The 445,392-nt window shown below is 66.4% G+C and carries 425 protein-coding genes, 4 tRNA genes and 1 other RNA gene (2 of these 430 only partly in view); 193 read left to right on the forward strand and 237 right to left on the reverse strand.

Annotated features, from left to right (window positions below; translation table 11 throughout):
* Together BM397_RS01630 and BM397_RS01635 are read left to right on the forward strand one after the other, a co-directional pair.
* Window positions 1-287, forward strand: the 3' portion of a protein-coding gene (locus BM397_RS01630; protein ID WP_176806506.1) for a glycosyltransferase family 25 protein. Its footprint begins 130 nt before the window's first position; 287 of the gene's 417 nt are visible here — the last part of the coding sequence; its start codon lies off the left edge, out of view; it ends in the stop codon at window positions 285-287.
* A gap of 136 nt (window positions 288-423) precedes the next feature.
* Window positions 424-969: a YaeQ family protein gene (locus BM397_RS01635; RefSeq protein WP_092420712.1), complete on the forward strand. Its 546-nt coding sequence runs from the start codon at window positions 424-426 to the stop codon at window positions 967-969.
* Window positions 970-1,380: 411 nt separating this feature from the next.
* Here BM397_RS01635 and BM397_RS01640 read toward each other — a convergent pair whose 3' ends face one another.
* Window positions 1,381-1,608, reverse strand: coding sequence for a DUF1127 domain-containing protein (locus BM397_RS01640; protein WP_092420715.1), 228 nt, complete (start codon window positions 1,606-1,608; stop codon window positions 1,381-1,383).
* 70 nt (window positions 1,609-1,678) lie between these two features.
* Here BM397_RS01640 and BM397_RS01645 point away from each other — a divergent pair, with 70 nt between their 5' ends.
* The 4 genes from BM397_RS01645 to BM397_RS01660 all read left to right on the forward strand — a co-directional run bounded on the left by BM397_RS01645 (window position 1,679) and on the right by BM397_RS01660 (window position 5,427).
* Window positions 1,679-3,106: an aminotransferase-like domain-containing protein gene (locus BM397_RS01645; protein WP_092420718.1), complete on the forward strand. Its 1,428-nt coding sequence runs from the start codon at window positions 1,679-1,681 to the stop codon at window positions 3,104-3,106.
* 189 nt (window positions 3,107-3,295) lie between these two features.
* Window positions 3,296-3,754 carry a 50S ribosomal protein L13 gene (gene rplM, locus BM397_RS01650; protein ID WP_092420721.1) on the forward strand — a complete coding sequence of 153 codons (459 nt, stop codon included), beginning with the start codon at window positions 3,296-3,298 and terminating at the stop codon, window positions 3,752-3,754.
* A 2-nt stretch (window positions 3,755-3,756) separates the two neighbouring features.
* Complete coding sequence (gene rpsI, locus BM397_RS01655; protein WP_092420724.1) at window positions 3,757-4,245, forward strand: 30S ribosomal protein S9; 489 nt, start codon at window positions 3,757-3,759, stop codon at window positions 4,243-4,245.
* A gap of 147 nt (window positions 4,246-4,392) precedes the next feature.
* Window positions 4,393-5,427, forward strand: coding sequence for a glycosyltransferase family 2 protein (locus tag BM397_RS01660; protein WP_176806507.1), 1,035 nt, complete (start codon window positions 4,393-4,395; stop codon window positions 5,425-5,427).
* On the opposite strand, the gene BM397_RS01665 is transcribed toward BM397_RS01660, so the two are convergent.
* The 5 genes from BM397_RS01665 to BM397_RS01685 all read right to left on the reverse strand — a co-directional run bounded on the left by BM397_RS01665 (window position 5,414) and on the right by BM397_RS01685 (window position 9,871).
* Window positions 5,414-6,277 (reverse strand): hypothetical protein, encoded by an 864-nt coding sequence (locus tag BM397_RS01665; protein WP_092420729.1) that lies wholly within the window; start codon window positions 6,275-6,277, stop codon window positions 5,414-5,416. The genes BM397_RS01660 and BM397_RS01665 overlap by 14 nt on opposite strands.
* Before the next feature lie 134 nt (window positions 6,278-6,411).
* Complete coding sequence (locus BM397_RS01670; protein WP_092420733.1) at window positions 6,412-7,029, reverse strand: TetR/AcrR family transcriptional regulator; 618 nt, start codon at window positions 7,027-7,029, stop codon at window positions 6,412-6,414.
* Window positions 7,022-7,909, reverse strand: coding sequence for a polyphosphate kinase 2 (gene ppk2 / locus BM397_RS01675; protein WP_245695981.1), 888 nt, complete (start codon window positions 7,907-7,909; stop codon window positions 7,022-7,024). The genes BM397_RS01670 and ppk2 overlap by 8 nt, the downstream gene beginning before the upstream one ends.
* Window positions 7,910-7,963: 54 nt before the next feature.
* On the reverse strand, window positions 7,964-8,908 hold the full coding sequence (locus BM397_RS01680; RefSeq protein WP_092420740.1) for an alpha/beta fold hydrolase: 945 nt from the start codon (window positions 8,906-8,908) through the stop codon (window positions 7,964-7,966).
* Between the two features lie 3 nt (window positions 8,909-8,911).
* The gene (locus tag BM397_RS01685) at window positions 8,912-9,871 is read right to left on the reverse strand and encodes a homoserine O-succinyltransferase (RefSeq protein WP_092420743.1); all 960 of its coding nucleotides are present in this window, start codon (window positions 9,869-9,871) and stop codon (window positions 8,912-8,914) included.
* Window positions 9,872-10,267: 396 nt separating this feature from the next.
* On the opposite strand from BM397_RS01685, the gene BM397_RS01690 reads away from it, so the two are divergent.
* The 6 genes from BM397_RS01690 to BM397_RS01715 all read left to right on the forward strand — a co-directional run bounded on the left by BM397_RS01690 (window position 10,268) and on the right by BM397_RS01715 (window position 17,943).
* Window positions 10,268-11,305, forward strand: coding sequence for a zinc-binding dehydrogenase (locus tag BM397_RS01690; protein WP_092420746.1), 1,038 nt, complete (start codon window positions 10,268-10,270; stop codon window positions 11,303-11,305).
* Between the two features lie 50 nt (window positions 11,306-11,355).
* On the forward strand, window positions 11,356-12,024 hold the full coding sequence (gene purQ, locus BM397_RS01695) for a phosphoribosylformylglycinamidine synthase subunit PurQ (protein ID WP_092420749.1): 669 nt from the start codon (window positions 11,356-11,358) through the stop codon (window positions 12,022-12,024).
* Between the two features lie 46 nt (window positions 12,025-12,070).
* Window positions 12,071-13,834 (forward strand): sensor histidine kinase, encoded by a 1,764-nt coding sequence (locus tag BM397_RS01700; RefSeq protein ID WP_092420752.1) that lies wholly within the window; start codon window positions 12,071-12,073, stop codon window positions 13,832-13,834.
* 62 nt (window positions 13,835-13,896) lie between these two features.
* Entirely contained in the window at window positions 13,897-15,231 is a 1,335-nt protein-coding gene (locus BM397_RS01705) for a sigma-54-dependent transcriptional regulator (protein WP_092420755.1), read from the forward strand.
* Window positions 15,232-15,411: 180 nt separating this feature from the next.
* A complete protein-coding gene (locus tag BM397_RS01710) occupies window positions 15,412-15,828 on the forward strand; it encodes a VOC family protein (protein ID WP_092420758.1) in 417 nt (138 codons plus the stop codon).
* A 288-nt stretch (window positions 15,829-16,116) separates the two neighbouring features.
* Entirely contained in the window at window positions 16,117-17,943 is a 1,827-nt protein-coding gene (locus BM397_RS01715; protein WP_092420762.1) for a putative bifunctional diguanylate cyclase/phosphodiesterase, read from the forward strand.
* Here BM397_RS01715 and BM397_RS01720 read toward each other — a convergent pair.
* Window positions 17,940-18,272, reverse strand: a complete 333-nt coding sequence (locus BM397_RS01720; protein ID WP_092420765.1) for a DnaJ family domain-containing protein — start codon at window positions 18,270-18,272, stop codon at window positions 17,940-17,942. The genes BM397_RS01715 and BM397_RS01720 overlap by 4 nt on opposite strands.
* Before the next feature lie 66 nt (window positions 18,273-18,338).
* Window positions 18,339-19,481, reverse strand: a complete 1,143-nt coding sequence (gene mnmA / locus BM397_RS01725; RefSeq protein WP_092420768.1) for a tRNA 2-thiouridine(34) synthase MnmA — start codon at window positions 19,479-19,481, stop codon at window positions 18,339-18,341.
* Between the two features lie 282 nt (window positions 19,482-19,763).
* On the opposite strand from mnmA, the gene sciP reads away from it, so the two are divergent.
* From sciP to BM397_RS29590, 5 genes are all read left to right on the forward strand, one after another.
* Entirely contained in the window at window positions 19,764-20,048 is a 285-nt protein-coding gene (sciP, locus tag BM397_RS01730; protein ID WP_092420771.1) for a CtrA inhibitor SciP, read from the forward strand.
* A 259-nt stretch (window positions 20,049-20,307) separates the two neighbouring features.
* Complete coding sequence (ctrA, locus tag BM397_RS01735) at window positions 20,308-21,015, forward strand: response regulator transcription factor CtrA (RefSeq protein ID WP_092420774.1); 708 nt, start codon at window positions 20,308-20,310, stop codon at window positions 21,013-21,015.
* Between the two features lie 65 nt (window positions 21,016-21,080).
* Complete coding sequence (gene ligA, locus BM397_RS01740; protein ID WP_092420777.1) at window positions 21,081-23,354, forward strand: NAD-dependent DNA ligase LigA; 2,274 nt, start codon at window positions 21,081-21,083, stop codon at window positions 23,352-23,354.
* A 7-nt stretch (window positions 23,355-23,361) separates the two neighbouring features.
* A complete protein-coding gene (recG, locus tag BM397_RS01745; protein WP_092420780.1) occupies window positions 23,362-25,452 on the forward strand; it encodes an ATP-dependent DNA helicase RecG in 2,091 nt (696 codons plus the stop codon).
* A gap of 207 nt (window positions 25,453-25,659) precedes the next feature.
* Entirely contained in the window at window positions 25,660-25,782 is a 123-nt protein-coding gene (locus tag BM397_RS29590; RefSeq protein WP_256218707.1) for a hypothetical protein, read from the forward strand.
* Between the two features lie 250 nt (window positions 25,783-26,032).
* Here BM397_RS29590 and BM397_RS01750 read toward each other — a convergent pair whose 3' ends face one another.
* Window positions 26,033-26,497 carry an iron-sulfur cluster assembly scaffold protein gene (locus BM397_RS01750; protein ID WP_092420783.1) on the reverse strand — a complete coding sequence of 155 codons (465 nt, stop codon included), beginning with the start codon at window positions 26,495-26,497 and terminating at the stop codon, window positions 26,033-26,035.
* 69 nt (window positions 26,498-26,566) lie between these two features.
* On the opposite strand from BM397_RS01750, the gene hisI reads away from it, so the two are divergent.
* Window positions 26,567-26,932 (forward strand): phosphoribosyl-AMP cyclohydrolase, encoded by a 366-nt coding sequence (gene hisI, locus BM397_RS01755; protein WP_092420786.1) that lies wholly within the window; start codon window positions 26,567-26,569, stop codon window positions 26,930-26,932.
* A gap of 103 nt (window positions 26,933-27,035) precedes the next feature.
* Here the strand turns inward: hisI and gluQRS are convergent, their stop codons facing one another.
* The 6 genes from gluQRS to hpt form a co-directional block, all read right to left on the reverse strand.
* Entirely contained in the window at window positions 27,036-27,911 is an 876-nt protein-coding gene (gene gluQRS / locus BM397_RS01760; protein ID WP_092420789.1) for a tRNA glutamyl-Q(34) synthetase GluQRS, read from the reverse strand.
* Between the two features lies 1 nt (window position 27,912).
* Window positions 27,913-28,134 carry a hypothetical protein gene (locus BM397_RS01765; protein ID WP_092420792.1) on the reverse strand — a complete coding sequence of 74 codons (222 nt, stop codon included), beginning with the start codon at window positions 28,132-28,134 and terminating at the stop codon, window positions 27,913-27,915.
* Window positions 28,131-29,483 carry a methylenetetrahydrofolate--tRNA-(uracil(54)-C(5))-methyltransferase (FADH(2)-oxidizing) TrmFO gene (gene trmFO / locus BM397_RS01770; RefSeq protein WP_092420795.1) on the reverse strand — a complete coding sequence of 451 codons (1,353 nt, stop codon included), beginning with the start codon at window positions 29,481-29,483 and terminating at the stop codon, window positions 28,131-28,133. Before trmFO ends, BM397_RS01765 begins: the two co-directional genes overlap by 4 nt.
* Before the next feature lie 200 nt (window positions 29,484-29,683).
* Complete coding sequence (locus BM397_RS01775; RefSeq protein WP_092420798.1) at window positions 29,684-30,577, reverse strand: c-type cytochrome; 894 nt, start codon at window positions 30,575-30,577, stop codon at window positions 29,684-29,686.
* Between the two features lie 3 nt (window positions 30,578-30,580).
* Window positions 30,581-31,042, reverse strand: a complete 462-nt coding sequence (locus tag BM397_RS01780) for a c-type cytochrome (RefSeq protein WP_092420801.1) — start codon at window positions 31,040-31,042, stop codon at window positions 30,581-30,583.
* Window positions 31,043-31,528: 486 nt separating this feature from the next.
* Window positions 31,529-32,071 carry a hypoxanthine phosphoribosyltransferase gene (hpt, locus tag BM397_RS01785; protein ID WP_092420804.1) on the reverse strand — a complete coding sequence of 181 codons (543 nt, stop codon included), beginning with the start codon at window positions 32,069-32,071 and terminating at the stop codon, window positions 31,529-31,531.
* 70 nt (window positions 32,072-32,141) lie between these two features.
* Between hpt and BM397_RS01790 the strand changes: the two genes are divergently transcribed.
* Complete coding sequence (locus BM397_RS01790) at window positions 32,142-32,588, forward strand: type II toxin-antitoxin system RatA family toxin (protein ID WP_092420807.1); 447 nt, start codon at window positions 32,142-32,144, stop codon at window positions 32,586-32,588.
* A 13-nt stretch (window positions 32,589-32,601) separates the two neighbouring features.
* Here BM397_RS01790 and BM397_RS01795 read toward each other — a convergent pair whose 3' ends face one another.
* The 3 genes from BM397_RS01795 to BM397_RS01805 are packed head-to-tail and all read right to left on the reverse strand — an operon-like array spanning window position 32,602 to window position 34,723.
* Window positions 32,602-33,075, reverse strand: a complete 474-nt coding sequence (locus BM397_RS01795; protein ID WP_092420811.1) for a CinA family protein — start codon at window positions 33,073-33,075, stop codon at window positions 32,602-32,604.
* Window positions 33,076-33,083: 8 nt separating this feature from the next.
* On the reverse strand, window positions 33,084-33,569 hold the full coding sequence (locus BM397_RS01800; protein WP_092420814.1) for a phosphatidylglycerophosphatase A family protein: 486 nt from the start codon (window positions 33,567-33,569) through the stop codon (window positions 33,084-33,086).
* Complete coding sequence (locus BM397_RS01805; protein WP_092420817.1) at window positions 33,566-34,723, reverse strand: bifunctional 2-C-methyl-D-erythritol 4-phosphate cytidylyltransferase/2-C-methyl-D-erythritol 2,4-cyclodiphosphate synthase; 1,158 nt, start codon at window positions 34,721-34,723, stop codon at window positions 33,566-33,568. Before BM397_RS01805 ends, BM397_RS01800 begins: the two co-directional genes overlap by 4 nt.
* Window positions 34,724-34,898: 175 nt before the next feature.
* Between BM397_RS01805 and dusB the strand changes: the two genes are divergently transcribed.
* From dusB to hflX, 9 genes are all read left to right on the forward strand, one after another.
* Window positions 34,899-35,882, forward strand: a complete 984-nt coding sequence (dusB, locus tag BM397_RS01810; RefSeq protein ID WP_092420820.1) for a tRNA dihydrouridine synthase DusB — start codon at window positions 34,899-34,901, stop codon at window positions 35,880-35,882.
* Complete coding sequence (locus BM397_RS01815) at window positions 35,879-36,970, forward strand: two-component system sensor histidine kinase NtrB (protein ID WP_092420824.1); 1,092 nt, start codon at window positions 35,879-35,881, stop codon at window positions 36,968-36,970. Before dusB ends, BM397_RS01815 begins: the two co-directional genes overlap by 4 nt.
* Window positions 36,971-38,344 carry a response regulator gene (locus tag BM397_RS01820; RefSeq protein WP_092420827.1) on the forward strand — a complete coding sequence of 458 codons (1,374 nt, stop codon included), beginning with the start codon at window positions 36,971-36,973 and terminating at the stop codon, window positions 38,342-38,344.
* Between the two features lie 149 nt (window positions 38,345-38,493).
* Window positions 38,494-40,743: a sensor histidine kinase NtrY-like gene (locus BM397_RS01825; protein WP_092420830.1), complete on the forward strand. Its 2,250-nt coding sequence runs from the start codon at window positions 38,494-38,496 to the stop codon at window positions 40,741-40,743.
* Window positions 40,740-42,158, forward strand: coding sequence for a nitrogen assimilation response regulator NtrX (gene ntrX / locus BM397_RS01830; RefSeq protein ID WP_092420833.1), 1,419 nt, complete (start codon window positions 40,740-40,742; stop codon window positions 42,156-42,158). The genes BM397_RS01825 and ntrX overlap by 4 nt, the downstream gene beginning before the upstream one ends.
* A gap of 166 nt (window positions 42,159-42,324) precedes the next feature.
* Window positions 42,325-43,701, forward strand: a complete 1,377-nt coding sequence (trkA, locus tag BM397_RS01835; protein WP_092420836.1) for a Trk system potassium transporter TrkA — start codon at window positions 42,325-42,327, stop codon at window positions 43,699-43,701.
* A gap of 3 nt (window positions 43,702-43,704) precedes the next feature.
* Window positions 43,705-45,219, forward strand: a complete 1,515-nt coding sequence (locus BM397_RS01840; protein WP_092420839.1) for a TrkH family potassium uptake protein — start codon at window positions 43,705-43,707, stop codon at window positions 45,217-45,219.
* 152 nt (window positions 45,220-45,371) lie between these two features.
* The gene (gene hfq, locus BM397_RS01845) at window positions 45,372-45,611 is read left to right on the forward strand and encodes an RNA chaperone Hfq (protein WP_092420842.1); all 240 of its coding nucleotides are present in this window, start codon (window positions 45,372-45,374) and stop codon (window positions 45,609-45,611) included.
* A gap of 17 nt (window positions 45,612-45,628) precedes the next feature.
* Window positions 45,629-46,882, forward strand: a complete 1,254-nt coding sequence (gene hflX / locus BM397_RS01850) for a GTPase HflX (protein WP_092422350.1) — start codon at window positions 45,629-45,631, stop codon at window positions 46,880-46,882.
* A 52-nt stretch (window positions 46,883-46,934) separates the two neighbouring features.
* On the opposite strand, the gene BM397_RS01855 is transcribed toward hflX, so the two are convergent.
* Window positions 46,935-47,873, reverse strand: a complete 939-nt coding sequence (locus BM397_RS01855) for a phosphotransferase family protein (protein ID WP_092420845.1) — start codon at window positions 47,871-47,873, stop codon at window positions 46,935-46,937.
* Window positions 47,870-50,335, reverse strand: a complete 2,466-nt coding sequence (locus BM397_RS01860; protein ID WP_092420848.1) for a penicillin acylase family protein — start codon at window positions 50,333-50,335, stop codon at window positions 47,870-47,872. Before BM397_RS01860 ends, BM397_RS01855 begins: the two co-directional genes overlap by 4 nt.
* A 115-nt stretch (window positions 50,336-50,450) precedes the next feature.
* Between BM397_RS01860 and BM397_RS01865 the strand changes: the two genes are divergently transcribed.
* Entirely contained in the window at window positions 50,451-51,323 is an 873-nt protein-coding gene (locus BM397_RS01865; RefSeq protein WP_092420851.1) for an NAD(P)-dependent oxidoreductase, read from the forward strand.
* Window positions 51,324-51,326: 3 nt separating this feature from the next.
* On the opposite strand, the gene BM397_RS01870 is transcribed toward BM397_RS01865, so the two are convergent.
* Complete coding sequence (locus BM397_RS01870; protein WP_092420854.1) at window positions 51,327-52,145, reverse strand: HpcH/HpaI aldolase family protein; 819 nt, start codon at window positions 52,143-52,145, stop codon at window positions 51,327-51,329.
* A 652-nt stretch (window positions 52,146-52,797) separates the two neighbouring features.
* Between BM397_RS01870 and BM397_RS01875 the strand changes: the two genes are divergently transcribed.
* The 7 genes from BM397_RS01875 (at window position 52,798) to BM397_RS01905 (ending at window position 61,206) form a co-directional block, all read left to right on the forward strand.
* The gene (locus BM397_RS01875) at window positions 52,798-55,638 is read left to right on the forward strand and encodes an Rne/Rng family ribonuclease (protein ID WP_092420856.1); all 2,841 of its coding nucleotides are present in this window, start codon (window positions 52,798-52,800) and stop codon (window positions 55,636-55,638) included.
* 191 nt (window positions 55,639-55,829) lie between these two features.
* Complete coding sequence (locus BM397_RS01880; protein ID WP_092420858.1) at window positions 55,830-56,582, forward strand: cytochrome c biogenesis CcdA family protein; 753 nt, start codon at window positions 55,830-55,832, stop codon at window positions 56,580-56,582.
* 153 nt (window positions 56,583-56,735) lie between these two features.
* Window positions 56,736-57,983: a hypothetical protein gene (locus tag BM397_RS01885; RefSeq protein WP_092420861.1), complete on the forward strand. Its 1,248-nt coding sequence runs from the start codon at window positions 56,736-56,738 to the stop codon at window positions 57,981-57,983.
* The gene (locus BM397_RS01890; RefSeq protein ID WP_092420864.1) at window positions 57,980-59,338 is read left to right on the forward strand and encodes a cytochrome P450; all 1,359 of its coding nucleotides are present in this window, start codon (window positions 57,980-57,982) and stop codon (window positions 59,336-59,338) included. The genes BM397_RS01885 and BM397_RS01890 overlap by 4 nt, the downstream gene beginning before the upstream one ends.
* Window positions 59,339-59,440: 102 nt before the next feature.
* A complete protein-coding gene (locus tag BM397_RS01895) occupies window positions 59,441-60,346 on the forward strand; it encodes a fructose bisphosphate aldolase (protein ID WP_092420867.1) in 906 nt (301 codons plus the stop codon).
* Window positions 60,347-60,510: 164 nt separating this feature from the next.
* Window positions 60,511-60,738, forward strand: a complete 228-nt coding sequence (locus BM397_RS01900) for a hypothetical protein (protein WP_092420870.1) — start codon at window positions 60,511-60,513, stop codon at window positions 60,736-60,738.
* Window positions 60,739-60,750: 12 nt separating this feature from the next.
* Window positions 60,751-61,206 carry a baeRF12 domain-containing protein gene (locus BM397_RS01905; protein ID WP_092420872.1) on the forward strand — a complete coding sequence of 152 codons (456 nt, stop codon included), beginning with the start codon at window positions 60,751-60,753 and terminating at the stop codon, window positions 61,204-61,206.
* A 92-nt stretch (window positions 61,207-61,298) separates the two neighbouring features.
* On the opposite strand, the gene BM397_RS01910 is transcribed toward BM397_RS01905, so the two are convergent.
* Window positions 61,299-61,850, reverse strand: a complete 552-nt coding sequence (locus BM397_RS01910; RefSeq protein WP_092420875.1) for an LOG family protein — start codon at window positions 61,848-61,850, stop codon at window positions 61,299-61,301.
* A 107-nt stretch (window positions 61,851-61,957) separates the two neighbouring features.
* Here BM397_RS01910 and BM397_RS01915 point away from each other — a divergent pair, with 107 nt between their 5' ends.
* From BM397_RS01915 to BM397_RS01935, 5 genes are all read left to right on the forward strand, one after another.
* Window positions 61,958-63,274 carry a LysM peptidoglycan-binding domain-containing protein gene (locus tag BM397_RS01915; protein WP_092420878.1) on the forward strand — a complete coding sequence of 439 codons (1,317 nt, stop codon included), beginning with the start codon at window positions 61,958-61,960 and terminating at the stop codon, window positions 63,272-63,274.
* Between the two features lie 146 nt (window positions 63,275-63,420).
* Window positions 63,421-65,232: an ABCB family ABC transporter ATP-binding protein/permease gene (locus BM397_RS01920; protein ID WP_092420881.1), complete on the forward strand. Its 1,812-nt coding sequence runs from the start codon at window positions 63,421-63,423 to the stop codon at window positions 65,230-65,232.
* 279 nt (window positions 65,233-65,511) lie between these two features.
* Entirely contained in the window at window positions 65,512-67,665 is a 2,154-nt protein-coding gene (locus BM397_RS01925; RefSeq protein ID WP_092420884.1) for a malate synthase G, read from the forward strand.
* A gap of 137 nt (window positions 67,666-67,802) precedes the next feature.
* Window positions 67,803-68,231 (forward strand): GlcG/HbpS family heme-binding protein, encoded by a 429-nt coding sequence (locus BM397_RS01930; RefSeq protein WP_092420887.1) that lies wholly within the window; start codon window positions 67,803-67,805, stop codon window positions 68,229-68,231.
* A gap of 65 nt (window positions 68,232-68,296) precedes the next feature.
* Window positions 68,297-69,082 (forward strand): gamma-glutamyl-gamma-aminobutyrate hydrolase family protein, encoded by a 786-nt coding sequence (locus tag BM397_RS01935; protein ID WP_092420891.1) that lies wholly within the window; start codon window positions 68,297-68,299, stop codon window positions 69,080-69,082.
* 15 nt (window positions 69,083-69,097) lie between these two features.
* Here the strand turns inward: BM397_RS01935 and kynU are convergent, their stop codons facing one another.
* Entirely contained in the window at window positions 69,098-70,306 is a 1,209-nt protein-coding gene (gene kynU, locus BM397_RS01940; RefSeq protein ID WP_256218709.1) for a kynureninase, read from the reverse strand.
* Window positions 70,303-71,052, reverse strand: a complete 750-nt coding sequence (locus BM397_RS01945) for an SDR family NAD(P)-dependent oxidoreductase (RefSeq protein WP_092420895.1) — start codon at window positions 71,050-71,052, stop codon at window positions 70,303-70,305. The genes kynU and BM397_RS01945 overlap by 4 nt, the downstream gene beginning before the upstream one ends.
* Window positions 71,053-71,220: 168 nt before the next feature.
* Between BM397_RS01945 and BM397_RS01950 the strand changes: the two genes are divergently transcribed.
* The 5 genes from BM397_RS01950 (at window position 71,221) to BM397_RS01970 (ending at window position 77,403) form a co-directional block, all read left to right on the forward strand.
* Window positions 71,221-71,673: a methyltransferase family protein gene (locus BM397_RS01950; protein WP_092420898.1), complete on the forward strand. Its 453-nt coding sequence runs from the start codon at window positions 71,221-71,223 to the stop codon at window positions 71,671-71,673.
* Between the two features lie 136 nt (window positions 71,674-71,809).
* Window positions 71,810-73,387 carry a Re/Si-specific NAD(P)(+) transhydrogenase subunit alpha gene (locus BM397_RS01955; protein WP_092420901.1) on the forward strand — a complete coding sequence of 526 codons (1,578 nt, stop codon included), beginning with the start codon at window positions 71,810-71,812 and terminating at the stop codon, window positions 73,385-73,387.
* A gap of 15 nt (window positions 73,388-73,402) precedes the next feature.
* Entirely contained in the window at window positions 73,403-74,836 is a 1,434-nt protein-coding gene (locus BM397_RS01960) for an NAD(P)(+) transhydrogenase (Re/Si-specific) subunit beta (RefSeq protein WP_092420904.1), read from the forward strand.
* A 395-nt stretch (window positions 74,837-75,231) separates the two neighbouring features.
* Window positions 75,232-76,563, forward strand: coding sequence for a trigger factor (gene tig, locus BM397_RS01965; protein WP_092420907.1), 1,332 nt, complete (start codon window positions 75,232-75,234; stop codon window positions 76,561-76,563).
* A 156-nt stretch (window positions 76,564-76,719) separates the two neighbouring features.
* Window positions 76,720-77,403 (forward strand): DUF2270 domain-containing protein, encoded by a 684-nt coding sequence (locus BM397_RS01970; protein WP_092420910.1) that lies wholly within the window; start codon window positions 76,720-76,722, stop codon window positions 77,401-77,403.
* Between the two features lie 85 nt (window positions 77,404-77,488).
* Here BM397_RS01970 and rplI read toward each other — a convergent pair whose 3' ends face one another.
* The 3 genes from rplI to rpsF are packed head-to-tail and all read right to left on the reverse strand — an operon-like array spanning window position 77,489 to window position 78,726.
* On the reverse strand, window positions 77,489-78,100 hold the full coding sequence (gene rplI, locus BM397_RS01975) for a 50S ribosomal protein L9 (RefSeq protein ID WP_092420913.1): 612 nt from the start codon (window positions 78,098-78,100) through the stop codon (window positions 77,489-77,491).
* A 12-nt stretch (window positions 78,101-78,112) separates the two neighbouring features.
* Window positions 78,113-78,340, reverse strand: a complete 228-nt coding sequence (gene rpsR / locus BM397_RS01980) for a 30S ribosomal protein S18 (protein WP_089844216.1) — start codon at window positions 78,338-78,340, stop codon at window positions 78,113-78,115.
* A gap of 23 nt (window positions 78,341-78,363) precedes the next feature.
* Window positions 78,364-78,726, reverse strand: coding sequence for a 30S ribosomal protein S6 (gene rpsF, locus BM397_RS01985; RefSeq protein ID WP_092420916.1), 363 nt, complete (start codon window positions 78,724-78,726; stop codon window positions 78,364-78,366).
* Between the two features lie 316 nt (window positions 78,727-79,042).
* Between rpsF and BM397_RS01990 the strand changes: the two genes are divergently transcribed.
* The 4 genes from BM397_RS01990 to BM397_RS02005 all read left to right on the forward strand — a co-directional run bounded on the left by BM397_RS01990 (window position 79,043) and on the right by BM397_RS02005 (window position 81,072).
* Complete coding sequence (locus tag BM397_RS01990; protein WP_092420919.1) at window positions 79,043-79,261, forward strand: hypothetical protein; 219 nt, start codon at window positions 79,043-79,045, stop codon at window positions 79,259-79,261.
* Window positions 79,262-79,499: 238 nt separating this feature from the next.
* A complete protein-coding gene (locus BM397_RS01995; RefSeq protein ID WP_092420922.1) occupies window positions 79,500-80,072 on the forward strand; it encodes a YceI family protein in 573 nt (190 codons plus the stop codon).
* Between the two features lie 194 nt (window positions 80,073-80,266).
* Window positions 80,267-80,608 (forward strand): ArsR/SmtB family transcription factor, encoded by a 342-nt coding sequence (locus BM397_RS02000; RefSeq protein WP_092420925.1) that lies wholly within the window; start codon window positions 80,267-80,269, stop codon window positions 80,606-80,608.
* On the forward strand, window positions 80,605-81,072 hold the full coding sequence (locus BM397_RS02005; RefSeq protein WP_092420928.1) for an SRPBCC family protein: 468 nt from the start codon (window positions 80,605-80,607) through the stop codon (window positions 81,070-81,072). The genes BM397_RS02000 and BM397_RS02005 overlap by 4 nt, the downstream gene beginning before the upstream one ends.
* Before the next feature lie 4 nt (window positions 81,073-81,076).
* Here BM397_RS02005 and BM397_RS02010 read toward each other — a convergent pair whose 3' ends face one another.
* The 3 genes from BM397_RS02010 to BM397_RS02020 are packed head-to-tail and all read right to left on the reverse strand — an operon-like array spanning window position 81,077 to window position 83,721.
* Window positions 81,077-81,856, reverse strand: a complete 780-nt coding sequence (locus tag BM397_RS02010; RefSeq protein WP_092420931.1) for a maleate cis-trans isomerase family protein — start codon at window positions 81,854-81,856, stop codon at window positions 81,077-81,079.
* Window positions 81,853-83,004 (reverse strand): M24 family metallopeptidase, encoded by a 1,152-nt coding sequence (locus BM397_RS02015; RefSeq protein WP_092422356.1) that lies wholly within the window; start codon window positions 83,002-83,004, stop codon window positions 81,853-81,855. The genes BM397_RS02010 and BM397_RS02015 overlap by 4 nt, the downstream gene beginning before the upstream one ends.
* Before the next feature lie 54 nt (window positions 83,005-83,058).
* Entirely contained in the window at window positions 83,059-83,721 is a 663-nt protein-coding gene (locus BM397_RS02020) for a helix-turn-helix transcriptional regulator (RefSeq protein WP_092420934.1), read from the reverse strand.
* Between the two features lie 248 nt (window positions 83,722-83,969).
* Here BM397_RS02020 and tatA point away from each other — a divergent pair, with 248 nt between their 5' ends.
* The 12 genes from tatA to xylB all read left to right on the forward strand — a co-directional run bounded on the left by tatA (window position 83,970) and on the right by xylB (window position 96,013).
* Window positions 83,970-84,185 (forward strand): twin-arginine translocase TatA/TatE family subunit, encoded by a 216-nt coding sequence (gene tatA, locus BM397_RS02025; RefSeq protein ID WP_092420936.1) that lies wholly within the window; start codon window positions 83,970-83,972, stop codon window positions 84,183-84,185.
* Between the two features lie 4 nt (window positions 84,186-84,189).
* A complete protein-coding gene (gene tatB, locus BM397_RS02030; RefSeq protein ID WP_092420939.1) occupies window positions 84,190-84,672 on the forward strand; it encodes a Sec-independent protein translocase protein TatB in 483 nt (160 codons plus the stop codon).
* On the forward strand, window positions 84,669-85,598 hold the full coding sequence (tatC, locus tag BM397_RS02035; RefSeq protein WP_092420942.1) for a twin-arginine translocase subunit TatC: 930 nt from the start codon (window positions 84,669-84,671) through the stop codon (window positions 85,596-85,598). Before tatB ends, tatC begins: the two co-directional genes overlap by 4 nt.
* A gap of 41 nt (window positions 85,599-85,639) precedes the next feature.
* Complete coding sequence (locus BM397_RS02040; RefSeq protein ID WP_425425922.1) at window positions 85,640-86,437, forward strand: ATP-binding protein; 798 nt, start codon at window positions 85,640-85,642, stop codon at window positions 86,435-86,437.
* Between the two features lie 183 nt (window positions 86,438-86,620).
* A complete protein-coding gene (locus BM397_RS02045) occupies window positions 86,621-87,304 on the forward strand; it encodes an HAD family hydrolase (protein WP_092420948.1) in 684 nt (227 codons plus the stop codon).
* Between the two features lie 2 nt (window positions 87,305-87,306).
* Entirely contained in the window at window positions 87,307-88,269 is a 963-nt protein-coding gene (locus tag BM397_RS02050; RefSeq protein WP_092420951.1) for a sugar-binding transcriptional regulator, read from the forward strand.
* A gap of 131 nt (window positions 88,270-88,400) precedes the next feature.
* A complete protein-coding gene (locus BM397_RS02055; protein ID WP_092420954.1) occupies window positions 88,401-89,717 on the forward strand; it encodes an ABC transporter substrate-binding protein in 1,317 nt (438 codons plus the stop codon).
* A gap of 345 nt (window positions 89,718-90,062) precedes the next feature.
* Window positions 90,063-90,935 carry a carbohydrate ABC transporter permease gene (locus BM397_RS02060; protein ID WP_092420957.1) on the forward strand — a complete coding sequence of 291 codons (873 nt, stop codon included), beginning with the start codon at window positions 90,063-90,065 and terminating at the stop codon, window positions 90,933-90,935.
* An 85-nt stretch (window positions 90,936-91,020) separates the two neighbouring features.
* Window positions 91,021-91,851: a carbohydrate ABC transporter permease gene (locus BM397_RS02065; RefSeq protein WP_092420962.1), complete on the forward strand. Its 831-nt coding sequence runs from the start codon at window positions 91,021-91,023 to the stop codon at window positions 91,849-91,851.
* Window positions 91,852-91,865: 14 nt separating this feature from the next.
* Window positions 91,866-92,870, forward strand: coding sequence for an ABC transporter ATP-binding protein (locus tag BM397_RS02070; RefSeq protein WP_092420965.1), 1,005 nt, complete (start codon window positions 91,866-91,868; stop codon window positions 92,868-92,870).
* Window positions 92,871-93,078: 208 nt separating this feature from the next.
* Window positions 93,079-94,545, forward strand: a complete 1,467-nt coding sequence (locus BM397_RS02075; protein WP_092420968.1) for a mannitol dehydrogenase family protein — start codon at window positions 93,079-93,081, stop codon at window positions 94,543-94,545.
* Window positions 94,546-94,549: 4 nt separating this feature from the next.
* On the forward strand, window positions 94,550-96,013 hold the full coding sequence (xylB, locus tag BM397_RS02080) for a xylulokinase (protein ID WP_092420971.1): 1,464 nt from the start codon (window positions 94,550-94,552) through the stop codon (window positions 96,011-96,013).
* A 119-nt stretch (window positions 96,014-96,132) separates the two neighbouring features.
* Here the strand turns inward: xylB and BM397_RS02085 are convergent, their stop codons facing one another.
* Both BM397_RS02085 and BM397_RS02090 read right to left on the reverse strand, forming a co-directional pair.
* A complete protein-coding gene (locus tag BM397_RS02085; RefSeq protein WP_092420974.1) occupies window positions 96,133-96,690 on the reverse strand; it encodes a L,D-transpeptidase in 558 nt (185 codons plus the stop codon).
* A 124-nt stretch (window positions 96,691-96,814) separates the two neighbouring features.
* The gene (locus BM397_RS02090) at window positions 96,815-97,600 is read right to left on the reverse strand and encodes a L,D-transpeptidase (protein WP_092420977.1); all 786 of its coding nucleotides are present in this window, start codon (window positions 97,598-97,600) and stop codon (window positions 96,815-96,817) included.
* A 287-nt stretch (window positions 97,601-97,887) separates the two neighbouring features.
* Between BM397_RS02090 and BM397_RS02095 the strand changes: the two genes are divergently transcribed.
* The 4 genes from BM397_RS02095 to BM397_RS02110 all read left to right on the forward strand — a co-directional run bounded on the left by BM397_RS02095 (window position 97,888) and on the right by BM397_RS02110 (window position 101,619).
* A complete protein-coding gene (locus BM397_RS02095; protein ID WP_092420981.1) occupies window positions 97,888-98,550 on the forward strand; it encodes a response regulator in 663 nt (220 codons plus the stop codon).
* Between the two features lie 5 nt (window positions 98,551-98,555).
* Window positions 98,556-99,887: an ATP-binding protein gene (locus BM397_RS02100; protein WP_245695982.1), complete on the forward strand. Its 1,332-nt coding sequence runs from the start codon at window positions 98,556-98,558 to the stop codon at window positions 99,885-99,887.
* Window positions 99,888-99,979: 92 nt separating this feature from the next.
* Window positions 99,980-101,008: an Atu2307/SP_0267 family LLM class monooxygenase gene (locus BM397_RS02105; protein ID WP_092420985.1), complete on the forward strand. Its 1,029-nt coding sequence runs from the start codon at window positions 99,980-99,982 to the stop codon at window positions 101,006-101,008.
* 179 nt (window positions 101,009-101,187) lie between these two features.
* On the forward strand, window positions 101,188-101,619 hold the full coding sequence (locus tag BM397_RS02110) for a PACE efflux transporter (protein ID WP_092420989.1): 432 nt from the start codon (window positions 101,188-101,190) through the stop codon (window positions 101,617-101,619).
* 106 nt (window positions 101,620-101,725) lie between these two features.
* Here BM397_RS02110 and BM397_RS29200 read toward each other — a convergent pair whose 3' ends face one another.
* Window positions 101,726-101,866 carry a hypothetical protein gene (locus BM397_RS29200; protein ID WP_176806511.1) on the reverse strand — a complete coding sequence of 47 codons (141 nt, stop codon included), beginning with the start codon at window positions 101,864-101,866 and terminating at the stop codon, window positions 101,726-101,728.
* Between the two features lie 323 nt (window positions 101,867-102,189).
* Window positions 102,190-104,958 carry an aconitate hydratase AcnA gene (acnA, locus tag BM397_RS02115; protein ID WP_092420992.1) on the reverse strand — a complete coding sequence of 923 codons (2,769 nt, stop codon included), beginning with the start codon at window positions 104,956-104,958 and terminating at the stop codon, window positions 102,190-102,192.
* Window positions 104,959-105,174: 216 nt separating this feature from the next.
* On the opposite strand from acnA, the gene BM397_RS02120 reads away from it, so the two are divergent.
* Entirely contained in the window at window positions 105,175-105,882 is a 708-nt protein-coding gene (locus BM397_RS02120; RefSeq protein WP_092420995.1) for a DUF1223 domain-containing protein, read from the forward strand.
* Window positions 105,883-105,921: 39 nt separating this feature from the next.
* On the opposite strand, the gene BM397_RS02125 is transcribed toward BM397_RS02120, so the two are convergent.
* From BM397_RS02125 to BM397_RS02140, 4 genes are all read right to left on the reverse strand, one after another.
* A complete protein-coding gene (locus BM397_RS02125; RefSeq protein WP_092420998.1) occupies window positions 105,922-106,269 on the reverse strand; it encodes a hypothetical protein in 348 nt (115 codons plus the stop codon).
* An 88-nt stretch (window positions 106,270-106,357) separates the two neighbouring features.
* Window positions 106,358-107,371, reverse strand: coding sequence for a lysophospholipid acyltransferase family protein (locus BM397_RS02130; RefSeq protein WP_092421002.1), 1,014 nt, complete (start codon window positions 107,369-107,371; stop codon window positions 106,358-106,360).
* 130 nt (window positions 107,372-107,501) lie between these two features.
* The gene (locus BM397_RS02135; protein ID WP_092421006.1) at window positions 107,502-108,551 is read right to left on the reverse strand and encodes a flagellar motor switch protein FliG; all 1,050 of its coding nucleotides are present in this window, start codon (window positions 108,549-108,551) and stop codon (window positions 107,502-107,504) included.
* 169 nt (window positions 108,552-108,720) lie between these two features.
* Window positions 108,721-108,876, reverse strand: coding sequence for an adenylosuccinate lyase (locus BM397_RS02140; protein ID WP_092421009.1), 156 nt, complete (start codon window positions 108,874-108,876; stop codon window positions 108,721-108,723).
* A 591-nt stretch (window positions 108,877-109,467) separates the two neighbouring features.
* Here BM397_RS02140 and BM397_RS02145 point away from each other — a divergent pair.
* Both BM397_RS02145 and BM397_RS02150 read left to right on the forward strand, forming a co-directional pair.
* Entirely contained in the window at window positions 109,468-111,510 is a 2,043-nt protein-coding gene (locus tag BM397_RS02145; RefSeq protein ID WP_092421012.1) for a hypothetical protein, read from the forward strand.
* Window positions 111,510-112,454, forward strand: coding sequence for a type 2 periplasmic-binding domain-containing protein (locus BM397_RS02150; protein WP_092421015.1), 945 nt, complete (start codon window positions 111,510-111,512; stop codon window positions 112,452-112,454). The genes BM397_RS02145 and BM397_RS02150 overlap by 1 nt, the downstream gene beginning before the upstream one ends.
* 122 nt (window positions 112,455-112,576) lie before the next feature.
* Here the strand turns inward: BM397_RS02150 and purB are convergent, their stop codons facing one another.
* From purB to BM397_RS02205, 11 genes are all read right to left on the reverse strand, one after another.
* Window positions 112,577-113,884: an adenylosuccinate lyase gene (gene purB / locus BM397_RS02155; protein ID WP_092421018.1), complete on the reverse strand. Its 1,308-nt coding sequence runs from the start codon at window positions 113,882-113,884 to the stop codon at window positions 112,577-112,579.
* A gap of 189 nt (window positions 113,885-114,073) precedes the next feature.
* Window positions 114,074-114,307 (reverse strand): ribbon-helix-helix domain-containing protein, encoded by a 234-nt coding sequence (locus BM397_RS02160; protein WP_092421021.1) that lies wholly within the window; start codon window positions 114,305-114,307, stop codon window positions 114,074-114,076.
* On the reverse strand, window positions 114,304-114,504 hold the full coding sequence (locus tag BM397_RS02165) for a DUF4169 family protein (RefSeq protein ID WP_092421024.1): 201 nt from the start codon (window positions 114,502-114,504) through the stop codon (window positions 114,304-114,306). The genes BM397_RS02160 and BM397_RS02165 overlap by 4 nt, the downstream gene beginning before the upstream one ends.
* Before the next feature lie 261 nt (window positions 114,505-114,765).
* A complete protein-coding gene (gene fumC, locus BM397_RS02170) occupies window positions 114,766-116,160 on the reverse strand; it encodes a class II fumarate hydratase (protein WP_092421027.1) in 1,395 nt (464 codons plus the stop codon).
* Between the two features lie 203 nt (window positions 116,161-116,363).
* A complete protein-coding gene (locus BM397_RS02175; RefSeq protein ID WP_092421030.1) occupies window positions 116,364-116,837 on the reverse strand; it encodes an SspB family protein in 474 nt (157 codons plus the stop codon).
* Window positions 116,838-116,945: 108 nt separating this feature from the next.
* Complete coding sequence (gene chrA, locus BM397_RS02180) at window positions 116,946-118,196, reverse strand: chromate efflux transporter (protein ID WP_092422362.1); 1,251 nt, start codon at window positions 118,194-118,196, stop codon at window positions 116,946-116,948.
* 43 nt (window positions 118,197-118,239) lie between these two features.
* On the reverse strand, window positions 118,240-118,905 hold the full coding sequence (locus BM397_RS02185; RefSeq protein WP_092421033.1) for a DUF1194 domain-containing protein: 666 nt from the start codon (window positions 118,903-118,905) through the stop codon (window positions 118,240-118,242).
* A gap of 88 nt (window positions 118,906-118,993) precedes the next feature.
* Window positions 118,994-119,343, reverse strand: a transfer-messenger RNA (tmRNA) gene (ssrA, locus tag BM397_RS02190).
* A 28-nt stretch (window positions 119,344-119,371) separates the two neighbouring features.
* A complete protein-coding gene (locus BM397_RS02195; protein WP_092421036.1) occupies window positions 119,372-119,791 on the reverse strand; it encodes a hypothetical protein in 420 nt (139 codons plus the stop codon).
* A 127-nt stretch (window positions 119,792-119,918) separates the two neighbouring features.
* The gene (locus BM397_RS02200) at window positions 119,919-120,338 is read right to left on the reverse strand and encodes a hypothetical protein (protein WP_092421039.1); all 420 of its coding nucleotides are present in this window, start codon (window positions 120,336-120,338) and stop codon (window positions 119,919-119,921) included.
* A gap of 176 nt (window positions 120,339-120,514) precedes the next feature.
* On the reverse strand, window positions 120,515-122,014 hold the full coding sequence (locus BM397_RS02205) for a CoA-acylating methylmalonate-semialdehyde dehydrogenase (RefSeq protein ID WP_092421042.1): 1,500 nt from the start codon (window positions 122,012-122,014) through the stop codon (window positions 120,515-120,517).
* A 96-nt stretch (window positions 122,015-122,110) separates the two neighbouring features.
* Here BM397_RS02205 and BM397_RS02210 point away from each other — a divergent pair, with 96 nt between their 5' ends.
* The 3 genes from BM397_RS02210 to coaD all read left to right on the forward strand — a co-directional run bounded on the left by BM397_RS02210 (window position 122,111) and on the right by coaD (window position 124,167).
* Window positions 122,111-123,007, forward strand: coding sequence for a LysR family transcriptional regulator (locus BM397_RS02210; protein WP_092421045.1), 897 nt, complete (start codon window positions 122,111-122,113; stop codon window positions 123,005-123,007).
* Between the two features lie 109 nt (window positions 123,008-123,116).
* A complete protein-coding gene (locus tag BM397_RS02215) occupies window positions 123,117-123,551 on the forward strand; it encodes a CBS domain-containing protein (RefSeq protein WP_092421048.1) in 435 nt (144 codons plus the stop codon).
* Between the two features lie 115 nt (window positions 123,552-123,666).
* The gene (coaD, locus tag BM397_RS02220; protein WP_092421051.1) at window positions 123,667-124,167 is read left to right on the forward strand and encodes a pantetheine-phosphate adenylyltransferase; all 501 of its coding nucleotides are present in this window, start codon (window positions 123,667-123,669) and stop codon (window positions 124,165-124,167) included.
* An 18-nt stretch (window positions 124,168-124,185) separates the two neighbouring features.
* Here coaD and BM397_RS02225 read toward each other — a convergent pair whose 3' ends face one another.
* The gene (locus tag BM397_RS02225; RefSeq protein ID WP_092422365.1) at window positions 124,186-124,347 is read right to left on the reverse strand and encodes a glyceraldehyde-3-phosphate dehydrogenase; all 162 of its coding nucleotides are present in this window, start codon (window positions 124,345-124,347) and stop codon (window positions 124,186-124,188) included.
* Between the two features lie 325 nt (window positions 124,348-124,672).
* Here BM397_RS02225 and BM397_RS02230 point away from each other — a divergent pair, with 325 nt between their 5' ends.
* Window positions 124,673-124,918 (forward strand): hypothetical protein, encoded by a 246-nt coding sequence (locus tag BM397_RS02230; RefSeq protein WP_092421054.1) that lies wholly within the window; start codon window positions 124,673-124,675, stop codon window positions 124,916-124,918.
* A gap of 109 nt (window positions 124,919-125,027) precedes the next feature.
* Here BM397_RS02230 and gap (BM397_RS02235) read toward each other — a convergent pair whose 3' ends face one another.
* The 7 genes from gap (BM397_RS02235) to BM397_RS02260 all read right to left on the reverse strand — a co-directional run bounded on the left by gap (BM397_RS02235) (window position 125,028) and on the right by BM397_RS02260 (window position 128,910).
* Complete coding sequence (gene gap, locus BM397_RS02235) at window positions 125,028-126,029, reverse strand: type I glyceraldehyde-3-phosphate dehydrogenase (RefSeq protein WP_092421057.1); 1,002 nt, start codon at window positions 126,027-126,029, stop codon at window positions 125,028-125,030.
* An 85-nt stretch (window positions 126,030-126,114) separates the two neighbouring features.
* Window positions 126,115-126,258 carry a hypothetical protein gene (locus tag BM397_RS29205; protein WP_176806513.1) on the reverse strand — a complete coding sequence of 48 codons (144 nt, stop codon included), beginning with the start codon at window positions 126,256-126,258 and terminating at the stop codon, window positions 126,115-126,117.
* Window positions 126,259-126,289: 31 nt separating this feature from the next.
* Window positions 126,290-126,853, reverse strand: coding sequence for a helix-turn-helix transcriptional regulator (locus tag BM397_RS02240; RefSeq protein WP_092421060.1), 564 nt, complete (start codon window positions 126,851-126,853; stop codon window positions 126,290-126,292).
* Window positions 126,850-127,401 (reverse strand): cytochrome b/b6 domain-containing protein, encoded by a 552-nt coding sequence (locus BM397_RS02245; RefSeq protein ID WP_245695983.1) that lies wholly within the window; start codon window positions 127,399-127,401, stop codon window positions 126,850-126,852. Before BM397_RS02245 ends, BM397_RS02240 begins: the two co-directional genes overlap by 4 nt.
* A 65-nt stretch (window positions 127,402-127,466) precedes the next feature.
* Window positions 127,467-127,715 carry a PepSY domain-containing protein gene (locus tag BM397_RS02250; protein ID WP_092421063.1) on the reverse strand — a complete coding sequence of 83 codons (249 nt, stop codon included), beginning with the start codon at window positions 127,713-127,715 and terminating at the stop codon, window positions 127,467-127,469.
* Window positions 127,716-127,859: 144 nt separating this feature from the next.
* Window positions 127,860-128,327 (reverse strand): disulfide bond formation protein B, encoded by a 468-nt coding sequence (locus BM397_RS02255; protein ID WP_092421066.1) that lies wholly within the window; start codon window positions 128,325-128,327, stop codon window positions 127,860-127,862.
* Between the two features lie 4 nt (window positions 128,328-128,331).
* Window positions 128,332-128,910, reverse strand: coding sequence for a YqaA family protein (locus tag BM397_RS02260; protein WP_092421069.1), 579 nt, complete (start codon window positions 128,908-128,910; stop codon window positions 128,332-128,334).
* A 165-nt stretch (window positions 128,911-129,075) separates the two neighbouring features.
* Here BM397_RS02260 and BM397_RS02265 point away from each other — a divergent pair.
* A tRNA-Leu gene (locus BM397_RS02265) sits at window positions 129,076-129,159 on the forward strand.
* A gap of 1,077 nt (window positions 129,160-130,236) precedes the next feature.
* Window positions 130,237-130,764: a hypothetical protein gene (locus BM397_RS02270; RefSeq protein ID WP_092421072.1), complete on the forward strand. Its 528-nt coding sequence runs from the start codon at window positions 130,237-130,239 to the stop codon at window positions 130,762-130,764.
* A gap of 276 nt (window positions 130,765-131,040) precedes the next feature.
* On the opposite strand, the gene BM397_RS02275 is transcribed toward BM397_RS02270, so the two are convergent.
* Window positions 131,041-131,130 (reverse strand) — tRNA-Ser (locus BM397_RS02275).
* 184 nt (window positions 131,131-131,314) lie between these two features.
* Here BM397_RS02275 and BM397_RS02280 point away from each other — a divergent pair.
* From BM397_RS02280 to BM397_RS02315, 8 genes are all read left to right on the forward strand, one after another.
* The gene (locus tag BM397_RS02280; RefSeq protein ID WP_092421075.1) at window positions 131,315-132,142 is read left to right on the forward strand and encodes a DUF2059 domain-containing protein; all 828 of its coding nucleotides are present in this window, start codon (window positions 131,315-131,317) and stop codon (window positions 132,140-132,142) included.
* Window positions 132,143-132,453: 311 nt separating this feature from the next.
* On the forward strand, window positions 132,454-133,029 hold the full coding sequence (locus BM397_RS02285; protein ID WP_092421079.1) for a 50S ribosomal protein L21: 576 nt from the start codon (window positions 132,454-132,456) through the stop codon (window positions 133,027-133,029).
* A 23-nt stretch (window positions 133,030-133,052) separates the two neighbouring features.
* On the forward strand, window positions 133,053-133,322 hold the full coding sequence (gene rpmA / locus BM397_RS02290) for a 50S ribosomal protein L27 (RefSeq protein ID WP_092421082.1): 270 nt from the start codon (window positions 133,053-133,055) through the stop codon (window positions 133,320-133,322).
* A gap of 112 nt (window positions 133,323-133,434) precedes the next feature.
* Complete coding sequence (locus tag BM397_RS02295; protein WP_092421085.1) at window positions 133,435-133,986, forward strand: GNAT family N-acetyltransferase; 552 nt, start codon at window positions 133,435-133,437, stop codon at window positions 133,984-133,986.
* Between the two features lie 97 nt (window positions 133,987-134,083).
* A complete protein-coding gene (locus BM397_RS02300) occupies window positions 134,084-136,051 on the forward strand; it encodes a heme lyase CcmF/NrfE family subunit (RefSeq protein WP_092421086.1) in 1,968 nt (655 codons plus the stop codon).
* On the forward strand, window positions 136,048-136,545 hold the full coding sequence (locus BM397_RS02305; RefSeq protein ID WP_092421087.1) for a cytochrome c-type biogenesis protein: 498 nt from the start codon (window positions 136,048-136,050) through the stop codon (window positions 136,543-136,545). The genes BM397_RS02300 and BM397_RS02305 overlap by 4 nt, the downstream gene beginning before the upstream one ends.
* Before the next feature lie 180 nt (window positions 136,546-136,725).
* Window positions 136,726-137,235, forward strand: a complete 510-nt coding sequence (locus BM397_RS02310; protein ID WP_092421088.1) for a DUF2087 domain-containing protein — start codon at window positions 136,726-136,728, stop codon at window positions 137,233-137,235.
* Window positions 137,236-137,321: 86 nt separating this feature from the next.
* On the forward strand, window positions 137,322-138,098 hold the full coding sequence (locus BM397_RS02315; RefSeq protein ID WP_092421089.1) for an enoyl-CoA hydratase-related protein: 777 nt from the start codon (window positions 137,322-137,324) through the stop codon (window positions 138,096-138,098).
* Window positions 138,099-138,102: 4 nt separating this feature from the next.
* On the opposite strand, the gene BM397_RS02320 is transcribed toward BM397_RS02315, so the two are convergent.
* On the reverse strand, window positions 138,103-139,452 hold the full coding sequence (locus BM397_RS02320) for a CoA transferase (RefSeq protein ID WP_176806516.1): 1,350 nt from the start codon (window positions 139,450-139,452) through the stop codon (window positions 138,103-138,105).
* Between the two features lie 75 nt (window positions 139,453-139,527).
* On the opposite strand from BM397_RS02320, the gene BM397_RS02325 reads away from it, so the two are divergent.
* Entirely contained in the window at window positions 139,528-140,667 is a 1,140-nt protein-coding gene (locus BM397_RS02325) for a citrate synthase family protein (protein ID WP_092421105.1), read from the forward strand.
* Between the two features lie 78 nt (window positions 140,668-140,745).
* On the opposite strand, the gene gltA is transcribed toward BM397_RS02325, so the two are convergent.
* Together gltA and gltX are read right to left on the reverse strand one after the other, a co-directional pair.
* Window positions 140,746-142,041 carry a citrate synthase gene (gene gltA / locus BM397_RS02330; protein ID WP_092567350.1) on the reverse strand — a complete coding sequence of 432 codons (1,296 nt, stop codon included), beginning with the start codon at window positions 142,039-142,041 and terminating at the stop codon, window positions 140,746-140,748.
* Between the two features lie 109 nt (window positions 142,042-142,150).
* Window positions 142,151-143,593 (reverse strand): glutamate--tRNA ligase, encoded by a 1,443-nt coding sequence (gene gltX, locus BM397_RS02335; RefSeq protein WP_092421110.1) that lies wholly within the window; start codon window positions 143,591-143,593, stop codon window positions 142,151-142,153.
* Window positions 143,594-143,750: 157 nt separating this feature from the next.
* Between gltX and BM397_RS02340 the strand changes: the two genes are divergently transcribed.
* Window positions 143,751-145,847, forward strand: a complete 2,097-nt coding sequence (locus tag BM397_RS02340) for a ComEC/Rec2 family competence protein (protein ID WP_342707599.1) — start codon at window positions 143,751-143,753, stop codon at window positions 145,845-145,847.
* Here the strand turns inward: BM397_RS02340 and lexA are convergent.
* The 7 genes from lexA to BM397_RS02375 form a co-directional block, all read right to left on the reverse strand.
* Window positions 145,841-146,539, reverse strand: a complete 699-nt coding sequence (lexA, locus tag BM397_RS02345; RefSeq protein ID WP_092421129.1) for a transcriptional repressor LexA — start codon at window positions 146,537-146,539, stop codon at window positions 145,841-145,843. The genes BM397_RS02340 and lexA overlap by 7 nt on opposite strands.
* A 172-nt stretch (window positions 146,540-146,711) precedes the next feature.
* Entirely contained in the window at window positions 146,712-147,878 is a 1,167-nt protein-coding gene (locus BM397_RS02350) for a molybdopterin molybdotransferase MoeA (protein ID WP_092421132.1), read from the reverse strand.
* Window positions 147,875-148,351, reverse strand: coding sequence for a cyclic pyranopterin monophosphate synthase MoaC (gene moaC / locus BM397_RS02355; RefSeq protein WP_092421134.1), 477 nt, complete (start codon window positions 148,349-148,351; stop codon window positions 147,875-147,877). The genes BM397_RS02350 and moaC overlap by 4 nt, the downstream gene beginning before the upstream one ends.
* Window positions 148,348-149,151 (reverse strand): indole-3-glycerol phosphate synthase TrpC, encoded by an 804-nt coding sequence (trpC, locus tag BM397_RS02360; protein ID WP_092421137.1) that lies wholly within the window; start codon window positions 149,149-149,151, stop codon window positions 148,348-148,350. The genes moaC and trpC overlap by 4 nt, the downstream gene beginning before the upstream one ends.
* A gap of 32 nt (window positions 149,152-149,183) precedes the next feature.
* A complete protein-coding gene (locus BM397_RS02365; RefSeq protein ID WP_092421140.1) occupies window positions 149,184-149,837 on the reverse strand; it encodes a uracil-DNA glycosylase in 654 nt (217 codons plus the stop codon).
* Window positions 149,834-150,856 carry an anthranilate phosphoribosyltransferase gene (gene trpD, locus BM397_RS02370; protein WP_092421144.1) on the reverse strand — a complete coding sequence of 341 codons (1,023 nt, stop codon included), beginning with the start codon at window positions 150,854-150,856 and terminating at the stop codon, window positions 149,834-149,836. The genes BM397_RS02365 and trpD overlap by 4 nt, the downstream gene beginning before the upstream one ends.
* The gene (locus BM397_RS02375) at window positions 150,853-151,434 is read right to left on the reverse strand and encodes an anthranilate synthase component II (RefSeq protein ID WP_092421148.1); all 582 of its coding nucleotides are present in this window, start codon (window positions 151,432-151,434) and stop codon (window positions 150,853-150,855) included. The genes trpD and BM397_RS02375 overlap by 4 nt, the downstream gene beginning before the upstream one ends.
* A gap of 174 nt (window positions 151,435-151,608) precedes the next feature.
* Here BM397_RS02375 and BM397_RS02380 point away from each other — a divergent pair, with 174 nt between their 5' ends.
* A complete protein-coding gene (locus BM397_RS02380; protein ID WP_092421152.1) occupies window positions 151,609-153,342 on the forward strand; it encodes a divergent polysaccharide deacetylase family protein in 1,734 nt (577 codons plus the stop codon).
* Window positions 153,343-153,475: 133 nt separating this feature from the next.
* Here BM397_RS02380 and BM397_RS02385 read toward each other — a convergent pair whose 3' ends face one another.
* The 3 genes from BM397_RS02385 to BM397_RS02390 form a co-directional block, all read right to left on the reverse strand.
* Window positions 153,476-154,180 carry a DUF1638 domain-containing protein gene (locus BM397_RS02385; RefSeq protein ID WP_092421157.1) on the reverse strand — a complete coding sequence of 235 codons (705 nt, stop codon included), beginning with the start codon at window positions 154,178-154,180 and terminating at the stop codon, window positions 153,476-153,478.
* Window positions 154,164-154,337 (reverse strand): hypothetical protein, encoded by a 174-nt coding sequence (locus tag BM397_RS29210; protein WP_176806518.1) that lies wholly within the window; start codon window positions 154,335-154,337, stop codon window positions 154,164-154,166. The genes BM397_RS02385 and BM397_RS29210 overlap by 17 nt, the downstream gene beginning before the upstream one ends.
* 144 nt (window positions 154,338-154,481) lie before the next feature.
* Complete coding sequence (locus BM397_RS02390) at window positions 154,482-155,192, reverse strand: corrinoid protein (protein ID WP_092421172.1); 711 nt, start codon at window positions 155,190-155,192, stop codon at window positions 154,482-154,484.
* A gap of 138 nt (window positions 155,193-155,330) precedes the next feature.
* Between BM397_RS02390 and BM397_RS02395 the strand changes: the two genes are divergently transcribed.
* The gene (locus BM397_RS02395) at window positions 155,331-156,416 is read left to right on the forward strand and encodes a PA0069 family radical SAM protein (protein ID WP_092421178.1); all 1,086 of its coding nucleotides are present in this window, start codon (window positions 155,331-155,333) and stop codon (window positions 156,414-156,416) included.
* Window positions 156,417-156,464: 48 nt separating this feature from the next.
* Here BM397_RS02395 and BM397_RS02400 read toward each other — a convergent pair whose 3' ends face one another.
* The 3 genes from BM397_RS02400 to BM397_RS02410 form a co-directional block, all read right to left on the reverse strand.
* On the reverse strand, window positions 156,465-156,695 hold the full coding sequence (locus BM397_RS02400; protein ID WP_092421196.1) for an N-(5'-phosphoribosyl)anthranilate isomerase: 231 nt from the start codon (window positions 156,693-156,695) through the stop codon (window positions 156,465-156,467).
* Window positions 156,696-156,738: 43 nt separating this feature from the next.
* Complete coding sequence (bmt, locus tag BM397_RS02405; protein ID WP_092421201.1) at window positions 156,739-157,752, reverse strand: betaine--homocysteine S-methyltransferase; 1,014 nt, start codon at window positions 157,750-157,752, stop codon at window positions 156,739-156,741.
* A gap of 107 nt (window positions 157,753-157,859) precedes the next feature.
* Window positions 157,860-158,933: a site-2 protease family protein gene (locus BM397_RS02410; RefSeq protein ID WP_092421204.1), complete on the reverse strand. Its 1,074-nt coding sequence runs from the start codon at window positions 158,931-158,933 to the stop codon at window positions 157,860-157,862.
* A 225-nt stretch (window positions 158,934-159,158) separates the two neighbouring features.
* On the opposite strand from BM397_RS02410, the gene BM397_RS02415 reads away from it, so the two are divergent.
* Window positions 159,159-159,659, forward strand: a complete 501-nt coding sequence (locus BM397_RS02415) for a superoxide dismutase family protein (protein WP_092421205.1) — start codon at window positions 159,159-159,161, stop codon at window positions 159,657-159,659.
* Between the two features lie 31 nt (window positions 159,660-159,690).
* Here the strand turns inward: BM397_RS02415 and BM397_RS02420 are convergent, their stop codons facing one another.
* From BM397_RS02420 to BM397_RS02445, 6 genes are all read right to left on the reverse strand, one after another.
* Window positions 159,691-160,284 (reverse strand): 2-hydroxychromene-2-carboxylate isomerase, encoded by a 594-nt coding sequence (locus BM397_RS02420; protein ID WP_092421206.1) that lies wholly within the window; start codon window positions 160,282-160,284, stop codon window positions 159,691-159,693.
* Window positions 160,285-160,352: 68 nt separating this feature from the next.
* Window positions 160,353-160,835, reverse strand: coding sequence for a GNAT family N-acetyltransferase (locus BM397_RS02425; RefSeq protein ID WP_092421220.1), 483 nt, complete (start codon window positions 160,833-160,835; stop codon window positions 160,353-160,355).
* Window positions 160,828-162,342, reverse strand: coding sequence for an anthranilate synthase component I (gene trpE, locus BM397_RS02430; RefSeq protein ID WP_092421229.1), 1,515 nt, complete (start codon window positions 162,340-162,342; stop codon window positions 160,828-160,830). Before trpE ends, BM397_RS02425 begins: the two co-directional genes overlap by 8 nt.
* A 4-nt stretch (window positions 162,343-162,346) precedes the next feature.
* On the reverse strand, window positions 162,347-164,194 hold the full coding sequence (locus BM397_RS02435; protein ID WP_092422369.1) for a SurA N-terminal domain-containing protein: 1,848 nt from the start codon (window positions 164,192-164,194) through the stop codon (window positions 162,347-162,349).
* Between the two features lie 37 nt (window positions 164,195-164,231).
* Window positions 164,232-165,494 (reverse strand): aminotransferase, encoded by a 1,263-nt coding sequence (locus BM397_RS02440; protein ID WP_092421230.1) that lies wholly within the window; start codon window positions 165,492-165,494, stop codon window positions 164,232-164,234.
* A gap of 62 nt (window positions 165,495-165,556) precedes the next feature.
* Window positions 165,557-165,943: a winged helix-turn-helix transcriptional regulator gene (locus BM397_RS02445; RefSeq protein ID WP_256218714.1), complete on the reverse strand. Its 387-nt coding sequence runs from the start codon at window positions 165,941-165,943 to the stop codon at window positions 165,557-165,559.
* A gap of 159 nt (window positions 165,944-166,102) precedes the next feature.
* Here BM397_RS02445 and BM397_RS02450 point away from each other — a divergent pair, with 159 nt between their 5' ends.
* Window positions 166,103-166,984: an SDR family oxidoreductase gene (locus BM397_RS02450; RefSeq protein WP_092421232.1), complete on the forward strand. Its 882-nt coding sequence runs from the start codon at window positions 166,103-166,105 to the stop codon at window positions 166,982-166,984.
* Between the two features lie 82 nt (window positions 166,985-167,066).
* On the opposite strand, the gene gpt is transcribed toward BM397_RS02450, so the two are convergent.
* Window positions 167,067-167,576 carry a xanthine phosphoribosyltransferase gene (gene gpt, locus BM397_RS02455; RefSeq protein WP_092422372.1) on the reverse strand — a complete coding sequence of 170 codons (510 nt, stop codon included), beginning with the start codon at window positions 167,574-167,576 and terminating at the stop codon, window positions 167,067-167,069.
* A 69-nt stretch (window positions 167,577-167,645) separates the two neighbouring features.
* Window positions 167,646-168,452, reverse strand: coding sequence for an enoyl-ACP reductase FabI (gene fabI, locus BM397_RS02460; RefSeq protein ID WP_092421245.1), 807 nt, complete (start codon window positions 168,450-168,452; stop codon window positions 167,646-167,648).
* Between the two features lie 115 nt (window positions 168,453-168,567).
* Here fabI and pdxH point away from each other — a divergent pair, with 115 nt between their 5' ends.
* The 5 genes from pdxH (at window position 168,568) to BM397_RS02485 (ending at window position 174,551) form a co-directional block, all read left to right on the forward strand.
* Window positions 168,568-169,173: a pyridoxamine 5'-phosphate oxidase gene (gene pdxH / locus BM397_RS02465; protein WP_092421247.1), complete on the forward strand. Its 606-nt coding sequence runs from the start codon at window positions 168,568-168,570 to the stop codon at window positions 169,171-169,173.
* A gap of 119 nt (window positions 169,174-169,292) precedes the next feature.
* A complete protein-coding gene (locus BM397_RS02470) occupies window positions 169,293-169,820 on the forward strand; it encodes a cold-shock protein (protein WP_245695984.1) in 528 nt (175 codons plus the stop codon).
* Entirely contained in the window at window positions 169,796-170,266 is a 471-nt protein-coding gene (locus BM397_RS02475) for a DUF192 domain-containing protein (RefSeq protein WP_092421258.1), read from the forward strand. Before BM397_RS02470 ends, BM397_RS02475 begins: the two co-directional genes overlap by 25 nt.
* A gap of 49 nt (window positions 170,267-170,315) precedes the next feature.
* Window positions 170,316-170,392: transfer RNA gene (locus tag BM397_RS02480), tRNA-Pro, on the forward strand.
* 556 nt (window positions 170,393-170,948) lie between these two features.
* Window positions 170,949-174,551, forward strand: a complete 3,603-nt coding sequence (locus BM397_RS02485; protein WP_092421259.1) for a vitamin B12-dependent ribonucleotide reductase — start codon at window positions 170,949-170,951, stop codon at window positions 174,549-174,551.
* A 58-nt stretch (window positions 174,552-174,609) separates the two neighbouring features.
* On the opposite strand, the gene BM397_RS02490 is transcribed toward BM397_RS02485, so the two are convergent.
* Window positions 174,610-176,121: a class I adenylate-forming enzyme family protein gene (locus tag BM397_RS02490; protein WP_092421260.1), complete on the reverse strand. Its 1,512-nt coding sequence runs from the start codon at window positions 176,119-176,121 to the stop codon at window positions 174,610-174,612.
* An 89-nt stretch (window positions 176,122-176,210) separates the two neighbouring features.
* Here BM397_RS02490 and BM397_RS02495 point away from each other — a divergent pair, with 89 nt between their 5' ends.
* Window positions 176,211-176,831, forward strand: coding sequence for a helix-turn-helix domain-containing protein (locus BM397_RS02495; protein ID WP_092421264.1), 621 nt, complete (start codon window positions 176,211-176,213; stop codon window positions 176,829-176,831).
* Window positions 176,832-176,882: 51 nt separating this feature from the next.
* Here BM397_RS02495 and BM397_RS02500 read toward each other — a convergent pair whose 3' ends face one another.
* The 8 genes from BM397_RS02500 to BM397_RS02535 form a co-directional block, all read right to left on the reverse strand.
* A complete protein-coding gene (locus tag BM397_RS02500; RefSeq protein WP_092421265.1) occupies window positions 176,883-177,113 on the reverse strand; it encodes a hypothetical protein in 231 nt (76 codons plus the stop codon).
* A 332-nt stretch (window positions 177,114-177,445) separates the two neighbouring features.
* Window positions 177,446-178,738, reverse strand: a complete 1,293-nt coding sequence (locus BM397_RS02505) for a branched-chain amino acid ABC transporter permease (protein WP_092421266.1) — start codon at window positions 178,736-178,738, stop codon at window positions 177,446-177,448.
* Window positions 178,735-179,745: a branched-chain amino acid ABC transporter permease gene (locus BM397_RS02510; protein WP_092421268.1), complete on the reverse strand. Its 1,011-nt coding sequence runs from the start codon at window positions 179,743-179,745 to the stop codon at window positions 178,735-178,737. Before BM397_RS02510 ends, BM397_RS02505 begins: the two co-directional genes overlap by 4 nt.
* Window positions 179,745-180,176 carry a hypothetical protein gene (locus BM397_RS02515; RefSeq protein ID WP_092567351.1) on the reverse strand — a complete coding sequence of 144 codons (432 nt, stop codon included), beginning with the start codon at window positions 180,174-180,176 and terminating at the stop codon, window positions 179,745-179,747. The genes BM397_RS02510 and BM397_RS02515 overlap by 1 nt, the downstream gene beginning before the upstream one ends.
* Window positions 180,169-180,993 (reverse strand): ABC transporter ATP-binding protein, encoded by an 825-nt coding sequence (locus BM397_RS02520; protein WP_092421273.1) that lies wholly within the window; start codon window positions 180,991-180,993, stop codon window positions 180,169-180,171. Before BM397_RS02520 ends, BM397_RS02515 begins: the two co-directional genes overlap by 8 nt.
* Before the next feature lie 139 nt (window positions 180,994-181,132).
* Window positions 181,133-181,915, reverse strand: a complete 783-nt coding sequence (locus BM397_RS02525) for an ABC transporter ATP-binding protein (protein WP_092421277.1) — start codon at window positions 181,913-181,915, stop codon at window positions 181,133-181,135.
* Between the two features lie 125 nt (window positions 181,916-182,040).
* Window positions 182,041-183,225, reverse strand: coding sequence for an ABC transporter substrate-binding protein (locus BM397_RS02530; RefSeq protein WP_092421282.1), 1,185 nt, complete (start codon window positions 183,223-183,225; stop codon window positions 182,041-182,043).
* 206 nt (window positions 183,226-183,431) lie between these two features.
* On the reverse strand, window positions 183,432-184,433 hold the full coding sequence (locus BM397_RS02535; protein ID WP_092421285.1) for a GlxA family transcriptional regulator: 1,002 nt from the start codon (window positions 184,431-184,433) through the stop codon (window positions 183,432-183,434).
* Window positions 184,434-184,693: 260 nt separating this feature from the next.
* Here BM397_RS02535 and BM397_RS02540 point away from each other — a divergent pair, with 260 nt between their 5' ends.
* Window positions 184,694-186,064, forward strand: a complete 1,371-nt coding sequence (locus BM397_RS02540) for a class II 3-deoxy-7-phosphoheptulonate synthase (protein ID WP_092421292.1) — start codon at window positions 184,694-184,696, stop codon at window positions 186,062-186,064.
* A 109-nt stretch (window positions 186,065-186,173) separates the two neighbouring features.
* Here the strand turns inward: BM397_RS02540 and BM397_RS02545 are convergent, their stop codons facing one another.
* The gene (locus BM397_RS02545) at window positions 186,174-186,626 is read right to left on the reverse strand and encodes a hypothetical protein (protein ID WP_092421296.1); all 453 of its coding nucleotides are present in this window, start codon (window positions 186,624-186,626) and stop codon (window positions 186,174-186,176) included.
* Window positions 186,627-186,860: 234 nt separating this feature from the next.
* Here BM397_RS02545 and BM397_RS02550 point away from each other — a divergent pair, with 234 nt between their 5' ends.
* The gene (locus BM397_RS02550) at window positions 186,861-187,301 is read left to right on the forward strand and encodes a DUF4174 domain-containing protein (RefSeq protein WP_092421299.1); all 441 of its coding nucleotides are present in this window, start codon (window positions 186,861-186,863) and stop codon (window positions 187,299-187,301) included.
* A gap of 79 nt (window positions 187,302-187,380) precedes the next feature.
* On the opposite strand, the gene ggpS is transcribed toward BM397_RS02550, so the two are convergent.
* From ggpS to BM397_RS02565, 3 genes are read right to left on the reverse strand one after another with little or no spacing between them, the layout of a single operon-like run.
* Window positions 187,381-188,898 (reverse strand): glucosylglycerol-phosphate synthase, encoded by a 1,518-nt coding sequence (gene ggpS / locus BM397_RS02555; RefSeq protein WP_092421300.1) that lies wholly within the window; start codon window positions 188,896-188,898, stop codon window positions 187,381-187,383.
* Between the two features lie 3 nt (window positions 188,899-188,901).
* The gene (locus BM397_RS02560) at window positions 188,902-189,678 is read right to left on the reverse strand and encodes an HAD-IIB family hydrolase (protein WP_092421301.1); all 777 of its coding nucleotides are present in this window, start codon (window positions 189,676-189,678) and stop codon (window positions 188,902-188,904) included.
* Window positions 189,675-190,796, reverse strand: coding sequence for an NAD(P)H-dependent glycerol-3-phosphate dehydrogenase (locus BM397_RS02565; protein ID WP_245695985.1), 1,122 nt, complete (start codon window positions 190,794-190,796; stop codon window positions 189,675-189,677). Before BM397_RS02565 ends, BM397_RS02560 begins: the two co-directional genes overlap by 4 nt.
* Before the next feature lie 471 nt (window positions 190,797-191,267).
* On the opposite strand from BM397_RS02565, the gene BM397_RS02570 reads away from it, so the two are divergent.
* Window positions 191,268-192,167, forward strand: a complete 900-nt coding sequence (locus tag BM397_RS02570; protein WP_092422378.1) for a UTP--glucose-1-phosphate uridylyltransferase — start codon at window positions 191,268-191,270, stop codon at window positions 192,165-192,167.
* A gap of 120 nt (window positions 192,168-192,287) precedes the next feature.
* Here BM397_RS02570 and BM397_RS02575 read toward each other — a convergent pair whose 3' ends face one another.
* Window positions 192,288-192,983: a PAS domain-containing protein gene (locus BM397_RS02575; RefSeq protein WP_245695989.1), complete on the reverse strand. Its 696-nt coding sequence runs from the start codon at window positions 192,981-192,983 to the stop codon at window positions 192,288-192,290.
* A gap of 277 nt (window positions 192,984-193,260) precedes the next feature.
* Between BM397_RS02575 and BM397_RS02580 the strand changes: the two genes are divergently transcribed.
* The 3 genes from BM397_RS02580 to BM397_RS02590 are packed head-to-tail and all read left to right on the forward strand — an operon-like array spanning window position 193,261 to window position 195,321.
* Window positions 193,261-194,151 (forward strand): YicC/YloC family endoribonuclease, encoded by an 891-nt coding sequence (locus tag BM397_RS02580; protein WP_092421304.1) that lies wholly within the window; start codon window positions 193,261-193,263, stop codon window positions 194,149-194,151.
* Between the two features lie 7 nt (window positions 194,152-194,158).
* Window positions 194,159-194,803 carry a guanylate kinase gene (gmk, locus tag BM397_RS02585; protein ID WP_092421306.1) on the forward strand — a complete coding sequence of 215 codons (645 nt, stop codon included), beginning with the start codon at window positions 194,159-194,161 and terminating at the stop codon, window positions 194,801-194,803.
* Window positions 194,800-195,321, forward strand: a complete 522-nt coding sequence (locus BM397_RS02590; protein ID WP_092421315.1) for a gamma carbonic anhydrase family protein — start codon at window positions 194,800-194,802, stop codon at window positions 195,319-195,321. Before gmk ends, BM397_RS02590 begins: the two co-directional genes overlap by 4 nt.
* A gap of 18 nt (window positions 195,322-195,339) precedes the next feature.
* Here the strand turns inward: BM397_RS02590 and BM397_RS02595 are convergent, their stop codons facing one another.
* Window positions 195,340-195,849, reverse strand: a complete 510-nt coding sequence (locus BM397_RS02595) for a hypothetical protein (protein ID WP_245695991.1) — start codon at window positions 195,847-195,849, stop codon at window positions 195,340-195,342.
* A 313-nt stretch (window positions 195,850-196,162) separates the two neighbouring features.
* Between BM397_RS02595 and BM397_RS02600 the strand changes: the two genes are divergently transcribed.
* From BM397_RS02600 to phoB, 8 genes are all read left to right on the forward strand, one after another.
* Window positions 196,163-197,344 (forward strand): trans-sulfuration enzyme family protein, encoded by a 1,182-nt coding sequence (locus BM397_RS02600; protein ID WP_092421347.1) that lies wholly within the window; start codon window positions 196,163-196,165, stop codon window positions 197,342-197,344.
* Entirely contained in the window at window positions 197,344-198,408 is a 1,065-nt protein-coding gene (locus tag BM397_RS02605) for an ATP-binding protein (RefSeq protein ID WP_092421350.1), read from the forward strand. The genes BM397_RS02600 and BM397_RS02605 overlap by 1 nt, the downstream gene beginning before the upstream one ends.
* A gap of 922 nt (window positions 198,409-199,330) precedes the next feature.
* Window positions 199,331-200,359 (forward strand): substrate-binding domain-containing protein, encoded by a 1,029-nt coding sequence (locus BM397_RS02615; protein WP_092421356.1) that lies wholly within the window; start codon window positions 199,331-199,333, stop codon window positions 200,357-200,359.
* A 95-nt stretch (window positions 200,360-200,454) separates the two neighbouring features.
* A complete protein-coding gene (gene pstC / locus BM397_RS02620; RefSeq protein ID WP_092421359.1) occupies window positions 200,455-201,918 on the forward strand; it encodes a phosphate ABC transporter permease subunit PstC in 1,464 nt (487 codons plus the stop codon).
* Window positions 201,918-203,270: a phosphate ABC transporter permease PstA gene (pstA, locus tag BM397_RS02625; RefSeq protein WP_092421363.1), complete on the forward strand. Its 1,353-nt coding sequence runs from the start codon at window positions 201,918-201,920 to the stop codon at window positions 203,268-203,270. The genes pstC and pstA overlap by 1 nt, the downstream gene beginning before the upstream one ends.
* Window positions 203,271-203,288: 18 nt before the next feature.
* Window positions 203,289-204,086, forward strand: coding sequence for a phosphate ABC transporter ATP-binding protein PstB (gene pstB, locus BM397_RS02630; protein WP_092421366.1), 798 nt, complete (start codon window positions 203,289-203,291; stop codon window positions 204,084-204,086).
* 3 nt (window positions 204,087-204,089) lie between these two features.
* Window positions 204,090-204,827, forward strand: a complete 738-nt coding sequence (gene phoU / locus BM397_RS02635) for a phosphate signaling complex protein PhoU (protein WP_092421369.1) — start codon at window positions 204,090-204,092, stop codon at window positions 204,825-204,827.
* Between the two features lie 3 nt (window positions 204,828-204,830).
* Window positions 204,831-205,520 carry a phosphate regulon transcriptional regulator PhoB gene (gene phoB, locus BM397_RS02640; protein WP_092421372.1) on the forward strand — a complete coding sequence of 230 codons (690 nt, stop codon included), beginning with the start codon at window positions 204,831-204,833 and terminating at the stop codon, window positions 205,518-205,520.
* Window positions 205,521-205,661: 141 nt separating this feature from the next.
* Here the strand turns inward: phoB and BM397_RS02645 are convergent, their stop codons facing one another.
* Genes BM397_RS02645 through BM397_RS02655 form a run of 3 tightly spaced genes read right to left on the reverse strand, consistent with a single transcriptional unit; the run spans window position 205,662 to window position 208,798 of the window.
* A complete protein-coding gene (locus BM397_RS02645) occupies window positions 205,662-206,699 on the reverse strand; it encodes an HlyD family secretion protein (protein ID WP_092421375.1) in 1,038 nt (345 codons plus the stop codon).
* Between the two features lie 18 nt (window positions 206,700-206,717).
* Window positions 206,718-208,364 carry an MFS transporter gene (locus BM397_RS02650; RefSeq protein WP_092421378.1) on the reverse strand — a complete coding sequence of 549 codons (1,647 nt, stop codon included), beginning with the start codon at window positions 208,362-208,364 and terminating at the stop codon, window positions 206,718-206,720.
* Complete coding sequence (locus BM397_RS02655; RefSeq protein ID WP_092421382.1) at window positions 208,361-208,798, reverse strand: MarR family winged helix-turn-helix transcriptional regulator; 438 nt, start codon at window positions 208,796-208,798, stop codon at window positions 208,361-208,363. Before BM397_RS02655 ends, BM397_RS02650 begins: the two co-directional genes overlap by 4 nt.
* A 458-nt stretch (window positions 208,799-209,256) precedes the next feature.
* Between BM397_RS02655 and rpsB the strand changes: the two genes are divergently transcribed.
* The gene (gene rpsB / locus BM397_RS02660) at window positions 209,257-210,027 is read left to right on the forward strand and encodes a 30S ribosomal protein S2 (RefSeq protein WP_092421385.1); all 771 of its coding nucleotides are present in this window, start codon (window positions 209,257-209,259) and stop codon (window positions 210,025-210,027) included.
* A gap of 172 nt (window positions 210,028-210,199) precedes the next feature.
* The gene (gene tsf / locus BM397_RS02665) at window positions 210,200-211,075 is read left to right on the forward strand and encodes a translation elongation factor Ts (RefSeq protein ID WP_092421388.1); all 876 of its coding nucleotides are present in this window, start codon (window positions 210,200-210,202) and stop codon (window positions 211,073-211,075) included.
* Between the two features lie 721 nt (window positions 211,076-211,796).
* Here the strand turns inward: tsf and BM397_RS02670 are convergent.
* The 5 genes from BM397_RS02670 to BM397_RS02690 form a co-directional block, all read right to left on the reverse strand.
* Entirely contained in the window at window positions 211,797-212,558 is a 762-nt protein-coding gene (locus BM397_RS02670; RefSeq protein ID WP_092421391.1) for a helix-turn-helix transcriptional regulator, read from the reverse strand.
* 2 nt (window positions 212,559-212,560) lie between these two features.
* Window positions 212,561-212,998 carry a type II 3-dehydroquinate dehydratase gene (gene aroQ, locus BM397_RS02675; RefSeq protein ID WP_092421394.1) on the reverse strand — a complete coding sequence of 146 codons (438 nt, stop codon included), beginning with the start codon at window positions 212,996-212,998 and terminating at the stop codon, window positions 212,561-212,563.
* Window positions 212,999-213,062: 64 nt separating this feature from the next.
* Window positions 213,063-213,665, reverse strand: coding sequence for a DedA family protein (locus BM397_RS02680; RefSeq protein ID WP_092421397.1), 603 nt, complete (start codon window positions 213,663-213,665; stop codon window positions 213,063-213,065).
* Window positions 213,662-213,988, reverse strand: a complete 327-nt coding sequence (locus tag BM397_RS02685) for a hypothetical protein (protein ID WP_092421401.1) — start codon at window positions 213,986-213,988, stop codon at window positions 213,662-213,664. The genes BM397_RS02680 and BM397_RS02685 overlap by 4 nt, the downstream gene beginning before the upstream one ends.
* A 147-nt stretch (window positions 213,989-214,135) precedes the next feature.
* Window positions 214,136-215,146 carry an NADP-dependent oxidoreductase gene (locus BM397_RS02690; RefSeq protein WP_092421404.1) on the reverse strand — a complete coding sequence of 337 codons (1,011 nt, stop codon included), beginning with the start codon at window positions 215,144-215,146 and terminating at the stop codon, window positions 214,136-214,138.
* A 115-nt stretch (window positions 215,147-215,261) separates the two neighbouring features.
* Here BM397_RS02690 and BM397_RS02695 point away from each other — a divergent pair, with 115 nt between their 5' ends.
* The 3 genes from BM397_RS02695 (at window position 215,262) to BM397_RS02705 (ending at window position 217,856) form a co-directional block, all read left to right on the forward strand.
* A complete protein-coding gene (locus tag BM397_RS02695) occupies window positions 215,262-216,155 on the forward strand; it encodes a PfkB family carbohydrate kinase (protein WP_092421407.1) in 894 nt (297 codons plus the stop codon).
* Window positions 216,152-217,069: a pseudouridine-5'-phosphate glycosidase gene (locus BM397_RS02700; RefSeq protein ID WP_092421410.1), complete on the forward strand. Its 918-nt coding sequence runs from the start codon at window positions 216,152-216,154 to the stop codon at window positions 217,067-217,069. Before BM397_RS02695 ends, BM397_RS02700 begins: the two co-directional genes overlap by 4 nt.
* Window positions 217,070-217,160: 91 nt before the next feature.
* Window positions 217,161-217,856, forward strand: a complete 696-nt coding sequence (locus tag BM397_RS02705; protein ID WP_092421413.1) for a DUF502 domain-containing protein — start codon at window positions 217,161-217,163, stop codon at window positions 217,854-217,856.
* Between the two features lie 15 nt (window positions 217,857-217,871).
* On the opposite strand, the gene BM397_RS02710 is transcribed toward BM397_RS02705, so the two are convergent.
* The 3 genes from BM397_RS02710 to BM397_RS02720 all read right to left on the reverse strand — a co-directional run bounded on the left by BM397_RS02710 (window position 217,872) and on the right by BM397_RS02720 (window position 221,450).
* Window positions 217,872-219,341 (reverse strand): UdgX family uracil-DNA binding protein, encoded by a 1,470-nt coding sequence (locus BM397_RS02710; RefSeq protein ID WP_092421416.1) that lies wholly within the window; start codon window positions 219,339-219,341, stop codon window positions 217,872-217,874.
* Window positions 219,341-220,576, reverse strand: coding sequence for a putative DNA modification/repair radical SAM protein (locus tag BM397_RS02715; protein ID WP_092421419.1), 1,236 nt, complete (start codon window positions 220,574-220,576; stop codon window positions 219,341-219,343). The genes BM397_RS02710 and BM397_RS02715 overlap by 1 nt, the downstream gene beginning before the upstream one ends.
* Window positions 220,577-220,676: 100 nt before the next feature.
* Window positions 220,677-221,450 carry a 3-hydroxybutyrate dehydrogenase gene (locus tag BM397_RS02720; protein ID WP_092421423.1) on the reverse strand — a complete coding sequence of 258 codons (774 nt, stop codon included), beginning with the start codon at window positions 221,448-221,450 and terminating at the stop codon, window positions 220,677-220,679.
* A gap of 559 nt (window positions 221,451-222,009) precedes the next feature.
* On the opposite strand from BM397_RS02720, the gene BM397_RS02725 reads away from it, so the two are divergent.
* Both BM397_RS02725 and BM397_RS02730 read left to right on the forward strand, forming a co-directional pair.
* Window positions 222,010-223,833, forward strand: coding sequence for an extracellular solute-binding protein (locus BM397_RS02725; RefSeq protein WP_092421426.1), 1,824 nt, complete (start codon window positions 222,010-222,012; stop codon window positions 223,831-223,833).
* 44 nt (window positions 223,834-223,877) lie between these two features.
* A complete protein-coding gene (locus BM397_RS02730; RefSeq protein ID WP_092421429.1) occupies window positions 223,878-223,994 on the forward strand; it encodes a lipoprotein in 117 nt (38 codons plus the stop codon).
* A 100-nt stretch (window positions 223,995-224,094) separates the two neighbouring features.
* On the opposite strand, the gene BM397_RS02735 is transcribed toward BM397_RS02730, so the two are convergent.
* Window positions 224,095-224,535, reverse strand: coding sequence for a potassium channel family protein (locus BM397_RS02735; protein WP_092421432.1), 441 nt, complete (start codon window positions 224,533-224,535; stop codon window positions 224,095-224,097).
* 11 nt (window positions 224,536-224,546) lie between these two features.
* Window positions 224,547-226,121 (reverse strand): helicase HerA-like domain-containing protein, encoded by a 1,575-nt coding sequence (locus BM397_RS02740; protein WP_092421435.1) that lies wholly within the window; start codon window positions 226,119-226,121, stop codon window positions 224,547-224,549.
* A 407-nt stretch (window positions 226,122-226,528) separates the two neighbouring features.
* Between BM397_RS02740 and BM397_RS02745 the strand changes: the two genes are divergently transcribed.
* Window positions 226,529-227,203 (forward strand): invasion associated locus B family protein, encoded by a 675-nt coding sequence (locus BM397_RS02745; RefSeq protein ID WP_092421439.1) that lies wholly within the window; start codon window positions 226,529-226,531, stop codon window positions 227,201-227,203.
* Window positions 227,204-227,308: 105 nt separating this feature from the next.
* On the opposite strand, the gene lpxB is transcribed toward BM397_RS02745, so the two are convergent.
* From lpxB to BM397_RS02805, 13 genes are all read right to left on the reverse strand, one after another.
* Window positions 227,309-228,466: a lipid-A-disaccharide synthase gene (gene lpxB / locus BM397_RS02750; protein WP_092421442.1), complete on the reverse strand. Its 1,158-nt coding sequence runs from the start codon at window positions 228,464-228,466 to the stop codon at window positions 227,309-227,311.
* Window positions 228,463-229,248 (reverse strand): LpxI family protein, encoded by a 786-nt coding sequence (locus BM397_RS02755; protein WP_092421445.1) that lies wholly within the window; start codon window positions 229,246-229,248, stop codon window positions 228,463-228,465. Before BM397_RS02755 ends, lpxB begins: the two co-directional genes overlap by 4 nt.
* A gap of 4 nt (window positions 229,249-229,252) precedes the next feature.
* Window positions 229,253-230,041, reverse strand: coding sequence for an acyl-ACP--UDP-N-acetylglucosamine O-acyltransferase (gene lpxA / locus BM397_RS02760; RefSeq protein WP_092421448.1), 789 nt, complete (start codon window positions 230,039-230,041; stop codon window positions 229,253-229,255).
* Window positions 230,038-230,499: a 3-hydroxyacyl-ACP dehydratase FabZ gene (gene fabZ / locus BM397_RS02765; RefSeq protein ID WP_092421451.1), complete on the reverse strand. Its 462-nt coding sequence runs from the start codon at window positions 230,497-230,499 to the stop codon at window positions 230,038-230,040. The genes lpxA and fabZ overlap by 4 nt, the downstream gene beginning before the upstream one ends.
* A 116-nt stretch (window positions 230,500-230,615) precedes the next feature.
* Window positions 230,616-231,152 (reverse strand): OmpH/Skp family outer membrane protein, encoded by a 537-nt coding sequence (locus BM397_RS02770; RefSeq protein ID WP_256218715.1) that lies wholly within the window; start codon window positions 231,150-231,152, stop codon window positions 230,616-230,618.
* A gap of 64 nt (window positions 231,153-231,216) precedes the next feature.
* Complete coding sequence (gene bamA, locus BM397_RS02775; protein ID WP_425425921.1) at window positions 231,217-233,583, reverse strand: outer membrane protein assembly factor BamA; 2,367 nt, start codon at window positions 233,581-233,583, stop codon at window positions 231,217-231,219.
* 81 nt (window positions 233,584-233,664) lie between these two features.
* Window positions 233,665-233,790 (reverse strand): hypothetical protein, encoded by a 126-nt coding sequence (locus tag BM397_RS29595; RefSeq protein ID WP_256218716.1) that lies wholly within the window; start codon window positions 233,788-233,790, stop codon window positions 233,665-233,667.
* 147 nt (window positions 233,791-233,937) lie between these two features.
* Window positions 233,938-235,284 carry an RIP metalloprotease RseP gene (gene rseP, locus BM397_RS02780; protein WP_092421457.1) on the reverse strand — a complete coding sequence of 449 codons (1,347 nt, stop codon included), beginning with the start codon at window positions 235,282-235,284 and terminating at the stop codon, window positions 233,938-233,940.
* A gap of 69 nt (window positions 235,285-235,353) precedes the next feature.
* A complete protein-coding gene (gene dxr, locus BM397_RS02785) occupies window positions 235,354-236,523 on the reverse strand; it encodes a 1-deoxy-D-xylulose-5-phosphate reductoisomerase (protein ID WP_092421460.1) in 1,170 nt (389 codons plus the stop codon).
* 9 nt (window positions 236,524-236,532) lie between these two features.
* The gene (locus BM397_RS02790) at window positions 236,533-237,324 is read right to left on the reverse strand and encodes a phosphatidate cytidylyltransferase (protein ID WP_092421463.1); all 792 of its coding nucleotides are present in this window, start codon (window positions 237,322-237,324) and stop codon (window positions 236,533-236,535) included.
* Window positions 237,321-238,046 (reverse strand): undecaprenyl pyrophosphate synthase, encoded by a 726-nt coding sequence (uppS, locus tag BM397_RS02795; RefSeq protein WP_092421466.1) that lies wholly within the window; start codon window positions 238,044-238,046, stop codon window positions 237,321-237,323. The genes BM397_RS02790 and uppS overlap by 4 nt, the downstream gene beginning before the upstream one ends.
* A 28-nt stretch (window positions 238,047-238,074) precedes the next feature.
* Window positions 238,075-238,638, reverse strand: a complete 564-nt coding sequence (gene frr, locus BM397_RS02800; protein WP_092421469.1) for a ribosome recycling factor — start codon at window positions 238,636-238,638, stop codon at window positions 238,075-238,077.
* Between the two features lie 101 nt (window positions 238,639-238,739).
* The gene (locus BM397_RS02805) at window positions 238,740-239,150 is read right to left on the reverse strand and encodes a SufE family protein (protein ID WP_092421472.1); all 411 of its coding nucleotides are present in this window, start codon (window positions 239,148-239,150) and stop codon (window positions 238,740-238,742) included.
* 173 nt (window positions 239,151-239,323) lie between these two features.
* Between BM397_RS02805 and BM397_RS02810 the strand changes: the two genes are divergently transcribed.
* Window positions 239,324-239,794, forward strand: coding sequence for a hypothetical protein (locus tag BM397_RS02810; RefSeq protein ID WP_092421475.1), 471 nt, complete (start codon window positions 239,324-239,326; stop codon window positions 239,792-239,794).
* A 126-nt stretch (window positions 239,795-239,920) separates the two neighbouring features.
* Here the strand turns inward: BM397_RS02810 and rnd are convergent, their stop codons facing one another.
* On the reverse strand, window positions 239,921-241,078 hold the full coding sequence (gene rnd, locus BM397_RS02815) for a ribonuclease D (RefSeq protein ID WP_092421478.1): 1,158 nt from the start codon (window positions 241,076-241,078) through the stop codon (window positions 239,921-239,923).
* A gap of 281 nt (window positions 241,079-241,359) precedes the next feature.
* Between rnd and BM397_RS02820 the strand changes: the two genes are divergently transcribed.
* Window positions 241,360-241,545 (forward strand): hypothetical protein, encoded by a 186-nt coding sequence (locus BM397_RS02820; protein WP_092421481.1) that lies wholly within the window; start codon window positions 241,360-241,362, stop codon window positions 241,543-241,545.
* Here BM397_RS02820 and purN read toward each other — a convergent pair.
* Together purN and purM are read right to left on the reverse strand one after the other, a co-directional pair.
* Window positions 241,542-242,132: a phosphoribosylglycinamide formyltransferase gene (gene purN, locus BM397_RS02825; RefSeq protein WP_092421484.1), complete on the reverse strand. Its 591-nt coding sequence runs from the start codon at window positions 242,130-242,132 to the stop codon at window positions 241,542-241,544. The genes BM397_RS02820 and purN overlap by 4 nt on opposite strands.
* Window positions 242,129-243,175: a phosphoribosylformylglycinamidine cyclo-ligase gene (gene purM, locus BM397_RS02830; protein ID WP_092421486.1), complete on the reverse strand. Its 1,047-nt coding sequence runs from the start codon at window positions 243,173-243,175 to the stop codon at window positions 242,129-242,131. The genes purN and purM overlap by 4 nt, the downstream gene beginning before the upstream one ends.
* 313 nt (window positions 243,176-243,488) lie before the next feature.
* Between purM and BM397_RS02835 the strand changes: the two genes are divergently transcribed.
* From BM397_RS02835 to BM397_RS02875, 9 genes are all read left to right on the forward strand, one after another.
* Window positions 243,489-244,538 carry a TRAP transporter substrate-binding protein gene (locus tag BM397_RS02835; RefSeq protein WP_176806521.1) on the forward strand — a complete coding sequence of 350 codons (1,050 nt, stop codon included), beginning with the start codon at window positions 243,489-243,491 and terminating at the stop codon, window positions 244,536-244,538.
* Window positions 244,539-244,690: 152 nt separating this feature from the next.
* Window positions 244,691-245,479: a TRAP transporter small permease subunit gene (locus BM397_RS02840; RefSeq protein WP_092421489.1), complete on the forward strand. Its 789-nt coding sequence runs from the start codon at window positions 244,691-244,693 to the stop codon at window positions 245,477-245,479.
* Between the two features lies 1 nt (window position 245,480).
* A complete protein-coding gene (locus BM397_RS02845) occupies window positions 245,481-246,923 on the forward strand; it encodes a TRAP transporter large permease (protein WP_092421492.1) in 1,443 nt (480 codons plus the stop codon).
* 89 nt (window positions 246,924-247,012) lie between these two features.
* A complete protein-coding gene (locus BM397_RS02850) occupies window positions 247,013-248,173 on the forward strand; it encodes a glycosyltransferase (RefSeq protein ID WP_092421495.1) in 1,161 nt (386 codons plus the stop codon).
* A gap of 250 nt (window positions 248,174-248,423) precedes the next feature.
* On the forward strand, window positions 248,424-249,566 hold the full coding sequence (locus BM397_RS02855) for an acyl-CoA dehydrogenase family protein (protein ID WP_092421498.1): 1,143 nt from the start codon (window positions 248,424-248,426) through the stop codon (window positions 249,564-249,566).
* The gene (locus BM397_RS02860; RefSeq protein ID WP_092421501.1) at window positions 249,563-250,594 is read left to right on the forward strand and encodes an enoyl-CoA hydratase/isomerase family protein; all 1,032 of its coding nucleotides are present in this window, start codon (window positions 249,563-249,565) and stop codon (window positions 250,592-250,594) included. Before BM397_RS02855 ends, BM397_RS02860 begins: the two co-directional genes overlap by 4 nt.
* 41 nt (window positions 250,595-250,635) lie before the next feature.
* Window positions 250,636-251,508, forward strand: coding sequence for a 3-hydroxyisobutyrate dehydrogenase (gene mmsB / locus BM397_RS02865; protein WP_092421503.1), 873 nt, complete (start codon window positions 250,636-250,638; stop codon window positions 251,506-251,508).
* Between the two features lie 228 nt (window positions 251,509-251,736).
* Window positions 251,737-252,369, forward strand: coding sequence for a DsbA family oxidoreductase (locus tag BM397_RS02870; protein WP_092421506.1), 633 nt, complete (start codon window positions 251,737-251,739; stop codon window positions 252,367-252,369).
* Between the two features lie 214 nt (window positions 252,370-252,583).
* Window positions 252,584-253,825 carry a multidrug effflux MFS transporter gene (locus BM397_RS02875; protein ID WP_092422389.1) on the forward strand — a complete coding sequence of 414 codons (1,242 nt, stop codon included), beginning with the start codon at window positions 252,584-252,586 and terminating at the stop codon, window positions 253,823-253,825.
* Window positions 253,826-254,114: 289 nt separating this feature from the next.
* On the opposite strand, the gene BM397_RS02880 is transcribed toward BM397_RS02875, so the two are convergent.
* Both BM397_RS02880 and BM397_RS02885 read right to left on the reverse strand, forming a co-directional pair.
* The gene (locus BM397_RS02880; RefSeq protein ID WP_092421509.1) at window positions 254,115-255,692 is read right to left on the reverse strand and encodes a methyl-accepting chemotaxis protein; all 1,578 of its coding nucleotides are present in this window, start codon (window positions 255,690-255,692) and stop codon (window positions 254,115-254,117) included.
* Window positions 255,689-256,018, reverse strand: coding sequence for a hypothetical protein (locus BM397_RS02885; protein WP_245695996.1), 330 nt, complete (start codon window positions 256,016-256,018; stop codon window positions 255,689-255,691). Before BM397_RS02885 ends, BM397_RS02880 begins: the two co-directional genes overlap by 4 nt.
* A 163-nt stretch (window positions 256,019-256,181) precedes the next feature.
* Between BM397_RS02885 and BM397_RS02890 the strand changes: the two genes are divergently transcribed.
* From BM397_RS02890 to BM397_RS02900, 3 genes are all read left to right on the forward strand, one after another.
* Window positions 256,182-257,399, forward strand: coding sequence for an NADP-dependent isocitrate dehydrogenase (locus tag BM397_RS02890; protein ID WP_092421512.1), 1,218 nt, complete (start codon window positions 256,182-256,184; stop codon window positions 257,397-257,399).
* Between the two features lie 149 nt (window positions 257,400-257,548).
* A complete protein-coding gene (locus tag BM397_RS02895) occupies window positions 257,549-258,166 on the forward strand; it encodes a YitT family protein (protein ID WP_092421515.1) in 618 nt (205 codons plus the stop codon).
* A 151-nt stretch (window positions 258,167-258,317) separates the two neighbouring features.
* Window positions 258,318-259,763, forward strand: coding sequence for a cobyric acid synthase (locus BM397_RS02900; RefSeq protein WP_092421518.1), 1,446 nt, complete (start codon window positions 258,318-258,320; stop codon window positions 259,761-259,763).
* 81 nt (window positions 259,764-259,844) lie between these two features.
* Here the strand turns inward: BM397_RS02900 and BM397_RS02905 are convergent, their stop codons facing one another.
* From BM397_RS02905 to BM397_RS02920, 4 genes are all read right to left on the reverse strand, one after another.
* Window positions 259,845-260,630: an FAD binding domain-containing protein gene (locus BM397_RS02905; RefSeq protein ID WP_092421521.1), complete on the reverse strand. Its 786-nt coding sequence runs from the start codon at window positions 260,628-260,630 to the stop codon at window positions 259,845-259,847.
* Between the two features lie 115 nt (window positions 260,631-260,745).
* Window positions 260,746-263,106, reverse strand: coding sequence for a xanthine dehydrogenase family protein molybdopterin-binding subunit (locus tag BM397_RS02910; protein WP_092421524.1), 2,361 nt, complete (start codon window positions 263,104-263,106; stop codon window positions 260,746-260,748).
* 212 nt (window positions 263,107-263,318) lie between these two features.
* Complete coding sequence (locus BM397_RS02915) at window positions 263,319-263,804, reverse strand: (2Fe-2S)-binding protein (protein ID WP_092421527.1); 486 nt, start codon at window positions 263,802-263,804, stop codon at window positions 263,319-263,321.
* Window positions 263,805-263,862: 58 nt separating this feature from the next.
* Window positions 263,863-264,393: an SRPBCC family protein gene (locus BM397_RS02920; protein WP_092421530.1), complete on the reverse strand. Its 531-nt coding sequence runs from the start codon at window positions 264,391-264,393 to the stop codon at window positions 263,863-263,865.
* 254 nt (window positions 264,394-264,647) lie between these two features.
* On the opposite strand from BM397_RS02920, the gene BM397_RS02925 reads away from it, so the two are divergent.
* The gene (locus tag BM397_RS02925; RefSeq protein ID WP_092421533.1) at window positions 264,648-265,700 is read left to right on the forward strand and encodes an Ldh family oxidoreductase; all 1,053 of its coding nucleotides are present in this window, start codon (window positions 264,648-264,650) and stop codon (window positions 265,698-265,700) included.
* A 7-nt stretch (window positions 265,701-265,707) separates the two neighbouring features.
* Here BM397_RS02925 and BM397_RS02930 read toward each other — a convergent pair whose 3' ends face one another.
* The gene (locus tag BM397_RS02930; RefSeq protein WP_092421536.1) at window positions 265,708-266,130 is read right to left on the reverse strand and encodes a PaaI family thioesterase; all 423 of its coding nucleotides are present in this window, start codon (window positions 266,128-266,130) and stop codon (window positions 265,708-265,710) included.
* A 54-nt stretch (window positions 266,131-266,184) separates the two neighbouring features.
* Between BM397_RS02930 and BM397_RS02935 the strand changes: the two genes are divergently transcribed.
* Window positions 266,185-266,985: an enoyl-CoA hydratase gene (locus BM397_RS02935; protein WP_256218719.1), complete on the forward strand. Its 801-nt coding sequence runs from the start codon at window positions 266,185-266,187 to the stop codon at window positions 266,983-266,985.
* Between the two features lie 102 nt (window positions 266,986-267,087).
* Complete coding sequence (locus BM397_RS02940; RefSeq protein WP_092421542.1) at window positions 267,088-267,465, forward strand: hypothetical protein; 378 nt, start codon at window positions 267,088-267,090, stop codon at window positions 267,463-267,465.
* 156 nt (window positions 267,466-267,621) lie between these two features.
* On the opposite strand, the gene uvrA is transcribed toward BM397_RS02940, so the two are convergent.
* The 6 genes from uvrA to BM397_RS02970 all read right to left on the reverse strand — a co-directional run bounded on the left by uvrA (window position 267,622) and on the right by BM397_RS02970 (window position 277,105).
* The gene (gene uvrA / locus BM397_RS02945; protein ID WP_092421545.1) at window positions 267,622-270,498 is read right to left on the reverse strand and encodes an excinuclease ABC subunit UvrA; all 2,877 of its coding nucleotides are present in this window, start codon (window positions 270,496-270,498) and stop codon (window positions 267,622-267,624) included.
* A gap of 186 nt (window positions 270,499-270,684) precedes the next feature.
* Entirely contained in the window at window positions 270,685-271,776 is a 1,092-nt protein-coding gene (locus BM397_RS02950; RefSeq protein WP_092421550.1) for an ABC transporter ATP-binding protein, read from the reverse strand.
* Between the two features lie 34 nt (window positions 271,777-271,810).
* Window positions 271,811-273,454: an alpha-amylase family glycosyl hydrolase gene (locus tag BM397_RS02955; RefSeq protein WP_092421553.1), complete on the reverse strand. Its 1,644-nt coding sequence runs from the start codon at window positions 273,452-273,454 to the stop codon at window positions 271,811-271,813.
* A gap of 16 nt (window positions 273,455-273,470) precedes the next feature.
* Window positions 273,471-274,610, reverse strand: coding sequence for a carbohydrate ABC transporter permease (locus BM397_RS02960; protein WP_092421556.1), 1,140 nt, complete (start codon window positions 274,608-274,610; stop codon window positions 273,471-273,473).
* Between the two features lie 13 nt (window positions 274,611-274,623).
* The gene (locus tag BM397_RS02965) at window positions 274,624-275,622 is read right to left on the reverse strand and encodes a carbohydrate ABC transporter permease (protein WP_092421559.1); all 999 of its coding nucleotides are present in this window, start codon (window positions 275,620-275,622) and stop codon (window positions 274,624-274,626) included.
* Between the two features lie 115 nt (window positions 275,623-275,737).
* On the reverse strand, window positions 275,738-277,105 hold the full coding sequence (locus tag BM397_RS02970; RefSeq protein WP_092421562.1) for an ABC transporter substrate-binding protein: 1,368 nt from the start codon (window positions 277,103-277,105) through the stop codon (window positions 275,738-275,740).
* Window positions 277,106-277,376: 271 nt separating this feature from the next.
* Between BM397_RS02970 and BM397_RS02975 the strand changes: the two genes are divergently transcribed.
* From BM397_RS02975 to BM397_RS03025, 11 genes are all read left to right on the forward strand, one after another.
* Window positions 277,377-278,411 carry a LacI family DNA-binding transcriptional regulator gene (locus BM397_RS02975; protein ID WP_092421566.1) on the forward strand — a complete coding sequence of 345 codons (1,035 nt, stop codon included), beginning with the start codon at window positions 277,377-277,379 and terminating at the stop codon, window positions 278,409-278,411.
* Between the two features lie 51 nt (window positions 278,412-278,462).
* On the forward strand, window positions 278,463-279,785 hold the full coding sequence (locus BM397_RS02980) for a GH1 family beta-glucosidase (RefSeq protein ID WP_092421568.1): 1,323 nt from the start codon (window positions 278,463-278,465) through the stop codon (window positions 279,783-279,785).
* Window positions 279,786-279,791: 6 nt separating this feature from the next.
* A complete protein-coding gene (locus tag BM397_RS02985) occupies window positions 279,792-280,751 on the forward strand; it encodes a glucokinase (protein WP_092421572.1) in 960 nt (319 codons plus the stop codon).
* A gap of 118 nt (window positions 280,752-280,869) precedes the next feature.
* Window positions 280,870-283,245 carry a glycogen/starch/alpha-glucan phosphorylase gene (locus BM397_RS02990; RefSeq protein ID WP_092421575.1) on the forward strand — a complete coding sequence of 792 codons (2,376 nt, stop codon included), beginning with the start codon at window positions 280,870-280,872 and terminating at the stop codon, window positions 283,243-283,245.
* 72 nt (window positions 283,246-283,317) lie between these two features.
* Window positions 283,318-285,516: a 1,4-alpha-glucan branching protein GlgB gene (gene glgB / locus BM397_RS02995; protein ID WP_092421578.1), complete on the forward strand. Its 2,199-nt coding sequence runs from the start codon at window positions 283,318-283,320 to the stop codon at window positions 285,514-285,516.
* Between the two features lie 62 nt (window positions 285,517-285,578).
* Entirely contained in the window at window positions 285,579-286,841 is a 1,263-nt protein-coding gene (gene glgC / locus BM397_RS03000; protein WP_092421580.1) for a glucose-1-phosphate adenylyltransferase, read from the forward strand.
* A complete protein-coding gene (glgA, locus tag BM397_RS03005; RefSeq protein ID WP_092421583.1) occupies window positions 286,838-288,271 on the forward strand; it encodes a glycogen synthase GlgA in 1,434 nt (477 codons plus the stop codon). The genes glgC and glgA overlap by 4 nt, the downstream gene beginning before the upstream one ends.
* A gap of 7 nt (window positions 288,272-288,278) precedes the next feature.
* Window positions 288,279-290,333, forward strand: a complete 2,055-nt coding sequence (gene glgX, locus BM397_RS03010) for a glycogen debranching protein GlgX (RefSeq protein ID WP_092421586.1) — start codon at window positions 288,279-288,281, stop codon at window positions 290,331-290,333.
* Window positions 290,333-292,201 carry a 4-alpha-glucanotransferase gene (locus tag BM397_RS03015; RefSeq protein WP_092421590.1) on the forward strand — a complete coding sequence of 623 codons (1,869 nt, stop codon included), beginning with the start codon at window positions 290,333-290,335 and terminating at the stop codon, window positions 292,199-292,201. Before glgX ends, BM397_RS03015 begins: the two co-directional genes overlap by 1 nt.
* Window positions 292,198-293,832, forward strand: coding sequence for an alpha-D-glucose phosphate-specific phosphoglucomutase (locus BM397_RS03020; protein ID WP_092421593.1), 1,635 nt, complete (start codon window positions 292,198-292,200; stop codon window positions 293,830-293,832). Before BM397_RS03015 ends, BM397_RS03020 begins: the two co-directional genes overlap by 4 nt.
* Window positions 293,833-293,847: 15 nt before the next feature.
* Window positions 293,848-294,738, forward strand: a complete 891-nt coding sequence (locus tag BM397_RS03025) for a DMT family transporter (RefSeq protein ID WP_092421596.1) — start codon at window positions 293,848-293,850, stop codon at window positions 294,736-294,738.
* 16 nt (window positions 294,739-294,754) lie between these two features.
* On the opposite strand, the gene BM397_RS03030 is transcribed toward BM397_RS03025, so the two are convergent.
* The gene (locus BM397_RS03030) at window positions 294,755-295,942 is read right to left on the reverse strand and encodes a mechanosensitive ion channel family protein (RefSeq protein WP_176806523.1); all 1,188 of its coding nucleotides are present in this window, start codon (window positions 295,940-295,942) and stop codon (window positions 294,755-294,757) included.
* A 248-nt stretch (window positions 295,943-296,190) separates the two neighbouring features.
* Here BM397_RS03030 and eno point away from each other — a divergent pair, with 248 nt between their 5' ends.
* Window positions 296,191-297,468 carry a phosphopyruvate hydratase gene (eno, locus tag BM397_RS03035; protein WP_092421599.1) on the forward strand — a complete coding sequence of 426 codons (1,278 nt, stop codon included), beginning with the start codon at window positions 296,191-296,193 and terminating at the stop codon, window positions 297,466-297,468.
* Between the two features lie 238 nt (window positions 297,469-297,706).
* On the opposite strand, the gene BM397_RS03040 is transcribed toward eno, so the two are convergent.
* Together BM397_RS03040 and BM397_RS03045 are read right to left on the reverse strand one after the other, a co-directional pair.
* Window positions 297,707-298,129, reverse strand: coding sequence for a cell division protein ZapA (locus BM397_RS03040; RefSeq protein ID WP_092421602.1), 423 nt, complete (start codon window positions 298,127-298,129; stop codon window positions 297,707-297,709).
* Window positions 298,129-298,653, reverse strand: coding sequence for a hypothetical protein (locus BM397_RS03045; RefSeq protein WP_092421605.1), 525 nt, complete (start codon window positions 298,651-298,653; stop codon window positions 298,129-298,131). The genes BM397_RS03040 and BM397_RS03045 overlap by 1 nt, the downstream gene beginning before the upstream one ends.
* A 317-nt stretch (window positions 298,654-298,970) precedes the next feature.
* Between BM397_RS03045 and tkt the strand changes: the two genes are divergently transcribed.
* The gene (tkt, locus tag BM397_RS03050; protein WP_092421608.1) at window positions 298,971-300,989 is read left to right on the forward strand and encodes a transketolase; all 2,019 of its coding nucleotides are present in this window, start codon (window positions 298,971-298,973) and stop codon (window positions 300,987-300,989) included.
* A 111-nt stretch (window positions 300,990-301,100) separates the two neighbouring features.
* Here the strand turns inward: tkt and BM397_RS03055 are convergent, their stop codons facing one another.
* Entirely contained in the window at window positions 301,101-301,727 is a 627-nt protein-coding gene (locus tag BM397_RS03055) for a hypothetical protein (RefSeq protein ID WP_143015338.1), read from the reverse strand.
* Between the two features lie 111 nt (window positions 301,728-301,838).
* Entirely contained in the window at window positions 301,839-302,807 is a 969-nt protein-coding gene (locus BM397_RS03060) for a DUF808 domain-containing protein (RefSeq protein ID WP_092421614.1), read from the reverse strand.
* Between the two features lie 254 nt (window positions 302,808-303,061).
* On the opposite strand from BM397_RS03060, the gene gap (BM397_RS03065) reads away from it, so the two are divergent.
* Window positions 303,062-304,063 carry a type I glyceraldehyde-3-phosphate dehydrogenase gene (gene gap / locus BM397_RS03065; RefSeq protein WP_092421617.1) on the forward strand — a complete coding sequence of 334 codons (1,002 nt, stop codon included), beginning with the start codon at window positions 303,062-303,064 and terminating at the stop codon, window positions 304,061-304,063.
* An 82-nt stretch (window positions 304,064-304,145) separates the two neighbouring features.
* Here gap (BM397_RS03065) and BM397_RS03070 read toward each other — a convergent pair whose 3' ends face one another.
* From BM397_RS03070 to BM397_RS03090, 5 genes are all read right to left on the reverse strand, one after another.
* Window positions 304,146-304,697 carry an NADPH-dependent FMN reductase gene (locus BM397_RS03070; protein ID WP_092421620.1) on the reverse strand — a complete coding sequence of 184 codons (552 nt, stop codon included), beginning with the start codon at window positions 304,695-304,697 and terminating at the stop codon, window positions 304,146-304,148.
* Between the two features lie 158 nt (window positions 304,698-304,855).
* On the reverse strand, window positions 304,856-306,064 hold the full coding sequence (locus BM397_RS03075) for a beta-ketoacyl-[acyl-carrier-protein] synthase family protein (RefSeq protein ID WP_092421623.1): 1,209 nt from the start codon (window positions 306,062-306,064) through the stop codon (window positions 304,856-304,858).
* The gene (locus BM397_RS03080) at window positions 306,061-306,321 is read right to left on the reverse strand and encodes an acyl carrier protein (RefSeq protein ID WP_092421627.1); all 261 of its coding nucleotides are present in this window, start codon (window positions 306,319-306,321) and stop codon (window positions 306,061-306,063) included. Before BM397_RS03080 ends, BM397_RS03075 begins: the two co-directional genes overlap by 4 nt.
* Before the next feature lie 47 nt (window positions 306,322-306,368).
* A complete protein-coding gene (lpxD, locus tag BM397_RS03085) occupies window positions 306,369-307,481 on the reverse strand; it encodes a UDP-3-O-(3-hydroxymyristoyl)glucosamine N-acyltransferase (RefSeq protein ID WP_092421630.1) in 1,113 nt (370 codons plus the stop codon).
* A 30-nt stretch (window positions 307,482-307,511) separates the two neighbouring features.
* Window positions 307,512-309,149 (reverse strand): L,D-transpeptidase family protein, encoded by a 1,638-nt coding sequence (locus BM397_RS03090; protein ID WP_483860479.1) that lies wholly within the window; start codon window positions 309,147-309,149, stop codon window positions 307,512-307,514.
* Between the two features lie 336 nt (window positions 309,150-309,485).
* Here BM397_RS03090 and mepK point away from each other — a divergent pair, with 336 nt between their 5' ends.
* Complete coding sequence (mepK, locus tag BM397_RS03095; protein ID WP_092421636.1) at window positions 309,486-310,055, forward strand: peptidoglycan L,D-endopeptidase MepK; 570 nt, start codon at window positions 309,486-309,488, stop codon at window positions 310,053-310,055.
* 89 nt (window positions 310,056-310,144) lie between these two features.
* On the opposite strand, the gene BM397_RS03100 is transcribed toward mepK, so the two are convergent.
* On the reverse strand, window positions 310,145-310,669 hold the full coding sequence (locus BM397_RS03100) for a holin family protein (RefSeq protein WP_176806525.1): 525 nt from the start codon (window positions 310,667-310,669) through the stop codon (window positions 310,145-310,147).
* On the reverse strand, window positions 310,660-311,280 hold the full coding sequence (locus BM397_RS03105) for a holin-associated N-acetylmuramidase (RefSeq protein ID WP_245696000.1): 621 nt from the start codon (window positions 311,278-311,280) through the stop codon (window positions 310,660-310,662). Before BM397_RS03105 ends, BM397_RS03100 begins: the two co-directional genes overlap by 10 nt.
* A 105-nt stretch (window positions 311,281-311,385) precedes the next feature.
* Between BM397_RS03105 and BM397_RS03110 the strand changes: the two genes are divergently transcribed.
* Window positions 311,386-311,808, forward strand: coding sequence for a cupin domain-containing protein (locus BM397_RS03110; protein WP_092422404.1), 423 nt, complete (start codon window positions 311,386-311,388; stop codon window positions 311,806-311,808).
* Window positions 311,809-311,880: 72 nt separating this feature from the next.
* Here the strand turns inward: BM397_RS03110 and BM397_RS03115 are convergent, their stop codons facing one another.
* From BM397_RS03115 to zwf, 4 genes are all read right to left on the reverse strand, one after another.
* Window positions 311,881-312,576 carry a PRC-barrel domain-containing protein gene (locus BM397_RS03115; RefSeq protein ID WP_092421638.1) on the reverse strand — a complete coding sequence of 232 codons (696 nt, stop codon included), beginning with the start codon at window positions 312,574-312,576 and terminating at the stop codon, window positions 311,881-311,883.
* A gap of 110 nt (window positions 312,577-312,686) precedes the next feature.
* A complete protein-coding gene (pgi, locus tag BM397_RS03120) occupies window positions 312,687-314,267 on the reverse strand; it encodes a glucose-6-phosphate isomerase (protein ID WP_092421641.1) in 1,581 nt (526 codons plus the stop codon).
* A gap of 40 nt (window positions 314,268-314,307) precedes the next feature.
* Complete coding sequence (pgl, locus tag BM397_RS03125) at window positions 314,308-314,985, reverse strand: 6-phosphogluconolactonase (protein ID WP_092421643.1); 678 nt, start codon at window positions 314,983-314,985, stop codon at window positions 314,308-314,310.
* Window positions 314,982-316,439: a glucose-6-phosphate dehydrogenase gene (gene zwf / locus BM397_RS03130; protein ID WP_092421646.1), complete on the reverse strand. Its 1,458-nt coding sequence runs from the start codon at window positions 316,437-316,439 to the stop codon at window positions 314,982-314,984. Before zwf ends, pgl begins: the two co-directional genes overlap by 4 nt.
* A 250-nt stretch (window positions 316,440-316,689) precedes the next feature.
* Here zwf and BM397_RS03135 point away from each other — a divergent pair, with 250 nt between their 5' ends.
* The 3 genes from BM397_RS03135 (at window position 316,690) to BM397_RS03145 (ending at window position 319,078) form a co-directional block, all read left to right on the forward strand.
* The gene (locus BM397_RS03135) at window positions 316,690-317,625 is read left to right on the forward strand and encodes a nucleoside hydrolase (RefSeq protein WP_092421649.1); all 936 of its coding nucleotides are present in this window, start codon (window positions 316,690-316,692) and stop codon (window positions 317,623-317,625) included.
* Complete coding sequence (locus BM397_RS03140) at window positions 317,622-318,065, forward strand: GNAT family N-acetyltransferase (RefSeq protein ID WP_092421652.1); 444 nt, start codon at window positions 317,622-317,624, stop codon at window positions 318,063-318,065. The genes BM397_RS03135 and BM397_RS03140 overlap by 4 nt, the downstream gene beginning before the upstream one ends.
* 161 nt (window positions 318,066-318,226) lie before the next feature.
* On the forward strand, window positions 318,227-319,078 hold the full coding sequence (locus BM397_RS03145; protein ID WP_092421655.1) for a bestrophin family protein: 852 nt from the start codon (window positions 318,227-318,229) through the stop codon (window positions 319,076-319,078).
* A 10-nt stretch (window positions 319,079-319,088) separates the two neighbouring features.
* Here the strand turns inward: BM397_RS03145 and BM397_RS03150 are convergent, their stop codons facing one another.
* Window positions 319,089-320,027, reverse strand: a complete 939-nt coding sequence (locus BM397_RS03150; protein WP_092421658.1) for a pirin family protein — start codon at window positions 320,025-320,027, stop codon at window positions 319,089-319,091.
* A gap of 163 nt (window positions 320,028-320,190) precedes the next feature.
* On the opposite strand from BM397_RS03150, the gene BM397_RS03155 reads away from it, so the two are divergent.
* From BM397_RS03155 to BM397_RS03170, 4 genes are all read left to right on the forward strand, one after another.
* The gene (locus tag BM397_RS03155; protein ID WP_092421661.1) at window positions 320,191-320,673 is read left to right on the forward strand and encodes a GNAT family N-acetyltransferase; all 483 of its coding nucleotides are present in this window, start codon (window positions 320,191-320,193) and stop codon (window positions 320,671-320,673) included.
* Window positions 320,674-320,700: 27 nt separating this feature from the next.
* The gene (locus BM397_RS03160; RefSeq protein WP_092421664.1) at window positions 320,701-322,119 is read left to right on the forward strand and encodes a protein adenylyltransferase SelO; all 1,419 of its coding nucleotides are present in this window, start codon (window positions 320,701-320,703) and stop codon (window positions 322,117-322,119) included.
* Window positions 322,120-322,261: 142 nt separating this feature from the next.
* Window positions 322,262-322,993 (forward strand): DUF533 domain-containing protein, encoded by a 732-nt coding sequence (locus tag BM397_RS03165; protein ID WP_092421667.1) that lies wholly within the window; start codon window positions 322,262-322,264, stop codon window positions 322,991-322,993.
* A 39-nt stretch (window positions 322,994-323,032) separates the two neighbouring features.
* On the forward strand, window positions 323,033-323,980 hold the full coding sequence (locus BM397_RS03170) for a DMT family transporter (protein ID WP_092421670.1): 948 nt from the start codon (window positions 323,033-323,035) through the stop codon (window positions 323,978-323,980).
* Between the two features lie 45 nt (window positions 323,981-324,025).
* On the opposite strand, the gene BM397_RS03175 is transcribed toward BM397_RS03170, so the two are convergent.
* The 7 genes from BM397_RS03175 to BM397_RS03205 all read right to left on the reverse strand — a co-directional run bounded on the left by BM397_RS03175 (window position 324,026) and on the right by BM397_RS03205 (window position 332,831).
* Complete coding sequence (locus BM397_RS03175) at window positions 324,026-324,742, reverse strand: alanyl-tRNA editing protein (protein ID WP_092421673.1); 717 nt, start codon at window positions 324,740-324,742, stop codon at window positions 324,026-324,028.
* Window positions 324,743-324,751: 9 nt separating this feature from the next.
* Complete coding sequence (locus tag BM397_RS03180) at window positions 324,752-327,187, reverse strand: DUF3772 domain-containing protein (RefSeq protein WP_092421676.1); 2,436 nt, start codon at window positions 327,185-327,187, stop codon at window positions 324,752-324,754.
* The gene (locus tag BM397_RS03185) at window positions 327,184-328,218 is read right to left on the reverse strand and encodes a cysteine synthase A (protein WP_092421679.1); all 1,035 of its coding nucleotides are present in this window, start codon (window positions 328,216-328,218) and stop codon (window positions 327,184-327,186) included. The genes BM397_RS03180 and BM397_RS03185 overlap by 4 nt, the downstream gene beginning before the upstream one ends.
* A gap of 59 nt (window positions 328,219-328,277) precedes the next feature.
* On the reverse strand, window positions 328,278-329,384 hold the full coding sequence (locus tag BM397_RS03190) for an NUDIX domain-containing protein (protein ID WP_245696002.1): 1,107 nt from the start codon (window positions 329,382-329,384) through the stop codon (window positions 328,278-328,280).
* Window positions 329,385-329,389: 5 nt separating this feature from the next.
* Entirely contained in the window at window positions 329,390-329,833 is a 444-nt protein-coding gene (locus tag BM397_RS03195; RefSeq protein WP_092421685.1) for a TrgA family protein, read from the reverse strand.
* Between the two features lie 158 nt (window positions 329,834-329,991).
* Window positions 329,992-331,413: a cryptochrome/photolyase family protein gene (locus tag BM397_RS03200; RefSeq protein ID WP_092421688.1), complete on the reverse strand. Its 1,422-nt coding sequence runs from the start codon at window positions 331,411-331,413 to the stop codon at window positions 329,992-329,994.
* A 218-nt stretch (window positions 331,414-331,631) separates the two neighbouring features.
* Window positions 331,632-332,831: an aminotransferase class V-fold PLP-dependent enzyme gene (locus BM397_RS03205; protein WP_092421691.1), complete on the reverse strand. Its 1,200-nt coding sequence runs from the start codon at window positions 332,829-332,831 to the stop codon at window positions 331,632-331,634.
* Between the two features lie 281 nt (window positions 332,832-333,112).
* Here BM397_RS03205 and BM397_RS03210 point away from each other — a divergent pair, with 281 nt between their 5' ends.
* Both BM397_RS03210 and BM397_RS03215 read left to right on the forward strand, forming a co-directional pair.
* Window positions 333,113-333,370, forward strand: coding sequence for a YjhX family toxin (locus BM397_RS03210; protein ID WP_092421694.1), 258 nt, complete (start codon window positions 333,113-333,115; stop codon window positions 333,368-333,370).
* 10 nt (window positions 333,371-333,380) lie between these two features.
* Entirely contained in the window at window positions 333,381-333,881 is a 501-nt protein-coding gene (locus BM397_RS03215; RefSeq protein WP_092421697.1) for a GNAT family N-acetyltransferase, read from the forward strand.
* A 66-nt stretch (window positions 333,882-333,947) separates the two neighbouring features.
* On the opposite strand, the gene BM397_RS03220 is transcribed toward BM397_RS03215, so the two are convergent.
* Both BM397_RS03220 and BM397_RS03225 read right to left on the reverse strand, forming a co-directional pair.
* Window positions 333,948-335,600 carry a BCCT family transporter gene (locus BM397_RS03220; protein ID WP_092421700.1) on the reverse strand — a complete coding sequence of 551 codons (1,653 nt, stop codon included), beginning with the start codon at window positions 335,598-335,600 and terminating at the stop codon, window positions 333,948-333,950.
* A 71-nt stretch (window positions 335,601-335,671) separates the two neighbouring features.
* Complete coding sequence (locus BM397_RS03225) at window positions 335,672-336,085, reverse strand: universal stress protein (RefSeq protein WP_092421703.1); 414 nt, start codon at window positions 336,083-336,085, stop codon at window positions 335,672-335,674.
* Between the two features lie 585 nt (window positions 336,086-336,670).
* Here BM397_RS03225 and BM397_RS03235 point away from each other — a divergent pair.
* Window positions 336,671-336,747 (forward strand) — tRNA-Ile (locus tag BM397_RS03235).
* Window positions 336,748-336,868: 121 nt separating this feature from the next.
* On the opposite strand, the gene BM397_RS03240 is transcribed toward BM397_RS03235, so the two are convergent.
* The 26 genes from BM397_RS03240 to BM397_RS03365 form a co-directional block, all read right to left on the reverse strand.
* On the reverse strand, window positions 336,869-337,066 hold the full coding sequence (locus tag BM397_RS03240; protein ID WP_092421708.1) for a hypothetical protein: 198 nt from the start codon (window positions 337,064-337,066) through the stop codon (window positions 336,869-336,871).
* A 70-nt stretch (window positions 337,067-337,136) separates the two neighbouring features.
* A complete protein-coding gene (locus tag BM397_RS03245; RefSeq protein ID WP_092421711.1) occupies window positions 337,137-338,948 on the reverse strand; it encodes a coiled-coil domain-containing protein in 1,812 nt (603 codons plus the stop codon).
* 2 nt (window positions 338,949-338,950) lie between these two features.
* Complete coding sequence (locus BM397_RS03250; protein ID WP_092421714.1) at window positions 338,951-339,694, reverse strand: hypothetical protein; 744 nt, start codon at window positions 339,692-339,694, stop codon at window positions 338,951-338,953.
* Window positions 339,694-339,852 carry a hypothetical protein gene (locus BM397_RS29215; RefSeq protein ID WP_176806527.1) on the reverse strand — a complete coding sequence of 53 codons (159 nt, stop codon included), beginning with the start codon at window positions 339,850-339,852 and terminating at the stop codon, window positions 339,694-339,696. The genes BM397_RS03250 and BM397_RS29215 overlap by 1 nt, the downstream gene beginning before the upstream one ends.
* Window positions 339,853-339,896: 44 nt before the next feature.
* On the reverse strand, window positions 339,897-340,205 hold the full coding sequence (locus BM397_RS03260) for a hypothetical protein (RefSeq protein ID WP_092421717.1): 309 nt from the start codon (window positions 340,203-340,205) through the stop codon (window positions 339,897-339,899).
* Entirely contained in the window at window positions 340,202-340,384 is a 183-nt protein-coding gene (locus BM397_RS03265) for a hypothetical protein (RefSeq protein ID WP_092421721.1), read from the reverse strand. The genes BM397_RS03260 and BM397_RS03265 overlap by 4 nt, the downstream gene beginning before the upstream one ends.
* A complete protein-coding gene (locus tag BM397_RS03270; RefSeq protein ID WP_092421724.1) occupies window positions 340,381-340,566 on the reverse strand; it encodes a hypothetical protein in 186 nt (61 codons plus the stop codon). Before BM397_RS03270 ends, BM397_RS03265 begins: the two co-directional genes overlap by 4 nt.
* Window positions 340,563-340,742 (reverse strand): hypothetical protein, encoded by a 180-nt coding sequence (locus tag BM397_RS03275; protein WP_092421727.1) that lies wholly within the window; start codon window positions 340,740-340,742, stop codon window positions 340,563-340,565. Before BM397_RS03275 ends, BM397_RS03270 begins: the two co-directional genes overlap by 4 nt.
* The gene (locus tag BM397_RS03280; protein WP_143187053.1) at window positions 340,739-340,930 is read right to left on the reverse strand and encodes a hypothetical protein; all 192 of its coding nucleotides are present in this window, start codon (window positions 340,928-340,930) and stop codon (window positions 340,739-340,741) included. Before BM397_RS03280 ends, BM397_RS03275 begins: the two co-directional genes overlap by 4 nt.
* A 29-nt stretch (window positions 340,931-340,959) precedes the next feature.
* Window positions 340,960-341,565, reverse strand: a complete 606-nt coding sequence (locus BM397_RS03285; RefSeq protein WP_092421733.1) for a hypothetical protein — start codon at window positions 341,563-341,565, stop codon at window positions 340,960-340,962.
* Window positions 341,562-341,837, reverse strand: coding sequence for a hypothetical protein (locus tag BM397_RS03290; protein ID WP_092421736.1), 276 nt, complete (start codon window positions 341,835-341,837; stop codon window positions 341,562-341,564). Before BM397_RS03290 ends, BM397_RS03285 begins: the two co-directional genes overlap by 4 nt.
* Window positions 341,834-342,571 carry a hypothetical protein gene (locus BM397_RS03295; RefSeq protein WP_092421739.1) on the reverse strand — a complete coding sequence of 246 codons (738 nt, stop codon included), beginning with the start codon at window positions 342,569-342,571 and terminating at the stop codon, window positions 341,834-341,836. Before BM397_RS03295 ends, BM397_RS03290 begins: the two co-directional genes overlap by 4 nt.
* A gap of 574 nt (window positions 342,572-343,145) precedes the next feature.
* Window positions 343,146-343,493, reverse strand: coding sequence for a hypothetical protein (locus BM397_RS03300; RefSeq protein WP_092421742.1), 348 nt, complete (start codon window positions 343,491-343,493; stop codon window positions 343,146-343,148).
* Between the two features lie 108 nt (window positions 343,494-343,601).
* A complete protein-coding gene (locus tag BM397_RS28875; RefSeq protein WP_092421745.1) occupies window positions 343,602-344,087 on the reverse strand; it encodes a hypothetical protein in 486 nt (161 codons plus the stop codon).
* Window positions 344,088-344,599: 512 nt separating this feature from the next.
* On the reverse strand, window positions 344,600-345,181 hold the full coding sequence (locus BM397_RS03310) for a hypothetical protein (protein WP_092421748.1): 582 nt from the start codon (window positions 345,179-345,181) through the stop codon (window positions 344,600-344,602).
* A gap of 361 nt (window positions 345,182-345,542) precedes the next feature.
* A complete protein-coding gene (locus BM397_RS03315) occupies window positions 345,543-348,083 on the reverse strand; it encodes a DUF3987 domain-containing protein (protein WP_092421751.1) in 2,541 nt (846 codons plus the stop codon).
* A 119-nt stretch (window positions 348,084-348,202) separates the two neighbouring features.
* A complete protein-coding gene (locus BM397_RS03320; RefSeq protein ID WP_092421754.1) occupies window positions 348,203-348,430 on the reverse strand; it encodes a hypothetical protein in 228 nt (75 codons plus the stop codon).
* A 32-nt stretch (window positions 348,431-348,462) separates the two neighbouring features.
* Window positions 348,463-349,254 carry a YkgJ family cysteine cluster protein gene (locus BM397_RS29220; RefSeq protein ID WP_092421757.1) on the reverse strand — a complete coding sequence of 264 codons (792 nt, stop codon included), beginning with the start codon at window positions 349,252-349,254 and terminating at the stop codon, window positions 348,463-348,465.
* Between the two features lie 330 nt (window positions 349,255-349,584).
* The gene (locus tag BM397_RS03330) at window positions 349,585-350,037 is read right to left on the reverse strand and encodes a hypothetical protein (RefSeq protein ID WP_092421760.1); all 453 of its coding nucleotides are present in this window, start codon (window positions 350,035-350,037) and stop codon (window positions 349,585-349,587) included.
* A gap of 592 nt (window positions 350,038-350,629) precedes the next feature.
* Entirely contained in the window at window positions 350,630-351,379 is a 750-nt protein-coding gene (locus BM397_RS03340) for a hypothetical protein (protein ID WP_092421766.1), read from the reverse strand.
* Between the two features lies 1 nt (window position 351,380).
* Window positions 351,381-351,668, reverse strand: a complete 288-nt coding sequence (locus BM397_RS03345) for a hypothetical protein (protein WP_092421769.1) — start codon at window positions 351,666-351,668, stop codon at window positions 351,381-351,383.
* A gap of 2 nt (window positions 351,669-351,670) precedes the next feature.
* Window positions 351,671-351,994, reverse strand: coding sequence for a hypothetical protein (locus tag BM397_RS03350; protein ID WP_092421772.1), 324 nt, complete (start codon window positions 351,992-351,994; stop codon window positions 351,671-351,673).
* 125 nt (window positions 351,995-352,119) lie between these two features.
* Entirely contained in the window at window positions 352,120-352,296 is a 177-nt protein-coding gene (locus tag BM397_RS29225; protein WP_176806529.1) for a hypothetical protein, read from the reverse strand.
* Window positions 352,293-352,634 (reverse strand): hypothetical protein, encoded by a 342-nt coding sequence (locus tag BM397_RS03355; RefSeq protein ID WP_092421775.1) that lies wholly within the window; start codon window positions 352,632-352,634, stop codon window positions 352,293-352,295. Before BM397_RS03355 ends, BM397_RS29225 begins: the two co-directional genes overlap by 4 nt.
* A complete protein-coding gene (locus tag BM397_RS03360) occupies window positions 352,631-352,870 on the reverse strand; it encodes a hypothetical protein (protein ID WP_092421778.1) in 240 nt (79 codons plus the stop codon). The genes BM397_RS03355 and BM397_RS03360 overlap by 4 nt, the downstream gene beginning before the upstream one ends.
* Window positions 352,871-353,051: 181 nt before the next feature.
* Window positions 353,052-354,245 (reverse strand): tyrosine-type recombinase/integrase, encoded by a 1,194-nt coding sequence (locus tag BM397_RS03365; protein WP_092421781.1) that lies wholly within the window; start codon window positions 354,243-354,245, stop codon window positions 353,052-353,054.
* Window positions 354,246-354,742: 497 nt separating this feature from the next.
* Between BM397_RS03365 and BM397_RS03370 the strand changes: the two genes are divergently transcribed.
* Window positions 354,743-355,828 carry a cache domain-containing protein gene (locus BM397_RS03370; protein ID WP_143015342.1) on the forward strand — a complete coding sequence of 362 codons (1,086 nt, stop codon included), beginning with the start codon at window positions 354,743-354,745 and terminating at the stop codon, window positions 355,826-355,828.
* A 26-nt stretch (window positions 355,829-355,854) separates the two neighbouring features.
* Here the strand turns inward: BM397_RS03370 and BM397_RS03375 are convergent, their stop codons facing one another.
* The 9 genes from BM397_RS03375 to BM397_RS29230 all read right to left on the reverse strand — a co-directional run bounded on the left by BM397_RS03375 (window position 355,855) and on the right by BM397_RS29230 (window position 364,574).
* Entirely contained in the window at window positions 355,855-356,874 is a 1,020-nt protein-coding gene (locus BM397_RS03375; protein ID WP_092421787.1) for an LLM class flavin-dependent oxidoreductase, read from the reverse strand.
* Between the two features lie 111 nt (window positions 356,875-356,985).
* On the reverse strand, window positions 356,986-357,753 hold the full coding sequence (locus BM397_RS03380) for an SDR family NAD(P)-dependent oxidoreductase (RefSeq protein ID WP_092422407.1): 768 nt from the start codon (window positions 357,751-357,753) through the stop codon (window positions 356,986-356,988).
* A gap of 81 nt (window positions 357,754-357,834) precedes the next feature.
* On the reverse strand, window positions 357,835-358,587 hold the full coding sequence (cobA, locus tag BM397_RS03385; protein WP_092421790.1) for a uroporphyrinogen-III C-methyltransferase: 753 nt from the start codon (window positions 358,585-358,587) through the stop codon (window positions 357,835-357,837).
* A 167-nt stretch (window positions 358,588-358,754) separates the two neighbouring features.
* Window positions 358,755-359,354: a superoxide dismutase gene (locus tag BM397_RS03390; RefSeq protein WP_092421793.1), complete on the reverse strand. Its 600-nt coding sequence runs from the start codon at window positions 359,352-359,354 to the stop codon at window positions 358,755-358,757.
* 89 nt (window positions 359,355-359,443) lie between these two features.
* Window positions 359,444-359,959 carry a hypothetical protein gene (locus BM397_RS03395; RefSeq protein ID WP_092421796.1) on the reverse strand — a complete coding sequence of 172 codons (516 nt, stop codon included), beginning with the start codon at window positions 359,957-359,959 and terminating at the stop codon, window positions 359,444-359,446.
* A gap of 74 nt (window positions 359,960-360,033) precedes the next feature.
* Window positions 360,034-360,618 carry a sarcosine oxidase subunit gamma gene (locus BM397_RS03400; RefSeq protein WP_092421799.1) on the reverse strand — a complete coding sequence of 195 codons (585 nt, stop codon included), beginning with the start codon at window positions 360,616-360,618 and terminating at the stop codon, window positions 360,034-360,036.
* A complete protein-coding gene (locus BM397_RS03405) occupies window positions 360,611-363,649 on the reverse strand; it encodes a sarcosine oxidase subunit alpha family protein (protein ID WP_092421802.1) in 3,039 nt (1,012 codons plus the stop codon). Before BM397_RS03405 ends, BM397_RS03400 begins: the two co-directional genes overlap by 8 nt.
* 79 nt (window positions 363,650-363,728) lie before the next feature.
* Window positions 363,729-364,052 (reverse strand): sarcosine oxidase subunit delta, encoded by a 324-nt coding sequence (locus tag BM397_RS03410; protein ID WP_092421805.1) that lies wholly within the window; start codon window positions 364,050-364,052, stop codon window positions 363,729-363,731.
* A gap of 117 nt (window positions 364,053-364,169) precedes the next feature.
* A complete protein-coding gene (locus BM397_RS29230) occupies window positions 364,170-364,574 on the reverse strand; it encodes a hypothetical protein (protein WP_092421808.1) in 405 nt (134 codons plus the stop codon).
* 290 nt (window positions 364,575-364,864) lie between these two features.
* On the opposite strand from BM397_RS29230, the gene BM397_RS03420 reads away from it, so the two are divergent.
* Window positions 364,865-365,281, forward strand: coding sequence for a hypothetical protein (locus BM397_RS03420; protein ID WP_092421811.1), 417 nt, complete (start codon window positions 364,865-364,867; stop codon window positions 365,279-365,281).
* A gap of 26 nt (window positions 365,282-365,307) precedes the next feature.
* Here BM397_RS03420 and BM397_RS03425 read toward each other — a convergent pair whose 3' ends face one another.
* Window positions 365,308-366,552 carry a sarcosine oxidase subunit beta family protein gene (locus BM397_RS03425; RefSeq protein WP_092421814.1) on the reverse strand — a complete coding sequence of 415 codons (1,245 nt, stop codon included), beginning with the start codon at window positions 366,550-366,552 and terminating at the stop codon, window positions 365,308-365,310.
* Window positions 366,553-366,781: 229 nt separating this feature from the next.
* On the opposite strand from BM397_RS03425, the gene ccmI reads away from it, so the two are divergent.
* The 3 genes from ccmI to BM397_RS03440 all read left to right on the forward strand — a co-directional run bounded on the left by ccmI (window position 366,782) and on the right by BM397_RS03440 (window position 368,927).
* A complete protein-coding gene (gene ccmI, locus BM397_RS03430) occupies window positions 366,782-368,041 on the forward strand; it encodes a c-type cytochrome biogenesis protein CcmI (protein WP_092421816.1) in 1,260 nt (419 codons plus the stop codon).
* Between the two features lie 194 nt (window positions 368,042-368,235).
* Window positions 368,236-368,709: a Holliday junction resolvase RuvX gene (gene ruvX, locus BM397_RS03435; protein WP_092421819.1), complete on the forward strand. Its 474-nt coding sequence runs from the start codon at window positions 368,236-368,238 to the stop codon at window positions 368,707-368,709.
* A complete protein-coding gene (locus BM397_RS03440; RefSeq protein WP_092421822.1) occupies window positions 368,709-368,927 on the forward strand; it encodes a DUF1289 domain-containing protein in 219 nt (72 codons plus the stop codon). The genes ruvX and BM397_RS03440 overlap by 1 nt, the downstream gene beginning before the upstream one ends.
* 7 nt (window positions 368,928-368,934) lie before the next feature.
* On the opposite strand, the gene dusA is transcribed toward BM397_RS03440, so the two are convergent.
* Window positions 368,935-369,948: a tRNA dihydrouridine(20/20a) synthase DusA gene (gene dusA, locus BM397_RS03445; protein ID WP_092421825.1), complete on the reverse strand. Its 1,014-nt coding sequence runs from the start codon at window positions 369,946-369,948 to the stop codon at window positions 368,935-368,937.
* A gap of 124 nt (window positions 369,949-370,072) precedes the next feature.
* On the opposite strand from dusA, the gene BM397_RS03450 reads away from it, so the two are divergent.
* The 10 genes from BM397_RS03450 (at window position 370,073) to BM397_RS03485 (ending at window position 377,388) form a co-directional block, all read left to right on the forward strand.
* Complete coding sequence (locus BM397_RS03450) at window positions 370,073-371,098, forward strand: tyrosine-type recombinase/integrase (RefSeq protein WP_092421828.1); 1,026 nt, start codon at window positions 370,073-370,075, stop codon at window positions 371,096-371,098.
* A complete protein-coding gene (locus BM397_RS28890; RefSeq protein ID WP_143015343.1) occupies window positions 371,098-371,652 on the forward strand; it encodes a hypothetical protein in 555 nt (184 codons plus the stop codon). Before BM397_RS03450 ends, BM397_RS28890 begins: the two co-directional genes overlap by 1 nt.
* A complete protein-coding gene (locus tag BM397_RS03455) occupies window positions 371,594-371,932 on the forward strand; it encodes a helix-turn-helix domain-containing protein (protein WP_092421831.1) in 339 nt (112 codons plus the stop codon). The genes BM397_RS28890 and BM397_RS03455 overlap by 59 nt, the downstream gene beginning before the upstream one ends.
* Before the next feature lie 81 nt (window positions 371,933-372,013).
* Window positions 372,014-372,259 (forward strand): hypothetical protein, encoded by a 246-nt coding sequence (locus BM397_RS03460; protein ID WP_092421834.1) that lies wholly within the window; start codon window positions 372,014-372,016, stop codon window positions 372,257-372,259.
* Complete coding sequence (locus BM397_RS03465; protein ID WP_092421837.1) at window positions 372,256-372,969, forward strand: hypothetical protein; 714 nt, start codon at window positions 372,256-372,258, stop codon at window positions 372,967-372,969. Before BM397_RS03460 ends, BM397_RS03465 begins: the two co-directional genes overlap by 4 nt.
* A gap of 299 nt (window positions 372,970-373,268) precedes the next feature.
* Entirely contained in the window at window positions 373,269-375,065 is a 1,797-nt protein-coding gene (locus BM397_RS03470) for a primase-helicase family protein (RefSeq protein WP_092421840.1), read from the forward strand.
* A gap of 954 nt (window positions 375,066-376,019) precedes the next feature.
* Entirely contained in the window at window positions 376,020-376,472 is a 453-nt protein-coding gene (locus tag BM397_RS03475; RefSeq protein WP_092421843.1) for a hypothetical protein, read from the forward strand.
* 49 nt (window positions 376,473-376,521) lie between these two features.
* Window positions 376,522-376,860, forward strand: a complete 339-nt coding sequence (locus tag BM397_RS03480) for a hypothetical protein (protein ID WP_092421846.1) — start codon at window positions 376,522-376,524, stop codon at window positions 376,858-376,860.
* 94 nt (window positions 376,861-376,954) lie between these two features.
* Window positions 376,955-377,128 (forward strand): hypothetical protein, encoded by a 174-nt coding sequence (locus BM397_RS29235; RefSeq protein WP_176806531.1) that lies wholly within the window; start codon window positions 376,955-376,957, stop codon window positions 377,126-377,128.
* Window positions 377,125-377,388: a hypothetical protein gene (locus tag BM397_RS03485; protein ID WP_092421849.1), complete on the forward strand. Its 264-nt coding sequence runs from the start codon at window positions 377,125-377,127 to the stop codon at window positions 377,386-377,388. Before BM397_RS29235 ends, BM397_RS03485 begins: the two co-directional genes overlap by 4 nt.
* A 136-nt stretch (window positions 377,389-377,524) precedes the next feature.
* On the opposite strand, the gene BM397_RS03490 is transcribed toward BM397_RS03485, so the two are convergent.
* The gene (locus BM397_RS03490; RefSeq protein WP_092421852.1) at window positions 377,525-379,732 is read right to left on the reverse strand and encodes a KAP family P-loop NTPase fold protein; all 2,208 of its coding nucleotides are present in this window, start codon (window positions 379,730-379,732) and stop codon (window positions 377,525-377,527) included.
* 248 nt (window positions 379,733-379,980) lie between these two features.
* On the opposite strand from BM397_RS03490, the gene BM397_RS03495 reads away from it, so the two are divergent.
* The 7 genes from BM397_RS03495 to BM397_RS03525 all read left to right on the forward strand — a co-directional run bounded on the left by BM397_RS03495 (window position 379,981) and on the right by BM397_RS03525 (window position 383,369).
* Complete coding sequence (locus BM397_RS03495) at window positions 379,981-380,205, forward strand: hypothetical protein (protein WP_092421855.1); 225 nt, start codon at window positions 379,981-379,983, stop codon at window positions 380,203-380,205.
* A gap of 154 nt (window positions 380,206-380,359) precedes the next feature.
* Window positions 380,360-381,067: a hypothetical protein gene (locus BM397_RS03500; protein ID WP_092421858.1), complete on the forward strand. Its 708-nt coding sequence runs from the start codon at window positions 380,360-380,362 to the stop codon at window positions 381,065-381,067.
* Entirely contained in the window at window positions 381,064-381,453 is a 390-nt protein-coding gene (locus tag BM397_RS03505) for a hypothetical protein (protein ID WP_092421861.1), read from the forward strand. Before BM397_RS03500 ends, BM397_RS03505 begins: the two co-directional genes overlap by 4 nt.
* Window positions 381,450-381,752 carry a hypothetical protein gene (locus BM397_RS03510; RefSeq protein ID WP_143015344.1) on the forward strand — a complete coding sequence of 101 codons (303 nt, stop codon included), beginning with the start codon at window positions 381,450-381,452 and terminating at the stop codon, window positions 381,750-381,752. The genes BM397_RS03505 and BM397_RS03510 overlap by 4 nt, the downstream gene beginning before the upstream one ends.
* The gene (locus BM397_RS03515) at window positions 381,749-382,363 is read left to right on the forward strand and encodes a hypothetical protein (RefSeq protein ID WP_143015345.1); all 615 of its coding nucleotides are present in this window, start codon (window positions 381,749-381,751) and stop codon (window positions 382,361-382,363) included. Before BM397_RS03510 ends, BM397_RS03515 begins: the two co-directional genes overlap by 4 nt.
* Window positions 382,360-382,953: a hypothetical protein gene (locus tag BM397_RS03520; protein WP_092421871.1), complete on the forward strand. Its 594-nt coding sequence runs from the start codon at window positions 382,360-382,362 to the stop codon at window positions 382,951-382,953. Before BM397_RS03515 ends, BM397_RS03520 begins: the two co-directional genes overlap by 4 nt.
* Window positions 382,950-383,369 carry a hypothetical protein gene (locus BM397_RS03525; protein WP_092421874.1) on the forward strand — a complete coding sequence of 140 codons (420 nt, stop codon included), beginning with the start codon at window positions 382,950-382,952 and terminating at the stop codon, window positions 383,367-383,369. Before BM397_RS03520 ends, BM397_RS03525 begins: the two co-directional genes overlap by 4 nt.
* A gap of 332 nt (window positions 383,370-383,701) precedes the next feature.
* Here BM397_RS03525 and BM397_RS03530 read toward each other — a convergent pair whose 3' ends face one another.
* Together BM397_RS03530 and BM397_RS03535 are read right to left on the reverse strand one after the other, a co-directional pair.
* Window positions 383,702-384,541: a hypothetical protein gene (locus BM397_RS03530; protein WP_092421877.1), complete on the reverse strand. Its 840-nt coding sequence runs from the start codon at window positions 384,539-384,541 to the stop codon at window positions 383,702-383,704.
* Window positions 384,542-384,646: 105 nt separating this feature from the next.
* Window positions 384,647-385,528 carry a hypothetical protein gene (locus BM397_RS03535; RefSeq protein WP_143015346.1) on the reverse strand — a complete coding sequence of 294 codons (882 nt, stop codon included), beginning with the start codon at window positions 385,526-385,528 and terminating at the stop codon, window positions 384,647-384,649.
* A 31-nt stretch (window positions 385,529-385,559) separates the two neighbouring features.
* On the opposite strand from BM397_RS03535, the gene BM397_RS03540 reads away from it, so the two are divergent.
* Window positions 385,560-386,324 carry an abortive infection family protein gene (locus tag BM397_RS03540; RefSeq protein WP_092421883.1) on the forward strand — a complete coding sequence of 255 codons (765 nt, stop codon included), beginning with the start codon at window positions 385,560-385,562 and terminating at the stop codon, window positions 386,322-386,324.
* A 451-nt stretch (window positions 386,325-386,775) separates the two neighbouring features.
* Here BM397_RS03540 and BM397_RS03545 read toward each other — a convergent pair whose 3' ends face one another.
* From BM397_RS03545 to BM397_RS03645, 20 genes are all read right to left on the reverse strand, one after another.
* Window positions 386,776-387,153: a hypothetical protein gene (locus tag BM397_RS03545; RefSeq protein ID WP_092421886.1), complete on the reverse strand. Its 378-nt coding sequence runs from the start codon at window positions 387,151-387,153 to the stop codon at window positions 386,776-386,778.
* A gap of 15 nt (window positions 387,154-387,168) precedes the next feature.
* Complete coding sequence (locus BM397_RS03550; protein WP_092421889.1) at window positions 387,169-390,390, reverse strand: DUF6519 domain-containing protein; 3,222 nt, start codon at window positions 390,388-390,390, stop codon at window positions 387,169-387,171.
* A gap of 35 nt (window positions 390,391-390,425) precedes the next feature.
* On the reverse strand, window positions 390,426-392,708 hold the full coding sequence (locus BM397_RS03555) for a hypothetical protein (RefSeq protein ID WP_092421892.1): 2,283 nt from the start codon (window positions 392,706-392,708) through the stop codon (window positions 390,426-390,428).
* On the reverse strand, window positions 392,708-396,217 hold the full coding sequence (locus BM397_RS03560) for a DUF8189 domain-containing protein (RefSeq protein WP_092421895.1): 3,510 nt from the start codon (window positions 396,215-396,217) through the stop codon (window positions 392,708-392,710). The genes BM397_RS03555 and BM397_RS03560 overlap by 1 nt, the downstream gene beginning before the upstream one ends.
* 3 nt (window positions 396,218-396,220) lie before the next feature.
* Window positions 396,221-398,854 (reverse strand): baseplate J/gp47 family protein, encoded by a 2,634-nt coding sequence (locus tag BM397_RS03565; RefSeq protein WP_092421898.1) that lies wholly within the window; start codon window positions 398,852-398,854, stop codon window positions 396,221-396,223.
* 3 nt (window positions 398,855-398,857) lie between these two features.
* A complete protein-coding gene (locus BM397_RS03570) occupies window positions 398,858-399,235 on the reverse strand; it encodes a GPW/gp25 family protein (RefSeq protein WP_092421901.1) in 378 nt (125 codons plus the stop codon).
* On the reverse strand, window positions 399,235-399,525 hold the full coding sequence (locus BM397_RS03575; RefSeq protein ID WP_092421904.1) for a hypothetical protein: 291 nt from the start codon (window positions 399,523-399,525) through the stop codon (window positions 399,235-399,237). The genes BM397_RS03570 and BM397_RS03575 overlap by 1 nt, the downstream gene beginning before the upstream one ends.
* A 4-nt stretch (window positions 399,526-399,529) precedes the next feature.
* Entirely contained in the window at window positions 399,530-400,231 is a 702-nt protein-coding gene (locus tag BM397_RS03580; RefSeq protein WP_092421907.1) for a phage baseplate assembly protein V, read from the reverse strand.
* A 43-nt stretch (window positions 400,232-400,274) separates the two neighbouring features.
* On the reverse strand, window positions 400,275-401,411 hold the full coding sequence (locus BM397_RS03585; RefSeq protein WP_092421910.1) for a phage late control D family protein: 1,137 nt from the start codon (window positions 401,409-401,411) through the stop codon (window positions 400,275-400,277).
* A gap of 1 nt (window position 401,412) precedes the next feature.
* Window positions 401,413-401,703 carry a hypothetical protein gene (locus BM397_RS03590; RefSeq protein ID WP_092421913.1) on the reverse strand — a complete coding sequence of 97 codons (291 nt, stop codon included), beginning with the start codon at window positions 401,701-401,703 and terminating at the stop codon, window positions 401,413-401,415.
* 83 nt (window positions 401,704-401,786) lie between these two features.
* Entirely contained in the window at window positions 401,787-402,437 is a 651-nt protein-coding gene (locus BM397_RS03595; RefSeq protein ID WP_092421916.1) for a hypothetical protein, read from the reverse strand.
* A gap of 189 nt (window positions 402,438-402,626) precedes the next feature.
* Window positions 402,627-405,056 carry an eCIS core domain-containing protein gene (locus BM397_RS03600; RefSeq protein ID WP_092421919.1) on the reverse strand — a complete coding sequence of 810 codons (2,430 nt, stop codon included), beginning with the start codon at window positions 405,054-405,056 and terminating at the stop codon, window positions 402,627-402,629.
* 1 nt (window position 405,057) lies between these two features.
* Window positions 405,058-407,016 carry an eCIS core domain-containing protein gene (locus BM397_RS29505; RefSeq protein WP_218124854.1) on the reverse strand — a complete coding sequence of 653 codons (1,959 nt, stop codon included), beginning with the start codon at window positions 407,014-407,016 and terminating at the stop codon, window positions 405,058-405,060.
* Between the two features lie 298 nt (window positions 407,017-407,314).
* Complete coding sequence (locus BM397_RS03615; RefSeq protein ID WP_092421925.1) at window positions 407,315-409,252, reverse strand: AAA family ATPase; 1,938 nt, start codon at window positions 409,250-409,252, stop codon at window positions 407,315-407,317.
* A gap of 3 nt (window positions 409,253-409,255) precedes the next feature.
* On the reverse strand, window positions 409,256-410,569 hold the full coding sequence (locus BM397_RS03620) for a Pvc16 family protein (RefSeq protein ID WP_092421928.1): 1,314 nt from the start codon (window positions 410,567-410,569) through the stop codon (window positions 409,256-409,258).
* Window positions 410,570-410,578: 9 nt separating this feature from the next.
* Window positions 410,579-410,839: a hypothetical protein gene (locus tag BM397_RS03625; RefSeq protein ID WP_143015347.1), complete on the reverse strand. Its 261-nt coding sequence runs from the start codon at window positions 410,837-410,839 to the stop codon at window positions 410,579-410,581.
* 614 nt (window positions 410,840-411,453) lie between these two features.
* Window positions 411,454-412,245, reverse strand: coding sequence for a hypothetical protein (locus BM397_RS03630; protein ID WP_092421934.1), 792 nt, complete (start codon window positions 412,243-412,245; stop codon window positions 411,454-411,456).
* Window positions 412,232-412,756, reverse strand: coding sequence for a phage tail protein (locus tag BM397_RS03635; protein ID WP_092421937.1), 525 nt, complete (start codon window positions 412,754-412,756; stop codon window positions 412,232-412,234). Before BM397_RS03635 ends, BM397_RS03630 begins: the two co-directional genes overlap by 14 nt.
* Before the next feature lie 12 nt (window positions 412,757-412,768).
* Window positions 412,769-414,856 carry a phage tail sheath family protein gene (locus BM397_RS03640; RefSeq protein ID WP_092421940.1) on the reverse strand — a complete coding sequence of 696 codons (2,088 nt, stop codon included), beginning with the start codon at window positions 414,854-414,856 and terminating at the stop codon, window positions 412,769-412,771.
* Between the two features lie 317 nt (window positions 414,857-415,173).
* Window positions 415,174-415,647, reverse strand: a complete 474-nt coding sequence (locus tag BM397_RS03645; RefSeq protein WP_092422410.1) for an Lrp/AsnC family transcriptional regulator — start codon at window positions 415,645-415,647, stop codon at window positions 415,174-415,176.
* Between the two features lie 165 nt (window positions 415,648-415,812).
* Here BM397_RS03645 and BM397_RS03650 point away from each other — a divergent pair, with 165 nt between their 5' ends.
* From BM397_RS03650 to BM397_RS03660, 3 genes are all read left to right on the forward strand, one after another.
* On the forward strand, window positions 415,813-417,444 hold the full coding sequence (locus tag BM397_RS03650; protein ID WP_092421943.1) for a thiamine pyrophosphate-binding protein: 1,632 nt from the start codon (window positions 415,813-415,815) through the stop codon (window positions 417,442-417,444).
* Window positions 417,445-417,909: 465 nt separating this feature from the next.
* Window positions 417,910-419,145: an aromatic ring-hydroxylating oxygenase subunit alpha gene (locus BM397_RS03655; RefSeq protein ID WP_092421946.1), complete on the forward strand. Its 1,236-nt coding sequence runs from the start codon at window positions 417,910-417,912 to the stop codon at window positions 419,143-419,145.
* Window positions 419,145-420,224: an FAD-binding oxidoreductase gene (locus BM397_RS03660; RefSeq protein WP_092421950.1), complete on the forward strand. Its 1,080-nt coding sequence runs from the start codon at window positions 419,145-419,147 to the stop codon at window positions 420,222-420,224. Before BM397_RS03655 ends, BM397_RS03660 begins: the two co-directional genes overlap by 1 nt.
* Before the next feature lie 252 nt (window positions 420,225-420,476).
* On the opposite strand, the gene metH is transcribed toward BM397_RS03660, so the two are convergent.
* The 4 genes from metH to BM397_RS03680 form a co-directional block, all read right to left on the reverse strand.
* The gene (gene metH / locus BM397_RS03665; RefSeq protein ID WP_092421953.1) at window positions 420,477-424,247 is read right to left on the reverse strand and encodes a methionine synthase; all 3,771 of its coding nucleotides are present in this window, start codon (window positions 424,245-424,247) and stop codon (window positions 420,477-420,479) included.
* Window positions 424,248-424,469: 222 nt separating this feature from the next.
* A complete protein-coding gene (locus tag BM397_RS03670) occupies window positions 424,470-426,824 on the reverse strand; it encodes a TRAP transporter large permease (protein ID WP_092421956.1) in 2,355 nt (784 codons plus the stop codon).
* Between the two features lie 15 nt (window positions 426,825-426,839).
* Window positions 426,840-427,769 (reverse strand): TRAP transporter small permease subunit, encoded by a 930-nt coding sequence (locus tag BM397_RS03675; RefSeq protein ID WP_092421959.1) that lies wholly within the window; start codon window positions 427,767-427,769, stop codon window positions 426,840-426,842.
* A 143-nt stretch (window positions 427,770-427,912) separates the two neighbouring features.
* Window positions 427,913-428,998, reverse strand: coding sequence for a TRAP transporter substrate-binding protein (locus BM397_RS03680; RefSeq protein ID WP_092421962.1), 1,086 nt, complete (start codon window positions 428,996-428,998; stop codon window positions 427,913-427,915).
* Window positions 428,999-429,244: 246 nt separating this feature from the next.
* Here BM397_RS03680 and BM397_RS03685 point away from each other — a divergent pair, with 246 nt between their 5' ends.
* Both BM397_RS03685 and BM397_RS03690 read left to right on the forward strand, forming a co-directional pair.
* Window positions 429,245-430,681, forward strand: coding sequence for a cache domain-containing protein (locus tag BM397_RS03685; protein WP_092421965.1), 1,437 nt, complete (start codon window positions 429,245-429,247; stop codon window positions 430,679-430,681).
* Window positions 430,678-431,322 (forward strand): response regulator transcription factor, encoded by a 645-nt coding sequence (locus BM397_RS03690; RefSeq protein ID WP_092421968.1) that lies wholly within the window; start codon window positions 430,678-430,680, stop codon window positions 431,320-431,322. The genes BM397_RS03685 and BM397_RS03690 overlap by 4 nt, the downstream gene beginning before the upstream one ends.
* Window positions 431,323-431,448: 126 nt before the next feature.
* Here BM397_RS03690 and BM397_RS03695 read toward each other — a convergent pair whose 3' ends face one another.
* Window positions 431,449-431,670, reverse strand: a complete 222-nt coding sequence (locus BM397_RS03695; RefSeq protein WP_092421971.1) for a hypothetical protein — start codon at window positions 431,668-431,670, stop codon at window positions 431,449-431,451.
* A gap of 429 nt (window positions 431,671-432,099) precedes the next feature.
* Between BM397_RS03695 and BM397_RS03700 the strand changes: the two genes are divergently transcribed.
* Window positions 432,100-433,854, forward strand: a complete 1,755-nt coding sequence (locus BM397_RS03700; RefSeq protein WP_092421974.1) for an acetolactate synthase 3 large subunit — start codon at window positions 432,100-432,102, stop codon at window positions 433,852-433,854.
* Between the two features lie 76 nt (window positions 433,855-433,930).
* On the forward strand, window positions 433,931-434,494 hold the full coding sequence (gene ilvN / locus BM397_RS03705) for an acetolactate synthase small subunit (RefSeq protein ID WP_092421977.1): 564 nt from the start codon (window positions 433,931-433,933) through the stop codon (window positions 434,492-434,494).
* Window positions 434,495-434,617: 123 nt separating this feature from the next.
* Here the strand turns inward: ilvN and BM397_RS03710 are convergent, their stop codons facing one another.
* Window positions 434,618-434,968: a hypothetical protein gene (locus BM397_RS03710; RefSeq protein WP_092421980.1), complete on the reverse strand. Its 351-nt coding sequence runs from the start codon at window positions 434,966-434,968 to the stop codon at window positions 434,618-434,620.
* A 225-nt stretch (window positions 434,969-435,193) separates the two neighbouring features.
* Here BM397_RS03710 and BM397_RS03715 point away from each other — a divergent pair, with 225 nt between their 5' ends.
* Window positions 435,194-436,012, forward strand: a complete 819-nt coding sequence (locus BM397_RS03715; protein ID WP_092421983.1) for a helix-turn-helix domain-containing protein — start codon at window positions 435,194-435,196, stop codon at window positions 436,010-436,012.
* A gap of 39 nt (window positions 436,013-436,051) precedes the next feature.
* Here BM397_RS03715 and BM397_RS03720 read toward each other — a convergent pair whose 3' ends face one another.
* The 3 genes from BM397_RS03720 to BM397_RS03730 all read right to left on the reverse strand — a co-directional run bounded on the left by BM397_RS03720 (window position 436,052) and on the right by BM397_RS03730 (window position 438,725).
* Window positions 436,052-436,846 carry a DUF2189 domain-containing protein gene (locus tag BM397_RS03720; protein ID WP_092421986.1) on the reverse strand — a complete coding sequence of 265 codons (795 nt, stop codon included), beginning with the start codon at window positions 436,844-436,846 and terminating at the stop codon, window positions 436,052-436,054.
* 95 nt (window positions 436,847-436,941) lie between these two features.
* Window positions 436,942-438,063 (reverse strand): peptide chain release factor 2, encoded by a 1,122-nt coding sequence (prfB, locus tag BM397_RS03725; protein ID WP_092421989.1) that lies wholly within the window; start codon window positions 438,061-438,063, stop codon window positions 436,942-436,944.
* A 182-nt stretch (window positions 438,064-438,245) separates the two neighbouring features.
* Window positions 438,246-438,725 carry a hypothetical protein gene (locus BM397_RS03730; protein WP_092421992.1) on the reverse strand — a complete coding sequence of 160 codons (480 nt, stop codon included), beginning with the start codon at window positions 438,723-438,725 and terminating at the stop codon, window positions 438,246-438,248.
* Window positions 438,726-438,808: 83 nt separating this feature from the next.
* Here BM397_RS03730 and moaA point away from each other — a divergent pair, with 83 nt between their 5' ends.
* A complete protein-coding gene (gene moaA, locus BM397_RS03735; RefSeq protein ID WP_092421995.1) occupies window positions 438,809-439,825 on the forward strand; it encodes a GTP 3',8-cyclase MoaA in 1,017 nt (338 codons plus the stop codon).
* Between the two features lie 173 nt (window positions 439,826-439,998).
* On the opposite strand, the gene BM397_RS03740 is transcribed toward moaA, so the two are convergent.
* The 3 genes from BM397_RS03740 to BM397_RS03750 all read right to left on the reverse strand — a co-directional run bounded on the left by BM397_RS03740 (window position 439,999) and on the right by BM397_RS03750 (window position 444,449).
* The gene (locus BM397_RS03740) at window positions 439,999-442,059 is read right to left on the reverse strand and encodes an OmpA family protein (RefSeq protein WP_092421998.1); all 2,061 of its coding nucleotides are present in this window, start codon (window positions 442,057-442,059) and stop codon (window positions 439,999-440,001) included.
* Window positions 442,060-442,173: 114 nt separating this feature from the next.
* Window positions 442,174-443,433: a vWA domain-containing protein gene (locus BM397_RS03745; RefSeq protein WP_092422001.1), complete on the reverse strand. Its 1,260-nt coding sequence runs from the start codon at window positions 443,431-443,433 to the stop codon at window positions 442,174-442,176.
* 107 nt (window positions 443,434-443,540) lie between these two features.
* A complete protein-coding gene (locus tag BM397_RS03750) occupies window positions 443,541-444,449 on the reverse strand; it encodes an AAA family ATPase (protein ID WP_092422004.1) in 909 nt (302 codons plus the stop codon).
* A gap of 183 nt (window positions 444,450-444,632) precedes the next feature.
* Between BM397_RS03750 and BM397_RS03755 the strand changes: the two genes are divergently transcribed.
* Window positions 444,633-445,392 carry the 5' portion of a glycosyltransferase family 2 protein gene (locus BM397_RS03755; protein ID WP_092422413.1) on the forward strand. Its footprint extends 290 nt past the window's final position, so the window shows 760 of its 1,050 coding nt (coding positions 1-760); its start codon is at window positions 444,633-444,635; its stop codon lies beyond the right edge, outside the window.

Raw genomic sequence — 445,392 nt, forward strand, 5'->3', positions numbered from 1 at the left:
TTCGCTACGTGCTGAACCTGCAACGGACCTCATGGGACGATCCCGGGTTTCGCTATCACACGAAGATGCAGGCACTTGTTGATGCCAAGCGCAGCTACGGCAGCGCCAAGTACATCTGCCTGCCCGGTGCGGCCGCTTACGCGATCACGCCCGAGGCGGCGCGGATATTGCTGCGAATCCGCTCGCTGCTCCCGGCGGACCTCTTTGTGAACAAGTATCTGCTGGAGATCGACGACGACCCGGCATTGCCCGCGACAGTCGGTCACGACTTCAGCCTGAACATATAGGCCGGGCGGCTGGGGCGCGTGGGGCCCGGCCACTCGACGCCTTCGCCGATTTATTGCCAAGGGCGAGCCGCAATCTGCTTTCACAAAGCTCGCAGACCCACTAGGCATCGCTAGCTTCGCGAGTGAGGGACCTGTCATGGCGCAAAAATCCACCATCTACAAAGTCGAGCTATCGGTGTCCGACATGGATCGGCACTACTACGAGACGCATAAGCTGACCGTCGCCAAGCATCCCTCGGAGACGGACGAGAGGTTGATGGTGCGGCTGCTGGCTTTTGCGCTGAACGCCGGCGAGCAGCTGGAGCTGACCAAGGGGCTCTCGACGGATGACGAGCCGGACATCTGGCAGAAGAGCCTCAGCGGCGAGCTGGAGCTTTGGGTGGCCCTGGGCTTGCCGAGCGACAAGGTGGTGCGTCAGTCCTGTGGCAAGGCGGGCAAGGTGGTGGTCTATGCCTATGGCGGGACGCCCGCCGAAGTCTGGTGGGACAAGATCAGGGGCAGCGCCGCTCGTTTCGACAATCTTCAGGTCTTCAATATCCCGGAGCAGGCGTCCAGCGATCTGGCGGGGTTGGCCAGCCGCTCGATGAAGCTGCAGGTGAATATCCAGGACGGCGACGTCATGGTCGGGGTGGACGATCGTATCGTCTACGTGACCCCGGTCACCTGGAAGGATGTTTCCTGAAGGATCGCGTCCCGTGGTCCTGGCGGCCGCGATGAGACCCGGTGGGCCTCGGTGGGCTCCGGTGGGGCCGGGCCGGACCCAGAAGATCGGCCCGCCAGCGTTTGCCTCTGGCGGGCTCCACCCGATCCGGCGGGGGCGGCGCGCCGGAATCTGAGCCACACCTGAATGCCGGCGGGCAAGCGGCGTCGAGCCCGGCCGGGCGAGGGGCGGGCTCCCTCGAAAGCGCGTGGTGCGTCGCAACGATGGAGGAGCGCAACAAGCCATGAGCTCTGCGCGACTCCCTTGTTTCTTCTCTTTCCAAATACGCCTGTCCGGCCCTTCCACCGGCGCGGCGCTGGCGCAGGCGCGCATGAAAAAAGGCGCGAGGGAATGCCTCGCGCCCAGTGGAAGAGGTCCTGTCAGGTCCGGGGATCAGCCCTGCCAGAACTTGCGGCGCGCCTCCCGCAGGGCGACGTGCCGTTCGAGCCCGACGTCACGCAGCAGGTGGTCGTCGAGGTCGGTCAGCGCACGGCGGGTGCGGCGACGCTCGGACCATTGCGCGGTCACCACCGCCACGCGGAGCGCCAGCGCGGCAAACGGCGGCAGCGGTTTCTGCGCGTCGAGATAGGCGAGGTACGGGGCGTGGGCGGCATGTGCCATCGGTGTGTCTCCAGGTTTGTATCGGTACAATTATCTTGATCTCATGTTGAGATTGATACATTGTGCCCCAATGACCGTCGAGCAAAACATTGTCACCGATACAATTTTCGACCTGTTCGAAAATCAGGCATCCGGACCGAAATATCGTGCCCTCGCAAGCGCTTTGCGTGATGGCATTACGCATGGGCAGCTTTCGGCGGGCACGCGATTGCCACCGGTGCGCGAGCTCGGATGGCGGCTTGGCATGACGCCGGGCACCGTGGCGCGGGCTTATACAATCCTGACAGACGAGGGCGTGCTGGTGGCTGAGGTCGGCCGCGGCACCTTCGTGCGCGGCGAGGTGGAGAAAGCCGCGCCGCTGCTCATCGAGAGCGGCCCGCGCGAGGTCACGGAGTCCGGCGATCGCATGGTCAGCCTGTTCACCGGTCGCATTCCGGATCTCGGGCAGGTTGCGCTGGTGCGCGAGGCGCTGGCGCGGATTTCTGCCCGCCCGGCTCCGGGGTTGATGGATTATCCCACCAGCCGCGCTTTCGCCCCGGCCCGGCAGGTGGCGCTGGAGTGGTTGTCGGACGTGCCATTGGGACAGGTGCACCACGAGGATTTGGTGCTCAGCCACGGCGCGCAGAACGGCATCTCTCTGGTGATGCAGGCGGTGCTGCGGGGGCGGCGGCCGGTGGTGCTGGTGGAGGAGCTCTGCTACCCGGGCTTCCGCCGCGCCGCCGAGCTGCTGCGCGCCGAGCCGGTGCCCGTGCCGATGGATGAGCAGGGCATCCGCCCCGACGCGCTGCGCGAGCTTGCCCGCAAGCACGAAGCGCAGCTGCTCTGCACCTCGCCGGCGCTGCACAATCCAACCACCATCGTCACCCCGCCAGAGCGGCGCCGCGAGATCGCCGAGGTGGCGCGCAACTGCGGGCTGCACATCCTCGAGGACGACAGCACCTTCCTCGGGCAGGCGCGCTGCGAGACCTATCGCGCGATGCTGCCCGAGCAGGGCTGGTTCGTCTCGTCGATCTCCAAGACCCTGACACCGGGGCTGCGGGTGGGCTTTGCCATTGCCCCGCGGGCGCGGCGGGGCGATCTGCGGCGCGCGGCGGAATACGGTTTCTTCGGATTGGCGTTGCCGCTGGCGGACCTGGTGGCCGACCTTCTGGCGCGGCAGGAGACGAAGCAGATCGTCCGGGCCGTGCGCGAACGCAACGCGCTCTACGTGCGCAGCACGGTGAATTTCCTCGGCGGGCACGAGCTGCGCTGGAGCGAGGAGGCGCCCTTCGTCTGGCTGCGGCTGCCGCCGGGTTGGCGGGCGGCGGCCTTCTGCATGGCGGCCGAGGCGCAGGGGGTGCAGGTGCGGGCGGCCGAGGAGTTCGCCCTGCGCGATGCCTTTGCCCCGCATGCGGTGCGCATCGGGATGAACGGGCATGTGCCGCTGCCCGAATTCGAGCAGGCGATTCTGAGGCTGCGGCGACTGCTGGACGATCCGCCGGAGCAGATCCTCGTCTGACCGAGGGTTTGCAGGCGTCCGGCGCTGGATTCTTTGAGGTATTTAGATACCGTTTTTGCAGCGCGTTGAAAACGCTACATAAATCGCAAACAAGGGCGCTTGACTGTGCTGCCGGCGTGCTTATAACCCGCCCATCGGAATTCGGACCCCCCAGGCGGGTCCTCTATGAACAGCTCAAGGGCACCCACGATGAAAACCTTCTCTGCGACTCCTGCAGACATCGAGAAGAAATGGATCGTGATCGACGCGGATGGCGTCGTTCTCGGCCGTCTCGCCTCGATCATCGCCATGCGTCTGCGCGGCAAGCACATGGCCACCTTCACCCCGCACATGGACATGGGCGACAATGTCATCGTCATCAACGCCGACAAGGTGCAGATGACCGGCAAGAAGCGTGAAGAAAACTTCTACTGGCACACCGGTCACCCGGGCGGCATCAAGTCCCGCACGAAGGCCCAGATCCTCGAGGGTGCACACCCCGAGCGCGTCGTGTTCCAGGCCGTCAAGCGCATGCTCCCGGGCAACCGCCTGTCGCGCAAGCAACTGACCAACCTGCGCATCTACGCAGGCGCGGCGCACCCGCACGAGGCACAGTCGCCTGAAGTGCTGGACGTCAAGTCGATGAACAAGAAAAACACCCGGGTGTAATCATGGCCGAACAGATCAACTCCCTGGAAGAGCTCGGCACCGCAGCCGGCATCGAGACCGCACCCGCAGTCGTTGAAACCCCGCGCGAGCCCGTCCGTGACGAGCTTGGCCGTTCCTACGCGACCGGCAAGCGGAAGGACGCGGTTGCCCGCGTCTGGATCAAGCCGGGCTCCGGCAAGGTCGTGGTGAACGGCAAGGAACAGGCGAAGTACTTCGCACGTCCCGTGCTGCAGATGATCCTGCGCCAGCCCTTCACCATCGCCGGCGTCGAAGACCAGTTCGACGTGTACGCCACCGTGAAAGGCGGCGGTCTCTCGGGTCAGGCCGGTGCGGTCAAGCACGGCATCTCGAAAGCCCTGCAGCTCTACGATCCGTCGCTGCGCAGTGCTCTGAAAGCCGCAGGCTTCCTGACCCGCGACAGCCGCGTCGTCGAGCGTAAGAAGTTCGGTAAGCGCAAGGCACGCCGTAGCTTCCAGTTCTCGAAGCGCTGATCCGCGTCTCGATACGATTTTGCGAAGGCCGCTCCCCGGAGCGGCCTTTTGCTTTTGCGAGGCAGACGCTAGGACTGACCCGGCACTGATGCGCAGAGCGGCAACCGCGGCGCATCGCAAAATGGTTTCGGGATGAGAGGGCTCGGCATGGCGCCATACACAATCGATCGCGTGGCCGATCTGGTGGAGAGCGTCTCGCGCCCGGTCGATCCCGGCAAGCTGACGATTTTCTCGACCTTCCGCAACGAGATGGCGCTCTGCCCGGCCTTCTTCGAGCACTACCGCAGCATCGGGGCCGAGCAGTTCCTGATCATGGACGACCGCTCGGACGACGGTTCGGAGGACTGGCTCGACGCGCAGCCGGATTGCTGCGTCGTGCGCACCCGTTTCCGCTTCGGCGAGGAGATCGAGATCCAGCTCGAGGGTGCCGAGCCGCGCATGCAGCGCGCCGGCACATTCTACAAGATCGCCCTGCCGCATCTTTGGTTCGATGGTGCCTACGTCACCTATGTCGATGCCGACGAGTTCCTCTTCCTGCCGCCGGGCGTCGGCTCGCTGCAGGAGATCGCGGCGCGGCTGAAGGCCGAGGGTGCCGAGGCGGCGCTCGCCTCGGTGGTGGAGTTCTTTCCCGCCTCGGTCGAGGGGCTTTCCGGCCCGCTGCCGCAGAGTTTCGAGGGGATGCTCGAGGCCTATCCGTATTTCCAGGCGGAACAGCTGGTCGCGCTGGCGCCCGGCGGCATGGAACTGGTGGGCGAGAGCAAGACCGCGCGACTCTTCGCGCACTACGACATCAGGCCGAGGGTCGAGCGGCGCGGTTGGCACCGGATCTACATGCCCTCGCGGGTGCGCAAGGCGCAGAGTTTCCAGAAGGCTGCCCGGCACAAGACGCCCATGGTGCTGCGCAGCGGCACCAGTGGCATGGTCGATACCCACAACGCCAGCGCTCCACCCTCGCAGTCGGTGCTGCTGACGCTGGCGCATTTCGTCTACACGGCGGAATTCGCGGACAAAATCGCGCGCGCGATCTCTTGGGGGGCGCATGCCAACGGTGCCGCCAAGTACCGCTATTACGCCGAGCTTCTGGAGAAGATGGGCGGGGTCGAGAACGGCTTTCTCGACGAGAATTCAGTGCGCTACGAGGGGCCGGAGCAGCTCGTCGCGCTCGGTCTCATGCGCTGGTGAGCGCGTAGGGCGCGGAGGGCCAGAGCGTTTGGACCTGCGGCAGCCGCGCCGCGGCGGCCTCGTAGGCCGGTCGGTAGTGCACGGCGATCTCGGCGAGCAGATCGTCGGGCAGGCTGCCTGAGCCCTTGGCCCGCGCGTTGACCGCCTGTCCGCCCTGCGACGGATCGCACGGGACCTGAGCGAACTCCGACAGCGCGGCGACCCCCTCGGGGGTGAAGAGGTCCTCGAAGAGGCACAGGAAGCGATCTCCGGGGGCAAAGACCTGTTCGATCGCCGCGATGGTGCGGTCGTAGCGGCTGCGCGCCTCGGCCTCTGCGCTCGCGTAGAAGGCGCGCAGCGGCGCAGCGTTGCTTTCCTCCGCCGCAAGCCGGTCCTTGGCCATTTCCATCCGCATGTGCGAACGCAGCCGGTCGACCGGGTCGCGCATCGAGAAGATTGCCTTCACCGCGATGCCGCGTTTGCCGAACCCCTCCCGGATGCGCGCCAGCGTGTCGGCGGGCAGCGCGGCATACGAGGGGGTGATGTCGCCGGTGCGGACAATGCCGGGGCGCTCCAGCAGGCCGGCGAAATAGTCGAAATAGGCCTCGGTGTCGGTTTGCAGCCGCCAGCGCAGGTGCTGGGCGGGCTCCTCCGCGCCGAGGCTGGTCTTCAGCCGCGCGCGCAGCCGCTCCTTCAGCGGCGGCATGGGCACCTGATAGCGGGCGAAAACGCCGCCGAGCCGGTGCTCCCAGACCTGGTATTCACCGAGGCGGCCGAAATCGCTGCCCTGCTGCCGGTTCAGGTAGGCCTGGATCCAGGTCGAGCCGCATTTCTGGCCACCAAGGCCGAGGTAGAAGGTCTTTTGGGTCATGTCGCGGTCCTAGAAGGGGGCATCGTGGGGCTCTGCCCCCGCCGCCAAGGGCGGCTTTCTTTTTTGGAGAAGCGGGGCTCCGCCCCCGCCGCGCAGGGCGCGGCTCCCCCGGGATATTTCTGACAAGTGGAAGCTCAGGTGTCGGGCGGGATGAGGCCGAGGCCGCGCAGGTAGATGCCGATGCCGGTCTCCAGCAGCTCGTCGGCGGGGAAGGGCGACTGGGTGCCGGGAGAATTGCGGGCGAAGAGTTCCACCACGCCGTGGCTCATCGCCCAGATGTGGGCCGAGAACATCGAGGCGGGCGGGCGCTTTTCGGGCGGGATGTGTTGCGACAGATCCGAGGCGGCCTTTTCCAGAACGCCGCGGGCGTGGCGCGAGGCGGCGGCGAGCTCGGGCGAATGGTTCACCGACACGCCGCTTTCGAACATCGCGATATAGTGGCCGGGGTGGCGACGGGCGAAGGCGAGGTAGGCGCGACCCGTGGCCTCGAAGGCCGCCAGTGCCGAGGGCTGGCCGCTGTCATAGGCGTATTGCATCAGGTCGCCGAAGATCTCGTAGCCCTGCCGGGCCGCCTCGGCGATGAGATCCTCGCGCCCTGAGAAATGCCGGTAGACCGCGGCAGGGGTGACCCCGGCGCGTTTCGCCGCCTCCGACAGCGTGAAGCCGGTGGGGCCTTTTTCCTCGATCAGTTCCAGCGCCGCCTCGACCAGCGCCTGGCGGAGATTTCCGTGGTGGTAGCCGCGTTTACCCATCCCAGACGTCGGGACCTCCGGCGATCTTGGGATCGGGCGCGCCGACGTTGCGCTCGTCCTTGCTGTCGTAGTCGAGATGGGTGAGCACGTGGCGGATCGCCTCGATCCGGGCGCGCTTCTTGTCGTCCGAGCGGATCACCGTCCAGGGCGCGGCGGCGGTATGGCTGCGCGACAGCGTCTCCTGGATCGCCGCGCCGTAGTCGTCCCAGAGCTTCAGCCCCTCGACGTCGATCGACGAGAGCTTCCACTGTTTCAGCGGATCCTTCTCGCGCTCGAGGAAGCGGCGCAGCTGCTCGGCGCGGCCGACGTTGAGCCAGAACTTGAAGAGCCTGATGCCTTCCTCGACCAGCATCTTCTCGAAATCCGGTACCTGCGCGAAGAAGTGCTCGCGCTGCGCCTCGGTACAGAAGCCGAAGACTTTCTCCACCACGCCGCGGTTGTACCAGCTGCGGTCGAAGAAGACGATCTCGCCGCCCGCCGGAAGGTGGTCGATGTAGCGCTGCAGGTACCATTGCGTCGCCTCGGTGTCCGAGGGTTTGGAAAGCGCCACGACGCGGGCGCCGCGCGGGTTGAGGTTCTCGCGGAAACGCTTGATCGTGCCGCCCTTGCCGGCGGCGTCGCGGCCCTCGAAGAGGATGGCGATGCGCTCGCCGCTTTCCTTGACGTGGCGCTGCAGCTTCATCAGCTCGATCTGCAGGGACTTCATCTGCTTGTCGTAGGCCTTGCCCTTCATCTCCTCGGAGTAGGGATAGCTCGACGAGAGGATGTCATCCTTGTCGGCGCGGCGGATCGCCTCGCGGATCTCCTTGGGGGCCTCGCGTTCGAAGTAGGCGCTGATCGCGCCGTCGAAGGGCCTGGACGACTTGGACGACTTGGACACGGGGGCTGGTCCTTCCATCAGGTTGCTTCCGCTCAATATGGGGCGAAGCGGCGGCTAGCGCAAACCCGCGCGGGCGGCGGCGCGGGCGATGGCGGCGTCCATTTGCGCGGGGGTGACGTGTTGCGGCATGTGGCCGGTGCCGGGCAGGGTGACGAGGTTGGCCCCGGGGATCTGCGCCGCCGTGGGCACCGAGTGGATCTGCAGCCCGACGGTGGTGTCGGCCTCGCCGTGGATGAGCTCCACCGGCAGGTCGAGCGCCGGGTAGCGCGGGGCGAGGCTGCGGATCTCGGCCTTGAGGCTGGCGCGCTGGCGGGCGTTGGCGTCGAGGCTCTCGCGGCGGAGTGTCAGCGGTGCACCGATATGAGCGGCATAGCCCGGCGGCACGGGGTTGGGGGCGAAGACCTCGGTGATCGCCTCCTGCACCCTGGCGTCGGGCGCAAAGGCGGCGATGGCGGGATTGGCCAGCGGTGCGAGCGGGCCGGCGGTCAGCTTGTAGAAGAACGGCAGCCCGCCCTCCCAGGGCTGCGAGGCGGCGCCCAGCAGCACCAACGCCGAGACCCGTTCGGGGTGGTTCGCCGCCCAGGCCAGCGCCACTGCGCCGCCGTAGGACTGGCCGAGCACGATGGGGCGCGTCGCGCCGAGCTGCGCGGCGGCAGCCGAGAGCAGCGCGGCCTGCTCGAAGATGCTGTCACCCTCCGCTTCGGCCTCGGTATAGCCGAGCCCCGGGCGGTCGAAGGCGATGACTCGGTAATCGGCGCTCAGCCGGGAGACGGCGTCGAAGGTCCAGTCCCGCAGGTTGCCGCTGGCGCCGTGGATCAGCACCAGCGCCGGGCCGGAGCCCTGCTCGACGTAATGCACCCGGCGGCCGTCCACCTGCAGGAAATCGCCCTCGGGCGGAAAGGCGGCTTCGGCGGCGGCTTCCTCTTTTGCCGCCTTGCTGCCGGCAAGACCGCAGCCCGCCAGCACCAGCGCGGCAACCGGCAGCAGCGCCTGCCACATGGCTCAGGCCCCGACCTTGGTCGCGGCGCGCCAGTCGGTGGACTCGGTGCCGATGCGCGAGAGGTCGAACGGCGTGGTCATGTAGATTTCCGAGATCCAGTTGGTGAAGAGCAGATGCGCGTGGCTGCGCCAACGGTTCTGCGGCTTTTTCGTCGGATCGTCGTTCGGGTAGTAGTTGGCCGGCACGTTGATCGGCTTGCCGGCCTCGACGTCGCGGTCGTACTCGTCCTTCAGCGTGGTGCTGTCGTACTCGAGGTGGTTGAATATGTAGAGCGCGCGATGCGCCTTGTCCTCGACCAGCGCCGGGCCGGTCTCGGGCGAGTCGATCAGCACCGGAAGGCCAGCGGCCTCGATCTCGGCGCGCTGCATCTCGGTCCAGCGCGACACCGGCATCACCATGTCGTCCGAGAACCCGCGCAGGAAGGGCGAGGCGGGGGCGAGGTTCTGGTGGCGCACGCATCCGAAGGCCTTGTGGTCGAGGATGTGCTTCTTCACCCCGTGGAAGTAGTTGATCATCGCCATGCCGCCCCAGCAGACGCCGAAGGTGGCGTGCACATGGGTCTGGCTCCAGTCGAAGACGCGTTTCAGCTCGTCCCAGTAGGTGACCTCGGCGAACTCCAGATGCTCGATCGGCGCGCCGGTGATGATCAGCCCGTCGAACTTCTCGCCCGAGGCCTCGACCTCTGAGAAGGGCCGGTAGAAGGCCTCCATGTGCTCGGCGGCGGTGTTCCGCGTCTGGTGCTCGGTCATGCGGATCAGGCTGAACTCGATCTGCAGCGGCGTCGCCCCGATGAGGCGCGCGAACTGGTTCTCGGTCTGGATCTTCTTGGGCATGAGGTTGAGCAGGGCGATGCGCAGGGGCCGGATGTCCTGCCGCGAGGCGCTGTCCTCGGACATGACCATCACGCCCTCGCGCGAGAGCACGTCGTAGGCGGGAAGGTCTTCGGGCAGCTTGATGGGCATGGATATCGTCCTCTGGTCAGTTGCGAAGATGTATCGCCGCAGGGGCAATTGCTCAAGGGCTGCGTGGGGATGGCGGGGGCGGAGCAGGAGAGGGGGCCCAATCCCAACGATATGTGCAGCGCCCCGAGGCGCAGCCCTGACCCGACCGCTCCACGCGAAAGCGAGGGCGACGTCGCCGAAAATCTAGAGGTATGAGGGGGCGCTGCCCCCTCGCCGCTGCGCGGCTCACCCCCGGCGTATTTCGAAAGAGAAGAAGGCAGGCAGGGGCGCGGTGCGGGGGCGGGCCGACGCGGCGCGCGCGGGATGTTGTCGACAGGCGCGGGCACAGGATCGGGAGGGCTTGCCTTTGCCGGGCAGCTGTCGTTCTGTGATCGCAGAATCTGGAGGAGATGTCCCATGCGCGCCGCGGTGCTGAGAGAGTATAACGCCGACCTGTCCATCGAAGACGTTCCGATGCCGGAGTGCCCGGCGGACGGCGTGGTGCTGAAGGTGCTGGCCTGCGGCGTCTGTCGCTCGGACTGGCACGGCTGGTCAGGGGAGCATCCCCGGGTGAAGCCCGGTCAGATCCAGGGACATGAGTATTGTGGTGAGGTGGTCGAGGCCGGGCCGGACTCGCAATGGCAGGTCGGTGACAAGCTGGTCGCGCCGTTCATCCTTGCCTGCGGCACCTGCCCGCAATGCCGCGAGGGGCAGCAGCACACCTGCTTCGATCAGCGCCTGCCGGGGTTCATCGAGCCCGGCGCCTTTGCCGAATACGTCGCCGTGCCGCGCGACTTCAACCTTGCCCGGCTGCCCGAGGGCATGTCGCCGACGCTTGCGGCGGGGCTCGGTTGCCGGGTGACCACCGCCTGGCACGCGCTGACCGGGCGCGCGGCGCTGCAGGGCGGCGAGTGGCTGGCGGTGCATGGCACCGGGGGCATCGGGCTTTCGGCGGCCATCCTGGGGCGCGCGCTCGGGGCGCATGTGGTGGTGGTGGACGTGGTGCAGGAGAAGCTCGACCACGCGCTCTCGCTTGGCATGGATGCGGCGGTGAACGCCGCCGAGGAGGACGCGGCGGCGAAGATCAGGGAGATCACCGGCGGCGGCGCGCATGTCAGCGTCGAGGCGCTGGGGATTCCGCAGACCGTCAACGCCTCGATCCGCTGCCTGCGGCCCTTGGGGCGGCACGTGCAGGTCGGCATGCCGGTGGGCCATCACGCGGTGCAGGAGGTGGACATGAATGCCGTCTACATGGCCAACCTGGCGCTTTATGGCACCCGCGGCATGCCCTCGCATCGCTATCCGTCGCTGCTTGGATTGATTACGCGCGGAAAGGTGGATATGAGCCCGCTTATCGCGCGCGAGATTCCCCTCAGCCAGGCCGGGGCGGAGCTGGCGGCGTTCAACGGGCCGACGCCTCCGGGCGTGGCCGTGATCACCGATTTCACCCGCTGACGCGGGGGGCGGCGCCGGAGCGCGCCGCGAGGCCGTTCAGGAGAGTGCCCATGAAAGCCGCCGTCATCGTCTTCCCCGGATCGAACTGCGATCGTGATCTGAAGATGGCCTTCGAACAGGCCGGGCTCGAGGTCGAGATGGTCTGGCACAAGGACACCTCGCTGCCCGCGGGCATCGACATTGTCGGCCTGCCGGGCGGTTTCTCCTACGGCGACTACCTGCGCTGCGGCGCCATCGCCGCCAACTCGCCGATCTGCCGGGACGTGAAGGCCCATGCCGAGCGCGGCGGCTACGTCTTCGGTGTCTGCAACGGCTTCCAGATCCTCACCGAGACCGGGCTGCTGCCGGGCGCGCTGCTGCGCAACGCCAACCTCAAGTACATCTGCCGCACCGTGGGGCTGGAAGTGGCCGAAAGCCAGTCCGTCTTCACCCGTGGCTACGAGACGGGCGAGAAGATCGGCATCCCGATCGCGCACCATGACGGCAATTACACCGCCGACGCGGCGACGCTGGACATGCTGGAAGGCGAGGGCCGCGTGGCCTTCCGCTACACCGACAACCCCAACGGCGCGGATCGCGACATCGCCGGGATTCTCTCGGAAAACCGACGCGTTCTGGGGATGATGCCGCACCCCGAGCGGGCCTGCGATCCGGCGCAGGGCAACGAGGACGGTGCGCGTCTTTTCGCCAATCTGACGGCGGCTCTCGCCGAGGCTTGACCGGCACCGCTTGAGCCGGCCCGGCGCGCAGCGTAAGTTGGGCGCCATGTCGGAGCTCGCGAGTGACAAGATTGACAGACGGCGTTCGGGCCCGCTGAGTTGGCGGGTGCGGTCGGCGCTCATCCTTTTGCTGGTGCTTGCGGTCAGCACGGTGTGGATCACCAACGTCCTGCTGACCGACCGCTCCACCGCCTCGACGCGCAACCGCGCCGAGCTGCGCCTGGCGCTCTATTCCGGAAACATCCTTTCAGAGCTGCGCCGCAACGCCATCGTGCCGCAGCTGCTGGCGCGGGACCCGGCGCTGATCGGCGCGCTGAACTCGGGCGACTTCAGCCAGTCGACGCAGCGGCTGATTTCCTATGTCGACGAGATCGGTGCGGCCTCGCTGATGCTGCTCGACCGCGACGGGCGCACCGTGGCGGCGACCGACCGCAACCGGCTCGGCTCGAACCATCGCTCCGAGGCCTATTACGTCGACGCGCTGCGCGCCAATACCACCGTCTTCACCGTGCAGGAGCGTGAGGCGGGGGGCTATTCCTTCACCTATTCGCGCCGCATGGAGAGCCAGAACTCGGCCATCGGCGTCATCATGGTCGAGGTCGACCTGGCCAAATTCGAACGTGCCTGGGCGGGGATCACCGATGCCGTGGCGGTGCTCGATTCCGAGGGCCGCATCATCCTGGCGACCGAGCCGCGCTGGCGCGGGCGCACCATGGAGGAGGCGCTGGCGCGCCAGCCCGCCGAGAACGCCATCGAGCGGGCCATCAAGGCCACAGCCGACTGGACCGCGCTGCCTGCCGACGCCTACCTGCGCGGCGAGGCGGTGATGCGCATCGACGGGCGCATCCCGTTCCGTGGCTGGACCATGGCGACCTTCACCACCTATGCCTCGGTGCGCGAGAAGGTGAATGCGGTGCTGGCGCTGGAGATCATGGCCTTTGCCCTGCTGGCGGCCTCGGCCTTCTATGCGCTGTCGCGCAAGACCGCGCTGCGCATGGCGCTGTTCCAGCGCGAGAGCGTCGAGCTGCGCGCGCTGAACGCGCGGCTGCAGCGCGAGATCGCCGAGCGCGAGAAGGTGCAGAAGGATCTCGCCAGTGCCGAGCAGACGCTGGAGCAGAGTTCCAAGCTGGCGGCCCTGGGGGAGATGTCCGCCGCCGTCAGCCACGAGCTGAACCAGCCGCTGGCGGCGATGAAGACCTATCTCGCCGGGGCGCGGCTGCTGCTCAAGCGCAACCGCCCCGAGGAGGCGATGACCGCCTTTTCCCGCATCGACGACCTGATCGAGCGGATGGGGGCGATCACCCGCCAGCTGAAGAGCTACGCGCGCAAGGGGCAGGCGAATTTCGTGCCTGTCGACATGGGGGATGCGCTGGCTTCCTCGCTGTCGATGATGGAGCCGCAGCTCAAGGCGCGGCGGGTGCGCATCTCGAAGATTCTGCCCGATCAGCCGGTGATGGTGATGGGCGACCGGATGCGCATCGAGCAGGTGCTGGTGAACCTGCTGCGCAATGCCATCGACGCGACCAAGTCGGTCGCCAACCCCGAGATCGAGATCATCCTCGCCAGCGGCGAGACCGCGACGCTGAGCGTGCGCGACAACGGCCACGGGATCGAGGATCTCGATGCGCTGTTCGAGCCCTTCTACACCACCAAGCAGCCCGGCGACGGCACCGGCCTCGGCCTCGCGATCTCTTCGGGGATCGTCAGCGACCTCGGCGGGCGGCTCACGGCGCGGAACGGAACCGAGGGAGGGGCTGTTTTTGAGATGCAACTGCCTATCTTGAACCAGAGCCCTGCGGCGGCCGAGTAACGGGCCGTCCTGACCAGTATGAGACCGCGTAAAAAGAACACAACAAAAGGCGACCAGACCGAATGACCAAAGCCATGAAGATCGCGATCGTCGACGACGAGAAGGACATGCGCCAGTCGATCAGCCAGTGGCTGGCTCTGTCCGGGTATGACACCGAAACCTATTCCAGCGCCGAAGAGGCGCTCGGCGCCGTTGGCGCGGATTATCCGGGCATCGTGATCTCGGACATCCGCATGCCCGGCATGGATGGCATCCAGTTCCTCCGCAAGCTGATGGGCAACGACAGCGCGCTGCCCGTCATCATGATCACCGGCCACGGCGACGTGCCGATGGCGGTCGAGGCGATGCGCATCGGGGCCTATGACTTCCTCGAGAAGCCGTTCAACCCCGACCGCATGTCCGAGCTGGCCAAGAAGGCGACCAACGCCCGCCGACTGACGCTCGACAACCGGGTGCTGCGCCGCGAGCTGTCGGACGGCGGCCAGCTGATGAGCAAGCTGATCGGTCAGAGCCCCGCCATGGAGCGCCTGCGCGAGGACGTGCTTGATCTTGGCCAGGCCGACGGCCACGTGCTGATCGACGGCGAGACCGGCACCGGCAAGACGCTGATCGCCCACGCGCTGCACGCCGTGGGGTCGCGCGCGGGCAAGAAGTTCGTGCTGATCTCCTGCGCGGCGATGGACGAGGACGCGCTGATGCGCCGCCTCTTCGGCCCGATGCAGCCCGAGGACACCCGCCTGCCGGCGATCGAAGAGGCGCGGGGCGGCACTCTGGTGCTGGAAGACATCGAGAGCCTGTCGGACGCCTCGCAGGCCCGTCTGCTGTCGGTGATCAACGATCAGGGAACCCCGCCCGAGACCCGCATCGTGGCGATCTGCAACCTGCAGGACGAGGGCCGCACCTGCGAGACCGCGCTGCGCCCCGATCTCTACTACCGCCTCGCGGCGCTGAAGATCACCGTGCCGCCGCTGCGCCAGCGCGGCGAGGACATCCTGACGCTGTTCACGCGCTTCTCCGAGCAGTTCTCGGACGAATACGGCTGCGACTCGCCGCAGGTCTCGGCACAGGAGGCGGCGCAGCTGCTGCAGGCCCCCTGGCCGGGCAACGTGCGCCAGCTCATCAACCTCGCCGAGCGTGCGGTGCTGCAGTCGCGCCGTGGCACGGGCACCATCGCCTCGTTGCTGATGAACGACCACGAGGACATGCAGCCGGTGATGACCACCGAGGGAAAGCCGCTCAAGGAATACGTGGAAGCTTTCGAGCGCATGCTGATCGACAACACCATGCGCCGGCACAAGGGCTCGATCTCCTCGGTGATGGATGAGCTGTGCCTGCCGCGCCGGACGCTGAACGAGAAAATGGCCAAATACGGCCTGCAGCGTTCGGACTACCTCTGATCGCCTGCCACGCGACATGCCAGACGCCGCCCCGATCGGGCGGCGTCTTTTTTCAGCTCGTCCTGCGTCGCCTTGTGCGGAAACCCTTGTGCGGAATGCAAGGTGTCTTCTCCATAGCGCCGGGAGCTGCGCCAGAAGCGGGCCCCCGAAAGGCCAGCGCTGCGAAAGGAGCCGGCGCGCATGATTGCCTATGTCACGGTCGGGGCGGATGACATTGCCCGCGCGAAGCGGTTCTACGCCTCGTTCCTGCCGCCTCTTGGCTACAGCGTGACGGAAGGGGCCGAGGGCCTGAGCTACGCGCTGCCCGCAAAGGCGGGCCAGTCGCACGCACTGCCAGACTTCTACGTCAAGCCGACCTTCGATGGTCTCCCGGCCTCGGCCGGCAACGGGGCCATGGTCGCTTTCGAGGCGCGCGATCAGGCGCAGGTGCGCGCCCTCCATGCCGCCGCGATTGCCGCAGGCGGGTCCGACGCGGGCGCGCCGGGGTTCCGTGCGGCCTATGGTCCGCGCTTCTACGTCGGCTATCTTCGCGATCCGCAGGGGAACAAGCTCGCAATCTTCTCCAGCAACCCGAACGACCCGGGCCGCGACGGATAGCGCGGCGGCGGCTATCCCGTGCGACCGCTGTGCGCGTGTCCTCCCGACGCGCCTCGGGGTCCGCGATGCCTCGGGCCGGATGGTCGATCACATTGGGGGCATTGCGGGTATATGCCGGGCAGCGCCGCTGGCCAGGCGACGGAAGTTAACAACTTCTTAACATTTCTCGTAAAATCTGAACGAACTGGCGGTGGTTTCAGCCGCCGGGAGGCACCGCTGACCGGCTTCTCGGTCGGGGGCTGCATGCATTTGGATTGACACATTCTCACGAGCCAGGGGGTATCATCGATGATGAACGGCCTGCCGGACACCGATGATTTTGCGCGCGGCAGCCTGCCGACGTCCGATCTTGACGCCTTGCTGGACCGGATCGGCGCGTCTGCGCTGCCGCTCAGCGGCGCGGCGGCCTGCCTGATCGATCTCGCGGCGGAGGTTGTCGGGCCTCGACCGGTCCGCATGGCCGCGCCGCTCGAGGGCGCACTGGCGGACAGCCTGCGCCAGCTTATCGGTGGGGAGGTGGATATCGCCAGCGGCCCGCGTTGCGCACGGCTTTGCGAGCACGATGTGGGCGGGCGCAGACACCGCTTCCTGTTCGCGAGCCTTGGCGGTCCCCGCGGCCCGAGGCTGGGCACGGTCGTGCTGGGGTATGCGGCGGAACGGGGCGGGCCGCTCGACGTCGAACGCAGGGCGCGGCCCTTCCTGACGATGCTCGAGGCGCTGCTCTCCGAGCGGCGGGCGAAACTGGCCATGACGCGGGACATGGCGGTTCTGGGACGCCACGCGGCGGAGCTGCAGCGGCAGGTACAGACCGATGCGCTGACCGGGCTCGCCAATGGGCGCAGTTTCAAGGAGCGGGCGCGGGACGTGCTGAACCGAGGGCGGGAGCCGCATGCACTGGTGTTGTTGGACGTGGACCACTTCAAGCAGATCAACGACCTGCACGGGCACCAGTTCGGCGACATCTACCTCAGCGCCATCGCAGGGGCCCTGCAGGGCAGCGTTGCTTCGGAGGCGCTGATAGGGCGCATCGGCGGCGACGAGTTCGCGCTCCTGCTGCGTCTGCCGGCGGAGGCCGAGCCCGCGCTGGTGCGTGTCATGGAGGTCTGCCGCAGGGCGGTGGCCCAGCTGAGCGAAACCATGGGCAAGCCGGAACTGGGCAGCATCAGCATGGGGGCGGCGCTGTTTCCGCGCCACGGCGAAGACTATGACGCCCTCTTCGAGCAGGCCGATACCGCGCTCTATGCCGGCAAGGAGGCGGGGCGTGGCAGCGAGGTCATCTTCGATCCGCACAGGCATCTGCGTTTCAGTCTGCGCGAGCTGGTGCGGAACTTCTCCGGCGCGCTGGCCGAGGGCGAAATCAGGCCGGTGTTCCATCCGGTGGTCGACCTCGCCACCGGGCATTGTTCCGGCTACGAGGTGCTGGCCCGCTGGCAGGGGGCGGGCGGCGGGGTGATGGGGCCGGAGCAGTTCTATCCGATATTTGAGAACGGCGTGCTGGCGCAGCAGTTGACCCGCAGCATCATCGCCCAGGCGACGCAGGTGCTGCGGGCGCTGCCGGTCCGCCGTTCGGTCGAGAATGCGCTGCTGCGCATCGGGATCAATGTCACCGGCTTCGACTTGCACAACCGCACGTTTGTCGAGGACCTCGGGCAGTTGCTTGCGGAACTGGATCTGCCCTGGACGGTGGTCGTTATCGAGGTGCCCGAGACGGTCATGCTGGGCGAGACAGGCGGGCGGGCCTTCGAGACGCTGCGCGATCTGCGCGGCCGTGGTGCGAAGATCGCGCTCGATGATTTCGGCACGGGCTACGGCAGCCTGCGCCACCTCGGGGCCTGGCCCATCGACATGCTGAAGATCGACCGCCAATTCGTGCAGGGGCTGAGCGCGCGTCCCCGCGACCGCGCCGTGGTGGAGGCGATCCTCAGCATGGCGCGACGCTTCGGCTTCCGCGTGGTGGCCGAGGGGATCGAGACCCCCGGCCAGCTGAGCTACCTGCGGGCCATGGGCTGCGATGCCGGGCAAGGACACCTGCTGTCGCCGCCGATCCCGGCCGATGCGCTCGCCGATGCGCCGCTGGTCTATCCCATCGGGGACAGGCTGGTACTAGGGGGTTAGTCGCGCAGGAAGCGGCGGCGGGCCTCCTCGGCCATGGACTGCTTCATCTGCAATTCCGCCAATCGTGCCATGGCGGCCTTTCGCGCGGCGGGATCGGTCAGGCCAGCCATCATCTGCTGCTGCGCCGCCACCTGCTTCTTGAGGGTGATCTCCTCGGGCAGGGCACCGGCCTCGGCCATGATGCGGAAGCCCATCGCCTCGCCCGGGTCGAGATGCGCCTCGCCGCTGCGCTCCGGCAGGGGTTTTCCCTCGCCCTCGAGTCCCTGCAAGCGGCCCTCGGCGAGAGATTTCAGGATTCGACGTTCGGTCAGACGGCTCAGCCACGACATGACAAGGCCCACCCTTTCATCGAAAGGATGGGCCCCGCAGCAATGTTCTGCAAGAGGCTGCGACGATCAGTAGCCGCGCCAGATCCAGCCGCCTCCGAAGATGCGGCTGCCCTCGGGGGCGTAGAACACGCAGGCCTGGCCCGGGCTGACGCCTTCCTCGGGGGTGAGCAATTCAACCTCGGCCTCGGTCTCCGAGATCGGCCGGATGATCGCGTCCCGCGGCGGGCGGGTCGAGCGGACCTTCACCTTCAGGTGCCATTCGTCACGGCTGGTGAAAGCCTCATCCCCGAGCCAGTTGATCTCGCGCACCGGAATCTTGCGGGTTGCGAGCATCTCTTTCGGGCCGACCACTACCTGCTTGGCGTCCACGTCGAGTTTCACCACGTAGAGCGGCTCGTCCAGCCCGCCAATGCCGAGACCGCGGCGCTGGCCGATGGTGTAGTGGATGACACCCTTGTGGGTCCCGAGCTTGCGCCCGTCCGCATGCACGATCTCGCCCGGCTCGGCGGCACCGGGGCGCAGCTTCTCGATCACCGAGGCATAGTTGCCGTCAGGCACGAAGCAGATGTCCTGGCTGTCGGGCTTGTCGGCGACCGACAGGCCGTATTTGGCGGCGAGCTCGCGGGTCTCGGCCTTGCTCTTCAGGTGGCCCAGCGGGAAGCGCAGGTACGAGAGCTGCTCGGGGGTGGTGGAGAACAGGAAGTAGCTCTGGTCACGGTTGGCATCCGCCGCCGAGTGCAGCTCGGGACCTTCGGCGCCGTTCATGCGCTGGATGTAGTGGCCCGTCGCCATGCAATCGGCGTCGAGGTCTTTGGCCGTCTCCAGCAGGTCCTTGAACTTTACCCGCTCGTTGCAGCGGATGCAGGGCACCGGGGTGGCCCCGCCAAGGTAGCTCTCGGCGAACTCGTCGATCACCGCGTCCTTGAAGATGTTCTCATAGTCCAGCACGTAGTGCGGGAAACCCATCTGCTCGGCCACGCGGCGGGCATCGTGGATGTCGATGCCGGCGCAGCAGGCGCCCTTTTTGGCCAGCGCCGCACCGTGGTCGTAGAGCTGCAGCGTCACGCCGACCACGTCGTAGCCTTCCTCGGCCAGCATGGCGGCAACGACGGAGCTGTCCACGCCGCCGGACATGGCAACCACCACCCGCGTGTCGGCGGGGGATTTCGCAAAGCCAAGCGAGTTCAGGGTCTGGGTATCGAGGGCCATCGTCAGTCTCCGGGAGTCCGGGGGAATATAGGAAAATGCGTCTTACTAACAAGGGCGCGTTTTAGACAGCGTTAAATCACGCAAGGCCAATATGCGTCACCCCCATAGCTGGGTCGGAGCGCTGAGCCCGGTCGCGCCTCGGGGCGCCGCAGGGCCGAGCGGTCCGCGAAGCCGCAAGTATGGCAACCCGGCGTCTCCGAGACAATGGCACGAAGCCAGCGTCCCGGCGCAGGGGCTCCTGACGGAGCCCGGCACAGGGGGAGGCCACACGGGACGACGACCATGTACCTGAAGAAGATCGATGGCCCGCGCGCGGTGACACTGCCTGACGGCTCGATCATGACACGGGCCGACCTGCCGCCGCCGGAGACCCGGCGCTGGGTCGCATCGCGAAAGGCAGCCGTGGTGCGTGCCGTCCGCCACGGGCTGCTCACCGAGACGCAGGCGATGGAGCGCTATGCCCTCAGCTCCGAGGAACTGGCGGAATGGCTCAATGCCGTCTCAAGCCATGGAGAGGAGGCACTGAAGGCCACGCTGGTGCAGAGGTTCCGGGAGGGGAGCGCCTAGCCCGAGCATAGTCGGGAACGCGGGCCGCCCTGGCTGAGGGGCGAGATGCGTCTCGGCCGCCTCCGAGAAAGGTCAAGGCGGCCCATAGGGTCCTTCGCGGCGCCGGCTTCCGAGAAATTTTGCGCGACCTATCCTTATGAGACTCTGTCGAAAGTTGATTGAAGTGCCGTCTTGCCTAGACTGCGCGGGGCTGGGGTAAAGAACCATTAACTAAATTGGGACAGGCTCGGCGCAGGGGTAGAGAAAAGCGGAGACGGCCATGCGCATCCTTCTGGTTGAAGACGATCCGACCACGTCGAAGAGCATCGAGCTGATGCTGAACCACGCGAACCTGAACGTCTATGCCACCGACCTCGGGGAGGAAGGCATCGATCTGGCGAAGCTCTATGATTACGACCTGATCCTGCTCGATCTGAACCTGCCGGACATTCACGGGCACGAGGTGCTGCGCCAGCTGCGCATGGCGCGCATCAATACGCCGATCCTGATCCTTTCCGGTGCGGATGACACCGACAATAAGATCAAGGGATTCGGTTTCGGGGCCGACGATTATCTGACCAAGCCGTTCCACCGCGACGAGCTGGTGGCGCGCATCCACGCGATCATCCGTCGCTCCAAGGGGCATTCGCAGTCGATCATCCGCACCGGCAAGGTCTCGGTGAACCTCGATGCCAAGACCGTCACCGTGGGCGAACGCGCCGTGCACCTGACCGGCAAGGAATACCAGATGCTCGAGCTGCTCTCGCTGCGCAAGGGCACCACGCTGACCAAGGAGATGTTCTTGAACCACCTCTACGGAGGGATGGATGAGCCCGAGCTGAAGATCATCGACGTCTTCATCTGCAAGCTGCGCAAGAAGCTGTCTGAAGCCACCGGGGACGAGAATTACATCGAGACCGTCTGGGGCCGCGGCTACGTGCTGCGCGACCCCGAGCCGCCGGTCGGCGCCATGGCGGTGAACGCCTGACTCTGGACGCGCCCCGCCGCGCGCCCTATCACGTCTGCCAAAAGGCGTGAGCAAGGAATGCGGCGATGGCCCAGAACGTGGCGGAGACACCGGTAAAGGCACTGACGGCAGCAGAGGCACGGGACGAGCTTGCCCGGCTTGCCGATGTTCTGGCGCAGGCCAATACCGCCTACCACACCGAGGATGCGCCCGAGATCTCGGACGCCGAGTATGATGCGCTGAAACGCCGGAACCTCGAGATCGAGGAGCGTTTCCCCGAGCTCAAGCGCGAGGACAGTCCCAGCGAGCAGGTCGGCGCACCGCTGGCTGAGGGCTTCTCCAAGGTCCGGCACGTGGTCTCGATGCTCTCGCTCGGCAATGCCTTCGAGCCCGAGGAGGTCGACGAGTTCGACGCCCGCATCCGGCGCTACCTCGGCATGGAGGGTGGCGCTGGGCTGGCCTATACCGCCGAGCCCAAGATCGACGGTCTCTCGCTGTCGCTGCGCTACGAAAACGGCGAGCTGGTGCAGGCCGCCACCCGCGGCGACGGCTCCGTGGGCGAGAATGTCACCGCCAACGCCCGCACCATCGCCGATATCCCGCAGACCCTCGATGGCGCGCCCGACGTGCTGGAGGTGCGTGGCGAGGTTTACATGAGCCACGAGGATTTCGCCGCGCTCAACGCGCGGCAGGAAGCCCGCGGCGGCAAGCTCTTCGCCAACCCGCGCAACGCCGCCGCCGGCTCGCTGCGCCAGCTCGACGCCGAGATCACCCGTGCCCGGCCGCTGCGTTTCTTTGCCTATGCCTGGGGTGAGCTTTCGGCCCCGCTGGCCGAGACGCAGATGGGCTCCATCGAACGGCTGCAGGCGCTGGGCTTCCAGACCAACCCGCTGACCCAGCTGTGCGACGGCCCGCGCGAGATGATTGCGCAGTACCGCAAGATCGAGGAACAGCGCGCCACGCTCGGCTATGATATCGACGGCGTGGTCTACAAGGTCAACGACCTTGGTCTGCAGGGACGGCTGGGCTTCCGCTCGACGACCCCGCGCTGGGCGATCGCGCATAAATTCCCCGCCGAACTGGCCTGGACCCGGCTCGAGGCGATCGACATCCAGGTCGGTCGCACCGGCGCGCTCAGCCCGGTGGCGCGGCTGACCCCGGTCACCGTGGGCGGCGTCGTGGTCTCCAACGCCACGCTGCACAACGAGGATTACATCGCCGGCCGCGACGCCAAGGGCGAGGTGATCCGCCCCGACCCCGAAGGCGGCGCCAAGGACATCCGCGTCGGCGACTGGGTACAGGTCTACCGTGCCGGGGACGTGATCCCGAAGGTGGCCGACGTGGATCTGTCGAAACGCCCCGAGGATGCGCAGCCCTACGTCTTTCCCGCGACCTGTCCGGAGTGCGCCTCGGAGGCGATCCGCGAGGAGGGCGATGCGGTGCGCCGCTGCACCGGTGGCCTCGTCTGCCCGGCGCAGGCGGTGGAAAAACTGAAGCACTTCGTCTCCCGCGCGGCCTTCGACATCGAGGGGCTCGGCGCCAAGCAGGTCGAGCAGTTCTACCGCGACGGCTGGATCAAGGAGCCGGCGGACATCTTCGAGCTGAAGGCGCGCTACGGTTCGGGCATGCAGCAGCTGAAGAACCGCGAGGGCTGGGGCGACAAGAGCGCGTCCAACCTCTTCGACGCGATCGATGAGAAGCGGAAGATCGAGCTCAATCGGGTGATCTTTGCCCTCGGCATGCGCCATGTCGGCGAGGTGGTCGCGAAGGATCTGGCGAAGCACTACCTCGGCTGGGCCGCGATGATCGCCGCCGTCGATCAGGCGGTTCCGGCGGTCGAGCGCTACCGCAGGGCCGAGGCCGCCGTCGAGGAAGAGCGCAAGGCCGCCGCCTCCGCCGGTCGCCGCGCCCGCATCAAGGAAACGCAGGATGCGGTCTGGGCCGAGGCGCCGAAGGTCGCGCCCGAGGCGCGCGCCGCCTGGGATGACCTCGTCGGCATCGACGGCATCGGCGCGATTGTCGCGGTTTCGCTGGTGACCTCGCTGCACCAGGAGGCCGAGCGCGCCTCGGTGGACCGGCTGGTGGCGCATCTCGACATCCAGGACGCCGAACGCCCGCCGACCGAGGGCAGCCCCGTCGCGGGCAAGACCGTGGTCTTCACCGGCTCGCTGGAAAAGATGACCCGCGCCGAGGCCAAGGCGCGCGCCGAGGCGCTGGGGGCCAAGGTCTCGGGCTCGGTGTCGAAGAAGACCGACATCGTTGTGGCGGGCCCCGGTGCCGGCAGCAAGGAGGCCAAGGCTAAGGAACTGGGAGTCGAGCTGATGGACGAGGATACATGGCTCGCCCTGATCGGCGGATGACCCGGAGATGAGTCAGCGCCCCGAGGCCCTCTGGCCGCTCTTTGCCGAGCTGAAGACGCTGGACGGCGTCGGCCCCAAGACCGCGCAGGCGATGGAGGGGCTTGACGTCATTGCGCCGCGCGACCTGCTGCTGACCCTGCCGCATTCGGTGATCGACCGCCGCCCGCGCCCTTCTGTGCAGGGCGCCGACCTGCCGGGCACGGTGACCGTCGAGGTGCAGGTGTTGCGGCACATGCCGCCCGCGGTGAAGGGGCGGCCTTATCGGATACAGGTCGAGGACGCAGAGACCACCTTTCAGCTGGTGTTCTTTCACGGCCGCGCCGACTACCTGAGCCGCGTGCTGCCCGAGGGATCGCGGCGGCTGGTCTCCGGCAAGGTCGAGCTCTTCGACGGTCTCGCCCAGATGGTCCACCCGGACCACATGCTGCCACCCGAAGAGGCGCACACGCTGCCGCTCTTCGAGCCGGTCTACCCGTTGACAGCTGGGGTCACGCAGAAGCTGATGGCCCGCGCCGTGGCCGGGGCGCTCACCCGCGCGCCGGAACTGGCGGAATGGATCGACGGCCCGCTCAAGGAGCGCGAAGGCTGGCCCGACTGGCACGACGCGCTCGAGGCCGCGCATGCCCCCGACGGCATGGCCGCGCTGACCCCCACGGCTCCGGCCCGCGCCCGGCTCGCCTACGACGAGCTGCTGGCGCATCAGCTGACGCTGGGGCTGGCACGAATCAACCGCCGCCGGGGCAAGGGCTACCCCACCATGGGCGACGGGCGCCTCCGCCGGCGTGTGCTCTCGGCGTTGCCCTACCGGCCCACCGGCGCGCAGCTGCGCGCGATGGACGAGATCGCCGAGGACATGGCCGCCGAGACCCGGATGAACCGTCTGCTGCAGGGCGACGTGGGCGCGGGCAAGACGCTGGTCGCCTTCATGGCGTTGCTGGTGGCGGTGGAGTCCGGCGGGCAGGGCGTGATGATGGCACCGACGGAAATCCTCGCCCGCCAGCATATGGAAGGGCTGCAGCCGCTGGCCGAAAGCGCCGGGGTGGTTGTGGAAATCCTCACCGGCCGGGACAAGGGCAGCGAGCGAAAGGCCAAGCTGGCGGCGCTGGCGGCGGGCAATATCCACATACTCGTCGGCACCCACGCGGTGTTCCAGGACGACGTCGTGTTCAAGGCCCTGCGTCTCGCCATCGTCGACGAGCAGCACCGCTTCGGCGTGCGTCAGCGGCTGGAACTGGGACGCAAGGGGCAGGGCGCTGACGTGCTGGTGATGACCGCGACGCCGATCCCGCGCAGCCTCGCACTGGCGCAATACGGCGACATGGACGTCTCGGTGCTCGACGAGAAGCCGCCGGGGCGGAAACCCGTGCAGACCGCGCTGGTCTCGACCGAGCGCATGGCCGAGGTGGTCGAGCACCTGCGCAAGGCCGTCGCCGAGGGGCGGCAGGCCTATTGGGTCTGCCCGCTGGTCGAGGAGAGCGAGGTCTCGGACCTCACCGCCGCCGAGGAACGGTTCAAGCGCCTGCGCGCCGAGCTGGGCGAGGGCGTGGTGGGGCTGGTGCACGGCCAGATGCCGCCCGCCGAGAAGGACGCCGCCATGGCGCGCTTCGTCGCCGGGGAGACCAAGGTGCTGGTCGCCACCACGGTGATCGAAGTCGGGGTGAACGTGCCCAATGCCTCGATCATGGTGATCGAGCGGGCCGAGATCTTTGGCCTCGCGCAGCTGCACCAGCTGCGCGGCCGCGTCGGGCGCGGCGAGGCGGCCTCGACCTGCCTGCTGATGTACCAGCCGCCGCTCGGCGAAAGCGGCTCGAAGCGGCTCACCACGCTGCGCGAGACCGAGGATGGCTTCCGCATCTCCGAGGTCGATCTGCAGATGCGCGGTGCGGGCGATCTGATCGGCACGGCGCAATCGGGTCTGCCGCGTTTCAAGGTGGCGGATCTCGAAAGCCAGGCCGGGCTCATGGCCATGGCGCAGAGCGACGCGCGGCGGCTTCTGGCCGAAGATCCGGAGCTGACCGGCGACCGGGGCAAGGCTGCGCGCATGCTGCTCTGGCTGATGCGGCAGGATGAGGCGATCAAGCTGATCAGCGTTGGCTGACCGGCATGGAGCTCACATAAGCTTCTGAAAATAAACTTAAAACGTGATGCTCCGGAGCGCCGAGAGGCTCTCCGGGCTTCTACGTTCTCGCCTCACGTTCCCATGTGTTCACAAATGTTCTCAAAAAGTTCTTTACTCGAATCGGATCACATGAGAACAAAAGGGCAACAAGAGAACACGCACAGCACGCACAGAGGGAACGCCAAGATGATCGACACCATCCGCACCACCATGAGCCGCGCCGACAACACCTCGCTGGTGACCGATATGATCGGGGCCCTGTCGCTGATCGTGATCCTTGTAGGGGCGCTGCACCTGCCGCTGCTCTGAATTTCTGATTTCTGCCTGCGGTCTTGCTCCGGGTGCCGCCGCATCACTGTCCCGATGCGTCGCATTGTATCCCCAGCTCCGGGTCGCCTGATCCCCGGTCACGCAACGCGGCTCTTCCGGAGTCCACAAGACACGCCACTGCCGCCGCCTCCCATCCCGGAGCGCGGCGGTTTTTTTGTCTGGTATTCTGGCTGGTTCTGCTGATCTGGGGCCGGGTCAGTGGCTCTGACCGGGCGAGGTCGGCTTGCCGTCAGGCGCTGCGCGCTGCCGCGATTTCCTCGGCGGCCTCGGTGGCGGCATCGAGCGCCAGCATGATCGAGGCGTGCCGGTTCTTGTAGGCTGCCGCCGGACGCAGCACCTCCAGCCCGTCGAAGGGGGCAGGCGGGGTCGGCCCGTCTTCCTTGAGCATGGCGCGCAGCGCATCGCGCGCCTGTGCCAGCTGCTCGGGAGTGCAGCCGATGATCGCCGCGCCCACGACCGAGGCCGCCGCCTGGCCAAGCGCGCAGGCCTTGACGTCCTGTCCGAAGTCGCTGACCCGGCCATCCTGCAGCGCGAGGTCCACGGTCACCGTCGAGCCGCAGAGCGGCGAGCGCTTCTTCACCGTGGCGTCGGGATGCTCCAGACGCTCGGTCCGGGGGATATCCGCCGCCAGCGCAAGGATGCGCGAGGAGTAGAGCTTGATCAGATCGGTTTCGGCGGTGGTATTGGCGGACATGGGTTTCCCTTTCGGCTCGCCCCCCATAGATAGGGCGCGCGCCCGGCGCCTGCAAAAGGGAATTTCACCATGAGCTTCGATCCTGCGACCTTGGTCTATGACGCAAACGGCCTGATCCCCTGCATCGCGCAGGAGGAGGCAACGGGAGAGGTGCTGATGATGGCCTGGATGAACGCTGAATCCGTCGCCCGTACGCTCGAGACCGGCCGGGTCACCTACTGGTCGCGCTCGCGCCAGAGCTTCTGGGTCAAAGGGGAGAGCTCGGGCCACCTGCAAGAATTGGTCGAGCTGCGCGTCGACTGCGACAGCGATTGCCTGCTGGCCCTCGTGCGCCAGACCGGCCCGGCCTGCCACACCAACCGCCGCAGCTGCTTCTACACGGCCGTGCGGAATGGCGAAGAGGTCGAGATCATGGCGCCGATGGCGGAGGGCTGAGAGGCCGCCCCCTGCGTATTTGCGGAACAATGAAGGGCACGCGCCCTTCTTCTCTTTCCAAATACGCCGGGGTGAGGCGCGCAGCGCCGAGGGGCGGAGCCCCTCAACCGCCGAGCCCGACCATGCGCCGGATGTCCTCGGGGGTTGCGCCGCCCTCACGGTATGTCGCGATCGCCCGGGCGTCGTCGCGCTTGGCGAGCCGTTTCCCACGCTCGTCGCGGATCAGGGCGTGGTGGTGGTAGACCGGCGTCACGATGTTGAGGAGCCGCTGCAGGATCACATGGATCGCCGTCGCCTCGAAGAGATCGCGGCCCCGCACCACGTGGGTGATCGCCTGCGCCGCGTCGTCCAGAACCACCGACAGGTGATAGGAGCCGGGAAAGTCCCGGCGTGACAGCACGACATCGCCGACACGCGCCAGCAGCTGTGCGGGGGAAAGCGTGATGCGCCCGGTCTCGCCGTCCGGACCCGCACCGCTTTCCTCGAACCACATGCCAAAGCCGATCTGTTCGAGCGCCCGCGCCATGTCGAGCCGCAGCGCCGCGCCGTGGGGCCGCGGCGTGGCACCATAGCCAGGGGCGAGCCGGTCGCGGCAGGTGCCCGGATAGACCAGCCCGTCCGGGCCATAGGCGGGCTCCGCGCCCTCCTGCGGTGCCGCGGCGGCGGCCTGGATGTCGCGGCGTGTGCAATGGCAGGGGTAGATCAATTCGCGCGCCCAGAGGTTGTCCAGCGCCGCCTCGTAGGCCGGCAGCCGGTCCGACTGGCGCATCGGCGCCTCGTCCCACCGCAGGCCAAGCCAGTGCAGATCGTCGTAGATCTGCGCCTCCCAATGGGCGCGCGAACGCGTGCTGTCGATATCCTCGATGCGCAGCAGAAACGCGCCGCCCGACGCCCGCGCCATGCCTTCTGCCAGCAGCGCCGAATAGGCGTGGCCAAGGTGCAGCGGACCCGTGGGAGAGGGGGCAAAGCGCGTGCGCAAATCAGTCCTCGCGGCGATAGGCCTTCTCGATCCGGCGGGTCCGGCGTTCCTCGCCGGACTGGTAGATCAGCACCCAGGCCAGCAGGATGAACATCGGGTGCGTGAGCCCGCCCGAGAAGATGATCGCCGGCACCCAGATCACGAAGACCACGATGCCGAGGATCGGCCGCCCGGTCAGCAGGATCGACAGCGGCGGCAACAGCAGGGCGAGCACGTAGTTCACGCCGGCACCTCTTGCGCGGCCAGCCACTCCTGCCACACGGTCTTGGCGCGGTCGGTATAGCCCTTGTAGCGGTCCTTGCGGCCGCGCCGCCCGCCGCGCAGGCCCTCGAGCGGGCGGAACAGGCCGAAGTTCACGTTCATCGGCTGGAAGGTCTTGGCCTCGGCACCGCCGGTGATGTGGTGGATGAGCGCGCCATGGGCGCTGTCCTGCGGCACGGTCGGCAGCTCATGGCCAAGGATCTCGGCTGCCGCCATCCGGCCCGCCAGCAGCCCCATCGAGGCACTCTCGACGTAGCCCTCGACCCCGGTGATCTGCCCGGCAAAGCGCAGGTTGGGCCGCGAGCGCAGGCGCATCTGCGCATCGAGCAGCGTCGGCGAGTTGAGGAAGGTGTTGCGGTGAATGCCCCCGAGACGCGCGAAGCTGGCGTTCTCCAGCCCCGGGATGCGGCGGAAGACCTCGGTCTGCGCGCCATATTTCATCTTCGTCTGGAAGCCGACGATGTTGTAGAGCGTGCCAAGCGCGTTGTCGCGGCGCAGCTGCACCACCGCATAGGCCTTTTGCTCGGGGTTATGCGGGTTGGTCAGGCCGATGGGTTTCATCGGTCCGTGGCGCAGTGTTTCACGGCCGCGTTCTGCCATGACCTCGATCGGCAGGCAGCCGTCGAAATAGCCGGCGGTCTCGCCCTCGTGGAACTCGGTCTTCTCGGCGGCCAGAAGCGCGTCGATGAAGCCCTCGTACTGCTCCTTGGTCATCGGGCAGTTGATATAGGCTTTCTGCTCTTCTTCCGTTTCGCCCTTGTCGTAGCGGCTCTGCAGCCAGGCCGTGTCCATGTCGATCGTGTCGAAATAGACGATGGGGGCGATGGCGTCGAAGAAGGCCAGCGCCTCGGCTCCGGTCTCGGCCTGCAGGGCCTTGCCCAGGCTGGCCGAGGTCAGCGGGCCGGTGGCGAAGATCCAGTGCCCGTCCTCGGGCAACTCGCAAATCTCCTCGTCGCTCACCGACACGTTCGGCAGCGCGCGCAGCTTGGCGGTCACCGTTTCCGAGAACGGATCGCGGTCCACCGCCAGCGCGCCACCCGCCGGCAGCCGGTGTTCGGCGGCGGTGTGCATGATCAGCGAGCCCGCCTGGCGCATCTCCCAGTGCAGGAGACCCACGGCGTTCTGCTCGTGGTCGTCCGAGCGGAAGGAGTTGGAGCAGACCATCTCGGCCAGGTTGCCGGTGCGATGCGCGAAGGTTTCCACCTTCGGCCGCATCTCGTGGATCACCACGTCGACACCCAGCCGCGCCGCCTGCCAGGCAGCCTCGGACCCGGCCATGCCGCCGCCCACGATATGAAGAGTTTTGTCCATGCGGGGCAGATAGGCGATCCGGGCCCCGGTGTTAAGAGGGCACGGCGACGTTGGCGGCAAAAGGGGCTGCCGCCCCTCGGCGCTGCGCGCCTCACCCCGCGCGTATTTTGCAAGAGAAGAAGCCTCCGCTCGCTTCTTCTCTTTTCAAGTACGCAAATCCCGCCCGTACCGCGCGCGCAAGGCCGGGGCGGGGCGGGTCACTACATCCCGCCGCCTTCCGGCAGCGCCTTGACGTAGGCGGCGACGGCGGCGCGGTCCTCGGGGGGCAGCTGCGCGAAATTGTCGATTACCGCGACCATGTGACCGCCGGCGCTGTCGTAATCAGGGGTGAAGCCGGTCTCGAGGTAATAGGCGACGTCCTCGGCGCTCCAGCTCAGCTCGTCCGGGGTGAGGGCGGGGATGCGGCCCTTGCCGTCCGGGGCCGGGGCGCCGGTGAGCCAGGCCTCGCGCTGCAGCCCGCCGAAGTCGTCGCGCGGCGTGTGGCATTCGCCGCAATGGGCCAGGGCCTCGACGAGGTAGCGCCCGCGCTTCAGCTCCTCGCTCCCGGGAGTGCCCATGATCCAGCTCGGATCGAGGTAGAGCTGTTTCCAAAGGCCCAGCCCGCGCCGCAGGCTGAAGGGGAAGCCGACCTCATGCGGCTGGCTCGGCGCGTCCGAGGCGGGCAGGGTGCGGATGTAGCTCCAGAGGTCCGCCACGTCCTGCGGCTGCATGCGGATATATGAGGTGTAGGGGAAGGCCGGATAGTAGTGCCGCCCCTCGGGGGAGACGCCGCGCAGCAGGGCGTTGGCGAAATCGTGCAGCGACCAGGTGCCGATCCCCTGCTGCGGATCCTGCGAGATGTTCGGCGCGATGAACGTTCCGAAGTCGGATGCAAAGCGTTGTCCACCCGCCAGCACCAGCTTGTCCTCGCTGCCTGGCGCATGATGACAGGAGGCGCAGCCGGCGGCGGTGAAGACGGCCTGCCCGCGCGCCGGATCGCCGCCGGTGTCGTCCGCGAATTCGCCCGCCGGAAGCGTATCCGGCGCGCTGATCATCCAGGCGGCCCCGGCGGCAAGCAGCCCCAGCAGGATCAGGAAGCCGAGCAGGCGGCGCATGGATTACTCGGGGGCGCGGAAGCTGTCGTGGCAGGCCTTGCAGGCGCCGCCGAGCTGGCCGACGGCCGGGCCGAGCGCCTCCTGCCCGGTGGCAGCGACCTGTTGAAGGCCAGCGGCGGCCTCGCCGAGACCGGACCATTTCTCGGCGAACCCGTCCCAGTCGTCCCAGATCTCCGCCTTGGCGCGGGTGCCGTCGATCTCCATTTCCGAGGTGCCTTCGGGGAAGAGCGGCGCCTGGTTGATCATCGAGACGGCGACGAGCGTGTCCGCGGCGGCTTGCGCTGTGTCGGCGTCGTAATCGGTCTTGCCGCGGGCCATGTCACCGAGGATGCCGAGGTTGATCGCGAGGATGTTGAACTGGCCCTGCCGCGCCTTGACCGGGCCGGGAAGATCCTGCGCAAGGGTGCCGGTACCGAAGGTGGCAAGCGCGGCGACAAGGCTGAGGCTGGTGGCGGTGATCTTCATGAGAAACTCCCTTTCCTCCCGAATGCGGGGCGTTTTGAAAATCTTCGTTCATATGGGATCGGATCGTAGCCGAGGCCGGAATCCGATCAAGGGGGCGCGCGTGACGTAGCGGCTGGCCGCGGCGGCTGGACCGGCTGGCGCAAGTTGTCTGGTGAGCTCCAGAACGCTTTTCGATAGAAAGACTTACGTCCGGCTCCTGAGATCGCGTTCCACCCCGGATGTTTCAGGGGTTCACGGAAATCATCACGCTGTCTGACCAAATCGCGATACGCGGAGGGGTCGCCAGGCCGGATCGCCCGCCGTGATTGCGTTCCGGTTGGTGCAATGTGCCCGCGGGTTCGGGGTGAGCGCCGCGGGCAAGCCGTGGAGCTTCTCTTCAAGCATCAAGGGGAGTTACGAAAGTTATTTGAATCAGTGAGATGGGCGGAACTCTGAAAGTCATCAGCCGGCGCATCGGAGGCGCCGGCCGACGAGGGTCATCAAGGCTCATGCCTCCGGAAAACGCACCTTCCCGATGAACGGCAGGTTCCTGTTGCGCTGCGCGAAATCGATCCCGTAACCCACGACAAATTCGTCAGGAATTTCGAATCCGATCCAGTCGGCCTTGAGCGGAACCTCGCGCCGCGCCGGCTTGTCGAGCAGCGCGATGGTGCGCAGCTTGCGCGGCTTGCGGCTCTCCATCAGGTGGATGACGTGGCTGAGCGTGAAGCCGGTGTCGACGATGTCCTCGACCAGCAGCACGTCGCGCCCCTCGATCGGCGAGCGCAGGTCCTTGAGGATGCGCACCTCGCGGCTCGACTCCATGCCGTCTCCGTAGGAGGAGGCCTCGAGGAAATCCACCTCGACGGCAAGGTCGAGCTCTCGCACCAGGTCGGCGATGAAGACGAAGCTGCCGCGCAGCAGACCGACAACCACCAGCTTCTCGGTATCGGCGAATTCGCGCTCGATCTCGCGCGCGAGGTCCTCGATCTTGGCGGCGATCGCCTTTGCCGAAATCATCTGGTCTACGACATAAGGCTTTTCTGCCATGGTTCACCCCTTGAAAATCCGCGCGCAGCATAGGAAATGTGCCGGCATTGTCACGCGATAAAGGGGCGTCATGCCGACCCACTCCGAGACGAAGCGCCTGCCGTACACGGCGCAGCAGATGTATGACCTCGTGGCGGATGTCGCGAATTACCCGAAGTTCCTGCCGTGGACGGCAGCGGCGCGGATCCGTTCGCGCGACGAAATGGGCGATCACGAGGTGATGCTGGCCGATCTGGTGATCAGCTTCAAGGTGTTCCGCGAGCGCTTCGGCAGCCGCGTGACGCTCTGGCCCGAAGAAAAGAAGATCGACACCGAGTATCTCGACGGTCCGTTCAAACACATGATCTCGAAATGGCATTTCGAGGACGCGCCCGAGGGCGGCGTCGACGTGCACTTCTTCGTGGATTTCGAGTTCAAGAACCGCCTGTTGCAGAGCGCGGCGGGGATGTTCTTCTACGAGGCGATGCAGCGCATCGTGCGCGCCTTCGAGCGGCGGGCGGCAGAGCTCTACGGCTGAGCGGCGCGCTGTCCTAGGGCAGTGCGTCCAGCAGAAGTTGCAGCGCGTGGCGCGTCGCCGCCGCGCGGACCTTGCCACGCCCCAATGCGCCGAACTCGACGGTTTCGGTTCGGGTGCCCGATGCGCTGGCGAGGCCGAAGCAGACGCGGCCCTCGGGTTTGTGCTCCGAGCCGCCGGGCCCGGCGATGCCCGAGACCGAGACCGCCAGATCGGCACCGGCCCGCGCCCGTGCGCCTTCTGCCATTTCGGCGGCGACCTCTTCGGAGACCGCGCCATGCGCCTCGAGAGTGGCGGGCTGCACGCCCAGCAGCTCGACCTTGGCGGCGTTGGAATAGGTCACCACGCCGCGCTCGAAGATGTTCGACGATCCGGCGATGTCGGTGATTGCGGCGGCGACCATGCCGCCGGTGCAGCTCTCGGCAGTGGTGAGGGTGACGCCCGCGGACATGGCGCGGGTCAGAATGTCTTGGGCAAGCTCTTCGGTCATCTCGTCCCTCACATCAGGAAGCCATGCGCGATCCCGGCGAGGACAATGCTCACCAGCGCCGCGAAGATGCCCGCGATCACGTCGTCGAGCATCACCCCCATCGCGTCGCCGCGGCGGTCGGCCCAGCCCACCAGCCAGGGCTTCCAGATGTCGAACAGGCGGAACAGCACGAAGCCCGACACCCAGCCGGGCCAGAGCCGCCAGAAGTCCACGCCCATCATCATCGCGCCGTAGCCGACCGGGAAGAGCGCGATCCACATGCCGACCACCTCGTCGATGACGATCCACGACGGGTCCTCGTCCTCGCCGCCGGCGGTCAGCTCGCGCGTGGCGATATAGCCCAGCACGAAGGCGACCACCGTGGCCGCCAGCAGCAGCCAGAAGCCGCCCAGCACCAGCAGCAGGTAGGCGGCGGGCAGGGCGGCCAGAGAACCCCAGGTGCCCGGCGCAGGGCGCAGCAGCCCGGCGTAGAAGAAGGTCGCGATCAGTCTCATGGCTTCACCAGCGTTGCGGTTGCGATGGCGGCGATACCCTCTTCACGGCCGGTGAAGCCGAGCCGTTCGGAGGTGGTCGCCTTGACCGAGACGCGGTCCGCCTCGAGCCCCATGATCCGGCCCATCTCGGCCATCATGGCCGCTGCATGGGGGCCGATCTTGGGCTGCTCGCAGACCAGCGTAACGTCGATATTGGAGATGGTGTATCCCTTGGACTCGGCAAGCTCGACCGCATGGCGCAGGAAGATTTCCGACGCCGCGCCTTTCCACTGCGGATCGCTGGGCGGGAAGTGGCGGCCGATGTCGCCCTCGGCGAGGGCGCCGTAGAGCGCGTCGGTCACCGCATGCATGCCGACATCGGCGTCGGAATGGCCTTGCAGCGCGCGCCCGTGCGGCACCTTCACGCCGCAGAGCATCACGTGGTCTCCGGGGCCGAAGCGGTGCACGTCGTAGCCATTGCCGAGGCGGATATCCATGGCGGTCTCCTGCATGGGGGTCTTGAGGTAGCTGGCGGCCCGCTGGAAATCCTCGGGGCCGGTAATCTTGAGATTTCGCTCCTCGCCGGGAACGATGGTGACGGAGAGCCCGGCGGCGCGGGCGACCTCGACGTCATCTGCGGCGCCACCGGGGTGCACGGCATGGGCGGCGCGGATCTCCGCGTAGCGGAAGCCCTGCGGGGTCTGCGCGCGGAAAAGGCCGCTGCGATCCTGCGTGCCTGTCACCTCGGCCTCGCGGCCGGTCCAGAGCGCGTCGGTCACCGGCAGAGCGGGCGCAGCGCCGGGGGCATCGTCGAGCGCGGCCAGCACCGCCTCGATGGTGTGCCGCGAGACACAAGGGCGGGCGACATCGTGGATCAGCACCTTGGCGGGCGGATTTTCCGCCAGCGCGTCGAGCCCGGCACGGACCGAGCCGGCACGGTCACCGGCTCCGATCACCAGCGTCACCGGCAGACCCTCGGCAACCGACTCGGCGATCTCGTGGTCCTCGGGGTGAATCACCAGCACGATCGGGCAGAGCGGCGCGAAGGCCTCGAGCGTCCAGCGCGCGACAGGCTGCGCCGCGATGTCGCGCCATTGCTTCGGGAGCCCGCCACCGGCGCGGGTGCCGCGCCCCGCGGCGACGATGATTGCGGCTGTTTCCGCGGCTGTTTCCATGGTGTTGACCTCCGGCGTCCCTCTCTAGGCGCTGCTGATCAGCGGTGCAATCACCGGAGGTGCGCCGCACATTTTTTAATCACTCGCGTTTGGCGTGCGCACTTAACGCCCCCAAATGATTGAACAGGCGGCGCGTGCGCGTTAACTCCCAAGCATCTGCACAAGGAATAGGCGCTTGAATTTCTCGCTGGGTGACAGACTCATCGATCCCCCCGTCCTGCTGGCCCCGCTGGCAGGAATCACCGATCTGCCTTTTCGCACGCTGGTGTCGCGCTTCGGCGCGGGGCTCGTCGTGTCCGAGATGATTGCCAGCGGCGAGTTCCTCACCGCGCGTCCCGGCACGCGCGAGAAGGCGGAGCTGGGCGCGGGTATCGAGAACACCTCTGTGCAGCTGGCGGGCCGAGCGCCCGAGCCGATGGCCGAGACGGCACGACACGTCGCGGACATGGGCGCGAAGGTCATCGACATCAACATGGGCTGCCCGGCCAAGAAGGTCACGGGAGGCTGGTCGGGCTCGGCGCTGATGCGCGAGCCGGATCATGCGCTGCGGCTCATCGAAGCGGTCGTCGGGGCCGTCGATCTGCCGGTGACGCTGAAGACGCGGCTCGGCTGGGATGGCGATTGCCTGAACGCCGCGCAGATTGCGAGACGGGCAGAGGAGGCGGGTGTGCGGATGATCGTCATCCACGGGCGCACCCGGTGCCAATTCTACAAGGGCGCCGCCGACTGGGCGGCGATCAGGGAGGTGGTCGAGGCCGTGTCGATCCCGGTGGTTGCCAATGGCGACATCGTGGACGCGGCGACAGCGCGGGCGGCTCTAAAGGCCTCCGGCGCGGCGGGGATCATGGTCGGCAGAGGGGCGCAGGGCGCGCCCTGGAAGCTGGCGCAGATCTCTGCCGAGCTCTACGGAACACCGGCACCTGACGTGCCAAGGGGAAAGGCTTTTTATCAAATGGTCGCAGAGCATTACGAGGCAATGCTTGGGTTTTACGGCAAGGAGCTGGGCGGCCGCGTTTCGCGCAAGCACCTTGGCTGGTACATGGATCATGCGGCGCCGGACGCGCAGCTGCGCAAGCGCGTGCTGACCGCGCGCGAGCCGGCCGAGACGCTGCAGCTTCTGGACGAGGCGCTGGCCTGCGACCTGCAGGTCGCCGCATGAGCACCAACACCGAACTCCTGACGCAGCTCTGGTCATCGCTTCCGGTGCCTGCCGTGCTGCTCGACGCCGAGGAGCGCATCGCCGACATGAACCCGGCCGCCGAGGGCTTCATGAACAACTCGGCGAAATGGCTTGTAGGTCAGCCGATCTGGGACCGTCTCGCGGTGGATGCGCCACTGGAAGAAAGCCTCGCCCGGGCACGCGAGCACGGCACGCCGCTTTTCGTCAACGACGTGGACGTCGGCACCGGCAACCGCCCGCCGTTGGTGTGCAACCTGCAGCTCGCGCCTGTGCAGAATTACCCGGGCTGGTTTATCATGCTGATCAGCCCACGCGAACTGGCCGGACGCATGACCCAGAGCCATTCGGTGAAATCCGCCGCGAAATCCGCCATCGGCATGGCCGAGATGCTGGCGCATGAGATCAAGAACCCGCTGGCGGGGATCACCGGCGCGGCGCAGCTGCTGTCGATGAACCTCTCGAAGGATGATCTCGAGCTGACCGACCTGATCGTCGCTGAGACCCGCCGCATCGTGAAACTGTTGGAGCAGGTCGAGCAGTTCGGCAATCTCTCGGCCCCCGAGAAGAAGCCGGTGAACCTGCACGACGTGCTGGACCGTGCCCGTCGATCCACCCAGCTGGGTGTCGGCGCCCACATGAAGTTCATCGAGGATTACGACCCCTCGCTGCCGCTGGCCCACGGCGATCCCGACCAGCTGCTACAGGTGGTGCTGAACCTGCTGAAGAACGCCTCCGAGGCCGCCGATTCCAAGGAGGGCGGCACGATCCGCCTGCACACCTTCTTCGAGCACAGCTTCCGCATGCGCCGGCCGGACGGGTCGACCCAGAAGCTGCCGCTGCAGATCGAGGTCATCGACGACGGCCCCGGCCTGCCCGAGGACATCAAGGGCGACGTGTTCGACCCCTTCGTGTCGGGCCGCGAGAACGGCACCGGCCTCGGCCTCGCGCTGGTGTCTAAGATCATCTCCGACCACGACGGCTGGATCTCGGTGGATTCCGTCCCCGGCCGCACGGTCTTTCGCATTTCGTTGCCGCGCGCCCCGCGCGAGATTGAGGAGAACAGGTAAATGGACGGCACCGTACTTGTCGCAGACGACGACCGCACCATCCGCACCGTGCTGACCCAGGCCCTGACCCGTGCAGGGTGCAAGGTGCACGCCACCTCGTCGCTGACCACGCTGATGCGCTGGGTCGGCGAGGGCAAGGGCGACGTGGTGATCTCCGATGTCGTCATGCCCGATGGCAACGGGCTCGAGATGCTGCCGAAGATCCGCCAGGACCGGCCCGATCTGCCGGTCATCGTGATCTCGGCGCAGAACACCATCATGACCGCGATCCAGGCGGCCGAGGCCGAGGCCTACGACTACCTGCCCAAGCCCTTCGATCTGCCGGACCTGATGAAGCGCACGGCGAAGGCGCTGGACAACCGCAACCGCTCGGCCAAGCGCGAAGAGGTGGCGACCATCGGTGCCGACGGCCCGGACGAGCTGCCGCTGGTCGGCAAGACCCCGGCGATGCAGGCGCTCTACCGGCTCGTTGCCAAGGTGATGAATACCGATCTGCCGGTGCTGATCTCGGGCGAGAGCGGCACGGGAAAGTCGCTGATCGCGCGCGCCATCCATGATTTCTCGGACCGCCGCACGTTGCCGTTCATCACGGTCACCGGCGCCGACCTGTCGGACCTCGAAGGTCCGGCGCGGGTGCTGGCGCGGGTCAAGGGCGGCACGCTGCTGATCGACGAGATCACCGACATCCCCGACGAGATCCAGGCCCGCGTCGTGCGCATGATGGACATCCCTGGCGAGCACGTGCCGCGCTTCATGGCCACCAGCCAGGGTGATCTGGCGCAGGCGATGGAGGAGGGCGCTGTGCGCCAGGACCTCTACTACCGCCTTTCGGGCGCGACCATCAACGTGCCCAGCCTGCGCGAGCGGGTCGAGGATATCGCATTGCTGACCGAGCACTTCCTGCAGCGCGCCGAGCGTGAGGGTGCGTCCAAGCGCTGGCTGTCGAAAGATGCCGTCGAGCTCTTCCGCGCCTACAGCTGGCCGGGCAACGTGCGGCAGCTGGAGAACGCCGTGCGCCGCCTGAGCCTCACCTCGCGCGCCGAGGAGATCAGCCGCGCCGAGGTCGAGGCGGTGCTGGGCAATCAGCCCGACACCGGGCCGATCCTGCGCGGCGGCGACAGCGAGAAACTCAGCACCTCGGTGGCGCGTCACTTGCGCCGCTACTTCGACCTGCACGGCAACATGCTGCCGGCGCCGGGGCTCTACACCCGCATTCTCAAGGAAGTGGAAGCGCCGCTCATCGAGATCGCGCTGGAGGCGACGGGCGGAAATCAGGCGAAATGTGCAGATCTTCTTGGCATCAACCGCAATACCTTGCGTAAGAAGATCACCGATCTTGATATTCGCGTGACACGGCGTCGCAAACTGATGTAAAAGCGTCACACGCATGTGGCCGCAATGCGCCGCCTTCGGGGCGGCGCATTCATGAGAAGCCACAGCTTTTTGGCGATGCTGCCTCGAGCAGCTTATCAGTGTGAGGTGAATCTGTGGCCACCCGGGCACGGAGTTCGACTTGGGCGCGCATGAACAGGCTGCGCCGGCAGCGGCGCGTTCAGAACGTGGCGACTTTGGGGCTGGTCCTGCTGGGGCCGGTGCTCGCGGTGCTGACGTTCCTCGTGCTGGGTCCCCTTGGCAGCGGCGAGCGTGCGACGCAGCTGAGCCTTCGGCTCGTGCTGCTGGCCGACATGGTCTACGTGCTGCTGATCGCCACGCTGGTGATGGCGCGTCTGGTGCGGATGATCTCGGAGCGGCGGGCGCAATCCGCCGGCTCGCGCCTGCACCTGAGGCTGACCGGGCTTTTCGCACTCATGGCGCTGTTGCCCACGGTCACTGTCGCGGTCTTTGCCGTGCTGACCATCAACATCGGTCTTGAAACCTGGTTCTCCAGCCGTGTTCAGAACGTTGTCGGTGCCTCGATGGCCGCCGCCGAGGCCTACGAGGAAGAGCAGCGGATCGCGCTGATCGAGGACGTTGAGGCGCTGGCGCGGTTCATAGACGGCGCGCGGCGGGCGAATTTCGCCCTTGACGATGGCGACGTGCGGCAGGTGCTGGGGCAGGGGCAGGCGCAGATCCAGCGCGGCCTGCGCGAGGCTTACGTTGTTGACGGCGGCGGCGAGATCCGCGCCCGAGGCGAACGCTCCTATCTCTTCTACTACGAGCAGCCCTCGCGCGAGCAGTTCATCCGCGCCCGTGCCGAGGGTCTGGTGCTGATCCCCGACTGGGACAACCACGAGCTGCGCGCGCTGATGCCGCTTGCGGCGTTCCCTGATCGGTTCCTCTATGTCAGCCGCGTGGTCGACGGAAATCTGCTGAACCTTCTCGATGAAACGCAGGAAACCGCGCGCTTCTACCAGCAGCAGGAAACCGAGCGCGGACGGCGGCTCTTCGACTTCGCGCTGGTCTACCTTGGCTTCGCGCTGCTGCTGATCCTCGCGGCGGTCTGGCTGGGGCTCTGGTTCGCCGAGCGCATGGCGCAGCCGGTGGGACGCCTCACCGGCGCGGCGCAGCGGGTTGGCGCGGGCGATCTCGACGTGCAGGTGATCGAGGGCGAGGGCGACGACGAGATCGCCATGCTCGGTCGCTACTTCAACCAGATGACCCGGCAGCTGAAGGGCCAGCGCGAGACGTTGCTGGAGAACACCCGCCAGATCGAGCGTCGCCAGCGGCTGTTCGATTCCGTGCTCTCGTCGATCACCTCCGGCGTGGTCGGCCTCGATGCCGAGGGCAAGGTGACCTTCGTCAACCGTCCCGCCGAGCGGCTGCTCGGCTGGCGCGAGCCGCGCGCCGACGTGCCGCTGACAGTGGCGGTGCCCGAGTTCGGCCCGCTCTACGACCGGCTGCGCGACAGCGGGCTCGAGACCGCGCAGGAAGAGGTCAAGGTCAGCCGCGAAGGACGTCTCGAGCACCTGCTGGTGCGGCTCTCGGTCCGCCGGCGGCAGGATGGCGCGCTCGAGGGCTACGTGGTGGCCTTCGATGATGTGACCGACCTCGTCAGCGCGCAGCGCATGGCCGCATGGGGCGACGTGGCGCGGCGCATCGCGCATGAGATCAAGAACCCGCTGACGCCGATCCGGCTCTCGGCGGAACGCATCACCCGCAAGTTCTCGCGCCAGCTCGAAGCAGAGGATGCGGCCAAGCTCGACCAGATGACCGAGGTCATCGTGCGCCAGACCGAGGATCTGCGCCGCATCGTCGATGAATTCAGCAAGTTCGCCCGCATGCCCGAGCCCGAGCGCAAGCCCGAGGACGTGGTGGCGCTCCTGCGCGGTGCGGTGCTGCTGCAGGAAACCGGCCAGCCCGGCATCCGCTTCGTCAGCGACCTGCCGGCGCATGCGATGCCCGCGGAGCTCGACGCCACCATGGTGGGGCAGGCGCTGACCAACCTGATCAAGAACGCGGGAGAGGCGATCGAGAGCCTCGGCGAGCAGGGCGCTCCCGAGGGCCACGGCCCCGAGATCCGCGTCAGCCTGACCGAAGAGGACGGGCGCGCGGTGATCCGCATCATGGACAATGGCATCGGCCTGCCAGAGGACCGGGCGCGGCTTTTCGAGCCCTATGTCACCACACGCGACAAGGGCACGGGCCTCGGCCTGCCCATCGTCAAGAAGATCATCGAGGAGCACGGCGGAACGCTGGCGCTCGAGGACGCGCCGCTGTTTGGCGGTGCCGACCATGCCGGGGCGATGGCGGTCATCCGCCTGCCGCTCGGCACAACCGGCGATCTGCCGGATAATTCGGACACGAGCATTTCGGAACTGGAGAGGCAGACATGAGCGACATCCTGATTGTCGACGACGAGCGCGACATCCGCGAGCTGATCGGGGACATCCTTGAGGATGAGGGCTACACCACCCGATTGGCCGGCAACTCCACCGAGGCGATGAACGAGGTCAACTCCGAACCGCCGGCGCTGATGATCCTCGACATCTGGCTGAAGGACAGCAAGATGGACGGGATCGATATCCTCAAGACCGTCAAGCGCGACAACCCGGACATTCCGATCATCATCATCTCGGGCCATGGCAACATCGAGATCGCCGTCGCGGCGATCAAGCAGGGGGCCTATGACTTTATCGAGAAGCCGTTCAACATCGACCAGCTTCTGGTGGTGATCCGCCGCGCGATGGAGACCTCGCGCCTGCGTCGCGAGAACAGCCAGCTGCGCCGCCGCGAGACCGAGGTCGCGCAGATGATCGGCGAAAGCGCCATGTTCCGCGGCCTCGTCAGCCAGATCGACAAGGTGACCAAGTCCAATGGCCGGGTGATGCTCACCGGCCCCGCAGGCTGCGGCAAGGAGGTGGCGGCCCGCTACATCCACTCCAATTCCGGCCGCGCCTCGGCACCTTTCGTCACCGTCAATTGCGCCGGCGTCGCACCGGACAACATGGAGCAGATGCTCTTCGGACGCGAAAGCGCCGAGCGCGGCGTCGAGCCGGGACTGCTGGAGCAGGCGCACGGTGGGGTGATCTATTTCGACGAGGTGGCGGACATGCCGCTCGGCACCCAGTCGAAGATCCTGCGCGTGCTGGTCGACCAGAGCTTCACCCGGGTCGGCGGCGCAGACAAGGTGCGGGTCGATCTGCGGGTGATCTCCTCGACCAACCGCGACCTCGAGGCCGAGATCGCCGCCGGCACCTTCCGGCAGGAGCTCTACCATCGGCTCAACGTGGTGCCGATCGCGGTGCCTTCGCTGGAAGACCGGCGCGAGGACATCCCGCTTCTGGCGCAGCACTTCATCGAGAGCTTCAACCGCAGCCAGGGCCTGCCGCTGCGCGAGCTGTCGGAAGATGCCGTCGCGCTGCTGCAGACAATGATCTGGCCGGGCAACGTGCGCCAGCTGAAGAACCTGATCGAGCGGGTGCTGATCCTCGGCGACGGAACCGGTCCGATCGAGGCGCGCGAGCTGCCGCAGGACGGCCCGGCGGGCGAGGACGAGGAGGGCCGCGTGGTGCTCTCGGGCACGCTGGCGACCCTGCCGCTGCGCGAGGCGCGCGAGGCTTTCGAGCGTGAATACCTGCTCACCCAGATCAACCGCTTCGGCGGGAACATCTCGCGCACCGCGGCCTTCGTCGGCATGGAGCGCTCGGCGCTGCACCGCAAGCTCAAGTCGCTGGGCGTGGTCACCGGGGCGAAATCCGGCGGCCGCATCGCCTATGTCGAGGACGAGCAGGTGACCTCAGCGTCCTGACAGGCATGTCGCGTAACGGGTTAAAAACCGGGACAGTTCGGTCCTCGGGCCAGCCCCGGGGACCGGCGGGCGGCCTCCGTGCATTGACCGCTTGCATCCGGCATGTCATGCCGGACGCAAACCGGGCCCCGCCCGGGATCCTTTGCCAGCAGTTTGGACAGACGACATGAAGGTCATCATTTGCGGGGCGGGCCAGGTTGGCTGGCAGATTGCCCGCCACCTTTCGGGCGAGCGCAACGACGTCACCGTGGTCGACAGCAACCCCGACCTGGTGCGCCGCGCCACCGACACGCTCGACGTGCAGGGGATCGCGGGCTTCGCCTCCTATCCCGACGTGCTCGACAAGGCCGGCGCGCGCGACGCCGACATGATCATCGCCGCCACCTATTCGGACGAGGTCAACATGGTCACCTGCCAGGTGGCCCATTCGATCTTTGCCATTCCGCGCAAGATCGCCCGCCTGCGCTCGCAGAGCTACCTGACGGCGATCTACTCCGATCTGTATCGCCGCGACCACCTGCCGATCGACGTGGTGATCTCGCCCGAGAAGGAGGTTGCCGAGGCTGCGCTGCAGCGCCTTTCGGCCCCCGCGGCCTTTGATACCGAGCGTTTTCTCGAAGGTGGGGCGCAGCTTCTGGGCCTGACCATCGACGAACATTGCCCGATCATCAACACGCCGTTGCGGCAGCTGTCGGACCTCTTCTCGACGCTGCGCTCGGTGGTGGTGGGCATCCGCCGCGAAGGTACGCTCTTCGCCCCCGAGCCGCGTGACCAGATCTTTGCCGGCGATGCCTGCTACGTGCTGGTCCACGCCGAGGACATCCAGCGCACGCTGGAGATCTTCGGCAAGGCGCAGCGCAAGCAGGAGCGCATCGTGGTGCTGGGCGGCGGCAACGTCGGCCTTGCTGTGGCCCGCGCGCTTGAAAGCCGGGCCGAGCGTATCCGCGCCAAGGTCATCGAAAAGGATCGAGGCGCTGCCGAACGCGCCGCCGACGCGCTGGAGCGGACCATCGTGCTGCACGGCGACGCGCTCGACACGGCATTGCTGCGCGAGGCAGGGATCGCCCGCGCCGACGCGGTGCTCTGCGTGACAGACGACGAGAAGACCAACCTTCTGGCCGCCGTGCGCGCAAAGGCCGAGGGCTGCCCCATGGCCATCGCGCTGATCAACGATCCCACGCTGGTGCCGCTGATGGAGCCGATGGGCGTGGACGCCCACATCAACCCGCGCGCCACCACCGTCAGCTCGATCCTGCGCCACATCCGCCATGGCCGCGTGCGCTCGGTCTATTCCATCGGTGACGCAGAGGCCGAGGTGATCGAGGCCGAGGTGCTCTCGACCTCCTCCATCGCCGGGCGGATGATCCGCGAGATCGAATTCCCCGAGGGCGTGCTGGTCGGCGCGGTGATGAAGGACGGCGAGGTGGTCAAGATCACCGGCAACCTGCGCATCGAGGAGGGCGACCGCATCGTCATGTTCGCCCTCGCCAAGGACGTGCCGGAGGTCGAACGGCTCCTGCAGGTCTCGATCGATTTCTTCTGAGCCATGACCGCGCTCAGCCGTCTGCCCCTTCTGCTGCTGCTTGCGGGATTCGCCAGCGCCTCGATGATCGCCCCCGCCGCCGTGGCGCTGGCGCAAGAGGACTTCCACGACGCGCGCAGCTTCTTCTACGCCGCAATCGTCGGCATGGTGCTCACCACGCTGATCGGCATCGCCCAGGCCACGCGGACCCACCACCGCTCGGCCTCGCGGCAGCTGCTGTCGCTTCTGGCGGCCTTCCTGCTGCTGCCCGCGATGCTGGCCGTGCCCTTCCACGAGGCGGTGCGCACGACCACCTTCCTCAACGCTTATGTCGAGATGGTCTCGAGCCTGACGACCACCGGCGCGACACTCTTCGCCCCCGAGCGGCTTTCGGCCGCCGAGCATCTGTGGCGGGCGCAGGTGGGATGGATGGGCGGCCTGCTGATCTGGGTGAGCTCGGCGGCGCTGCTGGCGCCGCTCACGCTCGGCGGTTTCGAGGTCACCGCGTCGGGCGAGCCGGGGCAGAGCGTTGATGCGGGCGCGGCGCGGCGCGACGTGACGGATCCCGCGCTGCGGCTCGCCGCCTCGGCCCGGGTTCTGGCCCCGATCTACGTCGGGTTGACGGTGGCGCTCTGGGTGATGCTGTTGATGGCTGGCGATCAGCCGCTGGTGGCCCTGAGCCACGCCATGTCGACCCTCTCGACATCGGGAATTTCTCCCATCGGCGGGCCGCAGACCGCGCAGAGCGGCATGGCCGGCGAGATGATCATCTTCCTGTTCCTGTTCTTTGCCCTCTCCCGGCTGACCTTCTCCGGCGACACCAAGGGGCTCGCGGGCTCGAAGCTGCGCAACGATCCCGAGTTCCGCATCGGGCTGCTGATCGTGCTGGCGCTGCCGGCCGCCCTTTTCATGCGCCACTGGATCGCCGCCTTCGACATCGGCACCGAGACCGATCTGACCGCCGGTCTGCGCTCGCTCTGGGGCGGGCTGTTCACCGCGCTGTCCTTCCTGTCGACCACCGGCTTCCAGAGCGCCGACTGGGGCGCGGTGCGTGGTTGGTCGGGGCTCCAGACGCCTGGGGTGATTCTAATGGGGCTGGCGATCATGGGCGGCGGTGTCGCGACAACCGCGGGCGGGGTGAAGCTGCTGCGGATCTACGCGCTCTACCTCGCCGGCGTGCGCGAGATGGAACGGCTGGTGCATCCGCACTCGCTGGGACGCTCCGGCGTCATGGCGCGGCGCATCCGCCGGCAGGGGGCCTTTGTCGCCTGGGTGTTCTTCATGCTCTTCGCGATGACCATCGCGCTTTTCTCGCTGCTCTTCGCCCTCTCGGGGCTGGATTTCGAGAACGCCATGGTCACCACGGTCGCGGCCCTGACCAATTGCGGCCCGCTGATCCGTGCCGCCGCCGAGCAACCGATTCCATTGAGCGAGATGGGCGAGGGGGCCAAGGGTCTCTTTGTCGCGGCCATGGTGCTGGGCCGGCTCGAGGTGCTGGGCATCATCGTGCTACTGACCCCGGACATCTGGCGGGATTGATCTCGCGCTTTGCGCACCCATATGCGAAGCCTCGCTCAGGGCGTCGCGGAGGCGATATTTTTGCTCTGGAAGTTCCGCCACTTGCGATACATACTCGCCCGGAACGAGGGAGCGCCTGAGAACGGCAACAGCAAGAAAAAAAGGCTAATTTAATGGCTTCGGACAGACAAAATCTACAGGACGCATTTCTTAACCATGTGCGGAAAACCAAGGTTCCGGTTACGGTTTTCCTGATCAACGGTGTAAAATTGCAGGGTGTCATCACCTGGTTCGACAATTTTTGCGTTCTCCTCCGCCGCGACGGTCAGTCGCAGCTCGTGTACAAACACGCGATCTCGACCATCATGCCGTCGCAGCCGATCAACCTTTATGACGGCGACGATACCGCTTGAACGAACATGATCCGCATGTGACCCGCGCCTGGGTCCTGCACCCCGACATCAAGTCCGACCGTGATCGCCGCGATGCGGAGATGGCGCTCGAAGAAGGTGTGGCCCTGGCCGCCGCTCTCCCCGATCTCGAGGTCGTGGGGGGCGATGTCGTGCCTCTGCGCGACCCGCATCCCGGCACGCTCTTCGGCTCCGGCAAGATCGCCGAGCTGAAGGAGCGCATCAAGGAGGCCGAGATCGAGCTGGTGCTCGTTGACGGCCCGGTGACGCCGGTGCAGCAACGCAACCTTGAAAAAGAGTGGAAGGTGAAGCTGCTCGACCGGACCGGGCTGATCCTCGAGATCTTCTCGGACCGCGCCGCCACCCGCGAGGGTGTGCTGCAGGTCGAGATGGCTGCGCTGAGCTATCAGCGCACCCGCCTCGTGCGGGCCTGGACCCACCTCGAACGTCAGCGGGGCGGGCTCGGCTTCGTCGGCGGTCCCGGCGAGACGCAGATCGAAGCCGACCGCCGTGCCATCGACGAACAGCTGGTGCGCCTGCGCCGGCAGCTCGACAAGGTGGTCAAGACGCGCGCCCTGCACCGCAAGGCGCGTGCCAAGGTGCCTTATCCGATCGTGGCATTGGTGGGCTACACCAACGCCGGCAAGTCGACGATCTTCAACCGGCTGACCGGGGCCGAAGTGCTGGCCAAGGACATGCTCTTTGCCACGCTCGACCCGACCATGCGCGCGGTGAAACTGCCGACCGGCATGGACGTGATCCTGTCTGACACGGTGGGCTTCATCTCTGACCTGCCGACCGAGCTGGTCGCGGCCTTCCGCGCCACGCTCGAGGAGGTGCTGGCCGCCGATATCGTGCTGCACGTGCGGGACATCTCGCATCCGGGCACGATGGAGCAGGCCGAGGACGTCTATGCCATCCTGCGCTCGCTTGGCGTCAACGACGACGTGGCGCAGATCGAGGTCTGGAACAAGATCGACCGGCTCGAGCCCGAGGACCGCGAGGCGGCGTTGGCGCGTGCGTCGCGCGACGAGGGCATCTTCGCCGTCTCGGCGATCACCGGCGAGGGGCTCGACGGGCTGCTCGAGGCGGTGACCGAGCGCCTTCAGGGTGCCTCGGTGGACGAAGATATCCGGCTCGGCTTCGGCGAGGGCAAGCGCCGCGCCTGGCTGTTCCAGAAGGGCTTCGTGCAGTCCGAGGACCAGGACGACGAGGGCTACCTGCTGCACCTTCGCTGGACGCCGAAGGACCGCGCGCAGTTCGAGACGGTCTGAGGCAAATCTCTTCGAAGAGATTTGCAATTTCCTTCGGAGGAAATTGCTCTTTTCAGAACAACGGCCTGTCGGCGGCGAGGATCATCTTCGCCGCCTGCAGCCGTGCGCGCTGGCGCGTGGACGGCGCGGCCGGTGTGCGGGCCCAGGTGCCGAGCGCATAGGCGCGCTGCAGGAAGAGCCGCGCCTCGGGCGCGGTGATCTCGTCGCCGTACCCGCGTGCCAGTGCCGCGCCGAAGCCGGGGGCGTCAGGCTCGGGGCAGGTGGCCAGCGCGTCGATCAGCAGTCCCACGAGATCGCGGTAGGGGGCATCGAGCTCGCCGTTCTCGAAATCCAGTCCCCAGAGCGCGCCACCCGCGCTGACGAGGTTCGACAGGTGCAGGTCCTTGTGGGTGACGGCTCGGGTCGCCGGCTTGCCACGGGTCTCGGAAAACAGCGCCTCCAGTTCCGCGAGCCTGAGGGAGAAACTCTCCGATTCGGGAATTGCCGTTCCGGTTTCGTGCGCCTGAGCGAGCTGGGCTGCAAGCCATTCGAGCTGCCCGCGCGGGCGCAGCTTGCGGGTTTGCAGCGTCGGGCGGTGCAGCGCGGCGAGCCAGCTTCCCGATGCCTCCAGCGGCACCTCGCGCTTTGCGGCGGGCAGGCGGGGCCAGAGTTCGGCAAGGCTCGGCCCGGGCGCATAAACCATGCCAAGCACCAGCCGGGCGGGGTCGAAGAACAGCACCTCCGGCGCGCGCCAGGGGCCGTCCTGCATCTGCGCGGCCACGTCGCGCTGCCGGGCAGCCTGCGCCTGCGCCTTCTCGGCGAGTCCCGGCGCGAAGACCTTCACCACGAGGTGCTCGTCCGGATGCGCGGCGCAGAACACCTGCGCGCGCATCGGGCGGTCCTCGTTCTTCAGGCAGCCGAGGCCGTAGCTTCGGCCCGGGCGCTGCTCTGCCAGCGCTGCGCGCGCCAGCGCCTGCGCTTCGGCGCGGGTAATGCGGGAGTCCGTGCTCACGGTTTGACCAGGTGGGTCACGCCGACCGAGGCGGCCCGGGCGAGGTCTTCGTCGAGCGACATGGGCAGGTATTCGCCGCGCCGCCAGAGCGTGCCCATGTCGTCGTAGTGGCGTGACAGCAGGTGGCCCGACTCGCCGGTCGAGATGATGAACACCGAGCTGTCCGGATCGGCAAAGTCGTAGACGCCGCGGTAGGTCGCGCCGTGCACGTTGGCGAAGGGGTCATTGCCGGTGCCGGAAGTGACGCCGCGCTGCAGGGTGAAATCACCGCCCGAGGTCGTCTGGCGGATGTTCACGAAGTAATTCAGCAGCGGCACGTCGCCCAGCACAGAGTGCTTGTGCGTCGCCTGGTGGGCATCGCCCCAGCGCAGGCTTTCCAGCTGCGTGCCGTAGCGCTCGCCAAGCCGGACCAACGCATCGTCCAGCGCCATGCGGGCGATGTCGGTGCAGGTCTCCTTGGGGGCCGAGCGCAGCACGTCGCACCATTTGCCCGCGCCGTCGATGTTGCGGAAGACGCGCTCGATAAACAGCGGATCGACATGGGTGTATTCATCCGCCAGCGGGCCGATCTCGTCGCGGATCAGCCGGTCCTGAAGGGCGCGCAGCCAGGCGGCGTAGATCAGCGGCTCGGGCAGGTGCTCGTTCATCTCGCCGTTCCACTCGGCCAGAAGGTCGAGCGCGCGCTCGCGCTGCCGCAGCGGCGTGCCTTCGGGGGCGGCTTCGCCGGTGAACCACAGGTCGCGTCCGATCAGCGGCAGCAGGGTGCGGGCGGCGGGCGAGACGGTGTCGAGCTGCGCCTCGATGAAACTGTCGCGGGTGTGCACTTCGCGGCCCTGCATCAGCGCCTGCCAGCGCATGATCCGCTGGCTGTCCCCCCAGTCGAAGCTGACGTGTCGCGGGAAGGGGCGGTCGATAATCTTGTTGTTGGTATTGCCGAGGATGCCGCCCTTCGGGTCGCGGAACACCGGGTTGTCGCTGTCCGGGAGCGTGCCCTGCCAGCGGTTCGCCGCGATCCAGCCGGGGCTGGGCATGCGGCCCTGCGTCTGGCTCTGCGGATCGCGCGCGGGCATGGCACCGATGAGCTTCATCGCGATGTGCTGGTCGTCGATCAGCGTCAGCATCTGCGACGGCGCGACAAAGGCCTTGCTGGCCTCCAGCGCTGCGTCGACGGTCTGCGCCTTCATCAATCCGATGGCGGCGCTCATCGAGCTGTCCTTGTCGCCGAGCGCGGTCCAGGCCAGCGAGACCACGTCGCCCTGCGGGGTGATCCGGTCGAGATCGAAGGCCTTGCGCGGCAGCACCGGGCCGTTGTCGGTCCAGCGCAGGGTCAGGGTGACCGGCGGCGCGCCCTTGATGTCGACGATCGAACGGCGGGTGCGGAAGCTCTTGTAGCCGTCGGGGGTGCGGTAGCGCTCGGGGTTCTCCGGGTCCAGCTCCTCGATGTAGAGGTCCTGATCGTCGAGATACGACGAGGTCAGCCCCCAGGCGATGTGCTCGGAGCGGCCCAGCATCACCGCCGGCACGCCGGGAATGGTGCCGCCGATCACCCCGCCGGAGGAGAGCTGCAGCCGTGCGAGATACCAGGTCGAGGGCGCGGTGAACCCGAGGTGCGGATCGTTGGCCAGCAGCGTGCCGGCACCCGCAGAGCGCTCGGGTGCGGCGGCCCAGGCGTTGGAAGCCCCCGCCATCCCCGGTGGTGCCACCGGCATCAGGGCGGGGGCGGGGCGGCTGGCCTCGGCGAAGCGCGGCAGCGGCTTTTCGGGGAAGAGCGCCGCATATTCGGGCAGCTCGGCGATGCCGGGGCCGGGGATGTCGGGCAGGATGTCCTCGATCATCTCGGGGTCGGGCAGAGCGAGCGAGGTGCGGGCGCGCAGGATCTCGTCACGGAAGTTGCCCGAGAGCTGCAGCGCCATGAGTTTGATCACCGCCAGCGAATCCGCTGGCTGCCAGGGCGCGATCGGGGCGTTGAACAGGAAGAATTCAGGCGCGCCGCGGCCGAGGCTGTCTGAGTTGATCTCCTCGATGCGGGCGTTGACCCCGGCCGCATAGGCCTCGAGCGCGTCGCGGGTCTCGTCGTCCTGCGCCTCCACCGACATGCGGGCATGGGTGTAGAGGTCGAGACGGCGCATCAGCGTGTCGGTCTCGACCGTGCGGCGGCCGAAGAGTTCCGACAGGCGGCCCTGCGCGGTGCGGCGCAGCAGGGTCATCTGCCACAGCCGGTCCTGCGCGTGCACATAGCCAAGGCCGAAATAGACGTCGCGGTCAACCGGCGCGAAGATATGCGGCACGCCGGCGTTGTCGCGGACGATCTCGATGTCGCCCGCGGTGCCGGCGACCTCCAGCGTCTTGTCGTAGTCAGGCAGCGAGCGTGACGCCAGGTAGTAGGCCAGGCCCACGCCGAGGATGCCCAGCAGGATCGTCACGCTGACGAGCCTGAGAAGCCACCGGAAGAGTGTCGCCATGTTCTGCCCCGAGTTTGCCCGCTTTCGACGGGCTTACCCAAGACCCGCCCCCTTGCCAAGGGGCGGGCGAGCGGCGACAACTTCCCCAAGGACAGCGATAACGGGAGGTTGATCCATGGCAAAATGCGCATTCCTGGGGCTCGGCGTGATGGGCTACCCCATGGCGGGCCACATGACGAAGGCCGGACACGAGGTGACCGTCTACAACCGCACCGCGGCCAAGGCCGATTCCTGGGTGGGTGAGTTCGGTGGCAAAATGGCGGCCACCCCGCGCGAGGCGGCCGAGGGTGCAGAGTTCGTCATGGCCTGCGTCGGCAATGACGACGACCTGCGGGCGATCTGCCTCGGCGAGGACGGGGCCTTTGCCGGCATGGGCGAAGGCGCGGTCTTCGTCGATCACACCACAGTGTCGTCGATGGTGACGCGCGAGCTCTGGGAAGTTGCCAAGGACAACGGCTTCGGTTTTGTCGATGCGCCGGTCTCGGGCGGGCAGGCGGGGGCCGAGAACGGCCAGCTTGTCGTCATGTGCGGCGGCGACCAGGGCGATTACGACGCCGCCGAGCCGGTGATCGACGCCTATGCCAAGATGTGCAAGCGCCTCGGCGACAGTGGCGCGGGCCAGCTGTGCAAGATGGTCAACCAGATCTGTATCGCCGGGCTGGTGCAGGGCCTCTCCGAGGGGCTGGCCTTTGCCGAGAAGGCGGGCATCGACGGGCGCGCGGTGGTCGAGGTGATCGGCGGCGGTGCTGCGGGCTCCTGGCAGATGGTGAACCGCTACGAGACCATGCTCGACGACAAGTTCGAGCACGGGTTCGCGGTGGACTGGATGCGCAAGGACCTCGGCATCTGCCTTGCCACCGGCAACGAGATCGGTGCCTCGCTGCCGGTGACCGCTCTGGTCGATCAGTTCTACAAGGATGTTCAGAAAATGGGCGGGGGCCGCTGGGACACCTCCGCCCTGATCAAGCGCCTGAAGGCGTTTGGCTGAGGGTCAGTAACTCGTGGTCGGGGCGGCCTCGGCGGCCGCCTCACCCAGGGCCTCGGCAGCCTGCGCCTTTGCGGCGCGGGCGGCGCCACCCAGAAGATGCACGTCGTTCGGCCCGACGATGAAGCGATAGCCCGCCTCGCGCAGCTCGGCGTAGCCGCGGCCCGGCCCGGCGACACCGGTGATCGTGCCCAGAAGCAGCCCGCCCTCCAGCGCCGCCTTTTCCGCCTCGCCGATCTTGGCCCGCACCTGCGGGTGTTCGGTCTGTTCCAGCAGCCCCATGGAGGCGGCGAAGTCGTTGGGGCCGACGAAGGCCATGTCGATGCCCTCCACCGCGGCGATCTCGGCGACCTCGTCCACCGTATCGACATGTTCGACCTGTGCCATGAGCAGCAGCTCTTCATGTGCGGTGGCGCCGTAATCCGGCATGGTGCCCCAGTTGGTGGCGCGCACGATGGGTGCGGCATAGCCTCGCCGTCCGCGCGGCGCGTAGAGGCAGTAGGAAGCGATCTCCCGGGCCTGGGCGGCGGTATGCACCATCGGCACCATGATCGAGCGCGCCCCGCGGTCGAGCGCGCGCTTCAGAGTAGCCTCGGAGGCGTCAGGCACCCGGATCACCGCCTCGCCGCCCGCGCCCTCGACCGCGCGCAGCAGGTTCAGCCCGGCCTCCAGTCCCGCCGCGCCGTGCTCGCAATCGATCACCAGCACGTCCCAGCCGCTGTAGACCAGCAGCTCGGCCACCTCGGGCGAGCCGAGCTCGAACCATGCGGCCGCGACGGTTTCGCCGGCCCTGAGCCGCGCCTTGAGCTTGTTTCTTCCGGTCATGACGTCCTCCTCGTCTCTGCCCCGGTTCCGTTTCCGGGGGCGTCCCGGCGAGTTGAATACGGCTGGCGACGCAAGGTCAATACAAATGGTATACCAAAAATGGCGGTGCGAGACGGCGACGGCTGGAGGGGACGATGAATGCGTGCGCGCGGTGGCGGTCGTGGTACTTGGTGGAGGGCTCGGGACAGTGGCGCAGGGCGCGGTGGCATGGCCCTGTCGGTACTGGGGGCAGCCCTGTGGATGAATTCATGCACCCGTCACATTCCATATTGTCATTGGGGCGGCGATGCCCCTATGCTACCGGTTAGGCAAGTGCGTCTGGCGCCATTCGCGTCACGCAGTGCCAAAGAGTTTCGCTGTTTCGGAGCCGTCCGCCACAGGACCCCGGGCAGACCGATCTGGCCGCAAGGCCAAGCACATTGCCCGGACCGCCCAAGGCGACGGGCCGCAACAAGGCACCGCGGGGCGTTCAGCCGCGAAGGTGTCGGAGAAGAAACGCGATGCAGCGCGCGACGCAGATCAGGCACCCGGGCGAAGACAGATTGTCTTCCCGTGCTTGCGCGCCGCTCAACGCCCAGACAAGCCACGCCACCTCGTCCCGCAGCCCGGCTCCGCCCGGGCCCGGGGCGCATGTGCCGTGCACACGGAAAACATGGCAAAGAAAATGCTCATCGATGCCACCCACGCGGAAGAGACCCGCGTCGTGGTGGTCGACGGAAACAAGGTCGAGGAATTCGACTTTGAATCGGAAAACAAGCGCCAGCTAGCAGGCAATATCTACCTGGCGAAAGTCACACGGGTCGAGCCTTCGCTGCAGGCGGCCTTCGTGGATTACGGCGGAAACCGTCACGGCTTCCTGGCGTTCTCGGAAATTCACCCCGACTATTACCAGATCCCCGTCGCCGACCGTCAGGCGCTGATGGAGGAAGAGGCGGCTCTCGCCGCAGAGGACGACGAGGACGACAAGGAAAAGTCGCGCTCGAAGACGTCGCGCTCCCGTACGCGCCGCTCGCGCTCGCGCAGCAAGGCAGAGAAGGCCAGCACCGACGACAAGCTGGTGACCGGCGAGATTTCGGACGCCGCCTCGGGCGACGTGTCCGAGGGCATCACCGGCATGGAAACCATCGACCTCGGGGATGACGTCCTCGATGCGCGCGACGACGAAGGTCTGTCGCCGATGGAAACCGTGGCCGAAACCCCGGTCGAAGAGCCCGCCGAAGAGGCGACCGCGACCGAGCAGAAGGCCCCCGAGGAGGCGCCGGAGGCCGACGACCACGACGATCATTCCGACGAGCTCGACGCGGCCAAGTCCGACGACAGCATCGAGTCGGTTGCCGATGACGACACCGAGGAAGACATCCGCCCGGCGCGCAAGCCGCGGGCGCGGAAGTACAAGATCCAGGAAGTCATCAAGGTCCGCCAGATCCTGCTGGTGCAGGTCGTCAAGGAAGAGCGCGGCAACAAGGGCGCGGCGCTGACCACCTATCTCTCGCTCGCTGGCCGCTACTGCGTTCTGATGCCCAACACCGCCCGTGGCGGTGGCATCTCGCGCAAGATCACCAACGCCGCCGACCGCTCGAAGCTGAAGGAAATCGCGCAGACCATCGACGTGCCGAAGGGCGCCGGTCTGATCATCCGCACCGCGGGCGCCAAGCGCACCAAGACCGAGATCAAGCGCGACTATGAATACCTGCAGCGCCTCTGGGAGCAGATCCGCGAACTGACGCTGCAATCGGTGGCGCCGGCGAAGATCTACGAAGAGGGCGACCTCATCAAGCGCTCGATCCGCGACCTCTACAACCGCGAGATCGACGAGGTGCACGTCGAAGGTGAGCGCGGCTACCGCATCGCCAAGGACTTCATGAAGATGATCATGCCGTCCCACGCGAAGAACGTGAAACATTACCTCGACCCGATGCCGCTCTTCGCGCGCTACCAGGTCGAAAGCTACCTCGGCGGCATGTTCAACCCGACCGTGCAGCTGAAGTCCGGTGGCTACATCGTGATCGGTGTCACAGAGGCGCTGGTGGCGATCGACGTGAACTCCGGCCGGGCCACCAAGGAAGGCTCGATCGAGGAAACCGCGCTGAAGACCAACCTGGAGGCCGCTGAAGAGGTGGCACGCCAGCTGCGTCTGCGTGACCTCGCCGGTCTGATCGTCATCGACTTCATCGACATGGAAGAGCGCAAGAACAACGCTGCCGTCGAGAAGAAGATCAAGGACAAGCTGAAGACCGACCGCGCCCGTATCCAGGTCGGCCGCATCTCGGGCTTCGGCCTTCTCGAGATGTCGCGCCAGCGTCTGCGCCCGGGCATGATCGAGGCCACCACGCAGCCCTGCGCGGCCTGCCACGGCACCGGCCTGATCCGCTCGGATGACAACATGGCGCTGAACATCCTGCGCCAGATCGAGGAAGAGGGCGTGCGCCGCCGCTCCCGCGAGGTGCTGGTGAAATGCCCGGTGGGCATCGCCAACTACCTGATGAACCAGAAGCGCGAGCACGTCGCGCAGATCGAGGCGCGTTACGGCATGGCCGTGCGCATCGAGGGCGACCTGCACCTCGTCAGCCCGGACTTCTCGATGGAGAAGTTCAAGACCGCCACGCGCAACGTCCCCGAGGTCGTCGCGCCGGTGGTCTCGGCCACCGCTTCGCTGATGGATCAGGTGGACGAGGACTACGCCGGTGACGAGGATGAGGACGAAGAGCTGATCGCGGCAGAGGCCGAGGCCGACGCCAAGGCGCGCGCCGACGCCGAGACCGACACCGGGCCGAGCAATGGCTCGGGCGAAGAAGACGGCGAGGACAAGCCCAAGAAGCGTCGCCGCCGCCGCCGCCGTTCGCGGTCGAAGAACCGGGATGGCCAGAACGGTGAGAACGGTGACGAGAGCGGCTCCGATGGCGAGGGAAATGGCGAGGCTGAGGCTGAGGCCGGCGCCGAAACCGTGACCGAAGAGGCCCCCGCAGAAGCGTCCGAAGCCCCCGCGGAAGCCGCCGACGCCCCCGCAGCCGAGGAGACGCCCGCCGAGAAGCCCAAGCGCACCCGCCGCTCGCGCAGCCGCAAGAAGGCCGAGCCCGAGGTGACCGAAGAGGTCACGGCGGCCGCAGCCGAGGACGCTCCGGCAGCGGAGACGGCGGCAGAGGCACCGGTCGCGGCAGAGGCTCAGTCGGAAGCCGCCCCGGTGGAGACGCTGGTCGAGGCCGAAGCACCTGTTGAAGCGCCGATGGAAACGCCGGTCGCGGAAGACGCGGCTGCTCCGGCAGAGGTGGCAGAAGCCCCCGCCGAGGACCCGGTTGCCGAAGCCCCGGTTGCCGAAGCCCCGGCTGTGGTCGCGGAGGAAGCTCCGGCGGAAGCCCCGGTCGCGGAAGAGCCTGCTGCCGTGGAGCCCGTCGCGGAAACCCCGGAAGAGCCCGAACCCGCGCCGGAGCCCGTTCCCGCCGAGGCGGCGGACGAGGCCCCGAAGCCCAAGCGTCGCGGCTGGTGGAGCCGCTGAGGCCCCGCTGACATGACTTGAGACAACGCCCCGGCCAGAGCGCCGGGGCGTTTTCCGTTTCGGGATGGGGATCATCTGAGGCCGCGGGATCCGCTTCCGGGGCGTGGCGCGCGCACATCATTTCAGCCGGGGAACGCAGACGTGAGACGCTGCCGGGTGACGGGGCCCGTTCTATCGCCTATTCGAAAGGCATGTTCGGAATCGAGATCATTGACGCAAGCCTGCTCCCCGCCATGATCGTGGCGCTTTTCGGGGGTGTCATCTCGTTTCTCAGCCCTTGTGTGCTGCCCATCGTGCCGCCGTACCTGGCCTTCATGTCGGGTGTCTCGCTGCAGGAGATGCAGGCCGGCGGCAGTGCCCGCTGGCGCGCCTTTACCGCGGCGCTCTTTTTCGTGCTGGGACTCTCGACCGTCTTCATCCTGCTGGGGTTCACCGCCTCCTGGCTCGGTACGTTCTTCTTGCAGAACCAGATCCTGCTCGCGCGCATTTCAGGCGTCGTGGTGATCGTCTTCGGTCTGCATTTCCTGCATGTCTTCCGCATCCCCTTCCTCGACCGCGAGGCGCGGCTGGATGCGGGCGAGGCGGGCGGCTCGGCCTTCGGCGCCTACCTGCTGGGGTTGGCTTTCGCCTTCGGCTGGACGCCCTGCATCGGCCCGCAGCTTGGCGCGATCCTGTCACTCGCGGCGACCGAGGCCTCGGTCGCGCGGGGCACGCTGCTGCTCGGCGTCTACGCGCTGGGGCTGGGGCTGCCGTTCCTGCTCGCGGCCATTTTCCTGAGCCGGGCCATGGGGCTGATGAACCGCCTCAAGCGCCACATGAAGACCATCGAGCGGATCATGGGGGTGCTCTTGGTCGTGGTCGGCCTCGCGCTGCTCACCGGCGCCTTTTCGGCCTTCTCCTTCTGGCTGCTGGAGACATTTCCGGCGCTCGGTCAGCTCGGCTGAGCTTCTTCCTTCGTCCGTAAGGATGTCGCCCGCGCGCCTCTGGCGCCGGGTGGGTCTTGCGTACTTGAAGAACAATGAAAGGGCCGGAGCGCGCGCTCTTGCCCTCGGGGCCGGCGAGGGGCATCGTCCAGACAGGGGAACAGGGGCCTTGGTATGAGTGACAGCGACAGCGTGGCGCGCAGGCGGGTGTTCTACATCCCGGGCTACGATCCCATTCACCCGCGCCGCTACCGCGAGCTCTACCGCAAGGAGGGTGCCGCGCAGGCGGCGATTTCGGGCTACCGGCTGTCTCTGAGCCCGAAGACCTCCGGCGGTGCCTATGGCTGGCATGTCGAGGCCGAGATGGATGGAGCGCGGGTGGCGGCGGATGTCGAGGTGCTGGTCTGGTCCGACATCGTGCGCTCCAGCATGTCCAACTCGATCCCCGCGACCTACCTGCAACTCTGGCGGACGGCATGGGAATACATTGCCACCGGCGCGCTCTTTCGACTGATGAAGCTGCGCAAGGGGCCGGTGATCGCAGCGCTCTACCCGGTGGGCATGCTGCTGCTGCAGCTTGTACTGGCGGTGGGCGCAGGCTGGGCGATCTACGCGTTGACGAGCCTGTTGGTGCCGTGGCTGGGCCTTGCGGCACGAGCGGCGGGCGGGGCGCTGGGGCTCGCGGCTCTCTGGGGCCTGCTGCGCTGGTTCCAGCGCATCGACGGCAAGCTCTTCGCCTACTACCTGATGCACGACTACGCCTATTCGGCCCGCCACAGGGGCGCGAATCCGCCGGAGCTGGAAACGCGCATGGCGCAGTTCGGAGAGACCATCGCGGCGGCGCTGCGCGAGGAGGTGGACGAGGTGCTGGTGATCGGCCACAGCTCGGGGGCGCATCTGGCGGTCTCGATCCTCGCCGATCTCATCCGCTCGGGCAGGGTGCCGGACGAGGGGCCGAAGCTCGCCTTCCTCAGCCTCGGGCAGGTGGTGCCCATGGTCTCTTTCCTACGCGGCGCGTGGCGTCTGCGCGCCGATCTAGCGTATCTGTCGACCCAAGACGCGCTGACCTGGGTGGATGTAACCGCTCCCGGCGACGGCTGCGCCTTCGCGCTCTGCGATCCGGTGTCGGTCTCGGGCGTCGCGCCCGCGGGCAAGCGCTGGCCGCTGGTCTTCTCGGCGCAGTTCACCCGCTCGCTCAGCCCGGCGCGCTGGAAGGAGCTGCGCTGGCGCTTCTTCCGGCTGCACTTCCAGTACCTCTGCGCATTCGATGCGCCGCTGGACTACGACTATTTCCGCATCACCGCCGGGCCGCAGACGCTGGCGCAGCGCTACGCGCAGCGTCCGCCCTCGGCGAGCCGTCTCGAAGCGCCGGTGAACCGCTTCACCTCGACGTCGCCCGACATCCCGGTCCGCGCCGCATGATCCCGCCGAAACCGAGATCGCGGCCCGAGAGGGTGTCGCTGCTGCGCTACCTGAGGCTCTTCCGCGCGGACCTGCTTTCCGCCCAGCCGGCGCGGCTCTACCGCGCGTGGATGGCCGAGTTCCGTACGCCCTTCTTCCGATCCTACATGATCAACCAGCCGGAGCTGGTGAAGACGGTGCTGAAGGACCGCCCCATGGATTTTCCGAAGTCCGGGCGCATCGCCGAGGGGCTGCGGCCGCTGCTCGGCAATTCGGTCTTCGTGACCAACGGCGAGACCTGGCTGCGGCAAAGGCGGATCATCGACCCGGCCTTCGAGGGCGGGCGGCTGCGCGAGACCTATCCCGCCATGTGGGCGGCGGCGCAGGCGGCGCTGGCGCGGCTCAAGTCAGAGGCGGGGGCGGGTGCCGAGGTGGAGATCGAGGAACACACCAGTCACGCCGCCGCCGACGTGATCTTCCGCACGCTGTTCTCGTTGCCCATCGAGCACGCGGTGGCGCAGGCGGTGTTCCAGGAGTTTCGCGCCTACCAACGCACCCAGCCGATCCTGAACCTCGCGGCCTTCCTGCCGCTGCCGCGCTGGATGCCGCGGTTTCATCGGCGCGGAACGAAAGTGGCGGCGCGACGCATCCGGGCGCTGATCACCGAGCTGACCGCCACGCGGCAGGCCGACATCTTGGCGGGCAAGGCGCCGGATGACCTGGCGACCAAGATCATGACCACCGCCGACCCTGAGACCGGCGAGACTTTCTCCACCGGGGAGATGGTCGACCAGGTGGCGATCTTCTTCCTTGCAGGGCATGAGACCTCGGCCTCGGCGCTGGCCTGGGCGCTCTGGCTGGTGGCGGCCCATCCCGAGTGGCAGGACCGGCTCGCCGAGGAGGCGCAGGCGCTCGGCGACACGGCGGATTTCGCGGATGTCGCCAAGCTCCGCCTCTCGCGGGATGTCTTCCGCGAGGCGCTGCGGCTCTACCCGCCGGTGCCGATGATGGTGCGCGAGACCAGCTGTCCGGAGCGTTTCCGGGATCGCGACGTGCCGAAGGGCGCGCAGGTGGTGCTCAGCCCCTGGCACCAGCACCGGCATGAGCGGCTCTGGGACAATCCTGACGGCTTCGACCCGGCACGCTGGGGGACGGACAACGGAAAGGCCTGTGCCCGCGAGGCCTACATGCCCTTTTCCGCCGGACCCCGCGTTTGCACCGGGGCGGGCTTTGCCATGGTCGAAGGCGTTTTGCTGCTCTCGCTGATCCTGCGCGACCTGAAGCTGGAGGTGGTGCCCGGGAAGACCCCCGAGCCGCTGGCCTTCCTCACGGTGCGGGCGCGCGACGGAATATGGCTGCGCATCTCGCCCCGCTAGCGCTAAAGGTAGCGATAAACGCGCGCTTCACGCTACCCAATCCGCGTGGCTTGAGCTAAGTCTTTGGTAATCCAATTTTAACGATCTTACAGAGGATCTTCCATGGCACAGGACAAGGCCGTTTTTGCAAAGCAAAAAGACCAGATGGCAACGGGCAAGGGCTTCATCGCCGCGCTCGACCAGTCCGGCGGCTCGACTCCCAAGGCGCTGCTCCAGTACGGCGTCGAGGAAAGCGAATACAACGGCGAAGCTGAAATGTTCGGCGAGATCCACAAGATGCGCGCCCGCATCATCACCGCCCCCGATTTCACCAATGACAAGGTGCTCGGCGCGATCCTCTTCGAACGCACCATGCGCGGCGAGATCGAAGGCCTGCCCACCGCCCAGTACCTGTGGGAAAAGCGCGGCGTGGTGCCCTTCCTGAAGATCGACAAGGGTCTGGCGGATCAGGAGAACGGCGTGCAGGTGATGAAGCCGATGCCGGGCCTCGAAGACCTGCTCAACGACGCGGCGCAGAACTTCGGCATCTTCGGCACCAAGGAACGCTCGGTGATCCACGAGGCGAATGCCGAGGGAATCGAGGCCGTCGTGGCGCAGCAGTTCGAGGTTGGTCGCGCGGTCATCGCCGCCGGCATGGTGCCGATCCTCGAGCCGGAAGTGAACATCCACTCCGAGACCAAGGAAGAAGCCGAGGCGCTGCTCGAAGCATCGCTGGCCAAGCACCTCGACACGCTGGCCGAGGGTGAGGACGTGATGATCAAGCTGACCATCCCTTCGGTTCCGGGCCTCTACGACGGTCTCGCCGATCACCCGCGCGTGGTGCGCGTGGTGGCGCTTTCCGGTGGCTACTCGACCGACGAGGCCTGCGAGCGCCTGTCGAAGAACGCCAAGATGATCGCCTCCTTCAGCCGCGCGCTGGCCGAGGGCCTGTCGAAGAAGCAGTCGGACGACGATTTCAATGCTCTGCTCGGCAGCAACATCGACAAGATCTACCAGGCGTCGCTCTGAGCGTCATCTGACCTGATCCGGCCCGTTGCGGCCCGCACGCCCGGCCTCTCTCGCAGAGGCCGGGCGTTCGCGTTTCGTGATCCGCTGTGAGATGGGCACGCCACCGCCGGTGGAACGCCGGAGCACACCCTTGCGTTGTGGAGGCAGAAGAAAAGGAGGACCCTATGACGGACCGCAAGAGATCGCAGGATGGGCGAAGCGAGACGCAGGAACTTCTGAACGGAGAGCCCGTGGTGCCCGGCGCGACAGCGCAACAAGGTCGCAAGGCCGGCGAGATCGCCCGGAAGACCGGCACCCGCGACGAGGAAAAGCGTGTCGACGAGACCTCGGCCGGGGCGACCCGCCCACTGGCGCAGGATCAGGACGGCAGCGGCGATAAGGAAAAGGTCTGAGGAGGAAAAATCATGGCGATTCTCACCAATGGCACCTGGGTTCTGGTCGCGGACGGCGAAAAAGCGCTGTTCCTGCGCAACGATGTCGACGAGCAGGATCCCGACCTCAACGTCGTGCGTATCGAGACGCAGGAGAACCCCTCGGATCGGGAACAATCGGCCAATAGGCCGGGCAGAATGGCCGATGGCGGGCCGGGTCAGAAGTCGGCACTCGACGATACCGACTGGCATGAGCTGGCCAAGGAACGCTTTGCCGACGAGCTGGCAGAGATCCTTTACAAGCAGGCGCACAAGGGCAAGTTCGACCGCATCGTCCTGGTCGCGCCGCCCGCCACGCTGGGCGAGTTGCGCAGCAAGCTGCACAAGGAAGTCGCGGACAAGGTCGTGGCCGAATTGGACAAAACGCTGACCAATCACCCGCTCGACAAGATCGAGAAATTGCTGCGCGACGAATTCGCGCCGGCCTGAATTGATCTCCAGGTATCTGGGCAAACGCCGCTCTCATCGAGCGGCGTTTCCTTTTTATTCAGGGCCTTGAGAAAAAAACTTCGTGTTGAAGATCAGCCCAGCTCGCGGGTCAGGATCTCCATCACCCCCTCGGGGCTGTCGGCGCTCTGAACGAAGTCGAGCAGCGAGGCTTCGGCGAAGCCCTGCGCCACGATATGCTCGAGCATCGCCTTGAGCGGGGCCCAGAAGCCCTCGGTGTCGAGCAGCACGATCGGCTTGGCGTGCAGCCCGAGCTGGCGCCAGGTCAGCGCCTCGAAGAACTCGTCGAGACTGCCGGCGCCTCCGGGCATCAGCACCACCGCGTCGGCGTTCATAAGCATGACCTTCTTGCGCTCATGCATGGTCTCGGTGATTACGAAACGGGTGAGGTCGGTCTTGCCGACCTCACGTGCGAGCAGGTGGGTCGGGATGACGCCGAACGTCCCGCCGCCGGCCTCCTGCGCGGCCCGCGCAACCTCGCCCATCAGCCCGACATCGCCGGCCCCATAGACAAGACGCCATCCTTGTTGTGCAATGGAAGTGCCGAGCGATTTGGCATCGGTGGCGTAGCTGGATGCAGTACCGTGGCGCGAGCCGCAATAAATGCAGACAGATCTGGCGGTCATGTGGATAATCCAAAAAAATGCTGTTTTGACGGGTGATAACGGGATTGTTATAGGTTCTCAACCGCGCTCATGTGGACAGGTAGAGCGCCGTGTGTGGGATAATAAAGATGAACGATAAACTCTGGGTCTGGATCGGACTGGGTGCGGCGGCCGTGGTCGGTGCGCTCTACGTGAGCGGGGTGATCGGCCCGAAACCCACCGAAATGAGCATGCCCGCGGTGACGCAGGCGACCAAGGAGCCCGCCGGGGCCGTGGCCAAACTTGACGATAGCGGTGCAGACAGCGGCGCGCCAGCCGCTGCCGAAACCGCAGACATGGGCGATGTGTCCGGCGCGGACACCGAAACCGCCACGGCAGCAGAGGCGGAAGCGCCCGGACCGAGTGCCGAGGATCCGGCTCCCGAGACAGAAGAGATCGCGCTTGCCGTGCCCGCCGAGGGCGAGCCGCCTGCCTCCGCCGAGCTTGCCTCTGCATCACCTGACAAAAATGGCGAGACACCCGGTGACGCTGCTGCAGGCGCCGCCGTACCCGCGGCTGGTCCGGCAGTGCCGAGCTTCGATCTGGTGCGCGCCGAGCCGGGCGGGCTGGTGACCGTGGCCGGTCGCGCCGAGCCGGGCAGCGAGGTTGTGCTGTTGCTCGATGGCGAAGAGGAACTGACCAGCCGGGTCGGCGCGGACGGGCGCTTTGCCGCCTTCTTCGATCTTCCCGCTTCGACCGGGCCGCAGGTGCTGCGCCTGCGCATGAGCTTGAACGGCGAGCAGCTCGAGTCCGAGCAGGAAGTCATCCTGACACCGCCGGCGCCGCAGGTGGCCACGGGCGAGGACACAACCGGCGAGACAACCGAGTTGGCCGCCGCGGGCACCGCCGCGGGCGCGGCGCCGGAGCAGGCGGCACCGACCGTGCTTCTGTCGGACGCGGATGGCGTGGCGGTCATGCAGAGCGCCACGGCCGTTGCGCCGGGCGGCGTGGCCATCGACGCGATCACCTATGACGATCAGGGCGGCGTCGAACTGTCGGGCCGTGGCAGCGGCGAGTCCTTCCTGCGCGTCTATCTCGACAACAGCGAGGTGACGAGCCTGCAGGTCGCCGCTGATGGTCGCTGGCAGGTGGCCCTGCCGCAGATCGAAGCGGGCACCTACACGCTGCGCGTCGACCAGATCGATGCGGGCGGCAAAGTCAGCGCCCGCGCCGAGAGCCCGTTCCGCCGCGAGCCGCCGGAGAAGCTCGCCGCCGCCACCGCGGAGCTGCCGAACGCCGAGGAAGTGACCGCGGTCACCGTGCAGCCGGGCAACACGCTTTGGGCCATCGCCCGCGAACGCTATGGCGACGGCATGGCCTACGTGCGGCTCTTCGAGGCCAACAAGACGCAGATCCGCGACCCCGACCTGATCTACCCGGGGCAGATCTTCGACTTTCCCGAATGACCCCTGACTGTGCCTCCGCGACCCGTTCCAGCACGGGCCGCGGGGGCACAGTTCTGCGTGCACATGGGCCTGTGCGCTTGGGTCGTATGGTCTTTGCCCGGATGGCACGGTAAGGGCAGGACCCGCCAAGCCAAGAGAGCCGAGCCATGCCTCCCGAGACCGATCAGACCGCCATCGACGATGCCGAGCGCCGCTCCGGCCTGCGCACCATCCGCCGCGTCGCGCCGTACCTCTGGCCCGAGGGTGAGCCCTGGGTGAAGCGCCGGGTGGTGATCTCGCTGCTGATGCTGGTCGCCGCGAAGCTGATCGCCGTGGGCACGCCGATGCTTTACAAGCAGGCGGTGGACAGGCTGGGGGGCGAAGCCTCGACGCTGCTGCTCGGAGCGGTCGGGCTGACGCTGGCCTACGGCATGGCGCGGATCCTCAACTCCGGCTTCCAGCAGCTGCGCGACGGCGTCTTTGCCAAGGTCGGCCAACGCGCGTTGCGCAAGCTGGCGCTGGAGACCTTCACCCATATCCACAAGCTCTCGCTGCGTTACCACATCACCCGCAAGACCGGCGGGCTGAGCCGGATCATCGAGCGCGGGGTCAAGGGCGTCGAGTTCCTGCTGAGGTTCCTGCTCTTCTCCATCGGGCCGCTCATCCTCGAGTTGCTGCTGGTCGGCCTCGTGCTGTTCTGGCTCTTTGACATCTGGTACCTGGCGGTCGTCGCGGTCACCATTGCGCTCTACGTGTGGTTCACCTTCGCGGTTACCGAATGGCGCGTGCGCCTGCGCCGCAAGATGAATGCGCAGGACACCGACGCCAACCAGAAAGCCATCGACAGCCTGCTGAACTTCGAGACGGTGAAGTATTTCAACGCCGAAGGCCGCGAAGCGGCGCGCTACGACCATGCCATGCAGGGCTACGAGGAGGCGGCGGTGAAGACCGCGACCTCGCTGGCCATGCTGAACTTCGGTCAGGCGCTGATCATCAACCTAGGGCTGATCGCGGTCATGGTGATGGCGGCTGTCGGTGTGCAGAACGGCGCGCTGACCGTCGGCGACTTCGTCATGGTCAATGCCTATATGATCCAGATCACCATGCCGCTGAACTTCCTCGGCACGGTCTATCGCGAGATCCGCCAGAGCCTCGTTGACATGGGACAGATGTTCGATCTTCTGGACCAGCCCGCCGAGGTCTCGGACAAGCCCGGCGCGCCGGCGCTGGCCGTGGCTGGCGGCGCGGTGCAGTTCGACACCGTGCGCTTCGGCTACGATCGCGAGCGGGAGATCCTCAAGGGCATCTCGCTGACCGTTGGCGCGGGCGAAAGCGTGGCGCTGGTCGGGCCGTCGGGCTCGGGCAAGTCCACCATCGGGCGGCTGCTCTTCCGCTTCTACGATGTCTCGGGCGGGGCGATCCGCATCGACGGGCAGGACCTGCGCGACGTGGCGCAGAACAGCCTGCACGCCGCGATCGGCGTGGTGCCGCAGGATACCGTGCTGTTCAACGACACGATCCGCTACAACATCGCTTACGGCAAGGACGACGCCACCGAGGCCGAGGTCATCGCTGCGGCGAAATCCGCGCAGATCCACGAGTTCATCAGCTCGCTGCCCGAGGGCTATGACACGATGGTCGGCGAGCGCGGGCTGAAGCTGTCGGGCGGCGAGAAACAGCGCGTCGGAATCGCCCGCACGCTGCTCAAGGATCCGCCGATCCTGCTGCTTGACGAGGCGACCTCGGCGCTGGACACAGAGACCGAGGCCTCTATCCAGTCGGCGCTGCGCCGGGCGGGCGAGGGGCGCACGGTGCTCACCATCGCGCACCGTCTGTCGACCATCGCCGATGCCGACCGCATCGTCGTGCTTGAAAAGGGCGAGGTGGTCGAGGAGGGCACCCACGAGGCGCTGCTCGCGCGTGCCGGGCGCTACGCGCAGCTCTGGGCATTGCAGCAGGCCGAAGAGCGCGCGGCCTGAGCCGGCGGGTTTGAGTATTTGTGGAAAGATGAAAGCAGGGGCGTGCGCGGGAGGCGGGCGCCCCTGTTTCGTTCCGTAGCGATGCCATTCGGAGCCGGAACCCTTGGTGGCGACGGGCTGCCGGGTCTATCCTTGGGTTAGGGCACGGCAGGGGGCCGACTATCGGCCTGGGGAATAGTGGGTGGTGGATTTTGGTTAGTTTTTGTGACCACGCTTGTTGCCTATCGGAAACTTGTTTCCTAAACGTGACGTAATCAAGTTTCCGAAGGAGGTGTCCCCATGACTGCCAGCACGACCGCCCGCATCGATCGCCACGGCCTGCAGATCGACCCGGTGCTCTGCACATTCGTCGAGGAAAAGGCCCTGCCGGGGTCCGGCGTCGAGGCCGATGCCTTCTGGGCGGCGCTGTCGCAGCTGGCGCATGAGTTCGGCCCGCGCAACGCGGCGCTGCTGGCCAAGCGCGACGCACTGCAGGAGCAGATCGACGCCTGGCACAAGGCGAACCCGGGCGTGCCGGACCTGCCGAGCTACACCGCCTTCCTCGAGGAGATCGGCTACCTGCTGCCCGAGGGGCCGGACTTCGAGATCGAGACCCGGAACACCGACCCCGAGTTCGCCTCGGTGCCTGGCCCGCAGCTGGTGGTGCCGATCACCAATGCCCGTTACGCGCTGAACGCCGCAAACGCCCGCTGGGGCTCGCTCTACGATGCCTTCTACGGCACCGACGCCATGGGCTCGCTGCCGCCGAAGGGCGGCTTCGACGCGGCGCGCGGCAAGGAGGTCGTGGCGAAGGCCAAGGCATTCCTCGACGAGAACTTCCCGGTGGCGGGCGGCAGCCATACCGAGGCGGCGGGCTACGCCGTCGAGGGTGGCGCGCTGCTGGTGGGCGGCAAGCCGCTGGCCAAGCCGGAGCAATTCGCCGGCTATCGCGGCGACGCCGCCGCGCCCGAGGCGGTGCTGCTGGTCAACAACGCGCTGCACGTCGAGCTGGTCATCGACCGGACGCATTTCATCGGCAAGGACGATGCTTCGGGTCTCGCCGACGTCCTGATGGAATCTGCCGTCTCGGCGATCATGGACTGCGAGGACTCGGTCGCCTGCGTCGACGGCGAGGACAAGACGCTGGCCTATACCAACTGGCTCGGCCTGATGAAGGGCGATCTGGCCGATACCTTCGAGAAGGGCGGCAAGTCGGTCACCCGCACGCTCAATGCCGACCGCAGCTACACCGCGCCGGACGGATCGGAGCTGGTGCTGAAGGGCCGCGCGCTGATGCTGGTGCGCAACGTGGGCCATCTGATGACCAACCCGGCGATCCTGCTGAAGGACGGCTCGGAGATCTTCGAAGGCCTGATGGACGCGATGGTCACCACGCTCATCGCCAAGCACGATCTGGCGAAGGACGGCGGGCCGCGCAACTCGACCCAGGGCTCGGTCTACGTGGTGAAGCCGAAGATGCACGGGCCGGAAGAAGTGGGTTTCGCCGACGAGATTTTCAGCTTCGTCGAGAAGGCGCTCGGGCTGCCGCAATACACCGTGAAGCTCGGCATCATGGACGAGGAGCGCCGCACCTCGGCCAACCTCAAGGAATGCATCCGCGCCGCGAAGAATCGCGTCGCTTTCATCAACACCGGCTTCCTCGACCGCACCGGCGACGAGATGCATACGGCGATGGAAGCGGGCCCGATGCTGCGCAAGGGCGACATCAAGAACACCGCCTGGATCGCCTCCTACGAGGATCGCAACGTCGACATCGGGCTTGCCTGCGGGCTGCGCGGCAAGGCGCAGATCGGCAAGGGCATGTGGGCCATGCCCGACCTGATGGAGGCGATGCTCGCGGCGAAGATCGGTCACCCGAAGGCCGGGGCCAACTGCGCCTGGGTGCCGTCACCCACCGCCGCCACGCTGCACGCGCTGCACTACCACATGGTCGACGTGCTGGCGCGCCAGGCAGAGATCGCCGCAGGCGGGCCGCGCGGCACGCTCGAGGACCTGCTGACCATCCCGGTCTCCGCCGGCGCCAACTGGTCGGATGAGGAGATCCGCGAGGAGATCGAGAACAACGCGCAGGGCATCCTCGGCTACGTGGTGCGCTGGGTCGACCAGGGCGTCGGCTGCTCGAAGGTTCCGGACATCCATGACGTCGGCCTGATGGAAGACCGCGCGACCTGCCGTATCTCCTCGCAGCACCTGGCCAACTGGCTGCATCATGGCGTTGTCTCCGCCGAGGAAGTGCGCGGCGTGATGGAGAAGATGGCTGCCGTCGTGGACCGCCAGAACGCCGGCGATGCCGCCTATACGCCGATGGCGCCGGGCTTTGACACCGTGGCCTACAAGGCGGCCTGCGACCTGGTGTTCGAAGGCCGGGTGCAGCCCTCGGGCTACACAGAGCCGGTGCTGCACCGGCGCCGCCTGGAGCTCAAGTCGGGCTGAGGGAGGTGATCGGGGCGCGGCACCCTTGATGGGCGCCGGAGCGAGGGGGCTGTCTGCCCCCTCGCGCTCCCCCGAGGATATTTTCGTCTAGACGAAAGGGCGGGCGCGGTGCGTCTGCCACAGAAGGGAGAGAGAAGATGGCAGGAATTTCGCTGAGCCGGGCGCGGACGATCATTCGCAAGGCGCTTGAGGCCGGGAAAGAGGCAGGCATGGCTCCGCTCTCGGTGGTGGTGCTGGACGAGGGCGGCCACGTGCAGGCCTTCGAGCGGCAGGACGGCGCCTCGCCGGGCCGCTTCGAGATCGCCTTCGGCAAGGCCTATGGCGCCGTGATGCTGGGCATGCCGGGCTCGGCGCAGATGGCGCGGGCCGAGAGCCAGGCCTATTTCATCGCCGCGGCCAACGGCGCTTTCGGCGGCAAGCTGATCCCGGTGCCCGGCGGGGTTCTGGTCAAGGACGCCAAGGGCCGCACGCTGGGGGCGGTGGGCGTCACCGGCGACAGCTCGGACAATGATGCGGCTGCCGCAAAAGCGGGCATCGAGGCGGTGGGGCTGACGGCGGTCATCTGAGCCACCTTTCCGAAAGCCTTTCCCTGCCTTATGTTTGACCCAAACAGGCAAGGAGAGGCATGCAAATGACCCGTCCCGTCGTAGGCATCATCGGAAACCAGCATCTGCTCAACGAGCATTATCCCGCCCATGCGGGCGGGGTGATGAACACCGAGGCGATCGCCTGCGTCTCGCGCTGCCTGCCGCTGCTGATCGCCGCCGACCCGCGCTACGTCTCGGTCGAGGAACTGATGGAGACCTGCGACGGCTTCCTGCTCACCGGCGGGCGGCCCAACGTGCACCCCGAGGAATACGGCGAGGAAGCGACCGAGGCGCATGGCGCCTTCGACCGTGCCCGCGATGCCATCGTGTTGCCGCTGGTGCGGGCCTGCGTCGAACGGGGGCAGCCGTTCCTCGGCATCTGCCGTGGATTTCAGGAGGTAAACGTCGCCATGGGCGGCACGCTCTATCCCGAGATCCGCGACCTGCCGGGGCGGATGAATCACCGCATGCCCCCCGATGGTACGCTCGAGGAGCGCTTTGCTCTGCGCCACAAGGTGACGCTGAGCGAGGGCGGGCGGTTCCACAAGCTTTTCGGCGCCACCGAGGTGATGACCAACACGCTTCACGGTCAGGGCATCAAGCGCCCCGGCGCGCGCATCGAGATCGAGGGGCTGGCCCCCGACGGCACGCCCGAGGCGCTCTACGTCAGGGGCGCGCCGGGCTTCACCATGGCTGTGCAATGGCACCCGGAGTGGGACGCGGCCAATGATCCGGTCTCGCGGCCGCTGTTCACCGCCTTCGGCGATGCGGTGCGGGACTGGGCGGGTCGGTCCGAGGGGCATCACGCCCCCCGGGTGGCCTCTGCCTGAAGAGGCGGGCGAGTATCAGGTAACGCGCTTGCGGCGCTGGTACTTGGGCTGATCCCAGAGCGCGCCACGCAGGATGCGGGCGAGGATCTCCACCGCCTCGCGCACCTCGTCCTCGCCGATGTAGAGAGGGGTGATGCCGAAGCGCATGATGTCGGGTGCACGGAAATCGCCGATCACCCCGAGGTCGATCAGCGCCTGCATCGCCGCGTAGCCATGCTCGAAGCGGAAGCTGACCTGGCTGCCGCGCTTGTCGTTTTCGCGCGGGGTGGCGAGCTTGAGGCCCGGACAATGGGTCTCGACCTCTTCGATCATCAGCCCGGTCAGCGCCAGCGAGCGCTTGCGCACGTCCTCCATGTCGATCTTGTCCCAGACGTCGAGCGCGGCGTCGAGCGCCGCCATCTGGATCACCGGCGGCGTGCCGACGCGCATGCGCTCGATGCCCGGCGCCGGGCGGTAGCTGCGCTCGAAGGCGAAGGGTGTGTCGTGGCCGAGCCAGCCCGAGAGCGCGGGTTCGGCGTGCTCGGCGTGGCGCGGGGCGACGTAGATGAAGGCTGGGGCGCCGGGGCCGGCGTTGAGGTACTTGTAGGTGCAGCCGACGGCGAAATCGGCCTTGCCGCCTGCCACATCGACCGGCAGCGCGCCCGCCGAATGCGCAAGATCCCAGATCGCCAGTGCGCCCATCTCGTGGGCCTTGGAAGTCAGAGCCGCGACATCATGGCGGCGGCCGGTGCGGTAGTCGACCTCGGTCACCAGCAGCACGGCGACCTCCTCGGTGATCTCCTCTTCCAGCCGGTGCGGCTCGGCGAGCCGCAGCTCATAGTCATCGCCCAGCAGTTCGATCAACCCTTCGGCCATGTAGAGGTCCGAGGGGAAGTTGCCGGTGTCCGACAGGATCACCTTGCGACCCGGGTTCAACGCCACGGCGGCGGCCAGCGCCTGGAAGACCTTGATCGACAGCGTGTCGCCAACCACGGTGTGGCCCTTTTCCGCGCCGATCAGCCGGCCAATGCGGTCGCCGAGCCGGGTCGGCATCTCCATCCAGCTGCAGGCGTTCCAGCCGGTGATCAGGTGCTCGCCCCATTCTTCGGTCAGCATCTTCTCGATGCGCGCCGGGGTGGCCTTGGGCAGCGGGCCCAGCGAGTTGCCGTCGAGGTAGATCATCCCGAGCGGAAGGTGGAACTGGTCCTTGGTCCAGTCGAAGATGGAGCCTGTGGGGGTGGTCAAAATTCGCCTCCTGCGATTTCGATGGCCTGACCGTTCACGCTGCCCGAGCCGGGGCCGCAGAGCCAGAGGGCGGCGGCTGCGATTTCCTCGGGGGCGATCAGGCGGTTATGGGGATTGGCGGAGTGGACGAGGCGGCTGGCCTCTTCCTGCGTAAGGCCCTCGCGGGCCATGACGCGGGTGATGTTCTGCGCTGCGATGCCGGTCTCGACATAGGCCGGGCAGAGCGCGTTGAAGGTCAGCGGCGCGCCGGCGTGATCGGCGGCGAGCGCCCGGATCAGCCCGACGAGCCCGTGCTTGGCGGCGACATAGGGCGCGGCGCGGCGCATGCCCTTGATTCCGGCGACCGAGGAGATGGCGATGACCCGGCCCCAGCCGGCGGCCTGCATGGCGGGCAGGGTCTCGCGGATGGTCAGGAAGGCGCCGTCGAGGTTGACCGCCATGCTGCGGCGCCAATCGTCGAGGGAGAGGCCGGGCAGTTCGGCGGGCTCCGCAAGCCCGGCGTTGGCGATGCAGATCTGGATGGGGCCGCGCGCGGCGCTGGCGGCCTTGACGCCCGCGCGAACCGAGGCCTCGTCCGTCACGTCCATTGCCTGCGGATGAAGCCCGGCGCCTGCCGCAGCATCGAGCACCTCGGGGCGGCGCCCGGCGATGGTGACCTGCGCGCCCGCGGCCGCCAGCGCACGGGCGATGGCGAGGCCGATCCCGGTTCCTCCTCCGGTCACCAGCGCGTGGTTCCCTGTCAGCATTCTGCTCCCTCGTCCTGCGCGGGGGAAAGTGGCGGGGATTTGCGGCGGTGGCAAGCGCGCGCTGCGGCATATCGCCCGCGCGACGTCGCGGAAGTGCTACGCTAGAAAAGCCAAAAGTCCCATGGGAGCCGGGAGTTGGCCCCGCCCAAGGACAGGAGGTGTACCGCGATGCCGAAAACACTCGATCTGCCGCCGGTCTGGCTGCTGGGCTGCCTCGTGCTGGCCTGGCTGCAGAAGACCGCGCTGCCGCTGGGGCTGGGCTTCGGCCCGGTCTGGGCGGACCTGCTGGGCGGGCTGCTGGTGGGCGGCGGTGTGCTGCTCTTGGTGCTCGCGCTGCTGGAAATGCGCCGCCAGCGCACCACCTTCATGCCGCATGAGGAACCGGGCCGCCTCGTGACCTCGGGCGTCTTTCGCCTGTCGCGCAATCCCATCTACCTGGGAGACGTGATGATTCTGGCGGGCTTCATCCTGTTCTGGGATGCGGTGCCATCGCTCGCCTTGCTGCCGATCTACGTCTGGCTGCTGGAAAAGCGCTTTATCGAGCCGGAAGAGGGGCGTTTGCGACGAAAGTTTCTTGCGGAGTTCCGTAAGTATGAGAAACAAACCAGAAGGTGGCTTTGAATTTCCTTTGTCATGTGATTAACCGGGTCGTTCCGGTTGTGAGCATGTCACCGCGCGGGTAGACCATACGTCAACCGAACAGCAAACAAGAAACCATGAAGGGTCGGACACTCGGCCTAAAAGGGGGACGAATTAAGTGAAGATCGGAACGCCGACAGAGATTTTCGAGGGAGAGGCGCGCGTCGCCATGACCCCGGACTCGGCGCTGCAACTGCAGAAGCTGGGATATGATTGCCTGATCCAGTCAGGCGCCGGCGCGAAGGCAGGCTTTGCCGACGCGGCCTATGAGGCCGCTGGCGTGACCGTGGTGGCGGATGCCGCAGCGCTTTGGGCGCAGGCGGACATCGTCGCCAAGGTGCGCCCGCCGAGCGAAGAGGAAGTGGCGTATCTCACGCCCGAGAAACTGCTGATCTCCTTCTTCTACCCGGCCTCGAACGAGGCGCTGATGAAGCAGGCCGCCGACCTCGGTGCCAGCGTCATCGCGATGGACATGGTGCCGCGCATCAGCCGCGCGCAGAAGATGGACGCGCTGTCGTCGATGGCCAATATCGCCGGCTACCGCGCGGTGATCGAGGCGGGCAACAACTTCGGCCGCTTCTTCACCGGTCAGGTGACCGCCGCCGGCAAGGTGCCGCCCGCCAAGGTGCTGATCGTCGGCGCCGGCGTGGCAGGTCTTGCCGCCATCGGCACCTCGACCTCGCTGGGTGCGATCACCTATGCCTTCGACGTGCGCCCGGAAGTGGCCGAGCAGGTCGAATCCATGGGGGCCGAATTCGTCTACCTCGATTTCGAGGAAGAGCAGGCCGACGGCGCGTCTTCCGGCGGCTATGCTTCGGTCTCCAGCCCGGAGTTCCGTGAAGCCCAGCTCGCCAAGTTCCGTGAACTTGCCCCCGAGATGGACATCGTCATCACCACCGCCCTCATTCCGAACCGGGAAGCCCCCGAGCTCTGGACCGAGGACATGGTCAAGGCAATGAAGCCCGGCTCGGTGATCGTCGACCTCGCCGCCGAGCGCGGCGGCAACTGCAAGCTGACGGTGATGGACGAGAAGATCGTCACCGACAACGGCGTGACCATCGTCGGCTACACCGACTTCCCGAGCCGCATGGCGACGCAGAGCTCGACGCTCTACGCCACCAACATCCGGCACATGATGTCCGACCTGACGCCCGGCAAGACCGACGGCACGGTCGTGCACAACATGGAAGACGACGTGATCCGCGGCGCGACCATCGCGCACGCCAAGGACGTGACCTTCCCGCCGCCGCCGCCGAAAACCAAGGCGATCGCGGCCCAGAAGCCGAAGGAAAAGGCACCCGAGCTGACGCCGGAAGAGAAGCGCGCGCAGGAAGTGGCCGCCTTCAAGGCGCAGACGAAACAGCAGGTGACCCTGCTCACCGTCGGTGCCGTGCTGCTGCTCGGCGTGGGCCTCGTCGCGCCTGCCAGCTTCATGCAGCACTTCATCGTCTTCGTGCTGTCGGTCTTCGTCGGCTTCCAGGTGATCTGGAACGTCTCGCATTCCCTGCACACCCCGCTGATGGCCGTCACCAACGCCATCTCCTCGATCATCATCCTTGGCGCGCTGATGCAAATCGGCTCGGGCAACTGGCTGGTGATCATCCTTGCCGCGCTCTCGGTCTTCATGGCCGGGATCAACATCTTCGGCGGCTTCCTCGTGACACGGCGCATGCTCGCCATGTTCCAGAAATCGTAAGGAGAGGTGGGGACTATGGAATTCGGATTCACGACGGCGGCCTATGTGGTCGCGGCCGTTCTGTTCATCCTGTCGCTGGGTGGCCTCTCGGGGCAGGAAAGCGCCAAGCGCGCCGTGTGGTACGGCATTGTCGGCATGGGCCTCGCGGTCTTCGCCACGCTGATCGGCCCGGGCTCGGGCCTCTGGCTGCTGTCGGTCATCCTGATCGCGGCCGGCGGCATCATCGGCACCTACGTGGCCAAGAAGGTCGAGATGACCGAGATGCCGCAGCTGGTTGCCGCCATGCACTCGCTGGTGGGTCTCGCGGCGGTCTTCGTCGGCTTCAACGCGCACCTGACCATGCGCTCGGTCGAGAAAGCGCGTGCCGCCGGTGAGGCCGTGCATGGCACCTTCGCCGAGCTGGTCGCGCACAAGACCCCGGTCGAGCTGAGCATCCTGCAGGTCGAGCTTTTCCTGGGTATCTTCATCGGTGCGGTGACCTTCACCGGCTCGGTGATCGCCTATGGCAAGCTCGCCGGCAAGGTGACCTCCAAGGCCGAGAAACTGCCGGGCGGGCACATCCTGAACGCCTCCGCGGCGGCGCTCTCGGTGATCTGCCTGATCTGGTACATGAACACCGGCGGGCTCTTCCCCGTGCTGATCATGACGCTCTGCGCGCTCTTTATCGGCTACCACCTGATCATGGGCATCGGCGGCGCCGACATGCCTGTGGTGGTTTCGATGCTGAACAGCTACTCGGGCTGGGCCGCGGCGGCCATCGGCTTCTCGCTGTCGAACGATCTGCTGATCGTCGTCGGCGCGCTGGTGGGCTCCTCGGGTGCGATCCTGTCGTACATCATGTGCAAGGCGATGAACCGCTCGTTCGTCTCGGTGATCCTCGGCGGCTTCGGCGGCACTTCTGGTCCGGCCATGGAGGTCGAGGGCGAGCAGGTGGCGATCGACGTCGACGGCGTGGCCTCGGCGCTCGAGGAAGCCGACAGCGTCATCATCGTGCCGGGCTACGGCATGGCCGTGGCACAGGCGCAGCAGAACGTCGCGGAACTCACCCGCAAGCTGCGCGCCAAGGGCAAGGAGGTGCGTTTCGCCATCCACCCCGTGGCGGGCCGTCTGCCGGGCCACATGAACGTGCTGCTGGCCGAGGCGAAGGTACCCTACGACATCGTTCTGGAAATGGACGAGATCAACGAGGACTTCCCCGAGACCGACGTGGTCATCGTCATCGGCTCGAATGACATCGTGAACCCCGCCGCGCAGGAAGACCCCAACTCGCCCATCGCCGGCATGCCGGTGCTGGAAGTGTGGAAGGCCAAGCAGGTCTTCGTGTCGAAGCGCGGCCAGGGCACCGGCTACTCGGGCATCGAGAACCCGCTGTTCTACAAGGACAACACGCGGATGTACTACGGTGACGCGAAACAGTCGATCGGCGAGCTGCTGAACAAGATCGGCTGAGCCGGCTGATCCGGTCACAAAGAAGGGCCCCGCCAGGACTGGCGGGGCCCTTTGCTTTGCCGCCGCGCTGCTGTCCCGGCGCCGCGCAGGCGGCGAGCTTAGAGTGCGTATTTGGAAAGAGAAGAAGGGACAGAGGGACACCCAGGGGGCTTCTTCTCTTTCCAAATACGCATGGCGATGCGGTGCCGCCCGCGCGGCGTCGGGGCAGGGCGGCGGGCCTCGGCGCCTGCCTCTCCACAGAAATCGGCGGTTTGAGCCCGCAAAGGCGCGGGCCCAGCCATACAGGCGCGTTTCCGCCTTGCATGGACCCTCCGGGACGCATAGAAGACCGCAAATTCGAATTTCGCGGTGGGCCGGAGTCCGTGCCCCCGTATCACGACCACAAGGGAATTGGCATGCAGGTCAACGAGACGCTGAACGAAGGTCTGAAGCGCGCCTACGAACTCATCCTCACCGCGGAAGAGCTCGATGCGAAGGTGAACGAGAAGCTCGTCGAGGCGCAGCCGGAAATCGAGATGAAGGGCTTCCGCAAGGGCAAGGTCCCGATGCCGCTGCTCAAGAAGCAGTTCGGCCAGCGCGTGCTGGGCGAAAGCATGCAGGAAGCCATCGACGGTGCGATGAACGAGCACTTCGAGAAGACCGGCGACCGTCCGGCGCTCCAGCCGCAGGTCAAGATGACCAACGACGACTGGAAAGAGGGTGACGACGTCACCGTCGAGATGAGCTACGAGAAGCTGCCGGAAGTTCCGGAAATCGACGCGTCGAAAGTGACCCTCGAGAAGCTCGTGGTGAAGGCCGATGACGCCGCCGTCGACGAGGCGCTGGCGCAGCTCGCCGAGAACGCGCAGGACTTCAAGGACCGCCGCAAGGGCTCCAAGGCGAAAGACGGCGACCAGATCGTCATCGACTTCGTCGGCAAGGTCGACGGTGAGGCCTTCGAAGGCGGCTCCGCCGAGGACTACCCGCTGGTTCTGGGCTCCGGCTCCTTCATCCCCGGCTTCGAAGAGCAGCTGGTCGGCCTGAAGGTCGAGGAAGAGAAGGCCGTCGAGGTCAGCTTCCCGGAAGAGTACGGTGCCGAGCACCTCGCCGGCAAAGCCGCTGTCTTCGACGTGACCGTCAAGGCCGTGAAAGAGCCGGTTGCCGCGGAGATCGACGACGAGCTGGCCAAGAAGTTCGGTGCCGAGGACCTCGAAGCGCTGAAGGGCCAGATCCGTGAGCGCCTCGAAGCCGAATACGCCGGCGCGTCGCGCCAGGTGCTGAAGCGCGCCATGCTCGACGCCCTGGACGAGCAGGTTTCCTTCGACCTGCCGCCGAGCCTCGTTGAAGCCGAAGCCAAGCAGATCGCCCACCAGCTCTACCACGAAGAGCACCCGGACGATCACGGCCACGACCACGGCGAGATCGCGCCCACCGACGAGCACAACAAGCTCGCCGAGCGCCGCGTGCGCCTTGGCCTGCTGCTCGCCGAGATCGGCCAGAAAGCCGAGATCGAAGTGACCGATCAGGAAATGACCCAGGCGATCATGATGCAGGCGCGTCAGTACCCGGGCCAGGAACGTGCCTTCTTCGACTTCGTGCGCCAGAACGCCCAGATGCAGCAGCAGCTGCGTGCGCCGATCTTCGAAGACAAGGTCATCGACCACATCGCCGAAGGCGCGACCGTGACCGAGAAAGAGGTCTCCAAGGACGACCTCATGAAGGCTGTCGAAGCGCTCGACGAAGAGTAATTCCGCGCGTCATCGCCGGAACGAAGGGCCGCCCTCCGGGGCGGCCCTTTTTGCATCTGCGGCATGGCGCCGGCAGCACAGGCTGCATCTGCGGCGGGGAATTTCCTTGCCCGGCCGAGCGCTTGCATGTGATCCTGAGGGCAGGGAGGGCGCCCGATGGAGTCAACGCACGCAGGCGATGCGCGCCGGAAGGTGCTGGATGCGGCGGAGATCGGCGCGCTGGCGCATCTCTACCGCGGCGAGGTCTACCGCTCGACCATCTGGCGCACCCGGCTCGACACCACGACCAACTGGGCGGTTGTCACGCTCGGCATCGCGCTCTCGATTTCCTACAGCTCGCCCGCCGCCTCGCCGCTGCCGCTGATCCTCGTTGGCATCCTGATCCTGTTCTTCCTGATGCTCGAGGCGCGGCGCTACCGCTATTTCAACGTCTGGCGTGCGCGCTGCCGCTGGATGGAGACGCATTTCTTCGCGCCCATGCTGCACGACGGTGATCTGCACATGGAGGACGGCTGGCAGGAGGTTCTGGCGCAGGATTACTGGAAGCCGCGCTACCACGTCTCGGTCTGGGTGGCGATCGGCCGGCGGATCCGGCGCAACTACGTGTGGATCCTGCTGATCCAGACCGTCGCCTATATCGGCAAGCTGCTGGTCCACCCCGAGCCGCTGACCTCGGGCGCGGACTTCGTGGCGCGCGCCTCGGTGGGGCCGATCCACGGCGGCTTCGTTCTGGCGGCTGGGTTGCTCTATTGCCTTGTCTGGGGCGCGGCGGCGCTCTGGAGCTGGCGCGACGACCAGCGACGCGCCGGCATGCGCCGGGATCGCACCAGCATGGGCTAGTCGCTGGCAGGTACTTTGGAGACAAAGAAAAACCGCGCCGGAGTGCTCCGGCGCGGTTTCGACATTGCGGTGATCCGAAAGGGGATCAGGCGTTGTCTTCGGTCTCTTCGGCGGCTGCCGGAGCCTCGTCGTCGTCCGACGCGGCGCTGCCGATGTCGTCGAACAGTTCCGAGATCTCGAATTCGGCCTGGGCCTCTTCCTCGGCGGCGAGTTCCTGGATGGACTTGCCGGACGCCTGCAGCTCGGCCTCTTCGGGCGAACGTGCGACGTTGAGGTTGATCGTGACCATCACCTCGGGGTGCAGGTGCACCTCGACTTCGTGCACGCCGAGTTCCTTGATCGGCTGACGGATGATGACCTGCTTGCGGTCGATCGAGAAACCTTCCTCGGTGGCGACGTCTGCGGCGTCACGGGTGGTGACCGAACCGTAGAGGTTGCCGCCGTCGGAGGCCTGGCGAATCACGACGAACTGCTGGCCGCCGAGCTTCTCGCCGAGGGCTTCGGCTTCCTGCTTGGTCTCGAGGTTACGTGCCTCGAGCTGGGCTTTCTGCGCTTCGAAGGAGGCGATGTTCTCTTTCGAGGCGGTCAGAGCCTTGCCCTGCAGCAGCAGGTAGTTGCGTGCATAGCCGGGTTTGACGTCGACGACATCGCCCATCTGGCCGAGCTTGGCCACGCGCTCCAGAAGAATGACTTGCATGGGTCTCTCTCCTTATTTCACGACGTAGGGCAGCAGGGCGAGGAAGCGGGCGCGCTTGATGGCACGGGCCAGTTCACGCTGCTTCTTTGCCGACACTGCGGTGATGCGGGACGGGACGATCTTGCCGCGCTCGGAGATGTAGCGCTGGAGCAGACGGGTGTCCTTGTAGTCGATCTTGGGTGCATTGTCGCCCGAGAAGGGGCAGACCTTGCGGCGGCGGAAAAACGGTTTTGCAGCCATGGTTTTAGCTCCTCTCGTTCAGATCAGTTGCGGGGACGGCGTTCGCCGCGGCCCTCGCGCTCGTCGCGCTTCTGCATCTGCACCGAGGGGCCCTCGGCGTGCTCTTCGACCTTGATGGTCAGGACGCGCATGACGTCGTCATGCAGGCGCATCAGACGCTCCATTTCCTGCACGGCCGATGCGGGTGCATCGGTCTTCAGGAAGGCGTAGTGGCCCTTGCGGTTCTTGTTGATCTTGTAGGCCATGGTCTTCACGCCCCAGTACTCGGATTCGACGACCTTGCCGCCGTTGTCCGAGAGGACGGTGCCGAAATGTTCGACGAGACCTTCAGCCTGCGCGTTGGACAGGTCCTGACGCGCAATGAAAACATGCTCATAAAGCGGCATGTGTGCTCCATTTCTATCGGGGCGCATTTCATAGGACAGGCGATCCACTCCGCACCTGCCCACGAGAGTCTGCGCGGTTCACATGATCTCGCGGAGGGATGGGGCTCTATACACGCTCTGGCCGGGGATACAAGCCGGTTGGCAGGTTTTCCGGCGTGATTAACCCGATCTTAGGTCTTGCGGCCGATGACTTGGAGGAAGGGCCGAAAATGGCCCGGGGGCTTTCCCGGGTTTGCCGCATTTCCGTCGTGATTTCGCGTCAGATGAGCGGCCAGTATAGTAAGACGAGTTAAGACGAGTTCGAGAGGTAAGCGCGATGTCCATGGGCGATTGGTACGGACCCGGGAATGAGGTCACTGGATACCTGTTGCGGGTGTTCGGACAGCTGATCGGCTTCGCGCTTTCGGTTGCGGCTTTTGCGCTCTGGCTTCAGCCCGCAGCGGGCGAGGGGCTGTCGCTCGGCCGTCTCGGGCTGTCGCTGGCGATGCTGCTGGGCGGCATGGCCGCGGTGTTCGGGTGCGCGGGCCGGCGATAGCAGCGGGGTCTCAGTCCGGCAGTGCGCTTCTGAAAGGGGCCCGGGCATCCGCCTCGGGCCCTTCTGCTTTTGGCGCCGAAGTACTGGCGCGGACAAGGTGTCTGCGCACCTGTGCACGAGGGCAGCACCGCAAGTGTTCGATTTTCAACAGACCCTGTTGAGGCAGGCCGAATTGCCGCGACGCGGCGAATGACGACATGGTGCGGCATCGAAACGCAACCCACCGGAGATATCCGACATGAAATCCCTTGCTCTCGCCGGCGCTGTTGCGCTCGCTCCGATCGCAGCCTTTGCCGCGCCCGAATCCTATGTTTTCGACGCGAGCCACACGCAGATCGTGTTTTCCTACAACCACCTCGGCTTCTCGACCGGCTACGGCATGTTCGGCGGCTTCGAAGGTGAAATCCAGTACGACGCCGAAGATCCGGCCGCGTCCAGCGTCACCACCTCCTGGGACGTGACCACCATGCTCACCGGCTGGGAAGGCCGCTATGAGCACTTCATGAGCGACGACTTCTTCGGCGCGTCGGACGACAAGACCGTCTCCTTCACCTCGAAGTCCATCGAAGTGACCGGCGACGACACCGGCCTGATCACCGGCGACCTGACCCTGAACGGCGTCACCAAGGAAGTCGTGCTGGACGCAGTTCTGACCCAGGCCGGCGACCACCCGATGGAAGGCAAGCCCTGGCTCGGCTTCCACGCCACGACCACGCTGATCCGCTCGGACTACAACCTTGGCATGTTCGCGCCCTACGTCAGCGACGAGGTCGAGGTGGAGATCTCGATCGAGGCGATGAAGGCCGAGTGACCCGTTTCAGCCCTGCCTCCACGGGGGCAGGGCGCGTTTGGTAACGAGTGACGCGTCAAGAGCAATACCAGTGCCCCCCGGAGCCCATGGCTTCGGGGGTTGGTTTTTCTGCGGTCCCTTAGTTCGGAAAACACTTAGGAGATAGGCTAAGTTTTTGCTTCGGCATTCCTAGGTGTCGGTTTATACTTAGCTAGATGGCTAAGTTTGAGTCCCAGCTTGATCTGCATTTCGCCGCGCTGGCAGATCCGACCCGGCGCGCGATCCTCGCGCGGCTTGCGCGGGGCAGGGCGAGTGTGAGCGAGCTGGCCGCGCCGCACGAGATGGCGCTGCCGTCCTTCATGGGGCACCTGAGGAAGCTGGAAGCGGCCGGCCTCGTGGTGACCACGAAGGAAGGCCGCGTGCGCCACTGCGAGCTGTCGCCGGAGGCCTTTGCGCCTGCGCAGGACTGGCTCGCCGACCAGCGGGCGATATGGGAGGGCCGGCTCGACCGGCTCGACGATTACGTGACACGGCTCATGAAGGAGAGAAAGACATGATCCTCGATCCAGACACCGACCTGTCCTTCACACGCAGCATCGCCGCGCCGCCCGAGCTGCTGTTCGAGTGCTGGACCACGCCCGAGCATATCCGGCATTTCTTCGTTCCGAAGCCGCACAAGGTCACCGCGTGCGAGATTGACCTGCGGGTCGGCGGGCGGTTCAACACGACCTTCGAGGTCGAGGGCGCCGAGATGCAGAACAACGGCGTCTGGCTCGAGGTTGTGCCGAACCGGCGGCTGGTGTTCACCGACGGCTATTCCGAGGGATGGAAGCCCGCGCCCGATCCCTTCATGACCGCCATCGTCGAGTTCGAGGACGACGGCAAGGGCGGCACCACCTACACCGCCACTGCGCGCCACCGCAGCGCCGAGGCGAAGAAGTCGCATGAGGCCATGGGGTTCTACGACGGCTGGGGCACCGTGGTCACGCAGCTCGAGGATTACGCCAAGACGCTGCTCTGACGCACTACTCGGCGGCGCGGGCCGCGCCGCCTGCGCGAAACAATCGCCCGGGGCCCTGTGCCCGCGTGCCGGCCAGCCGCGCGAGGTGCCAGGCGAGCACCGTGTTGCTGGCCAGGACCGGCAGGCCGGTCGCGGCCTCCAGCGCCTCGATCACCGGCAAGGTGCGCAGGTTGGTGCAGGACAGGAAAAGCGCATCGACGGGCGTGGAGCTTTCGGCCACGAGCCGCTGCCCCGCGTCGAAGATCGAGCCCGGTGCGATGCGGACCACCCGCGCCTCCTCCTCGATCATAAAGCTGCCGAAGGTTGGTGTCTCGATCCCTTCCTCGGCCAGAACCGCGCGCAGGCGGTCGGAGACCGGCGCGCTGTAGGGCGAGAGCAGGGCGAGCCGGCGCAGGCCCATCTCGGCGCAGGCGGCGATCAGCGCGGAAACCGGCTCGGTCACCTGCGGCACGTGGATGCCCTTGCGGATGCGCGCCGCGACCGCCGCCGCGCCGATCTGCGCGGTGCCGGAGGTGCAGCCGTAGCCCACCGCCGAGAGCCGCGCACCGCCGGGAAAGAGCGCCGCCGAAGCGGTCATGTAGCCCTCCATCGCCGCCAGAGTGTCCGGCGTGACCTCGGCGCCCGAGGGGATGCGGCTGACAAGAAGCTCCAGATCGGGCGGGAGCAGGCGGTGCAAGTCGGGCTCGATGCTCTCATCGGACTGCAGGACGATCAGGCCAACCTGCGCCGGGCGCTGCGTATCCAGCCTGTGCGGGAAGTGCAGCCCGCGGTCCCGGTCACTCATAGCGGCAACTCCGGCAGGTGGGTGGCAGGCTTGGTCAGCCAGTCCGCGCCGGTCTCGCGGATCACGATGTCTTCCTCGTGCACCAGCATCCGGCCGGGCGCGAGCGCGATCCCCGGCTCCAGCGTCAGCACCATGCCGGGCTCCAGCAGCGTGTCGTCGGCGGCGATAAGCGAGGGCGGCTCGGTCAGCTGCATGCCGAGCCCATGGCCCAGCCGTCCGACCTCGGAACCGCCGCAGATCGCCGCCATGGCGTGAAAGACATCGGCGGCGCGGGCACCGGGCTTCGCGGCGGCAAAACCCGCTTGTACCGCCTCGAGCAGCCGGGTGTGGGCGTCGTGAACCGCGGGGCCGGCGGGGCCGAGCGAAAAGTTCCGGTCGAAATCGCAGAAGTAACCGTCGAGCATCAGCCCGGTGTCGAGCATCAGCACGTCACCTGCCTGCAGCGGCGCGTCTGTGGCCGGAGAGATCACGTCGCCATAGCCGCCGGCACCGGCAGCCCCGGCGAGATAGGGCACCCAGTCCGCGCCCTCGTCGAGCGCCAGCATCTGGAAGCGGCGGAAGACCTGCGCCAGCGGCACGCCGGGGCGGGCGATCTCGGGCAGGCGGGCGAAAGCGCGCGTTCCGACGTCGCAGGCGGCGCGGATGCGGTCGATCTCGCCTTCGGACTTCACCATGCGCAGGGTGCGCATGATGCCGCCGTCGGGACCGAAGAGTCGGTCGTGCAGCCGGTGCTTCAGCGCCTCCCAATCGGCCAGCGGCATGCGCAGGTGGGTCTCGCCGCCGCTCGGCACGCCAATCCATTCGCCCGGAGGCACGGCCTCGGCCAGCGCTTCCGCCAGCAGGGTGATGCCGTCATCCTCGTAGTCCGGAGAGCTCCAGCTGCGGATGTCGCGGATCCAGCTCTGCGCCATGAGATGCGCGCCGATCGAGGGGATCACCGCCACAGGATCGCCCTCGGCGGGCACCACGAGGAACCAGGGCCGCGTTGGGCTCTCCCAGAAGCGCGTGAGGAACCCGGTGAAATAGCGCACCTCTGGCTCGGTGGTCAGCAGCAGCGCCGAGATGCCGGACATGGCCATGCGCGCCTGCGCCCGGGCCAGCCGGGCGCGGTATTCCGAGGGGCCGAAGCCGCGGGAAGGCGCGCGCATGTCCATGGGGCAGCGTGGCTTTCCGCGAGGCATCCGGTCAAGCGCGAAGCGCGGTCAGCCTTTCGCGGCGCGGAAATCTGCGAGGCTCTTGCCCGGTTCGTCGACGAAGAGCCCGGGCAGGGGCGTGACGCCGGTCACTTGCTCGATGCGGATGGTCTCGAAGCCGCGCGCGGTCTCGTTCCAGGTGATGCAGGTCCAGATGCGGCCCCAGTAATCCATGTGCAGCGGCCGCAGGTCCTGCGGCGCGGCGCGGTCCTTCAGCGTCACCCGCAGCTTTTGCCGGGCGCGGATGGCGGCTCGGAAATCGGGCATGAAGCGGAATCCCTCGGCGACCTCGCGGAAGGGGTAGGTGGCAAAGCCGAAGGCGCCGCCCGTGGTGCCATCCTCGGGCAGCAGCGCGTCGATCCGGGCCGAGAGCGCCTCGGCGGCCTCCGCCAGATCGGCCATGCCGCCCTGTCCGACAGCGGCCAGCCCGAGGTGCAGCGCCTCCAGTTCCAGCTCGCTCAGGTTCAGCGGCGGAAGGGTGAAGGCGGCGCGCGCGGTGTAGCCGCGCCCGCGTTCGCCCTCGATCGGCACGCCCGAGGCCGCGAGCGTGTCCATGTCGCGATAGATGGTCCGCACCGAGACGCCCAGTTCCGACGCCATCGCTTCGGCGGTGTGCAGGCTGCCGTCCTTGAGGCGGAGCATGAGGTTGGCGAGCCGGTCGGATTTCTTCATCTGCGGGCCTTCCGTGCGGGCGATTCGGTGCACTTGGATGGTGAGTCGCTGCATCCAACTGCCGGAATTTTGTCACCTGACAGAATACTGTCACAAAGCGAAAAGAAAACCCCGTGCCGGAGGTCGCGCGTCCGGCTTTGCGCCTTCCGCAGGGCCGCGAGAGCGCCTAGAACCCGGGAACAGATTTCGACGTGCCGCTTCGGGGACACCTCACGAGGGGTTGGGGCGGCCAAAGGGAGACTAAGGACATGCTCAACAACATCGGCCTTCCGGGCCTTCTTCTGATCGCCGTCGTGGTGCTGGTTCTGTTCGGCCGCGGCAAGATTTCCAACCTCATGGGTGAGGTCGGCAAGGGCATCACCGCCTTCAAGAAGGGCGTGAACGACGGCGCCAAGGAACTCGAGGACGAAAAAGCTGCCGAGGCCAAGGACGTGACCCCGGAAAGCGACAAAGACAAGGTCTGATCCCATGTTCGATCTTGGCTGGTCGGAACTCATGGTCATCGGGATCGTGGCGCTCATTGTCGTGGGCCCCAAGGATCTGCCGGTGCTGTTCCGCAATGTGGGTCGCTTCATGGGCAAGGCGCGCGGCATGGCGCGCGAGTTCAGCCGCGCGATGAACGACGCGGCGGACGAGGCGGGCGTGCGCGACGTGGCCAAGACGCTCAAGACGGCGACCAACCCGGTGAACTCGGCCATGGACGGGGTGCGCGATGCCGCCAAGTCGATGACCGACCCCACGCCCCCGAAGAAGACCGAGGGGCTGAAGGAAGATCCCGGTGCGCTCGACGCCGAGCGCGCGGCGAACAAGCAGAAGATCGAGGCCGGTGCCGCCCGTGCCGCCGCCGAGCGCCAGAAGCGCGAGGCGGAGGCCGCTGCGAAAAAGGCCGAGGACGCCGCCAAGAAGGCCGAAGAGCTGGAAGCGGCGCTGAAGAAAGACGGTGAGGCATGAGCCCTACGGACCATGACGATATCGACGACAGCTCGGCGCCGCTGATCGAGCACCTGGCGGAGCTGCGTACGCGGCTCATCCGCGCCGTGGCAGCCTTCATCGTGGGCATTGTGCTGGCCTTCACCGTGGCCGAGCCGATCCTGCAGTTCCTGCTCGGCCCGATCGAGGAGACGCTGCGCGCGCTTGGCGATCCGTCGCCGACCATGCAGTACACCTCGCCGCAGGAATATCTGTTCACGCTGTTCCGCATCTCGATGGTCTTCGGCTTCGGCCTGGCCTTCCCGGTGATCTCTTTCCAGCTCTGGCGCTTCGTCGCGCCGGGGCTCTACAAGTCCGAGAAGAACGCCTTCCTGCCGTTCATGATCGCCTCGCCGATCATGTTCCTGCTGGGCGCCAGCTTTGCGCATTTCGTGGTGACACCGCTGGCGATGCAGTTCTTCCTCGGCTTTGCCGACGTCAGCTCGATCTTTGCGGACTTGCTGCAGCGGGCCACTGACGGCATGCCGTCGGACCTGCCGGTGGACACGGCGGTGGTGCCCGAAACCACCGAGGGCATGAAGATCACCTTCTTCGGCAAGGTAAACGAGAGCCTCGACATCACGCTCAAGTTCATCGTCGCCTTCGGACTGTGCTTCCAGCTGCCGGTGCTGCTGACCCTGATGGGCAAGGCCGGACTGGTCTCGGCCGAGGGCCTGTCGTCGGTGCGCAAATATGCGGTGGTGGCAATCCTGGTGCTGGCCGCGCTGGTCACGCCCCCGGATGTGACCACGCAGGCGATCCTCTTCGTGGTGGTCTACGGCCTCTACGAGGTCTCGATCTTCCTGGTGCGCATCGTCGAGCGCAAGCGCGAGAAAGAACTGCGCGCCCAGGGCCTTTGGTTCGAGGATGAAGACGATGACGAGGGTCAGGAGGACCGCACCCCGTGACGAGTAAAGCGTTGAAACGCATCGCGGAGGCGCTGGAGCGAATGGCTCCGGCGCCTCTTGCCGCCCCGGAGTTCGGCGCGGCGGATGCCTTTGTCTGGCACACCGAACCGGACCGGCTGGAGCCGGTGCCACAGGTGAACCGGATCGACCTGAAGCTGCTGGTGGGCATCGACCGCTCGCGCGATACGCTGCTGTCGAACACCCTGCAATTCGCCCGCGGGTTGCCCGCCAACAACGCCCTTCTCTGGGGCGCGCGCGGCATGGGGAAATCGAGCATCGTCAAGGCAGTGCACGCCGAGGTTCGCACGCAGGGGCAGGATCTCAAACTGGTCGAGCTGCAGCGCGAGGACCTGCCGTCGGTGGGCCGGCTGCTGAACCTGCTGCGCGGAGCGCCGCACCGCTTCGTGCTGTTCTGCGACGACCTTTCGTTCAGCCATGACGACCAGCACTACAAGAGCCTCAAGGCGGTGCTCGACGGCGGCATCGAGGGGCGGCCCGAGAACGTGCTTTTCTACGCCACCTCGAACCGCCGGCACCTGATGCCGCGCGACATGATCGAGAACGAACGAAGCACCTCGATCAACCCCTCCGAGGCGGTCGAGGAGAAGGTCTCATTGTCCGACCGTTTCGGGCTCTGGCTCGGCTTCCACCCGTGTTCGCAGGACGAGTACCTAGCGATGATCCGCGGCTATTGCACCGAGCATGGTGTCGAGATCGACGACGAGACACTGTGGGCCGAGGCGATCGAGTGGCAGGCCACGCGCGGTGCCCGCTCGGGCCGGGTGGCCTGGCAGTATTTCCTCGATCTCGCGGGCCGCAAGGGCGTGAAGGTCGGCTGAGGCCGGAATACGCGTATTTGTGGAACAATGAAGGGGCCGGTTCTGAAAGCCGGCCCTTTTCGCGTTTCTGGAGGGGACGCCGGCAGCCCGGTGCCTTCATTGTTCCTGCAAATACGCAAAGACCGGGGGTTGCAGCCGGGCGCAGCTTCGGGCGAGATGCGCCAGGACTGAGGGGGAGCAGGCATGACACAGCCGGTAGAGCTGGTGCTGTTCGATTTCGACGGCGTCGTTGTGGACAGCGAGATCATTTCGCTGCGCATGCTGGTGGCCGAACTGGCCGACAAGGGCGTTTCGGTCGACCTTCCCTATGTGGCCCGGCATTTCCTCGGGCGCAGCTATCCGACGGTGATCGCACAGGTGCGCGAAGAATTCGGCATCGCGCTGCCCGAGGGGTTCGAGGCCGACTACCGGGCCCGCCTGCTCGCAGCCTTCGAGTCCGAGGGGCTGAAGGTCATGCCGCACCTGCGCGAGGTGCTCGAGACCCTCGCGGTGCCCTATTGCCTTGCCACCAGTTCGAGCCCTGGACGGGTGGTCTCCAGCCTGGCGCTGACCGGGCTGACAGAGGCCTTCGAGGGGCGCATCACCACCGCTTCGGAGGTGAAACGCGGCAAACCCGCGCCGGACTTGCCGCTGCGTGCGGCGGAAAAGGCTGGAGTGGCTCCCGAACGCTGCCTGCTGATCGAGGATTCCCTCGCCGGCATCGGCGCGGGGCTGGCGGCGGGCATGTCGGTCTGGCAGTTCACCGGCGGCAGCCATCTGGCGGGGGGCGCCTTGCCGGAGGATCCGGAGGTGGTGCCGCACCGTCAATTTGCAAGTTTCGCGGAACTCCCGCATCTTGCCCCTGACCTTTTCATCACAGGCACGTGATCATGGCCCTGCGCACACTCGACGATGGCGACGCTTCTCCCCAGGACCTCGCGGCACGGGCCGCCTGGCTTTATTACGTCGGCGGCATGCGGCAGGACCAGATTGCCGAGGAACTCGGCATCTCGCGTCAGCGCGCGCAGCGGCTGGTGGCGCGGGCGGTGGCCGAGGGGCTGGTCAAGGTGCGCATCGACCACCCGATCGGCGAGTGTCTGGAACTCGAGCGCGGGCTGCGCCAGCGCTTCGGGCTGCTGCGCGCGCGGGTCGCGCCGCGGGCGGATTCGGGGCAGGACGCGCTGCGCGCCATCGCGCCCTTTGCCGCCGCCGAGATGGAGCGCATCTTCGCGCAGCAGACGCCGCAGCTGATCGCGCTCGGCACCGGGCGCACGCTGCGCGCGATGATCGACCAGATGCAGACGATCAACGCCGGCCATCACCGCATGGTCTCGCTAATCGGCAACGTGGCGCCCGATGGATCGGCGTCCTTCTACGAGGTGATCATGCGCATCGCCGACAAGACCGGCGCGCCGCACTACCCGATGTCCGTGCCGGTCATGGCGCGCGACGCCGAGGAATTCGCCACCTACCGCAGCCTGCCGCACGTGGTGAGCTCGCGCGCGCTGGCCAAGGAGGCGGATGTGACGGTGGTTGGAATCGGCCAGATGGCGGATGACGCGCCGCTCTACGTGGACGGGTTCATCACCGCCGAGGAGCTTTCAAGCCTGCGCGCGGCAGGGGCTGCGGGGGAGCTGGGCGGCCATGTCTTCGATTCCGAGGGGCGCTACCTGGAGCATCCTGTCAACGAATTCATGGTGGGCGTTCGAGTGCCGCAGAACGATAATCCGGTGATCTGCGTTGCCGGAGGTGTAAGCAAGATCAAAGCTTTGCGAGCCGCTCTTAAGGGCGGTTTGATCCAGGGGCTGATCACCGACGAGCTCACCGCCGCCGAAATCCTCAGCACTTCCTAAACATCTTGCGCTCAAAATGGGCTTGACTCGACTCGTGCCATTGGGTGAGCATTTGCCCATCACGCGGGCAGTTGCTCAGTCATAGGAGAGTGGCGGGTCTGTCCAGCGTCGGAATTCAGGGAGGATTTCTCATGTCAGTTACCATCCGCGCGCTCATGGGCGCGTGTGCGCTGGGTGCCCTTGGCACCGCGGCACTTGCAGAGACCACGATCACCGTTGCCACGGTGAACAACGGCGACATGATCCGCATGCAGGGTTTGATGGATGCCTTCAACGAGGCGCATCCCGACATCAAGGTCGAGTGGGTGACGCTGGAAGAGAACGTGTTGCGCCAGCGTGTGACCCAGGACGTGGCAACCAAGGGCGGCCAGTTCGACGTGATGACCATCGGCACCTACGAGGTTCCGATCTGGGGCGAGCGCGGCTGGCTGGTCAGCCTCGACGACCTGCCCGACAGCTATGACGCCGATGACATCCTGCCGGCGATCCGCGGCGGCCTGACGGTGGACGGCCACCTCTACGCCGCGCCGTTCTACGGCGAGAGCTCGATGGTCATGTACCGCAAGGACCTGATGGACGCCGCCGGGCTCGAGATGCCCGAGGCACCGACCTGGGACTTCATCAAGGAAGCCGCGGCGGCGATGACCGACAAGGACAACGAGGTCTACGGCATCTGTCTGCGCGGCAAGGCCGGCTGGGGCGAGAACATGGCCTTCCTGACCGCCATGTCCAACTCCTACGGCGCGCGCTGGTTCGACATGGATTGGAAGCCGCATTTCGACAGCGAGGCCTGGAAGGCGACGCTGACCGACTATCTTGACCTGATGAACAACTACGGCCCGCCGGGCGCCTCGTCGAACGGCTTCAACGAGAACCTCGCGCTGTTCCAGTCTGGCAAGTGCGGCATGTGGATCGACGCCACCGTCGCGGCCTCCTTCGTGACCAACGCCGAGGAATCCTCGGTCGCCGACCAGGTCGGTTTCGCGCTGGCGCCGGACAACGGGCTCGGCAAGCGCGGCAACTGGCTCTGGGCCTGGAACCTCGGCATCCCCGCCGGCACCCAGAAGGAAGACGCAGCCAAGGCCTTCGTCGAATGGGCGACCTCCAAGGAGTACCTCGCACTCGTGGCCGAGAAGGAGGGCTGGGCGAACGTGCCGCCGGGCACCCGCACCTCGCTCTACGAGAACCCCGAGTACCTCGAGGCCGCGCCCTTCGCGCAGATGACGCTCGACTCGATCAACGCGGCGGACCCGCAGAACCCGACGGTCGACGAGGTGCCCTACGTGGGTGTCCAGTTCGTCGCCATCCCGGAGTTCCAGGGGCTTGGCACGGCGGTCGGCCAGCAGTTCTCTGCCGCGCTTGCGGGGCAGGTGACGGCCGAACAGGCGCTGCAGTCGGCGCAGATGCTCACCGAGCGTGAGATGATGAAGGCCGGCTACATCAAGTAAGCCAGCCTCGGGCGCAAGCCACGGATCGTGCGGGCCCTCCGGGGATCGAAGGGGCCCGCCACCTCCAGGTCCGTTGGCGCACCCGGCCCGGCCGGCCCCGGCAGCGCGGCACAAGATCGCGAGCCGGGGCGGCGCGCCCCCCCGACCTCACCCGGGAGCGCCGGCCGGTCCGGGTTACCTGCTTCCGGGGCGAGGATCGCGGGCCCACCCTGCGAGACGCGTCCCGGAAGTGCTCATCCTGCGGAGGCCTCTACGTTTCGGCCGCGTCATGCCGCAGCTGCGCATCCCAGTTCCCGCCACGTTTCCAAGACACCTCAAGATCTTTCACGACCAGGGAGACCGGCCATGGCCACCAAAGCATCCCGTGCCGCCGCCCGGCTCATGATTTCGCCCGCGGTCCTGCTGCTGCTCGGCTGGATGATCGTGCCGCTGTCGATGACGCTCTACTTCTCGTTCCTGCGCTACAACCTGCTGATGCCGGGGATGGAAGAGTTCACCGGCTGGACCAACTACCGCTTCTTCCTGACCGATCCGGCCTTCACCGCCGCGCTGTGGAACACGCTTCTGCTGGTGGGCGGGGTGCTGCTGATCACCACCGTGGGCGGCACGCTGCTGGCGCTCTTGATGGACCAGCCGTTCTGGGGGCAGGGCATCGTGCGCATCCTGGTGATCGCGCCGTTCTTCGTCATGCCCACCGTCTCGGCGCTGGTCTGGAAGAACATGTTCATGAACCCGGTCAACGGGCTCTTTGCGCACCTGGCGAAGTTCTTCGGGCTGCAACCCTATGACTTTCTCGCGCAGGCGCCGCTCGGCTCGATCATCTTCATCGTCAGTTGGCAATGGCTACCCTTCGCCACGCTGATCCTGCTGACCGCGCTGCAATCGCTGGACCAGGAACAGCTCGAGGCCGCCGAGATGGACGGGGCCGGGCCGCTGTCGCGCTTCTTCTACATCATGGTGCCGCACCTGGCGCGCGCCATCACCGTGGTGATCCTGATCCAGACCATCTTCCTGCTGTCGGTCTTTGCCGAGATCCTGGTGACCACCAACGGCGGGCCGGGCGTGGCCTCGACCAACCTGACGTACCTCATCTACATGCAGTCGCTGCTGCAGTTCGACGTGGGTGGCGGCTCGGCCGGGGGCGTGGTGGCGATCATCCTCGCCAATATCGTGGCGATCTTCCTGATGCGGATGATCGGCAAGAACCTGGAGGCCTGAGCGATGTCTGCAAGTGCAAAGCGTGTCGCGGCCACTGTCGCCAAGGCCCCGCGAATTATCAACAAACTGTCTGGGAGGGGCTGACATGGCACGCAGAGTGACAAACCGGCGCAAGGCCGTGGTGACCGTGCTGGCCTGGCTCGTGGGACTGGCGATCTTCTTCCCGATCCTCTGGATCGTCATCCTGTCGTTCAAATCTGAGGGCGACGCGATCAAGACGCCCTTCGAGGTGCTGGGCTCGGCCTGGACCTTCGAGAGCTACGCCACGGTACAGGAGCGGTCGAACTACTTCCGGCACTTCTGGAACTCGGTGGTGATCTCGCTCGGCTCGACGCTGATCGGCCTCCTGATTGCCATCCCGGCGGCCTGGGCCATGGCCTTCGTGCCCGGCAAGCGGACCAAGGACGTGCTGATGTGGATGCTCAGCACCAAGATGCTGCCGCCGGTCGGTGTGCTGGTGCCGATCTATCTGATCTTCCGCAATCTCGGCCTGCTCGACACGCGGTTCGGTCTGGTCATCGTACTGACGCTAATCAACCTGCCGATCATCGTGTGGATGCTCTACACCTACTTCAAGGAGATCCCCGGCGAGATCCTCGAGGCCGCGCGCATGGACGGCGCCTCGCTGAAGAACGAGCTGATCCACGTGCTGACGCCCATGGCGGTGCCGGGGATCGCCTCGACCCTGCTGCTCAACATCATCCTGGCGTGGAACGAGGCCTTCTGGACGCTGAACCTGACGGCGGCCAAGGCGGCGCCTCTGACGGCCTTCATCGCCAGCTACTCGTCCCCCGAGGGCCTGTTCTACGCCAAGCTCTCGGCGGCCTCGACCATGGCCATCGCGCCGATCCTCATCATGGGCTGGTTCAGCCAGAAACAACTTGTCCGCGGCCTGACCTTCGGCGCGGTGAAATAAGATAGGAGCCAGACATGGGACGCATCACCCTCGACAAGGTGACCAAGAGCTTCGGCGAAGTGAACGTCATCCCGCCGCTGGATCTGACCATCAACGACGGCGAGTTCGTGGTCTTCGTCGGCCCCTCGGGCTGCGGCAAGTCCACGCTGTTGCGGCTGATTGCCGGCCTCGAGGACGTGACCTCGGGCCAGATCCGCATCGACGGCGAGGATGCCACCGACATGCCCCCGGCCAAGCGCGGGTTGGCCATGGTGTTCCAGAGCTACGCGCTCTACCCGCACATGTCGGTGCGCAAGAACATTGCCTTCCCGATGAAGATGGCGGGGATGCCGCAGGATGAGCAGAACCACCGCATCGAGGCGGCGGCGAAGTCGCTCAACCTGACCGACTACCTCGATCGGCGGCCCGGGCAGCTTTCGGGCGGCCAGCGCCAGCGGGTCGCGATCGGCCGCGCCATCGTGCGCGAGCCTTCGGCTTTCCTCTTTGACGAGCCGCTGTCGAACCTCGACGCGGCGCTGCGGGTGAACATGCGGCTGGAGATCTCCGAGCTGCACAACGCGCTGAAGACCACGATGATCTACGTCACGCACGATCAGGTCGAGGCGATGACCATGGCCGACAAGATCGTTGTGCTGCGCGCCGGAAACATCGAGCAGGTGGGCTCGCCGCTGGACCTCTACCACAGCCCGCAGAACGAGTTCGTCGCCGGGTTCATCGGCTCGCCGAAAATGAACCTCATTCGCGGGGCGGAGGCCGCCAAGCACGGCGTCGCGACCATCGGCATCCGGCCCGAACACCTTGCCGCCTCGACGGAGAGCGGGCTCTGGCAGGGCACCGTGGGCGTCGCCGAGCATCTCGGGTCCGACACCTTCCTGCACGTGCATGACCATGGGCTGGGCGAAGAGCCGCTGACCGTGCGGGTGGACGGCGAGATGCCGGTGCGCCACGGCGACCGCATCTTCCTGACCCCGGACGAGAGCAAGCTGCATCGCTTCGACAAGCAGGGGCTGCGGGCATGAGCGTGCGACCCAAGGGCAATTGCGGCCCGACCCGCGGGGCGATGCCTCGCGCGCATGGCCGCAGACGTCGCGGCGAGAATACTTCCGACCGCGCCAACGACCGTGCCAACGACCGGGCCCCGAAAGGGGCCGCATACATCGTCGCCCAAATCGGCGCCCAGCCGCCGAACGTCGGCGGCGGCCAGTAGATGACCTGATGGAGGCCCCCATGAAACTCCACACAGACGCGCTCGGCGCGCTCGAGTCCCGCATCGCCCGCCCGGGCTACGACCGCGCGTCCCTGACGCCGGGCATCGTGCACGTCGGCCTCGGCAACTTCCACCGCGCGCATCAGGCGGTCTACCTCGACGATCTCTTTGCCAAGGGGCTCGACCACGACTGGGCGATCTGCGGAGCGGGCGTGCGCGCGCCCGACGGCAGGATGCGCGAGGCGCTCGCGGCGCAGGACTACCTGTCGACGGTGATCGAGCTTGATCCCTCGGGCGCGCGGCCGCGCGTCATCGGCGCTATGGTGGATTTCGTCGAGGTCGATCCCGACAACGGCCCGCTGATCGCCCGCATGTCCGACGTGGCCACGCGGATCGTCTCGCTCACCGTGACCGAGGGCGGCTACTACGTCGATGCCACCACGGGCACCTTCGATCCGACCCACCCGGATATCGTCGCCGATGGGGCGTCGCCCGATACACCCAAGACTGTCTTCGGGGCCATCGTGGCCGCGCTCAAGACGCGCCGGGCCGCCGGGCTGCCTCCCTTTACCGTGATGAGCTGCGACAACATCCCCGGCAATGGCGCGGTCACGCGCGACGCGGTGGCGGGCACGGCGCGGCTGTCTGACCCTGACTTCGCGCAATGGATCGAGGCCAATGTCGCCTTTCCCAACTCGATGGTCGACCGCATCACCCCGGCGACGGGCGAGGGTGAGCGGGCGCTGGCCCGCGAGTTCGGTCTCGATGATCCGGTGCCGGTGACCTGCGAGCCGTTCCGGCAATGGGTGATGGAGGATAGCTTCCCGCAAGGCCGCCCGCGCCTCGAGGAGGTGGGGGTCACCTTCACCGATCACGTGCATGACTACGAGCGGATGAAGATCCGCATCCTCAACGGCGGCCATGCGATCATCGCCTACGCCGGTGCACTTCTTGGCTGCACTTTCGCCGATGACGCCATGGCGCATCCGCTGGTCAGCGCCTACCTGCGCAAGGTCGAGACCGAGGAAATCCTGCCCCACGTCCAGCCGGTGCCCGAGTTCACCCCGCCGGGATACCTGACGCTGATCGAGGGGCGTTTCGCCAATCCCGCGGTCAAAGACACCATTCGCCGGCTTTGCCTTGATGGCTCGAACCGCCAGCCGAAGTTCATCGTGCCTTCGATCGCCGACGGGCTGCGCAAGGGCACGTCGATCACCGGGCTGGCGCTGGAAAGCGCGCTCTGGTGCCGCTACTGCGCCGGCACCTTCGAGGACGGCACGGTGATCGAGCCGAACGATCCCAGCTGGGAGGCGCTCACCGCACTTGCGGCCGAGGCGCGCGAAACCCCTGCGGCCTGGCTCACCCAGCGCGCGGTCTACGGCGAGATCCAGGGCGATGCGCGCTTCGAAGAGAGTTTCGCGACATGGCTCGATATGATCTGGTCGCAGGGCGCGCAGCGCAGCATCGAAACCTATCTCAACGGCTGATCCCATGACCCACGGCGGCGCCTCCTACCTTGGCATCGATCTCGGAACCTCCGGGCTGCGGGCGCTGCTCTGCGACGAGGCTGGGGTGCCGGTCGCCAGCGCCGAGCGCCACTACGAGGCGCGCCACCCGCATCCCGGCTGGTCCGAGCAGGACCCGTCGGACTGGATCGCCGCGCTCGAAGGCGCGGTGGGCGAGCTGAAGGGGCATCCGGCCTGGTCGGGACTGCGCGGCATCGGCGTTGCCGGGCACATGCACGGCGCGGTGCTGCTCGGGGCGGATGACGCGGTGCTGCGGCCCTGCATCCTGTGGAACGACACCCGCTCGCACGCCGAGGCGGCGCGGCTCGACGCCATGCCGGAGTTCCGCGAGATCAGCGGCAATATCGTCTTTCCCGGCTTCACCGCGCCGAAGCTCGACTGGGTTCGCTCGCAGGAGCCCGAGGTTTTCGCGCAGGTTGCGAAAGTGCTGCTCCCGGCCGCCTATCTCAACCTCTACCTGACCGGCGATCACGTGGCCGATATGTCCGACAGTGCCGGCAGCGCTTGGTTCGACACCGGCGCGCGGGACTGGTCGGACGTGTTGCTGGAAGCGGGGCACATGTCGCGGGCGCAGATGCCGCGTCTGGTCGAGGGGTCGGAGGCCGCGGGTGTGCTGCGCGCCGGCCTCGCCGCGAACTGGGGGCTGTCGCAGGCGGTCACAGTGGCGGGCGGTGCCGGCGACAACGCCGCAGCGGCCTGCGGCACAGGCGCGCTGCACGAAGGCGAGGGCTTCGTCTCGCTCGGCACCTCTGGTGTACTGCTGGCAGCCCGCGACGGCTATCATCCGCTGCCCGGCAGCGCACTGCACACCTTCTGCCACGCGGTGCCGGGGCGTTGGTACCAGATGGGGGTGATGCTCTCCTGCACCGACAGCCTCAACTGGCTGGCACGCATCGCGGGGCTGCGCCCGGCCGAGTTGACCGCACCGCTCGGGGTCACTCTGCAGGAGCCTGGGCGGGTGCGCTTCCTGCCGTACCTGTCGGGTGAGCGCACGCCGCACAACGATGCCGCCATCCGCGGCGCCTTCACCGGCCTCGGAGCCGAGACCGGGCGCGACGACATGACTCGCGCTGTGCTCGAGGGCGTGGCTTTCGGTCTGCGCGACAGCGCCGAGGCGCTGCGCGGTGCCGGGGCGGAGCTCGGCCACCTCCTGGCGATCGGCGGCGGCAGCCGCTCGCGCTACTGGCTGCGGCTGATCGCGACGGTGCTGAACACACCGTTGCACCTGCCGGCCTCCGGCGAGTTCGGCGCGGCGCTCGGCGCGGCCCGGCTCGGCCTGCTCGCCGCCACCGGTGCGGCGCCCGAAGAGGTGATTACCGCGCCAGCCACCGCCGAGGTGATCGAGCCGGTGGCCGAAATGGTGGAGGCCTACGAGGCCGCCTACCAGCGCTTCGGTCCGGCCTACCGCGCGATCCGCGAGATCCAGTAGACGCTCGACGAAGCGGAAGCGCCCGTTCGTCGCGCGCTTCCACTTGTCAAAAATATCCCCGCCGGAGGCGCAGGAGGCCAGCCGGCGGGGCGGGGCATGAGACCGGCAGGCGCGCAGGCTCAGATGATGCGCACCTGCGTGCCGACCGGGCAGAGCTGGAACAGCTCGGCGATCTTTTCGTTGTAGAGCCCGATGCAGCCGTCGGACGAGGGGCGGCCGATCTTCCGCGTGTCGTGGGTGCCGTGGATGATGTAGGCAGGCCAGCTGAGGTACATGGCGTGGGTGCCGAGCGGGTTCTCGGGGCCGGGGCCGATAGGCTTCCAGTCCGGGTAGCGCTCCATCTGCGAGGCGGTCGGCGTCCAGGACGGACCGACCTTCTTGCGAACGATCGAGGTGTAGCCGCGCTTGGTCAGCTCCTCGGTGAGCGGCACCGAGGTGGGGTAGGCGCGGTAGTCGCTGCCATCGGAATTCCAGTAGTGCAGGGTGCGCGAGGCGGTGTCGGCGACGACAGTCGCCTTGCCGAGGGTGTCGAAATGGTCGCGCCAGTCCTGACGCACCCAGCTCGAGGCATTGCGGCGCGGCACCGACTGGGCGTGCAGCACGGCGGGGGTGGCCAGCAACGAGGTGGCGGCGAACGCGCCGCCAAGGGCGGCGCGGCGGGTGAGGGAAATGCTCATCAGGTCTCCTGTTCCGGCGGGGGTATGCCCCGTCCTTGCCCCCTGAGACCGCTCCGGGCTTAACCGGACCTTAAGCTTTCCCCTCACGCTACGTCGCCTCACGCGATTGCGATCTCGCGGCAGATCAGGCGTTTCCGCCGGTCTCCGCGGTCTCTGCGGTCTCCGCGGCGCTGGTCAGCGGCAGCGTTTCACCGGGCGCCATGGTGCCTTCGCCGCTGCGCGAGGCGGGCAGGACGATGACCTTGGTGCCCTTGGGCGTGGTGTCATAGAGGTAGAGCGAGTCCTGGTTGAACATGCGGATGCAGCCCGAGGAGGTCGCATGGCCGACGGTCCAGGGCGACGGGGTGCCGTGGATGCGGTAGAGCGTGTCGCGGCCGCCCTTGTAGAGATAGAGCGCGCGTGCGCCCAGCGGATTCTCGAGCCCGCCCGGCAGGCCGCTGGCGACCGGCCCGTAGGTCTCGGGGTCACGGCGGATCATGTTCGCGGTGGGGGTCCAATGCGGCCACTCGCGCTTCAGCGCGATATTGGCATTGCCGGAGAACGCCAGACCCTCGGCACCGACGGCGACCGAGTAACGCATGGCCTTGTTGCCTTCCTGCACCTGGTAGAGCCAGCGCGCGCCGGGATCGACGATGATCGTGCCGGGCTTCTGGTCGGACCAGTAGTCGACGACCTGGCGCTTCTTCTCCTCGGTCAGGTACTTGTCCTCGATCGCCGGGATCGTGATGTCGCCATCCTGCACCTCAGCGTACATCATCCGCGTTTCGTCGGTGATCGCGCCCGGGGTGTTCGTCGGCACGGCGGTGGTGGCGCAGGCCGAAAGCAGCCCGGCGAAGGTCAGCGAGAGGGCGGCGAGGGGCAGGCGTCCTGCAAGACGCGGTGCGCTGAGGCGGGCGAAGAATTCTGTCATCTGGCGGTTCCGTTGCTCTTGAATTTGGGGGCGCAGGCTCGCTGCGCGCCGGAGGGCATGTGGCGCAACGCAGGGGGATGCGTCACGTCGATGAGGCGGAAGTAGCGTGAATTCGGCGGTTGTCCGCTGCTCGGTGCCGGCCTGTGGCGGGCGGGCAACAGAAAAGGCGCCAATGCGCGCTGATCGGGGCGCGGGATAATTTCTGGGACACATCGGAGGCAACTAGGAATTGGTGCTTAAGTAGGCCTTAAGGTTGACCAGCGAGCCCGCCCGCGCAAGGAGGATTCATGCGCATCTTGATCGTCGAGGATGACCCTGTGCTTTCCGAGGGACTCTCCGTGGGCCTCGGCCTGTCGGGATTCACCGCCGATTCCGTCGCCACGCTGGAGGACGCGCGGGCGGCGCTGGCGGCCACGCGCTTCGCCGGCGTGGTGCTTGACGTGATGCTGTCCGACGGCTCGGGGCTGGAGCTTCTCGCCGAGATTCGCCGCGGCGGCTCGGACTTGCCGGTGCTGCTGCTCACCGCGCGCGATCAGGTGCGCGACCGGATCGAGGGGCTGGACGCGGGGGCCGACGACCATCTCGGCAAGCCTTTCGACCTGCACGAGCTTGCGGCGCGGCTGCGTGCCATCCTGCGCCGCGCCGAAGGCCGTGCCGCTTCGGTGCTGCGCTGGAACGGGCTGGAGCTTGACCCCTCACGGTTGCGCGGCGAGTACAACGGCGCACCGCTGGCCTTCTCCCGCCGCGAGTTCGCCGTGCTGCATGCGCTGATGGAGCGCCCCGGCCAGATCCTGTCGAAACCCGCGCTCGAGGAGCGGCTCTACGGCTGGCAGGAGGAGATCGAGAGCAACACCGTCGAGGTGCACGTTCACCACCTTCGCGCCAAGCTGGGCCGAGAGTTCATCGAGACGGTGCGGGGTCTTGGCTACCGCGTTGCGGCGGAGGGTTGAGCCCCGTGTCTCTGCGCCTGCGCCTCTTTCTCATCCTCGCGCTGGCCACCGGGGCGATCTGGTTCTCGGCGGTGATGTGGATCGAACATTCGACGCGCGCGCAGGTAACGAAGGTGCTCGACGCGCGCCTCGCCGAGGCGGCGCGCATGGTCTCCTCGCTGCTGTCGGACCGGCGCATCGCCATGGCCGGAGATGGATCGCCGGTAGCCATCCCGCTCGATCCGCACGGCGATTACGCGCACCAGCTGTCATGCCAGATCTGGTCGTTGCGGGGCACGCTGGTGGGCCAGTCCGAGGGGGCGCCGGCGGGGCAGCTCACCGGCGCGCATGGTACCGGGTATTCCGAGAGCACGGTGGGTGGCGAGACCTGGCGGGTTTACACGGTCGAAAACGCCGCGCTCGGGGTCCGCGTCATGGTGGGCGATAGCATCGGGGTGCGCGAGCGCCTGGTCTCGGGGGTGATCGAGGGGTTGCTGCTGCCCATGGCGCTGATCCTGCCGCTGCTGGCGGCGGCAATCTGGATCAGCCTCGGCAAGGGGCTGGCGCCGATGCACCGGCTGGCCGAGGCGCTGCGGCTGCGGAGCCCGTCGGACCTCGCACCCTTGCCGGTCGGTCCGGTCCCCGCCGAAATGCGCCCGATGCGCAGTGCGCTCGACGGGCTTTTCGCACGGCTGTCGAGGGCGCGCGAGGCCGAGCGCGATTTCACTGCCTTTGCCGCGCACGAACTGAAGACGCCACTGGCCGGGCTGCGCACCCAGGCGCAGATCGCCCGGATTGCCCCCGACGCGGCGACGCGGACCCGCGCGCTGCAGAACATCGAGCGCTCGGTTGACCGCACCGACCGGCTGGTGCGGCAATTGCTGGAACTCTCGGCAGTCGAGCGCGAGGGCGCGGCGCAGGATCAGCTGGACCTCGGGCAGCTCAGCGCCGAGATCTGCGCCGACCTCGCACCCCTGGCCGAGGCGCGGGATGTCATGCTGGTCTCCGATGTTCCGGAGGGCAGCGCGCAGCCGCTGGCCGCCAGCGGCTTCCTGCTTCATGCGGCCCTGCGAAACCTCGTGGAGAACGCCGTGCAGGCCTCTCCCGTGGGCGCCAAGGTGCGGATCAGTTGCGACGGCAAGGTGCTGGCGGTCGAAGACAGCGGCCCGGGCATTCCCGAAGCGCTCCGTGCCCGCGCCTGCGAGCGCTTCGTGCGCGGCACGCAGGGCGGGGATGGCAGCGGGCTTGGCCTTGCCATTGCCAGCGCAGCAATGGAACGGCTCGGCGGCGAATTGCGGCTGCCGCCAAGTGACGGGCAGGGACAGCGCGCCGAGTTGCACCTGCCTCGGGCGGGCTGATCCGCAGCCCCTGCACACCGCTTGTGCGGAGCAGGGGACTGTTGCGGCGCGCCCGCGCGTCCTAGGTTCCGGTCCAAGGCAAGGAGATTGCAATGGAACTCGGACTTTACACATTCGGTGACGTGGGCACCAATCCCGTCACCGGCGAGAAGGTGGACGCGGCCAAGCGGCTGCAGGACCTGATGGAAGAGATCGAGCTGGCCGATCAGGTCGGGCTCGATGTCTTCGGCCTCGGCGAGCATCACCGTCCGAACTATGCCATCTCGTCGCCCGCGACGGTGCTGGCGGGGGCATCGCGCACCACAAGGACCATCAAGCTCAGTTCGGCGGTTTCGGTGCTCAGCTCCGACGATCCGATCCGCGTCTACCAGCAGTTCGCGACGCTCGACAACCTGACCGGCGGGCGCGCAGAGATCATGGTGGGCCGCGGCAGTTTCATCGAGAGCTTCCCGCTCTTCGGCTACGCGCTCGACGATTACAACGAGCTCTTCGAGGAGAAGCTGCAGATGCTGCTCGCGATCAACGAGCAGGAGCGGCTGGCATGGCCAGGCACGACGCATACGCCCAAGGTCGAGGGGCTCGGCGTCTACCCACGCGCCGTGCAGGACAAGCTGCCGGTCTGGATCGCCGCGGGCGGCACGCCGCAGAGCATGGTGCGCGCCGGCGCTCTGGGGGCACCGCTGGCGCTGGCGATCATCGGCGGCCAGCCGCGCCGCTTTGCGCCGCTGGCAGATCTCTACCGCAAGGCCGCGGCGCAGACCGGACACGCCGAGCAGGCGCGGGTTTCTCTGAACGTGCATGGCTTTGTCGGCGAGGATGGCAAGACGGCCGCGGACCTGTTCTTCCCGGCGCAGAAGCAGGTGATGGACCAGCTGGGCCGCGAGCGGGGCTGGCCGCCGCAGAGCCGCGCGCAATACGACGAGAGCATGGGCCCCGAGGGTGCGATGTTCGTGGGCAGCCCGGCGCAGCTGGTCGACAAGATCCTCGGGCTGCGAGAGGATCTCGGCTTCGACCGGGTGACCATCCAGATGGGCATCGGGGTGATCGAGCACGCCGAGATGCTGAAAGCGATCGAGGTGCTGGGTACCCGGGTCGCCCCCGAGCTGCGCAAGGCCGGCTGACCCATGTTGTCCGGGGCCGGGGGCAGGGTGACTTGCTTCCGGCGCAAAGCGGCCTTGCCCACCGCCGTCTCCGGCGTGCTTGATTTGCCGCGCGGTAGCGGCTAGGTCTCCGCACCGAGAGGACGACCTCCCCCATGTCGGGACAGCAGACGGGACGGCCCGATGCCATGGAGAGTGTCATGCGCACCCGGTCCGATCGTATCCGTCACGCCCTCAGCTTCGAGCTGCTCGGCCTCGCCCTCATCACCCCGCTCGGCGCCTGGGCCTTCGATCGTGGAATGCACGAGATCGGCCTTGTCGCGCTGGTCTGCGCCACGGTGGCGACGGGGTGGAACTACCTCTACAACCTGCTCTTCGATCTGTGGATGTCGCGCCGCTACGGCCACACGCGCAAGAGCGTGCGGCTGCGGGTGGTCCATGCGGTGCTGTTCGAGCTCGGCCTGTTGCTGGCGCTGGCACCCTATATCGCCTGGGAACTGGGCGTGAGCCTTGGCCATGCGCTGGTGATGGACATGGGCTTTGCGGGCTTCTACCTGGTCTACGCCTTCGTTTTTAACTGGGCCTACGACCTGATCTTCCCGGTGCCGACCGCGCGTCCGGCACGCGGCTGACCCGCCACTTCTTCTCTTTCAAAATACGCCGGGGGAGTCGCGCATCGCGCGACGGGGGCAGAGCCCCCTCGTGTCCGTGACGTCTCGTCCCAACGCCCGAAAGGGATCAGAGCGCGCAGCCGCCCTCTGCCTCGGTACAGGCCGGTGCGGGTGTCGGGATCGGTTGCTGCGCCCTCGCGCCGTGATACGCGCCGAAGACGACAAGGGCGACAAGCGCCCCCAGCTGGATAAGGGTCGTGCGTTTCATCTGCTGCCTCGCCGGGGTCTTTGCCCCTGTGATGATCTGCCAGTGCCGATCTGCTCCCTTAGATGGAAGCTTGCGAACAGATTACAGCAGGAACCGGGCAGGGCGGTGTCTCGAAAGCGACGCAAGTGCAGAGTTTTGCTCAAAGACCGCTCATCTGCGCGGAAATCCGGCAATATGTGTCCTTGAGGTCACGGGTTTTCCTGTGACGTTGCGCCATGGGCACTTGAGGACAACGTGAAACCGCCCGGGGCGTGGGCCCCGGGCGGTTGATTTGCGTCAGGTGTCGCCATGCGGGCCGGCCGGTAAGGGCCGATGCGGCGGGCTCAGGACGCGGCGAGATTGCGCAGCACGTAGTGCAGCACGCCGCCGTGCTCGACGTATTCCTTCTCGATCGCCGTATCGATGCGGCACTTGAGCTGGATGGTCTTGGTCGAGCCGTCCTTGAAGGTGATGGTGCAGGGCACCTCGGCCAGCGGGGTGACGCTGTCGAGACCTTCGATGCTCACCGTTTCCTCGCCGGTCAGCCCCAGCGTCTTGCGGGTGTCGCCGCCGGTGAATTCGAAGGGAATGACCCCCATGCCGACGAGGTTGGAGCGGTGGATGCGCTCGAAACTCTCGGCGATCACCGCCTTGACGCCCAGCAGCGCCGTGCCCTTGGCCGCCCAGTCCCGCGAGGAACCGGCGCCGTAGAGTTCGCCGCCGAAGATCACCAGCGGCGTGCCCTGATCCTGATAGGCCATGGCGGCCTCGTAGATCGAGGTCTGCGCGCCGTCGGGGCCCTTGGTGTAGCCGCCTTCGACACCGTCGAGCATCTCGTTCTTGATGCGGATGTTGGCGAAGGTGCCGCGCATCATGACCTCGTGGTTGCCGCGGCGGCTGCCGTAGGAGTTGAACTCGCGCACGGGCACCTGATGCTCGACGAGGTACTGGCCGGCCGGTGTCGTCTCCTTGAAGGAGCCGGCGGGCGAGATGTGGTCGGTGGTGATCATGTCGCCGAGCACCGCAAGCACGCGGGCGCCGTCGATGTTGGTGATCACGCCCGGATCCTTGGACATGCCCTGGAAGTAGGGCGGGTTTTGCACGTAGGTCGAGGTCGGCGGCCAGCTGTAGGTTTCGCCGCCTTTGACTTCCACGCCCTGCCACTTCTCGTCGCCCTTGAAGACGTCGGCGTATTTCTCCTGGAAGGCCTTGCGGGTCACGGTCTTCTCGACCAGCTCGGCGATCTCGGCGTTCGACGGCCAGATGTCCTTGAGGTAGACGTCTTTGCCGTCCTTGTCCTGACCGATGACATCCGTAGCGATATTGACGTTCATGTCGCCGACCAGCGCATAGGCGACCACCAGCGGCGGCGAGGCGAGGTAGTTGGCGCGCACATCAGGCGAGATGCGGCCCTCGAAGTTGCGGTTGCCCGAGAGCACCGAGGTGGCGATCAGGTCATAGTCGTTGATCGCCTTGGAGATCGGCGCATCGAGCGGACCGGAGTTGCCGATGCAGGTGGTGCAGCCGTAGCCGACGAGGTTGAAGCCCACGGCGTCCAGGTCTTCCTGCAGCCCCGCGGCCTCGAGGTATTCCGACACGACCTGCGAGCCCGGCGCCAGCGAGGTCTTCACCCAGGGTTTGCGGTTCAGCCCCAGTTCGCGTGCCTTGCGGGCGACGAGACCGGCACCGATCATCACGTAGGGGTTCGAGGTGTTGGTGCAGGAGGTGATCGAGGCGATCACGATCGAGCCGTCGTGCAACTGGTAGGCGCCGTCGTCGGTCTTGTACCAGCCCTTGGCGTGGTGGCCGACATCGCCGGGGATGTCGGTCGGCTCGGGGGCACCGCCCTCGGCCTCCCAGCGGGCCTCGGCGCGCTCGGTGGTGTTGCCGTTCCGCTGGCCCTCGACGAACTTGGCGAAGGCGGGGGCGGCGGCGTCGAGTGCGATGTAGTCCTGCGGGCGCTTGGGTCCGGAGATGGCGGGCACGATGGTGCCCATGTCGAGCTCGAGCGTGTCGGTGTAGACGGGATCATACCCGGCGCCACGCCAGAAGCCGTTCTCCTTGGCGTAGGCCTCGACCAGCGCGATGCGGTCCTTGTCACGGCCGGTCTGCTCGAGGTAGCGCAGGGTCTCTGCGTCGATCGGGAAGAAGCCGCAGGTGGCGCCGTATTCGGGGGCCATGTTGGCGATGGTGGCGCGCTGCGCCAGCGGCAGGTTGTCGAGCCCGTCGCCGTAGAACTCCACGAACTTGCCGACCACGCCCTTGGCGCGCAGCATCTCGACCACCTTCAGCACGAGGTCGGTGCCGGTGGTGCCCTCGACCATCTCGCCAGTCAGCTTGAAGCCGACGACTTCGGGGATCAGCATCGAGATCGGCTGGCCGAGCATCGCGGCTTCGGCCTCGATGCCGCCGACGCCCCAGCCCAGAACGGCTGCGCCGTTGACCATGGTGGTGTGGCTGTCGGTGCCGACCAGCGTGTCGGGGTAAGCGACCTCGACACCGTCCTGATCCTCATCGGTCCAGACGGTCTGGGCGAGGTATTCGAGGTTCACCTGGTGGCAGATGCCGGTGCCCGGCGGCACGACGCGGAAGTTGTTGAAGGCCGATTGGCCCCATTTCAGGAACTCGTAGCGCTCGATGTTGCGCTCGTACTCGCGGTCCACGTTCATCTGGAAGGCGCGCGGGTTGCCGAACTCGTCGATCATCACCGAGTGGTCGATGACCAGATCCACGGGGTTCAGCGGGTTGATCTTCTGAGCGTCGCCGCCGAGCGCCTTGATCCCGTCGCGCATGGCGGCGAGGTCGACCACGGCCGGAACGCCGGTGAAGTCCTGCATCAGCACCCGGGCGGGACGGTACGCGATCTCGCGGGGGTTCTTGCCGCCCTGCTTGCCCCATTCCGAGAACGCCTTGATGTCGTCCACCGAGACGGTCTTGCCGTCTTCGAAGCGGAGCATGTTCTCCAGAACGACCTTGAGCGCGGCGGGGAGCTTCTCGAACTCCCCGAGGCCCGCGGCTTCGGCGGCGGGGATCGAGTAATAGGCGATGGACTTGCCATTCACCTCGAGCGTCTTGCGCGTCTTGGACGTGTCTTGACCAACAGTGATGGGCATGTGTGGCTCCCTCTTCTTGGGTGGAGAAAAACTGGGTCGCTACAGGGTAGATGGCGCAGGGAGGGGGTTGGATCAAGTCTCGTGATCCAGTTTTTGTATTCAATGGTATACAGTTGTTGAAAAACTTGTCTCACCCGCTCTCGCAAAACCTTGATTGGTTATTTCAGAGAGGGTTTTGTACCCCGATAAGGCAGAGCTACGGGGAAAACTGGCCAGATGTTCCGACTCACGACTTGGATGGCGCCCATCGTCATGGTGCTTGCGGGCAGCATGGCACATGCACAGCAGGACAATCCGATACTCGTCGAGCTCTTCACCTCGCAGGGCTGCGCTGCCTGTCCGCCCGCCGATGCGGTGCTCTCGGAGCTGAGTGCGCGCGATGACGTCATCCCCCTGGCGCTGCACGTGGACTATTGGGACTACATCGGCTGGAAGGACGAATTTGCCGATCCCGCCTTCACCAAGCGCCAGAAGGGCTATGCCCGCGCCGCGGGACGCCGGTCGCTCTACACGCCGCAGATGATCGTGGCGGGCCGCTATGACGTGGTCGGCTCACGCCCGATGAAGGTGGTGGATGCGATCCGCGCCGCTGCCGAGCATGCGTCTCCGGTGAAGCTGCTGCTGGCGCGCGATGGCGGCGACCTGGTGATCCGCGCCGAGCCGCTGTCCAAGATGCCGCCCGAGACCGTCGTGCACCTGGTGCGCTACGCCCCCGAGAAGATCGTGGATATCGAGGATGGCGAGAACGCCGGCCTTGAAATGACCTATACCAACATCGCGCATGGCTGGCAGGTGATCGGCAGCTGGGACGGGCAGGGTGCCTTTGAGACCTCGGTTCCGCTCGAGGGCGACGACCCCGCGGTGGTGCTGCTGCAGGAGCCGCCCTTCGGCCCGGTGCTCGCCGCTGCGCGCTGGCGCGACTGAGCCGCGCCAGCAGAGGCACTGTTGTTCCGGGCGAGACCGTCAGGCGGCGCCTTCATCTCCCATGAACATCAGCTCCGGTCCGCTGCCGTCCGGCGCGACGAGGCAGCGCCAGGGAGCGCCGTTTGCGCCGACCCGCATATAGATCGCGGTGGCGGCCTCGGAGGTTTCGCTGCCCACGACCGTGACGCCGCCCTCGGTCTGCGCTTCCAGCGCGGACTGGCATGACGACACCGCAGCGTTGCTCACCTCGGGGGCCATGGTCTCGATGAAGGGCGGCCCGCCCGGAGCGGCGGCCATCGGCGCGCTCGACGAAGAGCCGGCGGTATCGTCGCAGGCGGCGACGAGCGCAATCGCGGTAAGCACGGCGGCTGTCCTGATCAATGTCATGTGAGGGGTCCTCGAAATTTTCTGAACAATGGCAGTACCGCAGCCTAGGACCTGGCCTGTCCGCTGATCAAGGACCCTCTCCCTGGGCTCAGCCGCCGCTCCGCTGTCGAGCGCGCTTTTCCGCCTGCCTGCGCTGGCGCTTGGGTTTCCAGCGGCGGTGGATCCAGAACCACTGACCGGGGTCGGCCTCGACCCGTGCCTCGAGCCTGCGGGTGACCTCGCGCATCATCTCGACGGGATCGCCGTGCGCGATCGGTTCCTCGAAGACCGCCTCGAAGTTCACCCCGTCCGGTTTGCGGATGCCGAAGAAGGGCACGAAGAGCGCGCCGGTCTTTACAGCGATTTCGGCGGCGGAGGTCAGCGTCGGGGCGGGCTGGCCGAGAAAGTCGATGGGCACGCCGGCGCTGTCGTAGACGTCGAAGAGCAGCACGCCCATGCCGCCGCTACGGATATGCTTGAGCAGCCCCATGGTGCCGCGCCTTCCCTGTTCGAAGACCGGGTCGCTGAGCGCATGCATGTTGGCGGCGTAGTGTTCGTTGAAGAAGGGGTTGGCCATGGGCCGGTAGAGCCCACCGATGCGCCAGCCACGCGCGACCAGCGCGGCGCGCGGCGCCTCGAAGTTGCCGTAGTGCCCGGTGACGAAGAGGATGGGACGGCCCTCGGCGCGCGCTGCCTCGATCGCAGCGACGCCCGCGCCGGTGACCGGCGTGTCCTTCATCCGGGCGAGCAGCCCGGGCACGTCGTAATTTTCGATCATCGTGCGCCCGGCATTTTGTGCCACCTCGCGGGCGATGCGGCGGCGGTCTGACTCGGGCATGTCCGGCCAGACGTGGGCAAGGTTGGTCATCGCGCGCTCGTCGTAGCCGGCCAGCGGCGCGACGAGTTTCGAGATCAGAGTCGCCATCAGCCGGCCGCGCGCCGCAGGAGGCAGCATCAGCGACAGGCGGATCATCGCGCGCAGCGCCTTGTCAGACAGATAGTCCGCCCAGCCGCCGCGGGCCTTCACCGTTTCGGCAGGCGGCTTGGCGGCAGGCGTTCGCTTTCCTGCTGGTGTGGTGCCAGCCGGTACGTCGCGTGCCGCTGCCTGGCCTGCCGGTGCCATGTCCGTCCTGTCGGCGTCCGTTTGTGTATTGCCCTGGGTCAAATCCCGCTCCGCTGGTCTGCCCGGCAGATGTAAGCCGAGCCGCGGCGCGGCACAAGTTCGGGACTGGCGAGCCTTGGTGGCACTTTTGTTATTCGTCGTCGTCCTCGTCCGATTTCAACTCGATCTCTCCCACGCTGACCAACTCGCGGATGGCGCTGACCACGGCGTTCATCGCCGCCTCTCCCTTCTTGCCCTTGACGCTCATCCCCGCTGCATCCTCGCGCAGCGACGCGGCCATACGCTTCGACATGTTTTCCAGCAGGTATTCGGCGGCGGGCAGATCGACCTCGGAGCTGGCGGCGGCGATGGCGACGGTCAGCTGCTCGGGGGGGACATCGCGGGTGATCTTCGGCACGTCCTGCTTGCGCAGCCGCGCGGGAATGTCGGCAAAGGTGAAGATCGCCCGGCGCACCGCCTCTGCAAAGTCCCTGTCGGTTTCCTCGAGTCCTTCGAGGACCTCGTCGCGCTTGGCCGTGGCGGCGTAGTTGAGGATGGCGCCGACCCGTTCGTCGGCGCGCTTGGCAAAGGCCCTGGGCGGTTCGGCGTCGAGTTGTGCGGCAAGGCTGAGGCCGATACGGTCCACCGCTTCTGGCGAGATGCCGGAGGTCATTGATACCGCGTAGGTGATGCGCCGGGCCCGGTCACCAGGCAGCTGCGCCAGAACGGAGGCAGCCTTGGCGCTGTTGATCTTGGACAGCATGACCGCCGCTACCTCAATCGCCTCGGCGCTGGCGATGGCGGCGATGCGCTCCTCGGGCAGGGCGCCGATGCGTTCCCAGGGGTCGCCGCTCTGGCGCACCCCCGCCTCCTTGCGGAGGCGGGCGGCGGTGCGGGCGCTGATCTTGCCCTCGAGCGCCGAGAGCGCACCGGCCATATCGCCGGGAAAGGAGAGGCCGACGCCATCAAGTTCCTGCGAGAATTCCTCGACCACCGCGTTGAGCGTGGCCCGGTCGATATAGCGCATCCGCCCCAGCTGCAGGGTCAGCTCCGCCTGCAGGTCCTCGGGCAGGGAGGAGAGCGGCACGTCGGCGCCCTCGTTGAGCAGGAACTGCACGATGATCGCCGCCTTGGCGCGCCGGGACAGCGGCGGACGCCCCTCGGTGGGCGCGTGTTCGGAAAACGATGGCAGGTGCGACATGTCGGCGGGTCCGGGCTCTGGCACCTGCGAGAGCTAGCGCAGCGAGGTTAATGATCCCTCTTTTCCGGGGCGAATTTCCGGGGCGAAAGTCTGTTGTCGTGACCGCAAAACTGAAAGGGCAGCCGCGGCGGCTGCCCCTCTATTGCGCTGATCGCGGTGCGGTGTGCGGTCAGCCAGACACGACCTTGCATGTGCCCGATGCGGAATCATATTCCGAACCCTCGGCGCAGGTCATCTTGGCTTCGTTGTGGTAGCTGCAGTCCGCCCAGGCGACGAGCGGTGCGACCACGAGGGCCGCGGCGGTCAACAGGGTCTTGATCGTCATGCGTCGTCCTCCGTGTTGAATGGGAACAAGCGTAACACGGCTTTGCCGCGAGGCCAAAGCAAACGGTGCGCGGCGGGGTGTCGGGGCTGCGTGGCGCCCGCCGGCAGGGCGTCTGAGCGCGGCCAGGCTGACCCCGGATCGCGATGGTGCATGCCTCGAGGAAGGGCGGGCGAATCGATGACGGCAAGCTTGAACGCCTTAAGAAACTGGCAAAAATCAGGCACCACGCGACAGGCGCACGGCCACAAGATCTTGCGGACAGGGATTTGTTCGCATGCAACCAGTTGCACAGATCGCGCGTCGTCTGGACGGAAGCGAGAGTGTGGAGATGGGGCTCTACCTATGGTATAATATTCAGTTATTGATACTCTGAAGACTTTCAAGGAGTGACCTCCATGAAGTTTCTTATCGCAATTTTCCTGGTATCCACCCTGGCAGTTTTTGGCGCGCCCGTTTCGCAGGCGCAGCAAGGTCCGTGCAACCCGACGTTCGACAATTGCAACTGACCGTATCTCTGCCCGTTTTTCGTATGCCCGGAGGACCCGCTTCCTCCGGTGCATAACCGTGTCATGACTGTCGATTGGCTTTGCCATGGAAGGGATTTCCCCGCTCTCCAATTATAACGCGGCCCTTTTCTTCGGCGCGTTGACCATCGCATTTCACTCCTGGGCCAATTTCAACCGCCCCTCGGACGGGGCGTGGGACGGGCTTGGCGACCTGGTGAGCCTGCTCAACCCCTCGGACGTGCGGGCGCGGCAGGTGGTGAACCGGGCGTTCTTTCTCTACCTGTCGATCCTCCTGCTGATCTATTTCGTGCTCTGCTCCTATGCGCAGTTGCTGGCGCCTTTCCTCGGTGAGCAGTTTGCCTCGCTGGTGGAAGAGGCGAGCCGCACGGTCGGTGCCGAAGAAATTCCGAAGGCCGGGTTTGATCCCGAGTTCCTGACCCGGCCGGTCGTGGAGGAGGACAAGTCGCCAAGTGTCCCTTTGACGATCAGCCTTGCGATGGTCGGCCTGGCGCCGCAGGTTCGGGTGCTGCGCGAACTGGAGAGCCGCCTGAGGCTGGTGGCGCATTGGATGTCGGGCATTCCTACCCGGCTCATCCGCGGCGCCGACGCGCTGTCGCGTCAGAGCATGGACATTCACGATGCCGTCGAGGCGGCGCATGGCTCGGAACGCACTGATACCGCCGAAGACAACCGGTTCCTCATCGGCCCGCGCGACTGGAAACGCTACAACCACTACCTCGACTTCATGGCGAAACAGTCGATCCCGATCGATACCTACGATCTGAAGAACTACCTGGGGATCATCATCACCTTCAACAGCTGGCTGCTGAACGACCGGCTCGATGTGGTCCGCCGGGACAACTGGGCGGCGAAGGATGTCGAGACTGCGGTCCAGGCGGATGTGGACGGCTTCCTGGCGAGCATGGACCGGCTGATGCTGTTCGAAGGCGCGGGGGATGCGCGTCGGGCCTCGGTGGTCGACCTGAGCCCCGGGGCCTGGAAGGCGGCGGAGATCTCGGCGGCCAAGACCGCGCGCATGATCTCGATGCTGGCCTTCCTACTGGACGAGCACGGGGCGCTGGACACTGATGCCTATATCGACCCCAACACCTACAACAACACCCGGCGCTCGCACATGCGCAAGCAGATCGAGGTGCTGCGCGAACGCCTCGACAGCGCCCAGTCCTATGCCGACTGGTCCGAGCTGACCTTCGCACTTTGGGGGCGGTCGCTTGTGGTGATCATACTTGCGGCGGCCCTTTCCGGCGCGGTTGCGGCGCTGCTGAACCTGCAGGCGCAACAGGACACGATCGCGATCTGGCGATCGGTGTCCGCCTATACCCAGAACGCCATCGTCATCTACGCGCTGCCTCTGCTGGCGGCGCTGCTGATGCGGCAATCCTCGATGCGCAGCGGGCAATGGCAGAACGTCTTCGTGACCAGCTGGGTCAAGGGCACCTTCCAGCTGGGCGAGGTCTGGATCGCCACGGCGTTCATCGCGCTGTTCTGCGTGCTGGCGCAGGACTTCGCCATCGTCATGGCCAAGCACGGGGTCGAACTGGTCGCATCGCGAGCCGGGGACGTCGTGCTGAACTCGCTGTTCTACAACGGGCCGCCGGCGCTGGTCGGGCCGACGCTGGCGGTCGGGGTCCTGCTCTTGGTCGATGCCTGGGAATCCGGTCGGCGCGGCGCTGACGGGAGCGTTCCCTCGAACGGGGTCATCCGGTTCCGGATGTTCCGGGCGGTGCTCTACACGCTGATCAGTCTGGCGCTGGTGGCCTTCATCGGCAAGCTCAGCGGATCGCTCTACGTCCGGCCAGAAGGCCAGAAGATGTCGGACTTCCTGACCCGGCTGCTGATCCCGCTCGAGACCACAGAGACGGCGAGTGCCTGGGAAATCACCCGCGACTTCTTCTCTGACATCTGGGTCTTTGCGGCCTACGCCTCCGTCACCGCGACCTTCATCGGGCTGGCGGTCTCGGTCATCGTCTGGGCCTCGCTGCAGATCGACTACCACAACCTCGTGTACCGGGACAGCGATGAGCCCGATGCGCAGGGCGGGGACATGTTGGCAGAGGAAGGCGCCGGGCAGCATGGCGGCTCCGAGCCGGAGCAGGGGGCGGCGTGATGCTGCGCTGGCTCATCGCGCTTCTCGTCGTATCGGCTGCCCCCGCAATGGCACAGGATGCGCCGAGCCGGGGGACGATCATCATAGGGTTTCGGCAGGAGGCCCGGCCCTTCGTCTGGCAGGACAGGGACTCGGGTGCCTACCGGGGGTACCTTGCAGACCTGTGCTACGAGGCGGTGTTGAATGCCAACTACCTGCCGCAGGGCGTGACGATCACCGCCACGCAGCGGGCCGCCTTTCTGCAGGGCAAGCCCGAAGCCTCCGGTGGCACCACGCCGGAGATCGACCTGCTCTGCGATCCGACCACCATCTCGATGCGGCGGCTGAGCGGCTTCCTGCGGCTGAAGGAGCCGCCGGACCGGCGCTTCTCGCCGATCGTCTTCCTGGCCAACGGCACCTTCAGCCAACGCCCGCGGATCACCAAGGAGAGCCTCGACCGGTCAGATACAGATCTGACGGCTTGGACCTGCATGGGAGAGGGCGACGCAAGCAGCGCAACGCTGCTGGTCGGCTTCGTGATCGGAACCACGGCGGAGGACGAGATCAACGAGCTGATGCGCAGCCCGGCAAAGGTGCTGGGGTCAGGGGATGAGCCAAGGTGGCAACGGATCTGCTCCTACGAGTTCAAGAACCATGCGGAGGGGGTCGGCAGGCTCTGTGCCGGCGAGATAGACCTCTATTTCGGCGACAGCGATATCGTGAACGCCTATGCCGCGCTCAGCCCGTCATGCAATCCCGTGACCCGCCCGAAGCGCACGAGCTACGAGCCCTACGCCTTTGTCGTCACTGACCGCACGCCCGGGTTCTACGATCACTTCGTGAAGGGGCTTTACGCCAGCTTCGGCAACGACACCAAGGCGCAGAACCGGGTGCGCACCTATTTCCCCGATCAGGAAATCTCGACCTATCTGGAAATTCTCTACCGCATCTACCGACTGCCCTGAGACGCAGGGACACGCCGGGGCCGGGAGCTGGAGAAGGGGTAGGGCCGCAAAAAGAAGTTGCCGCGCACACTTTCGTGGCGCGGCAAGCGTCCTTCGGATCACGCCCTCTCGGGCAGGGGCGTTCAGCTCTCGCCGAAGACCCGGCGGAAGATCGTGTCCACGTGCTTGGTGTGGTAGCCCATGTCGAACTTCTCGTTGATCTGCTCGACGCCGAGCGCCTTGACCACCTCTTCGTCGGCCAACAGCAGCTCGCGGAAGTCGAGACGCTCTTCCCAGACCTTCAGCGCGTTGCGCTGGACCATGGCATAGGCGTCCTCGCGGCTCACGCCGGCCTGGGTCAGTGCCAGCAGAACGCGCTGCGACATCACGAGGCCCGGGAACTTGTTCATGTTGTCGAGCATGTTCTGCGGGTAGATGATCATCTTGTCGACGACGCCCGCGAGGCGGTTGAGCGCGAAGTCGAGGGTGATGGTCGCGTCCGGCCCGATGCCACGCTCGACCGAGCTGTGCGAGATGTCGCGCTCGTGCCAGAGCGCCACGTTTTCCATCGCCGGGATCACCGTCATCCGCACGAGGCGGGCGAGGCCGGTGAGGTTTTCGGTCAGCACCGGGTTCTTCTTGTGCGGCATGGCCGACGAACCCTTCTGGCCCATCGAGAAGAATTCCGCGCCTTCCAGCACCTCGGTGCGCTGCATGTGGCGGATCTCGATGGCGACGTTCTCGATCGAGCTGGCGATGACGCCGAGCGTGGCGAAGAACATCGCGTGGCGATCGCGCGGGATGACCTGCGTGCTGATCGGCTCGGGGCGCAGGCCCAGCTGCTCGCAGACATGCTCTTCAACCGCCGGGTCGATGTTGGCGAAGGTGCCGACGGCGCCCGAGATCGCGCCGGTGGCAATCTCCCACTTGGCCTTCTCGAGGCGGTTCTTGTTGCGATCCATCTCGGCGTAGAAGCGCGCGAAGGTCAGGCCCATGGTGGTGGGCTCGGCATGAACGCCGTGCGAGCGGCCGACGCGGACGGTCATCTTGTGCTCGAAGGCGCGCTTCTTCAGCGCGGCGAGCACCTTGTCCATGCCCTCGAGCAGGATGTCGGCGGCGCGCACCAGCTGCACGTTGAGGCAGGTGTCGAGCACGTCCGAGGAGGTCATGCCCTGGTGCACGAAGCGGGCTTCGTCGGAGCCCACGTGTTCGGCGAGGTGGGTCAGGAAGGCGATGACGTCATGCTTGGTGACAGCCTCGATTTCGTCGATGCGGGCAACATCGAATTCCACGTCCTTGGCCTTCCAGACGGCCTCGGCGTTTTCCTTGGGGATCACACCCAGTTCGGCCATGGCGTCGCAGGCATGCGCCTCGATCTCGTACCAGATGCGGAACTTGGTGGCAGGTTCCCAGATGGCGGTCATCTCGGGGCGGGCGTAGCGGGGGATCATCGGCTAACCTTCCGTCTCTTCCATGGGCAGACGCGGGCGTCATAGGGCGGAAGTTGCGCCGCGGCAAGGGCGCTGACGGGACAGGCGTGCGCATAGGGGGCGCTGCCCCCTCTTCGCCTGCGGCGAATTCACCCCCGGCGTATTTGGAAAGAGAAGAAGACGCGGCGCGCGGAGGTGGCGTCGATGGGGTCAATCGCGGGCGTCGAGCCGGGCGCGCAGGTGTTCGAGCACATGCACGCGGATCGCCGAGGCGAGGCCTGCTTCGACACCGCGGCGGGCGTCGATCTCGGTGGCCAGCGCGTTGAGCGTCTTGCCCTCGGCATCGGCGATACGGCGGAACTCCTCCCAGAAGGGGGCCTCCAGCGACACCGAAGTCCGGTGGCCGCGGATGGTCAGGGAGTGCTTGACCGGGCGGCCCGTCATGCGCCGGGCTTCGGATCGGTCGGCGTGTCCAGCTTGTGCCCCTCGAGATCGCGGGCGCTCTTGGCTGCCGCGTTCGTCTCGCGCTGCCTTTCGGCCTTGCTGCGACCATGACGCGCGGCGTTCTCGTCGGCCTGCGCGCGTTTCTCGGCACGGGCACGATCCTTGCGGAAGCGGTTGAGGTTTATGACGTTGCTCATGCTTGCGGAGAATAGCGTGGTGGGGGGCGTCGGCAATGGGTCGGCGGTGGAAATTGGCGGGCCGGAACGGCGGATCGGCGGCGCGGCGCTTTGGCGTGGATGCCGGGCCGGACCTTGGGGGACTTCGGGTGCGATGGGGATTTATCGCGGGCCTGGCACGGCATTCACCCCGGTTACACGGGGGGCCTCGGAATTCCCGTCGCGGGGAGTAAAAAAAAACGGGGCCGCGCGGGCCCCGTTTCCTGCTCGATGCGAGAGGGCTCAGCCTTTCGGGCCGATCATGTCCTCGGGGCGCACGATGCGGTCGAAGGTCTCCGCGTCGACGAAGCCGAGCGCGATCGCCTCTTCCTTCAGCGTGGTGCCGTTCTTGTGCGCGGTCTTGGCGACCTTGGTGGCGTTGTCGTAGCCGATGGTCGGCGCGAGTGCCGTCACCAGCATCAGCGATTCCTTCATCAGCTTGTCGATGCGCGCCACGTTCGCCTGGGTGCCGACCACCATGTTGTCGGTGAAGGCCGAGGCGCTGTCGCCGAGCAGCTGCATCGATTGCAGCACGTTGTAGCTCATCATCGGGTTGTAGACGTTGAGCTCGAAGTGGCCCTGGCTGCCTGCCATGCCGACGGCGGCGTCATTGCCCATGACGTGGGCGCAAACCATGGTCAGCGCCTCGGCCTGGGTCGGGTTGACCTTGCCGGGCATGATCGACGAGCCGGGCTCGTTCTCCGGCAGGATCAGCTCGCCGAGGCCCGAGCGCGGGCCGGAGCCCAAGAGGCGCATATCATTGGCGATCTTGAACAGCGAGGCTGCCACGGTCTTCAGCGCGCCGGAGAACATCACCATCGCGTCATGCGCGGCGAGCGCCTCGAACTTGTTGGGGGCGGTGACGAAGGGCAGGTCGGTGATTTCCGCCATGTTCTTCGCGACCATCTCGGCCCAGCCCTTCTGGGTGTTGAGACCGGTGCCGACGGCGGTGCCGCCCTGCGCCAGCTCGTAGATGTCACCGAGGCAGGCTTCGACCCGCTCGATGCCCTTTTTCACCTGATGCGCGTAGCCGCCGAATTCCTGGCCCAGCGTCAGCGGGGTGGCGTCCTGCGTGTGGGTGCGGCCGATCTTGATGATGTCCTTGAACTCTTCGGACTTCGCCTCGAGCGCCGCCTGCAGCTTGCGCAGGCCCGGCAGCAGCACGTCGCGCGCCTGCATGGCGATGCCCACGTGCATGGCGGTCGGGAAGGTGTCGTTGGACGACTGGCCCATGTTGCAGTGGTCGTTCGGGTGCACGGGCTTCTTCGAGCCCATCTCGCCGCCCAGCATCTCGATGGCGCGGTTCGAGATCACCTCGTTGGCGTTCATGTTCGACTGGGTGCCCGAGCCGGTCTGCCAGACCACCAGCGGGAAGTTGTCGTCGAACTTGCCCTCGATGACTTCGCCGGCGGCGGCGATGATCGCGTCGGCGACCTCGGCCTCCATCGTGCCCAGTTCCTTGTTGGCCATGGCGCAGGCCTTTTTCACCACGCCGAGCGCGCGGATGATCGGAACCGGCTGCTTCTCCCAGCCGATGGGGAAGTTCATGATCGAGCGCTGGGTCTGGGCGCCCCAGTACTTGTCAGCGGGAACCTCGAGCGGGCCGAAGCTGTCGGTCTCGGTGCGGGTGTTGGCCATCTGTGCCTCCTGCAAAGCATACCATTGTGTGCCGTTTAGCCCCGTCGCGGTCCGGGGGCAACGGGCAAGCGGCGGGCGGTGCGGGTGTTAGCGCCGCGAAATCGCGGGTTTCCGGTCGCGCGGGGCCGAATGTGCAAACGCGCCGGGGCCTGCGGGCACCGGCGCGTCGGAATTGGTCAGGCGGGGCTGCGTGCCCCGGCGCATCACTTGCGGAAGGAATCGAGCCGTACGACTTCGGCGTCGTGTTTGACGGGCTCGCGCGGACCTTCGTCCGGGCCACCCTCGGGCGGCGTGGGCTCGTCGTCGTCCTCGTCATCCTCTTCCTCGTGGGTCTCGAAGCGCAGGCCGAATTCCACCGAAGGATCGACGAAGGTCTTGATCGCGTCGTAGGGGATGTAGAGACGTTCGGGCGCATCGCCGAAGTTCAGCGTTACGGCAAACCCGTCCTCGGTCACCTCGAGGTCTTCGTACCAATGCTGCATGACCACGGTCATCTCGCCCGGGTAGCGGTCCGACAGCCAATCGGCCAATTCCACGTCGGGATGCTGCGTGTCGAAGGTGATGAAGAAATGATGATCGCCCGGCAGGCCGGTCTGCTGGACCCCCATGAGAACGTCATTGATCAGCCCGCGCATGGCGCGATGCATGAGATTGCCATAGTCGATGCCGCCGGACATTGGCTGCTCCTCGTCGCTTTAGTTTCACCATATTCGATTTGGCGGCGAGGAAAAGGGGACATGGCGGGAAAAATCCCGCGGTGCGCAGGTTTCCTTGAAAGTCTTTAATTAATAGAGGCTTACTGCGTATGATGTGGCTGCCGTCAGGGCAAGCGTCAGCGGCACCGATCGGCGCAACGGGCCGAGCAGAACCGCCGCGAGAAGCGTCAGTGCAAGCGCGAGGGGCCGCAGGCTGGTCGGCACGGGCAGTTCCGGCGCCAGCGGGCCGAGCGCCGGTTGCCACGTTTCGCCGAAGAGCACGTGCAGCGCGAACCACAGCGCAAGATTCGCGATCACCCCAAGGACCGCGGCGGTGATCGCCTCGAGCGCCGCCTGCAGCCGCGGCCGGGCCAGCAGCCGCTCGAGGTGCGGGGCAAAGGCAAAGATCCACAGGAAGCAGGGGATGAAGGTCACCCAAAGGACCATGGCCCCGGCGGCCACTGCCATCGGCCAGCCGCCGGCGGCGAAGCCGGTGATCATGCCGACGAACTGGGTGACCAGGATCAGCGGGCCGGGGGTGGTTTCGGCCAGTCCCAGCGCGTCGGCCATTTGCGCGGGCTCGAGCCAACCGCGCGCGCTCACCGCCTCCTGCGCGAGCCAGGCAAGCACCGCGTAGGCCCCGCCAAAAGAGAAGATCGCCAGCTTCGAGAAGAGCATGCCGATATCGTAGAGAAGTGTATGCCCGGCCAGCCCGGCCACCACCATCGGGGCGAACCAGAGGGTCACCCAGAGCGGCCAGACCCAGAGGCGTTCTGTCGCTGGCGCGGGGAGCGGCGCGACTTCTGGGGCCGGGGTGGCGGGGCGGCTGAGCCAGCCAAGCAGGGCCGCGCAGGCGATCACCAGCGGAAACGGCAGGTGCAGCACATAGAGCGCCGCAAAGGCGGTCAGCGCGATGATGAGCGCGCCGGGGCGGGTCAGGACCTTGCGGCCGAGCTTGAGCAGGGCCTGGGCCACCAGCGCAATCACAGTTGCCTTGACGCCGAGCATCAGTCCCGCGACCTCGGGGCGTGCGCCGTAGCTGGAATAGGCAAGCGCCAGCACCGCGATGACCAGCGCGCCCGGCAGGACGAAGAGCCCGCCGGCGATCAACCCGCCGGGCATGCCGCGCAGTCGCCAGCCGACCCAGGTGGCCAGTTGCATCGCCTCCGGGCCGGGCAGCAGCATGCAGAACGAGAGCGCCTGCAAATACTGCCGCTCGGTCAGCCAGCCGCGCTCCTCGACGATCTCGCGGTGCAGCAGGGCGATCTGCGCCGCCGGACCGCCGAAGCTCAGTAGCCCGATGCGCAGGAAGGTCAGGAAGAGTTGGGAAAATGACGCCATGGCGGGCATTTGCGCCGGGTCCCGTGACGATTTCATGACGCGTTCAGCCAAGCACGCGCGCGATCTCGCGCAGGATCTTGCGGCGCAGCGTTTCGGCGAAATCGCGGTGGCTGCGGGCGGTCATCACGAAGCCGTCGCGGGTGATCAGCACCTGTCGGTAATAGTTGCTGACCGGTAGACCGTGGCCCGGTCCCTCGATCGCCAGCCCGTTGACGGTCACGCCCGCGCGCTCGGCCCGAACCCGCGCCGCCGAGGCGGAGGGGCCGGAATTCGGCGTGCCGTCGCCCGACACGTCCACGACGCGGCGCTTGCAGGGGGGCGCCTTCTCCATGGCATTGAGGGCGGCCTGCAGTGCCGCGCCCGGCGCGGTATCCGACAGGACGAAGGCACGCTCCATTTGCGCGGCGGCCTCGGCAAAGGCGGTGAGGTCCGCCGGTTCGGAAATCTGCCTCCAGTCCAGGGTCACCGCCTGATGCGGCGGGCCGGACCATTGCAGCACGGCCAGCGCCACGCGGTCCTCGACCATGATCTCGGCGATCTCGGGGTCACGCAACGCCAACGCCAGCCCTTCGGCCTGAATGGCGTATTCCGCTGGGTCGATGGAGTTCGACACGTCCATGGCAAACAGCAGTGCGGTCTCGCAGGCGTGGAGTCTCGGCGCACAAAGCGCTGCAAGCAGGGCGAAACTGGCAAAGCGAACCGGAGCCATGCCGGCAATGCTGACAGGCGTCTGACGCTTGGTCAATCTTGCTGCGGGGCGGGCAGACGGTCGATGGCCGAATGTCGCGGAAGGGGGAAGTGCAGGTTTCTGTTGCCAGGTACCTGCGAACCCCGCCTCAAGCTGCTAGGCCAGAGGGCTTAGATTTCGGTTTTTCGGACTGCTTACGCAGCCAGAGCAACCGGAGCACGATTGTTGTTGGCAACTATGCTTTATGAACCGATAACGGTGGTATCTCACCGGGACAAAGCTACATCTTTACGCGTTCGTCGATCCTATTTCGGCCCCATGAACCCCCAACAAGGGTTTATTGGTGGAGCCGCCGGGTACCGCCCCCGGGTCCGATCCGTTTATTACATGCGCGTTTATGCCCATAGTCCCTTGCGGAACACCTCTCATATAGGACGGGGAAACGCCGCTTTCAATGGCTGATCTGCAGCAGCGGCGAGGCGGGGGCTCAGGCCGTTACGGCGAAGAGATCGGACAGGCGGGTTTCTTTCTGACCGAGCGCGGCGAGCGCCTGCGCTTCGTCGCGGAAGACCTTGATGTCGAGCGGCAGTCGCGCGGAGAGCACCTGCTGCGCCATGCGCGCGACCCCGAAGCCGAGGTCGGAGGGTGCATAATACGCGACCCGGATGGTGCGGCATGTGAAGGCAGCGGTCTCCTCGAGTTGCCCGCTCAGGTGCTGCAGCTCGGAAAAGTCGCCGTCGTAGGATGTAAGGCGGGAGTTGTCGACAAGCAGACCGTAATCAGCGCTCCAGTTGGGATCTGCGGCGAGCTTGCCGAGTGTCTCGAGGCATTGCGCGATGCGCGTGTCCTGGGAAAAGTTCAGATATACCAGGCCGCGCTCGGCGAAGATCCTGAATTCCCCCGACATATAAAATCCTCCCAACGGCAGCACCCAATCTGCGCCACCTACCGATTTGCTATCTCCTGATGCAGCTGTCAAACGATATGTCGCATTGGCGACATTTTCGGGACGGCGTGACTTTGGGGAAAGCAAATCAGTTCACGTTTTCCAGCAATTGCGCAAAGCTCTTTTCAGCCATGCCGAGCAGGGTCAGGCAGCCGGGTTCGCTCTGCTGGACAAGGGCGACCGGACCGTCGAGCCGATCCCATGACCGAAGCACAAGTTTGCTGAGTTCGAAACTGACGGCTGTCGGGGCATAATAGACCATCATCGTCTGAATGCCGGCTGCGACAAAGGCCTCGGCCTTCATCGCCTGAATTCTCATGAGTTCGAGGAAATCCCCATCCCATCCGGTCAGCCGCGAAAGATCGACCAGTTGTTTCTGCCCCGGAGCAAAATCGGGATGGGTGACGTAATTGCCGAACGCCTCTGTTGTCTCGGTGAGTTGCGCCACGCCTTCGTAGCGCACGTAGACAAGGCCGGATTTCCGAAGAATGCGAAAAGTGACGGACATGAGCACACATTTTGTCAATTTATTTCGGACCGTTGCCGTGTCCGTCGGGTGCGGTCAACGATGACTCTTGCATGCATCATTTCGCGGGCAATGAATCGCACACGAACGAAAAAGCCGCCCCGTTGAGTACGGGGCGGCCGAGATGAGCTTGATGGCGTGTCCGGGGCTGGGGACGGTCAGTCCATCGCCTTGAAATTGAACTCGCCGCCTTCCTTGATGCCCGAGAACCAGCGCGCGGTGACGGTCTTGGTCTTGGTGTAGAAGCGGAAGGCGTCGGGGCCGTACTGGTTGAGATCGCCGAAGGCGGATTTCTTCCAGCCGCCAAAGGTATGGTATGACAGCGGCACCGGGATCGGGAAATTGATGCCGACCATGCCCACGTTCACCCGGTGCGCGAAATCGCGCGCGGTGTCGCCGTCCGCGGTATAGATCGCCGTGCCGTTGCCGTAGGGGTTGTCGATCACCAGCTCCAGCGCCTCTTCGTAGGTGCCGGCGCGCACGGTGCTCAGGACCGGGCCGAAGATCTCTTCCTTGTAGATATCCATGTCCGGCGTGACGTTGTCGAACAGCGACGGGCCGACAAAGAAGCCCTCCTCGTAGCCTTGCAGCGAGAAGTCGCGCCCATCGACAACCAGCGTGGCGCCCTGATCGACACCCGAGTTCACGAGGCCCTCGATGCGGCTCTTGGCGGCGGCGGTGATGACGGGGCCGTAGTCCACGTCTTCGCCGGCGGTGTAGGGGCCGACCTTCAGCTTCTCGATGCGGGGCACCAGCTTCTCGATCAGCGCATCGGCGGTCTCCTCGCCGACCGGCACGGCCACCGAGATCGCCATGCAACGCTCGCCCGCGGCGCCGAAACCGGCCCCAACCAGCGCGTCGGCCGCCTTGTCGAGGTCGGCGTCGGGCATGATGATCATGTGGTTCTTGGCACCGCCGAAGCACTGCGCGCGCTTGCCGTTGCTGGCGGCGCGGCCGTAGATGTACTGCGCGATCGGGGTGGAGCCGACGAAGCCCACTGCCTGCACGGTCTCGTTGTCGAGGATCGCGTCCACCACTTCCTTGTCACCGTTGATCACCTGCAGGACGCCCGCGGGCAGACCGGCCTCGGTGATCAGCTCTGCGAGCCGCAGCGAGGTCGAGGGGCAGCGCTCGGAGGGCTTGAGGATCATCGCGTTGCCGGAGGCCAGTGCCGGGGCCATCTTCCACAGCGGGATCATCGCCGGGAAGTTGAACGGGGTGATACCGGCGACCACGCCGAGCGGCTGGCGCATGGAATAGAGGTCGATGCCCGGGCCGCCGTTGTCGGTGAACTCGCCCTTGAGCATGTGCGGCGCACCCATGCAGACCTCGACCACTTCAAGGCCACGTTGCACGTCGCCGCGCCCGTCGGGCAGGGTCTTGCCATGCTCGCGCGAGACCAGTTCGGCCAGTTCATCCATGTGCTCGTTGATGAGCTGGCCGAACTTCATCATCACGCGGGCCCGGCGCTGCGGGTTGGTCGCGCCCCACTTGATCTGGGCCTCGGCGGCCTTGGCCACCGCGTCGTTCAGCTCTTCTACGGTGGCCAGCGGCACGCGCGCCTGCACCTCGCCGGTGGCGGGGTTGAAGACATCGGTGAAGCGTCCCGAAGTGCCCTTCACATGGGCGCCGTTGATGAAATGGGTCAGTTCCTGCATTGCAGCCTCCTTCTGTTGGTCGAGACACTAGTCTTGCGGAAATGCAGAGAACAGGGGTAATTCAGCAAAGAGGTTTTGCAAAAATTCAGGTATGCGATGCGCGAGAATTGGGATGACCTGCGGATTTTCCTTGCCGTGGTCCGGGGGGAGAGCCTTTCGGCAGCAGGGCGCGTGCTGCGTATGGACCCGGCGACGGTGGGGCGGCGCGTGGCACGGCTGGAGCAGGCGCTGGGGCATCCGCTCTTTGCCAAGTCGCCGCAGGGCTACACGCTGACCGATGCGGGCGCGCGGCTGCTCGTGCATGCCGAGACCGCCGAGCAGGCGCTGGGGCAGGGTGTGCAGGCGCTGATGGGGTCGTCCGAGGGGTTTGCCGGGCAGATTCGCATCGGTGCCCCCGACGGCTGCGCCAACTTCCTGCTGCCGCAGGTCTGCGCGAAGATCGCCGAGGCCAACCCGGCGCTTGACCTGCAGATCGTCTCGCTGCCGCGGGTGGTGAACCTGTCACGGCGCGAGGCCGACATGGCAATCGCCGTCTCCGCACCCACGGCCGGGCGGCTGGTGGTGCAGAAGATCGCGGACTACCGGCTGCATCTCGCCGCCTCCGCGGACTACCTGGCGCAGCACCCGCCGATCCGCGCGCGCGAAGATCTGCAGGGACACCGCATCGTCGGCTACATCCCCGACATGATCTTCGACCGTGAACTCGACTATCTCGCCGATCTCGGACTCGATCGTGTCCGGCTGGCCTCGAACTCGGTGGCGGTGCAGTTCCACTGGCTCCGGCTCGGCGCGGGGCTGGGCATCGTGCACGATTTCGCGCTGCCCGCTGCGCCCGGCCTGCGCCGGGTGTTGCCCGAGGAGGTCTCGCTGACCCGCAGCTTCTACCTGGTACGACATGCGGACGACCGGCGGCACGCGCGGCTTAACGGATTCGCAGCGCTTCTGGCCGAGGCTGTGCGCAGCGAACTCGCCACGCTGGAGGCAGCGGCATAGTGCCGGCACACGCGCGGTGCCCTGCCGGGACGACCGGACGTATGTGTTGACAGAAGCCACATGCAGGCGGACGCTTGGAGGTCTCAGCAGCGCTCAGGAGGAAAGCCGCATGCAGGTTCAACAGATTCTCAAGGACAAGTCCGACGACGGCGTGGTCACCGTCACCCCCGGCAGCAGCGTCGGCGATGCCGCGCAGGTGCTGGCCGAACGCCGGATCGGCGGGGTGGTGATCTCGGACGACGGGCAGAAGCCGCTGGGGATCCTTTCGGAGCGCGACATCGTGCGTGCGCTGGCCGCGCAGGGCACAAACGTGCTGTCGCTGACCTGCGAGGATTTGATGACCCGCAAGCTGCAGGTCTGCACCCGCGACGAGGATACCAACGTAGTGCTCGCCCGGATGACCGAGGGCCGCTTCCGCCACATGCCCGTGGTCGAGGACGGGATGCTGGTCGGGATCATCTCGATCGGCGACGTGGTCAAGGCGCAGATTGCCGAGCTCGCGATGGAGAAGGACGCGCTTCAGGGCATGATTATGGGATTCTGAGGGCGGGTCTCTCAAAGGGCCGCTGACAGGGAACACCGGTTTCGGGGTTGCATTCCGGCACGCAATATCGTTGCGTGCGCCGGACCTGCCCCCGCTGGCGACCCTGGAGGACCTCATGCGCATCGGCCTTTATCCCGGCACCTTCGATCCGATCACATTGGGCCATATGGACATCATCCGCCGCGCGGCGGCGCTGGTGGACCGGCTGGTGATCGGGGTCGCGATCAACCGCGACAAGGGTCCGCTCTTCACCCTCGAAGAGCGCGTGGCGATGATTGAGACGGAATGCGCCGAACTGTCCAAGCAGACCGGCACAGAGATCATCCCGCATCCCTTCGAGAACCTGCTCATCGACTGTGCCCGGGACGTCGGCGCACAGATCATCATCCGCGGGCTGCGCGCCGTGGCGGATTTCGAGTATGAATTCCAGATGGTCGGGATGAACCGCGCGCTCGACACCAGCATCGAGACCGTCTTCCTGATGGCCGAGGCCCGGCATCAGGCGATCGCATCGAAGCTGGTGAAGGAGATCGCGCGGCTGGACGGCGACGTGAGCAAGTTCGTCACGCCCACCGTCAACGAAGCGCTGAAGGCGCGCTTCGCCAAGGGCTTATGACCGGCTGATCCGGGTGGCTCAGCGGCCGTAGACGGCGGCGCGGGCGGTTTCTTCTTCACGGCCGAGCAGGTCGCAGTCGATGCGGGTGCGCATCGGCAGGGACATCAGCGCGTGATGGGTGCGGCGATAGGCGAAGCGGCGGGCGAAGCTGTCACGGACGGCATTGATGGCTTTGGTCATGGCTCTGTTCCATTTCATCGGCTGCGCCTCCATCGGGAAGGCGCTGCATTTCGGTTTGGTCTGTGTGAAAAACTTGAGATCGTAAGCGCGGCGAACGTTACGTCGTCGTTGGCGCTAACTTAGGCTTTGCTGCGCCGCAGAACAATTGACGGTTTTCCAGAGCCGCTTTGCGTTTCCTGCATGGCGGGCAGGGCGCGCGCCGGAATGCCCGTCAAAGCTATGTAAACCTTTGCCGATTTACCCTGATGCCGGAGCTGCGGCACCCGCTGCGGGCTTTGACCGCGGCAAACGCGCGGTCCATGTCGTGCCAGAAGGGAGACATGCGATGGAAATTCCACGGGATCTGGGCGGTCATGCGCGGCCCAACCGGCCGCGCCCTGCCGCGCAGCGCAACACCGTCTCGACCTCGCCGAGCGGCGAGTCGTCGGGGCCGGGCATGCCGCCGCCGGTGCCGGTGACAGCGCAGAGCCTGCCGCTCTCGGTGCTGTCGCAGGTGACGCCGCGCGCGCGGCCACCCGGGCTGGTTGCCGAAGAAGGATATGGCGCGGCTCTGGGAATCGTGCGGGACTGAGGGGGGCGTCCACGCCGCGCCGATCTTTGACCGAAAAGCAAAAGGCGAGGCATGGTGCCCCGCCTTCCGATCCTGCACGGCTCCGTTTCCGGAGCCCGTGAGGCTCCACTCAGATCAGCTTGCCCATGGCCACGGCCGTGTCGGACATGCGGTTCGAGAAGCCCCATTCGTTGTCGTACCACGACAGGATGCGCACCATGGTGCCTTCCATGACCTTGGTCTGGTCGGTGTGGAAGATCGAGCTGTGCGAGTCGTGGTTGAAGTCGATCGAGACGTTCTTCTTGTCGGTATAGCCAAGAATGCCGTTCAGCTTGCCGTTGGCGGCGACGCGGATGGCGTCGTTGATCTCTTCGACGGTGGTCTCGCGCTCGGCCTCGAAGACCAGATCGACCACCGAGACATTCGGCGTGGGCACGCGGATGGCCACGCCGTCGAGACGGCCGTTGAGCTCGGGCAACACCAGGCCGACGGCCTTTGCGGCACCGGTCGAGGTCGGGATCATCGACATGGCCGCGGCGCGGGCGCGGTAGAGATCCTTGTGCATCGTGTCCAGCGTCGGCTGGTCGCCGGTGTAGCTGTGGATCGTTGTCATGAAGCCCTTCTTGATGCCGACGGTGTCGTTCAGCACCTTGGCGACGGGCGACAGGCAGTTGGTGGTGCACGACGCGTTGGACACCACGAGGTCATCCTTGGTCAGCGTGTCGTCGTTGACCCCGTAGACGATGGTCTTGTCGGCACCGGAGGAGGGCGCTGACACCAGCACGCGGCTCGCGCCGTTTGCCAGGTGCGCGGCGGCTTTCTCGCGATCGGTGAAGATGCCGGTGCATTCCATCACCACGTCCACATGGGCCCAGGGCAGATCGGCGGGGTTGCGCTCTGCGCTGACCTTGATCGGGCCGCGGCCGACGTCGATGGTGTCGCCGGACACGCTCACCGGGTGCGGGAAGCGGCCGTGCACGCTGTCGAATTGCAGCAGGTGGGCGTTGGTCTCCACCGGACCAAGGTCGTTGATCGCCACGACCTCGATGTCGGTACGGCCGGATTCGATGATTGCGCGCAGCACGTTGCGCCCGATGCGGCCGAAGCCGTTGATCGCTACCTTGACGGTCATGATGTCTCCTCGCTGTCCGAGAGTCTGGGGTTGTCCAGAGGTCAACAGGATACGCGGGGCAAGTCAATACTGGGACTGTTAGCGCTCACCGCCAAAATGCTACCCAATCGAGCAGATTGAAAATCTTACGCCCGAGAAACACGAGGTGGCGGGTGTCGTAGAGCAGCACATCCACCGCGAATGCGAGGATCAGCAGGGCTCCGAGCCAGAGGGCGATGCGATTGGTCATTTTCTCGTGATGCCAGAGCCTTGGTCGACTGTCACCTGTCTTGTGCGGCCGTCTCCGCGGCAGGGTACCGCAGGGCGTCCGGCGTTTTCGCGGTTTCCGGTCCGGCGTCGCTCATCAGCTCCTCGATGAACAGGCTCAGAAACGCGCCGCGCCCCGAGACGCCCGCCTTGCGGTAGATCGCATTAAGATGCGATTTCACCGTGCCCTCGGCCGAGCCGCGCAACCCGGCGATCTCGGCGATGGTCATGCCCTTTAGGGTGAACATCGCCACGTCCCGCTCCGATCCGGTCAGCCCCCAGGCCGAGAACTGCGCCTCGACTATCTCGTGAAACGCGCCTGTGGCGAGCGACACCTGCCGCTCGAGATGGGCATTGTGCCGCAGAAGCCGCAGCAGGAAGCGCATCTCGACCCAGACCGCAGTGGCGAGGCAGAGCACCATGCTGCCCTCGAGGAAGGCCTCGGGGTCGGTCACCGGGTTCCATCCGGCTTCGGTGGCGTCGAAAATCACGTCGACCACGAAGAAGGCCGTGCAGACAAGCTGCACGGCGATCAGCAGGGTGAGAATGAGGGGGCGTTGCGAGGTTTGCGGCGTCATGCCTCGATCTTTGCGTCATCCGGGACGCATTTGACACCCGTAACCATGGCTTTCGGCAGATTTACCCCGGTGCGACGGCTTTCCCAGAGCACCGCGCCGATATGCAGCACCACCGAGACCTCGGCCCAGCTCACCAGCGCCTCGTGCAACTCCTCGACCCAGGCGACACCCCAATAGGCATCGGTGGTCATCATCACGCCGCTGGCGATGATGCCGCAGAGCGTGAGCATCAGGTTGAAGATCATCAGCGCCCCCAGCGGCGTGTGCAGAAGATGTACCCGGCGCCGGCCGGTGGCCATGTCGGTGACTTGCTGGGTCAGCCCGGCGCGCGTTGGAACGAAACTGGCAAAACGGGCGGAGTAAGGTCCGACGAAGCCCCAGACCAGGCGCAGCGCGATGAGCCCGCCGATCGTATAGCCGATCCACCGGTGCAGCTTGGATTCGGGGTTGTCGAACAGGGCGTTGGCGGCGAAGAGCGTCACCAGGCTCCAATGGAAGATCCGCAGCAGCGGATCCCAGATGAAATGGCGGGACATGTGATCTTGCATCGGGACGATCCTCCGGCTGGGAACAAGCACGCGGCGGCCCCGCGCGAGGGCGGGGCCGGGCGGCCTCATTCGGACTTGCTGCGGACGATCTTCAGGCTGTCGTCGAGGTAGAGCTCGACCTTCTTGCCGTCCTTCATCGCGTAGACCTCGATCATCCCGTCCTCGCTGTCGATGCGGCGGACCTCGTAGCCTTCGGCGGTGAGCTTCTCGCGCACCTGGGCCTGGGTCTGTTCTGGGATCGCGGGAGAGGCAAAGGCGGCGCCGGAGGTCAGCAGGGCGGCGACAAGACCGGAGGTCAGAAGGCGGTAGGTCATCGATGGGTCTCCTGTATGGGAGGGCGGATCATCCGCGCCTCGAAGACCGATCTGGACCGGGGCCGGTGGCCCGGCCATCGACCGCAGGGGGCAGAACCGGCCCCCTGCAACTTTGGTTGAGAAGCGATTTGCGCGCGGGCCGGTTCAGGCCGTGCGCCGCCAGGCGGCGATCCAGATCAGCGCAAGTCCCAGCGAGATCAATGCGTTCCAGCTGGCCATCGACAGGCCAAGGAACTGCCAGGCGACCTCGTCGCAGCGCACCAGCGGCGCGCTCATGATCTGGTTCAGCAGATCTTCGGTGGACATGCCGCCGATCGGGCCGGAGGTGCAGGTGGTCGGTCCCTCCCACCAGCCGCGCTCGACGCCGGTGTGATAGACGCCAATGCCCGAGGTGGTCAGCGCCGCGATTGCGCCGAGCAGCGGCAGCAGTCGCGCCCGGAAGGCCAACGCCAGCGCGCCGATCAGAACCGCTGCGGCATGCGGCCAGCGCTGCAGGATGCACAGATGGCAGGGCGCGAGCCCGCCGATGTATTGCGAGCCGATGGCACCGAGCAGCACGGCTGCCGATCCGCCGGCGGCGATCAGGATGAGGAACTTGCGCAGGTCAGTCATGGTCTCAGAGGTATTTCACCAGGAAGAAGCCGCCGGCGAGCAGCAGCACGAAGACAGTAAACACCAGGCCGAGTCGATTTTCGATGAAATCCCGGATCGGTGCGCCGAAGGTGCGCAGCAGCGCCGCGACGATGAAGAAGCGGAAGGCGCGGGCGATCACGGCGGTGGTGATGAATATGCCGAGCGGCATGGCGGTCCATCCCGACATGATGGTGATCACCTTGAACGGGAAGGGGGTGATGCCGGCGATCAGCACCGCCCAGAAGCCGACGCCGTTGAAACGCGCGTTGAAGGCTTCCATCGCATCGGCCTTGCCGAGACTCTCAAGGATGGGCCGGCCGAGGCTGTCGAAGAAGAAATGCCCGATGCCGTAGCCGAAAAGCCCGCCCACCACCGAGGCGACGGTGGCCACCAGGGCGATCAGCCAAGCTCGGCGCGGCGCAGCGAGGATCATCGGGATCATCAGAACGTCGGGCGGAATCGGAAAGACCGAGGCTTCGATGAAGGAGACCGCTGCCAGCGCCCAGAGCGCTTTGGGGTGATCGGCAAGCGACATGGTCCAGTCGTAGAGGCGGCGCAGCATCGTCGGGCGGGTCTCCGGCGGTTGTCTCTCCCGCAGGAAGCACGCGGTGCGGCGGGGCGCAAGCCATTGACGGGGCTTTTGTCGTGACAGTTCCGTCAGTGTGACGCGATGCCGTGACGATTGCCGCTTTACGCGGCGCGGCGCGGCGGATAAATCGATGCCAGTGCCCAAGTGGCGGAATGGTAGACGCAGGGGATTCAAAATCCCCCGCCGCAAGGCGTGCCGGTTCGAGTCCGGCCTTGGGTACCACCGAAAAACGGAGACGCACCGGGTAGGGGTGTCGCCGATTTCGTCTTTCCGCAGCATTCGTGCAATGAGGTTGGCCTTCGGTAGCTCTAGTAGCGCGCGGCGGGCGTTGCCTTGGCCAAGCAAGCGTCGGTCCGGGGGTGTCCTGGCTCCAGGTTCGGGCGCGTTTCATCAGCGGGCAGAGCAAAAGCCCTGAGACAGCCTCTCTCAAAAGCGCCGGATCGTCGGTCGCGACGCCATCGCGGGCCACCGCGGTAAAGTCCCCTCTCGCCGCGTGAGCGCTGGTTGAAATCCCGTCTCGGCTCCAGGCGTTCGATCTCCTGAATTTGCCAAAGCCGAGGCCCGGAGATGGCGTGGTTGCCGCTCATTCGCCTATCAGAGGTCGGGCGGGCGCGAGGCGCAGGCCGAGGTCGGAGAATCCTCAGCGCGATGTTGCCGTGGGGGCGTCGAATAGCCCCCGGTCAGGGTCGACGTGCCCGAATGCCGGAGCGTGAAGGCTCTCGCGTCGGCCTCTCTGGCCATGATGTCGGCGCCGAGATCGAAAACTCCACGCGAGAGGGTGCAATGCCTGTTGTTGCATGTCTCATGAGAATTGGCGGAGTTGGCACTTCCCGCGATCGGATTCGGCGTCGGTCACTTCGCTTGCGGTTTCAAAGCGGAGGCTCAGATTCGCCAAAGCGATCCGAAGGGTCACGGGCTAGGGGTATGCCGAGCCTAGGCGGGTGCCCAGACGGGGACGGATACGACCATATTCCTGCGGAGAAGCCGGGCGGCCAGTTCGAGGGCCTCCGTTGTGACGTGACGGTCAGCTTCGCACAAGGCGGCGGGTCATCTGTTCGTTCTATGCCGCCACCGCGTCGCGTTCCGCGAGTTTCAGTCGCGACCTGCCGACGTTTGCAATGCGTGCGGCTTACACGCCTGGGGTGATTTGCGCCGGGGCTTGCACGCAGTGGGTGAGCCAAGGGGTTGATATGTCTGCAAAAATCCCCGGTGCCGCCGCGCTGACTCCTTAGGTGCGCCCCATTTTCTCCTTGTTTCAAAACCAGAACGGCCCGGTAGTGACTAGAAAGGTCTATCTAAATGTTAGGTTTGATTTCGGGCTCCAGTTCCGCAAGCTACCAAGGCATCTTCGGCAGCAGTAATTCGGGCGCGGCGCAGAACAGCTCCGTGACGGAAGACGAGGCTGTGCAGGCAGAAGAGGCGCAGGCTTCGGAAAATGAGGAGGCCTCGGCCAGTTCGGCCAGCAGCGCAGAGAGTAGCGAGCAGGTCGCAGCAAGCGGCCCGGCCTCCGAAACGCAGGGCGTCAGCGCCACGCCGGAGGCAGCGTCCGTTACCGAGACCGACGCCGGCGCGGGAGCTGGCTCGGCCGCGAGCTCTGCCGCTGCCGCTGAAGAGCCTGCCGCGGCGGACAAGTTGGCCGAGGCTCGGGCGCAGGCCATCTCCACGCAGGAAAGCTTCATGAAGTCGTTGGTGATCGCCCAGATGGGTGCCCAGTCCGACGAGGACGACTTGGCCTCGCGCCTGCGCCGGGGGGCCGAATCCTATGCCTCGACCCGGGCGGAGGCGGAAACTTCCAGCGAGACCCCGCGCACGGATGTTGCTGCATGAGAAGGGCTGCCTGAGAGTGGCTGCATGAGACAAGGGCCGACACTGTTCGGCGGATTGTCTCCGAAACGCGCGGCGCGGGTGAAAACCCTGCGCCGCGTCGTCGTTTCAGGAGCAAGAAACCGACGCAGGTCGACGGCACCTGCGATCCACCCAAGCGCGGTGATCCCGCACGGGTCAGCGGTCGCCATTTCGCGATGTCTGCTGCTACGAACTGGATGTTCCGGTACCCACCGGGGTGGGCACTTTCCCAACGCTGTCAGAGCGTTATAGGGAAAGTGGCGGAGAGACAGGGATTCGAACCCTGGGACCCCGTGAAGGGTCAACGGTTTTCGAGACCGCCCCGTTCGACCACTCCGGCACCTCTCCGCGGGGGTCGTGGGGGGCGTTTAACGATATGCCCGGGGGGGTGCAACAGGGAATTTTCAACTTTTTTCATTCCGGCGAATTTTTCGACGGCGGAGCTTCGCCAGTGGCGCATTTGGTCACCTTGGAATTGTCGGTGGCGGGCCCTAGGGTCTGGGGCTGACATACCCCGGAGTACCCTTGTCCCATGTTCCCGCGCTTTGCCGCCTGCACCGCCTTTGCTCTCCTTGTCTCCGCGGCTGCGCCCGCCGCTTTCGCGGAATCCGCGCCGGAGCTTCTCGATGCGCTGAAGGTGGACGAGATCGTCGAGGTCATGCGTGAAGAGGGGCGCGGCTACTCGGCCGAGATGGCGCAGGACCTGCTCCCCGCCGGGCAGACCGAAGGCTGGCGGCAGTCCGTCGATCGGCTCTACGCTCCCGAGGCCATGCAGGAGGTGGTTCGGGCGGGCTTCGTCGGGAGCTTCGGCGAGACCGACGCGGGGCCGCTTCTGGACTACCTCAACAGTGACGCGGGGCAAAAGGTCGTCGCTCTGGAGCTTGAGGCGCGGCGAGAGATGACCGATCCCGACGTCGAGGCGGCCGCGCGCGAGGCGTGGCGCGAGCGCCAGGGGGCAGGGGCGGATGACGCCCGGCTCGATCAGCTCGACCGCTTCGTTGCGGAAAACGACCTGCTGGAGACCAATGTGGTCGGTGCGCTCAACGCCAGTTTCCAGTTCTACCTCGGATTGGTCGACGGCGGCGGGCTGGAGATGACCGAGCCGGAGATCGTCCAGGAAGTCTGGATGCAGGAAGAGGCGACCCGCGCGGACACGCGCGAATGGCTCTACGCCTACCTGCTGTTCGCCTACCAACCGCTGTCGGACAGCGAACTGGAGGCCTATGTCGACATCTCGGCAAGTCCGGAGGGGAAGGCGATGAACCGCGCGCTGTTCGCCGGCTTCAATCACATGTATGACGAGATTTCCTACGGACTCGGTCTCGCCGCGGCGCGCGAGATGCTGGGGCAGGACCTCTAGCGCGAGACCCAGTCCGGAGAAGTGGTGCCCTTCGGCCGGTTTGGGTCTGCGGGGGCGTGAGTTACAGCCGCAAAACCCGGGCCGAACGGCCCGAAAATCGGTTTGCGCGGGTTGACACACCGGCAATTTGCCCCGATAAGCCGGGCTTCGAGACGGGGCCATTGCGCGCCCCGCTTTCGATTCTTACATCATGACTGCCCGAAAGGGCGCGCTGTTCGACGGCGGAGCGGGACCACCCGCACCACGAAGTCCCCGACAAAGTCCGATTGGGCCGGGGCGCCACAGAACGCGGTAGACAAAGGAAGACGCAGATGTTCGCGGTGATGAAAACCGGCGGCAAGCAATACAAGGTCCAGGCGGGCGACGTGCTCCGCGTGGAGAAGCTGGCTGCAGACGCGGGTGAAACCGTTCAGTTCAACGAAGTCCTGATCCTCGGCGGCGACAACGTCACCGTGGGCGCTCCGCTCGTGTCCGGCGCTGCCGTGCAGGCGACCGTGATCGACCAGATCAAGGGCGACAAGGTCATCAGCTTCGTGAAGCGCCGCCGCAAGCACAGCTCGCAGCGTACCCGTGGCCACCGCCAGCAGCTCACCCTGCTGCGCGTGACCGAGATCCTCGCATCCGGCGCCGAAGGCACCGGCGTGAAGGCCGCCACCGGCGCCGCCTCCGCACCGAAGGCCGCTCCGGCAGCCGCCGCTGCTCCGAAGGCAGCTGCAGCCGAAGGCGACGACCTGACCAAGATCACCGGTGTCGGCCCCGCCGCCGCCAAGAAGCTGAACGAAGCCGGCATCGCCACCTTCGCACAGCTCGCAGCCGTTGACCCCGAGAGCTTCGACGCCGTCAAGGTGAAGCCCGAGTGGGTTGAGCAGGCCAAGACCCTGGCCTGATAGACAGTTAAGGAGACCAACCCATGGCACATAAAAAAGCAGGCGGTAGCTCCCGTAACGGCCGCGACTCCGCTGGCCGCCGTCTCGGCGTGAAACTCTACGGTGGCCAGGCGGCCAACCCGGGCAACATCATCATCCGTCAGCGCGGCACCAAGTTCTGGCCGGGCGAAGGCGTGGATATGGGCAAGGATCACACGATCTTCGCCGTGGCCGAAGGCTCGGTCACGTTCCACAAGGGCCTGAAGGGCCGCACCTTCGTATCCGTCCTGCCGGTGGCGGAGGCTGCTGAGTAAGCCGATCCCGGATCGAAAAATTGGAGGGGATCGGCACGGGCCGGTCCCCTTCTCCGTTTCGGGGGGAGACGAAGCGGCCCGCGAGAATTCTCGCGACATGAGGAGTAAGACAATGAGTCTGGCCGAAGACGACCAGCTGACCGTGCAACCGGTCATCGAGACACCCCGCTTCCTGCTGCGGCCGCTGCGCCGCTCGGATGCCGGCATGATCGCCCATTACACGTCCGAGCTGCGCCTCGCGCGCATGACCACCTCGATTCCGCACCCGCTTCCGCCGGGCGCGACCGAGGCTTTCATCACCCGCTCGCTTGATCCCAAGCGGGTCGAGGATGTCTGGGCGATGGACGCCTCCGAGCAGGGCGGTGCCGAGGTGATGGGGCTGATCTCGCTGGAGCGCCTGACCGACGGCAACCAGGCGGAGATCGGCTACTGGGTCGCGCCGCCGTTTTGGAACACCGGCCATGCCTCGGAAGCGGTGCGCGCGATGGTGCAGGCCAACCCCTTCGGCAGCGCCACGATGTTCGCCTCGGTCTTCCAGGACAACGCCGCTTCGGCGCGGGTTCTGACCAACTGCGGGTTCGAGTACATCGGCGACGCCGAGGCCTTCTCGGTGGCGCGCAATTCCGCTGTGCCCACCTGGACCTACCTGCGCCGGATGGAGTAAGCGCGGACGCCCGCGCGCGCATCCCCGCGACAAAGTGATCCCGCCCGGCCCGCGATTTCCGTTGGCCGGGCGTTCTCTTGGTGCCTATAAGCAGGGCATGATCACCGAATTCGGACATTTTGCGCTCATCCTCGCCTTTGTCGTCGCCTGCGTGCAGGCGGTGGTGCCGATGATCGGGGCGCACAAGCGTTGGCCCGGCTGGATGGCCGTCGCCGAGCCCGCCGCCACGGCGCAATTCCTGCTTGTCGCGCTGTCTTTCGGCGCGCTCATGCACGCCTTCATCACCTCGGATTTCTCGCTGCGGCTGGTGGTGATGAACTCGCATTCCGCCAAGCCGCTGCTCTACAAGATCAGCGGCGTCTGGGGGAACCACGAGGGCTCGATGCTGCTCTGGGTGCTGATCCTGTCGCTCTTCGGCGCGATGGCGGCCTGGTTCGGGGGCAATCTGCCGCCGACGCTGCGCGCGCGGGTGCTGTCGGTGCAGGCCGCGGTGGGCGTGGCCTTCTTCGCGTTCATTCTCTTCACCTCGAACCCCTTCCTGCGTCTTGCGGTGCCGCCCTTCGACGGGCAGGATCTGAACCCGCTGCTGCAGGACCCGGGGCTCGCCTTCCACCCGCCGTTCCTCTACCTCGGCTACGTCGGCCTCTCGATCTGCTTCAGCTTTGCGGTCGCGGCGCTGATCGAGGGCCGGGTCGACGCCGCCTGGGGCCGCTGGGTGCGTCCGTGGACGCTGCTGAGCTGGGTTTTCCTGACCATCGGCATCGCCCTCGGCTCCTGGTGGGCCTATTACGAGCTCGGCTGGGGCGGCTTCTGGTTCTGGGATCCGGTCGAGAATGCCTCCTTCATGCCCTGGCTGCTGGCCGCGGCGCTGCTGCATTCCGCCATCGTGGTGGAAAAACGCGAAGCGCTGAAAAGCTGGACCATCCTGCTGGCGATCCTCGCCTTCGGCTTCTCGCTGATCGGCACCTTCATCGTGCGCTCGGGCGTGCTGACCTCGGTGCATGCCTTCGCCACCGATCCGCAGCGCGGCGTGTTCATCCTCGGCATTCTCGTCTTCTTCACCGGCGGCGCGCTGACGCTCTACGCGGCGCGCGCGGGGGTGATGCAGGCCAAGGGGGTCTTCGGTATCGTCAGCCGCGAGTCGGCGCTGGTGGTGAACAACATCCTGCTGGCGGTGGCCTGTTTCGTGGTCTTCACCGGCACGCTCTGGCCGCTGGTCGCCGAAATGCTCTTCGGCCGCAAGCTCTCGGTCGGCGCGCCTTTCTTCAACATGGCCTTCACGCCATTCATGGTGCTGCTGGGGCTGATCCTGCCGATCGGCGGGATGATCAGCTGGAAGCGGGGCAAACTCGGCCGGGTGATGCGTCAGCTGGTGCCGGCGCTGGTGCTGGCCGTGGCACTCGCCGGGCTGGTCTGGGCGATGCAGACCGGGCGCAGCCTGATGGGGCCGATCGGGGTTTTCCTCGGCACCTGGCTGGTGGCCGGATCGATCACCGACCTGCTGAGCCGCATCGGCCAGAGCCGCGACTGGCGCCGCCTCGCGCGCCTGCCGCGCGCCGACTGGGGCAAGGCGGTGGCCCATGCGGGGCTTGGCGTGACCATGCTGGGCATCGCCGGGCTGATGGCCTGGGAAGAGGAAGACATCCGCGTCGCACAAGTGAAGCAGCCCTTCACCGTGGGCGCCTTCGAGCTGGAACTGCTCGGCGTCGAGCGGGTGCAGGGACCGAACTACTTCTCGGACATGGGCGAGGTGTCGCTGCGCCGGGACGGGGCGGAGGTCGCGCATCTCTATCCTGAAAAGCGCAGCTACCCCGTGGCGGGCATGCCCACCACCGAAGCCGCCATCGACAACGGCTTCCTGCGGGATGTCTATGTTGTGCTTGGCGACGCGCAGGCGGGCGGCGGATGGACCATGCGGGTCTACGTGAAACCGCTGGCCAACTGGATCTGGGGCGGGGCGATCCTCATGGCAATCGGCGGCGCGCTGAGCCTCTCGGACCGGCGCTTCCGCGTCGCCGCGGGCGCGCGCAAGGCGGCACCGGCACAGGGAGTGCCGGCAGAATGACCTTTGCGAAGCCTTTCCGCACGCTGCTGCTGCTGGTTCTGCTGGCGCTGCCGGTGCTGCAGGCAGCGGTGGTCCATGCCGTTCAGCCCGACGAGATGCTCGCCGATCCCGCGCTCGAGGCGCGGGCGCGCGAGCTGTCCAAGCACCTGCGCTGCCTCGTCTGCCAGAACGAGAACATCGACGATTCCAATGCCGCGCTGGCCCGCGACCTGCGCCTGCTGGTGCGCGAACGGCTGGTGGCAGGCGACACGGATGACGAGGCGGTGGCCTATCTGGTCGATCGCTATGGCGAGTTCGTCCTGCTGCAGCCCACCACGCGCGGCTGGAACTGGCTGCTCTGGGCTGCCGGGCCGATCCTCTTCGTGCTCGCGCTGATCCTTGCGGCGGTCTACCTGCGGGGGCGCTCGCGGGCCGAGGCCAGCACCGAGGCCGGGCTCAGCCCAGAGGAAGAGGCGCGGCTGAAGCGCATTCTGGACGAGACCAGCTCCTCCTGATAGGACTGCCGGCAGGGTCGGCAGTTCACCCAGTCTCCGCCGCCCGGCTTGCCGGGCACGCTGAACCTGTCTCGATGATCGCAGAGCTCTCCGGACAGTCCGGCGGTGCCTGACGGACAAGGGCGGATCTCCAGCCTCGCGAGGGGTCGGGCAACAGCGCCGGAGGATCTGGAGGATCCGATGAGCCATTCCCCGAACCGGGAAACCATCCCGCTTGCCATCGATGACCTGTCGGGCTTTGCCCGCGCGCTCCGCGCCGGCCTCGAAGCGCCGCCTTCGCATCAGCAGATGCTCGGGCTGATCGCAAAGGCCGCGGGCTACCGCAATTTCCAGCACCTGCGCGCCGGGATCGTGCCTGCGCCGAAAGCCGACGTGAAAGCGGTGTCCCGCGCGCTGCGGCATTTCGACGGGCAGGGGCTCTTGCTGCGCTTCCCGGGGCGGACCGTGATGCAGGCGCTCTGTCTCTGGCCGCTCTGGGCCCGGATCCCGCCGCGCCAACCCTTCACCGAGCGCGAGATCAGCGCGAGGATCGACGCGCTCTGCACCTTCCGCGATGCCGCGCAGATCCGCCGCACCATGGTCGAGAACCGGATGCTGGACCGCACTCGCGACGGATCGGTCTATACGCGGGTGGAAAGGCGCCCGAGCGCCGAGGCGCTGGCCTTGATCGCGGCGCTCGGACGGCTCTGAGCGCGGGCGACGTCCCGGGGGCTTGCCTCCGGCTTGCGCGCGGGAGAGAGTTCCCGCGCGCGCCAGCGCCAGACCGGAGGAGCCCCATGAACTACGAAACCATCCGCTACGAAATCGAAGGCGACGTGGCGCAGATCACCCTTGCCCGGCCCGACGTGATGAACGCGCTCTCGGCGCCGATGCGTGCCGAGCTGACCCATGCCATCCAGGCGGGCGGCAAGGAGGCGCGGGTGGTGGTGCTCACCGGTGAGGGCCGGGCCTTCTGCTCGGGGCAGGATCTGGGTGACCGAGAGACCGCCGCGAGCATCGACCTCGAGCGGGTGCTGCGCGACGAATACATGCCGCTGCTGAGCGCGCTCACCGAGTGCCCGCGCCCGACCATCGCCGCGGTAAATGGCGCGGCGGCGGGGGCCGGGGCCAACCTCGCGCTGGCTGCCGACGTGGTGATCGCCGCCGAGAGCGCCTTTTTCATGCAGGCCTTCACCCGCATCGGCCTGATGCCCGACGCTGGCGGCACATGGATGCTGCCGCGACAGATGGGCATCGCCAAGGCGATGGGGGCGGCGCTCTTTGCCGACCGCATCAGCGCGGCGCAGGCCGAACGCTGGGGGATGATCTGGGAGGCTGTGCCCGACGCCGAGTTCGAGGCGATCTGGAAGTCCCGCGCCGCGCATCTGGCGCAGGGGCCGAGCGAGGCCTACGCCCGCATCAAGCGCGCCATTCGCGGTGCCTTCGAAAAGGACTTCGACAGCCAGATGCTGCTCGAGGCGCAGCTTCAGGGGGAATGCGGCATGACGCGGGACTTCAAGGAGGGTGTCGTGGCCTTCCACGAGAAGCGCCCTGCGAAATTCGAGGGGCGCTGATCGCTTAGACAGCGGCGCTCTGCGCCACGCTCCAGCGCGGGGCATCGACACGCAGCGGCCCCGCCGAAAGGTCCCAACGCGGCGGTTGGCCGTCGATGCAGACCGGGAAACGCAGCCTCCGTGCGGGGCCCCAGCCGGTCTGTTCGATCTCGGGCGCAAGGTCGCCCGGTGTTTCCTCGATAGGCGCGCCCGTCATCTCCCGCGGGCCCGCCGCGATGAGCAACGCCGCGGTGCGGGCCAGTGACAGCTGGGCCGAGAGCACGCGCCCCTCGGCGTTGCGCTGGCGCAGGGCCCGCAGCACGGCGGCGGCCATCAGGCAGCCCGTGGCATGGTCCAGCGCCTGAACCGGCAGCGGCACCGGGCGCGTGGCACCGGTCCGCCGCATGCCTTCGTCGGCGATGCCGCAACTCATCTGCACAAGGCTGTCGAAGCCGCGTCGCCCGGACCAGGGTCCGGTCCACCCATAGGCATTCAGGCTCACGTCGATCAGTCCGGGCGCGATCCGCCCGCGCGCCTCGGCCCCATAGCCCAGGGCCTCCAGCGCGCCGGGGCGGTAGCCATGCACCAGCACGTCGGCGCCCTTGAGCAGCTCCTTGAACGTAGCCCGATCGGCGGCCTGCTTGAGGTTCAGCCCGGTCCGGCGCTTGCCGAGGCTGACCTCCGGAACCACCCCTGGTTCGTCCCACCACGGCGGGTCGATGCGCAGCACCTCGGCACCGAAACCGGCAAGGAAGCGTGTCGCCACCGGCCCTGCGAGCACCCGGGTCAGGTCGAGCACCCGCAGGCCCGGCATCGCGACAGGGGAGGCGCCGGCCCCGGTTTCGCGGAACGCGATCAGCGGCTCGGCGGCGACGGCCTTGCCCTGGCGGTGCGCGGCCCAGTCCGCCAGCGCGTGCATTGCTGCCGCTGCTCCGCCAGCCGCCACGACCGCCGTCTCGAGATCGTCCTTGCCCCAGCTGGCGACAGCTTCGGAGACCGTGCTCCTGTCAGGAGGACTGCCGAGCACAGACAGCGCCGCATCGCGGTGATGGGGCGCATTGGTATGCAGCCGGATCCAGCCGTCCGCGGCGGCGTAGTCCCCGGCGATTGGGTCCCAGGCCGAGGGCAGCTCCCAGCCCTTTGGGCGCAGGGTCATGTCAAACCACATGGAGGCGAGCCGGCGGTCGACATCGACGCGGTTTGCGCCGAGCAGCGCCGCCATCTCGCGGGCGGCGGCCGTGGTGGCGGCGGCAGCGAGCTCCGAGACCCGGAAGCAGGAAGGGAGTTCGGCGCACCCTTGTTCGGCGGCGTGAACGCCGGGAGAGGACCCGGCTCCAAGCGCCTGAGCGATCTGCTGGTCGAAAAATCCGGTCATTGCGGCCTCCATTCTGGTTGGTCCGCATGTTTCGCCGCGATTGACCGACTGTAAATCTTGATCAATATAATCAATATGAAAAGCGATGACTGGATCGATGCGGGCACCGCCTGCGGCCTACTCGGAGTGAAGCCCCAGACGCTTTACGCCTATGTCAGCCGAGGCCAGCTCCGGGCTGAGGCCGACGCGGGGGATGCCCGTCGCAGCCTTTACGCGCGCGCCGACGTCGAGGCGCTGCTGCGCCAAAACCGCCGTCCGCGCGCGCGCGCCGAGGTGGCGGAGCAGGCGATCCGCTGGGGCGATCCGGTGCTTACGACCGGGATCTCCGAGGTGCGCGAGGGGATGCTCTGGTTGCGGGGACGGTCGGTGGAGGACTGCGCCGAGGGGATGACGCTCGAAGAGATGGCGGCGCATCTCTGCGGCCAGGACTGCGTGACGTGCCCGGAGGCTGGCGCGGCAGGAAACGGGGCAACGCCGGTCGCGCGTGCCGTTGCCTATCTGGCCGCCGAGACCGAGGCAGCGCGCGCCATCCAGAGCCTGACCGGGCTGGAAATTTCCGACGAGATCGGTCGCCTGATGTCGGGCGTGACCGGCGCGCTGCTCGGGCGCGAGGGAGGCGGAGCGATCCACGCGCGGCTGGCGCAGGCCTGGGGGCAGGAGGCACAGGGCGCGGACGATCTGCGTCGTGCACTGGTGCTGCTAAGCGATCACGAGCTGAACCCCTCGACCTTCGCGGTTCGGATCGCCGCCTCTACCGGGACGAGCCTGCCCGCGGCACTGCTCTGCGGCATGGCGACCCTGAGCGGCGCGCGGCACGGCGGGGCCTCGACGCTTGCGCGGGAGGCGCTTCGGGCGGTTCTTGATGGGCGGATGGAAGAGTTCCTCGCGGCGCAGGCCGGGGGGCTGGCCTATGGCTTCGGCTATGGACATCCGCTCTATCCCGAGGGCGATCCAAGGGCGCGGCTGCTGCTCGAGCGGCTCGCGCCGGAAGAGCCGGCCCTGCGCGCGCAGCGGCAGCTGTCCGAGCGGCTGGCTTTGCCGCCCAACGTCGACACCGGCCTCGCAGCGCTCGCCATGGCGCGGGACCTTCCCGAAGAGGCGCCTTTCACCATCTTCGCCGCGGGGCGGCTGGCGGGCTGGAGCGCCCATGCGGTCGAACAGGCGCGCAGCGGCGACCTGATCCGACCGCGCGCCCGCTACGTCGCGGCGCGGTGACAGGTTTCTCTGCCAATAGTCTGTATATAAACAAAAAAGCCCCGCAGAAGCGGGGCCTTTCCTTGTCCAAAAACCGGCTCAGCGGCTTTCGATGTCGGTGTAATCACGCAGGGTCGAGCCGAGGTACAGCTGACGCGGGCGGCCGATCTTGTGCTGCGGATCGGCGAGCTGCTCTTTCCACTGCGAGACCCAGCCCACGGTGCGCGACAGCGCGAAGATCGGGGTGAACATCGAGGTCGGGAAGCCCATCGCCTCGAGGATGATGCCCGAGTAGAGGTCGACGTTCGGGAACAGCTTCTTGTCGATGAAGTACTGATCTTCCAGCGCCTGCTTCTCGAGCTCTTTCGCCACTTGCAGGATCGGGTTGTTCTCGACGCCGAGCAGGTCGAGCACCTCGTCGGCGGATTGCTTCATCACCGTCGCGCGCGGGTCGCGGTTCTTGTAGACGCGGTGACCGAAGCCCATCAGGCGGAACGGGTCGTTCTTGTCCTTGGCGCGGGCGATGTATTCGGGGATCTTGTCGACCGAGCCGATCTCTTTCAGCATCTCGAGGCAGGCCTGGTTGGCGCCGCCGTGGGCCGGACCCCAGAGGCAGGCGATGCCGGCCGCGATGCAGGCAAACGGGTTCGCGCCCGACGAGGAGGCGAGACGCACGGTCGAGGTCGAAGCGTTCTGCTCGTGGTCGGCGTGCAGGGTGAAGATGCGGTCCATGGCGCGGGCCAGGATCGGGTTCACCTCGTATTTCTCGGCAGGAACCGAGAAGCACATGTGCAGGAAGTTCGCCGCGTAATCGAGATCGTTGCGCGGGTACACGAAGGGCTGGCCGATCGAGTACTTGTAGGCCATGGCCGCGATCGTCGGCATCTTGGCGATCAGGCGGTGCGAGGCGATCTCGCGCTGGCGCGGGTCCGAGATGTCGGTGCTGTCATGGTAGAAGGCCGACATGGCGCCGACCACACCCACCATGGTTGCCATGGGATGCGCATCGCGGCGGAAGCCGCGGAAGAAGTTGTGCATCTGCTCATGGATCATCGTGTGGCGGGTGATGGTGTTCTCGAAATCCTCGAGCTCTGCCGCGGTCGGCAGCTCGCCGTACATCAGCAGGTAGCACACTTCGAGGTAGTGCGATTTGCCCGCCAGCTGGTCGATCGGGTAGCCGCGGTGCAGAAGAATGCCTTCGTCGCCGTCGATGAAGGTGATCGTGCTGTCACAGCTCGCGGTCGAGGTGAAGCCCGGATCGTAGGTGAAAACCCCGGCCTGGCCGTAGAGTTTGCGGATGTCGAGCACATCGGGGCCCGCGGTCGGCGAATAGATCGGCAGGTCGTAGCTTTGCTCGCCGATGGTCAGTTTCGCGCTTTTCGCTGTGTCAGCCATGCTTGCTTGTCCCTTCATCTGGAAAAGGCCAGGCGCGTCGGGCGCGCCCGGTCGGTATTATCACACATGGCCCGGGGCGGGCTCGGGAACACCCATCACATGGGTCCCGTCACGGCGCCTCGGAAGCCGCTGCCTGCTCAAGCCGGAGGAGGCTTTCCTCCTTGCCGAGCACCAGCATCATGTCGAACACGCTAGGGGTCACGGACCGGCCTGCGAGAGCCGCACGAAGCGGCCCGGCCAGCTTTCCGAATTTGGTGTTCTGCTCTTCGGCGAATTGCGCCGTTACCCCCTCGAGCTCTTCTCGCGACCAGCTAGCACTTTGCAACTGCGGCGTCAACGAGGCCAGTATACCACGGGATACTGCATCGAGGTTCTTGGCGGCCTTCTCGTCGGGAACAATGGGGGTTTCCGTCAGGATGAAGTGAGCCTTTTCAAGAAGTTCCGGGAAAGTCTTGGCGCGGTCCTTCAGGCAGTACATACCCTGCGTCATCCCGGATTTTTGTGCCTCGGTGAAGGCCGGGAGACCGGCTGCGGCGAGATATGCCTCGATTTCATGCAGCAGTGCGGCATCGTCCCCGACCGCGATGTGCTGGCCGCAGATGTTCTCCAGTTTCTTGAAATCGAGCCGCGCCGGAGACTTCCCGATTCCCGAGAGGTCGAACCATTCTTTTGCCTGTGCATCGGTGAAGAATTCGTCATCGCCGTGGCTCCAGCCGAGCCGCGCGAGGTAGTTGCGCATGCCTGCCGCGGGGTAGCCGAGCTTCTGGTACTCGTCGACGCCGAGCGCGCCGTGTCGCTTGCTGAGCTTCTTGCCGTCCGGCCCGTGGATTAGCGGAATGTGGGCATAGACCGGCAGGGGCCAGCCCATGGCAGTGTAGATGCCCATCTGCCGCGCCGCGTTGTTGAGGTGATCGTCGCCGCGGATGACATGGGTGACGCCCATGTCGTGATCGTCGACCACCACCGCCAGCATGTAGACCGGCGTGCCATCCGAGCGCAGAAGGATCATGTCGTCGAGCTGATCGTTGCGGATGCGCACAGTGCCCTGCACCTCGTCCTCGATCACCGTCTCGCCGTCCTCGGGGGTGCGCAGGCGGATGACGTAGGGGGCATCGGGATGGGTTGCCGGATCGGCGTCGCGCCAGGGGCTGCGGAACAGCGTCGAGGTGCCGGCCTCGCGGGCCGCTTCGCGGAAGGCCTCGATCTCTTCCTGCGACGAGAAGCACTTGTAGGCTGCGCCCTTGGAAAGCAGCTCGTGCGCCACCTCGGCGTGGCGCGGCGCGCGCTCGAACTGGCTGATCACCTCGCCATCGTGGTCGAGCCCGAGCCAGTCGAGCCCCTTGAGCAGCGCCTCGGTCGCCTCGGGGGTCGACCGGGCGCGATCGGTATCCTCGATGCGCAGCAGGAACTTGCCGCCGCGGCCGCGGGCATAGAGCCAGTTGAACAGGGCGGTGCGGGCTCCGCCGATGTGCAGGTAGCCGGTGGGAGAAGGTGCGAAGCGGGTCACGACCGCCTGGGCGCTGGTGGCGGGGCTCGTGGAAGGGCTCGTCATGGGGAATTAACCTCGCGGTAACCGTGGTGGGCCTAGGGTTTTGCAGGTTCCTTAAACAGCGCGGCGGACGGGGGCAAGCATGGGCCGGCTGCTGACCTTGCTGCTGATCTCAAGGCTGGACTTGCTACTCAGTCTGTGTCCGAGCGTGTGGCCGAGCGTGCGGCCGTGCTTGTGGCTGGGCGGTGCGGTTCGGTGGGCCGGGGCGGCCCTGCACGCGCAACGGGGGCATCTCTTCCCATGGGCACCGGTATTCCTCGGGTTCGGCATCGGGGTCTATTTCTCCCTGCCGCTGGAGCCGCCGGTTCGGTGGCTGCTACTTTGCGGCGGCGGTGGCGCCGGCTTGCTGCTCGCCGCAGGGCGGTTGCCCGAGACGGCGGCGCCGCTGGCGCTGGCGGGCGGGCTTGTGCTGCTGGGACTGGCGCTTGCCGGCGCGCGTGCCCATGCGGTGGCCGCGCCGCAGTTGGGCTTTCGCTACTATGGCCCGATCGAGGGGCGGGTGATCGGCATCGACCGGTCGGCGTCCGACGTGCCGCGGCTGACGCTGGACCGGGTGGTGCTGTCGCGGGTCGCGCCGAAACGCGTTCCTGCGCGGGTCCGCGTCTCGCTGCACGGCGACCCGGCGCTGCAGGCGCGCGCGCTCCGCCTCGCGCCGGGGCAGAGGGTGGCGCTGACCGGGCACCTCGTCCCTCCGGGCGGGCCCGTGGAACCCGGCGGTTTCGATTTCCGGCGGCACGCCTGGTTCGAACGGATCGGCGCCGTGGGTTACAGCCGCACGCCGGTCGTGCTGCTCGAGCCGGCGGGCGGCTCGCGCCGCATCGACCGGGCGCGCATGGCGCTGTCGCGGCATGTTCAGGCGCGGCTGCCCGGCGAGACCGGGGCCTTTGCCGCTGCGCTGATGACCGGCGATCGCAGCGCCATGGGGCAGGGCACACTCGAGGCGCTGCGGCAGACCAACCTTGCGCATCTGCTGGCGATATCCGGCCTGCACATGGGGCTGCTGACCGGCTTCGTCTTCGGTGCGGTGCGGGTGCTGCTCCTGTTGCCGCGGCGCAGCCGGCACCTCTGGCCGGGCAAGAAGATCGCGGCCCTGACGGCCCTCGCCGCCGCCTCGGGCTACCTGGCGCTGTCGGGCGGCAATATCGCGACGCAGCGCGCCTTCATCATGGTGGCGGTCATGTTGGGCGCGGTGCTGGCCGACCTGCGGGCGCTGTCGCTGCGCTCGGTGGCGCTGGCGGCGCTGCTGCTGCTCTGCCTGCGACCCGAGGCGATGCTCGGGCCCGGCTTCCAGATGTCCTTTGCGGCCACCACCGCGCTGGTCTGCGTCTTCGGCGCCCTGCGCGGCGCGATGTCGCTGCCGCGATGGGCGCGGCCGCTCTTGGCGATGGTGCTGTCGTCGGCGGTGGCCTCGCTGGCAACCGCGCCCGTCTCAATGGCGCATTTCAATCTCGTCTCGCGCTACGGACTCCTGGCGAACCTGCTTGCAGTGCCGGCCATGGGGCTCTTGGCCATGCCGATGGCGGTGCTCTCGGCGCTGCTTCTGCCGCTGGGACTGGACCGCTGGTCGCTAGGGGTGATGGCACTGGGTCTTGATTGGATCCTCGGCGTGGCTCGGGCCGTCGCTGAACTCGAGGGAACGGTGGGGCTGGTCGTTGCCCCGGGGCCCTGGGTGTTGCCGCTGTTCGCGGCGGGCAGCCTGATCCTGATGCTCTGGCAAGGCGCGGGCCGCTGGAGCGGGCTGGTGCCGCTGCTGCTGGCGGGGGTGCTCTGGATCGGAACCGAGCGGCCGGCGATGCTGGTCGCGGAAAGCGGTGCGCTTGTCGGGGTGATGACGGCGCAGGGGCGTGCCTTGTCGCGCCCCGTCGGCGATGGGTTCACGGCGAAGGTCTGGCTCGAGAACGATGGCCAGGGCGGTGGGCAGGAGGTAGCCGCGGCGCTCTGGCCCGGGGGTGAGGGGCGGCTTCGCCGGATCACGCTCGGAAAGCTCGAGGTGGTGCATGCATCCGGCAGCCGCGCCGCGTCGGAGATCAAAGGCTGCGCCGGGGCGCAGATCGTCGTGAGCAACGCGCCTCTCCCGGTCTTCGGGGACTGCATGTTCCTCGACCCGCTGCGTCTGAAGGAAACGGGGGCCGTCGCAATTTTCCAGGATGCCGCCGGGGTCCGAATGAAGACGTCAAAGACCGAACCGCCCCGCCTCTGGGAGCGGGGCGGTTCAGACCCGGATCGGTCAGAGCGACCGACGACTCCGGATCAGTAGGACCGGATCAACCCGACCAGCCGACCCTGCACGGAAACCGAGCCGGAGGGCAGAACGCGCGGCTCATAGGCCGGGTTGGCGGCCTCGAGCACGATGCTGCTGCCCTTGCGGCGGAAGCGCTTCAGCGTGGATTCGTAACCTTCCACCTGGGCGACGACGATCTGCCCGTTCTCGGCCGAGCTGGTTTCGCGGATGATCACCACGTCGCCATCATTGATCCCGGCCTCGATCATCGAGTCGCCCTTGACCTCGAGCGCGTAATGCCGGCCGCTGTTGGAGAGCATGGCCGAGGGCACGGCGACATTCGGCGGAATGTCGGAGATCGATTCGATCGGCACACCGGCGGCGATACGGCCCATCAGGGGCAATTCCATCGCGCCGACGGTTTCGAGCGCATCGTTGGCCGAAGGCCTGGAGGCCGCACCGCGATCACCCTGGATCACCTGTGGGACAAAGCCAGTGGGACGCCCGGCAAGACTGTCGGGCAGCTTGACGATCTCGATCGCGCGGGCCCGATGGGCAAGGCGGCGGATGAAGCCACGCTCCTCGAGCGCGGTGATCAGCCGGTGGATGCCGGATTTCGACCGGAGGTCGAGCGCATCCTTCATCTCGTCGAAGCTGGGCGGGACGCCATCGCGCGCCATGCGCTTGTTGATGAAATCCAGCAGGTCGAGCTGTTTCTTGGTCAGCATATGGCGGGTCCGGGTTGTGACTTCATGAGATGTTCGACTTTGTTCTAGCCATGTTCCCGTTTTGTGTCAATCCCTGCAATCATTAACGCAAGATTAAAGCAACCTTAATTCTTGTGGCTGTCCAAGTGGTTCGACCGTGAAACCTTGCATTTCGGATGAACCCGAAACGGCCTCAAAGGCGGATCACGTCAATCTCTGCGCCGGCTTGCCGCGCAGGATCGTTCGGGGGGCGCACGGCTAGAACATCGGCAGCGCCTAGGACGCTCAGCAGGGCGCTGTCCTGACGGTCGAAGACCGCGACCCCTTCGGAGGTGATCCGTGCGCGCATATAGTGCTCGCGGGGACCGTTTGCGCCGATCGCAGCCGCGAGGCGAAGCGTTTCGCGAGCGGCCGGTGCGGCAGCAAGGCCGAGCATCGTGCGAATGACCGGGGCGAGGAAGACATGTCCGCAAACCATCGCCGAGACCGGGTTTCCCGGCAGGCCGACCATCATGGCTTCGGCCAGCCGACCGGACATCAGTGGCTTGCCGGGGCGCATGGCGACCTTGTGGAAAGCACGCTCGAGCCCCATGCCCTCGGCCACGCGCGCCACGAGGTCATGATCGCCGACAGAGGCACCGCCGATGGTCACCACCAGATCGGCGTCGCCGACCATGCCGAAGATCGTGCGCAGCGAGGCTTCGTTGTCGCGGGCGATGGGCAGCAGGCGTGGCTCCGCACCAAGCTGTTGCAGGAGCACGTAGAGGCCAAAGGTGTTCGAAGCGATGATCTGATCCGGACCGGGGGTCTCTCCGGGCATGACCAGCTCGTCGCCGGTCGAGATCAGCGCCACCCTGGGCCGCCGGGTGACCGGCACGCGGTCGATATTCATCGCGGCCAGCAGGGCGATGTCCTGCGGGCCGAGGAGACGCGGTGCCTCCACGGTCATACCGGCACGGAAGTCGTTGCCGTAGGGGCGGATATTGTCGCCGTCGCCGAGGCGGTCGGTGATCGTGATCCGGTCTCCGTCGCGGTCGACATCCTCCTGGATGACAACGGTTTTCACGCCTTCCGGCACCGGGGCACCGGTGAAGATGCGCACGGCCTCACCGGGGCCGACCCTGCCGGGGAACGCGCGCCCGGCGGCGGCCTCGCCGATCACCCTGAACGCCAGACCCGGTGCCGCTTCGGTCACGCCGTAGCCGTCCATCGCCGAGGCGGCAAAGGGCGGCTGGTCGCGGAGCGCCGCGAGCGGTCGGGCCAGAACGCGGCCGCCGGCCTCGCGCAGCGGGACATCCTCGACCTCCAGCGGACGGGCGAGAGCAAAGAGGTGGTCCAGCGCTTCGGAGACGGGGATCATTTGGCTTCGTAGCGCCCCGACTTGCCGCCATCCTTCAGCAGCACGCGCAGCCCGCCGATCTCCATGCCGCGATCCACCGCCTTGACCATGTCGTAGACGGTCAGCGCGGCGGTCGAGGCGGCGGTCAGCGCCTCCATCTCGACGCCGGTCTGGCCAGTGGTCTTGACCGTGGCTTCGATCTGCAGGCCGGGGAGAGAGGCATCAGGAGTGATCTCGACCGTGACCTTGGTGACCGGCAGCGGGTGACAGAGCGGGATCAGTTCGGGCGTCTTCTTTGCGCCCATGATGCCAGCGAGGCGTGCCACGCCGATGACGTCGCCCTTCTTGGCCTTGCCCTCGGTGACCAGGTCAAAGGTGGCTTGCTCCATGCGGATCCACGCGGCGGCGGTCGCGATGCGGGACGTTACGGGTTTGTCCGAAACGTCGACCATATGCGCGTCGCCCTTGGCATCGAAATGCGTCAGGCCGCTCATGCGGGCACCGGGTCTGCGAGCAGCGTGCGTGTGGCCGCTTCGACGTCCTCCTGCCGCATCAGGCTTTCGCCGATGAGGAAGGCGCGGGCGCCGTATTGCGCCATGTCGGCCAGATCGGCCGGGGTGTTGAGCCCGGACTCGGAGATCAGGAAACGTCCATCGGGTACGTTATTCGACAGCACGCGGGTGGTGTCGAGCGAGGTCTCGAAGGTCTTGAGGTTCCGGTTGTTCACCCCGATCAGCGGCGATTTGAGCTTGAGCGCACGCTCGAGCTCCTCTCCGTCATGCACTTCGATCAGCGCGTCCATGCCCCAGCCGAAGGCGGCGTCTTCGAGCTCGGCGGCCAGCGTGTCGGAGACCGACGCCATGATGATCAGGATGCAGTCGGCCCCCAGCGCGCGGGCCTCGGCGACCTGATAGGGGTCGTACATGAAATCCTTGCGCAGCGCGGGCATGTTCGTGGCCGAGCGGGCCTCGGTCAGGAAGGACTTGGCGCCCTGGAAGGAGGGGGTGTCGGTCAGCACCGACAGGCAGGTCGCGCCGCCGCGCTCGTAGGCCTGGGCCAGCGTCGCGGGATGGAAGTCTTCGCGGATCAGACCCTTGGAGGGCGAGGCCTTCTTCACTTCGGAGATGAGGCCATAGCCGGTCTTCGCGGCCTCGAAGAGCGCCTGCGCGAAGGGGCGCACCGGGCTTGCGGCGCGCGCCTCGGCCTCGACCTCGCTCATCGGTTTCGCGGCCTTGTCGGCGGCGACCTCTTCGAGCTTGTAGGCCTTGATCTTGTCGAGGATCGTCTGGGTCATGGCGGGCTCCGTATCGTTCTCGCGCCGGTCCGTCAGGCCGCGCCGGGCGTGGTCCAGTTGATCGGCGTCTCCCCTCTGGCTTTAAGCCAGTCGTTGACGCGGGAAAAGGGGCGCGATCCGAAAAAGCCGCGCCGCGCCGAGAGCGGCGAGGGGTGGGCCGAGGTGAGGATCAGGTGATCGTCCCCATGGATGTGCGGCGCGAATTTCTGCGCGTGGCCGCCCCAGAGGATGAAGGCGCGCGGCTGATCCGAGAGCGCCTCCAGCACCTGCGCGGTGAGCTTCGACCAGCCAAGCTTCGCGTGGGCGCCCGCGTTGCCGGCAGGGACCGAAAGCGCGGTGTTGAGCAGCAGCACGCCCTGACGGGCCCAGAAGCGCAGGTCGCCGTTCGGCGGCACGGCCCCGAACTCTTCCTGCAATTCCTTGTAGATATTGGTCAGCGAGCGCGGCAGGGGCCGTACTTCGGGTTCCACCGAAAAGGAGAGTCCATGGGCGTGGCCCGGAGTCGGGTAGGGATCCTGCCCGAGGATGACCACGCGCACGTCGCCCGGCGCACAGGCATCGAGCGCGGCGAAACGCTGCGGCTCGGGCGGCAGGATTTGCCGGGTTTCCTCCGCAAGCGCGGTGGCGATGCGGGGGAAATCCTCGGTGAAAAAGGGCAGGTGGCCCCAGCGTTCGGGCAGGCTCATGCGGCGGCTTGGCTGGCCTTGGCGAGCGCCTCGACCTTGGCCTTGGCCGCGCCGCTGTCGATGCTCTCGCGGGCCATGGCGACACCTTCCTGAAGGTCGGTGGCCGTGCCCGAAACCACCAGAGCGGCGGCGGAGTTCAGCAGCACCGCGTCGCGGTAGGCATTCTGCGCCCCGTCCAGCAGTGCGCGCATGGCGGCGGCATTCTCGGCGGGATCGCCGCCGATGATCTCTTCGAACGGATGTTCGGGAAGACCTGCATCCTCGGGGTGCAGCTCGACTTCGCGGATGCTGCCATCTTCCTCCAGCGCCGCGACCCAGCTGACGCCGCAGATCGCCAACTCGTCGGTGCCGTCCGAGCCGTGCACCAGCCAGGCGCGTTCGGATCCGAGCTGGCCCAGCGTCTCGGCCATCGGCCGGATGAGATCGCGCGAGAACGCCCCGGTCAGCTGGCGCTTGACGCCTGCCGGGTTGGTCATCGGCCCGAGGATGTTGAAGATCGTGCGGGTGCCGAGCTCCATGCGCGGCGGGCCGACGTGTTTCATCGCCGGGTGGTGCATGGTCGCCATCATGAAGCAGATGCCGACCTCGTTCAGGATGGGGGCGATCGCCGAGGCGGGCAGCATCACGTTGATGCCCATCTGGCCGAGCGCATCGGCCGAGCCGGACTTCGACGACAGGTTGCGGTTGCCGTGCTTGGCCACGGTGACGCCCGCGCCCGCGACGACAAAGGCGGTGGCGGTCGAGATGTTCAGCGTGCCCTTGCCGTCGCCGCCGGTGCCGACGATGTCGATAGCGCCCGCAGGGGCGATGACCTTGTTGCACTTGGCGCGCATGACAGCAGCGGCGGCTGCATATTCCTCGACGGTCTCGCCGCGGGTGCGCAGGCTCATCAGCAGCCCGCCGATCTGCGCCGGGGTGGCCTCGCCCTCGAAGAGGATCTCGAAGGCGGTCTCGGCCTCCTCCCGGCTCAGCGGACGGGTACAGGCGGCGCCGATCAGCGGCTTCAGTCGATCGCTCATGCAGGGACTTTCATGGTCTTCAGGAAATTCTCGATGAGGGCATGGCCGTGCTGCGAGGCGATGCTCTCGGGGTGGAACTGCACGCCGTGGATCGGCAGTTCGCGGTGGCGCAGCCCCATGATCGTGCCGTCCTCGAGCCAGGCGTTGGCGATCAGCTCCTCGGGCAGGTCGTCGCGCGCGACGACGAGGCTGTGATAGCGCGTCGCCTCGAAGGGCGAGGGCAGCCCGGCAAAGACGCCGGTGTCGTCGTGGTGCATCATCCCGACCTTGCCGTGCACGATCTCGTCGTGACGCTTGACCGTGCCGCCGAAGGCCTGGCCGATGGTCTGGTGGCCAAGGCAGACGCCGAAGAGCGGCGTGCGGGTCTCGGCTGCGGCCTCGGTGAGCGCCAGGCAGATGCCCGCTTCGGTGGGCGTGCAGGGGCCGGGCGAGAGCAGGATGCCGGCGGGCTTCATCGCCATCGCCGCCTGCACGTCGATCTGGTCGTTGCGTACGACCTTCGCCTCCACGCCCAGCTCGCCCACGTAATGCACGAGGTTCCAGGTGAAACTGTCGTAATTGTCGATGAGAAGCAGCATGGTAGACTCTTCAGGCTGGCGGGCGGACCCGCGGTGGGGGTATACATGCGCCCGCAGGTGGTGCAGCGTCAAGGCCATGTCCCGAACTCTGATCGGGACCGGCACATGCGCGGTAGCACGGCGACAAAGGGTCCGGCAACGGGGCCCGGGGGACAACAGAGGACGGGCAGGGACATGGCACGCGGATTCTTGGCAGGCGCGATCTGGGGAGTGGTGGTCTCGGCGGTCGGGGCCGGGGCGCTTTCGGTGGCCATGGGGCCGCCCGCCAACCGGCCCGCGCCGCCGCAGCTGCCCATCGCCACCGACCCCGTCGCAGAGGCGGTGGACAGCCTGGCCGAGCGCGCGGCCCCGGCCAGCGCAACTCCCGAGCCCGAAACGCCCGAGGACACGGCCCAGGCTGAAGCCCCGGAGGCGACGCCCGAGCCCATCGCTCCCGCAGAAGTGACCGAAGATGCGCCGAGCACGCGCGCCCCGGGTGCGGTGGAGACTGTTGAGCCCGCGCCGGAAGAACTCCCTGAAGTCGCCGTGGACGAGGCAGAGACCGCGCCGGAAGTTGTTTCGGAAGAACCCGAAACACCAGCTCCGCCGCCGGCCCGCCGTCCCAGTGAAGAGCAGGGCGTCGATACCGCCAGTGCCGGCCCGGCGCTCTCTGCACCCGCGCTCATCGAGGGCGGCGCGCCGGACACCCGCCCGACGCAGCGCCCCGAGGCCATCCCCGCGCCTGACGCTCCCGATGCCCCCGGTGCTTCCGAGTCCGCGCGTGTGGCCGTTGGCGGCGATGCCCCAGTTCAGCCCGGTCTTCCGGCGCTGCCGCCCGAAGCCCCGCTTGCCGAGGAAAAGCCGGCCCTCTCGACCGACCCGGCGCAGCCGCCGCAGCCCAGCGAGGACAGCGGCCTCGCAGCCGAGCCGGAGGCCATGGCGCAGGAGCCCCAGCAGGAGCCGGCAGACCCCGTCATTTCGGAAGAACCCGAAGCGGCGGCGGATATCGCGCCGGCAACAGAAGAGCCCGCCGCGCCGCGCGTCACGGCGCTGGTGCCCGATCGCCCGGCCGAGACGCCCCAGATCGAGGGGCCGGGGATCGGCAGGCCGGCGACCTCCTTGATCGACCGTGGTCCCGAGACCGGGGAAGAGCCGGAGACAGAAGCCCCGCCCGCCGTCACGACGCCCGACAGCCGCCTGCCGGTGATCACAGGCGACGCCCCTGACGCGCCGGTGGCCCGCGGCGAGACGCCTCTGCGTCTCTACGCGGCGGCCTCCGACGTCGCACCGGGCGAGCCTGCGATGTCCATCCTGCTGATCGACGATGGCGCCGGCCCGCTGGGACCAGATACGGTCGAGGCCTTCCCCTTCCCGGTGAGCTTTGCCATATCGCCGAGCCACCCCGATCCCGCCGCCGCAGCCGCCGGCTACCGGGCGCGCGGCTTCGAGGTTCTGGCGCTGGCCGACCTGCCCGAGAACGCCACGCCGGTGGATGCCGAGGTCGCGCTGCAAGGCGCGCTGAGCACCGTTCCCGAGGCGGTGGCGGTGCTCGAAAGCGAGGATCTCGCACTGCAGCACAACCGCGCGGTGTCCGAACAGGCGGCGGAATTCCTCGCCGCCTCCGGGCACGGGCTGGTGATGATGCCCAACGGGCTCAACACCGCGGAAGCGCTGGCGCGCCGGGCCGGGGTGCCGAGCCTGACGGTGTTCCGCGACTTCGACGGCAAGGGGCAGGACCCGCGGGTGATGCGGCGTTTCCTCGATCAGGCGGCCTTCAAGGCGCGTCAGGAAGAGAACGTGGTCATGCTGGGCCGGCTGCGCGCCGACACGGTGTCGGCGCTGCTGCTCTGGGGGCTTCAGGATCGGGCGAACAGCGTCGCACTTGTGCCGGTCTCGGCGCTGCTGCTGCGTCAGGATGCCGGCGACTGAGCCGCGCACTGTCCCGAGATCGGCGGGTTTCGGTTGTGTCCCGGCGTGCGGGGAGAGAGACCGCGCGCCGCCTGGCGAGCGCGGTTCAACCGCCTTTGCCGCAGTCCGCTGAGCGCTCAGTGCCGCGGTGCGCTCAGCGGTCGCTGCGCGCCCAGCCTTGCATCGCTGTGCCCAGATCGCCGTAGCCGGTCACCCGGCGTTCGAAGTCGAGGCCGAGCCGTTCGGCATGGCGCTTTGCCAGCTGCGCCGTGTCCGGATCGTCGATCTGCGCCAGATGCACGAGGTTTCGGTAATTCCCGAAATAGGCATCCCGCAGCTCCGGGTGGCGGTCCAGTCCAAGCGGCCGCCAGACGAAGGCGTCGAACTGCCGCACGAGGAAATCCGTCAGGTAGAAGCTGGTCATCTCGGCCCGCGCGGCAAACCGCTCCGTGCCGTCGAAGAAGGCGTAGCAATGCGGGCCGGGGAGCATCTCGATCCCCAGTTCCTCGCAGAGCGTCGCAAGCTGTCCGCCGGTGCCGCAATCGGCGTAGAGCAGCTTGATATGTGCATAGGTCCCGCGGTGCTGTTCGACGGCGGTGCGCACGGCGGCGGGGATGCGCTCGGGGTGGTTGTGAAGGTTGGCGGGCAGGCAGGTCAGGTGGAGGTGGGAGAGGCTGGGTTGCGCGCGCAACGCGAGCACCTCACGAGCCAGCGCGCCGCAAGCAATGAGCAGAATGCGGCCTCGCTCTGCGGCGTTCGGCTCGACCGTCCACGCCAGCGGCAGGCCGGCAGTTGTCAGCTCAATGTCAGATGGAAGCGAGGGGCCGGACGTAGCGAACCCGTCAGGCGTGCGTGTCATCCGCGGGCACCGAGGCCATGCCCCAGCGGATCAGAAGGGCGATGCCAAGCAGCAGCGGGATAACCTTGCTGGCCCCCCAGGCGAAGAGCGCCCAGATGGTGAAGCCCGCGGAGGCGAGCACCGCGATCAAGAGAGTTACAAGAGTGGTCACCGGCATCGGGGTCTCCTTTCCCTTCCTTTGAAGATAGGGACCAGACACCCAGAAAGCAAAGAAAATTCCGCATTTTTGGCGCCTTGCTGTTGGAATGGCCCGCGAATTCCCGCCGGTCGCGCAACCTGGCCGGGCACGTGCGGTTTCGGCTCACCCTGCGGCAAGGCTGTTGTGACGTCGCGCGATCAGCGCCTTGGCTGTCTCGACGGCGACCGCCGCATCGCGGCAATAGGCATCCGCCCCGATCGCCCGGCCGAACTCCTCGTTCAGCGGCGCGCCGCCGACCAGAACGATATAATCATCGCGCAGCCCCTCGGCGACCATCGTGTCGATCACCACCTTCATGTAGGGCATGGTGGTTGTCAGAAGTGCCGACATGCCGAGGATGTCCGGCTTCTCGCGCTCCATCGCCTCGAGATAACTCTCCACCGCGTTGTTGATGCCGAGATCGACCACTTCGAACCCTGCGCCCTCCATCATCATCGACACGAGGTTCTTGCCGATGTCGTGGATGTCGCCCTTGACCGTGCCGATCACCATCTTGCCGATGGTCGGCGCGCCGGTCTCGGCCAGCAGCGGCTTGAGGATCGCCATGCCGCCCTTCATCGCGTTGGCGGCAAGCAGCACCTCGGGGACGAAGAGGATGCCGTCGCGAAAATCCTCGCCGACGATCTTCATGCCACCGACCAGCGCCTCGGTGAGCACCCGGTAGGGGGCCCAGCCGCGGTCGAGCAGGATCCGCACGCCTTCCTCGATCTCCTCTCTCATGCCGTCGTAGAGGTCGTCGAACATCTGCTCGACCAGCTCCGTGTCATCGAGCTCGGAGAGGATGATCTCTTCTTCTGGGTCGTTCTCGGCCATGGGCACCTCCCTAGCGGCCTTTTCAGCCTGCGCCCGCACCGCCCGCCGAACATGGCCGATTGCGACATGGCCGGGCCCGGAGACGACGCCCTGCAACGAGGGCTTGCAAATGTTCGCTATATGTTCCACATCTCACCCATGTGCGCCGCATCCCGTTCCATCGACAAAGAGCGCCGCAGGGGGCGCGGCGCGGCCTCCCGCGACAGCGGGCGTTTCGAGAAGCACAGCTATGAGGACGCGCATGATGGCTGGGACATTCCCGAGGAGCTGCCACCACTGCGCACCGAGGTCAGCGAGGAGCGCCCGCGCAGCCTGATCAACTATGTCCGCTCGCCCGATCTGCCGTTTGACCGCACCATCAACCCCTACCGGGGCTGCGAGCACGGCTGCATCTACTGTTTCGCTCGCCCGAGCCATGCCTATCTCGGCCTCTCGCCGGGGCTGGACTTCGAGACCAAGCTGATTGCCCGCCCGGATGCGCCCAAGGTGCTGGCGCGCGAGCTGCGCGCGAAACGCTACGCGCCCGCGCCGCTGGCGATCGGCACGAATACCGACCCCTACCAGCCGATCGAGCGCGATCGCGGCATCATGCGCGCCTGTCTCGAGGTGCTGCGCGACTTCCGCCACCCGGTCGCGATCGTCACCAAGGGCACGCTGATCGAGCGCGACACCGACATCCTGTCGGAGATGGCGGCGCAGGGGCTGGCGCGGGTGGGCATATCGGTCACCACGCTCGACGCCGATCTGGCGCGGCGGATGGAGCCCCGGGTGCCGTCTCCGGCGCGGCGGCTGGCGACGATCCGCAGGCTCAGCGCGGCGGGGATTCCCGTGCGGGTCATGGCCTCGCCGATGGTGCCGGCGCTCACCGACCCCGAGCTTGAGCACATTCTGCAGGCGGGGGCAGAGGCCGGCGCGGTCTCGGCGAGCTGGATCATGCTGCGGCTGCCGCTGGAGGTGGCTCCGCTCTGGCGCGCCTGGCTGGAGGAGCATTACCCGGGCCGGGCCGCGCGGGTCATGGCGCGGCTGCGCGAGATGCACGGCGGGCAGGACTACTCGGCGCAGTGGCACCGGCGGATGCGGGGCGAGGGGACCTATGCTCAGCTCATCGCGCAGCGCTTCGACAAGGCGGTGCGGCGGCTCGGACTGGATGCGGAGCAGCCTCCCTTGCGCAGCGATCTCTTCCGCGTGCCGCCGCAGGCGGGGGACCAGCTGTCGCTCTTTTAAGGGCAAATCTCTTCGAAGAGATTTGCAACTTCCTTCGAAGGAAGTTGCTCAGCGCACAATCAGGACAGGGTCTCGATTGCAGAAAATGATGGTCTGCCCCGCGTTCTCAACTGCTCGGAACCCGCGCCGATCAAGTTCCGCAAGAAAACGGTCGCGTCCGACGATGCGTTCGATGTCGCGGGTTTTGCGCCGGACCACGCCGCCCTGCGCGGCGGCGCGGCTGAGAAAGACATGGCGCAGCCAGTCATCGGGTCGAATCGGAAGCGGCAGGTTGGTCATGCCGAAGCCTGCCGCTTCCTTGGTTAATGGCTGGTGAAGCGCTTCAGCCCCGCCGCCGCCCGCCGCGGCGCACCCGGGCCGGGCCGTCCTCGCCCAGCCCATCGCTCTCGGAGCTGAAGCCGCCGAGCGCCCCGGCGATGCGGTCGAGCGTGGGGCGCGGGCCGACCGGTTGCGTCTCCAGCGCGGCGCGCATGGCGCGCAGATGCTCGGGCGTCGTGCCGCAGCAGCCGCCGATGATCCGCGCCCCGGCATCGCGTGCCATGACCGCGTAGTCGGCCATCAGCTCGGGCGTGCCATCGTAGTGGATGTGCCCGGCCTCGTAGCGCGGGATGCCGGCGTTGCCCTTGGCGATGATCGGGCGCTCGGTGCCGCTGGCGGCAAAGCCGAGGACGGTGCGCAAGAGGTCGGACGCCCCGGTGCCGCAGTTGGCCCCGAAGGCGCGCGGCGGGTTGGGCAGCGTCTCGACCAGCCGGCCGAACTCCGCCGAGGTGACGCCCATCATCGTGCGCCCGGCGGTGTCGAAGCTCATCGTGCCGCACCAGGGCATGCCGACGTTGGCAAAGGCCTCGGCGGCGGCACGGAATTCCTCGGGGGCCGAAATGGTCTCGAGCCAGAGCACGTCGGCGCCGCCCTCCTTAAGGCCCGTCGCCGTCTCCTCGAACATCTCCACCGCAAGCGCGGGGCTGAGCGGGCCGATGGGGGCGAGGATTTCGCCGGTCGGGCCGACCGAGCCTGCGACGACCACCGGGCGTCCGGCGGCATCGGCCACCTCGCGCCCCAGCTCGGCGGCCAGGCGCGACAGCTCGCGGGCACGGGGGGCGGCGTCGTGCAGCTTCAGCCGCGCGGCATTGGCACCGAAAGAGTTGGTGAGAAAGATGTCGGAGCCCGCGTCCACCGCGCCCCGGTAGAGCGCGCGAATCCGATCCGGATGCGCCTCGTTCCAGAATTCCGGGGCGTCGCCCGCGGTCAGACCCATGTTGAACAAAGTGGTGCCCGTGGCCCCATCGGCGAGCAGCCAGTCCCGCTCTGCGAGCAGCTTGGAAAGCGCGTCGGTCATTCAATGCCTCTTGAAAAAGTCTCCCCCGCGGCGGGAATTCCACATTGCGCCGCGCGCCGCAATCCCTCGCGCTGCGGCAGCGACCCGCCGCTCATGGCATGCAGAGGTCAGCCGGCCATCGAGGGGCCGCGCAGCACCATCAGCTCACCGACGTTCTCGCGCGTCACGTAGCCCAGCACGCGGCTCTGCGCGTCGATCACCGCCACGGCGGGGGCTTCGGCAAGCGCATCGAGCACGGATTGCAGTGGCGCTGCCAGAGGCAGCTGCGGCACCTCGGTCATCACCTCCTCGACACGGCGGGTCGCGGCGCCCTCGGCCATGCCCCGGAACAGCGCATCGCGAGTGAGAAAGCCCGCGAGCTGGCCGCCCGGGGCGAGCACCGGGAACTCGTGCTGGGTGGTGCGGATCAGCGTCTGCCCGGCGGTGGACAGCAGGTCCTCGGGGCGCAGGGATTCGAAGCTGGTGATCATCGCGTCGCGTGCCAGCAGATCATGCGCCACGGCGCGGCTGGCGACGTCCTGGCTCTCGGCCTGGCCGGCGAAGAAAACGAAGATCGCGATCAGGATCAGGATGAAGTTCCCCGAGCTCAACCCCCAGAAGGCGAGGCCGAAGGCCAGCACCTGGCCGGTCACCGCCGCGGCGCGGGTGGCGCGCACGCGGTCCGTCCGCAGCGCCAGCACCGCGCGCAGCACCCGCCCGCCGTCCATCGGGAAGGCCGGGATCATGTTGAACAGCGCCAGTGCCAGGTTGATCGATGCCAGCTGGCTGAGAAACGCGCCGGTACCCGCGCCGAGCCGCGCCAGCGCGCCCATGTCGGAGGTCGCGCCAAGCAGCACCAGCACCAGCCAGATCGCCACGTTGACCAGAGGGCCTGCGATGGCGACGGCGATCTCCTGCTCGGGCTTCTCGGGCATCCGCTCGAGCCGGGCCAGACCGCCGATCGGCAGCAGCGTGATGTCGGGCGTCTTGATGCCGAAGCGCCGCGCGGTCAGAGCGTGGCCGAACTCATGCGCCACGACGCAGGCAAAGAGCGCGAGGACAAAGAGCACGTTCTGCACCGCGGCCGCCATGCCGCCCGCCGACCAGGCCGCGACACCGATCCAGAGCAGCAGCAGAAAGAAGGTCGCATGAACCCGCAGCTCCGATCCGAAGAGGCGGCCGATGGGAAAGGACCAGTGCATGAGGCGACTCCTTGCCGGCGAAAGCCTTCAGGCTGTTCAGGTTTCCCAGAAAGAATTAGACATTAAGGCGTCTCATGTAAGGGGGCATCTGCGCGGCGCTGCGCCGCAGGTGGGTCTTTTCTGCGTGAACGCGAAACCTCGCCCCGGACGCCGCGTTGGGACTGCAAGGCATGGCATGGGCGCAGAGGTGTCCGTCCCGCATGTCTCTCGTCACAGGAGGAATTCATGAAGACCATCGCTCTCGCCGCCACGCTGCTCGGACTCGCCGCCACGCAGGCCGGCGCCGCCACGATGACGGCCCAGCTCGCGGGCACCGACGGCAGCGACATCGGCACGGTTACCGTCACCGACACGCCCTCGGGCATGGCCCATGCCACGGTCGAGCTTCAGGGGCTGCCCGAAGGCGCGCACGGCATCCACATCCACGAGACCGGAGATTGCTCGGCGAGCGACTTTACCTCGGCGGGCGGGCACCTCGCCGCGGCCTCCGACCACGGCGTCATGGTCGACGGAGGGCCGCACCCGGGTGACTTGCCGAATGCCCATGTGCCCGCCGATGGCGCGGTGACCGTCGAGGCGTTCCTGCCGGCGTTTTCGGTCGAGGAGCTGATGATGGATGACGACGGCTCTGCCTTCATCGTGCACGCCGGCCCGGACGATTACGAAAGCCAGCCTTCGGGCGACGCGGGCAGCCGACTGGCTTGCGGCGTCTTCGAGGGAGAGTGATACGGCAGGCAGTGATACGGCAGGCGTGGGTCTAGGGCCCACGCCGCGCCCAGGCGATGGCGTCGTCGAGCCGATCATCGCCCCAGAACAGTTCGTGCCCGACCGCAAAGGTCGGCGAGCCGAAGATGCCCAGCGTCATTGCGTCGGCGGTCGAACTGGCGAGCGCGTGGACGATTTCCTCGGACCCCGCACGCTCGATCACCCGGTTCGGATCCTGCCCGATCTCGCGCAGGCTTTCCGACAGGTTCGGCTCCTCACCGGCAGGTTCGCCGAGTTCGAACCAGCGACGGTAGGTGGCGCGGGTGTAATCGATCCCCCAGCCTTCCTGCATGCCCAGAACCGCAACCTCGTTGGCGGTGACAAGGCCCGCCAGCGGATAGGGCGCAGGCAGGACCGGCGACAGCCCGTATCGCTCGGCCCGGCGCGCGATGTCGCGCCACATGTAGGCGGTCTTTTGCGGCTTGTCCCTGAAGGGGATGTTGTTCTGCGAGACCATCACGTGGCGCACGTTGAAGGGACGCCAGTTGAAGGTGAGCCCTTCGGCCGCTGCCACCTGCGGTAGCCGCATCACGGTCAGGTAGCTGTAGGTGCTGCCGATGGAGTACCAGAAGTCGATCGTGGTCATGCGCAATCCCCCTGGCGGGAGATTAGCAGGTTCAGCTGCGTAAATCGCCCCGGAGGTTCATCTGGGGGTCACGCGGGCAGATCGAAGCGCTTGCAGACAGAGCCCTCGGGCGCGCGCCACGTGCGAAAGCCTAAGGCCTCGTAATAGGCCTGGCCCTCGGAATTGCCCGCGCCGATATAGGCCTCGATGGCCGGCACCCCGGCAGCCTGCGCCGCCTCGAGAGTGGCTCGGAACAGCCCGGAGCCGACACCGCGCCGGGCGGCGTTCGGCGAAACGTGGGTGCCGATGAATCCCCAGCCGGCGGGCGTGCCGTAGGAATTGCCCTCGGCGGTGCGCTTCATCGATTGCAGGCCGAGCAGGGCGCCGCCGCTCTCCTCTGCGACGAAACAGCTGATCCCATCGGGGTTCGCGACATAGTGCGAGAGCACGAAGGCCTCATCCGTACGTGCGGTGCGTTTGCGCGCGGCAACCAATGCCTGCAGCAGTCGCGAGAGCGCGGGCACGTCCGCCGGGGTGGCCCGGCGGATCGTGATCGCCGGTGTGTCAGGCATTGCCCGAGCCGGTGAAGCGCGCCGCGTCCGCCGCCGCGCGACGGATGGCGTTCGACTTGTGGACGGTCTCCATGTACTCGGCCTCGGGGTCGCTGTCATAGACCACGCCGCCGCCCGCCTGGATATAGAGCTTTTCGTCCTTCACGATGGCGGTGCGCAGGGCGATGCACATGTCCATGTCGCCGCCGGCGCTGAAGTAGCCGACACCACCGGCGTAGACGCCGCGCTTCTCCGGCTCGAGCTCGTCGATGATCTCCATCGCGCGCACCTTGGGCGCGCCCGAGACGGTGCCCGCGGGCATCCCGGCAAAGAAGGCCGACAGCGCGTCCTGATCCTCGGCGAGCTCGCCGACCACGTTCGACACGATGTGCATCACGTGGCTGTAGCGCTCGATGGTGAACTGCTCGGTCGGGCGCACGGTGCCGATCTTCGAGACCTTGCCGGTGTCGTTGCGGCCCAGATCGAGCAGCATCAGGTGCTCGGCCAGTTCCTTCTTGTCTGCCAGCAGGTCGGCCTCGAGTGCGCGATCTTCCTCGGGGGTCGCGCCGCGCGGGCGGGTGCCGGCGATCGGACGGATGGTGACCTCGCGGCCGAAGACCCGCACGAGGATCTCGGGCGATGCGCCGATCACCTGGAAGCCGCCGAAGTTGAAATAAAACATGAAGGGCGACGGGTTGGTGCGCCGCAGGCTGCGGTAGAGCGAGAAGGGCGGCAGCGGGAAATCCTGCGTCCAGCGCTGCGCCGGCACCACCTGGAAGATGTCGCCTGCCCGGATGTAGTCCTTGGCCTTTTCGACCGCGGCCTTGTAGCTCTCGCGGGTGAAGTTCGACACCGGCTCGCCGATCTCGCGCGCCTCGCCCAGCTCTCGGCCCGCCTGCGGCAGTGCGCGTTCGAGATCGCGGACGGCATCCATCACCCGCTCGGCGGCCTGTGCATAGGCGGCGCGGGCGGACTGGCCCGACTGCACCCAGGCGGGGGCCACGACCGTCACCTCGCCCTTCACCCCGTCGAGCACCGCGACCACCGAGGGCCGCAGCATCACCGCGTCGGGCAGGCCGAGCGGATCGGGGTTCACGTTCGGCAGGCGCTCGACCAGCCGGATCATGTCATAGCCGAGGTAGCCGAAGAGACCGGCAGCGGCCTGAGGCAGATCCTCGGGCAGTTCGATCTTGCTCTCGGCGATCAGCGCGCGCAGCGAGGCGAGCGGGTCGAGCGTCTCTTCCTCGAAGGCCTCAGGATCGAAACGTGCCTGGCGGTTCAGCCGCGCCTGCTTGCCGTGGCATTTCCACACGAGGTCGGGCTTCATGCCGATGATCGAGTAGCGCCCGCGCACCTCGCCGCCGGTGACCGACTCCAGCATGAAGGCGTCCTTGGCCGCCCCCGTCAGCTTGAGCATCAGCGACACCGGTGTGTCGAGGTCGGCGGCGAGCCGCGTGTAGACCACCTGGTTCTCGCCCGCCTCGTAGGCGCGGGCGAAGTCGTCGTAGGAAGGTGTGAGAGATGCCATGGTCTTACCGGAAGTTGGTGTGAACGGCATTCACCGCCTGCTGGTCGATATTGACCCCGGCGCGCTCCTGAATGTCGGTGACATAGGCGCGGAAGAGATCCTGCGCCACGCTGCTTGCCGCGCGGTCCTTCAGCAGGCCCTCGAGCTGCTTGGACGCATCGCTCTCGCGGTCGACCGGGGTCACCGCATCGAGCTGCATGACCAGCGCGGCACCGTCGCCGGGTAGCGCGCGGGTGTCGCCCGGCTGCATCTCGAAGGCGGCCTCCAGCAGGCCCGCGGGCATGTCGGCGATTTGCGCGTCGCGGGTCAGGGTCTGCTCCTGCATCGGCTCGAGGCCGAGGTCGGCAAAGCTTGCACCGCCCGCGATCTGCTGCGTCAGGTCTTCGGCCTGCGTCAGCAGCAGCTCGGTGGTCTTGTCCTTGTCCCAGCCCGCGGCAACCTGATCGCGCACTTCCTCGAAGGGGCGCGGTGCCGGGGGGCGGATCTCGTCGAGACGCATGGCAAAGACGCCGCCGTCGCCAAGATCGCTGATCGACGGGTAATCGTCTTCGGTCACCGCGTCGGCGGCCTCGCGGAAGGCGTCGTAGCCGGCGATGGCCTCGTCGCTCTCGGCATTGTAAGCGATCTCACCCAGCTCCATCTCGGTGTCGCCCGCAAGCTCTTCGAGTGTTGCGCCACCGGCCAGTTCGTCGTCGAGGCTCTGCGCCATGCCCTCGATCACGCGGCGGGCCCGGTCCAGTGCCAGCTCGTCGCGCAGCATCGGCACGGCTTCTTCAAAGGGGGTCTCCTGCGCGTGCAGGATGGCGTTGACGCGATAGAGCGCCGGGCCGAAGGTCGAGGGCAGCGGGCCTGCGACCTCGCCGGTGTCGATCGCATAGACGCCGTCGCCAGCCTCGCCGAGCGCGTCCTTGGTCATGTCGCCAAGATCGGTGTCGGCCAGTTGCAGGCCGCGCTCCAGGACCAGACCTTCGAAGTCGATCTCGCCCGCGTCGATACGGTCCTTGGCGGCTTGCGCCTCGGCTTCGTTGCCGAACACCAGACGCTCGACGAGGCGGCGCTCGGGCAGGTTGAACTCGGCGCTGCGCTCGTCATAGGCGGCACGCAGGGTGTCTTCGTCCAGCTCGACGCTGTCGACGATCATGTCGGGTGTGATCCAGGCGTAGGTGATGACCTTGGTCTCGGGCAGGGTGAACTGCGCGACGTGGTCGTCATACCAGGCCTGCAGCTCCTCGTCGGAGGGCACGGGCAGGCCGGTTTCGAGCGCGTCCGAGCCGATGCGGGCCCAGGTGAAATCGCGGGTTTCGCCGGCCCAGCCGAGCAGCGTGTCGACATAGGTGTCGGGCAGGGTGGTGCCGGAATAGATCGCGGAGTTCAGCAGGTTGCGGGCGCTTTCGCTGCGCAGGCCGGCTTCGAACTCGGCCTCGGTGAGGCCGGCGTTGCGCAGCGCGTAGGAATAGCTCTCGCGGTTGAACTTGCCGTCCGGCCCCTGGAAGGCGGAGACCTGGCTCAGCGCCTCGGCCACCTGGTCGTCGCCGACCGACAGGCCGATGCGGGCGGCTTCGTCATCCAGCGCGGCATTGGTCACCACCTGCGCCAGCACCTGTCGGTCGATGCCGAACTGCTGCGCCTGTTCCAGCGTCATCGGCTGGCCGGTCTGCGCCTCGAAGGCGCGCATCTCGGTCTGCAGGGCGCGGGTATAGTCGTTCACCGAGATTTCGGTGTCGCCGACCGAGCCGATGCCCCGCAGCCCGCCGGTGAAGTTCACCGTGCCGAAGGCGCCGAAGCCCATCACCACGAGGATCAGAAGACCCCATACGAGAGTCTTGCCGATGCTGCTCTTGCCGCGTGCCATGCGCTGCCTCTTGATCATGTGTTTCTGGCGTCGGGGTTTACTGGGCCAAGCCCTTGCTCGCAAGGGCTGTTGCGCCCTCGGACTGCGCCGCGGGCTCCTCGGCACAGTCCCCGGTGCACGCGACGGGCCAGTCCAGCGCCTCGAGCCGTCCGAAGAGGTCGCCGATCTCGGCGCGGTTCACATTGGCAAAGGCGAAACGGAACTGCCGGGCGCCGCGCGGATCGGTTTCGGGCATGAACATCGTGCCCGGAAGGGTCAGTACGCCCGCCTCCTTCACCAGCTTCGGCGCGAGTTGTGCCGAGCTTTCCGCAAAGGGGTGCTCGAGATAGGCGAAATAGGCGCCGAGGCCGAGCAGTTTCCAACCCTTGGCTTCGAGCCGGGGCATGTTGTCGGCGATGGCGGCGCGGCGGTCGAGGATCTCGTCGCGTTCTCCGGCCACCCACTGGCCGAGGTTCTGCAGCCCCCAAAGCGCCGCGCGCTGCCCGAGCTGCGTCGCGCAAATGGTTACTGTATCGAGGAATTTTTCCACTTCTGGCAGCAGCGCCTCATCCGCGATGATGGCACCAACGCGGTGGCCGGTCAGGCGGTAGGCCTTGGAGAAGCTGTAGAGCTGAATCAGCGTGTCGCGGCCCTCGGGGGCATTCAGTAGGTCGTGCGGGGCACCGCTGCGGCTGTCGAAATCCTTGTAGGTCTCATCGACGATCAGCTTGATGCCATGCTCGCGTGCCAGGTCGAAGAAGGCCTTGAGGGTCTCTGCGGGGTATTCCTTGCCGCCAGGATTATTAGGAGAAACCAGAACGATGGCGCGGGTTCTTGATGTGATGAACGAGGCGGCTGTAGCGACCTGCGGCAGCAATTCGGCATCGGTCGGCAGCGGCACTGTGGTCACGCCTGACATGTCGAGCCACATCTTGTGATTGAAATACCAGGGCGTCGGCAGCAGGACCTCGTCACCCTCGCCGCAGAGTGCGCTAATGCAAGCTGCGAAAGCCTGGTTGCAACCGGATGTAATCGCAACGTTTTTCGCCGTCACATTTGCGCCATAATGTGCCGACCAATGGCGTGCCAGTTCTTCGCGCAGCTCGGGCATGCCAAGCACCGGGCCATAGAGGTGTGTGGCGGGATCGGCCAGCGCCTCGCCCATGGCAGCGATCAGCGGCGCGGGCGGCGGGTCGATGGGGGCGGCCTGGCTGACGTTGATCAGTGGGCGATCTGCCGGGAATTCGACCCCGTCGAGCCAGCGCCGCGCCTCCATCACCGGCGGGGCGAAGGTGGTTTGCGTGCGGCTCTTGCTGGTCATTTCCGTCTCTCCCTGAGTGTTGCGCGGACGCTATCAGCGGCCTTTGGGAGGGGGAAGAGGTCTCAGGCAACTTCCTCGGCGTCAAAGGCTGCGCGGGAGGCCCGGATCGCGCCGTGGTTGCTGTCGGCCCAGACCAGCAGCGCGCCAATGGGGGCGAGTGCTGAGCGGCCGAGACCCGTGAGCGCATATTCCACCGAGGGCGGCTTGGTCGGGAAAACCTGCCGCGACACCAGCCCGTCGCGTTCCAGCTGCCGCAGGGTCTGCGTCAGCATGCGTTTGGAAATGTCGCCAACCTGCCGCTGCAGCTGGGAAAATCGCTTTGGTGCCGGCTCCAGCGCGACGAGGATGAGCAGCGTCCACTTCTGGCCGACGCGGTCGAGCACGTCACGCACCGGGCATTGAGCCTCGTTCTCCGGCGCACCGGTCCAGGCGGCCATGCTGTCGAGCATGGCTCGCACGGGGTCTGGACTGTCCGAGAGGGGGTTCCCTGCGTGTAACCTTGTCATGTGAATGTGCCTCCTTACGAGGTCCGGATAGGTGGTCTATTTATGAGACCATATCTCGAATCGGAACCCTGCGCCAGTGCAGGGCCTCGGAAAGGAAAGACCATGTCCGACACACTCGACTATATGATTACCGGCGCAACCGGCCAGCTCGGCGCGCTTGTGCTGGAGCAGCTGAAAGCCGCCGCGCCGGACGCAACCATCGGTGCCCTGGTGCGCCGCCCCGATGCTGCAAGTGCGCTTGAGGCGCAGGGGTTCACCGTGCGCATGGCCTCATATGACGATCCGGCGGCGCTGGAAGCCGCCTTGGCAGGGGTGGCGAAACTGCTGCTCATCTCGTCGAGCGAGGTCGGCAAGCGCGCGGTGCAGCATCGCAACGTGATCGCCGCGGCGGAGAAGGCGGGCGTGAATTTCGTCGCCTATACCTCGATCCTCAACGCGGACAGCTCGCCGCTGACCGTGCTGCCGGGTGAGCACGTGGCGACCGAACAGGCGCTTGAAGCCTCCGGTCTCGACTACGCGCTGCTGCGCAACGGCTGGTACAGCGAGAACTACGTGATGGGCGCGGGTGCGGCGCTGGAGCACGGCGCGCTGATCGGCGCCGCGGGCGAGGGGCGCATCTCCTCGGCGGCGCGGGCCGATTACGCGGCGGCGGCAGTTGCTGTTCTGACCGGCGAGACCCCGGCGCGCGGCACGGTCTACGAGCTGGCAGGCGATCAGAGCTACACTCTGACGGAGTTTGCCGCGGCGCTGTCGGAGATCGCGGGCAAGCAGATCCCCTACGTGAACATGAGCGAGCCGGACTATGCGGCGGCGCTCGAGGGTGCTGGCCTGCCGACGCCGGTGGCGCAGATGCTGGCCGACAGCGACAACGGCGCGGCTCAGGGCGGACTCTTCAGCGACGACAAGACGCTCTCGGGGCTCATCGGCCGTCCGACGACGCCGTGGAAGGAGACTCTGGCGGCAGGCGTCGCAGTCGAAGCCTGATCCGGAACAGGTCACTCTGGAAATCGAAAAGGGGCGCGGCTTTCACAGCCGCGCCCCTCTTTCATATCGATCCGAAGGACGATCAGTCGTTGGTGCCGTGGAACGGCTTCACATATTGCAGCGCCATGTCCCAGGGGAAGAAGATCCAGGTGTCCTGGCTCACCTCGGTGATGAAGCTGTCGACCTGCGGGCGGCCCATCGGCTTGGCGTAGACCGTGGCCACATGCGCCTTGGGCAGGTGCTTGCGGACCACTTCGAGGGTGCGGCCGGTGTCGACGAGATCGTCGATGATCAGCACACCCTCGCCGTCACCCATGACGTCCATGTCCGGGAACTTGATGACCTTGGGTTCCGACTGCTCCTGGTGGTTGTAGCTCTTGACCGAGATCGTATCCACGATCCGGACGTTGAGCTCGCGCGCCACGATCATCGCAGGAGCCATGCCGCCGCGGGTGATCGCGACAACGGCACGCCACTCGCCACCGCCCTCGGGCTTGTGGCTCTGCAGGCGCCAGGCCAGCGCACGGCTGTCGCGGTGCAGCTGGTCCCAGCTGACGTGGAAGCCCTTTTCGTGGGGCAGGCGGTCGGTCATCTCGGGCATCGGGCTCTCCCTGTCGGATGTCTGTCGGTCGGAAGGGCAAGGCCCTTGAAGGTGAAGGGCTCAGCCCTTGGAAATGTCGGGCGCGTCGACGGCTTTCATGCCGACGACATGGTAGCCCGCGTCGACGTGATGCGTCTCGCCGGTCACGCCTGCGCCGAGCTCGGACAGCAGGTAAAGCGCCGATCCACCGACATCGTCAATGGTCACGTTGCGGCGCAGCGGCGAGTTGTACTCGTTCCACTTCATGATGTAGCGGAAATCGCCGATGCCCGAGGCGGCCAGCGTCTTGATCGGGCCGGCCGAGATGGCGTTGACCCGGATACCGTCCTTGCCGAGGTCCTCGGCCAGATAGCGCACGGAAGCCTCGAGCGCCGCCTTGGCCACGCCCATCACGTTGTAATGGGGCATGATGCGCTCGGCACCGTAGTAGGTGAGCGTCAGCGCGGAACCGCCGTTGTTCATCATCTTCTCGGCGCGCTGCATCACCGCGGTGAAGCTGTAGACCGAGATGTCCATGGTCAGGTTGAAGTTGGACCGGCTGGTATCGACGTAGCGGCCGCGCAGCTCGTTCTTGTCCGAAAACCCGATGGCGTGGACGACGAAATCGAGGTTGTCCCACCGTTCCTTCAGCCCGTCGAACAGTGCATCGATCGAGGCCTCGTCGGAGACGTCGCAGGGCAGCACGATATCCGAGCCCAGCTGTTCGGCCAACGGATCGACGCGTTTCTTCAGCGCATCGCCCTGATAGGAGAAGGCAAGCTCCGCCCCGGCCTCGTGCAACTTCTTCGCGATGCCCCAGGCAATCGACTTGTCGTTGGCGAGACCCATGATCAGGCCGCGCTTCCCGGCCATCAGAGTGTTTGACATACCTCACCTCTACCCGGCATTGATTTTGTTCGTGTCCTTTAGGCGATTGGCCCGGGGGCATCAAGAGTTTGGACACCTGTTCCGGGACGAGCCGGGCGGGAAAAGGAGACGGCGGATGAGCGATCGCGGTGGAATTTTTGCAGGCGACGATCCCTTCGCGATCGCGCAGAGCTGGCTGACCGAAGCCGAGGCCGTCGAACCGAACGACCCCAACGCCATCGCGCTTGCGACCGTCGACGCCAATGGAATGCCCAACGTCCGTATGGTTCTTCTCAAGGAAATCGAGGCGAATGCCTTTGTTTTCTACACAAACTACGAAAGTTCCAAGGCATTGGAAATTTTGGGCAGCAGTAAGGCAGCCTTTGTGTTACACTCGAAAACACTGCGGCGTCAGATTAGAGTTCGTGGCCTTGTCACGAAGGAGGATGGCCCGCAGGCCGACGCATATTACGCGTCGCGTTCGTTGAAGTCCCGACTTGGGGCTTGGGCATCCAAACAGTCCAGGCCTCTCGCGTCGCGGGCATCTTTGATGGCGGAGGTTGCCAAGATTACGGCGACCAAGGGGCCGAACCCGCCGCGGCCTGAATTTTGGGGGGGATTTCGGATCACTCCCGTAGAAATTGAATTTTGGGCCGATGGCGCGTTCCGGTTGCACGACCGGTTCGTATGGCGGCGTACAAGTGTTTCGGATGAGTGGACAGTGACCAGGCTAAATCCTTAAATTTCATGATGCATGAAATGCAAATTGGTAGAGAATACAGGTTTCAATGACTTGCATTTTAACGGCACCCTAACGCAAGAGGGTGGTGGGGATACGCAAGACGACCAGTGGAAACGCATTTGACACAAGACGAGAGTGAAACGCGGCGCGTGCTTGGCCGGGTGAAGTGGTTCGATCCCGTAAAGGGGTTCGGCTTCGTCATCTCGGACGAGGGAGGACCCGATATCTTGCTGCATGCCAATGTGCTGCGCAATTTCGGGCAGAGTTCCGTGGCCGACGCGGCCCGCATAGAAGTGAGCATCCAGAGCACCGAACGTGGCATTCAGGCCACCGAGGTCTTCAGGATAGAGCCCCCCGAAGCCCCGGCCGGTGTTCCGCTGGCGGATTTCGAGGAAATCGATCCCGAAATCATCAAGTCGGCGCCGCTTGAACCGGCGCGGGTGAAATGGTTCGACAAGGCCAAGGGCTTCGGCTTTGCCAATGTCTTCGGCCGTGATCAGGACGTGTTCATCCACATCGAGGTGCTGCGGCGCTCCGGGCTTGCGGACCTGCAACCCGGCGAGGCGCTGGCCATCCGGGTGATCCAGGGCAAGCGGGGTCAGATGGCCACGGAGGTCTGCGCATGGGAAACCGCGGTAGAGCACTGATCGCATCGGCAGGATTGCTTGTCTTCGGGCAGGCGGCCCAGGCGGCGTGCAGCGCGGAGGCTCTGCAGCTTCGCGGTGACTGGGGCACCGCGCGCTTCGCGGTTGCCGTGGCCGACTCCACCAAGGAGCGGGCGCGCGGGCTCATGTTCGTCGAGGAGATGCCTTCGACCGCGGGCATGCTCTTTGTCTATGACGAACCACATCCGGTGTCCTTCTGGATGAAGAACACCTTGATTCCGCTAGACATGATCTTTGCCGATGCGCAGGGCGTCGTGGTTTCGGTGCATGAAAACGCCGTTCCAGGGGACCTGACGGCCATCGAGAGCGGTGCGCCGGTGCAATACGTGCTGGAGATCAACGGCGGCATGGCCTCGCGTCTCGGCATCGCCGAGGGGAGCGAGATGCAGCACCCTGCGATCTCTGATGCAGCTTGGGCCTGCGAATAGGTTTTTTCGGCTTTTCAATCCCGGGCGAGCCTTGTATTGGCTGTCCCGTCGGGGCGTAGCGCAGCCTGGTAGCGCGACGGTTTTGGGTACCGTAGGTCGGAGGTTCGAATCCTCTCGCCCCGACCACAGCGCGAGGCGCATCCTTTCCCTTCAGAATGAGCGACGCCCGCATGTCGGTGCCCTCTGCACATGCGTCCGTGGGACCGTCCCCATGACCTGACGTCCTGCCGACCTATGCGCGATTGCGCGTGTTTTTTGTGCATCAGATCCCGGGTGCCAACGAAAGCCGCACTGTGGCTGTCCAAGATACAATCCGCTACATGTTGTGTCACCCTGACACAAATTGTGTCAGTTCCGTGCGGTTCGCTCAGTGAACATTGGGCTCCCGTCGGTTTGATCAAAGTCTTCCACCAAGACGGATTTCCTAGCTGTGGTGTTTCCAGCGCAGCGCGTCACCAAATATATGGGGCAACGCGGAATTTTTCGTTGACCGCTGACGCGGTTGTGAGCCAGTTTGTTGGCGACGGACCAAGAGCCACAATATGTAGTGGCCTACCGCAGGGACAGTTCAAATGGATGCGCCACGAATTAGGGGCGGGCACGCAGAGCGCGCGCCTGTCGGCGGGATCCCTGTGCCTTGCAGTCCGGATGTTATTTGGGCCAGCAGGCAAGGGCAGAGACCATGAAGATCGACAGGCGCTACACCACGGCGGGACAGGACGCTTACGCGGGCATCGATTTCGTCACCACCACCTCGGAGATCCGCAACCCCGACGGCAGTTCGGTCTTCAAGCTCGACAACATGGAGGTGCCTGCCGGCTGGAGCCAGGTCGCCTCTGACGTGATCGCCCAGAAATATTTCCGCAAGGCTGGCGTCCCCACGGCGCTCAAGAAGGTGAAAGAGGTGGGCGTGCCCGAGTTCCTCTGGCGCTCGGTCCCGGCGGACGCCGACGCGCCGCGCGGCGGCGAGACCTCGGCCAAGCAGGTCTTCGACCGGTTGGCGGGTGCCTGGACCTACTGGGGCTGGAAGGGGGGCTATTTCACCACCGAGGCCGACGCACAGGCCTATTACGACGAGATGCGCCACATGCTGGCGAGCCAGACCGCCGCGCCGAACTCGCCGCAATGGTTCAACACCGGCCTGCACTGGGCCTATGGCATCGACGGCCCGGGCCAGGGGCATTTCTACGTCGATCACAAGACCGGCAAGCTCACCAAGTCGAAGTCCGCCTACGAGCACCCGCAACCGCACGCCTGCTTCATCCAGTCGGTCAGCGATGACCTGGTGAACGAGGGCGGCATCATGGATCTCTGGGTGCGCGAGGCGCGCCTCTTCAAATACGGCTCGGGCACCGGCACCAACTTCTCGAGCCTGCGCGCCGAGAACGAGCCACTCTCGGGCGGTGGCAAATCCTCCGGCCTGATGGGGTTCCTCAAGATCGGCGACCGGGCGGCAGGGGCGATCAAGTCCGGCGGCACCACCCGCCGCGCCGCCAAGATGGTGATCGTCGATGCCGACCATCCGGACATCGAGGATTTCATCAACTGGAAGGTCAAGGAAGAGCAGAAGGTCGCCAGCATCGTCGCCGGTTCGAAGATGCACGAGAAGATGCTCAATGCCATCTTCGACGCGATCCGCAGCTGGGACGGGGCGGAGACAGATGCCTATGATCCGGCGGCCAACGCGGGGCTGAAGTCGGCCGTTCGTGAGGCTAAAAAGCTCGCGATCCCAGAGACCTACATCAAGCGGGTGCTGGACTACGCGAAGCAGGGCTATGCCAGCATCGAGTTCCCGACCTACAACACCGATTGGGACAGCGAGGCCTATGCCAGCGTTGCGGGGCAGAATTCCAACAACTCGATTCGCGTCACCGACGCCTTCCTGCAGGCGGTGCGCGAGGATGCCGATTGGGAGCTGATCCGGCGTACCGACGGAACGGTCGCCAAGACACTGAAAGCGCGTGATCTTTGGGAGCAGGTGGGTCACGCGGCCTGGGCCTGCGCCGATCCCGGCATCCAGTTCCACGACACGGTCAACGCCTGGCACACCTGTCCCGAGGATGGCGCGATCCGCGGCTCGAACCCGTGCTCGGAGTACATGTTCCTCGATGACACCGCCTGCAACCTGGCCTCGATGAACCTGCTGACCTTCCTCAAGGACGGCAAGTTCGACGCGGAAAGCTATGTGCACGCGACGCGGCTCTGGACCCTGACGCTGGAAATCTCGGTGCTGATGGCACAGTTCCCCAGCAAGGAGATCGCGCAACTTTCCTATGATTTCCGTACGCTTGGCCTTGGGTATGCGAATATCGGCGGCCTGCTGATGAACATGGGGCTGAGCTACGACAGCGGCGCGGGCCGGGCGCTTTGCGGCGCGCTGACCGCGGTCATGACCGGCACCGCTTATGCGACCTCGGCCGAAATCGCGAGCGAGCTTGGGACCTTCGACGGCTACGCGCGCAATCGCGACCACATGCTGCGGGTCATTCGCAACCACCGCACGGCGGCCCATGGCAAGACCGAGGGCTACGAGGCGCTGGCGGTGAAGCCGGTGCCGCTGGATCACGCGAACTGTCCTGACCAAGACCTTGTGGAATTGGCAAAATCTGCGTGGGATAAGGCGTTGGAACTGGGCGAGACGCACGGTTATCGCAACGCCCAGACCACGGTGATCGCACCGACCGGGACCATCGGTCTCGTGATGGATTGCGACACCACCGGTATCGAGCCGGACTTCGCGCTGGTGAAGTTCAAGAAGCTCGCGGGCGGCGGCTATTTCAAGATCATCAACCGCTCGGTGCCGGCGGCGCTGGCAGGCCTCGGGTACAGCCCGAGCCAGATCGAGGAGATCATCTCCTACGCGGTCGGCCACGGCTCGCTCGGCAATGCGCCGGGGGTGAACCACACGGCGCTGATCGGCCATGGCTTCGGCAAGGCTCAGCTCGAGAAGATCGAAGGCGCGCTGGCCACGGCCTTCGACATCCGCTTCGTGTTCAACCATTTCACGCTTGGCGAGGAGTTCTGCCGCGGCACGCTGGGCATCCCGGCCGAGAAGCTCTCGGATCCGAGCTTCGACCTGCTGCGCCACCTCGGCTTCAGCAAGGCGGAGATTGAGGCGGCGAACGACCATGTCTGCGGGACGATGACGCTTGAGGGCGCGCCCTTCCTCAAGGACGAGCACCTCGGCGTCTTCGATTGCGCCAACCCCTGCGGCAAGAAGGGCAAGCGCTACCTCTCGGTCGACAGCCATATCCACATGATGGCCGCGGCGCAGAGCTTCATCTCGGGCGCGATCTCCAAGACCATCAACATGCCCAACTCGGCCACCATCGAGGACTGTCAGCAGGCCTACGAGTTGAGCTGGTCGCTGGGCGTGAAGGCCAACGCGCTCTACCGCGACGGCTCCAAGCTCAGCCAGCCGCTCGCGGCGGCGCTGGTCGAGGATGACGAGGACGCGCAGGAGGTTCTGGAAACCGGCACGCCCGCCGCGAAAGCGCAGGTGCTGGCCGAGAAGGTCATCGAGAAGGTGGTGGTCAAGGAATTGGTCCGCTCGCACCGCGAGAAGATGCCCGACCGCCGCAAGGGCTACACCCAGAAGGCCGTGGTCGGCGGGCACAAGGTCTACCTGCGCACCGGCGAATATGGCGACGGCTCGCTTGGCGAGATCTTCATCGACATGCACAAGGAAGGCGCGGGCTTCCGGGCAATGATGAACAACTTCGCCATCGCCGTGTCGGTGGGCCTTCAGTACGGCGTGCCGCTGGAGGAGTTCGTCGACGCCTTCACCTTCACCAAGTTCGAACCGGCGGGCATGGTGCAGGGCAATGACAGCATCAAGAACGCGACCTCGATCCTCGACTACGTGTTCCGCGAGCTGGCGGTGTCCTACCTCGATCGCACCGATCTTGCGCATGTGAAACCCTCGGGGGCGACTTTCGACGATCTCGGACGTGGAGAGGAAGACGGGCTCGGCAACGTCGAGGAACTGAGCGAGAGCGCCGCGACCCGTTCGCTGGAGGTGCTCAAGCACATCTCCTCCTCGGGCTATCTGCGCAAGCGCCTGCCGCAGGAGCTCTCGGCGCTCGGTACGCTGATTTCCGAGGAGCGCCCGGCGGCGGTCTCGATGTCGGTGACCACCTCGGCGTTGGCGATGGATGCGCGGACCAAGGCACGGATGCAGGGCTACGAGGGCGAGGCCTGCGGCGAATGCGGCAACTACACGCTGGTGCGCAACGGCACCTGCATGAAGTGCAACACTTGCGGAGGTACCTCGGGCTGCAGCTGATCCAGAGCGGCGCAGCCAATCGCAAGGCCGGGCGTTTCGCCCGGCCTTCTTTGTTCTGTCAGTCGATCGCTTGATCCTGCAGAGCCTTCCGGCGCAGCTTGCCATTGGCGTTGCGCGGCAGGGCCTCGACACGCACCCAGGTGCGCGGCTGCTTGTAGCGGGCGAGCCTTTCGGCGGCGGCGGCTTGAAGCGCGTCCTCGTCGATTGGCGCGTCGGAGACGTAGAAGGCGGCGATGACACGCACATCCTCCTTGATCGCAAGATCGGTGACCGCCAGCTCGAGCACGCCGGGCAGGTCCGCGAGCGCCGCTTCGACCTCCAGCGGTGAGACCCGGTAGCCGCCCGCGTTCATCATGTCGTCGTCGCGGCCAAGATAGGTGATGGAGGCGCCTTCGCCCATGGTCACCTGGTCGCCGGTCAGGAACCAGTCTCCGGCAAAGCGCGCCTCGGTCTCGTCCGGGGCACCAATGTAGCCCAGCATCAGCCCCGGATCGCCGCGGTGAACGGCGAGGGTGCCTGGCTCGTTCAGGGCAACGGGGGTGTGGTCCGGCCCAAGCACGGCCACGCGCCGCCCGGCTTGCGGGCGGCCCAGCGTTCCGGGGAGGGCGGGGGTTTCGGGAGAGCCTGAAATGAAGGTCGAGCATTCGGACATGCCGAAGGCCTCGTAGATCTCGCTGCCCGTCGCCGCGCGCCAGCTGTCGCGGATCGTGTTGGAGAGTTTCTCCCCGGCCGAGAGTGCGTGGCGCAGTTTGGGCAGCGGCGGCACGGGGTATTTCAGGACTTGCCGAAACACGCCCGGAGCGGCGGCGAAGAGGCTGGCGTCGTTGCGCTTCATCAGCAGCGCCAGCTGCGCGGGGTCAGTGCCGGCCTTGGGGATCAGCGCGGTGGCGCCGCGGGTCCAGGGATCCATCAGCCCGGTGCCCAGCGTGTAGGTCCAGTTGAAGGCCCCGGCGTGCAGCAGCCGGTCCGAAGGAAGCAGCCCGTACCAGCCTTCCATCATCATCTGCCGTGCCCAGATCGCGCGGTGGGCATGGCCCACGGCGCGCGGCACACCCGAGGTGCCCGAGGTGTAGATGATGTAGGCGAGCCGCTCCGGGTCGCCCATCGCATAGTCGGCGGGGGGCAGATCGTGCCAGCTGGTGAAGGTTTCGGCGGTGTGGACCGGGATGTCTGCTGGCGGGCAGGCGATGCCCTCGGCGCGCAGCACAGCGGCGGGAGAAAGCTGCGCCAGGATGCGCGCCACCTCCGGCTCGGTCAGCTGCGAAGAGGTCGGCACCGGCACGATGCCCGCAGCGATTGCGCCGAGATAGGCGATGGGGAAATCGACCGTATTGCCGAGCCGCAGCAGCACGATCTGGCCCGGCTCGATACCGGCTTGCAGCAGCCCCGTGGCGGTGCCGCGTATGGCTGCGATCAGCCTGGCGTAGGACCAGCGCTCGGCCCCCGTGGGGCGCAGGATCGACAGGGCGATCTTGTCGGGCGTGGCTTCGCCCGCCGCGAGCACATGGGCGGCGAGATTGAATGGTGCGGGACAGGGGGCGAAGGTGCCCTCATCGAAAACGGACAGCATGGGAAAAGGCTTAGGCAGCGCGCAGGAGTCGCGCAAGCCCGCTGCAAGCGCCATTGCAAGCATCGCGGCGGAAGGCTATGGCAATCCCCATGTCGCGCGATCCCCGTACCCTCATCCGCATTGCCCGCGAGTCCGGCCAGGAACAGACCGCCGAGCCGCTCGATCTGGGCGCGCGCGTGCGCGAGTTGCGCAAGGAACGGGACTGGACGCTGGAGCAGGCTGCACGGCAGGCCGGGCTGGCGCGTTCGACGCTGTCGAAAATCGAGAACGGCCAGATGTCTCCGACGTACGAGGCGCTGAAGAAGCTGGCCGTCGGGCTCGACATCTCGGTGCCGCAACTCTTCACACCGCCGAAGCGCGAGCAGGTCTCTGGCCGGATGGTGCACGTCAAGGACGGCGAGGGGCTGCATCAGGTCACCACGACCTACGAGCATGAGCTGCTTGCCGAAACGCTGACCCGTAAGAAGATGCTGCCGTATCGTGCCCGGGTCCGGGCGCGGTCGATGGATGAATTTGATGGATGGGTGCGGCACGATGGCGAGGAATTCCTCTACGTGCTGACCGGGGTCGCGATGCTCTACACCGAGTTCTACGAGCCCATCGAGATGCGCCGCGGCGATTCAGCCTATTACGACGCCTCGATGGGGCACAATGTCGTGTCGGTCAGCGCAGAGGATGCGACCATCCTCTGGGTCACTTCGCTGACCTGAGCAGGTCCGGGGCGCGTGGCCCCGCATCTCCGGCAAGTCTGAAAGGCAGGATCAGCCTGCAAGACGATCCAGCTGCTGCGCGGCGCTCTGGGCGAAAAGCCAGTCATCGAGTTCGCGCTCTGCCTCGAGCAGGGTCAGGTCATGCCGATCGGCAATTTCCTGTGCGACAGCCCCGCGGTCGGGGCGTTGGCGGCGCAGCGACTCGGCTTCGAGCTGCGGGAAACGCTGGGCGAGGCGCTCTGCGGTGAGGCCCCAGTTGCGGGTGATGCTCTGCCAATTCATGTGTCTCATGACTCCTGAAGGTTTCAGTATCAGTCCGGTTCTTGCTGTGACCGGCTCAACCTGAGCGGCACGGTGCGAACCTGATGCGAACGAATGCGCCGGGAATAGTGTTCCCGACACGAACCGGGCCGGAGGTCCCTCGGGCGCGTCAATCAGGGAGATTGAACCGGCTGGGACACGGTCGTCGGCGGTGACGTTCACCTAAGATGAGACAGGGAAATTACCATAGCGTTAGACTGCGACATGCCGTCCATTCGGCCAAAGCCCGCGCAGGCGGGGCTGCTCTCGGCCAAAGGTTGCTGACCCCGCCGGGGCGGGATCAGCAGGGTCTCTCACTTCTCGGGGAGCAGGCCGCGCGGCGCAAAACGTAGCACCAGCAGCAGGATCACCCCCATGGTCAGCAGCCGCATGTGCTGCACGCTGTCCTGAAGATGCGCCTTGATCGCCGAGCCCTCGGCCATGCCGGAGGTGATGAGGTTCATCACGAACTGGCCCATCGGCTCGACCTGCACCCAGAGGAACCAGATCAGGAAACCGCCAAGCACGGCGCCGAGGTTGTTGCCCGAGCCGCCGACGATGACCATCACCCAGATCAGGAAGGTGTAGCGCAACGGCTGGTAGGTGCCCGGAGTGAGCTGACCGTCGAGCGTGGTCATCATCGCGCCGGCCATGCCGCAGAGCGCGCAGCCGAGCACGAAGATCTGCAGGTGGCGGCGGGTGACGTCCTTGCCCATCGCCTCGGCCGCGGTCTCGTTGTCGCGGATCGCACGCATCATCCGGCCCCAGGGCGACTTCAGCGCCAGCTGGGCGAGGACCAGCAGGACCACCAGCACCGCGGTGAAGAGCAGCGAATAGCCCAGCTTCACCGCCAGCGTCGAGGCGGTGGTGGCGTCGAGGCCGAGGCTGCTCGCGGTCTCGGCAAAGCCAGGGTCGGCCTGCAGGTCGATCTCGTAGGGCACCGGGCGGGGCAGGCCGATGACGTTCTTCACGCCGCGCGCCAGCCAGTCCTCGTTCTTCAGCACCGCGATGATGATCTCGGCGATGCCGAGCGTGGCGATGGCCAGGTAGTCCGACCGCAGCCCGAGGGCGGTCTTGCCGATCGCCCAGGCCACGCCCGCCGCCATCACCCCGCCGATCGGCCAGGCCAGCAGCACCGGCAGGCCCAGTCCGCCGAGATAGCCGGTGGCCGCCGGGTTCACCGCCTCGATGGCATCCACAGCCGGGTCGAGCAGCGCGCGGTAGGCAAAGAAGCCCGCCACGGTGATCGCCGCCACGGCCCAGCCGCGCAGGCCCTTGCCGAGCTTCTTCCATGCCAGCACCGCCGCGACCACGACGGCCACACCGAACGCCAGAGCGCCGATGACCCGCGGTCCGCCGGCGGCAAAGGCCTCGGGCACCGGGGCCATGGAGACCAGCACCACGGCCAGCCCGCCGACGGCGACAAAGCCCATGACGCCGACGTTGAACAGCCCGGCAAGGCCCCATTGCAGGTTGACCCCAAGCGCCATGATCGCGCTCACCAGGCCCATGTTGAGGATGATCAGCGCCGAGTTCCAGCTCTGCAGGAAGCCGGTGCCGAGGATCAGCGCTGCGACCAGCGCGAAGAGACCAATGGTGCGGGTCATATGGTCTGCCCCTTGAACAGTCCGGTCGGGCGGAACAGCAGGACGATCACCAGGATCACGAAGCTGACCGCGAATTTGTAGTCGGTGGAGAGCAGCTGCACGAGCCCGTCCGGCTCCAGGCTTTCGGGCATCATGTAGCCCAGCACCTTCTTCCAGGCGTAGGTGATGCCAACCTCGGAAAAGGCGATGACGAAGCCGCCGGCGATGGCGCCGAGCGGGTTGCCGATGCCGCCGACGATGGCCGCCGCGAAGATCGGCAGCAGCAGCTGGAAGTAGGTGAAGGGCTTGAAGCTCTTGTCGAGCCCGTAGAGCACGCCCGCGATGGTCGCCAGCGCCGCCACGATCAGCCAGGTCACCGTCACCACGCGCTCGGGGTTGATCCCCGAGAGCAGCGCCAGGTCCTCGTTGTCGGAATAGGCCCGCATGGACTTGCCGGTGCGCGTGCGGTTGAGGAACCAGAAGAGCAGCGCCACGGTGATCAGTGCCACCACCATGGTCAGCGCCTGGGTGGTCTTGATCGCCAGCCCCTCGTCGAGGCCGGTCATCACCTTGAAATCGCGCGCTGAAATCAGGAAGCGCTCGCCGTCGGCGAAGTTCTGGTCATCGGGGCCGATGATGAAGCGGGTGAGCCCGTTGTAGACGAACATGATGCCCATCGAGACGATCACCAGGATCACCGGCTTGGCCTTCTGCGCGCGGTAGAAGCGGTAGACCACCCGGTCGGTCGCCAGCACCAGCACGGCGGCCCCGGCGATGCCGACGGGGATGGCGAGCAGCGCGGTCGGCAGCGGCCCGAGGCTCACCCCGGCGGCTTGCAGACCCCAGGTGGCCAGCACGGCGCACATGGTGCCCCAGGCCATGGTGTCGCCATGGGCGAAGTTGGAGAAACGCAGGATTGCGTAGATGAGCGTCACGCCGAGCGCGCCGAGCGCCAGCTGGCTGCCGTAGGCGAGCGCCGGGACGATGACGAAATTGGCCAGGGCCACGAATGCGTTGAGGAAGTCCATCAGGGCAGGATCCTGCAGGTCAGAAAGTCAATTTCCGCCGAGGGCGGCGCATCGGTGCCGCTCCGGGTGGTCTGGCGCGTCCAGAGCGCCGTGGTTTCGCTGGTCAGGCTGAGCGCCATGCGCGTGCCCTCGGACGGCTGCCAGAGGAACGGCCCGGCGAAGCCGAGCGCCGCGGCGGGCAGGGCCTCGGCGCCGTCGACGCTCACCTCATAGTCGCCGGCGCCTGCCGCATCCGTCTCCAAGGGGGCGAGGGTGAAAGCGACGGGCCCTTCGCCCGCGGCGCAGATTCCCGCCTCGGAGCAGACGGTGACAAGGCTGCAGTCGAGGTTCAGCCGCGCGCCCTCGGCGAGAGCGCCGGAGCACAGCCCCGACAAGGCCGCCGTCGCGAGTGTCAGCCGCTTCATCGTTCCGAAATTACGCACCTCAGCCACCGAGGAAGCTCCGCCGTACGTCGGGATCGGCCAGCAACTCCTGGCCGGTGCCGGTGAAGGCATTGCCGCCCTGAACCAGCACGTAGCCCTTGTCGGCGATCTCCAGCGCCTGCCGGGCGTTCTGCTCGACCATCAGGATCGGGATGCCGGTGCGCGCCACCTCGAGGATGCGGTCGAACAGCTCGTCCATCACGATGGGCGAGACGCCCGCCGTCGGCTCGTCGAGCATCAGCACCTTCGGGCGGGTCATCAGCGCGCGGCCAACGGCCACCTGCTGACGCTGACCGCCCGAGAGCTCGCCCGCCGCCTGCCGGCGCTTGTCGCGCAGGATCGGGAACAGCGTGTAGACCTGTTCCATGGTGTCGCGGAAGTCATCCTTGCGGATGAAGGCGCCCATCTCGAGGTTCTCCTCGACGGTCATCGAGGGGAAGATGTTGCGCACCTGCGGCACGAAGCCCATGCCGCGCTTCACCCGGTCCTGCGGCGACAGCGCGGTGATGTCCTCGCCATCGAGCCGGACCGAGCCCGAGCGCAGATCGAGCATGCCGAAGACCGCCTTCATGGCGGTGGACTTGCCGGCGCCGTTCGGCCCGACGATGACGGCGATCTCGCCGCGCTCGACGGCGATAGTGCAGCCATGCAGGATGTCGGCGCCCTTGCCGTAGCCGCCGGTCATCGCGTCGCCGATGAGGAAGGGCCCGCCGGGGGCGGCATGGGCCGCGCCGCCGGGCTTGACGGGCCAGGCGTCGCCCATGCCCGCGGGATTGGTGATCGAGCGGTCCTTGTTGCCGCGATCTCCGTAGGTCTCGCCGCTCATGCTGCGCCCGCCTCTTCTTCTCTTGCAAAATACGCCGGGGGAGCCGCGCGCAGCGCGGTGGGGGCGGAGCCCCCTGCGTGACGAGCTGTACGCCTTTGGTCCGCGGGGGCCGAGCCGCCAACTCTCTCGAACAAGCAGATCATCCGCCGATCATCTCCTTGTTCTTCAGGCCGGTGCCGAGATAGGCCTCGATCACCGCCTCGTTGGACTTGATCTCCTCGACCGTACCCTCGGCGAGCACCTTGCCCTCGGCCATGACGATGACCGGATCGCAAAGGCGCCCGATGAAATCCATGTCGTGCTCGATCATGCAGAAGGTGTAGCCGCGCTCCTGGTTGAGCCGCAGGATGGCGTCGCCGATGGTGTTGAGCAGGGTGCGGTTGACGCCCGCGCCGACCTCGTCGAGGAAGACGATCTTGGCGTCGACCATCATCGTGCGGCCGAGTTCGAGCAGCTTCTTCTGGCCGCCCGACAGGTTGCCGGCTTTCTCGTCCTTGAGGTGCGAGATGGTCAGGAAGTCGAGCACCTCGTCGGCCTTCTTCAGCAAGGCCGCCTCTTCCTGGGCGATGCGGCCGCGGCCGAATATGGCGTTCCACAGGCTCTCGCCCGACTGGCTGCCGGGGACCATCATCAGGTTCTCGCGGCAGCTCATCGAGCTGAACTCATGGGCGATCTGGAAGGTGCGCAGCAGGCCCTTGTGGAAGAGCTCGTGCGGCGGCAGCCCGCTGACGTCCTCGCCATCCATGAGCACGCGGCCCGAGGTGGGCGCGAGCGCCCCGGCGACGACGTTGAACAGCGTGGTCTTGCCGGCGCCGTTGGGGCCGACGAGCCCGGTGATCGACCCTTTGGCGATCTCCAGGCTGGCCCCGTCAACGGCACGAAAACCGCCGAAGTGGCGGTGCAGGTTTTCGACGCGGATCAAATCTTGGTTCCCCAGCGGGCCCGTTTTCGCCCGCGCTCTTGGTTATTTACAGCGCGTGTTCTTCCGCGCCCTTGGGTTGGAATGCGCCCGGGGCAAACGCCCCGGGCACGGTGGTCATAGGTCGCTTACTTGAAGGAAACGGTCTCGAAGGCGCCGTCCTTGATCTCGTAGTAGCGGTAGGTGCCGGCAGCCTCGCCCGGGCCGATCAGCTCGACGTTGGTGGCGCCGACGTAGTCGATGTCACCGCCGTTCTTGAGGATCTCCAGCGCCTTGCCCAGCTCGCCCGGCAGGATCGGCTCACCCGGCGCGTTGGCGACGTCGAGGATGTTCGCGGCAACCGCGGCCGAGGAGGACTCGCCACCTTTGGCCATGGCCAGCGCGATCAGCGCGGCGGCGTCATAGCTTTCGCGGGTGTAGGTGCTTTCGGCGTTGACGCCGGCGGCCTCGGCCACCTCGGCGAATTTGTCGGCGCCTTCACCTTCCGCCCAGGGCACCGAGCCGAAGGAGCCGTCGATGTCGCTGCCGAGATCGGCGAGCAGCGCGTCGGAATACATGCCGTCGCCCATGGCGAAGAGGTCGAAGGCACCGGTGTCGAGCGAGGCCTGGATCATGCCCTTGCCGCCCTGGTCCGAATAGCCCAGCACCACCAGCGCGTCGCCGCCGGCCGAGGCCAGCGCGCCGACTTCGGCGGAGTAGTCGGCCTTGCCGTCTTCATGCGGGGCCGCGAGGGTGATCTCGCCGCCGGCCGCGGTGAAGGCCGCCTCGAAGGCGTCGGCAAAGCCCTTGCCGTAGTCGTTGTTGGTGTAGGTCACCGCCACCGAGGAGATGCCGCGCTCGCCGAGGATACCGGCCAGCACTTCGCCCTGGCGGGCGTCGGAGGGGGCGGTGCGGAAGAACAGGCCATTGTCCTCGACCGAGGAGAGCGCCGGCGAGGTCGCCGAGGGCGAGATCATCGGCACGCCGTTCGGCACGGCGACGTTGGAGAGCACCGCACCGGTCACGCCCGAGCAGTCGGCGCCCATGATCGCGACGATGCCGTCGGTGGTCACCAGGCGCTCGGCGGCGGCGGTGGCCGCGGCGCTGTCGATGCAGGTGGAGTCGGCGCGCACCGGAACCAGCGTCACGTTCTCGAGGAAGTTGCCGCTCTCGTTGACTTCCGCCAGCGCCAGCTCGGCGCTCCCCGCCATCGAGGGCGTCAGGGATTCGATCGGGCCGGTAAAGCCGAGGATGACGCCGATCTTGGCATCGTCCGCATAGGCGGCACCGGCGGTGGCAAGCGGAAGCGCAGAGGCCAGAAGCCACTTCTTCATGTGGTATCTCCCGAGTTGATTACTTGTTATTAAGCCGGGAGCCTATGCGGGCCTATTGCAAAAGAAAAGAGCGTTCAGCGCAGCAAAATTACGCTCCAGTAACGTCAATTTCCGCGTCGAAACGGAAAGTATGTGTGTGCGCCGCCGTGGGGTAGATACCATGCGCCGCCGACGTGGTTCCCGCGCCCGCGGGGCAGTGCACGGGGTTACTCCTCGATCCGCGTGCCGGAGGTGCCACGCTCGCGGTAGGGCGTGGTCTGGTAGTGCGCGCGGTAGCATTTCGAGAAATGCGACGGGCTGGCGAAGCCGCAGGCCAGCGCCACGTTGATCACGCTCATGTCGGTCTGCATCAGCAGGTTGCGCGCCTTCTGCAGGCGCAGCTCCATGTAGTAGCGTTTCGGCGAGCGGTTCAGGTAGCGGCGGAACAGCCGTTCGAGCTGGCGGGTGGACATGCCCACCTCCTTGGCCAGCACGGCGGGGCTGATCGGCTCCTCGATATTGGCCTCCATACGGTGGATGACCTGGCTGAGCTTGGGATGGCGCACGCCGATGCGGGTCGGCACTGAAAGACGCTGCGTGTCCTGGTCGGTGCGGATCGAGCTGTAGATCAGCTGGTCGGCCACGGCATTGGCCAGATCCGAGCCGTGGTCGTCGGCGATGATCTTCAGCATCAGGTCGATCGAGGCGGTGCCGCCCGCGGCGGTCATCCGGTTGCCGTCGATCACGTAGATCCGCTTCGACAGCTCGACCTCCTCGAATTCCTCGAAGAAACCGTCGTGGTTTTCCCAGTGGATCGTGGCGCGCTTGCCGTCCAGCAGCCCGGCCTTGGCCAGCGTCCAGGCCGCGGTGCAGAGCCCGCCGACCGCCTGGCAGCGCCGCGCCTCGCGCCGCAGCCAGCCCAGCAACTTGCGCGAGGTGGCCAGATGCACGTCGATGCCGCCGCAGACCATGATGGTGTCGTCGCGGCTCAGCTCCGGCAATTCGCAATCGAGCTTGAATTCGACCCCCGCCGAACAGCGCACGCTGTCCCCCTCGGCCCCGGTCAGCCGCCAGTCGTAGAGCGTCTGCCCGCTCATGCGGTTGGCGATGCGCAGCGTCTCTATCGCTGCGGAGAAACTCAAAAGGGTGAAATCGGTAAGCAAAACAAAGACAAAGCGACGCGGTTTCGCGGCTTTGGCTGGTGCGGGAGGCACTCGCTGGTCGGACATCGCGCGGATCCTTGCTCGAAACCTGCCGCGCGGGGCAGGCGAGGGTCACATGGGCAGGAAAGCCAATCACCGTCAAGAGATGTCGTTTTCATGACATTACCTGTATCGGCAGGATGCATTTTTGTTGCGCAGCCGAAGCCGGCTTCCGCGGCGGAAAATCGGACGTTTTTCCCTATGGCTTTGAGACCTGCTCTTCGGTATAGCCACAGGACGTTTTTACGGAGACGTTTACGCTAACGGAGTGTCGTCGGGAGAAAGCCATGACCGAGTGGAGCAAATCGAGCTGGAGAACAAAGCCGCGGATTCAGATGCCGGACTATCAGGACCAGGCAGAACTGAACGCAGTCGAGGCACAGCTTGCAAAGTATCCGCCGCTGGTTTTTGCCGGCGAGGCCCGGCGCCTGCGCGAGGAACTGGGCAAGGCGTCGCGCGGCGAAGCGTTCCTGCTGCAGGGTGGGGACTGCGCCGAGGCGTTTGATCAATTCTCGGCCAACTCGATCCGCGACACCTTCAAGGTGATGCTGCAGATGGCGATGGTGCTGACCTATGGCGCCAAGGTGCCGGTGGTGAAAGTCGGTCGCATGGCGGGCCAATTCGCCAAGCCGCGCTCCGCGCCCACGGAAACCGTGAACGGCGTCGAGCTGCCGAGCTTCCGCGGTGACATCATCAACGAGCTGGCCTTCACCCCCGAAGCGCGCAAGCCGAACCCGCAAAAGATGCTGCAGGCCTACACCCAGGCCGCGGCGACGCTGAACCTGATCCGCGCCTTTTCGACCGGTGGCTACGCCGACGTGCACCAGGTGCACCAGTGGACGCTGGGCTTCGTCGAAGGCGAGAAGGCGGTGCGCTACCGCGAGATGGCCAACCGCCTGTCGGACACGCTGGACTTCATCAAGGCAGCGGGCATCGACAGCACGCGTTCGGCGGCGCTGCATCAGGTGAACTTCTACACCAGCCATGAATCGCTGCTGCTGGAATATGAAGAGGCGCTGACCCGTGTCGACTCGACCTCGGGCAAGTGGCTCGCCGGCTCGGGCCACATGATCTGGATCGGTGACCGGACCCGTCAGCCCGATGGCGCGCATGTCGAGTTCGCCCGCGGCGTGATGAACCCGATCGGTCTGAAGTGCGGCCCCTCGATGACCACCGAGGATCTCAAGGTGCTGATCGAGAAGCTGAACCCCGAGAACGAGGCCGGCCGCCTGACGCTGATCGCGCGCTTCGGCGCGGGCAAGGTGGCAGAGCACCTGCCGAAGCTCATCAAGACCGTCAAGGAAATGGGCGCGAACGTGCTCTGGACCTGCGACCCGATGCACGGCAACACCGTCAAGTCGGCCTCTGGGTACAAGACACGCCCGTTCGAGTCGGTGCTGAGCGAGGTGCGCGAGTTCTTCGCGGTGCACCGCGACGAGGGCACCGTGCCCGGCGGCGTGCATTTCGAGATGACAGGTCAGGACGTGACCGAGTGCACCGGCGGCCTCTATGCCGTGTCCGACGAGAACCTCTCGGACCGGTACCACACCGCCTGCGACCCGCGCCTCAATGCATCGCAGTCGCTGGAACTGGCCTTCCTCGTGGCGCAGGAGCTGACCGCGCTGCGCCAGACCCCGGCGGATGTGGCCTCGGCCTGAGCCATCGGCAGAGCAATAGAGCAGGGGCGGTCCGGATCGGGCCGCCCTTTGCTTTTCCTGCCGGGTGTTTGCCGGCGTGGGGGGCTCGCGGCGTGAGGAGGGAGGGCGCTCAGCACCATTCCACGAGCACAGCGCCGTAGACCGCGCATTCTTGCGGCGACATGAAGGGCGGCTCGAAGGGGCTGAAGTCGGACCCGGTCAGCTGCCAGTGTCCGTTCTGCTTTTGGTAGAGCGCGTAGATTCCCGGATAGAGGTTCGGATCGTGCCCGTAGCGACGGCTGTGCGGCGTCGTGGCGAGGTCGATCCTGCCACCGCCGGGCCGCTGCGCGTCGAGCGCCGCGTAGCCAACGTCGCCTGCAACGCGGAGGTCGCGTACGACAAACTCGACCGGGGCTCCGAGAACGCTCTCGGCGAAGGGGCGCACCGCGGCCATCAGCTCTTTCCGTTCGGCCGATCCCCGGGCGGGTTCGTGGTAGCTTTGTGCCATGGCGGTGCCCGCGAGGCTGCAGGCGAGCGCGATCCGGGTGATCTGTGCGAGTGGGGAACGGGACGGGTGAGGCATGCTTTGCTCCTGTGCGGGACCAATCATTTTTTGGAAAAGACTTCTGGCATTGGCAGGCAGGCGGCCATGGAGCTGCGCTGACCCAACGTCAAATCCTGACAGCAAATGGCCTTCGGAACCAGTGGGACCCTGCACCGGCAATCCGTCGCCACCCGGGAATTCGCGCGTGAACCAAACCGCGGGCTGCCGCGTAGACCTTCTGACGCCCCATCTTAGTCCATAGGGAGACCGCAGATGCTTCGCCGCCCGACCCCGCTTACGGCTTTCGGCCTTGCTGCCGTTGCCACGCTTGCCAGCCCGGCGCTTGCCGCAGGCGATGAGGATATTTTCCGGCCCTTGCCCGCCATGCAGAAGGATCTCGGCGAGCTGCGCTGGAACAACAGACCGGTGCTGCTCTTCGCGCCCTCGGCTGGCGACGCGAACTACGAGACGCAAATGGAGTTGTTTCGCCGCTCGGAAGAGGCGCTGCGCGCCCGAGACATCGTGGTGCTGAGCGATCTTGAGCCGCGCGACCCCAGCCCTATCCGACAAGCGTTCTCGCCCGGTGGCTTCAAGCTGGTGCTGGTCGGCAAGGACGGCGGCGTCAAGCTCGAGGAAGACGCTGTGCTTGCGCCCGAGACGCTCTTCGAGGTGATCGACCGGATGCCGATGCGGCGGCGCGAATTGAGCGAGTGATGACACTGCGCTCGCCAGATGCAAAGCCCCACCATGGAGGACCATGGCGGGGCTTTTGTTTTGAACCGGATGGGCCGGATCAGGCCGCCTCGGTTTCCTCCTTGTTCGGCTTCTTGCCGAAGTCCTTGGGCGACAGCAGCGACAGCTGATCCGAAGCCCAGTGCCGGGTGTCGCGCTTCTCGACGGCGGCGCGCAGCAGGGCCATGCGGGCGCGGCGCTCTTCCTCGGGCATGTCGAGCGCGAGGTCGATCGCGAAGTCCATGGCGCGCGTCGACCAGGGGTTTGTGAGGACCGCAGCACCCAGTTCCACCGCCGCGCCAGCGAATTCCGAGAGCACCAGCACCCCGTCGCCGTCCTTGCGCGAGGCGACGTATTCCTTGCACACAAGGTTCATCCCATCGGCAAGCGGGGTGATCCAGGCAACGTCGGCGACCTGGTACCAGGCCACAAGTTCGACGAAGGGAATGGCACGCGAGATCAGCGCCACCGGCTGGAAGGTGAAGCTTCCGAAGCGCCCGTTGATCCGGCCGGCGATCTCCTCCAGCTCTTTCTGGATCGGCTCGTAGACCGTCATGTTGCGATTGGCGGGCACCGAGACGTGCAGCAGGCGCACCTGTCCGCGCAGATCGGGGCGGCGTTCCAACAGGCGTTCGAAGGCCAGAAGCTGGTCAGCGCCGCCCTTGGTATAATCGGTGCGCCCCACCGAGAGCAGCAGCTTGCCGTCGCCGATCTCGGAGCGGAAGCGGGCGGCGAGCTTGTCGGTATCCTCGGTGGCGGCGAGGCCCTTGATGTAGCCGACGTCCACGCCCACCGGGGTTACGCCAAGATGCACGATGTGCCCGTCGTCCATGTGAATCTCGGTCGGTACGGTGCGGTCCGACAGGGCCGAGCCCTCCGACATCATGTCCGCGGCCACTTTTGTGCGCGGCACCTGGCCGACGTCGCGGAGGCTTCGCACGCAGCTCAGGAAGTTCGAGGCATAGCGTGGAATGTGGAAGCCCACCACGTCGGCAGCCAGCAGCGAGTCGATGATCTCGCCGCGCCACGGCAGCACGTTGAACATGTCGGCGGGCGGGAAGGGCGTGTGGTGATAGAAGGAGATGCGCAGATCCGGGCGCATCTGGCGGAGATAGCCGGGCACCAGCCACAGGTTGTAGTCGTGCACCCAGACAGATGCGCCATGCGCCGCCTCGGCGGCGGCGGCCTCGGCAAACGCCCAGTTCACCTCGCGGAAGGTCGGCCAGTCGACGGGATCGTAGTTATACTTTTCCTTGAACCCGTGCAGGATCGGCCAGAAGGCCTCCTTCGAGGTGATGTGGTAAAAGCTGCGCACCTGCTCGGCGGTCAGCGGCAGGCGCGAGACGGTGTATTTGCCGAAGCTGTCCTCGATCTCGACCACGCGGTCGAACCCGGGGTTCGAAGGATCCGCCGCTTCTTTCCAAGCCACCCATGCGGCCTTTTCCACCGAGCCAAAGAAGCTCTTCAGCGTCGGGACGATGCCATTCGGGCTCTTGTTCTCGCGGTATTCGATCTTTCCATCCACCTCGACCTCTTCATAGGGTTGGCGGTGGTAGACGATGACCAGATCACTGGGCATGGGTCAGGCTCCTTTCGGGAGGTCGTGCATGTCGAAGGTCCGGATCGCCTCGAGAATGCCCGCGGCGCCGATGCGCTCCGCCTTGTGGACATGCGGCAGGTCCTTCACCTCATTGAGAAGCGCCGTTTCGGCGCCGCCGACGGCAACGGCGGGCAGGCCGCATTGCAGCATCGACAGATCGTTCAGCGTGTCGCCGGCGGCGAGCACGCGGCGTTCCTCGATGTTCAGGTGCGACACGAGGCGGCGCAGCGACGGCCCCTTGGAGACGCCGCGCGGCAGCACGTCGAAGTAGCGGTTGTCCGAGACCAGCGGGTCATGGCCCATCTCGCGGACCTTGTCATGAGCCGCGCCATCATAGGCCTCGGCATCGAGATCGTAGCTGACGCGATAGCGGAACTCGGTGGGCTGCAGCGTCAGTCCGGGGTGGCCCTCGAGCGTGCTGCGCACGGTGTCACCTGCGTTGCCCCAGGTCTCGGCGATCTCTTCCTCGAGCGGCTCGATGGGGTGGATCTCGCCATCCACCACCTCGGCGATGGTGGTGCCCACGTCGCCGACGACGAACTCCGGCCACGGAACGCCGCCATCGCAGAGCTCGCGGATGAAGCGCGGATCGCGCCCGGTGACGAAGATCAGCCCCACGGTGTCGCGGTTTGCTTCGATCCAATCATAGAGTGCCTTGCGATCCTCCTCCGAGCCGCCAAGGAAGGTGCCGTCGAGATCGGTGGCCAGCACGAAGCGGCAGGTGGCGATGTCTCGGGCCTTCGTGGTGTCGAGGCTCATGCGGGGTCTCCTTCGTGGGGATGCAGGAAGAGGTCGAGGGCGCGCGGCTCGCCCTCGATCGGGGCAGCCCAGAGCTGCTGGAAGGTGGCTGTGAGCGGCGCGCCCTCATGCAGAACGGCATGCACCGCCTCGCAGATCGGCATGCGAACGCCGAGGCGACGCGCCAGATCGACCACCGAGACGGCGTTGACCTCGCCCTCGACCACCACGGGCTTGCCGTCGAAGCATTCCTCGCGCGCCATGCCGCGGCCGAGCTGCGTGCCAAGCGCCATGTTGCGCGAGGTGGTGGACGAGCAGGTCAGGGTCAGATCGCCGGCACCGGCGAGGCCCGTGACGGTCTCGCGCCGTCCGCCGAGCGCCTCTGCGAGGAACTTCATCTCGTCCATGCCGCGGGTGATCAGAGCCGCGCGGGTGTTCTCGGCGAAGCCGGCACCGGTCATCATGCCGCAGGCGATGGCGATCACATTCTTCACCGCGCCGCCGACCTCTACGCCGACAAGATCATCAGACACGTAGGGCCGGAAGGCCTCGGTCTGCATGGTGAGCGCGAGCCGGGCGGCGGGGGCCTTCTCCGGTTCGATCCGGTCGTGGTGGCTGAAGTTGAACGCCACGGTGGCGGCGGTCGGGTGTCCCAGCGCGGTTTCCGTTGCGAAGGTCGGCCCCGAGAGCGCGCCGACCGGATGGCCCGGCAATTCCTCCTCGACCACGTGGCTGAGCAGGTAGCCGGTGCCCCGCTCGATGCCCTTGCAGCAAAGGGCGAGGGGAATGCCCTCGGGCAGGAACTCGCGCATCGAGCGGGCGACGTCGCGCAGGGTGTGGGAGGGGGTGACCAGCAGGACCGCCTCGGTCCCCTCGAGCGCGGCGCGCAGGTCCGATGTGGCGCGAAGCGTCTCGGGCAGCTTGATGCCGGGGAGGTGGTCAGGGTTCTCGCCGGTCTCGGCAAAGGCGCGGGCGAGGCTCTCGCGACGGCCCCAGATGCGGGTGTCGCAGCCGGCGCGGGCGGCGGTGGCGGCAAGGGCGGTGCCCCAGCTCCCCATGCCGATGACCGTAAGGCGGGAGTAGGGTGTTGCGCGGCGGGGGCCGGGAGGCGGGCCGGGCTGCGCGGGCGGGGTATGCATGTTCTGTCCGTCCATGGCATATGTGGGGCCGCTGCCAAGCATGGCACCGTTGACGGCCCTGGGGGGCTCTCTCCGTCTTTGTTTGCGTGATAACGCTGACAATAAGCCATTGTTCCCCAATGACCACCGGGCCGCGCGAAATTTTTCTGCAGATGCGAGGTTGATTTCCCCCAAACCCCTGTGGGGCAAGGGATGTTTGGCCCTTTGAGGGGTGCTTAAAAATTAGGCATGGAACCCTTTCGGCGTGGTTTGCGTTTTTCGCACGCCAATAAAATAGGGAGTTGCGCGCTCTGCCGCTCAGATCAGACTGCCTCGGATTTGACCTGCAGGGAAATGGCCATACTCTCTTACCTATCCGCCGCACCGCAGCAGAGCCGCAACTTGGCACCACTGCAGACGGCGTCCGATCACTTGAGTCATTCGGCCTCGACGAGGCTGTCGAAAGGAGACCTAGACGTGAGCACGACCGACATGAAGACCAGCAAGTCCAAGGTTAGAACTGCGATCTTCCCCGTTGCCGGGCTCGGCACGCGTTTCCTGCCGGCCACCAAGGCGACGCCGAAGGAGCTCCTGCCGGTGCTCGACAAGCCGCTGTTGCAATTCGCCATCGATGAGGCGCGTGCGGCTGGGATCGAGCGGATGATCTTTGTCTCGCATCCCAGCAAGAGCGCCATCGAACGCTATGTCCACCAGGACCACGATCTCTGCGCCACGCTGCGCGAGCGCGGCAAGCACAAGATCGCTGACACACTCGACGAAGCGGCGATCAACCCCGACGAGGAGCAGGTGTTCTTCGTCATGCAGCCGGAGCCGCTCGGGCTTGGTCACGCGGTTCTCTGCGCCGCCGAGCATGCGCTGCCAGGGCCGGTCGCGGTGATCCTGCCGGACGATCTGATCGTCAGCGAGAAAGGCTGTCTTTCGGAAATGATCGAGGCCTACGAAGGGTCCGAGCCGGGCCACATGGTTGCAACCATGGAAGTGAAGCGCGACGAGGTTTCGGCCTATGGCGTTCTCGTCCCCGAGGGCGAGGCCGAGGGCCAGATGCTGCGCGCGTCGGGGATGGTCGAAAAGCCGGAGGCAGAGAAAGCGCCGTCGCTGCAGGCGGTGGTCGGGCGCTATGTGCTCGACGGTTCGATCTTCGAGGATCTCGAGGGTCTGCCCGCCGGTCTCGGCGGCGAGATCCAGCTGACCGATGCCATCGCGCTCGGGGCGGGCAAGGTGGGCCTTTGCGGCTTCCGCTTCTCGGGCGACCGCTTCGATTGCGGCTCCAAGGCCGGCATGCTGCGCGCCACGCTGGCCTACGCAGGTACGCAGAAGGAGTACCTCCCGGTGCTGCAGGACCTGCAACCGCTGCCGATCGCGGCGGAGTGAGCCTGCGCGTCCGGCTTTCAGGGTCGTGAAAACAAGACGCGGAGCCTTGGGCTCCGCGTTTTTGTATGGGATTCTTTGTATGGGACGTTGGCAACCCGGCAGGCGGGAAGGGCCGCCCTATCAGTCGTCGTTCGACACGATGAGCCGCAGGTAGGGGGGGCGCTTGCCGGTGTCTCCTGCAGGTCCATGCCGCTCCTTGGGGGCGGGCCGGAACGGGGTCCGATCTTCCGCGAGGCCACGCAGCGGCTTCTTAGCTAGATCATCCACGGTCATAGGCGCGGGCGACGCCGGCAGGGCGGCAGCCTCCTGCAAGGGCGCGCGCATCGATATGCTCTCGATGCGGAACCGACGCGGGGTGCGCCCGACGCGGCCATGTGTCACCAGAACGCCGATCATCCGGCTGGTGTCGCCGAGGTCGGAGCGCAGGGGCAGCAGCAGCATGTCGCCGGTCAGGTGACTCTTGCCGAAGCCTTCCTCGGCGAGCAGCCGCAGCCGCACCTCGAGGCCGTCGTTGAAGAGTTTCGCCATCGCGGCGCCGAGTTGTTCACGGTCCTCGGGGGAGATCAGGGTCGACAGGGGCATGCCCGCCATGTCCAGCCCCATCAGCTCGTTGAGATGGGTGCCGGACACCCGCAGCTTGGCCAGCATCGGCGCGATGCGCTCGCCGAGAAACGCGTATTCCAGCGCGTTTTCGATGCCGCGCGGATCGATCTGGCTGCGCAGCGGCACCTGACCGTCTGCGCCGAGCAGCCCGCGCCAATAGGCTTCGACCAGCCGCAGCGGGGCAAGGCGCCGCTCCTTCTCACGCTCCGTCATCGATACCACACCTTTGCCGCCGCCACCCAATCCGAACATCCGAGCTCTCCAATCGTAACATTTGCGCCGCCCGGCTGAACCCCCGAAACAGTCTGACCAGCATTGAAGTCGAAGTTACCTCAAATGCGTCCGGTTTTCGCCCCAATTGTGACTGAAAGGTTAACACTTGGCGCAGAGGGCCCGGTGCTGCCGGGTGGACAGGCGCGCGAGGGATCGGTAGGGCGTTGAAAAGCGGGCGTCTGGATTTTGCCCGGTCAGGACTTTGAAGGGAACAGGCATGCGGCAATCGATGACCGGCTTCGCATCGCGCAGTGGCGAGACGGCGGGTCTGCGCTGGGGCTGGGAGCTCCGCGGGGTCAATGGCAAGGGGCTGGAGCTGCGGCTGCGCCTGCCGGATTGGATCGAGGGTCTCGAGCCGCTGGTGCGCGCCGCCGCGCAGAAGGCGCTGGCGCGCGGCAACGTGCAGATCTCGCTGCGGGTGCAGGGCGGCAACGAGGACGGTGCCGCGGAGCTCGACGAGGCGGTGCTGACGCGCATCCTGTCGGCCATGGCGCGGATCGAGGGCGCGGCCGCCGGACAGGGGCTGGTGCTGTCGCCATCGAGCGCGGCGCAGATCGTCGCGCTGCGCGGCGTGCTGAGCAGCAATGCCACGCCCGCGGATGTCGCACCGCTCCGGGCCGAGCTGATGGCGGCCTTTGCCGAGGCGCTGACCGAATTCGGCGAGATGCGCCGCCACGAGGGCGCGGCGCTGGCGGAGATCCTGACCGCCCAGCTCAATGAGGTGGAGGCATTGATCGCCCAGGCCTCCGAGGCGGTCGAGGCGCGACGCGAGGAACAGGCCGAGCGGCTGCGCGGCCAGATCGCGCGGGTGCTGGAGCAGGCGCAGGGCGTGGACGAGTCGCGCGTGGCACAGGAACTGGCGCTGATCGCGGTGAAGTCCGACGTCACCGAGGAAATCGACCGGCTGACCGCCCACGTCGGCGCCGCGCGCGAGCTGCTGGCCGCCGAGGGGGCGGTGGGTCGCCGGCTGGACTTCCTGATGCAGGAATTCAACCGCGAGGCGAACACGCTCTGCTCGAAATCCGGCTCCGCCGCCTTGACGCAGATCGGCCTGACCCTCAAGACGGTCATCGACCAGATGCGCGAGCAAGTGCAGAACGTGGAGTAAGACCAACATGAACGGACGGCGCGGCCTCCTGATCATCCTTTCCTCGCCCTCGGGCGCGGGCAAATCGACCCTGGCAAAGCGGCTGCGCGCCTGGGACCCGTCGATCATCTTCTCGGTCTCGGCGACGACCCGCGACGCGCGGCCGGGCGAGGTGGATGGCGACGACTACCATTTCATGACCGAGAGCGAGTTCAAGAAAGCCGTGTCGCATGGCGACATGCTCGAACACGCCCATGTCTTTGGCAATTTCTACGGCTCGCCCAAGGGGCCGGTGCGCGACGCGATCATCGACGGGCAGGACGTGCTCTTCGACATCGACTGGCAGGGCGCGCAGCAGATCACCAACTCGGAACTGGGGTTGCACACGCTGTCGATCTTCCTGCTGCCGCCGTCGATCGCCGAGCTGAAGCGCCGACTCGAGGCGCGCGGCCAGGACGGCGCCGATGTCATCGACCGGCGCATGCAAAAGAGCTGGGACGAGATCTCGCACTGGGGATCCTATGACTTCGTGCTGGTGAACGAGGACCTCGACAAGACCGAGGCGCAACTCAAGAGCATCATCACCGCGACGCGCCTGCGCCGGACCCAGCAGCCCGGCCTGCTGAACCACGTCCGCGCGCTGCAGGCGGAATTCGAGGAGGGCGATGCGTGACACTCTACGCGTTGGATGGGATTGCGCCCGAACTGCACGACAGCGCCTGGGTCGCGCCCGACGCCAACCTGATCGGCAGGATCGTCATGGAGGAGGGCAGTTCGGTCTGGTTCGGCTGCACGCTGCGCGGTGACAACGAGGAGATCCGCGTCGGTGCGGGCTCCAACGTGCAGGAGAACGTCGTGTGCCACACCGACATGGGCTATCCGCTCACCATCGGCGCGGGCTGCACCATCGGCCATAAGGCGATGCTGCACGGCTGCACCATCGGCGAAAACAGCTTGATCGGCATGGGGGCAACGGTCCTCAACGGCGCGAAGATCGGTCGCAACTGCCTGATCGGCGCGGGTGCGCTGATCCCCGAGGGCAAGGAAATTCCCGACGGATCGCTGGTGATGGGCATGCCCGGCAAGGTGGTGCGTCAGCTCGACGAGGCGGCCATCGAGGGGCTGCGCAAGTCGGCGCTGAACTACCAGCAAAACGCCCGACGCTTTCGCGCCGGGCTTGTTGCGATCTGATCGATCGGGCGCTGGCCGTCAGGCGGTGGCCAGCGCGCGTTCCAGCTTGTTGCTGACTTCTTGCTGAAGCCGCCGCGTGAGCAGGGCGGTCGGAATGCCGCGCAAGGCGGGTTTCCGGTTCGGTGCGCGCTGCGTTTCTTGCAGGAAGCCGAGGATCTGCTCGGCGTGCTCGCGGTTGCGCGCCACCAGCTCGTGACCCTTCACGTTCAGCTTCCAGAAGGCATCTTCCGGCCAGGAAATCGTCGAGGCCTCGAAGGTCTTGCAGGCCTTGCACCAGACCATCCCGCGCTCGTTCAGCCGATAGCCCACCCCGGTCTCGCCGGGTTGCAGGAACTTCGGCTTGTCGCAGTCAGGCTGCTCCCAGCTGAATTGCTCGGGAAAGAGTTCTTCTACGACAACACGGCCCCAGACGTGGGAGTTCTCGGGCACTTCAGGCAGCCGTACGACACAGGTAAACCGGAAAGGCTCGAAGAACTGAGCTGCCTTGCCGCACTCACTACAGCGTACATCGAGAGGATCGTTTTGCATCTCTATCGACGCTCCTGTGGGTTGTAGGTGCCCCCACCTACACCCTTAAGATGTGTTAAGATTTGGGCAGAGTGCAACCTAAATTTTTGCAAACTTCTTCTTACACGAGTGTAAATCAGGCGACAGTAAACAGTAGCGCCGAAAGTGGGCTATTGTTGCTGTGTGCATTGAATTTCTCGTGAATTTGTAAGAGCTAGGCGTGAAATCCAAAGCGCTTGTTAACCTATCACCCTGAGCGAAAACTTGCCGAGATTCTCTCTCTTGTCCTGACGGGGGTGCTGTGCAAAGCCTGTGGCCGAAATATGGAGGCCCCATGGACACCCGCAAGACGCTTATCCGCCCAATTCCCGTTCCAGGCTCGGTCTCTTCGGCCGTCGTCACGCCGATCATGCCAGCGGTGGTCTACGCCTCCGACAGCCCGGATTCGCTCGACGACCAGTACAATGGCATCACCTCCGGCTACACCTATGCGCGTGAGGGCCACCCCAACGCCGACATGCTGGCGCAGCGCATCGACGCGCTGGAAGGGATGAGCGGCGGCATTGTCATGGGCTCGGGCATGGCCTCGGTCGCGGCAGTGCTGCTGGGGCTGCTGAGTTCCGGAGATCACGTGCTGGGGGCCGACCAGCTCTACGGCCGCTCGCTGCGGATGATGACCGAGGACCTGCCGCGCATGGGCATCGCCACCTCGCTGGCCGATCCAACCGACATCGAGGCTTTCGCCGCCGCCATTCGCCCCGAGACCAAGCTGGTGCTGATCGAGCTTGTGTCGAACCCGACGCTGCGCATCGCCGACCTCGACGGAATCGCCGCACTCTGCAAGGAGAAGGGCGTGCTGCTGGCGGTGGACAACACCTTCACCACCCCCGCCGCGATCAAGCCGGTCGAGCGCGGCGCGGACATCGTGATTCATTCGGTAACCAAGCTGCTCGCCGGCCATGCCGACGTGACGCTTGGTTGGGTCGCAGCCAAGGACCCCGAGGTCAACCAGCGCATCCGCGTCTTCGCGGTGACGACCGGGCTGACCGCCAGCCCGTTCGACTGCTGGCTGGCCGAGCGTGGACTGATGACCTTCCCCATGCGCTTCCGGCAGAGCCAGGAGACGGCGCAGCGCCTGTCGGACTTCCTGACCGGCAAGCCCGGCGTGAAGCGCGTGCTCTACCCGGGGCGAGCCGACCATCCCGATGCCGCCCGCGCGCAGTCGGTGCTGCGCGGCAACCCGGGCAACATGCTCAGCTTCGAGCTGGAGGGCGGGCGCGCCGCGGCCAATGCGTTCACCGAGGCCGCCGAGGGCATCGCCTTTGCCCCGACGCTGGGCGACGTAGGGACGACGCTGTCGCACCCGGCGTCTTCGTCGCACCGGGCCCTGACGCCCGAGGGGCGGGCGGCTCTGGGGATCTCCGAGGGTTTCTTCCGCGTGTCGGTCGGGCTCGAGGAACCCGAGGCGCTGCTCGAGGTTTTTGAGGCGGGCCTCAAGGCCGCGAGCGCGCTCTGATGCAGGCCGAGGCGCGCGATCTGGTCGCTGCCATGCCTCTCCCGGCGGTGTTGATCCGCTGGGACGAGCGGATCGACGCCGCCAATGCCGAGGCCGTCGCCCTGTTGGGCGAGGGCCTGGAGGAGCGTCATTTCATCACCGTGCTGCGCCAGCCGGTGCTGCTCGATGCGATCGAGGGGACGCTGCGCGACGGCGCGGCGCGAAAGACGCGTTACCTGACCAGCAACGGCCGGCAGGACGCGACCTTCGACGTCTCCTGCCGCTCGGTGGCGCTGAGAAGCGGCACGGGCGTTCTGCTGACCTTCACCGACGTCACGCAAATGGAGCAGGCGGGGCAGATGCGCCGCGACTTCGTCGCCAACGTCAGCCACGAGCTGCGCACGCCGCTGACCGCGCTGCTGGGGTTCATCGAGACCCTGCGCGGGCCTGCGCGCGAAGACGCTGCTGCCCGCGATCGCTTTCTCGAGATCATGGGCAACGAGGCCGGACGGATGGAGCGGCTGGTGGGAGACCTGCTGTCGCTCAGCCGGCTGGAGGCCGAGGAGCGCGTGCGGCCGACCGAGCCCGTCGAACTGCCCGAGCTTCTTGCCGGGGTGCTGAGCGGGCTTGCCCCGGTGGCCGAGGAGGCGGGGGTGACGCTGATCCCCGAGCTTCCCGAGCAGCCGCTGGAGATTGCCGGCGATCCGGACCAGCTGCGGCAGGTTTTCGTTAACCTCGTCGAGAATGCCGTGAAATACTCCGGCAAAGGGGCGCAGGTGACTCTACGCCTGTCTCCCCCCGCCTATCACCCTCGACTGCGCGCCGAGGGGGTCGAGGTTGAGGTGGTCGATACCGGGCCGGGCTTCGATCCGTTACATATTCCGCGTCTGACGGAACGCTTCTATCGCGTCGACAGCCACCGCTCGCGCGAGATGGGCGGCACCGGGCTGGGGCTCGCGATCGTCAAGCACATCATCAACCGCCACCGCGGCCGCCTGCGGATCGAGAGCACCCCCGGCAAGGGCAGCACTTTCCGGGTCATCCTGCCGCTGCGCGCCGCGCCGCCGCGCGGCGAGGACCGGTAGACGCGCGCCGGCTTCCAGCGCGGGCAGGGCGCGCAGCACGTCCTCGACCGAGGGACGGGTGCCCAGCGTTCGCGCGACCCAATCCGCGTGAGCGCCGACGATCTTCAGCGGGAACCTCGGCAGCCCGATTTCCTTGGCGATGCAGAAGCGGTGATTGCCGGAACCGGTCTTCACGATCTCGCCATGCGGGCCGATGATGGCGGTGCTTGCATAGCCTTCGGTCTCGGCTTCGGGGCGATAGCCCTCGCGTTCGAGGCTTTCGACCAGCGCGAGCACGTAGGACACGAAGAACTCGTCGATCTCCGCCGCGCTGTGCATCGCGATGTCCTTGTGCCGGGCGCAACCGGTTTCGCGCAGCTCTGCCATGAGGTCGCGGTGCCAGGCGCTGCGCGAGACGTCATCGCGGTTTGCCAGAAGGTCGGCGATCCGGCGGTATCGCGGGGTCAGGTCGATCGGCTCGGGGGTCGCGAAAGCCTCGGGGGGAATCACGAAGGGTTCGCGCCGCTTGATCCAGGGACGGAGCATTTTGACGACCCCGGAAGGCAGGTAGCGCGAAAGTTGGCGGACGCGCCGCTTGCCGACGGGCCATTTGCTGCCGACTGTCATCTGGACCTTGGCGGGATCGACCCAGATCACCGCCTGCTCGCCGAGAGAGTGCAAAAATGTGCGCTGTGTCAAAGGCATAGTAGAGATTCCTCCTCGGGTCCCTTGGGTGATCTGCGGTCGTTCGACATGTCTAGGGCGAGCATGAGAGGGCGTCATATTCTCTCAGATTGATCGGGATGAGTATGGAATAAGCCGCTTTTCGGGCGTTGTCATGAAACTGTTACGTGGATGTCACAAAAGGATTGCGCAGGACGCCTACGCACCGCCCTGAGGTTCCCGACCGGGGGACTGCAAATGACCAAACAGGAGCATTCCTATGCAATCCGTGAAACTCGCCGTTTCGGCACTCGCGCTCGCCGCCGCTTCGGCCACCGCAGCTGCCGCACGTGACAACGTTCAGGTTGCCGGCTCGTCGACCGTGCTGCCCTACGCCTCGATTGTCGCCGAAGCCTTCGGCGAGAACTTCGACTTCCCGACCCCCGTCGTGGAATCGGGCGGCTCCTCGGCTGGCCTGAAGCGCTTCTGCGAAGGCGTGGGCGAGAACACCATCGACATCGCGAACGCCTCGCGCGCCATCAAGGACAAAGAAATCCAAGCCTGTGCCGACGCCGGCGTGACCGACATCATCCAGGTTCGCATCGGCTATGACGGCATTGTCTTCGCCTCGCAGAAGGACGGCCCCGAGTTCACCGCATTCGAGCCGGCTGACTGGTACAACGCCCTGGCGCCGAAAGTCGTCGTGGATGGCGAGCTGGTCGACAACCCCTACACCAAGTGGTCCGAGTTCAACGCCGAGCTGCCCGACGTCGAGATCGCTGCCTTCATCCCGGGCACCAAGCACGGCACTCGCGAAGTCTTCGAAGAGAAGGTCCTGGCGGCTGGCTGTGAAGCCACCGGCGCGCTGGAAGCCATGATCGCCTCGGGCATGTCCGAAGATGACGCCGAAGATGCCTGCATCTCGGTCCGCACCGATGGCAAGTCGGTCGACATCGACGGCGACTACACCGAGACCCTCGCCCGTATCGACAGCAACTCGAACGGCGTCGGCGTCTTCGGCCTGGCGTTCTACGAGAACAACACCGACAAGCTCAAGGTCGCGACCATGTCCGGCGTCGAGCCCTCGACCGAGACCATCGCCGCTGGCGAGTACCCGGTGTCGCGTCCGCTCTACTTCTACATCAAGAAGGCCCACATCGGCGTCATCCCCGGCCTGAAGGAGTTCGCAGAATTCTTCGTCGCCGACGAGATCGCCGGTCCCGATGGCCCGCTGTCCAACTACGGCCTCGTGGCTGACCCGGAACTGGGCGCGACCCAGGAAATGGTCGCCAACGAAGAAACCATGTAATCGGACCAGCTTTCCGATGCTCGGAGGGCGGTGCGACACACCGCCCTCCGTTTTTGCTTTATGGTGAGTGATCACCAGACAAACCTGGGGGCCCGATGCCTGTTCTTTGGCTGATCCTGATCGTACTCGCGCTGGCCGTCGCGGGCTTCATCGCGGGGCGTGCGCGCGCCATCTCCGGTGCCGGAGATGATCGTCGCGCGCTGCATTCCCTGCCGAACTACTACGGCTGGAACGTTGCCATGAAGGCGATGGTGCCGGCCTTTCTCGCGTTGGTCATCTGGCTGATCGCGCAGCCCTTCATCGTCAACACCAAGGCCACCAGCCTGCTACCCGAGACCGCGATCCCCGAGGGCTCGACCCTTGGCCTCGTGATGTCCGACGTGCGGCGCGTGGCCGACGGTCTCGACCTCGCCGTCGAGCAGGGGCTGCTGGGCGCCAGTGAAGCCGCGGACCTCACCGTCACCGGCTCCGACATCCGGGCCACTCTCGGCTCGGCCGGGGTTGCCGTCGGCTCGGAAATCAGCCCCGAGATCCTGGCCGCGGCGCAGAGCTACCGCTCGAGCAACGCCACCGGCAACCTGTTGCGTTCGCTCGTGGTGATTGGTCTCGCACTGGTCGGCGGCGCGCTGGCGCTGGCACAGACCAAGCCCGATTTCCGCGCCCGCAACGCCGTCGAGCGCGGCATCCGCGCGATCCTTGTCGGCGCGGCCTCGCTCGCCATCCTGACCACCATCGGCATCGTGCTGTCGCTGGTCTTCAACACCATCGAGTTCTTCCGCATCTACCCGGCCTCGGAATTCTTCGGCTCCTTCACCTGGTCGCCGAGCTTCGGTGGCGGCTCCCAGCTCGGCATCTGGCCGCTGCTCTGGGGCACGCTCTACATCTCGCTGATCGCGCTGCTGGTATCGGTGCCGATCGGGCTCTTCGCCGCGGTCTACCTGTCGGAATACGCCGGACCCAAGTTCCGCTCGGTCGCCAAGCCCGCGCTGGAGCTGCTCGCCGGCATCCCGACCATCGTCTACGGCCTCTTCGCGCTGCTGACGGTCGGCCCGCTGCTGCTGTCGGTCTTCGGCCGCGACGGCCTGGGCTGGATGCAGGCGGGCACTGCGGTGATGACCGCGGGGCTGGTGATGGGCATCATGCTGATCCCCTTCGTCAGCTCGCTGTCGGATGACATCATCAACGCCGTGCCGCAGTCGCTGCGCGATGGCTCCTACGGTCTCGGAGCCACCAAGTCCGAGACCATCAAGCAGGTGATCCTGCCAGCGGCGCTGCCGGGCATCGTGGGGGCCATCCTGCTTGCCGCCTCGCGCGCCATCGGCGAGACGATGATCGTGGTTCTCGGGGCAGGGGCCGCGGCCCGGCTCTCGCTCAACCCCTTCGATGCCATGACCACCGTGACCGCCAAGATCGTCAGCCAGCTGACCGGCGACGCGGACTTCGCCTCGCCCGAGGCGCTGGTGGCCTTCGCCCTCGGCATGACGCTCTTCGTCATGACCCTCGGCCTCAACGTCTTCGCACTCTACATCGTGCGCAAATACCGGGAGCAGTACGACTGATGACCGACGCGACCTACACCGGCGGCAAGGAGCCCGCCAAGCACGGCCTGCTGACCGTCGATGCGCGCACCAAGAAGCGCAATGCCTCCGAGAAGCGCTTTCGTCTCTATGGCCTCGCGGCCATCGGCGCGGGTGTGTTCTTCCTCGTGGTGCTGCTGAGCGCCATCATCAGCAACGGCATCGGCGCCTTTCAGCAGACTTTCATCGAAGTGCCGGTCTACCTGGAGGAAGCCAAGCTCGACAAGACCGGCAACCGCGACCCGGCCGAAATGGCCAAGGTCTCGACCTTCGGCTACAGCCCGCTGATCCAGAACTCGCTGTGGAAGGTCGTCGTCGATAGCGGCGCAGAGACCCCGCTCGAGGATGGCGGTGACGTGAAGCAGATGATCTCTGCCTCGGCCGCCGCCAAGGTGCGCGACTGGGTGCTGGCCAACCCCGACCGCGTCGGCGAGACGGTGGACTTCCAGATCCTCGCCTCGAGCCGCGTCGACGGCTATCTCAAGGGACGCGTCAGCCGCGAGAGCATCGCCCAGGACAAGAACATCGACGCCGAGCATCTCGACCTCGTCGACGTGCTGCGCGAGCAGGGCGTGGTGCACAAGAGCTTCAACTGGGAGTTCATCACCGGCGCCGACGCCTCCGAGAGCCGCGCCGAGCAGGCCGGTCTGGGTGTGTCGATGCTGGGCTCGCTCTTCATGATGATCACCGTGCTGCTGCTGGCGCTGCCGATCGGCGTCGCCGCCTCGATCTACCTAGAGGAATTTGCGCCCACGAACCGTTTCACCGACTTCATCGAGGTGAACATCTCCAACCTCGCGGCGGTGCCCTCGATCGTCTTCGGCATCCTCGGCCTCGCGGCCTTCATCCAGTTCGCGCATCTGCCGCAGTCCGCACCGATCGTCGGTGGCCTGACGCTGACGCTGATGACCCTGCCGACCATCGTCATCTCGACCCGGGCCGCGCTGAAGGCGGTGCCGCCGTCGATCCGTGACGCCGCGCTGGGGGTGGGTGCCTCGAAGATGCAGGCCACCTTCCACCACGTGCTGCCGCTGGCCATGCCCGGCATCCTGACCGGCACGATCATCGGCCTTGCGCAGGCGCTCGGCGAGACCGCGCCGCTGCTGCTGATCGGCATGGTCGGCTATATCGCCACCAACTATCCCGAAGGGGTCTTCTCGGGCTTCCTGTCGCCGAACTCGGCGATGCCCGCACAGATCTACGAGTGGGCGAAGCGCGCCGACCCCGCCTATTACGAGCGGGCCTGGGGCGGGATCATCATCCTGCTGCTGTTCCTGCTCGCCATGAACCTGATTGCCATCGTGCTGCGCCGCAAGTTCGAGCGCCGCTGGTAAGGTATAAGGATACTTACGATGTACGACTCGCCATTGAGGAAGACCGAAGTGGACACCAACGAAAGCAAGATCTCCGCCCGTGACGTGCAGGTCTATTACGGCGACACCCACGCCATCAAGGACGTGAACGTCGAGATCCTCGACAAGACGGTGACCGCCTTCATCGGACCGTCGGGCTGCGGCAAGTCCACCTTCCTGCGTACGCTGAACCGGATGAACGACACCATCGACATCTGCCGCGTCGAAGGGCTCATCGAGCTCGACGGAGAGGACATCTACGACAAGCGCGTCGACCCGGTGCAGCTGCGCGCCAAGGTCGGCATGGTGTTCCAGAAGCCGAACCCGTTCCCCAAGTCGATCTACGACAACGTCGCCTATGGCCCGAAGATTCATGGGCTGGCAAAGAACAAGGCCGAGCTCGACGAGATCGTCGAGAAGGCACTGCGCCGCGGTGCCATCTGGGACGAGGTCAAGGACCGTCTCGACGCGCCGGGCACCGGCCTCTCAGGCGGCCAGCAGCAGCGTCTGTGCATCGCGCGCGCCGTGGCCACCGAGCCCGAGGTGCTGCTGATGGACGAGCCCTGCTCGGCGCTCGACCCCATCGCGACCAGCCAGGTCGAAGAGCTGATCGACGAGCTGCGTGCGAACTACTCGGTGGTGATCGTCACGCACTCGATGCAGCAGGCGGCCCGGGTCAGCCAGAAGACCGCCTTCTTCCACCTCGGCAACCTTGTGGAATACGGCGACACCAGCCAGATCTTCACCAACCCCGTGGACCCGCGCACGGAATCCTACATCACCGGACGGATCGGATAAGTCATGACCGACGAGCTGAAGAAACACATTGCCTCGGCCTTTGACCGCGATCTCGAGGCGATCCAGGCACAGATCCTGAAGATGGGCGGGCTGGTCGAGGTGGCGATCCGCGACGCGGCGCTCTCGCTCGAGACCCGCGACGAGGAGCTCGCCGAGAAAGTCGTCGCCGGTGACAAGGTCATCGACGAGATGGAAGAGCTGCTCAACGACGAAGCGGCCAAGGTGATCGCGCTGCGCGGCCCGACCGCGCGCGACCTGCGGGTGGTGCTCTCGGTGATGCGCATGGCCGCCAACCTCGAGCGCATCGGCGATCTGTCGAAGAACATGGCCAAGCGCACCTCGGTGATGTCGCAGCTGGCGCAGATCGAGGGCTCTGCCACCGCGCTGCGCCGCATGGCGCGCGACGTCGAGCACATGCTCAAGGATGCGCTCGACGCCTACATTCAGCGCGATGAGGCCCTGGCCTACGACGTGATCGAGCGCGACCGCGACGTCGACCAGATGTACAACACGCTGTTCCGCGAGTTCCTGACCTTCATGCTCGAGGACCCGCGTAACATCACCTCCTGCATGCACCTGCATTTCATGGCCAAGAACGTCGAGCGCATGGGCGACCATGTCACCGCCATCGCCGAGCAGGCGATTTTCCTCGCCACCGGCGAGATGCCCAAGGAAGACCGGGTCAAGGAAGACCGGACCTCCTCGGACCCGGCGCTCAGCTCCGGCGCGGATCTGGGGTAAGCCATGGCCGCCGATCAACCGACCGTTCTGGTGGTCGAGGATGAGCCGGCGCAGCGCGAAGTGCTGCGCTACAACCTCGAGGCCGAAGGCTTCCGCGTCGCCGCCGCCGGCAACGGCGAGGAGGCGCTGGTGCTGCTCGACGAGGAAAACCCCGATGTGGTGGTGCTTGACTGGATGCTGCCGAACCTTTCGGGCATCGAGGTCTGCCGCCAGATCAAGACCCGCTCGGAGACCCGCGCGCTGCCGGTCATCATGCTCTCGGCGCGCTCCGAGGAAGTCGACCGCATCCGCGGCCTCGACACCGGCGCGGATGATTACGTGGTGAAGCCCTATTCGCTGCGCGAGCTGATGGCCCGGGTGAAGGCGCAGCTGCGCCGCGCCCGACCCGCGGCTGCCGGTCTGCGGCTCGAGTTCGAGGACATCGTGCTCGACGCCGAGACCCACCGGGTGACCCGCGACGGCCAGGAGCTGAAGCTGGGGCCGACCGAGTTCCGCCTGCTTTCGACCTTCATGGAAAAGCCGGGCCGGGTCTGGTCGCGCGAGCAGCTGCTCGACCGGGTCTGGGGCCGCGACATCTACGTGGACACGCGCACCGTCGACGTGCACATCGGCCGGCTGCGCAAGGCGCTCGGCGCGCATGGCGGCGACGACCTGCTGCGCACCGTGCGCGGCGCGGGCTACGCGCTCGGCTGACAACACGGCAAGACAGCAAGCACCAGACATCGAAAGGGCGGCCCGATGGGGCCGCCCTTTGCCGTTCCGCGCTTCTTCTCTTCGACAAATACGCCCGGGGGAGACCGCCGAAGGCGGTCGGGGGCGGAGCCCCCGTAGCCGTCAGCCCCGGGCGCCGGTCTCCACCTCGACCTCGACCGAGAAGCCCGGCCGCAGCGCCGCGTTGTCCTGGCCGGGATCGATCGAAATCCGCACCGGCAGACGTTGCGCGATCTTGGTGAAGTTGCCGGTGGCATTGGAGCCGGCGAGCAGGCTGAACTCCGAGGCTGCGGCGGGCGAGAAGCCCTGCACGTGGCCGCGGAATTCCTTGCCGCCAAGCGCGTCGACGGTGAAGCGCACCGGCTGGTCGGCGCGGAGGCCGGCGAGGGCGGTTTCCTTGAGGTTGGCAATGACCCAGAGATCGGTGCCGACGTGGCTGACCAGCGTCGTGCCGGCGGTGACATATTGCCCGACATGGGCCGAGACCTGCCCGAGGCTGCCATCGGCGGGGGCGTGGATCTCGGTGTGGTCGAGGTCGATCTTGGCCAGTTCCACCGCCGCCTCGGCGCTGGTCACATCGGCCTTGCGCGCGGCGATCTGCAACCTTGCGCTGGCGGTCGCCTCGCGGCTGACCTGAAGCTGCGCCTCGGCCTGCCGCACCGCGGCCTGCGCCTGACGCAGCGCGAGGTCGGTCTGGTCGGCGCTCGATTGCGAGGTCACGCCGCGCTCGCGCAGCTTGGTCATCCGGCCCGCGTCGGTCTGCGCGGTCTCCAGTGTCGATTGCGCCGAAGCCAGCGCCGCCTCGGAGGCGTGCTCGGTGGCGACGGCCGAGCGTACGCTCTGCTCGGCCACGTCCACGGCCGCCCGGGCTGCATCGAGGCTGGCCTGTGCTTGTGACAGCTTTTGGCGATAGGTTGAGGGATCGATGCGGGCGATGAGATCACCCTGCTTGACGGTCTCGAAATCGCTCACCGCGACTTCCGACAGGTAGCCAGATAGTTGCGGGGCCAGCTGGGTGACCTTGCCGCGCAGGTAGGCGTTCTCGGTCGAGGGATGCGCCGCGGAGAACGGCGGCAGGTGCCAGGCGAAGAGCAGCAGCAGAACGCCGGCGATGCCGATGGCCGAGGCGATGAGGGTCGGGAGGGAGAGGAGTTTCTTCATGTGTCTTGCTCGAAAGGATCAGGAGGTCTGCGGCTCGGTCTCGGGGCGCAGCATGCGCGCCGCCAGCCAGTCGCGGAAAAGGTGGAGCCCCAGTGCGCAGAGCGCGGCCAGCGCGACGAGGGCGGTGAGGAAATAGGCGTCGTTATAGGCCATGACCGTGGCCTGCTGCGAGGCGGTGGAGGCCAGCTGAGCGACCGCCTGCGCCTTCAGCTGGGCGCTGTCCTGCAGCTGCGGTGCGAGCTGCTTCATCGTGGCTGCCAGGGTGGCACTCACCCCGGTGTCGCCGCTGGTCAGCTGCTCCGAGAGCACTTGCAGGTGAAAGGCCTGCCGGATGTTGATTACCGTGCGGAACAGCCCCGATCCGAGGATGCCGCCGGCGCTCTGCGTGACCAGGAAGACGATGACGAAGGACAGCAGGTACATCGGGCCCTTGCTCAGCGCCGCGATCAGCCCCTTCATCATCGCCGGGGCCATGAAGAGCATCGAGGCAAAGGCGATCAACGCCTGGCTGATGATCATCTGTTCGGGACGGGTGAGCAGCGTCGAGCTGCTGTCGAGGTAGGCGCCGAGCGCGATGAGCGCCAGCGCGGCGGCGTGATAGGCTGGCTCGCGCCCCGGTTTCATCCAGCCGACGCAGGCCAGAGCGCCGAAGACGGTCGCCACGCAGATCACACTGAAGAGGCCAGCCATCTGGGCGTTCCCCAGTCCCAGCGCCTGGAACATGCCCGGCGCGCCGCTGCTCTGCTCCGAGAGCAGCAAGCGGAACAGGAAGAGGGTGAAGGCGAGGTGCAGCATCGCCGGGGACATCAACCAGCGGATGTCGATGAGCGGCGCCTCGCGGTGCAGTTCGATCACCACCGCGGCGGTCAGCGCGGCCAGCGAGGCGGCGAGCAGCAGGCCGAGCCAGGGCAGCGCGGTCCACCAGTGTATCGGTCCCAGGATGAATCCGGTCACCAGCCCGCCAAGGCCAAGGGCGATCAGGCCGAAGCTGAGGAAGTCGATCTTCTGGATCACCTTGGAATGCGGCGTCGGGGTCAGCGGCAGCAGGTAGACCAGCATCAGGCAGATCATTGACAGCCCGAGCGTGGTCAGGTGGATGCCGACAAGCCCGCCATCGCCGATGAGTGCCGGAGAGATCACCCGCGCCAGCGACGGGCCCGTGGTCAGCAGCACCAGCGCGAGGGGCAGGCCAAGCCGGAGCTTCCACTGCTGCGCCAGCGGCTCGAGGATGTAGAGAAACGCCAGCGTCGAGAGCGGCGCCGCCGCGACCCCCGACAGGAACTGCAGCACCACCGCCGAGCGCAGGTCATTGATCCAGACCGAGGCGAAGGCCACCACCACGTAAACGGCGATGCCGATCTCGGCGAAGCGGCGCAGCCCGTATTGGGTCCGCAGCTTGATGAGCATGATGGTCAGCGAGGCGCGGGGGATCATGTAGGCCGCCAGAAGCCAGCTTGCCTGCGTTGTGGTGATCCCCAGATCCCCGGAGATCTGCGGCAGGTTGGCGGTGATGAACCCCTGTCCGAGCCCCTGCGTGATCCCCACCAGTGTTGCAGCAAGCAGGTAGGGCATCGCGCGCGCCAGCGGCATGCCGGGAGCGGGGGGCGGCGGCGCTGCGGGCGCGGGGTCCGCCGCCGGCGTGTTTGTGGCTGTAGCGTCGCTCATTGCGAGGTCAGTCCCGTTGCGTTGAGGGCGATGCGCTCCAGGGTGCGCTGCGCGGCGGCCTGGTCCTCGGGCGAGATGCCTTCCAGCAGCTCGGCGCGGACGCGCTCGAGGAACCCGGTGATCTTGCTCGAGCGGGCTTTCTGAGTCAGGTGCAGGGCGCGCTTGCGGGCATCGCCGTCGAGGGCGCGCCGTTCGATGAACCCGGCCGCTTCCAGCGCGTCGATCTGGCGCTTGAGGGCAGGGGCCTCGATGCGCAGCGCGCAGGCCAGTTCCGCCTGTGTCGCGCCCTCGCGCCGGGCGAGCTCAGAGACTACCCGCGCCCGGGAGAGGGTCAGTCCGACCTCCTGCGCGCTGGCGTCGTAATGGGTGCGGATCTCCCGCATGACCTCGAGCAGCGCTTCGAGAAGGCGGGTCTGGGTCTGGATATCGGACATGGCGGCATCTGCCTGGTTTGACTCGGTGCTTAACTGGGAAGGTACTTAACAGGGTAACTACTTTCTGCAAGGCAGCGTCACAGGGCCGTGACTATGGTTCTGCGCACAGCAGTTGTGCGGGCGGGGCGCTGCCGCCGCCGCCCGGGTACAGGCGCCTCTCTCGGAAGGAGCGTCGCCCCGCACGTGGGCGGGTGCCGCATCTTGGAGCCCCGTTTGAAAGCCCGCTTGAAGGCTCTGGCGCGCTCCTCTAGGCAGGCGCAGCGCGCCTTCATGGCCGGGCCGCCGAGAAAATCGGGCTGGCGGGCTTGCGTGTTCACGGGAACGGGAGTATAGGCGCGCCCACGAGAACGCCGCAGGCGGGGTCGGGCCTTTGGGGGAGACATCCTCAAGCGTCCACCGGTTGTCCGAGAGGATGAGCCCCCGCTGAGGATTTATGAAACCGGAAAGGATATACGGACATGGCTCTCCCCGAGTTCACCATGCGCCAGCTGCTTGAAGCAGGCGTGCACTTCGGCCACCAGACGCAGCGTTGGAACCCCCGCATGGGCGAGTTCATCTACGGTGCGCGCAACGGCATCCACATCATGGACCTGACGCAGACCGTCCCGATGCTGGACGCTGCTCTGAACGCCATCCGCGAAACCGTTGCCAAGGGTGGCTCGGTTCTCTTCGTCGGCACCAAGCGCCAGGCTCAGCAGCCGATCGCCGAAGCCGCAGAGAAGTGCGCACAGTTCTACATGAACCACCGCTGGCTGGGCGGCACGCTCACCAACTGGCAGACCGTTTCGCAGTCGATCCAGCGCCTGAAGACCATCGATGAGCGCATGGAAACCGGCGCCGAAGGTCTGACCAAGAAAGAGCGCCTCGGCATGGAGCGCGACCAGACCAAACTGCAGGCGTCGCTCGGCGGCATCCGCGAAATGGGCGGTCTTCCCGACATGCTGTTCGTCATCGACGTCAAGAAAGAAGCGCTGGCAGTTGCCGAAGCCAACAAGCTGGGCATCCCGGTCGTCGCCGTCGTCGACACCAACTGCTCGCCCGAAGGCGTCGACTACATCATCCCCGGCAACGATGACGCGGCCCGCGCCATCTCGCTCTACTGCGACCTCGTCTCGCGCGCAGCCCTGGACGGCATGACCGGCCAGATGGAAGCCGCTGGTGTCGACCTCGGCGCCCTCGAAGACGCGCCGGCAGAAGAGCTGCTCGCCGAAGCAAACGCCGGCAAGTAAGCCGGTCGCGCCCGCCGCGCATCGCGGGGCGGGCGTCGCGTGACCAACGCGCCGGGCCGGGACCGCCAGATCGGCGAGACGCCCACTGTCGCGAAAGCGTCACGAAATCATGACAGGAGCGGGTGGCCCGGGGCAGGGCCGCCCCACCGGATTTGAGATGAGGAGAGCCGAGATGGCGATCACTGCTGCACAGGTTAAAGAACTGCGCGAGATGACCGGCGCAGGCATGATGGATGCCAAGAAAGCGCTGACCGAGACCGACGGTGACATGGAAGCGGCCATCGACTGGCTGCGCACCAAGGGCCTCGCGAAAGCCGCCAAGAAGTCCGGCCGCACCGCGGCTGAAGGCCTCGTGGCCGTTGAAGTCAACGGTGGCGTTGGTGTCGCCGTCGAGGTGAACGCCGAGACCGACTTCGTTGCCAAGAACGCCGAGTTCCAGGCGATGGTCAGCGACATCGCGGGTGCTGCCCTGACCGTCGACAGCGTGGAAGCGCTGAACGACGCCGAGATCGGTGGCAAGAAGGTTGCGGACGTCATCACCGACAAGATCGCCAAGATCGGCGAGAACATGACCCTGCGCCGCATGGCGAAGATCGAAGGCGAGACCGTTGCAAGCTACGTGCACAACGCGGCAGGCGCTGGCCTCGGTCAGATCGGCGTGCTGGTTGCCCTGACCGGCGGCAGCGAAGAGTTCGGCAAGCAGGTCGCGATGCACATCGCAGCCACCAACCCGGCCTCGCTGAACGAAGCCGAGCTTGACCCGGCCATCGTCGAGAAAGAGCGCCAGGTCCAGATCGACATCGCGCGCGAGTCGGGCAAGCCCGACGCCGTGATCGAGAAGATGATCGTCGGCCGCATGAAGAAGTTCCTCGCCGAAGTCACCCTGCTGGGCCAGCCCTTCGTGGTGAACCCCGACCTGACCGTCGAGCAGGCTGCCAAAGAGGCAGGCGCCACGATCACCGGCTACGTCCGCCTGCAGGTTGGCGACGGCATCGAGAAGGTCGAAGAGGATTTCGCGGCAGAAGTGGCCAAGGCTGCTCAGGGCTGATCGCCCTTCCGCACTCCGAACCGAAAGGGGCGCCTTGTGGCGCCCCTTTTTCTGTGGGGAGCGTCCGAATTTCCGAAAGACAACCTCACGGGCCGCCGGTGCTGGGTATCGCGCGCTGGACCCGTGCGCCGGGCAGAGGTGAGCCGCAATCCCGCTGGTCCTGTCCGGGCCATCTGCGTTTCATAAGATCGATCGGTGCGCCGCATATCTTTCGGCCAATTTCCGGGACTAAGGTCCACTGATCTGGTGCTCGGGAAAATCCTGCCTGCAACGATCCTGAAACGACACGGAGCCGCCCCGAAGGACGGCTCCGATCACCTGATGTTTTCGGCACCCCAAAAACATTTGGGGATGAGGCCAGGGCGCCGATACAGGAGCGCCAAGCCGCACCCAGGCAAAAATTTCCCAGGTTCGACTCGGCTCCGGCGATGCCGGGAGGCTGGCAGGGCCCCGAAATCACGGGGAATAACAGTCTCGAGTTCCATGGCCAAAGCCACCACTCACGGAACAGTCTGAGTTTGCATCGTCGGGCGACGTAGGGGAAGGGGGCGTCGAGGCAGAGGTGTGATTTAGATCGAATTCTGGAAAGATTTCTGCCACAGTTTCACGAAAGTGAAAACTTTGAATAAGTAACTCTGAATCCGCCGCATTTTAGAGCAGCGAGGGTGCGAATTGTTTCGCCATTCGATTCGAGTTGTGAAAAAAGTTAACTCTTTTACTCTTATATACCTAGAGTGAACATTTGGTTAAGAAATGTCGCCTTTGCGACAGCTTGAGCCGTCGTTTCCACGTTGAGTGTGTCTCTTGCGCGACGCAGATGCTTTTCCACGGTGGCCTGTGTGAGCCCCATGATTTGCGCAATGTCCTGCATCGTCTTGCCGTCGCCGACCCATTCCAGGGCCTCGCGCTGGCGCGGGGTCAGCGACTGATCGGGTGGAATGTAGGGTAGGGTGAGTATGCGCAGGTGCAGGACGTTGTTGTGCAGCAGCAGCGTATCGCCATGCGCGGCCCAGATGCGGTCGACCTCGTCCTGTGACATGCCGGGGCGGGCGGTGAGCGCGATGGCGCCCTTGGCGCGATGCGAGAGCGACTTGAAGCCGATGGTATAGCCGGCGGTGACCTGCTGCGCGGCGTTGAAGGCAATCACGCGGCGTGCATCCTCGTTCAGCGCGCCGCGCGCAAGGGCCTCGGACGTGACTGCCCAGGACCGTGGGCCGTCGTTTTCCAGCGCCCAGCGAACCATCGGTGAATGGCGGTAGAGGCCGTTGCCGATGAATTCCCGCGTATAGGCGGGCCGGTGATTTGTGAGCACGAGAAAATCGTTCGGATCCCCGAGCGAGGTCGGCGTGCGGTAGCGGGTAAACCCGTAAAGAAGACGATCGAACCCGAAGTCGGCCATCCGTGCCACATGCATCGACCAGGCGGTCTCGATGCTGTCTGCATTGGTCAGCGCCAGCAGATGGGCCCGATCGTCCGGGGTCATCGCTAGCGGTCCAGGTGCGAGACCAGCGCGTCCATTGCCAGCGTGTAGCCGCGCGGCCCGAAGCCGCAGATCACGCCGAGCGCGACCTTGGCGATGTAGCTGACATGGCGAAACTCTTCGCGCGCGTGGACGTTCGACAGGTGCAGTTCGATGGTCGGCACCTCGGCGGAGCTGATCGCATCCATCAGGGCGACCGAGGTGTGGGTGTAGGCGCCGGCGTTGAGGATGATGCCGTCCTTGGTGCCGCGCGCGGCGTGGATCGCGTCGATCAGCGCGCCTTCGTGGTTGCTCTGCGCGAAGTCGAGCGAAACGCCGAGCGTCTCGGCGTGGGCGCGGCACATGGCCTCGACATCGGCGATGGTCGTACGTCCGTAGACCTCTGGCTGGCGCAGGCCAAGCAGGTTGAGGTTGGGGCCGTTGAGAATGAGCAGCGAATGCATGGAAAGTCTCCGGTAGTTCCTGCCCAGATAGCGCGCGCGTGATCGGCTTGTCCAGAAAACCCGCTCAGCGCGGTCCGTGTGGCCGGTGCTTGCGGAGCATGACGCCCGCAGCGAGGGCGACGGCGAGTGCCGCCAGCAAGGTGGTCACGTCGCTCGACAGTTCGGCGATCTGCGGGATGAACGGCGCGAAGCTTGCGCCGAGCGCCATGTAGCTGCTCGCCCATACGATTTCTCCGGCGAGGTCGGCCAGCGAGAAGCGCAGCCAGCTCAGGCCGCCGGCGCCGGCAACCACGTTCATCGCCGGTCCCAGCGGTGCGATCAGCCAGCGCGACAGGAACACGGCCATCGGGCCACGGGCGGCCAGAAGCGCAAGCGCGCGTTTCGTGGTCGTATCGCTCCGCTGCGCGACTCTGGGGCCCAGCAGCCGTCCCAGCCAGAAACCGAGCTGGTCGCCGAGCAGCGCTGCGCAGAGCGCCGTGAGCGCCGCGGCGACGACCGGCAGTTCACCGGCCGCGGCGAGCGTTCCTGCGACCAGCACCATCAGCGAGGCCGGAAGCATCGGAACCCCGAGCGAGGCAAGCATGACGGTGCCTCCAAGCACCGGCAGCCCAAGCTCCGGCAGCAGTGCCAGCACGGTGTCGCTGAAGCTGCCGCTGACCTCGGTCATTGCTTTTGCGCCTCGATGACCGCGGAGACCTCGATGAGAAGCTGCGCCAGCGGCTCTTCGCGCAACTCGGCGATTTCCTCGAGGCTGAGCGGCTCTCCGGGTTGCGGCGTGAGGCCGAGCGCCGGGCCGAGGCTGTGGTGCGGCAGGTGATGCGAGCGTTCGAGGTAGCCGAGCGTCATCCAACCCTCGGGCGCGACGTTGCGATGCGACGGATCGGCCCAGTAGAGCGCGTGACGCACGGTGCGCACGCCGACAAAGGTCGCGGCGATCAGCGCGAGGGCGAGAATGGCGATCAGGATACGGCGGGCGGGCGTTCTGCGCATGATCCGAGGATGCGAATGTTTTCGCGTTCAGTCAAAGAGATAAAGCGGTGCGTTCAGACATCCATCGATGGATTTAGAAACCATAATACCAATTATAAGATATCGATGTGCGGGGCTCCGGGGACCCCGCACCGATGTTTTGCGCGTTCAGACACGCACCAGTTGCTTGCCGAGGTTTGCACCGCTCATCATGCGCAGGAATGCCTCGGGCATCCGCTCGAACCCCTCCAGAACGTCCTCGCGGTAGCGGATATGCCCCTCGGCCTGCCATTGCTGCAGATGCCGGAACGCCTCGGCGCGCTTGTGCCACCAGTCAAAGACGATGAGACCTTCGATCCGCGCACGGGTCACGATGAGCCGCGCGCTGGCACGCAGGCCGATGTCCTCGCTCGCGGGCTTGTCCACCACGGCGATGCGGCCGCAGATGATCGCGCGCGCGCGTGTGGCGAGCTGCGAGAGCGCGACGTCGTGGATGTGCCCCCCGGTATTGTCCCAGAAGACATCGATCCCCTGCGGACAGGCCTCGGTGAGCTTTTCGGCCATCTGCGGGTCGCGGTGCGAGATAGCGACATCGAAGCCCAAATCCCTGCAGTAGTTCAGCTTTTCCTCGCTTCCCGCGATGGCGATCACGCGCGCGCCCATGAGCTTGGCGATCTGACCGACGATCTGTCCGACCGCGCCCGAGGCCGCCGAGACCACCACCGTTTCGCCCGGCAGCGGACGGCCGATCTCGGTAAGCCCGACGTAGGCCGTCAGGCCCGGCATCCCCAGCCAGGACAGCGCGGCCTGCGGCGGCACACCCTCGGGCACGCGGTTGGTGGCCTGTGATCCCGGCAGGTCTGGGCTCAGCACCGCGTGGGTCTGCCAACCCATCTCCATGCTCTCGGCCAGGTCTCCGACCTTCCAGCCCGGATGCGCCGAGGCGATCACCTCGCCGACGCCACCGCCCTGCATCACGCCGCCCGGCGCGACGCCCGCGGCATAATTGGCTCCTGGGCTGATCCGTCCGCGCATGTAAGGATCGAGCGAAAGCCATTGGGTTTTCACCAGAATCTGCCCCGGATGCAGCTCGGCGATCGGCGCTTCCTCGAGCCGCCAGACGTCTTCGGTCGCCGCGCCCTGCGGGTAGTGGTCGAGCACCCATTTGCGGTTCATCATCGCTTTCGCCCTTCTATGGTCCTGTATTTCGCGCTTTTTCGCCGATGGCCTAGCAGTGCCGGCAGCATGCATCAATCCTCTTGCCCCGGACCGGTGGCTCGGTCACAAGAACAGCATGAGCAGCACCCCCGATATCCTCTGCATCGGCTCCGTCCTGTGGGACGTGATCGGCCGGTCCGCCAGCCACATGCGCCAGGGATCCGACGTGCCCGGTCGCATCACCCGCCTGCCCGGCGGCGTGGCGATGAACATCGCGATGACCCTGACCCGCTTCGGCCTGACGCCGGGCCTGCTGAGCGCCGTTGGCCAGGATCCCAACGGGCACGAGCTCGTGGATGCCTGCGAGCGACTTGGGTGCATCACGGAATATCTCTATCGTTCCGAGGACTTGCCGACCGACATGTACATGGCGGTCGAAGGTGCGAACGGGCTGATCGCGGCGATTGCGGATGCCCATTCGCTGGAACAATCCGGCGCCCGCATCCTTGCGCCACTGATCGACGGTCCGCTCGGCTCCGCCGAGAACCCCTGGACCGGGCCCGTCGCGCTCGACGGCAATTTGACGCTTGGGCTGCTGGAAGAGATCGTCCGCCTGCCCGCCTTTGCCGCCGCCGACCTGCGCATCGCCCCGGCGAGCCCCGGCAAGGCCGAGCGGCTGACGCCCTTCCTGCGCGCCGGTCGCGGCGTGCTCTACGTGAACCTCGAGGAAGCCGGGCTGCTCTGCATGCAGAGCATCGACAATTCCAGCGATGCCGCGAGCGCCCTGGTGGCACGTGGCGCGTCACGGGCGCTGGTCACCGATGGCGGCAAACCCGCGTCGGATGCCACCTCCGAGGGGGTGATCTCGGAATGCCCGCCCGAGGTGCTTGTCACCCGCGTGACCGGCGCGGGCGACACTTTCATGGCGGCGCATATCGCCGCCGAACTGCGCGGTGCCGACCGTGCCAGCGCGCTGCATGAAGCGCTGGCCGCCGCCGCGACCTACGTATCCGGAGACGTGACTTCATGACCCTCGTGCATCTTTCCGCCCCCGTTGCCGACGCCCTTGCCAAAGGCGCGCCGGTGGTGGCGCTGGAATCGACCATCATCACCCATGGCATGCCCTGGCCGCAGAACCTCGAGATGGCGCGCAAGGTCGAACAGACCATCCGCGACGGTGGGGCCACCCCGGCGACCATCGCGGTGCTCGAGGGCAAGCTCTGTGTCGGGCTCGACGCCGCCCAGCTCGAGGCGCTGGCGCAGACCAAGCACGCGGCGAAACTGTCGCGCGCCGACATGGCGGTCTGCATGGCGCGCGGCGGCACCGGTGCGACCACCGTGGCGGCGACGATGATTGCGGCGCGCTTGGCGGGTATCGAGGTGTTTGCCACCGGTGGCATCGGCGGCGTACATCGCGGCGCCGAGGAGAGTTTCGACATCTCCGCCGACCTGCAGGAGCTGGCGCAGACCCCGGTCACCGTGATTGCCGCCGGGGCCAAGGCCATTCTCGATCTGTCGAAGACCATGGAAGTTCTTGAAACCCTTGGTGTTCCGGTGATCGCCTACGGTCAGGACCAGCTGCCCGCCTTCTGGTCCCGCGAGGCCGGGATCGCAGCACCCTTGCGGCTCGACACGGCCCGCCAGATCGCCGAGGCGCACCGCATGCGCGGCGCGCTCGGCCTTCCCGGCGGCCAACTCGTTGCCAACCCGATCCCCGAGGGGGCGGAGATCCCGCGCGAGACGATGATGCCGATCATCGCCCGCGCCATGGAAGATGCCAACGCTCACGGGATCCACGGCAAGGCCGTGACCCCCTACCTGCTGCAGCGCATCTTCGAGCTGACCGAGGGCCGCTCGCTGGAAAGCAATATCGAGCTGGTGCTGAACAACGCCCGCCTCGGCGCGGCCATCGCGACCGAAATGAGCGCCCTGCCCGTCAAGTAAGCCACGGCTTTGGTCACACGCTCGCGCGCCCATTGTGAAGCGGCGCGCGAGTGCCTAGGTTATTCCGGAAACCTCTTTCTCCGGAACAAGAATGAACACCCCCTTCGACGACAAGCCCCGCCGCCCCGGTATCTTTGCAAAGCTCCGGGCGAGCTTTCTGACCGGGCTGGTGGTCATCGCCCCGGTCGGCCTGACGATCTGGTTGATCTGGACCCTCTTCGGCTGGGTCGATGGCTTCGTGCTGCCGCTGGTGCCGCAGCGCTTCAATCCCGAGGAATACATCGGGATCAACCTGCGCGGCGTGGGCGTGATCTTCTTCCTCGTCTTCACCATTCTCGTCGGCTGGATCGCCAAGGGCCTGATCGGCCGCTCGATGATCCGCTTCGCCGAGACGCTGGTGGACCGCACCCCGGTGGTGCGCTCGATCTACTCGGGCATCAAGCAGATCGCCGAAACGGTCTTTGCCCAGTCCGAGCGCAGCTTCGAGAAGGCCTGCATGGTGCAATACCCGCGCAAGGGCATCTGGGCGATCGGCTTCATCTCGACGCAGGCCAAGGGCGAGATCCTCGCGCGCTCGGACGTGATGGGCGAGCTGATCTCGGTCTTCGTGCCGACGACGCCGAATCCGACTTCGGGCTTCCTGCTCTACTTTCCGGCCGAGGATGTGGTGGAGCTCGACATGAGCATCGAGGACGCGGCCAAGCTTGTGATCTCTGCAGGTCTCGTCTACCCGCCTGAAAAGCCGGGCGACGCGCCCAAGGTCGAAGCGGTGCGCCGCGCCGGGTGATGCCACGGCCCGGGATCACCCGGCTGGAGCATCCGCGCCCGGGCCTGCGTTGATCGCGCCCAGCATCTGCACGGCCCTGCGCAGGTCGCTTTCGAAGAGCGCTTCAGCCGCCGCCCGCTCGGTCTGCGGCAGGCGCAGCAGGTAGGACGGATGGAGGGTGATGAGCACCGGCGTGCCGTCTTGCGTCCGTTCGATCCCGCCGCGCCGCGCGGTAAGCCCGCGCCGGTCGCCGGTCAGGCTTTCCACGGCCGTCGCGCCCATGGCGAGGATCAGTTTCGGTTTCACCGCGCGGCGCTCGAGATCGAGCCACCAGCGGCAGTGTTGCACTTCACCCCGGTTCGGCGCCTGGTGGATCCGCCGCTTGCCGCGCGGGGCGAACTTGAAGTGCTTCACCGCGTTCGTGACATAGGCGGCGCGCCGGTCAAGCCCGGCGCGTGCCGCCACGGCGTCGAAAAGCTGCCCAGCCGGACCGACGAAGGGCCGCCCCTCGAGATCCTCGCGGTCACCGGGCTGTTCGCCGACGATCATCAGCGCCGCGTCCTGTGGGCCTTCGCCGGGGACCGGCTGCGTCGCGTCCTGCCAGAGCGGGCAGCGGCGGCAGCCGGAGAGCCCCGTGCTAAGGTCTGTCAGTTCGCCGCTTGCGGGGTGGCTTCGTTCGGCCGGACCATCGCGCAGCCGCGCGGTGATGCGTTCGGCCCGCTTGGGAGCCAGCGTCGGCGCCGCCTCTGCCATTTCGCGGGCCCGTGCCTGCGCGGTGGCGACCATTTCGGGGATCAGCCGCGTCTCGGGCATGTTGTGCCAGTACTTCTTCGGCATCTCGGCCTGCATCGCCTTCAACTTCACCCGCGCAGGGTTGAAGATATTGCGGAAATAGGTCCGCCAGAGTTCCTCGGTCGCGTCCTCGGGCAGGTCGGGACGGGTGGCACCCGTGGCAAAGCGCAGCGCGCCCCCTTCGAAATGCGCTGAAAGGTCGGGGGTGAAGATCGCCCAGTCCATGTCTCCGAAGCGCTTGACGAAAAACGGTGCGGTCAGCTCGAGGATGTGGTGGGTCGGCTCGAACCAGGCGGCGAAGCTGCGCCGGTTCGCGCCCGGCTGCCCGATCTCGCGGAAGCGGACGAAGGCGGTCATCTTGTGCCGGTCGCGGCTCACCTCCTTGGCCATGCGCGTCAGTTTCTCGACGCGCGGATCGCCGCGGTCTTCCAGCAGGCGCCTGTCCCGACGCAGCGCCCAAAGCATCGCGTAGAGGCGGGCGAAGCGTTCCGGGTCACGATGCCAGACGACCAGACGCGCAAGGTCGACAAAGCCGCGCGGCACCGACACCGCTGCGCCTCCGACGGGCGGCAGCGCCTCGGCAAAGAGGTCGCCATCGCCCTGCCCGCGCTGCCAGAGCAGCTCCTCGGGCGGCACCCCTGCCCCAAGCAGCGCCCGGGCCTCGTCGCGCCAGGCCTCGAAAGTCCCGATCTCAGGCAGTTCGACGCGGCGCATCAGAAGAGCGCGAGCTGCTCGGGCGGCGGCGCAAATCGGGCGCGCAGGTCGGCAACATCGCTCAACGCACGCGGGCGCCAGTCGAGCAGCGTGATGAAGGGCTTGGCCTGCTTGAGGTTCGCCCCCATGCGCCGCAGGTCCTCGTAGCGCAGCGTCCGGTGGCGACGGGTCGAGAGGATCCGGCCGACGGTCTTGGTACCGAGCCCCGGAACGCGCAGCAGCATCTCACGCTCGGCGCGGTTCACGTCGAGCGGAAAGAGATGCCGGTTGGCCAGCGCCCAGGCGAGCTTTGGGTCGACCTCGAGGTCGAGGTTTCCGCCGCTTGTCGCCGAGGCGATCTCGTCGACCTCGAAGCCGTAGAACCGCAGCAGCCAGTCGGCTTGGTAGAGCCGGTGTTCGCGCATCAACGGCGGTTTGATGAGCGGCAGCGCGGCCGAAGCATCGGGGATCGGCGAGAAGGCCGAGTAGTAGACCCGCCGCAGCTTGTAGCCCGAGTAGAGACGCGTGGAGGTACGCAGGATCGTGGTGTCGTCCGCCCCGTCGGCGCCGACGATCATCTGCGTCGATTGACCGGCAGGAGCGAAGCGCGGCGGGCGCTTTCCGGTGAAACTGCGCTCCTTGCCCGCTTCACGCTTGAGCCGGACATCGGCCATGGCGCGGCGGATTTGCGCGGGGTCCTTCTCGGGGGCGTAATCCTTCACCGCGCGGTCGGTGGGCAGTTCGACGTTGATCGACAGACGGTCGGCGTAGAGCCCCGCCTCCTCGATCAGCTCGGGCGCCGCGTCGGGGATGGTCTTGAGGTGGATGTAGCCGCGGAAATGATGTTCGGTGCGCAGCATCCGGGCGATGCGCACCATGTCGGCCATGGTCTCGTCGGGGCTGCGGATGATGCCCGAGGACAGGAACAGCCCCTCGATGTAGTTGCGGCGGTAGAACTCCAGTGTCAGCGTCACGACCTCTTCTGGCGAAAAGCGGGCGCGCGTCACGTTGCTGCTCACCCGGTTTACGCAATAGGCGCAGTCGTAGATGCAGAAATTCGTCATCAGGATCTTCAGCAGGCTGATGCAGCGCCCGTCCGGCGCATAGGCGTGGCAGATCCCAGAGCCGGTGGTCGAGCCGATCCCCTTGCCATCCCGGGAGTCGCGCCGCTGCCCCCCGCTCGAGGCGCAGGAGGCATCGTATTTTGCCGCGTCCGAAAGAACTGCGAGCTTCTGATCGAGAGTCATTCTTGCCATGTGTTCATGATATGTTCACGCGGCTTCCCGATCAATAGAGAGCATGGGCGGGAACACCCGGCTCACGCCGAAGTGTCCCCGCCGCCGGGTCATTTGCGGATCAAAGCGCGGTCCAGCCGCCGTCGACCGAGATCGTCGTGCCGGTGATCTGTGCCGCCGCGTCCGAGCACAGGAAGACCGCCGTGCCGCCGATCTGCTCGGTGGTGGCAAACTCCTTGGAGGGCTGGCGCTCGAGGATGACCTTCTCGATCACCTCTTCCTCGGACATGTTGTACTTGGCCGCGGTGTCGGGGATCTGCGCCTCGACCAGCGGGGTCTTCACGTAGCCGGGGCAGATCGCGTTGCAGGTGATCTGCTCCTTCGCCGTCTCCAGCGCCACGGTCTTGGTCATGCCGACGATGCCGTGCTTGGCAGCGACATAGGCCGACTTGAACGGCGAGGCGGTCAGCCCGTGCGCCGAGGCGACGTTGACCACCCGGCCCCAGCCCGCCTTGCGCATCATCGGCAGCGCCGCGGCGGTGGTGTGGAAGGCGGAATTGAGGTTGATCGCGATGATCGCGTCCCATTTCTCCACCGGGAACTCGTCGATTGGCGAGACGTGCTGGATACCGGCGTTGTTTACCAGGATATCGCAGGCGCCGGCCTTCTCGATCAGCGCGCGGCACTCGTCGCCCTTGGACATGTCGGCCTGGATGTACCGTACCTCCACGCCGAACTCCTTGGCCATGTCGGAGGCCAGCTGGTGATCTTCATCGCGGTCGGTGAAGGAATTGAGCACGACCGACGCCCCTGCCCGCGCCAGTTCGCGTGCGACGCCGAGCCCGATGCCCGAGTTCGATCCGGTGACGACGGCCGTCTTGCCCTTGAGTGACATGCGATAACTCCTCGATTCTTGCGGCACCGATATGGCAGGCCGCCTCCATGGGGAACGGGGCCACCATGCCTCCCGGTTCCCCTCCTGTGCCATTGCTCTGTCATCCCGCGCGAAGCTGCAAGCCCGTGTTCGCAACGTCATCACGGATTCGTAGGGGTCTACCCGGCCTGCCCCCCTAGGCAAGCGGCACGCTCCCCTGTATGGCTCGGCGCACCGTCGCACACTGGCGGAAACGCCTACATCTTCTGTCGCGCAGCGATGCAATTGCAGACGCAATTCGGGCGCGAAAACGTCTCACTTGGCTGGCCGGGATCTCGAATTTTGGCGGCGATGCGGGGCTGGATACCTCCGGAAGGCAGCGCAAAGCCAAAAAAAACGCCGGCACAAGGCCGGCGTTCAGTCATTGAGGCAGGTTTCATACAGGCAAGAAACCTATCGAGCAGTGAATTCTTTATACGCGCTTTGCTGCCGGAGTCCAACCTAAAAGTTTGAAAAGACGTAAAAGCCCCGGTAGGCTCGAAAACCAAGAAAACAAGGGCAGAGCAGGACGGTTTCACCAATGGCCGCGATTCATTTCAGATATTTTCCCGTACGGCCCGCGCTCACCGCGTTGGCGCTGTTTTCGGGATTCGCCGCGAGCGCCGAGCCGATGCACGGCATCGCCATGTACGGCGAGCCAGCCCTGCCCGCGGACTTCGATCACCTGCCCTATGTGAACCCGGATGCGCCCAAGGGGGGCCGCATTGTCACCGGTGAAGTCGGCAGTTTCGACAGCCTCAATCCGCATATCCTCAAGGGCACCGTGCCCTGGCAGCTGCGCTTTCTGGCTTATGAATCGCTCATGGGGCGGAGCTGGGACGAGCCCTTCACGCTCTATTGCCTGATCTGCGAAACCGTCGAGACCTCGCCAGAGCGCGACTGGGTCGAATACACGCTGCGCCCCGAGGCGAAATTCTCCGATGGCACCCCCGTCACGGTCGAGGACGTGATCTGGAGCTTCGAGACCCTCGGCACGGAGGGCCACCCGCGCTACCAGGGCAGTTACAGCCGCATCGAGAGCATCGAGAAGACCGGCGAGCACAGCCTGCGCTTCACCTTCAATGTGGCCGATCGCGAGCTGGCGTTGATCGTCGGCATGCGCCCGATCCTCAAGAAGGCGCAGTGGGAGGGCAAGGACTTCGGCTCATCCGGTCTCGACGTGATCCCGATCACCACCGCGCCCTACGTGGTCGACAGCTTCGAGGCCGGCCGGTACGTCTCGCTCAAGCGAAACCCCGACTACTGGGGCAAGGACGTGCCCTTCATGAAGGGCCAGGCCAACCTCGACGAGGTGCGCATGGAGTTCTTCGGTGACGGCACCGCGATGTTCGAGGCCTTCAAGGCGGGGCTTCTGAACTCCAACCGCGAGTTCAACTCCGAGAAGTGGGAAAGCCAGTACGACTTCCCCGCCATCGAGAGCGGCGAGGTGGTGAAATCGGTGATCCCGCACGGCCGCCCCTCGGGGATGACCGGCTTCGTGATGAACACCCGCCGCCCCGGTTTCGACGACTGGCGCGTGCGCGAGGCGATGATCCAGCTGTTCAATTTCGAGTACATCAACGAGACGTTGACCGGCGGACGACAGCCGCGCATCACCTCATATTTCTCCAACTCAGAGCTCGCCATGAAGCCCGGGCCGGCGGCGGGCCGCGTGGAGGAGCTGCTCGCGCCCTTCGCCGACAGCCTCCTTCCCGGCACGCTCGACGGCTACACCCTGCCCGAAGGCGACGGCTCGGCCCGCAACCGTTCGGGCCTGCGCAAGGCGATGGGGCTGATGGAAGAGGCCGGCTACACCGTCCAGGACGGGGTGATGATGACCCCAGAGGGCCAGCCCTTCCAGTTCGACATCGTGCTGCCGCAGGGCGAGACCGAGGCCGGCTCGATGATCGACATCTACGTGCAGGCGCTGGAGCGGCTCGGCATCAAGGTGCGCGTCGACACGGTGGATTCGGCGCAGTTCAATGCCCGCAGCGCGTCCTTCGATTTCGACATGACCTGGTTCCGCCGCGGCATCTCGCTGTCGCCGGGCAACGAGCAGCGTCTCTACTGGGGCAGCGCCGCCGCCGACCAGGAGGGCTCGCGCAACCTCATGGGAGTTAAGAGCCCAGCGGTCGATGCACTGATCGAGGAATTGCTGACCGCCACCAGCCGCGAAGACTTCCTTGCCGCGACCCATGCGCTTGACCGGGTGCTCACCGCTGGCCGATATGTCATCCCCACATACGAGTGGAATCAGAGCTGGATCGCCCACGCCAAGGAGCTAACTTTCGCCGAGCCGACGCCGGTCTACGGCGATTGGATCGACTGGCAGCCCAACGCCTGGTGGTGGGACGACAAGAACTGAGCCATCCGAAGATCAACAAGACCAACAAACGACGAGCAGACAGCATGAAACGCATTTTCCTTCTCGCCCTTCTGGCCGCCCCCCTCGCCGCCTGCGGCACCATCGACGGCTTCGGCCAGGACGTGTCGCGCGCCTCGCGCACGGTGGACAGCTGGTTCTGATCCCGAGCGCGGCCGTCCGAGCCGTCGCAACGGGCCCACGCTCTGAAGATATCCGGTGAACCCGGGACCTCGGGGCGGCTTCGCCATCCCGGGGCATCGCCTATTCGCGCTCGTTGCCCAGGACCGGATGCAGCCGCGTCAGCACCGCCAGCAGGAAGGCGGTGCTCACCCCGAAGGTCAGCAGACCGGTGATCGCGGCGAAGGTGCCGAAGATCCGCAGCCCCTCGTCCAGCGTGATATCGCCGTAGCCCAGCGTCGTGTAGCTCACCACGGCGAAATAGAAGGCCTCGGGCAAGGTCTCGAAGGCCCCGAGATTTCGAAAGCTCGCCGCCCAGAGCCAGATCTGGAGCGTGTGCGCCAGCACCATGGCGCCGAAAGCGCCGCAGATCAGTGCAAAGAGACGCAGCGGCCCGCTGTTGTCCTCGATCCGCGCGATGGCGCCGAGGAGCCGCGGTGCCACTCGGGCAATGATCCAGAGCTGGAGTCCCGCGCAAAGGAACAACAGTCCGGTCCCCAGCGTGATCTGTACCCACATTCCCATGCCGCGACGGCCTATCGGGCCTTGAACAGGCTGCCGAGGATGCCGCGCACCAGGCGTTTGCCGGTGGTGCCGGAGAGCTCCTTCAAGACCGCCTGCCCCAGCGCCTCGCCGATGCTGTCGGGCGCGCTGTAACGGGTGCTGCGGGACTTGCTCGTGCTGCTCTTTCGCGGCTGCGCGCGTGGCGTAGGGTCGTAGCGCCTGGCCTTGTTGTATTGACGGATCTCCTCGTCGAGCGCCGCCTGAACATCCTCCGCCTTCTCGGCCTCTTCTGCCGCCGTCGCCGCCGCTTCGGCCCGCGCTTGCAGCATCTCGTGAGCAGACTCGCGATCCACCGGCGTGTCGTATTTCCCCTTCAGCGGCGAGGCGTCCATCACCTCGGTGCGCTCGGCATCGGTGATCGGACCGAGCTGCGAGCTCGGCGGGCGCACCAGCGTGCGCTGCACGATCCCCGGTACGCCCTTCTTCTGCAGGAAGGAGGTCACCGCCTCGCCGGTCCCAACCTCGCGGATTGCCGTCTCGGTGTCGAAGGCGGGATTCTCGCGATAGGTCTCGGCGGCCTGTTTCAGCGCCTTGCGGTCGCGCGCGGTGAAGGCACGCAGCGCGTGCTGCACGCGGTTGCCGAGCTGGCCGAGGATGTCCTCTGGGATGTCATCGGGGTTCTGCGTGACGAAATACACCCCTACGCCCTTGGATCGAATCAAGCGCGCCACCTGCTCGACCTTGTCGACCAGTGCCTTGGGAGCATCGTCGAACAGCAGGTGTGCTTCGTCGAAGAAGAACACCAGCTTGGGCTTGTCGGGATCGCCGACCTCGGGCAACTCCTCGAATAGCTCCGACAGCAGCCAGAGCAGAAAGGTCGCGTAGAGACGCGGTGCGCCCATCAGCGCGTCGGCGGCGAGGATGTTCACATGGCCGCGCCCGTCCGGCGCGCAGCGCATCAGGTCCGAAAGCTCCAGCGCCGGCTCGCCGAAGAAGCGCGCGCCGCCTTGGTTCTCTAGCACCAGCAGCCGGCGCTGGATCGCCCCGACAGAGGCAGAGGAGATATTTCCGTAGCGCAGGCTCAGGTCCTTGGCGTTCTGCCCGACCCAGACCAGCAGCGCCTGCAAATCCTTGAGATCGAGCAGTGGCAAGCCCTGCTCGTCCGACAGGCGGAAAGCGATGTTGAGGATGCCCTCCTGCGCCTCGGTCAGCTCGAGCAGGCGCGCCAGCAGCAGCGGTCCCATCTCGGCGACGGTGGTGCGCACCGGATGGCCCTTTGTGCCGAAGAGATCCCAGAACACCGCAGGAAAGCCCGCGTAGGTGAAATCGTCGAAGCCGATCTTGCCATTGCGCTCCATAAACGGCGCATGCAATTCGGCGCTTTCCGATCCGGCGCGGGCGAGACCCGAGAGATCGCCCTTCACGTCCGACAGGAAGACCGGCACCCCCGCGGCGGAGAAACCCTCGGCGAGGATCTGCAGCGTTACGGTCTTGCCGGTGCCCGTGGCCCCCGCGACCAGACCGTGCCGGTTGCCGTACTTCAGGCCAAGATACTGTTTTTCGCCATAGCCTTCGCCACCGCCGCCTACAAAAACATCATCTGTCATGGCGTGCCTCCGCTGCCGTCCGGGATCGAGCATACTATCTTAACTCTTTGCTGCCAGTATCAAATTTGTCCGGAGCAACATGTCCTCTCCTGCTTCGGACTGACTTCCTCCCTGTCTGACTTGCCGCGTCCGTGCTTCGGGCGCGGCCTTTTGCACAAAAGTGTAGCCCTGCCGTTGCAAAGCCTGTTGACCGGTGGTGAAGAGTTTCGTAGCGTCTCGTCAATGACAAAGTCGGCCGGTCCGACAGGGAGCAAGGGAAAGGGGACCTTACGGTCCCTTTTCTCTTTCGTATGAATGACTTTCGCGCTTTTTTGCCATTCCCGTGAAGCATTTGAATTCCGGACTGACACCGCTTTACGTGCATGCTAAGCGGGCAGTGAGGCAAGAATGAATGTTCAGGGGGACCCATGACCAGACCTCTCCAAATCCTGCGCCTTTTGCCGCTCGCCGCCCTGCTGGGTGCGATGCCGGCCTATGCGCAGGACGCAGCGGACACGAGCGATGCGCCCGCCACCGAAGAAGCCACAGGCAGTGAGCAACCCGAAGGCAGCATCGCCGCGGGCGGCCTGTCGCTGGGCGAAGACGCAGACGGTGAAGCACCGGCCGCGCCCGGCCAGGAAAAGCCGGAAACCTATGTGAAGGCCACGCATGGCGCGTGGGAGCTTCAGTGCCTGCGCGCGCCCGAGGGCAGCGACGTCGAAGATCCGTGCCAGATGTACCAGCTTCTGCAGGACGGCGAAGGCAACAACGTCGCCGAGGTGAGCCTGTTCCGTGTCGCCAATGGTGGCCAGGTCGTGGCCGGGGGCACCTTCGTCGTGCCGCTCGAGACGCTGCTCACCCAGAAGCTGACCATCGCCGTCGATGGCGGCCAGGCGAAGCGCTACGATTTCTCCTTCTGCACGCCTGTTGGCTGCTACGCCCGCGTCGGCTTCACCGAGGAAGACGTGAACCGCTTCAAGGCCGGCAAGGGCGCGACGATCTCCATCGTGCCGGCGCTCGCGCCCGACCAGAAGGTCACGGTGGACATGTCGCTCTCGGGCTTCACCGCCGGATACGCAGAGGCCAGCGCGCTGCGCCAGTAAGGGCAGCAAAGCTCTCGCGAGACAAAGAGCCCCGGGCCGCAAGGCGCCGGGGCTTTTCTGTTCTAGGTCGACTTCCCCGACTGCTCCGCCCGATGCGGGGACGGCTCAGCTTTCGCGGATGCCCGCGAGCACTGCCTCGGCGGCGCGCATCCCGGGCGCGGCGCCGCCCTTGCCGAGACGCTCCATGGTCAGCTGCATGGCCTGGGTCTGTTCTTGCGGCGCGTCGAGCACCCGCAGGACCGCGTCGGCGATTGGGTCCGGGCGGCACTTGTCGCCGATATATTCGGGTACGGTGCGGCTCTCGGCCACGAGGTTCACCAGGTTCACCGAATCCACCAGCATCAGCCGACCGATGATCTGCCGCGACAGCCACCCCATGTCGTAGCCGATGACCATGGGCGTGTTCGCCGCGGCCAATTCCAGCGCCACTGTCCCGGAGGCGGCCAGCGCCACGTCGGCGGCGGCAAAGGCGGCGCGTTTCTCGGCCTTGCCCGCCTCGCCCTGGTCGCGCGGGTCGAGCAGGATCGGATCGATCGGCCAACCCGCCACGGTTTGCTTGACAAGGTCCGCCACGGGGGCCGCCATGGGAAGCACGTAGCGCAGATCGGGCCGGGCCTCCTGGATACGGGCCAGCGCCTCGCCGAAGACCGGTCCGAGCCGCGAGACCTCGGAGCGGCGCGAGCCGGGCAGGATCAGGCAGAGCGGCGCGTCTCCGATGCCGTGGCGCAGCCGGAAGCTCGCCTCCTCGGCCTGGCTTGCCTGCGGGTCCGTGACGACAGGGTGGCCGACGAAATCGCAGCGCATCCCGGCGGCTTCCATGTAGGGCGGCTCGAAGGGCAGCAGCGCCAGCACCTGGTCGATGTGTTTCGCCATCTTCGCCGCCCGGCCTGGACGCCAGGCCCAGACCGTTGGCGCGACGTAGTGAACGGTGCGGATGTCGGAGCTTTCCTTCACCAACTTCGCGACGCGCAGCGAGAACTCGGGCAGATCGACGGTGATCAGCACGTCCGGCTTTGCGGCCACCACCGCCTCGGCGGTCTGGCGGATGCGGGCCTTCAGCGCGCCGTAGTGGCGCAGGATCTCGGTGATGCCCATGATCGAGATCTCATCCATGGGAAAGAGGCTTTGCAGGCCCTCTTCGAGCATACGCTCGCCGCCGATGCCCTCGAAGCTCACGTCCGGCACCTGCGCCTTCAGCCCCTGCATGAGCGCGCCGCCCAGCTTGTCACCCGAAGGCTCGCCCGCGATGATGAAGACTTTCATGCGTCCCGCTCCCGTACCCACAGGAACAGCCCTGCGGCATCCAGCATTTCGACGACCGCCGCGCGGTCGATCACCATGACGCCCTGCGCCTCGATGACGATGCCCGCCAGCCCGGCGCGGATCGCGCCGACGGCGGTGTTGGGGCCGATCACCGGCAGGTCGGCGCGGCGCTCCTGACCCGGCTTCGGCGCCTTGTAGAAGATGCCGCCCGGTACAGGCGGCAGCTCGCCCAGCATGGCATCGGTGCCGCGCGCGTCTTCGCGCGCAACGACCTGATTGCCCGAGATCACGCAGCACTGGCCCAGATCCTCGAGACCCTGTCGGTGGCTCACCGCGTCGGCGAGGGTCGCCATATGCGCCGCCTCCTCGCCGGGACGGGCCTTGGTCAGCACACCTGTCTCCGGCAGCAGCGTCGGCGCGGCCTCATGCGCGCCGACCACCTCCAAGCCCGCGTCCTCGAGCAGCCCGATCACGATGCGCAGCGCGCCGTCATCGCCGCGCTTCAAGGCGCGCAGGATCTTCGGCATCAACTGCAGCGTCGGCAGGTCGAGCCGAGACAGCCTGAATTCGGGCCGTCCCACCGCGCCGCACATGCAGACCCGCGTCACCCCCTGCGCCTTGAGCCAGCGCAGGAAGGAGCCGAGCTTCTCGATCCGGAACAGGTGGTCCGCCGCCACCCGGTCCGGCGGCGAGCTTTCCATGGCGCAGATCAGCGCCGGTTCGGGAAGGGCCTCGATCACCGCCAGAGGCAGATCGCCCTGCCCTGCGATCAGCGCCAGCATGGGATCAGCCCGGCGTCAGGAAGTGACGGTCGCTGTCGCCGAGGATGAAGGCGACGATCTCGCGCACATACTCGCTTTCGGTCTCGTCCCCGAGACGCTTGGCGCGCTCGGCAAAGGCTCCCTCGCCCTGCGCCAGCATCTGGAAGGCGGCCCGAAGCGCGGTGATGTCGGAGCGGGCGACGCCGCGGCGCTTGAGGCCGACGAGGTTGAGCCCGTCGAGCTTTCCGCGCGGTGCCTGCACGAGGCCGTAGGGGATCACGTCGTTGGTCACCATGGTGACGGCGCCGATGATCGCGCCCCGGCCGATGCGCACCCATTGGTGCACGCCCGAGAGCCCCCCGACGATCACGTCGTCCTCGATCACGCAATGCCCGGCCAGCGCCGAGTTGTTCACCAGGATCACCCGGTCGCCGACCTGAGCGTCATGCGCAACGTGGCAGCCGGCCATGAAGAGGCCGTCGTCGCCGACCCGGGTCACGCCGCCACCACCGTCGGTGCCGGCGTTCATCGTCACGTGCTCGCGGATGCGGTTGCGCTTGCCGATGACCAGAGCGGTCTTTTCGCCGCGGAACTTGAGGTCCTGCGGGATTTCACCGATCACCGCAAAGGGGAAGATCACTGTGTCTTCGCCGATCTCGGTGCGCCCGGTGACCACCACGTGGCTCTTCAGCTCGACATTCGCCGCCAGCACCACCTCGGGGCCGACGTGGCAGAACGGGCCGATCTTGCAGCCTTCGCCGATCTGCGCGCCCGGCTCGACGTAGGCGCTGGGATGGATCACCGCCTCGGTCACGCCGGCAGGTCCATCATGGCGGTGAACTCGGCCTCGCAGGCCAGCTCGCCATCGACCTCGGCGATGCCCTCGAATTTCCAGACCTTGCCGCCCGGCTTCCCACGCAGGGTCCGGACCTTCATCTTGAGCACGTCGCCCGGAACCACCTTGCGGCGGAACTTGCACTTGTCGATGCCCATGAAATAGACCTTCAGGTCCTTGTCGGCGAGATCGAGTGCGACGCCCACCATGACGGCGGTGGTCTGCGCCATGGCCTCGACGATGGTCACGCCCGGCATGATCGGCAGGCCGGGGAAATGGCCCTGAAAATGCGGCTCGTTCATCGTGACGTTCTTGACGCCCACGGCCGAGCTGGTGCCGTCGATCTCCACGACCTTGTCGACGAGCAGGAACGGGTAGCGATGCGGCAGGATGCGCTGGATCAGCTGGATGTCAGCGCTGAGGAGCGTCTCGGTCATCGTGGGCCTTTCAAAAGGAAAAAGTCGCCCTTCCCCTAGCAATCCCGGCGCGTCGGGGCAAGCGGCGCGGTCGCGGCAACGTCACGCGATGCAACAGGCTGAAACAGCCGGAGTGCTCAGGGCTTGTCCGGCGTGCCGGTCTCGGTGCCATCGGTGAAGTCCGGCATCGGCCCGGGGTCGGGCAAAAGTTCGTTCATCCGGGAGATGGCCGTGTCGGTGATGTCGATTGCACTGGCGGACAGAAAGACCGTGCGCTGATCGAGGATGAGGCTCGCCCCGGCGTCCCGCATCAACTCGGCAAGCACGGGCTCGGCCTTGGCGATGAAGGCGCGCCGCCGCTCCTCGGAGAGATTGCCGAGCGTGCGCGCCTTGCTGTCCTGCTCTTCGCGCAGTTCCTGCACCTTGCTGTCGAAGGCATCCGCGAGCTTGCGGAAGGCGACCGGGTCCATGGTCTTGCGTTTCTCGGTGAGGGACTTCTCCTCGGCACAGAGTTCGGCCTCGATCCGCCGGTTCTCCGCCGCGATCTCGGTTCCGGTCTGTTCGAGCATCTCTGAGATCTGCTTGCCGAAGTCGCTCTCGGCATAGAGCCGGTCTATTTCGACGGTCAGAATCGGGCTTTGCACGATGCCCGGACGCACGGCGTCTTGGGCCACGGCCGGCGTGGCGGCAAGTCCGAGCAGCAGGGTGGCGGCGCGCAGCAGGCTGCGCGCCTTCCGCTCAGAACGTGCTGGACACCGAGAGGCTGAAGTTCTGCTCGTTGTCATTGTCTTCCTTCGACACCGGGGTCGAGAAGTTGAGGCGCAGCGGTCCGAGGACGGAGTCCCAGAAGACCGACACACCGACCGACGACCGCGCGGTGAAATCGCTGTAGAGGATGTCGTTGTCACCGGCTTTCTCGATGGTGTCATCCGAGAGGCCCCAGACCGAGCCGATGTCGTAGAAGACACCGCCACTGATGCCGTACTCCTCGGGCAGACCCAGCGGGAACTCCGCGTCGAAGCGCAGCGCGGCGTAATAGTTGCCGCCCAGCGGGGAATCGATGTCTTCGGCGTCGTTGACTTCGCGCGGGCCGATGCCGGCGTACTCGAAACCGCGCATGATGTTCTCGGTCATCATGTAGCGGTCCGTCACCCGGCTGTCGCCGTCGATGTAGTTGATCGCCCCGGCCTGGAAGGTGGCCCGCAGGGTGATTTCCTCGTTCCAGACCAGCGTCTGGGCAATCGCGCGCACATCGGTCTGCACGAAGTTGTTGTCGCCACCGAGCCCGCCGAAGTCCTGGCCGAACTCCAGAAGGTAGCCACGATCGGGGTCGAGGCCTTCGCGGCGCGTGTCATAGCTGAGCGTGTAGCCCAGCATGTGGTCGTTGCGCGCCTCTTCCTCCGCCTCGGAAATCACCACGTTGCCGACTTCATCCTCGTCGAAGTCGGTGATGTCGGTGTAGCGGTAGGTGTAGCGCAGCCCGAGGCGACCGTTTTCGGAAATCGGGAAGGTCAGGCTGGGACGGAAGATGCCAGTCGCAGTGTCATAGTCGGCGCTGTCGTAGGAGGTCTCGCGGTAGCTCAGCGCAAGGCCGAAGGCCACGTCGCGACCAAGGAAGGCCGGCTCGACGAAGTTGAACGAGTAGGCCTGGTTCGTCGACGCGGTGTTGATGCCGAACGACAGTCGCTGGCCGCGGCCGAGGAAGTTCTGCTCGGCAAAGGAGATCGAGGCCCCGAGGCCGTCGGTGGTCGAGTACGAGCCGCCGAAGCCGATCGAGCCGGTGGGCTGCTCGGTGACGTTCACGTCGACGATCACCTGCTGCGGCGTCGAGCCTTCGCGGGCGTTGACCTGTGCGTCCGAGAAATAGCCGAGCGCACGGATGCGCTCTGCGGTCTCGCGGATCTCGCGCGGGTTGAACGGATCGCCCTCGGCGACATTGAATTCGCGGCGGACCACCTGGTCGAGGGTCGTGGTGTTGCCCTCGATGTCGATGCGCTCGACGAAAATGCGCGGGCCGCGGGTCAGGTTGAAGGTCACGTCCAGCGTCTGCGCGCGGTCGTTGCGGGTGACCTGCGGATCGATGCGGACGAAGTTCAGCCCTTCTCGCGTGGCGAGACGCTCGAGGCGGATGATCTCCTTGTCGACCTCGGCCGGCGAATAGGCCTTGCCCGACTTCAGGCTGATCGCATTGCGGAAGGCCGCGAGATCAACTTCAGGCAACTCGCTTGCGACGCCGATGCGGCCGAAGTTGAACTTCTGCCCTTCCTCGACGTTGAAGGTCAGCACGTAGCTGTCGCGCTCTTGCGAGAGCTCGGAGTTGATGCCGGTGACGCGGAAGTCGACGTAGCCGCGCGAGGCGTAGAAATCCTGCAGCAGCTGGCGGTCGAAGGCGACCCGGTCCTCGATGTAGGTGTCGCTGCGGATCACCGCGCGCAGCAGGCCGGCCTGCTTTGTCTCGATGACGCGGCGCAGGCGTCCGTCGGAGAAGGCCTGGTTGCCGACGAAGCCGATGCGCTCGATCTCGGTGACACCGCCCTCGAAGATTTCGAACACAAGGTCGACGCGGTTGTTCGAGCGGCGGATCAGCTTGGGGGTGACCTGCGCGGCGATGCGGCCCTGCTGCAGGTAGGCGTCGGCGATCGCCTGGGCATCTTGCTCGGCTTGGCGCGGGCTGTAGACGCGGCGGGGCTGGGTCTTGACCAGCGCGGTCAGGTCCTCGTCCTTCAGGCGGCGGTTGCCCTCCATGGCGATGCGGTTGACGGTCGGGAACTCAGTGACCTCGATCACCAGGGTGTTGCCCTGCGGGGTGATCTCGACGGTTTCGAACAGCCCGGATTCGACGATGCGTTGGTAGGCCGCGTTGAGCTCGCCAGCGCTCACCGTCTCGCCGCGGGTGATGCCCGCGTAGCTGAGAATGGTGCCGGATTCGATGCGCTCGTTGCCCTCGATCCTCACCTGGTTGAATGCGTAGGATTGCGCTTGAACCATCTCGGGCAGCGCCGTGAAGGCCATTGCTGCCGCGAGGGAAAGCGCCAGTGCCGAGACACCTGCGCGATGCGCGTAAGATTTGCCGCGGGGCCTGCCCGACTTCTGCCCGATGCTCATGCTCGCTGTCCACTCCGCCGTGTTTTTTTTACGTGAGTAGCGGGTGAAGCTCTTCTTGTCAAAAGACGAAACTGCGACGGGTCAAAGTGTTCCCAGGAAGGCGCCAAAATACAACGCGGCAAAAATCACTGCTCCGAAGAACAGCCGGTCCCAGTTGATCGCCAGCAGCAGCCCAAGGCCGCGATAGCCGTCATGAAAGGTCTGCATCGTATCCCCCGATAGAGACGTAACCAACTGCCGGGCTATTGCTTCATCATGGCGGATTTACGGCGAAAGGCCGGGGAAAATACGATTTCCACCCGGCCCTTGCATGGTTTGTCCCTGCCTTGCCCCGATCTCGGGGCGCGCTGTCGATCAGGGACAGAAGATGTCGTTGGTCAGCGCAAAGACCATCATCCCGAGGATCAGCACCAGCCCTGCCGACATCAGCGCACGCAGTGCCCGCTCCGACGGCGGCTTGCCGGCGACCGCCTCGTAGGCAAAGAACACCAGGTGCCCGCCGTCCAGTACCGGCACCGGGAAGAGGTTCAGAAGCCCCACCGCCGTCGACAGCACCGCGATGAAGGTCAGGAAGCTCTGCCCGCCCTGCGACGCCATGGCCCCCGAGGTCTCGGCGATGCCGATCGGCCCGGACAGGTTGCATGACGAGATATTGCCGGCGATCATGTGCCACAGGCCCGAAAGCGACCCGGCGGCGATGCTGTAGGTGCGGCTGACCGCGCCCTGCACCGCGTCCAGCGGGCCAACGGTGGATGTGGCCGGCTCGAAGAAGATGCCGCCGACAATGCCGATCCGGTAGACCGTCTGGTAACCACCGTCGGGCATCGGCTCGTCGGTGCGTTTCGGGGTCAGCGCAAGATCGAGGATCTCGCCGTCGCGCCAGACTTCCAGCCCAAGCGTCGCGCCGTCCGAGCTCTCGACCCGCTGCTTGAGCTGGTCGAAGGCGAAGATCGGCACACCGTCGATGGAGATGATCACGTCGTCCGGCTCCATCCCCGCCTCGTTGGCGGCAGAGCGCGGTACGACCTGCGAGACCAGCGGCGGATAGACGTAAGGCCCGGTCACGTCCTGACGGGTGCCGTCGCGCTCGACCGTGTAGGTCAGCGCGTTCTGCATCGGCAGGTTCTTGAGGAAGGTGTCGAAGCCCTCGGAATCATCGAAAGAGGGCGTCGGGGTGCCCTCGATCTCGAGCAGCACGTCGCCTTCCTGCAGCTCCTGCACGCTGGGTATCGGGCGCAGCTCACCGACGGTGAGCGGCTCGGAGACCTGTCCCTGTGCCATGAAGATGCCGGTGAAAAGCACGATGGTCAGCACGAAATTGAACACCGGTCCGGCGGCGACCGTAGCGGCGCGCGCCCAGAGCGGTGCGCCGGTCATGGTCTGGCGGCGCTCCTCTTCGCTCATCGCGTCGAGCGTGGCGGCATCGGAGGTGCCGCTGGCGGCGTTCTCGTCCCCCTTGAACTTCACGTATCCACCGAAGGGCAGCGCCGCGACCTGCCAGCGCGTGCCGCGCTTGTCGACCCGGCTGAACAGCACCGGCCCGAAGCCGAGCGAGAAGACGTCGGCATGGATGCCGGACCAGCGGCCGACGATGTAGTGTCCGTATTCGTGGATCGCGACGATCACCGACAGCGCGATGACAAATGCCAGCAACGTCCAGACAACGCTGCCGAATTGCGGAATCAGCTGGGTGATTTCCAAAGGCCCTGCCCTTTCAACTCGTTTCTTCTTGTCCCATGGCGGGCCGTTTGACCGGCGCGCGGGGCAGCCTCAGTGATGCTGCAGCCTAAGATCGCGCGCGGTCTCCCGTGCGAGATGGTCAGCCGCGAGCACGTTATCAAGGGTGATCTCCGCGCTTGTGACCGCGCTCTCGGCCGCGAGGCGCTCCAGCACCCGCTCGACGATCACCGCCATGTCCTGGAAACCGATGCGCTTGGCGATGAAATCGTCGAGCGCCTGCTCCTTGGCGGCGTTGAACACCGCGCCCGAAAGCCCGCCTGCCGCCATCACCTCGCGCGCCAGCCGCAGCGCCGGCCAACGGGTCTCGCAGGCCGGGCGGAAGGTCAGCTGCGACAGCTTCACCAGGTCGAGCCGTTCGACCGGCAGCGCGCCGCGTTGCGGATGGTGCAGCGCAAAGCCGATGGCGTGGCGCATGTCCGGCGGGCCGAGGTGCGCCATCAGCGCGCCGTCGCAGAAACCGACCAGCGCGTGCATCATGCTCTCGGGGTGGACAACCACTTCGATCTTCTCGGGGTCTAGGCCGAAAAATTCTTTTGTCTCGATGACTTCCAGTGCCTTGTTGAACATGGACGCGGAGTCGATGGTGATGCGCTGGCCCATGTCCCAATTGGGATGGGTGGCGGCCTGTTCCGGGGTCGCCCCGGCAAGCTTCTCGATCGGCCAGTCGCGGAAAGCCCCGCCCGAGGCGGTGATGATCACCCGCTCGACGCGGCTCATTTCCTCGCCGATGAGCGCCTGGAATACCGCGGAATGCTCGCTGTCCACCGGCAGCACGCGCCCGCCATGGGCCTGCGCCGTGTGCAGCACGAGCGGCCCCGCGCAGACCATGCTTTCCTTGTTCGCCAGCGCGAGCGTCGCACCCTTTTCCAGCGCGCGCAGGCCCGGGGCGAGCCCGGCGGAACCGACGATGGCCGACATGACCCAATCGGCCTGATGGCTTGCTGCCTCGATGATGGCCTCCGGCCCTGCAGCGGCCTCGACCGAGGAGCCGGCCAGTCGCGCGCGCAGTTCGGGCAGCAGCGCCGGATCGGCAGTCACGGCATACTCGGCGCCGAATTTCCGTGCGTCTTTGGCGAGTTGCGCGACGTTCTTGCCGCCGGTCAGGGCGACCACATGGTAGCTTTCCCGGTCACGGGAAATCAGGTCGAGCGTGCTCTGACCGATGGAGCCGGTCGCGCCGAAAATCGAAATGCGTCTCATCGGCCCCGTTCACTCCACGCCCGGCGGGAAGTCGACGATCTGCCCGGCGATGAGCAGGAAGAGCGCCGCGCCCAGCATACCGTCGAAGCGGTCGAGCAGCCCGCCGTGGCCCGGCAGCAGGTTCGAGCTGTCCTTGACGCCAGCCCGGCGCTTGATCGAGCTTTCGGCGATGTCGCCGATCTGGCTGGCCATGGAGATGGCGACCGATACGCCGATCAGTCCGAAGCCTGCCTCTCGCGACAGGATCGCAAAGAGCGCGCCGACGATGCCCGCCCCGATCCAGCCCGCCGAGGCACCGGACCATGTCTTTTTCGGGCTGACGCGTGGCCAGAGCTTGGGCCCGCCGATGGCGCGCCCGGCGAAGTAGCCGGCGACATCGGTCACCACGACCACGGTCACCATCCACAGCATCCATGTCAGCCCGAAATCCGAGCGCAGCGACATGATGCCGTAGCCGGCGAGCATGATCATCGCGGTGAAGACCGAGTAGGTCACCCCGCCCCGCTCCATCTGGCCAAAGCCCGCCATGGACGGCAGCAGCAGCAGGGGCAGCGCGAAGGCCGGTGGCAGGTAGACCGAGGCCAGCGCGCAGACCCCGGCGACGAGCGCGAGGATCTTCGCGGACTTGCCGCGGTTGGTGTCCACCATGTTGACCAGTTCCCAGACCATGCCGCCGCAGGCCAGCGAGATGGCGAACCGCCACCAGATGCCGCCCAGCCAGACGCAGACCAGCGCCACGACGATCAGTACCGCAGCCGACGCCATGCGCGGCCCGAGGTCGCTCCAACGTGCAGAGGTCATGCCTTCACACCGCCGTAGCGCCGCTCGCGCTGCCCGTAGCTGCCGACCAGGGAACAGAATTCTTCGGCCGAGAAATCCGGCCAAAGGGTATCGACGAACTCATATTCCGCATAGGCCGACTGCCACAGCAGGAAATTCGAGATGCGCGCCTCGCCCGAGGTGCGGATCACCAGATCCGGGTCGGGCAGCACGCAGGTATCAAGGTACTTGGGCAATGTCTCTTCGTTGACGTCGTCGGGGCTGAGCTTTCCGGCGGCGACATCCTGCGCCAGCCGCTGCGTCGCCCGGGCCACCTCGTCGCGGCCGCCGTAATTGATGGCGATGGTCAGGTTCACCCCGGTACAGCCCGAGGTCAGTGCCTCAAGCTCGTCCATCAGGATGATCAGCTTCTTGTCCAGCTTGACCCGGTCGCCGATGAAGCGCACCTGCACGTTCTCGGCATGCAGGGCGCGCGCCTCTTTCTGGATGTAGCGGCGGAACAGGCTCATCAGCCCCGCCACCTCGGTCTGGGTGCGCTTCCAGTTCTCCGTCGAGAAGGCAAAGATCGTGAGGTATTTGACCCCGGCATCGGGGCAGGCCTCGACGATCTCTCGAACCCGCTTGGCGCCTGCGTGGTGACCAAAAAGCCGCGGGCGCCCCCTCTGGGTCGCCCAACGGCCATTGCCGTCCATGATGATGGCCACGTGGCGCGGGCCTTTGCCGTCTCGGATCGGTTTGGGCATCGGCCCTCCTCGCTTGGGCGTCGTCGCCTCAGACCTGCATGATCTCTTCCTGCTTGGTCTCCAGCGCGGAGTCGACCTTCTTGATGTAGCCGTCGGTCATTTCCTGCACTTCGGATTCCCAGAGCTTCTGGTCGTCCTCGGACATGCCGTCGGCCTTGGCCTTCTTGATCTGGTCCATGCCGTCGCGGCGCACGTTGCGGATCGCGACGCGCGCGTGCTCCGCGTATTGGCCTGCGACCTTGGTCAGGTCGCGGCGGCGCTCCTCGTTCAGCTCGGGGATCGGCAGCATGATGATCGTGCCGTTGAGCTGCGGGTTGATGCCGAGGCCGGACTCGCGGATGGCCTTCTCGACCTTGCCGACGAGGCCCTTGTCCCAGACGTTGATGGTGACCATCCGCGGCTCGGGGACGTTGACCGTGCCGACCTGGTTGATCGGGGTCATCGAGCCGTAGGCATCGACCTGCACCGGCTCGAGCATCGAGGCGGAGGCGCGCCCGGTCCGCAGCGAGGCGAATTCGGTGCGCAGGTTGGCCATGGCACCATCCATGCGACGCTGCAGGTCGGCGGTGTCGAGTTCGAATTCTTCAGACATGTTGGTTCTGCCCGTTCAAGTCATTCCGGTTAAAAGGCGTTCTAAGCCAGAGGCGGGCGGATGTATAGCGCTTTGCATCCCGCGCGCAGCCGCCCGAAGGCTCACGCCGCAGCGGCAGCCTGTTCCTGGATCCGCTCTACCATGGCACGCAAGCCATTGGAACGCTGCGCGGAAAGATGCTCGTTCAGCCCCAGCCGGCCAAGCTCGGCGCGGGCGTCGATCGCGGCAACCTCGGCCGGGGCCAACCCGTCGTAAAGCCGGTGCAGCACGGCGATGAGGCCGCGCACGATCATCGCGTCGCTCTCGCCCTCGAAGTGCAGCTTGCCGCCCTCCCAAGTGAGGTGCAGCCAGACCTGGCTGGCGCAGCCCTCGACCTTGGTGGCGGGCACTTTCAGCGCCTCGGGCAGCGGCTCCATCGCCTTGCCCAGTTCGATCACCGTCCGGTAGCGGTCTTCCCAATCGTCGAGAAACTCGAAATCCTCGACCAGCTCTTCGAAACCTGCCTGTGCCATCTGCGCTCCTGCTTGCCGCTCCGCGCCGCATGGCTTCGGGCCGGGCGCGGGTCCTGTCGGCCTCGACTCGTAGGGGTGCCGCCGCCAAAGGTCCAGACCCGGCAATGCATGCTTTTCAAGGCGGGCCCGATACGCTAACCCGATGAGCAACACAGGCAGAGGCACGTCGTACAATGTTCAAACCCGCATCGGTCCTAATGATCTCGGCTCTCGTACTCGGCGGCTGCGTCGGCCAGGATGAAGGTGCGTCCGTGGGCACCGAAACCGGCGCGAACAACCCGCTGATCCCGCAACGCTCGGCGGTGAGCTTCTTTGCCAAGAAGGACGAGGTCTATCTCGGCCAGCCCGTCGGCATGATCACCGAATTGCTGCTCGAACGGCGTCCGGGTGGGTTCATCGTTCGCGTCAGCGGTGTCGCGGACTACCCTAGTCCCTTCGACGTGCGGCTGGTGCCGATTGCCGGCTCCGAGGACACCGGCACCCTGGCGTTCCGCCTGATGGCCCTGCAACTGGCCGGCCCGCGCCCCGAGGGCGATGCGGCGCGGACGGTCACCGCGGCGAAATGGATGACCGACAAGGAACTCGCCCCCTATCGCGCGCTGCGCGTCGAGGGACTGCGCAATTCGCAAAGCGTCGGCCGCTGAGGCAAAAGCCTTCGAAGGCTTTTGCAACTCTCTCCGAAGAGAGTTTCTCACATCCAGAAGCTCGGATCCAAAGCAAAGGGCGCCACGTTTCCGTGGCGCCCTTTTTTGCCAGCCCGATCAGGGGCGTCAGATCTCGATGACCGCGACCGCCTTGCCCTTGGCCGCCAGTGCGATCTTGCCGTCGCAGAGACGCAGCGCGTCGTCGCCGAAGACCTCGCGGCGCCAGCCGGTCAGAGCCTTCACGTCCCGCTGGCCGGCGGCGATGGCGTCGAGCTCGGCGGCCGGGGCGATCAGCTTCGAGGCGACGCCCGAGCTTTCGGTCTTGGCCTTGAGCAGCACGCGCAGCAGATCGGCGAGCGCCGGGTTCACCTGCAGCTGGTCGCGGCTGTCATCGACCTTCGGCAGGTTTTCCTTGGGGGTGTCCTGCCCTTCCTTCACCGCCGCGAGGATGCCATCGGCGATCGGACCCTTACGAGCCTCGCGCAGCAGCAGGCGCGAACGGCCGAGGTCTTCCATGGTCACCGGCTTGGTCGAGGCGAGCTCGGCCAGCGCGTCATCCTTGAACACCCGGTTGCGGGGGATGTTGCGCGACTGAGCGTAATCCTCGCGGAAGGCGGCCAGCGCCCGCACAATGGCCAGGAAGCGCGGGCTCGACGAACGGGTGCGCACGCGCAGCCAGGCCTCGTCGGGACGGGTGATGTAGGTCTCGGGATCGGTGAGCGTTGCCAGTTCTTCGCCCACCCAATGCGCGCGGCCGGATTCCTCGAGCTTGCCGGCAAGGAATTCGTAGATCACCCGCAGGTGCGTCACGTCGGCAAGCGCGTATTTCTTCTGCGCCTCGGTCAGCGGACGGCGCGACCAGTCGGTGAAGCGCGAGCTCTTGTCGAGCTGTTGCTTGGCGATGCGCTTGACCAGCGTCTCGTAGCCCACCTGCTCGCCGAAGCCGCAGACCATGGCGGCGACCTGGGTGTCGAAGAGCGGCTCGGGGATAACGCCGTGATCGACGAAGAAGATCTCGAGATCCTGACGCGCGGCGTGGAAGACCTTGACCACCGCGGTGTTGCGAAAGAGTTCCATCAGCGGCTCGAGCGACAGCCCGTCGACCAGCGGATCGACCAGTACGGCATTTTCTTCGCCGGTGCCCGGGATCGCCAGCTGGATCAGGCAGAGCTTGGAGTAATAAGTCCGCTCGCGCAGGAACTCGGTGTCAACGGTCACATAGGGCGCGGTCGCCGCCTGCGCACAGAACTCCGCAAGCTCTTCGGTCTTGGTCAATGTCTTCATGCGTGCACGGGCCCGTTCATGGATCTCTTGTTTCTCTTGGTTATCGCGCCTCCTACACCTTCGGCGCGTGAAGTTCAAAGCAGCAGAAGGCAAAAGCTGGCGCGCGCGGCATTTTCGCAGCCCTGCGCTTGCAAGGGTGTCACCTCGCAGAGCGCTGGACGGTCATTCCATCACGTCTCGTGATGATGGGGGTGACAATCATTCGTTTTTGCGAAGCGTCTAGCGCGGCTATGTTGGGGGCACTCCCAAGTCCCTCAGCAACGCTCCAAGGAGCCTCCCCCATGACCTCGCTCGACCTTGCCTACAGCTACACCCGCCGCCCCGCCGTTTCCGGCGGCTTCACCTCCATCATCGCTGCGCTGGCGCTCGTTGCGCTGCTCGGCTTGCCCGCGCTCACCGCGCCCGAAACGGACGCGGCGGCGCTCGACTGGCACGGCAATGCCGCCAGTCATCGCATCACGCGTTAAGGTAGAAGCACCGGCGTCTTGTCGCCCGCTGCAAAGCGGCGCAGCACCGCCGGGTAGAGCTTGTGCTCCATCTCCAGCACACGCGCGGCCAGGGTGTCGGGCGTGTCGTTCTCCAGCACCGGCACACGTGCCTGTCCCAGCAGCGGTCCATCATCGAGTTCCGGCGTGACTTCGTGCACGGTGCAGCCGTGCTCGGCATCGCCCGCTTCCAGCGCCCGCGCATGGGTATGCAGGCCGCGGTATTTCGGCAGCAGCGAGGGGTGGATGTTCAGCATCCGCCCCTTCCACGGCTCGACGAAGCCCGCGGTAAGCACGCGCATGAAACCCGCGAGGCAGAGGATGTCGGGCTGTGCCTTGTCCAGCTCGGCCTGCAGCGCCGCCTCGAAGCCGGGGCGGTCGCCTTTGAACGGGCGGTGATCGACCACGGCGGTGGGGATGCCCATCGCTTCGGCCTTCTTCAGCCCGCCGGCATCGGCGTTGTTCGAAAGTACCAGAACCGGACGGGCCGGGTGATCTCCGGTCATGCTCTCGGCCAGCGTCACCATGTTGGAGCCGCCGCCCGAGATGAAGATCGCGACGCGTTTCACTTCAGCGCGCCCTCGTAGGTCACGCCCTGCCCTTCGGTCACGGTGCCCAGGGTGTAGACGGTCTCGCCCTCTGCTTCGAGCAGCGCCTTCAGCGCTTCGGCGCGGTCCGCCGAGACCGACAGGATCATGCCGATGCCGCAGTTAAAGGTCTTGAGCATCTCGCGCTCCTCGATGCCACCGACCTCGGCCATCCACTTGAAGACCGGCGGAAGTGCCCAGGAGGTGAGGTCGATTGTCGCACCGCAGCCCTCGGGCAGCACGCGCGGCAGGTTCTCGGTGAGGCCGCCGCCGGTGATGTGGGCAAGCGCGTGCACGCCGCCCGAACGGACTGCTGCCAGCGCCTGCTTCACGTAAAGGCGCGTCGGCGTCAGCAGCACCTCGCCCAGCGAGCCCTCGGCCCAGGGGCAGTCGGCCTCCCAGCCAAGGCCCGAGACCTCGACCAGCTTGCGCACGAGGCTGTAGCCGTTCGAATGCACGCCGTCCGAGGCGAGGCCCAGCAGCACATCGCCCACGGCCACGTCTTTCGGCAGGTCGGTGCCGCGCTCCATTGCGCCGACGGCAAAGCCCGCGAGGTCGAAGTCGCCCGCAGGATACATGCCCGGCATCTCGGCGGTCTCGCCGCCGATGAGCGCGCAGCCCGAGCGCACGCAGCCCTCGGCGATGCCCTCGATCACCCGCGCAGCGCTATCGGTGTCGAGCTTGCCGGTGGCGAAATAATCAAGGAAAAACAGCGGCTCGGCGCCTTGGCACACGAGATCGTTGACGCACATGGCCACAAGGTCGATGCCGACGCCGTCGACGTGGCCGGTGTCGATCGCGATGCGCAGCTTGGTGCCCACGCCGTCGGTCGCCGCGACGAGGATCGGATCCTCGTAGCCCGCGCCCTTCAGGTCGAAGAGCGCGCCGAAGCCGCCCAGACCGGACATGGTCCCAGAGCGGCTGGTCCGCTTGGCCGCGGGCTTGATCCGCTCCACCAGCGCGTTGCCCGCATCGATATCCACGCCTGCATCCGCATAGGTGATGCCGTTCTTACCTTCGGTCATGCCAACCTCCGAGACCCCGTTTCGCGCGGGAATAGCGCAGGCGGGCGACGATGAAAAGCGCCCTTGCCAAGGGGATGGTGCACGGAGCGGTTTCGAGGTGAATATTTAAGGATAGATGGACGCCCAAGGTCCGCGCGAAGCAACGCCCTCCGGGGCTGTTTCTTCCGTAAGTGCCGCTGCGTCAGCAACAATCTTGCGAACCCCTACGCAGAACTGGGTATTCACAGCGCCGTGAGGCTTCGGTAGCGTCCGCTACAGGCATGAATTGCCAGCGGTACCCTTGGGAGGGGGTGCCGACACAGGGAGGAGTACCATGATCAACAAGACCTTCACGGCCATCTCGGCCGCCGCTTTCGCATTTGCAGGGGCCGCCTCGGCGCAGGAAATGTTCGAGATGACCTCGGGCTATTCCAAGAACCTGCCGATCCTCGGCACCGCCGCGGTCAACTTCGTCGAGAAGATCAACGCGATCTCGTCCGATGTCGAATTCGAGCATTTTGATCCGGGTGAGCTGGTGCCGTCGCTGGAGATGCTCGACGCGGTATCGAACGGCTCGGTGGACGCGGCCTATTCGACCTCGGGCTACTGGCAGGGCAAGATGCCCGCCGCGGGCCTCTTCGCCGCTGTGCCCTTCGGCCCCGAGCCCGGCGAGATGCTGGCCTGGATGCTCTACGACGACGGCATGACGCTGTTCCAGGAGATGTATGACACCAACGGCTACAACGTCCACGTGGTGCTCTGCGGCTCCTACGCCCCCGAGACCTCGGGCTGGTTCAAGAAAGAGATCAACTCGCTCGACGACCTCAAGGGCCTGAACATGCGCTTCTTCGGCCTCGGTGCCGAGGTAATGCAGAAAATGGGTGTCTCGACCTCGCTGCTCGGCGCGGGCGACATCTTCCCGGCGCTGGAGCGCGGCGCGATCGACGCGACCGAGTTCTCGATGCCGATCGTCGATGCCAACCTCGGCTTCTACAACATCGCCAAGTACAACTACTTCCCCGGCTGGCACCAGCCCGCCACCATGTTCGAGCTGCTGATCAACAAGGATCGCTGGGAAGACCTCGACGAGAGCAGCCAGAAGCAGATCGAGATCGCCTGCATGGCCAACCTGACCGACAACTTCGCCGAAGGCGAAGCCAAGAACTTCCCGGCTATGGTCGAGAACGTCGAGCAGCACGGCGTGACGATCAAGAACTGGACCCCCGAGCAGCTCAAGCAGTTCGAAGCGGCCTGGCTCGAAGTGGTGGAAGAGCTGAAAGCCGAGGACGAGATGTTCGCCAAGGCCTGGGCCGACCTCAGCGAGTTCCGCGAGGGCTACAAGACCTGGTTCAACAACATCTACCTGCCGCGTCCTTGGAACTGAGGCAGATCGGCTGATTGCCGGGCGTTCGCGCCCGGCCTCCTTCGGCGCGCCGGAACCTTCGGGGGCGCGCCGTTTTCGCGTCGCTGGGGCCCCTCGGGCGCGGCGCTGATCCCATGCAACCCCCGCAAGGCAAGCAATAAAGGACTAGGCCCGTGGAGGATTTCAAGGTCGCCATCTCCGACCCCGGAGAGATCGGACGCAAGGACCAGAACCGGGGCGACAGGTTCATCGTGCACCTGTCCAATCTCTTCGCCTGGTTGTTCCCGATCCTGATGGTCGCCATCTGCGCCCAGGTGGTGCTGCGCCAGATGGGCCACAACCAGGCCTGGCTCGATGACCTGCAATGGTGGCTCTATGGTGTCGCCGTGCTGATCGGTATCGCCTACGCGGTGACCACCGGCAGCCACGTGCGGGTCGACATCTTCTACGACAACTTCGAGAAGCGGAAGCGTCTGATCATCGACATCATCGCACTGGTCTGGCTGTTCTTCCCCTTCGTGCTGCTGTGCTGGGACGTGACGCTGGACTACGCGCTGACCTCGATCGCCGCCGACGAGGGCTCTTCCAGCCCCAACGGGCTCCACAATCTGTGGATCCTGAAGACGCTGATGAACCTCAGCTTCATCGTCATCATGGTGGCGATCTGGTCGGCCTACGTGCGGCACCTGTCGCAGCTGACCCGGCCGGCGCTGTGGAAGCAGCTGCTCTTCGCCCTGCCCTCCACCATCTTCGGCATCCAGCTGATCATCTGGTACGCCTGCGTCGGCTGGCTGATGGCGACCGACCCCGAGGTGGACAACATCCGCACCGCAACCCGCGCCGCGATCTTCGACGACCTCGAGTTCGGCCCCTGGGAAATGAAGAAGACCATCGCCCTGGCGCTTGTTGCCACGGTGATCGTGATTGTTGTGGCGCGTCTCTTCGCGCGTAAGGAGCGCTGAGATGCTGCACTTCCTCGGCCAATACCTGACGCTGAACGAGATCGCCGTCGCGGCCATGTTCCTGACCTTTATCTGGATGCTGTTCCGCGGCATTCCCGTGGCGATGGCGCTGGTCGGCGTGAGCCTGATCTTCGTCATCCTGTCGCAGATCCTGCTCGACCCGTTCCGCGCCGACTTCAAGGACGTGATCGAGTTCGACCGCATCGGGCTCGAGTACAATCGCCTGCTGGCGCTCTCGGGGCGGCTCTTCGGCAATATCGTCAATAACCCGGTGCTCGTGGCACTGCCGATGTTCATCTACATGGGGCTGATGCTCGACCAGTCGGGCGTGGCGCAGCGGATGATGCACGCGATGCAGAAGCTCTTCGGGAGCCTGCGTGGCGGCCTGTCGCTGACCGTGCTGCTGATCGGCATCATCCTCGCCGCCTCGACCGGGGTGATCGGGGCCTCGGTGACGCTGCTCGGGGTGATGGCGCTGCCCGCGATGATGGCGCAGAACTACTCGAAGCCGATCGCGACGGGCACAATCGCCAGCGCCGGCACGCTGGGTATCCTGATCCCGCCGTCGATCATGCTGGTGATCATGTCGGACCAGCTGGCGATCTCGCTCGGCGATCTGTTCATGGGCGCGCTGTTCCCGGGGCTCATCCTCGGCGCGCTCTACATCGTGTTCATCGTGGTCTACGGCTTCATCTCGCCCGCCTCCATGCCCGCGCCGGAGAAGTCCGGCAAGGTGGGCATGGAAGAGGTGAAGGAGGTGCTGCTCGCCGTGGTGCCGCCGATGTTCCTGATCCTGCTGGTGCTGGGCTCGATCTTCGTCGGGGTCGCGACGCCGACCGAAGCCTCCGGCCTCGGCGCGCTCGGTGCGACGCTGCTGGCGCTGGTCAACCGCAAGCTCGACTGGAAGGTGTTCCGCGAGGTGGCGCGCTCGACGCTCAACACCGCGGGCTACATCACCGGCATCTTCCTCGCGGCGAACTTCTTCGCCTTCGTGCTGCGCCGCTACGGCGGGGACGAGATCGTGCAGCACCTGGTGCTCTCGGCCTTCGACAACCCCTACCTGACGATCGCCTTCATCCTGTTCATCGTCTTCTGCCTCGGCTTCCTGCTCGACTGGATCGAGATCACCATCATCATCATGCCGCTGATGCTGCCGATCATCCAGGGACTGGAGCTGGCGGTGCCGGGCTTCGACCAGGTGCGCGACCCGCAGGTGGTCTGGTTCGCCATCCTCGTGGCGGTGACCTTGCAGACCTCGTTCCTGACACCACCGGTGGGCTTCGCGCTCTTCTACCTCAAGGGTGTCTGCCCGCCGGGCGTTAACCTCGGGCACATCTACAAGGGCATCATCCCCTTCGTGGTGCTGCAGCTGCTGGGCCTGTTCATCGTCTTCGAGTTCCCGGCCCTGACCACCTGGCTGCCGGCGATGGCCTACGGCGAATAGGTCTGATCCGACACCGGACCCCGCCGCCCTTGCGCGGCGGGGTCTTCACGGGCATGTAGGCGCGGCACCAAGACCCCGGGAGATCCCGCATGAGCCGCCAATTCAAGACCTGCATCGTCACCTCCGACTACCATGTGCCGGGCGAGACCTTCATCAACCGCCACATCGAGCACATTTTCGGCGGCGACACGGTGGTGCTCTGCGGCCGGTTCAACGGCAGCAATCCGTACGACAAGCCGCTCTTCGAGCGCCGCTCGAAACTCTCGCTGTCGGACAAGGTTCTGGCCCCCGTGGCGATGGGCTGGAATTCGCTGACCGAGGGCACCGGCCGCTTGCCCTTCGGCGCGAACCGCACCCGCCTGATGCAATGGCTCCACGATCAGAAGGTCGAGGTGATCCTCGCCGAATTCGGCACGCAGGCGCTGGTGGTGGCCAAGCTGGCGAACGAGATGAACCTGCCGGTGTTCAGCTATTTTCGCGGCACTGACGCCTCGCGCGCGCTGACCTCGCCGCAGAGGGTCAAGAGCTATCGCAAGATGATGCCGCGGCTCGACGGGATATTCTCGGTCTCGCAGTTCCTGCTCGACAACCTCGCCAAGCACGGTGTCTCCCATCCGAATGCGCATGTTGTGCCCTCGGGCGTCGACGTGCGCCGCTTCGTGCCGGGCGAAAAGGTGCCGGGCTCCTGTCTCGCTGTAGGTCGCATGGTCGACAAGAAGGCACCGCAGATCACGCTGCGGGCCTTTGCCGCCGCCGCCAAGGGGCGCGAGGCACATCTCACCTTCATCGGCGACGGCCCGCTGCTCGAGCCTTGCAAGGCACTCGCGGCCGAGCTTGGCGTCGCGGCGCAGGTCACCTTCACCGGCGCGCTGCCCCATGACGCGGTGCGCCAGCATCTGCTGACCACCGAGACCTTCCTGCAGCACTCGATCACCGACAGGAACGGCAACACCGAGGGCCTGCCCACCGCCATCCAGGAAGCGCTTGCCGCGGGCTGCATCACCGTCTCGACCCTGCACGCGGGGATCCCCGAGGCGGTGACCGAGGGCGAGACAGGTTTCATGGTGCCGGAATGGGACGAGGAGGGCTTTGCCGGGGCCATCGCGAAGGTGCTCGACCTGCCCGACCGCGCCGCCATGTCCCGCGCCGCCCGCGCCACCGCCGAGGCGAAGTTCGACAACGCCGTGCTGCTGAACAAAGTCGAGGACGAGATCCGGCGCTGCGTCGCGCTGCGCGATAGCGGGGTCTGAGGCTCTTCCCCGGACCCTTCATCGTTCCGAAAATACGCATGCAGCGCCGGGGCGTTGCCCGGCGTTCGGTGGGGGCGCAGCCCCCGAGGCGCTGTGCGCCTTTCCCCCGAGATATTTCAGTCTAGACGAAGTTGCGCGGCGTTTCCCCGCCGCGGGTGGCTTGCATCGGCCGGGAAATCCCGCCATGTTCTGAACGAACGTTCATTTCCGGGGTTGGGAGGCCGCGGAACCATCGGGAAAGGGAGGCCCCATGGAGTTTGCACCGAGCGAGGAGCAACAGGCGATCTTCGACATGGCGAGGGCGTTCGGACAGGAGCACATCGCGCCCTATGCCCGCGACTGGGAGGCGGCGGGCACGATCCCGCGCGAGCTCTGGCCGAGGCTGGCGGAACTGGGCTTCGGTGGGCTCTACGTCTCCGAGGAAAGCGGTGGCTCGGGGCTGACCCGGCTCGACGCCACGCTGGTCTTCGAGGCGCTCAGCATGGCCTGCCCCTCTGTGGCAGCCTTCCTGTCGATCCACAACATGTGCGCCAAGATGATCGACGCCTATGGATCCGACGCGCTCAAGGCGCGGGTTTTGCCCGGCGCGCTGACCATGGAAACGGTGCTCTCCTACTGCCTGACCGAGCCGGGCTCCGGCTCGGACGCCGCGGCGCTGCGCACGAAGGCCGAGAAGAGCAATGACAGCTACCGGCTCACCGGCACCAAGGCATTTATCTCCGGCGGCGGCTATTCGGATGCCTATCTCGTCATGTGCCGCACCGGCGAGGACGGGCCAAAGGGCATCTCGGCGATCCTCGTGGAAGATGGCACCGAGGGACTGAGCTTCGGCGGACTCGAGGACAAGATGGGCTGGAAGAGCCAGCCGACCCGACAGGTGCAGCTCGACGGCTGCGAGGTGCCGCTTGTCAACCTGCTCGGCGAAGAGGGCAAGGGCTTTCGCTATGCCATGGCCGGGCTCGACGGCGGGCGGCTCAATATCTCGGCTTGCTCGCTCGGCGCGGCCCAGGCGGCACTGGATGCGACGCTGGACTACATGGCCGAGCGCAAGGCTTTCGGCACCAGCATCGACCAGTTCCAGGCGCTGCAGTTCCGGCTGGCCGACATGGAGATCGAGCTGCAGGCGGCGCGGGTCTTCCTGCGGCAGGCGGCCTGGAAGCTCGACACCGGCGCGCCCGATGCCACGAAATTCTGCGCCATGGCCAAGAAGTTCGTCACCGAGGCAGGTTCCAAGGTCGTCGATCAGTGCCTGCAGCTGCACGGTGGATACGGCTACCTGGCGGACTACGGTATCGAAAAGCTGGTGCGCGACCTCCGGGTGCATCAGATCCTCGAGGGGACCAATGAAATCATGCGCATGATCACCGCGCGCAGCCTGATCGGAAACCGATGACCGAGATCCTGACCCGCAAGAGCGGCCGCGCCGGCCATATCACCCTCACCCGGCCCAAGGCGCTGAACGCGCTGAGCTGGGAGATGTGCCTCGAGGCGGAAAGAGCCCTCGACGCCTGGGCCGAGGACCCCGAGGTGGCGCTGGTGATCCTCGACGCTGAGGGCGAGCGCGCCTTCTGCGCCGGCGGTGACATCGCCGAGATGTACCGGCGCGGGCTGGACGGTGACGTGGATTTCGGCCGCCGCTTCTGGGCCGACGAATATCGGATGAATGCCAAGCTCGCCGCCTACCCCAAGCCCATCGTTGCCTTCATGCACGGCTTCATCATGGGGGGCGGTGTCGGGCTCGGCGGACATTGCTCGCACCGGGTGGTGGGCGAGAGCGCGCAGGTGGCCATGCCCGAATGCGGCATCGGCTTCGTGCCGGACGTGGGGGGCTCCCTCCTGTTGGCGCGGGCCCCCGGCAGGCTTGGCGCGCATCTGGCGCTGACCGCCGCGCGCATGGGGCCCGGAGATGCGATCCACGCGGGCTTCGCCGACGTCTTCGTGCCCGAGGTGGACTGGGAATTGCTCAAGGAACGGCTGATGGAGACCGGCGAGACCTCGGCGCTGGACGAGGCCGCGCGCCCTGCCCCGCAGAGTCCGATGGCGGCGGCACAGAGCGAGATCGACGCGCTTTATGGCTCGGGCGATCTGGGGGGAGTCGAGACGGCGCTTGCCGGCTCGGACAGCGAGTTGGCACAGGCTGCGCTGAAGCAGGTTCGGCGCAATTCGCCGCTGTCGATGGCCACCACGCTGGAGATGCTGGCGCGGCTTGGCCCTGCTCCGGACGACATCGAGGCGGCGCTGGCGCAGGAATATCGCGTCGCCTTCCGCATCATGCAGCAAGGCGATTTTCTTGAAGGGGTGCGCGCGCAGCTGATCGACAAGGACCGCAACCCGCATTGGAGCCTGCCGCTGGACGGCGTTCCGTCGGCGCGGGTTTCGGCGCTGCTGGCGCCGCTGGCAGAGGATGAACTGGCGCTCTGAGCCTTTGGCATCGGGCACCTGGGCTTGGGGAGGAGAGAGACATGAAAATCGGTTTCATCGGACTGGGCAACATGGGCGCGCCCATGGCGGCGAACCTGATCGCAGCAGGCCACGAGGTCATCGGCTTCGATGTGGCGGGCGTCATCGTAGAGGGCGCGGCGCAGGCGGGCACCGCGGCGGAGGCGACGGCGGGCGCCGAGGTGGTCATCACCATGCTGCCCAATGGCGCGATCCTGCGCAGCGTGGCGGCGGAGGTCATTCCTACCATGAACCCGGGCGCGGTGCTGCTCGATTGCTCGACGGTGGACGTGGAGAGCGCCCGCGCGGTGGCGGAGGACGCTCGGGCCGCCGGACTTGGTGCCCTCGACGCGCCGGTTTCGGGCGGCATCGGCGGTGCGGCGGCGGGCACGCTGACCTTTATGGTCGGCGGCTCGGAAGAGGCCTTTGCCACCGCCAAACCGCTTTTCGACATCATGGGGCAGAAGGCCGTGCACTGCGGTCCCTCGGGCAACGGCCAGGCGGCGAAGATCTGCAACAACATGATCCTTGGCGTCACCATGATCGCCACCTGCGAGGCCTTCGCGCTGGCCGACAAGCTGGGTCTCTCGCGCGCGGCGATGTTCGACGTGGTCTCGACCTCTTCGGGCTACAGCTGGTCGATGAACGCCTATTGCCCGGCGCCCGGCGTCGGCCCGAAATCGCCAGCCGACAACGGCTACACGCCGGGCTTCGCCGCCGAGCTGATGCTGAAGGACCTCGGCCTGTCGCAGCAGGCCGCCGAGGCCGCGGATGCCGACACGCCGATGGGGGCCCGGGCGCTTGAGCTCTACCGGGCCTTCGTCGAGGAGGAGGACGGGCGCGGTCGGGACTTCTCGGCCATGTTGCCACGCTTCGAGACACGCGGGCGCGGCTGAGACCCCCGGGAGGGGGCGCTGCCCCCTCTCCGCCCGCGGCGAACTCACCTCCAGCTTATTTGGTCTGGCTTGTCTGGAAAGAGAAGGATCACGTTCTCCGGCTTGGCTCGCGGGCGCGGAGCGGTCCGCCTCTATTTCGGGTAGACCCGAAATACTCTGCCTTCGGCGCGAGTGCTGTCGCCAAGGCGCGCCTGGCCTGCTATGAGGCGAGGAAAAGACGGACCTCTGATGACCACGATTGATATCTTCTCCGACCCGATCTGCCCCTGGTGCTACATTGGCAAGGGCCTGCTGGATCGGGCGATGACCGAGCAGCCGGATCACGGCCTGACCCTTCGTTGGCGCCCTTTCATGCTGAACCCGGAAATGCCGGCGGGCGGCATGGACCGCCGCACCTATCTCGAGGCGAAGTTCGGCGGCAAGGAAGGCGCGGTGCAGGCCTATATGCCGATCGCCGAAAAGGCCGCCGAGGCCGGGCTGGAGATCCATCTCGACCGGATCCGCACCACCCCTTCGACCGTCGACGCGCATCGGCTGATCCATTGGGCCGATGTCGAAGGCGTACAGACCGCCGTCGTCTCCTCGCTGTTCCGCGCCTATTTCGTTGACGGGCGCGATATCGGCGATGCCGAGGTGCTGGCCGACGTCGCCGACGGGTCGGGCATGGATGGTGCCATGGTCCAGCGCCTGCTTGCCACAGAGGCGGACCTGCCCGAGATCGCGCAGATGGACGCTTCGGCGCGGAGCATGGGTGTGAGCGCGGTGCCGACCTTCGTGGTTGCCGGCCAGCACGCGGTGCCCGGCGCACAGCCCACCGAGCTGTGGCTGCGGGTCATCGAGGAACTCCGCGCCCAGGCCTGACGCCGCGGTTCTTCGCGAGGCCTGGCGCGCGCGTACCCGCCGCATCCGCGCCGAGCCTGTGCATGGAGCGCGCCGCGTCTGTGCGGCGATGGACCGCCGGGCGGGTTCCGCTGCGTCGCTTTTCCAGCTAGCTCTAGGGCGACACCCCTGTCCCCTCCTCCTGCCTCGCGATCTGTCGATCCGCGGGGCTTTTCCTGCCGAGACCGAAATGACCATGACATCCTCCGATCCCAAGGACGCGGCCGGCGCGTCGAAGGGCCCCGGCCGCTTTGAATTCATCGCCCTGCTCGCCGCGATGTTCGCGACCATCGCCTTTTCCGTCGACGCGATGCTGCCTGCCCTGCCGCAAATCGGCACCGAGCTGACGCCGGACGACCTGAACCGCGCGCAGTTGGTGGTGACCAGCTTCGTCTTCGGCATGGGGATCGGTACCCTGTTCACCGGGCCGCTGTCGGACACCTTCGGACGCAAGCCGGTGATCCTCGGCGGTATCGCGATCTACATCGTCGCGGCGCTGCTCGCGGCGGGCGAGGACACGCTCGAGATGGTGCTCGCGGCGCGCATGCTGCAGGGGCTGGGCGCCGCAGGGCCGCGGGTGGTTGCCCTGGCCATCGTGCGCGACGTCTACGCCGGGCGGGGCATGGCGCAGATCATGTCCTTCGTGATGATGGTCTTCACCCTCTTCCCCGCGCTGGCACCCAGCATCGGGACGCTGATCATCGGCTTCGCCGGCTGGCGCGGCGTGTTCCTGGCCTTTGTCGCCTTCGCCTCGATCATCGCGATCTGGATGACCATCCGCCTGCCCGAAACCCTGCCGCGCGAGCGCCGGAGGCCGTTCCGTGCCGGCCCGCTCTGGGCGGCCACCAAGGAGCTGCTCGGTCACCCGGTGGTGCAGGTCTCGATCGGGGTGCAGGCGCTGGTTGCTGCCTGCATGTTCTCGATGATTTCGTCGGTGCAGCAGATTTACGACATCAGCTACGGCCAGGGCACCTATTTCCCGCTGTGGTTCGGCGGCGCGGCGGTCTTCGCGGCATCTGCAAGCTTCGTTAACGCCAAGCTCGTGGGCCGGCTGGGAATGCGGCGGATCGTGACCGCGGTGCTGCTGATGCAGATCGTGCTTTCGGCCCTCGCCTGCGTGATCTTCGCCAGCGGGCTGACCGGAAACCTCGGCTTTGCCGTCTTCCTGATCTGGCAGGTTTCGGTCTTCTTCATGATGGGCCTGACCATGGGCAACGTGAACGCCATCGCCATGGAGCCGGTGGGGCATATCGCGGGCATCGCCTCTTCGCTGCTCGGCGCCCTGTCGACAGTGATCGCGGTGGTCCTGGCGGTACCGGTGGGGCTGATGTTCAACGGCACGCCGTTGCCGCTGTCCATCGGCGTCTTCGTGGAGGTCAGCCTCGCCTTTCTGCTGATGCTGCGACTGAAAAAGCTCGAAGCGGCCTCGGGGAGCTGAGCCGAACCGCCGCGGCCCGGCGATAGCCGGGCTACGAATACCATGCGCCCCGGATGCCTCTGCTCCGGGGCGCGGCATTTTCGAGGTGGTCGCCAAACCACAACCGCGCGCTGTCGAGGGTAAAGATTTACCGCGACCTATAGTCTGCCCCTGCTTGGGCACGCTGGCCCGATCGCAGAGGTGCGACGCTTGATGGGAAGCAGTTCCCACGCACAATGGCTCAGGACCCGCGGCGCAGCGGGTCCGGGTGCGGCGCAGGTGAAGCGAAGGTGGATCAAGCTTCCTGCGATCAGGCGCTGCGCGCGTTGTGGGCTTTTGCCGGTGTCGGGGGGGCGAGACGGAACACGGCCATGTCCCGCGCCAGGTCCCGCGCATGGCCGCGCAGGCGCAGCCCCATGGCAGCCATCTCCTCGCTCAGGGCAGCACTTTCCTGGGTCTGGCTGTCAAGCCGCGAGACCGCATCGGAGAGCGCCGACAGGCGTTCCGACTGCCCCTTCGCGTCGTCGCGGATCTCCGTGATCATGTTGCTCACCGTGCTGACCGCGGTGACAATGGCGGACAGGCGCCCGCCGGCTTCATTGACCAGCTTGGCGCCCTCGGACACCTGTTCCTCGCTGTCGAGGATGAGTTGTTTGACGCCGGCGGCGGCTTCGGAGGTGCGCTGCGCAAGTTGCCGCACCTCCGAGGCGACCACCGCAAAGCCCTTGCCCGACTCCCCGGCGCGCGCTGCCTCGACCCCGGCGTTCAGCGCCAGAAGATTGGTCTGGAAGGAAATGTCGTCGATCAGGTCGATGATCTTGCCGACCTCGGACGAACTCTGTTCGATGAGTTGCATGGCTGCGATTGCCCGGTCGGTCACCGCCCCCCCTCCCTCGGCGCTGTCGCGGGCCAGTCGCGCCTGTTCGGACAACTCACCCGCGCGTGTCGCAGTCCCGCGCAAGGCACCGGTAACCTCCGCCATGCCGCCGGCCGCCGTGCTGAGTTGCTGGGCCTGCCGTTCGCTGCGGGTGGAGAGGTCGCCGGTGACCTGCTCCAGCGCGCCAGCCTCTTCGTCGACGCCATCGGCGGTGCGCCGGGCGCTGTCCAGCGCATCCTGCAACTGCCCGAGGGCGCGGTTGAAGTCCTGACGCAGCGACTCGAAGACACCTTCCATCGGCTCATCGAGCGCGCAGTTGAGATCGCGCTCGGCGAGCGCGTGGAAGTGTTTCGAGAAGCGCGCGACAAGGTCCTGTGTCTGCTGAGCCGTTGCCTCGGCCCGGACCTGCGCCTCCGCGGCCCTGAGGCTTTCGTCGGCGAGCCTTTCGGCGCTTTCGGCGAGACGCTGGCGCGCGGCGTTGCGTTGCAGGATCGCGAGGGTCAGGATCAGCCCCTCCATGATGACGATACCGCCGTGCAGCACCACGCGCATGAGGTTCTCGATCAGGTCGGACGAGGGAAAGACCAGCGCCGGCATCAACAGAACGAGGCCGAGGTGCTGCAGCGCGACCAGAAGGCAGCCGAAGAGCAGCACATTCACCCGCCCCAGGATCGAAATGCCGGCGAGCATGACGAAATAGATCATGTGCGTGTCGAGCTGCCAGGGGTGCAGCCTGTAGGCAGCGGTGAGGATTGAGGCTTCGGCGACGACCACGGCACAGAGCACGTGGTCGGTGAGCCCGCTGCGCAGCCGCATCGCGAGCGCGCCGATCATGAGGAGCGCGGCAGCGGCCCCGGTGCTCGGCATCATCACCCGGCCGAGGTAGAGGTCGGTGACCACGAAGACCGGCAGCAACATGATCCCGAGCAGCAGCAGCATCCTGCGTTCGGAAAGGGTCCGGACCCGCTCCTGCAGGGCGCCGGAAAACGATCTCAGGGCCCTTCGGCTCATGGGCGGACTCCACAGATGGTGGCCAGCGCCCGGGCATCGCGGGTGGCCCAGGCCCCGAGGGCCCGCAGCCGCGCCACCGGCGCCGGTCCCTCGAAGGTGGCGAACGTTCCGAATGGGGCCGAGGCCGGGCCGATCTGCCGCCCTCCGGCCTCGATGACCAGCGCCGGGGCCCCAAGGCCCCATGGCGGCGCGATGACCAGGACGACGCCTGCAGCCGTTTCGCCCCCGGGGCCGCCGAAGATCGCAAAGACTCCGGCCCCGAGGCTGATGGTGAGCACGCAGGCCAGCAGAAGCGCGGTCATGAAATCCTCAGCTTTTTGTTTCATGACGCCTGCATAAGCGGCGAAGGTTTTCGATTTCGCTAATCGTCCCGGGAAAATGCGGCGAATTGAGCGACGTTGCGGTATACGGTTGCATACCGACCTTCCCTCGCCGTGGGAAACGCGCTACATGCGGCTCAGCCGACTCAAGCCATCGAAAGGGACACCCATGTCGAAGATCAAGGTCGAGAACCCCATCGTCGAAATGGACGGGGACGAGATGACCCGGATCATCTGGGACTTCATCAAGAAGAAACTGATCCTGCCCTACCTCGACGTCGATCTGCTCTACTATGATCTGGGGATCGAGGAGCGTGACCGCACCGAGGATCAGATCACCATCGACGCGGCCGAGAAGACCCGCGAGATCGGTGTCGCGGTGAAATGCGCCACGATCACCCCCGACGAGGCGCGGGTCGAGGAATTCGGCCTCAAGAAGATGTGGCGCTCGCCCAACGGCACGATCCGCAACATCCTCGGCGGTGTGGTGTTCCGCCAGCCGATCATCTGCCGCAACGTGCCGCGCCTGGTGCCCGGCTGGACCCGGCCCATCGTGATCGGCCGCCACGCCTTCGGCGATCAGTACAAAGCGACCGATTTCCACTTCCCCGGCGCCGGCACGCTGACGATGAAATTCGTCGGCGAGGACGGCACGGTGATCGAGAAGGAGGTCTACCAGGCCCCCTCCGCCGGCGTCTACCAGGCGATGTACAACCTCGACAGCTCGATCATCGACTTTGCCCGCGCCTCGTTCAACTACGGGCTGATGATGGGCTGGCCGGTGTATCTGTCGACCAAGAACACCATCCTCAAGGCCTATGACGGCCGCTTCAAGGACCTCTTCCAAAAGGTTTACGAGGAAGAGTTCGAGGCCGAGTTCAAGAAGAAGAAGATCTGGTACGAACACCGGCTGATCGACGACATGGTGGCCTGCGCCATGAAGTGGAACGGCGGCTTCGTCTGGGCCTGCAAGAACTACGATGGCGACGTGCAGTCGGACACCGTGGCGCAGGGCTTCGGCTCGCTCGGGCTGATGACCTCGCAGCTGATGACCCCCGATGGCAAAATCGTCGAGGCCGAGGCGGCGCATGGCACCGTCACCCGTCACTACCGCCAGCACCAGGCCGGCCAGGCGACCTCGACCAACTCCATCGCCTCGATCTTCGCCTGGACCGGTGGCCTCAAGCATCGCGCCAAGCTCGATGCCAACGCGCAGCTGATGAGTTTCGCCGAGGCGCTCGAGAAGGTGGTGGTGCAGACCGTGGAATCGGGCTGGATGACCAAGGACCTCGCGCTGCTCGTCGGGCCGGACCAGAAGTGGCTCACCACCATGGGCTTCCTCGAGAAGGTTGACGAGAACCTCAACAAGGCGCTCGGCGCGGCCTGATCCTGCCGGCAAGCCCTTGAAACAACGGCCGGTCCTTCGGGGCCGGCCGTCTTCGTTCCTGCCTCATTTGCAGGCAGTTCCGACGACTGACGCCGCGCCGCAGCGAATGCCCCCTTGACCTTGTGCATAAAGGTCAGCATTCCTGCCCCATGCTCCTCCTCGATAGCCCCCCTCCCGATCGCCATACGCTGTGGGAAGACGTCCACGGCATCCTCGTCGGCACCACGCTCGTGGCGCTGGGCATCCAGTTCCTGCGCGCCTCGGGCCTGTTCACCGGGCAGATCGCCGGCCTCGCGCTGGTGCTCGGCGAGCCCACGGGCCTGCGCTTCGGCCTGCTGTTCTTCCTGCTCAACGCGCCCTTCTACATCCTGGCCGTGAAGCAGCTCGGCTGGCGCTTCACCATCAAGAGCTTCATCTCGGTGGTGCTGATGTCGAGCATGGTGGACCTCATGCCCCTCGGCCTGCAGGTCGAGGTTTCGCCGCCGCTGGCCGCCGCGCTTTTCGGCGTCTGCGCCGGGATTGGGCTGCTGTCGCTCTTCCGCCACGGCGCGACGCTGGGCGGAGTGGGCATCGTGGCGCTCTGGCTGCAGGACACGCGCGGGATCAAGGCCGGCTGGATCCAGCTCGGCTTCGACCTTCTGGTCTTTGCGTCATCCTTTCTGTTCTTCGCGCCGATGCAGGTGCTCTGGTCGCTGCTGGGCGCGATCATCCTCAACGCGCTGATTGCCATCAACCACCGCCGCGACCGCTACATCGCCCGCTCCTGACCGGCGCTTTTCAGGCTGGAATCCCGAGGCGCGCGGTGGCACTCAGGGCCGAGTAACGAGCCCGAGGCCCCGAAATGCGCGCGCTTTCATTGTTCCCAAAATACGCAGGCGCGCCCTCGGGCCCCGCGAAACGCTCCGCACGAGGCGCGCCGTGCCCGCGCTGATGTTGCAGGGCACCGGCTCGAACGTCGGCAAGTCGATGCTGGTCGCCGGGCTCTGCCGCGCCGCGTTCCGGCGCGGCCTCAAGGTGGCGCCGTTCAAACCGCAGAACATGTCGAACAACGCCGCGGTGACCGCCGACGGCGGCGAGATCGGCCGGGCGCAGGCGCTGCAGGCGCGGGCCTGCCGGTTGGAGCCGGTGACCGATATGAACCCGGTGCTGCTCAAGCCTGAGACCGATATGGGCGCGCAGGTGATCCTGCAGGGCAAGCGTATCGCCACGACGCAGGCGCGCGACTACGGTGGGCTGCGACCGCGGCTGCTGGCCGGGGTGCTTGAGAGTTTCGAACGCCTCAAGGCGACCCATGACCTCGTGCTGGTCGAGGGCGCGGGCAGCCCGGCCGAGGTCAACCTGCGCGCCCGCGACATCGCCAATATGGGCTTTGCCCGGGCGGCGGAGGTGCCGGTGGTGCTGGCCGGGGACATCGACCGTGGCGGGGTGATCGCGCAGGTCGTGGGCACGCAGGCGGTTATCGATCCCGAGGATGCGGATCTGGTAAAAGGCTTCCTGATCAACAAGTTCCGCGGCGATCCTCGTCTTTTCTATGATGGCTATGCGTTGATCGAGCAGACCACCGGCTGGCGCGGTTTCGGCGTTCTTCCGTGGTTCCGCGACGCACATCTTCTCCCCGCCGAGGATGCGCTCGATCTGCCGCGCCGGTCTCGTGAGGCCGGGCTGAAGATCGTCTGCCTCGCGCTGTCGCGCATCGCCAATTTCGATGACCTCGATCCGCTGGCGCAGGAGCCGGGCGTTTCGCTCAGCATGCTCGGGCCGGGCGAGGCGATCCCCGGCGATACGGACCTCGTGATCCTCCCGGGCAGTAAATCGACGCGCGGCGATCTCGCCTTCCTGCGCGCGCAGGGATGGGACGTGGATCTCGCGGCACACGTGCGACGCGGCGGCCACGTGCTCGGCATCTGCGGTGGCTACCAGATGCTGGGCCGCAGCATCTCGGACCCCGAGGGCATCGAAGGTCCGGCGGGCAGCGACCCGGGCCTCGGCCTGCTGGACATCGAGACGGTGATGACCGCCGACAAGCGCCTCACCCGCGTCTCGGCGACCCACGCTGCGAGCGGCCTGCCGCTGGACGGTTACGAGATTCACATCGGCCGCACCGAGGGCCCCGACTGCGCCCGCCCCTTCGCGATGGTGGGTGGCGCTCCGGACGGTGCGATGTCACCGGACGGGCGGATCACCGGCAGCTACCTGCACGGGCTCTTCTCCGACGACGCCTTCCGCAGCGCCTGGCTCGAGGGGCTCGGGGTCTCCCGCAGCGATGTCCGCTACGAGGCGAAGGTCGACACGGTGCTCGACGCGCTGGCGGACCACATGGAAGAGCATCTCGACGTCGCGGGGCTGCTGGCCCTGGCGCGATAGCGCGGGACGGCACGCTCAAAAGACGACGCCCCCCGGGCTCCCGGAGGGCGTCTGAGCGTCTTGCCGGAGACGCGCAAGCGGTTACGCCTGCGCCACCGCCCGCTTGGTGAGCACGCCGATCAGATGCGCGCGATAGGCTGCCGAGCCGTGCAGGTCGGTCATCAGCCCGTCGGCCGGTACTGAAAGCCCGTCAAGTGCCGCCGCCGAGAAGTCGCCGGAAAGGGCCGCTTCGGCCTCGGTCCAGCGGAACACGCCCTCTTCCGAGGCGCCGGTCACCGCCACCCGCACGCCGTCCCCGAACTTGGCGACGAATACACCGACCAGCGCGAAGCGCGAGGCGGGCTGTTCGAACTTGATGTAGGCCGCCTTTTCCGGGATCGGGAAGCTGACCGCGGTGATGATCTCGCCCTCTTCCAGCGCCGTGGTGAACATGCCCTGGAAATAGTCGTCCGCCGCGATCTCGCGCGTGTTGGTCACGATGGTCGCGCCCGAGGCCAGCGCCGCCGCAGGGTAGCAGGCCGCCGGGTCGTTGTTGGCAAGGCTGCCGCCGACGGTGCCGCGGTTGCGCACTGCCGGATCGCCGATATTGCTCGCCATGGCCGCCAGCGCCGGGTAGCTCGAGGCCACCTCGCGTGCCACGGCTCCGTGGGTGGTACCGCCGCCGATCTTCACCGCGCCGCCCTCGCTCGAGACGCCCTTGATCTCGTCGATGGAGGCCAGGCTCACCAGCACCGAGGGCATGGCGAGCCGCTGCTTGAGCGAGGGGATCAGCGTCTGCCCGCCGCCGAGCGCCTGCGCCTCTTCTTCGCCGAGCGCCGCCACGGCATCCGCCACGCTCTTGGGTCTCACAACGTCAAAGCTGTACATCGTCGTCCTCCTGCGGAAGGGTCCGGTGCCGTCCGGGGCAGCGCAACCCTTTCATCTTTCTCCAAATACTCACCCTGCCCGGCGGAAGATGCAAGCATCTCCGCCGGGAAAGAGCTCAGCCCTGCATGGCCTGCCAGACCCGGTGCGGCGAGACGGGCATGTCGATATGCGCGACGTTGTGCCCGGCGTTGTTCAGCGCATCCAGCACCGCGTTCACCACCGCCGGAGGCGAGCCGATCGCCCCGGCCTCGCCGCAGCCCTTCACCCCCAGCGGGTTGTGGGTGCAGGGCGTGGCGCAGCTGTGGTCGACCTTGTAGAACGGCACGTCCCCGGCGCGTGGCATGGCGTAATCCATGTAGCTGGCCGAGAGCAGCTGGCCGTCGGCGTCGTAGACGCAGTTCTCCAGCAGCGCCTGGCCGATGCCCTGCGCCAGCCCTCCGTGCACCTGCCCCTCGACGATCATCGGGTTGACCACGTTGCCGAAATCATCGGCGGCGGCGAACCGTTCGATGGTCACCTTGCCGGTCTCGGGGTCGACCTCCACCTCGCAGGCATAGGCGCCGGCGGGATAGGTGAAGTTGGCCGGATCGTAGAAGGCCGTCTCCTCCAGCCCCGGCTCGATCTCGGTCAGCGGGTAGTTGTGCGGCACGTAGGCGGCGAGGGTGACATCGCCCCAGGCCACCGACTTGTCGGTGCCCGCGACGGTGAACATGCCGTCCTGCAGCTCGATGTCGCCCTCCGAGGCTTCCATCAGGTGGGCCGCGATCTTCTTGGCCTTGTTGATGATCTTCTCGGTGGCGCGGACCATGGCCGAGCCGCAGACCGCAAGGGAGCGCGAGCCGTAGGTGCCCATGCCGAAGGGGATTTTCGAAGTGTCGCCATGCACGATTTCGATCATGCTCTCGTCGATGCCCAGCATATCGGCCACCACCTGCGGGAAGGCGGTTTCATGCCCCTGCCCGTGGCTGTGCGCGCCGACCATGACCGAGATCGAGCCGGTGGCGTTCACCCGCACGGTCGCGGCATCGTAGAGCCCCGCCCGCGCGCCGAGCTGGCCGACGAGGTTCGACGGCGCGATGCCGCAGGCCTCGATGTAGCAGTTGACGCCGAGCCCGCGCAGCTTGCCCTTCGCCTCGCTCTCCGCGCGGCGGGCGGCAAAGCCGGGGATGTCGATCATCTCTTCGAGCTTGTCCATCGTCGCCACGTAGTCGCCGGTGTCATATTCCACCGCCACCGGGGTGGCATAGGGGAAGCTCTCGATGAAATTCTGACGCCGCAGCTTGATCGGATCGACACCGAGCTCCCGCGCCGCCTTGTCCACCAGCCGCTCGAGCTGGAAGGTCGCTTCGGGCCGGCCCGCGCCGCGGTAGGCATCCACCGGCACGGTGTTGGTGAACACCGCCTTGACGTTCACCTGGATCGCCGGGGTCTTGTAGTTGCCCGCCATCAGCGTGCCATGCAACCAGGTCGGCACCGAGCTGGCGAAGGTCGACAGGTACGCCCCCATGTTGGCCAAGGTGTCGGTGCGCAGCCCGATGAAGTTGTTCTCCGCATCCAGCGCCAGCTCGATCTTGGTCACGTGATCGCGGCCATGGGCGTCGGACATGAAGGCCTCGGATCGGGTCGAGGTCCATTTCACCGGGCGGTTGATCTGCCGTGCCGCGAAGGTGACGAAGGCCTCCTCGGCATAGTGGAAGATCTTGGTGCCGAAGCCGCCACCGACGTCAGGGGCCACCACGCGCAGCTTGTGCTCGGGGATGCCCAGCACGAAGGCCCCCATCAGCAGGCGGATCACATGCGGGTTCTGCGAGGTGGTGTAGAGCGTGCTCTCGTCATTGGCGCGGGCGTATTCCGCCACCGCGACGCGCGGCTCCATCGGGTTGGCGACGAGCCGGTTATTGACCAGCTCGAGCGTGGTGACATGCGCGGCCGAGGCAAAGGCCGCTTCCACCGCAGCAGTCTCCGAGCCGAACTGCCAGTCGTAGCAGAGGTTGTCCGAAAGATCGTCGTGCACCTTGGCTGCGCCGCCCTCGAGCGCCGCTTTCATGTCGACCACCGCCGGCAGTTCCTCGATCTCCAGCTCGATAGCCTCGGCGGCATCGCGGGCCTGCTCCAGCGTCTCGGCCACCACGGCACAGATCGGCTCGCCGACGTGGCGGACCTTGCCCTGTGCCAGCACCGGGTGCGGCGGCTCCTTCATCGGATCGCCGTTCTTGTCGGTCACCTGCCAGCCGCAGGGCAGCCCTCCGACGCCCTCGAAATCGGTGCCGGTGAAGATCCGCACCACGCCGGGCATCGCCGCGGCGGCACTGGTGTCGATCGAGGCAATCTTGCCATGCGCCACGTCCGAGCGCAGGAAGTGGCAGTAGGTCTGTCCGTAGACGTTGATGTCGTCGGTGTACTGACCGGCCCCGGTCAGGAAGCGCACGTCCTCGCGCCGCTTCTGGGCCGCTCCGATACCATGATCCTTCGGCATGGGGTCTCCTCCCTGATATGCCCGGCAGGCCCGCCCGGACTTCCGCGCCCGGCCCGCCTCGAACTCTCCTCCCGGCGGACTCCATTTCCGCCGGACCTCCCGTCACCGATGGCGGTCTCCCCTCCGCCGCCGGTCCGTCAAAGGCGCTGCACCGCGCCTTTCAATGTTCTGCAAATACGCAAGGGCGGACGCCTCCATGCGTCCGACCCGGCTTACTCCGCCGCGATGGAGCTCACATCCTGACCGCTGGCGGCCATGATCGCCTTGACGATGTTGTGGTAGCCCGTGCAGCGGCAGATGTTGCCCTCGAGGTAGTGGCGGATCTCGGCCTCGGTTGGCTTGGGGTTCTCCTTCAGCAGCGAGGCCGCCGACATCACCATGCCCGGGGTGCAGAAGCCGCACTGCAGGCCGTGGTGGTCCTGGAACGCCTGCTGGATCGCATTCAGCGAACCGTCGGCATTGGCCTGCCCCTCGATAGTGCCGACCTCGGCGCCGTCGCATTCGGCGGCGAAGATGGTGCAACCCTTCACGTTCTCGCCGTTGACGTGGATATTGCAGGCGCCGCATTGCGAGGTGTCGCAGCCGACGTGGGTGCCGGTGAGATGCAGCTCGTCGCGCAGGAACTCGGTCATGAGCATATTGCCCCGGACCTCCTTGCTGACGGATTTGCCGTTCACCGTCATCGTTACCTTGGTCATACGTACCCTCCCTGGGATGACTGTTCGGTTTTGGCTCGGTTGCACTCTGGCACGGGCGTCAGCCCGAGACCATCCGCTTGAACCAGCCTTTCTTCTTGCCCTCTTCGGCGGCCTCGCCCTCGGCCTCCGGCGCCTCGTCGGGGTCGCTCGGTCCCTCCACCGCGTCCTGCAGGTTGGTGAAGAACTGGTCGGCCATTTTCTTGGCAAAGCCGTCGATGATCCGGCTGCCGAGCTGGGCGAGCTTGCCGCCGACCTTGGCGTCGACCTCGTAGGTCAATTCGGTGCCCTCGGGCACCTCGGCAAAGCGCACGTCCGCACCGCCCTTGGCAAAGCCCGCAGCCCCGCCCTTGCCCTCGCCCGACAGCGTCACCGCCTCGGGCTCGGTCATGTTGGACAGCGATACCGTGCCCTTGAAGGTCGCCTTCACCGGGCCGACCTTCTGCACCACCGTGGCCTCGAAGCCGTCCTCGGGCGTGCCGGTCAGCTCGGTGCAGCCGGGCACGCAGGCCTTCAGCACCTCGGGGTTCAGGATCGCGGCCCAGACCACCTCGCGCGGGGCCTTGATCACGCGGGTATCGCTCATCTGCATGGCTCTTGTCCTCTCTTTCGGCGACCAGACTATCAGGAAGATGCGCCGCGCCTATTAGACCAAAGGCGCAGCCGGTCCTCCTCCCTGTCCGGGCGCGGCATGGCGTTTCATCGCGGAGGATTGCGCCGATTTGGCAACTTCGCAACCCCGTATCCGAAGCGCGGCGTATCGCAAAACCTGTGCCTGCGCGGATTTCGAAGGACCATCCCGGGATTTTGATTGACCGGGCGGAAGCCCTCGCCGACAAATCCCGCATGACCCAGACCTTCGACCGCACCGCGCTTTTCACCCTCGCCCGAGACCTGCTGACCGGCGGCGGCCTGCCGCCCGAGAAGGCCGAGACCGTGGCCGAGCTGCTGATCCAGACCGACGAGATCGGCGTGACCACCCATGGCATCTCTATGGTCTCCTATTACCTGCCCGAGCTGGCCAAGGACCTGATGACCAAGGAGGGCACGCACGCGGTGCTGGCCGACAACAAGGTTACGCTGCTTTGGGACGGCAACTACCTGCCCGGGCACTGGGTGATGACCCGGGCGCTCGACACCTGCATGGAGCGCGCCGCCGAATACGGCATGGCCGCCATGGCGATCCGCCGCAGCCATCACATCGGCTGCCTCTCGGCGCTGACCCGCATTGCCGCCGACAAGGGGTACGTGTGCTATATCGCCACCTCCGATCCCTCGGGGCAGTGGGTGGCTCCCTACGGCGGCTGCGAGCCGCTGCTGACCCCGAACCCTTGGGCAGTCGGCTATCCCGGCCGTGATCACCCGGTACTGATCGACACCTGCGCCTCGATCACCACGCTGTCGAAGGTGCGCGAACACATCAACTCCGGCACCGAGTTCGCGCATCCCTGGATGCTGGACGGCACGGGCCATGCCACCACCGACCCCACGGTCATCAACCAGACCCCCAAGGGGTCGATCCTCCCGGTCGGTGGCGCGGACCATGGTCACAAGGGCTTTGCCATGGGGCTGATGGTCGAGATGCTGACACAGGCGCTGGCCGGGCACGGGCGGGTCGAGGCGCCGACCCGCTGGGGGGCCAACGTCTTCCTACAGGTGATGGACCCCGAGGCCTTTGGCGGGCGCGAGGCCTTCGTCGCGCAGGTCGAGCACCTGAACGAGGCCTGCCGCAACAGCCGCCCGATCGACGCTGCCCGCCCGGTTCGGATCCCCGGTGACCGCGCCGCCTCGGCTGCCTCTCGCTCGACGTCCGGGGGAATCGCGCTGCCCGACGAGGTGCTCACCCGCATACGGACCTGCGCCGCCGAGGCCGGACTGGCCTTCCCCGACCCGCTTTGAGAAGACCTCAGCGCTTCGGCGGAATCGCGTAGGTCAGCGAGGCATGGGCCACCGGGTCGTCCGATTGCTCGGAGTAGAGCAGCACGTCGGTCACACTCAGGCTGCGCCCCATCTTCAGCACCCGCGCCTCGGCCAGCAGGTCGCGCCCGGCCTCGGGCTTGCGCATGAAGTCGATCGAGCAATGGGTGGTGACGGTCAACGCCTCGCGCCCGATGCGTGCCATGGTCGCCACATAGGCCGCCACGTCCGCCAGCGCAAACATCGACGGGCCCGAGACCGTGCCGCCGGGCCGCAGGTGCTGTTCGTCGACGATCAGCCGCATCACCAGCAGCTCCTCGTCCATCCGGTCAATGGCGAACATGCCCTCCACCTGCGGAAACACCTCTGAAAGGTAACTGGTCATCTCCGGAATGGTGAACTGCAGCGCCATGCGACCTCCCGCCTCTTTCGCCCCTCATCTCCGCTGGCTAGGCTGCCCGCGAGGATGGAGGAGGACAAGATGGCAATTCTGGAACGTCACGACACCGGGCCCGTCGCCCACCTGCGGCTGAACGCACCCGAGCGGCTGAACCCGCTGTCGGATGCCATGCTCGCCGCGTTGCAGGAGCAGATCGACGCGCTGTCGCAGGACCAGATGATCCGCGCGGTGGTGATCTCGGGCGCGGGCAAGGTGTTCTGCGCCGGGCACGACCTGCGCGAGATGCAGGCCGGGCGGCAGGCAGAGGACAAGGGAGCCGCCTATTTCGCCGATCTCTTCGAGCGCTGCGCGCGGGTGATGACCGGGCTGACCCGCCTGCCCCAGCCGGTGATCGCGCAGGTGCATGGCATTGCCGCCGCCGCCGGCTGCCAGCTGGTGGCGAGCTGCGACATGGCGGTGGCGACCGAGGATGCACGCTTTGCCGTCAACGGGGTGAACATCGGGCTCTTCTGCTCGACCCCAATGGTGGCGCTGACCCGCAATCTGCCGCGCAAGCAGGCCTTCGAGATGCTCACCACCGGGCGCTTCGTTCCGGCGGCGGAGGCGCAGGCCATGGGGCTGATCAATCGCGTCGTGCCCGAGGCGGAGCTGCCTGCCGCGGCAATGGCACTGGCGGAAAGCGTCGCCGCGAAGCTGCCGCAGGCGGTGAAGATCGGCAAGGAGGCCTTTTACGCGCAGGCCGAGCTTCCGCTTGATGCGGCCTATGCACTGGCCGGGGGGGTGATGGTCGAGAACATGCTGGAGCACGACACCGACGAGGGCATCTCGGCCTTTCTGGAGAAGCGCAAACCCGACTGGAGCGCCTGACCTCTGGCGGAAACCCGCTGATCTCTCCGAATTTTTTGGAACTCATGCGGCGGAGCCGCGCGTTCTCTGCGTATAACTCCGCACCACGTAAAGGAGAGCAGCATGTTGCGTACCCTCACCCTCGCGGCCGTTTCGGTCGCCGCCCTCGCCGCCCCCATGGCTGCCAGCGCCGGCCCCAAGGGCTGCCCGCCGGGCCTGGCCAAGAAAAACGAGGCCTGCATGCCGCCGGGCCAGTACAAGAAGATAGACAAGCGCCACTCCGATCGCGACCATGACCGCGACCATGACCGCGACCATTTTCACCGCTACGACCGCGGCGAGCGGATCCGTGACAACTACATCGTGATCCGTGACCCGGGCCGCTATCAGCTCGACCCTCGCCGGACCTATTACAACGTCGATGATTACGTTTACCAGATCGATCCGGACACGGGTGCCGTGCTCGACATCATCGGCGGCATCGCGCAACTGGCGAAGTGAATCCGCGCAGGGGGGCGCCGCTCCCCTGACCCCCCGGAATACTCCCGCCTAGACGAAGCAGGGACCGGCCCCCGGAAGGTGGCCGGTCCATTTTTCATCCAGACTTCTTCTCTTTCCAAATACGCACCTGCCCGACCTCGCCGCCGCGCCACGCGGCTATTCCGCGGCGACCTTTCCGGGCCGCAACATTGGCTTGAGATAGTGCCCGGTGTGCGAGCGCCCGACCTCGGCCACCTCCTCGGGGGTGCCGGTGGCGACGATCTGACCGCCGCCATCGCCGCCCTCGGGACCGATGTCGATGATGTGGTCGGCGGTCTTGATGACGTCGAGGTTGTGCTCGATGACGACCACCGTGTTGCCCTGCTCGACCAACTCGTGCAGCACTTCGAGCAGCTTGCGCACATCCTCGAAATGCAGACCGGTGGTCGGCTCGTCGAGGATGTAGAGCGTGCGCCCGGTCGAGCGTTTCGCCAGCTCCTTCGAGAGTTTCACGCGCTGCGCCTCGCCGCCCGAGAGCGTCGTGGCCTGCTGGCCGACCTTCACGTAGCTGAGGCCGACGCGCATCAGCGCATCCATCTTCTCGCGGATCGTGGGCACGGACTGGAAGAACTCCTGCGCCTCTTCCACTGTCATATCAAGCACATCGGCGATGCTCTTGCCCTTGAACTTGATCTCCAGCGTCTCGCGGTTGTAGCGCTGTCCCTTGCAGGTCTCGCATTCGACGTAGACGTCGGGCAGGAAGTGCATCTCGATCTTGATCAGCCCGTCGCCCTGGCATGCCTCGCAGCGCCCGCCCTTGACGTTGAAGCTGAAGCGCCCGGGCTTGTAGCCGCGGGCCTTGGCCTCGGGGAGCCCGGCGAACCAGTCGCGGATCGGGGTGAAGGCGCCGGTGTAGGTCGCGGGATTCGAGCGGGGTGTGCGGCCGATGGGGCGCTGATCGATGTCGATGACCTTGTCGAGATACTCGAAGCCCTTGATCGTCTCGCAGGGCGCCGGGGTCTCGCGCGCGCCATTGAGCCGCATGGCGGCGTTCTTGTAGAGCGTTTCGATGGTCAGCGTCGACTTGCCGCCCCCCGAGACGCCGGTGACGCAGACGAACTTGCCCAGCGGAAACTCGGCACTCACCTCCTTGAGGTTGTTGCCGGTCGCCTTGACCACCTTCAGCATCTTGCCATTGCCTTTGCGGCGCTCGGTCGGCACGGCAATCTCGCGCGTGCCGGCGAGGTACTGGCCGGTGAGGCTGGCAGGATCGTCCGAGATCATCTGCGGTGTGCCGTGGCTGACCACCTGGCCGCCGTGCACCCCGGCGCCCGGGCCGATGTCGAAGACGTAATCGGCCTGGCGGATCATGTCCTCGTCATGCTCGACGACGATCACGGTGTTGCCCTGGTCGCGCAGCGATTTCAGCGTGCCGATGAGCCGGTCGTTGTCGCGCTGGTGCAGGCCGATCGAGGGCTCGTCGAGCACGTAGAGCACGCCGGTGAGACCGGAGCCGATCTGGCTCGCCAGCCGGATGCGTTGGCTTTCCCCGCCAGAGAGCGTGCCGGCCGAACGCGACATGGTCAGATACTCGAGCCCGACGTTGTTGAGGAAGCCGAGCCGCTCGCGGATCTCCTTGAGGATGGCGCGGGCGATCTCGTTCTTCTGACCCGAGAGCGCCGCAGGCACGGTCTCGATCCAGTCATGCGCCTCGCGGATCGACATCTGCACCACCTGGCCGACGTGCAGCCGCGCTTTCTCGGGGCCGATCTTCACTGACAGGGCTTCGGGGCGCAGGCGGTAGCCGCCACAGGCGCCGCAGGGGCGGTTGTTCTGGTAGCGCTCGAACTCCTCGCGCACCCAGGCACTGTCGGTCTCGCGGTAACGGCGCTGCATGTTGGGGATAACCCCCTCGAAGGCGCGGGTCACCTGGTAGACCCGGCCGCCCTCGTCGTAGCGGAAGGGGATTTCTTCCTTGCCCGAGCCGTGCAAGAAAACGTCCTGCACCTTCTTCGGCAGATCCTTCCAGCGGGCGTTCTTGTTGAACTCGTAGTGCTTGGCGATCGACTCGATGGTCTGCAGGAAATACGGCGACTTGCCCTTGCGCCAGGGCGCGATGGCGCCGTCGGCGACTTTCAGCGTCACATCGGGCACCACCAGCTGCTCGTCGAAGAACAGCTCGACGCCGAGCCCGTCGCAGTCCGGGCAAGCGCCAACGGGGGCGTTGAAGGAGAACAGGCGCGGCTCGATCTCGGAGATGGTGAAGCCGCTGACCGGACAGGAGAAGTTCTCCGAGAAGGTGATCCGCTCCGGCTCGCCCTCGCCTTCGCGCGGCGCGGTTTCCAGAACGGCGATGCCCGACGCCAGATCGAGCGCCGTTCGGAAGCTGTCGGCGAGCCGCGTCTCGAGTCCCTCGCGCACGACGATGCGGTCGACGACCACGTCGATGTCATGGCGGAACTTCTTGTCGAGGGTCGGCGGCTCGTCCAGTTCGTAGAACTCGCCGTCCACCTTGACCCGCTGGAAGCCCTGCTTGCGCAGCTCGAGGAATTCCTTGCGATACTCGCCCTTGCGGTCGCGGATGATCGGCGCCAGCAGGTAGCCACGGGTGCCCTCCTCCAGCGCCATGACGCGGTCGACCATGTCCTGCACCTGCTGAGCCTCGATGGGCAGGCCGGTTGCGGGGCTGTAGGGTGTGCCGACGCGGGCGAAGAGCAGGCGCAGGTAATCGTAGATCTCGGTGACCGTGCCGACCGTCGAACGCGGGTTCTTCGAAGTGGTCTTCTGCTCGATGGAAATCGCCGGCGAGAGGCCCGCAATGTGATCGACATCGGGCTTTTCCATCATGTCGAGGAACTGCCGTGCGTAGGCCGAGAGCGACTCGACATAGCGCCGCTGGCCCTCGGCGTAGATCGTGTCGAAGGCGAGCGAGGACTTGCCCGAGCCCGACAGGCCGGTGATCACCACCAGCTCGTCGCGCGGGATGTCCACGTCGATGTTCTTGAGATTGTGCTCGCGCGCGCCGCGCACTTCGATCTGCTTGAGCTCTGGCATGAGACCCTCGGGAAAGGAACGCCCCTACACATAGGCGAAACGCCCCGGATCGCAATGGGCAAATGAGAACTTTTGCGGAACACGCAGGGCGGGAATGCGTGATTGCATCCTAGCGCATCGTCGCGCGGACGGGGAGCAACTCTCTTCGAAGAGAGTTGCAAAAGCCTTCGAAGGCTTTTGGCCTGCTCAACGGTAGCGCAGCGAGACGCCCCCGGTGAAAAGATGCACCTTCGACGGCTCGGCGTTCAGACCCACATCGGTGCCGCGCAAGCCCTTGTGGATGCCGGGAAGCTTGGCGATCACTGCCTCCTTGCAGCCGGCCTGCGGCTCGAAGTGCAGCAGCGTGACCTCGCCAAGCGCCTCGGTCAGCGCAACCTTGCCGGTGAACACCGCCGGGCCCGTCGCGACGGTGAAATCCTCGGGCCGGATGCCGACGTTGACCTGCAGCCCCATGTCCTTGTCCTGCGTCGGCACGTCCGACACGGCGGTGCCACCGGTCTGCAGCCTGACGGTGGTCTGCGCGCCGGTGGCGATCACCTCGCCCGCCAGCATGTTCATCGCCGGCGAGCCGATGAACTGCGCCACGAATTCGCTGTTGGGGGTCTCGTAGAGCTCCAGCGGCGAGCCGACCTGCGCGATGCCCTTGTTGGCGAGCACCACGATGCGGTCCGCGAGGGTCATCGCCTCGACCTGGTCGTGGGTGACGTAGATCATCGTCCGGTCGGGCAACGCCTCCTTGAGCTGGGCGATCTCGATCCGCGTGGCCACGCGCAGCGCCGCGTCGAGGTTCGAGAGCGGCTCGTCGAAGAGGAACACCTTGGGGTCGCGCACGATGGCGCGGCCGATGGCGACACGCTGCCGCTGCCCGCCCGAGAGCGCCTTGGGCAGGCGGTCGAGATAGGGTTCGAGCTGCAGCATCTTGGCGGCGCGCTCGACCGAGGCGGCGATCTCCTCCTTGCTCTTCTTGGCGATCTGCAGCGCGAAGGACATGTTGTCCCGCACGGTCATATGCGGATAGAGCGCATAGCTCTGGAACACCATGGCGATGCCGCGCTGCGCCGGGGGCACGTCGTTGACCACCTGCCCGTCGATCTCCAGCGTGCCGCCGGTGATGCGCTCCAGACCGGCGATCATCCGCAGCAGCGTGGACTTGCCGCAGCCCGAGGGGCCGACGAAGACGATGAGCTCGCCCGCCTTGATGTCGAGGTCGATCTCCTTGAGCACCTCCACGGTACCGCCGTAGACTTTTCCCACATCGGTGAGTTTCAGGTCTGCCATCGTCTTCGCTCCCCCTACCTATCGTGTCCGCCGATCACATCCGCAGCGCCAGCGCGGGCTGCCAGGGCCCGAGGTGGAATTTTCCGTCCGGCGCGGTGCCGGTCGAGCCGAGCTCTACGCCGACTTGCTGCCACTTGCCCGCGGGCGCGTCGATCGCCGCCGGCTCCGGGCCGATGTTGAAGGCGCAGAACAACTCTTCCGCCCCGTCCTTGCGCAGGAAGCTGAGCACGGTGCCGTCGGTCTTCAGATCGGTCATCTCGCCCTTGCGCAGCGCCGAATGGGCGTGGCGGAAGGCGATGGACCGGCGATAGTGGTGCAGGATCGCCGCAGGGTCCTTTTCCTGGTCCTCGACCGTCATGCGCAGATGCTCGTGGCTGACCGGCAGCCAGGGCTGGCCGATGGTGAAGCCGCCGTGATGCTCGTTCGGCTCCCACACCATCGGCGTGCGACAGCCGTCACGGCCCTTGAAGGCGGGCCAGAACATGATGCCGTAGGGGTCCTGAAGATCTTCGAAGGCCAGCACTGCCTCGGGCAGCGCCAGCTCCTCGCCCTGATAGATGCAGGCCGAGCCGCGCAGACACATCATCAGCGTGGTGTAGAGCCGCGCCCCGGCATCGCCGATGCCCCAGCGGCTGACGTGGCGCTCGACGTCGTGGTTGGAGAAGGCCCAGCAGGCCCAGCCGTCGCTCGCAACCTCGGCGACCTTGTCCATGACCTCTTTCACGTAGTCCGCCGAGGGCGCCTTGTTGGACAGCAGCTCGAAGGCATAGGACATCTGCAGGTGCTCGTTGCCCGAGGTGTATTCGCCCAGCACCTCGAGTCCGCGCAGATCCTCGCCGATCTCGCCGACGGCGGCGGCATTGTAGCGGTCCATCAGCTTGCGCAGCTTGGCGAGGAACTCGAGGTTCTCGGGCTGGGTCTTGTCGTAGAGGTGTTCCTGCCAGGTGTAGGGGTTCACCGCCGGCGCGGTGATCGGGTTGCGCCGCTCGGGTGCCAGCGCCGGGTTGTCGCGCAGCTGGGCGTCATGGGTGTAGAAGTTCACCGTGTCGAGGCGGAAGCCGTTCACCCCGCGATCGAGCCAGAACTGCGCCACGTCGAGCAGCGCCTGCTGCACCTGCGGCTCGTGAAAATTGAGGTCCGGCTGCGAGGTCAGGAAGTTGTGCAGGTAGTACTGGCAACGCGTGGTGTCCCATTGCCAGGCCGAGCCGCCGAAGATCGACAGCCAGTTGTTCGGCGGTGTCCCGTCGGGCTTGGCGTCGGCCCAGACGTACCAGTTGGCGCGGGCATTGTCCTTCGAGGCACGGCTCTCCTCGAACCACGGGTGCTGGTCCGAGCTGTGCGACATGACGAGGTCGATCAGCACCTTGATGCCCAGCATGTGCGCCGTTTCGATCAGCGTGTCGAAGTCGGCGAGGCTGCCGAACATCGGGTCGACATCGCAATAGTCGCTCACGTCATAGCCGAAATCCTTCATCGGCGAGCGGAAGAACGGCGAGATCCAGACCGCGTCGACGCCGAGCGAGGCAATGTGCGGCAGTCGGCGGGAGATGCCGAGAAGATCGCCGACGCCGTCGCCGTTGCTGTCTTGAAAACTGCGCGGGTAGACCTGGTAGATCACCGCGCCGCGCCACCAGTCACGGTCTTCGGTCGAGGGTACAGGGAGGGTGTTTTTGCTCATGATGTTGTTCTTTCGATCACTTCACGGAGCCTGCAAGCAGGCCGCGTACAAGGTATTTCTGCATGGCGAAGAAAACCACCAGCGGTACGACAATCGACACGAAGGCCGAGGTTGCAAGGATCTCCCATTGGCCGCCGCGCGAGCCCATGAGGTTCACCAGACGCGCGGTCAGCACCAGCCTGTCGTCGTCGGTGCCAAGGAAGACCAGCGCCACAAGAAGGTCGTTCCAGGTCCAGAGGAACTGGAAAATGGCGAAGCTCGCCAGAGCCGGGAAGGACAGCGGCAGCACGATCTTGGTGAAGATCTGGAAGTCCGAGGCGCCGTCGACGCGGGCGTTCTCGATGATGTCCTTGGGCAGGCCGACCATGTAGTTGCGCAAGAGGTAGATGGCGAGCGGCAGGCCGAAGCCGGTATGCGCCAGCCAGACCCCGAGGTACCCCTTGCCGATGCCGATCGTGTTGTGCAGCTGCAGCAGCGGGATGAGCGCCAGCTGTAAGGGCACCACCAGCAGCGCTACGACCGCCGCGATCAGCAGCGCCCGGCCGGGAAATTCCATCCAGGCCAGCGCGTAGGCGGCGAAGGCGGCGACAAGGATCGGGATCACCGTCGCCGGGATCGAGACCGTCAGCGTGTTGAGAAACGCCTGTCCGACCCCTGCCCCGGCGGTCGTGCCGAAGAGCACGTTGCCGTAGTTCTCCAGCGTGAACTCGGGTGGTGTGGTCGCGGTGGCGAAGACCCGTGGCAAACGCTCGCCCTCGAAGCTCTGCGGCGCGCTGAGGCGGAAGTCACCCGAGGACGCGACGCCCAGCACCCAACCGTCCTTGAGCTCGACCTCGGTGTCCGGCTCGTAGGCCTCGGGCTCTCGCGACGAGGTGCCCCAGGCCGAAAGAGTGGTCTCGGCGGTGCCGAAGAGATTGCCGTCGATGACGTAGAGCCCGTCTTCCTGCCGCTCGTCGCCGGAGATGCGGATCGCCGGAAGCTGGCCCTTCTGCGCAGAGAAGGCCGACCACCAGCCGGAATTGGAGATCTGCTCGGCGGTCCGGAAGGACGACACCAAGAGACCGACCGTGGGAAAGAGCCAGAGCGCCACCAGCAGCGCCACCGAGATGTGCACCGCCCAGGTGAGATGCGATTTCTGTCCTGCCATGCCTTCCATGTCCGGGCCTCCCTCAGCGCATCTCGCGGCGCGCGTTGATCACGTTCCACACCAGGATCGGTGAGACCAGCAGCATGATCACCATGGCCGCGGCCGAGCCGACGCCCCAGTCGAAGGCGCGGAAGAGCTTGTCGTACATGTAGTTGGCCAGCACCTGCGTCTGCCATTGGCCGTTGGTCATGGCGAGCACGATGTCGAAGATCTTCAGCACCACGAGCGTGATCGTCGTCCAGACCACCACGATCGTCGAACGGATCTGCGGCACCTTGATCTTGAAGAAGATCTGAAACGGATTGGCGCCGTCGACGATGGCGGCCTCGACCGTCTCTTCGGGGATGCCGCGCAGCGCGGCGCCGAGGATCACCATGGCGAAACCGGTCTGGATCCAGATCAGCACCACCATCAGCAGGAAGTTGTTCCACGGCGTGATCGTCAGCCAGGTCTGCGGCTCGCCGCCGAGCCAGACCCAGAAGGCGTTGAGGATGCCGATCTGCTCCTGCCCGATGGGGCGGAAATCATAGACCAGTTTCCAGATTACCGACGCCCCGACGAAGGAGATCGCCATCGGCATGAAGATCAGCGACTTGGCGATATTGCCCCAGCTGATGCGGTCGGTGAGCTGCGCCGCCAGCAGCCCGAAAGCGGTGGAGGCGGCGGGCACGACGACCAGCCAGAGCATGTTGTTGCGGATTGCCTCCCAGAACTTCGCCTCGCGCAGCATCTGCTGGTAGTTCGCCAGCCCGACGAAGGCGCCACCCTGATCCCGGTCGGTCAGCGAGAGCCAGAAGGTCGCCACTACCGGGTAGGCCAGGTAGAGCCCGAGTGCAAAGATTGCCGGAAAGAGGAAGAGCCACGGCCGGATCATCTCGGCCCGGCGGATGTTGCGCCCGATATTGGGGCCTCGCGCCGGGAAGAGCACCTTGTCGAACAGCTGGTTCGAAAACCAGAAATAGCCGATGCAGCCGCCGAGCCCGATCACGATGGTCAGTACAGCCTGAAGTGCCGGATGCATGACGTCCTCCCCTTCATCTCGTCCTGCCGGGGGCCGCAAATCTCTTCGGAGAGATTTGCAACTTCCTTTGAAGGAAGTTGCGGCGCGGCGCCCCGGAGTTCCCTTTTACACCGACTTACTTGTTGGCGTCCCAGCTTTTCTGGATCGCGCCGGCGACATCCTCGGCGGACTTGCCTCCGACGTAATCGACCATGCCGGTCCAGAAGCTTCCCGCGCCCACGGCACCGGGCATCAGGTCCGAGGCGTCGAAGCGGAAAGTGGTCGCATCGAGCAGGATCTCGCCCATCTTCTTCAGCGTCGGCGAGCCGTAAAGCTCGGCATCCGCGTCCTTGTAGGGGGTCAGGAAGCCCGATTGCGCCATCCAGATCTCATGCGCGATCGGTGTTTTCAGGAACTCGATGAAGGCGCGCGCGGCGTCGCTGTCCTTGGTGATGAACGCCAGCGTGCCGGCACCCAGCACCGGCTGGCCGAGATCCTTGCCCTCGTAGGCGGGCATGTAGAAGAAATCCGCGTCGATGCCCATCTCGGTGCCCTCCGGGAAGAAGGTCGGGATGAAGCTCGCCTGGTGGTGCATGTAGCACTGCGGCGGCGAGGCGAAGAGGCCGTCGGGGCTTTCGCGGAAGTCGGTGGTGGCGACGGCACCGGTGCCGCCGTTGACGAAGTCGTCGTTCTTGGCGAACCAGCCGAATTCGTCGATCGCCTCGATCACCTTGGGATCGTTGAAGGGGATCTCGTTCGTGACCCATTGGTCGTAGACTTCGGGCGGCTGCACGCGCAGCATCATGTCCTCGACCCAGTCGGTCGCCGGCCAGCCGGTCGCGCCGCCGGAGCCAAGGCCGATGCACCAGGGCGTTTCGCCCTCCTCGGCGATCTGTTCGGTCAGCGCCTTCAGCTCTTCCATGGTCTCGGGCACTTCGTAGCCCGCATCCTCGAAGTTCTCGGGCACGTAGAAGACCAGCGACTTCACGTCGATCTTGTAGGGGAAGGCATAAAGCGCTTCGGACCCGTCAGGCCCCTCGTAGGAGCCGAGGCTCACCCAGCTCTCGCCCGCGGCATAGTTCTCGCGCAGCCAGTCGGCGGTTTCTTCGCCGAGCGGCTCGACGAAGCCCTTGGACACGAGATCCTGGATTAGCCCCGGCTGCGGCAGGATCGCGATGTTCGGCGGGCTGCCCGCCTCTGTGTCGATGACGATCTGCTGCTCATAGGTCTCGGACGAGGCGTAGCTGACGTTCGCGCCGGTGGCTTCCTTGAAGTAGGCCAGCACCGTCTCGACCAGCGCCTGGTCGTCGCCACGCCAGGGTCCGAAGATGCTGAGCGTCTGACCCGACAGGTCATGCTCGGCGCCGAAGGCCTCGAGGCTGTCCCAGTTGAAGCCGCCCTCGCCGGGGGTGAACACCATCTGCGCCTGGGCCGCACCGGCGCAGAGCGCCAGCGCCGCGACCGAGCCGAGAATGGCGCGCGTGGGTGTGGTTCGCTTGGTCATGTCGTCAAAGTCCTCCCGTGTTGTCGCGGCTCTGCCGGCCGCAAGAGATATGCTGTTCCGGACGCGCAGGGGGTACTCCTCACCCCAAAGCGCTTTGAGACCCTTGCAGCCTCCCGCGTTTGCCCCCCGCTTGTCAATCGCGCAATCCAATGCTGCATTGGAAAAATCATGCTGCGCTGCAGCTAATCTAGGCGCGTCTGAAAAGGTCTTTCCGAATACCCCTTTTTGCCGCTAGTGTCGCGAGATACCGAAGCGCTTTGGAAGCTCCACAATGAACCTCAAGCAACTGGCCGCGCACCTCAATCTGTCGCAGACCACCGTGAGTCGTGCCCTCAACGGCTATCCGGAGGTCAACGAGCAGACCCGCAAGCGCGTGATGGAGGCGGCGCAGACGCTCAACTATGCTCCGAACGCCCGGGCAAAGGGGTTGGCGACGGGGCGCGCCATGGCCATCGGCCATGTCATCCCGATGTCGACCCACCACCAGATGATGAACCCGGTCTTCGGTGACTTCATAGCTGGCGCATCGGACGAATACGTCAAGGCCGGATACGACATGACCCTGTCGATGACCGGCGACCGCGACGAGGAAGAGAATTACCGGCGGCTCAAGGCAAAGGGCAACGTCGACGGGATCATCGTGCATGGCCCCTCGATGAAGGATGCCCGGATTCCCTTCCTGCGCCAGCTTGGCCTGCCCTTCGTGGTGCATGGCCGCGCCTCCGAGCTTGACTTGCCCTACAGCTGGGTCGACATGAACAACACCCATGCCTTCCAGCGCGCCACCGACTTCCTGCTGGACCTTGGCCACCGCCGCATCGCGCTGATCAACGGTCTGGAGTTCATGGATTTCGCCTACCGTCGCCGGGTCGGCTTCGAACAGGCGATGAGTGCGCGCGGGGTGGCCGTGGATCCCCGCTACCTGACCGCCGGTGAGATGACCGAGAGCTACGGCTTCGAAAGCGCGGCGCGCATGCTTGCCCTGCCCGACCGGCCCACGGCGCTGATCACCTCGTCGGTGATCGCCGCCATCGGCATCCGCCGCGCCATCCATGCCGCCGGGCTTGAGATGGGCCGCGACGTGTCGGTGATCACCCATGACGATGACCTGAGTTTCCTGCGCAACGGGCCGGACGTGCCGATCTTCACCGCGACACGCTCCTCGGTCTACGAGGCCGGACGCATCGCCGCCTCGATGCTGCTGGCGCATATCGCCGACCCGGACCTTCCGGCGCAGCCCCGACTTCTCGAGGCTCAGCTGATCATTGGCGGCTCCACCGGCCCCGCCCCACAGGACGCCCGATAAAGATCGACGGCCCACCCCCTCGCCTTTCCCTCGAATCGACAAGGACAAGCCATGCAGTTCACCCGCAAGGATTTTCCCGAGGATTTCCTCTTCGGCGTCGCCACCTCCAGCTACCAGATCGAAGGCCACGCCTTCGGCGGCGCGGGGCGCACCCATTGGGATGATTTCGCCGCCACCCCGGGCAACGTGGTGCGCGCCGAGAACGGCGACCGCGCCTGCGACCACTACCACCGCTTTGAGGCGGACCTCGACCTGGTGAAGGCGGCGGGGCTCGATGCCTACCGCTTCTCGACCAGCTGGGCGCGGGTGCTCCCCGAGGGGCGCGGCGCGGTGAACCAGGAGGGGCTCGACTTTTACGACCGGCTGACCGACGCCATGCTCGAGCGCGGGATCAAGCCTTGTGCCACGCTCTACCACTGGGAGCTGCCCTCGCCGCTCGCCGATCTCGGCGGCTGGCGCAACCGCGACGTGGCGCATTGGTTCGGCGATTTCACCGAGGTGCTGATGAAGCGGATCGGCGACCGGATGTATTCCGTGGCGCCAATCAACGAGCCCTGGTGCGTCGCCTGGCTGTCGCATTTCATGGGCTTTCACGCGCCCGGCCTGCGCGACATCCGCGCCACCGCCCGTGCCATGCATCACGTGCTGATTGCCCATGGCCGGGCCATCGAGGTCATGCGCGGGCTCGGGATGCAGAACCTCGGCGGCGTCTTCAACATGGAATGGGCCACGCCCGCAAACGACACGGACGACGCGCGCCATGCCGCCGAGCTCTACGACGGCATCTACAACCGTTGGTTTGCCGGCGGCGTGTTCAAGGGGGAATACCCGCAGATCGTGCTCGACGGGCTCGAGCCGCACATGCCGGCGAACTGGCAGGACGACTTCGGTCTCATCACGCAGAAGCTCGACTGGTGTGGTCTGAACTACTACACCCGCAAGGTGATCGCGCCGACCAAGGGGGCATGGCCCTCGCTGGAGGAGGTCGAGGGCCCGCTGCCCAAGACCTTCATGGACTGGGAGATCTACCCGCAGGGCCTGTCGCAGTTCCTGACGCGGCTCGCGACCGAATACACCGGCGACACTCCGCTCTACGTGACCGAGAACGGCATGGCCGCGCCCGACCCGCTGGTCGATGGCGGTGTGGACGATCAGGACCGCATCGCCTATCTCGATGATCACCTTGCAGAGGTGCGTCGTGCGATTGCGGGCGGCGCGCCGGTGAAAGGGTATTTCGCCTGGTCTCTGCTCGATAACTACGAATGGAGCCTCGGTTACGAAAAACGGTTCGGGCTCGTGCACGTGGACTTCGACACTCTTGAACGCACGCCCAAAGCCTCTTACCACGCGCTTATGAGAGCGCTAACGGAGTAAAGCATCATGAGCAGCGGCGGCACGGCAGTTCTGGCGGATATCGGCGGCACCAACACCCGGGTTGCGCTTTCCGAAGGCGGCAAGCTGATCGAGGGATCGGTGACGCGCTACCGCAACGCCGAGAACGATGGCATCGGCGCTGTTCTCAAGCACTACCTTGCCGAGAAGGGCACGAAGGTCGACGCGGCCTGCGTCGCCGTTGCCGGTCCGGTGCGCGACGGTGCGGGCCGGTTGACCAACATCGACTGGGAGATCGACCGACCGACGCTGGCGGAGGCCACCGGCGCCGAGACCATCTCGGTGCTCAACGACCTGCAGGCGCAGGGCCACGCGCTGGGTCATATCGCCGATGACTGCCTGACGGAGATCCTGCCGGGTCAGCCCGCCAGCCCGCAGGCGGCGCGGCTGGTCGTCGGCATCGGTACCGGAATGAACGCCGCCCCGGTGTTCAGGCTCGGCGATCGCACGCTGGTGCCGCCGTCCGAAGCCGGCCACGTGGCGATCCCGGTGCAGACCGACGACGAGATGCGCCTGCTGCGCTACATCGAACGCAAGCACCAGGGACCGAGCGTCGAGCACATCCTCTCGGGTCGCGGCTTCGAGAGGGTCTATGCCTGGCTCTGCGACGAGGACGGGACGGGTGAGCCGCTCGAGGCGCAGCAAATCATGGAAGCCGTTCAGGCCGGCACCGACGAGCGTGCCCTGCGGGCCATCGAGGTGTTCGTGCGGATGATGGGCCGGGTGTGCAGCAACCTCGCGCTGACCACCCTGCCCTTCGGCGGCATTTACCTGATCGGCGGCGTCGCCCGGCATTTCGGTCCCTACCTGACCACCGGTGCCTTCGAGCAGGCCTTCACCGACCGGGGTCGCTTTGCCGAGTTCATGACCCAGTTCCCGGTGAGCCTTGTGACCGACGATTATGCGGCGCTCACGGGTTGTGCCTGCCACTTGAGCGAATTGCCCTAAATCGCGGCGCAATGCGCAAGGCGGTTGCCTTTGCGTAACAAAAACTGTTCATCAATCGTGCAGACGCCCTAGGTCGACCGGCGCAACCCTTCGTCTTGTCCAAAGCGAGTGCCTTCCCATGACCCCTACCGCCTCCTTGCGCGAGTCCATCCTCCAGCACCTTCGCTATTCCTTCGGCAAGGATCCGGAACACGCAATCCTCGAAGATTGGCGCATGGCGCTGAGCTACGCCGTGCGCGACCGGATCACCGATGCCTGGATCGCCGCCACCGGCAAGACCTACGACTCGGGGGCGAAACGGGTCTACTACCTGTCGATGGAATTTCTCATCGGTCGGCTGCTCGAGGACGGTATCGTCAACCTCGAGCTGGTCGAGGAAGCCAAGGCCGTGCTGGAGGAATTCGGCAAGGATTACGGCACCGTGCTCTCCGACGAGCCCGACGCGGCGCTCGGCAACGGTGGTCTCGGTCGTCTCGCGGCCTGCTTCCTGGAAAGCCTGTCGACTATCGGCTGCCCGGCGCATGGCTACGGCATCCGCTACGAGCACGGGCTCTTCCGTCAGAGCTTCGTCGACGGGCGGCAGGTCGAGCAGCCCGAGCTCTGGCTCGAACAGCGCCACGCCTGGGAATTCGAACGGCCTGAGGTGCGCTATCGTATCGGCTTCGGCGGGCACGTCGACAAGCGCGGCGAAACCGTGCGCTGGTATCCCGGCGAGGTCGTGGAGGCCGAGGCCTTCGACACGCCGGTCGTCGGCTGGAAAGGACGCTGGGCCAATACGCTGCGGCTCTGGTCGGGCCGCGCGATTCACCCGTTCGATCTCGACCGCTTCAACCATGGCGACTTTGCAGGGGCCGCCCAGCCAGAGGCCTTGGCCCGCACGATCAGCCGCGTGCTCTACCCCGATGACACCACCGAACAGGGCAAGGAACTGCGGCTCAAGCAGGAATACTTCCTGACCGCCGCAGCCCTGCGCGACATCCTGCGCCGCTTCAACAACCAGTTCGGCGACCTGCGCAAGCTGCCGTCCAAAGTGGCGATCCAGCTCAACGACACCCACCCGGCCATCGCCGGGCCGGAGCTGATCCGCGTGCTGCACGACGAGCGAGGCCTCTCGTTCGAGGAGTCGATGGAGATCGCCCGAGGTTGCCTGAGCTACACCAACCACACGCTGCTGCCCGAGGCGCTGGAGACATGGGACGAAGCGCTCTTCGGCCGGCTCCTGCCGCGTCACATCGAGCTGATCGACCAGATCGACAGCACCCACGCCAAGCAGAACCCTTCGCGGCTGAACTCCATGCGCGCCGACCATCAGGTGAAGATGGGGCAGCTGAGTTTTGTCATGGCGCATCACGTCAACGGCGTCTCGGCGCTGCACACCGAGCTGATGAAGACCACCGTCTTCGAGGAATTGCACGGCTTGCACCCCGACCGCATCGTCAACGAGACCAACGGCGTCACCCCGCGTCGCTGGCTGCTCGGTTGCAACCCGCGCCTTGCCGGGCTGATCACCGAGTCGATCGGTGAGGATTGGGTGGATGACCTGGAACAGCTGACCAAGCTGGAGCCCTTCATCGAGGACACGGCCTGGCTCGACCGCTACGCGCAGGTCAAGCGCGACAACAAATCCGAGCTGTCGAACTGGATGGCACAGGCGCACGGGCTGCATGTCGATCCCGAGATGCTCTTCGATGTGCAGATCAAGCGATTGCACGAGTACAAGCGCCAGCACCTCAACATCCTCGAGACCATCGCCCACTGGGCCGAGATCCGCGACAACCCCAATGCCGACTGGACGCCGCGCCTGAAGCTCTTCGGGGGCAAGGCTGCGCCGGGCTATTTCTTCGCCAAGGACATCATCCGGCTGATCAACGACGCCGCCGCGGTGATCAATGCCGACCCGGTGACCGCGCCCTATCTCAAGATCGCTTTCCTGCCGAACTACAACGTCAGCCTCGCCGAGCGGATGATCCCCGCCGCGGATCTCTCGGAGCAGATCTCGACCGCGGGCAAGGAAGCCTCGGGCACCGGCAACATGAAGTTCGCGCTGAATGGCGCACCCACCGTCGGCACGCTCGACGGCGCCAACGTCGAGATCCGCGAGCATGTGGGGGCCGAGAACTTCTTCCTCTTCGGCATGACCGCCGAGGAGGTGATGGAGCGCCGCAAGATCGAGGGCCACGCCTGGAAGGCGGTGCAGGCCGACCCACGCCTCAAGCGGGCGCTCGACCTGATCCGCGACGGCAGGTTTTCGCCGGGCGAGCCGGACCGCTATCACGGCATCACCGGCAACCTCGAAGGCGCGGATTACTTCCTCGTCTGCTCGGATTTCACCGATTACTGGCGCGCGCAGCGCGAGGTGGACACGGCCTTCAAGGACACGCGGGCCTGGGCGAAGATGGCCGCCCTCAACACCGCCCGCTCGGGCTGGTTCTCGTCGGACAGGACCATCCGGGGCTACATGCACGACATCTGGGGTGCCGAAAGTCTTCTTTGATCTGCCAAGACTTTCAGGCACCTGAATGTCTCAGATCATTGCCAGAGGCGCGGAAGCAGCTACAGTCATTGCATGAGCCACGCGTCCCCCCCCTCTGAGTCTGCCCTGCTGCGGCTGCTGCGGGGCCAGCATGACGACCCGTTCGCGGTGCTGGGCCCGCATGAGCACGAGGGGCAGAGATACGTCACTGCCTATGATCCCGGCGCGGACCGGATGTGGGCGCGCGTCAAGGGCGTCCGCCATCCATTGGAAGCGACCAAAGTCCCCGGCTTCTTCCACGGCCCGGTGCCCGGAGACGTCGCTTACACGCTGGAGGGCGAGGATCACGGCGAGGATGGCGAGCCGCATCGCTTCGAGAAGGAAGACCCCTACCGCTTCGGCCCGGTGCTCGGCGAGATCGACGAATACCTGCTGGGCGAAGGCAGCCACCGGCGGCTCTGGGAGGCGCTCGGCGCGCATGTGATGGAGCACGAGGGCGCGCAGGGCACGCATTTCGCTGTCTGGGCACCCAATGCCAAGCGCGTTTCGGTGGTTGGCGACTTCAACTGGTGGGACGGGCTTCGGCATCCCATGCGGCGGCGCGGCAATACCGGTGTCTGGGAAATCTTCATTCCCGGCGTTGGCGACGGCGCCTTCTACCGCTACGAGATCGTCGGCCCCGACGGCACCGTGCAGCCGCGCAAGGCCGATCCCATGGGCTTCGGCTCGGAACATCCGCCCGCCAATGCTTCGATCGTGCGCGACATCTCGGGCTACGGATGGTCCGATCAGGACTGGATCGAGACCCGCGCCGAGGCACAGAGCCGCTCTGCCCCGATCTCGATCTACGAGGTGCACCTGCCCTCTTGGCGGCGCAAGGATTGGGGGCGTCCCATCTCCTACGTCGAGGCCGCCGAGGAGCTGATCGACTACGTGTGCGAGATGGGCTTCACCCATATCGAGCTGCTGCCGGTCAGCGAGTATCCGTTCGACGGCTCCTGGGGTTATCAGCCGATCGGCATGTTTGCCCCGACCATCCGCCACGGGCTGCCGCATGAGTTCCGCGACCTGGTAAACGCCGCGCATGAGGCCGGGATCGGGGTGATCCTCGACTGGGTGCCCGGCCATTTCCCCAGCGACGCGCACGGCCTCGGGCGCTTTGATGGCACCGCGCTCTACGAGCACGCCGATCCCAAGGAAGGCTTCCACCACGACTGGAACACGCTGATCTACAACTACGGCCGCGCCGAGGTGGCCAATTACCTGACCGCCAATGCGCTCTACTGGCTCGAGGAATACCATGCCGACGGGCTGCGGGTGGATGCGGTGGCCTCGATGCTCTACCGCGATTACTCGCGCCCAGAGGGCGAATGGGTGCCGAACAAGGACGGCGGGCGCGAGAACTACGAGGCGATCTCGATGCTGCGCCGGATGAACACCGAGTGCTACGGCCAGCATCCAGGTATCATGACCGTGGCCGAGGAAAGCACCGCCTACCCGGGTGTCTCCTCGCCGGTCGACCAGGGCGGGCTCGGCTTCGGGTTCAAGTGGAACATGGGCTGGATGAACGACACGCTCGAATACATCCGCAAGGATCCGATCTACCGCAGCTACCATCACCACCAGATGACCTTCGGGCTGGTCTACGCCTTCTCCGAGAATTTCATCCTGCCGATCAGCCATGACGAGGTGGTGCACGGCAAGGGCTCGATGCTGGGCAAGATGCCGGGCAACGAATGGGAGAAGTTCGCCAACCTGCGCGCCTACTACGGCTTCATGTGGGGCCACCCGGGCAAGAAGCTTCTGTTCATGGGACAGGAGTTCGCACAGGCCCACGAGTGGAACCACGACGCCGAGATCGACTGGGGCTGCCTCGATGATCCGAGCCACGCCGGGATGCAGCGGCTGATCCGCGATCTCAACACGCTCTACTTCGAGACGCCCGCGCTGCACCAGAAGGACGCCGAAGAAGGCGGTTTTGCATGGATCGCCGGAGGCGACACCGACAACTCGGTCTTCTCGTGGATCCGGCGCGGCCGCTTGGACGAACCCGAGGTCGCGGTGATCTGCAACTTCACGCCCTCGGAACAGCCGAGCTATCGCATCGGCCTGCCCGACACTGGCGTCTGGCGCGAGGCGCTGAACACCGACGCGGGCATCTATGGCGGTGGCAATCGCGGGAATTTCGGCCGTGTCATCGCCGACGACGAGTCCTGCCATGGCTACCCTGCCTCGGCCGAGCTCTTCCTGCCGCCGCTTTCGGCGATCTTCCTCGTCCGCGAGGAAAGCTGATCCATTCATACGCGTGTCACGGCTCTGCCCGACACATAAAAATTGATTAAAGGAGGAGACGAATGCCCCGACGTTCCCAGAGGCTCGCGAGCCGCAGCATGGCCTTCGTGCTTGCGGGAGGCCGTGGCTCGCGACTGCACGAGTTGACTAATTTCCGGGTGAAACCGGCCGTCTATTTCGGCGGCAAGGCGCGGATCATCGACTTTGCCCTGTCCAACGCGCTCAATTCCGGCATCCGCAAGATCGCGCTGGCGACCCAGTACAAGGCGCACAGCCTGATCCGTCATTGCCAGCGCGGCTGGAACTTCTTCCGTGCCGAGCGCAACGAGTTCCTCGACATCCTGCCCGCCTCGCAACGCTACAACGAGCAGACGTGGTATCGCGGCACGGTGGATGCGGTGGCGCAGAACATCGACATCATCGACAGCTACGACATCGACTACATCGTCATCCTCGCCGGCGACCATATCTACAAGATGGACTACGAGGAGATGCTGCAGCAGCACGTCGACAGCGGCGCTCAGGTGACCGTCGGCTGCCTGACGGTGGACCGCCACGAGGCCAGCGCCTTCGGCTGCATGGCGGTGAACGAGAGCGACCGGATCACCTCCTTCCTCGAAAAGCCCAAGGATCCGCCCGGCCTGCCCGACGATCCCGAGAAGACGCTGGTCAGCATGGGCATCTACGTCTTCGACTGGCAATACCTGCGCGGCAAGCTGATGGAGGATCTGGGCTCCGAAAGCTCCACGCATGATTTCGGCAACGACATGATCCCCGAAATCGTCGCCGCCGGCGGCGCGCAGGCGCACCGTTTCGAGGACAGCTGCGTGCGCGAGGCCGGCAAGCCGGCCTACTGGCGCGACGTCGGCACGGTGGACGCCTTCTGGCGGGCCAACATCGATCTGACCAACTTCGATCCCGAGCTCGATCTCTGGGACACCGACTGGCCGATCTGGACCTACGGCGAGGTTGTGCCCCCGGCGAAGTTCATCCACGACGAGGAAGACCGCCGCGGCTCGGCCGTCAGCTCGTTGATCGCCGGCGGCTGCATCATCTCCGGCACGGAGATCCGCGAGTCGCTGCTGTTCACCAAAGTTCACACGAATTCATATGCATCGCTCGAACGTGTGGTACTTCTGCCGAATGTCTATGTCTCCAGGCATGCACGTCTGACAAATGCGGTGGTCAATCGAGGGGTGCATATCCCCGAGGGGCTTGTGGTCGGCGAGGATCCGGAGGAAGACGCTAAGTGGTTCCGTGTCACGCCCGGCGGCGTGACGCTGATCACGCAAGGAATGCTCGACCGGAGGGAAGCCGCCAAATGACTCGTGTCCTGTCTGTCGCCTCGGAATGTGTGCCGCTGATCAAGACTGGAGGGCTTGCCGATGTGGTCGGCGCCCTGCCCGGCGCGCTGGCGGTGCACGGGGTCGACATGCGGGTTCTTCTGCCGGGCTATCGGCAGGTCATCGATAAGCTTGCCGCGCCGACGGTCGCGGCCGAATACGGCGATCTCTTCGGCGGCCCGGCGCGGGTGCTGAAGGCGCCGCTGGGTGACGCCAAGAGCAAGCAGGTGCTCTACGTGCTCGAGGCACCACATCTCTTCGATCGCGATGGCGGCCCCTACATGGACCCGAAGGGCAACGACTGGCGCGACAACCCCGAGCGCTTTGCCGCGCTCTCCTCGGTGGCCGCGATGATCGGTGCCGACGGGATCGAGGACTGGCACCCGCAAATCCTGCACTGCCACGACTGGCAGGCCGGTTTCGCGCCGCTCTACCTGCGCGAGCTCGGTGCGGCGGGACGGGTCTCGACGCTGATGACCATCCACAACATCGCCTTCCAGGGCATGGCCTCGGCCTCGCGCATCGGCACGCTCGGCCTGCCGCGCACGGGCTTCCACCAGCGCGGTTACGAGTTCTGGGACAGCGTCTCGGCGCTGAAAGCCGGTCTGGTCTATTCCGACAAGCTCTCGACCGTGTCGCCCACCTATGCCTCCGAGCTGATGACCAAGGAATTCGGCATGGGGCTCGACGGGGTGCTGCGCGAACGTCAGGAAGACATGGTCGGCATCCTCAACGGCATCGACGAGGCGCTCTGGACGCCGCCCTACAAGACCATCGCCGAGAAGGCCAAGCACAAGGCCGCGCTGCGCAAGGAACTGGACCTGCCGGACGACTGGCCCGGCCCGCTCTGCGTGGTGATCTCGCGGCTGACCGAACAGAAGGGCCTCGACATCCTGATGCAGGCGCTGCCGGCTCTGCTCGACCGTGGCGGCCAACTGGCGCTGCTCGGCTCGGGCAACCCGGGGCTCGAGGAGGCTTTTCAGCGCAAGGCGCAGAAACACCCCGGCGTCGCCGTGCGCATCGGCTACGACGAGGACCTCGCGCAGCGGCTGATGGCCGGGGGCGATGCGATTCTCGTGCCGTCGCGCTTCGAGCCCTGCGGTCTTACCCAGCTCTACGGCCTGCGCTACGGCACCCTGCCACTTGTGGCGCTCACGGGCGGCCTGGCGGACACGGTGATCAACGCATCGCCTGCAGGATTGGCAGCGGGCTGTGCAACCGGCCTGCAATTCCACCCTGTCAGCGCGCAGGCACTGGCCCAGGCGATGATGCGGCTTATAACTCTGTACCAGGACAAGGAAACCTGGACGCGCATGATGACCAATGCCATGGCCTCGCCGGTCAGCTGGACCCATTCGGCGGCGAAATACGCGGCGCTCTACCAGGATATGGTGAAGGCCAAACAGCCATGAGGCATAGATGAGCGAGCCGGTCATCCTCGCGGGATCCGCGACTCCGCTCGGCGCGACCTTCGACGGCGATGGCGTGAACTTCGCGGTGTTTTCCGCCCATGCCGAGGCCGTCACGCTCTGTCTCTTCGACGAGGATGGCACGGAAACCTATCGGCTCCCCCTGCCCGAACGCGACGGCGACGTCTGGCACGGGCGGGTGCCCGGGCTGACCCCGGGCCAGCACTACGGCTTCCGCGTCGACGGCCCTTTCCAGCCGAAGCAGGGCCACCGCTTCAATCCGCACAAGCTGCTGCTCGACCCCTACGCCCGGCGCATCACCGGCCATCCCGTGTGGAACGACGCGCTCTACGGCGGCCTCGAGACCCGCAACACCGCCGACAGCGCGCCCTACATGCCCAAGGCCGTGGTGGTCGACGCCAGCTTTGACTGGGGCGGCACGCAGCCCCCCGAAACCCGGCTGGCGAAGAGCGTCATCTACGAGGCGCATGTGAAGGGGCTGACCCAGCGCTTTCCCGGCGCCGAGCATCCGGGCAAGTTCCTCGGCATCGCCTCGGATCCGGTGCTGGACTACCTGACCGACCTCGGCATCACCGCCATCGAGCTGCTGCCGGTGCACGCCTTCCTCAACGACAGGTTCCTCGTCGACAAGGGGCTCAAGAACTACTGGGGTTACCAGACGCTGGGCTTCTTCGCCCCCGACCCGCGCTATCTCGACCAGGGCGCGCTCTGGGAATTCCAGCACATGGTCGCGCGGCTGCACGCAGCCGGGATCGAGGTGATCCTCGACGTGGTGTACAACCACAGCTGCGAGGGCGACGAGCACGGGCCGACGCTCAGCTTCCGGGGGCTCGACAACCTCAGCTACTATCGCCTGCCGGAAGACAAGCGCGGCTACATCAACGACACCGGCACCGGCAACACTCTCAACATCGACCACCCGATGGTGCTGCGCATGGTGATGGACAGCCTGCGCTACTGGGCCACCACCATGGGCGTCGACGGCTTCCGTTTCGACCTGTGCTCGACGCTCGGCCGTACGCCGCAGGGCTTCGACCGCAACTCCGCCTTCTTCAAGGCGCTGCGGCAGGACCCTGTGCTGGCCGCCAAGAAGCTGATCGCCGAGCCCTGGGATATCGGCCCGGGCGGCTACCAGCTTGGCGGCTATCCTCCGCCATTCAGCGAGTGGAACGACCAGTATCGCGACGGCGTACGGCGCTTCTGGCGCGGCGATCTGGGGCATGTGCCGGTGATGGCCGACCGGATCACCGGCTCGGCCGGGCTGTTCGATCACTCGGGCCGAAATGCCACCGCTTCGGTCAACCTGCTCACCGCCCATGACGGCTTCACCCTGATGGACGTGGTCTCCTACAACCATCGCCACAATGAGGCCAATGGCGAGAACAACCGAGACGGCCACGGCGAAAACCATTCGGATAACATGGGCGTCGAAGGCCCGACCGAAGATCAGGCGATACTCGAGGCCCGCGCCCTGCGCCGCCGCAACCTGATGGCGACGCTGCTGATGAGCCAGGGCACGCCGATGATCCTCGCGGGCGACGAGATCGGCAACTCCCAGAGTGGCAACAACAACGCCTACGCGCAGGACAACGAGACCGGCTGGATCGACTGGGACAGCCGCGACGCCGAGTTCCATGCCTTCACCCGAAAGCTGATCGCCTTCCGCAAGGCGCACCCTATCCTGCGCCAGCGCCGCTACCTGCACTCGCGCCCGCGCCGGGTCGACGGGGTGCCGGATCTCTTCTGGTGGCGGCCTGACGGCCAGCAGATGACCCGGGCCGACTGGACCAACGGCCATCTCAAAGTGCTCTGCGCCGAGTTCCGCATGGCCTCGGGCACGCCGCTCTACAAGCAGCGCGAAGAGGCGATCTACATCGCGCTGAACGCCGGCGATGAGGTCGAGCTGACCCTTCCCGAGCCCGGCGAGGGCTTTGGCTGGGTCCGCCACATCGACACCGCCGATCCCGGGGCCGAACCCCTGCGGCTTGGCGGCACGGTGACCCTGGCGGCGAACTCGGTGCTGCTGCTTGGAGAGGAGGCCTGATGAGCGATCTCGACACCCGCGCCGCACAGGCCGGCATTCTGGGCGACTACCGCGACCTCTACGGCCATTGGCACGCCACGCCGCCCGAGACCAAAGCCGCGCTGCTGTCGGCCATGGGGCTTGATGCGGCCGACACGCAGCCCGCGCGCCAGCTTCCGAAGTGGCACGTCTGCACCCACGCCGAGCCGCCCGGTCTGGGTGTGCCGGGCGAGTGGCAGATCACGCTCGAGGACGGGCGCGGGATCGAGGGCACCGGCCGCCTGCCCGCCCTGCCCATGGGACGGCACAGGCTCGAGGCGCAGGGCGAGACCTGCTGGCTGCTCAGCGCCCCACCGCGCCTGCCGCTGCCGGAGCGCGACTGGGGCCTTATGGTGCCGCTCGCTTGCCTGCGGCCAGAGGGCGTGGGCGGCATCGGCGCCTTTGACGACCTGGCGGTCATCGCAGAGGGCGCGGCGGCGCAGGGCGCCGGCTTTCTCGGGATCAACCCGATCCACGCGGGCTTCCACGTGGCCGACCCCGGCGGCTTCAGCCCCTATACCCCCTCGCACCGCCGCCGCCTGTCGCCGCTCTACCTGCCCACCGCCACTTCGGTCAAACCCGGCCCGCTGGTGGATTTCGCCGCCGAGACCCCGGCCCGGCTTGCCGCGCTGGAAGCCGAGTTCCACAACGCGCGCCCCGGCCCCGGCTTCGACAGCTGGCTGCGCACCGAGGGCGAGGAGCTGCGGCGCTTCGCGCTGCATCAGGCGCTGTCGGAAAAGCTCGGGGCCTATTGGGACAGCTGGGACCCCGCCTACCGTGACCCGGAAAGCCCGCAGGTGGCACAAGCGGCCCGCGATCTTGCCGACCGGCTGCGTTTTCACGCCTGGCTGCAATACGCCGCCGAGGGTGCGGTCGCCGCGACCCAGCGCCGGGCCTTGGATGCTGGCATGCGCCACGGGCTTTACCTCGACCTCGCCGTCGGCACCCATCCGCATGGCGCAGAGACCTGGACCGACCGCAGCAGTTTTGCCACCGGTGCCAGCCTTGGCGCGCCGCCCGATGCTTTCGCGCCGCAGGGGCAGAATTGGCACCTCGCCCCGTTCAACCCTGTGGCGCTGGAGGCGACGGGTTTCGAGGCCCTTGCCCTCACCCTGCGGCAGCAACTGCGGTTCTGCGGCATGCTGCGGATCGACCACATCATCGGCTTCGAGCGCGCCTACTGGGTGCCCGAGGGCGGCGAGCTTCCCGGCGCCTACGTGCAGATGCCGCGCGAGGCGATGTTCGCCGTGGCTCGGATCGAGGCCGCACGCTGCGGTGGGGTGATCATCGGCGAGGATCTCGGAGTGATCCCCGACGGCCTCCACGCGGCGATGGACGAGAGCGGCCTTCTCGGCTGCCGCCTCGCCTGCTTCGAGCACCGCGGCGATCCGCCCGAGTTCAAACGCCCCGAGGATTACGACGAGGCGGTGATCGCCAGCTTCACCACGCACGATCTGCCCACCTGGAAAGGCTGGCGCGCCGGGCGCGAGATCGACACCCGGGTCGAGATCGGCCTCACCCCGCCCGACCACGCCGAGGGGATGCGCGGATGGCGCGGGCGCGAGATCGCCGGCTTTGACTGGCTCAGCGGCCAGTTCCGCGGCGACCTTGCCCCGGAGGCGCCTGAGGCTATGTTCCACATGCTTGCCGCCACCCGTTCGCGGCTGGTCGCCGTGCAGGTCGAGGACCTGCTGGACAGCGACGTGCAGCCCAACCTTCCGGGCACTGTCTCGGAATATCCCAACTGGCGCCAGCGCCTGCCTATCGGTCCGCAAGAGATTGCAAACACACCCGTTCTTGCCAATGCCGCCCGGATCATGGAAGCATCCGGGCGAAGGAGACAGACATGACGCATATCCGTACCGTTCCCACCGAGCCGATCGAGGGCCAGAAACCGGGCACGTCCGGCCTGCGCAAGAAGACAACCGTCTTCCAGAGCCACCACTACCTCGAGAATTTCATTCAAAGCATCTGGAACGGCATCGGCGGCGTCGAGGGCAAGACCCTCGTGCTCGGCGGTGACGGACGTCATTTCAACTCCCAGGCCGCGCAGGTCGTGCTGCGCATGGCCGCGGCCAGCGGCGCGAAGAAGGTGATCGTCGGCGAGCGCGCCCTGCTCTCGACCCCCGCCGCGTCGAACCTGATCCGCAAGCGCGGTGCCGACGGCGGCATCATCCTGTCGGCCAGCCACAACCCGGGCGGCCCCGAGGGGGACTTCGGCGTGAAATACAACGCCGGCAACGGCGGCCCGGCTCCCGAAGGCATCACCGACAAGATCTTCGAGGCCACCAAGACGATCACCGAATTCCGCATCCTCGACAGTCAAGACGTGGGTCTTGCGGGCACCGGCACGGTGATGCTCGGCGACATGGAGATCGAGATCGTCGATCCGGTTGCCGATTACGCCGAGCTGATGAAGGAAATCTTCGACTTCGACGCCATCCATGCGCTGTTCCGCTCCGGCTTCACCATGCGCTTCGACGCCATGCACGCGGTGACCGGCCCCTACGCGCGGATGATCCTCGAAGAGGAACTGGGCGCCGGCCCCGGCACGGTGATCAACGCCATCCCGCTTCCCGACTTCGGCAAGGGCCATCCGGATCCCAACCCGATCTGGGCCAAGACGCTGATGGACGAGATGATGGGCGACCATGCGCCGGACTTCGGTGCGGCCTCGGATGGTGACGGCGACCGCAACATGATCGTCGGCAAGCATTGCTACGTGACCCCCTCGGACAGCCTCGCGGTTCTGGCCGCCAATGCCACGCTGGTCCCGGCCTATGCGGAGGGCCTGAAGGGCGTCGCGCGCTCCATGCCCACCTCGGGCGCGGTGGACCGGGTGGCAGAGGGCCTCGGCATCGACTGCTACGCCACGCCCACCGGCTGGAAGTTCTTCGGCAACCTGCTCGACGCGGGCCGCGCCACGCTCTGCGGCGAGGAAAGCGCCGGCACCGGCTCTGACCACGTGCGCGAGAAGGACGGGCTCTGGGCCGTGCTCTTCTGGCTCAACGTGCTGGCCAGGAAGCAGTGCTTGGTCGCCGAGCTGATGGACGCCCATTGGAAGGAATATGGCCGCAACTACTACTCGCGCCATGACTACGAGGGTGTCGACAGCGAGGCGGCAAACGGGCTGATGGACCACGTGCGCGAGCAGCTCGGCGTACTGCCGGGCAATGAGGTCGCGGGGATGAAGGTCACCTCGGCAGAAGAGTTCGCCTACGACGATCCGGTCGACGGCTCGCGCGCCGAGAAGCAGGGCCTGCAGATCGGCTTCGAGGGCGGCTCCCGCCTCGTGCTGCGCCTGTCGGGCACCGGCACCGAGGGCGCCACGCTGCGCGTCTACCTCGAGAAGGTCGAGACCGACCCCGCCAAGTTCGCGCTCGATCCGCAGGTCGCGCTGGCGCCGGTGATCGCCGCGGCCGAGGCCATTGCGGGCATCAAGACACGCACCGGACGCGACGCGCCCGACGTCATTACCTGATCGGAAGACAAGACAATGGATACCCTTCGCGCCATCGCCCTGATGGTGCTTGGCATGGCGTTGCTGGCTCTCAGCGACGCCTTCATCAAGCTGTCGACGCTGCAGGCGCCTTCCGGCCAGGTCATGATGGCCATCGGACTCGGCGGCTGCATCGTCTTCCTCATTCTCGCGAAGCTCAAGAAACTGCCGTTGCGCCGCGCCGACGCGCTGCATCCCCGGGTGCTCCTGCGCAACCTCTTCGAGATGGTCGGCGGGCTGGGCATGATCATCGGGCTGACCTACATCCCGCTCTCGGTCATGGCGGCAATCATGCAGACCGCGCCGCTGGCGGTGACGCTGGGCGCCGCACTCTTTCTGGGGGAAAGCGTCGGCTGGCGCCGCTGGTCGGCGATCGGCGTGGGCCTCGTCGGCATGCTGATGGTGATCCGCCCCTTCGGCACGGAATTCACCGGCTGGGAAATCTTTGCCGTGGTCGGTGTGATCGGTCTCGCCGCACGGGATCTGGTAACCCGCACCCTGCCCGCCGCGATCCCCTCGGTGGCGGTCTCGGCCTGGGGCATGGTTTCCATCGCGCCGGTCGGCCTTGCGCTGCTTCTCATGTCGGGCCGCGCGCCGGTCTTCACCGGCGCCGCAATCCTGCCCATGGCGGCGGCCGTTGCGGTGACCGCGGGTGGCTACCTCGCAGTGACCAACGCCATGCGCATGGCCGAGGTCGCGGCGGTCTCGCCCTTCCGCTACACCCGGCTGATCTTCACCGCGAGCCTCGGCATGTTGATCTTCGGCGAACGCCCCGACGGCTGGACCTATGCGGGGGCCACGCTGATCCTCGCCGCCGGTCTCTACACATTCGTCCGCGAGCACCGGCTGGCCCGGGCGCAGCAGCGGGACGTGAACCGGGGGCTCTGAGCCCCCGGTATCCGCCTTACCCGCCGACGACCTCGATCCCCGGCGCGGTGACGCTGTTCGCCGCATCCACCGAGACCGTCTCGCGGGTCCGTGGCAGCGCCTCGGGCATCTCGCGCTGGATCCAGGTAATCAGCTTCTCGCGGATTTCGCAGCGCAGGTCGTAGGTGCGCGGCGCATTGCGGGCCGAGGCGAGGATGCGGATCTCCATCACCCGCTCGCGGAAGTCGTTCACCTGCAGGTGGCAGACATTGCCGTCCCAGAGTTCGCTCTCGCGGCAGATCTCGTTCATCTTGTCACGGATGCGGCCGATGTCGGCGCAATGGTCGAGATAGAGCAGCACCCCGCCGATCAGCGAGGACCCATCGCGCGTCCAGTTCTGGAACGGCTGCTCGATGAAATAGCTCAAGGGCACGATCAGCCGCCGCCAGTCCCAGATCTTGATTACCACGTAAGTCCCTGTAATCTCTTCGATCCAGCCCCATTCGCCCTCGACGATCACCGCGTCGTCGATGCGGATCGGCTGGGTGATCGCCAGCTGGATGCCGGCGATCAGGTTCTTCAGCACTGGCTGGAAGGCAAAGCCGACAACGATGCCCGCAGCCCCCGCGGAAGCCAGAAGCGACACCCCCCATTGCCGCACGCCCGGGAAGGTCATCAGGATCGCCGAGATCGTGACGATGAGGATCAGCCAGCCTGTCAGCCGCACGAGGATCCGGCTCTGGGTCACGTGCTTGCGGGCAAGGAAATTGTCTTCGGCGTCGAGCGAGAACTTGCGCAGCCTCACCGTCGTCCAGATGTTCAGCGCCGTGTGCACCACCCAGGCCACGAGGATGATGAAGGCGATCAGCAGCGCGTGCTGCGCAAGATCGCGCCAGACCGCATCCAACGGCGCCACTGCCACGCCGATCGCCAGGAAGAACACCACCAGCCCCATGCGCAGCGGCCTTCGTGTGCGCGACACGAGGCTGCGCCAAAAGAGATCGCGCTTCGCCACCAGCCGGGTCAGGATCCCGAACACCAGCCGGAAGGCCAGCACCCCGATCAGAAAGGCCAATCCCAGCACCGCCGCGGGCATCACCCAGCCCGGCAGCACCGGGATTATCGCCTCCACCGTCTCGGAAAAATCCGCCACCTGTTGCTCGAGCTGGTCCAGCTCGGAAATCTCGGCCACCTGCTGGCCGATCTCGCTCAGTTCTTCTTCCATGCACCATGTCCGCGCGGTGCCGTCCTCCCCCCGGCACCCTTGCGCGGCCTTTCCTGCTGTCCATTGCCTGTGCGTCTGCAGAAAAAACCTAGGGGGCATTTCCGGCAGGGCAAAAAACTATGCTGCACGAACATGTGGTTGTTAGCGCAACCCCATGGGAACAGGCACTGTTAGCGTTACCGTGATTATTTACTTCTGCCCCGCCCCTGCTATAGCTCGTCGCGAACCCATTCCTTTGCGAGGGACCCATGAGCATCATCATCGACATTCACGCCCGCGAGATCCTCGACAGCCGCGGCAACCCCACCGTCGAAGTCGACGTCACGCTGGAAGACGGCACCATGGGCCGCGCCGCGGTGCCCTCGGGCGCCTCGACCGGCGTGCACGAGGCCGTCGAGAAGCGTGACGGCGACAAGTCGCGCTACATGGGCAAGGGCGTGCTCGAGGCCGTGGCGGCGGTGAACGGCGAGATCGCCGAGACCATCGTCGGCTTCGACGCCACCGAGCAGCAGGCCATCGACATGGCGATGATCGAGCTCGACGGCACCGACAACAAGGGCCGGCTCGGCGCCAATGCCATCCTCGGCGTGTCGCTGGCGGTGGCCAAGGCGGCGGCGGACTTCACCGGCCAGCCCCTCTATCGCTACGTCGGCGGCACCTCGGCCCGCGTCCTGCCGGTTCCGATGATGAACATCATCAACGGCGGCGAGCATGCCGACAACCCGATCGACATCCAGGAATTCATGATCATGCCGGTCTCGGCGGCAAACATCCGCGAAGCCGTGCGCATGGGCTCCGAGGTGTTCCACACGCTGAAGAAGGAGCTTTCGGCGGCGGGCATGTCCACCGGTCTCGGCGACGAGGGCGGCTTTGCCCCCGAGCTCGGCGGCACTCGCGAGGCGCTGGACTTCATCCTCAAGTCGATCGAGAAGGCCGGCTACAAGCCCGGTGAGGACATCTACCTCGCGCTCGACTGCGCCTCGACCGAATACTTCAAGGACGGCAAATACGAGATGAAGGGCGAAGGCCTCTCGCTCACCTCCGCCGAGAACGTCGACTACCTCGCCAAGCTCTGCGACGACTACCCGATCATCTCCATCGAGGACGGCTGCGCCGAGGATGACTGGGAAGGCTGGAAGCTGCTCACCGACAAGCTCGGCGCATCGGTGCAGCTGGTCGGCGACGATCTTTTCGTCACCAACCCCGAACGCCTCGCCATGGGCATCGAGCAGGGCGTGGCCAACTCGATGCTGGTGAAGGTCAACCAGATCGGCTCGCTGTCGGAAACGCTGAAGGCCGTCGATATGGCCCACCGCGCGCGCTACACCAACGTAATGTCGCACCGCTCGGGCGAAACCGAGGACGCCACCATCGCCGACCTCGCCGTCGCCACCAACTGCGGTCAGATCAAGACCGGCTCGCTGGCCCGCTCGGACCGGCTCGCCAAGTACAACCAGCTGATCCGCATCGAGGAGATGCTCGACGAAGCCGCGGAATACGCCGGCCGCTCGATCCTCAAGCGCTGAGCTTCGCACGTTGGAAGAAAGAAGGGCGGGGAATTCCCCGCCCTTTTTGCTTGTCCCGCTTTCCCGTTCGGAGCGACGCGCTCGCTCGCGCTTCTTCTCTTCCGAAATACGCACGGCGTGGCCGCGCCACGCGGGATACGCCCGAGAGGGGCGCAAGTCCCAACACCTGCGGAACGGGGGCTCTGCCCCCAGAGGCGCCACGCGCCTCTCCCCCGGGATAGTTTCGTCTCGACGAAGCTCAGGAGGTCGCCTTCTCCTCGACCGCCTCGGCGAGCGCTTCCGCACGGGCCGCAAGCTCGGCCATGGCCTCGGTGAGGCTGCGAGGGATCACCGGCACCTCGACCCGCTCGGCCTCGGGCGGCGGCGCGTCGCGCAGCGCGCGCAGCTCGGCGCCCATGGTGGCGATGCGCTCCTCGGCCTCGCGCAGCCGGTCCTCGGTCTCACGCAGCCGATCCTCGAGGCCAGCCGTCTTGTCGGCCAGCATGAGGCCCGACATCAGCAGCATCCGCGCCTCGGGCATGCGGCCGATCTGGCCGACCAGCACCTGCGCCTCGGTGTCCAGCATGCGGGCCGCGGCCTGCAGGTACTGTTCTTCGCCTTCCTGGCAGGCCACTTCGAAACTGCGGCCGCCGATGAGGATTTCAACTTCGATCTGCGACATCACAGGTCCTCCGCCTTGGTGGCCGCGGCAAGCACCGGCGTGAGCCCGGCCAGCAGCGCCTGCGCCTCTGCCTCCTCGACGCCGCGCGCGGCGCGCAGCGACTCGAGCTCGGCCAGCATGGCCTGGTTGATCAGATGCGGCTCGCCGAGCCCCGCCTCGAGGGCTTCGCGCATCTCGGCCTGCGAGCGCATCAGCGCCGCGTTGGCCTGGCGCAGCCTCTGCAATTCGCCGTCAAGGGCCGCCATCGCCCCGCGCTGCGCATCCAGTTGTCCGGCCAGGGCGACGCTCTCGGCGCTGGCCTCCGGCGTGCCCTCGATCTGCGCGTGCAGCTTGCGCACCCGCTCCTCGAGCTGGGCATTGGCCATGCGCTCTTCGTCCAGTGCGCCGCGCAGCGCGGCGATATCGCCGACCGCCGCGGCCTCGGTGTCCGCGTCCGGCTGCGGCGATCCCAGCGCCTCGACCCCTGTCGAGATGCGGTCGAGCGCGCGCGTGATCCTGGAGTGCAACTCGTCGATCTGGCTCATCCTGCGTCCCTTGTTCCTTGCCTCTTGCCGAGTGTCTTTGTTCCCAGCGTCTTTCGGAGCGACTTTGCGGCATGGCCCGCAGCCGCCCGCATCCGGGTGTCGCCGACCTATACCATCGTCTCCGGGAAGGCGAATCAAAGCGCCCCGGTTCGGCAAAAGGATAACAAGCGGATCGGGAAAATGCTCGCCATATGTTCCAAGGCCTTACGGCCCGTGCTTCATCCTTGGCGCACAGGCGGAAGGCCGCCGCGCTTGAACTTATCGGCAGCGCTGCTATTGAGCCGACTGAAAGGCTTCCGGCAAGAGGACAAAGCCCCGTGGACATTTCTGAACTTCGCGCCAAGAACCCCGACCACTGGACCCGCGCCTGCGCCATCCGCGCGCTGACGCTGGATGCGGTCACGGCTGCAAACTCCGGTCACTCCGGCATGCCCATCGGCATGGCCGACGTGGCCACCGTGCTTTACTCCAAGCACCTGAAATTCGACGCCAAGAACCCGAAGTGGGCGGACCGCGACCGGTTCATCCTCTCGGCTGGCCACGGCTCGATGCTGCTCTACTCGCTGCTCTATCTTGCAGGCGACGAGCAGATCACCCTCGATGAGGTGAAGAACTTCCGCCAGTGGGGCGCCCGCACCGCCGGCCACCCGGAGAACTTCCACGCGGACGCCATCGAGACCACCACAGGTCCGCTCGGCCAGGGCATCGCCACCGCGGTCGGCTTCGCCATGGGCGAAGAGATCCTGCGCGCGCGCTTCGGCAAGAAGGTCGTGGATCACCACACCTATGTCATCGCCGGCGACGGCTGCCTGATGGAAGGCGTGAGCCAGGAGGCGATCACCCTCGCCGGTCGCTACGGCCTCGGCAAGCTGATCGTTTTCTGGGACAACAACGGCATCACCATCGACGGCAAGGTCGAACTGTCCGACAAGACCGACCAGGTGACCCGCTTCCGCTCCGCAGGCTGGGAAGTCATCGAGATCGACGGTCACGACCCCGAGGCGATCGACGCGGCCATCACGGCAGCGAAGAAGAGCGCCGAGCCGACGATGATCGCCTGCAAGACGCATATCGCCCTCGGCCACGCCGCGCAGGACACCTCGAAGGGTCACGGCGCGCTGACCAACGCCGAGCAGAATGCTGAGGCCAAGCAGAACTGGGGCTGGACCACCGGTCCGTTTGAAGTGCCGGCAGATGTGAAAAGCTGGTGGGAAGAGGTCGGCAGCCGCGGTGCCGCCGATCGCGCTGAATGGGAAGAGCGCTTCGCCGCCCTTTCCGACAGCCGCCAGAAAGAATTCACCCGCCAGCAGGACGGCGATGCGCCGAAGAAGCTCTCGGCGGTGATCCGCGCGCTGAAGAAGCAGATCAGCGAAGAAGGCCCGAAGGTCGCCACGCGCAAGAGCTCGGAGATGGTCCTCGAGGTGGTCAACCCGATCATGCCCGAGACCGTCGGCGGCTCGGCCGACCTCACCGGCTCGAACAACACCAAGACCGGTGACCTCGGTGTCTTCGACGTGGACAGCCGCAAGGGCCGCTACGTCTATTGGGGCATCCGCGAGCACGGCATGGCCGCGGCGATGAACGGCATGGCGCTGCACGGCGGTCTGCGCCCCTACGGCGGCACCTTCATGGCCTTCACCGACTACGCCCGTCCGTCGATGCGCCTGGCCGCGCTGATGCAGATCCCGACGGTCTTCGTGATGACCCACGATTCCATCGGCCTCGGCGAGGACGGTCCGACGCACCAGCCGGTCGAGCATCTGGCGATCAGCCGCGCGACGCCGAACACGCTGGTGTTCCGCCCTGCCGACACCGTCGAGACTGCGGAAGCCTGGGAAGTCGCGCTGACGCAGAAGGGCACGCCGTCGGTGCTGTCGCTGACCCGTCAGAACCTGCCGACCGTGCGCCGTGAGCACAAGACGAACAACCTCACCTCGAAGGGCGCCTACGTGCTCGCCGAGGCCGAGGGCAAGCGTCAGGCGATCATCATCGCTACCGGCTCCGAGGTCGAGATCGCGCTGGCCGCACGCGACGCGCTACAGGCCGAGGGCATCGGCACCCGCGTCGTCTCCATGCCCTGCATGGAACTCTTCGCGCAGCAGGACGAAGCCTACCGCAAGCGCGTGCTGCCCGCCGGCCCCGTGCGCGTCGGTGTCGAGGCCGCAACCCGCCTCGGCGGCTGGGATCGCTGGCTGCTCGGTGAGCGTGGCCGCGAGGCCAAGCAGGCCTTCGTCGGCATGGACAGCTTCGGCGCCTCGGCCCCGGCGGAGGTGCTCTACGAGAAGTTCGGCATCACCGCGGAGAACGTGGTGGCCAAGGTCAAGGGCCTGCTCTGAGACACGGGCTGGCAGAGGGGGCGCTGCCCCCTCGCCCTTCGGGCTCACCCCCGGCGTATTTTCAAAGAGAAGAATGACGAAGGGCGCCTCTCGCGGGGCGCCCTTTTCGCGTCAGAAGGCGGCGAGGCAGATGGTCTCGTGGAGGCAGCGCAGCTCCAGCTGGGGCGTGATCCGGCGCGGCGCGATGTCGCCGTTCACGCAGCTGGCGGAGATTCCGAGCGGCGCGCTGCCGGGCAGCGGCGCGCCGGGGCCGAAGCTGAAGGACTGATCGAGCGCGGCGGAGCACCCCTCAGCCTCCGGCGCATTCCGACAGGCTTCGGGGAGGCTTTCGAACCAGTTTTGGCACTGGCCTATCGCCGCCGAGACGTCGAAGCTCAGCAGGCGTGCGACGCCATCGACATAGTGCCGGCCGACGGCGAAATCCTGGGCCGCCGTGCCGCCGGGGCCGGTGATGCGGATCTGCGCCATGCCCGCGTCGCAGCGGGCGGTCGCGGTCCAGTCCTGGGTGAGCGCCTCCTGCAGCGCCGCCGCATCGGGCTGACGCAAAGCCCCGTTCCCTTGCGCGTCCATCCCGATGCAGACCCAAGCCGAGGCTGCCTCTGCCGGGGGCACCAGCACCACGTAGCTGCGATCGGTAAGGAAGGATTCGTCGATCAGCGGGCCTTGTGCCGCAAGAGCGGTCGGGATCAGCGCAGCCATGAACAGCGCCGCAAGCGTCGGGAACGGGTGAAGGGCCATCGCGTGCTCCGGAAAGACCGCGGCGCGGCCCATGGGGCGGGCGACACCTCGTTCAGCCTAACACGCTCCGAGCGCCACGGGCAGCGCGGCGGCGGGCGGAGCGGCTCCGGTTTAATGCTGTGCCTGCTTTTTGCCCCCGAAGAGCGGCATCACCAGCTTGGTGACGATCGGCACGAGGATCATCCCCCAGATCACCCCGAGGATGCCGTCGCAGGCCGCCGTGACGATCCACAGGATGGCGGGTTGCAGCTCTTCGGACACCATGTGAGCGGCGGCCTCGGCGACGTGGTGGATCGCCTCTTCCGGCAGGTGCCAGCCCATCTGCGCCAGCGAATGCACGAGGATCGAGCCGCCGACCCAGAGCATGGCCACGGTGCCGACCGTCGACAGAAGCCACATGACAACCGGCATCGCCTTGACGATGCCGCGCCCCAGCGCTCGCGTGGCCCCCAGCTTGCCCACCTGCGTCAGCCACAGGCCGATGTCGTCCATCTTCACGATCAGCGCCACGGCGCCATAGACCAGCGCGGTGATGCCGACGCCCACGAGCCCCAGCGCAACCGCCTTGATCCAGATCTCCGTGACCTCGATGGCGGAGAGCGAGATGGTCATGATCTCGGCCGAGAGGATGAAGTCGGTCTTGATCGCCCCTTTCACCTTCTGTTCCTCGAGGTGCATGGGGTCGCCCTTTTCCACCTGCTTCTCCGGCGCTGTCTTCTCATGGCCGGGCCGCAGCACGTGCAGCACCTTCTCGGCGCCCTCGAAACACAGGAAAGAGCCGCCGGCGATCAGCAGCGGCGGCAGCATCCAGGGTGCGAAGGCCGAGAGCAGAAGCGCGAGAGGCAGCAGGATCACCACCTTGTTGAAGACCGAGCTGCGCGCGATCCGCCAGATGATCGGCAGTTCGCGCTTGGCCTCGAAGCCGTGCAGGTATTTCGGTGTGACCGCCGCGTCGTCGATGACCACGCCCGCGGCCTTCGAGCCGGCCTTGGCGGCGCTTGCCGAGATGTCGTCGACCGAGGCCGCCGCCACCTTGGCGATTCCCGCCACGTCGTCGAGAAGCGCGAGAAGTCCGCTCATGTCCGTCTCCGTCTGGTTCTGTCTTGTTTCGGCGCAAGGTAATCCGGCCGCCGCGTTGCGCAAGTCCGCAAGCTGCCGTCGGGGCATTGCACAAGGTTATACGCTATCAGGGAGTCATGTTAGCGCCCGCAGCATGGTTTATCGCTAACATATTGCAATTCCTCTACTTTTCGCGTTGCCGCTCTGGCACACCTATGTATACGGAAAGCCAAGTTCCCATCCCAACGACTTCATCCTGACCAGGAGACCGCTCCATGACCGTGACCGTCGGCATCAATGGATTCGGCCGCATTGGCCGCTGCACCCTCGCCCATATCGCCGAGAGCGCACGCAACGACGTGCAGGTGGTGAAGATCAACGCCACCGGCCCGCTCGAGACCGCCGCCCACCTGCTGCGCTATGACAGCGTGCATGGCCGTTTCGGCGGTGAGGTCCGCGTCAGCGGCTCCAGCATGGACATCGGCCGCGGCCCGATGGAAGTGATGTCGACCTACGACATGAAAGAGCTCGACTGGACCGGCTGCGACGTCGTGCTGGAATGCACCGGCAACTTCAACGACGGCGACAAGGCCGTGCAGCACATCCACCAGGGCGCCAAGTCCGTTCTGATCTCGGCCCCGGCCAAGAACGTGCAGAAAACCATCGTCTACGGCGTCAACCACCGCGAGCTGGAAAAGGGTCACACGATGATCTCCAACGGCTCGTGCACCACCAACGCGCTGGCCCCGCTGGCCAAGGTGCTCGACGAGGCCATCGGCATCGAGAGCGGCATCATGACCACGATCCACTCCTACACCGGTGACCAGCCAACGCTGGATCGCCGCCACAAGGACCTTTACCGCGCCCGCGCCGCCGCCATGGCGATGATCCCGACCTCCACCGGCGCTGCCAAGGCGCTCGGCGAGGTGCTGCCGAACCTGCGCGGCAAGCTCGACGGCTCGTCGATCCGCGTGCCGACGCCGAACGTTTCTGCCGTGGACCTGACCTTCCAGGCCGGCAAGGACGTGACCGTGGACGACGTCAACGAGATCATCCGCGAGGCCGCCGCTGGCCGCATGGGCTCGGTTCTGGCCTATGATCCCGAACCGAAGGTCTCGATCGACTTCAACCACACCACGCACAGCTCGATCTTCGCGCCGGACCAGACCAAGGTCATCGGCCGCACCGTGCGCGTGCTGGCCTGGTACGACAACGAGTGGGGCTTCTCCGCGCGCATGGCGGACGTGGCCGCCGAGCTGGGCCGTACCCTGCACTGATCGCAGCCGATCATCGGATAGGCAAAGGGCGGCCCGAGTGGCCGCCCTTTGTCGTTTTTGGTGTCTTTCGGAAACACCGTGCTCAGGCGTGTTTCTCGATGAGGCCGGCAAAGGCGCTCATGATGGTGCCAAGGAACTTCCTGGTATCCGCGTTGGTCACCTCGCCTGCCTCGGAGATCAGGGTCATCAGGTTGCCGATATAGGCCTCGGGCTGCTGCAGCGGCTGCATGTTCAGGAAGACCAGCGACTGGCGCAGCTGGTGGTTTGCACCGAAGCCGCCGGGACCGCCCGGCGAGCCGGTGACGACAGCCGCCGGCTTGCCGTCCCAGACGCTGTCGCCATAGGGGCGCGAGCCGACGTCGAGCGCGTTCTTCACGGCGGCAGGCAGGCCGCGGTTGTATTCCGGGGTGACGAAGAGCACCGCGTCGCTGGCCTTCACCTGCGCCCGGAAGCGGCTCCAGGCCTCGGGCGGCGTCCCCTCGTCGAGGTCCGGGTTGTAGAGCGGCAGGTCGCCAATCGCGACGAAGTCGAAATCCAGCCCCTCGGGCGCAACCTCGGTCAGCGCCCTGGCGAGCATGCGGTTGTAAGAACCCTCGCGCAGAGAGCCGACGATGACGGCAACTTTCGTGGACATGACAGTCTCCTTTCCTTGCCTTTGCCCCGGATATGGGGCTTTGCGGGAAGGAGAGCAGGCCGATTTGCGCACGCTGCCTGCGCAGGAGAGCGCGGAACGCCTGCGAGCAAGGGAGAGCGGCAGGGCACGTCGGCACCCTGCCCGTCTTCTGCGCGAGTTCAGACCTTGCGCAGCGCCAGCACCGCGTTCAGCCCGCCGAAGGCGAAGGCGTTCGACAGCACCACCGAGACATCCGCTTCGCGCGCTTCGTTGGGCACCACGTCGAGTGCGCATTCGGCGTCGAACTCCTCATGGCCTATCGTCGGCGCGATCACCCCGTCGCGCAGCGCCATGATGCAGGCCAGAAGCTCGACGGCGCCGGTGCCGCCGATGCAATGGCCGTGCATGGACTTGGTCGAGGAGATCATCAGCCGGTCCGCCTGCGGCCCCATCGCATCCGCTACGGCGGCGCATTCGGTCTTGTCGTTGGCGGCGGTGCCGGTGCCATGGGCGTTGATGTAGCCCACCTCGTCGCGGTCAATCTTCCCGTCGCGCAGCGCGCCCGAGATCGCCCGCGCCGCGCCCTGCTTGGACGGCATGACGATGTCGGCGGCGTCCGAGGTCATCGCGAAACCGACCACCTCGGCGAGGATGTCGGCGCCGCGCGCCTTCGCGTGGTCGTAGTCCTCGAAGACGTAGACCCCCGCGCCCTCGCCCTGCACCATGCCGTTACGGTTTGCCGAAAACGGCCGGCAGGCGTCCTTGGACATGACCCGCAACCCTTCCCAGGCCTTCACCCCGCCGAAGCAGAGCATCGACTCCGCCCCGCCGGTGATCATCGCCGGGCAGGCCCCCGAGCGAACCATCTGGAAGGCGAGCCCCATGGCATGGTTGGAACTGGCGCAAGCGGTGGCGACGGTGAAGGTCGGTCCGCGCAGGTTGAACTCCATGCTCACATGACTGGCAGCGGCATTGTTCATCAGCTTGGGAACGACGAAGGGGTGAACGCGGTTCTTGCCCTCCTCGTAGACCGAGCGGTAATTCTCGTCCTGCGTGGTCAGCCCGCCGCCCGAGGTGCCCAGCACCACGCCCGACCTGTCGGCCATGTCGCCGTGGAACTCCAGCCCCGATTGCGCGATGGCCTCGCGCGCCGCAATCAGCGCGAACTGCGTGAAGCGGTCGTAGAGCGCCAGTTGCTGGCGGTTGAAAGTCTCTTCCGGCTCGTAGCCCTTGACCTGCCCGCCGATGCGGATGGCCAGACGCTCGACGTCCCGGAAGTCCAGTTCCCCGATGCCACAGCGCCCCTCGCGCATGGCCTCGAATGTTGCAGGCACGCCGCGCCCCAGCGCGTTGATCGTGCCTGCACCCGTAATGACGACCCGTTTCACGCGGTCTGCTCGGCCACCAGCTTCTCGATCCCGGCGACGATGCTCGACACCGAGGAGATGTCGAAATCGCTCTGTTCGGGCTCGTTGGCGTTGAACGGAACCGAGATGTCGAAGGCTTCCTCGATGGCGAAGATGCTCTCGACGAGGCCAAGGCTGTCGATGCCCAGATCCTCGAGCGTGCTCTCCATCGTCACATCCGAGGGTTCGAGAACGGCCTGCTCGGCGATGATCTCGATGACCTTGTCTTTCACACTCATGGTGCTGCGCTCCCCATTATCGTCGCAGGGTCCGTGTCAGGGTCGGCTTACTCATTCCCCATGAGCTTGGAAACAGATTTCTTGAGTTCCGCGACTTCTTTGAAGAGCCGTGGCAATCTGCGCAAGCCCTTGTAAGTCTCGACGTGGCTTTCCATTTTCATCGCCGGGTAGCCAAGCATGACGCGCCCCGCCGGGATGTTCGACAGCACCGTGGTGCCGCCGCCGGTGATCACGTTGTCGCCTATGAAAATATTGTCCGACACGCCGGTCTGCCCGGCGAGCACGACGTTGTTGCCGATCTTCGTCGAGCCGGCGATGCCGCAGCAGCCGCAGATCAGCGTGTTGTCGCCGACCACGACGTTGTGGCCGATCATCACCAGGTTGTCGATCTTGGTGCCATTGCCGATCTTCGTGTCGCGCACCGAGCCGCGGTCGATTGTGGCATTGGCGCCGACCTCGCAGTCGTCACCGATGGTGACCGCGCCGAGCGAGTGGATGCGGGCCCATTGCTGCGCGACCTGCGTGCCTTCCTCGCCGAGGCTGGCACGGGCCTTCTCGACGCCCGAGACCTCTGGAGTCACGAAGCTGAAGCCGTCGCCGCCGATGCTGGCGTTGAACTGGCAGAAGACGCGGGCCCCGATGGTGCAGCGCGCACCGATGCGCACGCCGGAGTGGATCGTCGCATCCTCGCCGATGGTCGCGTCCTCACCGATGAAGACCTGCGGGCCGATGACCGAGCGCGCTCCGATCTTGGCGCGGGCGCCGATGACGGTGAAGGCCGCAACCGAGACGCCCTCGCCCAGTTCGGCGGTGGGGTCGATGCTGGCGGTGGGGTGGATCCCCTCGCCATAGCCGTTGCCGCGGTCCAGCATGGCGGAAAGGCCGGACAACGCATGGCGCGGGCGCGGCGCGAGGATCGCGGCCTCCAGCCCCATGGACTGCCAGTCGGCACCTTCCCAGAGCATGGCGGCGCGGGCGCTGCCCTCGCCGATCTGGGCGGCAAAGTCGGGTTTCATCGCCAGCGCAAGCTGATCCGGACCTGCCTGTGCCGGTTCGGCGACCGAAGTGATGCGGATGTCCGCGTCGCCTTCAGCCTTCAGGCCGAGCGACGCGGCGATCTCTGCAATGGAATGGCTGTGTAGGGTGCTGTCTAGGGACATGGGGTCCTCCGGGATGCTCTCCCGGAGGATTTAACTCGGCCCGCCTGCCAGTACCACCCCTGCGGCACTCAGCGCGTCCCAGATCCGTGCGTCACGCCCGTAGACGTCGGCACGATACTCCATCTCTCCCTTCACCGTGGTGAAGGCGGTTCGGTAGATCAGGTGCACCGGTACCGGTGTATCGAGGTTCACCCGTGTCTCGCGGCCGGTGTTCAGCTTCGACTGGAAGAAACCCACGGGGTCCGAAGTCTGACGCGCCAGCAACGTGTAGGCGAAATCATGCGGATCGCTGAGGCGCACACAGCCGTGCGAGAAGGTGCGCTGCGTGCGGTCGAACAGGGATTTCGACGGCGTATCATGCAGATAGATGTTGTACTTGTTGGGGAACATGAATTTCACGGTCCCCAGCGCGTTGCGCGGGCCCGGCGGCTGGCGCATGGCGAAGGGGAAGCTGGATGCGCTGTATTGCGCAAAGCCGCTGGCCCGGTTCACCACGCGGCCCTGCCGGTCGGTGATTTCCAGATGGCCCGCCGCACCCGGGTTCTGGCGCAGAAGAGGCAGGTATTCCTTCACCACGATCGAGCGCGGCACGTACCACGTGGGGTTGATCACCATGTGGTTCATCTCGTCCGAGAACTCGGGCGTGCGACGGTCGCTCTCCTGCGAGCCGACAACCGAGCGGGTCTCGAAGGTCACCTTGCCGTCGTCGACGATCTTGGCGTGGAAGTCGGTGAGGTTCACCGTGATGTGCCGCTTGCCGAGCCCTTCGGGCAGGTTCAGCCAGCGCTCGCGCTCCATGGCCACCTGCACCGATTTCAGACGGTCCTCGGCGGAGATGTTGAGCTGGCTCAGCGTGCCCGAGCCGGCGACCCCATCCACCGCCAAGCCGTGGCTTTCCTGAAAACGGATGACCGCGCTGCGCAGCTCGTCGTCATAGTCGGGCGAGAGCGTCGGCTTCATGTAGCCCATGGCGATCAGCCGGTCGCGCAGCACAACGACGTCGCCGCCGCTCTGACCCTTCTCGAGTTTGGCGGTGCGCACCGTCGGTCCCCAGCCGCCGCGGGCGACGGTCTTCTCCAGCTTGAGCTTTGCGCGCAGCAGCCGTGCGTATTCGTCGGACGATGGCGCAAGGTGCTGAAGCACTTGGTAGGGATCGCTCGCAGCCAGCACCTCGAGCAGGATCTTCGGGTCGCGCCGGGGCGCGTGCCGCTTGATGCCCTCGTCGGTCTGCGATGGCTCGAGGATGCCGCTCTGCAGATCGCGGGCATATTGCAGGAAAGTGCGGCTGATCTCGACTTCGAGCTCGCCACGGGCCCTTTCGCCGTCGACGTTGCGCATCTTGCGGATCAGCCCGTCGAGATCGTAGCGCTGTGTGGGAAGCCCATGCACAGACGCCGTCCCGAGCGCCTCGATCAGCGCGGCACGGCGAAGCGCGGCGGTGTCATCAGATCCGGTCCAGATCGGCGCGAAATCGCGCGTCCGGTAAAAGGCAGCGAGACCCTCGTTGTCCGAGAGATTCTCGGCGACGGCCTGCCGATAGGCAGTCATCGCGAGCGCTTTCGAGAGGTCCTGAGCCGCAACCTGCCCCATCGGGAGCGCGCTGAGCGCCCCCGCCAGGATCAAGGCCGCAAGGCCGCTTCCACGCCGGAGATTCCGCATTTTACCCATGACTACCCGTATTCTTCTGCTTTCAAGCCTTGCAGTGATTTTCCGGTGCAGCAGTGGGGCTTGTCCACACACAATCGCGCGCGGCGCGAGAGTTTTCTGCTCCTGATACGCCAATGCACCGACGCGGCGTAGGTTCCCGCCGGCTGCAACACAGCTTCTCGGTCGGTGCGCAAAATTTCGCCGATTTCCCTGCGGAACCCACTAGGGGTTGGAGAATATCCTTCATCGATAAATTTTCCTGTGCCATAAAAGCCGCACATCTGGGGGAAAGATGGTAGGTCCGCCCAACGAGGCGGAACAAACAGGCACAGCGACTAAACGGGACAGGCGCTTCACATGACTGACAATAAAGCTAGCGGCATCTCGCGGCGTGGCCTTCTTGGCGCGTTCGCGGCAACTCTCGTCACGGCAGCACCCACTTACGCAAGCGCGGCAGGTTTCCTGCGCGGCGCGGGCGACGTGCGCCGCCTGCGGATGTATTCCGCGCGCACCGGCGAGACGCTCAACATGATCTACTGGATCGAAGGGGAATACATCCCCGATGCGCTGAAGGAGATTTCCTACTTCATGCGCGACTGGCGCACCAACGATGTGAAGAACATCGATGCGCGCACCATCGACATCATGACGGCAGCCCACAACCTCATGGACGTGAGCGAGCCCTACATGCTGATCTCGGGCTACCGCAGCCCGAAAACCAACGCGATGCTCCGGGCCCGGTCCTCGGGCGTGGCAAAGAACTCTCGTCACCTCGTCGGCGAAGCAGCCGATCTGCGGCTGAACTCGCGCTCGGTCAACCAGATGGCGCGCGCTGCAGCCTCGTGCAATGCGGGCGGCGTCGGACGCTACTCCGGTTCGAACTTCGTGCACATGGATTGCGGCCCGGTGCGCAGCTGGGGCAGCTAAGTCGACGAGATCGGTTTTGTTGTGTGACAGGGGCGCCCAAGGGGCGCCCTTTGTCTTTCTGGACTTCCTTAACCGCCGACGCGCGGCGCTCACGCCCTGCGCTGATGCAGCGCGCGCCATTCCGCCAGCGCGGCGTTATCCTCCGGCCCGTCTGCCGCTGAATGCGCGTCTTCAGGCGCAGCCTTCGACCGCGGGCCCACTGCAAGGGCCGAGACGATCTCGCGCTGAAAATCCTGCCCCTTTGCCTGATGGCGCGCACCGAAATAGAAGCTGACCACCGCTCCGAGCAGCCACCAGAGCGGCTCCGGCACAAGCGCGAGACCCTGCATGCGCGCGGCGAACCACTCGGGGCTGGTCATCGCGCTGCCAAGCAGCCCCAGCGTGCCGAAAGCCATCGCCGGTCGCGGCAGCCGATTCAGCCCATCGATCACCCGGTCGAAAGTCGACGCCCCGCGGTGCGCGAACTCGCGCTCGAACTGCGCCAGCGCCGCGTCGCGCAGCCCTGCCTCTCGGACGGCGGCGGCCTCGGCGTTTTCGCGAAACACCTCGGCGGTGTCGCGGATCATGTTGCCGGAGCCGAAGAGCACTCCGAAAAGCCTGTCGATCATCCCCATGCCGCCACCCGCGCGTTGAACTGTGCCTTGGTCAGATGGAAGCGCGGCGAGATGAAACTCTCGGCCCGGCGGATCCAGCCGCCCTTGCCCCCGGCCCGGCTGCGCGCGAACTTGCGGCTGGCGGGCCGGCGGTCGGCCAGCGCGAAATAGTAGTTGCGCCGGGCGATGCCGTAGGCGTCGGCGATATGATCCGGGGCAGCCGCCGCCGCGCGCCCTGCGGCGGCGATGGTTTGCGGCCCGATCACCCCGTCGTCGGCAACCTGTTCGCCCATCTCGCGCAGCAGGCGCTGCAGCAGTTTCACCGCGCCGGCCCCGGCGTTCACATACATGTCGAAGACCGAGGGCTGCAGCGCCGCCGGCAAGGCATCGATCCGCGGCGCATGGAAGTAGTCGCGCAGGAAGATCTCTACCGCGTCGCTCTCGGCCAGCCGGCGCACGTCTGCCTTGTCCACATCCCCGTCGCCGTCCATGTCCCGCCCGAGACGGCGCATCGTGCCGAGGGTGACGCCGTGCTTGGTCGCACCGCCCGGATCGTCCGGGTCATCTACGTAACCGCCCTCGCGGACGACGATCTCCTGCGCCATGCGGCGCACTCCGGCCTCCTCGCTCATCTGGTGTCTCCTTCGTCCTGGATGGGTTCCGCGTCGCCCCATGCTCTGCCACAAGGGGTAAACGGAGGTTCATCGCGGCGTACGGAGGCGGAAGTGAAAAGCGACATGACGGCGGAAGAGATCATCGGGCTGCTCGGGCTGGCCCCGCATCCGGAAGGCGGCCACTACCGACAGACCTGGATCGCCGAAAGCACCGGCGATGCCCGCGCCGCCGGGACCTGTATATATTTCCTGCTCAAGGCCGGGGAGCGCAGCCACTGGCATCGGGTGGACGCAGCGGAGATATGGCACCATTACGCGGGTGCCCCGCTGGAGCTGTCGATTGCGGCCAGCGACGCGGGCCCACGCGAGGACCTCATCCTCGGGCCGGATCTTGCGTCAGGGGCACGGCCACAGCGCATCGTACCTCAAGGACACTGGCAGGCCGCGCGCAGCCTTGGCGATTGGACGCTGGTGGGCTGCACCGTGTCTCCGGCGTTCCGTTTCGAGGGCTTCGACCTGGCGGCACCGGACTTTGACATCCCCTGAAAGCGCAGGGCGCCGCGCATAGAAAAAGGCCGGGGCATGATGCCCCGGCCTTCGTTCTGAGACGGACAGTCCTTAGTTCATCGGGCTTTCGTCGATGTCTTCAAGTTCCATCAGCTGGTCCTTGGTCATGTTGGTCACGACCGAGTAGCTGCCGTCGTCGATCGGAACGAACTTGGCGCTGTCGAGCTCGAGAAGTACGTGTTTGTCACCGATGTCGAGGAAGCCGCCGACCTCGGCCACGATGCCGCGGAACGAACCGTCGGCGTTCAGGACGATGTCCTCGATCTCACCCACGTTGTCCCAGTCATCGGACACGGTGTCATAGGACATGCCGTCGTCCCATTCCATGGCCTCGCCATCGGCATCGACCGCGTAGACGGCGCCACCGGTGATGTCACGGGTGCGGATCAGGCCATCGGGCGAGCCGTTGAACATGCCGTCAACCGAGGCAGCCATCTCGCCGGCTTCCTGCTTCATTTCGGTGCCGGCCTCGGCCATTGCGTCGCCGGCTTCTTCGGCTTCCTGCTTCATCTCGTCGCCGGCTTCTGCCATGGCATCACCGGCTTCCTCCATGGCCTGCTCGCCTTCGGCAACGGCCTCGTCGGTTTCCTGGGCAATCGCGTCGCCGGTGTTTTCCATTGCCTGCTCGGCGTTCTGCACGGCGGCGTCGGCGTTGTCCTTCGCAGCGTCCATGTTGCTCTCCTGAGCGTAGACGGCGGTACCGGCGGTCAGGGCGATGATGGCGGCGGTTGTGGTCAGACGTTTCATGATGTCTCCTCCTTGGGAAGTCGTCGTCTTGTCTGCCCTCACAACACGCAGGGCGCGGTCGTGTTCCGACCGCGCCCTGAAATTAATCACTTTGAAAACTTGGAACTTTTTTACGTATTGCGCTGCGTGAATGCGACGAGTTGGCGGGTCGAGCCGTCCTTGCCCTCGGCGCTTTCCTTGCCCGAGACGATGGGACCTAGCGCCGTCGCCAGTTCCTTGCCGAGCTCGACGCCCCACTGGTCGTAGGAGTTGATGTCGAGGATCACCCCTTCGACGAACACCCGGTGCTCGTAGAGCGCGACGATCATTCCCAGCGTGCGCGGATCGAGCAGCGGGTAGACCAGCGTGGTCGACGGACGGTTGCCGGGGAAGACCCGGTGCTTGGCCTGCCGTTCCAGCTCAGCCCCCTCGAACTTGCCGGCCACCTTGCCGCGGGCCTCATCCAGATCGCGACCACGCATCAGCGCCTCGGACTGGGCAAAGCAATTGGCCAGCAGCAGCTCATGGTGGTGGCGCAGCTTCGGCTCGTGGCTGCGCGCGCCGACCATGAATTCGCAGGGGATCACCCGCGTGCCCTGGTGGATCAGCTGGTAGAAGGCGTGCTGGCCGTTGGTGCCGGGCTCGCCCCAGACCACCGGGCCGCTGTCAAATCCCAGCGTCTCGCCATCCATCGCCACCGACTTGCCGTTGCTTTCCATCTCCAGCTGCTGAAGATAGGCAGGCAGCCGGGCGAGACGGTTCTCGTAGGGCAGCACGGCGCGGGTCGCATGGCCCAATACCTGATTGTGCCACATCCCCACCAGCGCCAGAAGCACCGGCATATTGGCTTCGAGCGGGGCGCTGCGGAAATGAGCGTCCATCGCCTGACCGCCGGCGAGGAAGGCGCGGAAATTCTCCGCGCCCACGGCGATCATCATCGACAGACCGATCGGCCCCCACATGGAATAGCGCCCGCCGACCCAATCCTCGAAGCCGAAGACGCGGGAGGCCGGAATGCCCCATTCGCCCGCCTTCTCGGCATTGGAGGAAAGCGCGACGAACTTGCCGTCCGTCGAGACACCCTTCTCTTCGAGCCAGTCCCAGGCGGTGCGCGCGTTGGTCATCGTCTCGATGGTGGTGAAAGTCTTCGAGGCGATGATGAAGAGCGTCGTCTCGGGCGCGCATTGCGCCAGCGCATCGGCGATATCCGCGCCGTCGACGTTCGACACGAAGTGGCAGCGCGGACCGTCGTGATAGGGTGCCAGCGCAATGGTGCCCATCTTCGGCCCGAGGTCCGAACCGCCGATCCCGATGTTCACCACGTCGGTGATGCCCGATGCGCGCACCTCGGCCGCCAGCGCCTCCATGCGCGACAGCGTGTCGAGCACTTCTGGCATCACGTCGGTGCCGTCGACCTCGACCGGCGTGCCCGCGAGATTGCGCAGCGCGGTGTGCAGCACCGCCCTGCCCTCGGTCTCGTTGATCTTCGCGCCGCCGAACATGGCCTCGCGCTTGGCCTCGACCCCGGCGCCGCGCGCTACGGCCAGCAGAGCTTCCAGCACCTCTGCGTCGATCTGCGTCTTGGAGTAATCGAAGAGCATCCCCTCGGCCTCGACCGAGAAGGTCTGCGCGCGCGCGGCATCCTCGGCGAAGAGCGCGTCGATGCGGCGGCCCTCACGCGCGGCCGCGAGGCGTTTCAGGTCATCCCACATTGAGCTTCTTCCCCTGTTTGATCGGTTGCGACTGATACCGTCACTCGGCCCAGTGTACCACCGCCTGATCGAGCACCGCATTGATCGGCGCCTCCTCGGCAGGCAGCCCCTTGGCCTTCTCCAGCGCCGCGCGTTTCTCCGCGCCGTAGATCAGCACGTGCTTGCTCAGCGCCCCGTCGAGCACCGGCGCGGTGAGGGTGATGCGCGGCTCGGGCGCACCGGGCGCGCGCATCGGCAGCAGGATCGGCGCATCGGGCGCCAGAGCCTCGGCCAGCCGGTCGGCGCCGGGAAAGATCGAGGCCGTGTGCAGGTCGGCGCCCATGCCCAGCAGGACCACGCCGAGCGGCAGCGAGGGGCGGATCGCCTCGGCCAGCTCGTCGAGCTTTTCCTCGGGGGTGCCGGCCTCTGCGTAAAGCGGCAGAAGGCGCGCCGCCGCTGCCTTGCCGGTCAGCAGGCGCTCGCGCAGCAGCCGGGTGTTGGACCGCTCGGAGGTTTCGGGCACCCAGCGCTCGTCACCGAGCAGCACGTCTACCCGGTCCCAGTCGAGCGAGGTGGCGCTGAGGCTGTCGAAGATCGGTCCGGGAGAGGTGCCGCCGGGCACTGCCAGCGACACGCGCTTGCCCTGCTGGAGCTGCGCTCGCAGCTCTCCGGCGATCATGTTGGCGAGATCGATCGCCAGCATCTCGCGGTCGGGATAGTCCCGGAACTCGTAGCTCATGTCTTGATCCCCCGCCAACGGCGGCCGTCCTTGTTGATCAGGAAGGCGGCGTCATCCGGCCCGGTGCTGCCCGCATCGTAGGGCTTGGGGTGATCGCCGCGGCGCTCCCAACCCTCGATCAGCGGATCGGTCCAGGCCCAGGCCGCCTCGACCTCGTCGCCGCGCATGAAAAGCGTCTGGTTGCCGCGGATCACGTCCATGATCAGTCGCTCGTAGGCGTCGGGCGCATCCTCGGCGTCCGGCCCCAGCGCGTCGGCGAAGGACATGTCGAGCGGCACGTCGACGAGGCGCATGCCGCCCGGACCCGGCTCCTTGATGGTGACGCCCAGCGTCATGCCCTCGTTCGGCTGCAGTCGGATCGACAGCATGTTGCGGTGACGCCCGGCGTCCATGCCGAAGATCGAATGCGGCGCATCCTTGAACACCACGGCGATCTCGGAAGCCTGCGCCGAGAGCCTTTTACCCGTCCGCAGATAAAACGGGGTATTCGCCCATCGCCAGTTGGAGATGTAGCACTTCATCGCCACGAAGCTCTCGGTCTTCGAGGCGGGGTTCTCGACATCCTCGCGGTAGGAATTCAGCTCGCCGTCCGAGGTGTACTGGCCGCGCACGATGCTCTCGGGGTCCACCGGATCGAGCGCGCGGATCACCTTGAGCTTCTCGTCGCGCACCGCGTCGGGCTCGAAGCGCGCGGGCGGCTCCATGGCAATGAGGCACAGCAGCTGCATCAGGTGGTTCTGCACCATGTCCCGCATCGCGCCGGACTTGTCGTAGTAACTGCCGCGCCCGCCGACACCGACGGTCTCGGCCACGGTGATCTGGATATGATCGACGTATTGCGCGTTCCAAAGCGGCTCGAACAGCATGTTGCCGAAGCGCACCGCCATGAGGTTCTGCACCGTCTCCTTCCCGAGGTAGTGGTCGATCCGGTAGATCTGCGTCTCCTGGAAGTGCCGGGCCAGTTCGGCGTTCAGCGCCCGGGCCGACTCGAGGTCGTGACCGAAGGGTTTCTCGACGACGATCCGCACCTCGGGATTGGTCAGCCCATGGGTGCGCAGCTGTTCAGCCAGATCGCCAAAGAGGCTCGGCCCCACCGAGAAGTAGAAGGCGCGGACGATGTCGTCATCGTCGCGGAGCGCCTCCTTGAGCTCGCCCCAGCCGCTTTCGCCGCGGGCATCGACCGCAACATAGCCGAGCAGCGCGAGGAATTCCTCCAGCGCGGCCTCGTCGCATTTCGCCTTGCTGAATTCGTGAATCGCCTCACGAACGGTCTCGCGATACTCCTCCACGGTGATCTCCGAGCGCGCGGCACCGATGACCCGCGAGCCCGTGGGCATCTGCCCCGAGCAGTAGCGGCGGAACAGGCCGGGCAGGATCTTGCGGCGTGCGAGGTCGCCGGTGCCCCCAAAAATGACCAGGTCGAAAGGATCGACGGGAATGACGCGGGAAACCATCTCGGGCCTGTCTCCGATTCTTGTACGTGCAGCGGTTAGCGCTAACCGTGCTCTGCCTATCGCATTGTTGCGCCCGAGTCTAACATCCTGCGGCACCGCGGCAATGGCGCGCGTAGGATAATCCCCGCCGGTAACCATTTGCCGAAGCGCGACAGTCCGCTTGAACCGCCCGACCGCCCGTGCGACCCAAGGACAGGACAAAATCACGGCAACACGACCGCGCCCCGGCGCGGGACCATCGGGGCGGACCATGGCACGACGCATTATCATCGACACGGACCCCGGACAGGACGACGCGGTCGCCATCCTTCTGGCCCTCGCCTCGCCCGAGATCGAGCTGTTGGGGCTGACTGCCGTGGCAGGCAACGTGCCGCTCCACCTCACCTCGCGCAATGCGCGCATGGTCTGCGAGCTGGCGGGCCGCACCGATATCCCGGTCTTTGCCGGATGCGATGCACCGCTCGAGCGCAAATTGGTCACTGCCGAGCACGTGCACGGCAAGTCCGGCCTCGACGGGCCGGACCTGCCCGAGCCCACAATGGCGCTGCAGGACCGTCACGCGGTCGATTTCATCATCGACACGCTGCGCGCCGAACCCGCGGGCACCGTCACCCTCTGCCCGCTCGGCCCGCTGACCAATATCGCCAGCGCCTTCCGGCGCGCCCCGGACATCATCGACCGGGTGCAGGAAATCGTCCTGATGGGCGGGGCCTATTTCGAGGTCGGCAACTACACCCCCGCCGCCGAGTTCAACATCTACGTCGACCCGGAGGCGGCGGCCGAGGTCTTTGCCTCGGGCATTCCGCTGGTGGTCATGCCCCTCGACGTCACCCACAAGGCACTGGTCACCGGGCCGCGCAACGAGGCGATCCGCGCCCTCGGCACGCCCGTGGGCAAGGCGGTGGCAGAGATGACCGACTTCTTCGAGCGTTTCGATCTGGAGAAATACGGCTCCGCAGGTGCCCCGCTGCACGATCCCTGCGTCACCGCCTACCTGCTGAAGCCCGAGATCTTTTCGGGCCGTCACATCAACGTCGAGATCGAGACCGTCTCCGAGCTCACGCTCGGCATGACCGTCGCCGACTGGTGGGGGGTCTCGGGCCGAGCACCCAACGCGACCTTCATCGGCGATCTCGATTCAGACGCCTTCTTCACCCTGCTCACCGAAAGGCTGGCCAAGCTATGAAATCTCTGCATCTCGCCGGCCCCGACGACGCCGAACGCCTGCTTCCCATGGTGGCCAGTTTCCAGGCGGAACGCGGCCAGCAGCCCGATGAGGCCCTGCTCACCGCCGCGTTGAGCCCGCTGCTCGAAGGCGCGCCGCAGGGGGCCGTCTGGCTGGTCGGGCCGCGCAAGGCGCCTGTCGGCTACCTCGTCGTCAGCTTCGGCTGGTCGGTGGAAAGCGGCGGCATGACCGGCACGATCGATCAGATCTACATCCGCCCCGCCGTGCGCAGCCGTGGCATGGGCAGCGAGGCGCTGTTCCAGCTCACCCAGGCGCTGCGCCAGGGCGGCATCACCGCGCTGCAGATGGAGGTCGCGCAGGACGACGAGCACCTGCAGCGCTTCTGCCGCCGTGCCCGCCTGCAGGACCGCGGCGCCACGCTGATGCGCTGCGCCCTTTGACCGCAGTCGCGGGGGAAAGATCCCGTCAGCCCTGACGCGTTGACGCCCTTCGGCACGCACCCCTCAAAGTTTCGCGCTGCGCCCTCTTGCGGGCAAGCGGGTCCGGCGCTACCGCGACGGGGGCTTCCCCGGCGGAAGCCCTCCCTCGAAAGGTCTCCCGCGTGATTCTCCGCAAGCGCCCCTCCGTCCTCGGCCTCTTCCTCGTGGTGAAGGGCTCGGTCATCCAGGTGATCTGGAAGCAGCTGCTGCTGGTGGTGGCGGTCGCCTTTGGCGTTGTCTGGGCGCATGGCACGCTGCCGACGGTGGTAATCGCGCTGGATTTCGCGCCCTTCGGGCTGATTGGCATCGCGCTTTCGGTCTTTCTCAGTTTCCGCAACGGCGCCTGCTATGACCGCTGGTGGGAGGCGCGCAAGCTCTGGGGCATGATGATCCAGACGTCGCGCGACGTGCTGCGCCAGACCGCCGCGCTCGACGGCACGCCCGAGCGGCGGCAGATGCTCATGGCGCTGGTCCACTTCGGCCACCGCGCCGCGCATCAGCTTCGCGGCAGGCCGGGCCCTGAAAGCGCCGATGCGGCGCTGACCGAGGCGGAACGGCTCGTCTCGCGGCTCGAACGCGAGGACCGGCTGACCCTCACCGAAGCCATGGCCCTGCGCGAGAGCCTCGCGCGCATGGCCGGGGCGCTGCTCGGCTGCGAGCGTCTGGCGAACACGCCGGTGCCCTTTGCCTACACGCTGCTGCTGCACCGCACGGCCTATCTCTTCTGCGTCATGCTGCCCTTCGGCTTCGTCGATGAACTGGGCTGGGTGACGCCGCTCGCCGCCGGGCTCGTCGCCTATGCCTTCTTCGGTCTCGACGCGCTGGCGGACGAGCTGGAGATGCCGTTTTCGGACAACCAGAACGCCATGCCGCTGACCAGCTACGCCACGGCGATGGAAATCGCGCTGCGCGGCGGACTCGGGGATACGGACCTGCCCGAAATGCCGAAACCGGTGAACTTCCAGCTGACCTGAGCCTCGCGGCTCAGCGCTCCGGCAAGGGGATGAACTCGGCGTCATCGCCCGGCGGCAGGTGGAAGCGGCCGTTCTGCCAGTCGCCGCGGCGCCAGGCCTCCTTGGCCTCCTCGATGCGCTCCTTCGAGGAGGCAACGAAGTTCCACCAGATGTAGCGGGGCCCGTTCAGTGTCTCGCCGCCCAGCACCATGACGCGCGCGCCCTGCGGTCCGGCTTTCAGCGACACCCGGTCGCCGGGGCGAAAGACCATCATCCTCCCGGCCTCGTAGACGGTGCCCGCCTGCTCCACTGCGCCCTCGACCACGTAGACGCCGCGGTCCTCGTGGTCGTCGGGCATCGGCAGGCGCGCGCCCGCCTCCAGCACCGCGTCCGCGTAGAACATGTCCGAGAAGGTCTTCACCGGCGCAGCTTCCCCCCAGGCGCGGCCCAGTACCAGCCGCACGGTCTTGCCCTCGCCTTCCATCACCGGCAACTCTTCCGCCCCGGCGTGAACGAAATCGGCGGCGGCATCCTCGGCCTTCTCGGGCAGCGCAACCCAGGTCTGGATGCCGAGGAACGGCATGGGGTCGGTCTGGCTGGCATCGTCGGTGCGCTCGGAGTGGGTGATGCCGTGACCGGCCACCATGAGGTTCACCGCCCCCGGCTCGATCCAGGCGTCGGTGCCCAGAGAGTCGCGGTGGTGCATCCTCCCGCGGAACAGGTAGGAGATTGTCGCGAGGCCGATGTGCGGGTGCGGCCGCACGTCCATGCCGCGGCTCGGAAGGAACTCCACCGGCCCCATCTGGTCGAAGAAGATGAACGGCCCGACCATCTGGCGGCGCGGCGCGGGCAGCGCCCGGCGCACCTCGAAGCCGCCAAGGTCCCGCGCGCGCGGCACGATCAGCGTGTCGATGGCATCCACCTCGTTGCCGGTCGGGCAATGCGGCTCCAGTGCAGGGTTCCAGCTCATGGCATGTCTCCTTTGCTTTGCCCGAAGCTAGCGCGGAATGCCCGGTCTCCCTACGGCGATCTGCGCGCCGATGCTGTGCACCAGCGCAGCCCGGCTTCCCTTTCCCTGTGTTTCCCTTTCCCTCCCCGGTGCCTATGCTCGCGCCAACCAAGGAGCGCACAGGATGCACGATCTTCTCACCGCGCCGCACCGCGCACCCGCGCAATTTTCCGACTGGAAGGCGCTGCTGTCGCTGATCCTCGACAGCTTCGCCTACATGGAGGGACGCATCGATCCGCCCTCCTCGGCGCACCGGCTGACACCGGACGCCCTGAGCGCGCGGGCCGAGACCGAGCACCTCTATATCGCGGGGTCCCCGCTCACCGCCTGCGCCTTCTTCGCCGAACAGCCTGATGCGCTCTACATCGGCAAGCTCGCCATCGCCCCCGCCGCACAGGGAAAGGGCTTGGGGCGTGCCTTCCTGATCGAGGCAGAAAGCCTCGCGCGCAGCCTGGGCCTGCCCCGCCTGCGGCTCGAAACCCGCATCGAGCTGACCCAGAACCACGCAGCCTTTGCGCGCTTCGGCTTCACGCAAACCGCCGAAAAGGCGCATCCCGGCTTCAGCCGCCCGACCTCGATCACGATGGAAAAGCCGCTCTTTCCCTGAGAGCCCATCCTGCCTATCTGGTATGTCATGACCCTTTCGATCCCCTTCGACAACAGCTACGCCCGCCTGCCCGACAGCTTCTACGCGCGGCTGACCCCCGCCCGCGTCGCAGCGCCCGAGCTCATCGCCTTCAACATGCCCCTTGCCGAGGAGCTTGGCATCAGCGGCACGGACGATCCGCTGCTCGCGGCGATCTTCGGCGGCAACACGCTGCCCGAGGGGGCCGACGCGCTGGCGCAGATCTACGCCGGGCACCAGTTCGGCGGGTTTTCCCCTCAGCTCGGCGACGGAAGGGCGCTGTTGCTCGGCGAAGTGATCGACCGCAGCGGCACCCGGCGCGACATCCAGCTCAAGGGCTCCGGCCCCACGCCCTTCTCCCGCCGCGGCGACGGGCGGGCGGCACTTGGCCCGGTCTTGCGCGAATACCTGCTGTCCGAGGCGATGCATGCGCTCGGCGTGCCGACCACCCGTGCGCTCGCTGCCGTCCGCACCGGCGAGGATGTCTACCGCGAGACCATCCTGCCCGGCGCGGTCTTCACCCGCGTCGCCTCCAGCCACATCCGCGTCGGCACTTTCCAGCTCTTCGCCTCGCGGCAGCAGTACCCCGAGCTTCAGCAGCTCTTCGAGTACACCCGAGACCGGCACTACCCCGAGACGAAGACACCCGGCGAGTTGCTGGCCGCCGTCTGCCAGAGGCAGGCCGCGCTGGTGGCGCAGTGGATGTCCCTCGGCTTCATCCACGGGGTGATGAACACCGACAATTGCACCCTCTCGGGCGAGACCATCGACTACGGTCCCTGCGCCTTCATGGACCAGTATCACCCCGACACGGTCTATTCCTCGATCGACCAGCACGGGCGCTACGCCTACCAGGCGCAAGCCGACATCATCGTGTGGAACATGGCGCAGCTCGCCACCGCCATGGTGCCGCTGGTGCAGGATCAGGACGCGGCTGTCAGCGAGTTCACCGAGATCATCAATGCCATGCCGAACCTCATCCGGGGAGAATGGCTGAACCGCTTCGGCGCCAAGCTCGGCCTCGCCGCACCGCAGCCCGAGGATGCCCGGCTTATCGCCGACCTGCTGCACATGATGCAGGCGGGCGGTTCGGACTTCACCAACACCTTCCGCGCCCTCGCCAGCGGCTCGGCCCGCGACGAGATCACCGACCGCGAGAGCTATGATGCCTGGCACGCCCGCTGGCAGGAGCGCATCGCCTCCGAGGCCGCGCCCGAGGCGCGCATGCACGCCGTGAACCCCGCCTTCATCGCCCGCAACCACCGCGTCGAGCAGATGATCTCCGCGGCGCTGGAGGGCGACGACAGCCTCTTCCACCACCTGTGTGCGGTGCTCTCCCGCCCCTACGAGGACCAGCCCGACGCCGAGGAGCTGCGCCGCCCGCCTCTGCCCTCCGAGGTGGTGCAGGCGACGTTCTGCGGCACCTGAGGACCGCAGGCATAACCTTCGAAAGCTCCCGAAAAGGCGCGCAAATCCGCCCATCTGAGGAAATCCCTTCCCCAGCGTCATCGCTTCCGGCAAGCTGTCGGCGATTTCAACGCACGACATGCACGCAGAAGGGAGCGCAACGATGAGTCTCATGGGCACTCTGGCGAAGGTCGCCATCGGATATGCCGCCGCCCGCGGCGTCGACCGTCTCTCGGGCGAACAGGGTCTTGGAACGCTGATCGGCGGCAAGGCGCAGATCCCCGGCTCCGAGCCCGGCACCTCGATGCAGGCGCAGATGGGCAAGATGTTCGGCGGCAGCGGCAACCCGCTGAGCGCCATCATGGAGCAGCTGCAGAAGAGCGGCCTCGGCACGCTGCCGGGCATGGATCAGGCCGGACAGGCGGCCAGCACGGGCATCGCGGGCATGCTCGCGGCGGCGGCGAAGGCGGCTAACATGGGCGGCAAGAACCTCGGCGACATGCTCGACAAGATGAGCGCGTCGCAGGCCGCCCCCGAGGTCGAGAGCGCCGCCGGGCTGATGCTGCGCGCGATGATCCAGGCCGCCAAGGCCGACGGCGACATCGACGCCGCCGAGAAAGCTAAGCTCACCGAGACGCTGGGCCCGGATGCCTCGGCCGAGGACATCGCCTTTCTGAAATCCCAGCTCGCCGCCAAGCTCGACCCCGAGGCGCTGGCCAAGGATACGCCCGACGCGCAGAAGACGCAGGTCTATGCCGCCTCGCTGATGGCGATCACGGTGGACACGCCGAAAGAGGCCGAATACCTTGACCGTCTCGCCAAGGCGATGGGGCTGCCCGAAACCGCCGTCAACGCATTGCACATGCAGATGGGGCTCCAGCCGCTCTACGCCTGACACCCGCCGGGTCTCCCGGCACGATTTCCGAAGGCCCGCATGCAGAAACATCCCTACTACGGCCTGGGGCTCGCCGCCCTGGGCGCCATGGTCCTGACGCCCGACACGCTGCTCATGCGCCTTTCCGGGATGGAAGGCCTGTCGATGCTGGTCTGGCGCGCGCTGGCGCTGGGGGCGATGTTCTGGGCGATCTTCCTCGCCACCGCGCGCGGACCGCGCAACCTTCAGCTGCTGCTGACCCGTCCGGGCCTCACGGTGATTGCCTGCCAGAGCGCCAATGCCGCGCTCTTCTCGCTCGGCATCGCTGTCGCCCCGGTGGCGGTGGTGCTGCTGGCGGTGGCGACCATGCCGGTCTGCGCCGCGGTGCTGTCACGGCTGCTCTATGGCGAGCCCACCAGCCGCGCCACCTGGATCACCATGGCCGCGGTGCTGTTCGGCATCGGTCTGGCGGTGAGCGGCAAGGGCGACCTCGCGGCCAGCCCCGGCGCCATCGCGGGCGCGCTCTGCGGCTTCGGCGTGGCGCTCACCCTCGGGCTCAGCTTCGTCACCCTGCGCCATGCCCCGGCCCTGCCGCTGATGCCGGCCATGGGCACCGGGGCGCTGATCGCGGGGGTCTGCGGGCTGGCCCTGGTCCCGGCGGGCGCGCTGACCGAAGGCCACGTGCTGCCGATCCTCGCCACCGGCGTGGTGATCCTGCCGGTGTCCTTCTTCTGCCTTAGCTCGGCCTCGCGCCATACGGCGGCGGCCAATGTCAGCCTGCTGATGCTGCTGGAAACGGTGCTCGGCCCGGTCTGGGTCTGGGCCTTCCTCGACGAAGCTCCGACCCCGCGCATGCTGCTCGGCGGTGGCCTCGTGGTCGCCAGCCTCGCGCTTTACATCCTCAGCACACGCCGCCGCGCCGCCCGCACGCCCGCGGCTTCTTCTCTTTCCAAATACGCTGGGGGTGAGGCGCGCAGCGCCGAGGGGGCAAAGCCCCCTCTCTCCTGATCCTCCGCCCGCGCCAGCCTTTGCCGTGCGGGCGTGACGCCGGGGTCAGCCGACCAGAAGGTTGACCCGCCGGTTCTGCTTGCCCTTGTTCTCGATCTTGCCGAGCCGCAGCTCGCCGATCTCGCCGGTGCGCGCCACATGGGTGCCACCGCAGGGCTGCAAGTCGATCTGGGCCCCGCCTTCGCCGATCCGCACCAGCCGGATCCGCCCGGCTCCGCGCGGCGGCTGCACGCTCATGGTCTTCACCAGCTCGGGGTTGGCATCGAGCTCGGCCTCGGTGATCCAGCTCTCCGACACCGGCAGGTCCTGCGCGACGAAATCGTTCAGCATCGCCTCCAGCGCCTCGCGGTCCTCGGGCGATTCGGGCATGAGGAAATCCAGCCTGCCCTTGGCGGCGCTGATCTGCCCGCCGGTAACCGGCAACGGCAGGGCGACCGACAGCAGGTGCAGCGCCGTGTGCACGCGCATGTGCTTGTGGCGGCGCTCCCAGTCGATCAGCTGCGTGACCTTGGCACCGACATAGGGCAGCGGCTTGGGCTCGGCCGGGACCAGCACGATCGTCTCGCCCTCGCCCTTCACCGCCGTCGCGATCTCGATCTCGCCGCCGGGCCAGCGCAGCCGGCCGCTGTCACCGGGCTGGCCGCCGCTGGTGGCATAAAAGAGCGAGGCATCGAGCACGATGCCACCCTCTTCGGTGAGGGCCAGGACCTCGCCCGGCGCCTCGCGGCGATAGGCATCCTCAAGGAACAGGCGTTCCGTCAACTCACTCTCCTACTCGTCTTCCGGACCGACGGTCGGAAAGGCCTCGCCTCCGCCATCGGTTGTCTTGTTCTGCGCGCCGGACGCCTTGAATTCTTGGTCGGAGCCCCGCTCCGCATCGCTGTCCTGCCGCTTCTGCTGAGGCGGATACAGGCTTTCGGGGTTGCGCAGCCAGATGTCACGCTGCGCAAAGGGCACCTCGATCCCTTCGGCCACGAAGCGCGCGTTGATCTCGTGGTTGAAGTCCGACAGGATTTTCACCTTCTGGTTCACGTCCCGGACGATGGCACGGATCTCGAATTCCAGCGAGTCCGCCCCGAAGCGGGCAAAGACAACCGAAGGTTCGGGGTTGAGCAGCACCATGTCATGCTCGCGCACGATCCGCAGAAGGATCTCCTCGACCTTGCGCGTGTCCGAGCCGTAGGCGACGCCGACGGTGGTGAAGACCCGGCCGATGACATTGCCCCGGGTGAAGTTGGTCACCGTCCCCGAGATGAAATCGGAGTTCGGCACGATCACGTCGGTGCGGTCGAAGGTCTCGATCCGCGTTGCACGCACCGAGATGTCCTTGACGATGCCCATGTTCGGGCCGACCTCGATCCAGTCGCCCTGGCTGATCGGCCGTTCGATCAGCAGGATGATCCCCGACACGAAGTTCTGCACGATGTTCTGCAGGCCGAAACCGATCCCGACCGAGAGCGCCGAGATGACGTAGCCGAGCGCGGTGAGGTTGATCCCCGCAGCGGTGATCGCCATGACCGCCGCCAGCATGACCCCGGCGTAGCCGAGGCCCGAGATCACCGCGTTCTGTCCGCCGATGTCGAGCTTGGTCTTGGGCAGAATCGAGCTGCGCAGCCCGCTCTGCAACAATCGCGTGACGCCGTAGCCGACGGCGAAGACCACCAGCATGGTCAGGAAACTGGTCGGCGAGATCCGCGCATCGCCCAGCAGGAAGCCTTCCTGGAAGCGCGCCCAGAGTTCAGTCAGGTCGGCAACCCGCGCGCCCCAGATCAACGCCAGCATCGGCAGCGCCAGAAGGATCAGCACGACCCCGGCCAGCACGGTGATCAGGCTGTCGTCGGGGTCCTTGCGGGTGATCAGCGCGTAGAGATCCTTGATGAAGCGCTGCAGCACCAGCACCAGCGCCAGCAGCGACAGGGACTGCACCGCCGGGAACACCATGCCCTGTCCGACGCGGTGGTAGCCCACCGCCGCCATGATCGGACCAAAGAGCGCCAGCAGCATGGCCAGCCGCCCGATCATCCGCGCCAGTTGCATGCGGAAGGTCGAGCCCTCGAGCAGCGTGCCCTCTCCCTCCTCGGGCTCCTCGTGGCTCAGCCCCGACAGGATATAGCCGAGACGGAACAGCATCAGCGCCGAAAGCACGATCAGCGGGAAGTCGAGAACCGCGTTGGTCTCGTCCGAGAACTCGAAGATCTGCGACAGCGTCTGCCCCATGCCGCGCAGCACGAAGAGCAGCGCCAGCACCGACGAATAGAGCCAGGCCTCGGTGCGCTGCCAGTTCGGCAGCGGCATGGTGGCAATGTCATCGTCGCTGTTGAAGCTCTCGCCGGCAAGCCAGCGGATGTAGAGCAGCACCAGCCCCCAGATCGGCACCGAGTACATCACCACCGTGAGGTTGGTGCCCGGCAGGCCGGAGATGGTCGCCGCCACCACCAGCAGGATGAGGCCGCCAAGCGGCACGACGATCGAGCCCAGCGAGGCCAGGAACCGCCAAACGCCGGTGCCGCGACGGGTCCGGCGGCGCAGCCATTCCTCGATCCGCCGCACCCAGCTTGGCCCCCGGATCACCAGGAGCGCCGAGAGCCCGACGAGAAGGATAATGATCGGCAGGTTCTCGCGCGCAGCGGCACGCTGGTTTTCGGAGGCCACGTTGTCGCGGACCTCCTGAACCAGCGACTCGCCGGCAGCAGCCACGTCATTCGCCGCGGGCCCCCAGAGCTGCCAGTTCAGCGGCGAAGGTCCCAGCGTGAGCAGACGGCTGGTCTGCATCTCGCGGATCTTCGTGTCGATTTCGCCGATCAGCCCGTTGGCCTGGGTAAAGGCCTCCTGTGCACGGCGCACCGGGGCCTGGGCATTCGAGAGCTGTTCGGTGAGGTCGGCGCGGCGCTGCGCGATATCCTCGGCCTCGGACTCGCCTTCGGCAGGCGCCGGACCGAGCGTATCGAGCTGCTGCTGCAGCGTTTCGATCCGCGACGCGTTGGTGCTTTCGGCCCGCAGGAAGCTGTCGCGCCACCCTGCGATGTCGCTGCGCAGGTCCTCGTATTGCTTGACGGTAACGTCTTCGCCGTCGAGCAGCCCGTCGGCCTGCTTCGCGAGCGTCCCCCAGGTCTCATAGTCGATGTCCTGGGCCTGCGCGACCGCAAGGGTCGCGCAGAGGATCGTCACTGCGCAGGCGGCAAGAAGGCGCCGGATCAGGGCAATCATACGTCCTCGAAGACGCCGGGGATCGAAGCGGGCGAGCGGTCGAGCCAGTTCGGCACCGGCAGGTCACGCGAGCGCAGGAAACTCGGGTTGAACAGCTTGGACTGGTAGCGCGTGCCGTAGTCGCAGAGCACGGTGACGATGGTGTGACCCGGGCCCATCTCCTTGGCCATGCGGATCGCGCCCGCCACGTTGATGCCCGACGAGCCGCCGACGCAGAGACCTTCCTCGGAGAGCAGGTCGAAGACCACCGGCAGCGCCTCGGCATCGGGCACCTGGTAGGCGAAATCGGGGGTGAAACCCTCGAGGTTGGCGGTGATCCGCCCCTGGCCGATCCCCTCGGTGATCGAGTCGCCCTCGGACTTCAGCTCGCCGTGCTTGTAGTAGTTGTAAAGCGCCGCGCCCATCGGATCGGCGAGGCCGATCTTCACACCCTTCGGCTGCAGCGCGCCCGCAACACCGGCCAGCGTGCCGCCCGAGCCCACCGCGCAGATGAAGCCATCGACCTTGCCGCCGGTCTGTTCCCAGATCTCGGGGCCGGTGGTTTCCACGTGGGCCTGCCGGTTGGCGACGTTGTCGAACTGGTTGGCCCAGATCGCGCCGTGCTTCTCGGTTTTCGCCAGCTGCTCGGCCAGACGGCCCGAGTAGCGCACGTAGTTGTTGGGGTTGCGGTAGGGCGCCGCCGGGACCTGCACCAGCTCGGCACCGGCGAGACGGATCATGTCCTTCTTTTCCTGAGACTGGGTCTCGGGAATCACGATCACCGTGCGGAAGCCCATGGATGCGCCGACCAGCGCGAGACCGATGCCGGTGTTGCCCGCGGTGCCCTCGACGATGGTGCCGCCGGGTTCCAGCAGACCCTTCTCCATCGCGTCCTTGATGATGAACAGCGCCGCGCGGTCCTTCACCGACTGGCCCGGGTTCATGAACTCGGCCTTGGCGAGGATCTCGCACCCCGTCATCTCGCTGGCCTTCTTCAGCCGGATCATCGGGGTATGCCCGACGGCCTGCGCCAGATCCTGTGCCACGCGCATGGGTCTCTCCACTTCGTTCCTTCGTTGGAGGTCAGGTGTAGGGCGGACGCCGGGTGAACTCAAGCCGCCGAACGGAGCCGCTCACGCGCACGTGCCAGCCACAGCAGCATCATCGCCAGCGGCCCGGCATTCACCTCACCGCTTTCGACCAGCGCCATGGCCTCGTCGAAGGGCAGCACGTGGCTGCGGATGTCCTCGTCCTCGCTGTCGAGCCCGCCCAGCCCGCCGCCGTGATCGCCAAGATCGCAGAGCCCCAGGAAGCAGTGGAAGAACTCGCTGGTGTAGCCGGGCGAGGCATAGACCTTCACCATGGGCTCGAGGGTGGTCAGGTGCAGCCCGGCCTCCTCGACCGCCTCCCGGCGGGCACAGGCCTCGGGGCTCTCGCCCGCATCTACCAGCCCGGCCACCGGCTCGAGCACCCAAGGGTGGCGGTCCTCGCGCAGGATGGGGCCGTAGCGCATCTGTTCGATGAGCAGCACAAGGTCGCGCTCGGGGTCATAGGGCAATACCAGGGCCGCGTCGTAGGCGCAGAAGCCCTCACGCTTGATCACCTCTGACATGGTGCCATCGAAACGTTCGTGCTGCAGCGTGAAATCGCGCATCCGGAAGAACCCATCGTGCGCCGGGCGTTCCTCGAGAATCCGCACCGCCTCCTGGCGCGTGCGGTCCGAGCGCAGCGCGCAAGGCGTCTCACGGGCCGCGAGCTGCCGCGACCAGGCCCGCGCCGCCAGATAGGGCCGAATCTGCCGAACCACCTCGGCGGGACGCCGGCCATGGCCACGCATGATTTCCCGGGCGATCTCGCAGCCCAACTCCGCGCCTTCGGCCATCCACGCAGAGGCATCCCAGCGCGCGCCTTCGGCGGCGGCGTCGATCCGGGCCCGCACCGGCGCAGCCTCTCCCGGCAGCGCAACCTGCGAGAACTCCTCGGGCCGCCATCCGGCGAAATAGCACAGTCGCTCGACATCGGACTCGCTGGCCTCGAGGAGCAGGCCCATCGCCTCTTCCGATGGCGCCGGGCGCAATGCGGTCAGCCGGTCCGCCCCGCCTTCGGGATCGAGTACCACATGCCCCGGTAGACGCGCCGGCACCGCGCTGACCCGGTGGCCCAGCACCACCTCCAGCAGCGCGGAATGCGACAGCGTGCCGGACAGGAAAACCTTCATGGGACTCATCTCCAGTTGCGCGACACCACCTCCGCCAACATGCCGGACAGCACCGCTCCGACCACCATCAGGCCGATGAACCCTCCGTCGAGCAGATGCGCGCCGAAATCAAGGAAGAGTTGGAAAACTGCGATCACCGCCTCCATCGGGCTGCCGTAGCGGTGACGGAGCGCCAGACGAAGCATCTCGTTGATCGCCTGAGCCGTCACCCCCCAGAACACCAGCGCGGCCGTGGCGGTGATCCCGGCGGAGATGCCATTCGCCATGCCGCGGCCGACCCGCGAGCCGAGGATTCGCCATCCGGCCACCAGTCCGAGAACAATGTTTACCCACAGGAAATAGCCGAACACCGTGGTGTCCGGCATGATCGACGTCATGATGTACCGCGACCCGATCAGGGCAAGTCCGGCGAGGCAGAGGGCAGCCACGAGGCGCGCAGCGGTGGTCATCAGGTTCCTCCCCGAACACTAACCAACTGTTAACCGCCAGCTAACGTCGCCCGCGAACCGGATGCAAGGTGCCGAAGACACAAGCGGCGGCAACGTCATTGCGATGCATCAGTCTGGCCAGAAAGCGCCGCGCAAGGCGGCGTTACGCTGCCCGCGGCTCAGAAATCCCGGTCCTCATAGGCGGCAAGCGCAGCCTCGCGCCCCTCCTTGGCCGAAACAACCGGCTCCGGGTAGGGCTCCGAGCGCACCAATCCCCAGCTGCGCGGCACCGCGTCGAAATAGTCGAGCGCCGTCTGCGGCGGCCGCGCCTGCCCCTCGGCGATCCACTTGCGCCGGTAGGCCCCCTTGGGGTCGAACTTCTCGGCCTGGGTCTCGGGGTTGAAGACGCGGAAATAGGGCGCGGCATCGGGGCCGCAGCCGGCCACCCACTGCCAACCCATGGCATTGGCCGCCGGGTCCCAGTCCACGAGGCAATCGTCGAACCAGGCCTGCCCGATGCGCCAATGCACCATCAGGTGCTTGGTCAGGTAGCTCGCGACGATCATCCGGGCGCGGTTGTGCATGTAGCCCGTGACATACATCTCGCGCAGCGCCGCATCGACGACCTCCATACCGGTCCGCGCCTGCTCCCAGAGCCGCACCTCGCGCAGGCGGCGGTCCTCCTTCCAGGGAAAAGCGCGCCATTCCTCGCGCCAGTTGTCCTCGAGGATATGCGGTGTGTGCCACATGAGGTGATAGGCAAACTCGCGCCACGCCAGCTCGGCAAGGAACTTCCCGGCGCCCTTCTTGCCCTCGGCCTGCGCCCGCAGCCCGGCGTGCCAACAGCGCGCCGGGCTGATCTCGCCGAGGCTGAGGTATTCCGACATCCGAGATGTCCCCGCCACGTCGAGCCGGTCGCGCATCTCGCCGTAATCCGCCACGCCATCGCGCATGAAGGTGCCGAGCCGCGCCTGCGCCGCCGCCTCGCCCGCCGAGACGTGCCTTGCCAGGACCTCCGCGCCGCGGTTCATCGCCGCGCCGAGCGCCCAGTCCTCGAGTGCCGCGCTCTCCGGCCACTGCCCTGGCGCCCGGATATCCGACGGGGCGGCGACCGGCTCGGGCACCTCGCGGTCCTTCACCGCGCGCCAGAACGGGCTGTAGACCTTGTAGTAGGCGCCCTGCTTGGTCTCCACGCTCCAGGGCTCGAACAGCAGGTGCCCGGCGAAGCTCTCCGCCTCGATCCCCGCCTGCTTCAGGCGTGACTTCACCTCGGTGTCCCGTTCGACCGAGGCCGGATCGTAGGCGCGCTGCCAGTAGACAGCGCCGGCACCGGTCTGCCGCACCAGCTCGGGGATCACCTCCTGAGCCGGGCCTGCCCGCAGGATCAGCCGTGCGCCCTTCTCCTCCAGCGCCTCGATGAAGGTCGCCAGCCCGCGCTCCAGTCGCCATTTCGGCGCCGCCCCCAGTGCGTCCACCGTGTGATCGCGCAGGAACACCGGGATCACCGGGCCGCCCCGCGCCACCGCCGCCGTGAGCGCCGCGTGGTCCGACAGCCGCAGGTCACGCCGGACCCAGACGATGGTGGGGGTTTGATCACTCATAAGGCATCTCCTGTCTGCCACACCGATCTGATGCACGACTCGCCCGGATCAAGCAGCTTCTTCTTTCCAAAAATACGCGCGCGCCGCGCCCCACGCGGAGCACGGCGCGGGCAGAGGCGCACCCCTGCCCTTCATCGTTCCTGAAATACGCAGCCCAACGCCCAGCGGATCACACACATCAGATCCCGCCTGAGGCTCACAAGCCGGTTCCCGCGCGGTCAGAGGACCGCGTCGAGCGCTTCCAGCAGCCGGTTTACCTCGGCCTCGGATGTGTAATGGGTGAACGACAGCCGCAGCACGCCCTTCTTCGGATCGACGCCCTGCGCCTGCAACGCCCGCACCGCGTAGAAATCGCCGCCGCCCGCCATGATCCCATGCTCGGCCAGCGCAACCGCCAGCTCGAGCCCGGGCCGGGCGTGTTCGACCGCGATGGTCGGCGCACGTCGCTCGGCATCGGCGGTGCCCAGCAACCGCACCGAGTTGCGCGCGGCGAGATAGTCCAGAAGCGGCTTGGTCAGCGCCACCTCCTGCGCCCGCATCAGCGCCGCGACGCCGCGCGCGTCCACCCCGTGGTGCGCTGCCTGCGCGTCGATGTAGTCGGCCATGCCGGCGCAGGCAGCGACCTGCGCATGGTCCGGCCCTGCCGGGGTGAAGCGCTTGTAGAGCGTCTCGCCGTTGAAGTAGTGCCCCTGGTTCGGCAGCGTCTCACCGAGCGCGCGGCGAATGACCATCAGCCCCTGGTGCGGCCCGTAGGTCTTGTAGGCGGAGAAGAGGTAGATGTCGGCCCCCAGCGCCTCCACGTCCGGAAACCCGTGCGGCGCGTAGCTCACCCCGTCGACGCAGGCAAAGGCACCCGCGGCGTGGATCATGGCGCAGATCTCCGCCACCGGGTTGATCTCGCCCACCACGTTCGAGCAATGCGGGAAGCACACCAGCCGCACCTTCTCGTCGAGCAGTTCTGCCAGCGCGGCGGTGTCGAGATGCCCGGTCTCGGGGTCCATGCGCCATTCGCGCACCTCGATCCCCTCGTCCGCCAGCCGCCGCCAGGGGCCGGAGTTGGCCTCGTGGTCCTGGTCGGTGACGACGATGGCGTCTCCGGGCTTCAGGACCTGCCGGAAGGCATTGGCCAGCACGAAGGTATTGGCACTGGTCGAGGGGCCAAAGCTGAGTTCGTCGGTCTCCACCCCCAGCAGCGCCGCCATGCGTGACCGCGCCTCGTCCATCTCGGCACCGCCGTCACGGGCGGGCGCATAGGGACCGTAGGGTTGCATCTTGCGCGCGTGGTAGAAACGCGTCAGCCGGTCGATCACCGGCCCGCAGGTGTAGGACCCCCCGGCGTTTTCGAAAAAGGCCAACCCTTGCAGCGAGGGCTCGGCGAAGGCGGGAAACTGGCTGCGGGTGTACTCGATATCCAGCATTGAAGGCTCCTTGAAGTTCCGGCGCAGAAAAGCGCCGCCGCAAGGTGGGGTCAAGGCCAGCCGGCTTGCGCGAACGCGCAGCCCGTCCTAGACCTGAACCAGCACCGCGGGCGTTCTGCGGAAGCTATGGAGCGTGGATGTCAGAGCTTGTCTGATCAGGTTCCAGCACCGGTCTGCATGACCGGGTGCCGGAACCGCTGAAAACCCCGATGAACCGGCCTCCAAGAGGGGGCCGTTCTGGCGTGCTCGTCACGCCTGTGTTTTCACATCAGGCAATATCCATGAACATATCGAAACCCGAACACCGGGTTCTGCACGTGCTCGCACAGGGCGGGCGCATCTCGCACCTGCGCGAGGGCGGCAGGATCACCGAGGTGACCTGCATCACCCGGGATGGCATGATCCTCGTGAACTGCTCGCTCGAGCTGTTCCTGCGCCTCAGGCGCAAGCGGCTGATCGCCTCGAGCGCCGGCAGCGCCTATCGTATCTCCGAGCGCGGGCGGCGACTGGTCGCGGCCCGCCCCGACAACCGCATGTGAGGAGGAGCCCATGCACATCAGAACCGAAGGACCCGAGGAAGCCGCGGCGATCTCGGCGCTGACCACCCGCGCCTTCGACAGCGCCGAACATGCCGATGGCACCGAGGCCCAGATCGTCGAGCGACTTCGCGCTGCGGGCGCGCTGACCGTCTCACTGGTCGCCGAGGAGGACGGGCAGTTGCTCGGCCACGTGGCGGTCTCGCCGGTCGAGATTGGCGGTCATCACGGCTGGCATGGTCTCGGGCCGATCTCGGTCGCGCCCGAGCGGCAGCGGGCGGGCATCGGCACCGCGCTTATGCGCGCGGCGCTGACCGAGCTGCGCGCCGCCCATTGCAACGGCGTGGTGCTCGTCGGCAACCCGGCGTTCTACGGGCATTTCGGCTTCCGCCAGGCGCCGAAACTGCTGCTCGACGGCATCCCGCCCGAGGTGATCCTCGCCCTGCCCTTCGGCACCGATCTGCCCGAGGGCGCGCTGCGGTTCCACCCGGCCTTCGGGCTGGAAGAGGTGTGACCCTTCGGACCATACAAAAAGCGCGGGCCCCGAGGGGCCCGCGCCTTGATCACGCAGTGCGCCGTTTCAGAGCCGGCGCTCGGCCTGCAGGCCGCGCCAGATGGCGATGCACATCACCAGAAGCACCAGCGTGAACGGCAGGCCGGTCGAAATCACCATCGACTGCAGCGACGACAGGCCGCCCGCCGAAAGCAGCAGCACGATCGCCACCGCGCCCTCGAAACAGGCCCAGAATACGCGCTGCGGCACCGGGGCGTCGACCTTGCCGCCGGCGGTGATCGTGTCGATCACGAGGCTGCCGGAGTCCGACGAGGTGACGAAGAACACGATGACCAGCACCACCGCCAGCACCGAGGTGATCGACGACATCGGCAGACCCTCGAGCATCGCGAAGAGCGACAGCGGCGGGTTGTAGCTGTCGATGACGTTGGCCTTCACCTGGCTTGTTGCCGGATCGCTCAGCACCTGGTCGATGGCAACGCCGCCGAAGACCGCCATCCACAGCACGCAGACGAGGCTGGGGATGATCAGCACGCAGATGACGAACTCGCGCACCGTGCGGCCGCGGCTGACGCGGGCGATGAACATGCCCACGAACGGCGACCAGCTGATCCACCACGCCCAGTAGAACGAGGTCCAGCCCTGCACGAAGTCGGTGTCCTCGCGGCCCACCGGGTTCGACAGCGGCACGAGGTCTACGAGGTAGTTCCAGAGACCGCTGGCGAAGTCGCTGAAGATCATCAGCGTCGGGCCGACAAGCAGCACGAAAATCAGCAGAGCCGCGGCCAGAACCATGTTGATCTCGGACAGCACCTTCACGCCGCCGTCGAGGCCGCGCACCACCGAGACCAGAGCGATCGCGGTAATGAAGGTGATGATCAGCACCTGCATGGTCGCGCCGATCGGCAGACCGAAGACGTGGTTGAGACCGGCGTTCACCTGCTGCGCGCCGAAGCCGAGCGATGTCGCGAGCCCGAAGAGCGTCGCGAAGACCGCCAGAATGTCGATGATATGGCCCCACCAGCCCCAGACGCGCTCGCCGAGCAGCGGATAGAAGGCCGAGCGCACGGTCAGCGGCAGGCCCTTGTTGTAGGAGAAGAGCGCCAGCGCCAGCGCCATCACCGCGTAGATCGCCCAGGGGTGAAGCCCCCAGTGGAAGATCGTCGCCGCAAGCCCCATGGCCTTGGCAGCGTCCACGTTCTCGGGGATCAGGTTGCCGTCCGCATCAAAGGGCGACGGCACGCCGAGCGGCGAGCTGACCGCCATGTGGTAGACCGGCTCGAGCACGCCGAAGAACATCAGGCCGATGCCCATGCCCGCGGCAAAGAGCATGGCGAACCAGCCCGCGTATCCGTAATCCGGCGTCGCCTCGGCACCGCCAAGCCGCACCGAGCCGACCGGGGTGACGATCAGCAGCAGGCAGAAGATGACGAAGATGTTCGCCGCGCCGAGGAAGAACCAGTCGAAGGTCTTCGTGGCGAAGGAGAACAGCCAGCTGAAGATCGAGCCCGCCTGCTCAGGCAGTGCCAGCGTGTAGAACACGAAGGCGATGACCACGGCCCCGGAGATCGCGAAGACCGGGTTGTGGACGTCGAGGCCGAAGGGGCCGATCTGCGCCTCGAAGTTGTCCTGACCGATCTCGTAATCGGTTTCGATGATGTCAGCCGCGCCCTCCGGCGCGGGGATCCCCTGGTCGGTGGACTCTGGTGTGTCGCTCACGCGTGGACCCTCCTTTGTCTTATTTCAGTACTTGTTCTTGTCTTGTGTCACCGGGCCTTGCGACCGCCGGATCAGCGTACAACCATGACCGAGACCGCCGCGCGCGAGGCGATGGTGCCGCCGTTGGAGGGCCAGAAGTGGTCCGCGAGTCCGGGGATGTGGCTCGCCATGACGACCAGATCCGCATCCACCTCGGACACCGCCTTGACCAGCGCCGGATCGAGATCCACGGCCGGATCATGGCTGATGACCGGATGCGACTCGGCCTCTACCCCAGCCGCCAGCCCCTGCGCCTTGGCAAAGGCGGCGAGCTTCTCGCCATATTCGTGCGGCGTATGCGCGATCGAGGACGGCGTCGACGCCGTGACCCCCACATAGATCAACCGCGCACCGTAGTGCGCGGCAAGATCGCCCGCCACGTTCAGCGCCTTCGCAAGCCGATCCGCATGTGTCAGATCGACCGGCACCATGATGCGTTTGAACATGGGTCCCTCCGTCTTTTGCGGCCCGGGCTGACCGGGCCTGTATGATTGCTTTTTCGGGAATGAACCCTGGCCGTCGCCAGAGGAACTTCCCTTGTTCGCAGACGCCATCTACGCGGATGCCTCCGCGCACTTCAGCCTCGACTGCACTGCGTCAGCCGCCGCGCGAGGGCCGCCGGAAGACGATGACACGCGATGAGCTAGCGCACGTTCCCGTGAGGTAAAGGTGACAAACCGCAGAAAATGCAAAAAACTTGCAACGCCTGCGGGGAGAGCGAGGCGAGCGCGTCGCACATGGTCTCGTTCTGCCAACGATTGTAGCGCGCGAGGCGCATCACGTCTCCCGGGCTCATCGCCAGCTCCCCTCCGATCAGGCACACGCCCTGCGGGCCCTCCACCCGCACTCCCTCCACCCGCACAAAAGTCTGATAAGACACATCGGGCAAGTGCCGCTCCGGCCCTGCTGCACGGGCCAAGCTGGAGCGCCGCCTTGCGCAAGACTTCGAAGACACGCCCCGCTTCGGGAGCCACGGCAGGCCACGAGGCCACTTGACCGCCCCAACCGGGATGCTACTCAGGCGGAACGGTGGGCCTGTAGCTCAATTGGTTAGAGCAGGGCGCTCATAACGCCTTGGTTGCGGGTTCAAGTCCTGCCGGGCCTACCAGAACAATCCTCATAACATATTGATATTAAATAAAATTATAGCCCATTGGGTGGACACGGTAAGGGCTTCCGTGTCCAGCTTTTGCGAAATCCGCCACGGTGGCGGGTTTCAAAATGCCCGATCAGGCGCGAGCGAGCGCGTCGGCGATCAGGTCGGGATAGGGCAGGAACCACATCGCCACGATCTGGCGCTTCGTCATGAGCAAGGTCCGCACGTCCCCGGTGCTCGCAAAGGCCTGCGCCCGCATCTCGGCGAGCTTGAGCCGTTCGCGGGTGAAGGCTTCGTGATCGACGGGATGATCAATCGAGTGTAAGGTCATGGTCAGACCCTTTCTTAGCGGTTGGGTTCCATTGCACGGGCGGGGTGTCACGAGCCCCGCCCGATCTCGTTCAGCCTGATCTGCGCAGGCCGTAGTTCGCGCGCATGGTGCGGTCGAGGGCACCGCTGCCGAGCAATGATTTCATCTTCCCCTCGATGTAGAGATCGACCGTCTTACCGTCGCCGCTCTTCTCTTCCCGGACACTGACGTCGGCGTTGTTGTAGACGTTCACGGTGGTGCCGCTGCCCTGCCCCATCGAGGACGCCATGGGGATGGAGCGCTGCGGCATCACGCGAGCTAGGCCGAGCCGCTGCGGCACCGCCGGGGCAGACCTGAAAGTCGCAATGGGGGAGTCAGACAGCGTGGTGGTCGGCGTGAGCGTCGGTGTGGCGCTGAAGCCAGCGCTGGCCCCGGCGGTGGCCATCTGCAGGAGTACCTGCATGAATTGCTGCACCGCTTGGGAGATCAGGAAGTCGGCCATCTCCTTCAGGAGCCGATCCAGCATGTCGGAGAAGGCATCCCCGGCGGTCTTGCTGCCGTCGGCGATGGCGCTGAACATATCGGTAAACGCCCCGGCGATCATGTCTCCCACCGGCCCGAGTTCCTGCATCTCGGTTTCCAGCTCGATCAGCTTGGCGTTCAGTTGATCGAGACCACGATAGTAAAGCTCCTCTGCCCGTTGTGCGTCTTCGACGCTGTCGCCGTAACGCTGCCAGTCGGCAATGAGCTGGTCGATCTGGCGATGGATCGCCTCCGCCGGGGTCTCGTAGGCCGTAAGGCTCTGGACGAAGCTATCGACCTGCTGCTGGAACTCGCTGACCCCCACGGCACCCACCAGCTTCGGATTGACCTTCACCGGCACTTCCACCTCTACCTCCGGCTGCGGGGGTAGCCAGTCCTCGATGTCGAACAGGGGGCTGGAAAAGTCGGGCAGCCTGAAGTCCGCCGCTGCCGTATTCATCCGGTTGACCGCATTGGTAGCTTCATCGACCTTCGGTGCGACAGCGAGGGCAGTGAGACCGAATTTGTTCAGTTCACTGATGATCTCGCGCAGATCGCGGGGCAAGTCCTCCATCGGGACGCCCAAGTCATGGAACGTCTCCAGCAGCCGCGTATTCGCCGTCGCGGCACGATCAATGTCCCCACTGCGCAGATCGGCGATCCACTCTGTCATCGCAGTCCGGACAGCCTGCGCTTCGCTGGCCGTGAGGCTGAAGTCACTCGCCAGCCGCTGCAGGATCGGTCGCAGGTTGCGACCCGCTGCCCCTGCCTGAACGTAGGCGCTCGCGAGGTCGTCGATCTGGTCTGCGTTGTCGGCGATGAAGTCCTGCAGTCGAATGCGCTGGAGGTCCACCTGCGACAGCAGGAGGAGCTGGGCGGCATCCGCCATGTCACCATACTTCTCGGTCAGCTCATCCGCCGACAGTGAGGCTGCGGAGAGTGCGGATTCCAGATCGGAAAGGGCGGAGGCGAGCCCGTCGGTGATCTCTTCGGCGGTCTTGGTTTCCTTGAAGTAGTCCCGGATCGCCGGAATGAGCGTGGCGCCGATGGCGGCGGCGGTCACCCCGACCGCAACCCATGGGTTTCTGAACAGTCCGGCGAGCTGGGCTGCCTGCTGACCGAAAGCCCGCAGCGGGTCGATCCCGCCCGTCACCTGACTGACGAAGTCACCGATCTGAAGCCCGGTCTGGCTGGCTTGGTAACCCAGCTTGCTGAGGCTGCTGTTCGTGTTCGCCGCAGCCCTGCTGAAGGTAGAGGTCTGACCGTTGATCTGCCTGATGGAGGCGCCCATCTTGTCGGCGGCTTTCTGGAAGTCGAGCAGTTCCTGCTCGCCGATGACTTCAACTCGAATTTGGTAGCGGCTCTGGGCTTGATCGACCATGGTTACCTCCTCTTGGCTCGACCTCTGGGCTTCTTCCAGTCCCCCGGACGGGCGTCTCTGATCGCACCGAAGGCACCTCGGGGTGCAAACTCCAGCACCGGTGCCGTCCCACCCCGTCTTCCTGCCCGGATGCCCAAGGCGATGTAGCTGAACCTGATGTCAACGCTCCGACTGAAGCGACTCCTTGCCGCGTGCAGCAATGGGTAGACGATGCCGTTCCTGAGCCGTCCCCGGTAAGGCGACTCGTCGTATTTCCCCTCGGCAAAGCCTGCCTCGATGATCGCGGCGTAGCTGGTGTCGGGGATCGTCACCCATAGCTCGTCATCGGGACCGACGTTGTCGGGGGAGAGCGAGGATGCGTCCACGACGCGGCCATTCAACATCAGTGCGACGTGATCGCGGTAGTAGCCAGTATCTTCCGGTGCCCGGCGCCATAGCTGCTCCAGCGCCCAGCGCGCGGCCTTGATCACCTCCGCCACGTCGGCTCGCTCGCCCTCGACGATGATCTCGTAGGGGATGTTGAGGCGATTGAGACGGACATTGCCCAGAGTGAGGCGGGACTCGCGACCACGGGACCGAAGGGTCATGCTAAGGTCGGAACTGTCCTTCGGCAGGTCGCCCCGGTCCTGCGCCTCGTTCACCCTCGCGCGGGTATACTCCAGCGAGTAACGGCGTGCGTCGTTGATCTGCTCGCTGATCTGGAAGACTTTACTCGTATCCGGGAACGTCGCCACGATCTGCGGCATCATGGACCTCCTGTAAGAGCTGTGGCCATGGCGCCTCCGTCCATGGCCATGATGTTGCCGGACTGGCCGTCAGCCTGACGGGCCTGCCTCTCCCAGAAGGCGGCGAAGCCCAGCATCTCGCGCCACGTGATCGACTGGGCGAGCTGCCGGGGGAGCATCCCGATTTCTCCGGCCAAGCGCAGGATGCACACCTCCACCTCCGTCAGCCCGTCTTGCTCTCTGGGTGCGGAGGGGCGTTTCCCACCTCCGGCTCCTCGTTTGCGGACATGCCATTTGCCACGAGGGCGGCGCGCAGCAGCGGCTGGAAGATCGCGGCTTTCCACTCTCTCGGATCACCCAAATCCACGCCCTCCATGGAGACGGACGCTTGCACGATGGCATAGCCCCGTTCGTTCGGATCGAGGGTGCTGATATGAGCCATATCGCTCGCCATCAGTTCGCGGATAAGGAATTTGTGTCCTTGGACGGTTTCGGTTCTGTGGCTCGGCAAGAGAAAGCTCGGGGTGCTCATTGGTTCGCTCCTATGATGGGGGCAGCCGCTAGGCGGGCGGCTGCGTTGAATTGGTCTAGGGTCTTCAGAACTTTCTGCGCGTCGGCGTGGTAGCGCTCGACCATGTGGAGGGCCGCGGCCAGCTCGTAGGCCGGGAGCTGATTGAGGGGGACGATCATGCCGACAACCTTGCCAGTCATTGCATCCTCCTGCCTGAAGCCCATTCGGAGGCAACTTCCTCCGCCAGCCCTTTAAGCTCCTCCGCGATCTCCCGCAGTCGCACCTCCTGACGACTGCCCGGCGGCACGCGCTCGACAATCGCACCGCAAGCATCGCTGAGAGCTTCGCAGGCCTCTATGAAGGCATCCCCGCGCCGGATCATTGGACAGCCTCCTGTCGGTCTAGGTAATCCTCGGCCACCTGCCGGGCGATCACGAAGCCATCCTCGTCCAGCAGCTCCACCAGCGGCGTGCGGTCTCTCGCCAGCTTCAGCTTGATCTTGTAGGGCACGCTCGGCTGGAGTGCGTCGATCCGGCGCTGAAGGTCAGAGATGATCACTGTGGCCTCCTGCGCGCCACTGCGAGGGCCTTCAGGCCGTCCTTATCGAGGCCGATCCTCTGCCCTAGTTTCACGATCATCAGTAGGGTCGCATGGGCCTGAGATTCTAGGATCAATTGCTCCTTCGATCCGGGATCGACCCTATCGACGGCACGCCACAACGCGCCGAGCTGGTCGAAACCGATCAAGATGCTCTCTAGGAGCGCTGCTTCTCTGGTCATCCGCGTACCCTCCGTTCGTGCTCTGTCTTCTGCTTGATCCGGTCGATGGCACTCGGCCCCTCGACGAGCTTGGTGACGATCCTGTCGCCCTCGGAGAGGGCCTGCTGCATCGCCCGTATGGGGGCGAAGGTCTCCAGCTTCATCGGTCCTAGGTGGGTGACGTCCCAGTCCCTGCAGGCCTTTGTGAGGCGCTGCCAGCCACCGGCGCCGAGACGTTTACGTACCGCCTGTACCCCGGCAATGATCCTCGCGGACCTGATCGAGATGTCTGGCATGTTAGAGGAGCGAAGGAGGGCGACGTCCTGCTCCGAAAGATCACCAGCCTCGATCAGCGCAGGCCAGTCGCCCTTGTGCAGGAGCTGCAGCGCCTCGGGGTGCTGGGCGACGGGGCCAATGGCCGACAGACTCGCCACCTTCTGCGAGAGCCGCAGATCGTCGCGGTTCTCCTCCGGCTGGCCGATCTCGATCATGCTCGATCCCTCGCCCTCGCTGACGTGGATCGTGATCAGCGCATCGGGGTAGCGCGAGGGCTCCAGCATGGCGAGCGCGAGAGAACCGGCGATACCGTGGCCGCACTCGTGGCTGTAAAGGGTCCGGGTCATAGACGCATCTCCCCAAGCCAGTCCGGCGCGGTGCCAGAGAGGCATTTCGCCTTGCGCTCGATGCAGGCAGAGGTGGCTTCGTGAAGGGCCTTCACATTAGCATCGAGGATCATCCTCGCGGCGCCGGTGATCACGTTCTGCGCGTCAATCTGGCGCTGGACCTTGTCGAGCAGTTCGTCGGTGTGTCGGCGCTCCCGCTTGAAGACTTCGGTCACCGCGCCCATGAGCACATTGCCCTGCGCCTCCAGCTCCTTCTTCGTCACGTAGCTCATGCCCAGATAGACTCCTTCAGCTCGCGTGTGAGATGGTCACGCTCGGTCTGGCGCCGCCGTTCCTTCGCCGCGTCGATGCTGGCCTGCTGATCGGCGAGATAAGCCTTGGCCGCGTCCGGCTGCTGATACTGGGGAACGCCCTGCACCAGCTCTCGCAGCGCGGCGGGATGCGGATAGGCGAGGATCGACGCGATGGGGGCCTTGGCCTTGCGGCTGTTGCGCCGGGTGTCGGAGCGGGACGCCGCCACGGCGGTACACTGGCGCGCCGCCTCATCGAGCTTCCCGTCGAGCCGCCCGCGAGCGACATCGAGGTCATCGGCCAGCGCGGCGGCAAGTGCCCGCACCTGCTCACCCAAGGCATCGAGGTCTGGCAGGTCGATGTCGGGCGCGAGGGCACGCAGGCAGGTGGACTGACAGAAAATGGTCTCGGCGCTGGTCAACATGGTGCTGGGGGCGCCCTCGTGGATGCCACGGCTCAGGAGCTGGTCCACCGCTAGGAGTTCGTCCCTGATGGTGGCGGTCTGGTCGATCACGCTGCCGACTGATGCGAGGATGCCATGGGCCTCATCGAGGGTTGCCAGCACCACGCCCACCTCGCAGGTGCGAAGATCACTGGCGAGGCGCTGTGTGGCGCCGATGGCATGGAAAGCAACTTGAGAGGCGAGGCGGCGACTGAGCCTGATCTCGGCATCGCCGATCCTGATCGTGGGTGGGCTGATGATACGTGAAAACACCCTGCGCGCCTCCTCTGGCCTTCGCGGTCTCGCCGCGTGGGGGCAGAGTACCATCCGGAGGGCCGGTGAGTCACTAAGTCATTGTTGTCATTATAGATTATGACGGGTGCCCTCTCGCGGTGTCCGCGCTTTTCGGCCCTGAAACGCCGCACGTTGCCAGAATTTTGGCAACGTGCTCCGGAATATCGGCAAAAAGTCCGGACACGAGGATGCCGGGGGCGAGGACCGCTTGAGCTTGGCCATGTATGGCGCCCTGCCGGTGCTACCGCGTTTATGGGGGATAGTATCCCCCATTTCTTGCCTGTCTTTCTTCGGGCGCCCCGGACTTGGCCGACCACTGGCAGGTAGGAACTCGGCTTCCACGCGTCCCTGCCAAGCATGGACCTTCTTCCGGCCAGAGGCGGCGATCTCTGGAAGACAGAGTCTCGGCGATCTACAGATGGCGCGCCTCATGCGGCGGATGTCTTTGGCGTCGTGGTGGTTGCTAATGGTGCTATTCGCACCATTAGCAGATTGCTTCGGCTTGGAGTGCTGATTGCCGCCGGGGGCACCTTTCGGCTTGCCGGGTCCGGGGTCAGACAGAACGACGCGCTCGCGGGGACGTCGTTACGGCCAGCTTCAGACAGGCAGCCGCGACTTCGACCTCGTCGGGAACGTCGGGGAAGAACTCGCTGAGCCACGCACGGGCGTTGGGTACGTCGGGTGGCCGGGGTCCGTCCTTCCTCATATGCGCGAGCGCGGCGCTGCGGAGGAGATTCAGGATCGCGGCGGGACGGGTGATGTGGGGATCATCACGTTCGGCGCAGCGGGCCTGAAGAACTACGGCCACGTCGTCCAAAAGCTGATCGTTCCAGAAAACAAGTTCTTCCGGGGTGGTGAGGATGATTTCGATCAAGGTGTCAGTGGTCGCCTTCGGATGCATCCTCGCGCCTCTTGATCTCCTGCTGGACGCGCCTGAGGGCTTCCCGCTCCCGATCCTCTCGCTGGGCCTCATCGAGCCTCCGGACGCTCTGAGGAGGACGCTTGCGGGTCATACGTCGTCCCATTCTTCTTCGCCAGAGATGACTCCCGCGACCGCGTTGACCTTCTGAGCCCGGACGGCGCCGAACTCCGCACCCTTCAGCCCCAAGGCCTCGATGGCACTGCGGTAGTTGCGCCCGGCTGCCTCCGCCCGGCTCGATGCCGTCGAGAGCGACTTGATGTCCGGTGGGGTGTTCTTCGCGTTCCCCTCCTGAATGATCTTCTGCGAGATCGCGAACCACTGACTTTGCGTCTGGGCAGCCATGGCGGCGGCATCCGCTAGGCCGATGTCGGCGACGATGGTTCCCCGTGAGACGTGCGCCGCAGTGAGCAGATCGTCGCGAAGTCGTTTGAACTCTGGCCGGAGCTGCGAACAGGCCGAACTGGTCGGCCAGCTCGGACGGTCACCCCGCAGGGCCGGTGTCTTGGCCAGCGACGGGGACTCCCCCTTCGTTCGGGTGGCGGATGCAGGCGGTTTGCGTGGGGTGCGTGGCATTGATCTCTCCAGATAGGGGATCGGGGCGAGGTCATCTTAGGACAAACGGCAAGTTCCGGGCAAGATCGCAGGTCGTTTGGACTTCCGGAAGTGCGGAAATTGGTCAGAAGTGCTGACCGTTTTGGCCGGTATTAGGTCTGCGCCGAGCCCCCAGATGCGGTACCGAGATACCCCAACTGCCCGGAATCCCCACCCCCCGCCATGCGCGAACGACGGACCGCCCGCAGCCTCGGCGCTGGCAGAGCCACGGAGCGGGGCGAGATCGCATCGCTCGTCCATGGGGTGGTGGTGGGGTGGCCCGGACAGGAGGGGCTTATGAGCGCGGCTGATATGGGGCTGTCTGGCCGTGTGGCTCCCCGTTCCCCTGTTGCTGATGCAGGGGACAGGGAACCCGAGCGGGGCGCCGATGGATCGGGCAGCGAGGTGGACGCCGGGGGGATGGCGTCGGGCTGCCCGGTACGCCCCCGCTGCGCCGGGGGATACCGGGAGTCCCCCGCTCCGGAGCTGGTTGGTCAGCACTTGCCGAAGTCGATGTAGTAGCCGTCCTCTGCCATACCGTGCCAGCGGATACGCAAGCCGCGCTTGCCGAGCTGGTAGTCGGTCAGCGCCAGCAGAGGGCGCAGAAGCCGTAGATCATCAGGATGAATGTCCGGCCTGCCGTAGCCGATGTAGAGCACGTGGTGGTCAGTGAGGCCGGTGCCGATAGCCATGGCTGCCGGGCCGGTGGCGTGCTTCAGCAGCGAGACGTAGGTGTTGGCCTCGTGTCCGCAGAGAGGGGCATAGAAGCTGGAGTCATCATCCGGACGTCGGATGGGGCGTGGCACGTCGTTCAGCAGGATGACCTTCCCGTACTCGGGCACCGACACTTCCAGCGACAGATGCCCGTCGTAGAGCTGCAGCATCGAGAAGGACGTGAACCTGCCGATGGTGCAGTCAAAGGTTCGGGTGTCGGGTCCGAAGGAAAACCCGGACCCGCGCGGACGGTAGTCCTGCAGGGATGCCGGAGCGTCAGGGTAGCCGACGTAGCGCCCATCCCGAACGTCGGCGATGTCAGGCTCCATCTCTTCGGCGGTGGTGCTGTAGTGATCTTCCATCGTTCTCTCCTTTTGATCGCCGTCGCTCACGGTCTGAGGTGTGCCGTGCTCGGTCGGTGGTAATCGTCCGGATGCCGGGTGTCTTTCATGCCTTCCTCCTGTCGTTACGCCGTCCGATTTCCTCGATTTTGGGGGTCTGACGGGCCTCCTTACCCTCATTACGCAAGATTTCCCGTATCCCCCTATATATGTATGTGTGTTTAGCGCTAACGGTACGATTTCGGTGGGTAATGTGGGTAATCGTGGTAACGGGTAGGAAACCCCAGAGGTAAGAGAGGGAAGGTAGTAATAAATAACGTATATATATCATATACATACTATACCTACTTACCTACCTACCCGGCTCTCAGACCGTTACCCACTATTGGGAAATTTCCGAAAAGTGGCGGTAAACCTGCTCATACGCCTCGTCCGGTATCATCGCGAGCACGGCGTCACCGTGCCCAAAGACGCCATCCGGGGCGGGCATGAGCACTCCTTGGGCCATCCAGTAGTCCAAAGCGGCCCGAATTTCGCGCCCAGCGCACCGCCTGCGTAACAGCCGCCCCAATACCCACGGGGCGATGAACCCTCGCTCCGCGAGAGGTCGGATGCGCTGATCACTGGTGGCACTCGGGTCATGCGCGAGCTTCAGGATGATCTCCGCGACAGCCTCCCGCGCCGCCAGCTCAGACCTTGCGGCGGCGCTCGTGGCACCTCGGGTAATGTGGGCGCGCCGGGCGACGAAGTCCCGCATGAGGGAGTCCACCAGCCGCATCGCATAGGTGACGTGAGCCTCGGTGATCTGCAGCGGGGCGCCCAGAGGTTGTTCCGTGATCGACGCGAGCGCGAGCAGTCCGGCGATCTTCGTTACCTGCAGCGCGTAGCGTGCGGCGAGGTCTTGCAGGTTCTCGTCCCGCGACAGTTCCTGCTCTTTGGCTTCCACCATTACCCGCAGCTCGTGGGGAAACTCGATCCGCCGGGCTGACCGGGCAAGACCGATGACGCCGATCTCGGTGAACTGGCTTTGCACCTCTCCGCTCGACATTCCCAGATTAGTCATGCGGTGCTGCGCCCGTGTGCAGCCTGAGGTCGCGATTTTATCCAGCCCTTCCGCAAGCTCGATGCCGGGGCTTCCGACGTAGTCATGCCCGGCGGGCTGGAACGGCAAGCGGTCCTTGTCGTCCTCGAACATGAACAGGTGCCGCGTAACGAAACCGTTGGTAACCATGGTTGGTGTCAGCGCCAGTTCCTCCGGCGTCGTCATACCCAGCACATTGAGATAGGGGCAGTGAACCGGCGGCTTGCTCTTCTTGGAGTCCGACCGCCCGCCGAACCTGTAGCTGCCGCAGGCTTCCGGCCAGACCTGCATGACATAGGACAGGCTGTCCTTGATCCTTCGGTCTGGTCTATCGCTGCACACGTTCTGCAGAAGGAGGCCATATTCATCGAGATCGAGCAGAAGCGCCGGAGCCGGGTTATCCATCGAGAACGGACGTCCGGGGCGTACCTGCGGACTGAGCGAGTTCAGCAAATCCTGATGAATACCCTGAGGGGACTCCAATGTGCCGCTCCCCGGCGTCTCGGAGATCACCCCGGCGGTCTTTGCCAGCCCCAGAAGGTGCGACTTCCCCGCGCCGCTGACCGCCACCACGACAATCGCCATATTGAGCGGCGTCGGACGGTTACCCGACATGACCACATACTGGTTACGCGCCGCGATGGACAACGCCGACAGAGCCGTCATGAGCGCGCCCCCCGGCGTCACACGCTTCATCCCCGACAGTGCGAACTCGGCGAGCTTTCGGGTAAACGGACTCGGCGCCTCCTCGATTGCCCATGTGTAATCTGTCATCGCCGGGACTTCGTCGGTGTCGGGCAGTTCCAACATCCTCAAGGCGGCAACGCGGTCCCGTTCCAAGGACTTGATGACCTCCTCGTTGGCCTCCTCGCGTTTGGCTTGGGCCTCTTTGGCCTTCGCCTTCATCCGCAGAACAGCCTGCCTGATCTGGTGTATCGCCTCGTCCTGATCGAGGCTGTTGTCCTGCTTCTGGTAATCGTTACCGAATTTTTTGACCGCGTTCGCGGTCCAGCGCGGCACCTGCTTCATCCGGTCTGTCACCCTGGACTCCTCGGCCTGCGAGTTGTGCAGCAGCACCATCAGCTCCTGCTCGATCTCATCGGGAAGCATGTTGGTAGTGCGTGCCCAGTGGGCCGACAAAAACATGGCAGGTTCGTGCAATGCCAGTCCTGAGAGGATGTGCTCCTTGGCGATCTCGACGTCTTTGGCACCTCCGTAGCCCAGCAGGTGACCTGCAACACCGCTGGAGGCCGCGTGCTCCCGCATCCGCTCGGCGCCACGGTCGATGATCCCCTGCGCCTCTACAATGTCCAGCGGCCCGCCGTAGTGGTGCCCCGTGAGCGTCACGAACTTCGTCTGCGAGTAGTAGAAGCCGACCGATCCGACCTCGTTGCCGGAACCAATGTCCTGCGGGATGGTCCCGAGCAGCAGCCCCCGGATGCCGATGCCGGACGGGGATCGTTCGAGGTAGCAGTCCGGGGCGCCGACGATCAGGCTGAGACTTTCCCGCATCACGCCCCTGAGTGACAGCGCCTCGTCGAGGTCCATCGCCACGACGCCAGCACGACCGGGCACGATACCGATCCCCACCCCAAGGCGCTGGGCAGCCTCTATGGCCTCCTCCAGCGTCAGCCTGCCCTGTTGAGAGGCCGAATTGCCCGTGGTGGGGATAGACCCATCGACGGGGCTGCAGGGCATCTTGTCGAGCCTGCCGCCTCGCTGGACGGCGCGCCAGCAGAGGAACGCCCTGCAGTTCGCGATGCTGGTCAGCACCTTCCGCAACACGGCGGCGTCGAAATCCGTGGGCGCCGGGGTGAAGCGATTGCTGGTATCTAGCGACATCAGTGTCTCCTCTCTTGAGAAAGAGGACGTCTCGGCCTACCATCAAAGTGTTGTAGGGGCGACTGGGGCGTCCTCGAAATGAAGAAAGGGCGGGCTGAGCAGAGCCCGCCCTTTGCCTTTCAGTCCTCTTCCGCCTGAAGTGCGAGTGCGTGCGCGATAGCCTCTTCCATGCTCACGATACGCGCGCTCGTGTAGTACCCATCAGAGGTTACTATGGTGACCCACCCGTCAGTGAAGACGAAGAGGTCGCGGCCATGCGCCGCATAGCCCATCACGATCAGGCGCTCGTCAGCCGATGCTTCGCCGCCAACCATGACTTGGGACGCGTGGAATACTCTTGGTTTCATTTCTGCATATCCTTCGGTTCTGGAGTTGGTGATCAGAGTTCGGCCAGAGTCTTCCATTCGTCGTCGCCCTGCCTGTAGACGCGGGAGATGGTGAGCGCTTCGATGAAGTCGGCGCCACTGAGTACCAAGTTCGAGAAGGTGGTCAGATCGAAGCGGGCATACTCCTCGCCAATGGCCTCGGCGAGGACAGGCAGGAACCAAGGCAGCTTCGCGAAGGCCGTTATTCGGATGGACGATTGCGCCGGGTCGACTCCACGTATCGAGTTCTCCTCGCAGAGGTCACGGTTCGTGGAGAAATAGCCTCGGCAGATCGTGGGGCGGTTCGCATAAACGCGACACGTCAAGGTCTCAGGATCAAGAGCCGGGCAGGCTTGAGGGTGCCAGTCCGCGCCGTTACGCGCGCCGCGCAGCGCCACAAGGTCGTGGTACATCCTTCGAGCTTCAAAGAAGGTGAGAATGATCTTCCCTACCCTGATGATGCAGCAGAACGCGCAACCTGCGTGACAGGACTTCCTGAATGTGAGGTCCATATCTTCCTGCGTCAGATGGAGAGTTTCTTCCGCCGTCTTGACAAGGAACTCGCCTGACACGACGACTCTCTTCAGGCGCTTGATATCGCCGTCAAATTCCGACTTCAGGAAAGAAAGCCCCTCCACCGCAGCTCGGACCAAGCGCTTGGGGATGGAATCGTAATCGTCACCATCAACGGCGTAGATCATACGCGAGCAGAGGTCGTCCCACGGGTCGAGCCGGTGTCGTTTTGCCTGACGCCGCGCCTGAGCGCGCCGTTGCTGTCTGGTCATATTGTCGAGTTGTCTATCCATCGCCACGGCTTTCTGTTGCCGTGCCCGCCGCTACGATGCTAAGAAAGACGTGCTGACACACGTCTTTCGTGCATCGCTGCCACGAGCACGAGATTACTTGGGTAGAGCCGTCCTTAGGGGCGGCTCTTCTCGTTCAGTCCTGCCCGGTGGCTAAACCGGGCGCCGTCGTGGCAGCGGCCCAACCACCCTACAGTCTCGACTTGTGATCGCGCAATGAGCTATCGTTTGTGTGCCAGCGGTGAACTTCCCCAAGCCTCACCCATGGCGGCGCCCGGTGTTTGTAGCGGTACTTGGCCGGGCGCTTCACGGAGCGAAACCGGCAGCGGCGTCCTAGATGATGTTTCTGGTGTTCCTGACGATCCTGTCGTTCAGCGCGATACGCCAGTCCATCTGCTTGCCGCTGAGCTTTCGCTTGCGGCAGGTATCGAGCAGGAAGTCCCGCTCACGGGTGCCGATCCAGCCGTGCCGGAAGGCGTAGTGGATCAACGCCTCGTTCGGCGCGCTCGTGCTGTCGAACTCGATGCGCTTGTAACCGGCCAGAAGCGTGCTCGTGTCGATCCCCAAGAACTCGTTGACACAGACATTTCCGACGACAGTCATCCTGCCGTTCAGGCGGTTCTCGATGACGCACTGGTCAGTGATCGGATGGTAGGTGCAGAGGCAGGTGCCGTTCTCCTCGCGTATGATGTATAGGAGGCGCCACTCGCGCTTCGCCTCCTCCCAGATGTCGGCCACGGAGAGCGCGGTGATCTCTCTCATGAGGATGTCCTTGTAGTGGCTCATATCGCTTTCCTCTCGGCGGTCATGTCGGTCTCCTTGAAATACGATGGGCAGCAGCCCTGCAGCGCGGACTGCAGAACTTGGCATCTGACCTGATGGGGCAGAAAATGAGGCCACACTGGATGCAGGGTTTGCAGGATCGTGGCTTGGCACGGCTCTTGCGCTTGCCGTAGGCCCACTCTGCCTTCGAGTACCGTCGGCGCGCCTCCCGGCACCTCGTCGAGCAGAACTTGCTGCCGGATGTAACCCTCAGGGCCATGTCGGTGCTGCACCACCTGCAGGTGCCGGTGCGGAACAGGCAGAGCAATTGGGACTGTAGCTGCTCAAGGCCCAGCTTCTCGACGATAGGGGTCCAGAGGCTGATGTCGGTCGCGATGTAGCCGGTGCCGTAGTCGCTATCGGTCAGCAAGGTGATCCCTGACCTGCTCACTATCGGTGCAGCCAGTAGAAGCAACTCCCCCCAGTGCATCCTCAGGACCACGTCATCAGGTTCGACTACGTGCATTGCATTCTACCCCGCATCCGTACTGTTGAAGAACGGATGCGGGGTAGACCAACTACGTGGAGTACCATGTCTACCTCGCAGCCGTTCATGTCAGTCTTCTCCAAGATGGGCGTCGAACATCAGGGGCCAGCGCGCCTCTGCGGCGCAGATGCCCTGATCGAGAGCGAGCTGGCGATAGGCCGTCTGATCGTCGTCAAGCTCCTGCCAGCCAAGGAAGGTGCGGGCAGTCAGCGCCGGGATCGTGCCACTGTCGCCCCGGCGCGGCGCTCCTGAGGTCGAGACGATCCAGAGGCCTTCCGGGTGCGGAATACCGAAGGTGTGCCTGTCCGGGTCCGGACACCCCCGAGCGTTGGCGTGAGCATCGAGGACTTCGCGATCTGCAAGCAACCTGTAGGCTTCCTCGTCCAGCTTGCCGAGCAGGTTGATGCGGGGATCACCGGCACCACCCCGCTCGATCCAGCGCTGAACGGCGTGGCGCTGGAAGAACACGCCGTCCTCGCGGGTGCACTCTCCGAACTGGTCACGGCAGGACAGGAAGTAGAACAGCGTATCGACCACATACTCGCGTCCGGTGTCAGAGATGGTGACCACGTTCGTCCGGTCCGCCTGCCGCCAGAGGCACATGACGTAGGGCGCCTTGCGGGTGCCGATCACCTTGGCCTGCACCACACCGTCGGAGCGCCGCAGACGCCCCACGATGCGGCTCAGAGCCTTGAGCGAGGCGCCGGTGCGGTGGGTGTAGGCCGGGACGATCCGGCGCACCACGGAGGCCTCGTTGATCGCCCGGAGCGCGAGCCCTCGGGCGAGAGTGGCACGGGCAGTCTGAGCTGACATCTCCATGTCAGTCCTCGCCTCCGTAGGTGATCAGCGCCATGTGGATGCTCTCGCGATCCTCGTCTTCCATCTCGATCAGCTCGGCCTGCGCTTCGCTCAGCGCGTCGATGGCGTTCGCCAGACCGTGAAGCGCATTCGCCATGAGCGTGAGCGCCCGTGCCGCCTTGCGGTCGTCGGCCTCTTCAGCGCGTGTGGCTGCCTGCTCATAGGGATAGGCACGGTCCCGCAGCTCGGACGTCTCCGCCTCCTTTTCCTTGAAATGCTGGATGATCTCCCAAGCCTCGGTGGCGTTCATGGTCAGCTCCCCGTGATCTTCCGCGCGTCCAATTCGTCGCGCAGGACGTAGAAGCAGGCCTTGCCGACGGCTTGGAGCTGATGGAGCGTCAACGACGTGAAGCCGCTCATGACCTTGAGCCGTTGAAGGTCGTCGAGATCGGCAGTCTCGGGAAGCAGCGTGCTTTCCCAGACGACATGCAGATATCCGTATGCCGGGTGGCGATGGCGCAGGATACGCGCCGCCTTGAGCAAAGATGCCCAAAGCTCGGCCTTGTCTCTCGGCGCCACGTCGAACGAGCGGCCCAAATGGTCGTATGCGATCTTGCGTTCTTTGTTGGTAATCATGGATCAGTCCTCGCGGTTGGTGCCGCGCACGGGGAAGCCGGTCCCGTGCTGCGGCGCGCACGGGTCGGCTGAGGGGCGGTGTGGAAGTGGGCTAGGTCGGCGTGGCTGGCGCCGATACTGCCCGGCTAGACGCCGGTCAGTTTCATGATGCCGATGATCGCGGCCACCAGAGCGGCGCCAGCGCCGACACAGGCGCCGATCACCTGTACCGGCAGCCAGCGGCTACGGGCGAGACTATGGACCGCGTCCGCATAAGCCTGTGCAGCCTCTGCGGCCAATTTGGCTTCCTCGCGCTCGGTCATGCCAGCACCTCGATCAGATCAGCATCAGAAAGGAAAAGACCTAGATCGTCGCCCATGGCGTTGATCCGGTCCCCTAAGACTTGGGCGTAACGGTCGAGGGCATCCCGAGACTTGGGATCAACGCAACGTGCAAGCGCCGCCTGTACTCTCTCGTATTGCCGCTCATAGCTGCCGAGCAGTCCGACGATGGAAAGGTTGATCTCCTCGTGCCCCTCCATCAACGTCATCGGGTTGAACGGATTGTCGATTTCGACCTTGGCCGGACCCTTGAGCTTATCGAAACCCTTGAGGTCGAACGCGCCATTGATGCCATGCAGGCTCGTTACATTGCCGGTCATGCCAGCGCCTTCCAATCCTCGCCGAGCAGGTATGCCCGGACCTGCTGCGCGTTGACCTCGTGGCGCCCGAAGAACTTCCGCGTCTTCGGCGCCCGGCCAGATTTCGCATAGCGCAGGTAAGTATCCGTCTTGCACGGCAGGAGACCTTCCGAACCATCCTTGGTCCGGCAAACAAGTCCAAGCCTGACCCAACCCTGTTCGGGAAGTTCGTCAATCGTGGTGATCCGCTTTTCCATCTTCCGTCCTTTCGTTGTGTAGGACAGAACATGGATAAGCTCGGATGATTCCTCAATCCAACTAATTGAAATAACTAAATAAATAGGAGCTACTGCCCCTAGAGCACAACTGTGATCCCCCGATCCTAGGACGGCTGGAATCGTCCGATGTTCCAGCCGCTTGAGATACATTCCGTCGGTACTATGCGACCTGACGTGACGTTGCGTCACTTTCGCGCAGCCGGTCGAGATAATCGGCCCATGCGCTCAGCATCTCCCGGCGCTGCGGCAGAAATGCGCTGCGGTCGTAGGCCCGGCCAAGGCTCTCCGGACTGCCGTGGCTGAGCTGCGCTTCGATCACCCTCTCCGGGTATCCCAAGACCTCGGCAAGCATCGTCCGGCCCGTGGCGCGCGAGCCGTGGGCGCTATGGCGCCCCTTCCAGCCAGCCTTGGCCAGCACCTTCGAGGGCAGCACGTCGGAGACGTAACCGCTCTTTCCGGTCGAGGCGAAGACGTAGACGTTCTGCCGGTGGCCGGGGTCCAGCGTCCGCAGGATCGCCACGGCCTGCTTGGGCAGCGGGGTGATCAGCTCGGCGCTGACTTTCGTGATCGGCACCCGCCAGAGCCCGGCGTCGAGGTCCACGTCGGCCCACTTCATCGCTCGGACCTCGCCGGGGCGCTGGAGGGTCAACAAGCAGAGCCGAATGATCTCCCGGCCCGCGCTCGGTCCCTCGTCCTCGATATCGCGCAGCAGCTCACCCAGATCGTCCGGGGTCGTGACCGCCGGGCGGTGCGCTGTCTTCGGCGCCTCGGGCAGTGCGGCGATAACGTCTGCGGAGACGTCACGGTCGCAGAGCTGGAGCGCCAGTGCGTAGCGCAGGACTTGGCTGATCATCCCCCGGACCCGGTGCGAGGTATCAATCGCCCCACGGCGCTCGATAGGCGCCAGCGCCCGGAGGATGTCCCTCGGGGTGATGTCGCGCGGGTGGGTCGAGCCAAGGATCGGCAGGACATCCTTTTCCATGCGGTTCCGGAAACGCTCGACGTGGGCCTCCACCTTCCGGCCTTCCATCTTCGCGGCGATGAACTTCTCGGTGATCGCCCGGAAGCTCTCCTCGTCCCCGCTGGTGGGCCTGTCGGCGTGGAAGGCTGCCGCCGGGTCGATACCCCGCGCCTTGCCCTCCTGCAGCTCTGCAGCGGCTCTCCGGGCCTGTACGGGGGACATCGCCGGATAGTCGCCCAGAACGAGCTGCGCGTCCTTGCCATCACGCCGGAAGCGCAGCCGCCAGAGCTTCCGCCCGCTCGGTTTGATGACGAGATACAAGCCGCTGCCATCCGCGATCCTGAACTCCGATTTCTTGGGCTTCAGTGCCTTGATCTGTTGCGCCGTGAGCATGTCCAACCGTGTCCAATCCGTGTCCAACTTTTGACCGGAACTGTGTCCAACGTCGCTCTCGGTCGAAACCGATATAGGAGCTTATAGTCCTATTTTACAAGGGTTTCATGCGAGTTTGTCCGAGGTTGAAAATATGGATCAGGTAGTTGCCGGGCCTACCAACTCCCGCCGACACTCCCCCATCTCATGCCGGCCGAGCGGTGCTTACCTGCACCCTGCCCGGCTCCCGCCAATTCGGCACCTTCTGCCGCTCTTGTTGTCGCCCTGACGACAGTTGCGCCATCGAAGTGTCGCCTTGCCGACATTACAACACATTCGCTCAACAATCATTTACCTCAAAGGCGCATTTGACCCAATTCCGCCACAGTTCAATCACAGTTTTTCCCCGCCTCACTCCTAACAATTCATTAACCAAGATCGCGTGCCTGGCGACCCGCCTCCGGACCCGCCGACGCTTCGCGACTTGGGGTAGAAGTTGAAAGTGGAAAGGGTCACCAATGCCGGATCGTCTTGATCGTCACCCGAGGATGAACACCTCCTTTCTCGGCGTTCTTGGCTTTGTCCTTGTCGCCGCCACCGCCGCCGCGATCTTCGGTGTTCGCTGGCAGGCGCAGGAATACCAGGTGAGCCTGCAGCGCGAGCTCGGCCTGCGCGGCGCACAGGCACTGGCGCAGACCTTCAACAAGGCGATCAGCCGGGAATGGGACTCGCTGCGCGCCGTCGCCGCCCGCACCGCCTACGCCGAGCCCGCCGAGATGCAGGACTTCGCCAATGCCGTGGTGCGCGCCGGTGGCCAGATTGCCTGGGCCGGCTTCGCCTCGCCCGACGGGGTGATCATCGCGGGCTCGCGCAACGAACGCATCGGCCAGGACGTCTCGCACCGGAACTGGTTCCGCGCCGGCTTCAGCGGCGAGACCGTCGGCACCGCCTATACCAAGAACGAGGGCACGGACGAGGAACTCAGCCTGATCAACCTGTCGATGCCGGTGAAGGACAGCTTCGGCAACACCCAGGCCGTTGCGGTCTACAGCGTGCGCATCTCCTGGGTCGCCGAGTACATGGCCGAGGCGGCGCACGAGTTGGACCTCAGCGCGATGATCCGTGACCGCAAGGGGCAGACGCTTGTCGACACACGCCCCGAGGCAGGCACCGACCTGCCCGCGCGGGTCGAGGGGATGATCCTCGCCGGTCGCCCCGACGCCGACCGTACCCGGTTGCACCGCAGCGATGCCGGCCACCTCTACGCCGTGCTGCCCAACTTCACCCTCAACTCCATGCCGGGCTTCGGCTGGACACTGATCGTCGATGTCCGCGCGGACACGTTTGGCGCCGCCTTTCCGCAGTTCGTGAAGACCATCAACATGATCCTCGTCGCCATCGGCGTCAGCGTGCTGGTCGCCACCGTGCTGCTCTTCCGCTACCTCACCCGCCCGTTCCAGCGTCTCATCCGGACCGCGACGGCGCTGGCGGATGGCCAGATGGTCTACCCGCGCGAAGAGCAGAGCACCCGCGAGAGCATGCTCCTGTCGGCGGTGCTGGCGCGGCTGCAGACACAGATCCAGTCGCTGCGCGCCAAGCCCTAGGCCAGGCGCACAGCAAGGGCCTCAGATCAGGCGCAGCGTTCGGTCGCTGCGCCTTTTTCCTGTCCGAGCACCTCGGCGGCGATCTCGAAGCTGCGCAGCCGTGCCGCGTGGTCGTGGATCATCCCCGTCAGGATCAACTCGTCCGGCTGGTAGCGCGCGATCAGCGCCTCAAGCTCTTCGCCCACCTTGTCGCGATCCCCCGCCGCAGAGATGCGCAGCGCCGAGTTGGCCGAGGCCAGGAAACGTGGATCGGTCTGCGCCGAAATGTCGACCACCGGACGCGGCAGCCGGCCCGGACGCCCGGTGCGCAGGTTGATGAAGGCCTGCTGCTGCGAGGATTTCAGGCGGATTGCCTCTTCGGTGCTGTCCGCCGCCCAGACGTTCGCCGCCAGCATGAAACGCGGCGCGCGGGTGATGCCCGGCTGGAAGCGCGTGCGGTAGACGTCGATCGCCTGCTCCAGCGCGTCAGGGGCGAAATGCGAAGCGAAGGCATAGGGCAGCCCCAGGTGCGCCGCGAGCTGCGCACCGTAGAGCGAGGAGCCCAGCATCCAGACCGGAACATGGGTGCCCTCGCCCGGCACGGCGATCACCGACTGGTTTTCGTCGGCCTCCTGGAAATAGCCGAGCAGCTCGATCACATCCTCGGGGAAGCGGTCGGCGGCGGTATTGAGGTTGCGGCGCAGCGCCATGGCGGTCACCTGATCGGAGCCCGGCGCGCGTCCGAGACCGAGGTCGATGCGCCCCGGGAACAGCGTCTCCAGCGTGCCAAACTGCTCGGCGATCACCAGCGGCGCGTGGTTGGGCAGCATGATGCCACCGGCGCCGACGCGGATGGTCTTCGTGGCCGCTGCCACCTGGCCGATGACCAGCGAGGTCGCCGCCGAGGCGATGCCGCGCATGTTGTGGTGCTCGGCCAGCCAGTAGCGCTGGTAGCCCCAATCCTCGGCGTGACGTGCCAGGTCGAGCGTATTGGCAAGCGCCTGCGCCGGGGTGCTGCCCTCGGGCACCGGCGAAAGGTCGAGCAGGCTGAAGGGAATGCGGGTCATGCGGGCACCTCTAAGTCGTGTTGGTGCCAGATATAGGTGCCGCCCGCCCGCACCGTCACCCTGCGCAGGCGCACAAAGGATCAATATCCCTGTGCGCCTGCACAAATCCGATCAGCGCGCCGCCATGCGGATCGCGCCGTCGAGGCGGATCACCTCGCCGTTCAGCATCGGGTTCTCGACGATGTGCTGCACCAGCGCGGCGTATTCCGCCGGATTGCCGAGCCGCGCCGGGAAGGGCACCTGCTGACCGAGACTGTCCTGCACCTCCTGCGGCAGCCCCTGCATCATCGGCGTCAGGAATAGCCCCGGCGCTATGGCGCAGACACGGATCCCCAGCGAGGCCAGATCCCGCGCCATGGGCAGGGTCATGCCCACCACGCCGCCCTTCGAGGCCGCATAGGCCACCTGCCCCACCTGCCCCTCGTAAGCCGCCACAGACGCGGTGTTGACGATCACCCCGCGGTTGCCGTCGGCGTCCAGCGGCGCGTTCTTCGCCATCAGCGCCGCCGCCTGCGAGGCGACGTTGAAGGTGCCCGTGAGGTTGATCGCGATGGTCTTCGCAAAGACCGCCGCATCGTGCGGCTCTCCGCGCGAGACGGTCTTGGCCCCGGGCGCAATGCCCGCGCAGCTCACCGCCACGTGCAGCGCGCCCTCGGCCTCAGCGACTTTAGCCAGTGCCGCAGCGACGCTCTCCGGGTCGGTCACGTCGGTCTCGATGAACCGCCCGCCGATCTCCTGCGCCGTGCCCGGGCCGCGTTCGGCGTCCTTGTCGAGCAACGTGACCCTTGCTCCGAGCCCCGCCAGCCGTGTCGCGGTCGCCGCGCCAAGTCCCGAGGCGCCGCCGGACACCACGGCCACGGTTCTGTCGTCGATCTGCATGAAATCCTCCACTTTCTCCTCGGGCGCGAGATGACCGCAGCCGGGGCGCCGCGTCCAGCGCGGCAGCGAAGGGACGTTGCGTCAGAGGGTCGGTTCACGCTCTGCCGCGTCGAGCACCGGGGTGGCCAGCGCGCCATAGAGGATCATCACCACCGCCCGGCTCGGCGCCTCGCGGAGCGCCTCGGCCAGTTCGGCCACGGTCGAGGAAACCATGCGTTGCCCCTCCTTGCTGACATTCTCGGCCATCAGGGCCGGCGTCTCGGGTGGCATACCGGCGGCGATCAGCCGCTCGGCCAGCTTCGAAAAGGTCCGCCGCCCCATGTAGAGGCAGGTCACCGCCTCGGGGTCCGCCAACGCGGCCATGTTCATCTCTTCGGGCAGCGCCCCCGTCACGTCGTGGCCGGTGACGAACTGCAGCCGCCGCGCGGTCAAGCGGCGGGTCAACGGCATGGCAGCAGCAGCAGCAGCAGCAGAGGCCGAGGTCACCCCCGGCACCACCTCGAAGGGCACGCCCGCCTCGGTCACCGCCGCGATCTCTTCCTCCAGCCGGCCGAAGATCCCCGCATCGCCGGACTTCAGCCGCACCACGTGCTGCCCGGCCAGCGCATGCTGCACCAGCAGAGCGCTGACAAACTCCTGCTTCGGTGAGGGACACCCCGCGCGCTTGCCCACGGCGACCATCTCGGTGCCTTCCCCGCAAAGCTCGAGGATCGGACCGGAGGCGAGATCGTCGTAGAGCACCGCATCAGCCCTCTGCAGGCATTTCAGCGCCCGCACGGTCAACAGATCGGGGTCGCCGGGACCGGAGGAGACAAAACTGACAAAACCGGACATGGGGCCTCCGCGATCAAGAAGGGTGCGCCCCGTGCTACGCCGCACGCCGGTTCAGCGCAAGCGCGGCCTGCCGCTATCTCACCGGAATCGCGGCAGACCTGCCGCCAAGGCAAACGCCCCGCACCTTGCGGCACGGGGCGTGGAACTCTCAACCAGAGGTCAGGAAATCACAGGCGCGAGGCCACGTTTTCCCAGTTCACCAGGTTGTCGAGGAAGTTCGCCAGGTAGGCCGGGCGCTTGTTGCGGAAGTCGATGTAGTAGGAGTGCTCCCACACGTCGCAGCCGAGCAGCGCGGTCTGGCCGAAGCACAGCGGGTTCACGCCGTTCTCGGTCTTGGTGATCTTCAGGCCACCGTCGGTGTCCTTCACCAGCCAGGCCCAGCCCGAGCCGAACTGGCCGGCGCCTGCGGCGGCGAAGTCTTCCTTGAACTTGTCGAAGGAGCCGAAGGACTCGGCGATCGCCTTCTCCAGCTCACCCGGCAGCGCGTTCTCGCCCGGGCCCATCATTTCCCAGAACTGGGTGTGGTTCCAGTGCTGCGAGGCGTTGTTGAAGATGCCGTTCTGGGCAACCGCGCCGGCCTGGTAGGTGCCCTTGACGATGTCTTCCAGCGACTTGCCGGCCCACTCGGTGCCCTCGACCAGCTTGTTCAGCATGGTGACATAGGCGTTGTGGTGCAGGTCGTGGTGATACTCCAGCGTTTCCTTGGACATGCCCTTGGATGCGAGTGCATCGTGAGCATAGGGAAGATCGGGAAGTTCAAAGGACATATGCGTTTCCTTTCGCCTGTCGGTGAGTTTGCCAGTATTCCTAGACCTGCCACACGCGAGGTCAAGCGAAGTCTGGTGTACCATTGCACTCAGGGCTGTGCGGAGTTGCCCTCAATCGGCTGCGCCTCGCAGCGGCCATCTGCCTGAAAGATCGTGTCTAATCCGGCCGGGATCGCGGTGACGATCACCCTGCCGGTCTCCTTGTCGATCCCGGCGCGATAGAGCATCGGGCGGGCCTGCCGCGCGATCGTGCCCACCGGGTATTCCCAGGTAAAACTGATCCTCCGCGTGGTCTCCGACGCAACCTTGCCCGACACCGGCAGCCCGCCGTTCAGGTAGAGCGTGAGCGGATCCGAAATCACCACCCGGCCGCTTTCCGGGTCATGTGCGATGAAGAGGATCGGCGGCACCCACCGCTGGCTGTAGGCCACGCGCAGCTGGCACAGGTATCCCACCGCCCGGTCCGAGAGCGTCTGCCCCGCGGTCGACTCGCCGACCACCAGCCGCAACGCCTCTGGCGCGGTGTCCGCGGCCATGGCAGCCCGCGGGACCATCGGCAGAGCGACGGCCAGCGTGAGAGCTACGGACAGTCCAAGACCTTTCATCGAACCACCCTTTCCGTAGCATTTACCGATATCGACGCTACGGGGGCCAGCGCCCGGGTGCAATGAGAAGCAGCTCAGAAATATCCGAAATCGGGCGCATTTCTGGCCGCGCCGCCGAGCAGCCGAAAGGCATAGTCGGCCACCGAACGGAAGCAGAAAACCTCCGCCTCCTCTTCCGAGACGAGCCGGATCGCCGCAGCAGCCTGGGCAATGCGCGTGCGCCGCAGGCTCCCCGGCCGGAAAGCGCCCGGCGACACGTCCGCCGGGCTCAGCCGCGCCAGCGCTTCGCGCATATGCGGGCCCTGCAGCTGCAACCGCACCCGCATGTCCGACACGTCCTGCACCAGCGCATGCAGGCCCTGCCCGTCGAGCTCGGCCTGAAGCCTTGGCGCGGCCTCCCGCGCCTCGCCGTAGGGCAGCAGCATCAGCAGCTCGTCCGGCGACATCCACAGCAGGGCGCGCGCGCCCGTGCCGCTCACTGTCCAGGTGTCTGGCATCGGGCAACCAGCCAGCGCGGTCACCGGTCCGGCGAACGCGGGGTCGGACAACTCGCCCCGCAGCGAGATCATGCCCGTCGGCCCCAGCTCTCGCACCGTCAGCGCGCCCTCGGCCACGGCCCCCATCAGCGGGCTGACCGGTTCTTGAATGGTCTCAGACATCGTTCCTGGCCCCCTCGGGATCGTAGAACACCGGGCTCACGATCTTCGCCGTGAGCGTGGTTTTCGCCTCGTCGGCGGGATCGTAATCGTCGGTGGTGAAGGTCAGCTCCTCGCCCATGCGCTGCGGGCCGTCGAGCACCAGCGCCATGGCGATGCCGCGCCCCAGCGTCGGCGAGAAATAGGAGGAGGTGACCCGCCCCTGCGTGTTGCGCTGGCCGTTGGCGTTCTTGCCCGGCGCAACGGCGAGCGCGCCGGTGGGAAGCACGCCACCGTCGGACGTCTCCAGCCCTACCAGCTTCCAGCGCCTGGGATCGGCCATGTGCAGCCGTTCCTGCGCGCGCTTGCCGAGGAAGTCTTCCTTCTTCTTCGAGATCGCCCAGCCGAGATTGAGGTCCTGCGGGATCACCGTGCCGTCGGTCTCGTCGCCGATCATGATGAAGCCCTTCTCGGCGCGCATCACGTGCAGCGCCTCGGTGCCATAGGGCGTGACGTCCCACTCGGCCCCGAGTTCCAGCAGCTTGCCCCAGAACGCCCGGCCCATATGCGCCGGAACCGCCACCTCGTAACTCAGCTCGCCCGAGAAGGAGATGCGGTGGACCCTCGCCGGGAAGCCGCCAAGCGTGCCCTCGGCAAAGGTCATGAAGGGCAGCGCCTCCTTCGAGACGTCCATGCCGCCGAGCTTTTCCAGCAGCTTGCGGGCCTCAGGGCCGACCACCGCCACCTGTGCGTATTGCTCGGTTACGTTGGCGGTGTAGACTCGCCAGTCAAACCATTCACATTGAAGCCAATCTTCCATGTGGGCATGGATGTGATCGGCGCCCCCGGTGGTGGTGTGGCAAAGCCAGGTATCCGCGGCCAGCCGGACCACCACGCCATCGTCGATCAGGAACCCGTTCTCGCTGCACATCAGCCCGTAGCGGCATTTCCCGATCGGCAGCGTGCTCATCATGTTGGTGTAGAGCATGTCGAGGAACTTGCCCGCATCGGGCCCCTTCACCACGATCTTGCCCAGCGTCGAGGCGTCGAGCAGCCCGAGGCTCTGGCGGGTGGCGAGGATCTCTCGGTTCACCGCCATCTCGGTGGTCTCGCCGGGACGGCGGTAGCAATAAGGCCTGCGCCAATGCCCCACCGGCTCCCACTGCGCGCCATTGGCGTCGTGCCAGGCGTCCATCGGCGTGCGGCGCAGCGGCTGGAACAGCTCTCCCCGCGCCTCGCCGGTAATCGCGCCGAAGGAGACCGGCGTGTAAGGCGGACGGAAGGTGGTGGTGCCGACCTGCGGAATGGCCTCATCCAGCGCATCAGATAGAACGGCAAGACCGTTGATATTGCTCAGCTTACCCTGATCTGTCGCCATGCCGAGCGTGGTGTAGCGCTTGGCATGTTCGACGCTCTCGTAGCCCTCGCGGGCGGCAAGTTGCAGGTCCGAGACCTTGACGTCGTTCTGGTAGTCGAGGAAGGCCTTCATGCGCAGATCCGGTGTCGCCTTGGTGGGCACGATCCACAGCGGCATGAGCGCGGCCTCCGCGGCCTCCTCACCGAGAGGCGCCACAATCCGGACAACTTCACGCCCAACTTTAAGAGCCGCATTTTCTCCTGACTTTACGGCATCTTCCAGAACATTCCTCAACGTCATATCACCGTTCGCCGCGCCTGCCGGAATAACCATTGGCTGCCCGTCGAAGCCAGTTGGTGCGCGTTCGGGATCGGGGCGGAAGAAAGCCGCGCCATCGTCCCAGCGCAGCTTGCCGCCGCAGTGCGACCATAGGTGCACCACCGGCGACCAGCCCCCAGACATGGCCACCGTGTCGCAGGGAATGTCCTCGAGCACGTTACCCTCGCCATCCGCAAGACAGCTGTGCACCGTGGCGACGCGTTTTCCGCCGCTGACCTTGGCAATGGCGCGGCCCGGGTCGACCCGGATCCCCTTTTCACGCACCATTTCCATGAGCTTGCCGCCCCCCATGGGGCGCGCATCGAGAACGCGCACCACCTCGACTCCCGCCTCGTGCAGCACCAGCGCCGTGCGATAGGCATCGTCATTGTTGGTGACCAGCACAGCGCGCTGGCCCGGTGTCACGCCATAGTTGACCACGTAATCGCGCATGGCCGAGGCCAGCATCACCCCGGGCACATCGTTGCCGGCAAAGCTCAGCGGACGCTCGATGGCGCCGGTGGCGGTGATGATCTGCTTCGCGCGGATGCGCCAGAGCCGGTGGCGCGGGCCGATGCTGCCCGGCGCGTGGTCGGTCAGCCGCTCGTAGCCCAGCACGTAGCCGTGGTCCTGCACCGCCGCGCCCATGCAGCGCGCGACGCGGCGCAGGTTGGGCAGCGCGTCGAGTTCGGACAGGGTTTGCGCGACCCAGGCCTCCGGTGCCAGACCGTCGATCGTGCCCCCGTCCACGGGCGCACGGCCACCCCAGTGGGCCGTCTGCTCGATCAGCAGCACCTGGGCGCCACTTGCCGCCGCGACCTTGGCGGCCATCAGCCCGGCAACTCCGCCGCCGACCACCAGAACGTCCACATGCGCGTGGAAATGCTCATAGGTGTCGGAATCCCGGCTTTCCGGATGCGGCGCCTTGCCGAGGCCCGCGGCGCGGCGGATGAACGGCTCGTAGAGATGCTTCCAGAAGGCGCGCGGCCAGAGGAAGGTCTTGTAGTAGAAGCCCGCCGGCAGGAAGCGCGAGAGCGCCGCATTCACCGCGCCGAGGTCCCGATCGAGGCTCGGCCAGCGGTTCTGGCTCTCGGCGGTGAGCCCGTCGAAAAGCTCGGTGGTGGTGGCGCGCTGGTTCGGCTCGAAGCGCGGGCCGGTACCAAGCCCGACCAGCGCGTTCGGCTCCTCAGCCCCCGAGGCGACGACGCCGCGCGGGCGGTGGTACTTGAAGCTCCGCCCCACCAGCAGCCGGTCGTTGGCGAGCAGCGCCGAAGCGAGCGTGTCGCCAGGATGGGCGCTCATCGAGACGCCATCGAAGGTGAAGCGGATCTTGTTGGAGCGGTCGAGAAAACGGCCGCCGCTGGCCAGTCGCGTGCTCATCTGCTGGACCTCGTGTTCGGGCGCCCGGCGGTGCCGGTGGCAGAGACTTGCGCGGGCGTATTTGCAAAGAGAAGAAGGCTCATGCGGGCACCTCCCAGCCCGGATGGCGGGCACGGATGCGGGCGAGCACATCCTCGGGCGGTTCGGGCAGGCGCGCGCTGTAGGTGCCGTAGACCTCCATGGTCACGCTGTCGCGCGCCGCGAGGAACCACTTGCCGCAGCCATAGGCATGGCGCCAGCGCTCCAGCACCGGGCCCTTCGCGGCGTGCCGGTTGAACAGGTAGTTCTCGAACTCGGCGTCGCCGCTGCCCGGACCGAAGCGTTTCAGATGGGCCTCGCCACCCGGGGCAAGCTCGATCTCTGCGGCGTCGATGCCGCAGCAGGGACAGGTGAGGATCAGCATGGGACCTCTCCGTTTCGAATGGGGGAAATTGAGTGCATGGCAATGCGGCACGCAAAAGGCCCGGCCGCCAGAGCGGGGCCGGGCCTTGCAAGAGGCTGGAGTGCGCCGGGGCGCGGATCAGTTGCCGCCGGTCGTCTCGCCAGTGGTCTCGCCGGTTGCTGCGCCATCAGCCGGGGCTGCCTCGGGAGCGGCTTCCGGAGCGGTCTCGGCAGGAGCGGCCTGCTCTGCCGGTGCGGTGTCGGCGGGGGCGGTCGCTTCAGGGGCGGTCGCGGCAGGGGCGCTTCCGTCCTGGATCGTGACGTTGACGTCATCGGCCGCCGGAGCGGTCTCGGTGTCGCCGCCGCCAAAGACGGCCCAGGCCAGCACGGCAAGCACGACAACGACGATGCCGAGGATGAAGGCCATGCCGGCACCGGCACCGCTCTTCGTGGTGGTCGTGGTTGTCGTCGTGTGGGCGCGCACGGGTTGGGGGTCGCGAAGCGGCTCGCGCGGCGGTCGGGTGTCGGTGGTGTAATCGGACATGAGTCTCCTCCAGTACATTTCGGAACTGGGAAGAGAACGCGTCCTGCCGTCCCGGCGTTCCGCGACGGCGTTACAATGCTCCATTTTCCGCCCATGGATAGGGCAGGATCCCGCGCAAGGCGCCTCATTTCGCGGCATGGGTGACGATTACACGGGAAATTCACCCCTCGCCGGACGCAGGTCAATGGATGCCCCCGTTCCGGACCTATCTTTGCCGAACCGCCGAGAAACCCCGGCCCAAACCCCGGTCCCACGACTCCCGACAGGACCCGGCATAAAAAGGAGGCCCCATGAGCAGACTTCTGACCCTGACCCTGACCAGCCATCGCGGACGACGCTACCCGGTGGAGCTGTTCACCTCCGACACCGAGCTTGCGGAGGAAGGGGCCGTCTACATGCTGCTGCGCCTGCCCGAAGGGCGCGCCGTGCAGGCCCAGATCCTCTATGTCGGCGCGACCTGCGCGCTCGGTGCGCAGCTGGAGCGCGACAAGCTGCCCGGAGGCGCATGGGCCCGCGCCGAGGCGCTCGGCTTCGACACCATCGGCGCCGTGGCCCTGTCGCGCCCCGAGGACCGGCAGGCGGTCGCGCAGGAGTTCATCCAGAGCTGGCGCCCGCCCTGCAACGACGGCCATGGCGCGCACGCCGGGCTCATGGAGCTGGCCGGCCCGCTGCCGGTGACCCTGCCCCGCGGCACCACCCGACACTGAGTGGCCGGATCGGGGGGGCCGCGCGGTCAATGCGCCACCCCCGCCGCGACGCTCTCGTCGATGAAGCGGCCCTCGCGGAACCGCTCGAGGCCGAACTCGGCGGTGAGCGGCGAATGGCCCTTGGCCATCAGCTCGGCAAAGCCCCAGCCCGAACCGGGGATCGCCTTGAAGCCGCCGGTACCCCAGCCGCAGTTGACGAAGCAGTTCTCCAGCGGCGTTTTCGAGAGGATCGGCGAGCGGTCGCCGGTCACATCGACAATGCCCCCCCATTGCCGCAGCATCTTGAGCCGCGAGATCATCGGGAAGGTCTCGGTCAGCGCCCGCACGGTCTCCTCGATGTGCTGGAAGGAGCCGCGCTGGGTGTAGTTGACGAAACCGTCGGTGCCGCCGCCGATCACCATCTCGCCCTTGTCGGACTGGCTCATGTAGCCGTGCACCGTGTTGGCCATGACAACCACGTCCATGCAGGGTTTGATCGGCTCGGACACCAGCGCCTGCAGCGCGACGGATTCGATCGGCAGCCGGAAGCCCGCCTTCTCGGCCAGCACGCCCGAATGGCCGGCCACGACAACACCGAGCTTGTCGCAATCGATCTCGCCCTTCGTGGTGCTGACCCCGGTCACCCTGCCGCCCTCGGAACGGATGCCGGTGACCTCGCAGGTCTGGATGATGTCCATGCCCATGTCCGAACAGGCCCGGGCGTAGCCCCAGGCCACGGCGTCGTGCCGCGCCGTGCCGCCGCGCGCCTGCCAGAGCGCCCCCAGCACCGGGTAGCGCGGCCCGTCGATGTTCATGATCGGGCAGAGCCGCTTGACCTCGCGCGGGCCGATCATCTCGGTCTCGATGCCCTGCAGGCGGTTGGCGTGCACCGTGCGCTGGTAGCCGCGCAGCTCGTGCTCGGTCTGCGCCAGCATCAGCACGCCGCGGGGAGAGAACATGACGTTGTAGTTCAGGTCCTGGCTCAGGCCCTCATAGAGAGAGCGCGCCTTCTCGTAGATCGCCGCAGACGGGTCCTGCAGGTAGTTCGAGCGGATGATCGTGGTGTTGCGCCCGGTGTTGCCGCCGCCGAGCCAGCCCTTCTCGAGGATCGCCACATCGGTGATGCCGAAATTCTTGCCGAGGTAATAGGCGGTGGCAAGCCCGTGGCCGCCCGCGCCGATGATCACCACCTGATAGCGCCGCTTGGGCTCGGGTTTGCGCCAGGCACGCGCCCAGCCGGTGTGATAGCGTGCCGCCTCGCGGGCGATGGCAAAAACCGAATAGCGTTTCATGGTGTTCGAATCCGCTGTTGTGATCCCCTAGGGTAACCCGATACCTGCACGAGCCGAAGCGGGCTGCAACCATCCCCCCGCCAACATCCTGCCTGATCGGCAGAAATCCCGCCGGGGCGGCGGCCCTACGACGGATCACGGCCCTGCGAGGGGGCCAAATGCCGCGCCGCTTCACCCTTTTGTCCCGCGCCCCTCCCGGATACACAATGGCGAGAACGGGAGAGTTTTAATGACAACATTCTGGATCGTGACCGTGCTGGCCGTGCTGGCCGTCTCCGCGCCGCTGCTTTTGGCGCTGCTGCGGGGCCGTGCCGAGATTGCCGGCGCCGAGTCCTCGGACCTCAAGGTTTATCGCGACCAGCTCTCCGAGATCGACCGCGACCGTGCCCGCGGCACCATCGGCGCGGCCGAGGCCGAGCGGTTGCGGACCGAGGTTTCGCGCCGCATCCTTGCCGCCGACAGCCGCGCGCATCAGGGCGGCACCACCGCCTCGGGCAAGGGACCGCGCCGCGCCGCCGCAGCGCTGGTTCTGCTGGTGCTGCTCGGCGGCAGCTACGCGCTCTACCTGCAGCTCGGCGCGCCGGGCTACGGCGATCTGTCGCTCGGCACCCGTATCGAGGCCGCAGAGGAGCTGCGCAGCACCCGCCCCGCCCAGGCCGAGGCCGAGGCCGCCATCCCCGAGACACCGTCGGCGGACGCGCCCGAGGAATACACCCAGCTCGTCACCAAGCTGCGCGCTGCCGTGGAAACCCGCCCGGACGATCTGCAGGGACAGGCGCTGCTGGCACGCTCCGAGGCGGCGCTCGGCAACTTCCGAGCCGCCTATGCGGCGCAGCGCCGGGTGATCGAACTGCGCGGCGCCGAGGCCACCGCCTCAGACTACGCCGATCTCGCCGACATGCTGGTGCTCGCCGCCGGTGGCTACGTCTCGCCCGAGGCCGAGACGGTGCTCGACGAGGTGATGCAGCGCGACCCGCACAATGGTGTCGCGCGCTACTACGGCGGATTGATGATGGCGCAGACCGGCCGGCCCGACTCCGCCTTCCGCATCTGGGACACCCTGCTGCGTGACAGCGCGGCCGGCGACCCTTGGATTCCCGCCATCGCCGACCAGCTGCCCGAGCTTGCGCGCCGCGCCGGGGTGAACGACTACACCCTGCCGCAGATCGCCAGCGCCGCGCCTGCGGGCGACGGGCAGATGGCCCTGCCGGGTCCGAGCAGCGCCGATGTCGAGGCCGCCTCCGAGATGTCCGAAGAGGACCGCCAGGCGATGATCCAGGGCATGGTCGACAACCTCTCCGAACGGCTCGCGAGCCAGGGTGGCAGCCCCGACGAATGGGCCCGGTTGCTGACCGCGCTCGGAGTCCTGGGCCAGACCGACCGCGCCGCGGCGATCTGGACCGAGGCGCAGCAGGTCTTCGCCACCCGTCCCGAGGCGCTGGCCACCGTCCGCGAAGGGGCCGCGCGCGCCGGGCTGGCCACCGACTGAAGCGCCGCCGGGCGGTGCGCGCCTTGCGGTCGCCCGGCCCTTCTTCTCTTTCCAAATACGCAGGGGGTGAGCTGGCCGAAGCGTCGCCATGGATGCACCATCGGTACAAGCCGCGCTGGCGGCGCAGCGCCACGCCCTTCCCTCGCGCCCGCGCCTGCGCTAGGGACGGCGCAGCAGCCCAGAGGACCAATCCGATGATCCACGAAGACATCACCGATTTCGCCGCCGCCCTGCCGCCAATGCGCGCCATCGCCGGGCTCGACCTCGGCACCAAGACCATCGGCGTGGCGCTCTCGGACCGGCTGCTCTCCGTGGCGACGCCGATCGAGACCATCAAGCGCAAGAAATTCACCCTCGATGCCGAGGCATTGCTGAAGATCGTCAAAGATCGCGAGGTCGGCGGGATCATTCTCGGATTGCCGCGCAACATGGACGGCTCAGAGGGGCCGCGCGCGCAATCCACCCGCGCCTTCGCCCGCAACCTTTCGAACCTCTGGGACGGGCCGATCGGTTTCTGGGACGAGCGCCTGTCGACCGTTGCCGCCGAGCGCGCGCTGCTCGAGGCCGATACTTCGCGCAAGAAGCGCGCGGAACTGATCGACCACGTGGCCGCGAGCTTCATCCTTCAGGGCGCGCTCGACCGGCTGCGGCACCTGCGGGCCGGTTGATGAGCGCCCCGATTGAGACCCCCTGCGTGAACATCTGCGTGGTGCACCGCGAGAGCGGGCTCTGCACCGGCTGCCTGCGCACGTTGGACGAGATCGCCGGATGGTCCGGCTACACGCCCGAAGAGCGGCGGACCATCATAGACGCCCTGCCCGAGCGCAAGGCGCTGCTGCGCCAGCGCCGCGGCGGGCGCGCAGGGCGGATCAACCGCGGCGGCTGAGACGCGCTCAGGCCGCCTCGCGCATCCGCCCCAGCGCCTCGTCCAGCACCTCGGTCCCCGCCCCGTCGCGCGAGGCTTTCTCCGACAGCACCTGCCGCCATTTCCGCGCGCCCGGACGGCCCGCGAAGAGCCCCAGCATGTGGCGGGTCACCTGGTGCAGACGGCCGCCTTCGGCGATGTGGCGTTCGATGTAGGGCACCATCGCGGCAACCGCCTCATCGGGTGACACCGTCTCGCGGTCGCTGCCGTAGATCCGCGCATCCGCCTCGGCCAGCACATCCCACGGAGTGTGATAGGCCGAACGCCCGATCATCACCCCGTCGAGCCCGCGCGCCAGATGCGCCTCGGCCTCGTCGAGGCTCTGCACCCCGCCGTTGATCGACACATGCAGCTGCGGAAAGGCCGCCTTCATCTCGTGCACCAGCTCGTAGTCGAGCGGCGGGATGTCACGGTTTTCCTTGGGGCTGAGCCCCTGCAGCCAGGCCTTGCGGGCGTGGATGGTCACCCGCTCGCACCCCGCCGCTGCGACCTTGTCGAGGAACTCCGGCAGCACCTCGCGCGGCTCCTGCTCGTCGACACCGATGCGGCATTTCACCGTCACCTCGACATCCACGGACTCGCGCATGGCGGCCACGCAGTCTGCAACCAGCTGCGGATGCTTCATCAGCACCGCCCCGAAGGTGCCCGATTGCACCCGGTCCGAGGGGCATCCACAGTTGAGGTTGATCTCGTCATAACCCGCCTCGGCCCCGAGCTTCGCGGCCTGCGCCAGCTCCACCGGGTCCGACCCGCCAAGCTGAAGCGCGACCGGATGTTCCGAAGGATCGTGCTTCAGAAGATGCAGCGCGCCGCCGCGCACCAGCGCCGGAGAGGTCACCATCTCTGTATAGAGCAGCGTCTGCCGCGACAGGACACGATGCAGGTAGCGGCAATGCCGGTCGGTCCAGTCCATCATCGGAGCCACGGACAGGCGGGCGGCCTTCGAAACATCGGAAGACCCTGATTTCAAGTGGCTTTCCATCTCAACTCCGCGTCTCGTGTCGCAATCTTCGGGCAAATTCTGAAGTGATTTGCACATAGATTGCACAGACATTGTATAAACCCTAGATATTCTTTGACAGTAGCGAGCACAGGAACTGCACACCATGGCGACGATCTCCAAGCTGCCCTCCGGCAAGTACCGGGCACAGGTTCGGAAGCAGGGTATATACAAGGCCCGCAGCTTCGACCGCAAGGCCGATGCGAAGGCATGGGCTGCGGACATCGAGCGGGCCATCGGTCAGGGTGGACAAGCGGGCACCATCTCCAGCGCTGGGCTGACCTTCGGCGACCTGATGGGCGCATACCTCGAACAGGTCGAGACGGGCCGGACGACCAAGGCGACGCTGAACCGGATCAAGGGCGGCGCGTTGGGCAAGGTTAAGCTGAAGCACCTCGACGCCGTGCACCTCGCCGAGTTCGTCGAGAAGCGCCGCAAGGACGGTATCACAGGCGCGACGCTGGCAGGCGACCTCAGCGCCCTGTCAGCGGTGCTGAAGTGGGGCCGCAGGGTCAAGAAGCTGGACATCAATGAGAAGCTGGCAGCGGAGGCCCGTGGCGACCTGACGGCGGCGCGCATCGACACCCGCAGCGCCGAGCGCGACCGCATCCCGACCGATGACGAATTGGCGGCATTGGTGGCCTACTTCGACGGCAACCCGCGTCAAGGAATTCCGATGGGCGACATCACCAAGTTCGGCGCGGCAAGCGCCATGCGCCTGTCGGAGATTTGCCGCATCCGCATCGAAGACTTCGACCGCGAGGCGCGAACCGTCATCATCCGCGAGCGCAAAGACCCCAAGCGCAAGGCGCGCAACGACCAGACTGTTCCGCTGGTCGGGGCTGCGTTCGATCTGGCGGTCAAGCACGCGGGCGACCGCGAGAAAGGGCGCATCTTTCCCTATGAAAGCCGCAGCGCCAGCGCCGCCTTCACCCGTGCCGTCGCGAAGCTGGGCATTGCGGATCTGCACTTCCACGACCTGCGGCACCTCGCCGTCACCTCGCTGTTCCGCGCCGGTCTCGGGATTGAACTTGTCGCCGTGGTGAGCGGGCATAGGGACTGGAAACATTTGAAGCGTTATACGCAGCTTGGGGCTGCGGACGTTCATGCCGCCCTCGCGGAGCGCGCCTGATGGATCGCAAGGACCGCGAGGCGCTGCGGCGAAATGCCGAGCAGGCGCAGGAAGCACACTTAGACCCGTTCGACGTCGCCGAAGACATCCACGCGTTCGTTGAACTCTGGTGGGGTAGCATCCCACAGGAGGACGGTCGGACGGACGATTGGATCGAAGCGAACGCCGCCCTGTGCGTCCTCAACGCCAAGCGGGAGGAGCATCACGCCCGTGCCGTCAAATACGGCGAAGGCTCGGGAGGCCCGAACGCCAAAGCAGCGAAGGTCCGCCGCGAATACGCCCTATTGCTGGCCCGCAAGCACTGCGCGGACGAGACCAACGTCAGTCGCGCCGCTCGGAGGGTTCACACCCAGTGGGCCAAGGCCGGTTTGACCCCGCCAGCGGTGGACACGATACGAAACTACCTGAAGACCAACAGAGAAAGTTGGGCAGCAGCATTCTCTGCCCAAAATGATCCTGCCAACCTGAGTCCACGAACGGAAACAGGAGGCAGCGATGCAAGAACTCAAGGAAGGCACGATCCGTCTTCCCGCCCACGTGGAAGCGCAACTTGAGAAGTTGATCCAAGCTATCCCGCGCCCGCGCCACAGCGCGACCGTCGCGAAGATGCTGACCGACGCTGGACTGCTGACCGAGCAGGAGGTCGCCGAACTGCTCGGCTGGGACATTGGCACGGCGCAGACGAAGCGCGCCCGTGGCGACCTGCCGCCCTTCTACAAGGTCGGGAGCGCGATCTTCTACAAGAGCGACGACATCGTCGAAATGATCACGGCTGAGCGCATAGAGAATGCCGCCCACCGCCGCCGCAGGGCGACCGCGCGCGCCCTGCTCTAAGACCCCCTACCCCAACATTGCCGGACCTCTGAGCCGCCCTCGGGCGCGCGGTACCGGCTTGCCTGACGAAAGGATGACGACATGCGACAGCACATGTTTGACCGCGCCCTTGAGCCGCTGAACGAGCGCCTGCGGGCCAAGTACGACGGGCGGGCCTCCGTCATCTACCACCGCAACTGGTTGTGGCTCCTACTCGATGAGGGGCGCAAGGGGCGGCTGCGGGTCGCCGACGTCTCGGACATCGCCGGAGGGTCCGTCCGGGAACTGCAGAAGGCGCTCGCCGAGCGCGAGGCGGACATCCTGGAACGCGCCGAGGGGCTGGCATGACGGAGGTGTCGGCACAGGCCGCCTGCGCTCACTTGAGCGCAGGGCTGGCGCTACGGGCGATCCAGCAGGCGCGGGCGCTGGCGCAGAACCCGCCGAGTATGGAGTGCCTGCGCGGCAAGGGCGGGAACAGCATCGTCGCCATGGGGAGGCGCGTGAAGCGCCTCCGCCGCGACAAGGCGATCGTACACGCACTGGTCGCGGGCAGCATGAAGTCGCCCCGCATCGAAATCGTCCGGCGGGCCGCCTGCCGTGACGCGGAGGTCGAGCACCGAGGCAGGGCCTTCGCGGTCGATGCCTTGCACTACGACGCGACCGTCCTGTACCCGCGGGAGCGGCGCGAGGCGGAGTTCGTCCTGAGCCTCACGAGGCACGCCGTCGAGCGGTTCATCGAGCGCGGCGGCGCGGGCGACCCTCGCGACGACCTGCTCGGGAAACTCGACGCGGAGGTGCTGCGGGTGCTGCTCGGCGACCCGTTCGTCCGGTCGCTCCGGCTCGACGATTGCGACCTGTCGTTCGGCGTGCCCGCGCCGCACGGTCTGTGGATCGCAGGCGGCGCGGTCACCGTCCTCCGCGAGAAGGTCATCGCGGGAGCGACCTTCGCGACGTTCCTAGGCGAGCGCGAGATGGGCGACGACCAGCGCGCCTATGTCGCGGTCGCCGAGGCCGAGGGCATCGCCGCCGCCGAGGCGCGGTTCCCGAGCCTGTTCTGAGATGATCGGCTCTTGCCGACGGCCTCGGCCGCGCGCTACGCTGAAGGCATCAACACCGCACCCACCATAGGGGCTCAGCCGCCCTGTCTTGAATGAGCCCTAGACAGGGCGGTCCCGAATGGTGGTTCGCTGGGGTGTTGGGTTTTCCACATCCTGAAACGAATGAGGGCCGAGGCGCGAACCTCGACCCTCGAATCTAGTCGCGGGACCATCGCGACGTAGAAGTGCCTTGCACAAGCACTCTACGTTTCCGGGTTCCGTGACGCAACACCCTGTATCCGCAGGGTCTGGAGCCTGAAATGAAGTTCGAACTCACCAAGGACGGATTGACCACGTTCACGCTGTTGGCGCGCTGCCGTGGCCTCGTCACCAGCGACGACCCGAACGAAACCGTCGAGATGGACCTGTTCGCCGAGTACATCCGCGACAACGTGTATACCGAGGATCGTGACGCTCTGGCGCTCGCGCAGTTCAAGATGCTCGAACTCGCGCTCTGGCGGTTCCGCATCGACCTGACCGCCTCCGGCAGCAATGAGGTCGCCATCGACATCACGCGCCCCAGCGACAAGGCTGGTCACCTGAAGGGCGTAGGGCTCGCTCGCCTGCTCGATGGCGGCACTATGCGCCTAGGTACGTTCGACTTCACGGAGGACGGCAGCATTCCGAGGTTCCCGCCCCGTGACGGCATCGACAGGAACAAGCCGACAGCCATGCCGGAACTCTGGGAGCAACTGTCGCGCGGCAAGGAGATCATGGGCACCGTGCACCGGTTCGACCTGCCGGTTCCGATTGCCCGCCTATCCGGCGTCGGGGCCGTCCTGAACACGGTAGACGTTCCCGATTGGGTGCTGATGACCGGAGTTCGCCGCGAGGAGGATCCAGAGTTCGAGTGCAGTGACGACGACGCCACGCTGTTCGAGGCTTACCTAGAGGCGCTCATCCCCGACGACACTGACCGCGAGTATGTCGTCAAGTGGATCGGCTGGAAGCTGAAACGCCCCAAGGCAATCCTGCCGATGGTCCTGTTCTGCTCGCCGGAGGAAGGCACAGGCCGAGGAACCCTGTTCGGGTTTCTCACCGCACTGTTCGGGGCTGGCAACGTCACCGGACTCGGGGCTGAAGTCTTCGACCCGAACCACGCCGACAGCCGGTTCAATCTCTGGCGCACCGAGAACATGGTCGGGTTCGTGCACGAGATCAGCCCGAGCGACGGAGGCGAGGGCATCAGCAAGCGTCAAGTGAGCGCGAGGCAGCAGCGGCAGGGCCTGATGCGCGACATCGTCGATCCCGGCGAGGACAAGATCATCCGCGCGGCCGACAAGAACGCCCGCGCGGTCAAGGCCCCTGCGACCTGTACCATCATGGCGGCAACCAACTTCCCGCACGCCCTCGAACTGCCGCCGACCGACCGCCGTGTGCTGGTCATCGACAACACGCAAGTTCCCGACACGCTGCGCAAGAGCCTGCGCGAGGCCGGAGGAAACTGGGAGTTCCTCGCAGCGACAGCGGAGTTTTGCATGAGGCGGACGTGGGAAACCGCCGAGGAGGCATACGCCGAGCCGCACCGGAACGACGCGACGCTGCGGATGATGACCAGCGGGATTTCCCAGATCGGCAGCGTCGAGGAACTGTTCCAACGCGCCGTGATGCCGAAGGAAGGCGAACCCGTGTACCTTCCGGGTGCGGTCTATGTGCTGCCGCAGCTTTACGCCGCTGCGGAGCTGGTGCTGCGAGGCTTGAAGCTGGACGGGCTTGACGCCTCCACGAAGAACGCGCTGCGACGGCTCGCTGTCCACCATGCGCCGGACCACGAAAAGCGGGAGAAGCGGCACAGGGATTCCCCGTTGCTGCGCGATGGCTTCCTCGCCGACAAGCTGCCGGACGGAGGTACACGGAGCATGTTCGAGATGTGGATGAGCCCGCACGCCGACCTCAAGATCTGGGGTCGGATCATCGGCAATGGTCGGGGTCGCCGCTCGAAAGAGGACGAGCAGCGGCTGAACGAAGCCCTCAAGATGAACGACGCCGCGCTGCTGGAGCAGAGCCGCCCGCGCATGAAGGGTGACGGCAAGGTCATCCCGCTGCACGACGAGTAAGGCCCCACGCGGGAGCGGACCCGAGCCGCTCCTGCGTCCCGCCCGCATGGGCCGTCAGCACCCCCATACATCCCGCCCGTGAGCACCGCAAAGATTGTCGGTAGCGCCTACCGACAATCCCTGCCCCAACCGACAATCCTGCGCTTGGAATCCCTTCCGAACTTCCAAACTTGACAGATCGAACTTCCGAACTTGACAGAATACCCGGATTGTCGGCCGACAATCTTTTACCCAACCGACAATCTTTTCACGAAATTATGAAAGAGTATCAGAGTGTTATTAAAGATTGTCGATTGTCGGTTCAAATTGAGAAGTTATTTGTAGGGAAAAAAGTACTTGTACTGTGCTTGCACTATTAGTGTCTGTACGCTCAGTAGGTGAATTCCAACCGACAATCGACAATCATGGTTTGTTCTCCTCCAGCGGGCTGGCATGCAGGCGGTGCTGGCGGGACGGGAAGCACCAGCGTCAGCACGGCACAGGAACCACGAGCGCGCACCGCGCCAGTGTCACACGCTACAGTCAGCACCGCCCCGACGCCGAGGCTGTCGGCACGGCACGGGAACCACGAGCCAGCCCTGCCAGCACCGCCCGCCTGCTGCGCCAGCAGCGCCGCACCAGCGCCCCTACACCCCACCCCCTGCCACCCCCTCGACCCGCCTCGACCTTGCGTCTCCTCGCGCTCCTCTGCGCCTCTGCGCACGCCTGCGGGACGGGTGGGCCGTAACCCCCGACCATGGGGGGGCCTCGTCAGAATTTGGGGGGTTGGGGGGTCCGCACCGCACGGGGGTCTCGAAAATTTCGTAAACGCTTGAACTAAAATCCGAGCGTGTCCAGGCACTTGCATTACCCAGCAATATCAAAGGCTTACAGTCAAATGCTGACGACATTTAGCTGGCGTATCCGCCGGTTTCTTGGGTACCATCGCGGGACAACAGACGGGATACCCTGCCGATGAGCCCCAACCGCCTACAACCCCAGTTCGCAGACGACGACAAGCGCGACTGGCCCAGCCTGCCGCCCGGATACAGTCATGAGATCGTCCCTGATGACGTCTGGCGACTGTTCCGCCAGCTTGCGCGGTCCGTTGACCTGACACGGGGCCTATTGCCGACCGACCTAGGCACCTGCATGGCTGCAGCGCAGAGCTTCGTCGAAGCGGCGACATGGCGGGAAACGATGGTCGCCCTGCGCGCGCTTGAGGTGAAACCCGGCGACAATATCGGCGACCTGATCCGGGCGTCACGGGCGGCGCGGCAGGCAGAGGGCGCATACGTCGCCAACTGTCTGGCGCTCGGGCTGCGCGGCGACCTGTTCGGCAAGGGCAAGAGCAAGGCCATCCGCGCGGCCGCAGGCTTCGGTCCCGACAATTCGAAGTGGAACGGCAGCGGGGCGCTGCTGGCATGACCGACGCCGAGATCCTCGAACTCCTCCGCCGCGAGAAGGAGCGCCGCACATGCGATCCATCGAAAACCAAATCCGCGAGCTGACCACGGACGGGCTGCTCGGGATGATCCGCGCGGCGGGTCGGGACGCGCCGAGCCTGCTGCGCCGACTGCCCGACGATGTCCTCGCCGACCTGACGGTCTGCATCGAGGCCCGCGAGCGACCCGTCTACATTGACGACCTGCTGATCATGATCGCCGCCGCCATCGCCAGATGCTTAAAGGAAGACGACGCACAGACGGCCCGCGAGTGGGCCGAACTGTTCGGCGTGCCCGCGCGATCGCTGCCCGAACGGGTGGCGCGCGGATTCATCACGGCAGCCCTGCACCGCAACCAGCGCGCCGCCTGACCCGCCTTCAGGCGCATCAGCTAGCAGAGTGCTATCACTGTGCAAGTACTTTATTTTACTGGATAATTTCGCCAACAGCGGGCAGAGTGGAGGCATGACCTACCACGAAGCCAAACGCGCCCTGGAACGCCTCCGCACGCCCTATCAGTTCCGCCTCTTCGACACGCCCCTCGGACTGCAGGTCGAGGTGTGGAACGGGCCGTTCCGCGTGCGCTCGGCGTCTCCGGCGGCACAGTACCTCGCCGAGCAGGAGCAGGCGAACCGATGACCGCACCGCTCACCGAGGCCGAGATCGACCGCATGGCGCTGGAGACGCTCCAGAGGGGCCTGCAGGCGCTCCGAGCCATCGCCCGCAAGGGTGCAGAGGTCGAGCGCCTCAAGGGCGCTGACAGCGCGGAGAACAAACGCCTCGCGCAGGCGGGGAACGAACTGCTCGACGATCTCCGCGACCTCGCCGCGTGCGAGGACATCGACAACGTGACGTTCCAGGCGATGTGGGAAGCCACCGGCGCGCGGAGGCTTAGCTGATGATCACGGGCAACCTCCACGAGGCTCCGGGCGACATCGACCGCTGGATCCGCATTGCCTTGGTGGCACGCATAAGGCTCACTCTCGGAGGTAGACGACGATCATCCTGATACGCACTTTGCACCTTTCGCTGCGATCAGTTCATGCCCTGCTGAATTGCAAGTTCCAACTCTTGAACTTTTTCGCTGAACTCTCCGCCCCTCATTTCCTTAAGCCTGTCGCAGGTCTTGTCCCAATCTAAGAAATGGCTGACTTCCTCTTCATGAAGAGGGTAATATATCTTGTCGCTTATCGACCATCCTCGAAGATGCTCCAGAACATGTAGAAAACCTTCATCAGTTCCACAGAAATTTCGAACCCATGCAATGGCTGGAGCGTCACCGGAGAAGTTCATCCAGGCAAAGAGGAAACTTGACATTTCCGGCATATATGGAATGAGGTCAATTGTATTTTTCTCTTCTAATCTACCCCTTATAACACCGATAACTTCATCAAGGAGTTCATCCGATATTTCCCACTGCTCTGGCGTATCGGCATCGCCTCCAAATCTACCGTGACGGAAAAGTTGACTCCTGAAGAATCGTCCAATCAACCAGTTAAGAGCCCGCCCTTCGGCAGCCATACTCAAGACAGCTTCGGACTGGAGTCTCCGATCAAGGGAAGCCAACGCCCGAAGGCAACTCTTAGCGAGTTTTTCAGCCTTTCGGTCTAACCCAATAGAGAACACAAAATACTCGCCATCCTCCTTCAACGCGACATCCATCATATTTGAAAGCGCGACGAGGATTCCTGATAACTGCTTTTTGTCTAGCTTAGATATAACGGCATCGTCCAACCTGTCCAGAATGTGCTCAAACCAAGTTCTTCCGGAGTTTTGACGCCTATCGACTGCAGCGCTGAAACGCTCACCCAACAATTGAGAGTTATCACGAGCGAGATCGAGAAGTTCGCTAAATTCCTCATCTGGCATCACTGTCTTCGGCCCTGTGAGCGCGAAATAAAACCTGTGATGGAGGGGGCTGCCAAGCCTCTTCAGCTCGATCATCTTTGAAATTTCGGCCGAACTTGTCGAATTAAAGACGCATTTTCTGGGGGTATCTACGTCTTGCAATCCAGGAATGAAGCGCCTAAGCCTCCATATTGAGCGTGATGACCCTATCCCTTGTGATGGCAGGATGTCTTTCAGCTCTTCACCAAGACGCGTTTTCTCGTCAACGGGGACTGCAGCACCGTCATTGATCAAGCCCGCCCTCACGGAAAGATACTCTTCTAGCCACCGATATAGGGGGTAATTTGTGGTCTTGATGAGGTGAAGGCGGCAAAAATCCGGAAAATACACTTCATCGCTGATCTGCGGAAATACAAACCTAACACTGTTAAGCGCAAGTTTAACTTCTCTTGGCGTCGTCAAGCTGAATCCCTCTCGCTCTACAGCTCCCTTGAGATCGCTCAGAAGTTCTCTATCAGCATCCTCATTCGTCGCCTCCTTGTATATCTTTTTCGCTTCGGTCAAAAACTGATTACGGAGATCAAACGGCTCAGGAAGTGGTATCTTAAATGTCAATTGCACGATCTTCTGGAGAAAGAGATCGCCATCCTCAACTTTCAAGCCGGTCTTCAAAGCCTGCGCTAAGACCTCACGATCATAGCACATCAAATATGCGACACGTGGAAAGTCAGCCACCGAGCGAACCAACCTGACAACTTCGACCGCCTGCTTCGGCTCCAGTCGATCAAGGTCGTCCAATATTACAATAAAGGAAACATCAAGCTCTTGAATCTTCTCTGATATCTTTCGCTTCATTTCCGATGGGGTTGGGCCTTCTGGAAGGAAGTTTTCGGCAGCGTCTACACCAGCATTCAAGATATCGCCTGCGACCTTAGCGCCCGGCACCACATACCCCGCAAAACTAGCGACTGAAGCAATTCTTCGCGCAGTCTTGGGGCCGTACTGTCGAAGCATTTGTCCGACCTCAGACATCTTGCCCGCCACCTCTTGACTGTGCTTGCCTTTGCGCTCTACGAGCTTCTTTTCCTCTCTTTCCAGAATTTCCGACATTGGCCCGAGTAAAGAGGCGACCATTGACGAGGTATCACCGTTCAGCCACGGCGCAATTGTAATAGTATGGATTCCGTTTACCTCAGAACCAACAAGCTCCGTGCGAAGGAAATTCAGCAGAGATGTCTTGCCAGACCCCCATCGCCCCTCCAACCCAATGACCAGTCCGTCACCCTTCGACGCTTCGATCACCGATGGCGCAAGACGTTTCGCCATTCCCACGAAGCCAAACTGATCCGCTTTTTCATCGTCGAGAGCTCGATCGGAGTCCAATACAGTTGTCATTACGCCTACCAATTGAAAGTGCAGTACGGACGCTGTTCTAGGTGTTTTGTTCGCAGTTTGCCAACTGGCGTTGATCGTTCTGGGCGCAATACTTTGCTCTAGTACTGTGCTGCTAAGGAACGTCCTTCTGGCGGCGACGTCGGGCAGCACAAGGTCGACACTTTCATGGAGAAGCGGGTCATGGCGCTGATCAGGAACGGCAGCCTCGACCGCTCCATGAGGGCGAACTACACCATCCACAGAACGACATGACCGACGACCCCATTGATTTCGAGAGCCGCAGACGCGCCGCCACCGAGCAGCCCGAGGCGGGCGACGGCGTCGAGCGCTCGCTGATCCAGATCATGCTGCCCGAGCCTCAGGAGCCGCGCATCGAAATCGACATGCGCCACGCCGATCTGCTGCTGGCGCTCGGCCTAGGTATGGTCGGCGGCATCCTCGGAGGCGGGCTGATGGTCGCGCTCCTGAACTGATAGTACCGCGCTAGCACTCTGCCAGTAACGTACTGGCACTAAATGACTTTTCGTATCCTGGACGCGGGTTTTCTCTTGCCTGCCGGGGACCGGCCGCGCAGGCTCTAGGGGCGCGGCGGATCGGCCCTCGCGCGCAGCAGCGTAAGGAGACGCCATGTTCGCAATCGTCCTGAGGCCCGCCGAAATCCAACTCGGAGGCGCGCTGATACGCTGCTCCCGCCGGATCACCTCAGAGCTGGCCGACAAGGCGCGTGACGCTGCCCGCGCCCGCCTCGAAACCCTCCGAACCTGCGCCCCGTCCGCCATCGCCGGACACCTCGCCGAACTGCACGAGATGCAGCAGCAGGTCACCAGCGTCATCCGCCAGACCTCCAACATCGCCCGCGAACTCCGCGAAGCCTCCGCCATCCTGAGCAAGAGCGAAGCGCCTCGCGGGAACAGCCCGCTGTTGCACGCCTGCCTTCAGGCGCACGCCGCTTACGCCTCGGTCAAAGCCGCCGTTCCGGACGGCGATTTCCGCGAACTCGATGAGGCGGTCGAGCAGTTGAACGACACCGCCGCCGAACTGGAGAAAGACGCCCAGACCGCCAAGGGCCGCGCCGAGAAGCTGGCGGGCCTGCTGCAGGAAGCTTCCGTCATCGGCCTGTCTCGCGCGCCTGTGAAGCAGCGCGCTACCGTCGCTGCCTACGACTTGCCGCCAGACCTCGCCGACCTCTGCGAGGGCCAGCCGCTCGCGGGGAAAGCAGCCGCTGCTGCGGCTTGGCTCGACGACAAGACCGCATCCCGCGAGCGGCAGAAGATGGCCCGTCGCGACCGCCAGCGGCAGGAGCTGAAATCCACCATCTCGGAGGTATGGGCATGACCGCATCGAAGGAAGCGGAGCGCGATGCGCGCTACGAGAAGGCCATGAAGGAAATCAGGGCCAAGCGACGGGCCGACCCAAAGAAATGGGCCGATAGAAAGTTACCTGCCCTGCGGGAAGACGTCACCGCCGCACAGGACGCCTTTCTCTACGTGTTGTCGAAAGCTCTATACAAAGAACGCGACCTCGCCGACGAGCGCCTCGACGCCCGCCTCGCCGCTATCGACGGAAAAGGCGCGCTCTTGGGCGCGGGCCGCACCGTCGCACGAGCGAACATCGACAGCGTCGTCCGCGCCGTCGAGCCCGTCACCCAGCGCCGCGCAGTCATCAGCGAAGGCCGCGCCCCGCAGTGGGCCGAACCGCTATTCACCGGAGGCACAACATGAGCAACGTCCGACAGCTTCAACCGAAGACCCGCGGAAAAGAGACTTTGACCCGTGAGGACATGGAGAGAAACGACAGCGCGTTCATGTACGCGATTGCCGAAGTCCTGAAGGACGAACGCGAGCTGACCGAAAAGCGCCTCCGCGAACTGGACGGCGCGCACCTGCTGCTCGGCAGCGCCCGCAAGGTCGCCGCCGCCAACCTCACGGCCGTCACCAAGGCCATCGCGCCGACGACCCAGCGCCGCGCAACCATCATCGAGGGCGTCGCCCCGCAGTGGGCGGCGGGGGTGTTCAAATGAGCCGCGCAATCAGTGAACACGAAGCACGACACATTTTGGCCGCTGCCGTCGCGGTCGAGCGCATCGCGCCCGCGAGGTACAAAGACGCCGAAGTAAGCATCAAGATCAGCGCAACCGAGGGCGAGGTCATCGTCGAGGTCGGTGACGTCATCGCAGATCCTCGGAACCTCGAACTGAGCCAGCAGGTCGCGGCGTTGGCCGCTGTCGGGCCTGCGGCGCGCGCCGACGATGCGCTCGACCTGTTGCAGGCCAAGCAATGGGACGCAATCGTCGAGGCGGGCGACCTGTCACGCGCAGATGTCGAGTTGATCGCGCGGAGCGCGCTGCCTGACCCCAGCCTCGCCGCCGCGCACGCGGTCGCAGGCGTTCAGGCGCTGCAGGCGCGCCTCGGCCTCGCCGGTTTCCTAAAATTCGCCAAGACCTTGCGAGATAGCTGCAACCAAGCGTTCAACACGTGGCGGCTCGACGAACTGGTGCCGCAATCCGCCGCCCGGAGCGCCGTCCGGGAAGCCGCGGAGCGCCTCGACGACCTGCTGCATCCCAACACCGCGCTGAAGCGCATCAAGGCACGCACAGAGGCCGAGCGCCTCGTCCAGGAGGGCAAGCAATGATCGAACTCGCAAAGGAGTTCCCGCGTACCACGTTTGCCTCTGAGGAGATGGCGGTCGAGATGCTCGCGGCTTATCACACCGTGCACGACCTGAGGTCATTCGCCATCTACGACGACGAGGTGACTTACCAAGACGGGTACCGGCTGGAGAACCGGCCACGCGTCGCGCACTATGCTCGGATCGCTCACCGCCGTCTTCAGGCGGGCGACACCATCGACACGCTCCTCCAGCTCGGGGGTGCCTACGACGCGAGTGACACACGCGAGCGCATCCCGACAGAGGACGATATCCTCGCGCGCAAGGCTGCCTGTATCGTCTATGGTTGCAGCTTTTTCATCGAACTGTTCGCCATTATTCTCGAAAAGCTGCACGGAGCTGCCACGGCGCACGGGCAGGACACGACCAAGGTACCGGTGACAATCCGCCTCGGGGCCATCCCGCCCCACATGGGGCCGCCGTTCGAATTGCAGCACTGCGAGGACGCGAGGATGTTTCAGGACACGAAGCTCCGCGAAGGCGTCGCACTTTTCATGCGCGCGCAGGGCGGGACGGCAGTACAGAACTACAGGGACGGACAGGCCAAGCCATGAACAAGATGCTCAAGGCCGCCGACGCGGCAATCGCCAAGGGCCGCGCGCGCAGCTCGGAGGACTGGGCACGCGTTACCGCCAAGGCGAACCATATCACGCGGCTGGAGGACGCTGCGGCACGCATCGAGGCGCAACTGAACAAGCGAACCGAGCCCGCTGGCGTGACGATGCGGCTGCTCGCGCTGATCGAAACCGGTGATGTCGAGATCTGGGCCGTCAGGCGCGGCACGCGGGCGAAGCTGGCGGGGCACCTGTGCACCGGCGTCGTGCGCGCCGATCACCGAGGGGTCGTTGTCGGCACCGGCGCGCCTTACGTGTTCCTGCGCCAGCGCAACGCGATCATCGACGCGCTCGCGCAGGCCCTATCGGCGCATATCAGCGCCGTCATCACTCAGGCGGTCGCGCGCCTTCCCTGAGGGCGTGTCATCACAATGCGCTCGACCTTGGCAAGCAGGATCGCGAGATGAGGTGTTTCGGGATGTGTCATGGTGGCTCCGGTGTTGTTGCCGGTCGCGAACGTGCTTGGGTGGTCTCGACCGATTGCTCATGCTCGGCAGCGTACCGCCCCGCACCGGCCACAGGCAAGCGATTGACCCTAGCGTGCGCCCCTCGCAGGGCGTAGGCTCAAGGCGCACCGCAGCGGATGCGTGCACGGGCAGGAGAGGCCCACTCGGGCGGGGGCGCTTGTCCTGCCCGCTCTGCTTCAGGGGTGAGAAGACCAAGAGGCCCGCGCGGGCCTCTGCCATCTTCAGCGAGCGCCGGTCTTGCGCCTCTCGTGCGACTTGCGCTCTGACATCTCCAGCAGCTTGGGCGTCACCTTGATCGGCCCTTTCCGGCGAAGGTCCGCGAGCATCTCAAGTTCCTGAATGTCTTCCTCCGGAAACGAGACCTCGACCCCAAAGTCGCGTCGCAGCGCCGCCTGCGCGTCACGGGCCCAGTCGAGGATTTCCTGCGCCACGTTGCCCTTTAACGATCTTTCGTACCTATCAACGAAAGAGCGCTTGATCGCGTTCACTTGTTCGGTGCGTTTCCGATGCCCCTCGACGTCCTCCACCGCTGAACCGAACTCCTTTTGGATCAAGTCGCTGGCCTCCTGAACTCCCTGCGCAATCTGCCGATGCAGCGGGTCGTAGGGATAGCTCGTCAGATCGAACAGGAACACGGCGTCAATGTCTGCTTTTAGGTCTGAGAAGTCGATGTCCTGCCCGAGGTCTTCGTGTTCCGCGACGAGCCGGTCAAATAGTCGCCAATTGTCTTCCCATGAAGATGCACTACCCAAGCGCCCGCCCATGATGTTTTGTCGAACGATCTGCTCGGTATAGATCGCGTCCTTCGCTTTCAGGCGGTCGATCAGCGCGGCTGCTTCCTTCTGCTTGTCTTCCCAAAGTTCGGCCTCGAACCCGAGGCCCTTGAACCGTTTGAAGCGCGAGAGGTTGGCGTAGATGAAGCAAAGGAAGGCCATGCCGAAGGTCGCAGAGCCGCCCGCCACATCTTCCTGCCAGAGGCGGCAGAAACTGAAGCCAAGGAGGACCAACCCGACGGCACCGAAGAAGACCCCCTGCCAATTCTCCCTCCAGAACTTACCCATACGTCACCTGATACCCGTCTGCCGATGCTGCGCACACTCTGGTCGAATTCCGCCTCGATGCAACCCGAGCATCACGCGGGCCGCCTTCGTTTCGTGCAGGCAGGATCAGATTAAAATGGCTTCCTCTGACGCTTCTAGGTACTCCTCAAGCCGAACCCTATAGACGAGCTTGTAGCGCGTCATGTCTGCGCTGGTGCACCGAATTTCGATCCTGTCCGGCATTTCGTCTCCATACTCTTTAAAAAAGAGATCCAGACCTTCATCGCGAGAAGCGTCCAGCAATGTGACCTTGCTGCGAATGAATTTGTAGGGTTCGGGCTGAACCAAAACTTCTAAATCCGAAAGCTTTTCGCCCGCGTTCAGAATATGGACTTGGAACCGCAATCTCCAGTTGGAAGTCCCGTCTGAGTGATAGCGAACAGGCCCACTTTTGCCAAGTTCCAGAAGCCTGACACGCAAGTTTGGCTTGTATTTCTTCCTTATCGCCTCTTGCTCCGCGAGCACTGTCTGCCGAGCATGTTCAAGGCTTTCGCGGGTGACGCCGACCATTTCTTTTTGCTGAACGACCGAGTTCGCCATCTCGGCGACCTGGAGGCGCAGTTCGCTGCCCTGTTGGAGGAACCCGAGGACAACCCAGATGATGGCAAGCGGACCGAGTATACCAGCAAAGAAATCGCCAATCTCGTTTGGCTTCACCACCCCCCAAGTGATCCAGCCCTTTGCCGTCCCGAGCCAAATGCCAGCGATCAGGATCGCGATATAGATCGCTGTTCCCCATAGACCCCAGAACGTAAGCCTGCTGCTCGCCCGTTTCTCAGAGCTTCCAGATTGATCGTCCGACAACTCGTTACCCTCAACTACGCCTGCCTGTGCCCGCAACTCGCGCGGGTGCGCGCACTCTGGTCGATTTCCTCCTCGATGCAACCCTGAGATGGTACCGAGAATGGGTGTCAAACCCTCTTGATGCGGCTGACCGCGCGAGGTCATGTGTGCCACATCGAACTACTCAGGCTGGAAGATGATTAATCCCGACGACATTCCCAATTCGACGATTGAGCAGCTAGCGATGATGGAGGGGATTCTGATTACTGCCGCAACCGGAGGCTCCGACGACAATCGCACTTATGAGCATCTGCGTCGTAAATTCATGGCGGAACCGATGATCAGGGAACTGCTTCCGGCGTTTGTTCGAGCCTATCGAAACCTTGATGCCTTCTGGCCTTATATCAAACACGAGGCAGGAAGTTACGCCGAGAGGCGACAGATAATCAGCCAAGCCTTCACGCCCCTGATGGATCAGCTTGAGGGCTACCATAGGTCACCCGGAGACAAGGCTGCATCTGATGCGTTGGAGACGTTCGACGCTGAGGGAGTGCACTCGGTGTGGAGCAAGGCCATCGACCGCCGAAATTCTGATCCCGAGGGCGCTATTACCATGGCGCGCACCCTGCTGGAAACCGTGACGAAGCGCATCTTGGACGAATGCGACGAGCCGTATTCCGACAAGGATGAACTGCCCAAGCTTTACGCCAATGCGGCGAAGGCGTTGAACCTCGCGCCAAACCAGCACACCGAGGAGCCGATCAAGGCAATCTTGGGCGGCGCTATGAACCTCGTGAACGGCATCGGCACCCTTCGGAACCGGCTGTCGGACTCCCACGGTCGCGGCGGGCGGTTGCCAGTTCGACCGTCGCCTCGACACGCCAGCCTCGCAGTCAACACGGCGGGCGCAGTCGCGACTTTCCTTGTCGAGACCTACCAAGAGAGACAGGGCAAGCCTTAGCCACGCAGCAGGCAGCATCATCCAATCAAGAAGGGCGGCCCCTGCTGACCGCCCTGCCCTCGCGTGCACACGTCTGAAACCGAATTGCACACGTGGTGCACACGCCGACGCCAGATTCGCATGAAATAAATGGAAATCAGCCCAAGTCGAGACAATCCATCATCGGCGCGACGGACAGGCGGGCGGCCTTCGAAACATCGGAAGACCCTGATTTCAAGTGGCTTTCCATCTCAACTCCGCGTCTCGTGTCGCAATCTTCGGGCAAATCTGACTGGCATGGGGCCTTGGCGCAAGGCAGCGCAGCGCCAGAAGTGGCGCCCATAGCACTTTTGCGCGCAGGAACACCAGTCCTGCGCGCCCACAGGCGATTGCCCGGGATCAGGAGCCGGGCGTCATGCGCCAGCGGCAGGCCGCCCCGGGGACGCCCGCCGAGAGCGCAGGCGCGGCCCACTCACTTCTTGCGGGGTTTTCTGGTCTGGGAGCCCAATGTTCCATCATCCGTGTCCGCGGCGGCGCGTCGAAGATCGCCGCCGCGAATGCCGCCGCCCCCGGTGCCACCGCCGCGAAGCCCGCCGATGTCCACGTCCGGCCCTGTCTCCAGCGCCTTCAGCTCCGCCTCGTAGCCGGCGATCTCCTTGTCGAAGCGGGCGGTCACCTCCTCGCGCCGCTTGCGCAGGTCGGCGATGGCCTTGCGGAGGGTGCCGGCCCGGGCGCGCCGCATCTCGGCGGGCAGCTTGGCGTCCGCGGCGCTGGCCTTGCGGGTGAGAATGTCGCGCTCCAGCCCGTTGATCCGGTCAATCTGCCGGGCGATTTCTTTGTCGAGGTCCATGTCTGCTCTCCCGCTTTAGAGTAGGAAGTTGAGGTCCCCGTCCGGAGCCGGCGGGACGGGGTTGTAGGACAGCGCGGTGCCGCTCGTCACATTGCCCACGAAGGGGCCCCGCATGCCGTTGAAGTCGAAGGAGAAGTAGCCGGGCACGGTGGCCTTCACATGGTTGCCCATGACGCTGCAGGCGCGCCCGACGAGCACCACCGTGGCGTGGGTGTCGTCGCGCGGGCCCGAGGCGTGCATGCAGTAGTTGTTGCTGAAGAAGACCCGCTCGAACCGCAGGCTGATATTGTCCTGCACGGCAAGCTGGCGCAGTTCCACCAGCGCGCTCGCCCCGGTGCCGATGAACTTGTTGTCGAGGATTTGCGCCGGGAAGCCCAGCACGACCTCTTGCGCGCCAAGCGCGATCCGGAATTCCAGCAGGCCGCGCATCAGCAGCGCCCGGTCCTCGCGCGCGGCGTCACGGCCGAGCGCGTTGGAATAGGTGACGAGGTTGCTCTGCACCCGCGCCTCGAGGATCAAGTCGCCGAAGATGCCCCAGGCCGCCGCAGAGGTGCCCGCGCCATCCAGGGGCTCGCCGGTGTCGGTGATCTCGTTGTCGTCGACGACCCATTCGCCCAGCACCAGGTAGCCGCCCAGCCCCAGCGACAGCGCCTGCGCGGAGCCGGCGTTGGTGATCCGGTTGCGGCTGAAGGTGCTGCGCCCGAGCAGTTGCAGCCCGACGGCCCCGCCGCCCCGGCAGGCCGCAAGCCGGTTGCCGCAAGCGCTGACCCGGCTGTCTTCGGCGACCATCAGCCCGAGCACCCCGCCGATCACGTCATTGCCGTCGATGCGGCTGTCGCGCCCGCCGCTGCTGGCGAGGCCGGCGAAGGCCCCGGCGATGCGGTTATCCTCGATCCGTTGTGCCGGGGACTGCAGCGAGAGCACCCCGAAGGTCGGAATGGCGTCGTCGGTGACAACCTGGTTGCCGGCCACCGTGGCCCCGCCGGTGCGGGTCAGCAGGATGCCGGTCAGCAGCCCCGCGATCTGGTTGCCGCGTGCGGTGATGCCGCTGCTCGGCAGCGCGTCCTCGCCCTCGTAGCCAATCTGCAGGCCGATGGCGGGCTGCTCGCCACGGGCGAGCGCGGTGATCTTGTTGTCGGTGACCGTGCTGCCGGTGCCGCTGGCGCGGATGCCCTGCCCCATGGGTGCCGCCACCGCGACCATGTTGCCGCGGATGGTGGTGAACTCCGAGGCGGCGTCGATGCCGCGCGCCCGGTTGTCGCCCTCGCCCGCGCGGATGCCGGTAAGGATCGCATTGTCGTGGATCATCGAGGCCGAGGAGGCGGATCGCGGCGTGTCGAAGGGCTGGTCGTTGATCACGATGCCCTGATGCGCACCGAGGATGACATTGTCCCGGACGTGCGCGCCCGATGGGTTGCTCGCGATCCACACGCCCGTGGCCGCCGGAACCTCCTGCAGGCCGAGGCCAAAGACCATGGCGTTGCCGTCGATTTCGGGCAGGCTCGACAGGCCGAGCACCGTCACCCCGAAGTCGGTGTTGAAGATGGCATTGCCGCTGATCCGCGCCCGGTCGGTGCGGACCAGCTGGATGGCCACGCCGCCGGAGGTGCCCGGGAAGGGCGCGATGCGGCAATTGCTGATGCTGATGTCGTCCGAGCCGCCGCTCGCGATGATCGGCACCGCGCCCTGCTCCGGAACCCGCGCGAAGAAGTCCAGCATCTCGATGCGCACCCCCTGCGCCGAGGTCCCCATCCGCAGCAGCGGTGCCGCGCCCTGCAGGATCGCGCCCGGGCTTTCGCCATGCATGTGCACATTCGCCCGGTTCAGCTCCAGCGTGGCGGGCACCGGGTGGACCCCAGCCTTGATGCAGATGCAGCCACCCTCCAGGGGCAGCGCGTCGATCGCCGCCTGGATGCTCTCGCCCGGACGCACGACGAAGGTGCAGCACCCCTCGCCCGCCGGATCGGGCTGCGGGCGGCAATCGGTAAGCACCGCATTGGGCCCGCCCAGCCCGCTGGCCGCCGCAAGCTGCACGTAATGCCGTTCGATGCCGCGCGGAGGGGCGTCGGTCAGTTCTTCGATGCTGGCGGTCGCGGTGCGCGCCCAGAAACACCAGTAATCACCTCGGCGGAAGTCGCCGCCCGCAGGATCGGTCGAGAAGGACAGCTCGATCCCGTCGCCGAGCGGCACCGGCCCGGCCTGCGTGTCGATCAGCCCGTCGCCGTCGATGGCGTTGCTCGCGGCGGTCTGGTCCCATTTCTGGATCCGCGTATGCCGCTCGGCGAGCTGCTCACCGGTGTTGCCGAAGGCGCGACCGCCGCCGGTCGGCAGCACCCGGTCCAGCGTCACGGTGCCATTGGCCTCGTTGATGTCGATCACCTGAGCCATCTCTCCGGGCTCGTCCATCCATTCGCGGTGATCGTCGGTCACCGTCACCCAGTCGCCGGCCACGAAGCGCAACACCGGATCGCGGCCGATACGCAGCACCTCGAGCACCGTGTCGGCCGCACCGGGGGCGATCGAGAGCACCGGCGAGACGATCGATCCGTTGTCCCGCGACCACTTGAAGCGCGCGGTGCCGAGCGGGCCACCTTCGTGCACCTCGACGCGGTAGAGCCGGTTCTCCAGCCCGCGATAGCCCGAGGTGGGCGGCAGCAAGCAGGGATCGTCCGGCGCGGGCGGGGCGACGGCGCGGGTGGTAAGCCTGCCCGCCGAAGGCGGCGGCCCTACATCGAGCCCGCATTCGGCCTGCTCGACGGCATCGACGTGCAGTTGAAAGACAGTGCGCCGGCGGGTGGTCGTGTCGACGCCGCCGAGCGCCGGGTCGAGCAGCGGCGCCTCGACCCAGGTCAGTTCCTCCTCGTAGACCTCGAGGTAGATCGCCGCCTCTCCAGCCACCAGCGCCGGCGGGTCGGGCAGGAAGGGTTGGCCAAGATAGGTCACCGTCTCGCCCTCGAAGATCTCGGCCATCAGCGCATCGACGTAGATCCGTCCCGGGGTCAGCGACAGGTCCTCGGGCGGGCCCGCCACGTGGGTCACCAGAAAGGCATCGGGGTTGGTCAGCAGCGGCAGCCCGGGGTTGCCGAGCGCGTCGATGGAGAGCTTGCCGATCCGCTCCGAAAGGATGTCGACCAGCTCGTTCCAGTCGGCATCGAGCAGCACCCGGCCCTGCTGCATCAGCACCGCCGAATAGCGGCGCAGCTCGTCGTGGGTAAATCGCGAATAGTCTCCGCTCATGGTCGCCTCCTTTCACCGCAGGCGGACGCGGCGCGTCAGTTTGCGTAGATCACTCCGGGGTCAAGCCCGAAGGGCAGATATTCCTCCAGCCGGCGGCGCAGGTTGGCCTCGCGTTGCGGCTGCTTGAGATGACACCAGGCGCCCATTTCCGAGCCGTCCTCGGCACCGGTGGCGATCTCGTCGGGGCCGTTCAGCGACAGCTGCAGCCAGGCCGGGGTGCCGTAAGTTTCGCTGGTGTATTCGGGACGCAGGCGCAGCCTGACCCGCGCGCGCAGGCCGTCACGCTCGGCCTCGGTCAGCGGGACACCGGTGGCGGCTTCGATGCGCGCGATCTCGGCCCGCTCGGCAAGGCCGGGCTGGCAGCGGTAGCGGCGCGGGGTCTGCGAGCCCGGCGCGACGTAGGAGAACCGCACGCAACCGGTCTGCACCCGTTCGGCGATCACCTCGCCGTCGAAGATCACCTCGGTCGCCATGTCGATCTGGCGCACGAAGACCGGGCCGCGCAGTGTCGTACGTTCCAGATGCACCGCCGGCCCCGGGCTGGTCGGCCCCGCGCCAAGCCCGCGGATCGCCGCAACTCCGAGCCCGTCGATCGCACAGTCCAGCGCGAAGATTCCTTCCGAGGTTTCCGGCACGCGGATCTGGCCGGTGATCGAGAAGGCCATCTCGATCCGCAGCTCGGTGTTCGCGGGCTCTCCGCCCGACTGCGCCGCGGCGCGGATCGACGGCGGTACCGGCGCGGGCGGCGGCAGCGCCTCGTCCGGATCGGGCAGCGCGATGCTGCCGCCGGGGACCAGCGTGCTGTGCACCAGCGCCAGCCTCCCGAGCGAGCCGGGGATCTCCACCCTGCCCTCGATCAGCAGCCCGCCAAAGGTGACCGAGAAGTCGGGATTGACCCCCTGCACCCGGATCGGGGCGTCGGGCCTGAGGTGCGGGCGGAAGCCATCCTCGGCCTCGAGCGTCAGGAACCGCCCGGCGGCGCCCGCGATGTTCAGCGTGATGTTCTCGGCATAGGTGTCGTTGGTGGCGATGCGGATCACCGTGTCGGCGCGCCCCCCGGCCGTCCAGGCGGCCAGCGCCGCGCCGAGGGTCCCAAAGCTGCCCGGATCGCCGCTGTTGTCCACCGTCAGCCGTGCCGCGGGCACGGTCTCTCCGGTGAGCCACGCGGTGCGCGCGTAGGTGCCGCCGCCGGTCTCGCCGGGCCAGCCCTGGTGGTACCAGGCCTGCACCTGCCCGGCGGGCAGCCGACCGGCACCAAGTGTCAGCCGCCCGCTGCGCACGTCCACGGCGACCTGGTTCGGCCCCGGCTGGCTCCAGCCGTCGAGGTTGCGACAGCGGATGTCGTCGGGTGGCACCTCGACCCCGTCGACGGTGATGAACAGGCTCGCCTCGGGCGCGGGCGGCAGCGCGCCCATGCCGGCGGGCGCGCCATAGAAGGCGGCGAACCCCGGGCGGGGTGCGCTGAGCGACAGGTATGCCGAGAGGTCGCCAAAGAACTTCGCCGGGCGGATCGCCTGCGGCACGTGCAGCTCGGTCGCCAGCCCCGCCTCGTCGCCCTCTCGGCGCAGGCGGGAGAAGAGCGGCGCGTCATTGCCGAGCGGCGAGATGTGATAGCGGAAATCCCCGGCCCCGCCGAGACGCCGCGCGGTGATCCCCGGCAGCTCCAGCGCCCGCAGCCGCCACAGGAAGAAACCGATGTTGGGGATGTTCTCCCAGCCCTCGAACTGGCCCGGGGGCCGTACATCGACGCTGCGGCAGGTCGCATCGAAGGCACCGCCGATGCGGTCCATCGCTTCGGGCGACCGGAGGTCCGGCGTGGCCACCGCGTGCATCCGCAGGCGGTTCCGGACCCATTGCGACCACACCAGCAGCTCGAAGAATTCCACCGCATGCGCCGCCCATCCCGTCACGTCGCGGGCCAGTTCCTCGAGCATAGGCAGCACCGACTTGCGCCGCCGGTAGTAGACGGTCTTGAGCGTGTCGCTGCGGCTCCGGAGCCCCACCGGCGGCACGAAGGACGGGCCCTCGAGCTCGGGAAACAGCGCCTCGGCGCTCGCAGCGTCCTGCACGCGGCTGTCGCCTGCCAGCAGCGTCGTGCCGACCAGAGCGCCGATGTAGGGAATGGCCCAGGGCTCGCAGGTCTCGACAAAGGCGTTTCGGCCCAGCTGCTCGATGTCCGCCTCCAGCGCGTCAGCCTGAACCTCCATGATGTCGAGCAGCGCGCGCAACGGGTAGCCCTCGGCGGCGTCGCGTTCACGCAGGATCGCCGGGAGCAGGTTGAAGAGCTTGTGCTCGGGAGCAGTGGAAAAGGCCTCCATCACAGCGCCTCCACGACGTTCAGGGTCAAGTCGGTGGCCAGATCGGCAAGATAGGCCTGCTCGGCGGGCAGCACCGGCGGCGGCGGTCCGGGCAGGTAGGCGGCGCTCTGGTAGCGGTCGATCTGCGCCGGGTCGTCCGGCCTCGGGCGCGCCGGGTAGAGCCGGATGTGCACCTGCACCGGATCGGCGCTGACAGACCGCACGGCGCGCTCGGCGGCAGTCAATTCGGCATGGTCCTTGAGGTGCAGCAGGTCGATATCGACAGCGCTCACCCCCGCCACCGCCTGGAGCACCGCGTAGGCGTCCGACAGGTGCACGGGCCGTCCGATGCCCACCACGTCGAAGCCGAAGGCGGCAACGATCGCGGCGCGTGCCGCCTCGGCCACGCTGTCCGCGTCAAAGGCAGGATCTCGCAGCAGCTTGGCGCGCAGCACAATGGGCACCCGCACCATGTTAGCCAGAATCAGGGGGCGGTTGGGGTCGCGGCTGGCGGTCAGCTGGTCGTGCAGCAGGGTCAGGCTCTCGGGCGCGAGCGCGACGCCTCCGGGGCCTGCGACGGTGAGGTGCGCAGTGCGCTGCATGCGGTTCCAGACCCAGGTGACATAGGCGCGCGCTGCCAGCCCCGAGGCCGTGGCCAGCGCCGCAAAATCCTGCAGCGAGACGATCCGCCCGAAGGTTCGCACCCCGTCGGGTGCCGCGTGGCGGGCGTCATCCGCTGTCTCGCCCGGCGCCCCGCCCGAGGTCGCGAGCGGGTTCTGAACCGCCTTCATCCCCACCGGTTTCTCGAGCGGGATCGCCAACTGACCGGGCCGGAGGTTGCCCGAAAGCCCGGCCCCGAGCCGCCGGGTCAGCCGCAGGTTCAGCGCGCCCGTCGGGAAGCGCGCGCCGGCGCGGAGGCCGTCGCCGCCCGAGAGCACCGGCGGGTTCTCGTCGGCAAGGCGCAGGGTGAAGGCGCGCTCCTTCGGGTCGCGTCCGTAAAGGCTCGGCACCTCCTGCCATTCCACGCCATCGACCCGCAGCGTCACCTGCGGCTCGGGCCGCGTGCCGGTGGCCGTCGGCAGGTGAGTGATCTGGCCCGGCGGCACGCTGAAGTGCTGGAAGGGCAGCGCGGCATCGCCGTTGCCCAGGGCGTCCTCGCGCTGGGTCTCGCCATGGCTCGCGTCGGCGACATTGCCGTGCAGCCTGAGCGCGCCAGAGACCCGCGGCAACGGCGGGTCGATCCCGACCGCAAGGTGATCGACCCGCCCACCGGGCTGCGACGGCACCGCGAAGGTGGCTGTCACGCGCGCCCGGTGCACAAGCTCGGGCCCCGCGACGATGATCTTGCGCCCCTTGCCGAGCGCCCCCAGCGCCTCGGGGTCGGCAGAGTCCTCCCCGGGCTCCAGCGGCAGCGCCAGCCAGGCGCCCTCGGCCCTCTCCGGGTAGTCGTAGTTGCGAAAGCCGATGTCCGTGCCGCCGATCTCGAAGAGCCGCGTCTCGCGCCGGTCGGGGATGAAGCCGAAGTTGCCGCCATGGCGCACCCAGGCGGGCTGGGTGAAGGAGAGCCGGGTGGTGACCACCGTGTCATCGGTGTGCCGCGCCGCCACATAGGCGCCGCCGGGGACCAGCACCGCCGAGGGATCAGAGGCCAACGTGCCGCCCTGCCCGATCCAGTTCCCCCACGTCTCGCCAATCCGGGTCAGGAAGCCGAGCGTGCCATCCCGCTGCCGCACGATGACCGCCGCCCAGTCCGGCGCCCCGCCGAGTGCGGCGGGATCACCCACCGCATCGCCGCCGAGATCGCGTAGCGGCTCCCAGCCGCCGGGGCCCTGGCGGAAGTGCTGGAGGCCGCCGCTCAGGCCCCGCGCGAAGACATCGAGCCGCCCCGCGCCGCTTGCCGAAACCGCCGGCGTCCCGTCGATCTGCCCGCCGAGGCTCTGCCAGTCGTGCCACGCCAGCCCGTCAAACCGCCGCCACCAGAGCGCATCGTCGATGCCCCGGGCAAAGACCGCGATGCCGATCCCGTCCGGCGAGATCGCGGCAGGCGGCGAGGCAAGGATGCCACCAAGCGGCTGCGGCGGCTGCGGCGCGCCGGTGGCGTCGAACACCCAGAGGCCCGTCGCGGGACCGCGCACGAAAACCCGCACATCGCCTCCGGCCGTCGCCACTGGCACCGGGCTGGACGTCAACGCGCCTCCGAGGTCGAGCCAGGCGCCCCAGCCGCCGCCGGTCCAGCTGCGCTGGCGCAGCCGCATGGCAGCATCACGCACGAACATGTCAAAGCGCCCGGCGGTACTGACAGCGGTCACCTCCGAGGAAACGAAGAGCGGCGGCGACCCCTGCACGTAAAGCGGCTGACCCGGCGTGTCCGGATCGTCAAAGCCCGCAGGGTGGCCGCCCCCGGTACGCACCAGCACCGCCGGATCGCCCCCGGGCAGCGCGACCATGGTCGGTCGCCCCTGCACCGTCTCGCGCACCGCCACGTGGGTCACGCTGTCGCTGAGGGGCCCGAGGCTCGCCGCGCGATCCTCGGTCGCGGTGACGCGCGCGGTGCGCAGGCGTGGCTCGGCACCCGGGCCGGCATCCAGCAGAAGGTGCGCCCCGACGTCCAGATCGCCAATCCGGCTGTCCAGCGGGTAGTCCGCCACGCTTGATGCGATGGCCCCGTCGATGGTCTCGCTGTGCCAGCGGTTCTGCGGCAGCGCGGCGGGATCGTAGACATTGTGCGTCGCCGGGGCGTTGTGCCCGAAGAGCCGGAGCCGCCGCAGCGCCGGCGCAGCGCGGATGTGCCCCTCGTTCAAATCCGGGGCCTGCACCGCCGGCGTCCAGCTGAGCCGGGTGCCGCCTGCATCCGAAGCAAGGGCGCGCACCGTCTTCTCCTCGATCAGGTTGCGCCCGAAGAGCACGAAGCGGCCACCCGCGATCAATCCCGCCGCGTCGGTCACCGGGGCAGTCGTCCGACCCTCCGCCAACGGGTTGATCCGCAGGAATGGCGCAAAGACCGGGACGGCGTTCAACCGCCCGTTGGCCCGTATCTCCTCCAGCGTCTCGAAGACCTGCGCGGTCTCGTCGGGTCCGGGGATGCTCATCACCTTGAGGCCGGCCCGGAGCCGGGTGCTCTTGCCCTCCTCGATCTCGAAACTCAGCGCTCCCATCGCCGAGAGCGCCGGGCGCGGCACGTAGCCGACCAGCCCGACGAGGTGCTCGACCGAGGCTTTATGCACCGCCTGCACCAGGTACATCTCGTTGGCGATGCGCTCGTTGTAGAAGGTCAGCACATCGCCGAGCGCGGCGAAAAGCTCGATCAGCGTGACCGCGTGGTCGTCGCTTTCGCGGGTGGCAAGACCGGAGAGCTCGGCGTGCCTGTGGATCTCGCCCAGCATTGCCTGCCGGAAGCTGCCGAAGGTGCCCAGCCTATAGGCGATCTGCGCCAGTCCCGGTCGGTTGCGGATGTCGGCAGGGGCCGGGGCAACACCCGGTGTGCAGCAGTTGCAGAAGCGCGGATCACCGAGGGGGGACAGCGGTGCCATGGCTCAGGCCCCTCCCACGGCAGCGAGGCGCAGCACGCCGTTCTCGGGAAAGTTGGGATCGTTGTCGAGCCGCGCAATCTCGAAGTCGCCGAGCGCGATGCGCCCACGCTCGAGCTCGTCGCCCGCGACGTCCCAGTAGCGTTTGAACAGCGTCACCTCGGCGCTTTCGACCCCGCCCACGGCCTCGACCGCGGCGTAGAGGCGCGACAGGTGGATGTCCTGCCCGAAATCCAGATCGGGCAGGTAGAAGAAGCCCTTCTTGCCCCCAGGCAGCTCGCGGCTCGACAGCGCCTCCGCCACCGCCTGCAGCACCTGACCGCGATAGTGACCGGGCGCGATGCAGAGGCGGATGTCGATCTCGAGCGGGACGTATTGCGCGGCGCGCAGCGCGAGATCGCTGCCCGCCAGCTTGAAGCGTTGCAGGTAGGCACCCATCGTCGCGGCGTAGTCATCCCCCAGCCGCACGCCGCCGCCGGGCAGCCTTATGAGGTTGCCCGGGTCGCGCGGATGCAGCGCGACGAAGACGCAATGCCAGCTGCCGACCCAGCGGAAGCGCGCTTTCGCGGCGGCCACGCTGGGATCGCGCAGTGCCATGACCTGCCAGTCCTCCGGCGTAACGGCTCGGAACTGGATCGCCTTGATTTCCTCGGCGGCGAGCGCCCGCACCGCCGCGATGGTCTCGGGGTCGGTTCCGCCCTCAGCCGGCAATGGCTGGCGCACGCGGGCAATCTCGGCGAAGGCGACATCCGCGTCGGGATCGCCGGGATCGAGCGACACCGGCCCCACGGGCGCGTCGGGATCGGCCCAGAACGACAGGTCGGGCGCCACCGCGTGCACCAGCGCCCCGGCCGAGAGATTGCCCCGCCGCCCGCTGCCCACCCGGTAGAAGGCGCTGACCTCCTCGACATTGCGCGGCGCGCGGCCATGCACGTCATCGCCGAAGCGCAGCGCGGTCAGACCGTCGTTGTCGGTTTCGGCAACGAAGTGGCGGTCGTAGGCACCGCTGTCGCCGAGGTGCGGCACCGCGGTCCAGAACCGCCGCGCCCCGCCGCTCTGCACGCTGCGCAGGTGGATTGCGGGCACCGCCTCGCGTGGACCCGCCGCCAGATCGTGCCGGTCGCTCGACGGGCGGCCATCGGCTGAAAGGCGCGGATCGGGGACGCCCGCCTGCCGCGTCAGCCCGGGCTCGGAGAGCGCCAGTTCCGCCAGCGGCCAGCGCCCGGTGCCCGCGGTGATCTGCAGCCCGTCGCGGCGCAGCATCCGCCCATGATCGGCGGGGGCGACATTTCCGCGCATGATGCTCACCGGAGAGATATTGCCGGCGAGGGGGCTCTCGCTCGACAGGCAGAAGCTGCGATCGAGCGCATCCTCGACCCGCCAGATCACGCGCTGCAGTGGCAGCGGGTCCTCGGCCCCCGGCGCGTGGCGCGGGGTCAGCGCGCCGCCCGTCAGCTGGTCGGTGAACACCGGGTCTTCTGCGTCGTCCACCGCCTCCAGCCGGACCACGGCGCGCTGGGTCGGATCGGCATCGGCCACCGCCCCGGTCACCGGGCTGCGCAGCTCTTCGAGCAACAGGTAGTCGCCTGCCGAAAACGCGGGCCGGTAGAGCTGGTCGCCGGCAATGCCGTAGAGAAAAGCCTGCCGCGTCCCACGGGCAAGGCAGCAATCGGCGTCGCCGAAAGTATGCACCCGCAGCGCATTGTGCGCCGCATCCGCGCCGATCAGCGCGGTGGTCTCGAAGACCGTCGCACCCTCGAGCGCCGGGTCAGTGTCGAAATCCGCCTCCGCCGGCAGCACCGGCCCGGGCGGCGCCATCGCATCAACGAGCGGTCGGGCGATGCGGGTGCAGAGCCGCGTTCCGGCGGGCACCACCCGCCGTGCCGGGTCGGGGGCCGGGTCCAGGTCGAACTGCACGAAGGTCGCGGCGTTGCGCCCGTCGTGCATCGGGTAGTCGACCAGCCGCGCGTGGCGCTGCATCGACACCCGGTGCAGGCAGGTCTCGAAGAAGCTCTCGGTGCCCGGCCCGGCGTCCTGCAGGTAGGACAGGTAGTCGCCCACGTAGGCCAGCATTTCGACGAGCGCGATGCCGAAATCCGCCGGAAGCCGCTCCTGCCAGTCCGGGTTGCGCACGGCCACGAGGTCGAGAAACAGCCGCCGGAAGCTCTGGTAGTCCTTGGCGAGATAATCGAGATCGGGCTCGTCGGGTGCGCGCGGCACGCAGGGATCGACCATGCGGCAATCGAAATCCGACGGGCAGCCCGCCTTGAAGCTGAACCGCGCCTGCGCCCGCTCGGGATCGAGGTCGGGATGCGAGAGCGCCAGCACGTAGGTCGAGAAATCGCCCTCGCGGTCGAGGAAAAGGTCCAGCTGCAACGGGTCGCCCCCTGTCGGCTCCACGTCGAGCACGCGCAGGCCGACGATGCGCACGCCGCCCAGCACCTCGGCCTCGCCGGCGGTCAGTGCCGGCGGCGGCTTCAGGAAATGCGCCTCGAGCCGGAACTGCTGCCCGGCGGGGGCCGAGAGATCGCGGCGGAACTCGACGTAATCCAGCCCGTTCAGCGGATGCGCCGCGTCGAGCAGCACGCCGGAGCGGCGGTCGTCCTCGCACCACATCTCTCCGCCCGGCGACAGCACCATGACCTAGCCCTCCATCACCCGTTCAAAGACGTCTTCGCGCCGCTCGCTGCGCCCGCGCAGGGCATAGACCACGGTGACCGTCAGCGTGCTCTCCACCGCCTCGACCTGCACCGCCTCGACCGAGATCAGGCTGTCGAGCCAGCGGATCAGCGCGCCGTGGACCATCTGCTCGGTGGTCACCACCAGCGTGTCCGACAGCCCCTCGAACACGAGATCGCGGATCGGCGTGCCGAACTCGGGGCGGTTCACCCGCTCGCCGGGCGCGGTGAACAGCACCTGTTCGATCAGGTCCCGCACGTGGTCCCCCGCCCCGGTCAGCCGCGAGCGGCCGCGCGGATCGAAACCGAAGGGATAGTCGAGCTGGTCGGCAAGCGCGGTCATCAGATCTGCTCCGTGTCGATGGCGACGGTGCGGGTGTCGCCGTCATGGGTGACCGTCAGCGCGTCGTGCCGCTCGGCGAGATGCCGAACCACGCCGCGCGCGATGGCGATCATGAAACGGCGCCGGTCGCGCACCTCGCGGTCGCTTTCGTCCTTCGAGACCGGTGGCAGACCGTCCAGCCCCAGCAGCGCGTCGAGCTCCTCTTCCATGGCCTCGGCCATCGAGTCGGCGAAGCCGGTGAAATCCACGGGGTTGGTGGTGAGATCGCCGGGGCGAAGTCCGTGAGGCATGGCGCTACTCCACAAATACCTTGGTCGAGATCAGCGAGGGCGACGGTGGCGGCATCGGCGCCACCGGCGGCGCCGGCGTCACCGGCAGCACGCCGATGGCCAGCTCGCCCGGGTGAACATGCGCGTTGAAGATGGCGACCAGCTGGTTGAGATAGATCAGCAGGTCGTCGCCGAAGGCCGCCGGGTGACGCGCCCCCGCGCTGCCCACCTGCACCATCTGCCCGTCATGCACGACGCGCGCGAGCCCCTTGACCGTCACCGTGCCGGTGGCGACCGAGATCTCGACCTTGTTCTGTCCGGTGGCGTCGGACATCGTCATGGTCTGGCTCGCATCGTCCAGCACCGCCGTCAGCCCCAGCTCCGAGCGCCAGATCTTCGTCGTCGGCTCGCCGGGCGGCCCGGCGGGCGGCGGCATCGGCGTCTCGCCCGAGGCCCAGTAGCAGCCGGTCCAGATCGGGCGCGAGACGTCGCCCCCCTCGAATTCGATCCAGACACCCGCCCCCGGCATCGGCATCGACAAAAAGCCCGCGCCCACCCCGGCGTGCGGCACGCAGGCCTCGGCCCAGCCGGTGGGGATCGCGCCCAGCACCTCTGGCACCAGCGCGGTGAGCCGGCCACGGCGCTCGGGGTCCATCGGGTTGACCACCGTCCCGCGATGCTTGCCGTAGACCCTTTCGGTCACCTCGCTCTGCAGTCCGTCGGCCATCAGCTTCCCTTCCTCGTCTTCTAGTGCGTGCACAGCGGCGGCGTCAGGCCACCGCCAGCGGGTCCACGAACACCTCGGCGCCGGTCAGCCCGACGGCATTGCGCCAGAGGCCGACCGACTGCGTGTAGTCGTCGCGCGAGATCCGATGCGTCACCCGGTCAACCATGTAGAGGCCGCTGTGCTGCCGCCCGGCGCCACGCACCAGCACCGGGACCCCGACAAACAGCGGCCGCGCGAATTTCAGACCGTCGACCTCGGCCGAGGCCTGGATCGCCCGCGCGCTCTCGGTGGCGCGCTGGCTGGCGTGCCAGACCGCCTCGGCCGGGCTGGCGGCGGTGTCGCCGAAGCGGGTCTCGACCGGAGGCGGCACCACGCGGGTCAGCGCCGGCTCCAGCCCCATGGGCATCTCGGCGGCCACCGGTGCGATCACCGGGATCGGCGCGCGAGTCCGGGGATCGGTCTTTACCCCGACCACGCCCGTGGGCTTCAGCATGTCGGTGCCCACCGAGAAGGAGTCGAGGTTGGTCTGCGCGCCGAAGTCGATCGACAGCACCCCCTGCGGCGGCAGCGGCGGCACCAGCGGCGGGTGGAAATGCCCCATGTCCCGCCCCGAGAGCGGCTCGGGCTGGATGTAGAGGCTGACGCTGTTGCGCCGCGCCAGAACCTGCAGGAAGGCGGCGTCGGTGCCGCGCTGCGTGGTGGTCGTGTCGAGCATGGTGCGGAAGGGCGGCACCGGCATGACCACCGGGATCATCCCGTAGCGTCCGAAGATCGTGGTCGCGATCAGGTCGTCTGACATGTTGGGCCAGCTGAAGGGCAGGTCCACATGCGCCATGAGCGTCCCGAGAGCATCCATGCCGACGACCTCGTAGGTCGAGGCTCCGGGCGTGTTGCTCGCCTGCAGCTGTCCGTCGGCGACGAACCCGTTGATCACCGTCAGCGGCACGCCCGGCCCTGCCGAGATGCGGATGGTGATCGGCACCAGCGGTCGGAAAAGATCGACCGCCAGCGCGTCGAAATCCCCCCAGGCGTTGCGCGACAGCTCGAAGTGCAGCCGGAAGATCGACGCCTGCCCCACCGCAGTCTCGATCTCGATCTCGCGCAGCGCGTCGAACCACGGCGGCGGCAACGGCGCGAAACCCACCTGGATCGAGAAGAAACTGGGGGGAAAGATCGCCATCTCAGCGCCCCAGCGCGTCCGGACCGGGCACGCCGATAATCCGGCCGGGCGATGCGGTCAGCCGCGCGGGCCGTCGCTCGCGGTTCGCGTCGCAAAGCAGCCAGAAGAGCTCGGGATCACCAAGGGCGCGGTAGGCCACGAGGTCGGGGCGGTCACCGGGGCGGGTCTCGGTGCCAAGCGGCGCACGCAGCTCCGGAATCACCCGCCGCCGCTTGTAGCGCAGCACGCGACCATCGGGCGTGGTCAGCTCAGCCTCGGGAATGGCCTCGTATCGCGAGCCGCGAAAGAACATGCGTTTCCTCCTTCTCCGGACCGCGCCATGCGGACCTGTCTCTTCCTCGCGATGCCACGGCCCTGCGAACCGGACACAATGGGTCAGATCGGCAGCAGGCCCCGGATGCCGGTGCTGTTGCCGAAGGTGTTCAGCGTGGCCATCACCTCCTTCATGGTGAAGGAGGACATGTAGACCCAGTAGCCGGGGTTGGTGATGTCGAGATCCCGGTAGGACTGGACCTGTGCCGAGATCTCCACCTCCACCCGGATCGGGTTGAGATTGGCGTCAAACGCCTGTTCGCGCACCGACAGGCTATCGATCTGCACCGGCAGCACCCGTTTCGGCCCCCAGACCAGCAGGACCAGCGGCGCCTGTTCGCCCTGGATGAAAGCCGAGCCGGCCAGCGCCATCGCCTCGTTCGCGATGACCAGCGGATAGGAGGGGTAGAGCAGCCCCTCGAGCGCCGCGATCACCGGGTGCAGCCCGTTGTCGAGGGTGATGGCGTTCTGCGCCGGGAACTCCAACTGGTCGGCCGCGTCGATCTCGACGGTGAAGCTGATCTGCTCCTCCGGCGGGCCGTTCACCCGGTTGGAATCACCGCGCCCCCCGCCGCCGCCGCGCAGGCGGATTTGGCGCTGCATCTCGTCAGGGTTGTACTGGTAGACGATGATCGTCGGCGCGAGCTCGGGCAACTGGTAGGCGACGAGCCCACCTTTCATGATCCTCGGGGAACCGGGAAATTCCGATGTCATTCGGCCTCCTGACGGTGCGCTACACCGGATAGGATGCTGCAGAAATCACTTCTCTCAATTGCTTGGGATGATATCACAGCTCGCCCTCCTGCCCTAGTCCGGTCTCGACGTGGCGCGGAAAACAATTCATCGGGCCGCTCTACCCCGGGTTGACGCCATCCCGTTGCAACCCGGGGCGTGAAGGCGGGATCAGAGCAGGTCATCTTCGGGCGCCCCGGGGGCTGAGCGCAGGGCCTGCGGAATGTCGAACTTCGCATCGAGGCCGATGCTCGAGATGCGCATGTACTTGCCCGCGAGATTGCCGAAGATGGCGCGGTAGGCGCGGATCTGCGCGCGGTGCAGCGCCCCGGCGCTCATGTTGGCGCGGCGGTCGAGGGTCCATAGGTTGGCAAAGCTGTCCTCGCCGCCGAATTGCAGCTCGCGGATATGGTCCACCTGCACCCCGCTCACGTCATGCCCGAGCCCGCGCAGCAACTCGCGGTACGTGGCGGATTCGGTGCGCGAGCTGGTGGCGGGCTGCACGTATTGGAAACAGCGCGACCAGTCACCGGTTTCGGGCCAGTTCTCGTCGGTCACGCCAATCGGGGTCGGGCCGGTGATGGCGGCGCCGCGCCGCGGGATGACCCGGTCGTGCGACACCAGCCTCGGCCCCTCCAGCCGTCCGACCTCGGTGGGCGCGACGCCGGGATTGACCAGCGGATCGAAAACCACCTGATCCTCGTAGAGGAACCCCGGCTTGAGCCAGCTGAGCGGCAGCGCCTTCTCGCAGGAACTGCCGTCGATCGCCAGCTGTCCCTGCCCGACCCCCAGCGCCGCCTCGATCAGCGCGCGCATCGGGATCCCGCGACCCCGGCGGCGGCGGCGGGCGCTGATCGGGCCGCTCTGCGGCGCGGCCTGAAGTTGCGCCGCGGTCGCGGGCTGCACCGAGGCGAGATCCACGTCCGGTGCAAAGGCATCGCCGAAGGTCAGCCCCCCGGTCCAGGCAAAGGGACGGCGCAGGTCCACGAGCTTCGGCCATTCGGTGGAGATCAGCTCGACCCCGAGCACGGTCAGCCCCGCGTTGGCCGAAAGATGCAGCGCCAACTGGCTCGCCGCCGCGAGCTGGATGTTGGTGCCGAGCCGGAAGCCCCGGTTTCGCTCGCTGCTGTCCCAGGCGATCTCGCTCAGGGTGTTGATGCGTCCGGCGACCTCGGCAATGCCCTCCAGCTTCAGCCCGCCGCCCACGTCGACCAGATCGATGATGCCCCCGACCTCGAGACTGGCGTGCAGATCGGCGGTGAGAACCACCTGCAGCTTCGCGCCGCCCTCGACATCGAAGGTCGCACGCCCTCCATAGCCACCACCCCCGTCCGCCGACGACAGGCAGATGTCCCGCAGCATGCCATCGCCGTGGTGCCAGTCGACAAAGGCTTCGACACCGGCTTCCAGCTCGATCTCGATGGCTCCTATGCCGAATTCGGCAATGTCCCATTTTGCCGAGACCGTCTTCTCCGGCAGGCGGTCCAACAGGTCGATGCGGCCCTCGTTCGCCGAAAGCACCTGCCGCGGGTCCATGGTGACAAGGCATTCCCGCCTCCGCCGACCGCCAGGCATCGGGACCTCTGTGCCATAGTCGACGAGCACGCTGTCCTGCTCCTCGAAGAGATCGACCGGGTCGATCTGCCCCCGGCGGACCGCCCAGCGGAAGGTCGCGTCATAGGCCTCATCGTTTCCGCCCTCCGGCTCCGGCCCGCCCGCCTGCGGGCGCAGCGAGAAGACGATACTGTTCTCTTCGCGGTTCCGCATGACCTCGGCCACATAGGTCGCGCTGGGGATGCGGCGGTTGCAGGTCAGCAGGCGGTAGATGTAGGTCGCCGAGTTGGTGACGAAGGCGATGCGCCTCTGCTCGCAGGACACCAGAATGCGATCCACCCGGTCATGCACCATGGTGACGTCCGGCGCGGGGCTCTCCGTCCCGGGCGCGCCTGTCTCCGAACCGGTGGTGTCGTTTGCGGAGGAAGGAGCGGGATCGGCAGGCGCCGCGGCCTCGGGCCGGCGGTGGATGCGCGTGGGGCCGCTGGCGTGAAAGGCGGCATGGGTCAGCTCGTGCGCCAGCAGCCGCTGGCCCTCCGGGATGGCGGGCGCATAGCTGCCCGGCGCAAATCCGATGTGCTGCCCGAGCGTATAGGCGCGCGCATGGATCCCCTGCGCCGCGCGTTCCGTGGCCCCGTCGGTGTGCAGGCGCACCCCTGAAAGATCGGCACCGATGCGGGGCTCGAAATAGGCGCGCGTCGCTTCGGGCAAGGGCCGCCCGGCCCCGCCGAGCGCCGTCGCAGCCCGCGCGGCGCCCGCGCCATCGACCGCACCTGCGGCGGGTGCAGCCTTGAGCATCAGCAGCTCGGTCTCCTCCGCAGCGCAGGCCGCACAGGGCGCGCCGCCTGCCGCACAATCGGCGCACTGTCGGTAGATCGCAGGGGGGCCTGACGGCGGTGCGGGCGGCGTGGCTGCCGCGCCGCGCATCACCGCCTCGGAAATCCGGTCCGCTTCGCGCTCCTCGGCGCTGTCGGGCTCGGCAACGCGGACCGGCGCGGCCCCGTTGGCGGGTTGCGGCGGTGCCTGCGACTGGGCAGCGCCAGCCATCTCAGAACCGCGCGCCGAGCATCAGCCCGACGTCGAGCCAGTAGAGCGCGTCGGGATGCGAGCCCAGCTCGCCGCCCGCGCCGAGCACCAGATCGGCGGTGAGCCCGCCGCTGCCCAAGTGCGTCGTCAGCCCGATCCCGGCCTGCGCCTCGCCGAAGGCGCTGGTGCGGGCGTCGAAATGCTCGGCTCCGCCGAGCCGGCCCTCGGGGTATTGCTCCGACGACAGTTCCCGCGAGACCCCGGCCCTTGCCCCGCCGTAGAACCGCCCGCTGACCACGCCACCGTGGACCTGGTATTCAAGCCCCGCCCGCAGCCCCACCAGTACCAGCTCGCGCTGATACGGAAGGACCTGCCCTAGGTAATTGGCCTGCGCCCCGAGGATCAGCGACGCCTCGCGCCCACGCGTCAGCGGCACTCCGATGTCGAACCCTCCCCCGGCCATCAGCGCTCCATGTCCGCCCAGCGACCCGCCGCCGCCGCGCAAATAGAGCCGGAAGTCGAGGATCACGTCGCCGACCGAGCGCAACTCGGCGTCGCAGTCGGGCATCGCGGCGCGCATGAAGGTCTGCACATGGCGGAAGTCCCGTTCGTGAAACACGGCGAAGCGGCCGAAGGCCGAGCGGCTCCCCATGACATTGAAATCGCGCCGCACCCGTTCCGGGCGGCCCCACTCCGGCCTGCGGGCAAGAACGCTGGCATCCCGCTCCGGGTACTCGTCGCCACGGCCAAGGATCTGGTGGCCCGCCTCGTGCACCGGAAAGCCCTCGTCCACGCTCCCCGCGCAGAGCGTGGCGGCATCGCCCCGGCCCCCTCGAGGCACCACCGAGATCCGCTTGTCCGGGTCTATGTCGTCGCGGCTCGCGCGGATCCGGATCGGAATGTCGCGCCCGGCGCAATCGTGCGGGCAATCGCTCAGGCGGATCACGAACTGATCGTTCATCGCCGCGTTCACCGCGTCGATGTAATCCCGCGCGATCTGGTCGACATCCACGTCCGCACGGTCCACCGGGCTGCCCTGACAGGAATGGCCGCGCGGATCGTTGGCCTCGAACCTGAAGCCGAAGCGGAAGGGAATGGTGATCTCGCAGCTTGATGCATTGAAGTCGACGAAGGCTTCCATCCCAGGTGCCGCGTTATAGGCCCCGGCCACGTCTTCCTCGGCGTCGGTGTCGCTGGCGGGCGCGATCTCGCGCCGTCGAACGGTGCCCTGGATATGATCGCCCGCGACGCTCGGCGCGGTGTCCACGGTCTCGACGAAACGGGTCGATCCGCCGCCGCTGCTGTCCTCGAAAGTGTCGGTGCGGGTGGTCGGCGCAGAGGGCGCCTGGATGACCTCGGCCTCGCCCTCGACCGGGGTCTCGTCTTCCTCCTCGCGGTGGATCTGGCCGTCGCCTTGCAGAACATGCGCAAGTTCGTGCGCGATAAGCCGTTGCCCCTCACGCGAGCCCGGCGCGAAGTTGCCGGGGGCAAAGGCGATGTCCCGCCCAAGCGTGTAGGCACGCGCGTTGATGCCGCGCGCGGCGGGTTCATCGCGGTGCAGGCGAACGCCCGAGAGGTCCGCCCCGAGGCGCGGCTCGAAATAGCTGCGCAGCCCCTCGGACATCGGCGCACCGCCCGAGGCCACCGCCTCTGCAGCCCGCGCAGCGCCCGCCGGCGAGCCGCCCGAGCCAGGGCCCGCCATCCGCCCCGGGGCCGGAGAGAGGTGCAGCATCTCCTCCTCTTCGGCAGCACAGGCCGCACAGGGAGGTCCGCCCGCCGCGCAGGAGGCGCACTTGCGATGGATCACCTGCCCCGCGCCCGGGCCCGGTCCGCCGCCCAATGGCTGGCCGCTGCGCAGGCGCCCGGCGACCACGTCGTCGGCAATGCGCTCGGCCTGCCGTTCGGTCTCGGACCCTGGCGGCGAGATGCGCGGTGTGCGGCGCGCAGCGGCGGGGGATGTCATGGCATGGGAATGGATCATGGAGTGTTTCCTTTTCCGGAGGACGCACCACCGAGAGAGGGCGTAGCCCCGGACCCCACGCCATCGCCGACCGTCGCGACAGGGTGGCCAGGGGCACCCCCGCCCTGAGCACCAATGGCTCCGACCAGCGCGCGCCGGAGCGCCGCGCGCAGGTCCCTCGCGTCGGCTCCCGCCGGCACCCTCACTGACAGTCGTCTAAGGTTCCCCTGCACCTCGACCGGCAGCTCCCTCGCGACATCGTCGAGGGCCCGCCGCAGCGCGCGGCGGGTCTCGTTCTCGCGCCTGTCACGGGGAATGCTCATCCGCCACCTCCTGCCCAGGAGACACGGAAGGTGCGGTCGTGCTTGCGGTACTCGCCGCGCGCCGCCCGCGCGATATGGGCCATGCCCACCGGGCATCCTTCGGCGGCGGCCATGAAGGCGGCGTTCACCGCGATCACCGTGATCGACCCACCGCTGATGTCGAGCCGCGCCAGCGCCGCGAGGTCCAGCCCCTCGGTCGGCGTCCCCGCCGGGAACGCCCCCTGCCAGATGCGGTAACGGTCGCCCTGATCGGGGAACGGAATATCGATGACGAAACGCAGCCGCCGCAGGAAGGCGCTGTCGAGGTTGTTCTTCAGGTTGGTCGCCATCAGGCAAAGTCCCGAGTAGCTCTCCATCCGCTGCAGCAGGTAGCTGACCTCGATATTGGCGTGGCGGTCGTGGCTGTCCTTGACCTCCGACCGCTTGCCGAGACAGGCATCGGCCTCGTCGAGGAACAGGCAGGCACCGGTCTCCTCGGCGGCATCGAAGACCCGGCGCAGGTTCTTCTCGGTCTCGCCGATGTATTTCGACACGAGGCGCGACAGATCGACCTTGAAGAGATCGAGCCCGAGATCGCCCGCGATGACCTCGGCCGCCATGGTCTTGCCCACGCCGGACGGCCCGGCAAAGAGCGCGGTGACCCCGCGCCCGCCGGAGAGTCGCTTGCCGAAGCCCCAGCTGTCGTAGACCGTGGCGCGGTGGCGCATCTGGTCGGCAATGGCGCGCAGCTCGCCCTGCACCGCCGCGGGAAGGATCAGATCGTCCCAGCCGAACCGAGGCGCGATGCGCGCCGCAAGCGCCTCCAGCCCACGACCGCCGCGCTCGCGGCAGGCGCGCCAGAGCGCACCGGGCGGGCCATCGGGAGGCAGCGTCGCGGCGATCCCGGAGATGTCGCCGGGCGGGAGCGGGAAATGCCGGGCGACGGCATTGCGCTCGGCTTCGGGCCAGTCGGGAAGCGCGCCGGCCCAGACCTGCGCGCGCTCTGCGCCGCTCAGCAAGGGCAGGCGTTCACGCCGCATCTTCGGTGGCAGGCCGGTGCCATCGCGGGCCAGCAGGACCAGCCGCCCGCCCAGCCTTCGCGCCGCGCGCGCCGTCCAGTCGCGGGCCTCGGCACCCTGGCGCGCAGACAGCTCGGCCTCCTCGGCGGCGGGACGCTGCCGCTGCGCGTCTTCGGGATCGGCATCCGCGACGACGAGCAGCCCGTCGAGCCAGGCATCCCTCGCCAGCCCGGCAAGCGCGGTGTCACTGTCAAAGTCACGCGCATCCACACGCACCGCCGTCTGGCCGGTGACCGCGGCGATCTGCGCCGCCAATGCCCGGCGCCCGCTGCCGCCCGGACCGATCAGCGCCAGCCCGCCGCCGGGAACGAATTGCCACGCGAGGGCCTCCGCCCGGTCGCGCAGCCGTGCCAACCCAGGCGGCTCGATCAGCGCCTCCGCCGCCGCGGGCAGGCCCGGGGCCGCCCCCGAGGCGAGCCGCAGGGCCACCGCCTCGGAAAGCGAAACGGCGGCCAGCGGATGGGTTTCGCGCATCTCCACCAGTGCCCGACGTCGCAGCGGGGCCCCCGGCGCGAGATGCCCAAAGAGAGCCGCGGCAAAGGCCACCTGCCCGCCGCCGATCAGACCGGTCAGCAAATGCGCCGTCACGTAGCCCTGCCGCGGATCGCCGCTCGCCGCCGCGCAGAGCGCCGCCACCTCGCCATCCACCCGATGCGCCAACGCGAAGAGCAGCAGGTCCTCCTCGACCGGCGCGAGACCGAAGACATGCGAGATGTGTCCGAGCGCCGAGCCGGGACGCAGCGCCTCGAGCCGCGCCCGCGTGGCGCCCGCATCGCTTCCTGTCAGCACCGCGCGCACCCAGTCGATGGCGGCGATCACGAAGGGGTCGGCCAGCGGCGCTGGCTCGGTGAGCGGAGAAAGGCGCGAGACGGTCATGGCTCAGGGATCCAGTCGGAAGGTCAGCCCCGACGTCCGGCTGCGCGCGCCATCGACGATGGCCGCCACCGGGTAGGGTTGCGGTCGCGGGACGAGCCCGGCCTCTGCCACCGGCACCTCGACCGCCGTGGGGGTCGGCACGGCCCATGCCCCGGCAACCTCGGGCGCGCGGATCGCCACCGCGCCGTCGCCGATGACGATCTGCGCCTCGGTCGCGCCGGGGTGCCAGAGCCGCTCTCCGGTGACCCGCAGGATGCTGCCGACAGGCCCGTTCGCAGGCGTCACCGTGGCGACCCGCGGCACCAGCTGCATCAGCGCCACGTTGGACTGGAAGGCACGCGGCTCCTCGACCCGCACGCCCGGCTCCTGCCCGCCCGCCACGCCCTCGGTCGCCACCTCCGAGACCAGCCGGATCGGCAGCGTGCCCGGTTGCAGCAGGTCCGCCGCCGCAATCGGCAGGTTGACCGCCGGATCGAAATCCACCGCAAGCACCGCGTCGGGCACGATCACGCGAAACCGCCCGCCGCGATCCGCCGGGATCCGCATGGGCGGCAGGGCTCCGAAGCGCACAAACAGCCGGTCGGCGGCAATGTCCCGAGCGACGATGGTGATCTCCTCGCCGACCGACACCCGCATCTCGCGCTCCGGCGCCCCGGGCGCGGGCGTCACGAACACCCGCTCGATGGTCGGCCGCCGCGCGAGGCTGGCAAACACCCGGCGTTCCTCGACCGGCGGGGCGACCCGCGGCGCCTCGCTCGGGAAAATCTGCACCACTGTCACCTCGTAGACCACCGAGCGGCGGAAGTTCTCGGCCGAGAGCGCCGACCAGATCTTCGTGACATCCTCGATGGTCACCGGGTGCAGAGTGACTTTGATCCGCTCGAATTCCTCGGTCAGCACCGCATCGAGGATCGGCTCGTTGAGCGCGGGCGGCGCAAGGGTGATCTGGGTTAGCGTGTCGATCCGGTTGCCGAACTCGTGCAGTACCTGCATGGCGTCGCCGAGGATCTCCTGAGCGGTGAGATCGGAATCGGGCTGGGTCTCGGCGTCCGAATGGCTGGTCAGCATGTAGCGCAGGTTCAGCGACAGCGGCGGGCGGCCATAGCTGCCGGGATGGCCCCGCAGCGCGCCCTGATCGTTCTTCAGCGCCGCATTCTCCAACACCTGGATCAGGTAGAGATTGACCCGCGCCCCGTCGAAGCCGCTGACCGTCTGGTCGGGCGGCGCGATGGTCACCGCCGCGCCGCTCTGCATGCGGTCCTGCAGCAGCGTGCGGAGGCTGCGCGAGACGGCGGCGATGGCGGTGAAATCGGCCATGCCCGCCCCCTAGCGCCTGAGGCCCAGACGGCGCGCGGCGAACCCATCGAAGCCCCGGCTGCGCGGCGGCTGCGGGCGGGATCGCGGCGGGATGGGCTGCGGCGCGGGTTTGGGAGCCTCGAAGATCACGTCGATCTGGCCGATGCTGAGGCGCGGGGCCGAGGGCCGCTCGGGCGTCGGCGGGTCGCGGAACGGGCGTCCCGTTTCTGACAGCCCCGACATTGGCGCTGCGCTTGCGCCATCCGCGAGGCGTGCATCGCTCTGAGACATGGCCGCTGCGCCGGATGGTTCGGCGGCATCGGCCAAGCTCACCGGCGACCCGCTGACAGCACCCGCCCGACCGTCGCCTGCGGGTCCGGCGAGAGGCTCCGGAGCGGCCGGATCCGGCGCGATCCCAGACAGAGGCAGGCCCTCAGCTGAGCGCGGCGACGGCTCTGCGCCGAGCTGCGCGCCGGTCCCACCCGAGATTGAGAGTGGCAGGGTGTCCGGCACGGCGCCCCGCGCAACAGGCACGCCGATCTCATTGTCGGAAGCAGATGTCTCCGGGCCCGGTGCAAACCGCCTGCTCAGCGCATGTGCCGGACCCGCTGAGCGGTGCGACGCAGCGAAAGGTTCCTGATCCGGCGGCCCAACCGCGCCGGGCGCACCATCCCGGGTCGCGGCCCGATCCATGCCGCCTGCCCGCTCGGAGCGCGCGGCTCCAGGGGGGCGGGCCTCCTCTCGTGGCTTGGACAGAGGGGCGCTCTCCTCCGGACGCTCGGCCGCCCTGTCGGACGCAAATAGCGAAAGGCGCGGAGGCGCGGTCATCGGCACGGCAGGGTCCGATGCCGCGAGATTGGTACCGCCCACCGCCCCGCGCGCGGCGAGCCTTTGCAGCAGCCCGCTCATGAAAGCGCCCGCGCCGCCTCGGACGGTGCGGCCTCGGCCAGGTGGGTCAAGTAAAGTCGACGCCGCCAGGCGGGCAGCGCAAGAAGCTCGGCTTCGGACCAGCGGTAGACCCGGGCGAGACGGTCGATCTCGGCCAGCACCCCGCCGCCGCGGTCGATCTCGGTCAGCAGCAGCGCCAGCGGATCGAGGCGCCCGGTGACCGCGGCGCCGCAGCCGACGCAGGCGAGCGCGACACGGACCTCGGCCAGCGGGTCGCGCGCGGCGATCTCGGCCTCGAGCACCTCAGCCGCGCCTTCACCGGCCCCTGGTGCGCAGCGGGACAGCAGCGTCCCGGCGCCCCCCGCGGTCGCGGCGCAAAGATCGTCTCCGGTCGGCAGGCGAATTTGCATGGTCTCCTCTTCAACGCTGAAACTCTTGCCTGCGGGACCCGCAGGCACCCGCACCAACAAGGAGGCCAGGTCCAGCGGCACCTCGTGGATCTCGCCGCAGTCCGGGCAGCGCAGCCAGAGCTCCTCGGGCGCGCCGTAACCGGCACAAAGCACCGCCAGCAGCAGGCGGTTGCGGTCGCCGACGAGCCAGGCACCGGGGGTATCTCCGCCGCCGCGCAGCATCCCCGCGCTCAGGATCATCGTCTCGAGCGCCGCCGCCGAAAGCAGCCCGCCGCGGCGCGCGGCCAGCCACATTTCCTGCGCCCCGGTGATCGGGGTCACGGTCACGCACCCGAAGGGCGCCGCCAGCTCCAGTGTCAGCGTCTCGCCCGGGCCGCCCTGTGGGTCAGGCCGGGACATCGAAGGTCGGCTCGGCCGGCTCCACCACCGACACGTCGCGCTGCCAGCCCTCGCATTCCAGCTTCAGCGACTGGATCGAGACAGCATTGGCGTTGGCGTCGAGCTCGGGCATCGCGGTATATTCCGACACCCAGCAGCGGAACAGCTGGTAGGACAGGACGATCTGCCCGGCCTCGTTGAACAGGTCGAGGATGACATCCTTGCGGAAATCGGCCAGCGAGACCTGCGCGCCATCCCCGGCGTTGATGTTCCAGACCTTGTTGGCCCACCGCTCGAACTCGAGATCATGGGTCACGCCGCGTTCCAGTGTCACCGCCTCGTAGCTGGTGCGCCCGGGCGACTTGCGGCTGGTCGAGGGATCGCCGCCCTCACGGTGCTCGACCACCTCGGTGGAGCGCGACAGGGCCGAGACCTTGCTGATGCCGGCGACGTAACGGCCATCCCATTTCACCTTGAAACGGAAGTTCTTGTAGGGGTCCGCGCGGCGGGGATTGACGACGAATTCGGCCATGACGAGCCCTCCCTAGCTTTCCGCCCTGCGGGCGATCTGTTGGATCTTCAGGATCACGAACTCGGCGGGCTTGAGCGGAGCAAAGCCCACCTCGACGTTGACGATGCCATTGTCGATGTCCGACTGCGTCGTTGTCTCGGCATCGCATTTCACCAGGTAGGCGTCGCTCGGCATCGCGCCCTGGAAGGCCCCCTTGCGGAAGAGATCGTGCATGAACGCCCCGACGTTGAGCCGTATCTGCGCCCACAGCGGCTCGTCATTGGGCTCGAAGACCACCCATTGCGTGCCGCGGTAGAGGCTTTCTTCGATGAACAGCGTCGTGCGCCGCACCGGCACGTACTTCCAATCCGAGGCGATCTGGTCGGCCCCGTCCATCGTGCGGGCTCCCCAGCAGACGCTGCCGTAGATCGGGAACTGCCGCATGCAGTTGGCTCCAAGCGGATTGAGCACGCCGTTCTCGGCGTCGGTCATCACATAGGCCAGGTCCTGCACCGCGCGCAGCCGCGCTTCGGTGCCCGCGGGGGCCTTCCACACGCCGCGTGCCGCGTCGGTGCGCGCCCAGAGACCGGCAACCGTGCCCGAGGATGCGAGAGACCGCAGGCGGTTGCGGTTGAGCCGGTCGGCGATGAAGGTGCGCGGGAAATAGACGGCGGTGTTGGGCGCTCTCAGCCCCGCGTTCTCGACGAGCCAGGTCTCCATACGGTCGATGCGGTTCAGCCCCAGCGGGATGTCGACGATCATCATCGCGCGCCGCTCGGTCACGTAGTTCAGCGCCTCGCTGTAGACCGCGAGCGGTGCCCCGGCATCGGTCAGCCGCGGCACGTCGGGCATGCACAGGATGTTGAAGAGGTCGACGTCCTCGAGCGCGTAGATCCCCGAACGCGCCCCGGCGTTGCCGGCAAAGGCCGCCGCTGGCACCAGGTAGGCGCCGCTGGCGGCATCCACCACCGCGCCGTCGTTGCCCCCCGACAGGGCGATCTGCTGCGGCCCGAGGTGCAGCACGCTGCCCCCATCGAGCCCATAGTGATCGGCATTGGCGCCCGCAAAAACCAACCGCACGTCGGGATCGAAGGGCTGCGCGCCCTGCCCCGCGCGGACATGGAAGCGCCAGGGCTCGGCCGCCGAGCCATCGCCGAGCAGCGTCACCACCGCCCCCGCGAGATAGGCCCGCATGTTGACCGGCACCGTCGCATCGGTGGCCGCGCGACGCAGCCGCTCCTGGAACAGCCCCGCCCAGGCGGCAAAGGAGACCGGATCGTCCGCTGGCGAGGCAAGGTCGCTGAAGTCGAGCGCGATCGGCCCGATGTCGTCCGCCGTCGCCGCCGGTCCGAACTGCACCGTGACGTCGATCCCCGAGATCTCGGCCACGGTGGGCGTCGAGGTGGCAAGGCCACCGGCGAAATCGGCCGCCGGGTCGAGATCGCCGCCGAGGGTGCCGGTGGTATGCGGCAGGTCGGTGTCTGTCACCGGTGCCGCATCCGGGCTCAGGTAGATCAGCGTCGAGGCGGCGTTCACCACATCAATGGCGGTATTGGCCTCGTTCGGCTGCATGGTGAGATTGCGGTAGACCTCCTCGCGGACCACCGTGGTCCGATCGCCCGATACCTGCACCTCCTTGATCGACAGGCTGAAGGTCGTGTCGTTGGCGCTGGTGGAATGGCTGACCTCGAGCCGCAGGTTGTTGCCCCAGGTTCCGGGGTTATCCGCCGGCTCGTCGCGGATCACCCGCCCGGCGGTCACCGCGAGCAGGTCAGGCGCCCCGCCACCGACCACCGCGTTCAGCCCTGCCGTGGCGGGCGAGAGCGCCGCGAGCACCGGTGGGCCGGCGTCCCCGGGGTGGCCGATGCGGATGATCCAGGCCTCCGAGCCGCCGTTGAGAAAGAACTGCTGGACCGCATAGCTCGCCTCGCTGTCGCGGTTGAGGCCGCCGTATTCGCGTTCGAAGTCCGACAGGCTCTGGACCCGGACCGCCTCGTTGTGGAGCCCGCGCGAGAAGGTGCCGATGAAGGCGGCGATGGAGGTCGCCACGCCGCGTATCGGACGCACGCCCGATGCGATTTCCTCGATGTAGACGCCGGGATAGGTGGGATTAACGGGCATGGTGCGCCTCCCAGGATGCAAAAGGGATTCTTCGTCGAAACCGCCCGAAAAAATGGTCATCCGAATGGAAGGCGGGCGCAGGCCTAAGCCGCAACCACGAAGAAAGTCGCTCTTTCAATAATCAACTGAAAGGTATCACTTTCGCGGAGTCTGGACAACAGCGTTGCGCAGCCGGGGCGCGCGCCGACGCGCCTACCCGCGCCAGCCGCGCCGCGAAAGTCGCCTTCGGCCAGAGGCATGGCGCGACAAGGTGCGGAAGCGCGCCGCCGGCGGACGGGCCAGTGCCATATCCCAGTTCCGCGCTGCCGGCCCGCCTTTCAGCTGCCGATCTCGGAGAGGTCCAGCGCGTCGCTGTCCTTGAGGGTCTTCAGGACGAAATCCGAGCGCACCTGACCGATGTCGGGCCGCTGGAGCAACCGCTCATGCAGGAAATTCGAGAAGCTCTCGAGATCGCGCGACCGGACGTGCAGCACATAGTCGGCATCTCCCGAGACGGAGAAGGCGGCGAGGATCTCCGGCTGGCGCTCGATCCAGGCGGAGAAATCCATGTCGGCAGTCTTGGCGTGGGTACGCAGGTTGACCCGCACCACCACCCGGATCCCCAGCCCCAGCTTTCCGGCGTTGAGCCGGGCGCGGTAGCCCTCGATCACCCCCGCCGCTTCCAGCGCGGCGCGGCGGCGTGAGCATTGCGAAGCCGAGAGGTTCACCCGCTCGGAGAGCTGGGCATTGGTCAGCGCCCCGTCCTTCTGGAGCGCGTCGAGGATCAGACGGTCATAGCGGTCGAGCGGCATCGGGCGCACCTCATGCGGGATTCGAAGCATCGGCGCACGATATGCGCACCATTTCCCAAATGATGCACAAAATGGCGCAAACCTCCACCCAGCATCGCATGCAATTGCACACCTTGTGCGGCACTCCCGCGGTATCCTTGCGCAAAGTCCAACGGGAGAGAGAAGATGTTCGACGCAGGCCCCATCCACGTGCACCAGGCCATCGCGCAGGCAGTGCGCGACCACGGGATCGACACGATGTTCGGTCTGATGGGGGATGCCAACCTCTTTATCGCCGATCATTTCGCCCGTGGCTGCGGCGGACGTTTCGTGCCCGCGGCGCATGAGGGCAGCTCGGTGCTCATGGCGCTGGCCTACGCGCATGTGGCCGGCAAGGTGGGCGTGGCAACGGTCACCCATGGACCGGCCCTGACCAATTGCGTCACCGCGCTGACCGAGGGCGCGCGCGGACAGATCCCGATGGTGCTGCTAGCGGGCGACACACCGGTGGCCAATCCGCGCCACCTGCAGGGCATCGACCAGCGCGCCGTCGTGCTGTCGACCGGCGCCGGTTTCGAACAGATGCGTTCGCCCGAGCTGGCGGTGCGCGATGTCGCCCGCGCCTTCTACCGCGCCAAGGTCGAACGCCGCCCCATCGTGCTCAACATGCCCGCCGAATTCATGTGGCAGGAGGCCCCCTACGCGCCCTACGTGCTCAGCGTTTTCGAGACCCGCAGCTTCGTCCCCGAGGGCGAGGCGCTCGACGAGGCCATCGGCATGATCGCCAGCGCGCGGCGGCCCATGATCCTTGCAGGTGCCGGGGCCTACGAAGCGCGCGAGCAGATCATTCGCCTTGCCGACCGGCTGGAGGCGCCGCTGGCGACCACGCTCAAGGCCAAGGGGCTGTTCCGCGGCCACCCGCATGACATCGACATCTTCGGCACGCTGAGCACCCCCGGAGCCTACGAGGTGATCGGCCAGTCCGACTGCGTGATCAGCTTCGGCGCGGCGCTGCACGAATTCACCACCGACCGCGGCAAGCTGCTGGCGGGCAAGCGGCTGGTGCAGATCGACAGCGACCGCAGCGCCATCGGTCGCACCGTGCATCCCGATGCCGCGCTGGTCGCCGACGCAGGGCTCACCGCCGACAATTTCGTGCACTGGCTGGACGAGGCCGAGATCCCCGGCAGCCGCTTCACCGCCGAGCTGGACGGCGAGAAGCTGCGCCGCCACCCGCCCGCACGCACCAACAAGACCCCCGACAGCAGCGTCAACTACGTGGCGGCGCTGGAGCGGCTGGAGAAGGCCCTGCCAGAGGACCGTATCCTCGTCACCGATGGCGGGCGCTTCATGACCGAAGTCTGGTGCCGTATCTCCGCGCCGGACCCGCGCAGTTTCGTGGTGACCGCCAACTTCGGCTCCATCGGGCTGGGCCTGCAGGAGGCAATCGGCGCATCGGTGGCTGCGCCCGACCGGCCGGTGGTGCTCTTTTCCGGCGATGGCGGTTTCATGATGGGCGGGCTCGGCGAGTTCAACACGGCGGTCCGGCTCAAGCAGGACATGGTGGTGATCCTCTGCAACGACAGCGCCTATGGCGCCGAGCACATCCAGTTCATCGACCGCAAGATGGATCCGGGGCTGACGCAGTTCGACTGGCCCTGCTTTGCCGAGGTGGCAACATCGCTCGGCGGCAAAGGCATCCTCGTGCGCTCGGACGACGAGCTGCAGACCGCGCTCGACGCCATCGAGACCCGCGACCGGCCGCTGCTGATCGAGCTGCGGCTCGACCCGAACGACGTGCCCCGCATGCGGATCTGATCCGGAGCGCCCGGCGCGGCACGCGCGCGCCGGGCCGCGCGGCTGCCTCCATGCATGCCACCGGCGCAGCGCCACCAAGCAGGCCGGGCCGTTCTCGCCCGGCGCTTCGGTGCTGCAGATGCAGCCAGCGCCCTGCACCGGCAACACCCCGCGACCACTGGGAAACGATTCAATTCTGCCGCAAATTCATGCAGCCACTGCTGCATTGCAGAAACCACCCCCCGGGGAATTGAACCGCAAGTCTGTTTCGAAACCCACCATGTCGCATCCAGCCCTCAGAATCGCTCCGCGCGCGGTATTTCTTGCGCTAGATTGTCGGTGTCGGCCCGGCTTTCCGTTTGCATTTGGCGCAAGCGGGCGGGTCTGACCGGCAGCTCGCACCACCGCGGAGGACATGTCGCAAACCGACCTGCGCCGCCGCAAGAGACCCGCACGGGCCCCGCGCCCGGCCTACGGAGTTCGGCCATGACAGCTGACGCCACGACCCTTGACCTGCTGAGCCGCCGCAAGTCCGGCCATTCCCTGCAGCAGGCGTTCTACACCGATCCGACGATCTACGCGCAGGATCTCGAGAATATCTGGTACCGCGAGTGGCTCTTCGCCACGCCGCTGGCTGCGCTGCCGAAAACCGGCAGCTACGTGACGCAGAAGGTCGGCCCCTACCGCGTGGTCATCGTGCGCGGACCGGACGGCTCGGTGCGCGCCTTCCACAACACCTGCCGTCACCGCGGGTCGGTGATCTGCAAGGCCGCCTCGGGCACTGTCGCCAAGCTGGTCTGCCCCTACCACCAGTGGACCTACGAGCTCGACGGCCGCCTGCTCTGGGCGCGTGACATGGGCAGCGATTTCGATCCCTCCGCGCATGGTCTGAAGCCGGTGCACTGCCGCGAGGTCTCGGGCCTGATCTACATCTGCCTCGCCGACGAAGCCCCGGATTTCGACGCCTTCGCCAAGATGGCCGAGCCCTATCTGGCGGTGCACGACCTGCGCGACTCGAAGATCGCGCACCAGTCGACGATCATCGAGAACGGCAACTGGAAGCTGGTCTGGGAAAACAACCGCGAGTGCTACCACTGCGCCGGCAACCACCCCTCGCTCTGCCGCACCTACCCCGAGGATCCGACGATCACCGGCGTGTCGCAGGACGGCACCTTCCCGCCGACCGTCGAGGCCCACTTCGCCCGCCTCGAGGGCGCCGGCGCGCCGTCGCGCTTCCAGATGTCGGATGACGGCCAGTACCGGCTTGCGCGCATGCCGCTGCTCGACGGTGCCGAGAGCTACACGATGAACGGCAAGATCGCGGTGCAAAAGCGCCTCGGACGGATCCCCTTCCTCGACGCCGGCACGCTGCTGAAGTTCCACTACCCGACCACCTGGAACCACTTCCTGTCGGATCACTCGATCACCTTCCGCGTGACACCGATCAGCCCGACCGAGACCGAGGTGCAGACCACCTGGCTCGTGCACAAGGACGCGGTCGAGGGCGTGGACTACGATCTGGAAAACCTCACCACCGTCTGGGAACACACCAACGACGAGGACCGCCAGGTCGTCGAGGACAACCAGCAGGGCATCAACTCGCCCGCCTACGAGCCCGGCCCGTATTCGGCCAGCCACGAGGACGGCGTGAACCAGTTCGTCGACTGGTACTGCGCCACCATGTCCAAGCGTCTCGCACCGACACGGATGGCAGCGGAATAATGGCGGCAGAGACTTCCCTGCCCTCCGCTGCGGTACGCTACTGGAACGATGCCGAGATGCTGGAATGCGTCTCGGTGATCCCCGAGGCGCCGAACGTCTGTACTTTCTGCTTCGTGGCGCCCTCGGGCGCGCTGTTCTCCTACCTGCCCGGCCAGTTCGTCACGCTCGAACTGCCGGTGCCGGGCGGGCCACTCTACCGGACCTACACCATCTCGTCGTCGCCCTCGCGGCCGCTGTCGATCACCGTCACGGTGAAGGCACAGCCGAATTCGATCGGCACGCGCTGGATGCTCGACAACCTGCGTCCGGGCATGCGGATCAAGGCGCTTGGCCCGGCGGGGCATTTCACCTCGCATCACCACCCGGCCGAGAAGTTCCTGTTCATCTCGGCGGGCTCGGGGATCACCCCGATGATGTCGATGGTCACCTACATGTACGACCTCGGCCGCATCCCGGACGTGGTGTTCGTGAACTGCGCCAAGCGCCCGTCGGACATCGTCTTCCGTGAGCGTCTGGAGCATATCGCCAGCCGCATCGACGGCATCGAGCTGCGCTGGGTGGTGGAGGAAGGCGACCGCTTCCAGCCCTGGACCGGCTACAAGGGCATGTTCAACCAGCTGATGCTGGGTCTGACCGCGCCCGATTACCTCGAACGCGAGGTCTTCTGCTGCGGCCCCGAGCCCTTCATGCAGGCGGTGCGCGACGCGCTGGCCGGCCTCGGGTTCGACATGGACCACTACCATCAGGAGAGCTTCCAGCCCTCCGTGGAGGAAGAAGATCGCGATGCCACCGAGGGCGATGTGGTGCCCGAGGATGCGAAGGCCGAGGTCAGCTTCCTCGACTCCGGCATCGTCCAGACCTGCAAGGAAACCGACACCATTCTCGCCACTGCGCGGGCGGCCGGTCTCAACATCCCCTCGGGCTGTACCTTCGGCGTTTGCGGCACCTGCAAGATCAAGAAGAAGTCGGGCCAGGTGCACATGGTGCACAACGGCGGCATCACCGACGATGACATCGAGGACGGCTACGTGCTGGCCTGCTGCTCGCACCCGATCGGCAAGGTCGAAGTCGAGGCCTGACGGGCGTCTATTCACACAAACAGAAAAGGCCGTCGCGAGAGATCGCGGCGGCCTTTTTCATATCGATGTGTATGCAAAGCGCCGAGCAAGCGTTGGCCCGTGCGATGGCGCATCCACGAGTGTCGTCTGCGCTTTATCCCCGCCACATCCGGGCGAAAATCGAGCGTTGCACGAAGGTGACAAAGCGCCAGCCCGTGAGGACGGGCCAGCGCTTGCCCGGTGAGCTACGCGCTTGCTCCGGGCTTGCTTGCCTTACTCCGCTGCCACCGTCTTCACGCCGCCCGGCACGTAGTTGAGGATCGGCGCGAGCCAGCGCTCGACCTCCTCGACCGACATGCCCTTGCGCGCCGCGTAATCCTCGACCTGATCGCGCTCGACCTTGGCGACGCCGAAGTAATAGCTCTCCGGGTGGCCGAGGTAGAGTCCCGACACCGACGAGCCGGGCCACATGGCATAGCTCTCGGTCAGCTCGACGCCGGTGGCATTGGTCGCGTCCAGCAGCTCGAACAGCGTGGTCTTCTCGGTGTGGTCGGGCTGCGCCGGATAGCCCGGCGCGGGGCGGATGCCGGCGTATTTCTCGGCGATCAGCTCCTCGGGGGTGCAGGCCTCGTCAGGCGCGTAGCCCCAGAGCTCGCGGCGCACCACCTCGTGCATCCGCTCGGCGAAGGCCTCGGCAAAACGGTCGGCCAGCGCTTTGACGAGGATCGACGAATAGTCGTCGTTCTTCGCCTCGAACTCCTTGGCGATGCGCTCTTCCTCGATGCCCGCCGTCACCACGAAGCCGCCGACGTAGTCGGGCGTGCCCTCGGGCGCGACGAAATCCGACATCGCCACGTTAGGACGATCACCGCGCTTGGCGGTCTGCTGGCGCAGCGTGAAGAAGGTCGCCAGCTCCTCGGCGCGGCTCTCGTCCTTGTAGAGGCGGATGTCATCACCAATGGCGTTTGCGGGCCAGAAACCGACCACGGCGCGCGGGTGGAACCACTTCTCGTCGATGATCTTCTTCAGCATGGCCTGCGCGTCGGCAAAGAGCGCGCGGGCCGCCTCGCCCTGCTTCTCGTCGTCGAGGATCTTCGGGTAGACGCCCTTCATCTCCCAGGTCTGGAAGAACGGCGTCCAGTCGATGTAGCGCGCCAGCTCGGCAAGGTCCCAGGTGTCATAGGCCTTGGTGCCGAGGAAGCTCGGCGGATGCTTCGGCTTGAACTCCAGCTTCAGCGCGTTGGCGCGGGCGTTCTCCAGCGGCAGGCGCTTCTTGGCCAGCTCGGCCCGGGCGTGCTTCTCGGCGACGTCGGCGTATTCGGTCTGCACGTTGGCGACATACTCGGGCTTCTGCACCGGCGAGAGCAGCGAGGACACCACGCCCACGGCGCGCGAGGCGTCGTTGACGTGCACCGCCTGCCCGGCGCCGTAGCGCGGGTGGATCTTCACCGCCGTGTGCACGCGGCTGGTGGTCGCACCGCCGATCAGCAGCGGAATGTCGAAGCCCTGACGCTCCATCTCGGAGGCCACATGCACCATCTCGTCGAGCGAGGGGGTGATCAGGCCCGAGAGGCCAATCACGTCAACGTTCCGCTCGCGCGCAGTGGCGAGGATCTTCTCGGCCGGGACCATGACGCCAAGGTCGATGATCTCGTAGTTGTTGCAGGCAAGCACGACGCCGACGATGTTCTTGCCGATGTCGTGCACGTCGCCCTTCACCGTGGCCATGAGCACCTTGCCGGCGCTCTCGCGGCCATCGCCGCCGTTCAGGCGCTTTTCCTCTTCCATGTAGGGCAGCAGCACGGCCACGGCCTGCTTCATCACACGGGCGGATTTCACCACCTGCGGCAGGAACATCTTGCCTGCTCCAAAGAGGTCGCCGACCACGTTCATCCCGGCCATCAGCGGCCCCTCGATGACATGCAACGGGCGCTCGGCGGCCTGCCGGGCCTCTTCGGTGTCGGCGTCGATGAATTCGGTGATGCCGTTGACCAGCGCGTGCTCGAGCCGCTTCTCGACCGGCAGCTCGCGCCAGCTCATGTCTTTCTCGCGGCCTTTGGCGCCGCCCTGACCACGGTATTCCTCGGCCAGTTCCAGCATGTTCTCGGTGGCCGAGCCGCCGTTCGCGGGCTTGCGGTTCAGCACCACATCCTCGCAGGCCTCGCGCAGCTTGGCGTCGATCTGGTCATAGACTGCCAGCTGCCCGGCGTTGACGATGCCCATGTCCATGCCGTTCTGAATGGCGTGATAGAGGAACACCGCGTGCATCGCCTCGCGCACCGGCTCGTTGCCACGGAAGGAGAACGACAGGTTCGACACGCCGCCCGAGATATGGACATGCGGGCAGGTTTCGGTGATGCGCTTGGTGGCCTCGATGAAATCGACGCCGTAGTTGTCGTGCTCCTCGATGCCGGTGGCGACGGCAAAGACGTTGGGATCGAAGATGATGTCCTCGGGCGGGAAGCCCACCTGCTCGGTCAGGATCTTGTAGGCGCGCTGGCAGATCTCGACCTTGCGGTCCTCGGTGTCCGCCTGCCCGGTCTCGTCGAAGGCCATGACCACGACGGCGGCGCCATAGGCCCGGCACAGACGCGCCTGATGCAGGAAGCTCTCCTCGCCTTCCTTCAGCGAGATCGAGTTGACGATGGACTTGCCTTGCACGCATTGCAGGCCCGCCTCGATCACCTCCCACTTGGAGCTGTCGATCATGATCGGCACGCGGGCGATGTCGGGCTCGGCGGCGATGAGGTTGAGGAACTCGATCATCGCCTGCTTGGAGTCGATGAGCCCCTCGTCCATGTTGATGTCGATCACCTGCGCGCCGTTCTCGACCTGGTTGAGCGCAACCTCGAGCGCGGTGGCATAATCGCCATTGGTGATCAGCTTGCGGAACTTGGCGGAGCCGGTGACGTTGGTGCGCTCGCCGACGTTGACGAAGGGGATTGCCTCGGTGAGCGTGAAGGGCTCGAGCCCCGACAGGCGCATCTGCGGGATGTGCTCGGGGATCTCGCGCGGCTTGTACTCGGCCACGGCCTTGGCAATGGCGCGGATGTGGTCGAAGGTCGAGCCGCAGCAGCCGCCGACGATGTTCACAAGGCCATCGCGGGCAAAGCCTGCGACCTGCTCGGCCATCTGCTCGGGCGTCTCGTCGTATTCGCCCATCTCGTTGGGCAGGCCGGCGTTGGGATAGGCGCAGATCAGCGTGTCGGCCACCGACGAAAGCTCTGCAAGGTGCGGACGCATGGCATTGGCCCCAAGCGCGCAGTTCAGGCCGATGGTCAGCGGTTCGGCATGGCGCACCGAATGCCAGAAGGCGGTCGGCGTCTGGCCCGAAAGCGTCCGGCCCGAGAGGTCGGTGATCGTGCCCGAGATCATCACCGGCAGACGCTCGCCGCGCTCGGCGAAGACCTCTTCGCAGGCGAAGATCGCGGCCTTGGCGTTCAGCGTGTCGAAGATCGTCTCGATCAGCAGGATGTCGACGCCGCCGTCAATGAGCGCCTGCGCCTGCTGCGCATAGGCCTCGCGCAGCTGGTCGAAGGTCACCGCGCGGTAGCCGGGGTTGTTCACGTCGGGGCTGATCGAGGCGGTACGGTTGGTCGGCCCGAGCGCACCTGCGACGAAGCGCGCGCGCCCGTCCTCGGCCTCGGCCCGGTCCATGGCCTTGCGCGCCAGCCGCGCGCCCTCGTAGTTCAGATCATAGACCGCCGCCTGCATGTCGTAATCGGCCTGCGCGATGGTGGTCGACGAGAAGGTGTTTGTCTCGGCGATATCCGCGCCCGCCATGGCGTATTGATAGTGGATCTCCTCGATCGCCTCGGGGCGCGTCAGGTTGAGGATATCGTTGTTGCCCTGCTGCGGCTTGTCGCTGGAATGCGGCAGGTGGCAGGTGCAGGCCCCGCCACCGCAGCCCTGAAAGTCACCCTCGGACAGGCCCAGCTTCTGAATTTGTGTGCCCATCGCCCCGTCGAGGATCAGGATGCGCTCGCGCGCGGCGGCCTCGAGACGGGCGAAGACGGGAGAGCGGGTCGGGATAGCGGCGGACATGACGGACTCCGGGCCAGAGGGGGCAAGCATTGGTTGCGCCGTCTCTACCGATCCACACCGCTGAAGGCCATCTCATAATAATCATCGTTTTCATGAACCGCGCTCAAGCGACGGCCAAAAGCCTTCGAAGGCTTTTGCAAATCTCTTCGAAGAGATTTGCCTTTCCGCAACGCAAAGGGGCGGACCTTTCAGCCCGCCCCCTTCTCTCTCATGCCAGTCCGATCAGTTCGGGATCAGGTCCGGCACGATGGTCACGATGCCCGGTGCGAACCACAGCAGTGCAAGGCCCGCCACCTGGATCAGCACGAAGGGGATCACCCCGCGGTAGATATGGCCCGTGGTCACCGACGAGGGTGCCACGCCGCGCAGGTAGAACAGCGCGAAGCCGAAGGGCGGCGTGAGGAACGAGGTCTGCAGGTTGACCGCGATCATGATGGTCACCCACTTCGGATCGAAGCTGCCGCCGTAGATCACCGGGCCCACGATCGGCACCACGATGTAGATGATCTCGAGGAAGTCGAGCACGAAGCCGAGGATGAACAGCACCAGCATGACGATCAGGAAGACCTTGTGCTCGTCATCGAAGCTCTGGAGGAAGCTCTGGATGTAGTGCTCGCCGCCGAAGGAGATCACCACCAGGTTCAGCAGCTGCGAGGCCACGAGGATGGTGAAGACCATCGAGGTCACCTTTGCCGTCTCGCGCACCGCCGGGGTCAGCACCCCTGCCTTGTAGAGCACATAGCAGGCAAAGAGCAGCCCGAAGAGCGCGTAGAGATAGGCCGCCTGTGCCACCATGAAGGCAATCCAGGTGTCCGCTCCGGCCCCTTGCGTGCCGACGCGCAGGTCGAAGTTCATGCCGATGAGCAGCATGATCGCCACGGCGAAGGTCGACATCAGGATGATCTTCGGCGAGCGGCCCTCCTCGTTCAGCTTGCGGTAGGCCGCGAGCATGATGGCACCGGCCGCACCGAGCGCCGCGGCGGGCGTCGGGTTGGTGATGCCGCCGAGGATCGAGCCCAGCACCGCGACGATCAGCACCAGCGGCGGGAAGACCACGCGGATGAGATCGTTCTGCGCCAGACGCGTCGAGGCCTTGCCGGCCGCCCAGAACGAGATCGCCCAGGGGATCAGCATCATCAGCACGGTGGCCATCGGCGAGGTGTTGGCCTTGATGAACAGCACGTCCACCAGCAGCCCAAGGGCGATGCCCCCCGCACCGATATAGAGCGGCTTGGGATCGGAGGACGGCGAGACCGCCCGCGCCCAGGCCAGCACGATGCCGAGGATCACCGCGATCACCGCGATGCCGGTACCGATCGGCGCTGCATTCGCGATCTTGGCAGCGCGCGCCTCCTCGATCTCCTCGGGGCTGAGACGGTGCGATTGCTCGACGCCGCCGGCCTCGTCGATCGCCTTCTGCTCGGCAACCGCCGTGTCCCAGGCGTCCTGGCCGTGCAGGTCAATCATCGCCGCCTGGCACTCGGGGCCGACGTTGGTGCGCAGCGAGGCCATCTGGCCGCTGTCGGAGTAGCTGTCGATCTGCGTCGACTGCGAGCCAACCAGCCCGACCTGCCCCAGCACGATGGTGCCGACGATCAGCAGCGCCGGAACGCCGAGATACCAGGTGAAGGCCTCACCGCGGGTCACCGGCTCGCCGCCGCCGCCTTCGAGCTGCACCGGGGGTGCGGACTGCGGGCGGAACATGGCAAAGCCGAAGGCATAGAGCGCGTAAAGCACCGCCAGCAGGATGCCGGGCAGCAGCGCCGCCTGGAAGAGCGTGCCCACGGAAACCACCGCCGGCTCGCCCAGCAGGGTCAGCGCGTCGGAGCAGCCCGCGAGCTGCGCACGGTCTTCCTGTGCCGTGGCATAGAGATCGCCGGCCAGCGTGCCCAGCAGAACGATCACGATCGACGGCGGGATGATCTGCCCCAGCGTGCCCGACGCGGCGATGACGCCGGTCGCCAGCTCGGGCGAGTAGTTGTTGCGCAGCATGGTCGGCAGGGCCAGCAGGCCCATTGTCACCACGGTCGCGCCGACGATGCCGGTCGAGGCCGCGAGGAACGCGCCCACGACCACGATCGACACTGCCAGACCGCCCGGCAGCGGCCCGAAGACCCGCGCCATGGTGGTCAGCAGATCATTGGCGATCTTCGAGCGTTCCAGCACGATGCCCATCATCACGAACATCAGCACCGCGAGCAGCGTCTCGATGCTGGCGCCCGCGATCACCCGTTCGTTGATGCGGTTGACGATGAACGACACGTTGCGGTCCAGCGCCACTTCCCAGCCGCGTTCGAAGACCGGCATCGCGTAGCGCGGCAGGTCCGGGTAGCGGAAGATGGATATGGCATCCTCGCGCACGCCGCTGGCAACCAGAGTGCGATACGCCTCCGAGCCGGTGTCGATGGCCTGGTGTATCAGCAGGCCGGCGCTGTCCAGCGCCGCGATGATGAAGAAGGAGATCACCCCCGCCCCGCCGATGGCAAAGGCCACCGGGAAGCCGGAAAGGATCGCCGAGAAGAGCGTGAGAAAGACGATGATCAGGCCGATCTCGACGCCATCGAGTCCGAATAGCATTTACCTATGTCCCTCTCAGAATTCCGCGTGGTCGTAGGCTTCTTCGCCTGCTTCGACCTTGTCGTGATCGTGATACTTGCCTTCGCTCTCCGGGCCTTCCTTCCACTCGAGATAGGAGCGCCAGAAGAACACGACCCCCTGCAGGAAGATGAAGCCGCACATCAGCACGATCAGGATCTTGAACAGGAAGTAGGCGGAAAAGCCGTTGGGGCTGAAGGCGATGGTCTCGACGTTCCAGCGCAGCGCGCGGGCCTTCATGACAAGCCGCTCGAGGCCTTCCGAGGCCGAGGGCTTGGGCACGATCAGGTGGCGCCACAGGAAGAACCACGAATAGAGCCACATCAGCGTGGCCATGGGCATCATGAAGAACAGGCTGCCGAACATGTCGATGACCTTCTTCGTGCGGTAGCTGACCGGCGAATAGACCAGGTCGACGCGCACATGGCCGCCCTGCACGAAGGTATAGGCCAGGCAGAGCGCGACGACGATGGCGTTGTAGAGCTTCAGCTCCTCCGACCACCAGCTGACGTCGAAGCTCACCGGCACGCCGAAGCCGAAGGCGAGGTCGGGCCGGGCAAAGACGCGCTGCACGAGGATGATGATCACCTGCTGCAGCACCATGATCAGGCCCGCCCAGGCCGCGATCCGGCCCACGGAGTTGTGGAAGGCCTCGAGGCCGCGCACCATGCCCCACATAAAATTGTGGCGCCACATACCGATGATGGTGAGCACCAGGAAGGTGGTCAGCACCACGAAGAACAGTTCCATCGACGCGCCGTAGTAGACGAAGCGCATCACCGCCTCGTTGTCCGTCCAGTTCAGCCAGCTCGACGGATGCGTCACAGCGTAGCCGAGGTTCCAGAAGGACATGGCGATATTGCCGAAGAACCAGGTCAGGCCGTCCAGTATCGCACCGAACGCCCCACCCGAGGCTGTCTCTTCCATGACCTGTGCCCCCTTTTGTCTGTTGTTGATCTTCTTGGGTGCTCTGCCCGCGCCGCGTTTCCTGCGCGCGTCGGCAGAGCCGTGTCTTCAAAGCAGGTGCGCCCCCGCGCAAGGCGGGGGCGTCAGATGCGCGCTGTGCCGGATCAGAGACCCATGACGCGGTTACGCTGTGCCGAGAAGGCGCCTTCCGAGCGGGAGATCCACTGTGCCGAGGACCGCATCGAGGTGTTGAAGCTCTCGAAGCACTTGGCGTAGAGCTCGTCGCCCATGGGCTCTTCCATGACTTCCTTCGCCGCCGCGCCGAAGGCATCCCAGACGCTGTCGGGGAATTCGACAAGCTTCACGCCGCCGGACTGCAGACGCTGCAGCGCCGCCGAGTTGTTGGCCATGAACAGCGACATGGTCCAGATGTTGGACGCGCGCGCCACCTGCTCGACGATCTTCTGCTGCGCGGGCGTCAGGCTCTCGAAGACCTCGAGGTTCATCGTCAGGTTCAGGTTCGGACCCGGCTCGTGGAAGCCCGCGGTGTAGTAGGTCTTGGTGATTTCCTGGAAGCCGGCCTTCTCGTCCGCCCAGGGACCGATCCACTCGGTGCCGTCGATCGCACCCGAGGACAGTGCCTGGTACACTTCCGCACCCGGAAGGTTCTGCACCGATGCGCCGAGCTTGCCGAGCACCTGGCCACCCTGGCCGGGCATCCGGAACTTCAGGCCCTGGAAGTCTTCCGGCGAGTTGATCTCTTTCTTGAACCAGCCACCCGACTGCGGGCCGGTGTTGCCCGCCGGGAAGGCCTTCAGGCCGAAGATCGAGTAGAGCTCGTCCGACAGTTCCGCACCGCCCTCATGGTAGATCCAGTTGGCGTATTCCATGAAGTTCATGCCGAAGGGCACCTGGCTGAAGAACGACAGCGCCGGGTGCTGGCCGAGGAAGTAGTAGTCCACGCCATGGTACATGTCGGCCTGGCCGGCGGAGACGGCATCGAACACCTCGAAGGCGCCGACAAGCTCGCCCGCGGCCTTCAGCTCGACGGTCAGCTCGCCATCGGTGGCGGCGGTGATCTGGTCGGCACAGTACTGCGCGCTGTCATGCACACCGGCGAGGCCGCGGCCCCAGGTGGTGACCAGCGTGAGGGTGCGGCGGCCCTGCGCGACGGCCGGTGCGGCAAGCGCGGTGGCAGCAGCAGCGGCACCACCTGCGGTGGAAGCCCTCAGAAAAGAACGACGATCCATTAAAATCCTCCCATAGATTATTCTGCGCGGGGACGTCTCCTCCGTCCCGGCGCGGATCGTTACGGTTCGGGCACCCTAGGACATCTTATTGCGCAAGCGAAATACCCAGCACTGCGTAGAATTGGACATAATCTTGCCCATGACGTCACGAAATCGCAGCTTCCCCTTGTGTTCCGTTACGGAAATTCCATGGAAATAGCGGCTCCGGCTTCCCAAGACGTCGAATCGTGACGTAATCCGAAGGAGATGGGCACGATCATTCAGAACCTCCGGCAGTCTCTCAGGCTCAGCTACGGACAGAAGCTATTCCTTCTGGCCTCGGTGCCGCTCATCCTCGCCTGCGCCGCCATCGCGATCCTCGTCGCCTATCAGTCAAGGATGCTGGCCGAGCGAGAGATCCGCCAGCTCGAGAACGAGCTGCTGGAGGCCAAGAAGCAGGAATTGCGCAACTACGTCACCCAGGCGCGCAATGGCTTTTACTTCATCTACGGCGCCGCCGCCCCCGACGACGAGGCCGCCAAGACCCAGGTGGCGCAGATCCTCGCGGCGATGATCTACGGCGAGGACGGCTCCTTCTTCGTCTACGATTACGACGGCACCAACCTGGTCTCGCCGCGCCGCACCGATATGATCGGCCGCAACTGGTCGGGGCTGACCGACAGCCAGGGCACCCCCATCGTCGATCCGTTGATCGAGATCGCCCGGCAGGGCTCGGGTTACCACTCCTTCCTCTGGCCGAAACCCTCCACCGGCGAAGAGGCCGAGATGATTGCCTTCGTGCTCGGCTTCCAGGACTGGCAATGGGCGGTGGGCACCGGGGTGTGGATCGATGACGTGCTGGCCACGGTCAACGCCAGCCGCGCCGAGGTGCAGGCCCGCATCCGCCGCACCTTCCTCTATATCGGCGGCATCACCCTCGGAGCGCTGCTGGTGGTCTTCTTCTCCGGCCTCGCGATGAACCTGCGCGAGCGGCGGCTGGCCGACGCCAAGCTCAAGGAACTGACACAGCGGGTATTCGACGCGCAGGAGGACGAGCGCCGCCGCGTCGCGCGCGAGCTGCACGACGGCATCAGCCAGATCCTCGTCGGGGTGAAATACGCGCTCGACATCACCAAGCGCCGCCTCGCCCAGAGCGATCCGCGCGCCATGGACACGCTCGACCGCGGCCATGAAGCGCTCTCGGGGGCCATCCAGGAGGTGCGCCGGATCAGCCGCGACCTGCGCCCCGGCGTGCTCGACGACCTCGGCCTCGGCCCGGCGCTCAAGGCGCTGATCGACGATTTCGAGGCCCGCACCGGCATCGAGAGCACGCTGGAGACCGTGGTCTTCCGCAACCGCGTCGACCAGGAAGGCCGCATCGCCCTCTACCGCATCGCCCAGGAGGCGCTGACCAATATCGAGCGCCACTCGGGCGCCACCGAGGTCATCGTCGACCTACGTGGCCACCGCCGCGGCGCCACGCTGCGGATCGAGGACAACGGCCGGGGCATCGATCCCGAGCGCGTCCGCGGCCAGCGCGGCATCGGCCTGCGGAACATGCAGGAACGCATGGATCAGCTCGGCGGCAGCCTGCGGATCTTGTCCTCGAAATCGGGCACGGTTATCGAAGCACAGATCCCGCTCTCGCACCTTCTGCCGCCCGAAGAGGCCGCGCCCACATCGAAAGCCAAGGCAAGCGCATGACCGATCCCACGAAAGTCGTCATCGTCGACGATCACCCGCTGGTCGCCGAGGGCATCGAGGCGCTGCTGGAAAGCTACGAGGACATCACCGTGCTCGCCACGGTCTCGGACGGGCAGCAGATGATCGACCGGCTCGACGAGCTCGCCCCCGACGTGATCCTGATGGACCTCAACATGCCCGGGCTGGGCGGGCTCTCGGCCACCGAGATGATCCTCGAACGGCGCCCCGAAACCCGGGTTCTGGTGCTGTCGATGCACGACACGCCGCAATATATCACCACCGCGCTCGGCCACGGCGCCTCCGGCTACCTGCTCAAGGACGTGCCCACCGAGGAGATCAAGACCGCCATCGACACGGTGATGCAGGGCGAGCGCTACCTCTGCACCGGCGCAGAGGGCGCGTTGGCCCCGGTGATGACCGGCGGCCGCGAGCAGCTCACCAACCGCGAGCAGACCATTCTGCTGCAACTGGCGCAGGGCAAGTCGAACAAGGAAGTGGCGCAGGTGCTGGATATCTCGGTGCGCACGGTCGAAACCCATCGCAAGAACATCAAGCGCAAGCTCGGCATCAGCTCCACCGCCGGTCTCACCCGCTACGCGCTGGAACACGGCGTGCTGCAAGGCACCGGCGTCAATAGCTGAGGTGCTGCCCGTCAACTGACAGGCGCGCCTCTCGTCCAGTCTTCGTCTAGACACAAATATCCCGGGGGGAGTCCGCGTCAGCGGACGGGGGCAGAGCCCCCGTGCCCCGGCGCCCGGATCGCAGCGTCAGATCATCTTGCCGACGCGGACCACCAGCTCCTCGGCAGCGTGGAATTCCGCCGGCATGACCTGCGGGATCTGTACCCCGTCAAAGGCCGCTTCCTCGGCGTCGTGATGTCGCTGCACGGTGGCCAGCGCCTGGGTGAGCAACAGCAGCCCCACCAGCGCCGCAGCCTTCAGCGCGCTGAAATCCCGGGCGTGACGATAGAACCTCTGATAACGTGCCATACGACCCTCCTGCGCAAAGTGAACCCTCGGGTTCAGTATCGCAGCGGATTCAACCCACCGCAATTCACGACTTCACGCAAGAGCGTGTGACCTCCGAAACATTGCGCGAAACATGGCCCAGCCTCGGCCATTTTTCGCGAAACTGCGCAACGGACCCCACCAAACGCAATAAACGGAAAAATTTCTAGCGAGCAGGGTATCTTTTTCGTCCCGATAGGTGTTGACCCTCCCGCCCCCTCCGCCTATGGTCCGCCCCACGCACGAAGGGAGTCCGCCAGATGGGCCTACTTGTAATCATCGTAGAGACATGGCGCATGGGCCGGTAACCGGAACCATATTGGACCCCCATGCGCCCCCGAAATCCTCGGGGGCTTTTTTGTGCGCAAACGAGAAGTAAAAACCGAAATGACGTCTGGAACGGAGACCGCGATGACACGTCAGATGACCGGAGCGAAGATGGTGGTTCAAGCCCTGAAGGATCAGGGTGTGGACACGGTATTCGGCTACCCCGGTGGCGCGGTGCTACCGATCTACGACGAGATTTTCCAGCAGAACGACATCCGGCACATTCTCGTCCGGCACGAGCAGGCGGCGATCCACGCCGCCGAGGGCTATGCCCGCTCGACCGGCAAGCCGGGTGTTGCGCTGGTGACCTCGGGCCCCGGCGCAACCAACGCCGTGACCGGCCTGACCGATGCGCTGCTGGACTCGATCCCGATCATCGTGCTCTCGGGTCAGGTGCCGACCTTCATGATCGGCTCGGACGCCTTCCAGGAGGCGGACACCGTCGGCATCACCCGCCCCTGCACCAAGCACAACTGGCTGGTGAAGGAGACCGACAAGCTGTCGAGCATCCTGCACCAGGCCTTCCACGTGGCGACCTCGGGCCGCCCGGGGCCGGTGCTGGTCGACATCCCCAAGGACGTGCAGTTCGCCACCGGCGGCTACACCGCCAAGCCGCAGGCGCCGATCGGCCACTACCAGCCGCAGGTCAAGGGCGACATCGAGACCATCACCCAGCTTGTCGAGGCCATTGAAAAGGCCGAGCGCCCGGTGTTCTACACCGGCGGCGGCGTGATCAACTCGGGCCCCGGCGCGAGCCAGCTGCTGCGCGAGATCGTCGAAGCCACGGGCTTCCCGATCACCTCGACGCTGATGGGTCTCGGCGCCTACCCCGCCTCGGGCAAATCCTGGCTGGGGATGCTCGGCATGCACGGTCTCTACGAGGCCAACCTGGCGATGCACGGCTGCGATCTGATGATCAACATCGGCGCGCGCTTCGATGACCGCATCACCGGCCGGCTCGACGCCTTCTCGCCGCGCTCGAAGAAGGCGCATATCGACATCGACCCCTCCTCGATCAACAAGGTGATCAAGGCGGACATGCCGATCGTCGGCGACGTCGGACACGTGCTCGAGGACGTGCTGAAGATCTGGAAGGCGCGCGGACGCAAGGTGAACCGCGAGGCGATCGCAAAGTGGTGGCAGCAGATCGAGGAGTGGAAGAAGGTCAAGTGCCTGACCTACAAGCAATCCGAGACCGTCATCAAGCCGCAGTACGCGCTGGAACGGCTCGAGGCGCTGACCAAGGGCCGCGACCGCTACATCACCACCGAGGTCGGCCAGCACCAGATGTGGGCCGCGCAATACCTCGGCTTCGAGGATCCGAACCGCTGGATGACCTCCGGCGGGCTCGGCACCATGGGCTACGGCTTCCCGGCCTCGGTCGGCGTGCAGGTCGCCCACCCCGAGGCGCTGGTGATCAACGTCGCGGGCGAGGCCTCTTGGCTGATGAACATGCAGGAAATGGGCACCGCGGTGCAGTTCAACCTGCCGGTGAAGCAGTTCATCCTCAACAACGAGCGACTGGGCATGGTGCGCCAGTGGCAGCAGCTGCTGCACGGCGAGCGCTACTCGCAGAGCTGGTCTGAGGCCCTGCCCGATTTCGTCAAGCTGGCCGAGGCCTTCGGCGCCAAGGGCATCATCTGCAAGGATCCCAAGGATCTCGACGATGCGATCATGGAGATGCTCGATCATGACGGGCCGGTGATCTTCGACTGCCTCGTCGAGAAGCACGAGAACTGCTTCCCGATGATCCCGTCGGGCGAGCCGCACAACAAGATGCTGCTCGGCGACGCGCAGGCCACCAACGCCATCGCCGGCAAGGGCGCGGTGCTGGTCTGAGGACGGCGCGGAGGGGCTTGCCCCTCCGTCCCCCGCAGATCGCCATCCCCAGAAGAGTTTACAGGAGCTGCAATCCATGTCCGCGCTACAGATCAAGAAAGGCTCGTCCAAGCATTCGGCCTACAACCTACGGCCCACCTTTTCGGACGTTCAGGAAACCCACACCATCACCGTGCTGGTGGAAAACGAGCCCGGCGTTCTGGCCCGGGTCATCGGCCTGTTCTCGGGCCGGGGCTACAACATCGACAGCCTCACCGTGGCCGAGGTGGACCACGAGGGGCACCTGTCGCGCATCACAATCGTCACCACCGGCACGCCGCAGGTGATCGAGCAGATCAAGGCGCAGCTCGGCCGGATCGTCTCGGTGCGCGACGTGCATGACCTCACCGCCGAGGGCAGCTCGGTCGAGCGCGAGCTGGCGCTGCTGAAGGTGGCAGGTGCCGGTGAGAAGCGGGTCGAGGCACTGCGCCTTGCGGATATCTTCCGCGCACAGGTGGTCGACAGCACGCTCGAGAGCTTCGTCTTCCAGCTGACCGGCACGCCCGACAAGATCGACGCATTCGCGGACCTCATGCGTCCGCTTGGACTGGTACAGGTGGCGCGCACCGGCGTCGCCGCCCTCGCCCGCGGCGCGGTCTGACACCGGGAGCCATCCCGGCGCGCGCGCAACAAAGCCAATGTCACAGGACATTCAGCGGGCCCCACGATGGGGCCCGTTTTTTCGTGCCGAATCTCGCCTTGAAACCCCGCCCGAAACGGGCCGTCAGGCCACGTTTCTTTCGCGACCCGGCTGTTTCGGGAACGCGATGATCCGCGAGTCCCCGGCCCGCTCGACCACCGCGGAAACCGGTGCATCTCCTGCCTCTTTCAGGCTTTCCACCAGCCCGAAAAATTGCGTTTGCTCCAGCCGTTGCGGGTTTCTTGCGAGCCGCAGCTGAGCCCCCTCCGACATCTCGAAATGCACGAGGTCACCAACGTCCAGCACGACACCGTCATGCAGGCCCGAACCGGGCTCGTGCCAGAAAGCGAGTTCACCGTGATCCTCGCACCAGATCACCGCCTTCTGTTCCGTCAAGTCTGCCCAGAGCACAACGCCCATCATCTTCTGTGACATGCACTTCCCCGCATCTCATCACATTCAAGAGTGACGCAGATGCGCCACGGCTCACATGCGACGAAACGTGACGTGCGCTTGCTTTTTGTGACAATTTGGATCACCCTTGTCTCCATATAGCGTCTGGCGTGACGCTATACAGCAACAACAAGAAGTTCACGGGAGGGCGAAGCCATGGACGGGGTCACCTTGGAAAGAACTGTCGCGAAACGGAAAGAAAACGGAATGGTCACAGCGCCCAGGGACGCAGGTACCCAGCCCAGTCCGGCGGAGCTCCGCAGCGTGTTCGGAGCGAATCTTCGCAAGCTCGGCAGCAGTGCTGCCTCCATTTCCGCCCTGTGCCGCGATCTTGGAATAAATCGCACCCAGTTCAACAGATACCTTGCCGGAGAGTCTTTCCCGCGCCCGGATGTGCTGCACCGGATTTGCACCTTCTTCGACGTCGATGCCCGCATCCTGCTGGAGCCGGTCGAGGACATCCAGGACACCCCCGTCAGCCTGCTGAGTCACCCGTTCATCTCCGACTTCGTGGGCGCCGGAGTACTGGGGCTGACCGAAGAGGACTTCCCTTCGGGCTTCTACCGCTTCTCTCGCGCCGCATTCTCCGATGACTCGCGCTTCGTCGTCGGCGTGGTGAAGATCTTCCGCAAGGACGGCATGACCTTCCTGCGGGGTTTCGAGCCGAAGGAAGCGTTGACGATGTTCGACCTGCCGACCGATGCCGCCTCGCGCGAGTATCGCGGATTGGTCCTGCAACAGGCCGAGGGCATCGCCGCGCTGGTCAGCCGCAAGGGCGCGGTGACCACCTCGTTCAACTACTTGTCGAAGGCCGGCGGGCTGGCGAACAATTTCTGGACCGGCTACGCCGTGCGCACCACGCCCGAGAACCACTCGGGCCGGCGTGCCGCGCGACTGGTCTACGAATACCTGGGCTATGACACCCACAAGGTGCTCGCCGCGGCCCGTGGCGGCGGCTACCGTACCGCGAAGGACCTGGTGCCCTTCCACCGCCAGCAGCTCCGCATCGAAGACGCCTTCCGGTGACCAAAAACCACCGGCACCGCCCCGCGGTGCCGGTGGCTGTCATCCGTCCTCGGGCACCCGCAACTGATCGTAGAGGTGCCACGTCGCGTGACCCAGCACCGGCAGCGCGACAAACAGCCCGAGAAAGAGCGGCAGCATCGCCACGAAAGTCGCGAGCGCCAGGAACACCCCCCAGGACAACATCACCACCGGGTGGCGCTGCACGTAGCCGAACGAGGTGATCATCGCGGTGACGAAATCCACGTCCCGGTCCAGCAGCAGCGGCAGCGCCAGCACGGTGATCATGTAGAGCAGCGTTGCGAACCCTGCTCCGACCGCCGTGCCCACCGCCAGCATGGTCAGCCCGTTCGCCGTCAGGAACACCTCGAGGCTCGAGCTGACATTGGTCATCGGCGAAAGCCCGAGGAACAGGGCAAAGATCATGTGCCCGAGGAAGAACCAGAACAGGAAGACGATGACGATCACCGCGCAGAGCGAGGGCAGCTGCCGCTTCGACTGCCGCAGGATGACGCTGAAGATCTGCATCCAGTCGAGCGGCTGTCCCCGTTCGAGCCGGCGCGACACCTCGTAGAAGCCCACCGCCGCGAAAGGGCTGAACAGCGGAAAGCCGATCGCCGCCAGCACCAGCCAGTAACTGGTGCCGGTGGCCAGCGTCAGCCATGTCAGGAAGAACCCCGCCAGCACGTAGACGCCGCCGAAGACCAGTGCGAAGCCCGGCGCGAAGATCAGGTCACTCAGCCCGAGCCGCAGCGCTTTCTTGAGCGTGGCAAAGGTGACCTCGGAAAACTCCGGTACCCCTTGTTGCGGCCCGTCTTCGTTGACGACGCTCTCCATGACGCCTCCCCCCTCAAATCCCCTCTTGGCAGGGATTTAAGCCGGGAAGCAGGTCATCTGGCAAGGGTCGGGAGGATTGTGCCCGCCCCGGGCGCTCAGTCTTCGCGGGCGTCGGCGCGCGACTTGCCGGAGACCTGCTGTGCGAGGGTCGCGCCCATGAACGGATCGAGATCGCCATCAAGCACGCCCTGCGTGTCCGAGGTCTCGTGGTTGGTGCGCAGGTCCTTGACCATCTGGTAGGGCTGCAGGACGTAGGAGCGGATCTGGTTGCCCCAGCCTGCCGAGCCCTTGTTCTCATGCGCCTCGTTGATCGCCGCGTTCCGGCGATCCAGCTCCATCTGGTAGAGCCGCGACTTCAGGGCCTTCATGGCGATGTCACGGTTCTGGTGCTGCGACTTCTCGGAGGAGGTCACCACGATCCCCGTGGGGTGGTGGGTGATCCGCACCGCGGAGTCGGTGGTGTTCACGTGCTGACCGCCGGCACCGGACGAACGATAGGTGTCGATGCGGATATCGGCGGGGTTCACCTCGATCTCGATGTTGTCGTCGACCACCGGGTAGACCCAGACCGACGCGAAGGAGGTCTCGCGCGTGCCCTTGCCGAAGGGCGAGATGCGGACCAGCCGGTGCACGCCGCTTTCCGACTTCAGCCAGCCATAGGCGTTCTGGCCGGAAATCTTGTAGGCGCAGGACTTGATGCCCGCCTCGGCGCCCGCTTCTTCCGACTGCAGTTCGACCTCGTAGCCGCGCTTCTCGGCCCAGCGGACGTACATGCGCTGCAGCATCGCGGCCCAGTCGCAGGCCTCGGTGCCACCGGCACCGGCATTGATCTCGAGGAAGGTGTCGTTGCCGTCGGCCTCGCCGTCGAGCAGCGCTTCAAGCTCCTTCTGACCGGCGGTCTCGGCCAGCGCCTTGAGCGCCGTCTCGGCCTCGGAAACCACTTCGTCGTCCTCTTCCATCTCGCCCAGTTCGATCAGCTCGATCTGGTCGGCCAGCTCCTGCTTGATCGACTTGTAGGTCTCCATCGCGTCGACCAGCTGCTGGCGCTCGCGCATCAGCTTCTGCGCGGCGGCGGGATCGTCCCAGAGGTTCGGATCCTCGACGCGGGCGTTGAATTCCTCGAGCCGGAATTCCGCCGTCTCCCAGTCGAGCCGCTGTTCCAGCAGTCCCAGGGACTTGCGGATTTTCTCGACGGTGTTCTGGGTCTCGGCGCGCATGCGGATGTTCCTGCGAATGGGACGGCTTGGTTCTGGGGGGACATAAACCAGCGCAGGGGTGCCTTCAAGCGCCGAGGCGGGTGCAGCGCCTGCCAGTGACCCGCATCCAAGTACGAAGCGTCCGGCGACACGGGCCGCCAGGCGTCATGTGGGCATGAAGGGGCGCTTGAAGAACGTCCGCCTTACCCCGAGGCGCCGCCCGCGTAGACCGTCAGCGTCGGCAGATCGGTCAGCGGCGCGCCGATCAGGCGCATGGCGGCAAGCGAAATGCGACTGCCGCCCGAAGCCGGCCCCTCGATCGGGCGCAGCTCGACCTGCGCCGACTTGCCGGTGGCGGGATAAACCACCCTGCCCTTGGTCACGCTGCTGACCATCGGCGTTTCCAGCCAGAAACCCGGCTCCGCCGGATCGCCCAGCGAGGCCACCGTGCTGCCCAGCTGCCGCTCGGAGCTTGCCGGGGCAGAGGCTGCCGCGGCGCGTTCCTCGGCGCTGGTGGTGTCGAACTGCTCCTCGGTCCGCGCATTGGCGGGCGGGCGCAAGGTCGTGCCCCCGGAGGCAGAGGTCGGCGCCGGTTGCGGCGTGGCAACTCCGGTCGATTGCTGCGCGCAGGCCGCCAGCAAGGCCGGCAGCGCGAGGGCGGGAAGGGATGCGATCACTCTCATGTGTGCAAAGCTAGGCCGCAGACCCCGGTCTGACAATCGCGCAGATGCTTGTCCCGGCAGGGTTTCGCGCATACATTCGGCGCATGACTTCGCCCATCACACCCCTCGTCGATCCGTTCCTGCGGCCGATCTCCTACCTGCGCGTCTCGGTGACGGACCGCTGCGATTTCCGCTGCGTTTACTGCATGTCCGAGAACATGAGCTTCCTGCCCAAGAAGGAGCTCCTGACGCTCGAGGAACTCGATCGCCTTTGCTCAGCCTTCGTCGGGCTCGGGGTCGAGAAGCTGCGCATCACCGGCGGCGAGCCGCTGGTACGGCGGGACATCATGACCTTCTTTGGCGCGATGACCCGGCATCTCGACTCGGGCGCGCTGAAGGAACTGACGCTGACCACCAACGGCTCGCAGCTCGAACGCTTCGCGCAGCCGCTCTGGGACGCGGGCGTGCGCCGGGTGAACATCTCGCTCGACACGCTGGACGAACAGAAATTCGCCGACATCACCCGCTGGGGCCGCCTGCCCCAAGTGCTGCGCGGCATCGACGCGGCGCAGGCCGTGGGCATGCGGGTGAAGCTGAACGCCGTGGCGCTGAAGGGTTTCAACGAGGATGAGCTCTTCTCGATGACCGAATGGTGCGCCAAGCGCGGCATCGACCTGACGTGGATCGAGGTCATGCCGATGGGCGACATCGGCAATGAGGACCGGCTGGGCCAATACTGGAAGCTCTCGGATGTGCGCGCCAAGCTCGCCGAGCAATACACGCTCACCGACCTGCCCGAGAGCACCGGCGGTCCGGCCCGCTACGTGCGACTGGAAGAGACCGGCCAGAAGATCGGTTTCATCACCCCGCTGACCCACAATTTCTGCGAAAGCTGCAACCGCGTTCGGCTGACCTGCACCGGCGAGCTCTTCATGTGCCTCGGGCAGGAGGACAACGCCGACCTGCGTGCGCCTCTGCGCAATCACCCCGGCACGGATGCCCCGCTGGAAGAGGCGATCCGCGCGGCCATCCTGCGCAAGCCCAAGGGACATGATTTCGATTACTCGCGGCAGTCGGTGGACGGGCGCGTCTCGCGCCATATGAGCCATACCGGCGGCTGAACCGACGTGAACCTGAGGGGCGCTGCCCCTCTTGGCCTGCGGCCAATTCACCCCGGCATATTTTCAAAGAGAAGAAGCGCCCGGACCGTCGCGCCGACGGCGGCCAGAAATAGCGAACGCCCGCCCGGCAGGACCGGGCGGGCGCTTTTGCTTTCAGAATTTCCGCGAGCCGTTCACTTGGTCTGCAGCAGCGTGGTGATGCGGCGCACGGCGGCGCGGCGGTTTTCACGCTCATCGGCCTGGGTCTGCACCGCGAGATCGCTCTCGCCGTAGCCCTGCAGCACCATGTTCTCGGGCGGCACGTCGAAATACTCGGTGAGTGCCAGAGCCACCGATTCCGCACGGCGGTCCGAGAGGGCGAGGTTGTAGCTCGCCGGGCCCGTGGCGTCGGTGTGGCCCTCGATCAGGAAGACCTCGCCGGGGTTCTGCTCGATCATCCGCTTCATCGCGTTGCCGAGCGCGGCAAGCTCCTCGGCCTCGCCCGGACGGATCGCCGCCGAGTTGGTCTGGAAGGTCACCGTATCCACCGAGATCTCGGGCACCAGGTGCCGCACGCGGTCGATGTTGCGGATCTGGTTGAGCGAGAAGGCGCGGTTGACGCCCTGTGCCTCGCGCTCCGCCAGCGCCGCGGCGAGGTCGTCGCCCTGCAACTCGCGGAAGTTCAGACGCTGGGTGCGGGCCTGCGGCAGCTCGCTGACCACCACCTGCTGGGCGCTCTGCGTGTCGTCGAAGAGCACCACACGCTGCCCGTCCGGCAGGATGCGCGTGCGGCGCAGCACCCGGCCATCCGCGGTCTTGACCGTCTCCACAGTGTTGCCGTCGTCATAGGCGACAACCGTGCGGGTCGAGCCGTCATTGTAGCGGTAGGTCTTCACCTCCGAGCCGGGCTGGCGCAGCAGCACGTCATCGTTGCGCAGCACGCGGTACTGGCCGTCCTGCTCGACCACGACGCGGTCGCCGGTGTTCTGCACCACCTGCGCGCCATCGTCGAGAATCTGGCTCAGGGCAAAGGTGCCGAGACCGACCAGCGCAGCCTTCTCGAAGTTGCTGAGGCCGTCCTCGTCGTCGTCGTCATCCTTGTCCTTCGCCTTGGCAGCCGTGGTGGTCGCCGCGGCCTGCTCTTCGGCGGTGGCCTGCGAGCGCAGGTCGGTCGCGAAGTCCTCGTCCGAGCTGCGCACATCGGCCTCGGTCAGGGTTTCCTCGACCACTTCCGCGCCATCGGATTCTTCCTCGGAGGATGCGGCGGCGGCAGCAGCCTGCTGCTTCTCGTCCTCGCGGGCCACGGCTTCGGCCTGTTCTTCGGCGCTCGGGGCCTCGGGCTCCGCCTGCGCGGCCTGCTCGTCGCCCGCCGCGCCGTCCTGCTGCGCTTCGGTCTCTGCTTCGGCCTCGGTGGTCACCTCGGCGTCCGCTTCGGCGGCGGAGTCGGCCTGAGCTTCCCCCTGCGCTTCTTCAGTCACCTCGGCGTCAGCGGTGCCGTCGGCTTCGGCGGCCTGCTGCGCTTCCAGGGCCTGCTTCAGCTCGTCGGAGCTTTCGGCATCATCGGACGCCGTCTCGGTGCCCGCCTGCTCCCCGGTCGCGGTCTCTTCCGCGGTTGCGGCGGGCGCAGCCTCGCCCTCGGGCGCGGCGGTCTCCTCCGCCTGCTGTTCCTCGAGTTGCTGTTCGAGGTCCTCGGCCTGAACGGCCTCCTCTTCGGCGGGCGCATCCGCCTGGGTCTCTTCGGCAGCGGTCACCTCGGCCTGCGCCTCCGGGGCGGTTTCAGCCGCGGTCGGGGCCTCTGCCTCGGACTCGGAGGTGACCTCAGCCTGCGTCTCATCCTCATTGGCTTCGGGGGCTTCGGGCGCGGCGTCCGCGGTCGACTCTCCGGTCACCTCGGGCTCGGCTGCGTCCTCCTCCGACGCGGCCTCCGTCCCAGCAGCCTCGCTCTGCGCCGCTTCGGCGGGAGCCTCCTCGGCCGTGGTCATCTCTGCATCCGCGTTATCGGCAGGGGCCTCGAGGGCACCATCGGCCTCGGCTTCCACGGCCGCATCCTCGGACACCTCCGCCTCCGCGCCGGTTTCGGCAGCGGCCTCACCAGTCTTCTCGTCCGTGGCCTGCGGGGCCTGTTCCTGGCACTGCTCGGCATCCGGCGTCTCGGCGCAACCGGCTTTCACCTCTTGTGCACGAACGGCAACGGGCATGGCGAGGCTGGCAGCCAGGGCGAGCATCGTCGTCGATTTCAGAAGACCTCTGGTCATTCGTTACGTCCTTCTCCTGTTCCGCGAAGTGCGGCGTGGGAGGGCAACGTCGCGAGGCCGGTAAAGGTTCATTCAAAATGCGTAATAAATGGGCGGAAAAATGCTGGCAGCGCCCTAAGACGCGCGCATGAGCGCCATGAGACGGGACTTGTCGCCGCTGTCCCGGGCGCTGGAGATCACCGTCGCAAGCTCCTCGAGAGAAGCGATGTTGTGCCCGGCACGGAAGCTGTCGACGTGGGGCAGCATGGCGCGGATCCCGGCGGCCTTCGGTGCGAAGCCATCCCAGCGCAGCAGGGGATTGAGCCAGATCAGCCGGCGCGAGGACAGGTGCAGGCGCTGCATCTCCCGCTCCAGCAGCCCCGCGTCGTCGCGGTCGAGCCCGTCGGTGATCAACAGCACCATGGCGCCCTGCCCCATGACCCTGCGGGACCAGTCGCGGTTGAAGGCGTGCAGGCATTGCCCGATGCGCGTGCCGCCCTCCCAGTCCTGCGCCTCGGCCCCGGCGGCTCTCAGCGCCGCATCGACGTCCCGGGTCGCGAGGTGGCGGGTGATGTTGGTGAGCCGCGTGCCGAAGGTGAAAGCATGCACCCTCGCCCAGCCCGCACCGCGGCGGTTGGCCACCGCGTGCAGGAAATGCAGCACCATCCGCGAGTACTGGCTCATCGAGCCGGAGATGTCGCAGAGCACGACGAGGTTGGGCCATTTCTCCCGCGGCTGCAGATGCGCAAGAGCGCGGATCTCGCCGCCCTGCCGCATGGCGCCGCGCATCGTGCGCCGCCAATCGAGCCTGCGGCCCTGCGCAGAGGGTTTGCCGCGCCGCGTTGGCAGGGGGGGCACCGGCAGCTCGAGCCGCGCCAGCATGCGCTTGGCCTCGGCGATCTCCTCCAGCGACATCTGCTCGAAATCGAGTGTCTTCAGCCGCTCCTCGCGCGAGACGGTGAAGGAGGCATCGACCTCGATCTTCGTGGCTTCTTCCTCCTGCTCAGAGGCCGGAAGGTCGGGCATCCGATCGCCGAGCAACGCCTGCGCGGCACGCCTCTCGGCCGATTGCGCCAGTTTTTCCTCCTGCACGCCGCGGATCGCCGGCAGCATCATCGACATCATGTGCTCGAGGTAGCGCGGGTCGCGCCAGTAAAGCCGGAACACCTGCGCAAAGACCACGCGCTGCTCGGGGCGCGAGACGAAACAGGCGTGCAGGGTCCAGTAGAAGTCCATGCGGTCGGTGAAACCCGCCGCCTCGACCGCACGCACCGCATCGACCACCCGCCCCGGCCCGACTGGCAGCCCGGCGCGGCGCAGAGCACGGGCGAAATGCAGGATATTCTGCGCCAGCCGGGGCTGCTCGGGGAGCGTGAGGGGGATGTGCTCGGCCATCTAGCGCAGGTTTCGGGCGTTGGAGTTTCGGTCACGCCGGTCCCAGACGCAGGAAAACCGGGGACTCCGCCCCCGGACCCACGGGATATTTTCGTCCAGAAGAAGCCTCATGCGGTTTCGAGGGAGGATTTGGCCTCATCGAGCAGGCGTTTGGCTTCGGAACCCTGGATTTTCATGATGTCGTCCTGATACTTGAGGATCGCACCGAGGGTGTCCGAGATCACCTCTGGCGAGAGGTCGATCACATCGAGCGCCAGAAGGCATTTCGCCCAGTCGATGGTTTCCGCGACCCCGGGCTTCTTGAACAGATCCTCGGTACGCAGCGCCTGCACGAAGGCGACGATCTGGCGCGACAGCGTCTCGGCCACCTCGGGTGCGCGGGCGTGCAGGATTTCGAGCTCGCGGGCGAAGTCGGGATAATCGACCCAGTGATAGAGGCAGCGGCGCTTCAGCGCGTCATGCACCTCGCGCGTGCGGTTCGAGGTCAGGATCACCGTCGGCGGCTCGGGCGCGGTGATCGTGCCAAGCTCGGGGATGGTCACCTGGAAGTCGCTCAGCGCTTCGAGCAGGAAGGCCTCGAAGGGCTCGTCGGTGCGGTCCAGCTCGTCGATCAACAGGATCGGCGCGCCCTGCTCGTCCGGGCGCATGGCCTGCAGCAGCGGGCGTTCGATGAGGAAATCGGGTCCGAAGAGGTCGTGCTGCAACTGGCCACGATCGGCCTCGCCCGCCGCCTCGGCGGCGCGGATGGCGATCATCTGGGCGGGGAAGTTCCACTCGTAGACCGCCGCTCCAGCGTCCAGCCCCTCGTAGCACTGCAGGCGAATGAGCCGGCGGCCAGTAGCGAGGCTCAGCGCCTTGGCGATCTCGGTCTTGCCGACACCCGCCTCGCCCTCGAGGAACAGCGGTCTGCCGAGGCGCAGCGCCAGGAACAGCACCGTGGCGAGCGGGCGCGGGCAGACGTAGCCGGTGCCCGCCAGAAGCTCCTGCACCGCGTCGATCGAGCTGGGGTCTTGCATGTGATGTCTCCTCCTCCTGCGAATTGCTGCCCGTGCGGGCCGCGCCGGTCAAGGGAGATGCAGCGCATGGCCCTGCCCGCGTTGACGCGCGGAAGGCGAAATGCGATGGTTTTCCGGCAGAATAACCGGGGCACAGCCCGGATGGCGACGGGCAGCGGTATGGTGACGATCAAGGCGAGCAGGCTGCGCATCTGCGCGGTCACCTGCGTGAAGAACGAGGGCCCCTTCGTGCTCGAATGGGTGGCCTACAACCGCCTGCTGGGTGTCACGGATTTCCTTTTCTATTCCAACGATTGCGACGACGGCACCGATGCGCTGCTGGACGCGCTGGCGCCCGCGGGGGTCGTGCATCTGCCGAACCCGGCGCAGGGGCGCAACTACCAGATGGAGGCGCTGAAGGACGCTGCCCGGCAGGAGATCGTCAGCCGCGCCGACTGGGTCTGGGTGGCGGACGTGGACGAGTTCCTGAACGTGCAGACAGGCGATCACACCCTGCCGGCGCTGATCGAGGCCTGCGGCGATCCGCAGGCGATTTCCGTCAGCTTCCAGTTCTTCGCAAACGGCGGGGTGACGACTTTCGAGGATAGGCCGGTGATCGGCCAGTTCACCCGCTCGCACAATCCCGATCTGTGGTGCGACCAGAGCGCCATCGAGGTGAAGACACTCGTCCGGCGCGATTTTCCGCTGCAATACTACGGCGCGCACAGGCCATTCTTCCGCAAGTCCCTGCCCGCGGCAAAACATCCCCGCTGGACCGACGGCAGCGGCCGCCCGGTGCCCGGTGCCTTTCTCGCCGCCGACCGCCCGCGCCGGATGCGCAAGTTCCCCGCCGCCGGGGCCCGGAACTTTGCCACGCTCAACCATTACGCCCTGCGCTCGCTCGACAGCTATCTGGTGAAGACCGAGCGTGGCGACGTGAACCGCGAGGGACGCATCTTCGACG

It is taken from the genome of Alloyangia pacifica (genome assembly GCF_900116195.1).
Classification (GTDB): Bacteria; Pseudomonadota; Alphaproteobacteria; order Rhodobacterales; family Rhodobacteraceae; genus Salipiger; species Salipiger pacificus.

Excerpts from the sequence above, each read along its gene's own strand:
- BM397_RS03150 (WP_092421658.1), bottom strand. The coding sequence starts at position 320,027 with ATGAGCTGGAACCCTGCACTGGAGCCGCATTGCCCGACCGGCAACGAG.
- BM397_RS01930 (WP_092420887.1), top strand. The coding sequence starts at position 67,803 with ATGGCAGGAATTTCGCTGAGCCGGGCGCGGACGATCATTCGCAAGGCG.
- BM397_RS02690 (WP_092421404.1), bottom strand. The coding sequence starts at position 215,146 with ATGATGAACCGCAAATGGGTGCTCGACCACTACCCGCAGGGCGCGGCG.
- BM397_RS02895 (WP_092421515.1), top strand. The coding sequence starts at position 257,549 with ATGCTCCTCCTCGATAGCCCCCCTCCCGATCGCCATACGCTGTGGGAA.
- BM397_RS01970 (WP_092420910.1), top strand. The coding sequence starts at position 76,720 with ATGGAGTCAACGCACGCAGGCGATGCGCGCCGGAAGGTGCTGGATGCG.
- BM397_RS03565 (WP_092421898.1), bottom strand. The coding sequence starts at position 398,854 with ATGGTGCTGTCGCCGGGCGGAGAGATGTGGTGCGAGGACGACCGCCGC.
- hpt (WP_092420804.1), bottom strand. The coding sequence starts at position 32,071 with ATGGCAGAAAAGCCTTATGTCGTAGACCAGATGATTTCGGCAAAGGCG.
- chrA (WP_092422362.1), bottom strand. The coding sequence starts at position 118,196 with ATGGCGTCATTTTCCCAACTCTTCCTGACCTTCCTGCGCATCGGGCTA.
- BM397_RS03520 (WP_092421871.1), top strand. The coding sequence starts at position 382,360 with ATGATCGAACTCGCAAAGGAGTTCCCGCGTACCACGTTTGCCTCTGAG.
- BM397_RS03425 (WP_092421814.1), bottom strand. The coding sequence starts at position 366,552 with ATGAAACGCTATTCGGTTTTTGCCATCGCCCGCGAGGCGGCACGCTAT.
- BM397_RS02385 (WP_092421157.1), bottom strand. The coding sequence starts at position 154,180 with ATGACACGCACGCCTGACGGGTTCGCTACGTCCGGCCCCTCGCTTCCA.
- BM397_RS02410 (WP_092421204.1), bottom strand. The coding sequence starts at position 158,933 with ATGCACTGGTCCTTTCCCATCGGCCGCCTCTTCGGATCGGAGCTGCGG.
- BM397_RS02920 (WP_092421530.1), bottom strand. The coding sequence starts at position 264,393 with ATGCAGATGAGCGATACCCGCGTGATCAAGGCCCCGCGCGAGGTGGTC.
- pstB (WP_092421366.1), top strand. The coding sequence starts at position 203,289 with ATGTACGACTCGCCATTGAGGAAGACCGAAGTGGACACCAACGAAAGC.
- BM397_RS01775 (WP_092420798.1), bottom strand. The coding sequence starts at position 30,577 with ATGCGCCGCCTGCTCGGCTTCCTGATCCTGCTGGGGCTGCTTGCCGCC.
- BM397_RS03245 (WP_092421711.1), bottom strand. The coding sequence starts at position 338,948 with ATGGTCGATCAAGCCCAGAGCCGCTACCAAATTCGAGTTGAAGTCATC.
- BM397_RS03530 (WP_092421877.1), bottom strand. The coding sequence starts at position 384,541 with ATGGGTAAGTTCTGGAGGGAGAATTGGCAGGGGGTCTTCTTCGGTGCC.
- BM397_RS02300 (WP_092421086.1), top strand. The coding sequence starts at position 134,084 with ATGATCACCGAATTCGGACATTTTGCGCTCATCCTCGCCTTTGTCGTC.
- BM397_RS02065 (WP_092420962.1), top strand. The coding sequence starts at position 91,021 with ATGGCACGCAGAGTGACAAACCGGCGCAAGGCCGTGGTGACCGTGCTG.
- BM397_RS02975 (WP_092421566.1), top strand. The coding sequence starts at position 277,377 with ATGAACCTCAAGCAACTGGCCGCGCACCTCAATCTGTCGCAGACCACC.
- lpxB (WP_092421442.1), bottom strand. The coding sequence starts at position 228,466 with ATGAAAGTCTTCATCATCGCGGGCGAGCCTTCGGGTGACAAGCTGGGC.
- BM397_RS01840 (WP_092420839.1), top strand. The coding sequence starts at position 43,705 with ATGACCGCGCTCAGCCGTCTGCCCCTTCTGCTGCTGCTTGCGGGATTC.
- pdxH (WP_092421247.1), top strand. The coding sequence starts at position 168,568 with ATGAGCGATCGCGGTGGAATTTTTGCAGGCGACGATCCCTTCGCGATC.
- BM397_RS03590 (WP_092421913.1), bottom strand. The coding sequence starts at position 401,703 with ATGTTCTTTCGCGGCTCGCGATACGAGGCCATTCCCGAGGCTGAGCTG.
- mepK (WP_092421636.1), top strand. The coding sequence starts at position 309,486 with ATGACTGACAATAAAGCTAGCGGCATCTCGCGGCGTGGCCTTCTTGGC.
- BM397_RS02570 (WP_092422378.1), top strand. The coding sequence starts at position 191,268 with ATGAAGACCAGCAAGTCCAAGGTTAGAACTGCGATCTTCCCCGTTGCC.
- BM397_RS02050 (WP_092420951.1), top strand. The coding sequence starts at position 87,307 with ATGGCCCTGCGCACACTCGACGATGGCGACGCTTCTCCCCAGGACCTC.
- BM397_RS03580 (WP_092421907.1), bottom strand. The coding sequence starts at position 400,231 with ATGGCCGACGGACTGCAGAGCGAGGTGACCGAAAGGGTCTACGGCAAG.
- BM397_RS02055 (WP_092420954.1), top strand. The coding sequence starts at position 88,401 with ATGTCAGTTACCATCCGCGCGCTCATGGGCGCGTGTGCGCTGGGTGCC.
- BM397_RS03700 (WP_092421974.1), top strand. The coding sequence starts at position 432,100 with ATGACACGTCAGATGACCGGAGCGAAGATGGTGGTTCAAGCCCTGAAG.
- BM397_RS01945 (WP_092420895.1), bottom strand. The coding sequence starts at position 71,052 with ATGCTGACAGGGAACCACGCGCTGGTGACCGGAGGAGGAACCGGGATC.
- BM397_RS02060 (WP_092420957.1), top strand. The coding sequence starts at position 90,063 with ATGGCCACCAAAGCATCCCGTGCCGCCGCCCGGCTCATGATTTCGCCC.
- BM397_RS02365 (WP_092421140.1), bottom strand. The coding sequence starts at position 149,837 with ATGAGCCTGCCCGAACGCTGGGGCCACCTGCCCTTTTTCACCGAGGAT.
- BM397_RS02285 (WP_092421079.1), top strand. The coding sequence starts at position 132,454 with ATGTTCGCGGTGATGAAAACCGGCGGCAAGCAATACAAGGTCCAGGCG.
- BM397_RS03460 (WP_092421834.1), top strand. The coding sequence starts at position 372,014 with ATGCGACAGCACATGTTTGACCGCGCCCTTGAGCCGCTGAACGAGCGC.
- BM397_RS02260 (WP_092421069.1), bottom strand. The coding sequence starts at position 128,910 with ATGCTGCGCCGCCTCTACGACTGGACCATGTCGCTTGCCGATCACCCC.
- BM397_RS02165 (WP_092421024.1), bottom strand. The coding sequence starts at position 114,504 with ATGAGCAACGTCATAAACCTCAACCGCTTCCGCAAGGATCGTGCCCGT.
- BM397_RS03090 (WP_483860479.1), bottom strand. The coding sequence starts at position 309,149 with ATGGGTAAAATGCGGAATCTCCGGCGTGGAAGCGGCCTTGCGGCCTTG.
- BM397_RS02095 (WP_092420981.1), top strand. The coding sequence starts at position 97,888 with ATGCGCATCTTGATCGTCGAGGATGACCCTGTGCTTTCCGAGGGACTC.
- BM397_RS29505 (WP_218124854.1), bottom strand. The coding sequence starts at position 407,016 with ATGATCCATTCCCATGCCATGACATCCCCCGCCGCTGCGCGCCGCACA.
- BM397_RS03750 (WP_092422004.1), bottom strand. The coding sequence starts at position 444,449 with ATGCAAGACCCCAGCTCGATCGACGCGGTGCAGGAGCTTCTGGCGGGC.
- BM397_RS03745 (WP_092422001.1), bottom strand. The coding sequence starts at position 443,433 with ATGGCCGAGCACATCCCCCTCACGCTCCCCGAGCAGCCCCGGCTGGCG.
- BM397_RS03195 (WP_092421685.1), bottom strand. The coding sequence starts at position 329,833 with ATGACCACCGCTGCGCGCCTCGTGGCTGCCCTCTGCCTCGCCGGACTT.
- BM397_RS01790 (WP_092420807.1), top strand. The coding sequence starts at position 32,142 with ATGCCGACCCACTCCGAGACGAAGCGCCTGCCGTACACGGCGCAGCAG.
- BM397_RS02305 (WP_092421087.1), top strand. The coding sequence starts at position 136,048 with ATGACCTTTGCGAAGCCTTTCCGCACGCTGCTGCTGCTGGTTCTGCTG.
- BM397_RS02135 (WP_092421006.1), bottom strand. The coding sequence starts at position 108,551 with ATGTCGCACCTGCCATCGTTTTCCGAACACGCGCCCACCGAGGGGCGT.
- rpsR (WP_089844216.1), bottom strand. The coding sequence starts at position 78,340 with ATGGCTGCAAAACCGTTTTTCCGCCGCCGCAAGGTCTGCCCCTTCTCG.
- rpsI (WP_092420724.1), top strand. The coding sequence starts at position 3,757 with ATGGCCGAACAGATCAACTCCCTGGAAGAGCTCGGCACCGCAGCCGGC.
- BM397_RS01990 (WP_092420919.1), top strand. The coding sequence starts at position 79,043 with ATGTCCATGGGCGATTGGTACGGACCCGGGAATGAGGTCACTGGATAC.
- BM397_RS03070 (WP_092421620.1), bottom strand. The coding sequence starts at position 304,697 with ATGTCCACGAAAGTTGCCGTCATCGTCGGCTCTCTGCGCGAGGGTTCT.
- BM397_RS02435 (WP_092422369.1), bottom strand. The coding sequence starts at position 164,194 with ATGGCACGCGGCAAGAGCAGCATCGGCAAGACTCTCGTATGGGGTCTT.
- pstC (WP_092421359.1), top strand. The coding sequence starts at position 200,455 with ATGCCTGTTCTTTGGCTGATCCTGATCGTACTCGCGCTGGCCGTCGCG.
- BM397_RS03450 (WP_092421828.1), top strand. The coding sequence starts at position 370,073 with ATGGCGACGATCTCCAAGCTGCCCTCCGGCAAGTACCGGGCACAGGTT.
- BM397_RS03240 (WP_092421708.1), bottom strand. The coding sequence starts at position 337,066 with ATGACCTTACACTCGATTGATCATCCCGTCGATCACGAAGCCTTCACC.
- BM397_RS02120 (WP_092420995.1), top strand. The coding sequence starts at position 105,175 with ATGTTCCGACTCACGACTTGGATGGCGCCCATCGTCATGGTGCTTGCG.
- BM397_RS03615 (WP_092421925.1), bottom strand. The coding sequence starts at position 409,252 with ATGACCGTCTCGCGCCTTTCTCCGCTCACCGAGCCAGCGCCGCTGGCC.
- BM397_RS02130 (WP_092421002.1), bottom strand. The coding sequence starts at position 107,371 with ATGGCACCGGCAGGCCAGGCAGCGGCACGCGACGTACCGGCTGGCACC.
- BM397_RS28890 (WP_143015343.1), top strand. The coding sequence starts at position 371,098 with ATGGATCGCAAGGACCGCGAGGCGCTGCGGCGAAATGCCGAGCAGGCG.
- lpxD (WP_092421630.1), bottom strand. The coding sequence starts at position 307,481 with ATGTCCCTAGACAGCACCCTACACAGCCATTCCATTGCAGAGATCGCC.
- BM397_RS01895 (WP_092420867.1), top strand. The coding sequence starts at position 59,441 with ATGGCACAGGACAAGGCCGTTTTTGCAAAGCAAAAAGACCAGATGGCA.
- BM397_RS03670 (WP_092421956.1), bottom strand. The coding sequence starts at position 426,824 with ATGCTATTCGGACTCGATGGCGTCGAGATCGGCCTGATCATCGTCTTT.
- mnmA (WP_092420768.1), bottom strand. The coding sequence starts at position 19,481 with ATGGCCCTCGATACCCAGACCCTGAACTCGCTTGGCTTTGCGAAATCC.
- BM397_RS03180 (WP_092421676.1), bottom strand. The coding sequence starts at position 327,187 with ATGATTGCCCTGATCCGGCGCCTTCTTGCCGCCTGCGCAGTGACGATC.
- BM397_RS03360 (WP_092421778.1), bottom strand. The coding sequence starts at position 352,870 with ATGGAAAAGCGGATCACCACGATTGACGAACTTCCCGAACAGGGTTGG.
- BM397_RS02440 (WP_092421230.1), bottom strand. The coding sequence starts at position 165,494 with ATGACCAGCAAGAGCCGCACGCAAACCACCTTCGCCCCGCCGGTGATG.
- BM397_RS02970 (WP_092421562.1), bottom strand. The coding sequence starts at position 277,105 with ATGACCAAGCGAACCACACCCACGCGCGCCATTCTCGGCTCGGTCGCG.
- BM397_RS02485 (WP_092421259.1), top strand. The coding sequence starts at position 170,949 with ATGAAGATCGACAGGCGCTACACCACGGCGGGACAGGACGCTTACGCG.
- BM397_RS02320 (WP_176806516.1), bottom strand. The coding sequence starts at position 139,452 with ATGACCGGATTTTTCGACCAGCAGATCGCTCAGGCGCTTGGAGCCGGG.
- BM397_RS02420 (WP_092421206.1), bottom strand. The coding sequence starts at position 160,284 with ATGACCACGATCGACTTCTGGTACTCCATCGGCAGCACCTACAGCTAC.
- BM397_RS01875 (WP_092420856.1), top strand. The coding sequence starts at position 52,798 with ATGGCAAAGAAAATGCTCATCGATGCCACCCACGCGGAAGAGACCCGC.
- BM397_RS01915 (WP_092420878.1), top strand. The coding sequence starts at position 61,958 with ATGAACGATAAACTCTGGGTCTGGATCGGACTGGGTGCGGCGGCCGTG.
- BM397_RS03115 (WP_092421638.1), bottom strand. The coding sequence starts at position 312,576 with ATGAAACGTCTGACCACAACCGCCGCCATCATCGCCCTGACCGCCGGT.
- BM397_RS03545 (WP_092421886.1), bottom strand. The coding sequence starts at position 387,153 with ATGGACCTCGACAAAGAAATCGCCCGGCAGATTGACCGGATCAACGGG.
- gltX (WP_092421110.1), bottom strand. The coding sequence starts at position 143,593 with ATGACGAGCCCTTCCACGAGCCCCGCCACCAGCGCCCAGGCGGTCGTG.
- BM397_RS02010 (WP_092420931.1), bottom strand. The coding sequence starts at position 81,856 with ATGAGTGACCGGGACCGCGGGCTGCACTTCCCGCACAGGCTGGATACG.
- BM397_RS02070 (WP_092420965.1), top strand. The coding sequence starts at position 91,866 with ATGGGACGCATCACCCTCGACAAGGTGACCAAGAGCTTCGGCGAAGTG.
- BM397_RS03020 (WP_092421593.1), top strand. The coding sequence starts at position 292,198 with ATGACGCATATCCGTACCGTTCCCACCGAGCCGATCGAGGGCCAGAAA.
- BM397_RS03135 (WP_092421649.1), top strand. The coding sequence starts at position 316,690 with ATGGCACGACGCATTATCATCGACACGGACCCCGGACAGGACGACGCG.
- BM397_RS01670 (WP_092420733.1), bottom strand. The coding sequence starts at position 7,029 with ATGGGTAAACGCGGCTACCACCACGGAAATCTCCGCCAGGCGCTGGTC.
- BM397_RS02210 (WP_092421045.1), top strand. The coding sequence starts at position 122,111 with ATGCGCGAGAATTGGGATGACCTGCGGATTTTCCTTGCCGTGGTCCGG.
- BM397_RS01805 (WP_092420817.1), bottom strand. The coding sequence starts at position 34,723 with ATGGAAACAGCCGCGGAAACAGCCGCAATCATCGTCGCCGCGGGGCGC.
- BM397_RS02810 (WP_092421475.1), top strand. The coding sequence starts at position 239,324 with ATGTTCAAACCCGCATCGGTCCTAATGATCTCGGCTCTCGTACTCGGC.
- BM397_RS02740 (WP_092421435.1), bottom strand. The coding sequence starts at position 226,121 with ATGACAGATGATGTTTTTGTAGGCGGCGGTGGCGAAGGCTATGGCGAA.
- BM397_RS02015 (WP_092422356.1), bottom strand. The coding sequence starts at position 83,004 with ATGCGCGCGCCTTCCCGCGGCTTCGGCCCCTCGGAATACCGCGCCCGG.
- tatB (WP_092420939.1), top strand. The coding sequence starts at position 84,190 with ATGTTCGATCTTGGCTGGTCGGAACTCATGGTCATCGGGATCGTGGCG.
- BM397_RS03555 (WP_092421892.1), bottom strand. The coding sequence starts at position 392,708 with ATGGAGGCCTTTTCCACTGCTCCCGAGCACAAGCTCTTCAACCTGCTC.
- BM397_RS02145 (WP_092421012.1), top strand. The coding sequence starts at position 109,468 with ATGGAAGGGATTTCCCCGCTCTCCAATTATAACGCGGCCCTTTTCTTC.
- BM397_RS02560 (WP_092421301.1), bottom strand. The coding sequence starts at position 189,678 with ATGAGCCTCGACACCACGAAGGCCCGAGACATCGCCACCTGCCGCTTC.
- BM397_RS03595 (WP_092421916.1), bottom strand. The coding sequence starts at position 402,437 with ATGACATCGGAATTTCCCGGTTCCCCGAGGATCATGAAAGGTGGGCTC.
- BM397_RS03495 (WP_092421855.1), top strand. The coding sequence starts at position 379,981 with ATGACCGACGACCCCATTGATTTCGAGAGCCGCAGACGCGCCGCCACC.
- BM397_RS01635 (WP_092420712.1), top strand. The coding sequence starts at position 424 with ATGGCGCAAAAATCCACCATCTACAAAGTCGAGCTATCGGTGTCCGAC.
- BM397_RS02530 (WP_092421282.1), bottom strand. The coding sequence starts at position 183,225 with ATGAAGAAGTGGCTTCTGGCCTCTGCGCTTCCGCTTGCCACCGCCGGT.
- uppS (WP_092421466.1), bottom strand. The coding sequence starts at position 238,046 with ATGCCCAAACCGATCCGAGACGGCAAAGGCCCGCGCCACGTGGCCATC.
- BM397_RS01795 (WP_092420811.1), bottom strand. The coding sequence starts at position 33,075 with ATGACCGAAGAGCTTGCCCAAGACATTCTGACCCGCGCCATGTCCGCG.
- BM397_RS02890 (WP_092421512.1), top strand. The coding sequence starts at position 256,182 with ATGTCGAAGATCAAGGTCGAGAACCCCATCGTCGAAATGGACGGGGAC.
- rplM (WP_092420721.1), top strand. The coding sequence starts at position 3,296 with ATGAAAACCTTCTCTGCGACTCCTGCAGACATCGAGAAGAAATGGATC.
- BM397_RS29220 (WP_092421757.1), bottom strand. The coding sequence starts at position 349,254 with ATGGATAGACAACTCGACAATATGACCAGACAGCAACGGCGCGCTCAG.
- moaC (WP_092421134.1), bottom strand. The coding sequence starts at position 148,351 with ATGAGCGGCCTGACGCATTTCGATGCCAAGGGCGACGCGCATATGGTC.
- ntrX (WP_092420833.1), top strand. The coding sequence starts at position 40,740 with ATGAGCGACATCCTGATTGTCGACGACGAGCGCGACATCCGCGAGCTG.
- BM397_RS01900 (WP_092420870.1), top strand. The coding sequence starts at position 60,511 with ATGACGGACCGCAAGAGATCGCAGGATGGGCGAAGCGAGACGCAGGAA.
- ctrA (WP_092420774.1), top strand. The coding sequence starts at position 20,308 with ATGCGCATCCTTCTGGTTGAAGACGATCCGACCACGTCGAAGAGCATC.
- hisI (WP_092420786.1), top strand. The coding sequence starts at position 26,567 with ATGAGCTTCGATCCTGCGACCTTGGTCTATGACGCAAACGGCCTGATC.
- frr (WP_092421469.1), bottom strand. The coding sequence starts at position 238,638 with ATGTCTGAAGAATTCGAACTCGACACCGCCGACCTGCAGCGTCGCATG.
- BM397_RS01660 (WP_176806507.1), top strand. The coding sequence starts at position 4,393 with ATGGCGCCATACACAATCGATCGCGTGGCCGATCTGGTGGAGAGCGTC.
- BM397_RS02925 (WP_092421533.1), top strand. The coding sequence starts at position 264,648 with ATGACCCAGACCTTCGACCGCACCGCGCTTTTCACCCTCGCCCGAGAC.
- BM397_RS02960 (WP_092421556.1), bottom strand. The coding sequence starts at position 274,610 with ATGGAAGGCATGGCAGGACAGAAATCGCATCTCACCTGGGCGGTGCAC.
- BM397_RS02915 (WP_092421527.1), bottom strand. The coding sequence starts at position 263,804 with ATGACCAAGGTAACGATGACGGTGAACGGCAAATCCGTCAGCAAGGAG.
- BM397_RS02930 (WP_092421536.1), bottom strand. The coding sequence starts at position 266,130 with ATGGCGCTGCAGTTCACCATTCCGGAGATGACCAGTTACCTTTCAGAG.
- BM397_RS02090 (WP_092420977.1), bottom strand. The coding sequence starts at position 97,600 with ATGACAGAATTCTTCGCCCGCCTCAGCGCACCGCGTCTTGCAGGACGC.
- BM397_RS03625 (WP_143015347.1), bottom strand. The coding sequence starts at position 410,839 with ATGTCTCAGAGCGATGCACGCCTCGCGGATGGCGCAAGCGCAGCGCCA.
- zwf (WP_092421646.1), bottom strand. The coding sequence starts at position 316,439 with ATGGTTTCCCGCGTCATTCCCGTCGATCCTTTCGACCTGGTCATTTTT.
- BM397_RS29210 (WP_176806518.1), bottom strand. The coding sequence starts at position 154,337 with ATGCCGGTGACCACTCTTGTAACTCTCTTGATCGCGGTGCTCGCCTCC.
- BM397_RS02350 (WP_092421132.1), bottom strand. The coding sequence starts at position 147,878 with ATGATCCCCGTCTCCGAAGCGCTGGACCACCTCTTTGCTCTCGCCCGT.
- BM397_RS03715 (WP_092421983.1), top strand. The coding sequence starts at position 435,194 with ATGGTCACAGCGCCCAGGGACGCAGGTACCCAGCCCAGTCCGGCGGAG.
- BM397_RS02990 (WP_092421575.1), top strand. The coding sequence starts at position 280,870 with ATGACCCCTACCGCCTCCTTGCGCGAGTCCATCCTCCAGCACCTTCGC.
- BM397_RS03620 (WP_092421928.1), bottom strand. The coding sequence starts at position 410,569 with ATGGCCGATTTCACCGCCATCGCCGCCGTCTCGCGCAGCCTCCGCACG.
- BM397_RS02720 (WP_092421423.1), bottom strand. The coding sequence starts at position 221,450 with ATGTCACTCAAGGGCAAGACGGCCGTCGTCACCGGATCGAACTCGGGC.
- BM397_RS02105 (WP_092420985.1), top strand. The coding sequence starts at position 99,980 with ATGGAACTCGGACTTTACACATTCGGTGACGTGGGCACCAATCCCGTC.
- BM397_RS02520 (WP_092421273.1), bottom strand. The coding sequence starts at position 180,993 with ATGAGCGGCGAGACCTACGGAGATCGCGGCAACAAGGACCGCTCGATC.
- BM397_RS03200 (WP_092421688.1), bottom strand. The coding sequence starts at position 331,413 with ATGAGTGATCAAACCCCCACCATCGTCTGGGTCCGGCGTGACCTGCGG.
- BM397_RS03340 (WP_092421766.1), bottom strand. The coding sequence starts at position 351,379 with ATGGAGATGTCAGCTCAGACTGCCCGTGCCACTCTCGCCCGAGGGCTC.
- BM397_RS02885 (WP_245695996.1), bottom strand. The coding sequence starts at position 256,018 with ATGAAACAAAAAGCTGAGGATTTCATGACCGCGCTTCTGCTGGCCTGC.
- BM397_RS02745 (WP_092421439.1), top strand. The coding sequence starts at position 226,529 with ATGACCAGACCTCTCCAAATCCTGCGCCTTTTGCCGCTCGCCGCCCTG.
- BM397_RS01700 (WP_092420752.1), top strand. The coding sequence starts at position 12,071 with ATGTCGGAGCTCGCGAGTGACAAGATTGACAGACGGCGTTCGGGCCCG.
- sciP (WP_092420771.1), top strand. The coding sequence starts at position 19,764 with ATGTACCTGAAGAAGATCGATGGCCCGCGCGCGGTGACACTGCCTGAC.
- purB (WP_092421018.1), bottom strand. The coding sequence starts at position 113,884 with ATGATCCCCCGCTACGCCCGCCCCGAGATGACCGCCATCTGGGAACCT.
- BM397_RS02415 (WP_092421205.1), top strand. The coding sequence starts at position 159,159 with ATGAAGACCATCGCTCTCGCCGCCACGCTGCTCGGACTCGCCGCCACG.
- BM397_RS02845 (WP_092421492.1), top strand. The coding sequence starts at position 245,481 with ATGCTGCACTTCCTCGGCCAATACCTGACGCTGAACGAGATCGCCGTC.
- BM397_RS03455 (WP_092421831.1), top strand. The coding sequence starts at position 371,594 with ATGCAAGAACTCAAGGAAGGCACGATCCGTCTTCCCGCCCACGTGGAA.
- bmt (WP_092421201.1), bottom strand. The coding sequence starts at position 157,752 with ATGACCGACGCGCTTTCCAAGCTGCTCGCAGAGCGGGACTGGCTGCTC.
- acnA (WP_092420992.1), bottom strand. The coding sequence starts at position 104,958 with ATGCCCATCACTGTTGGTCAAGACACGTCCAAGACGCGCAAGACGCTC.
- BM397_RS01645 (WP_092420718.1), top strand. The coding sequence starts at position 1,679 with ATGACCGTCGAGCAAAACATTGTCACCGATACAATTTTCGACCTGTTC.
- BM397_RS01780 (WP_092420801.1), bottom strand. The coding sequence starts at position 31,042 with ATGAAGATCACCGCCACCAGCCTCAGCCTTGTCGCCGCGCTTGCCACC.
- BM397_RS03210 (WP_092421694.1), top strand. The coding sequence starts at position 333,113 with ATGAACATATCGAAACCCGAACACCGGGTTCTGCACGTGCTCGCACAG.
- BM397_RS02400 (WP_092421196.1), bottom strand. The coding sequence starts at position 156,695 with ATGACCAACCTGCCGCTTCCGATTCGACCCGATGACTGGCTGCGCCAT.
- BM397_RS02205 (WP_092421042.1), bottom strand. The coding sequence starts at position 122,014 with ATGCAGGAACTGACCCATTTCATCAACGGCGCCCATGTGAAGGGCACT.
- bamA (WP_425425921.1), bottom strand. The coding sequence starts at position 233,583 with ATGAGCATCGGGCAGAAGTCGGGCAGGCCCCGCGGCAAATCTTACGCG.
- BM397_RS03105 (WP_245696000.1), bottom strand. The coding sequence starts at position 311,280 with ATGAGCGAGGAGGCCGGAGTGCGCCGCATGGCGCAGGAGATCGTCGTC.
- BM397_RS01920 (WP_092420881.1), top strand. The coding sequence starts at position 63,421 with ATGCCTCCCGAGACCGATCAGACCGCCATCGACGATGCCGAGCGCCGC.
- dxr (WP_092421460.1), bottom strand. The coding sequence starts at position 236,523 with ATGAGACGCATTTCGATTTTCGGCGCGACCGGCTCCATCGGTCAGAGC.
- BM397_RS03110 (WP_092422404.1), top strand. The coding sequence starts at position 311,386 with ATGACGGCGGAAGAGATCATCGGGCTGCTCGGGCTGGCCCCGCATCCG.
- BM397_RS01715 (WP_092420762.1), top strand. The coding sequence starts at position 16,117 with ATGATGAACGGCCTGCCGGACACCGATGATTTTGCGCGCGGCAGCCTG.
- BM397_RS02805 (WP_092421472.1), bottom strand. The coding sequence starts at position 239,150 with ATGGCACAGGCAGGTTTCGAAGAGCTGGTCGAGGATTTCGAGTTTCTC.
- BM397_RS02965 (WP_092421559.1), bottom strand. The coding sequence starts at position 275,622 with ATGCATCCGGCACTTCAGGCTGTACTGACCATCGTGATCGGGCTCGGC.
- BM397_RS02495 (WP_092421264.1), top strand. The coding sequence starts at position 176,211 with ATGTCGCGCGATCCCCGTACCCTCATCCGCATTGCCCGCGAGTCCGGC.
- ccmI (WP_092421816.1), top strand. The coding sequence starts at position 366,782 with ATGACAACATTCTGGATCGTGACCGTGCTGGCCGTGCTGGCCGTCTCC.
- BM397_RS02270 (WP_092421072.1), top strand. The coding sequence starts at position 130,237 with ATGTTAGGTTTGATTTCGGGCTCCAGTTCCGCAAGCTACCAAGGCATC.
- BM397_RS03640 (WP_092421940.1), bottom strand. The coding sequence starts at position 414,856 with ATGCCCGTTAATCCCACCTATCCCGGCGTCTACATCGAGGAAATCGCA.
- BM397_RS29230 (WP_092421808.1), bottom strand. The coding sequence starts at position 364,574 with ATGTCCGATTACACCACCGACACCCGACCGCCGCGCGAGCCGCTTCGC.
- BM397_RS02175 (WP_092421030.1), bottom strand. The coding sequence starts at position 116,837 with ATGTCCGGCGGCATCGACTATGGCAATCTCATGCATCGCGCCATGCGC.
- trkA (WP_092420836.1), top strand. The coding sequence starts at position 42,325 with ATGAAGGTCATCATTTGCGGGGCGGGCCAGGTTGGCTGGCAGATTGCC.
- ilvN (WP_092421977.1), top strand. The coding sequence starts at position 433,931 with ATGTCCGCGCTACAGATCAAGAAAGGCTCGTCCAAGCATTCGGCCTAC.
- BM397_RS02685 (WP_092421401.1), bottom strand. The coding sequence starts at position 213,988 with ATGCGCAGAACGCCCGCCCGCCGTATCCTGATCGCCATTCTCGCCCTC.
- rpmA (WP_092421082.1), top strand. The coding sequence starts at position 133,053 with ATGGCACATAAAAAAGCAGGCGGTAGCTCCCGTAACGGCCGCGACTCC.
- BM397_RS03225 (WP_092421703.1), bottom strand. The coding sequence starts at position 336,085 with ATGTTCAAACGCATCATGGTGCCGGTCGATCTGACACATGCGGATCGG.
- BM397_RS03350 (WP_092421772.1), bottom strand. The coding sequence starts at position 351,994 with ATGATTACCAACAAAGAACGCAAGATCGCATACGACCATTTGGGCCGC.
- mmsB (WP_092421503.1), top strand. The coding sequence starts at position 250,636 with ATGAAAATCGGTTTCATCGGACTGGGCAACATGGGCGCGCCCATGGCG.
- BM397_RS02380 (WP_092421152.1), top strand. The coding sequence starts at position 151,609 with ATGGCACGCGGATTCTTGGCAGGCGCGATCTGGGGAGTGGTGGTCTCG.
- BM397_RS03055 (WP_143015338.1), bottom strand. The coding sequence starts at position 301,727 with ATGGCCCTTCACCCGTTCCCGACGCTTGCGGCGCTGTTCATGGCTGCG.
- purQ (WP_092420749.1), top strand. The coding sequence starts at position 11,356 with ATGAAAGCCGCCGTCATCGTCTTCCCCGGATCGAACTGCGATCGTGAT.
- BM397_RS03655 (WP_092421946.1), top strand. The coding sequence starts at position 417,910 with ATGACAGCTGACGCCACGACCCTTGACCTGCTGAGCCGCCGCAAGTCC.
- BM397_RS02510 (WP_092421268.1), bottom strand. The coding sequence starts at position 179,745 with ATGGACTTCCTCAACGCATTCGTGGCCCTGGCCAATTTCGTCATCGTC.
- rnd (WP_092421478.1), bottom strand. The coding sequence starts at position 241,078 with ATGAAGACATTGACCAAGACCGAAGAGCTTGCGGAGTTCTGTGCGCAG.
- BM397_RS02125 (WP_092420998.1), bottom strand. The coding sequence starts at position 106,269 with ATGACATTGATCAGGACAGCCGCCGTGCTTACCGCGATTGCGCTCGTC.
- BM397_RS03490 (WP_092421852.1), bottom strand. The coding sequence starts at position 379,732 with ATGACAACTGTATTGGACTCCGATCGAGCTCTCGACGATGAAAAAGCG.
- ligA (WP_092420777.1), top strand. The coding sequence starts at position 21,081 with ATGGCCCAGAACGTGGCGGAGACACCGGTAAAGGCACTGACGGCAGCA.
- BM397_RS02225 (WP_092422365.1), bottom strand. The coding sequence starts at position 124,347 with ATGACCAAAGCCATCAATGCCGTCCGTGACAGCTTCGCCCGCCGCTTC.
- BM397_RS01815 (WP_092420824.1), top strand. The coding sequence starts at position 35,879 with ATGAGCACCAACACCGAACTCCTGACGCAGCTCTGGTCATCGCTTCCG.
- BM397_RS03515 (WP_143015345.1), top strand. The coding sequence starts at position 381,749 with ATGAGCCGCGCAATCAGTGAACACGAAGCACGACACATTTTGGCCGCT.
- BM397_RS01960 (WP_092420904.1), top strand. The coding sequence starts at position 73,403 with ATGGAATTCGGATTCACGACGGCGGCCTATGTGGTCGCGGCCGTTCTG.
- recG (WP_092420780.1), top strand. The coding sequence starts at position 23,362 with ATGAGTCAGCGCCCCGAGGCCCTCTGGCCGCTCTTTGCCGAGCTGAAG.
- BM397_RS01665 (WP_092420729.1), bottom strand. The coding sequence starts at position 6,277 with ATGACCCAAAAGACCTTCTACCTCGGCCTTGGTGGCCAGAAATGCGGC.
- tatC (WP_092420942.1), top strand. The coding sequence starts at position 84,669 with ATGAGCCCTACGGACCATGACGATATCGACGACAGCTCGGCGCCGCTG.
- BM397_RS02490 (WP_092421260.1), bottom strand. The coding sequence starts at position 176,121 with ATGCTGTCCGTTTTCGATGAGGGCACCTTCGCCCCCTGTCCCGCACCA.
- tig (WP_092420907.1), top strand. The coding sequence starts at position 75,232 with ATGCAGGTCAACGAGACGCTGAACGAAGGTCTGAAGCGCGCCTACGAA.
- phoB (WP_092421372.1), top strand. The coding sequence starts at position 204,831 with ATGGCCGCCGATCAACCGACCGTTCTGGTGGTCGAGGATGAGCCGGCG.
- BM397_RS03645 (WP_092422410.1), bottom strand. The coding sequence starts at position 415,647 with ATGCCGCTCGACCGCTATGACCGTCTGATCCTCGACGCGCTCCAGAAG.
- BM397_RS02850 (WP_092421495.1), top strand. The coding sequence starts at position 247,013 with ATGAGCCGCCAATTCAAGACCTGCATCGTCACCTCCGACTACCATGTG.
- BM397_RS01800 (WP_092420814.1), bottom strand. The coding sequence starts at position 33,569 with ATGAGACTGATCGCGACCTTCTTCTACGCCGGGCTGCTGCGCCCTGCG.
- BM397_RS03600 (WP_092421919.1), bottom strand. The coding sequence starts at position 405,056 with ATGGCTGGCGCTGCCCAGTCGCAGGCACCGCCGCAACCCGCCAACGGG.
- BM397_RS01705 (WP_092420755.1), top strand. The coding sequence starts at position 13,897 with ATGACCAAAGCCATGAAGATCGCGATCGTCGACGACGAGAAGGACATG.
- BM397_RS02725 (WP_092421426.1), top strand. The coding sequence starts at position 222,010 with ATGGCCGCGATTCATTTCAGATATTTTCCCGTACGGCCCGCGCTCACC.
- BM397_RS02875 (WP_092422389.1), top strand. The coding sequence starts at position 252,584 with ATGACATCCTCCGATCCCAAGGACGCGGCCGGCGCGTCGAAGGGCCCC.
- BM397_RS03690 (WP_092421968.1), top strand. The coding sequence starts at position 430,678 with ATGACCGATCCCACGAAAGTCGTCATCGTCGACGATCACCCGCTGGTC.
- BM397_RS02650 (WP_092421378.1), bottom strand. The coding sequence starts at position 208,364 with ATGAGCGACGCTACAGCCACAAACACGCCGGCGGCGGACCCCGCGCCC.
- BM397_RS03740 (WP_092421998.1), bottom strand. The coding sequence starts at position 442,059 with ATGACCAGAGGTCTTCTGAAATCGACGACGATGCTCGCCCTGGCTGCC.
- BM397_RS02540 (WP_092421292.1), top strand. The coding sequence starts at position 184,694 with ATGACCGAGTGGAGCAAATCGAGCTGGAGAACAAAGCCGCGGATTCAG.
- BM397_RS03330 (WP_092421760.1), bottom strand. The coding sequence starts at position 350,037 with ATGAGCCACTACAAGGACATCCTCATGAGAGAGATCACCGCGCTCTCC.
- BM397_RS02450 (WP_092421232.1), top strand. The coding sequence starts at position 166,103 with ATGTCCGACACACTCGACTATATGATTACCGGCGCAACCGGCCAGCTC.
- BM397_RS03160 (WP_092421664.1), top strand. The coding sequence starts at position 320,701 with ATGACCCTTTCGATCCCCTTCGACAACAGCTACGCCCGCCTGCCCGAC.
- BM397_RS02700 (WP_092421410.1), top strand. The coding sequence starts at position 216,152 with ATGACCCTCGTGCATCTTTCCGCCCCCGTTGCCGACGCCCTTGCCAAA.
- BM397_RS03560 (WP_092421895.1), bottom strand. The coding sequence starts at position 396,217 with ATGGCACCGCTGTCCCCCCTCGGTGATCCGCGCTTCTGCAACTGCTGC.
- BM397_RS02670 (WP_092421391.1), bottom strand. The coding sequence starts at position 212,558 with ATGACCCCGGACGATCGGGCCCATCTGCTGGCGCTGACCAATGCAGAC.
- uvrA (WP_092421545.1), bottom strand. The coding sequence starts at position 270,498 with ATGCCAGAGCTCAAGCAGATCGAAGTGCGCGGCGCGCGCGAGCACAAT.
- BM397_RS01680 (WP_092420740.1), bottom strand. The coding sequence starts at position 8,908 with ATGTGGCAGGCGCTGCTGCCGGTTGCCGCGCTGGTGCTGGCGGGCTGC.
- BM397_RS01910 (WP_092420875.1), bottom strand. The coding sequence starts at position 61,850 with ATGACCGCCAGATCTGTCTGCATTTATTGCGGCTCGCGCCACGGTACT.
- trpC (WP_092421137.1), bottom strand. The coding sequence starts at position 149,151 with ATGACCCAGACGATCCTCGACAAGATCAAGGCCTACAAGCTCGAAGAG.
- BM397_RS03355 (WP_092421775.1), bottom strand. The coding sequence starts at position 352,634 with ATGACCGGCAATGTAACGAGCCTGCATGGCATCAATGGCGCGTTCGAC.
- BM397_RS01925 (WP_092420884.1), top strand. The coding sequence starts at position 65,512 with ATGACTGCCAGCACGACCGCCCGCATCGATCGCCACGGCCTGCAGATC.
- BM397_RS02250 (WP_092421063.1), bottom strand. The coding sequence starts at position 127,715 with ATGACCTACCGCCTTCTGACCTCCGGTCTTGTCGCCGCCCTGCTGACC.
- BM397_RS02140 (WP_092421009.1), bottom strand. The coding sequence starts at position 108,876 with ATGACGATCAAGACCCTGTTGACCGCCGCGGCCCTCGTGGTCGCACCG.
- BM397_RS03365 (WP_092421781.1), bottom strand. The coding sequence starts at position 354,245 with ATGCTCACGGCGCAACAGATCAAGGCACTGAAGCCCAAGAAATCGGAG.
- BM397_RS03465 (WP_092421837.1), top strand. The coding sequence starts at position 372,256 with ATGACGGAGGTGTCGGCACAGGCCGCCTGCGCTCACTTGAGCGCAGGG.
- BM397_RS03695 (WP_092421971.1), bottom strand. The coding sequence starts at position 431,670 with ATGGCACGTTATCAGAGGTTCTATCGTCACGCCCGGGATTTCAGCGCG.
- BM397_RS02245 (WP_245695983.1), bottom strand. The coding sequence starts at position 127,401 with ATGCAAGATCACATGTCCCGCCATTTCATCTGGGATCCGCTGCTGCGG.
- coaD (WP_092421051.1), top strand. The coding sequence starts at position 123,667 with ATGCGCATCGGCCTTTATCCCGGCACCTTCGATCCGATCACATTGGGC.
- BM397_RS02535 (WP_092421285.1), bottom strand. The coding sequence starts at position 184,433 with ATGTCCGACCAGCGAGTGCCTCCCGCACCAGCCAAAGCCGCGAAACCG.
- BM397_RS01870 (WP_092420854.1), bottom strand. The coding sequence starts at position 52,145 with ATGACCGGAAGAAACAAGCTCAAGGCGCGGCTCAGGGCCGGCGAAACC.
- BM397_RS02615 (WP_092421356.1), top strand. The coding sequence starts at position 199,331 with ATGCAATCCGTGAAACTCGCCGTTTCGGCACTCGCGCTCGCCGCCGCT.
- rpsB (WP_092421385.1), top strand. The coding sequence starts at position 209,257 with ATGGCTCTCCCCGAGTTCACCATGCGCCAGCTGCTTGAAGCAGGCGTG.
- BM397_RS03030 (WP_176806523.1), bottom strand. The coding sequence starts at position 295,942 with ATGGAAGAAGAACTGAGCGAGATCGGCCAGCAGGTGGCCGAGATTTCC.
- BM397_RS03540 (WP_092421883.1), top strand. The coding sequence starts at position 385,560 with ATGATTAATCCCGACGACATTCCCAATTCGACGATTGAGCAGCTAGCG.
- BM397_RS03440 (WP_092421822.1), top strand. The coding sequence starts at position 368,709 with ATGAGCGCCCCGATTGAGACCCCCTGCGTGAACATCTGCGTGGTGCAC.
- BM397_RS02505 (WP_092421266.1), bottom strand. The coding sequence starts at position 178,738 with ATGACCCGCACCATTGGTCTCTTCGCGCTGGTCGCAGCGCTGATCCTC.
- BM397_RS02860 (WP_092421501.1), top strand. The coding sequence starts at position 249,563 with ATGACCGAGATCCTGACCCGCAAGAGCGGCCGCGCCGGCCATATCACC.
- BM397_RS02085 (WP_092420974.1), bottom strand. The coding sequence starts at position 96,690 with ATGAGCATTTCCCTCACCCGCCGCGCCGCCCTTGGCGGCGCGTTCGCC.
- rpsF (WP_092420916.1), bottom strand. The coding sequence starts at position 78,726 with ATGCCGCTTTATGAGCATGTTTTCATTGCGCGTCAGGACCTGTCCAAC.
- fabI (WP_092421245.1), bottom strand. The coding sequence starts at position 168,452 with ATGTCAAACACTCTGATGGCCGGGAAGCGCGGCCTGATCATGGGTCTC.
- BM397_RS03525 (WP_092421874.1), top strand. The coding sequence starts at position 382,950 with ATGAACAAGATGCTCAAGGCCGCCGACGCGGCAATCGCCAAGGGCCGC.
- BM397_RS01995 (WP_092420922.1), top strand. The coding sequence starts at position 79,500 with ATGAAATCCCTTGCTCTCGCCGGCGCTGTTGCGCTCGCTCCGATCGCA.
- glgA (WP_092421583.1), top strand. The coding sequence starts at position 286,838 with ATGACTCGTGTCCTGTCTGTCGCCTCGGAATGTGTGCCGCTGATCAAG.
- BM397_RS03585 (WP_092421910.1), bottom strand. The coding sequence starts at position 401,411 with ATGGCGATCTTTCCCCCCAGTTTCTTCTCGATCCAGGTGGGTTTCGCG.
- BM397_RS03045 (WP_092421605.1), bottom strand. The coding sequence starts at position 298,653 with ATGAGCCAGATCGACGAGTTGCACTCCAGGATCACGCGCGCGCTCGAC.
- BM397_RS02395 (WP_092421178.1), top strand. The coding sequence starts at position 155,331 with ATGTGCGCCGCATCCCGTTCCATCGACAAAGAGCGCCGCAGGGGGCGC.
- ggpS (WP_092421300.1), bottom strand. The coding sequence starts at position 188,898 with ATGCCCAGTGATCTGGTCATCGTCTACCACCGCCAACCCTATGAAGAG.
- BM397_RS02820 (WP_092421481.1), top strand. The coding sequence starts at position 241,360 with ATGACCTCGCTCGACCTTGCCTACAGCTACACCCGCCGCCCCGCCGTT.
- BM397_RS01860 (WP_092420848.1), bottom strand. The coding sequence starts at position 50,335 with ATGGCGACACTCTTCCGGTGGCTTCTCAGGCTCGTCAGCGTGACGATC.
- BM397_RS02695 (WP_092421407.1), top strand. The coding sequence starts at position 215,262 with ATGAGCAGCACCCCCGATATCCTCTGCATCGGCTCCGTCCTGTGGGAC.
- BM397_RS02545 (WP_092421296.1), bottom strand. The coding sequence starts at position 186,626 with ATGCCTCACCCGTCCCGTTCCCCACTCGCACAGATCACCCGGATCGCG.
- tatA (WP_092420936.1), top strand. The coding sequence starts at position 83,970 with ATGCTCAACAACATCGGCCTTCCGGGCCTTCTTCTGATCGCCGTCGTG.
- BM397_RS03720 (WP_092421986.1), bottom strand. The coding sequence starts at position 436,846 with ATGGAGAGCGTCGTCAACGAAGACGGGCCGCAACAAGGGGTACCGGAG.
- hfq (WP_092420842.1), top strand. The coding sequence starts at position 45,372 with ATGGCTTCGGACAGACAAAATCTACAGGACGCATTTCTTAACCATGTG.
- BM397_RS01825 (WP_092420830.1), top strand. The coding sequence starts at position 38,494 with ATGAACAGGCTGCGCCGGCAGCGGCGCGTTCAGAACGTGGCGACTTTG.
- BM397_RS02280 (WP_092421075.1), top strand. The coding sequence starts at position 131,315 with ATGTTCCCGCGCTTTGCCGCCTGCACCGCCTTTGCTCTCCTTGTCTCC.
- BM397_RS02605 (WP_092421350.1), top strand. The coding sequence starts at position 197,344 with ATGCAGGCCGAGGCGCGCGATCTGGTCGCTGCCATGCCTCTCCCGGCG.
- BM397_RS03215 (WP_092421697.1), top strand. The coding sequence starts at position 333,381 with ATGCACATCAGAACCGAAGGACCCGAGGAAGCCGCGGCGATCTCGGCG.
- purM (WP_092421486.1), bottom strand. The coding sequence starts at position 243,175 with ATGACCGAAGGTAAGAACGGCATCACCTATGCGGATGCAGGCGTGGAT.
- gltA (WP_092567350.1), bottom strand. The coding sequence starts at position 142,041 with ATGGCTGACACAGCGAAAAGCGCGAAACTGACCATCGGCGAGCAAAGC.
- gmk (WP_092421306.1), top strand. The coding sequence starts at position 194,159 with ATGAACGGACGGCGCGGCCTCCTGATCATCCTTTCCTCGCCCTCGGGC.
- BM397_RS03185 (WP_092421679.1), bottom strand. The coding sequence starts at position 328,218 with ATGCGCGTGGCACAGGATCTGGCGCAGGCCGTCGGGCATACCCCGATG.
- BM397_RS03080 (WP_092421627.1), bottom strand. The coding sequence starts at position 306,321 with ATGAGTGTGAAAGACAAGGTCATCGAGATCATCGCCGAGCAGGCCGTT.
- cobA (WP_092421790.1), bottom strand. The coding sequence starts at position 358,587 with ATGTCCGGTTTTGTCAGTTTTGTCTCCTCCGGTCCCGGCGACCCCGAT.
- BM397_RS03190 (WP_245696002.1), bottom strand. The coding sequence starts at position 329,384 with ATGAAGGTTTTCCTGTCCGGCACGCTGTCGCATTCCGCGCTGCTGGAG.
- BM397_RS01640 (WP_092420715.1), bottom strand. The coding sequence starts at position 1,608 with ATGGCACATGCCGCCCACGCCCCGTACCTCGCCTATCTCGACGCGCAG.
- BM397_RS02910 (WP_092421524.1), bottom strand. The coding sequence starts at position 263,106 with ATGCCGAAGGATCATGGTATCGGAGCGGCCCAGAAGCGGCGCGAGGAC.
- BM397_RS01890 (WP_092420864.1), top strand. The coding sequence starts at position 57,980 with ATGATCCCGCCGAAACCGAGATCGCGGCCCGAGAGGGTGTCGCTGCTG.
- BM397_RS03370 (WP_143015342.1), top strand. The coding sequence starts at position 354,743 with ATGCCGGATCGTCTTGATCGTCACCCGAGGATGAACACCTCCTTTCTC.
- BM397_RS02755 (WP_092421445.1), bottom strand. The coding sequence starts at position 229,248 with ATGCTGGCGCTGATCGCAGGGCAGGGCGATCTGCCTCTGGCGGTGATC.
- BM397_RS03505 (WP_092421861.1), top strand. The coding sequence starts at position 381,064 with ATGACCGCATCGAAGGAAGCGGAGCGCGATGCGCGCTACGAGAAGGCC.
- BM397_RS29215 (WP_176806527.1), bottom strand. The coding sequence starts at position 339,852 with ATGCTCCCCCGGCAGCTCGCCCAGTCGATCACGTGGCGCGAGATGCTG.
- BM397_RS03320 (WP_092421754.1), bottom strand. The coding sequence starts at position 348,430 with ATGAAACCAAGAGTATTCCACGCGTCCCAAGTCATGGTTGGCGGCGAA.
- BM397_RS03650 (WP_092421943.1), top strand. The coding sequence starts at position 415,813 with ATGTTCGACGCAGGCCCCATCCACGTGCACCAGGCCATCGCGCAGGCA.
- BM397_RS02475 (WP_092421258.1), top strand. The coding sequence starts at position 169,796 with ATGGGAAACCGCGGTAGAGCACTGATCGCATCGGCAGGATTGCTTGTC.
- BM397_RS02985 (WP_092421572.1), top strand. The coding sequence starts at position 279,792 with ATGAGCAGCGGCGGCACGGCAGTTCTGGCGGATATCGGCGGCACCAAC.
- BM397_RS02230 (WP_092421054.1), top strand. The coding sequence starts at position 124,673 with ATGGAAATTCCACGGGATCTGGGCGGTCATGCGCGGCCCAACCGGCCG.
- BM397_RS03165 (WP_092421667.1), top strand. The coding sequence starts at position 322,262 with ATGAGTCTCATGGGCACTCTGGCGAAGGTCGCCATCGGATATGCCGCC.
- BM397_RS03680 (WP_092421962.1), bottom strand. The coding sequence starts at position 428,998 with ATGGATCGTCGTTCTTTTCTGAGGGCTTCCACCGCAGGTGGTGCCGCT.
- xylB (WP_092420971.1), top strand. The coding sequence starts at position 94,550 with ATGACCCACGGCGGCGCCTCCTACCTTGGCATCGATCTCGGAACCTCC.
- BM397_RS03250 (WP_092421714.1), bottom strand. The coding sequence starts at position 339,694 with ATGCCGCAGATCGTGGCGACGTTCCCGGATACGAGTAAAGTCTTCCAG.
- BM397_RS02195 (WP_092421036.1), bottom strand. The coding sequence starts at position 119,791 with ATGTCGGGGGAATTCAGGATCTTCGCCGAGCGCGGCCTGGTATATCTG.
- BM397_RS29590 (WP_256218707.1), top strand. The coding sequence starts at position 25,660 with ATGATCGACACCATCCGCACCACCATGAGCCGCGCCGACAACACCTCG.
- BM397_RS03400 (WP_092421799.1), bottom strand. The coding sequence starts at position 360,618 with ATGTCTGAGACCATTCAAGAACCGGTCAGCCCGCTGATGGGGGCCGTG.
- pgl (WP_092421643.1), bottom strand. The coding sequence starts at position 314,985 with ATGAGCTACGAGTTCCGGGACTATCCCGACCGCGAGATGCTGGCGATC.
- BM397_RS29225 (WP_176806529.1), bottom strand. The coding sequence starts at position 352,296 with ATGACCGAGCGCGAGGAAGCCAAATTGGCCGCAGAGGCTGCACAGGCT.
- BM397_RS02005 (WP_092420928.1), top strand. The coding sequence starts at position 80,605 with ATGATCCTCGATCCAGACACCGACCTGTCCTTCACACGCAGCATCGCC.
- BM397_RS02185 (WP_092421033.1), bottom strand. The coding sequence starts at position 118,905 with ATGGCTCCGGTTCGCTTTGCCAGTTTCGCCCTGCTTGCAGCGCTTTGT.
- BM397_RS02710 (WP_092421416.1), bottom strand. The coding sequence starts at position 219,341 with ATGCGCCGCGTCGAACTGCCTGAGATCGGGACTTTCGAGGCCTGGCGC.
- BM397_RS03265 (WP_092421721.1), bottom strand. The coding sequence starts at position 340,384 with ATGACTGGCAAGGTTGTCGGCATGATCGTCCCCCTCAATCAGCTCCCG.
- BM397_RS02315 (WP_092421089.1), top strand. The coding sequence starts at position 137,322 with ATGAACTACGAAACCATCCGCTACGAAATCGAAGGCGACGTGGCGCAG.
- BM397_RS03480 (WP_092421846.1), top strand. The coding sequence starts at position 376,522 with ATGCGATCCATCGAAAACCAAATCCGCGAGCTGACCACGGACGGGCTG.
- BM397_RS02240 (WP_092421060.1), bottom strand. The coding sequence starts at position 126,853 with ATGACGCCGCAAACCTCGCAACGCCCCCTCATTCTCACCCTGCTGATC.
- BM397_RS01820 (WP_092420827.1), top strand. The coding sequence starts at position 36,971 with ATGGACGGCACCGTACTTGTCGCAGACGACGACCGCACCATCCGCACC.
- BM397_RS03575 (WP_092421904.1), bottom strand. The coding sequence starts at position 399,525 with ATGCCTCACGGACTTCGCCCCGGCGATCTCACCACCAACCCCGTGGAT.
- BM397_RS02835 (WP_176806521.1), top strand. The coding sequence starts at position 243,489 with ATGATCAACAAGACCTTCACGGCCATCTCGGCCGCCGCTTTCGCATTT.
- BM397_RS03660 (WP_092421950.1), top strand. The coding sequence starts at position 419,145 with ATGGCGGCAGAGACTTCCCTGCCCTCCGCTGCGGTACGCTACTGGAAC.
- metH (WP_092421953.1), bottom strand. The coding sequence starts at position 424,247 with ATGTCCGCCGCTATCCCGACCCGCTCTCCCGTCTTCGCCCGTCTCGAG.
- eno (WP_092421599.1), top strand. The coding sequence starts at position 296,191 with ATGAGCATCATCATCGACATTCACGCCCGCGAGATCCTCGACAGCCGC.
- BM397_RS01880 (WP_092420858.1), top strand. The coding sequence starts at position 55,830 with ATGTTCGGAATCGAGATCATTGACGCAAGCCTGCTCCCCGCCATGATC.
- BM397_RS02075 (WP_092420968.1), top strand. The coding sequence starts at position 93,079 with ATGAAACTCCACACAGACGCGCTCGGCGCGCTCGAGTCCCGCATCGCC.
- BM397_RS03485 (WP_092421849.1), top strand. The coding sequence starts at position 377,125 with ATGACCGCACCGCTCACCGAGGCCGAGATCGACCGCATGGCGCTGGAG.
- gap (WP_092421057.1), bottom strand. The coding sequence starts at position 126,029 with ATGACCGTCAAGGTAGCGATCAACGGCTTCGGCCGCATCGGGCGCAAC.
- BM397_RS01865 (WP_092420851.1), top strand. The coding sequence starts at position 50,451 with ATGGCAAAATGCGCATTCCTGGGGCTCGGCGTGATGGGCTACCCCATG.
- BM397_RS03390 (WP_092421793.1), bottom strand. The coding sequence starts at position 359,354 with ATGTCCTTTGAACTTCCCGATCTTCCCTATGCTCACGATGCACTCGCA.
- BM397_RS01720 (WP_092420765.1), bottom strand. The coding sequence starts at position 18,272 with ATGTCGTGGCTGAGCCGTCTGACCGAACGTCGAATCCTGAAATCTCTC.
- BM397_RS29200 (WP_176806511.1), bottom strand. The coding sequence starts at position 101,866 with ATGAAACGCACGACCCTTATCCAGCTGGGGGCGCTTGTCGCCCTTGTC.
- BM397_RS01685 (WP_092420743.1), bottom strand. The coding sequence starts at position 9,871 with ATGCCCATCAAGCTGCCCGAAGACCTTCCCGCCTACGACGTGCTCTCG.
- BM397_RS29235 (WP_176806531.1), top strand. The coding sequence starts at position 376,955 with ATGACCTACCACGAAGCCAAACGCGCCCTGGAACGCCTCCGCACGCCC.
- BM397_RS02950 (WP_092421550.1), bottom strand. The coding sequence starts at position 271,776 with ATGGCAGACCTGAAACTCACCGATGTGGGAAAAGTCTACGGCGGTACC.
- BM397_RS03395 (WP_092421796.1), bottom strand. The coding sequence starts at position 359,959 with ATGAAAGGTCTTGGACTGTCCGTAGCTCTCACGCTGGCCGTCGCTCTG.
- BM397_RS01950 (WP_092420898.1), top strand. The coding sequence starts at position 71,221 with ATGCCGAAAACACTCGATCTGCCGCCGGTCTGGCTGCTGGGCTGCCTC.
- BM397_RS03170 (WP_092421670.1), top strand. The coding sequence starts at position 323,033 with ATGCAGAAACATCCCTACTACGGCCTGGGGCTCGCCGCCCTGGGCGCC.
- BM397_RS03550 (WP_092421889.1), bottom strand. The coding sequence starts at position 390,390 with ATGAGCGGAGACTATTCGCGATTTACCCACGACGAGCTGCGCCGCTAT.
- BM397_RS02110 (WP_092420989.1), top strand. The coding sequence starts at position 101,188 with ATGCGCACCCGGTCCGATCGTATCCGTCACGCCCTCAGCTTCGAGCTG.
- BM397_RS03290 (WP_092421736.1), bottom strand. The coding sequence starts at position 341,837 with ATGAGCTACGTGACGAAGAAGGAGCTGGAGGCGCAGGGCAATGTGCTC.
- BM397_RS02390 (WP_092421172.1), bottom strand. The coding sequence starts at position 155,192 with ATGGCCGAGAACGACCCAGAAGAAGAGATCATCCTCTCCGAGCTCGAT.
- BM397_RS02565 (WP_245695985.1), bottom strand. The coding sequence starts at position 190,796 with ATGCATACCCCGCCCGCGCAGCCCGGCCCGCCTCCCGGCCCCCGCCGC.
- BM397_RS02045 (WP_092420948.1), top strand. The coding sequence starts at position 86,621 with ATGACACAGCCGGTAGAGCTGGTGCTGTTCGATTTCGACGGCGTCGTT.
- BM397_RS02425 (WP_092421220.1), bottom strand. The coding sequence starts at position 160,835 with ATGCCTGACACACCGGCGATCACGATCCGCCGGGCCACCCCGGCGGAC.
- BM397_RS02955 (WP_092421553.1), bottom strand. The coding sequence starts at position 273,454 with ATGAGCAAAAACACCCTCCCTGTACCCTCGACCGAAGACCGTGACTGG.
- BM397_RS03685 (WP_092421965.1), top strand. The coding sequence starts at position 429,245 with ATGGGCACGATCATTCAGAACCTCCGGCAGTCTCTCAGGCTCAGCTAC.
- BM397_RS02600 (WP_092421347.1), top strand. The coding sequence starts at position 196,163 with ATGGACACCCGCAAGACGCTTATCCGCCCAATTCCCGTTCCAGGCTCG.
- aroQ (WP_092421394.1), bottom strand. The coding sequence starts at position 212,998 with ATGCATTCGCTGCTCATTCTCAACGGCCCCAACCTCAACCTGCTTGGC.
- BM397_RS29205 (WP_176806513.1), bottom strand. The coding sequence starts at position 126,258 with ATGACCAATCGCATCGCCCTCTGGCTCGGAGCCCTGCTGATCCTCGCA.
- BM397_RS02980 (WP_092421568.1), top strand. The coding sequence starts at position 278,463 with ATGCAGTTCACCCGCAAGGATTTTCCCGAGGATTTCCTCTTCGGCGTC.
- pstA (WP_092421363.1), top strand. The coding sequence starts at position 201,918 with ATGACCGACGCGACCTACACCGGCGGCAAGGAGCCCGCCAAGCACGGC.
- BM397_RS03510 (WP_143015344.1), top strand. The coding sequence starts at position 381,450 with ATGAGCAACGTCCGACAGCTTCAACCGAAGACCCGCGGAAAAGAGACT.
- BM397_RS03730 (WP_092421992.1), bottom strand. The coding sequence starts at position 438,725 with ATGAGAGTGATCGCATCCCTTCCCGCCCTCGCGCTGCCGGCCTTGCTG.
- trmFO (WP_092420795.1), bottom strand. The coding sequence starts at position 29,483 with ATGGACAAAACTCTTCATATCGTGGGCGGCGGCATGGCCGGGTCCGAG.
- BM397_RS01885 (WP_092420861.1), top strand. The coding sequence starts at position 56,736 with ATGAGTGACAGCGACAGCGTGGCGCGCAGGCGGGTGTTCTACATCCCG.
- ruvX (WP_092421819.1), top strand. The coding sequence starts at position 368,236 with ATGATCCACGAAGACATCACCGATTTCGCCGCCGCCCTGCCGCCAATG.
- BM397_RS03675 (WP_092421959.1), bottom strand. The coding sequence starts at position 427,769 with ATGGAAGAGACAGCCTCGGGTGGGGCGTTCGGTGCGATACTGGACGGC.
- BM397_RS02940 (WP_092421542.1), top strand. The coding sequence starts at position 267,088 with ATGTTGCGTACCCTCACCCTCGCGGCCGTTTCGGTCGCCGCCCTCGCC.
- BM397_RS03345 (WP_092421769.1), bottom strand. The coding sequence starts at position 351,668 with ATGAACGCCACCGAGGCTTGGGAGATCATCCAGCATTTCAAGGAAAAG.
- BM397_RS02655 (WP_092421382.1), bottom strand. The coding sequence starts at position 208,798 with ATGTCCGATATCCAGACCCAGACCCGCCTTCTCGAAGCGCTGCTCGAG.
- BM397_RS02680 (WP_092421397.1), bottom strand. The coding sequence starts at position 213,665 with ATGACCGAGGTCAGCGGCAGCTTCAGCGACACCGTGCTGGCACTGCTG.
- trpD (WP_092421144.1), bottom strand. The coding sequence starts at position 150,856 with ATGAGCGATCGACTGAAGCCGCTGATCGGCGCCGCCTGTACCCGTCCG.
- BM397_RS02310 (WP_092421088.1), top strand. The coding sequence starts at position 136,726 with ATGAGCCATTCCCCGAACCGGGAAACCATCCCGCTTGCCATCGATGAC.
- BM397_RS02500 (WP_092421265.1), bottom strand. The coding sequence starts at position 177,113 with ATGAATTGGCAGAGCATCACCCGCAACTGGGGCCTCACCGCAGAGCGC.
- BM397_RS03375 (WP_092421787.1), bottom strand. The coding sequence starts at position 356,874 with ATGACCCGCATTCCCTTCAGCCTGCTCGACCTTTCGCCGGTGCCCGAG.
- BM397_RS01690 (WP_092420746.1), top strand. The coding sequence starts at position 10,268 with ATGCGCGCCGCGGTGCTGAGAGAGTATAACGCCGACCTGTCCATCGAA.
- BM397_RS02215 (WP_092421048.1), top strand. The coding sequence starts at position 123,117 with ATGCAGGTTCAACAGATTCTCAAGGACAAGTCCGACGACGGCGTGGTC.
- BM397_RS03310 (WP_092421748.1), bottom strand. The coding sequence starts at position 345,181 with ATGGAAGATCACTACAGCACCACCGCCGAAGAGATGGAGCCTGACATC.
- BM397_RS02595 (WP_245695991.1), bottom strand. The coding sequence starts at position 195,849 with ATGCAAAACGATCCTCTCGATGTACGCTGTAGTGAGTGCGGCAAGGCA.
- BM397_RS03405 (WP_092421802.1), bottom strand. The coding sequence starts at position 363,649 with ATGAGCACGCGACTGGCCAGCGGCGGCCGTTTTCTCGACCGCTCCAAC.
- tsf (WP_092421388.1), top strand. The coding sequence starts at position 210,200 with ATGGCGATCACTGCTGCACAGGTTAAAGAACTGCGCGAGATGACCGGC.
- BM397_RS02375 (WP_092421148.1), bottom strand. The coding sequence starts at position 151,434 with ATGCTGCTTCTCATCGACAATTACGACAGTTTCACCTGGAACCTCGTG.
- BM397_RS03270 (WP_092421724.1), bottom strand. The coding sequence starts at position 340,566 with ATGATCCGGCGCGGGGATGCCTTCATAGAGGCCTGCGAAGCTCTCAGC.
- BM397_RS03060 (WP_092421614.1), bottom strand. The coding sequence starts at position 302,807 with ATGAGCGGACTTCTCGCGCTTCTCGACGACGTGGCGGGAATCGCCAAG.
- BM397_RS02575 (WP_245695989.1), bottom strand. The coding sequence starts at position 192,983 with ATGACGGAGCGTGAGAAGGAGCGGCGCCTTGCCCCGCTGCGGCTGGTC.
- BM397_RS02790 (WP_092421463.1), bottom strand. The coding sequence starts at position 237,324 with ATGACCTCTGCACGTTGGAGCGACCTCGGGCCGCGCATGGCGTCGGCT.
- BM397_RS03535 (WP_143015346.1), bottom strand. The coding sequence starts at position 385,528 with ATGACCTCGCGCGGTCAGCCGCATCAAGAGGGTTTGACACCCATTCTC.
- BM397_RS03315 (WP_092421751.1), bottom strand. The coding sequence starts at position 348,083 with ATGTCGCTAGATACCAGCAATCGCTTCACCCCGGCGCCCACGGATTTC.
- fabZ (WP_092421451.1), bottom strand. The coding sequence starts at position 230,499 with ATGACCGAGACGCTCCTCAGCGCTGACATCCAGCTGATCCAGCGCATC.
- prfB (WP_092421989.1), bottom strand. The coding sequence starts at position 438,063 with ATGCGCGCCGAGACCCAGAACACCGTCGAGAAAATCCGCAAGTCCCTG.
- BM397_RS02040 (WP_425425922.1), top strand. The coding sequence starts at position 85,640 with ATGGCTCCGGCGCCTCTTGCCGCCCCGGAGTTCGGCGCGGCGGATGCC.
- BM397_RS03300 (WP_092421742.1), bottom strand. The coding sequence starts at position 343,493 with ATGCATCCGAAGGCGACCACTGACACCTTGATCGAAATCATCCTCACC.
- BM397_RS03470 (WP_092421840.1), top strand. The coding sequence starts at position 373,269 with ATGAAGTTCGAACTCACCAAGGACGGATTGACCACGTTCACGCTGTTG.
- BM397_RS02730 (WP_092421429.1), top strand. The coding sequence starts at position 223,878 with ATGAAACGCATTTTCCTTCTCGCCCTTCTGGCCGCCCCCCTCGCCGCC.
- BM397_RS03500 (WP_092421858.1), top strand. The coding sequence starts at position 380,360 with ATGTTCGCAATCGTCCTGAGGCCCGCCGAAATCCAACTCGGAGGCGCG.
- BM397_RS03380 (WP_092422407.1), bottom strand. The coding sequence starts at position 357,753 with ATGCAGATCGACGACAGAACCGTGGCCGTGGTGTCCGGCGGCGCCTCG.
- BM397_RS02855 (WP_092421498.1), top strand. The coding sequence starts at position 248,424 with ATGGAGTTTGCACCGAGCGAGGAGCAACAGGCGATCTTCGACATGGCG.
- phoU (WP_092421369.1), top strand. The coding sequence starts at position 204,090 with ATGACCGACGAGCTGAAGAAACACATTGCCTCGGCCTTTGACCGCGAT.
- BM397_RS03285 (WP_092421733.1), bottom strand. The coding sequence starts at position 341,565 with ATGACCCGGACCCTTTACAGCCACGAGTGCGGCCACGGTATCGCCGGT.
- BM397_RS02715 (WP_092421419.1), bottom strand. The coding sequence starts at position 220,576 with ATGGCAAGAATGACTCTCGATCAGAAGCTCGCAGTTCTTTCGGACGCG.
- BM397_RS03015 (WP_092421590.1), top strand. The coding sequence starts at position 290,333 with ATGAGCGATCTCGACACCCGCGCCGCACAGGCCGGCATTCTGGGCGAC.
- BM397_RS02870 (WP_092421506.1), top strand. The coding sequence starts at position 251,737 with ATGACCACGATTGATATCTTCTCCGACCCGATCTGCCCCTGGTGCTAC.
- BM397_RS01935 (WP_092420891.1), top strand. The coding sequence starts at position 68,297 with ATGACCCGTCCCGTCGTAGGCATCATCGGAAACCAGCATCTGCTCAAC.
- lexA (WP_092421129.1), bottom strand. The coding sequence starts at position 146,539 with ATGCTGACCAAGAAACAGCTCGACCTGCTGGATTTCATCAACAAGCGC.
- BM397_RS03140 (WP_092421652.1), top strand. The coding sequence starts at position 317,622 with ATGAAATCTCTGCATCTCGCCGGCCCCGACGACGCCGAACGCCTGCTT.
- BM397_RS02935 (WP_256218719.1), top strand. The coding sequence starts at position 266,185 with ATGGAGGAGGACAAGATGGCAATTCTGGAACGTCACGACACCGGGCCC.
- BM397_RS01905 (WP_092420872.1), top strand. The coding sequence starts at position 60,751 with ATGGCGATTCTCACCAATGGCACCTGGGTTCTGGTCGCGGACGGCGAA.
- gpt (WP_092422372.1), bottom strand. The coding sequence starts at position 167,576 with ATGACCGACCGCCTGCCCCACGAAAAGGGCTTCCACGTCAGCTGGGAC.
- gap (WP_092421617.1), top strand. The coding sequence starts at position 303,062 with ATGACCGTGACCGTCGGCATCAATGGATTCGGCCGCATTGGCCGCTGC.
- rplI (WP_092420913.1), bottom strand. The coding sequence starts at position 78,100 with ATGCAAGTCATTCTTCTGGAGCGCGTGGCCAAGCTCGGCCAGATGGGC.
- BM397_RS03040 (WP_092421602.1), bottom strand. The coding sequence starts at position 298,129 with ATGTCGCAGATCGAAGTTGAAATCCTCATCGGCGGCCGCAGTTTCGAA.
- BM397_RS03475 (WP_092421843.1), top strand. The coding sequence starts at position 376,020 with ATGAGCCCCAACCGCCTACAACCCCAGTTCGCAGACGACGACAAGCGC.
- BM397_RS02880 (WP_092421509.1), bottom strand. The coding sequence starts at position 255,692 with ATGAGCCGAAGGGCCCTGAGATCGTTTTCCGGCGCCCTGCAGGAGCGG.
- BM397_RS03710 (WP_092421980.1), bottom strand. The coding sequence starts at position 434,968 with ATGTCACAGAAGATGATGGGCGTTGTGCTCTGGGCAGACTTGACGGAA.
- BM397_RS03410 (WP_092421805.1), bottom strand. The coding sequence starts at position 364,052 with ATGCTGATCCTCACCTGTCCCTGCTGCGGCATCGACGCCGCAGAGATC.
- BM397_RS02445 (WP_256218714.1), bottom strand. The coding sequence starts at position 165,943 with ATGCTCGACAGCATGGCCGCCTGGACCGGTGCGCCGGAGAACGAGGCT.
- BM397_RS03260 (WP_092421717.1), bottom strand. The coding sequence starts at position 340,205 with ATGAGCACCCCGAGCTTTCTCTTGCCGAGCCACAGAACCGAAACCGTC.
- BM397_RS03420 (WP_092421811.1), top strand. The coding sequence starts at position 364,865 with ATGAGCAGACTTCTGACCCTGACCCTGACCAGCCATCGCGGACGACGC.
- BM397_RS03100 (WP_176806525.1), bottom strand. The coding sequence starts at position 310,669 with ATGGGGATGATCGACAGGCTTTTCGGAGTGCTCTTCGGCTCCGGCAAC.
- glgB (WP_092421578.1), top strand. The coding sequence starts at position 283,318 with ATGAGCCACGCGTCCCCCCCCTCTGAGTCTGCCCTGCTGCGGCTGCTG.
- BM397_RS28875 (WP_092421745.1), bottom strand. The coding sequence starts at position 344,087 with ATGCCACGCACCCCACGCAAACCGCCTGCATCCGCCACCCGAACGAAG.
- glgX (WP_092421586.1), top strand. The coding sequence starts at position 288,279 with ATGAGCGAGCCGGTCATCCTCGCGGGATCCGCGACTCCGCTCGGCGCG.
- fumC (WP_092421027.1), bottom strand. The coding sequence starts at position 116,160 with ATGGCCAACACCCGCACCGAGACCGACAGCTTCGGCCCGCTCGAGGTT.
- BM397_RS02020 (WP_092420934.1), bottom strand. The coding sequence starts at position 83,721 with ATGAAGAAATCCGACCGGCTCGCCAACCTCATGCTCCGCCTCAAGGAC.
- BM397_RS02295 (WP_092421085.1), top strand. The coding sequence starts at position 133,435 with ATGAGTCTGGCCGAAGACGACCAGCTGACCGTGCAACCGGTCATCGAG.
- BM397_RS03155 (WP_092421661.1), top strand. The coding sequence starts at position 320,191 with ATGCACGATCTTCTCACCGCGCCGCACCGCGCACCCGCGCAATTTTCC.
- BM397_RS01750 (WP_092420783.1), bottom strand. The coding sequence starts at position 26,497 with ATGTCCGCCAATACCACCGCCGAAACCGATCTGATCAAGCTCTACTCC.
- BM397_RS02550 (WP_092421299.1), top strand. The coding sequence starts at position 186,861 with ATGCTTCGCCGCCCGACCCCGCTTACGGCTTTCGGCCTTGCTGCCGTT.
- BM397_RS02325 (WP_092421105.1), top strand. The coding sequence starts at position 139,528 with ATGAAAAGCGATGACTGGATCGATGCGGGCACCGCCTGCGGCCTACTC.
- BM397_RS02705 (WP_092421413.1), top strand. The coding sequence starts at position 217,161 with ATGAACACCCCCTTCGACGACAAGCCCCGCCGCCCCGGTATCTTTGCA.
- BM397_RS02645 (WP_092421375.1), bottom strand. The coding sequence starts at position 206,699 with ATGAAGAAACTCCTCTCCCTCCCGACCCTCATCGCCTCGGCCATCGGC.
- glgC (WP_092421580.1), top strand. The coding sequence starts at position 285,579 with ATGCCCCGACGTTCCCAGAGGCTCGCGAGCCGCAGCATGGCCTTCGTG.
- BM397_RS02735 (WP_092421432.1), bottom strand. The coding sequence starts at position 224,535 with ATGGGAATGTGGGTACAGATCACGCTGGGGACCGGACTGTTGTTCCTT.
- BM397_RS01710 (WP_092420758.1), top strand. The coding sequence starts at position 15,412 with ATGATTGCCTATGTCACGGTCGGGGCGGATGACATTGCCCGCGCGAAG.
- BM397_RS03025 (WP_092421596.1), top strand. The coding sequence starts at position 293,848 with ATGGATACCCTTCGCGCCATCGCCCTGATGGTGCTTGGCATGGCGTTG.
- BM397_RS02580 (WP_092421304.1), top strand. The coding sequence starts at position 193,261 with ATGCGGCAATCGATGACCGGCTTCGCATCGCGCAGTGGCGAGACGGCG.
- pgi (WP_092421641.1), bottom strand. The coding sequence starts at position 314,267 with ATGTGGGATGACCTGAAACGCCTCGCGGCCGCGCGTGAGGGCCGCCGC.
- trpE (WP_092421229.1), bottom strand. The coding sequence starts at position 162,342 with ATGGCATCTCTCACACCTTCCTACGACGACTTCGCCCGCGCCTACGAG.
- BM397_RS03205 (WP_092421691.1), bottom strand. The coding sequence starts at position 332,831 with ATGCTGGATATCGAGTACACCCGCAGCCAGTTTCCCGCCTTCGCCGAG.
- BM397_RS29595 (WP_256218716.1), bottom strand. The coding sequence starts at position 233,790 with ATGCAGACCTTTCATGACGGCTATCGCGGCCTTGGGCTGCTGCTGGCG.
- BM397_RS02200 (WP_092421039.1), bottom strand. The coding sequence starts at position 120,338 with ATGTCCGTCACTTTTCGCATTCTTCGGAAATCCGGCCTTGTCTACGTG.
- moaA (WP_092421995.1), top strand. The coding sequence starts at position 438,809 with ATGACTTCGCCCATCACACCCCTCGTCGATCCGTTCCTGCGGCCGATC.
- BM397_RS02255 (WP_092421066.1), bottom strand. The coding sequence starts at position 128,327 with ATGACTGACCTGCGCAAGTTCCTCATCCTGATCGCCGCCGGCGGATCG.
- BM397_RS02150 (WP_092421015.1), top strand. The coding sequence starts at position 111,510 with ATGCTGCGCTGGCTCATCGCGCTTCTCGTCGTATCGGCTGCCCCCGCA.
- BM397_RS03570 (WP_092421901.1), bottom strand. The coding sequence starts at position 399,235 with ATGACCGCGCTTGCCGACCAGCTCGACTATCCCTTCGGTTTCGATCCG.
- BM397_RS03630 (WP_092421934.1), bottom strand. The coding sequence starts at position 412,245 with ATGTCCCGGCCTGACCCACAGGGCGGCCCGGGCGAGACGCTGACACTG.
- BM397_RS03635 (WP_092421937.1), bottom strand. The coding sequence starts at position 412,756 with ATGGCCGAATTCGTCGTCAATCCCCGCCGCGCGGACCCCTACAAGAAC.
- dusA (WP_092421825.1), bottom strand. The coding sequence starts at position 369,948 with ATGGAAAGCCACTTGAAATCAGGGTCTTCCGATGTTTCGAAGGCCGCC.
- BM397_RS02000 (WP_092420925.1), top strand. The coding sequence starts at position 80,267 with ATGGCTAAGTTTGAGTCCCAGCTTGATCTGCATTTCGCCGCGCTGGCA.
- BM397_RS02905 (WP_092421521.1), bottom strand. The coding sequence starts at position 260,630 with ATGTACAGCTTTGACGTTGTGAGACCCAAGAGCGTGGCGGATGCCGTG.
- BM397_RS02160 (WP_092421021.1), bottom strand. The coding sequence starts at position 114,307 with ATGACGGGCCGCCCGGTCAAGCACTCCCTGACCATCCGCGGCCACCGG.